At 28.2% G+C, this 461373-nt stretch carries 466 protein-coding genes, 6 tRNA genes and 1 pseudogene (2 of these 473 only partly in view); 173 read left to right on the top strand and 300 right to left on the bottom strand.

Annotated elements, in window-relative coordinates; translation table 11 throughout:
• The 5 genes from QML81_RS07075 to QML81_RS07055 all read right to left on the bottom strand — a co-directional run.
• On the bottom strand, positions 1 to 181 hold the 5' portion of the coding sequence (locus QML81_RS07075) for a metal-sulfur cluster assembly factor (protein WP_281950723.1). It extends 128 nt beyond the left edge of the window; the window shows 181 of its 309 coding nt (coding positions 1-181); it begins with the start codon at positions 179 to 181; its stop codon lies beyond the left edge, outside the window.
• Entirely contained in the window at positions 181 to 1425 is a 1245-nt protein-coding gene (locus tag QML81_RS07070; protein ID WP_281950722.1) for a hypothetical protein, read from the bottom strand. The genes QML81_RS07075 and QML81_RS07070 overlap by 1 nt, the downstream gene beginning before the upstream one ends.
• Positions 1426 to 1442: 17 nt before the next feature.
• A complete protein-coding gene (locus QML81_RS07065; protein WP_281950721.1) occupies positions 1443 to 1787 on the bottom strand; it encodes a hypothetical protein in 345 nt (114 codons plus the stop codon).
• A gap of 78 nt (positions 1788 to 1865) precedes the next feature.
• A complete protein-coding gene (locus QML81_RS07060) occupies positions 1866 to 2312 on the bottom strand; it encodes a hypothetical protein (RefSeq protein ID WP_281950720.1) in 447 nt (148 codons plus the stop codon).
• A 14-nt stretch (positions 2313 to 2326) separates the two neighbouring features.
• Positions 2327 to 2740: a hypothetical protein gene (locus QML81_RS07055; protein WP_281950719.1), complete on the bottom strand. Its 414-nt coding sequence runs from the start codon at positions 2738 to 2740 to the stop codon at positions 2327 to 2329.
• Between the two features lie 109 nt (positions 2741 to 2849).
• Between QML81_RS07055 and QML81_RS07050 the strand changes: the two genes are divergently transcribed.
• The 3 genes from QML81_RS07050 to QML81_RS07040 are packed head-to-tail and all read left to right on the top strand — an operon-like array spanning position 2850 to position 6576.
• Positions 2850 to 3641 carry an N-formylglutamate amidohydrolase gene (locus QML81_RS07050; RefSeq protein WP_281950718.1) on the top strand — a complete coding sequence of 264 codons (792 nt, stop codon included), beginning with the start codon at positions 2850 to 2852 and terminating at the stop codon, positions 3639 to 3641.
• Positions 3638 to 5536, top strand: coding sequence for a flavohemoglobin expression-modulating QEGLA motif protein (locus QML81_RS07045; RefSeq protein WP_281950717.1), 1899 nt, complete (start codon positions 3638 to 3640; stop codon positions 5534 to 5536). The genes QML81_RS07050 and QML81_RS07045 overlap by 4 nt, the downstream gene beginning before the upstream one ends.
• Positions 5533 to 6576 (top strand): glutathione synthetase, encoded by a 1044-nt coding sequence (locus QML81_RS07040; protein WP_281950716.1) that lies wholly within the window; start codon positions 5533 to 5535, stop codon positions 6574 to 6576. Before QML81_RS07045 ends, QML81_RS07040 begins: the two co-directional genes overlap by 4 nt.
• Here the strand turns inward: QML81_RS07040 and QML81_RS07035 are convergent.
• From QML81_RS07035 to QML81_RS07025, 3 genes are read right to left on the bottom strand one after another with little or no spacing between them, the layout of a single operon-like run.
• Positions 6562 to 7374: a Clp1/GlmU family protein gene (locus QML81_RS07035; protein ID WP_281950715.1), complete on the bottom strand. Its 813-nt coding sequence runs from the start codon at positions 7372 to 7374 to the stop codon at positions 6562 to 6564. The two genes, QML81_RS07040 and QML81_RS07035, sit on opposite strands and share 15 nt — an antisense overlap.
• On the bottom strand, positions 7374 to 7916 hold the full coding sequence (mepK, locus tag QML81_RS07030; protein ID WP_281950714.1) for a peptidoglycan L,D-endopeptidase MepK: 543 nt from the start codon (positions 7914 to 7916) through the stop codon (positions 7374 to 7376). The genes QML81_RS07035 and mepK overlap by 1 nt, the downstream gene beginning before the upstream one ends.
• Before the next feature lie 25 nt (positions 7917 to 7941).
• Positions 7942 to 9402 carry a L,D-transpeptidase family protein gene (locus QML81_RS07025; RefSeq protein WP_281950713.1) on the bottom strand — a complete coding sequence of 487 codons (1461 nt, stop codon included), beginning with the start codon at positions 9400 to 9402 and terminating at the stop codon, positions 7942 to 7944.
• A 65-nt stretch (positions 9403 to 9467) separates the two neighbouring features.
• Here QML81_RS07025 and QML81_RS07020 point away from each other — a divergent pair.
• Positions 9468 to 9542 (top strand) — tRNA-Glu (locus QML81_RS07020).
• A gap of 1 nt (position 9543) precedes the next feature.
• On the opposite strand, the gene QML81_RS07015 is transcribed toward QML81_RS07020, so the two are convergent.
• Genes QML81_RS07015 through QML81_RS07005 form a run of 3 tightly spaced genes read right to left on the bottom strand, consistent with a single transcriptional unit; the run spans position 9544 to position 12895 of the window.
• Positions 9544 to 10029 carry a hypothetical protein gene (locus QML81_RS07015; protein ID WP_281950712.1) on the bottom strand — a complete coding sequence of 162 codons (486 nt, stop codon included), beginning with the start codon at positions 10027 to 10029 and terminating at the stop codon, positions 9544 to 9546.
• Between the two features lies 1 nt (position 10030).
• Positions 10031 to 11773, bottom strand: coding sequence for an ABC transporter ATP-binding protein (locus QML81_RS07010; RefSeq protein WP_281950711.1), 1743 nt, complete (start codon positions 11771 to 11773; stop codon positions 10031 to 10033).
• A 12-nt stretch (positions 11774 to 11785) separates the two neighbouring features.
• Positions 11786 to 12895, bottom strand: coding sequence for a multiheme c-type cytochrome (locus tag QML81_RS07005; RefSeq protein ID WP_281950710.1), 1110 nt, complete (start codon positions 12893 to 12895; stop codon positions 11786 to 11788).
• A gap of 83 nt (positions 12896 to 12978) precedes the next feature.
• Here QML81_RS07005 and QML81_RS07000 point away from each other — a divergent pair, with 83 nt between their 5' ends.
• Positions 12979 to 13578 (top strand): hypothetical protein, encoded by a 600-nt coding sequence (locus tag QML81_RS07000; protein WP_281950709.1) that lies wholly within the window; start codon positions 12979 to 12981, stop codon positions 13576 to 13578.
• Here the strand turns inward: QML81_RS07000 and QML81_RS06995 are convergent.
• The 11 genes from QML81_RS06995 to QML81_RS06945 form a co-directional block, all read right to left on the bottom strand.
• Positions 13547 to 14458: a histone deacetylase family protein gene (locus QML81_RS06995; protein ID WP_281950708.1), complete on the bottom strand. Its 912-nt coding sequence runs from the start codon at positions 14456 to 14458 to the stop codon at positions 13547 to 13549. The two genes, QML81_RS07000 and QML81_RS06995, sit on opposite strands and share 32 nt — an antisense overlap.
• A gap of 1 nt (position 14459) precedes the next feature.
• Positions 14460 to 15110 (bottom strand): hypothetical protein, encoded by a 651-nt coding sequence (locus QML81_RS06990; protein WP_345741139.1) that lies wholly within the window; start codon positions 15108 to 15110, stop codon positions 14460 to 14462.
• Between the two features lie 49 nt (positions 15111 to 15159).
• A complete protein-coding gene (locus tag QML81_RS06985; RefSeq protein ID WP_281950707.1) occupies positions 15160 to 16431 on the bottom strand; it encodes a glucose-6-phosphate isomerase in 1272 nt (423 codons plus the stop codon).
• Positions 16428 to 17396, bottom strand: coding sequence for a ferrochelatase (gene hemH / locus QML81_RS06980; RefSeq protein WP_425596320.1), 969 nt, complete (start codon positions 17394 to 17396; stop codon positions 16428 to 16430). Before hemH ends, QML81_RS06985 begins: the two co-directional genes overlap by 4 nt.
• Before the next feature lie 152 nt (positions 17397 to 17548).
• Positions 17549 to 18661 carry an FAD-dependent oxidoreductase gene (locus QML81_RS06975; protein ID WP_281950705.1) on the bottom strand — a complete coding sequence of 371 codons (1113 nt, stop codon included), beginning with the start codon at positions 18659 to 18661 and terminating at the stop codon, positions 17549 to 17551.
• 19 nt (positions 18662 to 18680) lie between these two features.
• Positions 18681 to 20729 (bottom strand): glycine--tRNA ligase subunit beta, encoded by a 2049-nt coding sequence (glyS, locus tag QML81_RS06970; RefSeq protein ID WP_281950704.1) that lies wholly within the window; start codon positions 20727 to 20729, stop codon positions 18681 to 18683.
• A 374-nt stretch (positions 20730 to 21103) separates the two neighbouring features.
• Positions 21104 to 21574, bottom strand: a complete 471-nt coding sequence (locus tag QML81_RS06965) for a tRNA (cytidine(34)-2'-O)-methyltransferase (RefSeq protein WP_281950703.1) — start codon at positions 21572 to 21574, stop codon at positions 21104 to 21106.
• A 249-nt stretch (positions 21575 to 21823) separates the two neighbouring features.
• A complete protein-coding gene (purU, locus tag QML81_RS06960) occupies positions 21824 to 22660 on the bottom strand; it encodes a formyltetrahydrofolate deformylase (protein ID WP_281950702.1) in 837 nt (278 codons plus the stop codon).
• Entirely contained in the window at positions 22657 to 23844 is a 1188-nt protein-coding gene (locus QML81_RS06955; protein ID WP_281950701.1) for a tRNA nucleotidyltransferase/poly(A) polymerase-related protein, read from the bottom strand. Before QML81_RS06955 ends, purU begins: the two co-directional genes overlap by 4 nt.
• Positions 23828 to 24898, bottom strand: coding sequence for a 3-isopropylmalate dehydrogenase (gene leuB, locus QML81_RS06950; RefSeq protein ID WP_281950700.1), 1071 nt, complete (start codon positions 24896 to 24898; stop codon positions 23828 to 23830). The genes QML81_RS06955 and leuB overlap by 17 nt, the downstream gene beginning before the upstream one ends.
• A 26-nt stretch (positions 24899 to 24924) precedes the next feature.
• Entirely contained in the window at positions 24925 to 25431 is a 507-nt protein-coding gene (locus QML81_RS06945; RefSeq protein ID WP_281950699.1) for a 3-isopropylmalate dehydratase small subunit, read from the bottom strand.
• A gap of 180 nt (positions 25432 to 25611) precedes the next feature.
• Here QML81_RS06945 and rpoD point away from each other — a divergent pair, with 180 nt between their 5' ends.
• Positions 25612 to 27444, top strand: a complete 1833-nt coding sequence (gene rpoD / locus QML81_RS06940) for an RNA polymerase sigma factor RpoD (RefSeq protein WP_281950698.1) — start codon at positions 25612 to 25614, stop codon at positions 27442 to 27444.
• 205 nt (positions 27445 to 27649) lie between these two features.
• Positions 27650 to 28339 (top strand): hypothetical protein, encoded by a 690-nt coding sequence (locus tag QML81_RS06935; RefSeq protein WP_281950697.1) that lies wholly within the window; start codon positions 27650 to 27652, stop codon positions 28337 to 28339.
• Here QML81_RS06935 and QML81_RS06930 read toward each other — a convergent pair.
• The 3 genes from QML81_RS06930 to hemL all read right to left on the bottom strand — a co-directional run bounded on the left by QML81_RS06930 (position 28329) and on the right by hemL (position 30612).
• Positions 28329 to 28838: a hypothetical protein gene (locus QML81_RS06930; RefSeq protein WP_281950696.1), complete on the bottom strand. Its 510-nt coding sequence runs from the start codon at positions 28836 to 28838 to the stop codon at positions 28329 to 28331. The two genes, QML81_RS06935 and QML81_RS06930, sit on opposite strands and share 11 nt — an antisense overlap.
• Positions 28835 to 29167 (bottom strand): AtpZ/AtpI family protein, encoded by a 333-nt coding sequence (locus QML81_RS06925; RefSeq protein ID WP_281950695.1) that lies wholly within the window; start codon positions 29165 to 29167, stop codon positions 28835 to 28837. The genes QML81_RS06930 and QML81_RS06925 overlap by 4 nt, the downstream gene beginning before the upstream one ends.
• A 155-nt stretch (positions 29168 to 29322) precedes the next feature.
• Positions 29323 to 30612, bottom strand: coding sequence for a glutamate-1-semialdehyde 2,1-aminomutase (gene hemL / locus QML81_RS06920; RefSeq protein ID WP_281950694.1), 1290 nt, complete (start codon positions 30610 to 30612; stop codon positions 29323 to 29325).
• Between the two features lie 188 nt (positions 30613 to 30800).
• Here hemL and QML81_RS06915 point away from each other — a divergent pair, with 188 nt between their 5' ends.
• On the top strand, positions 30801 to 31664 hold the full coding sequence (locus tag QML81_RS06915; protein WP_281950693.1) for an energy transducer TonB: 864 nt from the start codon (positions 30801 to 30803) through the stop codon (positions 31662 to 31664).
• An 8-nt stretch (positions 31665 to 31672) separates the two neighbouring features.
• Here QML81_RS06915 and QML81_RS06910 read toward each other — a convergent pair whose 3' ends face one another.
• Genes QML81_RS06910 through QML81_RS06885 form a run of 6 tightly spaced genes read right to left on the bottom strand, consistent with a single transcriptional unit; the run spans position 31673 to position 38114 of the window.
• Complete coding sequence (locus QML81_RS06910; protein WP_281950692.1) at positions 31673 to 33616, bottom strand: EAL domain-containing protein; 1944 nt, start codon at positions 33614 to 33616, stop codon at positions 31673 to 31675.
• A complete protein-coding gene (locus QML81_RS06905) occupies positions 33609 to 34151 on the bottom strand; it encodes a hypothetical protein (RefSeq protein ID WP_281950691.1) in 543 nt (180 codons plus the stop codon). Before QML81_RS06905 ends, QML81_RS06910 begins: the two co-directional genes overlap by 8 nt.
• Positions 34151 to 36196, bottom strand: a complete 2046-nt coding sequence (locus QML81_RS06900) for a TonB-dependent receptor plug domain-containing protein (protein ID WP_281950690.1) — start codon at positions 36194 to 36196, stop codon at positions 34151 to 34153. Before QML81_RS06900 ends, QML81_RS06905 begins: the two co-directional genes overlap by 1 nt.
• On the bottom strand, positions 36193 to 36780 hold the full coding sequence (locus QML81_RS06895) for a GNAT family N-acyltransferase (RefSeq protein ID WP_281950689.1): 588 nt from the start codon (positions 36778 to 36780) through the stop codon (positions 36193 to 36195). Before QML81_RS06895 ends, QML81_RS06900 begins: the two co-directional genes overlap by 4 nt.
• A gap of 55 nt (positions 36781 to 36835) precedes the next feature.
• Positions 36836 to 37777, bottom strand: coding sequence for an HpcH/HpaI aldolase/citrate lyase family protein (locus QML81_RS06890; RefSeq protein WP_281950688.1), 942 nt, complete (start codon positions 37775 to 37777; stop codon positions 36836 to 36838).
• The gene (locus QML81_RS06885; protein WP_281950687.1) at positions 37767 to 38114 is read right to left on the bottom strand and encodes a c-type cytochrome; all 348 of its coding nucleotides are present in this window, start codon (positions 38112 to 38114) and stop codon (positions 37767 to 37769) included. The genes QML81_RS06890 and QML81_RS06885 overlap by 11 nt, the downstream gene beginning before the upstream one ends.
• Before the next feature lie 80 nt (positions 38115 to 38194).
• Between QML81_RS06885 and folD the strand changes: the two genes are divergently transcribed.
• The 10 genes from folD to QML81_RS06835 all read left to right on the top strand — a co-directional run bounded on the left by folD (position 38195) and on the right by QML81_RS06835 (position 47653).
• Entirely contained in the window at positions 38195 to 39037 is an 843-nt protein-coding gene (gene folD, locus QML81_RS06880) for a bifunctional methylenetetrahydrofolate dehydrogenase/methenyltetrahydrofolate cyclohydrolase FolD (protein ID WP_281950686.1), read from the top strand.
• Positions 39038 to 39051: 14 nt separating this feature from the next.
• Positions 39052 to 39828, top strand: coding sequence for a signal peptidase I (gene lepB, locus QML81_RS06875; protein WP_281950685.1), 777 nt, complete (start codon positions 39052 to 39054; stop codon positions 39826 to 39828).
• Positions 39829 to 39966: 138 nt separating this feature from the next.
• Positions 39967 to 40662: a site-2 protease family protein gene (locus tag QML81_RS06870; protein ID WP_281950684.1), complete on the top strand. Its 696-nt coding sequence runs from the start codon at positions 39967 to 39969 to the stop codon at positions 40660 to 40662.
• Entirely contained in the window at positions 40663 to 41100 is a 438-nt protein-coding gene (gene rpiB, locus QML81_RS06865) for a ribose 5-phosphate isomerase B (protein ID WP_281950683.1), read from the top strand.
• A 126-nt stretch (positions 41101 to 41226) separates the two neighbouring features.
• Entirely contained in the window at positions 41227 to 41778 is a 552-nt protein-coding gene (locus QML81_RS06860) for an adenine phosphoribosyltransferase (protein ID WP_281950682.1), read from the top strand.
• Complete coding sequence (trpB, locus tag QML81_RS06855) at positions 41778 to 42977, top strand: tryptophan synthase subunit beta (RefSeq protein ID WP_281950681.1); 1200 nt, start codon at positions 41778 to 41780, stop codon at positions 42975 to 42977. Before QML81_RS06860 ends, trpB begins: the two co-directional genes overlap by 1 nt.
• An 11-nt stretch (positions 42978 to 42988) precedes the next feature.
• Positions 42989 to 43663 carry a DedA family protein gene (locus tag QML81_RS06850; protein ID WP_281950680.1) on the top strand — a complete coding sequence of 225 codons (675 nt, stop codon included), beginning with the start codon at positions 42989 to 42991 and terminating at the stop codon, positions 43661 to 43663.
• Between the two features lie 12 nt (positions 43664 to 43675).
• A complete protein-coding gene (locus QML81_RS06845; RefSeq protein ID WP_281950679.1) occupies positions 43676 to 45145 on the top strand; it encodes a leucyl aminopeptidase in 1470 nt (489 codons plus the stop codon).
• Positions 45146 to 45424: 279 nt separating this feature from the next.
• Positions 45425 to 46522: a redox-regulated ATPase YchF gene (ychF, locus tag QML81_RS06840; protein ID WP_281950678.1), complete on the top strand. Its 1098-nt coding sequence runs from the start codon at positions 45425 to 45427 to the stop codon at positions 46520 to 46522.
• Positions 46523 to 46531: 9 nt separating this feature from the next.
• A complete protein-coding gene (locus QML81_RS06835; RefSeq protein WP_281950677.1) occupies positions 46532 to 47653 on the top strand; it encodes a cytochrome-c peroxidase in 1122 nt (373 codons plus the stop codon).
• On the opposite strand, the gene trmA is transcribed toward QML81_RS06835, so the two are convergent.
• On the bottom strand, positions 47640 to 48749 hold the full coding sequence (trmA, locus tag QML81_RS06830) for a tRNA (uridine(54)-C5)-methyltransferase TrmA (RefSeq protein WP_281950676.1): 1110 nt from the start codon (positions 48747 to 48749) through the stop codon (positions 47640 to 47642). The genes QML81_RS06835 and trmA overlap by 14 nt on opposite strands.
• Positions 48750 to 48821: 72 nt before the next feature.
• On the opposite strand from trmA, the gene glmU reads away from it, so the two are divergent.
• The 6 genes from glmU to truA all read left to right on the top strand — a co-directional run bounded on the left by glmU (position 48822) and on the right by truA (position 54795).
• Complete coding sequence (gene glmU / locus QML81_RS06825; RefSeq protein WP_281950675.1) at positions 48822 to 50117, top strand: bifunctional UDP-N-acetylglucosamine diphosphorylase/glucosamine-1-phosphate N-acetyltransferase GlmU; 1296 nt, start codon at positions 48822 to 48824, stop codon at positions 50115 to 50117.
• A 29-nt stretch (positions 50118 to 50146) separates the two neighbouring features.
• The gene (gene coaBC, locus QML81_RS06820) at positions 50147 to 51409 is read left to right on the top strand and encodes a bifunctional phosphopantothenoylcysteine decarboxylase/phosphopantothenate--cysteine ligase CoaBC (protein WP_281950674.1); all 1263 of its coding nucleotides are present in this window, start codon (positions 50147 to 50149) and stop codon (positions 51407 to 51409) included.
• Positions 51402 to 52082, top strand: a complete 681-nt coding sequence (locus QML81_RS06815) for a di-trans,poly-cis-decaprenylcistransferase (protein ID WP_281950673.1) — start codon at positions 51402 to 51404, stop codon at positions 52080 to 52082. Before coaBC ends, QML81_RS06815 begins: the two co-directional genes overlap by 8 nt.
• Positions 52083 to 52236: 154 nt before the next feature.
• On the top strand, positions 52237 to 53055 hold the full coding sequence (locus QML81_RS06810) for a prepilin peptidase (protein ID WP_281950672.1): 819 nt from the start codon (positions 52237 to 52239) through the stop codon (positions 53053 to 53055).
• Positions 53048 to 54070, top strand: a complete 1023-nt coding sequence (locus QML81_RS06805; RefSeq protein WP_281950671.1) for an LptF/LptG family permease — start codon at positions 53048 to 53050, stop codon at positions 54068 to 54070. Before QML81_RS06810 ends, QML81_RS06805 begins: the two co-directional genes overlap by 8 nt.
• A complete protein-coding gene (gene truA, locus QML81_RS06800) occupies positions 54070 to 54795 on the top strand; it encodes a tRNA pseudouridine(38-40) synthase TruA (RefSeq protein ID WP_281950670.1) in 726 nt (241 codons plus the stop codon). The genes QML81_RS06805 and truA overlap by 1 nt, the downstream gene beginning before the upstream one ends.
• A gap of 152 nt (positions 54796 to 54947) precedes the next feature.
• Here truA and amrB read toward each other — a convergent pair whose 3' ends face one another.
• Entirely contained in the window at positions 54948 to 55742 is a 795-nt protein-coding gene (gene amrB, locus QML81_RS06795; RefSeq protein ID WP_281950669.1) for an AmmeMemoRadiSam system protein B, read from the bottom strand.
• Positions 55743 to 55818: 76 nt separating this feature from the next.
• On the opposite strand from amrB, the gene QML81_RS06790 reads away from it, so the two are divergent.
• Genes QML81_RS06790 through QML81_RS06775 form a run of 4 tightly spaced genes read left to right on the top strand, consistent with a single transcriptional unit; the run spans position 55819 to position 59730 of the window.
• Positions 55819 to 57264 (top strand): ArnT family glycosyltransferase, encoded by a 1446-nt coding sequence (locus QML81_RS06790; RefSeq protein WP_281950668.1) that lies wholly within the window; start codon positions 55819 to 55821, stop codon positions 57262 to 57264.
• A 1-nt stretch (position 57265) separates the two neighbouring features.
• Complete coding sequence (locus QML81_RS06785; protein WP_281950667.1) at positions 57266 to 57937, top strand: phosphatase PAP2 family protein; 672 nt, start codon at positions 57266 to 57268, stop codon at positions 57935 to 57937.
• Positions 57934 to 58869, top strand: a complete 936-nt coding sequence (locus tag QML81_RS06780; RefSeq protein ID WP_281950666.1) for a glycosyltransferase family 2 protein — start codon at positions 57934 to 57936, stop codon at positions 58867 to 58869. The genes QML81_RS06785 and QML81_RS06780 overlap by 4 nt, the downstream gene beginning before the upstream one ends.
• Positions 58870 to 58872: 3 nt before the next feature.
• Positions 58873 to 59730 carry a lysylphosphatidylglycerol synthase transmembrane domain-containing protein gene (locus QML81_RS06775; RefSeq protein WP_281950665.1) on the top strand — a complete coding sequence of 286 codons (858 nt, stop codon included), beginning with the start codon at positions 58873 to 58875 and terminating at the stop codon, positions 59728 to 59730.
• Here QML81_RS06775 and QML81_RS06770 read toward each other — a convergent pair.
• The 3 genes from QML81_RS06770 to dsbD form a co-directional block, all read right to left on the bottom strand.
• The gene (locus QML81_RS06770; RefSeq protein ID WP_281950664.1) at positions 59714 to 60820 is read right to left on the bottom strand and encodes an amidohydrolase family protein; all 1107 of its coding nucleotides are present in this window, start codon (positions 60818 to 60820) and stop codon (positions 59714 to 59716) included. The two genes, QML81_RS06775 and QML81_RS06770, sit on opposite strands and share 17 nt — an antisense overlap.
• 268 nt (positions 60821 to 61088) lie before the next feature.
• Positions 61089 to 61478 (bottom strand): thioredoxin family protein, encoded by a 390-nt coding sequence (locus QML81_RS06765; RefSeq protein ID WP_281950663.1) that lies wholly within the window; start codon positions 61476 to 61478, stop codon positions 61089 to 61091.
• Positions 61478 to 63226 carry a protein-disulfide reductase DsbD gene (gene dsbD / locus QML81_RS06760; RefSeq protein WP_281950662.1) on the bottom strand — a complete coding sequence of 583 codons (1749 nt, stop codon included), beginning with the start codon at positions 63224 to 63226 and terminating at the stop codon, positions 61478 to 61480. The genes QML81_RS06765 and dsbD overlap by 1 nt, the downstream gene beginning before the upstream one ends.
• Before the next feature lie 142 nt (positions 63227 to 63368).
• On the opposite strand from dsbD, the gene QML81_RS06755 reads away from it, so the two are divergent.
• Genes QML81_RS06755 through QML81_RS06745 form a run of 3 tightly spaced genes read left to right on the top strand, consistent with a single transcriptional unit; the run spans position 63369 to position 66128 of the window.
• Positions 63369 to 65294, top strand: a complete 1926-nt coding sequence (locus tag QML81_RS06755) for a thioredoxin domain-containing protein (protein WP_281950661.1) — start codon at positions 63369 to 63371, stop codon at positions 65292 to 65294.
• Entirely contained in the window at positions 65291 to 65818 is a 528-nt protein-coding gene (gene msrA / locus QML81_RS06750; protein ID WP_281950660.1) for a peptide-methionine (S)-S-oxide reductase MsrA, read from the top strand. Before QML81_RS06755 ends, msrA begins: the two co-directional genes overlap by 4 nt.
• Positions 65811 to 66128, top strand: a complete 318-nt coding sequence (locus QML81_RS06745; protein WP_281950659.1) for a hypothetical protein — start codon at positions 65811 to 65813, stop codon at positions 66126 to 66128. Before msrA ends, QML81_RS06745 begins: the two co-directional genes overlap by 8 nt.
• Here QML81_RS06745 and QML81_RS06740 read toward each other — a convergent pair whose 3' ends face one another.
• The 5 genes from QML81_RS06740 to rpsO form a co-directional block, all read right to left on the bottom strand.
• Complete coding sequence (locus QML81_RS06740) at positions 66129 to 66626, bottom strand: DNA-deoxyinosine glycosylase (protein ID WP_281950658.1); 498 nt, start codon at positions 66624 to 66626, stop codon at positions 66129 to 66131.
• Between the two features lie 39 nt (positions 66627 to 66665).
• Positions 66666 to 68564 carry a molecular chaperone DnaK gene (gene dnaK, locus QML81_RS06735; protein WP_281950657.1) on the bottom strand — a complete coding sequence of 633 codons (1899 nt, stop codon included), beginning with the start codon at positions 68562 to 68564 and terminating at the stop codon, positions 66666 to 66668.
• Positions 68565 to 68639: 75 nt separating this feature from the next.
• Positions 68640 to 69185: a nucleotide exchange factor GrpE gene (gene grpE, locus QML81_RS06730; protein ID WP_281950656.1), complete on the bottom strand. Its 546-nt coding sequence runs from the start codon at positions 69183 to 69185 to the stop codon at positions 68640 to 68642.
• 3 nt (positions 69186 to 69188) lie between these two features.
• Positions 69189 to 69986 carry an HrcA family transcriptional regulator gene (locus QML81_RS06725; protein ID WP_281950655.1) on the bottom strand — a complete coding sequence of 266 codons (798 nt, stop codon included), beginning with the start codon at positions 69984 to 69986 and terminating at the stop codon, positions 69189 to 69191.
• Between the two features lie 263 nt (positions 69987 to 70249).
• Positions 70250 to 70519, bottom strand: coding sequence for a 30S ribosomal protein S15 (gene rpsO, locus QML81_RS06720; protein ID WP_281950654.1), 270 nt, complete (start codon positions 70517 to 70519; stop codon positions 70250 to 70252).
• Between the two features lie 175 nt (positions 70520 to 70694).
• On the opposite strand from rpsO, the gene QML81_RS06715 reads away from it, so the two are divergent.
• Genes QML81_RS06715 through QML81_RS06705 form a run of 3 tightly spaced genes read left to right on the top strand, consistent with a single transcriptional unit; the run spans position 70695 to position 72385 of the window.
• Entirely contained in the window at positions 70695 to 71096 is a 402-nt protein-coding gene (locus QML81_RS06715) for an RrF2 family transcriptional regulator (protein WP_281950653.1), read from the top strand.
• Between the two features lie 9 nt (positions 71097 to 71105).
• Positions 71106 to 72134, top strand: a complete 1029-nt coding sequence (locus QML81_RS06710; RefSeq protein WP_281950652.1) for a DHH family phosphoesterase — start codon at positions 71106 to 71108, stop codon at positions 72132 to 72134.
• Complete coding sequence (locus QML81_RS06705) at positions 72131 to 72385, top strand: hypothetical protein (RefSeq protein ID WP_281950651.1); 255 nt, start codon at positions 72131 to 72133, stop codon at positions 72383 to 72385. Before QML81_RS06710 ends, QML81_RS06705 begins: the two co-directional genes overlap by 4 nt.
• 4 nt (positions 72386 to 72389) lie before the next feature.
• Here QML81_RS06705 and QML81_RS06700 read toward each other — a convergent pair whose 3' ends face one another.
• From QML81_RS06700 to QML81_RS06650, 11 genes are all read right to left on the bottom strand, one after another.
• Positions 72390 to 74225, bottom strand: coding sequence for a diguanylate cyclase (locus QML81_RS06700; RefSeq protein WP_281950650.1), 1836 nt, complete (start codon positions 74223 to 74225; stop codon positions 72390 to 72392).
• Between the two features lie 61 nt (positions 74226 to 74286).
• Positions 74287 to 74994, bottom strand: coding sequence for a carboxy-S-adenosyl-L-methionine synthase CmoA (gene cmoA / locus QML81_RS06695; protein WP_281950649.1), 708 nt, complete (start codon positions 74992 to 74994; stop codon positions 74287 to 74289).
• Complete coding sequence (locus QML81_RS06690; RefSeq protein WP_281950648.1) at positions 74984 to 77053, bottom strand: thioredoxin domain-containing protein; 2070 nt, start codon at positions 77051 to 77053, stop codon at positions 74984 to 74986. Before QML81_RS06690 ends, cmoA begins: the two co-directional genes overlap by 11 nt.
• Positions 77054 to 77157: 104 nt before the next feature.
• Complete coding sequence (locus tag QML81_RS06685) at positions 77158 to 77982, bottom strand: bifunctional riboflavin kinase/FAD synthetase (protein ID WP_281950647.1); 825 nt, start codon at positions 77980 to 77982, stop codon at positions 77158 to 77160.
• A complete protein-coding gene (gene tlyA / locus QML81_RS06680) occupies positions 77975 to 78694 on the bottom strand; it encodes a 23S rRNA (cytidine-2'-O)-methyltransferase TlyA (RefSeq protein WP_281950646.1) in 720 nt (239 codons plus the stop codon). Before tlyA ends, QML81_RS06685 begins: the two co-directional genes overlap by 8 nt.
• Positions 78684 to 79931, bottom strand: a complete 1248-nt coding sequence (locus QML81_RS06675) for a cation:proton antiporter (protein WP_281950645.1) — start codon at positions 79929 to 79931, stop codon at positions 78684 to 78686. Before QML81_RS06675 ends, tlyA begins: the two co-directional genes overlap by 11 nt.
• Positions 79928 to 81997 (bottom strand): EAL domain-containing protein, encoded by a 2070-nt coding sequence (locus QML81_RS06670; protein WP_281950644.1) that lies wholly within the window; start codon positions 81995 to 81997, stop codon positions 79928 to 79930. The genes QML81_RS06675 and QML81_RS06670 overlap by 4 nt, the downstream gene beginning before the upstream one ends.
• Position 81998: 1 nt before the next feature.
• Positions 81999 to 83972, bottom strand: coding sequence for an NAD-dependent DNA ligase LigA (ligA, locus tag QML81_RS06665; RefSeq protein WP_281950643.1), 1974 nt, complete (start codon positions 83970 to 83972; stop codon positions 81999 to 82001).
• 61 nt (positions 83973 to 84033) lie between these two features.
• Positions 84034 to 86070, bottom strand: a complete 2037-nt coding sequence (locus QML81_RS06660) for an EAL domain-containing protein (RefSeq protein ID WP_281950642.1) — start codon at positions 86068 to 86070, stop codon at positions 84034 to 84036.
• Entirely contained in the window at positions 86063 to 86926 is an 864-nt protein-coding gene (locus tag QML81_RS06655; RefSeq protein WP_281950641.1) for a cytochrome-c peroxidase, read from the bottom strand. Before QML81_RS06655 ends, QML81_RS06660 begins: the two co-directional genes overlap by 8 nt.
• Before the next feature lie 86 nt (positions 86927 to 87012).
• Positions 87013 to 88002 carry an MBL fold metallo-hydrolase gene (locus tag QML81_RS06650; protein WP_281950640.1) on the bottom strand — a complete coding sequence of 330 codons (990 nt, stop codon included), beginning with the start codon at positions 88000 to 88002 and terminating at the stop codon, positions 87013 to 87015.
• Positions 88003 to 88055: 53 nt separating this feature from the next.
• Here QML81_RS06650 and QML81_RS06645 point away from each other — a divergent pair, with 53 nt between their 5' ends.
• Positions 88056 to 88637 carry a DUF2238 domain-containing protein gene (locus QML81_RS06645; protein ID WP_281950639.1) on the top strand — a complete coding sequence of 194 codons (582 nt, stop codon included), beginning with the start codon at positions 88056 to 88058 and terminating at the stop codon, positions 88635 to 88637.
• Here QML81_RS06645 and QML81_RS06640 read toward each other — a convergent pair.
• The 6 genes from QML81_RS06640 to QML81_RS06615 form a co-directional block, all read right to left on the bottom strand.
• Positions 88608 to 89765, bottom strand: a complete 1158-nt coding sequence (locus tag QML81_RS06640) for a class I SAM-dependent rRNA methyltransferase (protein WP_281950638.1) — start codon at positions 89763 to 89765, stop codon at positions 88608 to 88610. The genes QML81_RS06645 and QML81_RS06640 overlap by 30 nt on opposite strands.
• Before the next feature lie 10 nt (positions 89766 to 89775).
• Entirely contained in the window at positions 89776 to 90918 is a 1143-nt protein-coding gene (gene folP, locus QML81_RS06635) for a dihydropteroate synthase (RefSeq protein ID WP_281950637.1), read from the bottom strand.
• 4 nt (positions 90919 to 90922) lie between these two features.
• Positions 90923 to 91531, bottom strand: a complete 609-nt coding sequence (locus QML81_RS06630; RefSeq protein WP_281950636.1) for a DNA polymerase III subunit delta' — start codon at positions 91529 to 91531, stop codon at positions 90923 to 90925.
• Positions 91528 to 92073, bottom strand: coding sequence for a HobA family DNA replication regulator (locus QML81_RS06625; protein ID WP_281950635.1), 546 nt, complete (start codon positions 92071 to 92073; stop codon positions 91528 to 91530). The genes QML81_RS06630 and QML81_RS06625 overlap by 4 nt, the downstream gene beginning before the upstream one ends.
• Positions 92074 to 92501: 428 nt before the next feature.
• Positions 92502 to 93707: an aspartate kinase gene (locus QML81_RS06620; protein ID WP_281950634.1), complete on the bottom strand. Its 1206-nt coding sequence runs from the start codon at positions 93705 to 93707 to the stop codon at positions 92502 to 92504.
• Positions 93708 to 93774: 67 nt separating this feature from the next.
• Positions 93775 to 94245 (bottom strand): RNA pyrophosphohydrolase, encoded by a 471-nt coding sequence (locus QML81_RS06615; protein WP_281950633.1) that lies wholly within the window; start codon positions 94243 to 94245, stop codon positions 93775 to 93777.
• 100 nt (positions 94246 to 94345) lie between these two features.
• Between QML81_RS06615 and hemW the strand changes: the two genes are divergently transcribed.
• On the top strand, positions 94346 to 95377 hold the full coding sequence (gene hemW, locus QML81_RS06610) for a radical SAM family heme chaperone HemW (protein WP_281950632.1): 1032 nt from the start codon (positions 94346 to 94348) through the stop codon (positions 95375 to 95377).
• 2 nt (positions 95378 to 95379) lie between these two features.
• On the opposite strand, the gene QML81_RS06605 is transcribed toward hemW, so the two are convergent.
• Positions 95380 to 96129, bottom strand: coding sequence for an Lcl C-terminal domain-containing protein (locus QML81_RS06605; RefSeq protein ID WP_281950631.1), 750 nt, complete (start codon positions 96127 to 96129; stop codon positions 95380 to 95382).
• Positions 96130 to 96224: 95 nt separating this feature from the next.
• On the opposite strand from QML81_RS06605, the gene tatB reads away from it, so the two are divergent.
• The 6 genes from tatB to xth are packed head-to-tail and all read left to right on the top strand — an operon-like array spanning position 96225 to position 99867.
• Positions 96225 to 96602 (top strand): Sec-independent protein translocase protein TatB, encoded by a 378-nt coding sequence (gene tatB, locus QML81_RS06600; RefSeq protein WP_281950630.1) that lies wholly within the window; start codon positions 96225 to 96227, stop codon positions 96600 to 96602.
• Positions 96595 to 97359, top strand: coding sequence for a twin-arginine translocase subunit TatC (tatC, locus tag QML81_RS06595; protein WP_281950629.1), 765 nt, complete (start codon positions 96595 to 96597; stop codon positions 97357 to 97359). The genes tatB and tatC overlap by 8 nt, the downstream gene beginning before the upstream one ends.
• A complete protein-coding gene (gene queA / locus QML81_RS06590; protein ID WP_281950628.1) occupies positions 97337 to 98374 on the top strand; it encodes a tRNA preQ1(34) S-adenosylmethionine ribosyltransferase-isomerase QueA in 1038 nt (345 codons plus the stop codon). Before tatC ends, queA begins: the two co-directional genes overlap by 23 nt.
• Before the next feature lie 59 nt (positions 98375 to 98433).
• Entirely contained in the window at positions 98434 to 98913 is a 480-nt protein-coding gene (locus tag QML81_RS06585) for a SixA phosphatase family protein (RefSeq protein ID WP_281950627.1), read from the top strand.
• Entirely contained in the window at positions 98913 to 99107 is a 195-nt protein-coding gene (locus tag QML81_RS06580) for a hypothetical protein (RefSeq protein WP_281950626.1), read from the top strand. Before QML81_RS06585 ends, QML81_RS06580 begins: the two co-directional genes overlap by 1 nt.
• Complete coding sequence (gene xth / locus QML81_RS06575) at positions 99088 to 99867, top strand: exodeoxyribonuclease III (protein ID WP_281950625.1); 780 nt, start codon at positions 99088 to 99090, stop codon at positions 99865 to 99867. The genes QML81_RS06580 and xth overlap by 20 nt, the downstream gene beginning before the upstream one ends.
• On the opposite strand, the gene QML81_RS06570 is transcribed toward xth, so the two are convergent.
• Positions 99862 to 100275 (bottom strand): Fur family transcriptional regulator, encoded by a 414-nt coding sequence (locus QML81_RS06570; protein ID WP_281950624.1) that lies wholly within the window; start codon positions 100273 to 100275, stop codon positions 99862 to 99864. The genes xth and QML81_RS06570 overlap by 6 nt on opposite strands.
• A 198-nt stretch (positions 100276 to 100473) precedes the next feature.
• On the opposite strand from QML81_RS06570, the gene QML81_RS06565 reads away from it, so the two are divergent.
• Together QML81_RS06565 and QML81_RS06560 are read left to right on the top strand one after the other, a co-directional pair.
• Entirely contained in the window at positions 100474 to 101133 is a 660-nt protein-coding gene (locus QML81_RS06565) for a ferritin family protein (RefSeq protein ID WP_281950623.1), read from the top strand.
• A 3-nt stretch (positions 101134 to 101136) separates the two neighbouring features.
• Positions 101137 to 101646: a ferritin-like domain-containing protein gene (locus QML81_RS06560; RefSeq protein WP_281950622.1), complete on the top strand. Its 510-nt coding sequence runs from the start codon at positions 101137 to 101139 to the stop codon at positions 101644 to 101646.
• Positions 101647 to 101663: 17 nt separating this feature from the next.
• Here the strand turns inward: QML81_RS06560 and QML81_RS06555 are convergent, their stop codons facing one another.
• The gene (locus QML81_RS06555) at positions 101664 to 102761 is read right to left on the bottom strand and encodes a S1C family serine protease (RefSeq protein ID WP_281950621.1); all 1098 of its coding nucleotides are present in this window, start codon (positions 102759 to 102761) and stop codon (positions 101664 to 101666) included.
• A gap of 122 nt (positions 102762 to 102883) precedes the next feature.
• Between QML81_RS06555 and QML81_RS06550 the strand changes: the two genes are divergently transcribed.
• Positions 102884 to 103021, top strand: coding sequence for a hypothetical protein (locus tag QML81_RS06550; protein ID WP_281950620.1), 138 nt, complete (start codon positions 102884 to 102886; stop codon positions 103019 to 103021).
• Between the two features lie 34 nt (positions 103022 to 103055).
• Here the strand turns inward: QML81_RS06550 and QML81_RS06545 are convergent, their stop codons facing one another.
• The 8 genes from QML81_RS06545 to ilvC all read right to left on the bottom strand — a co-directional run bounded on the left by QML81_RS06545 (position 103056) and on the right by ilvC (position 111031).
• The gene (locus QML81_RS06545) at positions 103056 to 104168 is read right to left on the bottom strand and encodes a multiheme c-type cytochrome (RefSeq protein ID WP_281950619.1); all 1113 of its coding nucleotides are present in this window, start codon (positions 104166 to 104168) and stop codon (positions 103056 to 103058) included.
• Between the two features lie 87 nt (positions 104169 to 104255).
• A complete protein-coding gene (locus QML81_RS06540; RefSeq protein WP_281950618.1) occupies positions 104256 to 104642 on the bottom strand; it encodes a hypothetical protein in 387 nt (128 codons plus the stop codon).
• Entirely contained in the window at positions 104630 to 105598 is a 969-nt protein-coding gene (locus QML81_RS06535; protein ID WP_281950617.1) for an MBL fold metallo-hydrolase, read from the bottom strand. Before QML81_RS06535 ends, QML81_RS06540 begins: the two co-directional genes overlap by 13 nt.
• Positions 105585 to 106484, bottom strand: a complete 900-nt coding sequence (locus QML81_RS06530; protein WP_281950616.1) for a glucosaminidase domain-containing protein — start codon at positions 106482 to 106484, stop codon at positions 105585 to 105587. Before QML81_RS06530 ends, QML81_RS06535 begins: the two co-directional genes overlap by 14 nt.
• Positions 106485 to 106486: 2 nt before the next feature.
• On the bottom strand, positions 106487 to 107251 hold the full coding sequence (locus QML81_RS06525) for a DNA-processing protein DprA (protein ID WP_281950615.1): 765 nt from the start codon (positions 107249 to 107251) through the stop codon (positions 106487 to 106489).
• 283 nt (positions 107252 to 107534) lie between these two features.
• On the bottom strand, positions 107535 to 108872 hold the full coding sequence (locus QML81_RS06520) for an SLC13 family permease (RefSeq protein WP_281950614.1): 1338 nt from the start codon (positions 108870 to 108872) through the stop codon (positions 107535 to 107537).
• Positions 108873 to 109009: 137 nt separating this feature from the next.
• Positions 109010 to 109975, bottom strand: a complete 966-nt coding sequence (locus QML81_RS06515; RefSeq protein ID WP_281950613.1) for a divergent polysaccharide deacetylase family protein — start codon at positions 109973 to 109975, stop codon at positions 109010 to 109012.
• A gap of 33 nt (positions 109976 to 110008) precedes the next feature.
• On the bottom strand, positions 110009 to 111031 hold the full coding sequence (gene ilvC / locus QML81_RS06510) for a ketol-acid reductoisomerase (protein ID WP_281950612.1): 1023 nt from the start codon (positions 111029 to 111031) through the stop codon (positions 110009 to 110011).
• Between the two features lie 109 nt (positions 111032 to 111140).
• Between ilvC and QML81_RS06505 the strand changes: the two genes are divergently transcribed.
• From QML81_RS06505 to rpsR, 5 genes are all read left to right on the top strand, one after another.
• Positions 111141 to 113078, top strand: coding sequence for a ribonuclease R family protein (locus QML81_RS06505; protein WP_281950611.1), 1938 nt, complete (start codon positions 111141 to 111143; stop codon positions 113076 to 113078).
• A 130-nt stretch (positions 113079 to 113208) separates the two neighbouring features.
• Entirely contained in the window at positions 113209 to 114186 is a 978-nt protein-coding gene (gene holA / locus QML81_RS06500; protein WP_281950610.1) for a DNA polymerase III subunit delta, read from the top strand.
• A gap of 97 nt (positions 114187 to 114283) precedes the next feature.
• Complete coding sequence (rpsF, locus tag QML81_RS06495) at positions 114284 to 114649, top strand: 30S ribosomal protein S6 (RefSeq protein WP_281950609.1); 366 nt, start codon at positions 114284 to 114286, stop codon at positions 114647 to 114649.
• Positions 114650 to 114661: 12 nt separating this feature from the next.
• A complete protein-coding gene (ssb, locus tag QML81_RS06490; protein ID WP_281950608.1) occupies positions 114662 to 115117 on the top strand; it encodes a single-stranded DNA-binding protein in 456 nt (151 codons plus the stop codon).
• Between the two features lie 13 nt (positions 115118 to 115130).
• Entirely contained in the window at positions 115131 to 115403 is a 273-nt protein-coding gene (gene rpsR, locus QML81_RS06485) for a 30S ribosomal protein S18 (protein WP_281950607.1), read from the top strand.
• Positions 115404 to 115428: 25 nt separating this feature from the next.
• On the opposite strand, the gene QML81_RS06480 is transcribed toward rpsR, so the two are convergent.
• Genes QML81_RS06480 through QML81_RS06450 form a run of 7 tightly spaced genes read right to left on the bottom strand, consistent with a single transcriptional unit; the run spans position 115429 to position 121111 of the window.
• The gene (locus QML81_RS06480; protein ID WP_281950606.1) at positions 115429 to 117282 is read right to left on the bottom strand and encodes an HDOD domain-containing protein; all 1854 of its coding nucleotides are present in this window, start codon (positions 117280 to 117282) and stop codon (positions 115429 to 115431) included.
• Positions 117282 to 117968, bottom strand: coding sequence for a class I SAM-dependent DNA methyltransferase (locus QML81_RS06475; protein ID WP_281950605.1), 687 nt, complete (start codon positions 117966 to 117968; stop codon positions 117282 to 117284). Before QML81_RS06475 ends, QML81_RS06480 begins: the two co-directional genes overlap by 1 nt.
• Positions 117958 to 118578: an ATP phosphoribosyltransferase gene (gene hisG / locus QML81_RS06470; protein WP_281950604.1), complete on the bottom strand. Its 621-nt coding sequence runs from the start codon at positions 118576 to 118578 to the stop codon at positions 117958 to 117960. Before hisG ends, QML81_RS06475 begins: the two co-directional genes overlap by 11 nt.
• Complete coding sequence (locus QML81_RS06465; protein WP_281950603.1) at positions 118575 to 119189, bottom strand: type III pantothenate kinase; 615 nt, start codon at positions 119187 to 119189, stop codon at positions 118575 to 118577. The genes hisG and QML81_RS06465 overlap by 4 nt, the downstream gene beginning before the upstream one ends.
• The gene (locus tag QML81_RS06460) at positions 119176 to 119508 is read right to left on the bottom strand and encodes a hypothetical protein (protein ID WP_281950602.1); all 333 of its coding nucleotides are present in this window, start codon (positions 119506 to 119508) and stop codon (positions 119176 to 119178) included. The genes QML81_RS06465 and QML81_RS06460 overlap by 14 nt, the downstream gene beginning before the upstream one ends.
• Positions 119508 to 120509, bottom strand: coding sequence for a hypothetical protein (locus QML81_RS06455; RefSeq protein WP_281950601.1), 1002 nt, complete (start codon positions 120507 to 120509; stop codon positions 119508 to 119510). The genes QML81_RS06460 and QML81_RS06455 overlap by 1 nt, the downstream gene beginning before the upstream one ends.
• Positions 120509 to 121111, bottom strand: a complete 603-nt coding sequence (locus QML81_RS06450) for a hypothetical protein (protein WP_281950600.1) — start codon at positions 121109 to 121111, stop codon at positions 120509 to 120511. Before QML81_RS06450 ends, QML81_RS06455 begins: the two co-directional genes overlap by 1 nt.
• Positions 121112 to 121235: 124 nt before the next feature.
• On the opposite strand from QML81_RS06450, the gene gatC reads away from it, so the two are divergent.
• The 8 genes from gatC to QML81_RS06410 all read left to right on the top strand — a co-directional run bounded on the left by gatC (position 121236) and on the right by QML81_RS06410 (position 129302).
• Entirely contained in the window at positions 121236 to 121526 is a 291-nt protein-coding gene (gene gatC / locus QML81_RS06445; protein WP_281950599.1) for an Asp-tRNA(Asn)/Glu-tRNA(Gln) amidotransferase subunit GatC, read from the top strand.
• Positions 121527 to 121539: 13 nt separating this feature from the next.
• On the top strand, positions 121540 to 122607 hold the full coding sequence (locus QML81_RS06440; RefSeq protein WP_281950598.1) for a type IV pilus twitching motility protein PilT: 1068 nt from the start codon (positions 121540 to 121542) through the stop codon (positions 122605 to 122607).
• A 104-nt stretch (positions 122608 to 122711) separates the two neighbouring features.
• Positions 122712 to 123332 carry a CvpA family protein gene (locus QML81_RS06435; protein WP_281950597.1) on the top strand — a complete coding sequence of 207 codons (621 nt, stop codon included), beginning with the start codon at positions 122712 to 122714 and terminating at the stop codon, positions 123330 to 123332.
• Positions 123333 to 123349: 17 nt separating this feature from the next.
• Entirely contained in the window at positions 123350 to 124870 is a 1521-nt protein-coding gene (lysS, locus tag QML81_RS06430; RefSeq protein WP_281950596.1) for a lysine--tRNA ligase, read from the top strand.
• Positions 124867 to 126114, top strand: a complete 1248-nt coding sequence (locus QML81_RS06425) for a serine hydroxymethyltransferase (RefSeq protein WP_281950595.1) — start codon at positions 124867 to 124869, stop codon at positions 126112 to 126114. Before lysS ends, QML81_RS06425 begins: the two co-directional genes overlap by 4 nt.
• Positions 126115 to 126382: 268 nt before the next feature.
• The gene (locus tag QML81_RS06420) at positions 126383 to 127099 is read left to right on the top strand and encodes an SPOR domain-containing protein (RefSeq protein WP_281950594.1); all 717 of its coding nucleotides are present in this window, start codon (positions 126383 to 126385) and stop codon (positions 127097 to 127099) included.
• Positions 127099 to 128517: an anthranilate synthase component I family protein gene (locus tag QML81_RS06415; protein WP_281950593.1), complete on the top strand. Its 1419-nt coding sequence runs from the start codon at positions 127099 to 127101 to the stop codon at positions 128515 to 128517. The genes QML81_RS06420 and QML81_RS06415 overlap by 1 nt, the downstream gene beginning before the upstream one ends.
• Positions 128514 to 129302, top strand: a complete 789-nt coding sequence (locus QML81_RS06410; RefSeq protein WP_281950592.1) for a shikimate dehydrogenase — start codon at positions 128514 to 128516, stop codon at positions 129300 to 129302. Before QML81_RS06415 ends, QML81_RS06410 begins: the two co-directional genes overlap by 4 nt.
• A 29-nt stretch (positions 129303 to 129331) precedes the next feature.
• Here QML81_RS06410 and QML81_RS06405 read toward each other — a convergent pair whose 3' ends face one another.
• Complete coding sequence (locus QML81_RS06405; RefSeq protein WP_281950591.1) at positions 129332 to 130675, bottom strand: class II 3-deoxy-7-phosphoheptulonate synthase; 1344 nt, start codon at positions 130673 to 130675, stop codon at positions 129332 to 129334.
• Positions 130676 to 130787: 112 nt separating this feature from the next.
• Positions 130788 to 131357 carry a recombination mediator RecR gene (recR, locus tag QML81_RS06400; protein WP_281950590.1) on the bottom strand — a complete coding sequence of 190 codons (570 nt, stop codon included), beginning with the start codon at positions 131355 to 131357 and terminating at the stop codon, positions 130788 to 130790.
• A gap of 355 nt (positions 131358 to 131712) precedes the next feature.
• Here recR and dnaJ point away from each other — a divergent pair, with 355 nt between their 5' ends.
• Positions 131713 to 132834 carry a molecular chaperone DnaJ gene (gene dnaJ, locus QML81_RS06395; RefSeq protein WP_281950589.1) on the top strand — a complete coding sequence of 374 codons (1122 nt, stop codon included), beginning with the start codon at positions 131713 to 131715 and terminating at the stop codon, positions 132832 to 132834.
• Between the two features lie 12 nt (positions 132835 to 132846).
• On the opposite strand, the gene QML81_RS06390 is transcribed toward dnaJ, so the two are convergent.
• Both QML81_RS06390 and polA read right to left on the bottom strand, forming a co-directional pair.
• Positions 132847 to 135981: a cytochrome c biogenesis protein CcsA gene (locus QML81_RS06390; RefSeq protein WP_281950588.1), complete on the bottom strand. Its 3135-nt coding sequence runs from the start codon at positions 135979 to 135981 to the stop codon at positions 132847 to 132849.
• A gap of 103 nt (positions 135982 to 136084) precedes the next feature.
• Positions 136085 to 138748, bottom strand: coding sequence for a DNA polymerase I (gene polA / locus QML81_RS06385; RefSeq protein ID WP_281950587.1), 2664 nt, complete (start codon positions 138746 to 138748; stop codon positions 136085 to 136087).
• A gap of 66 nt (positions 138749 to 138814) precedes the next feature.
• On the opposite strand from polA, the gene QML81_RS06380 reads away from it, so the two are divergent.
• On the top strand, positions 138815 to 139153 hold the full coding sequence (locus QML81_RS06380; RefSeq protein WP_281950586.1) for a hypothetical protein: 339 nt from the start codon (positions 138815 to 138817) through the stop codon (positions 139151 to 139153).
• On the opposite strand, the gene QML81_RS06375 is transcribed toward QML81_RS06380, so the two are convergent.
• The 3 genes from QML81_RS06375 to QML81_RS06365 are packed head-to-tail and all read right to left on the bottom strand — an operon-like array spanning position 139150 to position 143574.
• Positions 139150 to 139956, bottom strand: coding sequence for an HDOD domain-containing protein (locus QML81_RS06375; protein ID WP_281950585.1), 807 nt, complete (start codon positions 139954 to 139956; stop codon positions 139150 to 139152). The genes QML81_RS06380 and QML81_RS06375 overlap by 4 nt on opposite strands.
• A gap of 53 nt (positions 139957 to 140009) precedes the next feature.
• A complete protein-coding gene (gene uvrA, locus QML81_RS06370) occupies positions 140010 to 142823 on the bottom strand; it encodes an excinuclease ABC subunit UvrA (protein WP_281950584.1) in 2814 nt (937 codons plus the stop codon).
• 13 nt (positions 142824 to 142836) lie between these two features.
• Positions 142837 to 143574 carry a sulfite exporter TauE/SafE family protein gene (locus QML81_RS06365; RefSeq protein ID WP_281950583.1) on the bottom strand — a complete coding sequence of 246 codons (738 nt, stop codon included), beginning with the start codon at positions 143572 to 143574 and terminating at the stop codon, positions 142837 to 142839.
• 112 nt (positions 143575 to 143686) lie between these two features.
• On the opposite strand from QML81_RS06365, the gene QML81_RS06360 reads away from it, so the two are divergent.
• A complete protein-coding gene (locus tag QML81_RS06360; RefSeq protein ID WP_281950582.1) occupies positions 143687 to 144490 on the top strand; it encodes a hypothetical protein in 804 nt (267 codons plus the stop codon).
• 7 nt (positions 144491 to 144497) lie between these two features.
• On the opposite strand, the gene dusB is transcribed toward QML81_RS06360, so the two are convergent.
• The 8 genes from dusB to gltB form a co-directional block, all read right to left on the bottom strand.
• Positions 144498 to 145430: a tRNA dihydrouridine synthase DusB gene (gene dusB, locus QML81_RS06355; RefSeq protein WP_281950581.1), complete on the bottom strand. Its 933-nt coding sequence runs from the start codon at positions 145428 to 145430 to the stop codon at positions 144498 to 144500.
• Between the two features lie 99 nt (positions 145431 to 145529).
• Complete coding sequence (locus tag QML81_RS06350; RefSeq protein WP_281950580.1) at positions 145530 to 146540, bottom strand: hypothetical protein; 1011 nt, start codon at positions 146538 to 146540, stop codon at positions 145530 to 145532.
• 341 nt (positions 146541 to 146881) lie between these two features.
• A complete protein-coding gene (locus tag QML81_RS06345) occupies positions 146882 to 147343 on the bottom strand; it encodes a 23S rRNA (pseudouridine(1915)-N(3))-methyltransferase RlmH (protein ID WP_281950579.1) in 462 nt (153 codons plus the stop codon).
• 8 nt (positions 147344 to 147351) lie between these two features.
• Entirely contained in the window at positions 147352 to 147945 is a 594-nt protein-coding gene (locus QML81_RS06340) for a thiamine phosphate synthase (protein ID WP_281950578.1), read from the bottom strand.
• Positions 147945 to 148796, bottom strand: coding sequence for an acetyl-CoA carboxylase, carboxyltransferase subunit beta (gene accD / locus QML81_RS06335; RefSeq protein WP_281950577.1), 852 nt, complete (start codon positions 148794 to 148796; stop codon positions 147945 to 147947). Before accD ends, QML81_RS06340 begins: the two co-directional genes overlap by 1 nt.
• A gap of 2 nt (positions 148797 to 148798) precedes the next feature.
• Positions 148799 to 149530: an inositol monophosphatase family protein gene (locus QML81_RS06330; RefSeq protein WP_281950576.1), complete on the bottom strand. Its 732-nt coding sequence runs from the start codon at positions 149528 to 149530 to the stop codon at positions 148799 to 148801.
• Positions 149523 to 150896, bottom strand: coding sequence for a glutamate synthase subunit beta (locus tag QML81_RS06325; protein WP_281950575.1), 1374 nt, complete (start codon positions 150894 to 150896; stop codon positions 149523 to 149525). The genes QML81_RS06330 and QML81_RS06325 overlap by 8 nt, the downstream gene beginning before the upstream one ends.
• A 1-nt stretch (position 150897) precedes the next feature.
• Positions 150898 to 155325 (bottom strand): glutamate synthase large subunit, encoded by a 4428-nt coding sequence (gltB, locus tag QML81_RS06320; RefSeq protein ID WP_281950574.1) that lies wholly within the window; start codon positions 155323 to 155325, stop codon positions 150898 to 150900.
• A gap of 235 nt (positions 155326 to 155560) precedes the next feature.
• Between gltB and recO the strand changes: the two genes are divergently transcribed.
• Positions 155561 to 156178, top strand: coding sequence for a recombination protein RecO (recO, locus tag QML81_RS06315; RefSeq protein ID WP_281950573.1), 618 nt, complete (start codon positions 155561 to 155563; stop codon positions 156176 to 156178).
• Here the strand turns inward: recO and QML81_RS06310 are convergent.
• The 31 genes from QML81_RS06310 to QML81_RS06160 all read right to left on the bottom strand — a co-directional run bounded on the left by QML81_RS06310 (position 156175) and on the right by QML81_RS06160 (position 179823).
• A complete protein-coding gene (locus tag QML81_RS06310) occupies positions 156175 to 156879 on the bottom strand; it encodes a hypothetical protein (protein WP_281950572.1) in 705 nt (234 codons plus the stop codon). The genes recO and QML81_RS06310 overlap by 4 nt on opposite strands.
• 74 nt (positions 156880 to 156953) lie before the next feature.
• Positions 156954 to 157406: a CBS domain-containing protein gene (locus QML81_RS06305; protein WP_281950571.1), complete on the bottom strand. Its 453-nt coding sequence runs from the start codon at positions 157404 to 157406 to the stop codon at positions 156954 to 156956.
• Complete coding sequence (locus tag QML81_RS06300) at positions 157403 to 157663, bottom strand: EscU/YscU/HrcU family type III secretion system export apparatus switch protein (RefSeq protein ID WP_281950570.1); 261 nt, start codon at positions 157661 to 157663, stop codon at positions 157403 to 157405. Before QML81_RS06300 ends, QML81_RS06305 begins: the two co-directional genes overlap by 4 nt.
• A 1-nt stretch (position 157664) precedes the next feature.
• Positions 157665 to 158741 carry a hypothetical protein gene (locus tag QML81_RS06295; protein WP_281950569.1) on the bottom strand — a complete coding sequence of 359 codons (1077 nt, stop codon included), beginning with the start codon at positions 158739 to 158741 and terminating at the stop codon, positions 157665 to 157667.
• 405 nt (positions 158742 to 159146) lie between these two features.
• Positions 159147 to 159914, bottom strand: a complete 768-nt coding sequence (locus QML81_RS06290; protein WP_281950568.1) for a tRNA 2-thiocytidine biosynthesis TtcA family protein — start codon at positions 159912 to 159914, stop codon at positions 159147 to 159149.
• A 9-nt stretch (positions 159915 to 159923) separates the two neighbouring features.
• Positions 159924 to 160613 carry a 5'-methylthioadenosine/adenosylhomocysteine nucleosidase gene (locus QML81_RS06285; protein WP_281950567.1) on the bottom strand — a complete coding sequence of 230 codons (690 nt, stop codon included), beginning with the start codon at positions 160611 to 160613 and terminating at the stop codon, positions 159924 to 159926.
• 118 nt (positions 160614 to 160731) lie between these two features.
• On the bottom strand, positions 160732 to 161661 hold the full coding sequence (gene fabD / locus QML81_RS06280) for an ACP S-malonyltransferase (protein WP_281950566.1): 930 nt from the start codon (positions 161659 to 161661) through the stop codon (positions 160732 to 160734).
• The gene (locus tag QML81_RS06275) at positions 161658 to 162416 is read right to left on the bottom strand and encodes a sigma 54-interacting transcriptional regulator (RefSeq protein ID WP_281950565.1); all 759 of its coding nucleotides are present in this window, start codon (positions 162414 to 162416) and stop codon (positions 161658 to 161660) included. Before QML81_RS06275 ends, fabD begins: the two co-directional genes overlap by 4 nt.
• Positions 162388 to 162894 (bottom strand): FKBP-type peptidyl-prolyl cis-trans isomerase, encoded by a 507-nt coding sequence (locus QML81_RS06270; protein WP_281950564.1) that lies wholly within the window; start codon positions 162892 to 162894, stop codon positions 162388 to 162390. The genes QML81_RS06275 and QML81_RS06270 overlap by 29 nt, the downstream gene beginning before the upstream one ends.
• Positions 162895 to 162971: 77 nt before the next feature.
• On the bottom strand, positions 162972 to 163892 hold the full coding sequence (locus QML81_RS06265; protein ID WP_281950563.1) for a tetratricopeptide repeat protein: 921 nt from the start codon (positions 163890 to 163892) through the stop codon (positions 162972 to 162974).
• Positions 163893 to 163910: 18 nt separating this feature from the next.
• Positions 163911 to 164468 (bottom strand): OmpA family protein, encoded by a 558-nt coding sequence (locus QML81_RS06260; protein ID WP_281950562.1) that lies wholly within the window; start codon positions 164466 to 164468, stop codon positions 163911 to 163913.
• Positions 164469 to 164531: 63 nt separating this feature from the next.
• Positions 164532 to 165791, bottom strand: coding sequence for a Tol-Pal system protein TolB (tolB, locus tag QML81_RS06255; protein ID WP_281950561.1), 1260 nt, complete (start codon positions 165789 to 165791; stop codon positions 164532 to 164534).
• Between the two features lie 180 nt (positions 165792 to 165971).
• Positions 165972 to 166718, bottom strand: coding sequence for a TonB C-terminal domain-containing protein (locus tag QML81_RS06250; RefSeq protein ID WP_281950560.1), 747 nt, complete (start codon positions 166716 to 166718; stop codon positions 165972 to 165974).
• Positions 166711 to 167100 carry an ExbD/TolR family protein gene (locus QML81_RS06245; RefSeq protein WP_281950559.1) on the bottom strand — a complete coding sequence of 130 codons (390 nt, stop codon included), beginning with the start codon at positions 167098 to 167100 and terminating at the stop codon, positions 166711 to 166713. The genes QML81_RS06250 and QML81_RS06245 overlap by 8 nt, the downstream gene beginning before the upstream one ends.
• 2 nt (positions 167101 to 167102) lie before the next feature.
• Positions 167103 to 167672, bottom strand: coding sequence for a MotA/TolQ/ExbB proton channel family protein (locus tag QML81_RS06240; RefSeq protein WP_281950558.1), 570 nt, complete (start codon positions 167670 to 167672; stop codon positions 167103 to 167105).
• Positions 167672 to 168061 (bottom strand): ATP synthase F1 subunit epsilon, encoded by a 390-nt coding sequence (gene atpC / locus QML81_RS06235; RefSeq protein ID WP_281950557.1) that lies wholly within the window; start codon positions 168059 to 168061, stop codon positions 167672 to 167674. The genes QML81_RS06240 and atpC overlap by 1 nt, the downstream gene beginning before the upstream one ends.
• Positions 168062 to 168094: 33 nt before the next feature.
• Positions 168095 to 169498, bottom strand: coding sequence for a F0F1 ATP synthase subunit beta (gene atpD / locus QML81_RS06230; RefSeq protein ID WP_345741167.1), 1404 nt, complete (start codon positions 169496 to 169498; stop codon positions 168095 to 168097).
• A gap of 28 nt (positions 169499 to 169526) precedes the next feature.
• Positions 169527 to 170411, bottom strand: coding sequence for an ATP synthase F1 subunit gamma (atpG, locus tag QML81_RS06225; RefSeq protein ID WP_281950555.1), 885 nt, complete (start codon positions 170409 to 170411; stop codon positions 169527 to 169529).
• A gap of 9 nt (positions 170412 to 170420) precedes the next feature.
• Positions 170421 to 171938 (bottom strand): F0F1 ATP synthase subunit alpha, encoded by a 1518-nt coding sequence (atpA, locus tag QML81_RS06220; RefSeq protein WP_281950554.1) that lies wholly within the window; start codon positions 171936 to 171938, stop codon positions 170421 to 170423.
• Between the two features lie 19 nt (positions 171939 to 171957).
• Entirely contained in the window at positions 171958 to 172488 is a 531-nt protein-coding gene (locus QML81_RS06215; protein WP_281950553.1) for a F0F1 ATP synthase subunit delta, read from the bottom strand.
• Entirely contained in the window at positions 172489 to 173004 is a 516-nt protein-coding gene (locus tag QML81_RS06210; protein WP_281950552.1) for a F0F1 ATP synthase subunit B, read from the bottom strand.
• Positions 173005 to 173013: 9 nt separating this feature from the next.
• Positions 173014 to 173439, bottom strand: a complete 426-nt coding sequence (locus tag QML81_RS06205) for a F0F1 ATP synthase subunit B family protein (RefSeq protein ID WP_281950551.1) — start codon at positions 173437 to 173439, stop codon at positions 173014 to 173016.
• 70 nt (positions 173440 to 173509) lie between these two features.
• A complete protein-coding gene (locus tag QML81_RS06200) occupies positions 173510 to 174364 on the bottom strand; it encodes a ParB/RepB/Spo0J family partition protein (protein WP_281950550.1) in 855 nt (284 codons plus the stop codon).
• Position 174365: 1 nt separating this feature from the next.
• Positions 174366 to 175151, bottom strand: a complete 786-nt coding sequence (locus QML81_RS06195) for a ParA family protein (protein ID WP_281950549.1) — start codon at positions 175149 to 175151, stop codon at positions 174366 to 174368.
• On the bottom strand, positions 175148 to 175783 hold the full coding sequence (locus QML81_RS06190; protein WP_281950548.1) for a biotin--[acetyl-CoA-carboxylase] ligase: 636 nt from the start codon (positions 175781 to 175783) through the stop codon (positions 175148 to 175150). Before QML81_RS06190 ends, QML81_RS06195 begins: the two co-directional genes overlap by 4 nt.
• Positions 175764 to 176678, bottom strand: coding sequence for a methionyl-tRNA formyltransferase (fmt, locus tag QML81_RS06185; protein WP_281950547.1), 915 nt, complete (start codon positions 176676 to 176678; stop codon positions 175764 to 175766). Before fmt ends, QML81_RS06190 begins: the two co-directional genes overlap by 20 nt.
• Before the next feature lie 107 nt (positions 176679 to 176785).
• Positions 176786 to 177547 carry a glutamate 5-kinase gene (gene proB / locus QML81_RS06180; RefSeq protein ID WP_281950546.1) on the bottom strand — a complete coding sequence of 254 codons (762 nt, stop codon included), beginning with the start codon at positions 177545 to 177547 and terminating at the stop codon, positions 176786 to 176788.
• A 14-nt stretch (positions 177548 to 177561) separates the two neighbouring features.
• Positions 177562 to 178647: a GTPase ObgE gene (obgE, locus tag QML81_RS06175; RefSeq protein ID WP_281950545.1), complete on the bottom strand. Its 1086-nt coding sequence runs from the start codon at positions 178645 to 178647 to the stop codon at positions 177562 to 177564.
• A 156-nt stretch (positions 178648 to 178803) separates the two neighbouring features.
• Entirely contained in the window at positions 178804 to 179058 is a 255-nt protein-coding gene (rpmA, locus tag QML81_RS06170) for a 50S ribosomal protein L27 (RefSeq protein WP_281950544.1), read from the bottom strand.
• Positions 179059 to 179068: 10 nt separating this feature from the next.
• The gene (gene rplU / locus QML81_RS06165) at positions 179069 to 179374 is read right to left on the bottom strand and encodes a 50S ribosomal protein L21 (RefSeq protein ID WP_281950543.1); all 306 of its coding nucleotides are present in this window, start codon (positions 179372 to 179374) and stop codon (positions 179069 to 179071) included.
• Between the two features lie 71 nt (positions 179375 to 179445).
• Positions 179446 to 179823 carry a RidA family protein gene (locus tag QML81_RS06160; RefSeq protein WP_281950542.1) on the bottom strand — a complete coding sequence of 126 codons (378 nt, stop codon included), beginning with the start codon at positions 179821 to 179823 and terminating at the stop codon, positions 179446 to 179448.
• Between the two features lie 62 nt (positions 179824 to 179885).
• Here QML81_RS06160 and QML81_RS06155 point away from each other — a divergent pair, with 62 nt between their 5' ends.
• Genes QML81_RS06155 through QML81_RS06145 form a run of 3 tightly spaced genes read left to right on the top strand, consistent with a single transcriptional unit; the run spans position 179886 to position 183418 of the window.
• The gene (locus QML81_RS06155) at positions 179886 to 181085 is read left to right on the top strand and encodes a M20 family metallopeptidase (RefSeq protein ID WP_281950541.1); all 1200 of its coding nucleotides are present in this window, start codon (positions 179886 to 179888) and stop codon (positions 181083 to 181085) included.
• Complete coding sequence (locus QML81_RS06150; RefSeq protein WP_281950540.1) at positions 181075 to 182541, top strand: GNAT family N-acetyltransferase; 1467 nt, start codon at positions 181075 to 181077, stop codon at positions 182539 to 182541. Before QML81_RS06155 ends, QML81_RS06150 begins: the two co-directional genes overlap by 11 nt.
• A 46-nt stretch (positions 182542 to 182587) precedes the next feature.
• The gene (locus QML81_RS06145; protein ID WP_281950539.1) at positions 182588 to 183418 is read left to right on the top strand and encodes a DUF2231 domain-containing protein; all 831 of its coding nucleotides are present in this window, start codon (positions 182588 to 182590) and stop codon (positions 183416 to 183418) included.
• Positions 183419 to 183442: 24 nt separating this feature from the next.
• Here the strand turns inward: QML81_RS06145 and dapE are convergent, their stop codons facing one another.
• Genes dapE through QML81_RS06130 form a run of 3 tightly spaced genes read right to left on the bottom strand, consistent with a single transcriptional unit; the run spans position 183443 to position 185431 of the window.
• Positions 183443 to 184537 carry a succinyl-diaminopimelate desuccinylase gene (gene dapE / locus QML81_RS06140; protein WP_281950538.1) on the bottom strand — a complete coding sequence of 365 codons (1095 nt, stop codon included), beginning with the start codon at positions 184535 to 184537 and terminating at the stop codon, positions 183443 to 183445.
• Entirely contained in the window at positions 184524 to 185084 is a 561-nt protein-coding gene (locus tag QML81_RS06135; protein WP_281950537.1) for a YqiA/YcfP family alpha/beta fold hydrolase, read from the bottom strand. Before QML81_RS06135 ends, dapE begins: the two co-directional genes overlap by 14 nt.
• Positions 185085 to 185086: 2 nt before the next feature.
• Positions 185087 to 185431, bottom strand: coding sequence for a hypothetical protein (locus tag QML81_RS06130; protein ID WP_281950536.1), 345 nt, complete (start codon positions 185429 to 185431; stop codon positions 185087 to 185089).
• Positions 185432 to 185516: 85 nt separating this feature from the next.
• Here QML81_RS06130 and QML81_RS06125 point away from each other — a divergent pair, with 85 nt between their 5' ends.
• Together QML81_RS06125 and QML81_RS06120 are read left to right on the top strand one after the other, a co-directional pair.
• Positions 185517 to 185708, top strand: coding sequence for a hypothetical protein (locus tag QML81_RS06125; RefSeq protein WP_281950535.1), 192 nt, complete (start codon positions 185517 to 185519; stop codon positions 185706 to 185708).
• Positions 185709 to 185822: 114 nt separating this feature from the next.
• Positions 185823 to 186914 carry a multiheme c-type cytochrome gene (locus QML81_RS06120; protein ID WP_281950534.1) on the top strand — a complete coding sequence of 364 codons (1092 nt, stop codon included), beginning with the start codon at positions 185823 to 185825 and terminating at the stop codon, positions 186912 to 186914.
• Here the strand turns inward: QML81_RS06120 and QML81_RS06115 are convergent.
• The 3 genes from QML81_RS06115 to QML81_RS06105 form a co-directional block, all read right to left on the bottom strand.
• Positions 186911 to 187516 (bottom strand): DUF2238 domain-containing protein, encoded by a 606-nt coding sequence (locus tag QML81_RS06115; RefSeq protein WP_281950533.1) that lies wholly within the window; start codon positions 187514 to 187516, stop codon positions 186911 to 186913. The genes QML81_RS06120 and QML81_RS06115 overlap by 4 nt on opposite strands.
• A 3-nt stretch (positions 187517 to 187519) precedes the next feature.
• Entirely contained in the window at positions 187520 to 187849 is a 330-nt protein-coding gene (locus QML81_RS06110; RefSeq protein ID WP_281950532.1) for a thioredoxin family protein, read from the bottom strand.
• Between the two features lie 121 nt (positions 187850 to 187970).
• Positions 187971 to 190133, bottom strand: a complete 2163-nt coding sequence (locus QML81_RS06105) for an IGHMBP2 family helicase (RefSeq protein ID WP_281950531.1) — start codon at positions 190131 to 190133, stop codon at positions 187971 to 187973.
• A gap of 46 nt (positions 190134 to 190179) precedes the next feature.
• Between QML81_RS06105 and QML81_RS06100 the strand changes: the two genes are divergently transcribed.
• Positions 190180 to 190929 carry an EI24 domain-containing protein gene (locus QML81_RS06100; RefSeq protein WP_281950530.1) on the top strand — a complete coding sequence of 250 codons (750 nt, stop codon included), beginning with the start codon at positions 190180 to 190182 and terminating at the stop codon, positions 190927 to 190929.
• A 2-nt stretch (positions 190930 to 190931) separates the two neighbouring features.
• Here the strand turns inward: QML81_RS06100 and QML81_RS06095 are convergent, their stop codons facing one another.
• From QML81_RS06095 to ileS, 16 genes are all read right to left on the bottom strand, one after another.
• Entirely contained in the window at positions 190932 to 191543 is a 612-nt protein-coding gene (locus tag QML81_RS06095) for a 3-keto-alpha-glucoside-1,2-lyase-like domain-containing protein (RefSeq protein ID WP_281950529.1), read from the bottom strand.
• A gap of 16 nt (positions 191544 to 191559) precedes the next feature.
• Positions 191560 to 193752 carry an endonuclease MutS2 gene (locus tag QML81_RS06090; RefSeq protein ID WP_281950528.1) on the bottom strand — a complete coding sequence of 731 codons (2193 nt, stop codon included), beginning with the start codon at positions 193750 to 193752 and terminating at the stop codon, positions 191560 to 191562.
• Entirely contained in the window at positions 193752 to 194102 is a 351-nt protein-coding gene (locus QML81_RS06085) for a hypothetical protein (RefSeq protein ID WP_281950527.1), read from the bottom strand. Before QML81_RS06085 ends, QML81_RS06090 begins: the two co-directional genes overlap by 1 nt.
• The gene (murC, locus tag QML81_RS06080; protein WP_281950526.1) at positions 194102 to 195412 is read right to left on the bottom strand and encodes a UDP-N-acetylmuramate--L-alanine ligase; all 1311 of its coding nucleotides are present in this window, start codon (positions 195410 to 195412) and stop codon (positions 194102 to 194104) included. Before murC ends, QML81_RS06085 begins: the two co-directional genes overlap by 1 nt.
• Positions 195409 to 195987 carry a hypothetical protein gene (locus tag QML81_RS06075; RefSeq protein WP_281950525.1) on the bottom strand — a complete coding sequence of 193 codons (579 nt, stop codon included), beginning with the start codon at positions 195985 to 195987 and terminating at the stop codon, positions 195409 to 195411. The genes murC and QML81_RS06075 overlap by 4 nt, the downstream gene beginning before the upstream one ends.
• Positions 195988 to 195989: 2 nt before the next feature.
• Positions 195990 to 197114, bottom strand: a complete 1125-nt coding sequence (locus QML81_RS06070; RefSeq protein ID WP_281950524.1) for a succinyldiaminopimelate transaminase — start codon at positions 197112 to 197114, stop codon at positions 195990 to 195992.
• Positions 197115 to 197152: 38 nt separating this feature from the next.
• On the bottom strand, positions 197153 to 199942 hold the full coding sequence (locus tag QML81_RS06065) for a ChaN family lipoprotein (protein WP_281950523.1): 2790 nt from the start codon (positions 199940 to 199942) through the stop codon (positions 197153 to 197155).
• A 12-nt stretch (positions 199943 to 199954) separates the two neighbouring features.
• Complete coding sequence (locus QML81_RS06060) at positions 199955 to 200620, bottom strand: HesA/MoeB/ThiF family protein (RefSeq protein ID WP_281950522.1); 666 nt, start codon at positions 200618 to 200620, stop codon at positions 199955 to 199957.
• Complete coding sequence (locus QML81_RS06055; protein ID WP_281950521.1) at positions 200617 to 201414, bottom strand: carbon-nitrogen hydrolase family protein; 798 nt, start codon at positions 201412 to 201414, stop codon at positions 200617 to 200619. The genes QML81_RS06060 and QML81_RS06055 overlap by 4 nt, the downstream gene beginning before the upstream one ends.
• An 11-nt stretch (positions 201415 to 201425) precedes the next feature.
• Complete coding sequence (xseB, locus tag QML81_RS06050) at positions 201426 to 201644, bottom strand: exodeoxyribonuclease VII small subunit (protein WP_281950520.1); 219 nt, start codon at positions 201642 to 201644, stop codon at positions 201426 to 201428.
• On the bottom strand, positions 201641 to 202750 hold the full coding sequence (gene metX, locus QML81_RS06045) for a homoserine O-acetyltransferase MetX (RefSeq protein WP_281950519.1): 1110 nt from the start codon (positions 202748 to 202750) through the stop codon (positions 201641 to 201643). Before metX ends, xseB begins: the two co-directional genes overlap by 4 nt.
• Before the next feature lie 193 nt (positions 202751 to 202943).
• Positions 202944 to 204209 carry an O-acetylhomoserine aminocarboxypropyltransferase/cysteine synthase family protein gene (locus tag QML81_RS06040; protein WP_281950518.1) on the bottom strand — a complete coding sequence of 422 codons (1266 nt, stop codon included), beginning with the start codon at positions 204207 to 204209 and terminating at the stop codon, positions 202944 to 202946.
• A 3-nt stretch (positions 204210 to 204212) separates the two neighbouring features.
• Positions 204213 to 205442 carry an aminotransferase class I/II-fold pyridoxal phosphate-dependent enzyme gene (locus tag QML81_RS06035; protein ID WP_281950517.1) on the bottom strand — a complete coding sequence of 410 codons (1230 nt, stop codon included), beginning with the start codon at positions 205440 to 205442 and terminating at the stop codon, positions 204213 to 204215.
• A gap of 120 nt (positions 205443 to 205562) precedes the next feature.
• Entirely contained in the window at positions 205563 to 207008 is a 1446-nt protein-coding gene (gene guaB, locus QML81_RS06030; RefSeq protein ID WP_281950516.1) for an IMP dehydrogenase, read from the bottom strand.
• Positions 207009 to 207049: 41 nt separating this feature from the next.
• Positions 207050 to 208384, bottom strand: a complete 1335-nt coding sequence (gene gatA / locus QML81_RS06025) for an Asp-tRNA(Asn)/Glu-tRNA(Gln) amidotransferase subunit GatA (protein ID WP_281950515.1) — start codon at positions 208382 to 208384, stop codon at positions 207050 to 207052.
• 99 nt (positions 208385 to 208483) lie between these two features.
• Positions 208484 to 211234: an isoleucine--tRNA ligase gene (ileS, locus tag QML81_RS06020; protein ID WP_281950514.1), complete on the bottom strand. Its 2751-nt coding sequence runs from the start codon at positions 211232 to 211234 to the stop codon at positions 208484 to 208486.
• A 233-nt stretch (positions 211235 to 211467) separates the two neighbouring features.
• Here ileS and QML81_RS06015 point away from each other — a divergent pair, with 233 nt between their 5' ends.
• The 5 genes from QML81_RS06015 to QML81_RS05995 all read left to right on the top strand — a co-directional run bounded on the left by QML81_RS06015 (position 211468) and on the right by QML81_RS05995 (position 213027).
• On the top strand, positions 211468 to 212556 hold the full coding sequence (locus tag QML81_RS06015) for a CinA family protein (protein WP_281950513.1): 1089 nt from the start codon (positions 211468 to 211470) through the stop codon (positions 212554 to 212556).
• Between the two features lie 98 nt (positions 212557 to 212654).
• Positions 212655 to 212730, top strand: a tRNA-Lys gene (locus QML81_RS06010).
• A gap of 52 nt (positions 212731 to 212782) precedes the next feature.
• Positions 212783 to 212858 (top strand) — tRNA-Glu (locus QML81_RS06005).
• A 6-nt stretch (positions 212859 to 212864) separates the two neighbouring features.
• Positions 212865 to 212940: transfer RNA gene (locus QML81_RS06000), tRNA-Val, on the top strand.
• Positions 212941 to 212950: 10 nt separating this feature from the next.
• Positions 212951 to 213027, top strand: a tRNA-Asp gene (locus tag QML81_RS05995).
• Positions 213028 to 213043: 16 nt separating this feature from the next.
• On the opposite strand, the gene QML81_RS05990 is transcribed toward QML81_RS05995, so the two are convergent.
• From QML81_RS05990 to QML81_RS05980, 3 genes are read right to left on the bottom strand one after another with little or no spacing between them, the layout of a single operon-like run.
• A complete protein-coding gene (locus QML81_RS05990; protein ID WP_281950512.1) occupies positions 213044 to 215548 on the bottom strand; it encodes a bifunctional diguanylate cyclase/phosphodiesterase in 2505 nt (834 codons plus the stop codon).
• Positions 215549 to 215552: 4 nt separating this feature from the next.
• Positions 215553 to 216122, bottom strand: a complete 570-nt coding sequence (locus QML81_RS05985; protein WP_281950511.1) for a YigZ family protein — start codon at positions 216120 to 216122, stop codon at positions 215553 to 215555.
• On the bottom strand, positions 216119 to 216529 hold the full coding sequence (locus QML81_RS05980; protein ID WP_281950510.1) for an NUDIX domain-containing protein: 411 nt from the start codon (positions 216527 to 216529) through the stop codon (positions 216119 to 216121). Before QML81_RS05980 ends, QML81_RS05985 begins: the two co-directional genes overlap by 4 nt.
• An 82-nt stretch (positions 216530 to 216611) precedes the next feature.
• Between QML81_RS05980 and QML81_RS05975 the strand changes: the two genes are divergently transcribed.
• Both QML81_RS05975 and QML81_RS05970 read left to right on the top strand, forming a co-directional pair.
• The gene (locus QML81_RS05975; RefSeq protein WP_281950509.1) at positions 216612 to 219008 is read left to right on the top strand and encodes a Lon protease family protein; all 2397 of its coding nucleotides are present in this window, start codon (positions 216612 to 216614) and stop codon (positions 219006 to 219008) included.
• Positions 219009 to 219048: 40 nt separating this feature from the next.
• Entirely contained in the window at positions 219049 to 220770 is a 1722-nt protein-coding gene (locus QML81_RS05970) for a sensor domain-containing diguanylate cyclase (protein WP_281950508.1), read from the top strand.
• Here QML81_RS05970 and polX read toward each other — a convergent pair.
• From polX to QML81_RS05955, 3 genes are all read right to left on the bottom strand, one after another.
• Positions 220760 to 222478: a DNA polymerase/3'-5' exonuclease PolX gene (gene polX / locus QML81_RS05965; protein ID WP_281950507.1), complete on the bottom strand. Its 1719-nt coding sequence runs from the start codon at positions 222476 to 222478 to the stop codon at positions 220760 to 220762. The two genes, QML81_RS05970 and polX, sit on opposite strands and share 11 nt — an antisense overlap.
• A gap of 71 nt (positions 222479 to 222549) precedes the next feature.
• On the bottom strand, positions 222550 to 223299 hold the full coding sequence (locus QML81_RS05960; RefSeq protein ID WP_281950506.1) for a CsgG/HfaB family protein: 750 nt from the start codon (positions 223297 to 223299) through the stop codon (positions 222550 to 222552).
• Positions 223300 to 223363: 64 nt separating this feature from the next.
• Entirely contained in the window at positions 223364 to 223546 is a 183-nt protein-coding gene (locus tag QML81_RS05955) for a hypothetical protein (protein WP_281950505.1), read from the bottom strand.
• Between the two features lie 59 nt (positions 223547 to 223605).
• On the opposite strand from QML81_RS05955, the gene QML81_RS05950 reads away from it, so the two are divergent.
• The 5 genes from QML81_RS05950 to QML81_RS05930 all read left to right on the top strand — a co-directional run bounded on the left by QML81_RS05950 (position 223606) and on the right by QML81_RS05930 (position 226584).
• Positions 223606 to 224274 carry a response regulator transcription factor gene (locus QML81_RS05950; protein ID WP_281950504.1) on the top strand — a complete coding sequence of 223 codons (669 nt, stop codon included), beginning with the start codon at positions 223606 to 223608 and terminating at the stop codon, positions 224272 to 224274.
• On the top strand, positions 224261 to 225415 hold the full coding sequence (locus tag QML81_RS05945; RefSeq protein WP_281950503.1) for a sensor histidine kinase: 1155 nt from the start codon (positions 224261 to 224263) through the stop codon (positions 225413 to 225415). The genes QML81_RS05950 and QML81_RS05945 overlap by 14 nt, the downstream gene beginning before the upstream one ends.
• Positions 225409 to 225738 carry a hypothetical protein gene (locus tag QML81_RS05940; RefSeq protein ID WP_281950502.1) on the top strand — a complete coding sequence of 110 codons (330 nt, stop codon included), beginning with the start codon at positions 225409 to 225411 and terminating at the stop codon, positions 225736 to 225738. Before QML81_RS05945 ends, QML81_RS05940 begins: the two co-directional genes overlap by 7 nt.
• A gap of 59 nt (positions 225739 to 225797) precedes the next feature.
• Entirely contained in the window at positions 225798 to 226121 is a 324-nt protein-coding gene (locus QML81_RS05935; RefSeq protein WP_281950501.1) for a cytochrome C, read from the top strand.
• A 160-nt stretch (positions 226122 to 226281) separates the two neighbouring features.
• Positions 226282 to 226584: a c-type cytochrome gene (locus tag QML81_RS05930; protein ID WP_281950500.1), complete on the top strand. Its 303-nt coding sequence runs from the start codon at positions 226282 to 226284 to the stop codon at positions 226582 to 226584.
• A 33-nt stretch (positions 226585 to 226617) separates the two neighbouring features.
• Here QML81_RS05930 and trxC read toward each other — a convergent pair whose 3' ends face one another.
• Positions 226618 to 227049, bottom strand: coding sequence for a thioredoxin TrxC (gene trxC / locus QML81_RS05925; protein ID WP_281950499.1), 432 nt, complete (start codon positions 227047 to 227049; stop codon positions 226618 to 226620).
• Positions 227050 to 227189: 140 nt separating this feature from the next.
• On the opposite strand from trxC, the gene QML81_RS05920 reads away from it, so the two are divergent.
• A complete protein-coding gene (locus tag QML81_RS05920) occupies positions 227190 to 227648 on the top strand; it encodes a c-type cytochrome (RefSeq protein WP_281950498.1) in 459 nt (152 codons plus the stop codon).
• On the opposite strand, the gene pgaD is transcribed toward QML81_RS05920, so the two are convergent.
• Genes pgaD through pgaA form a run of 4 tightly spaced genes read right to left on the bottom strand, consistent with a single transcriptional unit; the run spans position 227632 to position 233663 of the window.
• Positions 227632 to 228087, bottom strand: a complete 456-nt coding sequence (gene pgaD, locus QML81_RS05915) for a poly-beta-1,6-N-acetyl-D-glucosamine biosynthesis protein PgaD (RefSeq protein WP_281950497.1) — start codon at positions 228085 to 228087, stop codon at positions 227632 to 227634. The genes QML81_RS05920 and pgaD overlap by 17 nt on opposite strands.
• Before the next feature lies 1 nt (position 228088).
• On the bottom strand, positions 228089 to 229348 hold the full coding sequence (pgaC, locus tag QML81_RS05910; RefSeq protein WP_281950496.1) for a poly-beta-1,6-N-acetyl-D-glucosamine synthase: 1260 nt from the start codon (positions 229346 to 229348) through the stop codon (positions 228089 to 228091).
• Between the two features lies 1 nt (position 229349).
• Positions 229350 to 231275, bottom strand: coding sequence for a poly-beta-1,6-N-acetyl-D-glucosamine N-deacetylase PgaB (pgaB, locus tag QML81_RS05905; protein WP_281950495.1), 1926 nt, complete (start codon positions 231273 to 231275; stop codon positions 229350 to 229352).
• Positions 231276 to 233663, bottom strand: coding sequence for a poly-beta-1,6 N-acetyl-D-glucosamine export porin PgaA (pgaA, locus tag QML81_RS05900; RefSeq protein ID WP_281950494.1), 2388 nt, complete (start codon positions 233661 to 233663; stop codon positions 231276 to 231278).
• Positions 233664 to 233781: 118 nt separating this feature from the next.
• Here pgaA and QML81_RS05895 point away from each other — a divergent pair, with 118 nt between their 5' ends.
• Genes QML81_RS05895 through QML81_RS05870 form a run of 6 tightly spaced genes read left to right on the top strand, consistent with a single transcriptional unit; the run spans position 233782 to position 239000 of the window.
• A complete protein-coding gene (locus QML81_RS05895; RefSeq protein WP_281950493.1) occupies positions 233782 to 233949 on the top strand; it encodes a hypothetical protein in 168 nt (55 codons plus the stop codon).
• Positions 233942 to 235471, top strand: coding sequence for an endonuclease/exonuclease/phosphatase family protein (locus tag QML81_RS05890; RefSeq protein WP_281950492.1), 1530 nt, complete (start codon positions 233942 to 233944; stop codon positions 235469 to 235471). Before QML81_RS05895 ends, QML81_RS05890 begins: the two co-directional genes overlap by 8 nt.
• 38 nt (positions 235472 to 235509) lie before the next feature.
• Complete coding sequence (locus QML81_RS05885; protein WP_281950491.1) at positions 235510 to 236727, top strand: saccharopine dehydrogenase family protein; 1218 nt, start codon at positions 235510 to 235512, stop codon at positions 236725 to 236727.
• 15 nt (positions 236728 to 236742) lie between these two features.
• The gene (gene nspC / locus QML81_RS05880; protein ID WP_345741166.1) at positions 236743 to 237900 is read left to right on the top strand and encodes a carboxynorspermidine decarboxylase; all 1158 of its coding nucleotides are present in this window, start codon (positions 236743 to 236745) and stop codon (positions 237898 to 237900) included.
• 9 nt (positions 237901 to 237909) lie between these two features.
• Positions 237910 to 238695 (top strand): alpha/beta hydrolase, encoded by a 786-nt coding sequence (locus QML81_RS05875; protein ID WP_281950489.1) that lies wholly within the window; start codon positions 237910 to 237912, stop codon positions 238693 to 238695.
• Positions 238692 to 239000 carry a hypothetical protein gene (locus tag QML81_RS05870; protein ID WP_281950488.1) on the top strand — a complete coding sequence of 103 codons (309 nt, stop codon included), beginning with the start codon at positions 238692 to 238694 and terminating at the stop codon, positions 238998 to 239000. The genes QML81_RS05875 and QML81_RS05870 overlap by 4 nt, the downstream gene beginning before the upstream one ends.
• Here QML81_RS05870 and QML81_RS05865 read toward each other — a convergent pair.
• Both QML81_RS05865 and QML81_RS05860 read right to left on the bottom strand, forming a co-directional pair.
• Positions 238997 to 239806, bottom strand: coding sequence for a hypothetical protein (locus QML81_RS05865; protein WP_281950487.1), 810 nt, complete (start codon positions 239804 to 239806; stop codon positions 238997 to 238999). The two genes, QML81_RS05870 and QML81_RS05865, sit on opposite strands and share 4 nt — an antisense overlap.
• A 182-nt stretch (positions 239807 to 239988) precedes the next feature.
• A complete protein-coding gene (locus QML81_RS05860) occupies positions 239989 to 240438 on the bottom strand; it encodes an iron-sulfur cluster assembly scaffold protein (RefSeq protein WP_281950486.1) in 450 nt (149 codons plus the stop codon).
• A gap of 59 nt (positions 240439 to 240497) precedes the next feature.
• On the opposite strand from QML81_RS05860, the gene QML81_RS05855 reads away from it, so the two are divergent.
• A complete protein-coding gene (locus QML81_RS05855) occupies positions 240498 to 240857 on the top strand; it encodes a hypothetical protein (protein ID WP_281950485.1) in 360 nt (119 codons plus the stop codon).
• A gap of 51 nt (positions 240858 to 240908) precedes the next feature.
• Here QML81_RS05855 and QML81_RS05850 read toward each other — a convergent pair whose 3' ends face one another.
• From QML81_RS05850 to QML81_RS05840, 3 genes are read right to left on the bottom strand one after another with little or no spacing between them, the layout of a single operon-like run.
• Positions 240909 to 242234, bottom strand: a complete 1326-nt coding sequence (locus QML81_RS05850) for a sodium ion-translocating decarboxylase subunit beta (RefSeq protein ID WP_281950484.1) — start codon at positions 242232 to 242234, stop codon at positions 240909 to 240911.
• A gap of 4 nt (positions 242235 to 242238) precedes the next feature.
• Positions 242239 to 244035 carry a biotin/lipoyl-containing protein gene (locus QML81_RS05845; protein ID WP_281950483.1) on the bottom strand — a complete coding sequence of 599 codons (1797 nt, stop codon included), beginning with the start codon at positions 244033 to 244035 and terminating at the stop codon, positions 242239 to 242241.
• A 12-nt stretch (positions 244036 to 244047) separates the two neighbouring features.
• Positions 244048 to 244260 (bottom strand): OadG family protein, encoded by a 213-nt coding sequence (locus tag QML81_RS05840; RefSeq protein WP_281950482.1) that lies wholly within the window; start codon positions 244258 to 244260, stop codon positions 244048 to 244050.
• A 136-nt stretch (positions 244261 to 244396) separates the two neighbouring features.
• Between QML81_RS05840 and QML81_RS05835 the strand changes: the two genes are divergently transcribed.
• Both QML81_RS05835 and QML81_RS05830 read left to right on the top strand, forming a co-directional pair.
• Entirely contained in the window at positions 244397 to 244627 is a 231-nt protein-coding gene (locus QML81_RS05835) for a hypothetical protein (protein ID WP_281950481.1), read from the top strand.
• The gene (locus tag QML81_RS05830; RefSeq protein WP_281950480.1) at positions 244620 to 245213 is read left to right on the top strand and encodes a class I SAM-dependent DNA methyltransferase; all 594 of its coding nucleotides are present in this window, start codon (positions 244620 to 244622) and stop codon (positions 245211 to 245213) included. Before QML81_RS05835 ends, QML81_RS05830 begins: the two co-directional genes overlap by 8 nt.
• Here the strand turns inward: QML81_RS05830 and QML81_RS05825 are convergent.
• From QML81_RS05825 to serB, 3 genes are read right to left on the bottom strand one after another with little or no spacing between them, the layout of a single operon-like run.
• Positions 245210 to 245938 carry a DUF72 domain-containing protein gene (locus QML81_RS05825; RefSeq protein WP_281950479.1) on the bottom strand — a complete coding sequence of 243 codons (729 nt, stop codon included), beginning with the start codon at positions 245936 to 245938 and terminating at the stop codon, positions 245210 to 245212. The two genes, QML81_RS05830 and QML81_RS05825, sit on opposite strands and share 4 nt — an antisense overlap.
• The gene (locus QML81_RS05820; RefSeq protein WP_281950478.1) at positions 245928 to 246437 is read right to left on the bottom strand and encodes a YbhB/YbcL family Raf kinase inhibitor-like protein; all 510 of its coding nucleotides are present in this window, start codon (positions 246435 to 246437) and stop codon (positions 245928 to 245930) included. The genes QML81_RS05825 and QML81_RS05820 overlap by 11 nt, the downstream gene beginning before the upstream one ends.
• A 33-nt stretch (positions 246438 to 246470) precedes the next feature.
• Entirely contained in the window at positions 246471 to 247091 is a 621-nt protein-coding gene (gene serB / locus QML81_RS05815) for a phosphoserine phosphatase SerB (protein ID WP_281950477.1), read from the bottom strand.
• 165 nt (positions 247092 to 247256) lie between these two features.
• On the opposite strand from serB, the gene QML81_RS05810 reads away from it, so the two are divergent.
• Positions 247257 to 248174, top strand: coding sequence for a methylenetetrahydrofolate reductase (locus QML81_RS05810; protein WP_281950476.1), 918 nt, complete (start codon positions 247257 to 247259; stop codon positions 248172 to 248174).
• On the opposite strand, the gene QML81_RS05805 is transcribed toward QML81_RS05810, so the two are convergent.
• The 3 genes from QML81_RS05805 to greA are packed head-to-tail and all read right to left on the bottom strand — an operon-like array spanning position 248171 to position 250417.
• Entirely contained in the window at positions 248171 to 248890 is a 720-nt protein-coding gene (locus QML81_RS05805) for a UDP-2,3-diacylglucosamine diphosphatase (RefSeq protein WP_281950475.1), read from the bottom strand. The genes QML81_RS05810 and QML81_RS05805 overlap by 4 nt on opposite strands.
• Complete coding sequence (argC, locus tag QML81_RS05800; protein WP_425596324.1) at positions 248880 to 249890, bottom strand: N-acetyl-gamma-glutamyl-phosphate reductase; 1011 nt, start codon at positions 249888 to 249890, stop codon at positions 248880 to 248882. The genes QML81_RS05805 and argC overlap by 11 nt, the downstream gene beginning before the upstream one ends.
• Positions 249891 to 249943: 53 nt before the next feature.
• Positions 249944 to 250417: a transcription elongation factor GreA gene (greA, locus tag QML81_RS05795; protein ID WP_345741164.1), complete on the bottom strand. Its 474-nt coding sequence runs from the start codon at positions 250415 to 250417 to the stop codon at positions 249944 to 249946.
• Between the two features lie 162 nt (positions 250418 to 250579).
• On the opposite strand from greA, the gene lpxB reads away from it, so the two are divergent.
• The 12 genes from lpxB to QML81_RS05735 all read left to right on the top strand — a co-directional run bounded on the left by lpxB (position 250580) and on the right by QML81_RS05735 (position 263902).
• The gene (lpxB, locus tag QML81_RS05790; protein ID WP_281950472.1) at positions 250580 to 251614 is read left to right on the top strand and encodes a lipid-A-disaccharide synthase; all 1035 of its coding nucleotides are present in this window, start codon (positions 250580 to 250582) and stop codon (positions 251612 to 251614) included.
• Positions 251615 to 251617: 3 nt separating this feature from the next.
• Complete coding sequence (locus QML81_RS05785) at positions 251618 to 252712, top strand: DegT/DnrJ/EryC1/StrS family aminotransferase (protein ID WP_281950471.1); 1095 nt, start codon at positions 251618 to 251620, stop codon at positions 252710 to 252712.
• 8 nt (positions 252713 to 252720) lie between these two features.
• A complete protein-coding gene (locus QML81_RS05780; RefSeq protein ID WP_281950470.1) occupies positions 252721 to 253617 on the top strand; it encodes a Gfo/Idh/MocA family protein in 897 nt (298 codons plus the stop codon).
• A complete protein-coding gene (locus QML81_RS05775; protein ID WP_281950469.1) occupies positions 253614 to 254531 on the top strand; it encodes an AEC family transporter in 918 nt (305 codons plus the stop codon). Before QML81_RS05780 ends, QML81_RS05775 begins: the two co-directional genes overlap by 4 nt.
• 37 nt (positions 254532 to 254568) lie before the next feature.
• Positions 254569 to 255354 (top strand): 5'/3'-nucleotidase SurE, encoded by a 786-nt coding sequence (surE, locus tag QML81_RS05770; protein ID WP_281950468.1) that lies wholly within the window; start codon positions 254569 to 254571, stop codon positions 255352 to 255354.
• Complete coding sequence (locus QML81_RS05765) at positions 255351 to 255989, top strand: ThiF family adenylyltransferase (protein ID WP_281950467.1); 639 nt, start codon at positions 255351 to 255353, stop codon at positions 255987 to 255989. Before surE ends, QML81_RS05765 begins: the two co-directional genes overlap by 4 nt.
• A gap of 84 nt (positions 255990 to 256073) precedes the next feature.
• Positions 256074 to 257423: a hypothetical protein gene (locus QML81_RS05760; protein ID WP_281950466.1), complete on the top strand. Its 1350-nt coding sequence runs from the start codon at positions 256074 to 256076 to the stop codon at positions 257421 to 257423.
• Entirely contained in the window at positions 257420 to 259609 is a 2190-nt protein-coding gene (locus tag QML81_RS05755; RefSeq protein WP_281950465.1) for a tetratricopeptide repeat protein, read from the top strand. Before QML81_RS05760 ends, QML81_RS05755 begins: the two co-directional genes overlap by 4 nt.
• 1 nt (position 259610) lies before the next feature.
• The gene (locus QML81_RS05750) at positions 259611 to 260906 is read left to right on the top strand and encodes a glycosyltransferase family 2 protein (RefSeq protein WP_281950464.1); all 1296 of its coding nucleotides are present in this window, start codon (positions 259611 to 259613) and stop codon (positions 260904 to 260906) included.
• Positions 260906 to 261124 carry a hypothetical protein gene (locus QML81_RS05745; protein WP_281950463.1) on the top strand — a complete coding sequence of 73 codons (219 nt, stop codon included), beginning with the start codon at positions 260906 to 260908 and terminating at the stop codon, positions 261122 to 261124. The genes QML81_RS05750 and QML81_RS05745 overlap by 1 nt, the downstream gene beginning before the upstream one ends.
• On the top strand, positions 261108 to 262958 hold the full coding sequence (locus tag QML81_RS05740; RefSeq protein WP_281950462.1) for a polysaccharide deacetylase family protein: 1851 nt from the start codon (positions 261108 to 261110) through the stop codon (positions 262956 to 262958). The genes QML81_RS05745 and QML81_RS05740 overlap by 17 nt, the downstream gene beginning before the upstream one ends.
• Positions 262955 to 263902: a hypothetical protein gene (locus QML81_RS05735; protein ID WP_281950461.1), complete on the top strand. Its 948-nt coding sequence runs from the start codon at positions 262955 to 262957 to the stop codon at positions 263900 to 263902. Before QML81_RS05740 ends, QML81_RS05735 begins: the two co-directional genes overlap by 4 nt.
• On the opposite strand, the gene QML81_RS05730 is transcribed toward QML81_RS05735, so the two are convergent.
• The 12 genes from QML81_RS05730 to nadB all read right to left on the bottom strand — a co-directional run bounded on the left by QML81_RS05730 (position 263903) and on the right by nadB (position 278064).
• A tRNA-Leu gene (locus QML81_RS05730) sits at positions 263903 to 263989 on the bottom strand.
• Positions 263990 to 264057: 68 nt separating this feature from the next.
• Complete coding sequence (locus QML81_RS05725) at positions 264058 to 264363, bottom strand: F0F1 ATP synthase subunit C (protein WP_281950460.1); 306 nt, start codon at positions 264361 to 264363, stop codon at positions 264058 to 264060.
• Positions 264364 to 264610: 247 nt separating this feature from the next.
• Positions 264611 to 266806 carry a polyribonucleotide nucleotidyltransferase gene (locus QML81_RS05720; RefSeq protein WP_281950459.1) on the bottom strand — a complete coding sequence of 732 codons (2196 nt, stop codon included), beginning with the start codon at positions 266804 to 266806 and terminating at the stop codon, positions 264611 to 264613.
• Between the two features lie 10 nt (positions 266807 to 266816).
• The gene (locus QML81_RS05715; protein ID WP_281950458.1) at positions 266817 to 267092 is read right to left on the bottom strand and encodes a J domain-containing protein; all 276 of its coding nucleotides are present in this window, start codon (positions 267090 to 267092) and stop codon (positions 266817 to 266819) included.
• A gap of 4 nt (positions 267093 to 267096) precedes the next feature.
• Positions 267097 to 268563 (bottom strand): MlaD family protein, encoded by a 1467-nt coding sequence (locus QML81_RS05710; RefSeq protein ID WP_281950457.1) that lies wholly within the window; start codon positions 268561 to 268563, stop codon positions 267097 to 267099.
• A complete protein-coding gene (locus QML81_RS05705) occupies positions 268560 to 270635 on the bottom strand; it encodes an LPS-assembly protein LptD (protein ID WP_281950456.1) in 2076 nt (691 codons plus the stop codon). The genes QML81_RS05710 and QML81_RS05705 overlap by 4 nt, the downstream gene beginning before the upstream one ends.
• A complete protein-coding gene (locus QML81_RS05700) occupies positions 270628 to 271044 on the bottom strand; it encodes an RDD family protein (RefSeq protein WP_281950455.1) in 417 nt (138 codons plus the stop codon). The genes QML81_RS05705 and QML81_RS05700 overlap by 8 nt, the downstream gene beginning before the upstream one ends.
• A gap of 4 nt (positions 271045 to 271048) precedes the next feature.
• On the bottom strand, positions 271049 to 272320 hold the full coding sequence (gene purD, locus QML81_RS05695; RefSeq protein WP_281950454.1) for a phosphoribosylamine--glycine ligase: 1272 nt from the start codon (positions 272318 to 272320) through the stop codon (positions 271049 to 271051).
• Between the two features lie 566 nt (positions 272321 to 272886).
• Complete coding sequence (locus tag QML81_RS05690) at positions 272887 to 273540, bottom strand: uroporphyrinogen-III synthase (RefSeq protein WP_281950453.1); 654 nt, start codon at positions 273538 to 273540, stop codon at positions 272887 to 272889.
• A 13-nt stretch (positions 273541 to 273553) separates the two neighbouring features.
• Positions 273554 to 275104, bottom strand: coding sequence for a glutamine-hydrolyzing GMP synthase (guaA, locus tag QML81_RS05685; protein WP_281950452.1), 1551 nt, complete (start codon positions 275102 to 275104; stop codon positions 273554 to 273556).
• Positions 275105 to 275308: 204 nt separating this feature from the next.
• Positions 275309 to 276607 carry a sodium:proton antiporter NhaD gene (nhaD, locus tag QML81_RS05680; protein WP_281950451.1) on the bottom strand — a complete coding sequence of 433 codons (1299 nt, stop codon included), beginning with the start codon at positions 276605 to 276607 and terminating at the stop codon, positions 275309 to 275311.
• Between the two features lie 20 nt (positions 276608 to 276627).
• Entirely contained in the window at positions 276628 to 278064 is a 1437-nt protein-coding gene (gene nadB, locus QML81_RS05675; RefSeq protein ID WP_281950450.1) for an L-aspartate oxidase, read from the bottom strand.
• A 110-nt stretch (positions 278065 to 278174) separates the two neighbouring features.
• Between nadB and QML81_RS05670 the strand changes: the two genes are divergently transcribed.
• The 7 genes from QML81_RS05670 (at position 278175) to QML81_RS05640 (ending at position 286452) form a co-directional block, all read left to right on the top strand.
• On the top strand, positions 278175 to 278594 hold the full coding sequence (locus QML81_RS05670) for a hypothetical protein (protein ID WP_281950449.1): 420 nt from the start codon (positions 278175 to 278177) through the stop codon (positions 278592 to 278594).
• Entirely contained in the window at positions 278594 to 280408 is a 1815-nt protein-coding gene (uvrC, locus tag QML81_RS05665; RefSeq protein ID WP_345741163.1) for an excinuclease ABC subunit UvrC, read from the top strand. The genes QML81_RS05670 and uvrC overlap by 1 nt, the downstream gene beginning before the upstream one ends.
• 86 nt (positions 280409 to 280494) lie before the next feature.
• A complete protein-coding gene (locus QML81_RS05660) occupies positions 280495 to 280908 on the top strand; it encodes a PAS domain-containing protein (protein ID WP_281950447.1) in 414 nt (137 codons plus the stop codon).
• Positions 280905 to 282524, top strand: coding sequence for an Hpt domain-containing protein (locus QML81_RS05655; protein WP_281950446.1), 1620 nt, complete (start codon positions 280905 to 280907; stop codon positions 282522 to 282524). The genes QML81_RS05660 and QML81_RS05655 overlap by 4 nt, the downstream gene beginning before the upstream one ends.
• Before the next feature lie 9 nt (positions 282525 to 282533).
• Positions 282534 to 282926: a tetratricopeptide repeat protein gene (locus QML81_RS05650; protein ID WP_281950445.1), complete on the top strand. Its 393-nt coding sequence runs from the start codon at positions 282534 to 282536 to the stop codon at positions 282924 to 282926.
• Between the two features lie 11 nt (positions 282927 to 282937).
• Positions 282938 to 286081: a nitrate- and nitrite sensing domain-containing protein gene (locus QML81_RS05645; RefSeq protein WP_281950444.1), complete on the top strand. Its 3144-nt coding sequence runs from the start codon at positions 282938 to 282940 to the stop codon at positions 286079 to 286081.
• Positions 286078 to 286452, top strand: a complete 375-nt coding sequence (locus QML81_RS05640; RefSeq protein ID WP_281950443.1) for a response regulator — start codon at positions 286078 to 286080, stop codon at positions 286450 to 286452. Before QML81_RS05645 ends, QML81_RS05640 begins: the two co-directional genes overlap by 4 nt.
• Before the next feature lie 20 nt (positions 286453 to 286472).
• Here QML81_RS05640 and lon read toward each other — a convergent pair whose 3' ends face one another.
• Together lon and QML81_RS05630 are read right to left on the bottom strand one after the other, a co-directional pair.
• Positions 286473 to 288896 (bottom strand): endopeptidase La, encoded by a 2424-nt coding sequence (lon, locus tag QML81_RS05635; RefSeq protein ID WP_281950442.1) that lies wholly within the window; start codon positions 288894 to 288896, stop codon positions 286473 to 286475.
• Between the two features lie 184 nt (positions 288897 to 289080).
• The gene (locus QML81_RS05630; RefSeq protein WP_281950441.1) at positions 289081 to 289722 is read right to left on the bottom strand and encodes an outer membrane protein assembly factor BamD; all 642 of its coding nucleotides are present in this window, start codon (positions 289720 to 289722) and stop codon (positions 289081 to 289083) included.
• 239 nt (positions 289723 to 289961) lie between these two features.
• Between QML81_RS05630 and QML81_RS05625 the strand changes: the two genes are divergently transcribed.
• The 6 genes from QML81_RS05625 (at position 289962) to hpf (ending at position 298268) form a co-directional block, all read left to right on the top strand.
• Positions 289962 to 290711 (top strand): pyrroline-5-carboxylate reductase, encoded by a 750-nt coding sequence (locus QML81_RS05625; protein WP_281950440.1) that lies wholly within the window; start codon positions 289962 to 289964, stop codon positions 290709 to 290711.
• 572 nt (positions 290712 to 291283) lie between these two features.
• Entirely contained in the window at positions 291284 to 295294 is a 4011-nt protein-coding gene (locus QML81_RS05620) for a hypothetical protein (protein ID WP_281950439.1), read from the top strand.
• A complete protein-coding gene (locus tag QML81_RS05615) occupies positions 295291 to 295950 on the top strand; it encodes a hypothetical protein (RefSeq protein ID WP_281950438.1) in 660 nt (219 codons plus the stop codon). Before QML81_RS05620 ends, QML81_RS05615 begins: the two co-directional genes overlap by 4 nt.
• Positions 295950 to 296876, top strand: a complete 927-nt coding sequence (locus QML81_RS05610; RefSeq protein WP_281950437.1) for a type II secretion system protein — start codon at positions 295950 to 295952, stop codon at positions 296874 to 296876. Before QML81_RS05615 ends, QML81_RS05610 begins: the two co-directional genes overlap by 1 nt.
• Entirely contained in the window at positions 296876 to 297307 is a 432-nt protein-coding gene (locus QML81_RS05605) for a hypothetical protein (RefSeq protein ID WP_281950436.1), read from the top strand. The genes QML81_RS05610 and QML81_RS05605 overlap by 1 nt, the downstream gene beginning before the upstream one ends.
• A 418-nt stretch (positions 297308 to 297725) precedes the next feature.
• A complete protein-coding gene (hpf, locus tag QML81_RS05600) occupies positions 297726 to 298268 on the top strand; it encodes a ribosome hibernation-promoting factor, HPF/YfiA family (RefSeq protein WP_281950435.1) in 543 nt (180 codons plus the stop codon).
• A gap of 71 nt (positions 298269 to 298339) precedes the next feature.
• Here the strand turns inward: hpf and recG are convergent, their stop codons facing one another.
• The 11 genes from recG to QML81_RS05545 form a co-directional block, all read right to left on the bottom strand.
• The gene (gene recG / locus QML81_RS05595; protein ID WP_281950434.1) at positions 298340 to 300163 is read right to left on the bottom strand and encodes an ATP-dependent DNA helicase RecG; all 1824 of its coding nucleotides are present in this window, start codon (positions 300161 to 300163) and stop codon (positions 298340 to 298342) included.
• Positions 300163 to 301446, bottom strand: coding sequence for a M16 family metallopeptidase (locus QML81_RS05590; RefSeq protein WP_281950433.1), 1284 nt, complete (start codon positions 301444 to 301446; stop codon positions 300163 to 300165). Before QML81_RS05590 ends, recG begins: the two co-directional genes overlap by 1 nt.
• 193 nt (positions 301447 to 301639) lie before the next feature.
• Positions 301640 to 302686 carry a dehypoxanthine futalosine cyclase gene (locus QML81_RS05585; protein WP_281950432.1) on the bottom strand — a complete coding sequence of 349 codons (1047 nt, stop codon included), beginning with the start codon at positions 302684 to 302686 and terminating at the stop codon, positions 301640 to 301642.
• Complete coding sequence (locus QML81_RS05580; RefSeq protein ID WP_281950431.1) at positions 302683 to 303225, bottom strand: Uma2 family endonuclease; 543 nt, start codon at positions 303223 to 303225, stop codon at positions 302683 to 302685. The genes QML81_RS05585 and QML81_RS05580 overlap by 4 nt, the downstream gene beginning before the upstream one ends.
• A gap of 124 nt (positions 303226 to 303349) precedes the next feature.
• The gene (gene nusB, locus QML81_RS05575) at positions 303350 to 303748 is read right to left on the bottom strand and encodes a transcription antitermination factor NusB (protein WP_281950430.1); all 399 of its coding nucleotides are present in this window, start codon (positions 303746 to 303748) and stop codon (positions 303350 to 303352) included.
• Positions 303749 to 303899: 151 nt separating this feature from the next.
• Positions 303900 to 304367, bottom strand: coding sequence for a 6,7-dimethyl-8-ribityllumazine synthase (gene ribH, locus QML81_RS05570; protein WP_281950429.1), 468 nt, complete (start codon positions 304365 to 304367; stop codon positions 303900 to 303902).
• A 29-nt stretch (positions 304368 to 304396) separates the two neighbouring features.
• Positions 304397 to 304567, bottom strand: coding sequence for a hypothetical protein (locus QML81_RS05565; protein WP_281950428.1), 171 nt, complete (start codon positions 304565 to 304567; stop codon positions 304397 to 304399).
• Entirely contained in the window at positions 304557 to 305363 is an 807-nt protein-coding gene (gene kdsA / locus QML81_RS05560; RefSeq protein WP_281950427.1) for a 3-deoxy-8-phosphooctulonate synthase, read from the bottom strand. The genes QML81_RS05565 and kdsA overlap by 11 nt, the downstream gene beginning before the upstream one ends.
• Positions 305360 to 305902 (bottom strand): Uma2 family endonuclease, encoded by a 543-nt coding sequence (locus tag QML81_RS05555; protein ID WP_281950426.1) that lies wholly within the window; start codon positions 305900 to 305902, stop codon positions 305360 to 305362. Before QML81_RS05555 ends, kdsA begins: the two co-directional genes overlap by 4 nt.
• A gap of 2 nt (positions 305903 to 305904) precedes the next feature.
• Complete coding sequence (locus QML81_RS05550) at positions 305905 to 306786, bottom strand: DMT family transporter (RefSeq protein ID WP_281950425.1); 882 nt, start codon at positions 306784 to 306786, stop codon at positions 305905 to 305907.
• Positions 306787 to 307155: 369 nt separating this feature from the next.
• Positions 307156 to 307902 carry a DUF3108 domain-containing protein gene (locus QML81_RS05545; RefSeq protein WP_281950424.1) on the bottom strand — a complete coding sequence of 249 codons (747 nt, stop codon included), beginning with the start codon at positions 307900 to 307902 and terminating at the stop codon, positions 307156 to 307158.
• A 78-nt stretch (positions 307903 to 307980) separates the two neighbouring features.
• Here QML81_RS05545 and QML81_RS05540 point away from each other — a divergent pair, with 78 nt between their 5' ends.
• From QML81_RS05540 to QML81_RS05495, 10 genes are all read left to right on the top strand, one after another.
• The gene (locus QML81_RS05540; protein ID WP_281950423.1) at positions 307981 to 309969 is read left to right on the top strand and encodes a mechanosensitive ion channel domain-containing protein; all 1989 of its coding nucleotides are present in this window, start codon (positions 307981 to 307983) and stop codon (positions 309967 to 309969) included.
• Positions 309966 to 311351 (top strand): ribosome biogenesis GTPase Der, encoded by a 1386-nt coding sequence (der, locus tag QML81_RS05535; RefSeq protein WP_281950422.1) that lies wholly within the window; start codon positions 309966 to 309968, stop codon positions 311349 to 311351. Before QML81_RS05540 ends, der begins: the two co-directional genes overlap by 4 nt.
• Positions 311352 to 311744: 393 nt before the next feature.
• Positions 311745 to 312743 (top strand): tryptophan--tRNA ligase, encoded by a 999-nt coding sequence (gene trpS, locus QML81_RS05530; RefSeq protein WP_281950421.1) that lies wholly within the window; start codon positions 311745 to 311747, stop codon positions 312741 to 312743.
• A 9-nt stretch (positions 312744 to 312752) separates the two neighbouring features.
• On the top strand, positions 312753 to 313100 hold the full coding sequence (locus QML81_RS05525; RefSeq protein ID WP_281950420.1) for a DUF190 domain-containing protein: 348 nt from the start codon (positions 312753 to 312755) through the stop codon (positions 313098 to 313100).
• Between the two features lie 120 nt (positions 313101 to 313220).
• Positions 313221 to 313607, top strand: coding sequence for a fluoride efflux transporter CrcB (gene crcB / locus QML81_RS05520; RefSeq protein WP_281950419.1), 387 nt, complete (start codon positions 313221 to 313223; stop codon positions 313605 to 313607).
• A complete protein-coding gene (locus QML81_RS05515; protein ID WP_281950418.1) occupies positions 313607 to 313837 on the top strand; it encodes a hypothetical protein in 231 nt (76 codons plus the stop codon). Before crcB ends, QML81_RS05515 begins: the two co-directional genes overlap by 1 nt.
• Entirely contained in the window at positions 313837 to 314838 is a 1002-nt protein-coding gene (locus QML81_RS05510) for an amidoligase family protein (protein WP_281950417.1), read from the top strand. The genes QML81_RS05515 and QML81_RS05510 overlap by 1 nt, the downstream gene beginning before the upstream one ends.
• Entirely contained in the window at positions 314829 to 315500 is a 672-nt protein-coding gene (locus tag QML81_RS05505) for a gamma-glutamyl-gamma-aminobutyrate hydrolase family protein (protein WP_281950416.1), read from the top strand. The genes QML81_RS05510 and QML81_RS05505 overlap by 10 nt, the downstream gene beginning before the upstream one ends.
• A gap of 43 nt (positions 315501 to 315543) precedes the next feature.
• A complete protein-coding gene (gene serS, locus QML81_RS05500) occupies positions 315544 to 316788 on the top strand; it encodes a serine--tRNA ligase (protein ID WP_281950415.1) in 1245 nt (414 codons plus the stop codon).
• 91 nt (positions 316789 to 316879) lie between these two features.
• Positions 316880 to 317740 carry a PilZ domain-containing protein gene (locus tag QML81_RS05495; protein ID WP_281950414.1) on the top strand — a complete coding sequence of 287 codons (861 nt, stop codon included), beginning with the start codon at positions 316880 to 316882 and terminating at the stop codon, positions 317738 to 317740.
• Positions 317741 to 317749: 9 nt separating this feature from the next.
• Here QML81_RS05495 and QML81_RS05490 read toward each other — a convergent pair whose 3' ends face one another.
• From QML81_RS05490 to QML81_RS05450, 9 genes are all read right to left on the bottom strand, one after another.
• Positions 317750 to 319327 (bottom strand): 2-isopropylmalate synthase, encoded by a 1578-nt coding sequence (locus QML81_RS05490; RefSeq protein WP_281950413.1) that lies wholly within the window; start codon positions 319325 to 319327, stop codon positions 317750 to 317752.
• 29 nt (positions 319328 to 319356) lie between these two features.
• Positions 319357 to 320085: a CDP-diacylglycerol--serine O-phosphatidyltransferase gene (pssA, locus tag QML81_RS05485; RefSeq protein WP_425596319.1), complete on the bottom strand. Its 729-nt coding sequence runs from the start codon at positions 320083 to 320085 to the stop codon at positions 319357 to 319359.
• Complete coding sequence (locus QML81_RS05480; RefSeq protein ID WP_281950412.1) at positions 320078 to 320707, bottom strand: phosphatidylserine decarboxylase; 630 nt, start codon at positions 320705 to 320707, stop codon at positions 320078 to 320080. The genes pssA and QML81_RS05480 overlap by 8 nt, the downstream gene beginning before the upstream one ends.
• 2 nt (positions 320708 to 320709) lie before the next feature.
• The gene (gene ftsH, locus QML81_RS05475; RefSeq protein ID WP_281950411.1) at positions 320710 to 322734 is read right to left on the bottom strand and encodes an ATP-dependent zinc metalloprotease FtsH; all 2025 of its coding nucleotides are present in this window, start codon (positions 322732 to 322734) and stop codon (positions 320710 to 320712) included.
• A 136-nt stretch (positions 322735 to 322870) separates the two neighbouring features.
• Positions 322871 to 323698 (bottom strand): 50S ribosomal protein L11 methyltransferase, encoded by an 828-nt coding sequence (locus QML81_RS05470; protein ID WP_281950410.1) that lies wholly within the window; start codon positions 323696 to 323698, stop codon positions 322871 to 322873.
• 405 nt (positions 323699 to 324103) lie between these two features.
• Complete coding sequence (gene hisA / locus QML81_RS05465) at positions 324104 to 324814, bottom strand: 1-(5-phosphoribosyl)-5-[(5-phosphoribosylamino)methylideneamino]imidazole-4-carboxamide isomerase (RefSeq protein WP_281950409.1); 711 nt, start codon at positions 324812 to 324814, stop codon at positions 324104 to 324106.
• Positions 324815 to 325429: an imidazole glycerol phosphate synthase subunit HisH gene (gene hisH, locus QML81_RS05460; RefSeq protein ID WP_281950408.1), complete on the bottom strand. Its 615-nt coding sequence runs from the start codon at positions 325427 to 325429 to the stop codon at positions 324815 to 324817.
• A 105-nt stretch (positions 325430 to 325534) separates the two neighbouring features.
• Entirely contained in the window at positions 325535 to 326440 is a 906-nt protein-coding gene (locus QML81_RS05455) for a PDC sensor domain-containing protein (protein WP_281950407.1), read from the bottom strand.
• Entirely contained in the window at positions 326437 to 327219 is a 783-nt protein-coding gene (locus QML81_RS05450) for a 3'-5' exonuclease (protein ID WP_281950406.1), read from the bottom strand. The genes QML81_RS05455 and QML81_RS05450 overlap by 4 nt, the downstream gene beginning before the upstream one ends.
• 150 nt (positions 327220 to 327369) lie before the next feature.
• On the opposite strand from QML81_RS05450, the gene waaC reads away from it, so the two are divergent.
• From waaC to waaF, 17 genes are all read left to right on the top strand, one after another.
• Positions 327370 to 328362, top strand: a complete 993-nt coding sequence (waaC, locus tag QML81_RS05445; protein ID WP_281950405.1) for a lipopolysaccharide heptosyltransferase I — start codon at positions 327370 to 327372, stop codon at positions 328360 to 328362.
• A complete protein-coding gene (locus QML81_RS05440) occupies positions 328355 to 329257 on the top strand; it encodes a lipid A biosynthesis lauroyl acyltransferase (protein WP_281950404.1) in 903 nt (300 codons plus the stop codon). The genes waaC and QML81_RS05440 overlap by 8 nt, the downstream gene beginning before the upstream one ends.
• A 144-nt stretch (positions 329258 to 329401) precedes the next feature.
• Positions 329402 to 330760 carry a UDP-glucose dehydrogenase family protein gene (locus QML81_RS05435; RefSeq protein WP_281950403.1) on the top strand — a complete coding sequence of 453 codons (1359 nt, stop codon included), beginning with the start codon at positions 329402 to 329404 and terminating at the stop codon, positions 330758 to 330760.
• A gap of 31 nt (positions 330761 to 330791) precedes the next feature.
• On the top strand, positions 330792 to 331157 hold the full coding sequence (locus QML81_RS05430) for a four helix bundle protein (RefSeq protein WP_281950402.1): 366 nt from the start codon (positions 330792 to 330794) through the stop codon (positions 331155 to 331157).
• Complete coding sequence (locus QML81_RS05425) at positions 331147 to 332241, top strand: NAD-dependent epimerase (protein ID WP_281950401.1); 1095 nt, start codon at positions 331147 to 331149, stop codon at positions 332239 to 332241. Before QML81_RS05430 ends, QML81_RS05425 begins: the two co-directional genes overlap by 11 nt.
• Complete coding sequence (locus tag QML81_RS05420; RefSeq protein WP_281950400.1) at positions 332242 to 333075, top strand: hypothetical protein; 834 nt, start codon at positions 332242 to 332244, stop codon at positions 333073 to 333075.
• Positions 333068 to 333775 (top strand): glycosyltransferase family 2 protein, encoded by a 708-nt coding sequence (locus QML81_RS05415; RefSeq protein ID WP_281950399.1) that lies wholly within the window; start codon positions 333068 to 333070, stop codon positions 333773 to 333775. Before QML81_RS05420 ends, QML81_RS05415 begins: the two co-directional genes overlap by 8 nt.
• The gene (rfaQ, locus tag QML81_RS05410) at positions 333772 to 334857 is read left to right on the top strand and encodes a putative lipopolysaccharide heptosyltransferase III (protein ID WP_281950398.1); all 1086 of its coding nucleotides are present in this window, start codon (positions 333772 to 333774) and stop codon (positions 334855 to 334857) included. The genes QML81_RS05415 and rfaQ overlap by 4 nt, the downstream gene beginning before the upstream one ends.
• Complete coding sequence (locus tag QML81_RS05405) at positions 334854 to 335945, top strand: glycosyltransferase family 4 protein (RefSeq protein WP_281950397.1); 1092 nt, start codon at positions 334854 to 334856, stop codon at positions 335943 to 335945. Before rfaQ ends, QML81_RS05405 begins: the two co-directional genes overlap by 4 nt.
• Complete coding sequence (locus tag QML81_RS05400) at positions 335938 to 336759, top strand: polysaccharide deacetylase family protein (RefSeq protein ID WP_281950396.1); 822 nt, start codon at positions 335938 to 335940, stop codon at positions 336757 to 336759. Before QML81_RS05405 ends, QML81_RS05400 begins: the two co-directional genes overlap by 8 nt.
• Complete coding sequence (locus tag QML81_RS05395; protein WP_281950395.1) at positions 336744 to 337826, top strand: glycosyltransferase; 1083 nt, start codon at positions 336744 to 336746, stop codon at positions 337824 to 337826. Before QML81_RS05400 ends, QML81_RS05395 begins: the two co-directional genes overlap by 16 nt.
• Entirely contained in the window at positions 337823 to 338584 is a 762-nt protein-coding gene (locus QML81_RS05390) for a polysaccharide deacetylase family protein (protein ID WP_281950394.1), read from the top strand. Before QML81_RS05395 ends, QML81_RS05390 begins: the two co-directional genes overlap by 4 nt.
• Positions 338562 to 339071, top strand: coding sequence for a DEAD/DEAH box helicase family protein (locus QML81_RS05385; RefSeq protein WP_281950393.1), 510 nt, complete (start codon positions 338562 to 338564; stop codon positions 339069 to 339071). The genes QML81_RS05390 and QML81_RS05385 overlap by 23 nt, the downstream gene beginning before the upstream one ends.
• Complete coding sequence (locus QML81_RS05380; protein WP_281950392.1) at positions 339064 to 340194, top strand: hypothetical protein; 1131 nt, start codon at positions 339064 to 339066, stop codon at positions 340192 to 340194. The genes QML81_RS05385 and QML81_RS05380 overlap by 8 nt, the downstream gene beginning before the upstream one ends.
• Positions 340195 to 340202: 8 nt before the next feature.
• On the top strand, positions 340203 to 341375 hold the full coding sequence (locus tag QML81_RS05375) for an O-antigen ligase family protein (protein WP_281950391.1): 1173 nt from the start codon (positions 340203 to 340205) through the stop codon (positions 341373 to 341375).
• On the top strand, positions 341362 to 342384 hold the full coding sequence (locus QML81_RS05370) for a glycosyltransferase family 4 protein (protein ID WP_281950390.1): 1023 nt from the start codon (positions 341362 to 341364) through the stop codon (positions 342382 to 342384). The genes QML81_RS05375 and QML81_RS05370 overlap by 14 nt, the downstream gene beginning before the upstream one ends.
• Positions 342371 to 343378 (top strand): lipopolysaccharide heptosyltransferase II, encoded by a 1008-nt coding sequence (gene waaF, locus QML81_RS05365; RefSeq protein WP_281950389.1) that lies wholly within the window; start codon positions 342371 to 342373, stop codon positions 343376 to 343378. The genes QML81_RS05370 and waaF overlap by 14 nt, the downstream gene beginning before the upstream one ends.
• Here waaF and QML81_RS05360 read toward each other — a convergent pair.
• From QML81_RS05360 to gmhB, 7 genes are all read right to left on the bottom strand, one after another.
• Positions 343370 to 343825 (bottom strand): hypothetical protein, encoded by a 456-nt coding sequence (locus QML81_RS05360; protein WP_281950388.1) that lies wholly within the window; start codon positions 343823 to 343825, stop codon positions 343370 to 343372. The two genes, waaF and QML81_RS05360, sit on opposite strands and share 9 nt — an antisense overlap.
• A complete protein-coding gene (locus QML81_RS05355; RefSeq protein ID WP_281950387.1) occupies positions 343813 to 344112 on the bottom strand; it encodes a nucleotidyltransferase domain-containing protein in 300 nt (99 codons plus the stop codon). The genes QML81_RS05360 and QML81_RS05355 overlap by 13 nt, the downstream gene beginning before the upstream one ends.
• Positions 344112 to 344675 (bottom strand): D-sedoheptulose 7-phosphate isomerase, encoded by a 564-nt coding sequence (gmhA, locus tag QML81_RS05350; RefSeq protein ID WP_281950386.1) that lies wholly within the window; start codon positions 344673 to 344675, stop codon positions 344112 to 344114. Before gmhA ends, QML81_RS05355 begins: the two co-directional genes overlap by 1 nt.
• Positions 344676 to 344856: 181 nt before the next feature.
• A complete protein-coding gene (gene rfaE1, locus QML81_RS05345) occupies positions 344857 to 346314 on the bottom strand; it encodes a D-glycero-beta-D-manno-heptose-7-phosphate kinase (protein ID WP_281950385.1) in 1458 nt (485 codons plus the stop codon).
• Positions 346304 to 346663 carry a four helix bundle protein gene (locus tag QML81_RS05340; RefSeq protein ID WP_281950384.1) on the bottom strand — a complete coding sequence of 120 codons (360 nt, stop codon included), beginning with the start codon at positions 346661 to 346663 and terminating at the stop codon, positions 346304 to 346306. Before QML81_RS05340 ends, rfaE1 begins: the two co-directional genes overlap by 11 nt.
• 62 nt (positions 346664 to 346725) lie before the next feature.
• Positions 346726 to 347730, bottom strand: coding sequence for an ADP-glyceromanno-heptose 6-epimerase (gene rfaD, locus QML81_RS05335; protein ID WP_281950383.1), 1005 nt, complete (start codon positions 347728 to 347730; stop codon positions 346726 to 346728).
• A gap of 32 nt (positions 347731 to 347762) precedes the next feature.
• Positions 347763 to 348311, bottom strand: a complete 549-nt coding sequence (gene gmhB / locus QML81_RS05330; protein ID WP_345741137.1) for a D-glycero-beta-D-manno-heptose 1,7-bisphosphate 7-phosphatase — start codon at positions 348309 to 348311, stop codon at positions 347763 to 347765.
• A gap of 204 nt (positions 348312 to 348515) precedes the next feature.
• On the opposite strand from gmhB, the gene QML81_RS05325 reads away from it, so the two are divergent.
• Positions 348516 to 348818: a c-type cytochrome gene (locus tag QML81_RS05325; RefSeq protein WP_281950381.1), complete on the top strand. Its 303-nt coding sequence runs from the start codon at positions 348516 to 348518 to the stop codon at positions 348816 to 348818.
• A 166-nt stretch (positions 348819 to 348984) separates the two neighbouring features.
• Here the strand turns inward: QML81_RS05325 and ccoS are convergent, their stop codons facing one another.
• From ccoS to QML81_RS05310, 3 genes are all read right to left on the bottom strand, one after another.
• Positions 348985 to 349218: a cbb3-type cytochrome oxidase assembly protein CcoS gene (gene ccoS / locus QML81_RS05320; RefSeq protein WP_281950380.1), complete on the bottom strand. Its 234-nt coding sequence runs from the start codon at positions 349216 to 349218 to the stop codon at positions 348985 to 348987.
• 387 nt (positions 349219 to 349605) lie between these two features.
• On the bottom strand, positions 349606 to 352083 hold the full coding sequence (locus QML81_RS05315) for a heavy metal translocating P-type ATPase (protein ID WP_281950379.1): 2478 nt from the start codon (positions 352081 to 352083) through the stop codon (positions 349606 to 349608).
• Positions 352084 to 352596 carry an asparaginase domain-containing protein gene (locus QML81_RS05310; protein WP_281950378.1) on the bottom strand — a complete coding sequence of 171 codons (513 nt, stop codon included), beginning with the start codon at positions 352594 to 352596 and terminating at the stop codon, positions 352084 to 352086.
• A gap of 75 nt (positions 352597 to 352671) precedes the next feature.
• On the opposite strand from QML81_RS05310, the gene QML81_RS05305 reads away from it, so the two are divergent.
• Positions 352672 to 353061 carry a hypothetical protein gene (locus tag QML81_RS05305; RefSeq protein WP_281950377.1) on the top strand — a complete coding sequence of 130 codons (390 nt, stop codon included), beginning with the start codon at positions 352672 to 352674 and terminating at the stop codon, positions 353059 to 353061.
• Here the strand turns inward: QML81_RS05305 and QML81_RS05300 are convergent.
• The 24 genes and pseudogenes from QML81_RS05300 to QML81_RS05175 form a co-directional block, all read right to left on the bottom strand.
• On the bottom strand, positions 353058 to 355262 hold the full coding sequence (locus QML81_RS05300) for an STT3 domain-containing protein (protein WP_281950376.1): 2205 nt from the start codon (positions 355260 to 355262) through the stop codon (positions 353058 to 353060). The two genes, QML81_RS05305 and QML81_RS05300, sit on opposite strands and share 4 nt — an antisense overlap.
• Before the next feature lie 86 nt (positions 355263 to 355348).
• The gene (locus tag QML81_RS05295) at positions 355349 to 357214 is read right to left on the bottom strand and encodes a nucleoside-diphosphate sugar epimerase/dehydratase (protein WP_281950375.1); all 1866 of its coding nucleotides are present in this window, start codon (positions 357212 to 357214) and stop codon (positions 355349 to 355351) included.
• Positions 357211 to 357816, bottom strand: a complete 606-nt coding sequence (locus tag QML81_RS05290) for a sugar transferase (protein WP_281950374.1) — start codon at positions 357814 to 357816, stop codon at positions 357211 to 357213. The genes QML81_RS05295 and QML81_RS05290 overlap by 4 nt, the downstream gene beginning before the upstream one ends.
• A gap of 3 nt (positions 357817 to 357819) precedes the next feature.
• A complete protein-coding gene (locus QML81_RS05285) occupies positions 357820 to 358971 on the bottom strand; it encodes a DegT/DnrJ/EryC1/StrS family aminotransferase (protein WP_281950373.1) in 1152 nt (383 codons plus the stop codon).
• An 88-nt stretch (positions 358972 to 359059) separates the two neighbouring features.
• Positions 359060 to 360076 carry a glycosyltransferase family 2 protein gene (locus QML81_RS05280; RefSeq protein WP_281950372.1) on the bottom strand — a complete coding sequence of 339 codons (1017 nt, stop codon included), beginning with the start codon at positions 360074 to 360076 and terminating at the stop codon, positions 359060 to 359062.
• Entirely contained in the window at positions 360069 to 361319 is a 1251-nt protein-coding gene (locus tag QML81_RS05275) for a TolB-like translocation protein (RefSeq protein WP_281950371.1), read from the bottom strand. The genes QML81_RS05280 and QML81_RS05275 overlap by 8 nt, the downstream gene beginning before the upstream one ends.
• 66 nt (positions 361320 to 361385) lie before the next feature.
• Positions 361386 to 362687, bottom strand: coding sequence for a glycosyltransferase (locus tag QML81_RS05270; protein ID WP_281950370.1), 1302 nt, complete (start codon positions 362685 to 362687; stop codon positions 361386 to 361388).
• Positions 362684 to 363764: pseudogene (wecB, locus tag QML81_RS09205) on the bottom strand (non-hydrolyzing UDP-N-acetylglucosamine 2-epimerase). The gene QML81_RS05270 and the pseudogene wecB overlap by 4 nt, the downstream one beginning before the upstream one ends.
• Positions 363761 to 365104, bottom strand: a complete 1344-nt coding sequence (locus QML81_RS05250) for a polysaccharide deacetylase family protein (protein ID WP_281950366.1) — start codon at positions 365102 to 365104, stop codon at positions 363761 to 363763. The pseudogene wecB and the gene QML81_RS05250 overlap by 4 nt, the downstream one beginning before the upstream one ends.
• On the bottom strand, positions 365101 to 366177 hold the full coding sequence (locus QML81_RS05245) for a glycosyltransferase family protein (protein WP_281950365.1): 1077 nt from the start codon (positions 366175 to 366177) through the stop codon (positions 365101 to 365103). Before QML81_RS05245 ends, QML81_RS05250 begins: the two co-directional genes overlap by 4 nt.
• Entirely contained in the window at positions 366174 to 366662 is a 489-nt protein-coding gene (locus tag QML81_RS05240) for an acyltransferase (RefSeq protein WP_281950364.1), read from the bottom strand. Before QML81_RS05240 ends, QML81_RS05245 begins: the two co-directional genes overlap by 4 nt.
• 174 nt (positions 366663 to 366836) lie before the next feature.
• Complete coding sequence (locus QML81_RS05235) at positions 366837 to 368201, bottom strand: hypothetical protein (RefSeq protein ID WP_281950363.1); 1365 nt, start codon at positions 368199 to 368201, stop codon at positions 366837 to 366839.
• Positions 368198 to 369631, bottom strand: coding sequence for an MOP flippase family protein (locus QML81_RS05230; RefSeq protein ID WP_281950362.1), 1434 nt, complete (start codon positions 369629 to 369631; stop codon positions 368198 to 368200). Before QML81_RS05230 ends, QML81_RS05235 begins: the two co-directional genes overlap by 4 nt.
• A 406-nt stretch (positions 369632 to 370037) precedes the next feature.
• On the bottom strand, positions 370038 to 371177 hold the full coding sequence (gene rffA, locus QML81_RS05225; RefSeq protein WP_281950361.1) for a dTDP-4-amino-4,6-dideoxygalactose transaminase: 1140 nt from the start codon (positions 371175 to 371177) through the stop codon (positions 370038 to 370040).
• Positions 371178 to 371201: 24 nt separating this feature from the next.
• Entirely contained in the window at positions 371202 to 372092 is an 891-nt protein-coding gene (locus QML81_RS05220; protein WP_281950360.1) for a methionyl-tRNA formyltransferase, read from the bottom strand.
• Positions 372093 to 372104: 12 nt separating this feature from the next.
• Complete coding sequence (locus QML81_RS05215; RefSeq protein ID WP_281950359.1) at positions 372105 to 372329, bottom strand: hypothetical protein; 225 nt, start codon at positions 372327 to 372329, stop codon at positions 372105 to 372107.
• Positions 372330 to 372547: 218 nt separating this feature from the next.
• Positions 372548 to 372853, bottom strand: a complete 306-nt coding sequence (locus QML81_RS05210; protein ID WP_281950358.1) for a hypothetical protein — start codon at positions 372851 to 372853, stop codon at positions 372548 to 372550.
• Positions 372854 to 372953: 100 nt separating this feature from the next.
• Positions 372954 to 373112 carry a hypothetical protein gene (locus QML81_RS05205; protein WP_281950357.1) on the bottom strand — a complete coding sequence of 53 codons (159 nt, stop codon included), beginning with the start codon at positions 373110 to 373112 and terminating at the stop codon, positions 372954 to 372956.
• A complete protein-coding gene (rfbB, locus tag QML81_RS05200; protein ID WP_281950356.1) occupies positions 373102 to 374148 on the bottom strand; it encodes a dTDP-glucose 4,6-dehydratase in 1047 nt (348 codons plus the stop codon). The genes QML81_RS05205 and rfbB overlap by 11 nt, the downstream gene beginning before the upstream one ends.
• Positions 374145 to 375026 (bottom strand): glucose-1-phosphate thymidylyltransferase RfbA, encoded by an 882-nt coding sequence (gene rfbA, locus QML81_RS05195; protein WP_281950355.1) that lies wholly within the window; start codon positions 375024 to 375026, stop codon positions 374145 to 374147. The genes rfbB and rfbA overlap by 4 nt, the downstream gene beginning before the upstream one ends.
• A gap of 275 nt (positions 375027 to 375301) precedes the next feature.
• Positions 375302 to 375919 carry an acyltransferase gene (locus tag QML81_RS05190; protein WP_281950354.1) on the bottom strand — a complete coding sequence of 206 codons (618 nt, stop codon included), beginning with the start codon at positions 375917 to 375919 and terminating at the stop codon, positions 375302 to 375304.
• A complete protein-coding gene (locus QML81_RS05185; RefSeq protein WP_281950353.1) occupies positions 375912 to 376274 on the bottom strand; it encodes a four helix bundle protein in 363 nt (120 codons plus the stop codon). The genes QML81_RS05190 and QML81_RS05185 overlap by 8 nt, the downstream gene beginning before the upstream one ends.
• A 32-nt stretch (positions 376275 to 376306) precedes the next feature.
• Positions 376307 to 377266 (bottom strand): Gfo/Idh/MocA family protein, encoded by a 960-nt coding sequence (locus QML81_RS05180; RefSeq protein WP_281950352.1) that lies wholly within the window; start codon positions 377264 to 377266, stop codon positions 376307 to 376309.
• Positions 377266 to 378585 (bottom strand): nucleotide sugar dehydrogenase, encoded by a 1320-nt coding sequence (locus QML81_RS05175; protein ID WP_281950351.1) that lies wholly within the window; start codon positions 378583 to 378585, stop codon positions 377266 to 377268. Before QML81_RS05175 ends, QML81_RS05180 begins: the two co-directional genes overlap by 1 nt.
• 220 nt (positions 378586 to 378805) lie before the next feature.
• Between QML81_RS05175 and rho the strand changes: the two genes are divergently transcribed.
• The 5 genes from rho to QML81_RS05150 are packed head-to-tail and all read left to right on the top strand — an operon-like array spanning position 378806 to position 383234.
• Positions 378806 to 380155, top strand: a complete 1350-nt coding sequence (gene rho, locus QML81_RS05170) for a transcription termination factor Rho (protein ID WP_281950350.1) — start codon at positions 378806 to 378808, stop codon at positions 380153 to 380155.
• 34 nt (positions 380156 to 380189) lie between these two features.
• A complete protein-coding gene (locus tag QML81_RS05165) occupies positions 380190 to 380477 on the top strand; it encodes a nucleotidyltransferase family protein (RefSeq protein ID WP_281950349.1) in 288 nt (95 codons plus the stop codon).
• Positions 380470 to 380895, top strand: a complete 426-nt coding sequence (locus QML81_RS05160; RefSeq protein ID WP_281950348.1) for a HepT-like ribonuclease domain-containing protein — start codon at positions 380470 to 380472, stop codon at positions 380893 to 380895. Before QML81_RS05165 ends, QML81_RS05160 begins: the two co-directional genes overlap by 8 nt.
• Positions 380892 to 381644 carry a glutamate racemase gene (gene murI / locus QML81_RS05155; RefSeq protein WP_281950347.1) on the top strand — a complete coding sequence of 251 codons (753 nt, stop codon included), beginning with the start codon at positions 380892 to 380894 and terminating at the stop codon, positions 381642 to 381644. Before QML81_RS05160 ends, murI begins: the two co-directional genes overlap by 4 nt.
• 24 nt (positions 381645 to 381668) lie before the next feature.
• Positions 381669 to 383234: a DNA polymerase III subunit gamma/tau gene (locus QML81_RS05150; RefSeq protein ID WP_281950346.1), complete on the top strand. Its 1566-nt coding sequence runs from the start codon at positions 381669 to 381671 to the stop codon at positions 383232 to 383234.
• Here QML81_RS05150 and QML81_RS05145 read toward each other — a convergent pair.
• From QML81_RS05145 to yajC, 9 genes are all read right to left on the bottom strand, one after another.
• The gene (locus QML81_RS05145; protein ID WP_281950345.1) at positions 383231 to 383911 is read right to left on the bottom strand and encodes a 3-methyladenine DNA glycosylase; all 681 of its coding nucleotides are present in this window, start codon (positions 383909 to 383911) and stop codon (positions 383231 to 383233) included. The two genes, QML81_RS05150 and QML81_RS05145, sit on opposite strands and share 4 nt — an antisense overlap.
• Before the next feature lie 36 nt (positions 383912 to 383947).
• Positions 383948 to 384760 (bottom strand): TIGR00282 family metallophosphoesterase, encoded by an 813-nt coding sequence (locus QML81_RS05140; protein ID WP_281950344.1) that lies wholly within the window; start codon positions 384758 to 384760, stop codon positions 383948 to 383950.
• Between the two features lie 9 nt (positions 384761 to 384769).
• On the bottom strand, positions 384770 to 387751 hold the full coding sequence (gene mfd, locus QML81_RS05135; RefSeq protein ID WP_281950343.1) for a transcription-repair coupling factor: 2982 nt from the start codon (positions 387749 to 387751) through the stop codon (positions 384770 to 384772).
• Positions 387752 to 388852 (bottom strand): bifunctional folylpolyglutamate synthase/dihydrofolate synthase, encoded by a 1101-nt coding sequence (locus tag QML81_RS05130; RefSeq protein ID WP_281950342.1) that lies wholly within the window; start codon positions 388850 to 388852, stop codon positions 387752 to 387754. It abuts the gene before it with no gap.
• A 59-nt stretch (positions 388853 to 388911) separates the two neighbouring features.
• Positions 388912 to 389430 (bottom strand): LPS assembly lipoprotein LptE, encoded by a 519-nt coding sequence (lptE, locus tag QML81_RS05125; protein WP_281950341.1) that lies wholly within the window; start codon positions 389428 to 389430, stop codon positions 388912 to 388914.
• Between the two features lie 5 nt (positions 389431 to 389435).
• Positions 389436 to 391889 (bottom strand): leucine--tRNA ligase, encoded by a 2454-nt coding sequence (gene leuS, locus QML81_RS05120; RefSeq protein ID WP_281950340.1) that lies wholly within the window; start codon positions 391887 to 391889, stop codon positions 389436 to 389438.
• Between the two features lie 104 nt (positions 391890 to 391993).
• Positions 391994 to 392965, bottom strand: a complete 972-nt coding sequence (gene secF / locus QML81_RS05115; RefSeq protein ID WP_281950339.1) for a protein translocase subunit SecF — start codon at positions 392963 to 392965, stop codon at positions 391994 to 391996.
• Positions 392965 to 394542 (bottom strand): protein translocase subunit SecD, encoded by a 1578-nt coding sequence (gene secD, locus QML81_RS05110; protein ID WP_281950338.1) that lies wholly within the window; start codon positions 394540 to 394542, stop codon positions 392965 to 392967. The genes secF and secD overlap by 1 nt, the downstream gene beginning before the upstream one ends.
• Before the next feature lies 1 nt (position 394543).
• Positions 394544 to 394828 (bottom strand): preprotein translocase subunit YajC, encoded by a 285-nt coding sequence (gene yajC, locus QML81_RS05105; RefSeq protein ID WP_281950337.1) that lies wholly within the window; start codon positions 394826 to 394828, stop codon positions 394544 to 394546.
• Between yajC and QML81_RS05100 the strand changes: the two genes are divergently transcribed.
• From QML81_RS05100 to QML81_RS05085, 4 genes are all read left to right on the top strand, one after another.
• Positions 394773 to 396143 carry an apolipoprotein N-acyltransferase gene (locus tag QML81_RS05100; protein ID WP_281950336.1) on the top strand — a complete coding sequence of 457 codons (1371 nt, stop codon included), beginning with the start codon at positions 394773 to 394775 and terminating at the stop codon, positions 396141 to 396143. The genes yajC and QML81_RS05100 overlap by 56 nt on opposite strands.
• Before the next feature lie 340 nt (positions 396144 to 396483).
• Complete coding sequence (cysK, locus tag QML81_RS05095) at positions 396484 to 397398, top strand: cysteine synthase A (RefSeq protein ID WP_281950335.1); 915 nt, start codon at positions 396484 to 396486, stop codon at positions 397396 to 397398.
• Between the two features lie 43 nt (positions 397399 to 397441).
• Entirely contained in the window at positions 397442 to 398014 is a 573-nt protein-coding gene (locus tag QML81_RS05090) for an aminotransferase class IV family protein (RefSeq protein ID WP_281950334.1), read from the top strand.
• Between the two features lie 22 nt (positions 398015 to 398036).
• Positions 398037 to 398492 carry a hypothetical protein gene (locus QML81_RS05085; RefSeq protein ID WP_281950333.1) on the top strand — a complete coding sequence of 152 codons (456 nt, stop codon included), beginning with the start codon at positions 398037 to 398039 and terminating at the stop codon, positions 398490 to 398492.
• 303 nt (positions 398493 to 398795) lie between these two features.
• Here QML81_RS05085 and QML81_RS05080 read toward each other — a convergent pair whose 3' ends face one another.
• A complete protein-coding gene (locus tag QML81_RS05080; protein WP_281950332.1) occupies positions 398796 to 399695 on the bottom strand; it encodes a LysR family transcriptional regulator in 900 nt (299 codons plus the stop codon).
• 172 nt (positions 399696 to 399867) lie between these two features.
• Here QML81_RS05080 and QML81_RS05075 point away from each other — a divergent pair, with 172 nt between their 5' ends.
• The 4 genes from QML81_RS05075 (at position 399868) to smpB (ending at position 404377) form a co-directional block, all read left to right on the top strand.
• The gene (locus QML81_RS05075; RefSeq protein WP_281950331.1) at positions 399868 to 401913 is read left to right on the top strand and encodes an ATP-dependent helicase; all 2046 of its coding nucleotides are present in this window, start codon (positions 399868 to 399870) and stop codon (positions 401911 to 401913) included.
• A gap of 70 nt (positions 401914 to 401983) precedes the next feature.
• Positions 401984 to 402814, top strand: a complete 831-nt coding sequence (gene truB, locus QML81_RS05070; RefSeq protein ID WP_345741162.1) for a tRNA pseudouridine(55) synthase TruB — start codon at positions 401984 to 401986, stop codon at positions 402812 to 402814.
• 220 nt (positions 402815 to 403034) lie between these two features.
• The gene (locus tag QML81_RS05065) at positions 403035 to 403808 is read left to right on the top strand and encodes a 4-(cytidine 5'-diphospho)-2-C-methyl-D-erythritol kinase (protein ID WP_281950329.1); all 774 of its coding nucleotides are present in this window, start codon (positions 403035 to 403037) and stop codon (positions 403806 to 403808) included.
• Between the two features lie 119 nt (positions 403809 to 403927).
• A complete protein-coding gene (smpB, locus tag QML81_RS05060; protein WP_281950328.1) occupies positions 403928 to 404377 on the top strand; it encodes an SsrA-binding protein SmpB in 450 nt (149 codons plus the stop codon).
• On the opposite strand, the gene QML81_RS05055 is transcribed toward smpB, so the two are convergent.
• The 19 genes from QML81_RS05055 to QML81_RS04965 form a co-directional block, all read right to left on the bottom strand.
• A complete protein-coding gene (locus QML81_RS05055; protein ID WP_281950327.1) occupies positions 404374 to 405006 on the bottom strand; it encodes a hypothetical protein in 633 nt (210 codons plus the stop codon). The genes smpB and QML81_RS05055 overlap by 4 nt on opposite strands.
• 78 nt (positions 405007 to 405084) lie before the next feature.
• The gene (gene rplS / locus QML81_RS05050; RefSeq protein ID WP_281950326.1) at positions 405085 to 405441 is read right to left on the bottom strand and encodes a 50S ribosomal protein L19; all 357 of its coding nucleotides are present in this window, start codon (positions 405439 to 405441) and stop codon (positions 405085 to 405087) included.
• A complete protein-coding gene (trmD, locus tag QML81_RS05045; RefSeq protein WP_281950325.1) occupies positions 405422 to 406114 on the bottom strand; it encodes a tRNA (guanosine(37)-N1)-methyltransferase TrmD in 693 nt (230 codons plus the stop codon). The genes rplS and trmD overlap by 20 nt, the downstream gene beginning before the upstream one ends.
• Entirely contained in the window at positions 406111 to 406623 is a 513-nt protein-coding gene (rimM, locus tag QML81_RS05040) for a ribosome maturation factor RimM (protein WP_281952035.1), read from the bottom strand. The genes trmD and rimM overlap by 4 nt, the downstream gene beginning before the upstream one ends.
• A gap of 11 nt (positions 406624 to 406634) precedes the next feature.
• On the bottom strand, positions 406635 to 406880 hold the full coding sequence (locus QML81_RS05035) for a KH domain-containing protein (RefSeq protein WP_281950324.1): 246 nt from the start codon (positions 406878 to 406880) through the stop codon (positions 406635 to 406637).
• Between the two features lies 1 nt (position 406881).
• The gene (gene rpsP / locus QML81_RS05030; RefSeq protein WP_281950323.1) at positions 406882 to 407109 is read right to left on the bottom strand and encodes a 30S ribosomal protein S16; all 228 of its coding nucleotides are present in this window, start codon (positions 407107 to 407109) and stop codon (positions 406882 to 406884) included.
• A 103-nt stretch (positions 407110 to 407212) separates the two neighbouring features.
• Positions 407213 to 408562 (bottom strand): signal recognition particle protein, encoded by a 1350-nt coding sequence (gene ffh / locus QML81_RS05025; protein ID WP_281950322.1) that lies wholly within the window; start codon positions 408560 to 408562, stop codon positions 407213 to 407215.
• Between the two features lie 62 nt (positions 408563 to 408624).
• A complete protein-coding gene (locus tag QML81_RS05020; RefSeq protein WP_281950321.1) occupies positions 408625 to 409356 on the bottom strand; it encodes a pseudouridine synthase family protein in 732 nt (243 codons plus the stop codon).
• Positions 409357 to 409366: 10 nt separating this feature from the next.
• Entirely contained in the window at positions 409367 to 409651 is a 285-nt protein-coding gene (locus QML81_RS05015; protein ID WP_281950320.1) for a DUF167 domain-containing protein, read from the bottom strand.
• Positions 409641 to 410789: a lipid IV(A) 3-deoxy-D-manno-octulosonic acid transferase gene (waaA, locus tag QML81_RS05010; RefSeq protein ID WP_281950319.1), complete on the bottom strand. Its 1149-nt coding sequence runs from the start codon at positions 410787 to 410789 to the stop codon at positions 409641 to 409643. Before waaA ends, QML81_RS05015 begins: the two co-directional genes overlap by 11 nt.
• Before the next feature lie 127 nt (positions 410790 to 410916).
• A complete protein-coding gene (locus QML81_RS05005; protein ID WP_281950318.1) occupies positions 410917 to 411636 on the bottom strand; it encodes a zinc ribbon domain-containing protein in 720 nt (239 codons plus the stop codon).
• A 20-nt stretch (positions 411637 to 411656) separates the two neighbouring features.
• The gene (locus QML81_RS05000; RefSeq protein ID WP_281950317.1) at positions 411657 to 412379 is read right to left on the bottom strand and encodes a Nif3-like dinuclear metal center hexameric protein; all 723 of its coding nucleotides are present in this window, start codon (positions 412377 to 412379) and stop codon (positions 411657 to 411659) included.
• Between the two features lie 178 nt (positions 412380 to 412557).
• Complete coding sequence (glyQ, locus tag QML81_RS04995) at positions 412558 to 413406, bottom strand: glycine--tRNA ligase subunit alpha (RefSeq protein ID WP_281950316.1); 849 nt, start codon at positions 413404 to 413406, stop codon at positions 412558 to 412560.
• A complete protein-coding gene (locus QML81_RS04990) occupies positions 413403 to 413654 on the bottom strand; it encodes a glutaredoxin family protein (RefSeq protein ID WP_281950315.1) in 252 nt (83 codons plus the stop codon). Before QML81_RS04990 ends, glyQ begins: the two co-directional genes overlap by 4 nt.
• Positions 413655 to 413746: 92 nt before the next feature.
• Positions 413747 to 414616: a damage-control phosphatase ARMT1 family protein gene (locus QML81_RS04985; protein ID WP_281950314.1), complete on the bottom strand. Its 870-nt coding sequence runs from the start codon at positions 414614 to 414616 to the stop codon at positions 413747 to 413749.
• A 356-nt stretch (positions 414617 to 414972) separates the two neighbouring features.
• A complete protein-coding gene (gene purE / locus QML81_RS04980) occupies positions 414973 to 415467 on the bottom strand; it encodes a 5-(carboxyamino)imidazole ribonucleotide mutase (RefSeq protein WP_281950313.1) in 495 nt (164 codons plus the stop codon).
• 211 nt (positions 415468 to 415678) lie between these two features.
• Positions 415679 to 416950, bottom strand: a complete 1272-nt coding sequence (locus QML81_RS04975) for a peptidase U32 family protein (protein WP_281950312.1) — start codon at positions 416948 to 416950, stop codon at positions 415679 to 415681.
• On the bottom strand, positions 416950 to 417429 hold the full coding sequence (locus QML81_RS04970; protein ID WP_281950311.1) for an ankyrin repeat domain-containing protein: 480 nt from the start codon (positions 417427 to 417429) through the stop codon (positions 416950 to 416952). Before QML81_RS04970 ends, QML81_RS04975 begins: the two co-directional genes overlap by 1 nt.
• Complete coding sequence (locus QML81_RS04965) at positions 417429 to 417920, bottom strand: hypothetical protein (protein WP_281950310.1); 492 nt, start codon at positions 417918 to 417920, stop codon at positions 417429 to 417431. Before QML81_RS04965 ends, QML81_RS04970 begins: the two co-directional genes overlap by 1 nt.
• 58 nt (positions 417921 to 417978) lie before the next feature.
• Here QML81_RS04965 and QML81_RS04960 point away from each other — a divergent pair, with 58 nt between their 5' ends.
• Entirely contained in the window at positions 417979 to 418797 is an 819-nt protein-coding gene (locus QML81_RS04960) for a histidinol-phosphatase (RefSeq protein ID WP_281950309.1), read from the top strand.
• 22 nt (positions 418798 to 418819) lie between these two features.
• Here QML81_RS04960 and glnA read toward each other — a convergent pair whose 3' ends face one another.
• The 11 genes from glnA to QML81_RS04905 form a co-directional block, all read right to left on the bottom strand.
• Positions 418820 to 420265 (bottom strand): type I glutamate--ammonia ligase, encoded by a 1446-nt coding sequence (gene glnA / locus QML81_RS04955; RefSeq protein WP_281950308.1) that lies wholly within the window; start codon positions 420263 to 420265, stop codon positions 418820 to 418822.
• Positions 420266 to 420344: 79 nt separating this feature from the next.
• Positions 420345 to 420755 carry a hypothetical protein gene (locus QML81_RS04950; protein WP_281950307.1) on the bottom strand — a complete coding sequence of 137 codons (411 nt, stop codon included), beginning with the start codon at positions 420753 to 420755 and terminating at the stop codon, positions 420345 to 420347.
• A gap of 23 nt (positions 420756 to 420778) precedes the next feature.
• Positions 420779 to 422710 carry a penicillin-binding protein 1A gene (locus QML81_RS04945; protein ID WP_281950306.1) on the bottom strand — a complete coding sequence of 644 codons (1932 nt, stop codon included), beginning with the start codon at positions 422708 to 422710 and terminating at the stop codon, positions 420779 to 420781.
• On the bottom strand, positions 422707 to 423405 hold the full coding sequence (locus QML81_RS04940; RefSeq protein WP_281950305.1) for an ATP-binding cassette domain-containing protein: 699 nt from the start codon (positions 423403 to 423405) through the stop codon (positions 422707 to 422709). The genes QML81_RS04945 and QML81_RS04940 overlap by 4 nt, the downstream gene beginning before the upstream one ends.
• Positions 423398 to 424489, bottom strand: coding sequence for an aminotransferase class I/II-fold pyridoxal phosphate-dependent enzyme (locus tag QML81_RS04935; RefSeq protein ID WP_281950304.1), 1092 nt, complete (start codon positions 424487 to 424489; stop codon positions 423398 to 423400). The genes QML81_RS04940 and QML81_RS04935 overlap by 8 nt, the downstream gene beginning before the upstream one ends.
• 8 nt (positions 424490 to 424497) lie before the next feature.
• Positions 424498 to 425040 (bottom strand): hypothetical protein, encoded by a 543-nt coding sequence (locus QML81_RS04930; protein ID WP_281950303.1) that lies wholly within the window; start codon positions 425038 to 425040, stop codon positions 424498 to 424500.
• Positions 425015 to 425593: a septum formation inhibitor Maf gene (gene maf / locus QML81_RS04925; protein ID WP_281950302.1), complete on the bottom strand. Its 579-nt coding sequence runs from the start codon at positions 425591 to 425593 to the stop codon at positions 425015 to 425017. The genes QML81_RS04930 and maf overlap by 26 nt, the downstream gene beginning before the upstream one ends.
• On the bottom strand, positions 425586 to 426011 hold the full coding sequence (speD, locus tag QML81_RS04920) for an adenosylmethionine decarboxylase (RefSeq protein ID WP_281950301.1): 426 nt from the start codon (positions 426009 to 426011) through the stop codon (positions 425586 to 425588). Before speD ends, maf begins: the two co-directional genes overlap by 8 nt.
• Positions 426012 to 426020: 9 nt before the next feature.
• Complete coding sequence (locus tag QML81_RS04915) at positions 426021 to 426491, bottom strand: hypothetical protein (protein ID WP_281950300.1); 471 nt, start codon at positions 426489 to 426491, stop codon at positions 426021 to 426023.
• Positions 426491 to 429046, bottom strand: coding sequence for an alanine--tRNA ligase (gene alaS / locus QML81_RS04910; RefSeq protein ID WP_281950299.1), 2556 nt, complete (start codon positions 429044 to 429046; stop codon positions 426491 to 426493). Before alaS ends, QML81_RS04915 begins: the two co-directional genes overlap by 1 nt.
• A gap of 368 nt (positions 429047 to 429414) precedes the next feature.
• Positions 429415 to 431169 carry a peptidoglycan D,D-transpeptidase FtsI family protein gene (locus QML81_RS04905; RefSeq protein ID WP_281950298.1) on the bottom strand — a complete coding sequence of 585 codons (1755 nt, stop codon included), beginning with the start codon at positions 431167 to 431169 and terminating at the stop codon, positions 429415 to 429417.
• 116 nt (positions 431170 to 431285) lie between these two features.
• On the opposite strand from QML81_RS04905, the gene QML81_RS04900 reads away from it, so the two are divergent.
• Positions 431286 to 432443: an FtsW/RodA/SpoVE family cell cycle protein gene (locus tag QML81_RS04900; RefSeq protein ID WP_281950297.1), complete on the top strand. Its 1158-nt coding sequence runs from the start codon at positions 431286 to 431288 to the stop codon at positions 432441 to 432443.
• Between the two features lie 222 nt (positions 432444 to 432665).
• The gene (locus QML81_RS04895; RefSeq protein WP_281950296.1) at positions 432666 to 433679 is read left to right on the top strand and encodes a UDP-N-acetylglucosamine--N-acetylmuramyl-(pentapeptide) pyrophosphoryl-undecaprenol N-acetylglucosamine transferase; all 1014 of its coding nucleotides are present in this window, start codon (positions 432666 to 432668) and stop codon (positions 433677 to 433679) included.
• Here QML81_RS04895 and QML81_RS04890 read toward each other — a convergent pair.
• Both QML81_RS04890 and panC read right to left on the bottom strand, forming a co-directional pair.
• Positions 433669 to 434658: a GGDEF domain-containing protein gene (locus QML81_RS04890; RefSeq protein WP_281950295.1), complete on the bottom strand. Its 990-nt coding sequence runs from the start codon at positions 434656 to 434658 to the stop codon at positions 433669 to 433671. The two genes, QML81_RS04895 and QML81_RS04890, sit on opposite strands and share 11 nt — an antisense overlap.
• A gap of 8 nt (positions 434659 to 434666) precedes the next feature.
• Positions 434667 to 435488: a pantoate--beta-alanine ligase gene (panC, locus tag QML81_RS04885; protein ID WP_281950294.1), complete on the bottom strand. Its 822-nt coding sequence runs from the start codon at positions 435486 to 435488 to the stop codon at positions 434667 to 434669.
• Positions 435489 to 435589: 101 nt separating this feature from the next.
• Here panC and prfB point away from each other — a divergent pair, with 101 nt between their 5' ends.
• From prfB to QML81_RS04855, 6 genes are all read left to right on the top strand, one after another.
• Positions 435590 to 436702 carry a peptide chain release factor 2 gene (gene prfB / locus QML81_RS04880; protein ID WP_281950293.1) on the top strand — a complete coding sequence of 371 codons (1113 nt, stop codon included), beginning with the start codon at positions 435590 to 435592 and terminating at the stop codon, positions 436700 to 436702.
• Complete coding sequence (locus tag QML81_RS04875; RefSeq protein ID WP_281950292.1) at positions 436692 to 437081, top strand: PAS domain S-box protein; 390 nt, start codon at positions 436692 to 436694, stop codon at positions 437079 to 437081. The genes prfB and QML81_RS04875 overlap by 11 nt, the downstream gene beginning before the upstream one ends.
• Before the next feature lie 398 nt (positions 437082 to 437479).
• The gene (locus QML81_RS04870) at positions 437480 to 438412 is read left to right on the top strand and encodes a hypothetical protein (RefSeq protein WP_281950291.1); all 933 of its coding nucleotides are present in this window, start codon (positions 437480 to 437482) and stop codon (positions 438410 to 438412) included.
• Between the two features lie 87 nt (positions 438413 to 438499).
• Positions 438500 to 438934 carry a hemerythrin domain-containing protein gene (locus QML81_RS04865; protein WP_281950290.1) on the top strand — a complete coding sequence of 145 codons (435 nt, stop codon included), beginning with the start codon at positions 438500 to 438502 and terminating at the stop codon, positions 438932 to 438934.
• Between the two features lie 15 nt (positions 438935 to 438949).
• Positions 438950 to 439207, top strand: a complete 258-nt coding sequence (locus QML81_RS04860; protein ID WP_281950289.1) for a hypothetical protein — start codon at positions 438950 to 438952, stop codon at positions 439205 to 439207.
• Positions 439200 to 440471, top strand: coding sequence for a hypothetical protein (locus tag QML81_RS04855; protein ID WP_281950288.1), 1272 nt, complete (start codon positions 439200 to 439202; stop codon positions 440469 to 440471). The genes QML81_RS04860 and QML81_RS04855 overlap by 8 nt, the downstream gene beginning before the upstream one ends.
• 134 nt (positions 440472 to 440605) lie before the next feature.
• Here QML81_RS04855 and QML81_RS04850 read toward each other — a convergent pair whose 3' ends face one another.
• The 15 genes from QML81_RS04850 to QML81_RS04780 form a co-directional block, all read right to left on the bottom strand.
• Positions 440606 to 441160 (bottom strand): glycoside hydrolase family 108 protein, encoded by a 555-nt coding sequence (locus QML81_RS04850; protein ID WP_281950287.1) that lies wholly within the window; start codon positions 441158 to 441160, stop codon positions 440606 to 440608.
• A 3-nt stretch (positions 441161 to 441163) separates the two neighbouring features.
• Positions 441164 to 441475: a hemolysin XhlA family protein gene (locus QML81_RS04845; protein WP_281950286.1), complete on the bottom strand. Its 312-nt coding sequence runs from the start codon at positions 441473 to 441475 to the stop codon at positions 441164 to 441166.
• Entirely contained in the window at positions 441475 to 441900 is a 426-nt protein-coding gene (locus QML81_RS04840) for a hypothetical protein (protein WP_281950285.1), read from the bottom strand. The genes QML81_RS04845 and QML81_RS04840 overlap by 1 nt, the downstream gene beginning before the upstream one ends.
• Positions 441900 to 442253, bottom strand: a complete 354-nt coding sequence (locus tag QML81_RS04835) for a hypothetical protein (RefSeq protein ID WP_281950284.1) — start codon at positions 442251 to 442253, stop codon at positions 441900 to 441902. The genes QML81_RS04840 and QML81_RS04835 overlap by 1 nt, the downstream gene beginning before the upstream one ends.
• A gap of 1 nt (position 442254) precedes the next feature.
• Positions 442255 to 442728, bottom strand: coding sequence for a DUF4376 domain-containing protein (locus tag QML81_RS04830; RefSeq protein ID WP_281950283.1), 474 nt, complete (start codon positions 442726 to 442728; stop codon positions 442255 to 442257).
• Positions 442728 to 443198 (bottom strand): hypothetical protein, encoded by a 471-nt coding sequence (locus QML81_RS04825; RefSeq protein ID WP_281950282.1) that lies wholly within the window; start codon positions 443196 to 443198, stop codon positions 442728 to 442730. Before QML81_RS04825 ends, QML81_RS04830 begins: the two co-directional genes overlap by 1 nt.
• A gap of 1 nt (position 443199) precedes the next feature.
• Positions 443200 to 443694: a hypothetical protein gene (locus tag QML81_RS04820; RefSeq protein ID WP_281950281.1), complete on the bottom strand. Its 495-nt coding sequence runs from the start codon at positions 443692 to 443694 to the stop codon at positions 443200 to 443202.
• A gap of 11 nt (positions 443695 to 443705) precedes the next feature.
• On the bottom strand, positions 443706 to 444590 hold the full coding sequence (locus QML81_RS04815) for a hypothetical protein (protein ID WP_281950280.1): 885 nt from the start codon (positions 444588 to 444590) through the stop codon (positions 443706 to 443708).
• The gene (locus QML81_RS04810) at positions 444587 to 447724 is read right to left on the bottom strand and encodes a hypothetical protein (protein WP_281950279.1); all 3138 of its coding nucleotides are present in this window, start codon (positions 447722 to 447724) and stop codon (positions 444587 to 444589) included. Before QML81_RS04810 ends, QML81_RS04815 begins: the two co-directional genes overlap by 4 nt.
• A 15-nt stretch (positions 447725 to 447739) precedes the next feature.
• On the bottom strand, positions 447740 to 447943 hold the full coding sequence (locus tag QML81_RS04805) for a hypothetical protein (protein WP_281950278.1): 204 nt from the start codon (positions 447941 to 447943) through the stop codon (positions 447740 to 447742).
• A 95-nt stretch (positions 447944 to 448038) separates the two neighbouring features.
• The gene (locus tag QML81_RS04800) at positions 448039 to 448350 is read right to left on the bottom strand and encodes a hypothetical protein (protein WP_281950277.1); all 312 of its coding nucleotides are present in this window, start codon (positions 448348 to 448350) and stop codon (positions 448039 to 448041) included.
• 9 nt (positions 448351 to 448359) lie between these two features.
• Positions 448360 to 449262 (bottom strand): hypothetical protein, encoded by a 903-nt coding sequence (locus QML81_RS04795; protein WP_281950276.1) that lies wholly within the window; start codon positions 449260 to 449262, stop codon positions 448360 to 448362.
• Positions 449262 to 449465 (bottom strand): hypothetical protein, encoded by a 204-nt coding sequence (locus tag QML81_RS04790; protein ID WP_281950275.1) that lies wholly within the window; start codon positions 449463 to 449465, stop codon positions 449262 to 449264. Before QML81_RS04790 ends, QML81_RS04795 begins: the two co-directional genes overlap by 1 nt.
• 9 nt (positions 449466 to 449474) lie before the next feature.
• Positions 449475 to 450434: a major capsid protein gene (locus QML81_RS04785; RefSeq protein WP_281950274.1), complete on the bottom strand. Its 960-nt coding sequence runs from the start codon at positions 450432 to 450434 to the stop codon at positions 449475 to 449477.
• Between the two features lie 11 nt (positions 450435 to 450445).
• Positions 450446 to 451117, bottom strand: coding sequence for a phage scaffolding protein (locus QML81_RS04780; RefSeq protein ID WP_281950273.1), 672 nt, complete (start codon positions 451115 to 451117; stop codon positions 450446 to 450448).
• Between the two features lie 102 nt (positions 451118 to 451219).
• Here QML81_RS04780 and QML81_RS04775 point away from each other — a divergent pair, with 102 nt between their 5' ends.
• The 4 genes from QML81_RS04775 to QML81_RS04760 are packed head-to-tail and all read left to right on the top strand — an operon-like array spanning position 451220 to position 453662.
• Complete coding sequence (locus QML81_RS04775; RefSeq protein WP_281950272.1) at positions 451220 to 451513, top strand: hypothetical protein; 294 nt, start codon at positions 451220 to 451222, stop codon at positions 451511 to 451513.
• A 1-nt stretch (position 451514) separates the two neighbouring features.
• The gene (locus QML81_RS04770) at positions 451515 to 451886 is read left to right on the top strand and encodes a hypothetical protein (protein ID WP_281950271.1); all 372 of its coding nucleotides are present in this window, start codon (positions 451515 to 451517) and stop codon (positions 451884 to 451886) included.
• A complete protein-coding gene (locus QML81_RS04765; RefSeq protein WP_281950270.1) occupies positions 451883 to 452395 on the top strand; it encodes a hypothetical protein in 513 nt (170 codons plus the stop codon). The genes QML81_RS04770 and QML81_RS04765 overlap by 4 nt, the downstream gene beginning before the upstream one ends.
• Complete coding sequence (locus tag QML81_RS04760; protein WP_281950269.1) at positions 452385 to 453662, top strand: hypothetical protein; 1278 nt, start codon at positions 452385 to 452387, stop codon at positions 453660 to 453662. Before QML81_RS04765 ends, QML81_RS04760 begins: the two co-directional genes overlap by 11 nt.
• 133 nt (positions 453663 to 453795) lie before the next feature.
• Here QML81_RS04760 and QML81_RS04755 read toward each other — a convergent pair whose 3' ends face one another.
• The 9 genes from QML81_RS04755 to QML81_RS04715 form a co-directional block, all read right to left on the bottom strand.
• A complete protein-coding gene (locus QML81_RS04755) occupies positions 453796 to 455223 on the bottom strand; it encodes a hypothetical protein (protein WP_281950268.1) in 1428 nt (475 codons plus the stop codon).
• Positions 455220 to 455477 (bottom strand): hypothetical protein, encoded by a 258-nt coding sequence (locus tag QML81_RS04750; protein WP_281950267.1) that lies wholly within the window; start codon positions 455475 to 455477, stop codon positions 455220 to 455222. The genes QML81_RS04755 and QML81_RS04750 overlap by 4 nt, the downstream gene beginning before the upstream one ends.
• Positions 455474 to 456670 carry a PBSX family phage terminase large subunit gene (locus QML81_RS04745; RefSeq protein ID WP_281950266.1) on the bottom strand — a complete coding sequence of 399 codons (1197 nt, stop codon included), beginning with the start codon at positions 456668 to 456670 and terminating at the stop codon, positions 455474 to 455476. The genes QML81_RS04750 and QML81_RS04745 overlap by 4 nt, the downstream gene beginning before the upstream one ends.
• Positions 456657 to 457043 (bottom strand): terminase small subunit, encoded by a 387-nt coding sequence (locus QML81_RS04740; RefSeq protein WP_281950265.1) that lies wholly within the window; start codon positions 457041 to 457043, stop codon positions 456657 to 456659. The genes QML81_RS04745 and QML81_RS04740 overlap by 14 nt, the downstream gene beginning before the upstream one ends.
• Positions 457036 to 457428: a VRR-NUC domain-containing protein gene (locus QML81_RS04735; RefSeq protein WP_281950264.1), complete on the bottom strand. Its 393-nt coding sequence runs from the start codon at positions 457426 to 457428 to the stop codon at positions 457036 to 457038. The genes QML81_RS04740 and QML81_RS04735 overlap by 8 nt, the downstream gene beginning before the upstream one ends.
• Before the next feature lie 187 nt (positions 457429 to 457615).
• Positions 457616 to 458392 (bottom strand): hypothetical protein, encoded by a 777-nt coding sequence (locus QML81_RS04730; protein ID WP_281950263.1) that lies wholly within the window; start codon positions 458390 to 458392, stop codon positions 457616 to 457618.
• Positions 458393 to 458401: 9 nt separating this feature from the next.
• Positions 458402 to 459322, bottom strand: coding sequence for a DnaB-like helicase C-terminal domain-containing protein (locus tag QML81_RS04725; protein WP_281952026.1), 921 nt, complete (start codon positions 459320 to 459322; stop codon positions 458402 to 458404).
• Positions 459319 to 459672 carry a DnaB-like helicase N-terminal domain-containing protein gene (locus QML81_RS04720; RefSeq protein ID WP_281952025.1) on the bottom strand — a complete coding sequence of 118 codons (354 nt, stop codon included), beginning with the start codon at positions 459670 to 459672 and terminating at the stop codon, positions 459319 to 459321. Before QML81_RS04720 ends, QML81_RS04725 begins: the two co-directional genes overlap by 4 nt.
• The gene (locus QML81_RS04715; RefSeq protein ID WP_281952024.1) at positions 459669 to 460157 is read right to left on the bottom strand and encodes a phage regulatory CII family protein; all 489 of its coding nucleotides are present in this window, start codon (positions 460155 to 460157) and stop codon (positions 459669 to 459671) included. The genes QML81_RS04720 and QML81_RS04715 overlap by 4 nt, the downstream gene beginning before the upstream one ends.
• Positions 460158 to 460522: 365 nt before the next feature.
• On the opposite strand from QML81_RS04715, the gene QML81_RS04710 reads away from it, so the two are divergent.
• Both QML81_RS04710 and QML81_RS04705 read left to right on the top strand, forming a co-directional pair.
• Positions 460523 to 461233: a S24 family peptidase gene (locus QML81_RS04710; protein ID WP_281952023.1), complete on the top strand. Its 711-nt coding sequence runs from the start codon at positions 460523 to 460525 to the stop codon at positions 461231 to 461233.
• Between the two features lie 3 nt (positions 461234 to 461236).
• Positions 461237 to 461373: the 5' end (the start) of a hypothetical protein gene (locus QML81_RS04705; RefSeq protein WP_281952022.1), read on the top strand. Its footprint extends 619 nt past the window's final position; the window shows 137 of its 756 coding nt (coding positions 1-137); its start codon is at positions 461237 to 461239; the stop codon falls past the right edge of the window.

Genomic DNA, 461373 nt, shown 5'->3' with positions numbered 1-461373 from the left:
GTTGCATCATTTGATGAAGAGGACACCCTCTTGTTGAAAGTGTCATTTTTACATGGACATTATTCTCTTCATCTATATCCACATCATAAATAAGACCTAAATCAACTAAGTTAAACCCAACTTCAGGATCTATTACAGTTCTTATTGCATCATAAACTTGCTCTTTTGTAACCTTTGCCATTATTTTTCCTTTCCAAAATTTAACATCCATCTTGTACTTGTTGCTAAAAACAGAGCACTTATAAATAAAAAGCTTCCTCCTGCTTTAAATAATTCACTATTTTCAAAAAGTAGCCCAAATCCAACTAACAATGCACCTATTGCACTAAACCAAAATTCAAACTCTGCCTGTTTTTTTGGATACATTTCATGTAACATTGGAATTTTTTGTTTTCCAACTAAATGGCTATATCGATGAAACCATACAAGAAATGGGATTATTTTATATAGATGTCCATTTATTAAAAATGCAAAAAAGATAAATAAAAACCAAATAAATGTATGCAAAAGATTTTCTAAACTTGCACCGCTCAAAAGATAGAGAAATCCTATAATTAAAGATATAAAAAAAGAAAAATATCCAAATAGCATAGATTTATACCAGATATCTAACTCTTTTCTTACTCTTGTTTTATAGATAAGATATATTTGATAAAAATATGAGCTAACTGATGCAATTGATAATAAATATCCAACAATATTTAAAATAGAAATACCTAGAAAACTTCCTAAAAGTACAAAAATAACTGCATAAATCATAAATTTTAATGCATAATTTATAGGTTTTTCATCAAAACCGTGAGCTAATCCAAACATTGGAAGTAAAACTAAACTTATTCCATATATTGTAATTAAAACATATCCACCTATAACTGCATATACATGAGCTCTTAAAATATCATTTATATCAACCCCTATAAATCCACTTAATGTAAGAGCCAATAAAAAACCACTTAAAATTCCAAGAAGTAAGAAAATATTTGATACTTTTACAGATTTTACAGTTATACTTTTTAGTTCTGTCTTTTTAATCGTTAAAAAAACATCTATAGCAAAAATAATCATCGCAGCTAAAACCAATATACCGCCAAAACTTAAAATTATAGGATTTAGCCAAAAACCAATAATTAACCCTATAGTTCCTATAAGAAGCAGTGGAAATATTACATAATACCAATCTACACTAAAATGACCAGTTTCTAAAACTACTGGTACCAATTGAGCCATAGCACCAAAAATGATCATCATTACATAGCCAATCATAAAAAGATGTACCCAGCCTGCAATATTTAACTCTTGATATTGAAAAGTTGGAGTATAAAAAAGAATTGCTATCATAGATAATAGATAAAAAATTACTCCAGCTATAAAAAATGGCGAAATAAGAGAAAAAGGCGGAGCAAACTCTTTTGAGATATTAAACATAACCCCTCCCTAAAAAATTAACCGTGACAATGAGAATCATTTAAATTTGCTTTTTCGCTAGCACCTTCTTTATAACTAAAAACAAGTTTAACATTTCCATCAGGAAGATCTTCTTTTTCAATATTAAAATTTTCTTCAATCTTATTTAAAAGCCCCATTGGCATTTTATGATTTATCATTATTAGCTTTACATTTGGACTTTTAACAAGTTTTAGTCCAGCCATTGCATTTACCATAGGTTCTGGTGGTCCACATCTGCTTGTATCAAATGCATAATATGTAATCCCATCTTTTTCGAATTTATAAAAATCAACAGTTGCACCTTCAACTTCCACTTTTTGGGCATTTTCTGGTATTTGCATAATCTTCTCCTTAATTAAGATAAATTTTCTCTTATTTTAAGAAGAAAAAAATTTTTTTTCATTGACTAATATCAAAATTTATAGAAGTGATCTTAAATTTGCTGCATACCACAAAATAATAAGATTTAAAATAAATATAGACATTGAACTGCCTCTTGATAATAGCAGTTGAAGTTTTGTTCTCTCTTTTCCATGTGTTTTAAAAGCTAAATACATATGAATTATTGTAAAAATAGTAATTAATGTGACAAGTATAAGTTTAATAAGTACAATATGAGCTAGTTCCGAATCGATAGCTGATTTTAAAACCTCATCAAGGCCATGCCCAAAAAACATGTATAATCCTGTTATTATTAAAACAGTAAGCCAAACAGATTCAAAATATCCATAAAGAGGCCCTATATGAAGGTACACATTTTTTTGAGCCTCTTTATCTTTTAAAAATATCCCCAAAGCAAAAAGAAACAGAGATCCACCAATCCAAGCAGTTGCAGCTAATAGATGTAGATAGAGAGCTATTTCCAACCACTTTTCCTTTATTATGTGTTTGATTTTTCTTGATCTTCTAATTCATCAAGATAATCACCTAAAGGATCATTTGGATCTTTAATAGCTTTATCCATAGTAACATCTACATATTTAGCATCTTCATCTCTTGGATCATCACTTAGATTTTTATTCATATGCACATCGATATGAGAATGTTTTCTTATCTCTTCTAAAACCTCTTCTTGAATAGCAGATGTCTCATCATCTATTGCACATGTATTTAAAGCTTTATCTTCATCCATCAACTTTTGTTCTAATTCAACCTCTTTTTTAACCAATTTTTCTTCATTTAAAAGTTTATGTAAAGTTTTGATTAGTTTCAATTGTAGTTCGTCTGAAAGTTTTGCAAAATTTTCAGCAACATAATTTTTTAAATCATCTAAATTTTTAGGTAATTTCTCCATAGTTTTCTCCTTTTCTTTTTTTATAGTATACGTAATTTTTCATATTTTTTGCTTAAATTATAACTATTTTAGTTAAAATATAAAATGTATAGCATAAAAAGGAAAAAAAATGAAAAAAATGCTTTGGCAGATAGATTTTAAAAAATCTCCAATTCTTGCAACTGCTATACATAATGGTCATTATATTGATCCTTCAATTTTAGAATATATGAAAATTTCATCCAAGCAGAGATTAAGAGAAGAGGACCCATATACTGAAGAGTTTATAAAATTTTTTGAAAATAAGATAGTAGTTTATAGATCAAGATTTCAAATAGATTTAAACAGACCTATAGAAAAAGCTATATATAAAAAACCTGAAGATGCTTGGGGCCTTGAAATTTATAAACAACTCCCTCCCAAAGAGTTACTTGAAAAATCGTATATGATATATAATATGTTTTATAAAGAAGTCGATTTTTTAATTAACTCAATGCTCGATTTTTTTAAAAATATTGTTGTTTTGGATATTCATTCATACAACTATAGAAGAAAGTCTCCATATATTGAAGAGCCAAAATCTCAAAATCCAGATATTAATCTTGGCACTAAAACCATCAAAAGAAAAAAGAAGTGGCAAAAGCTTATTGATAGAGTAATTGAAGAATTTAAAAAAAGAAAAATAGATGATATAAATATTGATATTAGAGAAAATGTTAAATTTAAAGGGGGTTATTTTCCATATTGGATTCATAATAGATTTGATCATAGAGTATGTGTTTTATCGATAGAATTTAAAAAAATATTTATGGATGAATGGACAGGAAAAGCATATTTTGAGAAGATAAATAAGATCGCAGAAATTTTAAAAGAGATAAAAATTCCAATATTGGAAGAATTAGAAAAATTGGAGAAAAGATGAAAAAGAGAAAAGAGCTAATTATTACTGATTCAATGATTGAAGAGATTAAAAAAAGAGTTATTAAAAATGAGTTTATAAGAGAAAGACTTCCCGGTGGTGGAAGAATTCATATTGATAGATTTTTACCATTTTTATGCTTATATAGAATTCCTCTAAAAAGAGATGATGTGGGTACAAAAAGACTTGTATTTGGAGAAGCTGCATATATTATTGCAAAAGAGGAAGTTACAAAAAATGGTTTAAATCATTTAATAAGAGAGATAGCAAAAATCGCAAAAGATGATTATGGGGCTTTTTTACTTATAGAAATATGGTCAAAACCTCATCAAGAAAAAGAGCCTTTTTTAAAAGATAAAAAACCAGAATTTAAAATATATGCACCAAAACTTGGCGTACTAACATCAACAATTGAAGCTTTGAAAAATAGGCTTAATGAAATAGTAATAAATAGAGAAAATGCTCAAACACAAATAGAATATACTGATAATATTGCTCCATATGAGATGGAACCTCTTTATTCAAATAGAGTTTTCAATAAAAATAATATTTATATGATAGGAGTCGAAGTTAAACCAATATATCAAGATTATACTGGTAAAAAGTTATATCCTCTTGAACTTGCAAAACTTCATAAAGGGGTTGCAAATGCCTGCAAAATGGCTTTTTATACTTTTATGAAAGAACATACAAATCTTGAGCCGATCGATTATAGATCTCTTGGTAGAAGAGTAGTAACAAAAGTTGTAAAAACAATAGACACTGATCTTGCAAATATTGAAGATAGCTTTGATTTTTTACTTCAAGCAACTCCTGTAAACTTAGAAGAAGCATGGAATGAATTTAAAAATAGTGGCTTTTCAAAAAAACCCACATTTCATTATAGACCAAAGCCTTTTGATCCTTCAATAATAAAAAGAGATCTTTTTTCTCTTCCAATAGAATATATAGAAGATCCAACATTAACTGAAATTTTTAGTGAAAAACTTGATGAACTTGATAAAAAAATTTCTATGTTAAAAGATAGAGATACAAAAAACTTTTTTTATGGGAGTATGCAAGTTTATGGTGAGATAGAAAAAAATCTTTTAGATACTGCTTTAGAAATATTAAATTTAACTAAAAATTATAATGAATCTATAGATGAATATGTTGATGCATATGAATTTAGTGAATATGCAAAGAAAGAGATAGAAGATTATAAAAAAATATTTCCAAAATTTAATGCTGTTGTTGAGCTAAGAGAAGATATTGTCTCTTCTGCAATGGTAAGTAATCATAAATTTTTAATATATAAATATGCAAAATTTCCAAAAAATAGAATTAAAGCGCTGTTAAATCATGAAATTGGAACACATATTCTTACATATTTCAATGGTCTATATCAACCTTTTAAACAGTTACACACAGGATTAAAAGGATATGATGAGATGCAAGAAGGATTGGCTGTTTTAAGTGAATATTTATGTGGAGAACTTGGTATTAAAAGGATAAAAATTTTAGCTGCAAGAGTATTGGCTGCACAATCTTTAATAGATGATTATGATTTTGTAAAAACATTTAATCTTTTAAAATCATATAATTTTGCTGATAAAACTGCTTTTAGTATAACAACAAGAGTTTATAGAGGCGGTGGATTAACAAAAGATGCAATCTATCTAAGAGGTTTTATAGATATTTTAGAATACATAAAAGATGGTGGTGAAATTGAACCACTTTATATTGGGAAAATAGCAGCCAATCATATTCCAATGATAAAAGAGCTCATTTTAAGAAAAGTTCTTAAAAATCCTCCATTGATGCCAAAATACCTAAAAGATGAAAATTCTCTAAAAAGACTTGAAGAGATTAAAAATGGTTTGGATATTTTGAATATTATCAAAAAGGTGATGAAATGAAACTAGTTATGATTTTAAATGATATATATAATGAAATTTTGCCAAGTTCAACTATAAAAATGGCTTTTACTGCTACCTTGTTAGGACATGAAGTATGGATTAGTGATGTTGCAAATTTTTCATATTATCCTAATGAAACTTTACATGCTTTTGCTGTAAAAGCAAAAGGAAAAAATTTTAAAAATCCAGAAAAGTATTATGAGCATATTGTCTCTGAAAAATCACAAAAAGAGAGAATATTAATAGATGAATGCGATATATTAATGCTTAGAAATGATCCTGCAGCTGATTTTGATAAGCCATGGGCTCAACACTCCTCTTTAGTTTTTGGAAGATCAGCGGTAAGACATGGGGTAATTGTATTAAATGATCCTGATGGTTTGTCTAAAGCTATAAATAAAATGTATTTTCAACAATTTCCAAAAATTGTTAGACTTAAATCTTTAATATCAAAAAATCCAAAAGAGATAAGAGAGTTTTATTTAGAAAATAATAAAGAGATTATTTTAAAACCACTGCAAGGTTCAGCTGGAAGAAATGTATTTTATGCAGGACCAAATGATGAAAATAATTTAAACCAGATGATAAATGCAATCTCAAGAGATGGGTATGTAATTGCTGAAGAATTTTTCCCAAAAGCGTTAGAAGGAGATGTTAGACTATTTTTAATGAATGGAAAACCTTTAAAAGTTAATGGAAAATATGCTGCTTTTAAAAGGGTAAGAAGTCAAGGGGATATTAGAAGCAATATTCATGCAGGCGGACATGCATATAAAGCTGAAGTTACTGATAAAATGCTTGAAATTGCAGATATTGTAAGACCAAAATTGGTACAAGATGGAATGTTTTTGGTAGGACTTGATATTGTTGGAGATAAGCTTTTAGAGATTAATGTATTTAGTCCCGGCGGGCTTGATAATGCTCAAAAATTTGAAGGTGTCAATTTTGCAGAAGCTGTTATTGAAGCTTTAGAAAAAAAGGTTAGATATAAAAATTATTATAAAAAGAATTTTGATAATATTGAATTAAATACTCTTTAAAAATTTATAATGATAATTTTCATCTAAAATAATCTCACTAGTTTTTATCATTTTAGACTCTTTCCATCCATTTGTAACTTTTAGATTTAATATATCATTTTTTATTTCTTTTATTATTCCAAAAGCTTTTGAAAATCCGCGATTATCAAGAAAAGATATAAGTTGATTTTTCACAACTGGATATTTTCCAATTATTCCATAATTTTTTATATCTATATTATTAAATTCTGAATTTATAAATAGATTTTTTATTTTTTCAATTTTTATATTTTTCCTAAATGATTTGCTTTTTATTTTTGCCTCTTTGGAAACTTTTAATCTTTTAATAATAAATCTTTTTGATTTTTCATAAGGAGATAAAATATTTTCAAGTTCATTCTCTTTTTCTAAAGCAATAACAATATATGGATTTAATATTTCAAATAGAGAGTGAAGTAAACTCTTAGCTCCATATTTTTCTAAAACAAATCCTGATGTGTCAATAATAGAAGTTTCATACCCATTTTTTATAGATAAATCATAAAGCTTTTTTGCACCAACAATATAGTCTAAAAAATTTCCAAGTGGTGAAAATGAACCTACAAAAAAGTTAATTTTTTCATTTTCTATTAATAGAGTCTGAGTTGAAGGAATACCTATTTGATTTTGCCCTAAATCTAAATCTATTAATGAGAGATTTTTTCTATTTTTTAAATGATTAAATAAAATATTACAAAATGTTGTTTTTCCACTATCAGAAGCTCCAATAACTAATATTGGTCCATTTTTAAATAACTTATAATCAAATATAAATTCCATTACCAATATCTAACTGGGCCGGTATCAACATGAACAAAGTGAGATTTTGGATAATAACCCACTCCACCTTTTTTTAAGCTCATAGCAGCTTTTCTAAGCATATACAAATCAATACCAGGAAGATAGATATCTATAGCTTTTCCTTTCATATGAAAACTTTTTTTTGCAACTCCTGTAGAAATTTTTCTTAGATAAGCATTTGTTTTAGGAGATCTATAACCTGATATTATATGAAAACTCTTCTCTTTATTTAAAATATTTTTAATATCAAATAAAAGATCTATCAATTTTATATCTATCTGTTTAATTTCACCTGTTCTATAATCTCTTAATATTTTATTGATTGATTCTACCTCTTCTTTTATATATTTTCCTTCTATCCAATAAGCAGTTTCTAAAAATTCCCCTGTATGTATATTATAAAATGAGAGCTTTTTTTCATTTACACTTTTTGAAAAACCTTTTTGAGGAATGATAATTGCTGCAGTAAAGAGAGCACTTTTTTTCAAAAAATCTCTTCTTGAATGCAAAATTTTATGCATTTTTACCTCTTTAAATAAAATTATCCTATTTTACCAAAAAATCTCCATTTTGTTTTATAAAATCTTTCATTTTTTTATCTATATTGTAAATATCATCTCTAAAATTTATCAAGCCTTCATCATCAACAAAAGCAGTCATATATAAAATATATACTCTTATTTTTTTATCAAAAGGTATTATTTTAGTCTCTTTATTAACTAATTTTTCTAAAATATCTCTATAAGTAATTTTTTCACTATTTAAATTATATAGATTATAAAAAAGCTCAATAGGCTTTTTAACTCTAATACATCCAGAACTGAAAGCTCTTTTTTTATATTTAAATAGATTTTGTTCTGGCGTATCATGAATATATATATCTTCACTATTTGGAAATATAAATTTTATAAAACCTAAAAAGTTTTGTGGACCCGGTTTTTGCATAAAAACAAAAGGTATATTATCAGCATTATATAAAGACCAATCAACATTTTCATACTCAATAGTATCGTTTCCATCCCAATCTAATGAAGCAATAATATGCTTATTTTTCAAATATTCAAATTTTCTTTTTTGAAGTTTTGGAAGAATATCTTTTTGAACAATTGTTTTTGGAGCTTTCCAATAGGGATTTAAAACAGCATATTTTATATAATCTTTCATTATAGGTGTTTGCCTATCTTCTCTTCCAACAATCACTTTCATATGTAAAGTTTTATGCTTATTCTTAAAAAAATCTAATGAAAAATCTGGAATGTTTATCAATATAAAATCATTATCATTTTCTAAAATCCATCTTAATCTCTCTATATTCAAAACAATTTTTAAAATCTTATCTTTTAAAGATATATTCATATACTTTATTGTTTCTGGGCCAATTTTTCCATCAACTTTTAATCCATGTCTTTTTTGAAAAATTTTAACTGAATCTTCTAAACATTGGTCAAAAATATTATCAATATTTTCACATTTATAATCGCCACTTAATTTTAATCTTTTTTTTATTTTTATGATAACTTGATTGGAATCTCCCTTTTTTAATATATAAAAATTTTTCTCAATTTTATCCCAACTTCCTTTTTTCTCTATCAAAACATATTTTTTTAACGCATTTAAAAGATTATTATAAATAAGATTTTCTTGAATATCTAGATTTTCTTTTTGTGGCAAAATTTTTAAAAAATTCTCTTTTTTTATACATCCATGATTCAAATCATAAAAATATTGATTGAAAGCTCTATTAATTAAAATTTTTAAATCATTTAGTTTTTCACTATTTTTTTCAAAGCTATAATCAAAAAGTTTTTCTTTAATAAGATAGATGTTGTATCTTGATTTATCACAAAGTATAGATCTATCATGCTCTATTTTATTTAAAATTTTATATACACTTGGATTTATATTACCTTCTCTATCCAATTCAAAAAAATTTTTTGTTGTATTTATATCAATCGCATTTGAAAATAGATCTATTATTAAAAAAATTATCAAAATAATTATTCTCATATTCACTTATCTTTAAAATTTATTTAAGTTTAAATCTGTATAATTTCAATTCAAAATCTGCTGACGGCCCCATCGTCTAGTGGTTAGGACACCGCCCTTTCACGGCGGTGACAGGGGTTCGAGTCCCCTTGGGGTCACCATCTATTTTTTAGCTTCAACACATTTTTTATCAATCCATAAATCTTTTAGATTTCTTTGCCATTTTCCTTTTAAAAATATTCCAGTTATTTTCAATCTATTGTTATTATCTTTTAAAAATGATGTAAATTCCTTATTTTTTCCCCAGAAAAACAAAATATCTCTATCTATATTTTCTATTCCGCATTTTTTTATAAGTCTATATGTTTTGGGATTAATTTTATAAACAATAAGATATTTATTTGACAGATTCTTATTGCATTCATTTAGATTTTTTGATAATTCAATATTTTCTTTTTTAAGTTTTTTAATTTTCTCCTGTAATAGATCTATTTTTTTATCTACTCTTTCTTTATCTTTTCTATTTATTCTTTTTTTATCTTCTTTTTTAACTACAATATAATTATTACCTGATTTTATTACTTTTATGCTATTTTCTGCAGAAAAGAGTAGCAGCGAAACGGAAATAAGTACAAGCAGCTTTTTCATTTTAAGACCTTTGAATTTTAAATTTTTCAAACTCCCCACTTTTTATAATTTTACCATTATCAAGAATATAGATAAAATCTGCCTGTTTTATAGTACTTAATCTATGAGCAATTATTATAGTTGTTCTATTTTCTAAAAATTTGTTTAGTGATTCAAAAAGTCTTTTTTCTGTATCCATATCGATTGCTGAAGTTGATTCATCAAGTATTACTACTTTTGGATCTTGAAGTATCATTCTTGCTATCGCTATTCTTTGTCTTTGTCCACCAGACAATCTCACCCCACCTACTCCCACAACTGTTTGCAAACCATCTTCCATTTCCAAAATCTCATCATAAATTTGTGCCATTTTTAAAGCTTCATATATTTTTTTATCTTCAATATCTTTTCCAAGAGTTAGATTAAATTTAATAGTGTCATTAAAAAGAGTTGGCGTTTGCAATACTAAAGATACATTTTCTCTAACTACATCTAATCCTATCTCTTTTATAGAGATTGAGTTATAAAAAATATCACCTTTATCAATAGGATAAAACCCCACTAATATCCTACTCAGCGTAGTCTTTCCGCTTCCACTTGCACCAACAATTGCAGTTTTTTCCCCTCCTTTTATAATCATATTTATATCATTTAATATAATTTTTTCCTTGTTATAACCAAAATAAACATTTTTAAGTTCAATTGAAATTTTTGAATCTTTCTTGAATGGATTTTTTAAATGAGGATATTGGGGCTCTTTTTGTAATTTTAAAAGTTCATTTATTCTGTTTAACGCAACTGTGGCATTTTTATAAGCATACTGGATTCCTAAAATCTCTTGAATTGGTGTCATCATAAACCATAAATATCCAAATATTGCAAGCATTAGGCCAATGCTTAAATCTGAATATGCTACAGCTATAATTCCAGCAGCTCTAAAAACTTCAAATCCACTTACAAATACTAAAAAACTTAATCTACTTGCAGCATCGCTTTTCCAGCTAAAATTTATCGATTTTTCTTTTAAAAATTTTGCTTTATTTACAATTTTTCTAAAAAAATCATTCTCTTTGTTTGCTGCTCTTATTTGCTCAAAAAGATCTAAAGTTTCAATCAAAGCTTTTTGAAACATTTCAACTGCACTATTTTCCTCTTTTTTTAATTTTGAAACTATTCTTGCAAGTTTTGTAGCAAAAATAACAACAGCAGGATTTAAAAAAAGTATAAATATTGCAAGTTTCCAGTGAATAAAAAGTAAAACAATAGATATCCCAATCAATGAAAGCAAAGATATTAAAAATCTACTTATAGATATACTCAAAAATGAATCAATAGTATTGATATCTGTAACAAGCCTTGAAGCAACGCTTCCACTTCCAAGCAATTCATACTCTTTCATAGATACTTTTTTTAAATGATTTAGTACATCTTCTCTTATTTTATATGTAATATTTTTTGCAATTGTTTCAAAAATTTTATTTTGGGCAATATTTAAAAAAGAGTAAGTAAACCTCAAAAATAAAACTACCATTAAAACAATAGAGGTATAATAAAATTTAGAACCAGCACCCAAAAAAGTATCAATTGTATGAACAACAAAACCCGGTTTATTGAGAAGTATTTCATCCACTAATACAGGCATTAAAAGTGGAGTAGGAACACTCGCAGCAGTTGCAAGTATTGCCAAAAATTGAGCTATTAAAAAATTTTTTTTCTCTTTTTTTAAAATATTAAATATTTTTTTCCAGCTATATAAATTTTGCATGGAAAATTTTATCTAATTATTTTTAAAAACTATCTTTTTTAATAGCCTAAATTTGGAAAATTCTTCAAGATTCATTTTTTTAGCAGCTTTTGGATTGACAATAAAAAAGCCAAATTTAGCTACTATTTTTTTATTCTTGGGATCAATATCTATTTTTATAATTTTTTTTTCTTTTGGCTTTATTGTTGTATCTTTTAAAACTCTATCTGCAATCCAAGGAGGAGCGGCTTTTTTTCCTTTTCCTAATACTTTATGGAAATCTCTTTTATAAACTTTATAAAGCTTACCATTTTTATAAACTTCAACTATAAGTTCAAACATTCTTATAGGATGAAGAGGGATTGAGTGTGGAGCTAAATTTTCAACTTCTATGATAAAAAAATTTTTTTTAGGCTCAATTTTTAAATTTATATATTTTTTTAAAAGCTCTGGTCTATTTGTTAAGGCTGCAAAACCGTGATATGCATGTGTAGGTGTCTCTACCCTGTCACTCAAACTTCCTTCTACTTGAGGCATATGGCATGTTATACAGTTTTCTTTAAGAGTGTTTTTATTTTCAGTTTTACAAACTACAAATCCAAAACTATTTTGTTTATGCGAATGACAACCCATACAGGTATCGCCATTTTTGTGAATGATATTTGTATTTATAATTTTATGATATTCACTCCTGATTTCTGGATTTCTTGTTCCATAATAGACACCCTTTTTATTTAATATAATATTTTTGTTGGCTTTTTTATGTTTTTGTATAGATTTTATTCTATGACAATAAGCACATGCAATAGCCTCTTTATACTCAGTTTTATTTTCATCCATATTTTCTATTTTTTTATTCTTTACTAAAGGAGTATGGCATTTTGCACAGATATAATTCTTCTCATTTGTTGCTTTTGAATGAAGCTCAAAAACTTTTTTATGAATTTTATCTCTATATATAGATGAGTTAAAATGTGAAGATGATTTATACTCTTCATAAATATCAAGATGACATCTTATACACTGCTTACTTTTTGCAAATTCCCCTTTTATCTCCATAGATTTTTTAGTTGCAGATCCTGCAAATATATTTGCAAAAAGAGTTAATTTTAATATCATAAAAAAGATGGTTATTTTTTTCATTTTTATCTCCTTATTAATTAAATATTTATTATAATAGTTATAACTTTTATTGAAAAATGACTTAAATCAATTGAGGACAATATATGAAAAATATATTAAATGAACTAATAAAAACAGAGCTTTATTCTGAGGAGCTTGGAATTGATTTACGTAAAAAAGATGATAATGAATTATTTAAATGGTTTTTAGCAAGCATATTATATGGAGGTCATATAAATGAAACGATAGCGAAACATACATATAAAGCTTTTGAAAAATATAATCTTTTGACTCCCCAAAAAATATTAGATGCTGGATGGGAATTTTTAGTATATCCTATTATGAGAGAAGGTGGTTATGTAAGATATGATGGAAAAAAATCAGACCAAATTTTAAAAGACTGCCAGTTTTTACTTGATAAATATAATGGAAGTTTAAATAAAATACATGAATTAGCAAAAGATAGTAAAGATCTTGAAGCAAAAATTGATGAATTTTATGGAGTTGGACAAATTACAGTAAATATTTTTTTAAGAGAACTAAGACCATATTGGGAAAAAGCAGATCCTGAGCCTTTAGAAATAGTTTATAAAAAAGCAAAAGAACTTGGAATAGATATAGAAAAATTTGATAGAAAAACATTAGAATTTGTAAGAATTGAAGCAGGTTTAATTAGACTGTCCCATAAGAAAAAAGCTCATTAACAGTAATCTTAGCACTTTTAGATAAAGAATCTAAATTATAACCACCTTCAAGTAAAAATGCTATTGGCTTATCTTTTGAAAAATCTAAAATTTTTTGTATTAGCTTTTTTAATCCTTCAAAACTTATTTGTGCAGTAGAAATTAGCTCATCTTTCATTAGATCATATCCAGCACTAACCAAAACAATATCAAAATCAAACCATTTTGGAAGATCATCATAAAGTTTTAAAAGTGTCTCATCATCACAGTAATCACCATATGGTCTATTTATATTAAATCCTTTTCCTTTTCCCTCTCCTATTTCATCTTCACTTCCTGTAAAATATGGATAGTTATTTTTTTCATGTGTACTAAAATAGCATACTGTATTATCTTCATAAAAAATATCTTGTGTTCCGTTTCCATGATGCACATCAAAATCAATAATCATAACTTTCTTATATCCAACACTTTGTGCATATCTTGCCATAAGAGCAATATTATTAAAGATACAAAAACCCTGTCCTGTTTTTCTCTCAGCATGATGACCAGGTGGTCTGATATTTAAAAAAGCTCTTTTTATCTCCCCTTTCTTAAATGCATCAACTATTGGCATAGTTGACCCAGCCGCATAGCAAGCTACTTCATAACTTTTAGGACTCAAAATTGTATCTTCATTTAAAATCATTCTATAGCCATTTTCATAGGCATGCTCTACCCAATCTACATAATGTTTTTCATGAATTTTATAAAGGTCATCTTTTGTTGCCCTTTTTATAGAGTAATGTTTTAAATCAAAATCTTTTAAAGCATCATTTATAACAATAACTCTATTTTTATTCTCTATATGCTCGCCTGTATCATGTAGAGTAAAAATTGGATCATAAATATAGCCAACCATTTTATTTTCCTATAGAACATTTTGTTATAGGATATATCCATCCCTCTTTTTTTATTGTATCATTTTCAGGCTTAATGGTATTATTTTTTAAAATTTCAAAAACACTATAAGCTGCCAATAAAGCATCAAAAAAATGCTCATTTTTTAAAAAATCATATTTAAAATTATCTATTTTTAAAATATTTAAAATTTTTTCTTTCTTATTTTTATAATTTTTTCCAACCAAAATATTTCCTATCTGTTTTGGGAAAACCTCAAAAATTTTTATCTTTTTATCTCCAATTTTTATATAATCTCCATCATAATGAAACTCTCTTAAAAATTCTATACATCTTGCGGTTATTCTTCCTATTCTATCCCCAGCTGGAGGCATAGGTTTAATACCAAATTTTTTATAAATGAAATAGTCTGTATATCGATATATATAAGGGTTTGATATCTCACCTATTATCTCTCTTTTTGGTGGCTTGAAATTTTTATCACATAAAATAGATGGTATAGAAAATGGAGAATCAATAGCTAAATAGTCTGGAGATATATCGATTACTCTTTTTATAAGAAATTCTTTACAAGAATAGATACTTTTATGCTTTGGCTCCATAAATGGTTTTGTTTCAAGTTCAATTTTTTCATTTGAAATATCTAATATCACAAATGCTGTATTACCACTAAAGCATCCTCCTAAATCTATTCCTAAAACTCTATTTTGAAAGTTTGATTTTAAGTTTTTGCTTTCCAGATTCTACTCCTGGCTGATTGTATACATTAATGTTAAACATTGCACCAACGGCTGAAGTTAAAAGTTCAAAATAGTATATCAGATATCCCACACTACTCTCATTTAACTCATTTATCTCAATTAAATCAACTGGTACATCAGCTTCAATAACTGATTCTATTGTAGCATCACATTGGGTATTAATGATTGTCTGAAATCTTCTTCCATTTGCAAAATCTGTAGTTTCAAGATATGGTAATGAGATATGAGGAACAGTAACTGGAAGTTCAAAATTTTTAAGTTTTAAAAATGTAACTGTTTTATCTTTTGGCCCTTCAATGATAAGTTGTAAAAAGGAGTGCTGATCTATTGAGCCAATAAGTCCTATCGGTGTTAAACCTACTCTTTTTTTGGATTTTGTTTTTTTACCTAAACTCTCTCCCCAAAGCTGAATATACCATTTATTAAAAGCTTCAAACATAGAAGAGTATGAAAATAAAATATTTATATTTTTTTCATTTGCATTTTTATAATAGAAATAAGCTTTTTTAAACATTAATAGATTTGGCCCATGGTGCAAAAACTCTTCTCTCATAATATTTGCACCTTTTAAAAGCTCTTCAATATCATATCCCAATACTGCAAGAGGAAATAATCCAACTGGACTCAATACTGAAAATCTTCCTCCTACATTTTTTGGAATATGAAACACCTTCCATCCTCTCTCATTTGAGAGTTTATCTAAAGGAGAGTCTTTATCAGTAATAATTGCTATTTTTTGATTTATATCTAAACCTTTTAAAGGGTCTTTTAAAAGTGAGAAGATATATTTTGCAATAGAAATTGTCTCTATAGTGGTTCCAGATTTTGAAATAATCACTATAAAAGCTTTTGAGAGATCAATATTTTTTATACTATTTATTAAATAAAGAGGATCAAGATTTTCTAAAAAATGAATATTGATAATATTTCTATTGTGACTAAATTTTAAAAGTGTATCAATTGCTCTTGTACCTAATGATGACCCACCAATACCAATAACAACTAAATCTTTTATAAGATTATGTTCAAGATACTCATTTGTTGCAATAAAATCATAAATATCTTCAATAACATTTTCTTGATTTATAGGAAGATCATAATACCCAGTAACACCTGTATTCATCTCTTCAAGCATTTTATTATATGCTTTTTCTATTTTTAAAAGCCCATCTTTTTTAATATCCGTTTCAAAAAAAAGTGTTTTTTTAATCATCCCATTTCCTTCACAATCTCTCTTACAGCCTCACAAAATTTTTCACTATCATTTAAGCATTCACAAACTTTATACTCTTTAATACCTATCTTTTTTGCTAATTCAAAATATTCAATATGAAGTTCAAATAGTGTTTCACTATTATCAAGTATAAATGATATCGGATAAATTATAACTTTTTTATTCTTTAAATCTTTCAATACTTCATCTAAACTTGGCTCAAGCCATTTTACTGGACCCAACTTTGACTGATATGCTAAATATATTGCATTAAAATTTATACCTTTTTCTTTTAAAATCTCTTTTAAAATTTTTACATTATCTTCTATCTCAAATTGATAATTATCTCCACTTTCAATTATTTTTTTTGGAAGTGAATGGGCAGAAAAAATAAGGTCAAACTCTTTTGAATCTTTATTTTCTAAAGTTTCTAATATCTTTTCTATAACAGCTTCATTATATTTTCTATTTTCATAAAAATTGCTAATATCATGAATTCTTGCATGAAATCCATATCCTTTTGCACTGTTATAAAAATCTTCCAATGATGATTTTACTGTTGTTTTTGAATAGTGAGGATATAAAGGAAATAGATATACCTCTTTTATATTTTTTGACATTAACTCTTTTATAACATCTTTTGAAAAAGGGGGAGTATATCTCATAGCATATGTAATGTAAAAATCTGGAAGATAATTTTTTAGCTTTTCTATAAGTTTTTTTGTATAAAAATTTAATGGGCTCTTTCCGCCAAGTTTTTCATAATTTGATTTTGCCTCTTTTTTTCTTGAACTAGTAATCATATATGCTACAAATCTTCTTAAAAGACTGTTTTTTATAGGCATAATATTTGGATCATTGAACATATTTTTTAAAAAAAGCTCAACCTCTTCTAAATCATTTGGCCCACCCATATTTAATAATACTAATGCTTTCAAGATACTCCTTTTTTGTAAATTGGACATTGGACATTGAACATTAGACATTGGGAGAATTTGGAATTGGGAATAGGGAATTAGTGTTAGTGTTGAGAGCATTACTAACACTATCACTATCCACTATCACTAAACCTTTTATCCTTCAATCTTCTACCTTCAGCCTTTTTCGCTTCACAGCTTCACACCTCCCTCCCCTTCTTCATATATCTCAAAAAAACTCTATCTATATTTAACTCTTTTTCTATCTCTTTTTTATCAATTATAAAATCAACAAGTCTTTTTGAAATATAGGGTCCAAAAACAAATCCTCTACCACCAAATCCATTTATTATATAAAGATTTTTATGTTTTATAAAATCTTTTGGGTCTATTTTTTTACCTCTTTTTATTTTAGAAAATTTCTCTAAAGTTTTTTTTGAATCAATAACCTCTCCAATTACAGGTAAATGATCATATATACTTGGTCTAACTCCACAATACATTCCAGTTATCTCTACATTTTTTATTTCAACCATTTTTTTAGCTTCATCTAATAAATAAGAATTTGGCTTTACAGGGCAGATAACCTCTTCAACTCTATTATGGGTAGCACCTATTATAATTTTATTATTTATCTTTTTAGATATAGAGATCTTTTTATGAATAGAACAAGGTAGATTTAAATCAGCATTTACATCAAATCTAAAACCAGCCACTTTTCCATAACTAATATAATCTTCATTTAAATCTTCCCAAGCGCCAGTTGCAAGTACAACCGACTTTGATTTAAAATCGTTAACCAAAAAAACATCATCTTTTTTTTCTATTTTTTCTACTTTACAACTCTCTTTTACTTCTATGTCACTTAATAAAGTTTTGCATATTCTTACAGCATCTACAACACCACCATCTTTAAAAAAAAATCCTCCAAACTCTTTTGCATAATCTTTTAAAAAAGAAAGATCATTTGAACTCTTTTTTTCATAATTTACATCGATAAATTTTTCATATTCACTAAACTTTTCTGCATCCTCTTTATCTTTTGGAAGTCTTAAAATGCCTGTTTGATAAAAATATTGACTAAAATTTTTTTTATAAAAATCAACACTGAAAGAAAAAGCGTGATTTGTGACTTTTTGTAAAATACCTCCTCGTCCAAGTCTTGGAGATATGAAGGCTCCAGCAGCAAAACTTGCACCACTTGCAATGCTGTTTTGCTCAACTACTAAAACCTTTGCACCAGCTTTTTTTAAAAAATATGCACAATGAGCACCTGCACTTCCAGCACCAACTATAATAAAATCATAAATCATTAAAATTCCTAAAGGTGCCTTACACTGTAATCTCTTTTATCTCAGCAATATCTCTAAAAGCTTTATATATTGAAGCTATTAAATTTTTTCTATTTTCTCTTAATTTACTATCTTCAACATTAACTAAAACATGGTCAAAAAATCTATCTATATCAGGTTTTAAACCAAAAAGAGCATCAAGTTTGCTTTCATAATCTTCATACTCTTTATTTACCACTTCATTAAATCTGTCAAAAAGCTCTTTTTCATATTTGCTCTCAAATAGATTTTCATCAACAGTTAAATCTTTTGATAGGTCTATATCTTTAACAATATTTGCAACTCTTTTAAATGTTGTAAAAATATCTTTAAATTCATCACTTTGAACTATTTCATTAACTGCTTTTATTTTACGTGAGAGCTCTACCAAATCTCTCTCACCACTTTCTATAACTGATTTTATAACTGAAGGATTAACATCAAAATATTGATAGATTCTTTCAATAAAAAACTCTTCAAGTTTTTTTGTATCAAACTCTTTATACTCTTCTTTTATCTCTTCAAATATTTTTGATATATCAAATGAAATCTGCTCATTTAAAATTATTCTTATGATTGCATTTGCTGCTCTTCTTAAGCCAAATGGATCACGAGAACCTGTAGGAATTTTTCCAATACTAAATAGACTCATTAAGGTATCAAGTTTAACTGCAATTGATATTAAAGAGCTAAAAAGAGTAGTTGGCAGCTCGCTATCTTCACCATTTGGTAAATACTGCTCTTTTATAGATAGAGCAACAAGCTCATCCTCTCCTTGCATTAACGCATAATAGTAGCCCATAACCCCTTGAAGCTCAGTAAATTCATATACCATCTCAGTTAAAAGATCAGCTTTTGAAAGCATTACAGCTCTTTCACAAAGAGCTAAAAGCTCTCCTTTTTCAAGATTTGTTTGTGAAATAAGCTCATCTATATATTTTTCAAAAAGTTTTTGAGCTATTTTTAGCTCTCTTATCTCTTTATCAAATAGGCTTCCTAATTCATCCATAAATACAACATTTTTAAGCCCTTCAATATCAAGACCTTTTTCTAAATCCTTTTCCCAAAAGAAAAGAGCATCAGAGAGCCTTGCTTTTAAAACTCTCTCATTTCCTTTAATAACCAATGAAAAATCATCTGTATAAGCATTTGATACTACTACAAATCCATTATATAAATTTTCGTCTTTAAAAACAGGAAAATATCTTTGATGCTCTTTCATACTTGTAATAATAACTTCAGGAGGAAGCTTTAAAAACTCATTATCAAACTCTCCAATTAATGCTGTTGGGTACTCTGTAATTGCAACTATCTCATCTAAAAGCTCTTCATCTTTTTCAATAGTTATTGATTTTTCTTTTTCTATTCTTTCAAACTCATCTAAAATCTTCTCTCTTCTGCTATCTGGAAACAGAATTACACCACTATTTTTTAGCTTTTCAAAATAGTCTTTTGCATCTTTTATTACTATTTTATCAAGAGATATACTTCTATGGCCATATGTAAAATTAGAACTTTCAACTCCAAATATTTTATATTTTAAAAACTCATTGCCAAAATTGACAATAGACCATCTAATAGGCCTAATAAACTCCTCTTTTAAACTTCCCCATCTCATTGATCTACCAAAGTTTAGAGTTTTTAGCCATTTTATTATCATATCTTTTAAAATATCTTCACTTTTTTTACCTTCAATAACTCTTTTAAAATATAAAACCTCTCTATTTCCTTTTTTTATTCTGCCAAGTTTTTCAACATCAACTCCACACTTTTTTGCAAAACTCAAAGCTGCTTTTGTAGGTTTGCCATCTTTAAATGCAATGTCAACAGGAGCTCCAAAAAGCTCTTCTTCAAAATCATTCTGCTTTGTAGGAAACTCTGGATGCCATAAAACAAGACGTCTTGGCGTATAAAAAAAACTAAATTCACAAAGTAGTGAGTTTTCTTCTAAAATCTTTTCCCATTTTTTTTCAATATTTGGCAACTCTTTTAAAAAAGGTATTGCTGGTAACTCTTCTACACCAATTTCTATCAGTAACGGTTTAAACATATCTTACCTCATAATATTTTTTTTATTATTTTACTCTTTATAGGATAAAAATATAATAATATAATTTGTTATTAGTTATTGGTATATTGGTATATTAGTAATTAGAAATTTGGAATTAGTATTAAGTGTAAATATGAATATTAAATTATTATTATCCACTATTACTAAGATTACTCAACTTTCTCCCTCAACTCCAATAACCAATAACTAATATACCAATTACCACTATACCAATTACCATTTCTACTCTTCTCCCCTCTTATGATGCCCCTTTTGATGGTGATATCCAACAATAAGCCAAATCATAAAAAGTACAAAAAGTGTTACAACAATATAATCTATAATCTCTTTCATTATAAATGTACCTTTAAAAGCTAAACTTTGCAAAAGTTATCAAAATTTTGTTTTATTGCTTCATAAAGAACTATACCTACACTAACTGCCAAATTTAAACTTCTTCCATTTTCACACATAGGAATTGTTATAGCATTTTGCCAATTTATTTTCATAAAATCTATGGGTAAACCTTTTGTTTCACTACCAAAAATTAAAAAATCTCCCACATTAAAATTTGCTTTAAAATATGGCTTTTTTGATTTTGTTGTTGCAAAGAAAAATCTTTTAATATCTTTTTCATTTGCATTTATAAAATCTTCTAAACTCTCCCAAACAACTAAATCAAGCTTATCCCAATAATCAAGTCCTGCTCTTTTTACTGCTTTTTCATCAATATCAAATCCTAATGGTTTTATTAAATGAAGTCTTGAGTTTGTATTTACACAAACTCTTCCAATATTTCCTGTATTTGGAGGAATTTGAGGATTTACTAAGACTATATTAAACATTTTATTCCTTCATTAGACATTGGACATTGGTCATTGGTCATTGGTCATTAGGTATTATGAATTAGTGTTAGTGTGAATTTTGTTACTAACACTATTACTATCCACTATCACTAAACCCTTCTACTTTCTTTCTTCTACCTTCATCCTTTCCCGCTTCACAGCTTACCCCCTTACCACCTTATCCCCTTACATCCTATACCCCTATCCCGCTTTACAGCTTCACTGCTTCGCTGCTTCACCGCTCTCTAATTAAAAAATCACTGTTTTATTTGCATATACAAAAATTCTATCTTCAAGAGCAAGTTTTAAAGCTTTTGCCAATACCACTTTTTCAACATCTCTTCCAGCATTTCTCATATCTTGCCAAGTATAGGTGTGATCAACATGGATAACATCTTGGGCTATTATTGGACCTTCATCAAGATTATTATTTACAAAATGCGCAGTTGCCCCAATTATTTTTACACCTCTATCATATGCTTGTTTATACGGATTTGCTCCTACAAATGCAGGTAGAAAGGAGTGATGAATATTTATAATCTTATTTTCATACTTTTGAACAAATTCTGGAGTTAATATTCTCATATATTTTGCTAAAACAATATAATCTACTTTTTCAAACATCTCAAGAAGTGATAAAATCTTCTCTTCATGCTCACTTCTTTTTAACTCTTCATGTGGGACATGAAAATAATCGATTCCAAACTTTTCAACAAGTGGTCTTAAAATATCATAATTTGATATAACTGCTAATATATCAGCTTCCAACTCACCATCAAAATGTCTAATTAAAATATCTCCTAATACATGACTCTCTTTTGTAGCCATTAAAACAATTTTTTTTCTTTTTGGCTCAACTATGTTTATATTTGCATCTTCTGGAAGTTCACCTTTTAATAAAATATATAGATTTTCTTTATCAACTTTTCCTTTAACCTCACTTCTCATAAAAAATTTTCCATTTTCCCTATCCACAAATTCATCATTTTTTTCAATATTTAAACCATTTTCATAAAAAATTTTTGATATTTTAAAAACAAGTCCCTTTTCATCTTTACAATCAATCAAAACTCGATAATTTCTCATATTTTTCCCCTATAAAGTTTTCTTATTATCTTTAATCTTCTTCTTTTAAGCTCTTCTCCTAACTCTTTACCACTAAAACCCTCTTTTAAAAGGTCAACTGCCTTTATGCCACCATCAAAACTCTTTTTCCAAATATCAAATTTCATTGCTCTATTTTTTACATCAATTTTATAATTTCCCAGCCATCTATTTAATGGATATAACATAGATAAAGCAACTAAAAATCTATCAGTCCTATTTTTTGGTAAATATTTTTGTTTTTTAAAAATTTTATAATATTCATTTGGCGTTTTCAAAATATCTAAAAAATAATCATATCTTTTATGAAGATTTTTTGAAAAAATGTATAAAAAATAGAATTTATAAATATCTTTTTCAAAAAATTTTCTATTTTTATATAACTCTTTAGAAGTTTTTAAAAAAAATCTTTTATCAAGTTCAATATCAAAAAGTTTTTTTGCTATATCTAGTGATATCAGATAATAAAGCCCAAAATGTAAATATTTTGCCTTAAACATCTTTTCAAATTCCCAAAAAATTCTCTCGCTACTTAAATCATTTAAACTAATCTCTTTCATAATTCCACAAGATTTTTTCTCTATTTTGTATCCAAATCTTGCGCTAAACTGCATTGCCCTTAAAACTCTTAAACTATCTTCTTTAAATTTTTCTTCATTAATAATGGAAATTCTTTTTGAAAAAATATCCTCTATTCCACCCCAAAAATCTAAAATTTTTCCACTATAAACATTTAACATTAAAGCATTCATTTTAAAATCTCTTCTAATACTTGCCTCTTTTTCACTTTTAGCTAGTTTTACTTCAAATGCTTTATGTCCTACTCCTATTTTACTCTCTACTCTTGGCAATGAAATATCGATATTTTCTTTATATTTATAAACAAAAAAGCTTTTCCCAACACCTTTTGCACCAATCTTTTTCATCAATTTTTCAAAAATATTTGGCTCAATTGAATATACCTCTATATCCAAATCGACAATATCAATATCAATATTTTGATATTTTTTTCTTATCAAATCTCTTACTGCACCGCCAACAAGATAGACTCTATCCGTATATTTAGAAAAAAGTTTTTTTAGAAATTGAAGCTCTTTTTGAAGATTTTCAGGAAGAAGTTTTTCATAACCAGGAAATATATCCTGGTGTTTAATCTTGAGCTGCATATTGTGCAATTAATGAACCCATTTCATTTGTGGTTACTATCTCTTTTGCATCAAAACTACTAATATCTTTTGTTCTGTATCCCTCTTTTAATACCCTTTTTATTGCATTTTCAATTCTATCAGCAGCTTTTTCTTCTCCAAACTGATATCTTAGCATCATACTTGCACTTGCAATTGTTGCTATAGGATTTGCTATACCTTGACCAGCAATATCTGGAGCACTACCGTGAATTGGCTCATAAAGACCATATTTTTCACCTATACTCGCACTTGGAAGTAGACCTATAGAGCCACTCAACATACTAGCTTCATCACTTAATATATCTCCAAAAATATTTCCAGTTAAAATGACATCAAACTGTTTTGGATCCCTTATCAACTGCATTGCAGCATTATCAACATACATATGTTCTAATTTTACATCTGGATAATCTTTTGAAACCTCTTCAACTGTTTCTCTCCAAAGTTGACTAACTTCTAAAACATTTGCTTTATCAACTGAAGTTACTCTATTTTTTCTTTTTTTGGCTATTTCAAATGCTACTTTCGCAATTCTTTTTATTTCATCTTTTGTATAAATCATTGTATTATATGCTTTATCTTTTTCAAGTGCTCTTGGCTTTCCAAAATATATCCCACCAATAAGCTCTCTAACAACCATTAAATCAACGCCTTTTATTACATCAGGCTTTAATGTACTTGCATTTATTAACTCATCATAAACTGTTACTGGTCTTAAGTTTGCAAAAACACCAAGAGCCTCTCTTAATTTTAAAAGTCCAGTTTCTGGTCTTTTTTCTCTTGGAAGATTATCCCATTTTTCTCCACCAATTGCTCCAAAAAGAACTGCATCTGCATTTTTTGCGCCTTCTACTGTCTCTTCCGGAAGCGGATCTCCATAAACATCATATGCAGCACCACCCATTAAATATTCATGATATGATAATTCAAATCCTTCTTTTACGCTAACTGCATCAAGAACTTTTATAGCTTCATCTATAATTTCTGGACCAATTCCATCGCCTTTAATAACGGCAATTTTATATTTTCTCATTTTTCCTCCATGATTTTAAATAAATATTACATTTGGCTTTTTTTTAGCATCTCAGCTTTTGCATAATTTATAAGGCCACCACATGCTAACAACTCTTGCATAAATTCAGGAATTGGAGAAAATTTATATTCTATATCTTTATTTATATCTTTTATAATTCCATTATCCATATCGATAGATATTAAATCACCTTCATTTATCTTATCAGACTCTTTTAATTCAAATATAGGAAGTCCCATATTAAATGCGTTTCTATAAAATATTCTTGCAAAACTTTTTGCAACAACTGCTGCAACTCCTGCCGCTTTTAAAGCAATTGGTGCATGTTCACGGCTACTTCCACAACCAAAATTTTCACCAGCCACTATAATATCTCCAGGCTGAAGTTTTTTTACAAAGTCTGGATCTGCATCTTCCATAACATGTTCTGCAAGCTTATGAGGATCTGATGTGTTTAAATATCTTGCAGCAATAATTAAATCTGTATCAATATTATCTCCAAATTTCCAAACTTTTCCTGTTATAATATTCATCTCTAAACCTCTTTTTAAATTTTTCGAGATTTTACCAAAATTCGCTAAAAAAATAAAACATTTACCATTTTTTTAAGCTTTATTTAATATTAATTTTTTTATTTATTTTTTTTTAAGCTTTTTTATGTATAATCGGGCAAGATTTGGAAAATAGACTACTTCAATAAGGAGCATAACTTTATGGCTGCTACTAAAACTACTGCAAAAAATATCAACAAAAAACTTGAAGAGCTTTTTGAAGAGCATAAAAACTCAAATCTTACTTATGAAAAGATTGTGGAAATATTTGAAAAACAGCCTACATTAGCACAAGCTAAAAAGATTAAACAGTTATCAGAAAAATATAATGTAAAATTAATAACTTCAGCAGAAGCTGCAAAACTTCTAAATATTGAAGAAAAAACAAAAAAAGAGGAAGAACAAAGAGCATTAAGTGAAGAAGAACTTGCAGAAGAGTTTGATTTAATGAAAGAGAAAGAGCTTCTTGAATGGTCAAGAAGTGATAGTCCTGTAAGAATGTATCTAAGAGAAATGGGACAAATTCCTCTACTAACAAAAGAGGAAGAGATTGAACTTTCTAAAAAAATAGAGATGGGTGAAGATATTATTTTAGACGCAATATGTTCTATTCCATATTTAATAGATTTTATTTTAGATTATAAAGAGCCTCTATTAAATAGAGAAAGAAGGGTAAAAGAGCTATTTAAAAGTTTTGAAGAGGAAGAAGAAGAGAGTGAAGAGAGCGCTGAAGATAAAAAAAGTGCAAAAAGAACAAAAAGAGAAAAAAAGATAATTGAAGCTTTCAAAGCATTAGAAAAAGCAAAAAAAGATTGGATGAAAGTAAGAGATAAAGAGCCTTCACCTGATGCAAGTGAAGAGGAAAAACTTCATTATCAACTTGTATTAACTTTTAAAAAGAAGATTTTAAAAGAGAAATTAATGGATCTTGGTCCAACAAGTAAACTTATAAATGAACTTGTAAAATCAATTGAAACTGCATTAAAAAGTGATGAAGGTTTTGAAAAAGAGCTAAAAAGACTTGAATATAAACTTCCACTTTTCAATGAGCAACTAAGAGAAAATCATAGAAAAATACTTGAAGAGATTACACATTTAAGCAAAGAAGAGATAGCAGCAAGAGTTCCAGAAGCTACAATGGTTAGCACATATATGGATATTAAAAAGCTATTTTTAGCAAAAGAGGCAAGTAAAAAAGGATTCAATATGGATCCAGAACAGCTTGCAGAGATATTAGAACAGATTAAAAGAGGTAAAAAAATTAGTGAAGAAGCTAAAACAAGAATGGCAAAATCAAATCTTAGACTTGTGGTATCTATTGCAAAAAGATATACAAATAGAGGCCTTCCATTTTTAGATCTTATCCAAGAGGGAAATATAGGATTGATGAAGGCTGTTGATAAATTTGAATATAAAAAAGGGTATAAATTTTCAACTTATGCAACTTGGTGGATACGACAAGCAATCTCTAGAGCAATTGCAGATCAAGCAAGAACCATTAGAATCCCTATACATATGATTGAAACAATAAATAGAATAAATAAAATTATAAGAAAACATTTACAAGAGACCGGTAAAGAGCCAGATGTAGAAACAATTGCAAAAGAGGTTGGATTAAGCGTTGATAAAGTAAAAAATGTTATAAAAATAACAAAAGAACCAATAAGCCTTGAAGCACCTATAGGAAGTGAAGAGGATGGAAAATTTGGAGATTTCATAGAAGATAAATCAAGTGAAAATCCAATGGAAACTATATTAAAAGAGGATTTGAAAAAAAGAATTGAAGAGGTATTAGAGCAACTAAATGAAAGAGAAAAAGCAGTTATTAGAATGAGATTTGGTCTAATGCCAGATGAGAGCGATAGAACCCTTGAAGAGATTGGAAAAGAGTTAAATGTAACAAGAGAAAGAGTAAGACAGATTGAATCAAGCGCAATTAAAAAATTAAAACATCCAAAAGTTGGTAAAAAATTAAAAAATTATATTGAAGAGTAATTTAATTTGGTTAAATTTAGGTGAGTATGGTGAGTGAGGTAAGTAAGGTGAATAAGAAGTCATTAGTCATTAAGTCATTGGTAGAAATTAGTAATAGTGGATAGTGATAGTTGAGTAGTTTTAACTACTCAACCATTTTAACCATTTTAACCACTCAAACAAATTCCCAATATCCAATATCCAATGTCCAAACATAGGAATTTTTATGAACTTCTATGAAAAATTTATAGAATATGACTATAATCCTTTTATTCTTTTTAATAAAAATGGCAAAATTATCTCCGTTAATCAAGAAGCCCAATATCTTTTAGGATATGTAACATCTTCAGAACTTTATCAATTAGCACTTAATTATGCAAATACTAATTATGGATTTAAAACTACTTTTGTTGATCTTGAATTTGAAAGATTTAAATTTTTTGCAATATGTGTGGGATATGAAAATGATGAAGAGATAGGATTAAGATTATATAGATATCCTGAGATTAAAATAGTAAATTTTAAAGATAATAACACAGAATTAGTAAATATTTATGCTCTTATTGATTTATGTATTAGTGCAAATTCAACTAAATTAAGTGCCAATTTTATAAAAGATATTGACCCTACTTTACCAGAAATAAAAACAAATACAGAAAAATTTATAAAACTTTTAAATGCTATTTTTGAAAAATTTCAAGATTCAAAAACAATAAAATTAAAACTGTATATGAAAACTGGAGAATATATAAAAATTGAAAACAGAAAATTTTCAATTTTTGCAATTGAGATTTCAGGCGATTTTTTTCAAAAAGAGAATATTGACAAATTAAAAACTCTTGCTTCTTCAATAAATAGCTATATTGATACTACTTCAAAATCTATAACCATCAATATACCCATGATTACCTCTTAAATCCAACTAATGATGTAATTAAAGCAGAAATTGGAACAATAGAAAGCCCTATAAAATAAGCAATAGCATTAAACTCTTTATTATTTATAAGAAATAAAATTGAAAAAATTAAAAAAAGATAAGAAATTATTCTATAAATTGAAAGAAATCCACCACTCGTCATAAAAAAATTTTTTAAATTCTCTTTTGAGTTTTTTAATTTCTGTTTTTCCTCTTCAAAAACTTTTTTTGCATCTATTTCATTCTCTTTTTTTTCTTCACTGTATAAGTCAAATCTATCTTCAATTTTATCTATTACATCTCTATCATCAATATTGATATACTCTTTTGATTTTTTTATAACAACTTTTTTATATCCCAAAAAACTTGCGTATGTTACAAACAATGAAGCAATCATTGCAATTTGAGAATTTAAAAGATATAGATAATTTTTTGTAAATAAAAAATAAAATATTAAAATAGTATCCAAAAATATTAAAACTAAAAAAAATATTCTCATTTTTCAAACTCTTCTAATTCGTCATCTTCTTCTTTTTGATAATAGTTTTTATATCTTGGATTTTTTGAAAGTTCATCTAACTCTTTTTTTTGCTTTTGATATGCTTTATAAACATTTAATATTGCAGCTGCAACTCCCCAAAATACACCTAACCAAAGCAACCATGAGTATCCAAATAGATTTTTCATACAGATACCAAGACCAACACCTATCAATATCGCAACTACTATAGAGACACCCAAAGAAAGAGCTTCAGCTCCTTCTATAATTTTTCTGTATTTTGGTTTTTCTTCAACTTTTTTATCTATTTTTTCATTATTCGATTCCATTTTATGTTACCTTACTTTTTGTAAATTTGACATTGGATATTGGACATTGGGAATTAGTGTTAAGTATTAAGAGTTAAGTGTTAAGTATTTAAATTATTACTAAATTCTACTTTCTTAACTCTTAGCTCTTAATTCTTAACTCTAACTCACCTCACTCACCTATTAGCTATTACTTCAAAAACTTCTTTTGCCTTTTCAATAGTCTCTTCTATTAATTCATCTATAATTGGAGTTGAAATAAAGCCAGTCTCAAACTGACTACAAGCAAAATATACACCTCTTTTTAACATCTCTTGATGAAACTTTGCAAATTTTTTAGTATCGCTATTTAGAGCATCATCAAAATTTTTTACCTCTTTTTCATTGAAGAAAAATCCAAACATACTTCCTCTTACATCTATCTGTAAAGGGATATTATTTTCATCTGCAGCTTCTTTTAATCCATTTACCAATTTTTTTGCTCTTTTTTCAAGCTCTATGTAAATTTCTGGATTTTTCTTTAATTTTTTTATAGTTACTAAACCTGCTGCCATTGCAACTGGATTTCCACTTAAAGTTCCTGCTTGATAAATAGGCCCATCAGGTGACAGCATATCCATTATCTCTTTTTTCCCTCCAAATGCACCAACAGGCATTCCACCACCAATAACTTTTCCTAAAGTAACGATATCTGGCTTAATATCAACTAATCCTTGAGCACCTTTTAAACTTGCTCTAAATCCGCTCATAACCTCATCAAAAATCAAAAGAGCACCATTTTTATCACAAAGCTCTCTAAGCTCAGCTAAAAACTTCTCATCTGCAGGAACTAAACCCATATTTCCAGCAATTGGCTCAATTATTACACAAGCAACATTGTTGCTATCTTCAAAACATTTTTTAACACTTTCTATATCATTATATTTAGCAAGTAGTGTATGTTTTGTTAAATCTTTTGGAACCCCTGGTGAACTTGGATTTCCAAATGTTACCGCACCACTTCCTGCTTGTACAAGAAGAGAATCACTATGTCCATGATAACAACCTTCAAACTTGATTATATCATCACGATTTGTATATCCTCTAGCAAGCCTAATTGCACTCATCACAGCTTCAGTACCACTATTAACAAATCTTATCTTATCAATTGAGTCAAAAAGTTCAACAATCTCTTTAGCAAGTTCTGTTTCTAACTGAGTTGGTGCACCAAAACTAAGCCCTTTTTTTGCTGTTTCAAAAACAGCCTCTAATGTATCACCATCAGCATGTCCAAAAATTAATGGCCCCCAACTTTGAACATAATCAATATATCTATTTCCATCTATATCATATAGATATGCACCTTCTCCTTTTTCTATAAAAACAGGGGTTCCTCCAACACTCTTAAAAGCCCTAACGGGAGAATCTACTCCTCCTGGAATATATTCTTTTGCAATTTCATAAGCTTTTATGCTCTTTTCAAACATATCAATCCTTTTTTAGGAATTAGTTAAAATGGTTTAGTAGTTGAGTGGTTTCTATTTTATTACCACTTAACCACTCAACCTTTTTAACTATTTTAACACCAAAATACAAATATACAAGTTTTCCTATTCATAATTTCAATTTTATTATAATATTGATTAATACCTTTTAAAACTATATAATCATTTTCATGAAAAAAAGATATTATTACTCATTTTTCATTACCTTAATTATATATATTTTAATTTTTTCTATTTTTTTTATAAACTTTAAAAATGTGGAACTTCCAAAATTTCAGCGAGAAAAAATTACAAAATTAAATATTAAAAATTTTAAAATTTCTCCACTGCAAAAAAAACATACTATTAAAAAAATTGAAAATAAAAAAGAGCAGATAACTAAAAAAAAGATAAAACAAGTCAATAAAAAAACAAAAAAAATAGAAAAAATTTCTAAAAATAGTAAGATTTTAAAAAAAGACCAAAATATTACAAAAAAAATAGCAATATCCAAGAAAAAAGAGCATAAAAAGATTCCAAAAAAAAGAGTAAAAACTTTTAAAAAAGTTACAAAAAAAGAAATCAAAAAAATAAAAACTAAAAAAGTAGTAAAAAAAGAACCTAAAAAAAGTAAAAATTCTTTATATAGCTTTTTAAAAAAGCCCGATATTCCTTCTCTTAAAGATATTGGAAAATCGATTAAAAATGATGAAATAAGAGCTTTATATAAGGATGAATTTGATAGTTTCACTATAGGGCAAAAAGAGTTTATAAAAAACAATCTTTCATTAATTGGAAAAATAACACAAAAATATCTAACTTTAAGAGGTTATCCAGATTTTGCTGTAAAAACAAGGCAAGAAGGTGTTAATATTGTTGAATTTTATCTTCATCCAAATGGTGATATTACTGATCTTAAAATTATAAAAAGCTCTGGATATAAAGTTTTAGATGAAAACTCTATTGAAACCATAAAAACTGCTTATAAAGATTATCCAAGACCAAAAGAGACAACAAAAATTAGAATTTATGTTCATTATAAAATTATTTATTAGAGGTTCTCTTAACACTTATGAACTGTTTTATCACTTGGCTTGGCTAAATAAAATCCTTGTGCATAATCTATATCTAATTCTTTGACTTTTTGATAAATATCTTTATTATTAACAAATTCAGCAACTGTTTTAATTCCTCTTTTTTTTGCATAACCTACTATCGTTTCTACAACAATCAATGCATTACTGTTTTTATCTAAATCCTTTATTAATGAACCGTCAATTTTTATAAAATCTATATCCAATTTTGTTAAATATTCAAAATTTGAATAGCCACTTCCAAAATCATCAATAGCAATTTTTGCTCCAATTTTTTTCATACATTGTATAAAATCTGCAATATCTTCATAATTTTCTATTCCTTCTGATTCAACAATCTCAAATATAATCTTTTTTTCCACACTATATTTTTTTATAGTTTGCGAAATGAATTCAATAGTGTTTTCATCAAGAATATCTTCTATTGATAGATTAAATGAAAATATGCATTCTATATCTTTAAAATGTTTACAACTTTTTTCAAATACTATTCTTGTTAAATCATGATAGAATCTACTTTTTTTTGCAATATTTAAAAAATTATACGGAGTTATAATTTTTCCATTTTCATCAATTAGTCTCATTAAACACTCATAACCTTTTATGTTTTCGCTTGTTAAAGAATATATAGGCTGAAAATATGGAACAATTTTATCTTTATCTATAGCTTTTTTTATCTTTTTAACCCAATTCATACTATTTTTATATTGGGTTTCAACTTTAAAATTTTCATGATATAATCTAAAAGGCAATCTATCTTTTTTTGCCAATTTTAAAGCGATATCTGCTTTTTCTAAAGGGGATTGCATATTATTTGTAGCCCCTATCGTTACTCTTATATTTAATTCATTTTCTTGATGAAAAAATGTCATTTTTTCTATACTATTTAAAAGGAGTTCAATAAAATGTGTCAGATCATTATTAGAAAGTTTTTTATCAAACAATAGTGCAAATTCATCTCCAGATAATCTATAAATTTTAGGATATTTTGTTTTAATAAGATTTCTTAATCTATTAGCAAAACCTTTTAATATCTTATCTCCAGTTTCTTGTCCAAAATAGTCATTTATCTCTTTAAAATCATCGATATTCATAATAATCAAGCTTCCACTTTTAATAGATTTAATATCTTCTAAAAGTGAAAATCTATTTGGTAGTCCTGTTAATGAATCAATATAAAGCTGATCTCTTAACTCTTTTGTTTTTTCTAATACTTTTTTTTCAAGAATTTTATTTATGTTTTCTTGTTTTTTTGAATATTCAAAAATTTTTTCTTGCATATTTTTAAGAGCATCTACAATTGAACCAATTTCATCCTTTTTATTTTTTATATAATCAAATTTCAAAATTTTCTTAGGAGTATATTTTTTGAGATCTTTTGCAATTAATGTTAATGGTTTTATGGTTTTAGTTAAATATAAACCATAAAGAAGCAAAAGAATGCCAGTAACTAAAATATATAGTATCAAATATTTTTGATAGGTTTTTACAAGATTTTCATAATGTTTACTAGAATATATAATTTCTAAACTACCGATTATTTTTTTTGAATTTGGCTGAAAAAGCTTTTTTTGTATAAAAATCGAATTTTTGAAATTTGAAATAGAATTAAACTTATTAATCTTTTTAAAAAGTTTATTTTTTTTAAAAATTTTTACTGAGAGAATATTTTCATTTTTAATAAGATCTTTTAATAGTTTATCTATATTATTTTCAAGACCTAAATAGATATCAAGTTCAATAAATGGTTTTACAGTATTTGCAATTAATTGGGCTTTCTCTTTTTCTGTTTTTAAAAATGCATTTTTTGTTAACTTTTCAAAAATAAAAAAATTTGACAAGATAATAGTTACCGAAATAATCAAAAAATAAAATAGTAATTTATTTGATATGGACCTATTTATATTAAACATTATCTATTAGCCTTACTAAAGTATATAATTGCTCAATGAAATCAAAATTTTTATTAATAGCTTTTTTATTCATGAAAATAATTGGCTTTTCTTCTAAATCTATAGAAAAAAGAAATCCATATTTTAAATCATCCTTATCATAGACAAAACTATAGATATTACTGTTTTTTATTTTTTTATAAATTTTTTGATAGTTATCTTCAGATAATTTTAAGAGATATATTGCGCTATATTTTTCTTTTGAATTTAAAAAATCTTCTACTTTTTTTAGTTTTATAACAAGCATATAATTTTCAAAATCACTTCCGTAATAATTTGTTATAAATGTTTTTAATAAAAATGCAGTATTTATATCATTCTCATTAAATATAATTGCAATTTTAACCTTACTGTCTACTGTTTTATTAGCAAATTTTTTATCAAGTAGCATAATTTTTGGCAATAATGCTGCTTGAGTTTTTATCAAAAATTCATTATATTTATATGCAAATAGCGATAAGTTTAATAAAAAAAGTATTGCTACAACTTTTTTCATCAAAACTCTTTATTAAATGATATTAAAAAATGCCTTCCCTCTTGTCTATAATCATCATCATAAGTATATGGTTCAGAAGGATATCTTATATCTTCATCAAATATATTTTTCAGTGCAAAATTGATAGTATATTTATTTTTTAGATTTGTATAGTTTAAACTTAAATCAAAAGATAAATAATCATCAAGTTTTTCCCTATAATCATAATAATATCTATTCTTTTTACCTACATATTTCCCTATAAAATTAATATCAAACTCTGGTGTAATTTCTCTAATTAAAAATGCTTTTGCCATATGTTTTGCAACATTTGGCAAACTGTTTCCATCATTATCTTTTCCATAAACAAAAGAGTAGTTTAGATACAGCTTTGTTTTATCATTAATCATACCCATATATTCAGTTTCAAATCCATATATATCTGTATCTTGGGCATTTCTATATTGATTATCCTCATTTATTTTATTGATTTGATCTTTATTTATTAAATAAAATAGATTTGTTTGAAAATAGCTATCAATTGAAAATCTTTTAACATAAGAGATCTCAAATGCATTTACAATTTCTGGTTTTAAATCTTTATTTCCTACTCTTGATCTATTATTTTTTGTATAGAGTTCCTGCCAAGATGGTGATCTATGAGATCTACTATACATAAATTTAAATATATTTTGATCATCTTTTTTATAAAGCAGAGTTATTCTTGGATTTATCTGAAGATCAATATGGGTATTGTTTTCTAAATTTAATCCATAAATTAATGAAATTGAATCATTATATTTAAATTTATCTTCAATTGATAAAATATATCCATACCTTTTTGCATCTTCATCAAAAAATGGATAACTTTCACTATAATCAACAAGTTGAGTATTGTTTTCATCATCTCTATCTGTATTTTTAGTCATTTGAAAATATGTCTCTTCTTTAGAGATTATATATCCAAACTTTATCTTATGTTTTGGAATCTCTTTATATTCAAAAAAAGTTGATTGATAAAGAGTTCTTTGTCTTGTTTCATCCTCTGCAAAAAAGCCATTTTTATAAACTATAATTTCATTAGGATTATTTAATTTGTTATTCACAAAACCTTCATAAGCTGCTCTTGTTAACATATGAAAATCGTCCCATTTAATACCTGCTTTTATTGTTGTATATAAAGATTTAAATCTATCTTTATATGAAGCTTCTAAATATGATATTGGATGTTTAAAATAGTCTTCATCTCTAGGATACATATAATTTGAGCCATATGCCATCCCTTTTTTATAATAATCAAATCTCTCTTTTAAAGAAAATTTTTTATATTTCATACTCATACCAAGTGAATAGTTTCTTAGCCACAATGGAGCATCATCTTCTCTTGTTAATGCTTTATTAACTCCATATATGCCAGTATTTGCCGCATCATACCCATTTTTTATATATTTATCATCTCTTTGATAATAAAAATCTGTAAAAATTTCAAAATCATTATTTTTATAATATTTTTTAAATCCTCCCATTTTATATCTGTATGAGCCAAATTTTAAGAAAACTTCATCATTTTTTTTATCAAATTTAAATTTTTCAGCATAAGTTATTACATAAATTGATCCAGCATAGGCATTTACCCCATCAAGTTTTCCACCTGGACCTCTAATAACTTCAATTCTTTTAATAAGATTTATTGGAAAACTCATGAAAGAGCTATAAGAATCAAGCATAACATCATTTACTTCTATTCCATCTATAAAAAGTTTTGATTGGCCATATGCGTATGGATTGGAACCTCTAAAAACTGCAGTTTTGTTATCAAAATTATCAGTTGCAATATCAACACCCGGTATAAGTTCTAAAGCCTCTTTTAGATTTGAAATACCAAGTTTTTCTAAATCTTTTCCTTTAAACACAGAAACAATAAAGGGCTGATAAAAAACATTCTCTTTTGAGATAGTTGCAATTTGGCCAATATTTTCAATATCTTTACTTAGCTGCTTTAAAAGATTATTCTCTTTAGCAAACAGTAATAAAGTAAGAATTAAAAATACTAAAAATTTTTTCACTTTTTATCTCCATACATTTTTTTCAAATCAGCTCTATCTTTTTCTAAATCTTTAATAGATAATATTGTAGGATATCTTTTTCCACCATACTCTTGAAGAGGGCCTATAATTTTAAAATGCACATTTCTAATTTTCATAAGTCTTAAAAAATTACTTTGTAAAGTTGCATAAAAATATTCAATATCATTCTCTTTAGCTTTTTTATAAATAAAAAGTTTTAAAAAATTTTCTAAAATATATAAACTTTTTTTTATTTTCCTATGCTCTTTTTTGATAAACATTCTCGATAACTCAGCAATTTTCTTTTTAGGGATTTTCTCATACTCTTTAAAAATTTGCATATTATTTTCCAAAGGAAAACCATTTTCACTATAATAAATAATTCTTAAATATGCAATTAAATTATTTTTTTCATCTAATGCTACAAAATGATCAGCATTATTATCATACAAATCTTTCTCTTTTTTATCGGGAAATTTTTTTTTATTAAAATACTGAAGTTCCTCACATAAAACTTCGCATCTAAATTTATAAACTTCTTCCATTAATGGATCATCAATTTTTATCTCTTTGAAAATCAACATAATATTCCCATATAAGTTCAATATAAACTAAAGTATATAATAAAAATAATTAACATTAGCTATATTTTTTAAGAATATTGAGTGCATCTTTATATATCGGCTCATCTATAAAGCCATATTTTTCATCTTTAAATCCAGTTATGTCCTCTTTACTCATCTTTTCAAAAATATCTTTTATATATTTGGCTTTTTTTATTATCTCTATTGATGGAGAAAAGATTCTATTTGCTATTTCAACCTGTTTTGGTGAAATACACCCCTTTGCTTCAAATCCCATATCTTTTTCATAAATACACCATCTCTCAAACTCTTCAAGATTTTTATAATCTTGATAGACAAAAGAGATTGGAAAAACATCTATCGATTTTGTCTCAATAAGAAATTTACTCAATATAAAATCAATTGTAGGATTTGAAATTTTTAATATATCTTGATAGATATTCAGATCACTTAAAAGGTCTAAAATACCAAGATAAAACACTTTTATTCTATCATCAATTTTAAGTTTTTCAATATTTAAAAAAGCCTCTTTTGTCTCTATTGATAGATGAATATCTATATCTTTATCAATATATCTTAAAGCTTTTTTTACATCATTTTTTGATCTTATTTTTGGAACTCTTATAGCATCTGGCTTAAATCGATTTAAAAACTCTATCTCTTCAATACCTCCCTCATCTAAAGGATTTATTCTAACAACTAGCATACTATTTGAAGATTTTATATTGCTTAAAAAAACAGCTGCCATTTTTAAAGCAATAGGTTTTAACTCTTTGCTAACTCCATCTTCTAGATTAATTATTGCAATATCAGCATCTAAAGAGTCAAGTTTATTCATATGTTTAACCTGATGTGCTGAAACCATTAAAGCAGATTTAATATTAATTTTTCTATTTTTTATTCTCTTAACAGGCATTATAAAACTATCAAGAGAATTAGAATTTCTATTTTTTATAGCTTCTTCTAAAATATTAATACTTTTTTCATCAAAAACCATCTTTTTTCCTATTTGATTTAATATAAAAATATAAAGCTTTTATTTCGCTTCTTGTTAAAAAATAGCTTGGCATTGCACCTTTTATTTTCCTTCTATTCAAAACATCATAAAATTTTTTATAACTAACTTTTGTTATATCTGGCGCCTTTAATTTATATATCTTTTTTCTTTTTTTATATTTTGCAATAATTTTGCCTTTACCATATTTGCCATGACATTTATTGCATCCTATTCCTCTTGGATTTTCATAAAGCATTTTTGAATATTCATATTTAGTAATAAAAGAGTCTTCTGCAAAAATTTGTGAAAATATAAAAAGATATAAAATAAGTCTCAACTTTTACCTCTTGTGAAGTTTTTAAACCAAAACAAAATCTATTTTTGTTATCATACCTAAAAAATTTTAAAGAGGTAATTATGACTATTTTAGATGGAAAAGCTCTCTCTTTAAAAATAAAAAATGAGATAAAAGAGGAAGTTGCAAAACTTAAAAAAGAGAAAAATATTGTTCCTGGTTTAGCAGTTATTTTAGTTGGAAATGACCCTGCAAGCCATACTTATGTAAAAATGAAAGCAAAAGCTTGTAAAGAGGTTGGAATATATTCAATTACTCATGAAATGCCTGAGAGCATCTCTCAAGACGAGATAATAGAAACTATTTTAATGATGAATAAAAATCCAAATATTGATGGAATTTTAGTTCAACTACCTCTTCCAAATCATATAGATACCACAAAAATTTTAGAAGTTATTGATCCTAAAAAAGATGTTGATGGATTTCATCCATACAATTTTGGAAGATTAAATCAAGGACTTGATAGCTTTGTTCCTTGTACTCCTCTTGGAGTTATGGAGCTTTTAAAAGAGTACAAAATCGATGTAAAAGGAAAAGATGCTTGTGTAGTAGGTGCAAGCAATATTGTTGGAAAACCTATGGCAGCTCTTTTATTAAATGAGTTTGCAACAGTTGATATATGCCACATATTTACAAAAGATTTAAAAGCACACACAAAAAATGCTGATATTTTAGTAGTAGGGGTTGGAAAGCCAAATCTAATAACTGAAGATATGGTAAAAGATGGGGCTATTGTTATTGATATAGGAATTAATAAATTGGAAAATGGAAAAATTGTTGGAGATGTTGATTTTGAAAATGTTAGTAAAAAAGCGAGTTTTATAACTCCAGTTCCAGGTGGAGTTGGCCCTATGACAATAGCAATGCTTTTAAAAAATACATTAAAAGCGGCAAAAAATAGATAATTAAAGGAATAGATTTGAAAGATAGATTGATAAAATTTTATCATTGGTCAAACACTTGGACTGGAACAATTGTTATTGTATTGCTTGTTATCTTTTTTGTAGCTCAAGCTTTTGTTATTCCAAGTGGAAGTATGAAAAATACTCTATTAATTGGTGATCATCTTTTTGTTAAAAAATTTGCTTATGGAATACCTACCCCTCATATTCCTTGGCTTGAAATTCCAGTTCTTCCAGATTTTGACAAAGATGGACATATAATTGCTGGAGATAAGCCAAAAAGAGGGGACATTGTTATTTTTAGATATCCTGTAAATGAAAAGATCCATTATGTAAAAAGATGTGTAGCAGTTGGAGGCGATTATCTATTTATCCATAATAAAGATCTATATCTTCATCCACATGAAGGAAATGAATTTATTTTAAAAAATTATCCTAAAAAGAGTATTGTTGAAATAAATGGTCTTTTATGGGTTAAAAATCCTTATCAAAAAGATCATCCTGGAATTCATCATGATCCAAATGTTATCAATGATGGAAGATATCCTCAAGAGATTTTCAATTTTGGACCAATTGAAGTACCAAAAGATGAATTTTTCATGATGGGTGATAATAGAGACCATAGTAATGATAGTAGATTTTGGGGAAGCGTTCCTTATAGACTAATTGTTGGAAAACCATGGTTTATCTATTTTAGCTGGGATAAAAATTATGAAATAAGATGGGATAGAATGGGAAAAAGTGTAAAACAGATTGAAGAGGAAATGAAAAAGAGTTTAGACATTAGTCATTAGACATTGGTCATTGGTTATTGGTATATTGGAAATTAGTGTTAAGCATTAAGAGTTAAGTGTTAAGTTTTTACTTATCATTAATATTAAACTCTACTTACTTAGCTCTTAGCTCTAATAACTAAAATAAAAAGGTATTATTTGGATACATTAAAAATTATAAATATCATTGCAATGGTCCTTGCTTTGGCTGTATCAATTATTGGCCATGAAATAATGCATGGACTTATTGCATATAAATATGGCGATGATACTGCAAAAAGAGCAGGAAGACTAAGCATAAATCCTATAAAACACATAGATTTGGTAGGTACTATAATAGTTCCGGCTCTTCTTTTTTTAAGTAATGCTGGATTTTTATTTGGATGGGCTAAACCAGTACCTGTAAATATGAGGATAGTTTTAAAAAATGGTGGCGAAAATGGAGCAATTGCTGTAAGTTTAGCTGGTGTTACATATAATTTTATATTAGCTCTTTTTAGTGCAGTTTTAATATCTATTATAGGTAAGCCTGAGTCTTTAATTTCAACCTTTTTCTTTCTTTTTTTAGCACATTCAGTACTGATAAATGTTGTTCTTGGAGTATTTAATCTTTGGCCAATACCGCCACTAGATGGAGCCAATGCATTAATCTATTTTGCTCAAAAATTAAAAATAAAAAGTATAGTCGATTTTTATCATAAAATTTTTCCATATGGCATGATAATTTTAATTATAATAATAGCAACTCCGTTAAGTGCAATTTTATTTATTCCTGTTTATTATATTTTAATTTTATTATCTTTTGTTAGTGGAATAGATATGATATCATTAATAAATACAATAGAAAGGATTTAAATGAAAGTCTATATTGCAACAGATCATGCAGGTTTTGCAGTTAAAGAGTTTGTAAAAAAGCTTTTTTTAGAAAAAGGTTACGTGGTTGAAGATTTAGGTCCAGATAATGATAAAAGAGTTGATTATCCAGACTTTGCACAAAAAGTTGCACAAAAAGTAGCAGAAAATCCAGGTAGTCAAGGCGTTTTGATATGCGGTACTGGCATTGGTATGAGTATAGCAGCTAATAAAATAAAAGGAATAAGAGCGGCAGAAGTTCATGATTACTATACTGCGAAAATGGCAAGGGCACATAATGATGCAAATATCTTATGTTTTGGCGAAAGAGTTGTTGGTAAAGGAGAAATTGAATCTATAGTTAATGCCTGGTGCGAAACGGAATTTGAAGGTGGAAGACACGAAGAAAGAGTTAAAAAAATAATGGCTTTAGAAGAATAAAGGATAAATTATGGGAATAGAGAGTGCTGGATATATTATGTTTGCTATTTTAATTGTAGCAATGATAATTTTGAAACTTTTAATTTTATAAAATTTCCCAGTCCTTTAATTAAATAAGGAGATTTAATGAAAGAGTTAACAAAAGAGCAAAAGGATTTTCTATTATCTTCAATTAGAGATGTACCAGATTTTCCAAAGCCAGGAATTATTTTTAAAGATGTAACTACTCTTTTAAATAATAAAAAAGCTTTTACTCTTTTAATGGATCATTTGGAAGAGAGATATAAAAATTATGATCTAGACTTCATCGCTGGAATAGAGAGTAGAGGTTTTATTTTTGGAGCTGCTCTTGCAACAAGACTTGGTATAGGATTTGTACCAGTTAGAAAAAAGGGTAAACTTCCTTATACTACAGTTAGTGAAAAATATGCTTTAGAATACGGTTTTGACGAGATAGAGATTCATATTGATGCTTTTAGAGAGATAAAAGATGCAAAAGTACTTTTGATAGATGATTTAATTGCAACAGGTGGTACAGCAGAAGCAGCAGCTAAACTTATAAAAAAGATTCATGAAGATGTTGTGGAAGCTTGTTTTATTATAAATCTAAAATTTTTAAAAGGCGAAGAGAAATTAAAAAATCTAACAAAAGTATATAGCGTATTGGAGATTGGATAATGTATATACCAAAAAAAAGTGAATATGACCCAGATAGTTTTGGACATTTTGGAAAATTTGGTGGAAGATATGTTCCTGAAACATTAATGCCAATTCTGTTTGAACTAGAAAATGATTATAAAAATATAAGATTTGATGAAGAGTTTTGGAAAGAGGCAAGATACTATCTTGAAAATTATGTTGGAAGACCAAGCCCTCTATATTATGCAAAAAATATATCAGAAGAGCTTGGAGCAACGATATATTTAAAAAGAGAGGATTTAAACCATACAGGTGCTCATAAAATAAACAATACAATTTTACAAGGACTTGTTGCAAAAAGACTTGGTAAGAAAAAGGTTATTGCCGAAACAGGTGCTGGCCAACATGGAGTTGCAACAGCTACTATGGCAGCTCTTTTTGGACTAGAATGTGAAATATTTATGGGCGAAAAAGATGTAAAAAGACAAGAATTAAATGTTTTTAGAATGAAACTTCTTGGTGCAAAAGTTCATGCAGTTAAAAATGGATCAAGAACACTTAAAGATGCAATGAATGAAGCTATTAGATATTGGGTTACAAATGCAAGAGACACTTTTTATGTAATAGGAACAGTTGCAGGGCCTCACCCATATCCTATGATGGTTAGAGATTTTCAAGGAATTATAGGATATGAAGCAAAAGCTCAAATTTTAAAAGCAGAAAATAGACTTCCAGATTTTGTTATTGCTTGTATTGGCGGTGGAAGTAATGCTATGGGTATATTTAATGAGTTTTTAGATGAAAAGCAAACCCAGTGTATTGGAATAGAGGCTGGTGGTCTTGGACTTGATACAAATAAGCATGGTGCAAGTTTGGCAAAAGGAAGTCCTGGAGTTTTACATGGTCAGATGAGTTATGTTTTGCAAGATGATGATGGACAAATTTTAGAAGCTCACTCAATTAGTGCTGGTCTTGATTATCCAGGCATTGGACCTGAGCACTCCTATTTGAAAGATTTGGGTATTGTAAAATATGACACAATAACAGATGAAGAAGCAATGGATGCTTTTGTATGGCTTAGTCAAAAAGAGGGAATTATACCTGCATTTGAAAGCTCTCATGCAGTTGCTTATCTAAAAAAGATGCAAAATATAGAAAACTCTTTAATTATAGTAAATTTATCTGGTCGTGGTGATAAAGACATGATACAGGCAAAAGAGCTTTTACATTTTGATTAAGAAAGGATTTAATGAAAAAATTTTTTGATAAAAATAGAGAACATTTTATAAATGCTTCATTAATTCTTGTTTTTTTAGTTATTGGATTTATTGGATATGAGTTATATAATGCACCAGGAGAAAATTTAGAAGCAAAATTTATATATCTATTAAAAACATATGGATATGTAATTTTATTTATATGGTCAATTATGGAGGGAGAAACTGGCCTTGTAATGGCTGGAGTTATGAGCCATACAGGCGATATGAATCTTGTTTTATCTATAATTGTTGCAGCTCTTGGAGGATTTACTGGTGACCAGATATATTTTTATATAGGAAGATTTAATAAAAAATATATCCATAAACAATTAATTAGCCAGAGAAGAAAATTTGCTTTAGCTCATCTTTTATTAAAAAAATATGGATGGCCTGTTATTTTTATACAAAGATATATGTACGGGCTAAGAACAGTTTTACCTATGGCAATAGGTTTAACGAGATACAGTGCAAAAAAATTTGCTCTTATTAATCTTGTAAGTGCTTTTGTTTGGGCAAGTGTTACAATTATTCCATCTTATATTTTTGGAGAAGAGATTTTAAATATAGTAAATTGGGCAAAACATCACTGGTATATTGCACTTCCAATTGCAGTAATTATTGGTGGAGGATTATATTATTATTTTCATAAAGCAACGGAAAAATAAAGGGGGGATTTAATGAAATTTGAACTTATTGAAAAAAAATTAAGCGATATTGATGCTGATATTGAGATAGTTTTTGTTGTTGATAAAAATTTTGATCATAAGTGGGTAAAAGATAAAGATGAACTTGATATTTTAAATTTTAAAGGTGAATCTGAAGAGATAGCTTTTTTACCTCATCAAAAAAGAGTATATGTTGGTGTCAAAAATTTAGACCATGATGAGATAAGAATTGCAGCAGCAAAAGCAATAAAAACAATAAAAAATAAAAAATATAAAAGTGCAAAAGCTGGAGTTTATATTCAAAACTGCCCTGTAACAAATATAAAAGCTTTTGTTGAAGGTGCTATTTTTGGTGAGTATGAATTTGATAAATTTAAAAGCAAAAAAGAAAAAAGTAAACTTGAAATAATATATATTGCAAAAGAGGATTATAGTGATAAAAATTTCACTACAAAAAATGCAAAAAAAAGTATAAATGAGGCTATAATTGTTGCTGAAGCCACAAATTTTGTAAAAGATCTTGTCAATACACCTCCAAATGAAATAACACCAAAAGCTTTGGCAAAAATTGCAAAAGATATGGCAAAAGAAGAAGATATAGAGTGTAAAATATTGGATGAAAAAGATCTTGAAAAAGAGAATATGGGAGCTTTTTTAGCAGTAGCTAAAGCGAGTTCAAATCCTCCAAGGCTTATTCATTTATCATACAAACCAAAAAATCCAAAAGCAAAAATTGCAATAGTAGGTAAAGGTTTGACTTACGATAGTGGAGGTTTGAGTCTTAAACCTAGTGATTATATGGTTACAATGAAAAGCGATAAAAGTGGGGCTTGTGCAGTTTTAGGAATTATAAAAGCAGCAAAAAAATTAGATATTCCAGTAGAAATACATGCAATTGCTGGAGCTGCAGAAAATATGATAGGAGGCAATGCATATAAACCTGATGATATATTAAAAGCTAAAAATGGAAAAACGATAGAGGTTAGAAATACTGATGCTGAAGGAAGACTAGTTTTAGCTGATTGCTTATGTTATGCTCAAGAAAAAATTAAACCTGATTACATTTTAGATCTTGCTACATTAACTGGTGCTTGTGTTGTTGCTCTTGGTGAATATACAACAGGAGTTATGGGACATAATGATGAACTTAAAAAAAGCATGCTCGAAGCTGCAAAATCAAGTGGAGAATTAGCAGGCGAGCTTCCATTTAATAGATATCTACCAAAACTTCTTGAATCTAAAATTGCTGATATATGCAATATAAGCTCTAGCAGATATGGAGGAGCTATAACAGCAGCTCTGTTTCTTAGCGAATTTATTGAAGAAAAAAACAAAGACAAATGGCTACATCTTGATATTGCAGGTCCTGCATATGTAGAAAAGGAGTGGGGATATAACTCTTTTGGTGCAGGTGGGGCTGGAGTTAGAATGGTAGTAAAATGGCTACAAAAAGAGTTTGTTTTTAATAAGAAACATCCATAATTGAAAATTGAATAAGGTGAGTTAGACATTGGACATTGGGAATTAGGAATTAGAGCTAGTATTAAGAGCTAAGTGCTAAGTGCACTACTTAACTTATTCATTTAATTTTTAACTCTTAACTCTTAAATCTTAGCTCTTAACTCTATCACTATGATCTTATTCCACTTTCCCGCTTCACCGCTTCACTACTTACCACCTTACCCCCTTATCACCTCACTCACCTCAATCGACTAAATTATGCTATAATTCCACAAAATTAAAAAAACTTTAAGGAAAAATATGGGTTTAAGTGTAGGTATTGTAGGACTTCCAAATGTGGGTAAATCAACAACTTTTAATGCATTAACAAAAGCACAAAATGCGGAGGCGCAAAATTATCCTTTTTGTACAATTGAACCAAATAAAGCTGTTGTTCCAGTTCCTGATAACAGGCTTGATGAGTTAGCAAAAATAGTAAATCCTCAAAGAATTCAACACTCTACTATAGATTTTGTTGATATTGCTGGACTTGTAAAAGGTGCTAGCAAAGGAGAGGGACTTGGTAATCAGTTTTTAAGCAATATTAGAGAAACTGATATGATACTTCATATGGTAAGATGTTTCGAAGATGGAAATATAACACATGTTGAAGGAAGCGTTGATCCAATTAGAGATATAGAAATTATTGAGAGTGAACTGATTTTTGCTGATATACAGCAACTTGAGAGAAAAATTGAAAGACTGCAAAAACAGGCAAAAGCAGATAAAAAAATAGTGCCTTTATTAGATATAGCAAATGAGCTTAAAAAACATCTTGAAGAGTTAAAACCAGTTAGAACTTTTGAAAAAAAAGATGAAAATTTTGAGATTTTAAATAAAGAACTTAGATTTTTAAGTGCAAAACCTGTTATTTTTGGTGCAAATGTTGATGAAGAGGGTATGCTTGAAGATAATGAGTATGTAAAACAGGTTAAAAAATATGCAAATGAAGTTGGTGCAGATGTTATAAAGCTTTGTGCTAAACTTGAAGAAGAGCTTGTTGGATTAGACGAAGAGGAAGCAAAAGAGCTTTTAAATGAGATGGGAGTTGAAGAGAGTGGACTAGATAAAATTATAAGAACTGCTTTTAATAGACTTGGTCTTATAAGCTATTTTACTGCTGGAGTTAAAGAGGTTAGAAGCTGGACAATAGTAAAAGGTTGGACTGCCCCAAAAGCTGCAGGAGTAATTCATGGAGATTTTGAAAAAGGATTTATTAGAGCTGAGGTTATAAGTTATGATGATTTTATAAAATATGGCGGAGAGCAAGGGGCCAAAGAGGCTGGAAAAATGAGACTTGAAGGAAAAGATTATATTGTTCAAGATGGCGATGTTATGCATTTTAGATTTAACGTATAAGGAGCAATTATGAAAAAAAAGCTTTTTTTCTTTTTTATTTTACCTTTTTTAATGATATCTTTTCCTTTTTTAATTGCTTCTTTTACAAATCTTTATCCAGAAGAAGATTATAATATTTCGCCTAATGAACTTAGAAAAAAAGCTTTATCAAATAACCTTTTACCTAATCCAAAAAATTTTGATGAACTTTTAAAATTAGTAGATTCAAAAGAAAATCCTATAACTAAAGATAAAATAGCCCTAGGCGAAAAACTTTTTTTTGATCCTATATTATCAAAAGATTATTCTATTAATTGTGCAAAATGTCATATTTTAGAAGATGGGGGAGATGATAACTTACCTACTGCCATTGGTATTAAAAATCAAAAAAATCCTCATCATTTAAACTCTCCAACAGTTTTAAATGCTGCTTTGCAGAAATTTCAATTTTGGGATGCTAGAGCAAAAAGTGTAGAAGAGCAAGCTTTAGGACCTTTAACTGCCCCATTTGAAATGGGAATGAGTAAAAATGAAATAGTTAAAAGATTAAACAACTCTCCTTTTTATAAAAATGAATTTAAAAAAGTTTTCAAAAAAGACAAAATTGAGTTAGATATGGTTTTAAAAGCTATAGGCGCTTTTGAAAGAACTCTTATAACAAGAAGTAGATATGATGAATTTTTAGAAGGAAATTTAACTGCTTTAACAAAAGAAGAACAAAAAGGCTTAAATCTTTTTATTGAGTTAGGTTGTAAAGGATGTCATACTGGAAGAACTATTGGTGGACAAACAATACAAAAATTTCCAGTAAGAAACTACAAAAGTTTTATATATCCTGTATCTGAATTTAGAAATGGAAAAAGAGTATTTAAACAATTAATGATTGATTTAAATATTAGCAAATCACCATATCCTTTTGAAGATATAGGACATTTTTATGGAAAAAATAGCGGATTTAAATTTAAAGTACCTATGCTTAGAAACATTACAAAAACATCTCCATATTTTCATTATGGCTTAGTAAAAGATTTAAAAGATGCAATAAAAATTATGGGAAAACATCAGTTAGGAATTATGCTTACTGATAAGCAGATAGATTATATTTATAGTTTCTTAAAAAGTTTAGAAGGTAAAAGAGTTAAATTTTTTTAGATAAAATAACACCGCACTCTAAATGCGGGGTATATGGAAACTGATCAAAAAATGCAAATTTTTTAATCTTATAAGTTTTAATTAACTCTTTCAGATCTCTTTTTAAAGTTATAGGATTGCAGGAGATATATATTATATTTTCAAACTCTTTTACCAATTCTCTTGTTGTATCATCCAATCCTGCTCTTGGAGGATCAACGAAAACTGTTGAAAAATTATATTTTTTTAAATCAATCTCTTGCTCTTTTAATCTTCTAAACTCTCTTTTTTGATAAAAAGCTTCAACAAATTCTTCGCTTGAGAGTCTTGCAAATTTAATATTTTTTATACTATTTAATTTTATATTCTCTTTTGCAGCTTTTATAGAACTTTTACTTACTTCTGTAGCAAGAACTTTATCAAAATTTTCACTTAAAGGCAGAGTAAAATTCCCGTTACCACAATAAAGTTCTAATAAATCACCATAAAAATTTTTAGAATTTTTTTTAGCCCATGTGATCATTTTTTGATTTATATATGGATTTGGCTGAGTAAAACTTCCTTCAATCTGTTTATATAAATACTTTTTGTCTAAAATTTTTAATTTTTCTATAATAAAATCTTGACTTAAAACCCTTTTTACTCCTTTGCTTCTTCCTATAATAAAAATATCAAATAAATCTTCTAATTTTTTTGCACTTTTTTCCCAAATCTCATCTATTGGTTTATGATATATTAATGAAACTAAAGTTTGATTATTTAAAGAGCTTAGAAAATCAACACGAAATAGTTTATAGGACAAAACCTCATCTTTTTTTATCTTTTCAATAAGTTTTGGCATAAGATTAAAAATTGGTTTTAACATAATTGGACATTCATCTATTTTTATAAGTTTTTTATCAAATCCATACATGCTATAGCTTATATTTGAATGATTTGTTATTCTAAACTCACCTCTAGCCCTAAAGTGGCTATCTAAAGATTTAAAAATTTCAAAATCATCAAAAAAATCCTCAAAAAGAGCTCTATTTTCATCTACTTTTAAATTTAGCTGACCATCATATCCAAGATTATAAATTTTACAACTTCCACATTTACCAAAATATTTACATTCCATAATCTCTTCTTTAACGCTTTTTTGTTATTATAAAACTCAAATTACAAGAACAATTATATCTAAAGGTTGTTGATGAGTATTAGTATTGTTATTTTGGCTGCTGGAAAAGGTACAAGAATGAAATCGCCTCTTCCAAAAGTTTTACATAAAATTAGTGGCAAACCTATGATATATCATGTTATAAAAGAGGCTCAAAAAATATCAAATGATATAAATATTGTTTTAGGTCATGAAGCTAAAAGTATAGAAGATATAATTAAAAAATATTTTGAAAATTTAAACTTTTATTATCAAGATTTACAAAAATATCCTGGGACTGGCGGTGCATTAAAAAATGTAAAATTTAAACATGAAAAAGTTTTAATATTAAATGGAGACATGCCACTTATTACCTCACAAGAGCTTAAAAATTTTAAAAATATAGATGCAGATATAGTTATGAGTGTAATTGAGCTTGAAAATCCAAAAGGATATGGAAGAGTAGTTATAAAAAATGATCAAGTATTAAAAATTGTGGAAGAAAAAGATGCTAATGAAGATGAGTTGAAAATAAAAAGCGTAAATGCTGGAGTATATCTTATAAAAAAAGAGCTATTGGAAGAGTTTTTACCAAAACTTAAAAATGAAAATGCTCAAAAAGAGTACTATTTAACTGATATTATTGAGTATGCTGTAAATAAAGGATATTCAATAAAGCCACTATTTGTAGAAGAGGAGGATTTTAAAGGGGTAAATTCAAAATATGACCTTGCTTTAGCTGAAGAGATAATGCAAAAAAGAATAAAGAAAAAATTTATGCAAGATGGCATAATTATGAGACTTCCTGAGACTATATTTATTGAAGAGGGAGTGACTTTTGAAGGAGAGTGTGAAATTGAAAGTGGATGTGTTATTAAAGGCGATAGTTATATAAAAAACTCTCATATAAAAGCAAATTCAGTCATTGAAGATAGCCATATAGAGTATTCAACTATAGGTCCAATGGCTAGAATTAGACCTGGAAGCTTTTTAAAAGATACACATATTGGAAATTTTGTAGAGGTTAAAAAAAGCCGCCTTTTAGGAGTAAAAGCCGGACATTTAAGCTATCTTGGAGATAGTGAAATTGATATAGGAACAAATATCGGAGCTGGAACAATCACTTGTAATTATGATGGAAAAAGAAAATATAAAACAAAAATAGGTAAAAATGTATTTGTTGGAAGTGATACTCAGCTTGTTGCCCCTGTAACAATTGAGGATGATGTTATAATTGCAGCTGGAACTACAGTAACAAAAGATGTTAAAAAAGGCTCTCTTGCAATCAGCAGAGTCCCTTTGAAAATTGTTAAAGATTTTTATTATAAATTTTTTGGAAAAAGTCATTAGTCATTGGTCAATAGTCATTAGGAGAATTAATGAAAATTTTAAAAGATAAAAAGATTTTACTTGGAGTTACAGGAAGTATATCAATTTATAAATCAATAGAGCTTTTAAGACTTTTTGTAAAAGCTGGGGCTGAAGTTAAAGTTGTAATGAGCCCAACTGCTAAAAAATTTATATCTCCTCTTACTTTTGAAGCTGCTGGAAGTAAAAAAGTTTTAATAGAAGAAAATGAAGATTGGACAAATAAAAATAATCATATTGGAGTTTGTGAAGATTATGATATTTTTGTTATAGCCCCAGCAACAGCAAATACCATAAATAAATTATCAAATGGAATTGCTGATAACCTTTTACTTCAAAGTGCATTAGCTTTTAATAAACCAAAAATATTAGCTCCTGCTGCAAATACAAATATGTATAAAAACCCTTTTACTCAAGCAAGTTTGAAACTTTTAAAATTAAATGGGTACAAGATAATTGAGCCAGTGACAAAAGAGCTTGCATGCAAAACTGTAGGGGAAGGTGCATTAGCTAATGTTGAAACAATCTTCTTTGCCACCTCAAGAGAACTTTTAAAAGATGAATTTTGGTGTGATAGAAATGTTATAGTTACTGGTGGGGGAACAATTGAAAAGATAGATGATGTAAGATACATTTCAAATTTTTCAAGCGGAAAACAGGCTTTTGCTCTAGCTACAGCTTTATATTTAAAAGGGGCAAATGTTGAACTTATAACAACAAAAGAAACAAATAATCTGCCTCCTGTTGAAATTTTCAAAGTAGATAGTGCATCAAAAATGAAAGAGTATTTAGAAGATAGAATAAGAGTAGCAAAAAAAGGTGTTTTAAAAAAACCAGATCTATTAAATGAACTAAATAGGCCTGAACTAGTTCAAAAAACTCCATATCTATTTATGGCAGCTGCAGTTAGTGATTATAGACCAAAATATCCTCAATCTGGAAAGCTTAAAAAAGAAAATCTTGGAGATGAGTGGTGTTTAGAGCTTATAAAAAATATAGATATTTTAAAAAGTATTGATAAAGAGGGAATAAAAGTTATTGGTTTTAAAGCAGAATTGGATGAAAAAGAGGCACTTAAAAATGCAAAAAAAGCTTTAGAAGAGAAAAATTTAGATGCTATTTGTCTCAATATAGTTAAGGGAAAAACTGGATTTGGAAGTGAAAAAAATTCAATTGTTTTTATCACAAAAGAGAAAATCATTCAAAGTCCACTAAAAACAAAACTTGAAATCTCTTTTGATTTAACCGAAATTGCCAAGGATCTAGATGGCTAATATACCAAGACATATTGCAATAATAATGGATGGCAATGGAAGATGGGCACAAAAAAGAGGCCTTCCAAGAATAAAAGGCCATGAAAAAGGTGCCGAAATTGTAAGAGAGATAACTACATTTTGCGCAAACCATCCAGAAATAAAAATTTTAACTCTTTATGCATTTAGTACAGAAAATTGGAAAAGACCTAAAATGGAAGTTGACTTTTTAATGAAACTTCTTGATAACTGGTTAAAAAAAGAGCTTCCAACTTATATAAAAGAGGATATTAAATTTGAAATTATTGGAGATATTTCTAAATTTTCAAAAAATCTTCAAGATAGGATAAATTTTACAAAAGAAAAAACAAAAAATAATAAAAAACTAACTCAAGTATTAGCATTAAATTATGGTGGAAGAGATGAGATAATTAGAGCTTGCAAAAGAGCAAAAGAGAAAAATATTGAAATTGATGAAAACAATTTTGAAGATTTTTTTGATACAAAAATTGGTGATGTGGATATATTAATAAGAACTGGCGGAGAAAAAAGAATCTCAAATTTTTTGCTATGGCGTATTGCTTATGCAGAACTTTTCTTTACAGATACTTTTTGGCCAGATTTTACTTCAAATGAATTAAAAAATATTATAGAAGAGTTTAAAAAAAGAGAGAGAAGATTTGGGGGAATTTAATATTAGGAATTTGGAATTTTTGGTTGAGTAGTTAAGTAGCTGAGTGGTTTAGTGGTTTTATTTTATTACTACTCAGCCATTTTAACCTTTTTAACCACTCAACCAAATTCCCAATTACCAATCACATCTTTTTTGCAACAATAAAAGGTATATTATGACTTATTTTATAATCTTTATTTTTGGGCTTGTTTTTGGCTCTTTTTTGAATGTTTTAATTGTTAGAATACCAAAAGGAGAAAATATAGCTTATCCACCAAGCCACTGCCCAGTATGCAAAAAACAGTTAAAATGGTGGCACAATATTCCAGTAATCTCTTGGATTATTTTAAAAGGAGAGTGCTATTTTTGCAAAAGCAAAATCTCTTTGCAATATCCATTAATAGAATTAATTACTGCAATTATATTTGTGATAGTTTTTTTAAAAAATGGAATAAATATATATTCATTAATAATAGCATTAACATTTTCTTTGCTTCTTACTTTATCTATGATAGATTTTTTATATAAGGCAGTCCCTGATAGTTTAAATCTATTAGCACTATCTTTATCAATTTTTTCATCTGCTAATATTTTAGAAAATCTAAAAAATGCGCTCTTAATGGCTGGAGGATTTTCGCTTTTAAGATTTTATGTAAGCTATTATGTTTCATTAAAAGAAAATTTTGCTATAAAAAAAGAGATAAAAAAAGCTCCTTGGCTAAAAAGCTTTTATCCTACTCCAGTAATGATAGAAGCTATGGGTGAAGGAGATATTATTGTTGCTGCTACAATAGGAGCAATTCTTGGAATTAAATTATCAATAATCTCTTTTTTCTTATCAGCTATTTTTGCAATTCCAGCATCTTTATATCTTAGATTTTCAAAAAAAGAGTATGAACTTCCATATATACCATTTTTAGCAATATCTTTGATAATAGTTTATACTTATAAAGATTTTTTTAATAATTTACTTGAGTGGATAATAAATGGTTAGATTAAATAGATATATAAATCAAAATTTCTCTACAATGTTTTTCTCTATATTTTTTCCGCTTTTTTCTATTGCTTCTTTGATATTTTTTATTAAAGTTGTCTCTATTACATCAATAATAAAAGTAGATTTTTTAGAGCTTTTAGAACTTTATATGTATGTTTTGCCTCAAATATTTTTTTATACTATTCCTGTAGCTTTTTTTGTTTCTGCAGTTATGACTTTATCCAAACTATCTTATGATTATGAAATGATAGTTATATTTTCATTAGGGATTAAACCATTTAAAATTGCGCATATTTTAGGCAAAATGGCATTTTTAGCTTCAACTGCTCTTTTAATGCTATCACTTGTCATAATTCCTCAAGCTAAACAGATGTATAAAGGATTTATTGCTTATAAAAAAGCTGAAGCGATCTTCAATATAAAACCTAGTGAATATGGACAAAAATTTGGGGATTGGCTTTTATTTATAGAGAATCAAAAAGGTAAAAATAGATTTGAAAATATTGTTTTGTATAACCAAAAAGTGATGAATAAAGAAAATTTTATTGTTGCAAAAGAGGCAGTAATAAAATCTGATAAAGAGGGACTAAAATTTATTTTAAATAGTGGTACAGGTTATACATATGAAAATGGAAAACTTGATGAATTGCATTTTGAAAGAATGGTTTTAAATGATTTAAGTGTTTTAGAAGCAAAACAGTATAAAAATGTTATAGAATACTGGTTTGAGAGCACTTCAAATAAAACAAGAGCCTTTGATTTTACTATTTTTGTAATAGTTTCTTTATTTCCTATGTTATCAATATTTTTAATTTTAGCTCTTGGTATTAAAAATCCAAGATATCAAAAAAATTTTACATATCTTTGGATCATTCTATCAATATCCATTTTTTATGTTTTAGCTTTTATACTTTCAAAAAAGATACCATTTATCGCAATTTTCATATTATCAATTTTATGGCTCTTTTTTGGATATATTTTATATAAAAAATATGTTTTAAAGAGATATTGATGCGAATAAAAGCGGTTATTAGTTATGATGGAAGTAGATTTTTTGGATTTCAGTCTCAAAAACATACAAATAAAACTATACAAGGTTATATAAAAAGAGCGCTAAATAGAGTTGGAATTGATTCAAAGATAGTAGCAAGTGGTCGAACAGATACAGGTGTTCATGCAACAAATCAAGTTATTCATTTTGATATTCCAAAACATTGGTCAGATCTTGAAAAATTAAAAAATTACCTTAATAGATATCTATTTCCATCCATTAAAATTAAAAATCTATATATTGTAAATGATAATTTCCATGCAAGATATTGGGCAAAAAAAAGAGCATATAGATATCTTATTAAAATTAATGAGCCAAATCCATTTGAAGCAAATTATATAACTTTTTTAAATCATTTGAATCTAAATAAAATAGAAGAAGCAATATCTTTGTTTGAGGGAGAACACGATTTTAAATATTTTATGAAAACTGGAAGCGAAACAAAATCAAGTAAAAGAAAAATTTATAAATCAAAACTTTATCAATATAAAGATTTAATCATATTCTATTTTGAAGCGAATGGCTTTTTAAGAAGCCAAATTAGAATGATGGTTGATTTTTTGATAAAAATAGGAAAAAATGAGTTAACAAAATATCAGCTATTAGAGCAACTTCAATGCAAAGAAAGATACTCTACTACCTTAGCACCTCCTTATGGTTTGTATCTGTGTAAAGTTATTTATTGAACTTATTAGACATTAGACATTAGGATTTAGTACTAAGTACTAAGCACTAAGAATTAAGTGTAAAGTTTTTATACCTTCAAACCAATACTTTTACTAAACTTTACTCACTTAACTCTTAGTTCTTAAATCTTAGCTCTAAAACCATTAAATTATCACAAAAATATTGCACTCATATATCCAACAACTGCACTCTCATCGCCACTTGCATCAGCACTTGTTCTATAATCAATTATTTTAGATTTTAAGCCTAAATTTTTAGCAGCTAAAATAATCGCCTCAACTCCTATTTTTCCACATGCTTCACAACCGGAATGCAAATATGTTGTATCAAGATCATGTACAGCTTTTAAACAATATGTATCTAATTTTTCTGCCTCTTTCAAAGGATAATAGTGACTCAAATCTGTACTTATAACAATAGCATTATCTTTATCACTTAATATTGCTTCACAAATTTTAGAAAGATAAAAAGGGTCCATATCTCCATATACCATCTCTATCACTTTAGCATCAGGAATATAGTGTTTAATAAATGGCATTTGAACTTCTGTACTATGCTCTTGATGGGCTGCTTCTATAAACTTTATATCAAACAGAGATCTTAAATGTTCTAAATACTCTTTATCTATTTCTAAATCTCCGCATGGTGTTTCAAAATAATCATAAAAACTTCCGCTTATTCCATCGAGATAGACTCTATGACTAGGGCCTATTACAACAACTCTTTTTGGCTTGGAATTGCCTAAAATTCTATGAGCAACATTTGCAGTAAATCCACTATAAACATATCCAGCATGCGGAGATATTATAGCTTTTGGTTTTAACTCTAAAACTATTGAGTTTTTTAAAGCTTGATTTAATATCTGATTATATTGATTAATCATAGACTCAATTTCATTACACTGTGCTGGATAAAATGAACCAGCTACCGAAGCTTCTCTTTTCATAACTTCTCCTTTTTATTTAATACCAAGCCTATAAAAAGTATAATACAAAAAAATATTATATGCAACAAGGAAAAAATTGCAAAATAGCTATTTTAAAAATTATATAATTTTACTTTTAATAATTACTGCTTATAGATTTTTCGTACTATTAAATACAAATATAGATCTTTATATGGATGAAGCATATTATTGGTTTTGGTCTAAGAATCTTGATTTTGGCTACTATTCAAAGCCGCCTATGATTGCATGGACTATAGCACTATTTACTTCCATATTTGGTGATTGCGAAATTTGTATAAAACTTCCAGCTCTTTTACTCTATCCAATAACATCTATAATAATCTTTTTGATTGCAAAAGAGCTTTTTGATGAAAAAATAGCATTTTGGAGCGCTTTTGCTTTTATAACACTTCCTGCTGTTTCAATGTCATCTTTAATTATCTCAACAGATGTGGTTTTACTATTTTTTTGGTCGCTTACATTATATCTTTTTATAAAAGCTATTAAAACAAACAAAGACTTTTACTGGATATTAGCTGGTTTTAGTGCTGGATTTGGTCTTCTAAGCAAATATACTATGATAATTTTTGTAATAAGTGTATTTTTATATCTTTTCATATCAAAAGAGCATAAAAAACATCTAAAAAATATAAAACTATACTTAACTATGCTACTTGCTGCATTAGTATATATGCCAAATCTAATATGGAATTATCATCATAAATTTATAAGTTTTATGCATACAAAAGAGATAAGTGAAATAGATAGGGACCTTTTTCATTTAAATAAGATGTTAGAATTTTTGGGCGCTCAGTTTGGAGTTTTTGGCCCAATATTTTTTGCAGTTTTGATTTTTTTAATTTTTAAACCATTTATAAAAGAGGATAGATTTAAACTACTCTACTCATTTACTCTTCCTTTTTTAGCAATAATCACATTACAAAGCTTTTTAGCAAGAGCGTTTGCAAATTGGGCTGCACCAACATATGTTGCAGCAACAATTCTTGTAGTTTCATATCTGATTATAAAAAATAGAAAAAAATTGTTAGCTATTGGCATAGTTATTAATATTTTATTGGCACTAATTTTATATCATTATCAAGCCATAGCAAATATTTTAAATATTGAACTAACTTCTAAAACAGACCCATATAAAAGAGTTTTAGGATGGGAAGAGGTTGCTAAAAAAATTGAGCCTATTATTAAAAATTATCCAAATGTGAAACTTCTTTTTGATGATAGAAAATTGATGAGTGAGATGATTTTTTATCTAAAACCTCATCCATTTGATGCAGTTATGTACAATCCAAAACATCTATTAAGAAATCAGTTTGATTTGGTAACTGATTTACAAAAGCATATTGGAGAAGATTTTATTTTTATTACAAAAAGAGCCCAAATTAAAGATGTTACAAAAAGATTTGAAAGTTATAAAAAAATAGCTACTATAAAAGTCACTTTATACAAAGATTTTAGCAGAGTTTATCATATATATTATTTGAAAAGATTCAAGGGATATTGAGTTGAAAATAAAAAAGTTTGATATATTTATCATTTTTTTATTTATCATATCTGCTTTTATTTTTATAACTTTTCCTCAAATCGACTTGAAAGTTAGCAGCCTTTTTTTTAAAGAGGGAGTTGGATTTTATTTAAAAAATGAGCCTTTTGTAAAATTTATATATAAATCAACAATCATTATTATTAAAATTTTTGCTATATCTATATTAATTTTATTAATTTTAGACTATATTTTTAAAAAAGATATTTTTGGAATAAAAAAAAGGGCTTTAATATATTTGATTGTATCTTTAATTTTAGGTCCAGGCTTAATAGTCAATGAGATTTTTAAAAATCATTGGGGAAGAGCAAGGCCAATACAGATAAATGAGTTTGGTGGAGATAAAAAGTTTGCACCTGCATTTATAAAAACTAATCAGTGTAAAAAAAACTGCTCTTTTACTAGTGGACATGCAGCAGCAGCATTTTATTTTATATCTTTAGTTCCACTTTTTAGAAGAAAAAAAGAAAAAATAATCACTGCAATTTTAGCATTAAGCTGGGGTAGTCTTGTTGGATTGATAAGAATTATTCAAGGTGGACACTTTTTAAGTGATGTTATTTTTAGTGCTTTTTTTGTCTATTTTGCTGCACGTTTAAGTTACTATTTTATTTTAAAAAGAGGTGATTTATGAAAAAATTATCTGTTGTTATTCCTGTAATGAATGAAGAGGAAAATATTAAGCCATTATTTAAAGCTTTAAGAGAAGCGTTAAAAGGAATTGATTATGAGCTTATTTTCGTTGATGATGGCTCGACAGACAATACTGTTCAAAAAATAAAAGAAGAAGCAGACGAGAAAACAAAACTTATTGTATTTAATAGAAATTTTGGTCAAACAACTGCGATGGCAGCTGGAATTGATGAAGCAGAAGGTGAAATTATTGCAACAATTGATGGCGATTTACAAAATGACCCTAGAGATATTCCTATAATGATGGAAAAATTAGAAAAAGAGGGTTGGGATGTAGTTGCAGGAATAAGAGCAAAAAGACAAGATGGATTTTTATTAAGAAAAATTCCAAGCAAAATTGCAAATTGGATTATTAGAAAAAGTACCGGTGTGTATATAAGCGATTATGGATGTACACTGAAAGTTTTTAGAAAAGATGTTGCTAAAAATCTTGGTCTTTATGGAGAACTTCATAGATTTATTCCTGTACTTGCTGCCCTTTATGGAGCAAAAATGACTGAAATGCCAGTACGACATCATCCAAGAATACATGGAGTAAGTAAATATGGCATAGGAAGAACATTTAAAGTAATAAGTGATTTGATGCTTATGCTATTTTTTCAAAAATATGGAAATAAACCTATGCATCTATTTGGTACACTTGGATTTGGTATGTTTGGAATAGGAATATTAATAGATTTTTATCTATTTTTATTAAAACTGTTTGGATATGACATTGGACAAAGGCCACTTTTAATACTTGGTGTTATGCTAACTCTTGGAGGCATTCAGCTAATAACTACAGGTTTTTTAGCAGAAATCATGATGAGAACCTATTATGAATCTCAAAATAAAAAACCTTATGTGATAAAAGAAAAATTTATAGGACATTAAACATTGGATAATAGCCATTTAAAAAAAAGAGTAAAAACATTTTTTAAAATTGTTTTTTCTCTTCTTTTACTCTTTTTTGTATTATCTCAGATTGATACAAGCAGACTTTTTGAGATTTTAAAAAAAAGCAATGTTTATTATCTCTTTTTAGCTTTTATATTTTTTAATCTTTCAAAAATTATAAGTTCAATAAGACTAAACTACTATTTCAAAGAAATAGGGATAAATCTTAGTGAAATTAAAAATTTAACTCTATATTATCTTGGAATGTTTTATAATCTTTTTTTACCAGGAGGCATTGGGGGAGATGGATATAAAATATATATTTTAAGAAAGAGATTTAACACTCCTGCAATTTTGCTTATTCAAGCAACTCTGCTTGATAGAATTAGCGGCCTTATTGCACTTATTTTTTTAGCAGGAGTTCTTTTTTATTTTAGCTCTTTTGCTGAAATATTTGAACCGCTGAAATTTTTATCAATTATTATAGCTTTCATAATTTATCCTATTTTTCTATATTTACATAAAAAACTTTTCAAAAACTTTTTAACCTATTTAGATAAAACCACTTTTTTAGGATTTATTGTACAATCTTTGCAGCTTATATGTGCATTTTTTATTATAAAATCTTTACCAGATAGTGTAAATTATATAGACTTTCTTACACTTTTTCTCATATCAAGTGTTGTAGCAGTCTTGCCAATAACAATAGGAGGAGTAGGAGCAAGAGAGTTAACATTTTTATATGGATTAAAACTAATTAACACTGATCCATCTGTAGGTATAGCATTTTCTTTTATATTTTTTTTAATAACAATGATATCTTCTGCAATTGGTATCTTTTTTATCCATCGCTATTGATATTTATAATCTCTTTATTTTTCGTATCAAAAACTATAAAATTTTTTTCAAAATTTTCTATTTTTGCTATTTTTGAAGGATTAAGTGAGATATATTTTATTAAATCTTCAAAATTTATGATATTCTTTTCAACAAAAGTTTCATAAAGATTTACAAGATAATTTTCTATAGAATCTATACCATATGCAGCCTCATCAAAACTTACATCTTTTAAAACATTAGATTTTGGTGAATGCAAAGATGTTATAGTATCAATATATCCATTTTTTAAATATTCAATCAATTTTTTTCTATTTTTTTCATCTCTTAAAGGTGGATCTATTTTAAAATATGTATTATAACCACTACACTCTTCATCAGTTTTTGTTAAATGATAAATCGATACTTCACTATAGACTTTTATACCCTCTTCTTTTGCTTTTTGGATTATTTCTATACTTCTTGAGCTTGAAAGTGATTTAAATAATACTGGAACATTATAATATTTTGAAAATTCAATAATTTTAGCCACCTCGCTAATCTCTTCTATTTCACTTATACCACTTAGTCCTAGTTTTGAGCTAACTTTTCCTTCATGCATAACGCCACTATTTTTTATAGAGCTATTTTGTGCTCTACAATGCAAAGTTACACCATACATTTTTGCATATTCAAAAATTCTTGATATTAAAAAAGAGTCAATATCAGAATTAAAATATATAGAGTTTGCACCTTTTTTTAAAAGAATGGCAATCTCAGTTAAACTTTTTTCATCTTTTGTAGCATTTAAAAGAGGTAGAATATTTATTTTTATATCTTGAGATTTAATAAACTCTAAAATTATTTCATTATCTATAGATGGCTCGATTTGGGGATTCAAAGCTGCATATAACACACCACTTTTTTTAGCAGCATTTGCTAAATTTTTTAAATTTAAAGCATTTACTTTATCATCAAGAGGCTTTATATTTAAATCTACTAATGGAGGTATAACAAAAATATTACTCTCTTTTTTACTTGAAATTTTTTTTAAAATTTTGCCCTCTTCTATCTCAATATCATAACTTTTAAATTTTGAATCTTCAAAAAATTTCGCACCCTCTATAAGCATAAAAATCCTTTCTATTTGACATTGGTAATTAGGAATCGGGAATTTGGTTGAGTGGTTAAAATGGTTAAAATGGTTGAGGAGTTAAAACTACTCAACTACTCAACTATCACTAACCCCTTCTACCTTCAGCCTTCAACCTTCTCCCTTAATAACTAATCACAAATATACCAATTACCACTCTCTCACTTCCTCACTAATTCCCAGTTTCGCCCTTATCACCTTACCACCACACTCACCTTACTCACCATACTCAACTAAAATTAACCTATTATTTTACCATTCTTTTATACTCTTTTAACTTTTCTAAAAAAGCTTTTGCACTGCCGGCCCCAACCAATTGTCTGCCTATCTGTTTTGCATTTTTATCTAAAAAATAAAATGTTGGTGTTCCAAATGCTTTAAAACCATATTTTTTAGCATCTTTTATATCTATCTTTACTGGAATATAAAAATTTTCAATGAATTCTATCAATTTTTCATCCTCAAATGTCACTTCATCCATATATTCGCACGCTTCACAACCTTTTTGACTTACCATAACCATTATCAATTTATTCTCTTTTTTTGCTAACTTTTTTGCTTTGTCAAGCGAATCAACCCAATCAAAATCTGCTCCAAAAATAAATAATGGCAACAAAAGTAATATAAAAAATCTCATTAATTCTCCTTTATTACATTATCGATAACTTTTAAAAAATCTTCTGGTGGTTTATATCCAATTATCCTATAATCTTTTAACTCTTTACCATCTTTAAAAAACAAAATTGCTGGAGGGCCATAAATATTAAAATGTTTCATAAGTTTTTGGTTTTCTTTTGAATTTGAGCTAACATCAGCTTGAATCAGTAAAAAATCTTTAAATCTTTCTCTTACTCTTTTATCTTTAAATGTTATCTCTTCAAGCTCTTTACAACTTACACACCATTTTGCCCAAAAATCTACAAGAACAGGTTTTTTCGCTTCTTTTAAAATCTCATTTAACTCTTTTAATGAATGGATTTTTTTAAATTCAACTTTTTTTTCAACTACTTTTTCGACATTTTCTTTCTCTTTTATAACTTTTAATGGGTCAAATATATTTTTTGCTCCAGTAAATGCACCAAAAAATATAAAAATACCATAAATAAATAAAATTAGACCAATACTTTTTTTAAGATAATTAAACCAGTGAGCATTTTCTTCAATTTTTTCAAATGTTCTTAAATAAACAGCACTTCCTATAAAAAGTGATGCCCATAAAATCATGGTTATCATTGGAGGGAAAACTCTTTCAAGCATCCAAATAGCAACTCCAAGCATTATAACGCCAAAAACCTTTGAAACAGCACTCATCCAGGCTCCAGGTTTTGGCATAAATTTACCAGCTCCGGTTCCAATCAATAAGAGAGGAGCTCCCATACCAAGACTTAAAGCAAAAAGAGCTGCTCCTCCAAGCAAGGCATCACCTGTTTGACCAATATAAATTAAAGCACCAGCAAGTGGAGGAGCAACACAAGGTCCAACTATCAAAGCAGATAAAAATCCCATAATTGCTGTACCAATAATACCACCTTTATGTGATGCTTCATCACTCTTTTTAGACAGCTTTGTTTGAAGTGAAGCTGGAAGACCTATCTCATAAAATCCAAACATACTCAAAGCCAATGCAACAAAAATAAGAGCAAAAATTGAGATAATCCAAGGATTTTGAAAAGCTGCTTGAAGGTTTGATCCAAAAAGTCCAGCTAAAACTCCAGCAATTGTATATGTTACAGACATAGAAAGAACATATACCAATGATAGTAAAAAAGCTTTTTTAGCTGTAATATTTTTTGTCCCTACAATAATAGATGAAAGAATTGGAATCATTGGAAAAACACAAGGAGTCAACGCAAGTAAAAGGCCAAATCCAAAAAATGTTAAAAGTATTATAAAAATATTTTTATGCTTTAAAGTTGAAGCAATACTCTCTTCTTCACTTGTAAATTTTTTTGTAACTTTTTTCTCTTTTTTTATCTTTGGAACATTTACAATAAACTCTTTTTTTAAAGGAGGATAACAAAGCCCTGCTTTTGAACATCCTTGATAATGAAGTTCAAGTTTTATCTCTCCTATTGGCAAATCTTTAAAGGGAACAAAAAATGTAACATTTTTATAATATAGTTTTTCACCATTTTCTTCTTTTGCCGGAGGAAGTGATAAAGGAATATCTTTTTTTTGAGGAGAAATCAATTTTAACTTTATTTTATCCTTATATACATCAATTCCTTCTGCTAAATCAATTTTAAATTCTAATCCATCCTTTTTTATTTTCATACTTGGCTTAAAAGCTTCATTTGGCTCTAAAATTTTTTGATTCATTTCAAAAGAACCAAAAGCAAAAAGATAGGAGATAAAAATAGTAAAAATTATGAGATATTTTTTCATTAAATAAACTCCTTATATAATTTTTTTTTATATTACTATCTATTTCTTTATTTATTATATGGAAAAAATTACTATATCTCTTTATTAATTATATTTTAACTAAAATTACTTTAGGCTATGTATTAAAAACAAAAGGAAATCTATGCCAAATAGACTTATTAATGAAGATTCACCATATCTAAAACAGCATGCAAACAATCCTGTTGATTGGTATCCTTGGTGTGATAAAGCTTTTGAGAGAGCAAAAAAGGAAAAAAAGCTTATTTTTTTATCTATTGGATATAGTAGTTGTCACTGGTGCCATGTAATGGAAAAAGAGGTTTTTGAAAATGAAAAAATAGCAAAATTTTTAAATGAGCATTTTATCTCTATAAAAGTTGATAAAGAAGAAAGACCAGATATTGATAAATATTATCAAGAGGTATATCAACTTTTAAACCAAAGACCAGGAGGATGGCCACTTTCAATATTTATGACTCCTGATAAAAAGCCGTTTTTTGCAGGAACTTATATACCTCCTGAGCCTAAATATAACATGTTAGGATTTATGCAGTTAATACAAAAGATAGCTGAATTATGGAAGAAAAAACCAGAAGATATTTTAAATCAGGCAAAAGAGATTGATAAATATATGAAAAGTCCAAATGAACCTAAAAAAGCAGTTAAGTTTGATATGAATATCATAGAAAAATATATAAAAAATATAAAAGCAATATATGATCCTGTTCATGGAGGATTTAGCTCAAAACCAAAATTTCCTCAAACATCAATCATAAATACATTAATTAAGATATATCAATTAACTTATAATAGTGTTGCATGGGATATGGCATCAAATACACTAAAAAATATGGCAAAAGGTGGCATTAGAGATTTAATAGATGGAGGATTTTATAGATATAGCGTTGATGAGAAGTGGTTGGTCCCACATTTTGAAAAGATGGCATATGACAATGCACTAATTGCAAGAAGTTATCTTAATGCCTATTTTGCAAGTAAAGATGAATTTTATAAAAATATTGCTTTTGAGATACTCGATTTTATGTGCGATTTTATGAGCCAAAACTATCTTTTTTACTCTGCAAGTGATGCAGATAGTGAAGGAGAAGAGGGAAAATATTTTATATATAGCTATGATGAGATTTATGAAAAATTAAAAGAGGACGGATTTAACGACAAGGAGATAAAAGAGATTTTAAACAAATTATCAATAACAAAAAAAGGAAATTTTGAAGGTAAAAATATTGTAAGAGTTGAAGATTTATGCGATTTTAAAGAAAAATCAAGAGTTTTTAAAATATTAAAAGATATAAGAAAAGATAGAGTCTACCCATTTATTGATAAAAAGATTATCACTTCTTGGAATGCTATGATGATTGAAACTCTTTTTATTGCTTCAAGGATTGATAATAGATATTTTGAATTTGCTCAAGAAGGTATAAAAAATCTTTTAAATAGACTCTATATTAATGATAAGCTTTATCATGTAACATTGATAGACAAAGAGCCAAAAATTGAAGCTTTTTTAGAAGATTATGCATATTTAGCAATAGCATTGTTACAAGGATATAAAACAACTTTAAATGAAGAGTATTTGGCTTTAAGTGTGAAACTTATAAACTATGCATTGATAGATTTTTGGGAAGAGGGAAAATGGTATTTTAGTAAAGGAGAATTTAAAAATGAAGCTGATTATACTGATGCAACTTATCCAAGTAGTGCAGCAACTATAGTATCAGCGATGCTTACTCTTGGAAATATATTTGATGAAAAATATAAAAAATTTTCATTTTTGACATTGGAATATTATAGTGAAAAGATATACAAATATCTTCCATACTGCTCTTTATTTGTAGAGGATATAATAAGATTTTTAAAAGATGATTTTTTAATAAAATCCAATAAAGAAAATCTTATAAAATGCTCTAAAAAGATAGATTTTTTCTACCCTTTTATAAATTTAAAAGAAGATGTCAATAAAAAATATATGCTTTGTAACTCTTTGAGCTGTTTTTTTGAAAGTGAAGATTGTGAAAAAATACTTGAAAAATTTCAGGAGTTAAAATGATTGAAGAAGCGATAGTTGGCGGAGGATGCTTTTGGTGTTTAGAAGCTATATTTAAAAGAGTTAAAGGAGTAATTGAAGTAGAAAGCGGTTACTGCGGTGGCAAAAGAGAAAATCCGACATATGAGCAGGTTTGCAGCGGAGCAACTGGCCACGTAGAAGTAGTTAAAATCAGATTTGATAATGAGAAAATAAGCTATAAAGATATTTTAGAAATTTTCTTTTCTATACATGACCCAACTCAGCTAAATCGTCAAGGCGCAGATATTGGAACACAATATAGAAGCGTTATTTTTCCACTTAATGAAAAGCAAGAAGAGATTGCAAAAGAGATGATCAAAAAATTAAATCCAATATTCAATAATAAAATAGTAACAAGAATTGAGCCACTTAAAGCTTTTTATAAAGCAGAAGATTATCATCAAAACTACTATGATAATCATCCATATCAAGGCTATTGCCAGGTTGTAATTTCACCAAAAATAGAAAAATTTAAAAAAGATTTTAAAGAGTACTTAAATGGTTAAATTTGCAATTTTTTTGGCGTTAGTATTTTTAATAACATTTTATAAAATCTATAAAGATTTTGAAGGTGATAAAAAGAAATTTTTTTTAGATATTTTTATGTTAATTTTTTTAGTTTTTGCAACAATTTTTAGCAAATATGAGTGGATATACTTTCCACTCTTTTTAACTCATATAATTTTACTTCTTTTTAGCTGGATATATTATTATCTATATCTTTTTAAAAAGGTAGATAAAATATTTTATGTTTTTTTACCAATTATTACAATTTTAGCTTTTTTTATTTTAGGTTTTATTGCAAGTCACTATTAACTATCTTTTATTTAATATATCTTTAATAATTTCCCATTTTTTAAGTTTCTCTTCAAAACTCATCTTTCTATATGCTGGAGATGGTGAAGGAAGATAATATGTAGGAATATTTAGGTGAGAAAAGTGTTTTTCATATAGTTTTTGAGCTAATCTTCCAGTAAAAAATATTGCCTTTATATTTGGATACTCTTTTACTAAAGACTCTATATCATTTACTTTTATCTCTTTTAGATTACTATCAGAAGAGTTTACTCTTCTACACTCTTTTGCCATATCCCAAAGAGCAATATGATGATTTTTTAAAAAGGATATCTTCTCCTCTACTGTTTTTGGCTCATTCTCTTCAAAAATTGCAGATATTAGTTTCCAAAATTGATTAAATTTATGACCATAATAGAAAGAGTTTTTAAATGAGTCTTGGCTTGGAAAAGAGCCAAGTATTAAAATTTTAGAGTTTTTATCAATTATTGGTTTAAAAGGATGTGATAATTTTGGCATATTTTATTACTTTGTATTGCGGGTAAAAACCCGCAATTTTTATTCAACTTCAGCGTCAATTACGTCTTCTTCGCCGCCACCTTTTTTACTTTCGCCTGCTCCTGCTTGTGCTCCGCCTTGAGCTTGACTTTGCTCTTTTTTATACATAGCTTCTGCAAGTTTATGACTAACTTGAGTTAAAGCTTGTACTTTTGCTTCAATTTGCTCTTTTGTTACATTTTCATCTTTTAACGCTTCTTTAAGCTCATTTAGTGCTTTTTCTATTTGAGCTTTCTCATCTGCACTAATTGCATCACCAGCCTCTTTTAAGCTTTTTTCTGTTTGATAAGCTAGTGCATCAGCTTGATTTTTTGCTTCAATCAACTCTCTTCTTTTTCTATCTTCTTCTTTATGAGCTTCAGCCTCTTTTACCATTCTTTCAATCTCTTCTTCACTTAAACCACTTGTTCCAGTGATTTTGATTTGTTGCTCTTTACCTGTCGCTTTATCTTTAGCTGTAACAGTTAAGATACCATTTGCATCAATATCAAAAGTTACTTCAATTTGTGGTACTCCTCTTGGGGCTGGTGGAATACCTTCAAGTGTAAATGTACCAAGAGATTTATTATCTTTTGCAAGTTCTCTTTCACCTTGCAATACATGTATAGTAACTGCTGGCTGATTATCTTCAGCTGTACTAAATATTTGTGTTTTCTTAGTTGGTATAGTTGTACCTTTTTCAATAAGTTTTGTCATTACTCCGCCAAGTGTTTCAATTCCAAGGCTAAGTGGAACAACATCAAGAAGCAATACATCTTTTACTTCACCTTTAAGTACAGCTCCTTGAATTGCTGCACCAACAGCAACAACCTCATCTGGGTTTACAGATTTATTTAACTCTTTGCCAAAAAATTCTTTAACTTTTTGTTGAACAAGAGGAATTCTTGTTGATCCTCCAACCATAACAACTTCATTAACTTCATTTTTTGATAGTCCAGAATCTTTAAGAACCTCTTCACATTTTGTAATGGTTTTATTTACTAAATCCTCTATCATTCCTTCAAATTTAGCTCTTGTTAATTTTTTAACAAGGTGTTTTGGCCCAGTTTGATCTGCTGTAATAAATGGTAAATTTATTTCAGTTTCTGTTGCACTTGAAAGCTCTTTTTTTGCATTTTCTGCTGCCTCTTTCAATCTTTGAAGAGCCATAACATCTTGTTTTAAATCGATTCCAGTTTCAGCTTTGAACTCTTCAACTAACCAATCAATTATTCTATTATCAAAATCATCTCCACCTAAAAATGCATCACCACCAGTTGCTAAAACTTCAACAACATTATCACCAGTTTCAAGAATAGTAACATCAAATGTACCACCGCCAAGGTCATATACTACTATTTTTTCTGCCTCTTTTTTATCAAGTCCATATGCTAAAGCTGCACTTGTTGGCTCATTTATAATTCTTAAAACATTAAGTCCAGCAATGATTCCAGCCTCTTTAGTAGCTTTTCTTTGAGCATCATTAAAGTAAGCAGGAACAGTAATAACAGCTTCAGTTATCTCTTCACCTAGATAACTTTCTGCATCAGCTTTTAATTTCATCAAAATTTTAGAGCTAATCTCTTGTGGAGTATAAACTTTTCCTTCTACTTCAACTGCACATGCTCCATTTCTATCAACAATTTTATATGGAAGTCTTTTTTCTGCTTCTTTAGCCTTTTCTTCATTACACATTAAACCCATAATTCTTTTAACTGAATATATAGTTCTTGTTGGGTTTGTTACCATCTGTCTTTTAGCTGGATCACCAACTAAAACTTCTCCTTTATCTGTAAAAGCAACAACAGATGGAGTTGTATTTTTACCCTCTTTATTTGGAATAACTTTTGCTTCTTTTCCTTCATAAATTGCCATACATGAGTTTGTTGTACCTAAATCTATACCTAAAACTTTTCCCATTTTTTTTCTCCTTATTTATATTTTTTAAAATTTTAACTAAATTGACTAAACTTTTCTGCTACTTTAGTAGCAAAACTATTTAGCCACACTTACTTTAGCTGGCCTAAGTACTCTCTCTTTATATTTATAACCTTTTTGAATAACTTGAACTATTTCTCCAGCTTTCTTCCCAGCATCATCTACTTGTAAGAGGGCTTCATGAAGATGAGGGTTGAATTCGCTTCCCTCTTCTATTTCTATAACCTCAATTCCATGTTTATTAAAAGCTTTAATGAATTGCTCAATTGTAAGTTTTATACCCTCTTTTAGTTTTTCAACAGCCTCCTCAGCTTTTAAATTCTCTTGATTTACAGCAGCTAATGCCATATCAAGACTATCAAGTGCTGGCAAAAGGTCTTGAGCAAATTTCTCTAAAGCATATTCAATTGCTTGAATCTTTTCCTTCTCAAGCCTTTTTTTACTATTTTCAAAATCTGCATGAACTCTAACATATCTATCTTCACACTCTTTTAATTTTTCTTTTAACTCTTCTAATTTAGAGGGTTTCTCTTTATTTTCTACTTCAACTTCTTTAGCTTTTTCTACGTTTTCCTCTTGTATATTTTTTTTCTCTTCTGCCATTTTCTACTCCTTTGTTAAATTATTAAAAAATTTTTCATAATCTCTTGATAAATGACCTATACAAAGCATTTTTGCATCTTTTTTCTCTATTTGGGCGTTTGTATTATATGCAAGATAACCAGTTGGAACGACCTCTTCAAAATATATTCCAGGCTTTAAATCATCAAGTATTATTCCATCTAAAATAGCTTTTATATTTTTATTGCCCCATTCTCTATTTTTTGCCACAATATCCAAAAGTTCTTCTATCCCTTCAGATATTATGTCTTCGTTTGATACTGCATTTAACTTTTTAGATAGAGTAGTTAATCCAATTTGTCTACATATCTTTACAAGATCAGATACCTCATTTCCCAAAAACTCTTTAAAAAATCTATATATTGGCTCATTATACTCTATAATAAATTCACTATTTTCAAATTCCAATATAATAAATCTATCTTTAAAATTAATAACACTTTTTAATCTATTTGGCTCATAAAACTTATACTCACAAAAAATATTAAATTTTTTAGTTGACTCTTTAATATTAGAAGAATTTTCTATTTTTAAATCTTTTTTATCTTTTAAAACATTTTTCCAGTAATTTTTTAAAGTTTTAATTGCAGGAATTCGGCCGCTACTTATATGCAGCTGTTCTAATTCACCCTCTTCTACCATTTTTTTAAAATAGTTTCTTATAGTTGCTGAAGATATTTTTATATTTAATTTAGATTGTAAATGTTTTGAACTAACAGGCGTTGGATTTTTTATATACTCTTTTATAATAGTTTCTAAAATTAGAACTTTTTTATCAATCATTTTATTCTCTTTTAGCACTCATATATTTTATTTGCTGAATGTATTATATAAAATTGAGTGTATTATTGTCAAGTTTTATTATAGAAAAAATATAAGATGATAATTTGTAAATAGTAAATAGTAATTAGGAATTGTGAATTAGTAATTTGGAATTTTGCTTCTATTTTTCTTTTAAAAAAAAAGATTGTAGGTACGTTATAAGTAAGTTTAGTAGTGGAAAAATTTTAAGAAGCAAAAGATGGATTATCCATCTTTTTGCTATTTTAACCTCTAATATTTAGAGCAGTTATAACTTCTTGATACTTATCATAATCTTTTCTTTTTAAATATCTAAGAAGTCTTTTTCTTTGACCAACAAGTTTAAGTAATCCTAATCTTGATGAATGGTCTTTTTTATGCTCTTTTAAATGTTCTGTAAGATATTTAATTCTTTCAGTTAAAAGAGCAATTTGTACTGCAGGTGAGCCTGTATCATTCTCACTTGATGCAAATTTAGCGATGATTTCTTGTTTCTTCGCCGAATCCAAAGCCATTTTAGCCTCCTGATTGGTCTATGTGATTTTGAGTTGACATTATACCTGTATAAATTTTTTTTTGCAATACTAAATAAAGCCCTTAAATAAAAAACAAATATTTTATCTAATTATTATAACAATTTTTAAATAGGATAAATTTAGTATAATTTAAATCAAAAAACCAGGATAGAAAATGCTATTTACAAGAGCTACTGAATATGCACTTTTGTCATTAATATTAATTGCAAGACGAAATGAACCAGTTGGCGCAGATACACTATCAAAACAGTTAGACATTCCAAAAAGCTTTCTGGCAAAAATTTTACAAAATCTTGCAAAAAGAGGAATTTTAAAATCCTTCAAAGGTGCAACTGGTGGTTTTATTCTTTCTAGACCTCCAAATAAATTATCTATTAAAGAGATAGCACAAGCAGCTGAAGGGAAAAATATCAGTGTATTTGACTGTTCACCTGCACAAGAATGCTGTCCAAGTAATAAAGGCAGTTTTTGTACATTATGGCCATTTTTAAATAAGCTTCAAAATAAAATCGATAAATATTTAGAAGAATTAACCCTACAAGATCTTTTAGAATAAAGGAAAAAATTGAAACTATACCACTTATCGCATACAGACCTTGATGGATATGGATGCCAACTTATTACTAATCAAATTTTTGAAAAAATAGAATTTTTTAATGCAAATTATGGTGATGAGGTATTAGTTAGAATCAATCAAATCTTAAACAGTTTAAAAAAAGAGGAAAAAAATTTTATCTTGATAACTGATTTAAATTTAACATTAGAAGAATCAAAATATTTAGATGAAAAAGTAGCTGAATATAAAAATGATGGTTATAACATAGAGTTACAACTATTAGATCACCATGGATCTGGACTTGAAAGTGCCGAGAAATTTAACTGGTATTTTTTAGATATTACAAGGTCTGCTTCTAAAATAACTTATGATTTTTTTAATAAAAAAGGATTTGATCTCAAAAATATTTCTAAATTAATAGATGCAATAAATAGTTTAGATATTTGGCTTGAAAATGATGAGCTATTTGAGTATGGAAAAGTATTAATGAGGCTTATTGATGAAGCAAAAGAGATAAATAGATATATGTTTCCTAATATCAATATATCCTATAAACATTATGTTCTTTTAAATTCAATAGAATATTTAGATAAAAAAGATGGTCATATAATTTTAGATGACAATATTTATAAATTAAAAAAGAGTTTTTTCCAAAAAGATAAAAAAGATACTTTAGACAATCTTGTAACAGAATATATTGTCGAAATTCTTACACAAAGAAAAGATAATATGAGTATCTATTATAAAGGTCATAAAGGGATTTTAACATTTGGTATTCAAAATAGCTCTATAGTTGGAAATGGATTTTTAAGAAAAAATCCTGATTTTCACTTTTTTATGAATATAAATAGCAGAGGAACTTTTAGCCTAAGAGCAAATAACCAGATGGATGTTTCAAAAATGGCTTACGAAATAGCAGGTGGTGGAGGACATCCTAATGCTAGTGGTGGAAAAATAAAAAATTTTAAAGAACAATTTATATATAGTGAGCTAAAATCATTTATAGAAGAACTGTTAAAATCAAAGGAAGAACAATGAAAAAAATGTTTAAAAGCAAACTTGAAGAGGCAGAATTTGAAATTGAAGAGCTAGCAATGCAGCTTGCTGATATGTTAGGAGTTGCTTTACATTATGCAGGCGTTCCAGAAGAAAAGATGCCGCAAGCAATAGATGCTTATCTTGAGGCCATGGATGAGGTTTTTGAGGATGAAGAAGGAGAAATGGGATATGAAGAGATAATAAAAGTAATTGAACATATGAAAAAAACAAGACCAGATTTATTTAGATAATTTATCAATAATTATCTTTTTTCTCAAATAAATTCTCATCATACATAAAAATTCTATCTCTTCCACTCTCTTTAGCCTTATATAAAGCCATATCTGCAAATTTTATAGCTTGCCAAAACTGTTTTGTATCTTTTGGAAATTCTGATATCCCAATACTTACTGTTTTATTAAATTTTTCACCTCCAACTTCTATAGTTTTAGATTTAAAATCTTTACTAATCTTTTCAGCAACTTTTTTAGCGTTATCTTTATTACAATTATGCAGTAACACCAAAAACTCTTCACCGCCAAATCTAATTACAATATCAGATTCTCTAATATTATTTGCTATACTATTTACTAACTCCTTTATAACTTTGTCTCCAATATCATGTCCATATTTGTCATTAACCATTTTAAAATAGTCAATATCTAACATCATAACTGAATATGGAATTTTTGTTCTTAAAGCCTGTGGAATATTTTTTTTCACAAAAATATCTAAATATCTTCTATTATAAGCACCAGTCATTCTATCTTTTAAACTCATATCTTTTAACTCTTCCAATAAAATTTTAGTTTCTATTACATTTTTAGATACTTCTAGATAATTTTTAAAGTTATTTATTGCATTTTTTATTCTTTTATATTCATCTTTAGCTGAAGTTACAAATGATATAACAATAGAAAAATCATCTGTTATATTTAATGGAATACAAAGATAAAATTTATCACTATTCTTTGCAGCTTCACAAATATGCAAATATTTATCTGATGCAATAATATCTCCAGTTCTATATGCTCTGCATAAATTTATATCTTCATTTGCATTGCTACAAATCTCATCTTCAATATTTTTATAATAGATTTTTCTAATATTTGCCTGCTTATCTATTTCATAAAATATAAAGTTATGTAAATCAAACTTATTTTGTAATAATTCTATTACTCTATCATAAATCTGGAATCTATCTTTATCTTTTTCTATAATATTTTTAAATTTATAGACTGCAGCTAACTCGTTGACAAGCTCTTGTATGGAAAAAAGAGGGTCAACACCTTTTGTTTTTATATTGATAAAATAATTCACACTTCTCTTTATACAATTTAAGCTATTTTCAATTTTTTCAAGCAAAGCATTTACCCATTTACTTACCTCTAAGATCTCTCCATCTTTAAAAATCTCTAACCTTCCAGTATAATCTCCTTTATATGCTTTTTGTAAAATATTTTTTAAATTTTCAAAAAATTCCACATATTTTTTTGTATAAAAATTAACAACCAATAATCCTAATAAAGAAACAATAAATATTAAAAATATAACTTTTGTTATTGTGACAATAGAGTTTTTTCTTATATCTGTAATATCAAACTTCATACTAATTGCACCTAAAACTTCTCCCTCTTTAGCCTGATGACATTTTAAACAGTTAGGGATATCATATGCTGAAGCAATGTAAGGAATAACAACTTTTAAAAAAACAGAATCTTTTGTTTCAATGATATTATCTCTTTTTTTACCGCTATTTAAAACCTCTTTTTCTATTTCATCTATTTTTTGGAAACTTTCTATACCTTTTCCAAACTGTTTTTCAAGAGATTTTGATCTAAGTATTTTTAATTCTTTTACACTTTTTATTCTTTTTATTTTGGATAAAAATATATCTCTTTTATCCATTATCCCATTTTCCATATGAGAAGTTAAACCATCTTTTACCATATTAGCAACTATATTTGCTTTATCGGTTGCATTTTTTATGGAATATTCCCTAAAACTTATTATTAAAATAATAACAGTAGGCAGCACTATAGCAGTAACAAAGAGGGCAAGAAATATATTTAATCTTTTTTTTAGGTTCATAATAATTACTTTTTTATATTTTTTTTATTTTAAAAAAATAACTTTAATATAACTTTAACATCTATTTCCTAGCAAAAAATGTTGCAAAATTTGCCCATCTAAAGACTGTTTCAAAATATTTAAAGCCTGCATTTTTTATCATCTCTTCATTCTCTTTTACACTATATGGAACTAAAACATTTTCTAAAGCTTCTCTTTTTTGCATTATCTCAAATTCGCTATACCCTTGTTTTTTCTTAAAATCAAAATATATATCTATAAGCTGCTTATTTAAAATCTTATCTTCACTAATTACCTTTTCACTAAAAATCAAAATTCCACCATCATTTAAAGAATCATAAATCTTTTTTACAAGCTTATCTCTTTTCAATGGTCTAATAAATTGAAAAGTGTAATTTGAAATAAAACAGTCAGCTTTTTTATAATTAAAATCTAAAATATCATTCTTTATAAAATCTATCTTTGCACCATAAGCTTTTGCTTTTTTCTTTGCTCTTTCTATCATATGAGAAGAGTTATCAAGTCCTATCAAATTCAACTCTTTATCACTTTTTGAAAAAATTTCTATTAAAGTTGATCCAGTTGAACATCCAAGATCATAGACTATTGATCCCTCTTTAGAATTTTTTACTACCAAAGTAGAAACAAGATCTAAAACCTCTTTATAAAATGGAACAGATCTTGCTATCATATCATCAAATACAGATGCAACCTCTTCATCAAACTCAAACTGTTTTTTTATTGGTTTGCTAAATACTCTATCTTTCATTAATAACTCTTTTACCCCATTTTTGTTCGAAGTCCGACTTCGAAGTTTTTGGATTTAATATAGACTCAATTTTTTCTTTTATCTTATTAAACTCTTTATTGTTTGCAAAACAGGTATCAATTTTACAAGCCAAAAACTCTTTATAATCTCCTGACTTTACTAATATGTATGGATAATCAAGCATAGCAATATCTAATAGATATTTTTTCAAAACATTTTTACTATTTTTAATGACTATATCTCCTAATTTTTCTCTAAACACAGCCCTTGTTGCTTCTGGATAATATATTGGATTGTGAAAAATTAGAGCAGAGTTTTTATCTATTATATATTTTGCATCATTTAAAAGCTTTAAATCCTCTTTTAATGCAGACAGCTTTAAAAGATTATGTATCATAATAGCTAAAGGCGAAGTATAGTAACTATCATTTAAATCTGCAACACTTTTAAACTTTGAAACACTCAAATACCATTTTCCATTTTTAAAAAATAGCTCTTTTGCTTTTTTTTGTAACTCCTCTGCTAAAATCAAATATCTTTTTTCCAATGTTACTTCATATGCAGTTATTAAAGCTTTTATTAAATATGCATAATCTTCTAAAAGGGCTTTTTTAGTAGGAATATTCTTATCTTTTATTTGGTGATATAAATTTTTGTTAATATACATAGTTTTTATTAGATTATCCAAAGAGACAAGAGCACTTTTTTTAAATCTCTCATCTATGAAAAAACTTTTCAATTTTGCATCAATCATCATAGCATTCCAAGATGTGATAATCTTTTTATCAATAAAAGGGTACTCTTTTGTTTCTCTTATCTTTTTTAAAAGATTTTTAGCTTTTTTTATTTTATCTTTTGAAATTTTTATCTCTTCATTTATATAAGGATTAGAATACTCTCCATCAATATTTCCATCCTCTGTAATTCCAAAATATTTTAAAACCTTTATTGTCTCATCTTTTTTAAAACCATTTTTTAAAAAATAATCCAAACACTTTTCATAATTAAAAATAAAAAATCCCCCCTCTATTCCATTAGTATCAGCATCACTTGCACTAGAATATAATGAGTTTTTATTTTTAAATCTATTATCTATCTCATTAATTGTTTCAATTACAACTTTTTTAAAAAGAGGGTTTTTAGTAATTTTATACATTCTTGAATATACATCAATCAACTCAGCATTAGTATATAACATCTTTTCAAAATGAGGTATTTGCCATTTTCTATCTGTTGTATATCTAAAAAAACCTCCATTTATCTGATCGTAAAGTCCACTTTTTGCCATAGTGATTAATGTATCATTTGCCATATTAAAAGCATCGTTATCTTTTGTTATGAGATATATATCTATTAAAGCTCTTATTTTACTTGATTCTGGAAATTTTATTCTTTTTGAAAATCCTTTATATGTTTTGTCATATTGCTCTTTTGCTTGCATTACAAATTTTTTAGCTATTGTAAAATCAAGCTGAACTGGTACATACTCTTGATTTTCTATCTTTTTCATAAGAGTTAGGATTGCATCTGCTCTTTTTTCTATATAATCTCTCTCATTTTTATATGCCTTTGCTAAAATTGGCAAAACTGTTTTTAATCCCTTTACACCATATCCATCTTCAGGCGGTAGATATGTTGCAGAGAAAAATGGCTTTAAATCTTCTGTAAGTATTATTGTTAAAGGCCATCCGCCACTTCGATTATGCATAATCTGATATACTTTTTGATAAAACTTATCAATATCTGGTCTTTCCTCTTTATCAACCTTTATAGGAACAAAGTTTTCATTGATAATTTTTGCAATTTCTTCATTTTCAAAAGACTCTTTTTCCATAACATGGCACCAATGACACGTACTATACCCTATTGATAAAAAAATAGGCTTATGCTCTTTTTTTGCCTTTTGAAATGCTTTCTCTCCCCATGGCAGCCAATTTACAGGATTGTGAGCATGCTGAAGCAGATATGGTGATTCTTCATAAATAAGCTCATTTGTATATTTGTGCTCAGCAAAGAGAAATGCACCTAATACAAAAAAAAGTAAAAACAGTTTTTTCATAAAATACTCCATGTTATTAATTATTTGTTATTAGTATATTGGTTAGTGGTATATTTAGATATTATTTTTTACAAATAACTAATAACTAATTACCAATTACTAATTTAAATCGTATGCTCTTTTACTATCTCTTTCGCAATCTCAATATCTTTTAATATCTGTTCTTTTAAATCTTTTAAATTTTCAAACTTTTTATTATCTCTAATTTTTTCAAAAAAGAGTATAGTAACTTCGCCCTCTGCTTTTTGAATATCTTTTCCAATTACATGAGTCTCTATACTAAAGCTATTATCAACACTTTTTTTATGGCCTATAAATGTAACTGAAGGTTCATAAAAACCATTAACATCAGTTATAGTGGCATATACTCCATCTTTTGGCAATATAAATTTTTCAACCTTTAGATTTATTGTAGGTACTAACTCTTTTTTCCCTAGTCCAGCACCTTTAATAACTTCTCCTACTATTTTAAATGTATGACCAAGAAGTCTATTTGCTTTTTTAATATCTCCATCTTTTATAAATTCTTTTATAACTCTTGAATGGACTGATATCCCATCAACTTTTACTTCATCAACAACTTCCACTTCCCCATCAAAAACCTCTTTTAAATTTTTTATTGAATATTTTCTATCTTTGCCAAAAGCAAAATCATAACCTACTACAATTTTTTCTAAATTTACAAAATCTTTTTTTAATTTTTTAATAAATCCTTTATCATCTAAATCTTTTATATCATTTAAATCGTAAAAAAAACATGGTTTATCTGTATATTCACATCTATAATTTCCAGGAGTTATAACTGCACTATTTTTATCTATAACTAAAATTGCTCCATTTTTATCCAGTTTTTTAAAAAGAGCCTGATGTCCAAGATGCATGCCATCAAAAGCCCCAATAGCTAAAGATTTTATATCTTTTTTATCCATTTTTAACCTTTTTAAAATAGTAAAAAAACTCTTGATTTCCCTCTTTTCCTGCTATTTTTGATTCACTTTTTTTAATAAGTTTCCAACCAAATTTTTTTGTCTCTTCTTCAAACTTTTTTATAGCTTTTTCTATAGCCTTTTTATCTTTTACTACCCCTTTTTTATCTCTTTTTACATCTTTTCCTACTTCAAATTGTGGTTTAAAAAGAATTATTATATTATCTTTTGATAGGCGGTCAATATCTTTTATAATCTTAATAACACTTATAAAAGAGACATCACAAGTTACAATATCAAACTTTTTATCTACAAAATATTCTCTAATATCTTGATTTTCAATGTTTATAATTTTTTCACTATTTCTTAAACTTTCATGAAGTTGTGATTTTCCAACATCTAAAGCGTATATCTTTTTTGCACCTTTATTTAATAAAATCTGAGTAAATCCCCCTGTACTTGCACCAATATCTAAAATCTCTTTATCTTTTATATCTAAATCTATCTCTTTTAAAAAATTTTCTAACTTTTTTGCGGCTCTGCTTACATAAAAATTTTCATTTTCAACTTCTATCAAATCATTTTCATCAACTTCAAATGATGGTTTTTTAATACTCTTTTTATTTACTTTTACACATCCTTCTTCAATAAGCTCTTTTGCTTTATTTCTACTTTGAGCTAATTTTTTTTCAAAAAGATATCTATCAAGCCTCAACTTTTATCTCTCCAGCCTTTTTAAGGGCTAATTTTGATAAAATCGGTCCCATAAATTCATGAATTGCTGTTGCGCCTATAACTATATTTATAAGAATTTGTCCAAATTCTCTAAATTCTGGATTTTGATAAGATAGCAGTGCCAAACCTATAACAATTCCTCCTTGCGGAAAAAGAGAAAAAGCAAGATATTTTTTTATAACTGAAGGCGCTTTTGTAACACTACCTCCAATAAATGTTCCTATATATTTACCTAAAAATCTTGCTAATATATATGCTCCTACTAATGGCAGATATTGAGCTAAAATTAAAACATTTAAAAAAGCTGAACCAACAACAAAAAATAGTGTAAAAACTGCATCTTCTATATAGTTTTCAATTGGCATAACAAATTCATAGCTTCGTTTATAACTATTAACTAATGTTATCCCAACTGTCATTGTAGATAAAAGTTCATCAACACCTACCATATGAGCAATTGAGAATGTCAAAAAAAGTGTTCCAAAAGTTACAGTAACCTTCTCTTTTCTCTCTTTGGCAAATTCCCCAAGAAATTTTAAAACAAAGCCCATAACTATGCCTATCGCAATAGCACCAATAATATTTTTTGATATCTCTAAAAGAGCACTCTGCCACTCTATCTCGTTTCCTGTTACAACAGTTTGAGCAATAGAGGTACCTAGTACAAAGTTCATTATACCTGTTGCATCATCTAATGCAGCTACGCCCAAAACAGTTGTTGTTAATATACCTTTTGCTTTATATTCGTGAATAACTTCTAAAGTTGCAGCTGGGTCTGTTGGAGAAGCAAGAGCACCAAAAAGCAAAGCAATTGCTAAAACTACTCCAAAATTATAATCACTAAAATAGTAAAAATATGCAGTCATTGCAATAAAAACAGAAATGTATGCAATTTCAGCTTCTCCAATAGTTATAGCAAAAATAGTTTTTCCAAGATTTTTTATTTTTGACCACTCAAGAGAAGAGCCAATTAAAAAAGTAATTATAGAAAGACTCATATGAGTAATAATATCTGATTTATCAAGAAATTCTTTATCAATAAGTCCTAAAACATAAGGGCTCATTATTATTCCAGTAACTATATAGCCACTAACTCTTGGCATTTTTAAAAGATTTGCCAAATTTCCAAATAGATATCCAATCAAAAGAATAATAGCAACTTCAAATAAAATTCCACCCTCTTTTATATATAATGTAATATCTTCAATATTTATCATAACTTCAATCTTTTTGGTTTACTAAAATAAAATCCCTGAGCAAAATCACAACCTAACTCTTTTAAAATATCTTTCTCAATTTCCCTCTCAACTCCCTCTGCAACAGTTTTCAATTCAAAATGGTTAGCAATATCAATAATTGATTCTACAATTTTTCTATTATCAAAATTTTTATCTATATCTTTTATAAAACTTTTATCAATTTTTATGATATCTACAGGCAATTTTTTCAAATATTTCAATGAAGAATAACCAGTGCCAAAATCATCAATGGAAAATTGTATGCCTAACTTTTTTAAATCATTAATTTTTTCTATACTCTCATTGAAATTTTGAATTAATACATTTTCAGTTAATTCAAAATTTAAAAGAGAAGGATCGATACAATATTTATCAATTATCGATTTAATCTTCTTCTCAAAACCATTAATATTAAATAGTTTAACACTTAAATTAATAGAAAAATATTTCAAATCAGGCATTAATTCAAAAATTTTTCTATTTTCTATATCTTTACATACCCATTTTATAACATAATCACTAATATCAATAATTAGCGAATTTTCTTCTGCAACAGGAATAAATTCAGAAGGTTTAAATTCAATATTATCATCTTTCCATCTCAATAAAGCTTCTAATCCAACTGTTTTTTCATATTTTAAATCTATAATAGGTTGATAAAATACATCAAATTTTCCTTTTTTTAATGCATCTTTCATATGAAGTTGAATTTTAATTTTTTTACTATTTTTTTCATTTATATCTTTATTGAAAAATTTAATGCTATTTTTTCCCAAGCTTTTAGCATAATACATTGCATTATCAGCATGTTTAACAATTTTATTAACAGTTAAATTTTCATTTTCTTCTGGAAAAATTGTTATACCTAAGCTTGCAGTAATATAATATTTAAAATTATCAATATTTATAGGTTTTTTTATTTTTTCTAAAATCTTATTTGCTAAAAGATATGCATAATCTGCAGCATTTTCATTTTCCAAATCTTCTAAAAGAATAACAAACTCATCTCCACCTAAACGAGAAACAGTATCTATTTCTCTTACAGATTTTTTTAATCTTCTTGATATTTTTTTCAATACTTTATCCCCTATTTCATGTCCAAAAGAGTCATTTATATATTTAAAATTATCCAAATCTATAAATATAAGTGCATTTTTTTTATGAAATCTTTTACTATGCAAAAGAGCATGATTTATTCTATCATATAAAAGGGCTCTATTTGGAAGTTTTGTTAATTGGTCATGGAATGCTAAATAAGAAATTTCTTTTTCATTTAATTTTCTTTGTGTAATATCTTGATGTGTTCCACACATCAAAACTGGTTTTTGATCTTTCAAAGAGTATTCTACAACACCTCCAATTGATTCTATCCAAATCCATGAACCATTTTTATGTTTCATTCTAAATTCTGTTTTATATGGTTTTTTATATTTTATATGTTCTTCTACCTCTTTTAAAACTCTATTTATATCATCTGGATGTACTCTACTTGACCAATCTTCAATACTATTTTTTAAATCCTCTCTTTTTAATCCCAATATTTCAAGCCAGTTGTCATTTACTTGATGAAAATTTGTTCGCAAATCCCAAATCCAATATCCAAGTTTTGCACCATTTATAACATTTTCCAACTTTTTTCTTGTTATAATTTCATCATGAACATTTATCAAATATCCTTTAAAATATAACGGCTTTTTATCCTCATCTCTTATTATTTTTGTATATGCTTTCATATAACATTTTTCACCACTTTTTTTCATCACTTTGTACGTATGATTTAAATTCATATATTTTAAATCTTTATCTTTTATGGAGTTTTTTATTCTTTCAAGAAATATTTCATAATCTAAAGGAATAATTTTTTTTAAATCAAAATCATCTGACATAATCTCTTTTTGAGTATAACCTAATTGCTCATATACATTTGAAGAAATATAATCAATTTTTATATTATTTAAATTTTTAATATATATTTTAAATACTATAACTGGTCCATGAAAAAATATATCTTCATATTCAAAATTTCTACATATCACATTTTCCATTTTATTTTTCTGCCTCTTTTATCATCTCCCACATCTTATCTTCAGGAAACAACGCTACACCCAATTTTTTTGCTTTATCAAATTTGCTTCCTGGATTTTCTCCATAAAAAACAAAATCAGTATGGTGAGAAACTGTATTTGTTACATGAGCGCCCAATGATTCAAGAAGTGCTTTAATTTTTGGTCTTGGCTCTTTCATTGTACCAGTTAAAACAACAGTTTTACCAGTAAATGGTGTCTCTTTAATCTCTTCTTTTGTTGGCTCTTTTGGATGAATTAGCTCTATTAATTTTTCTATTTTTTCTTTATTTACCTCTACAAACTCTTCAATAGATTTAACCATCTCTGGACCAAAACCTTCAATCTCCATTAGTTCATGAGGTTTAGCTTTATACCAATTTAGTCCAAACTTTTCGCAAAGTTTTTTACTTGCAACTTCGCCAATATGCTCTATTCCTAGAGCATTTACAAATCTCCAACAATCAACTCCTTTTACTTTTTCTATAGCTTTTAAAAGATTTTCTGCCTTTTTTTCAGCGAATAACGGAAGCTTTAAAAGGTCCTCTTTTTTTAGATAAAAAATATCAACAATATCTTTAACAAGACCCTTTTTATAAAGAAGTTTCACAGTACTTTCACCAAGTCCTTCGATATCAAGACACTGCTTTGAAGCAAAATAGATAATAGAATTAACTACCCTTGCAGGACAGCTTAAATTTTGACATTTTATTAAAATCCCCTCATCAAGGACTGGCTGGCCACAAACAGGACAATATTTTGGTCTTTGTATCTTTTTCTCTTTGCCTGTTCTAAACTCTTTTAAAACTTTTGTAATTTCTGGAATCACATCTCCGCTTCTGATAATAATAACTTTATCCCCAATTCTAAGATCTTTTTTTTCAATTTCAGAATAGTTATGAAGTGTAGCTCTTTCAACAATTACGCCTTCTATCTCTACTGGCTCAACAACCGCAACAGGTGTTATTACTCCTGTTCTTCCAACTTGAGGAATAACATCTAAAACAGTAGTCATTTTTTCAATTGCAGGAAATTTATAAGCAACCATCCATCTTGGATATTTCACTGTATATCCAAGCTTTTCATGAAGCTCTCTTTGATTTACTTTTATAACCATTCCATCAAGCATTACAGGCAAACTATCTCTTATTTTCTTAAACTCTTCATAAATTTTTTCTATCTCTTGCTCATTTTTACAAACAGCTCTTTTAAAAGGCTTAATAAATCCAAGTGAATATACAAAATCCATAATATCTTTTTGATATTTTTTATTTAGTGTGTTATACCCAACTCCCCAAGGATAAAAAAATAGTTTTCTTTTTGCAGTTATTTTTGGATCAAGCTGTCTTAAACTACCAGCTGCAGCATTTCTTGGGTTTGCAAAAGGCGTTTCACCTTTTTGGACTCTCTCTTTATTTAATTTTTCAAAATCATCTTTTCTTATAACAACTTCACCTCTTATTTCTATAAGCTCTTTATAATCGATACCAAGAGGAATTGATGGAATTGTTTTTGCATTTTGTGTAACATCCTCGCCAATTTCGCCATCACCTCTTGTAGCTGCACTTTTTAAAAGGCCATTTTCATAAATTAAATTTAAACTTGCTCCATCAAATTTTGGCTCAATATAAAAATCTATATCTGAAGTACCAGCATTTTTATATACTCTATTTATCCAATCTTGCAAATCTTTTTCATTAAAAACATCTTCCATACTCCACATTTTTGTTATATGTTTTATTTTCTTAAACTCTTTTGCTGGTTCCGCACCAATTCTTTGTGTAGGAGATGTTGGGTCAATTTCTTTAGGATGAGCTTTTTCATACTCTTCTACTTCATGATAAAGCTTATCATATACCTCATCAGGTACCATAGGATTATCTAAAACATAGTATGCATAAGCCCATTTTTTAAGAGTTTCAACTGCTTCTTTGTACTCTTTATTGTTTTTTATCATTTTATAGCCTTTTAAAGTTAAAAATGTGTTAGATTATTATATCAGCAAAAGTTTTAAAAAATCACAAAATAAAAGAGGGTTTACCTATATAGTAGCCTTGTGCATAATCAATATCAATATCTTCTAAGATTTTTAAAATTTTCTCATTTTCTACGTATTCTGCAATAGATAGTTTACCACTATTTTTTATAATTTTATTTATTATTCTTACAAATTCAGCATCTTTTTTATTAAGATGAATATTTTTAATAAAAGAACCATCTATTTTAATATAATCAGCTGGTATATCATTTAAATATCTTAATGAACTATATCCTACTCCAAAATCATCAATAGCTATTTTAAATCCTTCATCTTTTAACTCCTCTAAAAAACTTATACCTTTAGAAAATTCATTTATTACTGCAGTTTCTGTTATTTCAAATGTTATAGATTGTGGATCAATTTTAAATTTTTCTTTACTCTTTTTAATAAAGTTGATTAATTTTTCATCTAAAAGATCCAATGCAGATAGATTTATTGAAAGATTTATTTCTTTTTTATGAGATAAACTAAAACTTTTATCTATTACAATCCTTGTAATTTTACCAATTAAATTAAACTGTTCTGCCATAGTGATAAAATCATTTGGAAAAATAGTTTTTCCATCTTTTTGCATTCTAAGTAAAACTTCAAATTTTTCAATTTTTTTAGTTTTTATATTCAGTATTGGCTGAAAATTAAGAATAAATTTATCATTTTTAATAGCCTCTTCTATCTCTTTTCTAATATTAGTTCCAGCTTTAGAAATCTTTTCATATTCTTTAATAAATGGATCTTTTCTATTATAAAAAACTATATTATCCCCTCCTCTTTTTTTTGCACTAAAAATTGCTGATTGAAGATAAAAAACAAGCTTATTAATATCGCAATTTTCATCAACTTTGTATGCTCCTGCACTAAATGTTATATAATATTTTGAATGGCTTTTCACATCAAATCTTAATCTTTCAAAAAATTGTAAAATATCATTTTTATCTAAACTATCACAAAGTGCAACAAACTCATCAGATGTTACTCTAAAAACTTTATTTCTGCAATGTTTATTTAAAATAGAAGCAAAATATTTTAAAATCTCATCACCAAATGCAGTTCCAAAATTTTCATTAATATAAGAAAAGTTATCAAGGTCAAATCTAACAATAAAGTATCTTTTATTTTCTGTTTTTCTCTTTTTCATCTCTTTTAGAAGCATATATCTATTTGGAAGATTTGTTAAAAAGTCAATTTCTGCCATCTTTTTTAATTCATCTTCAGCCTTTTGCTCTTTATAAATATAATAAAAAATCAAAACAGCAAAAACAAACATTGTAATATGTAAAAAACCTTCTATAAAAATATTTTCTTTCTTCGTCTTTTTCTCATAATCTTTTATGTTTGATTTAATAAAAACAATATTTTGTTTAATTAAATTATTGATTTTTTTAAACCTATTTAATTGAGGGTAGAGTTTTTCTATCATACTATAAACAAGTTCTGAATGAGCAATAAAATTCTTGATATGTGTATAGTTTGATTTGCTTTTTAAAATATTTATATATTTTTTAAAACTATTTTTTGATACTTCATCTCTTAAGTAAAGTCTATATGTTAAAATCTCAATGATTTCTTGTATTGCATCTAAAATTTTTTTATTTTTTATATCAGATAAAATAATCTCTTTTTGAAGATAAGGGAGATAAAGATATGAGCTTTTTAAAATTGCAGAAATTTGAACAATTTTTTCAATAATTATTTTTTCACTTTTAAAATTTGCTGTTATATTTTTTAAATATTTATCGATATAAATCTTTTCTTTTAAATTATTGTTTTTTATAATATCTATATTGTTTTCAAACTTTTTTAATTTCTCAACAAGACTATCATAATTTACAAATGAATTTCCTACAATATTTTTTATCTCATCAAGTATTAAATGGTTTTTTATTAAAAGATTATCAATTCTATTTTCAAAACTATAAATTTTTAAAGATTTTTCATATTGAAATACTTTACCCACATATATAGCAAAAAAGATAAAAAATATCAAAGCAACAAAAAACTTGATAATCTTAATCATTAAGTTTTCCTGTAAGTGTTTTTAAAAAATCAACTATTAATTTTGCTTGATTATCTGTTATCTCTCTTCCAAGTTGTATTTTAGCCATCCATTTTACAGCTTCTTTTAATGTTTTAAGTTTGCCATCATGAAAATATGGAGAAGTCAATTCAACATTTCTAAGCGAAGGACATTTAATAAATTTTTTATTCTTGCTTTTTAAAAAATAGCCATATTGATAATACATATGACCACCTACAGATTTACCATTGTGACATGCAATACAGCCAAATCTTTTAAAAAGTTCATAACCCTCAGCCTCATTTTTAGTAAGTTTTTCTTTTCCTATTAAATAAAGATCAAATTTTGAGTTTGGAGTTGTTAGTGATATAACATAATTATATAAAGCATCTATTATATTTTTTTTATCAATTTTAGAATAAATTGTTAAAAATTTTCTCTTTAAATATCTGTTACTCTTTATATATTTTATGATTTCATCAAAATCTGCATCCATAATATTTTTATCTCTCATAACCTCTTCAATCTTTTTTTTGATGGAGTATTTTCTATTTTCCCAACCATAAACATATTGATATGAAAGATTATAAATAGAAGGAACATTATATTTTGTGACTTTTCCAAAAACACCTATACCTTTAGCTTTCCCATTTGAACCACCAAACTCCTTTTTATGACAAGTTGCACATGAGACTAGTTTATCTTTTGATAGATTTGGATCAAAAAAAAGTATTTTTCCAAGTTCTTGCTTTTGAAGATTATATTTTGATTCTGTTATAGGTGTTATAGGAGTTTCACTATATTCAGCATATAAAGATGAAAAAAATAAGATAAAAAATAAAAAAATCTTATACATTTTATTTTTCTTTATTATAATTTTTAATATTTTTTTATATTATAACTATAAAAATATTTAATAAATTTTAAAAGAGTACTAAGTTTTTATATTATAACTTTCTCTCCAATTTGTGGTATCAAAAGTTTTGCATTTATACTTTCATTATTTTCAAGATTTTTAAACCATGAAAGAAGCTGCGAAGTTGACTCTTTTGTAAGATTAAAAGCACCATAATGCATAGGTATGATATATTTTGGAGAAAGTTCTTTGATAGCTGTAATTGTTTCACTATGAGTCATATGTGAGCCAGTTATAATATATGGAGGATTTATTGGAATTATCGCAATATCAATATTTTTAAAAATCTTTTTTATCTCTTTAAAATGGACATTATAGCCAGTGTCTCCTGCAAAAAATATGGTTTTATTTTTACATTTTATTAAAAAACTACCCCAAAGAATTCTATTATAATCAAAAAAGTTTCTTCTATGCCAATGGTGAGCTGGCAAAAAGAAAATCTCTATATCTTTTTCTTTGATATCATATTTTTGATACCAACCAGCTTCTTGATAATTTATATGCGAATTTGCTCTTTTTATAAGTCTGCCCATTTTAAGCGGCAAAAGAGCATTTTTGATCTGATTTTTTGCATATTTTATAGTTTTTAGATCTAAATGATCATGATGTCCATGAGATACAAGAAGATAATCAATTGTTCCTAGTTCTCTTATATGAAAAGGTGCAGGTGTTACTCTTTTTTTAATAGGCATAGATCTAAAACAGGGATCAGTTAAAAATTTTTTTCCATTACACTGAATTAAAAATGATGCATGACCTAACCATATTAAAAAATCTCTTTTTTCATTTAAAAAACTTCTATCTTTTATAATTGGCAGAGGAGTTTTTTCAATTTCAATCTCTTTTTTTATAAATTTTTTGATAAAAGATATAACATTTTTTGTTTTTGATGCGATTTTTTTTTCTCTTGAGTTAAATTCTCCTACAAATCTGCCTTTTTTATATGGAACACCTACAAAATCTTTTTTTATTGTCTTTAATTTTGGATTTTTTAAAAACTTAATATTTTGATGCAAATTTTTATCCTTTTTTATGTAAAATATCTAAAAATTTTATCTTTAGGTAAAAAATGAAAAAAATTTTAATACTTATTTTTATCATAATTTGGATATTTTTTGCAATATCTCCTTACGATAGAGTAATATGGTTTGCAGAAAATTTACTAATTTTTTTTATGTTTCCAACTGTTTTATATCTTGATATGAAATATAACTTTTCAAATATAGCATTTTTCCTTCTTTTTCTTTTTGCAATATTTCATATTATAGGAGCACATTTTACATATAATGATGTTCCCTATTTTACATTTGAGATTTTTGGTGAAAAAAGAAACTATTATGATAGGATAGTCCATTTTTTATTTGGGCTTTTGGTTTTTCCATCCTTTTTTGAGATATATTATCATCAAAAATATAGTAAAAATCTATCTTTATTGATTGCCTTTTTATATATAGCTTCAATTTCTGCAGCTTACGAGATAGCTGAATGGATAGTAGTTGATATTTCCCATTCAGGCCAAAAAGGATTTTGTCTCATAACTCAAGGCGATGTTTGGGATAGTCAAAAAGATATGGCATCAGCTATGATTGGAGCATTTCTTAGCCTTTTGATTTATAAATTTTTAGGCAATTTTAACCAAAAGACCTTTTAGATATAAAGAGAAAGGATTATTTAAAATGTATGGATGGTCTATATCTTGATATAGATGCTCTATAATTTTAACTCTTTTTTTATTATCTTTTGAAGCCTTTTTCAAAAGCTCTTTTAAATCTTTTAAATCAATATAATATGAACATGAAAATATCGCCATATATCCGCCATCTTCAACCAATTTCATACCATTTACAATTAAATCTTTAAATCCTCTTAATGCTCCAATTCTTTGATTTTTCTTTTTTGCAAAAGATGGAGGATCAATTATAACCATATCAAATTTTTCCTTTTTAGCTCTTAATTCTCTTAGATAGTCAAAAACATTCGCCTCTATAAAATCACCTTCTACACCATTTATTTTAAAATTTTCTTTTGCTAAATTTAAAGCATTCTCTGATATATCAACAAGCTTTACTTGAGCATTTTTTTGTTTTGCACCATATAATCCAAAACCACCACTGTTACAAAAAAGATCCAATACTCTATCTTTTTGTTTCATATATTTTGACAAAATATTTCTATTTCTTCTTTGGTCTAAATAAAATCCTGTTTTTTGTCCATTTTCTATATCTATTAAAAACTTAACACCATTTTCTTCAATTTCTACAAACTTAGGAATCTCTCCAATTTTTATCTCTTTAAAATCAACTTTTTCCTTTTTTAAAGAGTTAAAATCTGCACTTACAAAAACTCCTTTGGGATTTAAAACCTCTTCAATTGCTCTTAAAATATCATCTTTTAAACTTATAATACCTGCACTATTAAACATAACAGATAGATATTCATCAAATTTATCAACTATCAATCCAGGAATCTCATCAGCTTCTGAATGGATTATCCTAAATGCATTAGAATTTATATCTATTCTATCATCTAATGCTTTTTCTATTCTTTTTACAAAAAAACTTTTGTCAATTTTTTCATCATTAAAACTTAATACTCTTAAAGATATTATGCTATCTAAATTGATATATCCTACAGCTAAAAATCTTCCCTCTTCATCCTCTACTCTTACGATTTCGCCTTTTTTAACATCTTCATAACTTTTTATATCACTTTTATATACCCATGGGAAAAACTCTTTTAAAGAATTTGAAGCCTTTTTATTTATCACTACTTTTTTCATTTCAAAGTCCTTAATCAATCAACTCTTTAAAAACTTCAAAAGCCTGTTTATGCTCATAAACATCATGACATCTTATTATATTAGCACCATTTTCAAAAGCTTTCAAATGCAACGCCAAAGTTCCAGGCAATCTTTTTTCAACAGACGATGGGAAAATCTTATCTATCATCGATTTTCTACTAGCCCCTACCAATATTTCGCAACCAAATTTTTTAAACTCTTCTAAATTTTGCAAAAGCTCAATATTATGATCTAAATTTTTGCCAAATCCAATACCAGGATCTATAATAATATTATGTTTTTTTATACCAAAATCGATAGCTTTTTTAATCTGAAAATCAAAAAATCTGCTAACTTCAATAGTTACATCTTCATATTCTGGATCTATCTGCATAGTTTTTGGATTACCTTTCATATGCATTATAACAATTTTTGCATCCATTTTTGATACAACTCTTGCAACATCATCATCTCTTAATCCTGTAATATCATTTGCTATTTTAAATCCATGATTTAATGCAAATTCTATAACCTCTGGTCTAAAACTATCGATACTAAATTCTGCTTTTTCAAAAAGTCTATTTTTGTAAATCTCTTTTATAATCGGTTTTACCCTACTTAGTTCCTCTTCAGTATCTACAGGCTCGCTTCCAGGTCTACTTGAAACTCCGCCAATATCGATAATATCTGCTCCATCTTCTATCATTTTTTCTATCATCTTAATAGCAAGAGAGCCTTTAAATCTACTATTTGGATAAAAACTATCATCATTTGCATTTATAACACCCATGATTTTTAAATCAAATCTATTTTCATTTAAATAACTTTTTAACTCTTTTGCAAGATTTTTTAAACCATACGGTTGAGCTAACTCTTTACGGCTTAAAATCTCTATATGCTTTTTTGTTCCAATCAGCAATGCATCACACCTATCAAATTTACAAGTAATTACACCATTTGGCAAGGCTAAATCTGCTCCAATACTTAAAGCGTCCTGTTTTAAAATATTTGCAGCTCCTATATGCATATTTTTTATATAAAAAAGATATATTTTTGCCTTTTTTGACATTATCTTTATTCCAGGCTTATCAACATTTAACTTTTTCATTATTTTATTTACATCAATATTGCTATAGATTCTTTTAATCTCCATAAAATTACCTTCTTTTTGCATCCAATATAATTAAAAAAAGTGTTGTTAAAACATTTGAAATATTGCTATTTAGTTCAATTAGTTTTATAGAGTTTGAAAACTGATCAATTTCACTCTCTTTTAGTTTCAAATCTGCCTCAATAGCTTTCTTTAGAAGATTTTCAATGATATTTTTAGCTTCTGTTTTTTCAAGCTTTCTATTTTTTTGTAAAAAATCATAAACATATTTCAAATCAATATTTTTTATATCTATATCTATCTCTTTTGATATATTTTTTTTAATATTTGTAACAGGAAGCCTTGAACGAATAGTGGGAAGTAGAGCCGATTTTGATTTTGTAACAATTATAAAGTTTATATTTTTAGGAGGCTCTTCTAAAATTTTTAAAAGAGCATTTTGCGAATATATATTGAATCTATTTGCTATTAAAGCAATAAATTTTTCATTTTCACTTGCTAAATATGCCTCTTTTACAGCCTCTTTTGAATCTTCTACTTTAAACTCATCATTTTCTATAATATGCAGATATTGAGGATTAATTCTTTCTTTTAAATACTCTTTTATCTCTTCAAAATCATCACTAATTACAATTTGACTTTTTAACTCAATCATACTTTAAATTCAATTTCGCCAAAAATTGCTGCATCTAAACTTTTATCAAAAAGTCTAAATAACTGAAAAAGCTTTAAATCCAAAAGCTCATCATATGATTTTAGATAAAAATTGTTTTGCATCTGTTCATCCATTATCCACAAAAAGCTATCATCTTTTCTTTTTGCAATCATACTCCTTGGAGTATCACTTCTTCCAATATACCAGAAAAAATATTCATCTTTAAATGATAGATTTAACATATCATATAAAAGATCAATATCTTCATCTTTTTTTATATTGTCAATATAAGGAGTAATGTTTTTTAAAAGATATGTAGGAATGAGAGGCCTGTTTTTATCTGGCTTATTTAATGAATATATTATATATTCACCAAACCATTCTCTCTCTTTATCTGTAATAACAATAATGCTTTGACCTGTTATTATCTTTTCAAGAGCAGAAGCAGCAAGAGGCACCCAGTCATAGCGCCTCTCTTCCATCCAGCTCATCATAGCTTCATCATATCTGATAGCATTTAGAGTCCATCTATCAAATTCCATATTTTCCTCTATTCAGTTTTAATTCGTAATTCGAGATTAGTGATAAGTAAATTAGTCATTAGTCATTGGTAATTAAGACTTGGGAATTGACCGCTTCACTGCTTCACAGCTTCACCCCTTCACTGCTTACCACCTTATCCCCTTATCCCCTCATTCACTCAAATCTAATCGCAAACTTGTTTCGCTTTGCTCAACTTCGTTTGTTTTAAGGTAAACCAGCTGTTCGTATGCTCAGACACGAAATTCCTTGAATTTCGGCTTCGCATATACTTATAGCTTTCGCTTCGAGACGGGAGGAGCGTTAAGCAAACGACAACTGCTTGCCGTTTGTAGCTCCGCACGGCGATGCGTTTATGCGAACGAAGTGAGCATAGCATACGCCAGTAAGCAAAGCAGTTTGCTTGCTTAAAGCTTCGCTTTGCCCTCGCTCATCTATACAACTCATAAGCATCATGCAATGCTCTAACTGCAAGTTCGCTATATTTTTCATCTATTATCATTGAGATTTTGATTTCGCTTGTACTTATCATCTCAATATTAATATTCTCTTTTGCCAATGTTTCAAAAGCTTTACTTGCAACTCCGCTATGAGATTTCATTCCAACACCAACAATAGATACTTTTGCAATATTTGGATCATACTCAACTTTTTCATACTCATCTTTAAATTTTTCCATTATCTTTTTTACACGTTCTAACTCATTCTCAGGCACAGTAAAATCAAGATTTGTCTTTCCATCTTGACCTATTGTTTGAACAATCATATCTACATTAATATTTTCATTAGCTAATGCTTTAAAAATTTCAGCTGCAATTCCTGGTCTATCAATAACACCTCTTAAGCTAACTCTTGCTTGATTTTTATCTAATGCGATTCCACTCACCAATGGCTTTTCCATGATATCTTCTTCCTTTGTTATTATTGTTCCTGGATTATCATTAAAACTGCTTTTTGCCTCAATTACTACACCTAGTTTCTTTGCAAGTTCAACACTTCTATTTTGTAAAACTTTCGCTCCAAGACTTGCAAGCTCAAGCATCTCATCATAACTTATTTTATCAAGTTTTTTTGCTTTTGGCTCAATTCTTGGATCTGTTGTATATACTCCATCAACATCAGAATATATTTCACATTTATCTGCTTTTAAAGCTCCAGCAAGAGCAACAGCAGTCAAATCGCTACCACCTCTTCCAAGAGTTGTTACTCTTCCATCTTTGCTAATTCCTTGAAAACCTGCGACTACAACAATTTTTCCTTTTTCAAGCTCATTTTTAATAGGTTCTGGATCAATTTTTTCAATTCTCGCCATAGTATGAGAACTATCAGTTACTATTCCAGCTTGCCTACCTGTCATTGCAACAGTAGGATAACCCATCTCATTTAAAGCTATTGATAAAAGAGCAGCTGTTACTCTCTCGCCTGAACTTAAAAGAAGATCCATATCTTTTCTACTTGGAGTTGAACTAAAATGTTTTGCATATTCTATTAGTTTATTTGTCTCTCCACTCATAGCTGAAACAACCACAACAACATCATTTCCAGCATCTTTTGTTTTTGCAACTCTTTTTGCAACATTTTCTATTCTTTCAAGGGAACCAACACTTGTTCCACCATACTTTTGAACAATCAACATCAAAATCCTTTATTTTTGAAGTTTTAAGTCTAAAGTTTTTGAAAACTTCAAACTTAAAATTTCAAACTTAAATATATCCCTTTTTTTTAAAATAATCTATTACTTTTTTATAAATTGGTCTTTTAAAATAGGTTATATATTTAAAAAGGTCTTTATATGGAACAAATTTAAACTCTTTAAATTCAGGATGCTTTGTATCAAGATCTATTTTTGCTTTTGGTTTTAAACGAACTAAAAAATATTTCTGTTTTTGACCATCATATGGATACATCTTTTTTGCAATAACTTTTGGAAAATCATAACTTATCCATTCTGGATATTCAGCGATAATTTCTACCTCATCTGTTCCTATTTCTTCTTTTAACTCTCTCAAAAGAGCCTCTTTCGGACTCTCGCCTTCATCAATTCCACCTTGAGGAAACTGCCATGCATTTGCAACATCATTTCTTAGCGCTATCATAAACTCTACTTTTTCTGGATATTTTGAAGAGAGCACAATTGCTGCAACGTTTGGTCTATAGCGTTTATTTTGTTCCATATCACCTCTTTAATAACTCTTGCTCAATATAAAAAACTTTGATATATTATCTTACAACTAATTAAAAACTAATTAGAATTAGCCACTAAAAAGGAGAAAATTGCTCTTATATATTCATATCCCATTTTGTGATAGCAAATGCCACTATTGCAGTTTTAACTCATTTACAAAAAATCACCATTTAAAAAAAGATTATATGGATGCTCTTTTAAAACAGATAGATTTTGAATTTAAAAGATTTAATGTTAAAAAAAATAGTATTGAGTCTGTCTTTATAGGAGGAGGAACTCCATCAACTATAAATCCTTCACTATATGAAAAACTTTTTTTAAAAATAGCTCCTTTTTTGAAAAAAAATATTGAAATAACAATCGAAGCAAATCCAAATAGTGCAAAAAAAGAGTGGTTGGCTGGGATTAAAGATTTGGGAGTAAATCGTATAAGTTTTGGAGTGCAAAGCTTTAATGATGATAAATTAAAATTTTTAGGAAGAGCACACAATTCACAAGAAGCAATAAAAGCAGTAGAAGATGCTTTTGAAATTGGAATAGAAAATATTAGTATTGATATAATCTATGATACAAAGATAGATACCAAATCCCTTTTAAAAAAAGATTTAGATTTGGCACAAAAACTTCCAATTAACCATATTTCAGCTTATTCTTTGACAATTGAAGAAAATACTTTTTTTGAAAATAAAGATGTAAAAAAAGATGATGAAAATATTGGTTATTTCATAAAAGATAACATAAAATTCCCTCAGTATGAGGTTTCAAATTTTGGAAATTTTCAGTCATATCACAATAAAGGATATTGGCAATTAAAAGATTATATAGGTATTGGTTGTGGGGCAGTTGGATTCTTAAAAAATGAAAGATTTTATCCCAATAAAGATCTATATTCTTATATAAAAAATCCTATTTATCATACCAAAGAGAAACTAAACGAAAATGATTTAAGAATAGAAAAGATTTTTTTAGGCCTAAGAAGCATCATTGGAGTAGAAAAAGAGCTTCTTGATGAGAAAAAAATAAAAATTTTAATAGAAGAAAATAAAATATATGAAAAAAATAACAAAATTTATAACAAAAACTTTTTTTTAGCTGATGAAATTGCACTTTTTTTAATATAGTCTTATTCCATATCACTTACACAGCGAAAGTAGTAGCGCTCATTTTTTGGGCCAGTTGCTACGCTACCTACAGCAAACCCGACAAGATAAATTTCATTTTCGCCAAATTCATCATCACTTAAATAGTATTTATGATGCATATGGCCAAATATTTTTTTATTTACAGAAGGTTTTACATAATTATAATTCACAATAGAATAGAGCTCTTCAATAGTTGGCAGTCTCCATTCTCTATCAAGCAATTTTAAATCTTCACAATATTTTTGTGCATCTTTATAATTTAATTTTAATTTATCTCTATTTTTATCATATTTTTCCCATAAAATCATATTTTTCTTATCTATTACAAATCCATCATCTCTTTTTTGAAAATTTTGGTCTAATTGATGAATCTTTTTTTGATTGGTACAGATGACATAAGCTTTTGTTTCTTTCGGAGTTGGAGTGATATCCCCATCTTGAAGATAAAAAGCATAAGCTGGAATATCTTTATTTAAAACAAAAATTTCACTCTCATGTCTTATATTTTTCTCTACTCTTGCTTCACCTAATGTATTTCCACTCCAATAAAGTTTATTTTTGCCATATTTTTCATCCCCTTTTAATTCAAACAGTTCCCATATTTCCATTATTCTATAATTTTTTCCAAGTTTTTTACACATCTTTATAGCTTCAAAATAGTTATACTTTTTTGGCAATTCAATATTTTGCGCAAAAATAAGAATCGGAAATAAAATTATGAAAAATCGCATAAAAAATCCCTAATTAATTTTTGTTATATTATACTTTATGCTTTTGTAATCTCTTTTTATGTAAAATTTGCAAAAATCCTTATAAGGAAATATTTATGTTTGGTATGGGATTTACAGAAATTTTAATGATTGCTATTGTTGCTATTATATTTTTGGGGCCAGAAAAGCTTCCAAAATTTTTAGTAGATGTTGCAAAATTTTTCAAAAGTGTAAAAAGAGCAGTTAATGATGCCAAAAACTCTTTGGAAGAAGAGATTAAGATTAGCGAATTAAAAGAAGAGGCATTAGAATATAAAAAGAAATTAGGATCAGTTTCTAAAGAGGTAGAATCAATTACCCATTTAAGTGATTTAGAAGATGAGATACAAGAGGTTAAAGAGATAGAAAAAGAGATTAAAAAAGAGCCAAAAAGAGAAGTTGTAAAATTTAAGAAAAAAAATATTGATGAAGATAAGGATAAAGTAGATGTTTGAAGAGTTAAAACCGCATTTAGCCGAACTTAGAAAAAGACTTTTAATCTCAATAGCTACTGTTTTTGTTATGTTTATAATATGCTTTGGCTTTTGGGAGCATATTCTTGATTGGATGATTCTTCCTTTAAAAGAGGCTCTACCTGAGGGAAGCAATGTAATCTTTACAAAAGTTGGTGAAGCATTTTTTACTGCGCTAAAAGTTTCATTTTTTGCTTCAATAATTTTATCGCTGCCTGTTATTTTTTGGCAGCTTTGGCTATTTATAGCTCCAGGCCTATATGAGCATGAAAAAAAGATGGTTTTACCTTTTGTTATCTCAGCTACAGTTATGTTTGTATCTGGAGCACTTTTTGCCTACTATATTGTTTTTCCTTTTGGATTTAGCTATTTGATAAATTTTGGCTCTCAACTTTTCACTGCTCTGCCTAGTATTGGTGAGTATGTTGGATTTTTTACAAAACTTATGTTTGGATTTGGACTCTCTTTTGAACTTCCTGTTATAACATTTTTTCTTGCTATGCTTGGACTTGTAACTGATGAGACATTGAAAAGTTTTTTTAAATACGCAATCATAATAATCTTTGCAGTAGCTGCACTTTTAACTCCTCCAGATGTTTTAAGTCAGCTTCTTATGGCTGGACCTCTTGTTATTTTATATGGAGTATCTATCATAATTGCAAAAATAATAAATCCAGCTAAAAAAGAGGAGCAAGAGATAGAAGAATCTAAAGAAAATGAAGAAGATGAAGAGTCTTGATCCATTAAAGGTAGATAGTTATGATTACTATCTACCACCTGAACTTATTGCAAAAGAGCCAGTAAATCCTCCAGATTTAGCAAAGCTTTTAGTCTATGATAGAAAAAGCAAAAAAATCACTCATGCAATTTTTAAAGATCTGCCAAATTTTTTACCAAAAGATGTTCATCTAATTTTCAATAACACAAAAGTTATAAAAGCAAGAATATTTGGTAAAAAAAGCAGTGGCGGAAAAGTTGAACTTCTTTTAAATAAACCTTTAGATAAAAATAGATATCTGGTTTTTATAAAAGGAAAGGTAAAAGAGGGAACAATTTTAATATTTGATGAGAATTTAGAAGCAAAAGTTATAAAGCTTTGTGAAGATGGCAGTAGAATTGTTAAGTTTTTTAAAGATAAAAAACCGATAGATTTTGAAGAGCTTTTACATATTCTTGAAAAAATCGGTCATGTTCCTTTACCGCCTTATATTAATAGAGAAGATAAGAAAGAGGATGAAAAAAACTATCAGCCAATTTTTGCAAAAACTCCCGGCGCTGTAGCAGCTCCAACAGCATCTTTGCATTTTACAAAAGAGTTGCTTGAAAAAATCAAAAAAGAGCATGATATTAAATTTATAACACTGCATGTTGGAGCTGGAACATTTAAACCAGTTGAGAGTGAATATATAACTGAGCATAAAATGCATAGCGAATATTATGAAATTCCAAAAGATACGCAAAAACTTATTGATTCAGATGAAAAGATTTTAGCTGTTGGAACAACCGTAGCAAGAACAGTAGAATATTATGCAAGAACTCATAAACCTTTTGGAGAGTGTGATCTATTTTTAAATCCTTTAAATCCCCCAATCAGAGTAAATCATCTACTTACAAATTTTCATCTTCCAAAATCAACTCTAATAATGCTTGTTGCTTCTTTTATAGGAATTGAAAAAACTTTAGAACTTTATAAAATAGCTATTGATAAAAAATATAGATTTTATAGCTATGGCGATGCTATGCTTATTTTGTAATTTTAAATAAGTTGCATTATAATTGAGCAAAGAGTATTAAAGTTTCAAAAGGATATATTATGAAACTTCTTTTTATTAGACATGCAAAAGCATTAAAAAGAGATGAGTGGAGTGATGATGATCTATTGAGACCTCTAAGTGAAAAAGGCATAAAAGTTAGCAAAGAGTTTTTTAGTAAACTTCCTAAAATTTTTGATATAGATATTATAATATCCTCAAAAGCAAAAAGAGCCTATGAAACAGCTGAAATTTTAAGTCAATATTATCCAAACTCAATCTTTACTACATCAAAACTGTTAAATCCCGGAGCATCCTATATAGATATAAATATTTTGTTACAAGAATATATTGATTATGAAAATATTGCTCTTGTTGGGCATGAACCAGATATCTCACAAATTGTATCAAATATCCTTGGTTGCAAATATATAAATATTGATGTAAAAAAATCTTCTGTTATTGAACTATCTGGAGAAAATCTCGATGAAATGGTCTTAAAATCTTTTATATACCCAAAACTTTTAAAGGACTTAAAATAATGGAATTAAAAGAGGGTGATTTAAGTAAAATTTTAATATTTGTTTTTATTTTAATTGTGGGACTTATGGGAACATATTTAGAATTTAGGAAACCTTCAAAAAAAGAAGAGGATAAAAATTATAAAAAAGAGGATTTAAATAAAACAATATTAGAGAGCTTAAAAAAGGAAGAAAATGACAATAGCAACATTTAATGTCAACTCAATTAGAGCAAGAAAAGATCTTATTATAAGATGGTTAACTGAAAAAGTAGATATAGATGTTTTATGTTTTCAAGAGATTAAATGTGAAGAGAAAAATTTTCCTTTCAAAGATTTTAATGATATAGGATATGAATGTGAAGTTTATGGACAAAAAGCATATAATGGAGTTGCAATCTGTTCAAAACTTGGTTTTGAAAATATTCAAAAAGGCTTTAATAATGAAAAGTTTGACCAAGAAAAAAGATTTATAAGAGCAAAAATAAGTGGTATAGATATTATGAATGTGTATGCACCTCATGGAGATATTGAAGGACCAAAACATACATATAAACTTGAATTTTACAAATTTTTAAAAGATTATATAAAAAATAGTTTTGATCTTGAAAATGATCTTTTCTGTGTAGTTGGCGATATGAATATTGCAAGGGAAGATATTGATGTGTGGGAGCCAGAAATATTAAGAGGAACTATTGGTTTTATGGATGATGAAAGAGAAGCTTTTGAAGATTTTTTATCTATAGGTTTAATAGATCTTTATAGAAAATTTCATCCAGAAAGTCATGGATTTACATGGTGGGATTATATGAGTGGTGCTGTTTGGAGAGATGAGGGAATGAGAATAGATTATATTTTATCCTCAAAGCAGTTATCAGCAAAGTGTGAATCAATAGATGTTGATATGTGGACAAGAAGGAGAAGAAAACCTACTCCAAGTGACCATGCCCCTGTAGTGGCAAAATTTAATCTATAGCTCTTTCTTGCTACACTCCTCACATATACCTTTTATAACTATATCTATATCATTTATTACTATATTTTTATCAATATTGTTTTTTAAACATTCATCATCAATATATAAATCTTCAACTTTTGAACATTTTTCACATATAAAATGAGCATGGGAATCTTTTGTTATTTCATATCTATTTTTACTGTTTGGAAGTTTAACTTCACTTAATAGTCCCTTTTCAACCATTGCATTAATATTTTTATAAATTGTCGCTGTTGAAACTGAAGGAATGATTTTTTTGATTTTCTCTTCAAGTTCCTCGATACTTAAATGTCCATTTTTTTCTAACTCATTTAAAAATATAACCCTTTGCGGAGTAGCTTTAAGATCATATTTTTTAAGAAGCTCTTGATAATTTAACCCTTTCATTGATTTCCCCCTATAAAATAATATTTATTTATGCTTATACACTAATTTTATTTTTTTGTCAAATAATAATAATTCTCTTACATATTTTATTTTAATTGATAATTTTTTTCTTTATTTAATTTTTTTCTAAGGATATTAATGCAATAATTTCTCAAAGGAAAAAATTTTTCCTTTAATATTATTATGAAAGGTAAAAAAATGAGAGAGTATGAAACATACAGATGCAATAAATGTGGAAATGAAGTTGAAGTGCAAAAAGTTGGAGGTGGAACTCTTGTTTGTTGTGGGGAAGAGATGGAGTGTATTACAGAAAATCTTACAGCTGTAAATTTAATGAAAGCTTTTGCAGGTGAATCTATGGCAAGAAACAAATATGAGTTTTTTGCTCAAATCGCATTTGAAGAGGGTTATCACAGAATTGCAAGATTTTTTCAAGAAGCAGCGGATAATGAGAAATATCATGCAATGGCTGAATTTAAAGCCTATAACAAACTTGTTAATAATGTTGAACTTGATACTACAAGAAAAAATCTTGAATATGCAGCCGAGGGTGAAAAATATGAACATGAGATTATGTATCCTAACTTTGCTAAAATAGCAAAAGAGGAAGGGTTAAATGAGATTGCCAGAATGCTTAAAGCTATAGGAAAAGTAGAAGTTGAACATGAAAAAGAGTATAGAGAGTTAATAGAAGCTTTGGAAGCTGAAGGATTTTTTAATAGTGAAGAGGAAGAAGAGTGGGTATGCGAAGTGTGCGGTCATGTGCATAGAGGAAAAAAACCACCTAAAAACTGCCCACTTTGTAAAGCTGATAGTGAATATTTTAAGAAAAAATGTGAAGACGTAACGAAAGGATAAAAAATGGCAAGAAAAGGGATAAGTATATTAAAAGGTATTGAGGCAGATGAGGTTATAGCTTTATTAAATAAAGCGTATGCTGATGAGTGGCTTGCATATTATCAATATTTTATTGAAGCAAAAGTTGTAAAAGGAATTATGAAAGATGGCGTAGTAGCTGAGCTAAATCAACATGCGGCAGATGAACTAAGACATGCAACAATGGTAGCTGATCGTATTTTACAGCTTGGAGGCGAGCCACTGATTCATCCAAAAGATTGGTTTACATATGCAAATTGTGCCTATGAAGCGCCAACAAATCCAGATGTTTTAAAAGTTTTAGAACAAGCTATTAAGGGAGAACAGTGTGCTATAGATGTTTATAGCAAAATTGCTGAAATCACACAAGGAAAAGATATAGTTACATATGATATTGTAAGCCAAATTTTGGCTGATGAGGTGGAGCATGAAGAGGATCTTCAAGCACTATATGAAGATATTCAAGAATTTATAGATCAATTTAAACTAAAATAGAGAGATTTTATATCTCTCTATTTTAAAATAACGGATATTTTTAAAACTTTTTCCCCTCTTTTTACTGTTAAGATAATTGTATCTCCTATATTTTTTTCTTCTAAAATCTCATCTAAATCTTTTAAAGAGGCAACCTTTTTACCATCAGCTTCTATGATAATGTCTCCAAAAATGATTCTACCATCTGGATATATTTTTGCTGGGATTAAACCTGCTTCATAAGCACTACTTCCTGGTTTTATACCAAGTATTGCAACGCCTTCTATATTAAATCTCTTTTTTAAAAGTCTATTGATTCTATCATCACTCTCTATTCCAATATCTGCCCTTTTATATCTTCCATAGGCTATTAACTGAGATACAACTTTATTTACTAAATCTATCGGTATAGCAAAGCCTATGCCAGCATATGCTCCACTTGGACTATAAATTGCAGTATTTACTCCAATCACTCTTCCTGCACTATCAAGAAGAGGTCCTCCAGAATTGCCAGGATTGATGGCAGCATCTGTTTGAATTGCATGCTTTATTTTTGCACCATTTTCTTCATCAATAACTCTATCAAGAGCAGATATGATTCCACTTGTCATTGTCCAATCAAGACCAAAAGGATTTCCAATAGCATATACAAGTTGCCCTACTTTTAAATCTTTAGAAGTACCTATAATTATAGGTTTCATAACGCCTGGGACAGGATTTATTTTCAAAACAGCTAAATCATGAGATGGATCGGCTCCAATTAGAATAGCCTTGTAATCTTGTCCATTGCTAAGCCTAACTCTTGCCTCACTTGCCCCTTCAATTACATGAAAATTTGTTACAATATGACCAAATTTATCCCAAACAAAGCCGCTACCTGTTCCTTTTGGGATATTAAAAACACTTAAACTCCAAAGATCTACAACTTGCTCTAATGTAGAAATATAAACAACACTATCTTTGCTTTTTTCAAAAATCTCTATATTTGTTTTTTCAATTGGGCTTAATTCACCTCTTGGCGTAACTGGTTTAGGCTGAGCACTTATAGCTATCTCTAAAAAAGGAATTAGCCTCCAAGCAATCATAAGTAAAAGTATTGCCAAAGTGTATGTAAAAACTTTTTTGTAAAAACTCATTTACTTCCTTTAAAATTTTTTAAATTTTACTAAAATATAGATTAAAAATTTAAATAGGATAAAATAAGTCTTATTTAAGTAAAAATGAGTATAATTCTCATATTCAAAAAAAAGGAGTAAAAATGAAAAAGTTAACTTTAGCTTTATTGGCATTTGCAGCAATAAGTTACGCAAGCGAATATGTAAATCCATACTGGTTTGAAGATGGTGAAAAAGAGACAATTAAACCAGAATATATAAAAGCTGATTCAAATAGCTAATTAAAAGCAGCCCTAAACTGGGGCTGTAATGTTTTTATAATTCTATTATTTTTAATATCTTAAATTTTGAAAATCTATTCAGTCTTAGTTTTTTTGCTATTTTTGGATTGACTACATAAAATCCTAACTCTATTTTTATTTTCCTGTTTTTTGAATCTATTAAAAAATTTATATCTTTTGTCTTATTTGCTTTAATAGTATTATCTTTCAAAACTTCGTTAGCTTCCCATATTGCGGCTTTTTTACCATCTTTTCCAAACTGTTTAAAAAATCTTTCTTCTAAAATTTTTACTAATTTTTCTTTTTCATATATATAAACTTTTAAAGCCAATACTCTCAAAGGATGCAACAAAAGATTATGTGATGTTTTATTTTTAACTCTTATAATAAGAGGAGACCTATTTACTACTTTAACTTCTATATATTTTTTTAAATATTCTGGATTATTAAAAATTCCTGCAAAACCATGATATCTATGAGTTTTTGTATCTTTATGGTTTACAAAACTTCCTAAAATTTTTGGCATATGACAATCTATACAGTTTTTTTTGCTTTTATTATCATAATCAGTTTTACATACTTCTAAACCATGAGAATTTTGTTTATGTGAATGGCAACCCATACAAACCTTACCATTTTTATAAATCTCATTTTTTCCATCTATAATATGGAAAGGTGAGCCTTCTATTGTATTAAAAATGCCGCTTTTTATTTTATATTTTTTTACTCCTTTAATATTTTCATCATACGCATAAAAATATTTACCTTTTTCATTTATTATATTTTTATTCATTTTTGCATGTTTTTCAATATTTTTTATTCTATGGCAATAGGCACATGAAATTGCCTCTTTTTGACCTATACTTTTTATATCTGGAAGAGCTTTTTTATGTAAGGCAATATTTTTTAAAAGAGTCTTATCGGTAGGAGAATGGCATTTTGCACATTTATAAGAGTTTTTTTTATATAAAGGATGTTTTATAAAAACTTTTTTATGTATTTCATCTCTAAATATTGTTGATTTAAAATGCATAGAGTTTTTATACTCTTTATAAATTACAGGATGGCAACCTTTACATACTTTGCTAGGTGTAAAATCTTGAGAATATAAAAATAGAGCAATCAATAAAATCAAAAATTTTTTCATATTAAAGCCTATTTTTTTAAGGGATAATATCTAAAAAAATTAAACTAAAATTTGATTATAATCAAGATTGATAATAAATAGAAACATTTACTTAAATCTTTTTAAAAAATTAAGATAAAATTTTTCCTCTTTTTCATAAATTTTTAGTAAATTCAACTCCCCATTTACATCGATAATAGCAAAATAGTTATCCTTATCTTTAAATATTTTTAATATTTTGAAATCTCTTTTTTTCAATTCTTCTAAATCACCACTAAAAGAATCAAAGTTTTTATTTAAAAACTCTTTTATTATATCTTTTTTGGTTGAATTATATTTTTTATAATCACTATCATCTATCAATATATATATCTTTTTTCTTCCATTTTCGATTATCTCTTCACTTTTTAATTTTTTAGTAACAATAAGTTTTATGACCTCTGCTCTACTTAATCTATTCATTTTTGCATATTTTCCAAGAGCTATTTTTTCCATATTTCCTCCAAATAAAAAATTTCTCCTGGATTTAATACTTTAATTTTTTCATCTTTAGCTATTTTTTTCAAAACTTCAATTGGTTCACATAATGGCTCATCTGATAGTTTAAAAGTCCCATAATGCACAGGAATAAATAGTTTAGCATTTAAATCCTTAAAAGCCAAAAGCGCCTCTTTTGGATTTAAATGGCTAGGTCTCATAATAAAAGATGGCTTATACGCTCCAATTGGCAAAATAGCAATATCAATATTAAAATTTTCTCCAATATCTTTAAAATGGGTATTGTAACCACTATCTCCTGCAAAGTAAATTGTAATTTTTCCAGTATCTATTAAAAAACTTCCCCAAAGTGATCGATTTTTATCAAATAGCCCTCTTCTACGCCAGTGATAAGAAGGAAGAAAAACAATTTTAAAATTTTCAAAATTAACAGATTCAAACCATAAAAGATCTACTTTTTTTACTTTATCTGGCAATATATTTAAAAATTTTGGTAATACAAATAAAGGATTAAATTTTATAAAGAGATTTTTAAGTGATCTTTTATCACAATGATCATAATGTGAATGTGAAACTAAAACAATATCTATATTTTTAAAATCATCATATCGATATGGAGATTTTACATACCTTTTATAACCGATAAAATCTTCAAATACTGGATCAATTAAGATATCTTTTTTATTAACTTTAATATAAATAGTTGAATGTGTGAGCCAAACTATTTTATCTTTTTCATCATTTAACGATTTTAAATTTTTGTCTATTTCAAGACAACTTTTTTGTGAAGAAAAATCAAATAAATCAAAACTTTTGATTTTCCATTTTAATATATTTAAAAATGTTAAATGTTTGGAACTGTCCATATTTGAAAAAAATCTGCCATTTATATATATTAATTTATATTTATCACTATTTTTAAAATCTATTTTTTTGATACTATAAAGTAACATTTTCACAATATTTTAAAAATATATATGGCTTTGCTTGAAGTTTTTTATTTTCAAGATTTAAAAGACTGTTTGAAATAATCACTTTTTTTAAATCTTTTACATATTTCTCTCTTCTTTCAGAATACATCTTTAAATAATCTATCAATTTTAATCCATCTATTTTTTTATTGTCATTTTTTAACTGATATCTTTTCTCTCTAAAATCTTTATAAAAAAATAGCCTATTTAAATTAAGCATATACGCTTCAACCGAATCATCAATACTTTCAAATCTTTTTATACTATACTCTCCCAACTCATATCTTACTTTTTTTGGCAAAATCCCATTTTTTGAAAAAATCCACTGTCCAAAAAATGCATTTCCCTCTTTTATAAATCTTGAATCACCCCATCCACTTTCAATTACAGCCTGAGCTACAGCTATGGAAACAGGAATGGTATCAATTTTTTTATTAAGTTCATTCATTATTGCATAAGATATATTTTGTGGATTTTTACATCTATATTTTTCTGCAAGAAAAACTATATATTTTTTTTCTTCATCACTTATATTTGGAAATTTTTGATATATTGAAAGAAATTTTTCTCTCTCTTTTTTAATTTTTTCATTGGCTCTTAAAACTGCTGGTAAGATAGTTTTTATGAAAATAATCTTTTTTGTTTTTAACTCGATTCCATCTTTTCTTGACCAAATTTTTGAAAAATCTTTAATAAAAATATTAGGAATTTTTTCATTATCCAATCTATAATCAAGCTTATCATAAATTCTTGATAATGATTTTATATCACTAACACAAAAATTTTTTTCTATTATTACTGGCTTAAAAGACTCTTTTTTATACTCACATCCCCAAAAAAGAAAAATAATTATAAATAAAAATCTCAAGCCTAACCTTTATAGATAATTCTCATATTTACTATCTCTATCTCACCCAAGATTTCTGCTTCAAAAATTTTTTCTTTATATTTTTTAACTGCATCTTCATATAATGGAGAGGTCTTTAAATATTCAATAAAATCATCCTTTTTCTCTTCAATATTTTTAAAACTATTTGCAAACTCTTCAATATCATATATTGGCTTGGCAAGAGATTTTTTTAAAAGATAGTTAGTTCCACTGCTTGAATTTAATCTATGAGGCAAAACATATATATTTTTGTTCATTCTTAATGCATACTCAACACTTCTCATAGAACCACTATTCACTTCTGCCTCACATACAATTAAAATCTCTCCTAAAGCTACAACTATCTCATTTCTAATAACAAAACTCCATGGTGTTTGCTTAAATCCATAATCAAATTGACTAAGCACTAGACCATTTTTTTCAATATCTATTATAAGCTCTCTATTTACTGCAGGATATTTTATATCAAGCCCATTTGCCACAACAGCGATGGTATTTTCACTGCCTGCGCCTCTATGAGCTGCTGCATCTATTCCCATAGCAGCTCCGCTTACAACAACATAACCTCTTTTTGCAAACTCTCTTGCAATCTTAAAAGCAAACTCTTTTGAATAGTTTAATGCTTTTCTTGATCCAACAATTGATATTTTTGGCCTTTTTAATAACTCTTTATTTCCAATATAATAAAGCTTTTCAAATTTTAAATCTTTTAACTCTTTTATATCATTCTTATTGATAATATTCAAAGGTTGCCTTTGTTTTGACATTGGACATTAGACATTAGGAATTGGGAATTAGAGCTAAGTATTAAGAGCTAAGTACTAAGTGCACTACTAAACTTACTCATTTAATTTTTAATTCTTAACTCTTAAATCTTAGCTCTTAACTCTATTCCACTATCCCACTTCATGGCTTCCCCACTTCACTTTTTCACTGCTCATCTACTTTCCCGCTATGCCCCTATTCCACTCTCTTACTATCTCACTTTCTAACTCACCCTACTCAACTTACTCAACCACTCACCTTTTCTCAAAAATAGTTATTCCAAAAAACAATTGCTACAATAGATACTATAGCAACACCTATAAAATTTATCAAAAATCCAATTTTTGCCATCTCTTTTATTTTTATGACCCTACTTGACATTATAATTGCATTAGGAGGTGTTGCAATAGGCAACATAAAAGCATAACTTGCAGCAATTGTAGCTATAAAAAGAGTAATTTCAATATTAAATCCACTATTTTTAGCAAATTCATAAAAAATAGGAAGGGCTATTGATGTTAATGCAGTATTACTTGTAATCTCTGTAGAAAATGAAACAAAAAGTGCAATTAAAAATAAAATCACAATAAATGGAAAACTAGCAAAATATGAAAAATATCCAGCTAGTGCTGATGCAAGGCCAGTTTTAATAAATGCTGATGCTATACTAAAACCTGCACCAAAAAGAAAAATTATCTCATAGGGCATATCTTTGAAATCTTCCCATTTTAATATAGAAATATTTGGTAAAAAAAGTATCAGTCCAAAAGCTAAAAGAATAATCTTTTCATTTAACCCTAAACCATTATAAAATGGTTTAATAGGTGCATTTATTATAAGTAAAACAACTAAAGAGATTAAAATTATTGAGAGTTTTTTTTGATCGCTACTCATTGGAGGAAACTTCTCAATAAGTTTTGCTTCAAGCAATTCATCTTTTACACTTTTTGATAAAATATAAGGAACTATATAAAGCATAGAAGCAACAACAGGAAAAGTTAACATCATCCATTCTAAAAATGTTGGAGATGTTAATTTAATATCTTCTAAAAATCCAAGCAGTATTAAATTTGGTGGTGTACCAATTGGTGTAAAAATACCTCCTATACTTGCTCCATAAGCAGTAGCAATTAAAAATCTAACTTTTAACTTTTTATTTTGTGTTAAAAAAAGAGCAATCGGCATCATCATAAGGGTTACAGTTGTATTTGATAAAAATGAACTTAAAACTGCTGAAGTTATAGCCAATGAATATATTATTCCCTTAGGTGTATTTGGAAAAATTGATAACAATTTTTTTGCTAATCTTTCATGTAAAAATGTTTTTTGCATAGCCATAGCAAGTAAAAAACCACCTATAAATAGAAATATTATTGACTTTGAATAGTTAGGAGTAACAGTTTTTATATCAACTATTCCTAATGTTGGAAATAAAATTATTGGAAGTAAAGATACAACACCAAGGGGCAATCCCTCATTTGTCCAAAGTACCACTAAAAAAGCAACTGTACCAATAAGTCTTGCTTGAATTGGATCAAAAATATAAGAACTAAATGCAAAAAAAAGCAAAGATATACCAACAGCAATGGAAAGTTTTTGCATATTATGCCTTTTGTGAATTTAATTGGACATTAGTCATTGGAAATTAGTAAATTTTTCTCTTCACAGCTTCCCCGCTTCACTCCTTCACCGCTTTTCTACTATCCCGCTATGCCCCTCTTCCACTTAATAATTGTTTTCTAATTCACCTTATCAAGCTCATTAATATATACTAACTTAACATCTTTTAAAATATCTTTAGATTCTCTTAAAGCCTCTATAGTTTTTGGATGTGGATGTCCTATAGCTATAGCAAATCCTCTTTTTTTTGCAATAGCCACTGCTTTTTTTAGCTGATTTTTTATATATTTAACATTTTGTTCATTATCTAAAAATATATCTCTTGCTAAATATTTTATTCCATATTTTTTTTCAACTTCTGCAACTTTAGTATCAGGAGTTGTTCTACTATCTAAAAATCTAAACTGGTATCTATTTAATACATTAATTAATCTATCCATAGCTTCATAATTACTTGTAAATGCACTTCCAGTATGATTATTTATATATTTTGCATTTGGAAACCACTCTCTGATTTTTCTAATTCTATTTTCTATTTCTTCTTGCGAAGAGTTGATATTTAATGTAAAAGGCTCTGGTGTCTTAAAATTTTTAGCCTCTAAAGGAAGATGTATCATATAAATCTTAAAGTTTTTTGCATAAATTGGAGTATTTGGATGCCTTTTATTAGGCGGGAAAAAAGATAAGTTTATAGGAATATTTAAAGATTTTAATTCATCAACTTGATATTTAAAAGCAACATCATCAATTATTATTGCAAGTTTTGGTTTTTTATCGTATTTTTTCTTTTGAATAATAATCTTTTCTTTTGTCTCTTTAATTTTGTTGTGCATATAATCTTTAATCTCAGACATATACTCTTTTAAATGCTTTTGTAAAGCCTTTTTTTCCTCTTTTTTTATCTGTTTGATTTTATTTTGAGCAATTAAAGAGGCTTTTTGATATCCTTTCTCATATCCTTTTTTGAAAAAAACATATCCACTAATACCTGATGCTATTACAACTAAAGCAATAAGGAAGATAAATAGCAGTTTTTTTTGACTTTTTTTCGAAGATTTCTTAGTTCTTTTTTTTCTTTTTGTCAATTTATACTCTTTACAAAGAGCAAAAGCTCTTTGTTAGTTTGTTTCTTGGTCTACAATTTTATTTGCTGTTATCCAAGGCATCATAGCTCTTAGTTTTTCGCCAGTTTTTTCAATTAAAGACTCTTTCATTCTGTTTCTTTCAGCATGCATTCTTGCATATCCAGCATGTCTTTCAAGGATAAAATCTTTTGCAAATTTTCCATTTTGAATCTCAGCTAAAATCTCTTTCATAGCTTTTTTAGACTCTTCATTTATTACTCTTGGTCCACTTACATAATCTCCATATTCAGCAGTATTTGAGATAGAGTATCTCATATTCGCTATACCACCTTCATACATTAAATCAACAATCAATTTCAACTCATGCAAACACTCAAAATATGCCATTTCTGGTGCATATCCAGCTTCAGTTAATGTTTCAAAACCAGCTTGAACAAGTGCAGTAACACCACCACAAAGAACCGCTTGTTCACCAAAAAGATCGGTCTCAGTCTCATCTTTGAAAGTTGTCTCAATTATACCTGTTCTTCCACCACCAATAGCACTTGCATAACTAAGAGCTAAATCTTTTGCACTTCCAGTTGCATCTTGATATATAGCAATCAAATCAGGTATCCCGCCACCTCTTACAAATTCGCTTCTAACTGTATGGCCAGGTGCTTTTGGAGCAACCATAATAACATCAATTTCAGGTTTTGGAATGATTTGTCCAAAATGTATATTAAATCCATGTCCAAATGCCAAAGCATTTCCAGCCTCAAGATATGGCTCAATATCAGCCTTATAAACCTCAGCTTGAATCTCATCAGGAATCAAAACCATAACAACATCAGCCCATTTAGCTGCATCGCTTACATCTAATACATCAAACCCTTTAGCCTCAGCTTTTTTCCAGCTTCTACCACCTCTATAAAGGCCTATCTTTACATCAACACCGCTATCTCTTAAATTTTCTGCATGAGCATGACCTTGGCTTCCAAAACCAATAATCGCCACTTTTTTGCTTTTAATTATATTTAAATCGCAATCTTTATCATAATAGATATTCAATGCCATTTTAATTCCTTTTAAAAAATTTTTGCCAATTCTATCTAAAGTTTGGTAAAAATAGACTAAAACTATAATGTTTGATATAATTAAATAAAAATTAAGGAAAATGTAAAATATGAAAGAGTTAATGATAAAACTTTTAAAAGGAGTTTTAAAAAAAGATATAGCAAGAGATGATTGGCCTCTTGTTGATGAACTTATCAAACTAAAAATTGTAAAAGATGATGGAAAAGTTTTAAAAATCGGCTCCAAATATAGAGTAGGAAAAATAGATATATCAAAAAAAGGAACAGGTTTTTTAGAACAAATTGGTATAAAAGCAAAAGATTTATTAATTGAGCCTGAACATTTAAATGGAGCAAGCAAAGGCGATTTAGTTATTGCAAGAAGAATCTTCCAAGCAAAAAAGAGACCATCTGCAAAAGTTGTTTTTATTGTTCAAAAAGCATTTAGATTTAGTGTTGGTGTTTTTGATAAAGAAAAGATGATGTTCTTAAATATTAAAACCCTTCTTCCATTAGCAGTAAAAGCAACAAAAAAATCTCTTAAAAAATTGCCAGACCAAACAGTTGCAAAAATTGATAATGAAAACCAAATAATAACTGAAATACTTGGTGTTTTAGATGATCCAAAAGTGGATGAAAAAATCTCTTTAGCTCTATTTAATAAAAAAGAAGATTTTAGCCCTGAGGCTGAGCTTGAAGCAAAAGCACATCCAGATTATATTGATCCATCTTTATATCCAGAAAGGGTTGATTTAACACATCTGCCTTTTTGTACAATTGACCCTATTACTGCAAAAGATCATGATGATGCAGTCTATTTTGATAAAGAAAAAAATATTTTATATGTAGCTATTGCAGATGTAAGCGAATATGTTGCTATGTATGGTCCTATCGATCAAGAGGCAAAAGAGAGAGGATTTTCTATCTATTTTCCTCATAAATCTATTCCGATGCTTCCAAGAGCTTTAAGTGAAGGAATTTGTTCATTAAAACCTGATGTTTTAAGACTAGCTTTTGTTTGTAAAATAGAACTTGATGAAAATTTAGAGCCAAAAAAAGAGGAAATCTTTGATGCGATAATAAAATCTAGAAGAAAATATAGCTATGATAGAGTAGATGAATTTATTGAAGGAAAGTTTGAAAATATAGATGAGATAGATAAAGAGATTTTAGAATATTTATTGCCTTTATATGAGGTTACAAAAAAACTCAGAGAAAAAAGACTGCAAAAAGGATTTGAGTTTAAAAATCCAGAAATTAGAATAGAATTAGATAGCAATCAAAATTTAAAAGCTACACATTTAGAAGAAGAGACTCCAAGCCATGCATTAATAGAAGATTGTATGCTTTTAGCAAATAAAGCAACAGCTAAAAGATTTGAATATGGAATATTTAGAACACATGAAGAGCCAAGCTTAGAAAAAATTGAAGAGCTTTTAAACGAACTTGCAACAATAGGAATTTTTGCAAAAGAGTTTAAATCTATACACTCTCTCTTTTTATCTATACAAAAACAGGCTCGTGAAAAAGGTATAGAAAAACATGTAGATAAACTTCTTATAAGAACACAAAAACAGGCAGCCTATACTGCTGAAAATATTGGACATTTTGGCTTAGGTTTTGAAGCTTATACCCATTTTACTTCGCCTATTAGAAGATATTCAGATTTAACACTTCATAGATTATTAAAAGCTATTTTAAAAAACGATAAGAAAAAAGTTGATTTCATTTTAAGAAATATTGAACCATTGACAGTCAAAATTAGTGAATTAGAAAGAGAAGCTGCAAAAGTTGAATGGGATTTTATGGATAGAAAGTTTGCAAGATGGGCAAAAGAAAATATAGGAAAAGAGTTTTTTGCTCTTATTACTGATCCTGAATCTACACCAATAGCAGTTATTGAAGATGAGATTTTTGGAGCAAGAGTATTTTTACCAAAAGATAGAGATAGAGTTGAACTTTTTGATAAAGTTTATATTGAGATAGTAGATGTAAATATTGCAACCACTAAAATTATTGGTAAAATTGTAAGGTTTAGTGATGAGTAAATAGTCATTAGTCATTAGATATTAAGTTATTGGCATAAATTAATGATAATTATAAACTCAAAACTTACACCTAACACTAATCCCTAATGTCAAATGTTTAATGTCTAATGTCCAATGTTAAAGGAAAAAAATGTACAAAAAAGCCCTTGATGAGCTTTTAAATAAAGGCTTTAATTTAAAATCCACTCTTTTATATGGAGAAGAGCCATATTATATAAATGAATATTCTAAAAAAATAGCTGATATTATTGATCCTCAAAAAGATAATAGACTTATATACTATTTTGATGAATACAATTTTGAAGGGGCTAAAAATTATCTCTCACAATCCTCTCTTTTTGGAGATATCAACCTTTTGATTATAAAACATGATAAAGAGATTGCAAAAAAAGAGATGGATATCCTTATAGATTTATGCATAAAAAATCAAAATAGCTTTTTTATATATGAACTTTATTCAAGAGATGCAAAAAAAATATCAAAATCTTTTTCAAAAAATAAACAAGCAGATTTTGTTAGATTTTTTAAACCAACTCTTTATGAAGCAAAAGAGATAATTTCAAATTTTGCAAAACAAAAAGGTATTCAAATAGATGAGTTTTCTATAAATCATCTTCTTTTGTCTTTGGATTTAAATTTAGAACTTGCAAAAAAAGAGCTTGAAAAAATCTCTATACTTACAAAAAATGTTGGAAATAAAGAGATAGATGAGCTTGCTTATTCTCTTACTCCTTTAAATCTTGAAAAATTTTATATATATCTTTTAGAAAAAAAACCTATCAATGAAATTTTAAAAAATTTAGAATATGAAGATATAAATGAGTTAAAAATTTTGCTTGGATTTGAAAATTTCTTACAACAGCTTTTTATGTTTCACTCATTTATAAAGATAAACGGTTTTTTTGATTCAAAAGAGGTTCTTGGATATAAACTTCCTCCACAAATTGAAAAACAAAGAGTTGCTCTTGCAATGAAATTAAAAGAGAGAGATTTTTTAAACCTTTTTAAAGAGTTACAAAATAGCGAACTTTATCTTAAAACAAAAACAGATATTGATAGAAAAAGTTATTTATTTTCATCTTTAATAAAAATTCAAGCTTTAATATGATAACATCAGCCTCTATTTTAGAGAAGTCTAAGATAGCCTTTCCGGGTTCAACTCGGATAAATGGGTATATGCCCTAAAATAGCCAAAAGGAGAAAAGATGAGACATTACGAGACACTTTTTGTGTTAAAGCCTACTCTAACTGAAGAAGAGAGTCAGGCAAGATTTAACTTCATAAAAGAAGTTATTGAAAAAAATGGTGGCGAAATTGTTGCCTATGAGGATTTTGGAGTAAGAAAACTTGCTTATCCAATTCAAAAATATGAAAGAGGCCACTATTATGTGATCTATTTCAAAGCACCTTCAACTACAGTTTTAGAACTTGAGAGAATTTATAGAATCACAGAAGATGTTATTAGATTTTTAACTGTAAAATATGAAACAAAAAAAGATATAGCTGCTTGGGAAAAGATGGTTCAAAGAGCACAAAAACATTCTCAAAAAACACAAGAGGCAGCTAGTTAATAGGATAAAATTATGTATAACAGAGTTATAATGCTCGGAAATCTTACAAGAGATATAGAGCTAAGATATACACAAAACGGAATGGCGATTGCAAAATCTGCAATAGCTACAAATAGAAGATATAAAACTCAAACAGGGGAACAAAAAGAGGAAACCTGTTTTATTGATATTACCCTTTTTGGTAGAGCGGCTGAAATTGCTAATCAATACCTAAAAAAGGGAAGAAAAATATTGATTGAGGGAAGACTTGTTTTTGAACAATGGGTAGATCAGAGTGGACAGAAGAGAAGCAAACACTCTATTGCAGTTGATAATCTACAGATGATTGATAGAGGAGAGACTCCATCAAACTATCAGCCTCAAAACAGTTATCAACAAAATAGTAAACCAACCCAAGATTATCAAGCACCAAGCGTAAAAGAAGAGATTCCTGAAATCGATATCGAAGATGATGAAATACCATTTTAGTTAGGAGAAGATTATGGCAGAAAAAAGAAAATTTAAAAAAAGATATTGTAAATATTGCGAAGCAAAAGTAACTTTTATAGATTATAAAGATTTAGAACTTATTAAACCAAGTCTAAGTGAGAGATATAAAATTATGCCAAGAAGATTAACAGGAAACTGTAAAAAACATCAAGAGATGGTTGAAGAGGCAATTAAAAGAGCAAGACATGCTGCGTTAGTTCCATATATAGTAGATAGAAAAAGAGTTATTGCAAATCCATTTGATGAGATAAAACCTCTATTTTAATTTAAAAGGGAGAGTTTTTCCTCCCTTAAGTTTTACAAAAGTTCTCTATGCTTTTTATTATCACTGAATCCATAGTGATGATTTCACTCAAATAATCTTCAACTTTACATATTCCAGAATCTAACTCTTTATTAATTTCAGAACAAGTGGTTTTTAACATCATTTTATATATATAATCATTATCATAATATGATGGAATATCAATAACATAAATTTTTATTTTATCATGTAAGACTTTATTATTAAAGTCAATCATACTATATGCACTATATGTTACGAAAACTTTTCCTTCAAAATCTCTCCAAATTTTAAAAAAATCTTCATATAAATCTTTTGAAAGTTTATCAATATTTTTAAATATTAAAATATCAAATCCATTAAACATATCTATTTTAAGATCTTCATCTTTTAAATTTTCACATGGAATAAAACAAAAAGGCATTTCATTAAATTCAAACTCATAAGAATTTAATGTTTCGCTTAGTAAAAAAAGTGCATAAAATTGATCCTCATATCTCAAAGCCACTCTATTTACATCTTTTGATACAAGTTCCATTTTTTCCATATATGTTGTTAAATGCAACTCTTTACCAAACATCTTTTCCATATTAATATTTATCGTTGGATATGATACAGTATTGATTCTATTTTTTATACCAAAATGCTCCAATAAATCATTTGCTTCATATATTGTTTCATTCAAAAAGGATAGTGCCTTACTGTTATCAAATCCTAATCTTTTTAATCTATTTAAGAGTATCGCTCCACTTTTTTTATCTTTTGATAATACAAATTCTAAAGCCAAAAACGTTAAATATGCTATATAAGAAAATCTCATTTTTCTAGAACTTAAAGTTATACTGTTGTTATTTGATAATTCATAATATGGATGTCTATTTATATGAGCTAATATATATCCATCATATAGATATTTAAATAATCCTAATCTATTTAAAAAATAGTCTTTATTTATATCTAGAAAATCCATACCAAAATGTATTTTTTCATAAATTCTAGAATATATGCTATATAAATGTTTTGGTGATTTATATATATTTTTAAAATCATTTTCATTTTTTTCTATAAGAAACTCTATACCTAAGGTTTCGGTTGCTAAAAGTGATCTACCTTCGCTTCTTAAATCTCTGAAAGAAAAAAGAGGTGCAATCTTTTTAAAAAAAGATGTTTTTAATATATTATAAAATTCATAATTTTCAAAATTTGAAAAATTTATATTTTTAAGCGAAATCTTCTCATTTATATAATCATAAACAATATTTTTAACCTCCTCAAATCCTAACCTAGTAATTGCAGTTGTTACATTTTTAATTTCAGACTTAGATGCACTTTCAACTGAATTTGCCTTTTTTATAATCCTCCTTTCTAGTTCAGAAAGCGCTTCTATATGAGAATTAAATTTTTCAACATTTGTATTTGGATCATCAAGTTCGAGCATAAGGTTAATAACTGCTTTTATTTTCTCTATATTTTCATCATTTTCAATATCTTCTAATGATAAATTTTGAATCGTTTTAAAACTATATTTTTTTGGTTTTTTAAGATGAGTTTTAATAATCTCTTCTGTCTCAATTTCATCTTCAAATTTAAAACCAACTTCTTTAAGAGTCTCTCTTTTTAAAGAGGCTTTGACTTCTTGGCCTTCTAACTTTATATCTAAACTCTCTTTTTTAACCTCTTCTATCTCATCTTTTTTTACAGCTACACCATTTTTTGAAATATCTAATACTTTTCCAATCCCTTTTACATTAAGATTTTCAACATGATATCTATCTGCATCTCTTTTACTTAAAAAAATTATCTTTTTTTCTTTTTTGTTATCTTTTTTCTTACCATTTTTACCAAAACCAAAAAGGCCCATTAAATTTTTCCCTTTTTATATATTAAAATTGCTTTATCTGATATATCTGAATAAAGAGCAACAAAATCAATGTCAACAATTTTAAGATTTTTAACTTCTTTTAACTGGTCAATTTCATGGTAATACTGTTTTATAAATCCACTATATTTTTTATAGCAATTTTCAACTTTTTCAAAATAATCAATTTTAGTTAATAAAATATTCTTTTCGAACTCTGCATCCAATACAATATATCTATCTTCTTTATCTATTGCTATAACTCCTTGAGCAACCTCTTTGAAACCATAAAGCGTATTTATATCACAGATAAAATAACCACCATCGACTAAAACATTATCGACACATTTTAAAAATCTTTTTATCTCTTTTTTGTCTAAATAGTTTAAAACATCAAATATAGCTACTGCAGCATCATATTTCTTTTCCAATTTGCATAAATCTATTGCTTTAGCAGACACACCTTTTTCAAGTGCTCTTTTTACCATCTCTTTGCTTAAATCAATTCCTTCTATATCAATACCATTTTTTTTGGCTTTTAGTAAAAAAGAGCCACTGCCACATCCAATATCCAAAACTTTTTTAGCATTTAAATGTTTGAGTTTTTCCAAATAGATATCATGTAAAAACTCTTTTTCTTCATCAAACCCCAAATATGGCTCTATTATTGCATATAAATCAAGACTCACTTTTTATCTCTTTCTCTATTTTTTCATAAAGGGATAAAATCTCATCTTTTTTTGAAAAGAAACTATTTTTATTAGCTATTAAATGAGCACTTGATTCCATAATAGTTAAAGCAGGCTTTAATCCATTTTGTCTCATTGTCTCACCTGTTTCAACAATATCAACAATCATATCAGCTAACCCAATTAATGGGGCAAGCTCAATTGAGCCATAAAGTTTTATAATCTCTACTGGTATAGCATTTTTGCTAAAGTAGTCTCTTGCAATATTGACCATTTTTGTTGCAACTTTGATTGTTGGTTTTGAAAAATCTAAACTTTCTTCCTCTTTTATACCAATGCAAACACTACATTTTCCTATATTTAAATCAAGTAGCCTTATTAAATCAAGTTTTTGCTCTTCTAAAACATCTAAACCCACAACCCCAATATCTGCAGCTTGATGATATACATAAGTTGGAACATCTTGATTTCTAACAAGTAAAAATCTAAAATCTTTATCTTCTAATATAAGCTTTCTCTCACCAAATTTAAACTCTTTATTAAAAATTTTTTCAAAAATTGAAAGAGTCTCTTTTGCAATTCTGCCTTTAGGAAGAGCCACAGTTATCATTTTATTTCCTTTAAAGCTTTTTTCATTCCCTTAAAAACTAAATTTTCATCATAAATTGACCCATCAAAATATTTTGAAAGTTTCTCTCCATCTCCTCCCGTAAAAAAAATCTTCTTATTTTTTGCAACATCTTTTATTGAAAGTACAATAGGTTTAATAGCTCCATAACTAATAGCATCTGATGTTTTTAAAGGTAATTTATTTATATCAACATTAAAATCTATCGTATATTTTAATCTATCTGAAATACTCATATATGCATTTTCTATGGCTTTAAACCCAGGTATTATAAATCCACCTTTATGAAATTTTTTTTCCATAATATCAACAGTTATTGCACTTCCTGCATCTACAATAACGCCATCCTCTACTGCAAGGCATACAGCTTTTCTATCTATACCCATTCCCTTATAATTTGTATTTAAATTTATATATTTTTCTAAATTAATCCAATTTCTGTTTTTTAGATAAGGAGTAATTCTATTATTTACACTTATATAAAAAATTTTATGGTTTTTATATTTTTTTAAAAAAAAATCAATCTCTTCTCTCCAACTCTTTTTAAAATCATATAGATGGGCATAACTATTACCAATATCACAAAGAAGCATTATAAACCTTGAAATTTTCATTTTCAAGAAGTTTCAAAGCTTTAGAGCATATTGGTGCTGATGTTATTAAAAATCTATTTTTATAATTGTGAGAGTTTTGTAATATTGTTTTATTTAATATCTCAATAATTGATAATATATCTTTTTGTAAAAGTCTACTTTTTCTATCAATATAAAAAATTATAGTGTATCTATTTTTTATATCAACACCGGTACAAATTTTATATCTTTTTTTAATTCCTATCTCTTTTAAATCAAAAAAATCCAATTTTTTAAATAGTATATTTTTAGTTTTAAAAAATTCAACAATTTTTTTCATTATCTATTTAGCTGAAAATATTTATCGTCAAAAAATATTTTGTCTTTTGCGGTAAATAGATATTTGTCTATACTGCTTGGCAATTCAAAAATATTTGAAACAACCAAAGAGTGATCAGTTGCAATTAAATACCCCTCTTTTTCAACTATATAGATATACTCTCCATATATTGCTCCTGTAAAGTGAGCAAAAGGATATTTTCTTGTTTTTAAGATATTCAAATCAGCATCAGTCAAAATTACTCTTCCATCTTTTGCCAAAACATATATAGCATCTTTTACAAATAAAACATCACTTAATTCAATATCTAATGAATTTATATTTTGCGGATTTACTGAAACAATTTTATTTGGAGTGGCGGCTACAAGTCTATTTTCAATAACATCTAAAAATATGATATTGTTTAAAAACTTCTCAGTTCCTACAATAATCGTTCTGATAGCTTTATAAGCATTTTTATCTACAATGATTATCTTTCCATCTAAAGTCGGATAAAGTATTAAATCTCCAAGAAAATATGGCTCGGCTATTTTTGTATCTACTGAATATATTTTGTCTGATTTATATTTAAATAGTGTTTTGTTATTTCTAAAATCTATAAGCATAATTTCATTGTTATCAAAAACTAAAGCTAAAAGATTCTCTTTTATTTTTGCAGAACTTGCTCTTTTGAAATTAAAATGTTTTTTATAGACTATTTTTTTATTTTTTTTATCTACAACAACTAAATCACCGCAATTGTGAGCAGCAACTATATAATTATCCCCTTCTCCGATAAATTCAAAATTTTTTGGAATTTTAATATCTAATAAACCATCTTGAGTAATTACTTGACCATTTTCTAAAGTTGCACCATTTCTTGTAACATCTACAATTTTTGCTGGAAGCTCTCCATCAAACTCAACTTTTCCAGCAACCTCTTGAGGCTCAAAATATTTTTTTGTACTACATCCTGTAAATATAAATAAAATAAACAAAAATATTAAAATAGTTTTTTTCATTATTCAGCCTTTAATCCATAATGAAGTAAAAAATTTGCATATGGATAAACAAAAGAGTCTTTATTGATAGTTTTTAATTTTGTTTTTGCCTCTTTAATTCTGCTTTTTGTATAGAGTAAATATGCTTCATCTAAAAGTGCAAGATCTTTATATAAAGATTTTTGATCCATTGTATAGCTATTAAGAAGCTTTTCATCTTTTTTTAATGCACTAATTTGATATTTTGCAATATTTGATATTATTGGAATATTTTTTGAACTTATCTCTTCAAGTTTTTTTATATCATTTTTTTCTATAGCTTTTCTAAACTGATAAACATAAAAAAGCGTAGGATTTTTCTCTTTTAATATTTTTAATGATTCAGAATCTTTAGGGTTTGATAAAAGTTTCATGTATGCTTCATTTGAGACTTTTAAATCGTGATCTTTTTTTATATCATATCCTACATAAGATATGATCCCTACAATAAAAACAACCAAAACAGTTATTAACTGCTTTTTATATTTTTTATAAAATTTTTCAGCTCTTACAATCTGCTCTAAAAACTTCTCTTCACTACTTAGCTCTTCTTTTAAAAATTCAATATTCTCTTTTGTTCCCAATATCTACCCCTTTAAAAAAAATAAATCTTGTTTTGTATATTATCAAATCAAATATAAAAAGGATATTATTTTTATGGTAAAATGACAAAAATAATCATCACTTACAAAATTATTAGGAGCTAAAATGCAAATAGATAAGAAACTTCTCAAAAGATTAGAATCTCTTTCTCAAATAAAGATCGATGAAACCAAGGAGAGCGAAATTTTAGAAGAGTTAAACAAATTTTTAGATTTTGTTGAAATACTTAATGAATTAGATGTTGAAAATCTTGAGGCAACTTTTTCAACATTAGAGAGTGGTTCTCCATTTAGAAAAGATATTCCAAAAAGCCAAAGTGAAATTGGAGAAAAAATATTAAAAAATGCTCCAAAATCAGAAGATAATTTTTTCATAGTTCCAAAAATAATAGAATAATCAAGGAAATTTCATGGCAGATTTAGATATAAGAAAATTATTAAAAACTGTTGTAGCATACAAAGCATCAGATCTTCATCTTGTAAGTGGAAGTGAACCTCAAATAAGAATAGATGGAAAACTTGTTCCTCTAAATCTTCCAAAACTTGATGGAAAACAGATTGAAGAGATGTGTTATGGAATCATTACAGATAAGCAAAAAAAGATTTTTGAAGAAGAAGGTGAGCTTGATTTTGCATTAATGGTTCCAGATGTCGGAAGATTTAGGGCCAACTATTATAATACATTAGGAGAAATTGCAGCGGCATTTAGGATAATTCCATTAAAAATTCCAACTTTAGAAGATATAAATGCTCCAGAAATTTTTTATAATATTATTAAAAGAGAAAAAGGTCTCATTCTTGTAACTGGTCCAACAGGAAGTGGTAAATCTACCACATTAGCTGCGCTTTTAAATGAGATTAACCATAATGAAAGAAAACATATAATCACTATAGAAGACCCGGTAGAATTTGTTCATGAAAATGACAAATCACTATTTTCACATAGAGAAATAGGTACAGATACGAAAACTTTTGCTAGAGCATTAAAATATGCAATGAGGGAAGACCCAGATGTTATTCTAATTGGTGAGATGAGGGACAAAGAAACAATTGCAGCTGCACTTACTGCTGCTGAAACCGGACACTTAGTTCTTGGAACTTTACACACAAACTCAGCTTCTCAAACAGTCAATAGAATTATTGATGTATTTGGCGGAGATGAGCAGCCTCAGGTTAGAGCAATGCTATCAACAAGCTTAGTAGCTGTTATTTCTCAAGCTTTGATACCAAAAATTGGTGGAGGAAGAGTTGCAACTTTTGAAATTCTTATAAATACTCCTGCTATTGCCAACCTTATTAGAGAAAATAAAGCTCACCAAATATATTCTCAAATGCAGTTAAATCAACAACAAACAGGTATGCAAACACAAACTCAAATATTATTAAAACTTCTAAAAAATCATATGATAACAAAAGAGGATGCTCTTAGGTATTCTAATAGACCTGAAGAATTAAAAAATCTTATACAAGCTTTATAAATTTAAAAGGCCAAATTTTTATTTTTGGCCTAAATTTCTTTTACCCTTTAACCTTTTTATAAAAAATAGTATAATTGCGCTTTAAAAATATTTAGGATTTATAAATGGAAAACTTTGGATATTTTGATATTATAGTTGGAATTATAATCATTTTACTTGGTTTAAAAGGCTTGATTGATGGTTTTATAAAAGAGTTTTTTGGCCTTTTAGGAATCATCGGGGGTATATATTTTGGCTCACACTATTCAGATGTTGTTGGAAAATTTATTAGTGAAAACATCTTTTCTATAAAAAATCCTGCTGCTTTAAATTTTGTAGGTTTTCTTTTAACACTTGGTGCATTTTGGCTTGCAATGGTTTTTATTGGCAAACTATTTGCAAAATTAAGTAGCGCAAGCGGAATGGGAATTATTGATAGACTTGCAGGATTTGCTTTTGGGGCTGCAAAAATATTTCTTATATTCTCAGTAATTGCCTATGCTATTTCTAATATTGAAGCAACAAAAAAAGCTGTAGATAAATATACAAAAAACTCTTTTCTTTATCCTTACATGATTAAAACTGGCAGTTACATAATTAAGCTAAATCCAAAAGATATAACTCAAAAGGTTGAAGAAAAAAGTGAAAAATTAAAAGAGATTATAAAAGAAAAAGCACAAAGTGAAGCTGTAAAAGAGATAAAGAATAAAATTTCAAATTCACTTGAATCAAATAAATCAAAATAAATTAAAAAGGATGGAGATTGATTTTTGATAATCAGTATGAACAACTAAGAATTCAAAAAGCAAAAGAGCTAAGAGAATCTGGAGTAAATCCTTATGGTACAGGTTTCAAAAAAGAGATAACAAACAAAGAGTTTTTAGAAAAATTTGATTATGTTAAAGATTTAGAAGAGAAAAAAGATTATTCACAAAAAGTTACTCTTATTGGAAGAATAAAATTTCTAAGATTAATGGGAAAAGCAGCATTTGCAAAAATAGAAGATGATACTGGAATTGTTCAAATATATTTTAATCAAGATGCCCTTGGCAAAGAGTGGTTTAAAAAAGTTAAAAAGCTTATAGAAGTTGGTGATATTATTGAAGCCTTTGGATATCCTTTTGTAACAAAAACTGGAGAGTTAACTCTTCATGTTGAAAAATTAAATCTTGTTACAAAAGCAATAGTACCACTTCCTGAAAAATATCATGGATTACAAGATAAAGAGCTAAGATATAGACAAAGATATCTTGATATGATAATGAATCCAAAAACAAGAGAGATTTTTAGAACAAGAAGTAAAGTTGTAAGTTTAATTAGAGAATTTTTTGAAAAACATGGTTTTTTAGAAGTTGAAACACCTATGATGCATCCTATTCCAGGTGGTGCTAATGCAAGACCTTTTGTAACTCACCATCATGCATTAGGAGTTGATAGATATCTAAGAATTGCACCAGAACTTTATCTAAAAAGATTAGTTGTAGGCGGTTTTGAAGCTGTTTTTGAAATAAACAGAAATTTTAGAAACGAAGGTATGGATGCTACTCACAATCCAGAATTTACAATGATTGAGTTTTATTGGGCATATCATACTTATGAAGATTTGATGAAACTAACTGAAGATCTTTTTGATTATATTTTTGAAAAATTAAACCTTCCAAAAATTTTGCCATATGATGAGTATGAAGTAGATTTTTCAACACCATTTAAAAGAATAAAATATAAAGATGCAATTGTTGAAGTTGGTGGAATAGACCCTGAAATAGTAGAAAACAGAGATAAAATCATAAAATTTTTAAAAGAAAACGGCATTGAAGTAGATGAGAGACTATCTCTTGGAGCACTTCAGGCTGAACTTTTTGATAATTTTGTAGAAAACAGACTTATAAATCCAACTTTTGTTACACATTTTCCAATTGAGATAAGTCCACTTGCTAGAAGAAGTGATGAAGATCCAGAAATAGCTGAGAGATTTGAATTATTTATTGCTGGTCGCGAAATAGCCAATGGTTTTAATGAGCTTAATGACCCAATTGATCAATATGAAAGATTTAAAGCTCAAGTTGCTCAAAAAGATGTTGATGATGAAGCAATGCATATGGATGAAGATTTTGTTAGAGCACTTGGATATGGAATGCCTCCAACTGCTGGAGAAGGAATAGGGATAGATAGATTAATTATGTTATTAACAAATCAGCATACAATAAGAGATGTTATCTTATTTCCTGCAATGAGACCAAAAAAAAGTGAAACTGAAGAAAAAACAAAAAAGGAAAAAAAATGAGCATATTAAAAGATTTTGATCCTGAAGTTTATTCGATTATAGAAAATGAGTTAAAAAGACAAACAGACCATCTTGAAATGATAGCAAGTGAAAACTTCACAAGCCCAGCTGTGATGGAAGCTATGGGTAGTGTCTTTACAAATAAATATGCTGAAGGATATCCTGGCAAAAGATATTATGGTGGATGTGAAAATGCAGATGCTATAGAAAATTTAGCTATTGAAAGAGCTAAAAAACTTTTTGGCTGTAACTATGTAAATGTTCAGCCACATTCAGGAAGCCAAGCAAATCAAGCAGTTTATATGGCTTTATTAAAACCTTATGACAAAATTCTTGGTATGAGCCTTAGCCATGGTGGACATTTAACTCATGGTGCAAAAGTTAATGCAAGTGGGAAAATTTATCACAGTTTTTTTTATGGGGTAAATGAAGATGGATGGATAGATTATGATAGAGTTAGAGATATTGCAAAAATTGTTCAGCCAAAAATCGTAGTTTGTGGTGCAAGTGCTTATCCAAGAGAGATAAATTTTAAAAAATTTAGAGAGATTGCTGATGAAGTTGGAGCAATTTTATTTGCTGATATTGCTCATATAGCAGGCCTTGTTGCAGCAGGTGAGCATCCGAGTCCTTTTCCTTATTGTGATGTTGTAACATCAACAACACATAAAACATTAAGAGGTCCAAGAGGCGGAATCATAATGACAAATGATGAAGAAATTGCAAAAAAAATAAATAGTGCAATATTTCCAGGAATTCAAGGGGGACCTCTTGTTCATGTGATTGCTGCAAAAGCGGTTGGATTTGGAGAAAATTTAAAACCAGAATGGAAAGAGTATGCAAAACAGGTAAAGAAAAATGCTGCTGTTTTAGCTGAAGTTTTAATGGATAGAGGGTATAATATAGTTAGTGGTGGAACAGACAATCATCTAATTCTTGTTAGCTTTTTAGATAAAGATTTTAGTGGTAAAGATGCAGACGAGGCTCTTGGTAGAGCTGGCATTACAGTAAATAAAAATACAGTCCCTGGAGAGACAAGAAGCCCTTTTGTAACAAGTGGTATAAGAATAGGAAGCCCTGCCCTTACTAGCAGAGGAATGAAAGAGGAAGAATTTAGACTCATTGCTACAAGAATTGCAGATGTTTTAGATGATATAAATAACACTGCACTTCAAGAAAAAATTAAAAATGAGTTAACTGAACTTGCAAGAAAATTTATTATATATACACAGCCAACTTATTAAAATTTTAAGGAGAGTAAAACTTTACTCTCCTTTTTTGACATTAGACATTGGACATTAGTTATTGGTCATTAGTCATTGGTCATTGGTAATTTGGAATTAGTAATTGGCCTTTTCACTGCTTCTTCCCTTCATCCTTCTCCATTCAGCCTATCCCGCTATATCTATATTCCACTTATCTATTGATATTACTTCTCTCATTTGCTCATTTAACCCATAATTTAGTAAAATCTATTTATAATTTATGAAAATTGTTTTAAAGGATTTAATTATGGATATTTTTGATACCAATGAACCTAAAAATGAAAAAAAAGAAGAGTCACATAATGAATTAGAAGATATTATTCTAAATAAAAAAGATAAAAAATTTGATATAAAAAAGTTAATTTTATTAGCAGGTAGCGCTATTTTAATACTTCTTATTGTTATTTCTGCATATAAAATTATCTCACAAGAACCAAAAAACGAAAATGAAGACTTTTTTGCAACACAAACTGCTCCTGAAACAGAAAATAAACAAGAGGATAATTTTGAGCAGGTTCCAATAATAAAAGAGGAATCAAAAGAACCAGAAGAAGAGTATGAAAAAATAGTAAAAGAGATAACAAAAGAGGAAACTTCGCAAAAAACTCAAAAAGAAGAAAATATAGCTCCAAAAGTGGAAGAAAAAGAAGAAGTTAAAAAAATAGCAAAAGCCAAAATACCAGAATCAAAAAAAATAGAAAAAAAACAAGAAATTCAAGCTGTACCTAAAGGAAATTATTATGTACAAGTTGGTGCATTTTATAGACTTGCTCCAAGTAAAAAATTTCTAAAAAGAATAGAAACAAATGGTTTTAACTATATAATAAAAACAGTTATTAAAGATTCAAGTGAAATTAAAAAAGTATTGATAGGGCCTTTTACATCAAGAAGTGAAGCTAAAAAAGCACTTCTTAAAATTAAACAAAATATAAAAAAAGATGCTTTTATTACTAGGATTCAATAATGATTTATGCAATAAATTTTATGTTAGATGAATTTACTCCAATTGCAATTTATGAAAAAGTAAAAAAATATTTTCCAAATGAATTATCTTTCTTATTTGAAAGTGTTGTATATACAAGTGAAGGAAATTATAGTTATATTGCTATAGGTGAGAGAGAAAGAATATGGCATAAAAATGAAAAAAGTTATTATAAAAATGAAAAAGGCGAAATAAAAGAGGTTGAAGAAAATCCCTTAATATTTTTGAAAAAGTATTATAAAAATATAAACAAAGAATACTACAAAAAAAAATGTAAAGAGCTTAATGTTGGATTTGTAGATGGTTTTATTGGATATATTGGTTATGATATGGTTGCTGAATTTGAGCCTGTTTTAAAAAAATATATGAAAAATTTAAAAGATGAAACAAATATTCCAGATTTTGATATGATTAGGCCAAAAATTATTTTGGCATATTCCCATAAAAATGCAAAATTAACAATAATCTCCTCTATTGAAAGCATTAAAGAAAACATATTTGAGAAATTAAAAAATGATCTATTAGACAGTTATGAACATCAGCCTTTAAAGCCTGCAAAAATACTAGGCGAAGCAAAGTTTGCTTTTGATAAGAAAAAATTTTTTGAAATGGTTGAAAAATCAAAAAAAATGATAAGAAGTGGCGATGTTTTTCAAATAGTTATGTCAAATAGATTAACACAAAAAGCTATTGTAGATAGATTTAGTTTTTATAGAGCTCTAAGGAGTCTAAATCCATCTCCATATCTTTATCTTTTGGAATTCAAAGATTTTGCAATTGCTGGAAGTTCCCCTGAGGTAATGGTTAGATTAACTGATGGAAGAATACTTTTAAGACCAATTGCAGGAACAAGAAAAAGAGGAAATGATATTAAAAGAGATAAAGAGCTTGAACTTGAAATGTTAAATGATCCAAAAGAGAGAGCTGAACATATAATGCTTGTTGACCTTGGAAGGAATGATGTTGGAAGAGTAGCAAAAAAAGGAACCGTTCAAGTAACTTCTTTAATGAGAGTAGAAAAATATTCACATGTGATGCATATGGTAAGCGATGTTGAAGCTGAACTGGATCCAAAATATGATATGTTTGATCTTTTTATGGCAACCTTTACTGCTGGTACAATGACAGGAGCCCCAAAAATAAGAGCTATGGAGTTGATTGCAGAATTTGAAGGTTTAAAAAGAGGGTATTATAGTGGAAGCATTGGATATTTTGGTTTTGATGGAAATATGGATAGTGCAATTACAATAAGAACTGCTCTTATAAAAAATGATGAAATAATTTTTCAAGCCGGAGCTGGAATAGTAGCGGATAGTAAACCTGAACTTGAATATTTGGAAGTTAAAAATAAACTTGGCGCTTTAATGAATACATTAAACATTTTAAGTGAGATAAAATGAAATTTTTTATTATTTTTGGAAATCCTGTTGCTCACTCTAAATCACCTCAAATGCATAATTTCACATTCAAAAGTTTGAATTTTGATGGATGTTATACAAGATATCTTTTAAAAGATGAAAATCTTTTAAAAGATAAATTTTTTGAACTAAATATTGATGGTGCAAATATTACAGTACCTTTTAAAGAAAAAGCCTTTGAAATATGTGATGAAACAGTTGGCATTGCAAACTCAATAAAAGCTGTAAATACTATAATAAAAAAAGATAACAAACTTATTGGATACAATACTGATGCTCCTGGATTTTATGAGTCCATAAAGAGCTATAAATTTAAAAATGCTCTAATTTTGGGTGCTGGTGGTACTGCAAAAGCAATTAGTGAAATATTTGATGAAAAAAATATAGATTTTACTATTTTAAATAGAAGCAAAAAAAGATTAGACTATTTTATAAATAAAGGCTATAAATCTTTTAGCTGGGATGATTTTAAAATAGATGGCTTTGATTTAATAATCAATACAACAAGTGCAGGTTTAAATGATGAAAATTTGCCTGCTCCTAAAGAGATATTAGAGTCTATTTTCAAAAATGCGAAATATGCAGTCGATGTTATATATGGCAAAGAAACGCCATTTTTAAAAATGGCAAAAGAGTTTAATTTGACAATAAAAGATGGTAAAGATATGCTTTTATATCAGGGAGTTTTAGCTTTTGAGATTTTTACAGATTTTGAGTATGAAAAAAGTGAGATTGAAAAATATATGAAAGAGGGTTTAGAGCTTTAAAAGCCAGCAAAAATAATGCTGGCTTTATTTTATATATCTTTCATAATATCAGAAACCATAAAAGCAAGCTCTAGTGCTTGGTCTGCATTTAGTCTTGGGTCACATTGAGTATGGTATCTGCTAAGAAGCCCCTCTTCTGTAATTGTGCTACTAATACTTCCTGTACATTCTGTTACATCACTTCCTGTCATTTCAAGATGGATTCCGCCTGCATAAGTACCTTCAGATTTATGTATTTGAAAGAACTGTTTAACTTCACTTAATATTTTTTCAAAATCTCTTGTTTTTATTCCGCCTTCTGTTTTATATGTATTTCCATGCATAGGATCACAGCTCCATACCACATTTTTACCAGCTTCTTTAACAGCTCTTAAAAGAGGTGGAAACATATCTGAAATCTTATCTGCACCCATTCTTACAATAAGAGTTAATCTTCCATCTTCATTTTTTGGATTTAATTTATCTATCAATTTTAACAACTCATCTTTTTTCATTGATGGTCCAACTTTTACACCTATTGGGTTTTTTATTCCTCTAAAAAACTCAACATGTGCTCCATCAATGTCTCTTGTACGATCTCCTATCCACAAAAAGTGAGCGCTACAATCATACCATTCATCTGTAAAACTATCTTTTCTTGTTAAAGCCTCTTCATAATTTAATAAAAGAGCCTCATGAGATGTATAAAGAGTTGTCTGTTTTAATTGTGGAGTATGAGCTATGTCAATGCCACATGCTTCCATAAACTTTAAAGATTCTGTGATTTTATCTGCAAGATCTTCAAATTTTTCTCCAAGAGCTTTGTTTTTTACATATTCTAAATTCCATTTATGAACTTTATCTAATGATGCAAAACCGCCTCTAGCAAAAGCTCTAATAAGATTCAAAGTAGCAGCAGATTTATAATATGCTTCAAGCATCTTTTCTGGTTTTGGCTCTCTTGCCTCAGGTGTAAAATCGATATCATTTATAATATCGCCTCTATAACTTGGCAGTTTGACTCCATTTATCTCTTCATAATCACTGCTTCTTGGTTTTGCATATTGACCTGCAATTCTTCCTATTTTTACTATTGGCTTACCTGATGAATACATCAAAACCATATTCATCTGTAAAAGCACTTTAAAAAGATTTCTAATAGTAGGAGCATTAAAATTTGCAAAACTCTCTGCACAGTCTCCACCTTGAAGTAAAAACGCTTTTCCTTTTGAAACAAGTGAGAGTTTATCTTTTAACTCTCTTGCCTCTCCTGCAAAAATTAAAGGTGGATAATTTCTTAACTCCTCTTCTATCTTTTTTAATTTATCTAAATCTTTATATGTAGGTTGCTGCTTTATTGGAAAATCTCTCCAGCTTTTTGGATTCCAACTCATTTATATATCCTTAATAAAAAATTGCGAAATTATACCTAAAAATAGGCAAAAATTTAATATAAATGATTATACCATATAAATTAAATTTTTACTATTTAATAATTTTTTTCTTTTAAACTTTGACTCTATCTTTCATCGCCTTTGTTAAAGATAGAATATCAACATTTTCAAGGCTAACCCCTGTTGGCACACCTTGGGCTATTTTTGTAAACTCTATATTAAAATCTTTTAATTTATCCTCAATAAAAATTATTATTGCATCATTTGCAACTGATGGTGTTAAGGCAAAAATAATCTCTTTTATTTTCTCTTTTTCTACTAGATTTTTTAAATCTTCAATTCTTTCATCAAGATTATCTAAAACAAAATATTTGCCATTATATTCATTACTCTCCTCAATAACCAATACATCTTTAGCATTTTCAACTATACATAAAGTTGAACTATCTCTTAATTCATCACTACAGATATAACACAACTCATCTTCGCTAAGACCGCCACATCTGCTACATTTTTTTATATTTCTAATCGCATCTTCAATTGCATGAGCAATTTTTAAAGCATTCATAGAGTTTTCCATAACCATATAAAAAGCAAGTCTTATTGCACTCTTTTTTCCAATTGTAGGAAGAGATTCTAAAGATTGGACAAGTTCGTCAAATTTTTTAAAGCCCTTTTTCAACTCTATCCTTTAATTTTTTATGAAATTATACAATAATTAAGGGAATAAGAGGTGATAAGCAGCGAAGGAGCGAAGCTATGAAGCGGGGAGGCGGGAAAGGGACATAGCGGGATAGTGGAATAGGAGCATAGATGAGTAAGGTGAGAGTTAAGAATTAAGATTTAAGAGCTAAGTAAAAAAGATTTAGTGATAATTTAAAAACTTAATATTTAAGTCTTATTACTTAACTCTTAATACTTAATACTAATTCCTAATTCCCAATGACCAATGACTAATGTCCACCAATCATTGATTTATTACAATTTTTTTGATAAAATCAGCCAGCAAAAGCTTAAAATTCACTTAAGAGGTGGGGATGGTTGATTTAGATTATTATGAAATTTTAGAAGTTGATAGAGACGCTACATTTGAAGAGATTAAAAAATCTTATAGAAAACTTGCACTTAAATATCATCCAGATAGAAATCCAGACAATAAAGAGGCAGAAGAGAAATTCAAGCTTATAAACGAAGCTTATCAAGTATTAAGTGATAAAGAGAAAAGAGCTTTATACGATAGATATGGAAAAAGAGGTCTTGAAAATCAAGGCTTTGAAGGTTTTAGCCATAGCTCATATGAAGATATTATGGATTTCTTTGAATCAGTATTTGGAGGAAGTTTTGGAGGATTTGGATTTGGAAGTAGAAGAAAAGATGAAAAATATCCTCTTGATTTATCACTTGAGATGGAAATTTCATTTAATGAAGCATTTTTTGGAACAAAAAAAGATATAGAGTATGAATATAAAGTCCCTTGTAATGCATGTAAAGGAACTGGAGCAAAAAATGCAGAATTTATAACCTGTCCAGAATGTGCAGGCAGAGGACAGATATATTATAGACAAGGATTTATGACATTTTCACAAACTTGTCCAAAATGTAATGGAAGTGGAAAAATAGCAAAAGAGAAATGTCCTGAATGTAGAGGTTTAGGATATGAAAAGAAAAAAGAAAAAATCACGATAAATATACCTGAAGGTATAGACAACGAAGATAGAATAAGAGTTTCTGGAAAAGGAAATATTGGAGTAAATGGAGAAAGAGGAGATCTTTATATCACTTTTTATGTAAAAGAGGATGAGCATTTTGTAAGATATAATGATGATATCTATTTAGAAGTTCCTGTATTTTTTACTCAGGCAATTTTAGGAGAATCGATAAAAATACCAACTCCACGAGGTGAAAAAGAGCTAAAACTTCCAGCTGGTGCAAAAGATAAGCAGCAGTTTGTTTTTAGAGGCGAAGGTGCAAAAAATGTTAGAACAGGAAGAGTTGGAAATTTAATAGCTCAAATAAAGATAGAGTTTCCTAAAAAATTAAACAGTGAGCAAAAAGAGCTCTTAGAAAAACTTCAAGAGAGCTTTGGGATAGAAAGCAAACCACATGAAAAAAAATTTGAAAATGTTTTTAATAAAATCAAAGGCTGGTTTAAGGGATAACCCTTAAGCCCTTTAATTCATTCTCAAATCTATATTTAATTTTCTCCTTTTATAATAAGCAAGAGCTATCATAGAAAACACTAAAGATATCGCATAATAAACCCATGTTGGAATTGGTACAGGATCTCCTTGAGCATATGAATGAAGACCTGATAGATAAAAATTTACACCAAAATATGTCATTATTACTGAAGAAAATGCTAAAAGCGACATCACATTATATAAAAATAGACCATTTAGTTTTGGTATAAGTCTTAAATGCTCAACACATGCATATATCAAAATAGTAACAAGAGCCCATGTCTCTTTTGGATCCCATCCCCAATATCTTCCCCAACTCTCATTTGCCCAAACTCCACCGAGAAAATTCCCTATTGTTACCAAAACAAGGCCAATTATTAAGCTCATCTCATTTGTATATGTTAACTCTTTAATAGTTAAAACTAAAGACTCTTTGTTTTTTTGATTCATAAATATATACAAAATCAAAACAATAAATGCTAAAAGTGCACTAAGAGCCAAGAATCCATAACTTGCAGTTATTACAGAAACATGAATCATAAGCCAGTATGATTTTAAAACTGGAACAAGATTTGTTATTTGAGGGTCTAACCAATTTAGATGAGCGACAAATAATATTAGTCCTCCAAGCAGTGCAGTTGTAGCAAGGGCAACTGGAGAGTTTTTAGAAAAGAAAAAGCCAGCTAATACTATAGCCCAGGAAATATATACCATAGATTCATATCCATCACTCCAAGGAGCATGTCCAGCAACATACCATCTTAGAGCCAAACCAAATGTATGAGCAAAAAATCCTAAAATAATAAAAAATAGCCCTATTTTTATAACAGGACCTATTTTTATTTTAGGATTGATTAAATTTGCAAGAACTAAAATAAGTAAAATTGAGCCAATAATCATATAATATGGAACTAACCTATTAAAAATATCCAATCTATTGTATAAAAGTTCAGCTTTTATTTTTTTCTCTTTTGGGATTATTGAAGCACCATAATATTTTTGATAATTTTTAATTACATCTAAAGCTTCATCAGCTTTTTTCCAATCACCATTTTCTAAAGCTTTATCAATATTTGAAAAATAGCTTGCGATTATTAATCTTACAAGTTCAGCCTCTTTTGGTGGAAATGATTTTATTGCTTCAACTGGAGAGTACCATTTTTGATTTTTATCATTTGGTTTTGGAAAAATTCTCAATAAATCTCCAACATATACCATATAACAAACATTTACTCTCTCATCCACTTTTATTACATCTTTATCAAATTGATTTCTTTGAGCCGGCTTTTTAAGTACTGCTTCTTGAACATATTTTGCAAGTTTATACTCTCCATTTTTATCAAAGAAATCTTGAAATGCTGCATATTTTTCATCTTTTTTTAATCCAATTATCTTTTTTAATTGGGGATGATGAAGATAAATCATCTTTATAACTTGCCAATAATTTGGCTTTACCGTCATTCCAAGAAAAATCTGGTTTGGATTAAGCCCTAAAAATTTCTCTTTTCTAGTAACTTTTGCTAAAACCTCTCTTGATAGAGTGTCAATAGGCTCAACCCTTCCGCTTCTATCTTGTACTAATAATTCTCCAAATTTTTCACAATGCTTTTTATCAAAAGATTTTACAACTTTTAATGCCTCTTCATAATTTATTTGAGATGCTTTTATTGAATAAGGAAAAAAGATAAAAAGAAATAGTATTGATAGAACTAAAGACTCCCTCTTTTTTTGAACTTTTTTAGTAAGTCTAATTAATTTCATAAACCTACTTTGAGGCATAAATAGATGAAAAATAAGACCAAAAAATAGCATAGCATAACCAATGTAAGTGATAATTGTTCCTGGATCATGATTTACTGATAAAATTGTACCTCTTTCATCCATATCATATGAACTTTGAAAAAATCTATATCCTCTATAATCAAGCACATGATTCATATAAATTCTAAATGGCATTTTTATATCTTTTTCCTTATCTATTAATATCACTTCACTAGCATAAGAAGAAGGTGAATTTGATCCTGGATATTTTTCTATCTGAAAATCAACAAGTTTTAAAGCAAAAGGAAGTTTTATAATTTTAGACCCATATGTTAAAAAAAGTTTTGTATCTCCTAAAGTTATTGTAGCCGGATTTCCTAATTGCCCTTTTTTACCAAAAACAGTAACACTTTTTTTAATATTTTTATTTTTTATTTCCAAAACAAGTGCATCTTGAAGCCCTCTTTCTTTTGGCTTAGGACCTGCTGAGATCAGTTTTGTTTTAACGCCTTCCTTAAAATCTTTTAAAACAATTTTTAAATTTTTTAGACCATAAAGTTTTCCTTTTTCAAAAACAATCTCTTCATTTTCTTTAAAATTTTTAGCCAAATTTTCACTCATACGAAAAGTTGAAATTGCAAAAGGTGATTTAATATAAAGTTTATCTCCTTTTTGCTCTATTTTAATAACTTTTTTATTCACATTCGGCTCTTTTTCAAAAGCTATTATAAAATCTCCCAGATCAACAAAATCACCCTTTTTAATAGTAACACTTTGAGGAGAATTACCAAATGCTATCATTAATTCAATATATGTATCACCATTTTTATCTTTTACAAGAGCTGTTTTTGCATTTGGAATATATTTTTTTAAATCTATCTCAATTTCATCATTATCAAATTTTAAGACCTTTTTAAAACTATTTTTTCCTAATGCAGACAAAAGCAATGGAAACTCAAAATGGTATTTTTTACCATCTTTAACAATATCAGCTTGCAGATATGCTCTATCAGATACTATTTTATCCTGGATTGCTCCTTCTCTAATATGCATAATTCCTTCATATCCAAAATATCTTGTAACTGCTGCGCCTATTAAAATTAAAATAAAAGCAAAATGAAAAAGTCCAGTAAGCCATTTCTCTTTTCTATAGAGTCTAAATCTAAAAATATTATAAACAAGATTTATCCCTAATATCACAAGTAAAATCTCAAACCATCTTGCATTATAAACTAGCGCTTTGGCACTCTGAGTCCCATAATCATTTTCTATGAATGTAGCTACACCTATTGCAATAGCAAATATAAACATAAAAAAAACTGCAGACTTTATAGAGAGAAAAAAGTTTTTCAAAAATTTAGCCATCTATTTCCCCGATATTAGAAGATTTGGAGATTTTATATCTTTTTTGCAAAAAAAGAAAGATATTATAAAGTTAAGTAAAGGGATTAAGAAAAAACTTAATTCTCTACTTTAAATCCCCCCATCTTTTTGCTATAGAAACACTGCATTTTAGTGGAACATTGAGTTTATATATATTTTCCATAATATTTTTAAAAATTTTTGATAAATTTTCTGCTTCCTTTTCATCCACTTCAAAAATTAGTTCATCATGTATTTGCAGAATCATTTTTGCAGGATAGTGTTTTTCAAAAATTTCATTTTTTATTTTATTCATAGCAAGCTTTATCAAATCTGCAGCACTTCCTTGAAACACTGTATTTGTTGCTTCTCTTAAATATGCTGCAAGTTGAACTGGACTTGCATGAGCAAAATCAAAATATCTCCTTCTGCCAAGCAAAGTCTCAACATATCCATTGTTTTTAGCAAAAATTTCAATTGATTGAAGATAATGCTTTACAGTTGGAAATGATGCAAAATAGTTATCTATGATATTTTTTGCCTCTTTTGTGCTAATACCAAGAGTTTGCGCAAGTTTTCTGCTTCCCATTCCATAAATCAAACCAAAATTTATGCTTTTTGCTACATTTCTCATCTCTTTAGCTTTTTCTCCAAAGAGTTTTTTTGCAGTTTCAAGATGTATATCTTTATCTTCATAAAAAGCATTCACGAGTGATGGATCTTTACTAAAATGAGCAAGCAATCTTAACTCTATTTGAGAATAGTCTATTCCAATTAATAAATTTCCCTCATCTGCTATAAAGCCGTATCTTATCTCTCTTCCAACATCAGTCTTAACTGGAATATTTTGTAAATTTGGGTTTTTACTTGCAAGCCTTCCTGTAGCAGTTCCAGTTTGTATAAAAGAAGTATATATTCTATTTTTTTTATCTTTTTTACCAAGTTTTAAAAGAGGCTCAATATAGGTTGATTTTAATTTAAAAAGTTCTCTATATTCTAAAAGCTCTTTGATTATTAGATGCTTATCTTTTAACTCATTTAAAACTGCTTCATTTGTACTAAAACCGGTTTTTGTCTTTTTTATAACTGGAAGTTTAAGTTTTTCAAATAAAACATTTCCAAGCTGTTTTGTTGAATTTATATTAAATTCTACCCCTGCTAGTTCATAAATTTTATTTGTAAGCTCTTCCAATCTTTTTTGCGTTTTTTTCAAAAGATTTTCAAAAAAATCTATATCAACTTTAATTCCATTTTTCTCCATCCAAATAAGAGTATTGATAAATGGAAATTCAACATCTTTAGCTTCATTTATCAGATGAGCTGCGTTTTGCTCTTTTAACTCTTTTATCAGTTCAAAATATAAAAGATATGTAACAAGTGCATCTTCGCTTGCATATTTACAAGCTTCATCAATATTTACCAATGAAAAATCCTCACCCTTTTTAACAGTCTCTTTGAAAGTTATCATAGAGTGTGAAAAATATCTTTTTGACAAAGATTCAAGCCCCAAAGAGCTCTCAGGATTTACAAGCCATGCAAGTATCATTGTATCAGCATAAGGAGTTATCTCTTCTATCTTATATTTATACAGCAAAGATAGGTCAAATTTTAGATTGTGACCAAAAAATTTAGATTTTAAAATCTTTTTTATAGCTTTTAAAGCAGTTTCTAGAGGAATCTGCTCAGATACTCCTAAATAATTATGGCCTACTGGAACATAATAGGCTCTATTTTTTTCAAAGCAGAAACTAAATCCAACTAAATCTGCCTCTTTTGTATCAAGAGAGTTTGTTTCAGTATCAAATGCAACAAGTGTATCTTTACTAATTTTTTCTAAAACCTCGAAAAGTTTTTCCTCTTTATCTAAAAGAATATATTCAAACTCTAACTGTTTACTCTCTTTTTCAATAATTGGAGCTTTTTTTAATCTATTTAAAACAGATGTAATATCATAATCAATTAACTCATCAGCAATTTTCAGTATCGGATTCATAGCTGGCAGTTTAAAATCTTCAAAATTACAATCATTAAATAGATCACTTTTAAGTTCAACCAATTTTTTACTCAAAAAGGCTGATTCTCTCCCCTCTTCTAAAAGTCTTCTTATTCTATCTGGTTTAATATTTTCAATATTTTTATAAATATTTTCTAAAGAGCCATACTCATTTATAAGTTTTGCGGCAGTTTTTGGACCTATACCTTTTACACCTGGAATATTATCAGCACTATCCCCAGTTAAAGCTAGAAAATCTTTTATATATTTTGGCTCAACACCAAACTTCCTTTTAGCCTTTTCTTCATCAATCTCCTCTTTTTTAATGGGATCATATATGACAACTTTTCCATCATCAATTAGCTGATAAAGATCTTTATCATGACTTACAATTCTAACCTTTATATTTTTCTCTTTAGCACATTTTACTATTGAAGCAATAATATCATCAGCTTCATACCCTTCTTTCATCAGCTGTTTAAAACCCATCTTTTTTATCCATTCTATAGCAACTGGAAGCTGCATTAAAAGCTCTTGCGGAGCCTCTGGCCTTTGAGCTTTATAATTTTTATCGATTTTATTTCTAAAGGATGGTCCTTCGCTATCTAAAGCAAATAGTAGATAATCGCTTTTATGCTCACTTGATAGGTTATATATAAAATTTATAAATCCTGTTAAAAGTCCTGTAGGAAAACCTTTTTTACTTTTTAATGGAGGAAGGGCATAATAGTTTCTGAAAAAAAATCCAAAAGTATCAATAATTGTTAATGTTTTCATCAATATCCTTTTAAGGCAAAACAGATTTTGAGTATAATTTTATAAAATTTTTCCAAAAGGTAAAGTATGAAAAAATTTTTAATACCTTTTTTTCTACTTATATTTTTAAATGCACAAGATTTCTCAAAAATAAGAGAAAAAAATATAATTGAAATTAATAAAATTATAGATATTTATAAAAATAGACTAAAATGCATAGAAAATGAAAACATTGTTAATGAGTGTATAGAAAAATTTCCAAATAATCCAAAAAGCGATAATCTTGCAAAAGTATTCTCAAGCTCTTTTCCAAAAAGTTTTTATATAAATACATTAATTAGAGATATAAAAATTTTAGAGAAAGAGAAAATTTGCTGGGGAAAAGCTATTAACAAAAGTGAAGCAATTAAATGTTTAAAAAATTAAGTATTTTTTAAACTCTCTATTGCATCAATTAAAAAGTCAGTATCCATATTTTCAGATTTTGCGATATTAATAGCTTTATTTATACTTGATTCTTTAAAAGGCTTATTAACTGGAATTGCTGTTTTTACAATATTTAAAGCTCTTGAATATTCATAAACCTCTTCATTTGCGTCTTTAAAATTATCTGAATATCTTATAGATTCAACAAAAAATTTATCAAATCCCCAATAATCAAACATTTCTGCTGTTACTTCTGCGGTAGTTGTTCCAACAAAGCTATTTTCAACAGATGCAATATCATCTGTAGTTTCTATTTCAGACCTAAATGGATATACTAAATCATCTTTTATTATTTCATCTGCAATAACTATTTTTCCCATTTCTTGAAGAAGTGATGCAAGACTTAAAATTTTTAATTTTCTACTATCTACTTTTCTATACCATCTATACATTAAATGACTTTGAAGATGAGAGATATTGGCAAACTCTTCTGCAGATACTCCATAAGGCTCCATATCTATATTTAAAAGTTTTTTTATTGAGTTTTGTAAAACCACACCCTTCACTTCTGAGAGTCCAAGAAGTGAAATCGCATGAGATAGATCTGTTATCTCTTTTCTTAAACCATAATATGGAGAATTGACTCTTTTTAAAATATTTGCCACTATCATAGGATCTTTTTCTAAAATATCTGCAATTTTTTCTAAGCTTACATTTGGATCATTATAAGCTCTCTCAAACTCATCGATAGTTTTTGGTAAAGGTGGCAAAGATCTTATCTTTTTTATAATTGATTCTTTCATTTTTACCTCAACTGTTTTTTTTAGATTTTGCCCAAAAATTACTTATCTTACATTTAAAGTTTTAACTCTTTTGCTAAAAACTCTCCAGTATAACTTCCAGTTTTTTTATAATTTTTTGCAACTTCTAGTGGTGAGCCAGTTGCAATAACTTTTCCTCCTCTACTTCCACCTTCTGGACCCATATCTATAATAAAATCAGCATTTTTTATAATATCCATATTATGCTCAATTACTATTACGCTATTTCCAAGTTCAACTAAATAGTGTAAAACTTTTAAAAGTCTATCAACATCTGCAAAATGAAGACCTGTAGTTGGCTCATCCAAAATATATAGTGTATTTCCCGTATCTTTTTTGCTTAACTCTTTTGATAATTTTATTCTTTGAGCTTCACCGCCACTTAAAGTCACAGCATTTTGTCCAAGAGTTATATATCCAAGTCCCACATCTTGTAAAGTTTTTAGTTTTTGATATATTTTTGGAATATTTTTAAAAAACTCAATTGCCTCATCAACACTCATCTCTAATACATCAGCAATATTTTTGCCTTTATACTCAATTTCAAGAGTTTGTGCATTATATCTTTTTCCTTTGCAGGCATCACATTTAACCATAATATCTGGTAGAAAATGCATCTCAATCTTTATCTCGCCTTCACCTTTACACTTTTCACATCTTCCCCCTTTTACATTAAAACTAAATCTTCCCGGTGTATATCCTCTAATTTGAGCCTCTTTAGTTTTTGCAAAAAGATTTCTTATCTCATCCATAACACCTGTATAAGTAGCAGGATTGCTTCTTGGAGTTCTTCCAATTGGACTTTGATCAAGATATATTACTTTATCAAGTTTTTCAAGTCCATCTATTTCAACTCCAGCTACTTTTTTAACCTTTTTTGCATGATTTAAAATCTCTTTTGCTACAGGAAGAAGAGTCTGTAAAATTAAAGAACTTTTCCCACTTCCACTAACTCCAGTTATAGCAACAAAATTTCTAAGAGGAATTTTGACATTAAGATTTTTTATATTATTTATATTTACATTTTTAATCTCAAGCCACTCTTTTTGTTCTCTATTAAATTTATACTCTATTCTTTTTTTGCCAGTAAGATATTGTGAGGTTAAAGTATCACTATCTTTTAACTCTTTTAACGTACCGCTAAAAACAACTTCTCCACCATATTTTCCAGCACCAGGACCAATATCAACTATAAAATCTGCTGACTCTATTGTCTCTTTATCATGTTCAACAACTATTACACTATTTCCTTTTCTTTGAAGATTTTTTAGTGTTCTGATGAGCTTTGATGTATCTCTTTCATGAAGCCCGATACTTGGCTCATCCAAAACATACATTACTCCAGTTAAACCACTTCCAATCTGGCTTGCTATTCTTATTCTTTGAGCTTCTCCTCCGCTTATAGTTCTTGCATCTCTACCAAGAGTCAAATATCCAAGTCCAACATCATTTAAAAAGTAAAGTCTCTCTTTAATCTCTTTTAATATAGGAGCTGCTATAACCTTTTGCTGAGGTGTTAGATAATCAAAATTTTTTTCATTTTCAAAAAATTTATAACAATCCTCTATTGGAAGGTCTAAAATCTCTCCAATTGTTTTATCTGCAACTTTTACAGCTAAAGATTCAGGCTTTAATCTATACCCTTTACATTTATCACAAACTTTCTCGCTCATATACTCATTTAACTCTTTTTCATCTTTAAACATATCATAAGCAATCTTTACAACACCAGGCCATATCCTTTTTAATCTATGTGTTTTCCAAACAAAATCAACTTCATCTGCTGCTCCATATAAAATTGCTTTTTTCTCATTTTCGGCCAATTCTTCAAAAGGTTTTTTTATATCTATCCCATAACTTAAACAAAATGCCTTTAAAAAAGTAAAATAGTAACTTCTGTTATATCCAAAAAGTATCTTTATTGCGCCTTTTTCTATCGATAAAGACTCATTTATAATCTTTTTTAAATCAAGGGTATATCTAATTCCAAGCCCATCACAAGCAGGACATGCGCCTTTTGGCGAATTAAATGAAAAGCTAAGAGGCTCTAATGGCTCAAAACTAACCTTGCAATGAAAACAGGCCAAATGTTCACTATAATGAATAAGCTCTTTTTCAAGATTTAAATCTTTATAGTTAATTATCTGTATCTCTACCTCTCCAAAAGATTCATTCAGTGCTTTTTCAACATCACTAGCTATTCTGGCGCTATTTTCTTTTTTTACAACAACTCTATCTACAACAGCTTTAATGGTATGCTTTTTTGTTTTTGATAGTTCAATATCTTCATCAAGCCTTACCATTACACCATCTATCATAGCCCTAACATAGCCTTTATGTCTTAATTTCTCTATTAAATCATTAAAACTACCCTTTTTTTCTCTTATTAATGGAGATAAAATTACGATTTTTGCACCTTCAGGTAGTTTTAAAACCTCATTTATAATATCACTTGCACTCATTTTTGATATTGGTCTTCCACATATATGACAGTGTTGAATTCCTACTCTTGCATATAAAAGTCTTAAATAATCATATATTTCTGTTATTGTTCCGACTGTACTTCTTGGATTTTTGCTTGTTGTTTTTTGCTCAATCGCAATTGCTGGAGTTAGTCCTTCAATTTTATCAACATCTGGCTTTTCAAGTCTTTCTAAAAACTGCCTTGCATAGCTTGAAAGAGATTCTATATATCTTCTTTGTCCTTCAGCATAAAGTGTTTCAAATGCCAAAGTACTTTTTCCACTACCAGATAATCCTGTAAAAACAATAAGTTTGTTTTTGGGCAATCTTAAATGAATATCTTTTAAATTGTTCTCTCTTGCACCAAAAATCTCTATATATTCCATTCTCCCCTCTTTTTTAACTTAGAAAAATCTTTTTAATAACAAGTATCAAAATAATACTATACATCACTACTAAAAGATTCCTAAATTTTTTTCTATCTGTTTTATGGGCCAATTTTATACCAAAATATACACCTATTAATGAAGATGTACCAACAATTAATCCATAAAGATAATTTATATGTCCAAAAAAAGATAAACTTATAAACCCTGAAATTGAAGAAAATATCACAAAAAATAGTCCCATAGAGGCAGCTTTTTTTATATCAAAATGAAAAAGTCCTACAAGTATAGGTGTAACAAGAATAGATCCTCCAACACCTATTGATATTGCAAAAAGTCCTATAAATATACCAACAAAAAATATTACAATTTTAGGAATATCTTTTTCGCTGTTTTCTTCAATATTTTTCTTAAAAAATCTATAAAAAGCAAAAAGTATAAATCCTAAAAACATATACTCTAATATTTTTGAATTTACAATTGAGACAAAATATCCACTTCCTAAAGCTCCAATAAATCCACCAACTCCTAATGAAAAACCCTCATGAATTTTAAAAATATTTTTTTTGAAATTTAAGTATGAGCCAAAAAGAGAAGAAAAAACCATCTGTGTTACAGATATTCCTACTGCCTCTTTTATATCTATACCAAGTAGCATTAGTAATGGAACTAAAATAGTACCGCCGCCTATTCCAAAAAATCCTGATAGAAAGCCAACTAATATACCTACTATAGATAATTCAAAAATCAATTTTAAAACCTTTTTTTTGAGTGGGATTATACAAAAAAAGATAGTATTAATAAAATTTTTTTTATAATAAGCTTTATAAGCATTTCATATTATCTAAAAGCAGGAGCTAATTTTGAGATTTTTTATTATTTTTTTATTTGCACTTTTTTTAAATGCTTCTAATATTTTAAATATAAATGTAAAAAAAATCAATGAAAATATTGAAATATTTTTAAATTTTGATACTCCTTATGAAGGAAAACTTGTCCAAAAAGTCGAAAAAGAGAAAATAAAAATCCTTTTAAAAAATGCAAAAACACTAGTTCCTTGGTCAAAAAAAATAGACTCTAATTTCATATATCAAATAGAACTTCTACCAAAAAACCAAGATAGCGAACTTATAATCTATACAATAGAAAAAGCAGCAGTTTTAGCCGCAAAATCATCAGATGGATATAGTCTAAAACTTTTAATAAAAAAATATATACCAAAAAATAATAAAAAAGTTACAGTTAAAAAAGAAAAAACAGCTCAAAATAGTGAATATAATATTTTTCTATTTATAATAGGAGCTATTATAATAATTTTGCTATTTTTATTGATTCTTTTTATTAGTTCAACGAAAAAAGAGAAAATAAAAAAGAAAACAATCAATGTTAAAAATCAAAAAGAAAATGAAATAGAGATAAAATTTGAAAAAAATTTAGATGAACATAATAAAATTGCTCTAATATCATTTAAAGGTACAAATTATCTAGTTATCATAGGTTCTACAAATCTTTTACTTGGAAAATATAAACAAAATATATCAAATGAAGAGGAATTTGAGAAAATTATTGAGGAAAACCAACCTCAATTAAAAGATATTTTTGAAAAAAATGAAGAAAATGAAATTTTAAATGAATTAGAATCTTATAAAGAAAAAGTTAGCAAATAATATTTAACTATTTTCCAAAAAATTCTTCAATTTTTTTACGCATAGTTACTGGGTCTTTTATTTTGTTGATTTCATCTCTAAAAATTGAAGCACCACTATATCCTTTTGAATATGTATGTAAATGTTTTCTAAACATAACAGCACCATATTCACCATAAAAATTGATCATTTGATAAAAATGCTCCAAAATTATTTTTAATTTTATATCTTTATCAACAAACTCTTTACCCTCTTTTAATTGATAAAATATCCATGGCTTTCCAATAGCGCCTCTTCCTATCATTACACCATCAGCTTTAGTAAACTCTAAAACCTCTTTTGCTTTATTAAAATCAACTATATCTCCATTGGCAATTATAGGTATTTTAACACTCTCTTTTGCCTCTTTTATAGCTTCATAATTGACAGAAGCCTTAAATCCGCCACTTCTTGTTCTTCCATGTATTGTTACAAAATCTGCGCCAGAACTTTCTAAAATCTTTACAATTTCAACAACATTGTTTTTAGTAAAACCCAGTCTTATTTTTACAGATGTATAATTTTTGTCTGAATATTTTTTTATAGTTTCAACTATTTTTGATAGCTTTTTTAAATCATTCAATAAAGCACTTCCAGCACCCTGTTTTACAACTTTTGGTACTGGACATCCACAATTTAGATCAATTCCATCAATTCCTTCAATATCATTTAATCTTTTTACAGCCTCTTTTATAATATTTTCATCACTTCCCGCTATTTGAACAAAATATGGGTCTTCTAAAGGTGACTTTTCTATCATTTTATATGTTTTCTTACTATCATAAACAAGAGCATTTGAACTGATCATTTCGCTTATTGTCAGATCAGCACCAAATCTTTTAACCACACTTCTAAAAGGCAGGTCAGTATATCCAGCAAGAGGCGCTAAAACATATAGAGGCTTATTAAAATCAATTTTCATTTTATACCTTCAAATTTTTTGCGTAATTTTAAACTATTTTTAAGGTAAAATCAAATTGAAGCAAATTTATTTGAAAGAAAAGCCAAAAGGCTTAAAGGGTTAAGCAAAAAGATCAAGAGGATAATTTCTTCCGCACTCTTTCAGTTCTAAAAATGCTTTGAAGTTTAAAAATTCATTTTCTTCGCTATTTTCGAGTTCATCTTTAGCCTTTTCAATCATCTCAAGATCTAAAAGAGTATATATATATCCAGCTTCTGCTTTCTCATCACTATTTTTTAAAAGTTCAAAAAATTTTAATCTCTCATCTGGCATAAATATATCTTTGATATTTTTTGCAAGATTTATATACTCTTTAGGAGTAAATTTCAGTTTTGATTCTTGAATTATATAAATAAGATCAGTAGTATTAAGATTTAATTTTCTTTCCTCATCTTTTGCCATTTCAAGAAGTTTATAGAGATTTTCAAAATCAAAAATTTTTGAATAATCTTTTATCTTTGTTATCTCTCCATAATCTAAAAATCTATTTAATGCTTTTTTACATAACTCCTCTGGAAACTCATTGCATTTATTTAATATAACCCCACTATATGTCATCTCTTCATTAATTCTGTTTTCTAAATTTTTCAAATAAAGAGGATTATCCTTTGAAAATTTTATATCTTTTATATCTATATACTCTCCTCTTTCAATATCTTTTACATATTGTACAGCTTTTCTTAAAATATCATCTTTAATATCAAAATTATACTCTTTCAGCAATATGTTTGATCTATCAGTAATAGATCCTATATTTCTAAATTCTTGAGTTTTGTAACTTTGTAGTTTTGGCTCTCTAAGTATTGCATTAAATAAAGATTTAACTATATTTTCATAATCTTTTTTATATTTTTTTCCTTTTATATAGCCTTTAAATGAGTAGTAAGCCATATGAAATATAGATGCAAAATATAATAACACCATTGGCAATACAATCCATACTGCAACAGGTAAAGAAACAGGAATACCAAAAATATCTAATGTATATTTAGCATCAATTTGAGTATAAACTAAAATCCCGATTAAAGCTATTAAAATAATTGAAAAAAATGTATATCTTTTTAAATGCATTCTAAACTCCGTTTTTTTAGTACTTTATCATAAAATTTCTTAAAAAAAAGTTGAGATTAGATATTTGACATTAGTCATTGGTCATTAGTCATTGGTAATTTGAAATTTGGAATTGGTCGCTTCACCCTTTCTTCCCTTCATTCTTCTCCCTTCAGCCTTCAACCTCAAATCTAACCTCAAACTTGTTTCGCTTTGCTCAACTTCGTTTCCTTTAAGGTAAACCAGCCTCTCGTATGTTCGTCACGAAAAACCTTGTTTTTCAGACTCACATATACTCAAGGCTTTCGCTTCGGGACGCAAGCAAAGCAGTTTGCTTGCTCAAAGCTTCGCTTTGCCCTCGCTCATTTATGATATGGATGTGAATGAATAATTGTAAAAGCTCGATAAATCTGTTCTAACAGTACAATTTTAGCAATTTTATGGCTCATAGTTAAACGGCTTAAGCTTAAACATAAATCGCTTCTTTTTATAAAATCTTCCTCAAAACCGTAAGCCCCACCAATAAAAAAATTAACACTATCTAAATTTTTTAAAATATTTGCAAATTCATAACTGTCAATTTCTTTTCCTCTTGGATCTAAAACAATATTAAATCCCTTTTTTAAAAAAGGTTCAAAACTTTGAGTATAACTTTTTTTAGCACTTTTTTCATCTTTGCATTGTGCTTGGTTTATTTTTTTATTGAAAATATTTTCAATATTAATTTGAGCATATTTTTTTGACATCTTGATAAAATCATCTATTATATTTTGATAAGATTTTTCATCTTTTTTTGAGATTGCATAAATATTAATTTTTACCAATGAAATTCCTAACTATAAGTTAAATATTTTTTTAGTAAATCGGATCCAATAGCTTTATATGAAACATTTTTAATGTTATCAAACAGTCTTATACCACCTATTGCAACTACAGGATGTTTAGAAATCACACCTAAACAATGCAATTTTTCACCTAAAATATTTTCTACCTCTTTTGTTGAACTACTTCTATAAGCACCTAAGCCAATATAATCAAGATTAAATAGATTTGCCTCTTTTATTTCTGATTCATTATGTGTTGAAAGACCTAAAATTTTTTTACCAATAATCTTTCTAATTCCTTCAATTGCTTCATATTTTGATCTAAATCCAAAACTATCTATTATGTTTATTAGATCTTCTTGACCAATATGTAATCCATCTGCAAATTGAACAAGTTCTAAAAAATCGTTAATAATTACTGGAATATCACTTTGATTTTTTAATATTTTTAAGTTTTCTTTTTTTTCTTCTAAAGATGAAATTTTATCTCTATATTGGATTATTGAAGCATTAAAATATTTAGCAATTTTTACATACTCTTTTATATCAATTTTATACTTTTTCAATAAAGACATATCACATAAAGCATAAATTTTTGCCATTATAATCCAATTTTATGAGGTAAAAACTGTTTTAATAATAAAGAGATTGTTTTTTTCATATCATTTCTATTAACTATCATATCTATCAAACCATGTTCTAGTAAAAATTCACTTTTTTGAAACCCTTCTGGAAGATCTGCACCAATTGTTTGCTTGATAACTCTTTGTCCAGCAAAACCAATAAGTGCACCAGGTTCGGCCATTATAATATCGCCAAGCATTGCAAAAGATGCACTTACTCCACCCATTGTTGGATCAGTTAAAACAGATATAAAAGGGAGTTTCTCTTCATCAAGTCTTGCTAAAGCAGCACTTGTTTTACTCATTTGCATTAAAGAAAATGTACTCTCTTGCATACGTGCACCACCACTAGCACTAACTATTATTAAAGGATTTCTTTTCTCTATTGCTCTATTAACAGCTCTAACTATCTTTTCACCTTCAACTGAACCTAAACTTCCACCCATAAAATTAAAATCAAAAACAACTATTTCACTTTCAATACCATCTATTTTACATGTTCCACTGATAGCTGAACTATATCTTTTTGTTTTTTTATAATTTTCATCGATTCTTTTTTTGTAACTCTTTTTATCAACAAATTTTAAAGGATCAACAGGTTGCAATGAAGCATCATGTTCAATAAAACTATCTTCATCACATAATATTTTAATTCTATCTTCAGCGCTTATTCTAAAATGATACCCGCACTTTGGACAAACATAGTTTCTATTCACAACCTCTTTATAGTACATAAGCGCATTACAGCTTGGACATTTAATCCAATGACTTGGTTTTTCCTCTTTTGAAGGCTGACTTCTTCTAATTTTTTCAAAAAAACTAAATTTCACATTCAATCCTTTAAAACATCTTTTCTTATTTTATCAAATAGCTCCTTGCTTTTACTCACTAAAATATATTTATCATTATAATATAAATTAAGGTCTACACACTGATGTAGGCCAGCTGCAATATCATACTCTCTAATTTTTCCAGCAAATAAAACAAATCTTACATTATGGGCATAAGATAAAGATAGAGCAACAGCACCTGGACTTCTAAATTTTATATAGTTATCTTTTAAAGCCTTTACAATTTTTGGATTGGCATATGCTTTTTCAAAAAGTCCAATTCTGCCTTTATACTCTTTGATTTCTATATCTTTTAAGTTAAAGTCTTCAAAATATAAATTGCCTTTTTTATAAAAATCATCACTTTTTACAAAAAAATCACCATTTGCAAAATTTGCAATAAAAGAAAATATTGTTAAATTATCTTTTTTAATAGCTATAGAAGAGCCATAGTAAGGAAATCCAGAAATAAGATTATCACTTCCATCAATAGGATCTAAAATAATTTTTTCTTCACCTTCACCTATAATACCACTCTCTTCAGAGATAATCTGTCCAAAACTTTTTAAATATTTTATATATATCTCTTCGCTTACTAGATCAATTTTTGTACTTTTGTCTCCACCTGCTCCAACCTTTATAACATCAAAATAGCTCTCATCCAAGCCGTTTTGGATGAGAGTAAAGATTTTTTTACTTGCTACTAAAACATTTTTTAAATATTTTTCAACCATTTTTACTCAAAAGTTTTTTTATAATGGAGTTAGCTGCTTCTCTTCCATCATAAGCCGCAGTTACAACAAGATCAGCTCCTCTATAACAATCACCTCCAGCATAAACGCCAGGTTTTGTTGTTTCATAATTTTCATCAACTTTTATAGCTCCCCATTCATCAGTTTCTATTCCATTTTTTGATAAAAATTCTAAAGGTGTATTTGAAAATCCAAGAGCAAATATAACGACATCTGCATCTATTCTAAATTCACTCCCTTTAATCTCTTCAAGTTTTCTTCCACTTTGCAATGTTTTAATTAATTGTACACCTATTACTTCACCTTTATCATTTACCAAAACCTCTTTTGGAGCAACATTAAACATAAACTCTGTTCCCTCTTCTATTGCATTTTTATACTCTTTACGGCTTCCTGGCATACTTTTTACATCTCTTCTATAGGCACAAATTACCTTTTTTGCTCCCTCTCTTATAGATGTTCTAACACAATCCATCGCTGTATCACCACCACCTATTACAACAACCTTTTTATCTTTTACATTTATGGATGTATCATAATCATCGCCAAAAAGTTTTCTTTGAATATTTACCAAAAATTTCATTGCAGGCATTGCACCTTTTGCATTTTCTCCTGGAATTTTAGGCATTCTTGATTTTTTTGCACCAATTCCTATAAAGATAGCATCATAATTTTCAAGTAGATAATCAAATGTTATATCTTTTCCAACCTCTTTATTTAGATAAAGTTTCATACCAGCTTCAATCATCCAATCTACTCTTCTTTGTATAACTTTTTTATCAAGTTTAAATCCTGGAATTCCATATGTCAAAAGTCCGCCAGCACGATCCTCTTTTTCGTAAACATGCGGTTCAATACCAGCCCTAAGCAAAAATGTTGCACATGATAATCCAGCAGGACCAGAACCTATAATAGCAACCTTTTTATTTGTAGTTATTCCAGGAAATTCTGGACGCAGTCCTTTTTTAAAGCCCTCTTCACTTATAAATGTCTCAACTGGGCCTATAGTTACTGCTCCATACCCCTCATTTAAAGTACAGTGTCCTTCACAAAGTCTATCATGTGGGCAGATTCTTCCCATTACTTCTGGAAAAGGAGAAGAATCATTTGATAGTTTAAAAGCAAGTTCAAGTTCTCCTTCTGCAACTGCTTTTAGCCAATGCGGTATGAAATTATGCAAAGGACATCTATTATGACAATATGGATCACCACACTGTACACATCTTTCACTTTGAAGGCTTGCTTCATTTGGATTAAACACTTCATAAATCTCACTAAAATCTTTTATTCTCTCATTTATAGCTCTTTTTTTTGGCTCATTTCTTTCTGTAAAAATAAAACTTTGCATATTATTCCCCTTCCTCAAGGTTTAGAGGTACTTTTGTAAGCTCTTTTGGTCGTACCATCCAGAAATTTCTAAGTTCCATTCTAAAATTTTCTAAAATATTTTTTGCTTTTTCACTTTTTGTCTCATTATAATAGATTTTAAGAAGCCTTTTTAGATAATGCCTTGCCTCATCATACTCATCAGTATCAATTCTTCTTGCTTCAATCAGCTCTTGATTTATCTTTTCAGCAAATTCATGCTCTTTATCATAAACAAAAGCAAGCCCTCCAGTCATACCTGCACCAAAGTTAATACCTGTTTTACCAAGAACAACAACTATTCCACCAGTCATATATTCACAAGCATGATCGCCTGTTCCTTCTACTACTGCCAAAGCTCCAGAGTTTCTAACAGCAAATCTCTCTCCTACACTCCCAGCAACAAAAAGTTTCCCACCTGTTGCTCCATAAAGACATGTATTTCCTGCAAGTGAAAATTTTTCACCATGTTTTTTACCAGTTATTACAATTTTACCACCATGCATTCCTTTTCCAACATAATCGTTTGCTGCACCTTTTAGATAAATATTTACTCCGTTTATTAAAAATGCTCCAAGACTTTGACCTGCAACACCTTCTAATTCAATATTAATTGTCCCATCTTTTAATCCGCTGTCTCCATAATATTTTGCAATCTCACCACTAATTCTTGCGCCAAAACTTCTATTTATATTTTCTATTTTTTTTCTAATTGTTATAGTAGAATCAGGATTTTCAATCGCTTGATATATCTCTTTTAATACCTCTTTTTCAAACTCATTTTTATCAAATGGTTCATTGGATTTTACTTGACAAGTATCAGGTCCTTCTAATCTTTGAAGAACTGAACTAAAGTCAAATTTTTTCGCAAAATTTGTTTCAACAACCTTTAATAGATCGCTTCTTCCAATAATCTCTTCTAAACTTCTATATCCCAGATTAGCTAGTATCTCTCTGACATCCTCAGCCAATAATGTAAAATAGTTTATAAGTCTATCAACAGTACCTACATAATGATCTCTTAAAAACTTATGTTGTGTTGCTATACCAACAGTACATCTATTTAAATGGCAAACTCTAAGTATTTTACAGCCAAGAATTGTTAAAACACCTGTACCAAAAGCATAACTTTCAGCTCCAAGAAGTGCAGCTTTTACAATATCAAGTCCAGTTTTTAAACCTCCATCAGTTTGTAGATGAACAAAACTTCTTAAATGGTTTGCTTTTAGTGCGTTATGAGCTTCAGCAAGACCAAGTTCCCAAGGATTTCCAGCAAATTTAATTGAGCTAAGTGGTGCTGCACCAGTTCCACCTTCACCACCTGATATTATTATCTTATCAGCATAAGCTTTTGCAACACCTGTTGCAATTGTTCCAACACCTGCAGTTGAAACAAGTTTTACTGCAATTTTAGCATCAGGGTTAATCTGTTTTAGATCGAAAATAAGTTGAGCTAAATCTTCAATAGAGTAGATATCATGGTGTGGCGGAGGAGAAATTAGTGTAACTCCTGGAATTGTATGTCTTAATTTTGCAATAAGTTCAGTAACTTTATGTCCAGGAAGCTGTCCACCTTCTCCTGGTTTTGCGCCTTGAGCAATTTTTATCTGTATCTCTTCGGCACTTCTTAAATAAGCTGGAGTTACACCAAATCTACCGCTAGCAACCTGTTTGATTTTAGAGTTTTTAATCGTTCCAAATCTTGCTGCATCCTCTCCACCTTCACCTGAGTTACTTTGAGCTCCAATCTTATTCATAGCTTCAGCTATGCACTCATGAGCTTCTGGAGAAATTGAACCAAGACTCATAGCAGCACTTGCAAATCTTTTAAATATATTTTCAACAGGTTCCACTTCATCTATATCTATTGGTTTTCTATCACTTTTAAATTCAAAAAAGTCTCTTATCATTCTAAAACCACGACCATCAACCATATTTTTTAATTTTTTAAAGTCCTCTTTATCTCCTGTAATACTTGCAGTATGAATCTGATTTACAGTATTTGGCGCAAAATCGTGATATTCAGTTTTATCTATATATTTATAAAATCCTCCAAGTTCAAGTGGAAAAACTCTTTTTGTTAAATCAATTTCATAAGCTTTTTTATGATAATTTTCTAATCTCTCTTCTAAATCCTCATAAGTTAATCCACTTAAATGACAATGTGAACCTTTAAAACACTCTTCTACTATATCTTTATCAAGTCCAATAATATCAAATAGAGCACTATTTCTATAAGAAGCTATAGTTGATATACCCATTTTTGACATTATTTTTAAAAGGCCACCATTTATAGCTTTATGTACATTTTTAAACTCATTTCTAATCTCATATGCACTTAAATCTTTTTTCTTTTTAAGATATTCATAAACAGTTGCAAACAGAAGATAAGGATAAACAGCTGAAGCTCCATAACCTATTAAAACAGCAGCAGAGTGAGAATCATAAACCTCGCCAGTGATTGCTATCATAGAGACAAGATGCCTAATTTTTTCTTTTAAAAGTGTTTGATTAACTTTTCCTATTACTAATGCCATTGGCATAGTTTTCTTAAATTGGCTCAATTCTCTATCATCAAATATAACTATTCTAATTTTTTCTTCTTTTACAGCTTTTACCACTACATCAGCTAATTTTTGAAGAGAAATTTTTAAATCTTTATCAAATGCAGTTGAAAATGTTTTTGCTTTATAATTTTCTTTAAATCTTGGATGTTTTTCATCACCATATGAAATTAATACATCAAGTTTATCTTTTGTTAGAATTGGAGATACAGATTTTAGTCTGCAAGCATGATTTGGATCTTCATCTAAAATATTGTGTATTTCACCAAATCCTGTATTTAAACTCATTACAATTTTCTCTCTAATAGGATCAATTGGCGGATTTGTAACTTGAGCAAATTTTTGTTTGAAAAAGTCTGTAAAACTTCTTTGATGCTTGCTAAAAGCAGCAAGTGGAGTATCATCACCCATTGAGCCAACAGCCTCTTTGCCATCTTTAATCATAGGCTCTATTACCTGTTCAATAACTTCATGAGTAATATTGTAAAATCTCTGTTTATGAACAATATCTTCAATTTTATAATCTTCTAAATTTCCAAATGGGTTCTCAACATGCTCTTGAAGATAAACCATATTTTCATTTAGCCATTTTGCATATGGTTTTGAATTTTTTAAATATTCATTAATATCTTCATTTTTTAATATTTTCCCATATTTTAAATCAAGGGCAATCATCTCACCACTTTGAAGTCTTCCTCTCTCTAAAATATCTTCTTCTGGGATTTGTAATATTCCATATTCACTTGCAATAATTAATCTATTATCTTTAGTAATTATGTATTTTGCTGGTCTTAATCCATTTCTATCAAGAACACATCCAATATATCTACCATCAGTCATACTTACTGCAGCTGGACCATCCCAAGCCTCAAAGCATGTACTTGAATACTCATAAAAAGCTCTTAAATTTGCATCCATATGTGGTGCATTTTGCCAAGGAGCAGGAATTATAGAACGTGCTGCTTTAAAAAAATCGATTCCATTAATAAGTAAAAACTCAAAAAAGTTATCTAAACTTTTACTATCACTTGCACCCTCTTCAAGTATTGGCAAGATTCTTTTAAGCTCTTCATCGCTAAACACTTCACTTTTTAAAGCTTCACATTTAGCCATTACATTAAATCTATTTGCTGTTATGGAATTTATCTCACCATTATGAGCAATTGCTCTAAATGGTTGAGCAAGTCTCCACTCAGGAAGTGTATTTGTCGAAAATCTTTGGTGAAATAGTGCAAAACTTGCTTCAAAATCTGGATCTTCTAAATCTGGATAAAACTTTTTGATATATGTTGGCATAACAAGGCCTTTATATGCTATGACCTTATTTGAAAATGTAGGAATATAGAAATCTTTATCATCTTTTAATTTAAGTTCTATCTCTCTTCTTGTTAAATAAAGCAGAGCTTCAAATCTTTTTACTGCCATTAAAGAGTTAGGTTCTACATATATTTGAACAATTTTTGGTAATGTTTTTAAAGCAAGTTCTCCTAAAGCAGTAGTATCTACAGGTACCTCTCTAATTAACAAAACTTTCAAATCATTTTTTTCACAAATTTCTTCAAAAACTTCAAGATTTTTTTCATCTTTATAAAAAACCATAGCAACTGCATAATCTTTTGGAAGAGCAACTCCGGCTTCACCAGCTTTTTTTTCTAAAAACTTTTTTGGAAGAGAAAACAAAAGCCCACTTCCATCACCACTTTTACCATCTGCAGCAATTGCGCCTCTATGCATCATTCTCTCTAAAGATTTTACTGCATCCAAAACATTTTTATGGCTTGGTCTATTATAAATATCTGCAAGCAAACCAAAACCACAATTGTCTTTATAACTTGTTAATATATCCATCTATAAACCCCTTTGGCTTTTGAGTGTTTAAACTAACTTTAAACCTTATTTTTGTATATAGAAAATTACTAAATTGTACTTAATAGTTAGTTAATAACTACTTAAAAATGGTTGAATAGTTAAATTGGTTAAGTTGATGAGTAGTTTAGTAGTTAAATAGTTATAATGGGCGAATAGCTATATAGTTTTTTGTATAATTTAATCACTCAACCAGTTTAACGAAAATAGGTAATATATGCAAGGTTTTATATTAAAAATTACAAAAGCAAAAAATGAAGATTTAATTGTAAATATTTTAACACAAAAACATCTTTATACTCTTTATAGATTTTATGGTGCAAGACATAGTATTATAAACCTTGGATATAAGATAGATTTTGAAATTGAATATTCTCAAAAAGCATATCTTCCAAGATTAAGACATATAACTCACCTTGGATTCAATTGGCTTTTAAACAATCAAAAAGTTCTCCTTTGGCAACAATTTATTCAAAGATTTTATGAGCATTTAAAAGATCTATATGAAGTTGATAATATCTATTTTGATATCTTAGATAAAAGCTCTAAAATTTGGGAAAAACAAAATCCCAAAAGAGTTGCAATTGAGAGCTATGTTAAACTTTTAGAATTTGAAGGAAGACTCCATAAAGATTTTAGATGTTTTATCTGTAATGAAAAAATTGAAAAAGATCTCTCATTAGCAAGAGGTTTTTTACCTGCTCATTCTCATTGTATACATTCAAATATATATCCAAAAAAAGAGATTGAATATCTATTTAATAATAAAAAAACTCTTTTTTTGGATGATAAAATTATAGATAATCTATGGAATATTTTAATGGAGGGATTTTAATTATTTTCTAAATCACTCACATCTAAATCTGTACCAGCTAACCTAATACCACCATATTGAACTTTTTGTAAAACTTTTGTCTCACCTAAAGGATCCTCTTTAACAATATAAAGTTGTGCAAAAATATGTATTGGATGAAAAACAAAATCTAAAAGTTCAAATTTTTCGCCTTCATATCTTATATAATCAGTTGATACTGTATCACATAAAAGATCATAAATTCCTTCTCTGAATATATCATATTGATCAAGACCTTCTAAACACTCAATATAGCCAATTTCAAGCTTTTGAGGATCAATATTTTCTACTTCAATATCACTGTCAAAATCCCATAAAGCTTCACCCTCAAAATTTTTTATAAAAAATAGATCTCCTACATTTGCATTTTCTATATCTTTTATAAGCTCTTGAGGTTTTATATTTTTTAGAGTAATTTCATCTAAAACTATTTCTTTTGTTGTAGAGTTTGTTAATTTAAATTTACAATTTTCTGGTTCAACTCCATGAATCTCCTGATGATAATCATACGCGTCTGCTTCACCTGTCTCAATAAATTCATTTAATATCTCCATAAGTTCTATAACATCTTCTTTAACTTCAATATCATAAGCACTAAAATCTATTCCTTCTATTTCCATTCTTGAAAGATTATAAATTTTAAAAATTTTTGCTGTACCATTTATTGATAAATTCAATCCCATTATTTCTCCTACTTAAAAATATTTACTTTAGAGGTGCCCTTTATTTATTATAGCCAAGTTTTGTTTAATACCTTTTAACTTCCAAGCTTTTTTTCTTCTTTATCAATCTCTTTATAAAAAATCTTTACTAAATCATTTAGTTCTTGTGAAATTAGTTCTAATATATCATCACTTGATAAAATTCCTATTAAATATCCATATATATCAACAACTGGTACTCTTTTGACACCTTTATCTTTCATTCTCTCTAAAGTTTCATAAATATCATCTTTTTCTTTTGCAATTAAAAGATCCTTACTCATAACATCTTTAATTAAAATATCATCTGGATTTGCTTGTAAAGCTACTATTTCTACAACAATATCTCTATCAGTTAAAATGCCTACAGGTATTCTTCCATCTTCACTCTCTTCAACTATCACTATATCTCCAACATGAAACTTTCTCATCAATCTTGCAGCATCAGTTATACTATCATTTTCATAAGCGATAACTGTTTCTCTTATACAAAGTTCTCCAGCTGTCATTTTTTCTCCTTTTTATTGTTATATATAAATATTAAAATATTTGCAACTGCTTTATAAAGTTTTGGAGGAATCTCTTCATAAATATCAAGTTTTGATAATACCTCTAAAAGATCAGGATCTTCTTTTATAGGTATATTATACTCTTTTGCTTTTTTTAAAATATTTTCTGCAATATTTCCTTTTCCTTTTGCAACAACTTTTGGAGCATTGTCATTTTTTTTATTATATTTTAACGCAACTGCCTCTTTTTTTTGCATTTTAAACCTTTGTATCAATTATAGAAGAAAGCTTTTGCAAATTTTTTATATCAATACCTTTACCAAAAGAGACAAAAATATTTTCAAAACCATCTTTTTTTAACTCCTGTTTTAAAACTTCAATGCTGTTTTTTAAATTTTTTTCAAAATCTTTGCTTTCAATTTCAAATACAATTTTTAAATCATCACCAAACAAAAAAATTGTTGAATCAACTTTTCCATAATCTACAAAATCCAATATAATCTTGCACAGATATTGATTTTTCTTTTCGCCTTTTTTCATAATAAACTCTGAATCATTCAACTCATCCCAAATAAGAGGAAGATAGGTATAAATTCCATCAATTAAATTTGATAAAAGTTGGTAATTTTGAATACTCGATATTAAATGTGAAACCTCTTTTTTAATATCTTTATCCTCTGTATTATCTAATATTGATAAAAGAGAGGCTTTTATATCCTTTATAATATCTTTTTTTTCTATTTTTTTAGAAATTTTATTTTCAAAAAAAATTCCACTATCTTCTATAGCTTTTTTAATTTGTAAAAAATCTATTTTTGATAAATTTATAAATTGAGATTTTAAGCTATTTATTAAACTGTTATCAATATTTTTATTTTCTAAATTTTTTAGAATATTTTGCATATTTTTTGTTAAATTTTCATACTCATTAAAAAAATCTTTTTCAATTAGCTGTTTTAAAATCAACTCTTTATTATGTTCATTTTTAGAAAGCTTTATATAAACATCTTGATTTAATTTAATATCTATATTTTCCAATTTATCTAAAATATTTTTATTTCTACTTTCTGTTGAGAGAATTTGCAGTTTTAGTTTCTTATCTGAATCTTGGGTATCCATCACTCTTAAAAGTAAATTAGTATCTTTTTTTAAAGGAATTTCAGTTTTAATATGAACATGTTGCCCTTTAAGTCTAGCTACAACAGCACCATTAGGTAAAATATCAATTACTTCAGCTTTAATAGTTTCTCCAACTTTAAAGCTAATAGATTTACCAAGAGGTTTATTAAGATATAAAAACTCAAAAGGTTCAGTATATGGCTTAAAATGTATCATAATTTATTATAACAAATTAGAAATTAGACATTAGTCATTGGTCATTAGACATTGGGAATTGGGAATCAGGAATTGGCCGCTTTACTTCCTTATTCTTCAGCCTTCTACCTTCAACCTATCCGGCTTCACAGCTTCACAGCTTATCATCTTACCCCATTATCACATTATCTCCTATCCCGCTATTCCACTTTCTAACTTTCTCACTCTCTAACTCACCAAATTTAACCGAAAATCTTCATTCTCTTCGCTCATTTGATTTTCTTCAAGGTAAACCAGCTGTTCGTATGCTCAGACACGAAATTCCTTGAATTTCGGCTTCGCATATACTCTCAGCTTTCGCTTCAGGCACAGACAACAAACAATTATTGTCTTAAAGCTTCGCTTTGCCCTCGCTCACTTACCACCTTACTCACCTAAATTAAACCTTGTTTTATCTAAAAAAGTATCATCATGAATATGTCTAAAAGATGCTTTGATATATTTTATTACATCTGGGAATCTTTTTTCCAAATCAGCAACAAAGCTTTTCATATTTTCTCTAACATAGGGCTCTTTTATATCAAATCTCATTGCAGGGCACATCTCATCACCAATTGCAAAAAAGTTGTTTCTTTCAACAAATCCTTTAAGTTGTCTCTCTCTAACTTCTATCAAAGGCCTAATAACATATAATCCTTTTTCGGTTTTATATATAGGAGGCATGCTTCTCATAGCCCCATTGTAAAACATATTCATAAAAAAACTCTCAACTGCATCATCAAAATGGTGTCCTAAAGCAAGTTTGTTAAAACCATTTTCCAAAGCATAAGTATATAGTGCTCCTCTTCTCATTCTTGAAAAAAAGCTGCAATATGAAGAGTTTTTTCTTATTTTATCCTTTGCAATTTCAAATATCTCAGTCTCATATATTTCATGCTCAATTTCATACTCTTGACAATGTTTCTTTAAATAATCATAATTTTCACCCATTCCATAGCTAATGGTTACTGCTTTGAATTCAAAACTATATGGAGCAACTCTTTGGATATGTTTTAAAGCATGGATTAAAGTTAGAGAATCTTTACCTCCACTTAAACCAACTAAAACTTTATCTTTATCTTTTATAAGTTCAAACTCAAAATTTGTTTTTGCAATCTGTTTTATAAGCTTTTTTGTAAACTCAGCCCTTTTCAAATCTAAATCCTATACCATTTCATCTAGCATAGAAATTATAAAATCGGCACTTATTTTTGAAGACTTTTCCAAAAATTTATCAAAATCAAATCCAGCATCCATATCTGCAGCATCACTTATAGCTCTTAAAATAAAAAAAGGAATATCAAAAGCATCACATACTACAGCAACCGCAGCTCCTTCCATCTCTAAAGCATCTGCACTAAATGTATTTTTAATCCACTCTTTTTTCTTAGGATCAGCTATAAATTGATCACCCGTTGCGATAATTCCCTCTTTTAAATCAATACCTTTGGTTTTGGCAATATTTTTTGCCAAAAATAGAAGTTCTTTATCACTTTCTATATAAACTTTACCTTCTGGAACATACCCATATGGATGTCCAAAAGCTGTAATATCAAGATCGTGCTGACAAAGTTTTGTTGCTGCAATTAAATCTCCAATTTTAAGATTTTCATTAATTGCGCCAGCTACACCACTAAAAAGAAGCTTTTGTGCTTTAAAATGCTGTATCATAACTGAAGCTGTTAAAGATGCAAAAACTTTACCAATTTTACTATAGGCTAAAACTACATCGATCCCTTTATATTTTGCTTCATAATATCTATTATCTGCTAGTTCATAAGATTTAATATCGTTCATATATGATAAAAGTGGTTCAATCTCTTCTGGCATTGCACCCATTATAGCAATCTTCATTAAAACTCCTAATTTGGTTTATTGGTTATTGGTATATTAGTAATTGGAAATAGATAGCTTCAAAGATTTTTACCAATAACTAATAACCAATATACCAATTACTTCTTTCAAACTCAACTTACTCAACTGCTTTTAAAGCTTCCTCTAACGTTTTCATATTATTTACATTTATTGTTGGGACTTTTGTTATTCGCCTATTTAGCCCTTTTAATACTGAGCCCTCTCCAAATTCTATAAAAAGTTCTGTTTCATTTTCAATATTTTTAATAGATTGTTTATAAAGTACTGGCTCAACAAGCTGTCTATCAAGAAGTTCTATTGCATCTTTTTTTGAATTATAAGGTTTTGCGCTAACATTAGAAATAACTGGAGAGATAAAACTATCTTTTATAAATTTTTCTAAATACTCTCTTAAAGGCTTTCTTGCATCTTCCAGTAATGGACAGTGACTTGCAACACTCATATTTAATAAAAGTGCTCTTTTTGCCCCTTTTTCTTTAAATATATTTTCAATACTTTTTAAATCATCTTTTATTCCAGCCACTACTATTTGACCATCACTATTATAATTTGCAGGCCAAACTTTTTTACCATCTTTTCTTGCATCTTCACATATTTTTTCAACATCTTCATCACTTAAGCCCATTACAACCATCATACCACCATTTACACCTTTAGCAGCATCAGTCATAAATTTTCCTCTATTATGAACAAGTTCAACTCCATCAATTACATCTAAAGCATTTACACTAACAAGAGCACTAAATTCACCTAAAGAGTGTCCTAAAGAGTATAATGGTTTAATATCTAAATTTTGAGAAAACAGTTTATGAGCAATTGAACTAACAAGTAAAATAGCAGGTTGTGTAAACTCAGTTTTATTAATATCTTCATTTTCTTCAAATAAAAGCTTTTTAAAATCAATTTTTAATCTATCACTTGAGTTTTCAATTAACTCTTTTGCGATTTGAGAATTTTCATAAAAATCTCTGCCCATTCCTATCTTTTGACTACCTTGTCCTGGAAAAAGAAAAACAACTTTTTTCATAACCAATCCTTATTTTCATTAATTTTTTTTCTAAGAGTATTTCTATTTAAACCAAGCATTTCAGCCATTTTTAGCTGACTTTTAAATCTTTTAAATCCAGCTTTAATTAGAGGTACTTCATATAGATATAAAAACTGTTTATAGTCTTTTTGAGTACCAATTTTATTGATTAGATATTTTTCTAAACACATCATTATCTGCTTATCAGAAATATTCTCTAAAAAAAAATGTAAATAAATATCTTTTTTTATAGAATCTCCATTTTCATCAAGATTAAAATCAATCTTTTCAAGATTAATATCTAAATCTCTTGAAAATATCTCATTTGCCTCTTTTAAAAACTTCTTAGCTATAGGCAATATATCTTCTGGTCTATCTTGTAATGGTGGAATATATATCTTTATAGGAAATATTTTATCTATAATTTCACTTTTTGTTATCTGATTTGATGTAGCAATAATTCTATGTTTTTTATCGATTTCTTCAAAAATATGAAGATTTTTACATTTTTCGATATTTAAAATTATAATATCTTTGCTACTTTGAGATAGTTGTTTTAAATTAGAGAGATTTTCTTTTATAACTGGAGCATCATTTGAGATATATTTAGCTAATAGCTCTTTACCTACTCCTGTTGGTCCTTCGATTAAAACATTAATATTTAGAGTTTTTAATATATTTGCAGATTTTAAGGCCTCTTTCGAGGCCTTTGAGTTTGCTATAAAATTAGCAGCCACATCCTGTTCCACATCCACAAGACTCATTAGGGTCAATTACTTGACCTGTCATAGCCTCTTCTGCAGTTGCGTCTCTAACTCCTAAAATTTTTACAGTGAATAGAAGATCTTTACCAGCCAATGGATGATTAAAATCTATAACTACTTCTTTATCATTAAATGATTTTACAGTAACCTGTACTGTTTCTCCATTTTCTCCTTGACCATAAAGAGTCATTCCTTCTTGTAGATCAATACCTGCGAACTGTTCTATTGGAAGTGTTTGAACTGCATTTTCATCTTTTTGTCCATATGCTTCTTCTGATCTAACTAGTACATCAGCTTCTTCATTTTCACTCATCTCTTTTATTTTATTCTCAAGACCAGGAATAATTTGACCTTTTCCTGTAATAAATTGTAGAGGTCTTTGTCCCTTGTTAGAATCAATTACTTCATTTGTAGCTGCATCTCTTACTTCATATTCCATTGATACAACTTTGTTGTCTGCTATTGCCATTGTAAACCTTTCATCTTTATTTGCGCTTAAGATTGTATCAAAATTTTCTTTCGTTTATATTAATTTATTTAAATAAATTATAATTTTTTAATATTTTTCTTTGCTATTTTTGCAGCTTTACTTTTTGGATATTTCTTTATTAAATTCTCATAAAAAATCTTGGCCTCTCTTTTTTGGCCAATTCTTTCTAAAGATATGGCAGTATGAAGTAGTAAAGTAGGCATATAGGAAGCTTTAGAATAAAGATTTGCACTATTTTTATAATGTTCTATTGCACAACTGTAATCTTTTTGATAATAACAAATCTCACCTATATAAAAATTTGAAGTGGCAGGTTTATAATGCTTTTTTATAGAAGCTAAAAAATACTCTTTTGCTTTATCATAATCTTTCTTTTTATAAAATTTTTGTGCTTCTTTAAATAGTGTTGCACCACTTTTTGAGGCTATTTTTTGTTTTTGTCTCTCTTTTTTGATTTCTAAAAATTTTCTATCAATATAAGAATAAACTTTCTCAATCTCATTTTTAAATTCATTTTTATTAACATATGTACTATTTATAGAATCAATTAATGTTGTCAATTCATTAAGAACTTTTTTAATCTGTTCAAAGTTTTCTTGTTGTAATGAAATAGTCTTATTTAAATCCTCTTTCAATAATGAGATTTTTTTATCAACCTCTTCCTTATCTTTATTTTTTTCTTCCAAAATGGTATTTATTTTGATTTTAATTTCATTAAGATTATTATCTATTCCTTCTACTACGCTTCTTAATCCTTCAACTTTTTCTTCTAATTGATCAATTTTAGAACTATTTATAGCACTCTGCTTTTTTACAGATTCGATATTTTTTTTATTTTGAAGAATATATTTTTCTGTAGTAGTAAGTCCATAAGGATTTGGGCTCTCTAAATTTCCAGCTTCAAAAGCAGATGGTTCTTTTGCAAAAAGGGGGAGGCAAAAAAATAGTAATACCATAAATTTTTTATAATTTTTCATTTTGCCTCCTCTAAAGAATTATGGAAGTAAAGTAAACTCTACTCTTCTATTTTTTCTCCAACATGGAATATTGTGTTCAGTACATACAGGATTGCTTTCTCCATAACTTATAAGTGTCATTCTTGAACTTTCAACGCCTCTTGCAGCTAAAGCATCTCTAACTGATTTTGCTCTTTTTAAGCCAAGGGCATAATTATACTCATCTGTACCCCACTCGTCACAATTTCCCTCAACTCTAATTTTAAACTCTTTTGCATCCTCTTCATTGAAAAGTTCTGCATCAAAATCTACATTTTCAACTTGATCAGGTCTTATATTATATTTGTCAAAATCAAAATATATCTTTTTAGCTTTTGCTTCAATTGCTTTCATTTTTTGAATTTTTAATTCTTCTTCGCTTAAATTTGCACTCTCAGGAGTAACCTCAGAAATTCCTTCCCCTTCACTTACTGTCGTAGCTTGTTCTGTAGCTTGAGCAGCTTGGCCTTGAGGTGCCTCTATCTCAACACTCTTTTTCGCACAACCGCTAAAAATCAAAGCAGCAACAAAAAGTCCAATATACAAACTTTTTTTCATAATTTCTCCTTTTAAATTCAACTTTTTATAATTTTACCAATATTTTTCTTAAAGCCAACTCTATTACCAATCTATCGATTGAATTTTTCCTACTTTTAAAGGATATAGATAACTTTTATTATAATTTAGCCTTATTATTCCAAGAGCGCTTTGGTTTTTTAAATGTTTTATAAAGAGTATAGATTCACCATCAATTGAAAATCTTGGAAATTGATTAACACCTGTTGCTGTTAATCTTCTTATATAATCACTTTTTGTAGATATAAGATAAAGGTTAAATATATTTTTACCAAATTCATTATTTGATTCTCTGCTTGAATATACTATATAATTGCCATAAGCCGAACAAGAACTATTATTTTTTCCATGATATACAAGTCTTTCAACACCAATTCCATCAATTGATTTTGCAAATATATTTGGATATCCTAATCTATCAGAAACAAATACTACTCTTTTATCATTTTCAATAAAATTACCATTAACATCAATACCTTTATATTTTGTTACTCTTTTTAATGTTTTTGTTAAAAGGTTATAAACATAAATATCTGGCTGAAAATTTGGCGCCATTGTAATTAAAAGTTTTTTACCGTCTTTACTAACATCAGAACAGACAATCATTCCTTCGCTTGATAAAACTTTTGCCCTTTTGCCAGTATAAAGATTTACTCTATATAAAGTTGGCTTTTTTTCATATGCAGTATAGTAAAAAGTCTTTTGATCTTTATCCCCCCATTTAGGAAAAACATTTAAACCACCTTGGATTATGGTTTTTTGATATGTTAATGTATAATCACTTACTACAATATCTGCATTTCTAGGTTTTGTATATTTTGAAAAAATAACAAATCTTCTCATCCAATCAACAGATGGTGCACCAATGAAATCATTTATATCACATACAATTTTATGAGCTAAAAAAGGATATCTTTTACTGCCTCTTATTTTATATATTTTTTGATATGCAATTTCATCTGTTTTCATATTGAAAAGTTTTACTTTTGCAATTAGATTTGCATAATCATCATAATTCAATTCATATCTTACAACTAAATTATTGTTTTTATATTTTGAAAAATCAAATGAAGAGTCAAAATTGGAATAATTATATTTCTCATCAACATTAAAATGAGAGGTTACTTTTAAATCTGCTACTAGCAATTTAAAAAATTTTTTATTCAATCTATCACTAAAAGCTGGCGATGAGTCTTCTACACTAATTAAAGGCTTTTTCCCCACCTCTTTTACAACTTCTAATGTTAAATCTTTTGCAAAAATATATGATACAAGCAGTATGCATATTAAAAAAATTTTTTTCATATTTCCTCCAGTTTATAATAGTCATTGGACATTAGTCATTAGTCATTGGGAATTGGTCGTTTTCCTTATCCCTTACCCCCTTATCCCCTTACCTCCTTGACATCTATCCTTCTATTCCACTATCCCGCTATACCCCTATTCCACTATAACTATCACTAAACTAATAACTAATGACCAATTTTATTCTTTTGCTTCAAAATATACAGTAATCTCTTTATAACCTTCTTTTGGTATTGGAAACTTTTTAGTTTTTAAATACTCTAGATATTCTATCAACTCTTTGTTAAAAATTTCACTAGGTGAAAAAAGTAAAACTTTATAATCAAAATTCCCACTACTATCTATCATGATTTTTACTTTAGCTCTATTACCTGCACTCTCTTGTGATGGTAACCAATATTTATATAATATCTCATAAACTTTTGACATATATGGATCATTTTCACCTTCAACAGACTCTATACTAGCTTTTGCCAAAACTCTACTTACATCTTTAATATTCATCTTTTTTAATATCTCTTTGGCTGATTCTTTCTTTCTTAAACTCTCTCCTTTAAATCTACTTGGCGGAGTTCTCTTTTTAATTGGTTTAGCTTTTTTCTTGATAGTCTTTTTCTTTGATGTTTTTATAGTTGAAAAAAGTTTGGAAATATCTATCTCTTCTTTTGGTGAAAGTGAGCCTACTCTTTTTTTAGTTTTTTTTGCCTCAATTTTCTCTTTAGGTCCTGTTTTTTTAATTTTCTTTGTTTCGATTTTTTTTATTTTTTGCGGCTCAATTAAAGAAACTTCAACACTTTTTTGTTTTATATTAAATTTTTTCAAAATCTCTTGATTTTCAACAAAATAAAAAAGCATTAAAATAAAAATAGAAATATATAAAAATATAGAGAAAAACCCTGAGATATAAAAAAGCTTTTTATTATCCATCTGTAACCAATGAGACCTTTGCAAATCCTGCTTCTTTTACTGTTTTTAAAATATACATAACATCCCCGTATGAGAGCCTTTTATCAGCTCTTATGTAAACTGGAGAGTTTTTATCATATTTTTGTGCCAATAAAATAAAATTATCAGCAAAATTTGAATAATTGTATCTATCTTTTTTTATATAAATAATTTTATTCTTATCAACTCTAATTTCAATAGTTTCACTTTTTTGTAAAACTTTAGTTTTAGAACCTTTTGGAAGTTCAATAAGCTCTTCATATATTAAAGCAGGAGTTGTTACCATCAAAATAGCAAGAAGAACAAGCATAACATCGACTAAAGGAGTTATGTTTAATTCCGGTTTTTCTTCCCAATCAAACATATTTACCTTCTTGATAAGAGCAAATCACTTTGCATCTGTAATAGAGAAATTACTTCAAATCCTTTTCTTTTTAGAAATAGATGATAAGAATATGCAAAAACTGCAACAAAAATGCCAGCAGCAGTTGCTACTAAGGCTTCACCAATTGCGGGGGCTATAACGCCAATAGAGGCTTTTGAAGCACCTAACATACTAAAAGCTTCTAAAATTGAGATAACCGTTCCAAAAAGACCTATAAAAGGAGAAGTAGATGCAGCAATAGATAAAAATGTCAACCCTTTAGTTGCCTCTTTTGTTGCAGCAAATTTACAAAAATCTAATATATCTTTATCTAATTTGTCAGCTTTTTTTATGCAGTTATTTAATACTGAATTGTGAGCAACCCTAATTGAGCCAAGATATAAAGATTCTAATGATGCTTCTTCTTTTTTTATCCAAGATTTTATTGAAAAAAATCTATAGAAAAAAATCCAATTAACTAAAATAAAATATATAGATAGCAGTATTAAAACTGCTATCGTAACAGGACTGCTTCTATCAATGTAGTCTAAAAGAATATCTATTGCTCTCATTATATTAACTTAGCGGCTTTTTCAATCCTTGCTTCAACAGTAGCTAAAGCGGCTTTATTTTCACTAGCTTTTTCAACTAACTCTTTTGCTTCTTTTATAGCTTTAGCAATATCACTTTCAGTCTCACCTGCTAATGGTACTGCACTATCTACTAGTACAGTAGCTTTATTTTCATCAACTTTAACATGACCCCAGTTTATAACAATAGACTCTTTCGAGCCATCTTTTTTTTCAATTTCAATTACTCCTGGCTTTAAAAGAGATAATAAAGAAGCATGTTTTGGTAATACACCAAACTCCCCCTCTTCTCCAGGAAAAGTTACACTTTTAACATCATCATCAAAAATCAATCCTTGAGGAGTAACAATTTCTAATCTTAAGGTCTCCATCAATATCCCTTTCTATACAAAGCAAAAGCTTTGTTATGCTTTTGCTTTCATTTTTTCAGCTTTTTCTAAAGCCTCATCCATATTTCCAACCATATAGAAAGCTGCTTCTGGAATATCATCATATTTACCTTCAAGTAATCCTTTAAATCCTTCTATTGTCTCTTGAAGAGTAACATATTTTCCAGGTGCACCAGTAAATACTTCAGCAACAAAGAATGGCTGAGATAGAAATCTTTCTATTTTTCTTGCTCTTTCAACTATTAATTTATCCTCTTCACTAAGTTCATCCATACCAAGAATAGCAATAATATCTTGTAAATCTTTATATTTTTGAAGCACTGCTTGAACACCTCTTGCTACTTTATAATGCTCTTCTCCAATAATATTTGGATCAAGCATTCTTGATGTACTATCAAGAGGGTCAACTGCTGGATATATACCTTTTTCTGCAATACGTCTATTAAGAACAGTTGTTGCATCTAAGTGTGCAAAAACAGACGCAGGAGCTGGGTCAGTCAAGTCATCTGCTGGTACATAAACAGCTTGTACCGATGTAATTGATCCTTTTTTGGTCGATGTAATTCTCTCTTGAAGTTTTCCCATCTCACTTGCAAGAGTTGGTTGATAACCAACAGCTGATGGAATACGTCCAAGAAGAGCACTCATCTCTGCACCAGCTTGTGCAAATCTAAATATGTTATCTATAAACATTAAAACATCAAGTCCAAGTTCATCTCTAAAATATTCTGCCATAGTTAAACCAGTTAATGCAATTCTGTTTCTAGCACCAGGAGGTTCGTTCATCTGTCCATAGCATAGGGCAACTTTATCCAAAACGTTTGACTCTTTCATCTCATTGTAAAGGTCATTACCTTCTCTTGTTCTTTCACCAACACCAGCAAATACAGAATATCCAGAGTGTTTAAAAGCAACATTATGGATAAGTTCCATAATAATAACTGTTTTTCCAACACCAGCACCACCAAATAGCCCAACTTTACCACCTTTAGCATAAGGCGCAAGTAAATCAACAACTTTAATACCTGTTTCAAAAATTTCTTGTTTTGTACTTTGATCTTCAAATGCTGGTGCACTTCTATGGATTGACCAATAATTTTTTGCTTTTAAAGGTTCTCCCTCATCTATAGTTTCACCAACTACATTGAATATTCTACCAAGTACTTCTTCACCAACTGGAACTTTAATAGGTCCACCAGTTGCTTCAACTTCTAAACCTCTAACAAGCCCCTCAGTCATATCCATAGCGATTGTTCTTACTCTGTTATCACCAAGGTGAGCAGCAACTTCAAGAACAAGTTTTTTCTTTTCACCTTCGACTTCATAATCAACATGTATAGCTTCATTTATAGCCGGTAGATAAGATTCAAAATCAACATCTACAACCGGTCCCATTACCTGAACGATTTTTCCTTTCATTTCAGACATTCATTTCTCCTTAGATTTCTTATTTCATTGCTTCCATACCGCTGATAATTTCTATCAGCTCAGTAGTAATAGATTCTTGTCTTGCTTTATTGTATGAGATAGTTAATTGCTCAACCATCTCTTTTGCATTGTTTGTAGCTGCATCCATAGCTTGCATTCTTGCACTATGTTCAGCAGCTAGTGAATCGATCAACGAATAATACATATTATATTCAATATATTTTTTGATTAATGATTCAAGAACCTTTTCACTATCTTCAGGTTCAAGTTCCATCATTGATGTACTCTCTTTCATCTCAATTTTATTAATATCAATAGGCAAAACATTATTTATTTTTAATTCTTGAGCTATCATAGATTTATAACCATTATGAACTAAAATTATTTTATCTGTTTTGCCATCTAGAAAATCTTCTACTGATATATTAATAAATTCTGCTGCTTTTTTATAATCTGGAGAAGCACTTAGCCCTATAACTTCATCCATAAGTTCAATATCTTGGAATTTAAAATATTCTATACCTTTCTTTCCTATAGCTCTTAATCTAATTTTAGATTTTTTTTCACTATACTCTTTTATCAAAGAGTTAACAGTTTTAATTGTTTGATGGTTAAATCCACCACATAAACCTTTATCAGCAGTTATAAAAACTATATCAACTACTGCAGGCAGTTCAATATCTTCAAAATATCTGCTTTTTATACCACCAACTTTATATTTATGGATAGAATAGCTAATTTCTGCCAAAGTTTCATTAATTGCATCCGCAAAAGCTTTAGAACGTTTTGCTAACTCTTCAGTCCTTCTTAACTTGGCAGTTGATACAAGTTTCATAGCCCTAGTTGTTTTTTGCGTGTTTTTAACACTGCTTATTTTTCTTTTTATATCTTTTAAATTTGCCATTTACTATCCTTATTCGGCGCTAAATGTTGCCTTAAACTCTTCAATTGCTTTATTCATTAACTCTTTTAATTCATCATCAAGTGCTTTTTTTGTTCTAATTTGCTCAAAAACTTGAGGATATTTTGCTTCTACAAATGGATAAAGCTCAGCTTCAAATTTTGTTACTTTATCTGCAGGAATATCATCTAAAAATCCATTTGCACCTGCATATATTATAAGTACTTGCTTTTCAACTGGCAGTGGTGAATAAGGTGGCTGTTTTAAAACTTCAACCATTCTTTGTCCACGCTCTAACTGCTTTCTACTTGCTTCATCTAAATCACTAGCAAATTGAGCGAAAGCTTGAAGTTCTCTATATTGTGCAAGATCTAGTCTTAATGTTCCAGATACTTGTTTCATAGCTTTAATTTGAGCAGCACCACCAACTCTAGAAACAGATATACCAACATTAATTGCAGGTCTAATACCAGCATTAAATAGATCTGATTCTAAGAAAATCTGTCCATCAGTAATAGAAATAACATTAGTTGGAATATATGCTGAAACATCACCTGCTTGAGTCTCAATAATTGGAAGAGCAGTTAAACTTCCAGCACCCAACTCATCATTTAGTTTAGCAGCTCTTTCAAGCAATCTTGAATGGATATAAAAAACATCACCAGGATATGCTTCCCTTCCAGGAGGTCTTCTTAAAATCAAACTCATCTCTCTATATGCAACTGCATGTTTGCTTAGATCATCATAAACTATCAATGCATGTCTTCCATTGTCTCTGAAAAATTCTCCAATTGTAACACCAGTATATGGAGCTAAAAATTGCATAGTTGCAGAATCACTTGCACCAGCATTAACAACAATTGTATAATCCATTGCTCCATGCTCTTCTAGTTTTCTAACAACTTGAGCAACTGTTGACTGTTTTTGTCCAATTGCAACATATATACATATAACATCTTGGCCTTTTTGATTGATGATAGTGTCAATTGCAACAGTTGTTTTTCCTGTTTGTCTATCACCAATAATCAACTCTCTTTGTCCTCTACCAATTGGAACTAATGCATCAATAGCTTTAATACCGGTTTGTAATGGCTCATGAACAGATTTTCTTGCCATAATTCCTGGAGCTTTTTCTTCAACAAATCTAAATTCAGTTGCTTCAATTGGACCTTTTCCATCAATAGGCTCACCAAGAGGATTTATAACTCTACCTATAAGAGAGTCACCAACTGGTGTTCTTAGAAGTTTTCCAAGTCTTTTAACGCTCATTCCCTCTCTAATACCTTCACCTTTACCGAGTACAACTATACCTACTGCTGACTCTTCAAGGTTAGCCGCCATACCTTTTTCACCATTTTCAAATTCAAGCATTTCGCCTGCCATTACATTATTAAGACCATATACTTTTGCTATACCATCAGCATAAGAGATTACTTTTCCTGTCTCATCAACATCAATTTTTATCTCGAAATCTTCGATTCTCTCTTTTATTATAGAGCTAATCTCATCTGCTTGCAATTTATGTGCCACAGTTTCTCCTTTCTTTTGTTTATATTGCTTTTAGAATATGTTCAATTATTTGATTTTTAATCTTTGATCTTGAAAAACTTATCTCTATTCCTAAACTATCAACTTCAACTTTAATTCCATCATATTTTTGAGGTGATTTTTTTAAAACAATTTTTGCACCTACTTTCTTACTTAAACTATCTTCTATCTCTTTTAGTTCTTTATCATTTAATTCTGTTTCAGAATAAACTTTACCTTCATATTCATTTTTTAAAACATAAAGTTGATTTTGAAGTTCTCTTGAAATATCTGGAATTAAAGATATCCTCTTTTTTTCAGCCAAAAGTTTTAAAAAGTTTTTAATTTTTTTATCTTCTTCTTTTATTGCATTAAGTAAAAGTTCGCACTTTTTTTCCTCCTTAATTTCAGGAGAGGCAAGAATATCTTTTATCTCTTTTTCTTTAAAAAGAGAACTAAGAGCTTTTAGAATACTATTATATTTTTCAAGTTCGTCAATTGAAGAACTATCAACTAAAGCTTTTACATATCTTTTAGCAATTAACTCTTCCATTTATGCAACCTTTTTTGTTATTAGATTTACAAACTCTTTTTCATTTATAGAGATATTTTTATCTTCAAAAGCCTCATCCAATATATTTTTGACAAGATTTCTTACCATTTTTCTCTCTTCAAGTTCGCAATTTTCTTTATGCATTTTTTCTAAAACTTTTAACTCTTCTTCTAAATTATCTTTTATTTTATCACTTAAAATTTTCCCCTCTTTTTTTGCAATCTCAACTATTTCTATAGCTTGTTTTTTAGCCTTTTCAAGTTCAGCTTCTGCTTTTTCCATCTCTTCTTTTGTCTCTTTCAGTTTAGCCTGAACAGATTCAAGTTGTGCAGCAATTGAAGCACTTCTTCCTTTAAAGAAATTTTTTATAGGTTCTGCCAAAAGATAATACAATATTCCAGCAAAAATCAAAAAGTTAACAGTTCTAGGCAAAATGTCCGTTGAGCCACTTCCTTCGTTTGCAAAGGCAACTGAACTCAAAGCCAAAATTAATAAAAATGCAAGTTTAGCTTTCACTATATCTCCTTATTGTAATTTGCTAAATTTTGCTTTAATAGCTTCTTTAAAAAGCGGTGTTTGAGAAAGAAGAGTATTTTTAATATTCTCTTCATCTTCTTTTAGCTTTATTTTAAAAGATTCATACTCTTTTGCAAGTTCCTCTTTTTTCTCTTCTATTACTCTATTTGCATACTCTTTAGCTTCATTAATAATCTCATTTTTAATTGAAGCTGCTTCGGCTTTTGCTTTTGCAATTATTTCATCAGCCTCTTGAAGAAGTTTAGTAGAACCACTACTATTTTTATTTGCATCTTCCATATCTTTTCTGATGCTCTCTTCTCTTTCCTGCATAAAATTAAGAAGTGGTCTATAAAGCCATCCATTAAGAACTGCAACTAAAATAAAAAATATTACTGCAGTCATAATAATTAGCCCAAAACTGATATCTAACATCAGGTCTCCTTTTTTTTCCTTTTCAAATTGATTGTGATTTTATCATATGAAATTATATTTTTTTATTAAATTAATAGTTTTTACTTAAAAAACTTTCTAAAAAGTAACTAATTTCATCACTATTTTTAAACTCTATAATCAATTTGTTATTTTTTATTTTAAAATTTAATGGTGTATTTTCTAAAGATTTTTTTACATCAGATAAATCTAAAATATCTTTTTTATTTTCTTTTTTATTTCTATTTTCTTGATTTTTCTCTTTTTTTACAAGTTTTTCAACATCTCTTACACTTAATTTTTGTCCAATAATTGAATCAACTAATATCTTTTGTTTATCTTTATCTAATCCTACTAAAACTTTAGCATGACCTGAACTTATTTTTCCACTTTTTATCGCCTCTTTTGTATAATCGCTTAAATGAAGAAGTCTTAAAGTATTAGTTATATGTGCTCTACTTTTATGAACAATATTTGATAACTCTTCATGAGTAATATTATAATCCTCTATTAACTCTTTATATGAAAGTGCTAAATCTATAGGATTTAAATCCTCTCTTTGAATATTTTCTATAAGAGCAATCTCTCTAAATTTTTTTGGCTCTATATCAATAACTATTGCTTTTATTTTTTCAAGGCCAGCCAATTTAGATGCTCTTAATCTTCTTTCTCCTGCAATTAAAATAAAACCGTCAATATCTTCAGTAACAACAATAGGTTGAAGAAGACCATTTTTCTTAATTGAACTTGCAAGTTCTTTTAAATTTTTCTCATCAAATGTTTTTCTTGGCTGATGTGGATTTACTCTAATTGCATCAATATCAATATCCAAGATTCTATTTTCATCAAGATTTATCTCATTTTCATAAGCTTGGGTTACTTCCCCAAGTATTGCGCCTAAACCTCTTCCTAATGTTTTTTTTGCCATTTTACTTTTCCAATATAACTTTTGCTAAACTTTGATATGCCATACTTCCTGATGATTTATTATCATATAAAATTACAGGCTTTCCAAAACTTGGAGATTCGGCCAATTTTACATTTCTAGGAATAACAATAAATGTTGAATTTTTTTCATCTTTAAATAGTTTATTTTTAAAATGGTGAGAAAGATCTGCAAAAACCTGTTTTGATAGATTATTCTGTTTACTATACATTGTTGGTAAAAATCCTTTTATAGTAAGTTTTGGATTTATAGTTTTTCTAATAAGTCTTATAGTATTTAAAAGCTGAGCAAGACCCTCTAAGGCAAAAAATTCACACTGTATTGGAATTATAACCGAATTTGCTGCACTTAATGCATTTATTGTCATTGGGCCAAGCGCTGGAGGAGAATCAATAATAACAAAATCAAACTCATCTTTTATACTATCTAGTTTCTCTTTTAATACCAATTCTCTTTGTTTTGCACGAGAGCTATAAAACTCCTTTTCAACTCCTACTAAACCTATATTTGATGGAGCAAGATAAAGATTTTCAACAGAAGTTTTCAATATGATCTCTGATAATTTTTTTGATCCAATCATTACATGATAAATATTAAACTCATAATCATTTCTACTATACCCAAGGCTTGTAGTAGCATTAGCCTGAGGATCAGCATCAATTAATAAAACTTTTTTATTTTCAAGCGCCAATGATGCTGCAAGATTTACTGCAGTTGTGGTTTTGCCTACACCACCTTTTTGATTCGCTATAGTTATTATCTCACTCATCTTAGTGAATAAATCCTTTTAGAGTTGATTTCTATCGAGCCATCTTCACAAAGTTTGGCATTTTCTAATGAAATTTTTTCATTTTTAGAATGAACAAAATATTTTTTGCTCTTATGAAATTCTAACTTATATTTACTAAAAATTTCCTTCCATGAAATTTTTTTTTCAATCTTTTCAAAATATTTTTCCAATATTTCATTTTTATCAATCTCAATATCAAGTTTTCCGAAATTTTCGGGGTTTTCTTTGATATTTAGCCCTATTCCACAAATTATTATATTTCCGATTAAATTTGAAATTGTCCCACCAATTTTTAAATTTTCAATATAAAAATCATTTGGCCATTTTAACCAAATTGATGAGCCCTCTTCTTCTAAAATTGATTTTAATATATAAGAAAAATAAATAGATGAAGATTGTATTTTTAAATCATTTGGAAGATCATTTAAATAAATAGCAAAAGAGAAAAAAAGATTTCCAGATCTGCCTATCCATCGATTTCCTCTGCTACCAATACCATTTTTTTGATTTTTTGCTACAACTGCTACTGATGGTAACAACTCTTTTGATTTTATTTTTTCAATTAAATATAGCTGTGTTGAGTTAACTTCATCAAGATAAATAATCTCCAATACCTATTCTCCTACCTCTTAAATAGCTAAATATATCCATACTCTTTTTTGAAGGTGGCTGAACTTTTATAATCTCTATTTTTCCTTTTTCACAACCCACTATAACACCATTATCACTTAATTCTAAAATTTTTCCCTTCTCATATGACCCCTCTTCATCAGCTATATCTATTTCAAGAAGTTTCAATCCACTTTTTAAAAATATTCCTGGCCAAAAATAAAAGGCTCTATATTTGTTATAAACTGTTTTTGCATCTACAAAATCAACTAATCCATCATCTTTTTTTATCTTTTTACAATAACTTGCATCAACACTATTTTGTTTAACAGGAGATATTTTGTGATAATTTTTCAAAACTTTTGGTGTTAAAATTTTTGCAGAGAGTGAAAGTTTTTCAAAAAGTGTAGGTGCTACATCATTTTTTTCAATATTTACAATTGAATAAGCTAAAATATCACCAGTATCTAAGCCCTCATCCATAAGCATAGCAGTAACACCAGTAATATCATCACCATTTAAAAGAGCTTGCTGAATAGGACTTGCACCTCTATATTTTGGTAAAATTGAGGCATGAAGATTGATACATGGTGCAATATCTAATATCTCTTTTGGTAAAATCTGTCCATATGCCGCAACAACTATGAAATCTGGATTAAGCTCTTTTATATCTTTTTGAATATTTTTATTTTTTAAATTTATAGGCTGAAAAATAGGAATATCAATATTCTCTTCAATTAAAAATCTTTTTACATCTGGCGGAGTTAAAATCTTTTTTCTTCCTACAGGTTTATCTGGCTGAGTAAAAACTGCAACTACTTCAATATTTTCATCTTCAATTAATCCCTCTAAAATGGCAGTTGCATAATCTGGAGTGCCCATAAATATAACTCTCATTTAAAAACCTTTTTGGTAATTGGTATATTGGTTATTAGTTATTGGCAAAAGAATAAAAATTATTTATTATATACTAATATACTAATAACTAATATACCAATAACTAATTATTGCTTCCTAAAAAGTGTTCCACCTAAATGTTTGCCATCAATTAAAAAACTTTTAATATCTTTTAAGTCAAATCCACTTGCCAAAAACATTGGCAAGCCTCTTTTCATTAAAAAGTTTGCAGCTTTTAATTTTGTGACTATTCCACCTGTTGCAAAAGTATAATTTGGATTACACTCCTCTTCTAATAACTCTTGCGGAATCTTATTAACCTCTTTTAACAGTTTTGCATCACTATACTTTTTAGGATCTTTATCATAAAGACCATCAATATCACTTAAAATTGCTAACATATCAGCATCAAAATAGTATGCAACATGAGCTGAAAGTTGATCATTATCACCAAATACAAGCTCTTCTGTAGCGGTTACATCATTTTCATTTATTATTGGTATAACTCTATTTTCCAAAAGAGCTTCAATCGCATTTTTAGCATGAGCAGTTCTTTTTCTACTATCAAAATCGTCTGCACTTAAAAGCAGTTGTGCACAAATTTTATTAAATTTTTCAAATTTTTTTTGATAACTCATCATCAAAAGAGGTTGTCCAATTGCAGCTAAAGCCTGTTTATTTGCTATCTCTTTTTTATCAAGTTTTATTTTTGTATATCCTGCAGCAACTGCTCCAGAAGTTACTAAAATTACTTCATAAATATTTGATAATTTACTTATAAATTCTACAAGATTTAACATTCTTTTTTTTGCAAGCCTATTATTTTCTGTTAAAACTGCACTACCTACTTTGATAACTACTCGTTTCATCATTTTTCCTAAATTTATCTATTCATTTTAACCAAATCATATAAAGCATAAGATAGAGGTTTAATATTTATATTTGACACAGCTGAAATTGGAAAAACAAAATATGGTTTTTCTATATCAATATCATCTTTTTTTTGTAAAAAATATCTGTAATTTTTATCTAATCCATATCTATTTTCACTATTTTGTTTTAATTTTAAACTTTCTAAAAATTTTGAAATTTTTTCATTCGCTTCTTCTAAACTTAAAGCATCTATCTTTGTTAAAGCTATTGCATAACTTCTTTTACTTAATACTTCACTAAATTTATTAAGCTCTTTTTTTAGTGTTTTATACTGAGTTATTGGGTCTCTATAACTTGAAATATCAATCATATATAAAAGTGTCTTTGTTCTTTCAATATGTTTTAAAAATTGTAATCCTAACCCTTTTCCTTCACTTGCCCCACCAATAATTCCAGGAATATCAGCCATTACAAAACTTTCAAATTCACTAACTTCTACAACACCGAGTTTTGGTGTTAAAGTAGTAAATTCATAATTTGCAATTTCTGGTTTAGCATTTGATAATACAGAAATTAATGTAGATTTTCCAACATTTGGAAATCCTACAAGGCCAACATCTGCAATAAGTTTTAATTCAAGTCTAATTTGCACTGTTTTTCCAGGAAGTCCAGGTTGGGCATAAGTGGGTCTTTGGTTAGTTGGACTTTTAAAGTGCCAATTACCTTTTCCTCCTTTTCCACCTTCTAAAAAAAGAACCTTTTCTCCATCATTAATTAAATCTAAAAGAAGTTCGCCGGTAACAGCGTCTCTAACTTCTGTTCCTGGTGGAACTATTAAAACAAGTGGGTCACCATTTTTTCCATGTTTTTTTCTACCTTCACCTGGACGGCCATTTTTTGCTTTTAAAACTTTTTTTCCTTTAAAATGAGAAAGAGTATGGGTGTTTTTATCTACAACAAAATATACATCTCCGCCTTTTCCACCATCTCCACCATCAGGTCCGCCCTTTGGCATAAATTTTTCTCTTCTAAAACTAACAGCTCCAGCTCCACCTTTACCAGAACTTACAGTTAGTTCCACACTATCTATGAACATCAATATTCCTTATTGCTTAATAAATATTAGACATTAGACACTAGACATTAGTTATAGAAGTATTTTGAAGATATAAGTAGATAAAGTCATTAGCTTTAGCCTAACTAATGACTAATGACTAATGACTAATGACTAAATAGGGCAAAAGCCCAAAAATTATGCAGGATAAACTGAAACTTTTTGTCTTTTTTTATCTTTTCTTTCAAATTTTACATAACCATCAACTAGCGCAAAAATAGTATGATCTTTTCCAAGTCCTACATTGTTTCCTGGATGAATTTTTGTTCCTCTTTGTCTTATGATTATGTTACCTGCTCTAACAAATTCTCCACCAAACTTTTTAACACCTAAACGTCTACCCGCACTATCACGGTTATTCTGAGTACTACCTTGACCTTTCTTGTGAGCCATCTATTTCTCCTTAAGCTATTTTAGTAATTTTTACTCTTGTAAAATCTCTTCTAAAACCTCTTTTTAATTTAGAGTCTTTTCTTCTTCTCTTTTTGAAGATAATAACTTTTTTACCTCTACCTTCATTAATAACTTCACCTTCAACTACTGCACCCTCAACAAATGGAGTACCAACTTTAAGCTCTCCATCATTTATAGCTAGAACCTCTTTAAACTCAACTTTTGCTTTAGGCTCTAAATTCATTTTGTCAAAACAGATTATATCGCCTTCTTTTACTTTATACTGTTTCCCACCATTTTTTATAATTGCATACATCTCTTACCCTCTTCATTTATTATATTGGCATTTTGATGGCGAATATTATCAAATTTTAGTTTAAGTTTAGTTTAAACAATTGCAATAGCTTCTATTTCAATTAAAGCATTTTTTGGCAAAGTTTTTACTGCAACTGTACTACGTGCAGGCTTATGAGTTTTAAAAAACTCTTCATAAATACTATTTACCTTTGAAAAATCGTTCATATCTGCCAAAAATATTGTTGTTTTTATAACTTTTTCTAAACCGCTTCCAGCAGCTTCTAATACATTTTTAAGATTATTTAAGACCTGTTTAGTCTGCTCTTCTATTCCTTTATGCAATATATCATCGCTACCTTCTGGTGTTAAAGCAATTTGACCTGAGGTATATATAAAATTTTCTACTTTTACAGCTTGTGAATAAGGTCCAATAGCTTGAGGTGCATTTTTAGTACTTATAAAATCCATATACCTTCCTTTTATTAATCATTAAAATTTATAGTTATATCATATGATATAGGAGGTTAAAAATGGATAAAGAAAGTATAAAAAAAAGAGTTTTTAAAGTAATTGATTCATTAAAAGATAAAGTTATAAAAGTTAGAAGAGATATACATAAACATCCAGAATTATCTGGACATGAAGAACATACAAAATATCTTGTTAAAGGAATACTTGAAGTAGAAGGGTTTGAAATAAAAGAGTTTAAAGATCATAATGGAATAATAGCTGATTTAATTGTTGATAAGAAAAAACCTTTTATAGCAATAAGAGCTGATATGGATGCTCTTCCAATACAAGAAAAAACAAATAAGCCCTACTCTTCTGAAGTAAAAGGTGTTATGCATGCTTGTGGACATGATGCCCATACTGCTATTGCTGTAGGATGTGCTATTGCTCTAAATTTTGTCAAAAATGAGCTTCCTTGGAATGTAAGATTTATATTTCAGCCATCTGAAGAGGTAAATGAAGGTGGTAGCGAAGAGATGATAAGAGATGGGGCTTTGAAAAATGTAAAAGCAATATTTGGACTTCATGTATATCCATATTTAATGACTGGTCAAATAGGTTATAAATATGGTGTTATGATGGCAAGTGCAGATACATTTGAAATAGAGATTTTTGGTAAAAGCTCTCATGGCGCAAGACCACACGAGGGAGTTGATGCAATATTGGTAGCTGCAATGTGTGTAAATTCACTAAATCATATCATTTCAAGAAGAATCGACCCACTTCATCCAGCAGTCATTAGTCTTGGTACAATTGAAGGTGGAACAGCTCCAAATATAATCTGTGATCATGTAAAATTAAGTGGAACTGTAAGAACGGTTAATGAACATGTTAGAAATAAAATACCTCTAATGATGGAAGATAGTGTAAAAGGTATAACTCACTCAATGGGTGCATCATATAAATTTGATTATCAATATGGACAACCTGAACTTATCAATGATGATAAAATGGTTGATATTATTGTTAAAGAAGCAAAAAAAATAGTAGGAGAAGAAAATGTTATAGATTTAAAAGATCCTGTAATGGGTGGAGAAGATTTTAGTAGATATCTTCAAATAGTGCCAGGGGCTTTTTTTAGACTTGGTATTTGCAATCCTAAAAAAGGTACATGTATTAGTCAACACAATCCAAAATTTGATGTTGATGAAGATGCTTTGCCTATAGGAATGAAAATATTAAGTGCAGCAGCAATAGAGGCAATGAAAAATGAAAAATAGATTTTTTATAAAACTATATAACGACATCGAATATTGGGAATTAATAAAAGCTTTTTATGAAAAACTATGCTCTATAATCTCTTTTCCTAAGAAAGAGGCCAAAGAGCTTGAAAATGCCATAAAAGAGCTATTTGAAAATGCAGTAATACATGCATATAGCAAAAATGAAGAGGGAGAGATAGAGATTGAGTTTGAACTGTTTGATAATGGAATAAAAGTAGATGTAAAGGATAAAGGACTGCCTTTTGATCCAAAAATATTAAAAATGGTTCCAATTGACTTAAAAGAGAAAAACAGAGGATTAAATAGAGTATTTTTACTTGTTGATAGTTTTAAATATTTTAATCTTGGACTTCATGGAAAAAAATTTTCTATTCTTAAATATGTCCCTATTTCATTAAAATTGAAAGAAAATATCTCTTATTATAGTGATATTGGAGATGACCTTGATAAATCAGCAAAAGAGTTAATAAAAGATAAACTTCAAGTTAGGCTCTTTGAAGAGGGAGATGAAATCTGGATAAGCAAACTTATCTATAAAAATTATGGCTATACCTATTTTAAAGATATTTTCTATTTTCCTGAAAAGATACTGCAAAAAGAAAAAAGTGGAGATATATCATCAATTGTTGCTCAAATAGATAAAAAGATTGTTGGACATTTTGCTCTTGTTAAAGTTCCAAACTCAAATATTGCTGAAATTGGGATAGCAGTAGTTGACCCTGCCTATAAAGGTATGGGTATAATGAATGAAATGTTTAAACTTTTAATAAATAGAGCAAAAGAGCTAAATTTAAGTGCTATTTTTGGCGAAGCTGTAACATTTCATCCATATAGTCAAAAAGCAAATGCAAAATATGGCTTTTGTCCTACAGCTTTAATGCTTGGAGAGATTCATCAAATGGTTAAATTAAAAGGACACAAATATCCATTTAGAAACAGAAGAGGTGCATCTTTAGTTGATTATAAGATATTAAAAAAATTTAAAAAATATATAAAAGTTCCATCATTTTATAAAGATTGGGTTATAAAAACTTATAAAAATTGCAGTGTTGATTTTGAAATAAATAAAAATATTGGGGAAAAAGAGCATAAAGTTTTTATTGAACACAATCCAAAATTCAATATAGCTACAATTGTAATTGATAATATTGATGATGATTTTGAAAAACAGTTTAAATCAATTTTTGAAAAAACATTATCAAAACATCCGGATATGATTTATGCAGATATCAACTTAGAAGAGATAAGCGATATAGACAAAACTGTAAAAGTTTTAAAAGAGTTTGACTTTTTTTATAGTGGAGTTATTTTTTTAAGAAGAAAAGATATTGATTATTTAAGATTACAATATGAAGCAAGTGAAATAATAGAAGAGCAAAACATTGTTTGCTATAGTGATTTTTGTAAAGAGTTACATAATTTTATATTATCAGATAAAAATAAGTATATATAAATTTTTTTTATGTTAAAATCTTTAAAACCAATTTAAAGGATTGAAAATGGACTTTATCTATTTTCTTGACAAAATAAAGCTTCCTTTTGAGCTTCCACTTTTAATGCATCCAATTACTGTTCATTTTGCTATAGCTATTCCAATAGTCATTCTGATTTTAGAACTTTTTAATCTTATAGTTAAAAGACCATCTATTACAAGATTTACCACTTCTTTTTTGTTTATTATAATTCTTATTTATATTGTCGCATTTTTCGCTGGAAAATCAGATGGAGGTCATGCCTTTTCACTCTTAAGTACAGAAGGACAGGAAGAGCTAAAAACTCATAAATTGCTTGGAATGTATCTTGTATATTTAAGTGTTATTGTATTTATTGTAAAAGTTATATCAATTTTTGTCAAAAAAGAGTGGATGATAGGTATCTATTTTCTAATTTTACTTGCATTTATTGGATTGACACTAAAACAAGGTAAAGATGGTGGAGAGCTTGTTTATAAATATGGTGCAAATGTAAAAATAGTTTCGCAAATGGATGATAAGATAATGGAGCTTGAAGATGAGCTTGATGAGTGCAAAAGTAAACTCGAAGAAGCTCAAAAAACATCAGTAAAAGAAGAAATTAAAACTGAAGCAGAAAAAGAGATTAAGAGTGAAGCTATAAAACCTCAAGAGACAAAACATGAAGAAAGTAAATCAGAAGAAGAATCTAAAAATCAAAATTTAGAAGAATCACAAACTCATAATGAAAATAGTTTAGAAAAAAAAGATGAAACTCAAGAGACTGAGCCAAAAACAGAACCTCAAACAACTAAGCATAGTGAAACTCATGAAAATCAAGAGGCTCCAGTAGAAGAGCAACACGGCAGTAAGCACTAATATTTGGCGGATATTTCCGCCAAATTAAAAATTTTTTAGTACCTCTTTAAATACTTTATAAAGTTTTATAACCTCATCTTTATTTGTTCTTTCATTTGGTGCATGAATGGTATCATTTATAACACCAAATTCAACTGTTTTTACACCAAACTCACCAAAAAATCTTGCATCACTTGTTCCACCAGCAGTAGAGTATTTTGGTTTAACATTGCATATTTTTTGAATTGATTTATCTAAAATTTTTACTATTTTACTATTTGGATCGGTTAAAAAAGGTTTTGCACTCTGAGTTAATCTTAAAGTATAATTCATCTCATTAAAATATTTATGAACAAAATCTTCAATATCTTTTAATGTTGTTTTTGTTGAATTTCTGACATTAAACATCATCTTTAGCTTCCCAGGAGTAACATTTGTTACTTCCATACCAGCTCTAATATCTGTTATAACAAATTTACTAGGAGCAAAATATTCATCTCCATCATCCAAATTTGCACCAGCCATATATGGAAGAACTTTAGCAACTTTGTGTATAGGATTTATTGCTTTTTCAGGGTATGCTGCATGTCCTTGTTTACCAATTTTCTCGATTACTCCATTTATTGAACCACGCCTTCCTATTTTTATCGCATCTCCAAAAATCTTTTCACAAGTAGGCTCAGCAACTATGGCAAAATCTGGAATCAGATCAATCTTTTTTAACTCTTTTAATGCGTACCTTGTTCCATATTTGGCATCACCCTCTTCATCACTCGTTAAAAGCAAAGACAAAGTTCCTTTAAAATCTTTTACCTCTTTTACCGCTTGCACAAATGCAGCAACCCCACTTTTCATATCTTGAGCACCTCTTGCATAGATATATCCATTTTTTTCAATTGGCTCAAAAGGATCACTCTCCCAACCATCACCAGGAGGAACTACATCTACATGTCCTCCAAAACATAGATGCTCACCTTGTCCAAATTTTTTATATAAAAATAGATTTTTTGTATCATATTTATTAAACCATATAGCTTCAAATCCATCTAAATAATCTTTTATAAAATCTAAACTACCTCCATCATGAGGAGTAATAGAGTGAAAAGATAAAAGTTTTTTAAAAAGTTCAATGACTTCCATTTTCTCTCCTAAAATTATCAATCAAACATAAATAATCTTCTAAATTTTCAAATCTATGATTTCCTCCATACTCTACAATAACTTTTGATTTATGAACAAATTGATTTAGAGTCTCTTGATAATTTAAAACTTCATCAAGACTTTGGAGCAATATAAGATATCTTTCATATTCATATCTCTTAACTTTTAAAGCAATGAGTTCTTTTATAAATTCTTCTTTCCAAATAAATTCATATCCATCGCAAAATCTTTTAATTTTTCCAATATGAGGCAAAAGTGTATGATGCGGCTTTAGAGATGGATTGATAAGCACTGCCTTTTTGTTAAATTTTTGAGCTAAATAGATAGCATAATATCCACCTAAAGAAGAGCCAATTAAAAGATCTATTTTATTATTTTTTATAATATTTGATAAAAATTTTATAGCTTCTTTCGGAGAAAAAGGCAGATTAGGTGCTATAACATTATCTTCACCAAAATAACTTTTTAATGTATCACTTTTATTACCGGTCCCACAACTGGCAAAACCATGAATATATAAAATCATTTTTATTTTGGATTTTCATAAAAAATATAATGATCATATGCACCTATTTCAAAATATACTTTTCTTTTTTTCTCCTCTTTTTGCAATATCCCATCTAAATTCATATCAATATATCCATAACCATATCTATATGGTCTTGGTCTATTATCACTTGTTCCATATGCAGTTGAAAGTTTGTCTATTTTCATAAATCTTTTTATTATTTTCCCACCACTAACAATCTCTAAAACTCCATTTGTTCCTGTCCAGTTAACAATTGCACGTCCAAGTTTATTTTGTGTCTCTTGTGTACAACCGGTTATAAAAATAGTAACTAAAACTATTCCTAATAACATAGTTTTTCGCATTTCAACCTCTTTTTAAGATTTTTGGTATTATATCATATCAGATTTAAATGCTTAGTTATTAATCATTATTCATAAAAGGGATTCAATGAGTGGATGGACATGCTCTCATCAAATTGGTGAATATTGTGATCTCTTGAAAAAAAAGTGTGATCCTGGCGATAAAGGTTGCGTGCTATATGGAAAAGCAATATTTAGCAATCCTCAAACTCCTTCAAATGAAGCTGTAAAAAGAAGGGAAGAGATAAGAAAAAAAAGAAAAGAGTTGGGGTATGAATGATTTAGACATTAGTCATTAATCATTAGTAATTAGTATTAAATGTAAGTTTTCAATTTATTACTATCTACTATATTAATTAGAGGTGTTCTTCAAAAATCCAAAAGAGGGGGGAATATGAAAAAGTCGATTTTATTAGTATTTGCTGTAGTACTGAGCTATGCAGCGCATTTTGCACCAAACAAAGATTGTAAACAGTGCCATCCATTAATATATGAAGAGTATCAAACGAGCCAACATGCAAATGCGACCATTTTTAAAGACCCAATACATAAAGCTGTTTGGGATAAAAATCCAGCTAAGAAAAAAGAATCATACAATTGTGCAAAATGTCATACTCCAGCAGCAGATAATTTAAAAGAGTTAATAAAACCAAATAATGGTGTTTTGCCAGATCCAAACAATAAAACACAATCAGATGCAGTTGCGTGTGCATATTGCCATAGAATAAAAGCTATAAAAGAGGATTTAAAAACAAATCACAATATTATCTCAAAAGAGCCAAAAAAATATTTTGGAACCCTTAAAGAACATATAAAATCTCCATATCATAAAATCGAAACAACAAACCCAAACTTTTTAAAGGGAAATGTATGTATGGGATGCCACTCTCATAAAAGAAACAAATTTGGTCTAAATGTTTGTTCAACAAATGAAAATAGAGAAATCGAAAATGCAAATTGTGTTAGTTGTCACATGCCAAAAGTAAAGGGAAGTGTTTCTACTTTGCGTCAAACAAAAACACATACCTTTCATGGATTTCCAGGGGCTCATGTTCATCAAAATCTTTTAAAAAAATATGTAGATATTGAGTTTTTAGCACATTTAAAAGGTTTTGAGATTGCGATTAATTCTAAAATCCCTCACGATTTTTTACTTCATCCAGCACGTGTAGCCTTTGCAAAAATAATGGTTATTAGAGATAAGAAAAAAATTTTTGAAAAAAAAGAGATTCTTGTAAGAGTAATTGGAGCAAATGGCAAACCAACCCCTCCATGGCTTGCAAAAGAGGTTGTAAAAGATAGTATGCTTAAAGCAAATGAAAAAAGAGTATTCAAATACAATTTTGAGCTAAAAAAAGGTGATAAAGTAGTTGTAGTTTTAGGTTACAAACTTGTTAAACCACCATTATCAAAAAAACTTGGACTACAAAAAATAGAAATAGCAAATAAACCTTTTATTTTTAAAAAAGAGATTTTTTCCTACTAAATTTTCGAAGCTTTGCTTCGAAAATTCTTTAAAAAATAAAAAATAGTTGCTAAAATTGCACCTAGACCATCGCAGCACATATCTTTTTGCGCATCCCAAATATCACCTTGAGCACTTACATAATCAAGTCCAGCTTCTGGATTCATAAAAATTGTTGCAATCCACTCAAATATCTCATAAACTGATGCAACTGTGAAAATTGAAAATATTGGAAACAAAAATAGAATTACTTTTGAATTTACAAGTTTTTTTCTATCTAAAAGTTCTGCAATAGCATAAGCATAAAATCCAACTGCAAAATGTGCAAATCTATCATAATTGTTTCTCTCCCATCCAAATAGATGATTGATAAAATCAAAAGGGACATTTTTAAAGGTATAATGCCCTCCAATTGTATGCATATATATCCAAATGCTCATTAAAAAATAAGCCATATTTGAAAATCTAAACTTTTTATATGTTAAAACTAATGGTATAACAACAATCAAAACAGTAATATTTTCTGTTATCCAAACAGTTTTATCTACAGGATTTATTGCACAAATAACAAATAAAATTATATATATTCCTAAAAGGATATATGGGAAATATTTTTTCAGCATAACTTATCCAAAATAAAGCTTATAGATTTTTTGAATTTTTTCTTTTAAAAGCGATAAACTCACATTTCTACCTTCCCTTAAAAACTCCTTTTTATCAAAAAATATTAAAATTGTAGGAGCACTAAATATATTAAATTTTCCTCCAAGCTCTGGAGTCTCTGAGATATCAGACTCAATCAATTTAATTTTTGGAAACTCTTTTGAAAAAAGCTCTTCTATTTTTGGTTTTAATACTTCACAAACATTACAATTTGGCGAAGTTATATAAAGTAAGAGAGCATCATTTTGTGTTATCTCATTTTCTATATCATTTAAATTTTTAAGTTTTTTCATTTGCTTCCTTTCTCAAATTAGGAATTAGTAATTGGGAATTGGCCACTTTACACTTTACCTTCTTATCCCCTTACCACCTATTCAACCATCCTGCTATCCCGCTATGCCCCTATTCCACTAATTACAAATTGACTATTTTTCCCTCTTTTTCAATATACTCTATAAACTTTTTATATGTTTCATCTTTATTTAATGTATTTTCATCTCCTATACAGATAAGTTTTCTTTTTGCCCTTGTAATAGCAACATTTAATCTTCTAAGATCCTTTAAAAATCCTATGTTTCCTTCCTCATTGCTTCTTACAAAACTAATTATAATAACCTCTTTTTCTCTTCCTTGAAATCCATCTACACTTTTTACTTCCACTAAAATCTCTTCATTATGTAAAGATGATTTTATCCTTTTAACTTGAGATAAATAAGGTGATATTACTCCAATATCATCCTCTTTCATTCCCATATTTAAAAGCTCTTTAACTAAATTTATCGCAATTTCGGCCTCTTTTACATTTTCATAACTTGTACTTCTATCTGGAAGGCTCTCTCTTGCTTCAATTCCTTTTGTATTTACAAATACAATAGGTGTATTATCTAAAATATCTTCATAATTTTTAGGCTTTTTTAAATCAAAATCATTTAATGTATGCTCTTTCACACTCTCATCTGCTATTAACTCTCCATCATAAAACATTTGATTTGAAAAATTCATAATCTTTTCATTCATTCTATATTGGACTTTCAACATTTTTGAATTTTTAGGGAAATTCTCTATTAACTCTTCAAACAGAGATTTTTTAAGCTTTTGCGCTTCATCACTAACAACAGTTGGTGGAAGCTGTTTATGATCACCTGCAATTATAAATCGTTTTGCATGCATAATAGGAATAAAGGTTGATGGAACAATTTGCTGACTTCCCTCATCTATAATAGCTACATCAAAATCAAAATCTTTTAAAATCTCACTCATTATCATAGAGTTTGTTGATAAAACAACATCACTTGTTTTTATAATATTTTTATATGCTTCTTCCTCTTCCATTCTAAGCCTATTTATAAGATCTTCAATTTTTCTATTATATTTTATCCATTTAGCCATAGATTGCAGTGTTTTTACACTAACACCTCTTTGGCTTTTTCCTCTTGCAGCTAATGTTAAAATCCTCTCAAAGCTCATTCCTCTACTTCTTGAAGCTGTTGGTTTGCTAAACTCTTCTCTTTTTTTAACCAACAAACCAACCTCTTCCCACCCCTTTTTAATAGCCTCAGCTTCAAAACTTTTTTCATATTTAGCATGAATACTAAATTCATGAAGTTTTTCAATAATTCTTGCTGGATGTCCTATTCTAACAAGTGATATATCCTTATCTGATAAACGAAGTAACATATTATCTACTGCTATATTTGAATCTGCAACTGCTAAGACTTTGTTTCCTCTTTTTACTTCTTGTAAAATTATCTCTATTAGTGTACTTGTTTTTCCAGTTCCCGGAGGTCCATGTATTAAAAAAACATCTTTGCTTCCTAAAGCAAACTTTGCTGCTTCTTTTTGTGAATCATTTAATCTTTCATTAAAAACTTCGAAGTCCGACTTCGAACAAGGCTCTGGCTCTTTTAATCCAAGTGCAATATTTCTTATGTATCTTTTTTTCCCAGTAGCATTTCTTAAAATTTCAAGATTCTCTTCCATTCTTTTAAAAGTTATATCATTTATATATAGATCTACTCTAATCCCATATGAATAGACCCATTTAGGCGGCATATTTTCAAATGCTACTGTAATAAAATGTTTTTTAACTTCGCTAACCGTTCCTGTTATATCACTTTTTAAAGGCTCACCTCTACTTATTAAAACAATATCTCCAGATGCAATTTCAGTATCAATAATTTTGTTTCTTCCAAATTTTACAAAATAGAGATTAAACTGTTTTGGCTGTTTTTGTCCCTTTAGATCTAATATGGCTCTTCCAAATATCTCTCTTTCAATCCCGCTAAAGCCTTTTATCTCACTGATTTGAGCAGATATTTCAGCAACTCTTTCAAGTTCAATTAAATATTTATACTCCTCTACAAATTTATGTATATATTTTATCTCTTCCTCTTCTTCTATAGATGGGATAAAAGATTTAGTAGGCTTTATTTTCACTCTCTTTTTTAAAACAATTAAAGTGGAACTGTTTGCTTGATAAATATTTTTAATATCACTCTTTTTTAGTTTTAATTTTCTTAACTCTTTATTTATCTCTTTTTCTTCTAAAACTTTTGGTAAAATTATTGGAATACTCAAAGAACTCCTTTTTGTTTTTTGATATTTTATAACAAAGGGAAACTTTATGCAAAAAAATATTTTTATAGCTGCATTTGAAGATTTTTTAACATCTAAATTTCTAACTTTAACACTTGCACCATTTTTTATTACATTAATCATTTTTTCTTTTTTAATATTTGGAGCGGGAAGTGAATTTTTTGATATATTAAATCAGATTGGACAAAATCCAGAGTCTTTGAATGACCCTCAAATAAAAGAGTTTGTTAAAGAGTATCCTATAATTTCTACAATTGCTGGAAGTTTTATATTCCAAGCATTTGCTGGAATTCTTTTTGGAATACTTGGAACTGGGCTTGCAATATTGGCTTCAACATCAGTTGCCGTTATAATAGTTGGATTTTTTACTCCAATAATTGTTAATGAAATACATAAAAGGCATTATTCTCATATTCCAAAAGAAGGAAGCGTTGATATAATCTCATATATAATTTTGACTATAAAAACAATTTTAAAATTTATTGCCATTTTTATAGTATCAATAATTTTATATTTTATTCCTCTTATTAACCTAATTGCAATCAATATCCCCTTTTATTATCTATTTGCTTCACTTTTAACTTTAGATGTTGGCGGAGAGATTTTTAATAAAGAAGAGCTAGAAAAAATTTTACAAGAGAAGAGAAAAGAGATTTTTGGCTCAACTTTTATTCTTTATCTAATATCACTTATTCCATTTGCTGGTATGCTATTGCAGGTATATTTTGTTTCAGTTTTAGCCCACCAATTTTTTAGAATGAAAGGGCAATTTAAGTAAAATTATTTTTTATCAAAATTAATTATTTGAATATCATCAAAAATAGTTTTTGCATCAGCTTCTGTAACTAAACCTACTCCTCCTGGTATAAGAAGTGTTTCATCAGATATTGAAATAAGTTTTTTATTATTTAAAAAGATCTCTATTTTATTATTTAAATACCTAACTTTTATGTTGTTCCAATAATTTTTTATATCAATCTTTTTAGTAAAAATATTTTTCGATTTACTATTTTTTATAACAAAAATATTTAAAAAATCTCTCTTCAATAGAGCCATATAAAAATTTTTCTTATCTCTAAATCTCCAAATTATTCCACCATTTTTAAAATTTTGGTCCGTTTTTATTTTAACTTCTACCTCTCCATTTTTAAAATAGAGATCTTTTGTAAAAAATATATTAAATTGATTTTTATATGACCCTCTTGGATATTTCATTTTTAAATATTTTCCATCAATAACTTCCCATATTCCAAAACTTTTTTGATTATATCCACTCATTATCCATCCAAAAGGAATATTACCAACTTTTGTGGATTCAAAATTCTCTTTCATATTTTTTTCATTTCCAAATATATATGTAAGCAAGATTATAAATATAAAAATTTTTCTCATGAATTATCCTTATTTATTAAAGTTCAACGACTGTTGCCCCAAATCCACCCATATTAGGAGGAGCATCATGAAATGATTTAACTTTTGGATGCTTTTTTAAAAACTCTCTAACAGCACTTGCTAGTTTCCCGCTTCCAACACCATGATATATTAAAACCTCATCAAATCCTGCTATTAAAGAGTCTGATATAAATTTATCAACCTTTTCTAATGCCTCATCAACTCTTAATCCATGTAGATCAAGTTTTACAGAGAGTTTTGAAGGTTTTGAAACTTTTATTTTTGGAGCCTCTTTTTTCTTTTTTATTGGAGTTACCTTTTTTAGTTCATTTAAAGGAACTCTCATTTTTATACCTTCAAAATCAACATATGCTTCTTTATCTTTCAGTGATATTACAACTCCTCTATTTTTTCTATATTTTACACTATCTCCAACATTAATCTTTTCTGTAACTTTTTTCTCTTTTATTTTTGCCTCTTTTGCTATTTTATGAGCTTTTGTTAAAAGTCTATGAGCTTCTTTAACTTCTTTTGCTTTAATTGCTGCTTTTGCCTCGTTTATAGCCTCTTGAAAAATTTTTGAGAGTTTCTCTTTTTCCATTTTTAATTCACCAAACAAAGAGTGCCTCTCCTCTTCTAATGCTTTTCTTAAAAACTCTACCCTTTCAAGCTCTTTATTTAATTTTTCATTTTTTGCTCTTAATTCTCTTTCTAACTCGCTTCCTCTTTCGATTAATTCACTAAGTTTTGCTTGGTCTTCTCCATACTCTTTTATTGCCTTTTTTACTATATATAAAGGTATTCCATATCTTTTTGCTGTCTCAAATGCATAACTTTTTCCAATAATTCCTTGTAAAAACTCATATGTAGGAGCGCCTTTTTCTTCATCATATATTGCAGCTACAAGCTCTACCTCATCATAATTTGCCATTAAAGCAGCAAGTCTTTTATGGTGAGTAGTTATTGCAACTTTTATACCTCTTTTTAAAAGATCTTCCAAAATTACTTTAAAAAGAGAAGCTGCCTCATCACTATCTGTTCCAAGCTCAATCTCATCTACACCAACTAAAACATCTCTTTTTTGAAAAAGATGACTAAATGAAAGCATTCTTCCAGCAAATGTGGAAATATCATTTTTTACATTCTGTGGATCTTCAATTATAGGTATTATCTCTTTAAATCTTCCAATATGAGATTTTTGTGCGTCAAGTTTCATTGGAATTAAATATTTTGATAGAAAAGCAGCACTCAATATCGATTTTAAAAGCATCGTTTTACCACCAGCATTTACACCAGTAATGATTAAAATTTTTTTACTAAAATCAACGTTTATTGGCTTTGGATTGTGAATTGCTGGATGAATAAAATCTTTTAGAACAATTTTATCATCACTTTTTGGCAATATAAAAAAAAGATTTTTGCTTTTAGAAAAATTTACTCTTGCTTGATAATGATCAAATCTATCAAATTGCTTATTTATATATTTTATAAATTTTATCCATTTTAAAAAAATATTACTTATCTTTTTTGCCCACTCTAACTTAACCTCTTCTATTTGACTTAAAATTGCTGCCTCTTTCTCTTTTACTTTTCTTAAAGCCTCAGGAACAACATAAAAAAATCCACTGCTACTTCTTCCAACAATAGTTCCTTTTAATACATGATTAAATCCACCTCTAACAAGCAGAGCCTCTTCTTCATTTATATAGTGTATCTGTCTATCTACAAGATATCCTTGAAGTTTATTTGAATTTAATAGACCTTGAAGCTTATGTTTAATCGACTCTTTTGTCTCTTTTAAAGAACTCTCTAGTGATAAAAGTCTATCATCTATTGAAGATAATAGATTTCCTTTTTCATCAAAATATTTTACAATCTCTAAAATATCTTGAGGAAAATCAATCTCATCAAGCCACTTTTTTAAATTTCCTTCAAAATTTAATCTTTTTAGATATAAAAAATATCTAAATATCTTTACAAACTCATATATATCTTCAAGTCTTAAAATTCCTTGCTTTTGTATATGAATAATCTCACTATCTAGATTTTTTACTCTATTTGGAGCTTTAAACTCATACTTTTTAAGCTCATTTATAAATTTAAAATGTAGATTAATATCTCCCTCTATAAAAAGAGGCTTAGTCCTTGCTAAAAATGAGTAAAATTCATTGATAAAATTATCAAGATCAAGTAATTTAATAAGATCCATTATTCTCCTATTTTACAGCTGTCTATTGGTACTACCAATCCTTCAAACTCTGTTTTTTCTTTTCCAACAAAAACCAAAGTCCCGCTTACAAAATTAAACTTTTCTTTTGTAACATTTATATCTTTACAAATGAGAGTTTTCCCATGACTGAAATTAAAAAGAAGATATTCATGATATTTTCTTTTTTTATCTTGATACATACTATAAGTAAAAATTAAAAGCCAACCGATTATAAGAGATAATATTATTAAAAATTTCACTCTTTTTGTAAGTTCAGTAAAAAAATATACAACTACACCAATTATCCCAAAAATTAAAAGTAAAAATATTAAAAGATATAAAAATGCCACTATTTCATACCTCTTAACTGATATGTAATATCGCCTGCACCAAAGCCTACAATCAACCCCTTTTCTATGCTTTTTAAATCTTTTTCATTTTTAAAAAGTATTATTTTGTTCTCTTTCATTTTTAAAAAGTCAGCAAATATTGGGCTATATCTTTTAAAATGCTTTTCAAAATCTATATCTATTTTATCTTCTCCTGCACTCCATACAGGCAAAATTACCAAATTTATATTTTCCCCAAAACACTCTATAAACCTATCAAGATTATCTATTGTTCTTGAGTATTTATGAGGCTGCCAAATAATGGTTATCTCATCTATCCCTTTTAACTTTGCATACTCTTTTAATGATTTCATAGTTGCTTCAATCTCAGTTGGATGGTGCCCGTAATCATCAATAACTATTAAATTTTTCTCTTTTTTAACAATATCAAATCTCTTTTTTATTCCTCTATAATTTTTAATATTCTCTTTTATCTCATCAAGGCCTATCTCATTCATAGCAGCCAAAATTGCTAAAGATGCATCAAGTGCTATATGAGGCCCAAAACCCCAAACTTCAAACTCTCCGAAATCTCTTAGCTCAAATCTAATATGGGGCTCATCATCTTTTAAAAAATACTCTTTTATTTTTATATCTTTTTTTGGATTTAATTTAATTGATTCTAAATCCACATTTTTTAAAAAAGGATCATCTTCGTTTAAAATTCTTATTTTTGCTAATTTCAAGAAATCTTTATATGTTTGATAAAAAAGATCTAAATCATGGTTATAAAACTCCATATGTTCAGGCTCAGCATTTGTTACAATAGCACAATATGGATTTGAGTTTAGAAAGCTTGCATCACTCTCATCAGCTTCAAATACTAAAATATCACTTTTTGGATTAAATCTTACATTTGATTTAAAATCTTTGCTTTCAGCTCCAATAATTGCATTTGCATCTTTTAAAATTGAAGCTAAAATTGCACTTGTTGTACTTTTTCCATGAGCTCCTGCAACTGCATAAACCTTTTTCCCTCTTAAGATTAAAGGAAGAGCCTCTCTTCTTGAGATTGTTTTTATCCCTTTTCTTTTTGCTTCAATGAGTTCTGGATTATCTTTTTTTATAGCAGCAGAATAGATGACTAAATCTATATCTTTTATATTTTCCTTTTTTTGTGGAGTATAAACTTTTATACCAAGATTTTCTAATGATTTTGTAATAGGAGTATTGTTTACATCTGAGCCTGATATCTCATATCCTTCAAAATGTAAAAATCTTGCAAGTCCACTTAAGCCAATCCCGCCAATTCCTATAAAATGGATTTTCATTTTCCACCTTGAGATAACTTTTCTATTTTTTTAAGCTCTTTATTTATAAGTGAAGATTCCTCTTTTAAAAATCTCTCACCCTCATTAGTTAATTTATTAAAAAAGAAACTACTCTCATCAAGTTTAGCTTTATCTATAAATCTATCAATAAACTCATCTAAACTTATCTTTTTAGCCGTTGCTCCAAGAGCTAAAAACATACCTTTTTGTATATCTTCATCTTGTATCAAATATGATAAAAGCAAAAACAGCTCTTTTGAGCCTATAAAATCTTTTCTATCCCATCTCTCTATTGCATGTTCAAAAATAGCCCTTGCGGTATATAAATCTTTATCTTTTGAAAGATCAAAAATCTCTCCTTTGCTAAGCATCTGAGCTAATGTATCAAAAGCAATATCGACTATTTTTTGATATAAGATATCAATATCTTTATCCTCTTTATCCAAAGCCAAATAAGTATCTAAAACATCATAAAGTTTTACAATATCTTCATTTTTGATTGCTTCATTTTTGTCTTTTTCTAAATTTTCTAAAAACTCTTTATCCATCTTAAGTCTTGTCAAATTTGCTTCCATTTTCATCCTTTTAAAGCCTCTTTTATCCTCTCCAAAGCCTCTTTAGTCTCTTTTTCATCATATACAAGTGCAATTCTAACATATCCTTTACCTATACCAACTCTTCCAAGAAAACTTCCTGGCAAAACTTTTACATTATAATTTTTATAAAGCTTTTTAGTAAACTCTATATCATCTTCTACTTCAAGCCATATATAAAATGTTGCAAGAGGAGGAGTTATATTTAAAATCTCTTTTGCAATTTTAAAATTTTTCGCATACTTTTTTCTAAATTCTACAACATGAGACTCATCACTCCAAGCTTTTGCCGCAGCCATTTGAAGTGGAAGAGGAGATGCACATCCTACATAGGTTCTATATCTCATATAATCTTTTAAAATCTCTTCATCACCAGCTATAAAACCACTTCTAAGACCAGGGGCGGAGCTTCTTTTTGATATAGAATTAACTACTAAAATATTTTTAAAATCACTATTTCCAACCTCAACACTTGCTTCAAGCAAAGATGCAGGAGGAGTTAAATCATAAATCTCACTATAACACTCATCATTTAATAAAACAAAATCATACTTTAAAGCTGCCTCAACCCATTTCTTAAGCTCATCTTTGCTCATAACCGAAGCTGTTGGATTGTTTGGAGAATTAATTATGACTAAATCGCAATCTTTTAAAATCTCTTCATCTAAAACTGGTTTAAAATTATTCTCTTTTGTTAAATTAAGATATTTAATATCTGCTTTTGAAGCAATTGCAGATCCCTCATATATCTGATAAAAAGGGTTTGTAAAAGCAATAACAGGATTTTTTTTAGAGCTTAACAGAAATTGAGGAAAATTAAATAAAACCTCTCTTGTTCCAAATGTTGGAATTATTTGAGAATTTTTTAAATCCAATCTATATCTATTTTTCAAAAACTCCAAAATTGACTCTTTTAAAATCTCTTCTCCACTACTTTTTGGATATTTTTTTAATAGATTTGCATTTTTACAAAGCTCTTTTTGAATAAACTTTGGTGTTTCAAACTGAGGCTCTCCAATTGTTAAAGTTATAGGATAAAAATTCTCATTTGGCTCAATATCTTTTAATAACTCATTTAATTTTTCAAAAGGGTATTTTTCAAACTGCATCTCTTTCCTTTTTAACTTCGAAGTCCGACTTCGAAGTTTTAATATTTTTTGAAACAGACTCTTTTTTTGATTATTTTTTTATCTCTTATTATCTCTAAATTAGCACAATCTTTTACAAAAACAAGCTCAAGTTTTAACTCTTTTAAATTTTTTACATTTTCATTATCTATTTTTATAATTTTATCACCTTTTTTAAGGCCAGCCCTAAAAGCAGCAGAATCTTTTATAACCTTTTCCACAATTAAATTTTTACTATCTTTTAGATAAACTCCTAGCTTTTTTGATGGAAGGTCTATATGAGTTGGATAAAGAACAAAATCAGCAATATCTGGCTTTGTTTTGTCATCTTGCAAAATAATTTTATAATCTTTTATCCCTCTTCTTTTTAATCTATCAGGAATCCCATACCCATATCTTAAATGCCCATTTCCAGCTAACACAACCATTTTATAATTTCTATTTTTTTTTAAAAATTGATAAATTCCTTCAGCCATACTCTCATCCCAAAGAATCTGAGCATAATAAAAATTTTCAAAATCTTTAAATTTTTTCTTCATATGGCCTTCAAAAATCTCTTTTATATATTTTTTATATTTTAAATTTTTAAAATCTAATGATTTTGGCAAAAACTTTTTCTCTTTTTTACTTAAAGAATCTATTCCTTTTCTTGCAACCTTTTGGCTTATCTCTTTTGGTATATTTAATGCAATTAATCTAATTTTATGTTTTTTAGCATACAAAATTATTGGTCTATATAGATTATAATCATACCCCCATCTTTTTGAATATTCGCTTCTTTTAAGCATCTCTTTTTCGCCAATTTTTCCCTCAATAAACATATCAAGATATTTTTGGTATGGCTTTTGAAACATCTCAAGACCAATTGCTAAATTTTTATCTTTTTTATATAGAGCTTTTATAATTTTTAACTGATTTAAATGGTTTGAATAGATTGGATGATTTTCTCCAACAAAAACAACTTTTGCATTTTTTATCTCATCAACCATTTTTTCAAAATCATCACTTTTTACTTTTACAATATCTGTTTTTATATCTAAGTTATAAACTGCACCATCATCTGCTATTTTTTTATATTTTTTTATACCTTTTTTATCAAAAATGGCAATTGAGTATTTTCCTAAATGTCTTAAAAGTCTAAAACTTTTTTTCAAATCTTCACTATTATTTTCTATTACAAGGAGTGTTTTTGAATCATTTAAAGGATTTTTAAAAGCTTCAATTTTCAAATTTCCTTCCATTTTAAAAGGAATAGAAAATCTTTTTAAAAACTTGGTTTTTCCTAAAATTAAAATATCAAAATTTTTTATATCTTTAAATTTAATATCATCTGACTTTTTTACATTTTTAAAATTTTTCAAAATATTTTTATATCTATTTTGCTCATCACATATAACCAACAGTTTTTGACTCCCTAAAACTTTTGAAATGATTGGTGGAGTCTCGCTTGGTTTTAATTTTCTAAATATCTCATACTCATCATCAACTACTATTTTTCTTGGCTCAAAGTTGACTTTTAAGCTCTGCTTTGTTTTGTTTGAATCAATATAAAATTTTTTACACTTTTTATCACTACAAATTTTAACAGGAACTTTTATATCATACTCATTTGAGATAAAATCAAAATCAACAATATATCTATCTTTATCATATATCACATCTATATTTTTAATATCAAAATCAAATGCTCCTTTTCTATAAACCCACTCTAAAAAGAAATCTTTTAAATCTTTTTTTGAAACTTTTTCAAAGAGCTTTTGCAAATCGCTAAAGTTTGCCTCTTTAAATTTATAATTTTTTAATAACTCTTTTATACCTTTTTGAAAATTTTCATTACCAATTAAATTTTTCAACATATAAAAAAAGAAAAATCCTTTTCCATATCCGATTGCATTTTTATCCTCATACTCTTTAAATCCAAATTCAATTAAAGGTATTTCATTATCTTCATTTACATATGAGATATATTTTAACAATTGCTCTTTTCTAAATTCTTTTTTATCTTTTGCTAAAAAATGATCACTATAAAATGTTGTTAAACCTTCACACCAATTTCCAAAATTTGGACTAAAAACATAGTTTCCAAACCATTGATGAACAATTTCGTGAGCTAGAGACTCATTTAAAATATAATCTTTATCTATTATTTGCTCTCCAATAACACTCATTGTTGCCATTGAATAAGCAACAGGATAAGGAATCTCTACAATATTGAAAATTTTATATGGCAAAAACCCAAAAATATTTTTATAAAGATTAAAATATTCAAAACTTTTATCAAAATAACTTTTACTTAGATTTGAATCTTTTTTATAAAAAAAGGTAGAAATTTCTAAATTTTTTTCTTTTTTACTTTTAACAATAAAATCTTTTGATGCTATTAGATATAGATTTTTCAAAGGTTTATCAAAATAAAAAATATTTTTTTCTTTTTTTGTATATTGAAGAATCGCAATATAATATTTTGAATCTATTTTTATTTTATAAGTGCATCTTTTTTCAACTCTTGGATACCAAGGCTCAAAAAGAGTTATTCTATTTTTAAAAGGTTTAAATTTATAAAAAAATCCAATCTCAATAGGTTTTTTTGTAATTTTTTTATATTTTGGATAGTCACTTAACTCTAATGTGCCATTTTTTATATAAAAAATCTCAGCTTTTGTTGGATCTAAAACTATAGAGGAGTTAAAATCAAGAAGGGCTTTACCGCTAACTTTTTTATCTTGCAGCTTTATATCAATATCATATGAACAGATATTTGCAAAAAGAAAAATAGGAATTAATAATAATAAAAATTTTATTTTATACATTTTCTTACCTGTTTATAAAGGCATATGAAATTTATTTATGATTAAATCTCCATCTTCTTCAAAATATAGATAATATAAATAGTCTTTTTTAATAGGCAAACCTGTTAAATATCTAATTGCCAAATTTGCCTCAAATGAGGCTGCCATCATAACAATAGGAGCTGCTATTCCAGCTGGTTTTCTATCTGTTATCTTAAAAGCTTTAAAACTGCTTTTGTCAAAAAAACAGACTTGTGCATTAAACTCTTCAACACTTCCATAAATCCATGGAATTTTTATCTCTTTTGAAAATTCATCAATCTTTTCTCTTGATTTTAGATTATCAGTACAATCTATTATAAGATCATAATTTAAAGCTCTTTTTTTAAACTCATCAAAACTCTCATTAAATGCCAAAGCTTTTACATAAGGGCATCTATTTTCTATAAGTTTTGCTAAAACTTCAGCTTTATATTTTCCCTCATCATCCATTTTAAAAGCGATTTGTCTATGTATATTATGAAGACTTACCTTATCAAAATCTACTAAATATATTTCGCCTATACCACTTGCTCCAAGAGCTATAGCAACAGAACTTCCAAGACCACCACATCCTATAATCGCAATTTTTTTATCTATCAAAGAGTTTTGAATCTCCTCTCCCCAAAGCTCAATCTGTCTTTTAAAATAGTCTTTCATTTTTTTGCCTTTTTATTAAAAATCCTTTTAAATCCCCAGGCTTTTTTATTCTCTTTTATAAAGTTTTTATCAATATCGCAAATCAAAAGCTCCTCTTTGTTTGAAAGCATATTTTCAATTTTTCCTTCTGGGCTTGCAAGCAGACTTTCACCATAAAATATCCATTTTATCTCTTTATCTATATATTCTCCAATTCTATTGGCTCTTAATATATAAAAATTTCCTAAAAATGCTCTTGTTTTTATAATCTCTTGCCACCTTATATTTGAATCAAATGTTGATACAGTTGGCAAAAGTACTACATCTACATTTTTTTTAGAAAATTCATCAAAAAAATAGTTAAAATGAAGCTCATACCCTCCAATTACCCCAAATTTTATATTATCAATTTTAAAAGTTAAAGGAGGATTTAAACTCTCTTGATCATTTGAAAAAAATTTTTCCTCATTCCAATGTTTAAAATTTATAAGCATCTGTTGAGTGTAATATTGGATCTTATTAGAAGAAGAAACTACAATTTTTTTAAAAATATTGTTTTTTTGTATCTGAATAATTGGAGCAACTATTGTAATATCATATTTTGAGCTTAACTCTTTTAATGTATTTATTTGATGATTTGTTTGCTCTTTTAACATATTTAAAGGAGTATTTTCTATCTCCTTGAAAAATCTATTTAAAACATATTCTCCTAATAAAAGTAATTTTACATCTTTTTGTCTGCAAATTCTCAAATAATAATCAAGTTTATTTGGACTCATCCCAAGATAAGCACACTGTAAAACTGCAATTTTCATAATCTTCTCACTTACTTTTCCATATCAGATATATCGCTATTTTGTGTATTTTTTTCAATCTCTTCAATCTCCACTTTTGCTTTTTCAAGCATCTCTTGAGCCTCTTTCAAAGCTTTTAGACCCTCTTTATAAAGTTTAACACTATCGCTTAATGTTATTTCTGGATTCATTAACTTTTCTAAAACCTTTTTTGCATCTTCAATCTTTTTTTCAAAATCACTACTTTTCATCTATTTCCTTCTAAAATATCATTGATATAGTTGCTAAATTTATCAACCTCAACTAAAAAAGCATCATGACCATAATCGCTTTTAACTTCATAATACTCTGCAAGTTCGCCTTTTCCTATACTATCCATAGCATCTTTAATCTCTTTCATCTCATCAGGCAAAAATAGTATATCCTTTTCAAAACCTATTAGATAAAGTTTAGATTTTACAATCTCCAAGGCCTCATTTAACGAATCATATCCTCTGCTTAAATCAAAAATATTTATAGCTTTTGTTATATATAGATAACTTAAAGGATCAAACCATTTAGAAAAATTGTATCCATTATATTCAAGATACCTTTCAACCTCAAATCTTCCAAAAAGCTCATACAACCCTTCATTTGCAACATAAGCTCTACCAAATTTCCTATCCATAGAGTAGTGACTCAAAAAACTTATATGTCCGGCCATCCTTCCAATAGCAAGACCACTTAAACCATTTTCTTGTAAATCTTTTGGATCATATTTACCATTTTTAAAATTAGGATCTTTAAGTATTGCTTCTTGAGCAATCTTATTAAAAGCAATTACCCAAGGTCTTGTTGCATGAGTGGCTGCTAAAGATACTATTTTTTCTGCAAAACCAGGATAATCTATAGCAAAACGAAGTGCTTGCATACCACCCATACTGCCACCAATAACAGCTTTGATTTTATCAAAGCCAAGTTTTGAAAGAAGGATTCTTTGAGCTTTTACCATATCTTTTATTGTTACAACAGGAAATTTAAATCGATAAGGTCTATCATCTGGATACATTTTGCTCATAGGACCAGTTGATCCAAAACAGCTACCTATAACATTTGTACAAATAACAAAATATTTTGTAGTATCAACAGCTTTTCCATCCCCTATTAAATTATCCCACCATCCAGGCTTTCTATCTCCCTCATATCTACCAGCTGCATGATGAGACCCACTTAATGCATGACAAATTAAAACTACATTGCTTTTATCTTCATTAAGTTCACCATAAGTCTCATAAACAATCTCATAAGGCTCTAAAATTCTACCACTTTCAAGATATAATGGATTTGTAAATTTTGCTTTTTTTGTAGTTATTTCCAATGATAACCTCTATAAATATTATAAATTTGGACTAATTATACCTTAGAGGTAGTAATAAAGAGATAAAATGGCATATTGGTTATTGGTGTATTGGTAATTGGTATATATAGACACCATATATTTAATTTTTACCAATAACTAATAACCAATATACCAATAACTATTTTTTTACTTTCTAATTCAAGCTGCTTTTTTAACATTTACCCAAAGCAGATTTTAAATCCTCTATCAAATCTTCTACAGCTTCAAGTCCAATACTAAGCCTTATCAATCCTTCACTAACACCAGCTGCAATTAACTCTTCATGGCTTAATTGTTGATGAGTTGTTGAAGCTGGGTGGGTTATAATTGATTTGCTATCTCCTATATTTACAACTCTACTAAAAATTTTTACACTATCTGCAATTTTTTTAGCCTCTTCAAAACTTTCTACTTCAAAGCTCAAAAGCCCACTTGCACCACCTTTTAGATATTTTTTTGCATTTTCATAATTTTTATCACCTTCTAATAGTGGATAATTAACTTTTTTTACTTTTGGATGATTTTTTAGCCATTTAGCAATAGTCAAAGCACTTTGACTATGCTGTTTTATTCTAAGGCTTAAATGCTCCAATCCTTGAATAAATAGCCAACTATTAAAAGGACTTGGAGCACTTCCCATATCTCTTAGAAGAGACAATCTTGCTCTCAAAACAAATGGCGGAAAAGGTGTATCAATATAAATTAGACCATGATAGCTTGCATCTGGTTCATTAAACATTTTATATCTTGGATTTTCTTTTATCTTCTCTTTTGCAAATTCAGCCTCAACAATAATTCCACCAAGAGCAAGACCTTGACCAGTAGTATATTTACTTGTACTATGAACAACTATATCAACACCATACTCTATAGGATTGCATAAAATTGGAGTTGCAACAGTATTATCAACAACTGTTAATATATTATGTTTATTTGCAATTTTTACTATTTTTTCAAAATCCGGCACATCTATGCTTGGATTTGTAATGCTTTCAAAAAATATCAATTTTGTATTTTTATCAATAAGTTCTTCAATTTTTTCAGGACTGTGAACATCAAACATTCTTGCTTCAATACCAAGCCTTTTTAATGTATGAGTAAAAAGCGTTACAGTCCCACCATATAACTGATTTGCTGCAATAATATTATCACCGCTTTCACAAACATTTAAAACAGAATAATTAATTGCTGCCATTCCACTTGATGTGGCAAGCGCAGCCACACCACCCTCTAAAGCTGCAAATCTTTTTTCAAAAACATCTGTTGTTGGGTTTCCTATTCTAGTATAAATATTTCCTATCTCTTTCAAGGCAAATAGATTAGCGGCATGTTCAACACTATCAAAAGCGTATGCAGTTGTCATATAGATTGGTACTGCCATTGTTTTTTGTTCATCTTTTGTATAACCTGCATGAAGTGCAATCGTCTCTTTTTTCATTGTTTATCCTTTTGCTGCTTTTAAAAAATCTTCAATTAAAATTTGTGGATCTTCAAGTCCAACAGATATTCTAACAAGTCCCTCAGTTATTTTCAAAAACTTTTTATCATTTTTTGAAAAATCTCTATAAATGGTACTATTCATATGAAGAGCTAATGTTCTACTATCTCCAAGATTTGCTGTAAGAAAAAGTAGTTTTGAGTTTTTTAAAAAATTAAAAGCTTTATCTTTTGTTTCAAAATCTATAGAAAATACTCCTCCTACACCATTTGGAAAATATTTTTCATATCTTTGATGATAATTACTATTTTTTAATTGAGGATGTGAAATTTTAAAACCATTTTCATAAAGAGTTTCTACTAAATATTTAGTACTCTCATTTACTCTTTGAATTCTAAGAGGCAATGTTTGCAATCCTAAAATTGTTAAATAGCTATTAAATGCACTTTCACTCATACCAAAATCTCTCATTGCTCTTTTTTTCAAAGCATACAATAAAGCATTTTTTCCTTTTTTCTCATAAATATTTTTTAAAAAATCAAATCTTTCAAAAAGTTTATCATTGCTATCAATTTCTCTATAAACAACAGCACCGCCAAGGGCCTGAGAATGCCCACTTATTATTTTTGTAGTTGAATAGATTATTAAATCTGCTCCAAAATCAAAAGGATTAAATAAAAGTGGTGTTAATGTGTTATCTACAATAAATAAAATTTTATTTTTTTTGCAAATTTTTTCAATTTTTAAAAAATCTGCAATATCTAAATTTGGATTTGAAACACTTTCAGTAAATATAATTTTTGTATTTTCTGTAATAAATTTTTCTATATCTTCATCTGCATCTATAAATTTTACATCTATTCCAAATCTTTTAATTGTTTCACTAAAAAAAGAGTATGTTCCTCCAAAAAGCCCGCCAATACTTATAATTTCATCTCCACTTTTTAAAAAACTCATAATAGCTAGTGATATTGCACCCATACCACTTGAAGTGACAACACTTCCTGCACCTTTATCTATATAACTTATCAAATTTTCAAGTTTTGAGTTTGTTGGATTTGCTATTCTAGAATATAAAGGCCTGTTTATCTCTCCCGAAAATATCTTTTCTGCACTTTCTGGATTACCATATGAAAAAGCAGCAGAGTTTATTATAGGTGGAGATAATGGACCATCTTTATCGGCACTTTGTTGTACTATAAAAGTTTGAAACTCTTCAAATAGTTTTTTCATAATTTTTCTTTTATTAATTTTTTTTATAAATCAATGGAGGTTAAATATAACAAATTATTATTTATAGGAGTATTAAATTTTAAGAAGAGATAATTATTTAAAGTATAAACCCAAAAGGGTTTATACATGATAGTTTGGAGCCTCTTTTGTAATAGTTACATCATGAACATGAGACTCTTTTAATCCTGCACTTGTTATTTCAACAAATTCAGCTCTTTCTTGAAATGCTTTTATATCTTTTGCGCCTACATATCCCATTGAGCTTCTAAGACCACCTATCAATTGATGAACAACATTTGAAATTTTTCCACGATATGGAACCATACCTTCAATTCCTTCAGGAACTAATTTATCAGCAGCTGTTCCCTCTTGAAAATATCTATCTGTACTTCCTTTTGTCATAGCACCAATGCTTCCCATTCCACGATATGTTTTATACTGTCTTCCTTGATACATTATAACTTCACCAGGACTCTCTTCTGTTCCAGCAAGCAGACTTCCTATCATAACTGAGCTTGCTCCAACAGCTAAAGCTTTTGCTACATCACCTGAATATTTTATACCACCATCTGCAATTATTGGAACATCATACTCAGCTGCCACCTGTGCACACTCATCAATTGCACTAATTTGAGGAACTCCAACTCCAGCAACAATTCTTGTAGTACATATACTGCCAGGTCCTATTCCAACTTTTACACCATCTGCTCCAGCTTCAATTAAATCAGCAGTGGCTTCAGCTGTAGCAACATTTCCAGCAATAACATCAACAACAAGCTCATCTTTTATCGCTTTTAAAGTATCAATAATGCCTTGAGAATGTCCATGAGCACTATCTAAAACCAAAACATCAACACCTGCTTCAACTAAAGCTTTAGCTCTATCTAATTGGTTAACTCCAATTGCAGCACCAACTCTAAGCCTTCCATAATCATCTTTATTTGCATTAGGATACTCTATCTTCTTTTTAATATCTTTTATTGTAATAAGTCCTTTTAGATATCCTTCATCATCAACTATTGGAAGCTTTTCGATTTTATGTTTATGCATAATCTCTGTTGCCTCTTCTAAAGTTGTTCCAGGTTTTGCCGTAATTAGAGGCATTTTTGTCATTACTTCGCCAACTTTTTTAGAGTAATCCTTTTCAAATCTTAAATCTCTATTTGTTAAAATTCCAAGCAGTTTTTTATGTTCATCTACCACAGGAACACCACTGATTTTATATTCGCTCATTAGTCTCTCAGCATCTTGTAATGTAGCATCTGGATGTACGTAAATTGGATCAATTATAATTCCGCTTTCACTCTTTTTAACTCTTTTTATCTCTAAAACTTGAGACTCAATATCCATATTTTTATGAATTATTCCAATACCTCCAAGTCTTGCCATAGCAATAGCAGCTCTATGTTCTGTAACTGTATCCATAGCAGCTGAAACTAAAGGAATATTTAATGTTACATTTCTTGTAAGTCTTGTTGAAATATCTACCTCTTTTGGAAGAACATTTGAATGCTTAGGAACCAAAAGCACATCTTCAAATGTTAAAGCTCTTTTTCTTATTCTCATTTTTTCTCCTCTTTTATTCTACTTATCACTCTCTAACTCTTTTACTTCAATGCTCTTTCCAGACTCAAAGCTCCGTCAAAAACTGTCTGCTCATCAAAATGCTTTCCTATTAACTGAAGCCCTACTGGCAACCCTTCACTCTCATCAACTGGTAAACTAATTGCTGGAAGCCCTGCAAGATTTACACCAATTGTATAAACATCACTTAAATACATCTCAAGAGGTGTCTTTTTACTTCCAAATTTAAAGGCAATATCTGGAGCCACAGGACTCAAAATCAAATCAACATCTTCAAAAACTTTTTTGTATTCATCTTTTATTAAATGTCTAACTTTTTGGGCTTTAATATAGTAAGCATCATAATATCCGCTACTTAAAACAAATGTTCCAAGTAAAATTCTTCTTTTAACCTCTTCGCCAAAACCCTCACTTCTAGTTTTAGAATACATCTCTTTTAAATTTTTAGCCTCTGCTCTATATCCATATCTAACACCATCATATCTGCTTAAATTTGTACTTGCTTCAGCCATTGCAGTAATATAATAAGCGGCAATATCATATTTTGCATCCATTAAATTAACTTCAACTATCTCATGACCCTCTTTTTTTAATGCTTCAATTGCCTTTTCATAAGCTTTTTGAATAGAGTTACTTGCATCTTTTATGTAATTTGGAACAACACCTATTTTAAGTTTTCTGTCTGGATTTAAGTTTGTTGATACTTTTTTATATTCTATATTTGCACTTGTACTATCTTTTTCATCATATCCAGAAATAATATCATATAAAATTGCCGCATCTTCAACATTTTGTGTTATTGGACCAATTTGGTCTAAACTACTTCCATATGCAGCAAGACCATATCTGCTTACTCTTCCATATGTCGGCTTCATACCAACACATCCACAAAATGCTGCTGGCTGTCTGATACTTCCTCCCGTATCGCTACCAAGAGCAGCAATTGCAATACCAGCTGCAACAACTGCTGCACTTCCACCACTGCTTCCACCAGGAACTCTAGTAAAATCTTTTGGATTAATAGTCTTACCATAACAGCTACTCTCAGTAGAACTTCCCATAGCAAATTCATCCATATTTGTTCTACCAAATGGACTAAGACCTGCATTTAGAATTTTATTAATTACTGTAGCATTATATGGAGCAATATAACCTTTTAAAATTTTGCTCGCACATGTTATCTCCCAGCCGTCTACTTGAATATTATCTTTTATAGCTATAGGAATTCCCTTACCATAATCTTTAACATCAATATAAGCATTTAACTCTTTTTTTTCATCTATTTTTTTTAAAAGATCTTTTTTAAAATCCTCTATCTCTTCATTTTTTAATTTTAAAGCCTCTTTTAGGGTAATCAATTTTTCCTCCTCAAATTATTAACAAAAAAAATACCAATTACTGTTATAATAACAAAAAAAGCTATCGCATAAAAAATTGCTTCAATTGGTACAGGTTTACTAAGATCCATTTAAAACCTTTTGGCATCTCTCACAAAGTGCACCTTCTTCTTTAGCTTTATATTTCCAACATCTTGGACATTTATAAAGTTTTGCTCTTTTTATAATAAATTTATCTTTTTCAACTTCAAACTCACCAAGCTCTTGGGTATCTATCTTTTCAAATACCCCACTTACAATAAACCAATCCTCTCTCTCAGTCTCATCTATATCTAAAACAATATTTGAATCTGTTTCTAAAACAAGCTCTAGTGAGCTTTTTATTACTTTTTCTTTTTTTAAGTTATCAACAATCTCATTAAATTTTCTTCTTGCTTCTAACATATACTCTTCATTAAAATCACTCTCAATACTTTCAAGTTTTTTATGCTCAAAATCAAAAATATCTTCATTTTCACCTTTTAAAATTTCTGGAGCATGTTCAACTATCTCATCTGCTGTATATGTTAAAACTGGTGCAATTAATGTAAGAAGCGATCTTGCTATTAATGCCATAGCACTTTGGCTAGCACGTCTATGAGGATCATTTAAAGCATCACAATAGAGTCTATCTTTACAAACATCAAGATATATTCCACTAAATTCATTTACAATAAAATGGTTTAAAATATTAAAGCCTTTTGAAAATTCATAATTTTTAAAATTCTCTTCTACCTCATCTAAAATTTTTTTTGCTTTTTGTAAAATCCATCTATCTAAAATTTTAAATTGAGTATTAATCTCTTCTAAATCATTTATATTTGCAAGCATAAATCTAAAAGTATTTCTAAGTTTTCTATACTGTTCAGCAATCTGTTTTAAAATATTTTCGCTTATTTTTAAATCACTCTTATATTCACTCATTGCAACCCAAAGTCTAAGTATCTCAACACCAAACTTTTTAGCAACATCTTGAGGAGCAACAACATTTCCTTTGGATTTGCTCATCTTCTCACCCTTTTCATCAACTGTAAATCCATGAGTGAGAATTGATTTAAATGGAGCTTTATGTTCTATTGCTGAGCTAACAAGAAGGGAACTTTGAAACCAACCTCTATGCTGATCGCTTCCTTCAAGATAAAGATCAGCTGGATAATTTCCAGCATCATATCTTTTGCTTTTTAAAACTGCATACCAAGTTGATCCACTATCAAACCAAACATCTAAGATATCATTTACTTTTTTTAAATCATCTGGGTTTAAACCACTTCCTGGATATAAAAGATCTTTTATATCCATACTATACCAGGCATCTGCACCAAACTTTTCAAAAATCATAGCAATATAGTTTAAAACTTTTTCATCTAAGATAACTTCACCAGTTTTTTTATTTCTAAAAAATGCTATTGGAACTCCCCAATCTCTTTGTCTTGAAATACACCAATCTGGTCTGTTTTCTACCATACTTTTTAATCTATTTCTTCCCCACTCTGGATAAAAATTTGTCTTTTCAATCTCACTTAAAGCAATCTCTCTTAAACTCTTCTCTTCACCATCTGGATTTTTATCAACTGCTATAAACCACTGCTTAGTTGCTCTAAAAATAACTGGCTTATGTGTTCTCCAGCAGTGAGGATAAGAGTGCTTAATATCCTCTTTTAATAAAAGGGCATCTCCTAAAAGCTCTATTATTTTATCATTTGCATCAAATACATTAACCCCAACAAACTCTTTAGGATTTGGAAGAAGTTTTTCTCTTACAACAGTCTCATCAAATCTTCCCTCATCATCTACAGGCATAATAATTGGAAGATTATATTTTAATCCTATCTTATAGTCATCCTCACCATGCCCAGGAGCTGTATGCACAGCACCAGATCCTGTATCCATAGTTACATGCTCGCCTAGAATAATTTTTGAATCTCTGTTATTTAAAGGATTAATTGCATGGGTATTTTCTAAAATTTTTGGATCGATCTCTTTTTTAATTTCACCTTTTACAACACCCTTGTCTTTTAATGTTTCATAAAGCTTTTTCGCAACAATTTTTTTATCAGATGTTAAAACATATTTCTCTTCTGGATTTATGGCAACAGCAACATTTGCAGGCAGAGTCCATGGAGTAGTTGTCCATATGACTATATAAGCCTCATTCTCACCTATTTTTTCTAAAGCATCATCTTTTAACTTAAATGCTACATAAATTGATGGAGATACTTTATCCTCATACTCTACTTCTGCTTCAGCTAAAGCTGTTTTAGCTGCCCAACTCCAATAAACTGGCTTATTTCTCTCTACCAAAAGCCCTTTTTTTGCAATATTACATAAAGTTCTATAAATATTTGCCTCAAATACAAAATCCATAGTCAAATATGGCTTATCCCAATCTGCAACTACACCTAAAGATTTAAACTCATCTTTTTGAATATCAACAAATTTTTTTGCATGCTCACGACACAATTCTCTTATTTTTGTTTTTGGAAGAGTCTCTTTCTTTTTGGTTCCAAGTTTTTTTTCAATTTGTTGCTCAATAGGAAGACCATGGCAATCCCATCCAGGAGTAAATCTTATAGCATATCCACTAAAATAGTTAAATTTTACAATCATATCTTTTAAAATTTTATTGAGCGCATGACCTATATGAATATGACCATTTGCATATGGAGGGCCATCATGAAGAGTAAATAAAGCTCTTCCTTCTCTATTTTTTATCATTTTTTTATAAACATCTTTTTCAAACCAGTTTTTATATCTTTTTGGCTCATTTTGTGGTAGATTTCCTCTCATAGGAAAAGTAGTTTTTGGCAAAAGAAGAGTATCTTTATAATCCATATATTTCCTTTTAAAAAAGTTGAGTGGTTAAAAAAGTTGAGTGGTTGAGTGGTTAAAAAAATTGAATTGTTGAGTGGTTAAAATTATTAAGTTTTTTACCCACTTACCCACTCATCAACTCAACTACCCAACCTTTTTAACTATAAAAAGCAACTTTATTTTACAAAAAATGTAATTAAGAAGTGCTGAGATTTGGATATAATTAAAAATGCTAAAAGATTTAAAGGATAGCTATGAAAAACATATTGATAATAGTAGGAAAAGATATAAAAATAAATGAACCTTTTATAGAGTATTTAAAAAGAGAGGCTTGTAAAAAAGTTGGAAAAATTGATGCTCATATAAATATAAGCGAAAATGATAAAAATCTTTTTTTAGAAATAAGCGAAAATTTTAAAAAATATGATAATTTATTAATTGCAACATCTCAAACCTCTTTTGCAACTGTTAGTAAAATAGTTGCAACTCTGTTTGATGATATATTAATTGCAAAGGATGATATTTTAGTTCCTTCAAAATCTTCTAAATATGAAAAAAATAGCTTTTTAATTAGTGAAAATGAAAAAAATGTAAATGTTATAAAAATAAAAGAGATTGATAAGTTACCTTCAATTTTTTTAGAAACCAAATTTGAATATGCAGTGTTAAACATTTTTAATATAGACATAAATGAAGCAAAAGATAAACTTTCAAATCTAGCAAATACTTATGATATAAATCTTACTTTTACATATCTTACAAAAGAGTGGATAAAAGTTGTTGCAATAAATTCAAAATTTGGTGATCTTGCTATGTTTGTTCAAAATGCAAAACTTTTACTCCCGGAAAATATTGTAGTAGCAGAAAATATTTTTGAATACCTAATAGAGAGATTAAGTGCTATTCATAAAACAGTAACTTTTGCAGAAAGTTGCACTGGAGGTCTTCTTGCTTCAATGCTTACAAAAGTACCTGGAAGCTCATCAATTTTCAAAGGCTCACTTGTTACATATGCAAATGAAATAAAAAGCTCTTGGCTAGGTGTTAAGCCAGAAATTTTAAATGAATTTGGTGCTGTAAGCAAAGAGACAGTTACTGGAATGTTAAAAGGTGCATTAAAGGTTAGCGAAAGTGATTTTGCTATGGCAATAAGCGGAATAGCTGGACCTGGTGGAGCTACTCCTACTAAACCTGTTGGGACAGTTGTAATTGGAGCAAAAAGTAATGAAAAAGAGATTATTAAAACAATGCATTTTGAAGGAGATAGAAACTATATCCAATATCAAGCTGCAATGTATGCAGTAAAACTTCTTTTTGATATTGCAAAAAATGAGCTTTTTTAAAATTTTTGATTTTTTTTAAAAAAAGTATTGACAAATGAAATTTTTTTGCTTATAATTTCACTCACATTTGCAAACGAAAGCGCCTAAAAAGCGCCTTTGACCCGTTAGCTCAGCTGGTAGAGCATCTCCCTTTTAAGGAGAGGGCCGTTGGTTCGAATCCAACACGGGTCACCACTCAAGCCTTTAGCTAAGATTAATATTTTAGCTAAAGGCTTTTTTAGACTATGACCCCTTCATCTAGTGGCCAAGGATGCCACCCTTTCACGGTGGTCACAGGGGTTCAAATCCCCTAGGGGTCGCCACATTGAGGTCGCTTAGCTCAGTTGGTAGAGCGCTTGCCTTACAAGCAAGTGGTCAGTGGTTCGAGTCCACTAGCGACCACCATAAATCTCCTGGAGCCGTAGTTCAGCTGGTTAGAATGCCGGCCTGTCACGCCGGAGGTCGCGGGTTCGAGTCCCGTCGGCTCCGCCACTTTTAACAATCTTTTTTATAAAATCTTTTCAAACTCATTAAATCTCATTGGCCTTTTATATAGATAACCTTGACCAGAATAACTTTTACTTTTTATTAAAAACTCTTCTTGTTCTTTTGTTTCAATCCCTTCTGCAACAACATTTAAATTTAATGCATCTGCCAAAGCAAGTATTGTTTCTACGATAACTATATCGTTTTTCTCATAAGGAATCTCAGAAATAAAACTTTTATCAATTTTTAGCGAGGTTATAGGTAAAGTTTTTAAATAATTTAAAGAAGAGTATCCTGTCCCAAAATCATCAATAGAGATATCTATTCCTAAATCTTTTAGCTTTTTTAATGTTTTTACACATTTATCAATATTTTTTACTAATGATGTTTCTGTAACTTCTATACTTATATATTTAGGAGAGATCTGATATTTTTTTGAAAACTCCTCTATTTTTTTAACAAATCGATCATTTAAAATATTTTTGACAGAAAAATTGATATTTATTTTTGGAAGATTTTTCTTTTTCATTTTTAAAATATTTAAATCATTGAAAACTTTTTCAAGCACTTTTTCAGTTATATTATCTATATACCCCTCTTGTTCTGCAAACTCTATAAATTGTTCTGGGTAAATGATGCCTTTTTTAGGATGTTTCCATCTAATAAGAGCTTCTGCACCAATAATTTTTTTATTTAAAATATTATAAATTGGCTGATAATATACAACAAATTGATTATTTTTTATTGCTTCTCTTAAATCATTTTCAAGCTTTATTATATCAACTCTATTTTTTGTCATATATTCATTATAAAATTTAAACCTATTTCCACCTTTAAGTTTTGCCTGATACATAGCTATATCTGCATTTTTAATAAGATCTTGAACATCAATCCCGTCATTAGGATAAAGAGACACTCCAACACTTGTACCTAAAGTAAAAGTTTTATTTTTAATATTTATTGGTTTCTTACAAAAATCAATAATACTATTTATAGTTTTTATAACTTTTTCAAAATGGTGATTATCTATTTTTATAAGCATAATAAATTCATCACCACCAAATCTTGCAATAAAAGCTTCATTTTTGAATGCAATCTCTTTTAACTCTTTTCCTACTTTTTTTAGAATTTCATCACCATAAAAATGGCCTAATGTATCATTAATATTTTTAAATTTATCAAGATCTATATAAAGAACTGCTAATTTTTTCCCTTTTTCTTTGCAAAATTTAATATCTTTTATTATCTTTTCATTTAGATATCTTCTATTTGGAAGATTGGTTAATTGATCATAATATGCAAGTTCTTCTAATTCTTTGCTTCTTGTCTCTATCATTCTAAATAGCCCCTGGGTTATTAAATTAAATATATTAAAATCTGGAATCTCTATATGAAAATTTTTCTCTTTGCAATCATTTTTCTCTCCTTCGCTTAATGCAATTATGCTGGTGCTAAAATTTAGATTTATACATTGAGAGTCTGTAGCAAAAAATTCACCAAGAGTTAAAAAACCAGAAACTGGAGCATATCTGTTAATAGCTTGCATCTCATGATTTATAACCTCTTGTGGTAGATAAAGTTTTCTTCCTAAACAGTAATAATTAAATATTACTTCTGGTTTACCTATTTTTTCACAAAAATTTTTAGAAAAATTCTTTTGATTAATGATTGAATATGGATTGGCATATGCTAGATATATTTTATCCCCAACTTTTATCTCACCAGCTAAAACAAACTTTTCATCTTTTACATCAATAATTCCTCTTGGTATAAAATCTTCACCTCTTTTAATAATAAAACTAAATGCAGAGCCAACACCTGGAATATGATCTGCAACCTCTTTTCCCAAATAGTGCTCAAAAATTTTTTTTGGCGATTTTCCATCAATTGCAATAAGATTTTTGCCATCTGCTGAAGTAACAGTAAACTCTTTTCCAAAATGCTCCCAGCCAAGAAGATAATCATTATAAAATTTAAGATTTTCACCAAAAAATTCTGCAGCGACTACTCCATTATATAAAATTTGCGTATCATAAATAACAAAGGTATTTTTAAAACTTTTTGTTGATGCAATACCGCCTGCGATATGAATATTATCTCTTACAGCTTTTATCCCATCTAAATATAGGTCACCATTTATTGACTTAGATTCTGAAAATGTTATGAGAATTTCTGTTTTTGAAGATAATTTTTTTGCAATACTCTTACCTATTTCATAAGAGTTTAGATTTTTATCATTTTCTAAAAAAATATTTACTTCACTTTTTTCAAAACCTATTATAGAAAACAAAATACCATTATCTTCAATCTTATTATTAATAAATTCACTACAAGAAGTCCCTATAATTTTCGCTTTTGGTATAAATGATTTTAATTTATTTAAATAAAGCTGTAAAAAATCTTTATCTTCAACTGCAGAAAATACTTGCACAAGTACTGATTTATAATTTTTAAACTCTTCTATTTCATAAAAATCTAATATAGATATATTATCATTTCTTTTAACTACTAAATTTTTAACTTTCATTCATCTACTTTTGAATAAAATTTTTGATATTTTTTTCAAACAGATGTTCTTTTTTATTCTCTATTTGAACTATAACTTCAATATTATCGGATAAAAACTCTTTTTTTACAAATTTTGCATCAAATTTTTTTAAAAAATACTCAAATTTTGAAAAATCTTTGTAATTTATAGAAAATGATATATTTTTATACTCTTTATATATACCAAACTCTGCTTTTGATAAAGCAAGAGTTGCCGATTTTGTATAAGCTTTAACCAATCCATTTACTCCAAGTTTTATCCCACCAAAATATCGTACTGTTATGATTGCACTATTTATAATATTTTGCTTTTTTAGTATATGCAATGTTGGTTTTCCTGCACTACCCTTTGGCTCACCATCATCACTTTGATTTTCAATAATTTGATTTTTATCTAAATATCTATAAGCCCAAACAATATGGTTTGCTTTTGGATGCTCTTTTTGAAGTTCGTTTAAAAATTTCTCAAATTTTTCAAAATTAATAATATAAGAGATAAATTTTGATTTTTTCTCTTCATATTTTACAGATGCTTCTTTTAATAATATTCTCATAATTTTTCCAGAAAATCTTTTAATATTTTTGCATGATCAAAAACCATTAAATCATATTCAATCTCTTCTAATTTATAAATATAGGCCTCTTTTGCATCATCTCCACCTTTTGGTATGCCTTTTGCATTGCAAATAAATACACATGAAGCTGTATGAAACCTCGGATCTCTTTTTGGATCACTATATACTCCTAACAGTCTTTCTATTGTAACATCTAAAGAGGTTTCTTCTTTCATCTCTCTTATCAATGCCTCTTCTACTCTTTCGCCAACTTCTACAAAGCCTCCTGGAAGAGCCAAGCCTATAGGAGGATTTTTCCTTTTTATAAGAACAATTCCTTTAAATTTATCTTCCTCAAAAATCTTAATAATTCCATCAACTGTTAAAAAAGGGGTTTTTATATTCATAAATTTCTCCAAAATGATTAAATTACAAATAATTTTAGTTTAAATGTAATAAAATCTATATAAAGTATAAAAAGGAGAAAATATGCCTATCAATCCTTTAGAATTAAAAGATATTGATAATAGATGCAAACCTGAAATTTTTGATTTTAAAACAACTGAAGAAATAGAGAAAAAATTTGAAATTTTTGGACAAGATAGAGCTATAAAATCAATCGATTTTGCTACTGAAATAGATAATAATAAATATAACATTTTTGTAATGGGGCCAGGAGGCCTAGGAAAACATGAAATTGTTAAAACGCTCCTAAATGAAAAAGCAAAAACAAAAAATCCTCCAAATGATATATGTTACGTCAATAACTTTTCCCAAATAAATAAGCCTATATCTATTTTACTTCCTCCAGGGCGAGGAATAGAGTTTAAAAAAGATATGAAAAATCTTATTGAGACTTTAAAAAGTGCTATTCCTGCTGCATTTGAAAGTGAAGAGTATAATGCAAGAAAAAAGATGATAGAAGAAGAATATAAAAACAGAAGTGAATTTCTATATAAAAATCTTGAAAATGAAGCAAGAAGTATGGGTATAGCTGTTGTAAAAACTCCTGTTGGAATAATGTTTGTACCTTTAAAAAGTGATGGCCAACTTATGAAACCTGAAGAGTTTCAAGCATTAGATCCTCAAATAAAAGAGGAGTTTGAAAAAAAGTTAGATATTTTAAATGATAGATTAAATGATATAACAAGAGAGCTTGCTCTTTTTAGAAAAGAGTCAGTTAATAAATTAAAAAAACTTAATGAAGAGACAACCCATTTAATTGCTGGGCATTTAATAGAAGAGCTTAAAAATAAATATAAAGATAATAAAAAGATTGAAAAATATCTTGATGATGTAGAAAAAGATGTTGTAGAGCATCTTCAAGATTTTCTTTTTAAAGAAGAGAGCGGCGTTTCTATGCCTTTTGTTTTTTATACTCTTGTTAGACCATCATTTAAAAGATATGAAGTAAACGTTCTTATTTCACATGAAAATACACAAAATGCTCCTGTAATTTATGAAGATAATCCAACTTATGAAAATCTTATAGGAAGAATAGAGCATATTGCTCAAATGGGAACATTAATAACCGATTTTACTCTCATTAGACCTGGAGCTTTACATAAAGCAAATGGAGGATATTTAATAATTGACGCAAGAAAAGTATTGATTGAGCCTTTTGCTTGGGAATCATTAAAAAGAGCACTTCTATCAAAAAAGATAAAAATTGTACCAAAAGAGAGAATGATTGGTCTTATAAGTACTCTTACATTAGAGCCAGAACCAATTGATCTTGATACAAAAATTATATTAATTGGAAATAGAATAATATATTATCTTCTTTATAATCTGGATAACGATTTTAAAGAGCTTTTTAAAGTAGTAGCAGATTTTAACGAGATATATGAAAAAGATAAAAACACTTTAAATATTTATGCAAATTATATAGCATCTTTTGCAAAACATGAAAATCTTATGCCTTTATCAAACAAAGCTATTGCAAAAATTATCGATGTTAGTTCAAGATTTGCACAAGATTCTAAAAAACTCTCTTTAAAAATCAAAAAACTTCAAGAGATAATACAAGAGGCAAACTATTGGGCAAAAAAAAGAGAAGCAAAAATAATAGATGATATAGATATTAAAAAAGCTGTAGATGAAAAAGAGTATAGAAGCTCAAGAATAAAAGAGTTAATAAATGAAGAGTTTGGAAGAGATATATTAAAAATTGATATAAGTGGTGAAAAAATAGGACAGATTAATGGTCTTAGTGTAATAGATCTTGGTGATATAAGTTTTGCAAAACCTACAAAAATAACAGCTACTGTAAGAATGGGCAAAGGTGAACTTATAGATATTGAAAAAGAGGCTGAACTTGGTGGAAAAATATATACAAAAAGCACAATGATTATTGCTGGATTTTTAAAGGGAAGGTATCTTCCAGATATACCTCTTACTCTTTCAGCATCATTGGTTTTTGAGCAAAGTTACTCATTTGTAGAGGGAGATAGTGCGTCTTTAGCCGAAACTTGTGCTCTTCTTTCTGCTATATCTCAAATCCCATTAAAACAAAATATTGCAATTACAGGCTCAATTAGTCAAAAAGGAGAAGTCCAAGCAATTGGTGGAGTTAATGAAAAAATTGAAGGGTTTTATGAGATATGCAAAATAAAAGGATTTACCAAAGACCAAGGAGTTATTATTCCAAAATCAAATATTGAACATTTAATATTAAAAGATGAAATATATGAAAAAATTGAAAAAAAAGAGTTTTTCATATATTCAGTAGAAAATATAGATGAAGCTATAGAGATTTTAACAGGTTTAAATGCAGGAGTAAGGGAAAAGGATGGAAAGTTCACAAAAGATAGCTTTAACGCAATAGTTGAAGAAAAACTAGAAAATTTTGCAAAAAAAGCAAAAGAGTTTTTTAAAGAGAAATAGAAATAAATTTAAATTAATAATTTTTATTATATAATAAATAATGCAAGTTTTTAATATTAATTATAAAAATATAAAAGACCTTAAAAATGTTCAAAAAACATTTAATAAAAATTTTGAAAAGATATTGATTCAAGTATTTTGTGGAAAAAGAGATAAAGCATATATAAAAAATCTTCAAAAAAACCTCAATACTCTTTTTCCAAACTCTCATGTTATTGGAACAACTACTGCTGGTGAAATATTTAATGGAAAAGTATATGATTCTCATACAGTTATCTCTTTTACACAATTTGAAAATGTTTCACTAAATTCACTCCTAATAGAAGAGGAAAATAGTGAAAAACTAGGAAAAGAAATTGGAAATAGATTAGTATCTGATGATACAAAAGTTATTTTAACTTTTTTAGATGGTACAAACCATGATGGAGAGAGATATATTAAAAAACTTAAAAATAAAAACAAAGATTTTCTCATAGCTGGCGGAATGGCAGGCGATAATGGAGAATTTAAAGAAACTTATGTATTTGATAATGAATATATTACTTCAAAAGGAGCAGTTGCCTGTGCTTTAAATTCTGATAAATTAAAAGCAGAAAACCATTATAGTTTTAATTGGCAACCAATTGGAAAAAGTTTTAAAATAACAAAAGCTAATAAAAATGTATTATATGAAATAGATAATCAACCTGCTTTAGATCTATATTTTCACTATTTTGGAAAAGAGATCTTAAATTTTCCATTAGCAACTATGGAAATTCCTATAATGATAAAAAAACATGATAATTATATTGCAATAGCTTGCATAGGTATTGATGAAAATGCAAAATCTTTGATTTTTGCTGGAGATATTAAAGAAAATGATATCTTTAAATTTGGATTTGGTGATACAAATCTCATCTTTTCATCATCAAAAGATATTTATGAAAAAGTTTCACAGTTTAATAGTGAAGCAATTTTTATATATTCCTGTGTAGCGCGAAAAGCCTTAATGGGAAAACTTATTGAAGAAGAGACAAAATATTTAAATAGTATAGCTCCTACATCTGGATTTTTTACATATGGTGAGTTTTTTCATTTTAAAGATGTTAAAGAAAACGAGCTTCTCAATCAAACATTAACACTTCTTTCATTATCTGAAAAAAAGAGCATATCACCAAAAAAATCAAAATTAAAAAAATTTGACGGGAAAAGATATGATCAAATTACAATATTTAAAATTTTAGCAAATTTTATTGATGCAATGACTGATGAATTAAAAAGTACAAATGAAAAATTAAAACTTTTATCAGAAACTGATCAATTAACAAAAATATATAATAGAAGAAAAATTATAGAAATTCTTGAAGAGGAGTGTGAAAAAAGTAAAAGATTTTCATCACCTTTATCTTTAATAATGATTGATATAGATTTTTTTAAAAATATAAATGATACTTATGGCCATCTTGTTGGAGATAAAATATTAATAGAGTTTTCATCTGTTTTAAAAAAGAGTATAAGAAAAATAGATCATCTTGGAAGATGGGGTGGCGAAGAGTTTTTAATTATCGCAGTTGGAGATAAAAAAGAGGATGCAAAAATTTTTGCAAATAAAATCAAAAAAATTATTGAAAATCACTCTTTTCCAAAAATAAAAAAATTAACAGCAAGTTTTGGAATAACAGAATATAATAAAGATATGAGTTTAGAAAATTTCATAAAAAAAGCAGACACCGCTCTTTATAAAGCAAAAAAAAGTGGTAGAAATTGTGTTATTAGCGTTTAAGAAGTTTTTTTAACTCTTTAAGTGAATGTGTATTTAAAATATCTTCTTTTTCGCACCATCCACGTCTAGCTTGATATACTCCATACTGCATATAATCAAGTGAAAAGATATTGTGAGCATCTGTTGAAATTGCCATTTTTATTCCCATCTCTTTTGCTAGCTTTGCATTTATATCATTTAAATCAAGTCTTTCTGGCTGTGCATTAATCTCTAAATAACAACCATTCTCTTTTGCATGATTTAAAATTTTTTCAATATCTATATCATACCCTTCTCTACTTCCTATAAGTCTACCTGTGGGATGAGCTAAAATATTAAAATATGGATTATCCATTGCTTTTAATACTCTTGTAGTCTGTTTTTCTCTTGAAAGTTTAAATTTTGAATGAACTGCACCAACTACAACATCTAACTCTTTTAATACATCATTGCTTAAATCTAAACTTCCATCTTCTAAAATATCAACTTCTATTCCTTTTAAAATAGTAAAATTTTTAAGTTTCTCATTTATTTTATCTATCTCTTCAATCTGTTCTAATAACCTTTTTTCATCTAAACCTTTAGCAACTGTTACTCTTTTTGAATGATCTGTTATTGCAATATATTTATAACCTTTTTTCATCGCAGCTTCAGCCATCTCTTCAATAGAATTTTTACCATCTGTATATCTTGTATGCATATGAAGATCACCTACAATATCATCCAATTTCACAAGTTTTGGAAGTTTTCCAGCCTCAGCTGCTTCTATTTCGCCTCTATTTTCTCTAAGTTCTGGTTCAATATAAGGCAAACCCACACTTTTAAAAACATCCTCTTCTTTTTCACCACCTACTCTTTTTTCACCTTTAAAAACTCCATATTCATTAATCTTCAATCCAAGCTTTACACCTCTTGTTCTAATAGCAATATTATGAGCTTTCGAACCTGTAAAATAGTGCAGTGCCGCACCATAACTCTCATTTGGTACGCTTCTTAAATCAACTTGTAAATCAGATTTTAATATTACTGTACTTCTTGTTGGACCTTTTGATACAATCTCTTTAATACCGCTATATTTAACAAAATGCTCAGTAACCTTATCCCAATCTTTTGCAGTTACTAAAATATCAAGATCACCAACAGTTTCCTTTCTTCTTCTATAACTTCCAGCAACATCTATGTGAATGATTCCATCAATCTGTTTTATATAATTTACTAAATCTTGGGCATAATTTTTTGCTACATCTATTCTAAATCTGTGTCCAGCTTTTTTTGCAAGTCTAATACCTTTTAAAATTTTTTCTACTAATGTTGGACCAAAACCTGGAAGCTTTAATATCTCTCCACTCTCAGCTGCCCTTCTTAAATCTTCCATTGATTCTACATGTAAAGTTTCATAAAGTACTTTTATTCTTTTAGGTCCAAGACCCTCAATAGATAACATATCAACTAAATGGGAAGGTATCTCTTTTTCAAGTTTTTGAAGTTTACTAAATTTTCCAGTAGTAACAATCTCTTTAATATATTCACTCAAATCGTGACCAATTCCAGGTAGCTTTGTTAAATCATAACCCTCATTTACAAGATCTACTAAAGATTTTCCAATATTTTCAACAGTTCTTGCAGCATTTCTATATGCTCTAACTTTAAATGGATTTTCACCTTTAATCTCAAGTAGATCAGCGACTTTATTAAAAATTGCGGCAATATCAGCATTTGTTATAGCCATTTTTTATCCTTTGAGGGTATGAAAGTATAAATAAAGAAATATTAAAGAAGATAGGGGCAAAGCCCCTTAGATTATTTTACTCTATAATAGCTTTCAGGAATTAATCTTGAAATCTCTTTAACAGCATTATCAATCATAACCATTACAGCTTTTTCCATTGGTGTATTTTTATATATACTAAGTCCACCAGCTAATGGAACATGACCTATAAGTCCACCACCAATTCCGCCTATACTAAAGCTTGAAGCTTTTCCTTCTACCCTTGTTGAGTTAATTATTCTTCCTGTTCTAACATCAATAAGTCTAATATTGGCAGCTATATAAGCCTCTTTTGATTTTGCTTTAACACCAAAAAAACCACCAACTAAACCACCAATTCCTCCACCAATACCTTCAGCATTTGGCTCAAATGCAGTAATTGCACCAACTACTAAAATATCAGCACCTTCAAGATTTCCACCTTTAGGAACTTGAGACTGTTTGAAATCTTTTCCTCTTACCATTTCAAGCTCTTTTTGAACTTCACTAAAGCCCTCTCCTCTTTCTAAAACAATAAATCTATTTGATCTAAAAAGAGCATCAACAAGCATATCTTTTATACCTGAGCCAATCTGACCGCCACATTTTGCAGCTTTACACTTAAATGTTGCTACTGCTATTCTTGCTTTTGGCCCATTATAAGCTGCAATTTCGTTAACATTTTGATTTGAAGTTTGAACTGTTGTAGTAGTACCAGCAGTTGCACATCCCCCTAACATAAATAGCCCAAAAATGCCTATAAATGCAGATAAAATTATTCCCCTGAAATTTCTATTGATCATAAAACCCTCCATTTAATATGTTTTTTTAATTTTAGTACTATCTATATTAAAAATAGATAAATAGTTATCCATTTGATTTTAAATATGCACCCAAAGCCATTATTAAAAATCCTGCTCCAAAAAGCATATATGATGAGCTTTTTTCTACTTCAATACACCCAACACTTAATTGATTAAATGCAATAACCATCATAGCAAAACCTAAAAGATATACAAATTCACCTCTTTTACACTTTTTACATTTCATTAAAAATCCTATACTTTTTTGATATTATATTAGCAAAAATTTTATTTGTTAGGTAATATATGCAAAAAGCAAATATTCTACTTTTAGAGGATGATGTAAATTTAAGCGATACTATAAAAGAGTATCTAGAAGATGAAGGCTATATTGTTGAAGTTGCTTACAATTCAGATGAGGCATACGAAAAAATTTATGAAAAAAATTTTGATATTTTACTTCTTGATGTGATGGTACCTGGCGAAAATGGTTTTGAAATTTTGAAAAAAATTAGGCAAAAAAGTAAAACTCCTGCAATTTTTATAACTTCATTAAACTCTGTTGATGATTTAGAAAAGGGATATAATAGTGGATGTGATGATTATATAAGAAAACCATTTGTTTTAAAAGAGTTAAAATTAAGAATTGAGACTCTATTAAAAAGAGAATTTGATACAAAAAATAGAAAAATCAAAATTGATGAAAATTTTGAATATGACCTTGAAAATGATGAGCTTTTAAAAGATAACAAAACAATCCCATTAAATAATAAAGAGAAAAAGCTTCTAAAACTTTTTTTAAAAAATAAAAATCAAATCCTTACTCATGAAAGCATATATGAAAATTTATGGGATTATGATGAGACTCCAAGTGATAGTTCCTTAAGAACATATATAAAAAATCTTAGAAAAATTCTTGGAAAAGAAAAAATAGTTAGTATAAAAAAGCATGGATACAAATTTGTTACCAAGTGAAAAAAAAACATTGATAAACTTTTTATCTTTATATATATTTTTAACGCTTATAATTTTATCTCTTGTCTCATTTATGTATTATGATTTTCAAAAAAATCTTATGTTTTCTCAAATAAGACCAAAACTTACAGAATATGCAAAAGATGTTATTCATAGACTAAAAGAGATGCATCAAAGCTTGGGAGAAGACCTTCATTATCCAAGATATTCTAGATTTAAATCTGCCATTTATGATGCAGACTATATAAAAATATTTTCACTTTTAGAAAATGAAAATGTAAATTTAAATAAAGTAATATATAAAACTGGCAGAAAGATTCATTTTATAAAAGAGCCAGATGCATATTATTTAGGAACAAAATATGTAATAATTGAAGTAGATGATAATGAACTGTGGCTAAAGAAAGTTTATAAAAACATTTTCATTTTTGGTCTTTTTTTCATTGTTTTTATGGGATTCATTGGCTATTTTCTTACAAAACTTTTTTTAAAACCGATGCATAACTCCTTGATTTTGCTTGATAATTTTATAAAAGATACTACTCATGAATTAAATACCCCAATAAGCGCAATTTTAGCCAATATTGAAACTATTGATAAACAAAATTTAGATAAAAAACTCAAAAAAAAGATAAATCGTATTGAGATAGCTGCTAGAACCATTTCAAATATATATCAAGATTTAACATATCTTATAATGCATAAAAAAATAAAATCAAAGATTGAAAAAATCAATCTAAAAGATCTTATTTTACAAAGAGTATCATATTTTAAGATTTTAGCTCAATCAAAAAAAATTGATTTTATTTTGGATTTGCAAGATAGCTTTTTAGAGGCTGATAAGAAAAAGATATCAAAAATGATAGACAATATCATATCAAATGCAATAAAATATAATAGAGTTGGTGGAAAGATAAAGATAGCTCTTAGAAAAAATTATATATCCATTTTAGATACTGGCATCGGAATCCCTAAAGAAAAAATAAAAGATATATTCAAAAGATATCAAAGATTCAATAGTAGCGAGGGTGGCTTTGGAATAGGCTTAAATATTGTATATATGATAGCAAATGAGTTTCATTTAAAAATTGAAATAGACTCTGAGATAAACAAAGGAACAGAGGTAATAATAAAATGGTAAAAAAAATTTTTTTATTAATATTTATATTTTCTTTTGCATTTTCTAATATATATGAAAAAAATTGTGTTAATTGTCATAAAATTTATGGACCTTCTTTAAAAAAACTCTTTTTTGATTATCTTTTACATTACAGCAGTGAAAAAAGAGTAAAAAAAGCGATTTTTGATTTTTTAAGAAATCCTTCAAAAGATAAATCTTTAATGGATAAAGAGTATTTGAAAAAATTTGGAATAAAACAAAAAAGCAAACTCTCAGATAAAGAATTAAAAAAAGCTATAGATATATACTGGAATAAATATAAAGTAATAGGAAGAATTAAATAATTCACAATTTTTCCACAATTTAATTTTATAATTTCTTATCAAAATATAAGGAGGACGATATGAAAAAGGTTATCGCAGTAATATTTACAACAATGTTAGGACTTAGCTTTGTTAGCACAGCAGCATTTGCAGATGTTGCAAAAGGACAAAAGCTTTATCAAAAAAAGCTAAAGAAAGCTTGTGGATTTACTGGAGCAAAATTTGCTGCTAAACATACGCAAGATGAGTGGGAAGAGATATATGAATCTGGTAAATTTAAAGAAGAGGTTCATAAAATTTGTCCTAAGGTAAAACCAGAATCTATTAAAGATAAATGGGTTAAACATCTATTTGATTTTTGTTACGAATATGCAAGTGATAGTGGAAATGTTCCAAGCTGTTAATGTTTAGTTAATAGATTAAGTTAGAAAGTAGAATAGGAACATAGTGAAATAGGTGATAAACAGTGAAGCGGTAAAGGATTTACCAATAGTATTAAAATTAGAACTTAATACTTGCCATTCACGAATAACGAATTACGAATCACGAATAAAGGAGGAAATTATGAAAAAATTAGCATTATTAGGATTGGCAGCTGCAACAGCAGTTAGTTTAATGGCGGCAGATGGTGCAGCTTTATATAAAAAATGTGCAGGATGTCATGGCGTAAAAGGTGAGAAAAAAGCTCTTGGGAAATCAGCTCCAATTGGAGGATGGGATAAAGCAAAAGTTGTCGAAGCATTAAAAGGATATAAAGCTGGCTCAAGAAATGTATATGGAATGGGTGGTCTTATGAAAGGCCAAGTAGCTTCATATAGCGATGAAGATATTGATGCAGTAGCTGAATATATTTCAAAACTCAAATAAAAAATAAAATAGGTTCGAAGTTTCTCTTCGAACCTAAATATACTGCCCTACCCATTGAGTAATTTGAGCTGAATTTAATGCTCCAGAGACTCTATCAATTTCAACTCCATCTTTAAAAATAATCATTGTTGGAATTCCTCTAATTCCATAAGTTGCTGCAAGTTGTGGAAATTGCTCAGTGTTTACTTTTGCGAATCTAGCTTTTAATGGAAAATTTTTTGCTGCTTCTTCAAAAGCTGGAGCCATCATTTGACAAGGCCCACACCAAGGCGCCCAGAAATCAACAACTACAGGTATATCATTTCTTTTTATATGAATATCAAATGAGTTAGGATCAAGTTCAATAGGATGTGTATCTAATAGATTAAACCCACATTTGCCACATTTTGCTTTATTATAATGATCTTTTTTAGGCAATTTATTAACACTTAAACAATTAGGACAAACTATATAAATATAAGCCATACAATCTCCTTATTCTATTTTTAATTATTTTATCAAAAAGATTTAGAAAGATTTGATACAAAAGTTGCATAAAAAAGAAAATAAATATAAAATTCATTTATTATTTTTATAACTATATTTAATCAATAGGAGAAGAAAATATGAAAAAACTTTTGTTGTTAATCATTCCTTTTATATTTTTATTAGTGGCTATTATCTTTAAACAGGAAAAAAATAAACATATAGAAATTAAATCAAAAAATCAAAAAATAGAAAAAAAGATTTCAAAAATAGACTATAATTCACCAAAATTTTTTGAAAATTATGTGATAGATGTTATGATTAATGGCTCAGATATTTTCAAATATCCATCAGGACCTATGGATGGCGGATATGTATCAAAAAATGAAGCAGAAAAGATAGCTTCATATATGGCAACTCTTCAAGGACTAAAACCATCTCATCCAGAATGGGTACAAGAAGGAGCTGCACTTTTTAATGGAAACTGTACAGGATGCCATGGAGTAGGAGGTAAAGGGAAAAAGGGATATTTTCCTGATCTTACAAGAAAGCCTCTTTTAGGAATTGAAATGTTAAAAAAATCTAAAGGCTATCACTAATTTCAAAATTATTATTTTTTTCAATAATTTTAAATTTTATATATTTTAATTCTTTCCATTTTTTTAATTTTTCAATATCTACTTTAAAAAACTCTGCAATCTCTTTATCTGTTACTTTTGGTACAAATTTTCTTCTGCGTAATTTCCCATACATAATCTTATTATAAACTGCCCATGTTATAAAAATTACTGCAAATACAAAAATAGTAAAACTATTTTTTACTAAAAATCTGCTTATTTCATCATATAGCTCAATATTAAAAACTTCTGGATTAAAAATATGCATTCCAAATAAAATCCATAATATTAAAGCAAAAAGAGGTCTAAAAATATAAATTAAAGCCCCCCAGAAAATAAATGTTATTATTTTATCTCTTAATGATACCGTTTTATCAATAGCTTCTGGCTTTTCTATAATAATTTTTTTTAAATCTAACATTTTATACTCCTATACCTCTATCTGGACTTTCCCAAACTGCTCTTTTGCCTTTTTTCTTAAATATTGCTTTTATAAAGCCTACTGATGTTGTAAATACATTTATTATCCAAAATACAAATGGATACCATATAATCCAATAATAATATCTTGCAATCCCTTTTTCATATTTTGAATCAATTATGAGACTCAAAGCAAATTGTAATAAAAATGTTATTCCTAAAAATGTTCCATAAACCGAAGGTATTAGTGTTGGGACTTGGATATTTTTAGGTAAAGTTATAAAATATCCTAAAAACCATAAAATTATTGTAATAACTGCTGAATATGCCCAAATCAGACTTAAAATATACTCCAGATATATCCCCCACATTCTTCTATTTTTATAATTAAAAATATATTTAAAATATTTTTTTATAACCTCAGCTCCACCTTGAGCCCATCTTAATCTTTGTTTCCAAAGTCCCTTAATTGTCTCAGGAACCAACATCCAGCACAGTGCGTTTGGCTCAAATCTAATATCCCAATGATTAAGTTCTAATCTCCAGCTTATATCTATATCTTCAGTTACCATATCTGTATGCCAATACCCAACTTGATGGATTGCTGTTTTTCTAAATGCAGCTATAACACCTGAAACAGTAAAAATTCTTCCATATATTCTTTGAGCTCTTTTAATCATTCCTACTATTGCTGAAAACTCGCCTATCTGAATCTTTCCAAGAAGAGTTGATCTATTTCTAATTCTTGGATTTCCTGTTACAGCACCTACTCTAGGGCCTGTTAGAAAATGATGTATCATCCAGTGAATTGCATCAGGGTCTAAAATTGTATCTCCATCTATACAAACAAGATATTCTCCTTTTGAAACCATTGCAGCACAATTTAAACCCATTGCTTTACCCTGATTTGTTTCAAATTCTATAACTCTTAATTCACTATATTTTTCTTCTAAATCTTTTAATATTTCTCCGGTTTTATCTTTACTTCCATCATTTACTGCAATAATCTCAAAATTGGGATAATTTGTCTCTAATAGATATTCGATAGTCTCTTTTATATGTTTTTCTTCATTGTAACAGGGAACTAAAATACTAACTAAAGGATACTCTTTTAATTCTGGAGTATTACTATTTTTTCTTTCCCAATGAAATAGGTAGTAAATTGATCCTACCATCCAAATATATGCCATAAATAATGGATAATAATAAGAGTAATTTATTAGTTGTTCAATGGTATTTGCTATCAAATTTTCATATAGCATTTTATCTCCTAATAAATGGATATCTGTTTAAAGATATTACTGAATGAATAATTTTTTTATCTGGATGATTTTTTATGAAATCGTCAGGATAGTAACCAAAATTTAAAACTCCATTTTTTTGTAGTAATTTCATTTGATTAGCTAAAATTTTTGAATCAATTTTTTTATTTCTTCTCCAATCTACGCTTTGCAGTTCAAAAACACTTTTTTTAAGTCCTATCGGATATTTTTTAACTTTTTCTATCAATAGTTCAAACCATTTTTTTGGATTTTTTGCTTTTTCCATATAAGGCATAGCCATTATGGCAGTGTAATCATAAGCATAAAGAAATTTTTCAAAATTTTGAGCAAACCACTCTTCACTCTTTGGATTTAAAACAACTTGAGCATATATATTTCTTGCAGTTTTAATATTTGGTCTATATTCTCTTACAACATTTTCTATCTCTTTTGTAAAATCTATCAAAAAATCTGTTTTAAATGATGTCCATTTTTTTAATAAAAACTTATCTTCTTTAATCTTTTCTATAGATTTTGGAAATCCATTTGATTTATAAACATTTAAGGCTTCTTCATTTGCATCTTCAAAATCACTAAAATATGCATCATCATGAAAAAGAATTCCTTGAATTGGTGTAAATTTTGCTAAATCCTCATAAATCTCTTTAATTATTTTTCTTGATTTTTCATTAAATGGAGACAATCTTTTATATGCATTTTTATCAATATAACTGCTTCTTTTTTTCTCATCATAGGCTTTTACAAATAATTTTTTATTTTCTTTTATATCAAAAGCCAAAACAGGCATCCATGCATATATTCTTTCAACTCCACATCTTGTATATAATTGCCAAGAAACTCTATTGAAAAGATCAGCCCTCATAGGTAAATGTCTATTTGGAAAATATAGTGCATCAGCTACCCCATCACCATCAGGATCAGCAAATGCTTGAAGATAGACTGTAGAAATTTTATACTCTTTAATTCTATCAAGCAAAATTCCTAAATTTTTCTCTTGCTGTATAGGATCATCATCATAAATATAATCTAAATCAATATGTACTACTCTTTGAATTCTTTTTTTATCTGGATTTTTCACTTGCCAAATAAAATCATTTAATGAATCATTACCATATAAAAGAATTCTTTTTACTGCAGGTAGATCATCTAAGTTATTTGATCCATCATCTAATGTAAAAGTGATTTTCATTCCAAATCTTTTAGCTATTTTTATAGTAAATTTATTATATTCACCATATGGCCAAACGATAACTCTTGGTCTTTTTCCAATTTTTTGATAAATAAGATCACTACTTTTTTTCAAATCTTTTTCTATTCTTTTAAAATAGCTTTCATCATCTTCATATTTTTTTGTTTTTGGATTATAAATTCTTGTGGTAGCAGCTGGTTCCATATTTCCTTGAGGATTTGCTAAAACTCCATGATGTAGATCATAGCTATGTGAAGCAATCTCTACTAATCCAGAATCACTCATCTCTTTTATCTCTTCCCAACTTAAAAGTAAATCTCTTTTCTTCATCTTATCGCCATATAAAAACTTTTCATTACTTTTTGATTCCATCCATTTACCCACCACTGCTAAAACGGCTGGATATTTAAAAGCTTTTAATATAGGATATACTCTTGAATAAAATTTTCTGTATGCATCATCAAAAGTTAATAAAACAGCTTTTGGGGGAAGTTTTTTTTCTCCATTTTTTGCAGCAATTAAATCATCTATGCTAATAGGCGTATATCCATGATTGCTAAGCCAGTTAAGTTGCTGTATAAATTTATCTGTTGTAATACTCATAATATCTGAGTCTTTTGGATTGTCCTCGATATTGTGATAACAAAGAACAATAAATTTATCGTTAGCATTTAGTGAAAAAATCAAAAAAATAAAAAGCAATATTTTTTTAAACATTTAAAACCTCCAGTCCAAGGTTAAATAAAAAGATGTATCATACTCTTTATCATTGTCAAAATAGGATTTTGATCGTGACAATCCATATATTAGATCAAATCTATCATCAGCCTCCCATCTATGCTCATACCTTATAGACCAAACTGTAGAAGAACCAAAATCTTTTTGCCAATAATTTCCTATACTAAATCCTAACACATGTGAAAATGCTTTTGAATATCTTCTATAAAGATGCCAAATATTTTCAATATCTACTCCAATATATCTATCTTTTTTTGGACTAAAATAAATTACATCCTGCTTTGAATATTTTGCTGTTGAAAATGAAAATGTAGTATTTAATTTGTAAAATGGTCCTGTTATTAATCTTTCATAATGGCTAATATTGAAACTATTTTTATTATTAGAATCATTAAAATCCATTCTTTCAAATTCTATATTTGTTTCTCTTGATTCATTAGCTCTATATGTTAGAATAAAATCTTTTCTGTTTGCATAAACACCATTTTTTAATGCTCTAAGTGGAGTCTCTTTACTATAAGATTCATAAGAAGCAAAAATAATCCATATATCATTAAAATAGTGTTTTATATCTACAAACCATCCATTTTTATCTATATTTTTATTTTTTATAAAACCAATATTTCCTATATTATCTCTCTTTTTATACTCTAATGCCAATCCAACTCTTTTAAATTTTTCTGTTCCTTCCTCAACATCGGATTTAGAATAAAACCCTATTAGATAAACTCTATAATAGTAATCTATAGGTTTTGAATAGAGTTTAGATTCTATATAAAAATGGTCATTTCCAATATTTCCACCACTGCTTGAACCTATTACACTATCAATAATTAATTGATTTTTATTTTTATATATATTAAAAAGTTTTTTTGCCCTTTGAACTTGTAGGTCTTCTGGATATACTCTATACAGATTATTTATAATTTTTTCACTTCTTTTAAATCTATTTGCATCTAATAAAGATAAACCTTTTATTAGATTTGCATTTTTATGTTTTTTTTCATAAGCAAGAGCAATATCACACTCATCAATTGCCATCCTTGGCCAACCTCTATCTTTATAAACACTTGCTTTATCAGATCTTATATCAACATTTGCAGGTGCAATTGAATTCATTCTTTCAAATCTTTTCTGCGCTTCATTCATATAATCTGCAAAATATCTTGCTAATGCTGCAGAAGTAGTACTTTCTAATTTATAATCATTTTCATATTTTCCTTTTATCCATATAGGCTCATTTTTATCGACACTATCTATCCACTTAATAGCTTTTTTTAATTTAAACATCTCTACATAGCAATAAAATTTTCCTATTTTACTTTCAAAATGTTTTGGATTTTTTTCTAAAGCCTTTTCATAAAATTTTATTGCAATTTCTGGTTTTCTCTTATATAAATAAGCATCTCCTACTGCATTTAAAGAGTAATATGGAAGACTAATTTTCTCTTTTTTTAATATTTTATATTCTTTTATTACCTCATCCATAAAATATCTATCTCTTAATGCCACCAATTTATCAAATCTTGCTTGTAAAATATTTGGATTTTCTTCTTTTAAAGTTTTTGCTTTAGAAGATGAAATTAATTTATTTAGTTTTTTTAAAGCTTCATCAGTCTCTTTAAATCTATTTTTTATATTTGGATGTATCAATTCCCCCCATCTAATTTTAAATGCAATTTGGTCTTTTTTAATTCTAGTAATTATATTTTTATCAAAAATTTTTGGATTTTTATTTATATAATTTTCAGCAAGATATGGAAGACCTAAAATATCAAGAATTCTTACAATTGCAATTAGAGTATCTTTATCATTAGGGTTTAATTCGTAGGATTTTTGATAATTAATAAAAGCATCAAAAAAATTTCTTTTAGATTCTAAAATATAACCTTTTAAAAAATAGTAGTAATAATCTTTTATTTTTATTTCTGAGAGAGTTTTTAGCGCTTTATCACTCTCTTTTGCATCTGCATAAGTTAGAATTAAACCATATCTGCAATTTTTATTATTTGGATTTTTATTCAGGCAAAGAGTATATAGTTTTTTAGCTTTTTTATAATCTTTTAAATTTCTATATGACTTTGCAATAATTTCAAGAGTATAATCGGGCATATTATAAAAATTCTTATCTTTTGATAAACGAATAACCTCTTCATATTTGCCTGCCCATCCTAATATAGTTATATAATCAAAATATAATTTTTTATTATTTGGATATTTTTTATATAATTTTTTTAATTCTTTTAAAGCTATTTCAATTTTTCCTTCTTTTGCATGTTTTATTGCATATGAATAATCTAATATTTTAGAATATGATAAATTTAAGAAAATAAAAAAAATAGAAAAAGAAAAAAATAATTTTTTCATATTATTCCTTTTAACATCTAAATTATAAAAAGATTGTTAACACATTTTACATATCTATTCTTTATTTATCCTATATTATCGTCTATTTTTTGCTAAAATTTATAAAAAAGGATAAATTATGGCAGATTTTAATATTGAAGAAGTTTATAAAGCATTTAAAATAACTGATGAAAAATTACCTTTTAGGTCTTGGCTAAGGAAAAAAAAGAAAAAAATAGTTAAAAAAAATAAAAAGAAAGAAAATAAAAAAAGACCAAAAGATGGACATATAGATATATATGCATAAGATATTTATTCTATTTTTAATAACAGTTTTTTGCTATTCAAAACCTTTTAAAATAGCTTCATATAATGTTCAAAATCTATTTGATCTTCAAAAAAGTGGACTTGAATATGAAGATTATATTCCATACACGCATAACTGGAATGAAAAAACATATAAAATAAAACTTAAAAATATTGCAAAAGTTATAAAAGATTTAAATCCAGATATTATTGCTTTACAAGAGATTGAATCATTAAAAGTTTTAAAAGATTTAAACTCTTATTTGCATTATCCCTATTTTGCCATTGCACATAGTAGATTCTCTCCAGTAAAAAATGCCATTTTTTCTAAATATAAAATTATTAAAAAAGAAGAGATTGAGATAAAAGATATAAAAAGAGCAAGAAATATTTTAAAAGTAACCATAGATATAGAAAATAATACATTAATAATATTTATTAATCATTGGAAATCAAAACATGCGCCAGAAAGCATAAGAGTTATTTATGCAAAAGCCCTTTTAAAAGAGATAAAAAAACTAAACTGTAAAAGTGATTATATAGTTTTGGGTGATTTTAACTCAAACTATAATGAGTTTCAAACACTTCTTTATGAGCCACTACTAAATGATACATTAGGAATCACTGGAATAAATCATATCTTGCCTACTATTTATAAAAATAGATTTGTAAATGAAGATTTTGTAAAAAAACATTGTGGCTATTTATATAATCTTTGGCTTGAGATTCCTTCACTATATAGATTTAGCTATATTTTTAAAGGCAAAAAAAATACCCTTGATAACATTTTACTTCCAAAATCGATGTTTGATAAATATGGAGTAAACTATATAGATAACTCCTTTAATGTATTTAGGCCAAAATATCTATATAAAAATAGACATATTTATAGATGGAAAATAAAAAGAGATAGACATTTAGGTAAAGGATACTCAGATCATCTGCCAATATATGCAATCTTTGATACAAAGCCATTTTATGATAAAAAAGAGTTTACATTAAAAAAAATCAAAATAAAAAATCTATATGAACAAAAACCAAAAGAGTTTGATGCAATTATTGAAAATGCTGCTGTTTTATTGAGATATAAAAATATTGCAATAATAAAAAGAGGAAATGATAGAGCTATAATGATTTATAATGCTCCTGATAATTTAAATGAAAAAAATGTATATGATATTGAAATATTAAAAACAAAAAGATATAAAGGCAATTTAGAGATTGTAAAAACTGGCGATTTTGTTTTAAAAAAAACTCTAAAAAAAGTAGACCAATTTTTCATAAAATATAAAGATCAAGTTTTATCAAAAAAAATATATCAAAATGAGATTATTACTGATTTAAAAGGAACTTATAAAAATGGATACCTATTTTATAAAAGAGGTAAAATTAAGTTATATTTTAAAGACAGATCTTTAATACCAAAAAATAACTCCAAAATTCTTATAAAAAGGGGGCATATATCATACTATTATAAACCGCAAATAGTTATATATTATAAAAAAGATTTTTTAATTCTTTAGTTGATATAATCTAAAAAACCTTTATAAAAGGAATAAAAATGAATAGAGTATTAATTATCGGAGCAGGTGGTGTTGGAAGAGTTGTAGCTCATAAATGCGCATTAAATAGTGATGTTTTTAATGAAATTACTCTTGCAAGCAGAACCCTAAGTAAATGTGAAGAGATAAAACAAGAGATAAAAAACAAATGGAATGTGGATATAAATGTTGCAAAAGTTGATGCAGATAATGTAAATGAACTAATTGATTTAATAAATTTAGTAAAACCTAATCTTGTTATAAATGTTGCCCTGCCTTACCAAGATTTATCAATTATGGAAGCTTGTATGGAGACAAAAGTTGATTATCTAGATACTGCAAATTATGAGCATCCAGATACAGCAAAATTTGAATACAAAGAGCAGTGGGCTTTGCATGAGACATTTAAAGAAAGAGGTATTATGGCTCTTCTTGGAAGCGGATTTGATCCGGGTGTTACAAATGTATTCGTTGCATATGCACAAAAACACTATTTTGATGAGATTCATTATATAGATATTCTTGATTGTAATGCGGGTGATCATGGATACCCTTTTGCTACAAACTTTAATCCAGAAATCAATATAAGAGAGGTTAATTCAAAAGGAAAATATTGGGAAAATGGAAAATGGATAGAGACTGAGCCAATGGAATATAAAATGATATGGAACTATCCAGAAATTGGCCCAAAAGATAGTTATCTTTTATATCATGAAGAGGAAGAGTCTTTAGTAAAACATATAAAAGGATTAAAAAGAATTAGATTTTGGATGACATTTAGTGAGAGTTATTTAACTCATTTAAAAGTTTTAGATAATGTTGGAATGACAAGGATTGATCCAATTGAAGTTGATGGATGCAAAGTTGTTCCTTTGCATGTTTTAAAAGCTTTACTTCCAGATCCTGCAAGTTTGGGCCCTAGAACAAAAGGAAAAACAAATATTGGTGTTGTATGTGAAGGTATAAAAGATGGAAAAAGAAGAAAAATATATATCTATAATATTTGTGACCATCAAGAGGCTTTTAAAGAGGTTTATAGCCAATGTGTAAGCTATACAACTGGAGTTCCTGCAATGATTGGAGCAAAGATGATGCTTACAAATGAGTGGAGAAAAAGCGGTGTTTATAATATGGAGCAGTTTGATCCAGATCCATTTATGGAAGAGTTAATGAAACAGGGTCTTCCTTGGACGGTTTTAGAGATGGATCCAGATGAGACAAGAGAAGTAAAAGTTTAAAGGTATATTTTGAAGATTCATAGAAAAAGTAAAATAGAGTCTGTTTTAGATAAGATACCCACTCCATGTTATGTATGTGAAGAGGAGCTTTTAGAAGAGAATTTAAAACTTTTACATTATGTAAAAGAAAAAAGTGGAGCGAAAATTCTTTTAGCCCTCAAAGGTTTTGCTATGTGGAGCACCTTTGATTTAGTTGCAAAATATCTTGATGGTGCTACAGCAAGCGGCCTTTGGGAGGCAAAACTGTCAAATGAAGAGCTTAAAAAAGAAACTCATACATATTCTCCTGCCTTTAAAGATGATGAAATTGAAGAGATAGCAAAAATATCTAACCATATAATCTTTAACTCTTTTAATCAATTAAAAAAGTATAAAGATATTGTTAAAAAAATAAATCCTAATATCTCTATTGGAATAAGAGTAAATCCAGAATATTCAGCAGCCCCAGTTGATCTATATAATCCTTGTGGAGCTTTTAGTAGACTTGGAGTTATTAAAAAAGAGTTTGATGAAAGTGAAATTAACTCTTTAGATGGACTTCATTTTCACGCCCTTTGTGAAGAGAGTGCTGAGGCTTTAGAAAATGTTTTAAAAGCTTTTGAGGAAAAATTTAAAAAAATTATAAAAAGGTGCAAATGGGTAAATTTTGGTGGAGGACACCATATAACAAGAGAAGATTATGAAGTTGAAAAACTTATTAATATAATTAAAGATTTCAAAAAAAGATATAATAATATTGAGGTCTATTTAGAACCAGGTGAAGCAGTAGGATGGCAAACAGGACCTTTAATAGCAACTGTAGTTGATATTATTCATAATGGAATGGATATAGCAATTTTAGATACATCAGCAGAAGCTCACATGCCTGATGTCCTCGCAATGCCATATCGGCCAGATGTAAGAGGAGCAGCTAAACCATTAGAAAAAAAATATACATATAGACTTGGTGGAAATAGTTGTTTAGCAGGAGATATTATAGGAGATTATAGTTTTGATAAGCCATTAAAGATTGGACAAAAAATAATATTTGAGGATATGATTCATTATACTTTTGTAAAAAATACAACATTTAATGGAATAAAACTTCCATCATTGGCAATTTTGAAAAAAGATGGCTCTTTAAAAATTGTAAAAGAATTCAAATATGAAGATTTTAAAAATAGATTGTCATAAGGAATGTATTTGAAATATTTAGCAATAGCTGTAGTAGTTTTATATTTTATAGCTGCAATAAGAGTTTATCTAAAACAAGAAAATGAGATATTTCATCCTGAAAAAGCACCAAAAAATATAGTTTTAGAAGTAAAAAATTTAAAAAAAATAGAGTTTAAAACATCTGACAATATTATTTTAGAAGGAGCTTTTGTTGAAAATAGCAAACACAATCCTTTAATAATATATTTTGGTGGAAATTCTAATAATGCATTAGCATTTTTAAATGTAGTAAAAGATATAAATGATTTTAATTTTTTAGTTTTTAACTATAGAGGATATGCAAATTCTAGAGGGGAACCTTCACAGGATAAAATATTTTCTGACTCCATTGAAATATATGATAATTTTGCTAAAGGAAAAGATGTATATCTCATTGGAAGAAGTCTTGGAAGCTCAGTTGCAACATATCTTGCCAGTAAAAGAGATGTAAAAGGATTAGTGCTAATTACCCCTTTTGATTCTATTTTAAATCTAGCCAAAGATAAATACCCTTATCTTCCAATGAAATTTTTACTTAAACACCCATTTGAAACATATAAATATATGGAGTATGTAAGAACACCAGTAGCTATAATCAATGTTGAAAATGATGAGGTGATACCATTTAAACACTATTTAAATCTTGAAAGATATATTAAAAATCTTGCTTTTAAAGCGATTTTAAAAGATACTACTCATATGGCTGTTTTTACTCATCCAGATTTTGTCAAAACATTGAAAAATGCTTTAGATGTTTTAAGGAGACTCAATTGAAAAGTTTAATAATTATATCTATTATATCTTTATCAATTTTTGCATCTGAAATATATTCTGATTTAAGAATCGAAATATATGAAAAATCTTCTAAATTAATAAAAAAACTTGATAATTTTAAAAATATTGATTCTTTAAAAACTTTTTTAAAAGGTGGATATGCAGATATTAATAGGGTAAAAAAAGATATCAATAAAATTATTTTAATAAATAAAAACAAAAAAATACTTTCTGATAAGGAAATAATAGATTTAAAAAATATTATAAAAAAGCTGCAAATATATAGATCTATACCTGCAGCTTAATCTATAATTTTTAAAGCCTCTTCCATTAATTTTATATGATAATCTTCTTGATTATTTATAAATTCAAAAAAACTTGATAAATCTTTGTCTTTAACTGCAGCAGCTAATGCCCTGCACTGTTCTTTAGCACCCTTTTCTTCCTCAATACCATCCAATAAAAACTTTTTCAAATCTTCAAATTTATACACCTCTTCCATTACCTCTCTTGGAAGAGACAAAAGTCCAAGTTTTGCTTGCAGAAAAGCAAAACTTTTTAAATGAAATTTTGACTCATAAATTAAATCTTCATATATAGAGTAAAGAGATACATTATCTGTATGAATTGATGAGTAAAAATAGACTAAAATTAATTCATACTCTTTATATATCTCCTCAAATAAAAACAAAATCAAAGCATCAAGAGATTTTTTATCTAAATTTTTATATTTCATATTTTTATTAAATGCAGTTATTTCAAAATCTTCAAATTTTTTAAATTCTCTTAATTTTTCTATCATATATCTCTCATCATTTTTTATTCTATAAAATAAAGCGCTATCTTTGTAAGAAATCTCTATAGCTAAAAGCGAATCAATAAGTTTATCTATTAACTCATAAAAATTGTTTGCTTTAATATCTATTTTATCTCTATCAAAATTAAAATCACCTCTGTTTTTAACTATATCTTTTGCAATCCATTTCATATGTCTAAATTCAATATCTGCAAAATCTAGTAAAACATCACTTATTTCACCTTTTGGAAGCGCAAATGCAGAAAATAAAACCTTCAACCATAATTCATGCTTTTTTTTAAAAATTTCTCTCATTTTGATATCCTTTTAATAATTAGTCATTAGTCATTGGACATTGGATATTGGTAATTAGGAATTGGGAATTGGCTTTCCTTCTATTTTCAACCTTCTTCCTGAACACCTTTTCCACTATCCCGCTATGCCCTATTCCTCTTCTCAGCTTCACTGCTTGCCACCTTATCACCTTGTCTCCTAACTTATTCGCTTTCTTCAGGAACTGGACAAGCAAGTGTGACATACTCAATATGCTCTTTTTTAATACCCTTTTTTCTATCTTCATAATCTTTTATTGCTGCCAAAAATGCTCTTGCAACAACTTCTCCACAAGCTGCATCTGCAGGGGGATTATCTTTTATTTTATCTAAAACTTTGTTTGTAAAATCTATTCCATCTTGAATTGTACCTCTTTTATACTCTATACTAAAAAGGCTTCCACTAACTAATGTTGTTCCACATCCATTGGTTTGCCATTTAATATCTAAAATTTTTTTTGTTTTTGGATCAATTTTTAGCTGCATTATTACCATTTCGCCACTATCTTTGTTTTTTCCTATACCTTTTGCATCATCTTCTTCCATTTTCCCATAATTTTTAGGTTCTATCATATGCTCTAAATATGCTGGATTTATATCTGGAATTTGCTCCATAAATCTCCTTTTGATAAAATAATATATGATTATACCAAAGTAGTTTTATAAGGAAAAATGTGATTGATAAAAAAAAAGAGAAATATGAAAGATTAAAATATATAAGAGAACTTGAAAAGTTTACAAATAGAATCTATAACTTTTTAAATCAAGAAAATATTACAAAAAAAGATTTTAAAGAGTATGTTGATAAAATTTTTAAAAATCTTGAAAATATAAAAAAAGTAATCTTAAAAAGCGAATATTTAACTTCCCTTGAAAAATTTGTAGAAAAAAGCGCAAATCTTCCAAACTCATCAAAAAACATAAATGAAATAAAAGAAGAAATAACTTATGAAGCAAATAGACTCAGAAAACTAAAAAGAGTTAAAAGCTATCAAAAAGAAAAACATAAAAAAAGAGCAATTGACAATGAGTAAAATATTCAGTGATAGGATAAACCCCCTACCACTGATATCTTAAATTAACTACTAAAAGATAGAAAGAAGAACACCAGCCGCAACTGCTGATCCAATAACACCTGCAACATTTGGTCCCATCGCATGCATCAATAATACATTTGTAGGGTCAGCTTCCATTCCTACTCTATTTGCAACTCTTGCTGCCATAGGAACCGCACTAACACCAGCTGCTCCAATTAGAGGATTAATAGGCTCTTTTGAGAATTTATTCATTATTTTACCCATTATAACTCCTGCTGCAGTTCCAATTGAAAATGCAACAAGACCTAAAAGTAATATTCCCAAAGATTCTAAAACTAAAAAATATTCTGCAGCAAGTTTTGAACCAACAGATAATCCTAAAAATATAGTAACAATATTTATAAGCTCATTTTGAAGTGTTTTTGAAAGTCTCTCAACTACTCCAGATTCTCTGACAAAGTTTCCAAACGTTAAAGCTCCAATAAGAGGTGAAGATTCAGGTAAAATTAAAATTGCAAGAACCAAAACAGTTAATGGAAATAAAATCTTCTCAATTTTTCTTACCTGCCTTCTTGTAGTCATTTTAATTTTTCTCTCTTCTTCTGTAGTTAAAGCTTTCATTATTGGAGGCTGAATAACTGGAACCAACGCCATATAGCTATATGCAGCAACAGCCATAGCACCTAATAGATCTGGAGCTAATTTACTAGCTATAAAAATAGTTGTTGGTCCATCGGCTCCACCAATGATAGAAATGGCAGCCGCATCTTGCAAACTAAAATCAAATATTCCAATTTGGCTTAATACTACAGCACCAACGAGAGTTCCAAAAATACCAAATTGAGCTGCTGCTCCAAGAAGTGCAGTTTTTGGATTTGCTAAAAGTGGGCCAAAATCAGTCATAGCACCCACACCCATAAATATTAATATCGGAAAGAGCTCATTTGCAATACCAGCTTTAAAAAGCTCTCCTATAAAACCACCATCACCAATAATATTTGCAAGAGGAATATTTGCCAAAAGCCCACCAAAACCAATAGGTATCAAAAGAAGCGGCTCAAACCCTTTTGCAATAGCTAAATAAAAAAGCAAAAAGGAGATACCTATCATTATGATTCGCCCAAAACTTTGTTGAAATTTTGTTATCTCATCACCTTTGGCATTTTTTACACCCTCTTTTGGGTTGAAAAAAGCATAGATTCCTGTCTGTTTATAAAAATTTACAAACAGTTCACCCATACCTTTACTTTGAACTTCCTCTTTTTTCTCAACTTTTACACTCTCTTTAGATATATGCTCAACTGTTGCTAAAGCAGTTAATGGCAATATAAATATTGAGAGTGCAAGAAAAAATGTTAAAACTCTTTTTTTCATTGGCTTACTCCATTGTGGCTAAAACTTGTCCCTCTTGGACACTATCATTAACTTTTACAGCTATATGAGCGATAACTCCATCTTTTGGAGCAGGAATATCAATCTCCATTTTCATAGATTCAAGAATCATTATTTTATCACCAGCTTTTACCTTATCACCAGGATTTACCAAAATTTTCCAAACAGTACCTGGCACTGCTGATTTAATTTCAGTCATTCCACCAGCTGCTTCGCCTTTGCTCTCTTGTTCTTCAACTATCTCAGCCTCTTTTTTTGCTTCTGCTTGAGGTTTAACTTCAACTTCACCCTCAGCAACTTCTACAACAAATTTTTCTCCATCAACAATTACAGTATAGATTCCACTTGTTTTACCCATGCTTTTTTTCTCCTCATCTTCTTTTTTTCTTATCATCAATGGACTCTCACCCTTTAAAAATGCTATACCTTTATCACCACATGCAGCAGCAATAAAGATATTTTCTTCAGAAGTTTCTATATTTTCATCTTCAAGTTTTTTCTTCCAATATGCAATAGATTTTGTCTCATCTCTATCAGCAATATCAAGAGGATTCTCTTTTGTTGGAGGAAGATTAAGCTGTTCACTTGCAAGTTCAACAATTGCAGGATCTGGCTCAACTGGAGTTTTCCCAAAATAACCAAGAACCATTCTTCCATATCCAGGAGCAATCTTTTTCCAAGGACCAAACATAACATTATTAAAAGCCTGTTGCCAATAAAATTGGCTAACTGGTGTAACACTTGTTCCAAATCCACCTTTTTCAACAACTTCTCTCATAGCTTTTATCACATCTGGATATTTATGTAAAATCTTATTATCTCTCATCATTTGAGTATTTGCTGTAAGAGCTCCTCCTGGCATAGGAGAAAAAGGAATCATAGGACTAACTTGTGTTGCTTCAGGTGGAATAAAATACTCTTTTAAACAATCTTTTAAAACCTCTTCATACTCAAGTACTTTTTCCATATCAAGCCCGCCTAAATCATAAGGCTTTCCTTTTGTTGCATGAAGCATTGTTATGATATCTGGCTGACTTGTTCCACCACTAACTGGAGCAGCAGCTAAATCAATTCCATCAATACCAGCTTCAAGAGCTGCTAAATAACAAGCAACACTTACACCTGCAGTTTCATGAGTATGAAGTCTTATATGAACATCTTTACCTAAAATTTTTCTTGCCATTTTTATCGTATCATAAACTTTTTGAGGAGAACTTGTCCCACTTGCATCTTTAAAAGCTAATGAATCAAACTCTATTCCTCTATCTAAAATCTCTCTTAATATTTTCTCATAAAATTCTGGCGTATGAGCTCCTGTGCATCCTGGAGGAAGATCCATAATAGTAATAACAGCTTCATGTTTCATACCATATTTTTTAATACATTTTGCAGAATATTCAAGATTATCAACATCATTTAATGCATCAAAATTTCTAACAGTAGTTGTACCATGTTTTGCAAACATTTTTGCAAAAAGATCAATCATCTCCCTGCTTCCGGTATCTAGCATAACCGTATTGATACCTCTTGCTAAAACTTGAAGATTAGCATCAGGACCAACTTTTTCCCTAAAAGTATCCATCATTTCAAAAGCATTTTCTCTTAGATAGAAAAAAAGGCTCTGAAACCTTGCGCCACCACCAAATTCAAAATGGTTTATTCCAACCTCTTTTGCAGCATCAAGGGCTGGCAAAAAGTCCTTCATCAAAACTCTTCCGCCAAATACAGATTGAAAACCATCACGGAAAGTTGTATCCATAATATCTATATATTTTTTCTTCATTTTCACCTCTTTTTATGAGTTTTTCATATGGTGAATTGCAGCAATAGTTGCAGCAACTTTTTTTAGTTTATCTTTTCTAGAAGGGGCTTGAGGAGGTTCCTCTTTTTGAGGAAAATATTTTTCAACAAGCTTATGCTGCATATCAAGCACAAGCACCATAACATATAAAAATATAAAAACGATACCCATACCAAGAATCATATATTTAATTGATTCTAAAATCATATCCTACTCCAAAAAACAAAATCTAAGTCATATTTTATGCCATTTTTGCTTATAATATCTTTTTATTTTATATATTATTGACAAAAATATCTTTTTTTATACAATTTCACACAATAAAATTTTATAGGAGTTTTTTATGGATAAAGATAAGGCTATGAATGAATTTAAAAAATATGAAAAAATGAGAATGGATATGTATGAATTTTTGGAAAAATATATCCCAAAAGATAAAAATGGTGAGCTTGATTTTAAAAATGCAAAAAAAATTGATGCTAAAGAGATATTTGATAGATGGTTTAAACTTGACTATCAAGCTAGAAAAATAAGAGGCATAGCAATAAATTGTTTAGGGCTCAAAGGTGAGTAGATTTGACAATGTTGCAAAAGAGTGGGATAAAAATAAAAGAAGAGTTGATTTAGCAAAAACTGTTGCAGATAATATTAAAAAAATTGTTCCTATTAAAAAAGATTTTAAAATACTAGATTTTGGATGTGGGACTGGACTATTATCATACAATTTTGAAAATGATGTGAAAGAGATTGTAGGAATTGACCTATCTTCTAAAATGGTTGAAGAGTTTAATAAAAAAAGTAAAAGCAAAAAAATTAAAGCATATTGCAAAGATATTGAAAATTTAGATGAAAAATTTGATCTTATAATTAGTTCTATGACTTTTCATCATATTAAAGATATTGAAAAAATTGGAAAAATTTTAAAAGATAGATTAAATAAAGATGGATATTTATGTATAGCTGATCTTGAAAGTGAAGATGGAACTTTTCATGATAAAGGAAATGAAGGAGTTTACCATTTTGGATTTGATATAGAAAATTTAAGTAAAATCTTTTCAAAAATTGGTTTTAAATTAATAAATAAAAATAGAGTATATACTATTAAAAAACATAAAGATTTTTATATATTTTTACTATGTGTTCAAAAAATAGAAAATTAATCTATTATAAATGACAAAAGTTTTTTTGCATTTAAAACAGCATACCCTTCAAAATCATTATTAAAATAGCAAAATACCTTTTTGTTTCTTTTAGTAAAATCTTTAATCTTTAATGCCCATTCTTTTAAATATTTATCACTATAAGATCCGGTATATCTACCACTTGGTCCATGAAATCTTATATAAATATTATCTGAAGTTTCTACTATTGGACTTTTTTTTCTTTCAAAATCGTGGATACAAAAAGAAACATTATAATGTCTTAACAATTCATAAGTATCCTCAAAATACCAGCTATCATTTCTAAACTCAACTGCATAATGATAACCTGTAGGTAATATATGTAAAAAAGATGCTAAAAGATCTAAATCTTTTTTTAAAGATGGAGGAAGTTGAAAAAGAATAATTCCTATTTTTCTCTTTAAAGGTTTTAAAAGATGCAAATATAAATAAATATCATCTTTTACATCTTTTAATCTTTTATAATGTGTTATTCCTCTATATGCCTTTAATGAAAATATAAAATCTTCTGGAGTTTTTTCATTCCAGTGCTCAACTGTTTTTTCTTTTGGAAGATGATAAAAGGTTGAATTTAACTCCACTGTATCAAAATTTTTTACATAATAATCAAAATATTTTGTTTTTGGTAAATCTTGGGGATAAAAAACCCCCTTCCAATGAGCATAATAAAATCCCGATGTTCCTATATATACTCTACCTTTCATATATTCCCATCAATACAGCTTCATCAACAACATGACCACTTATTAAGTTTAAAAGATTGGATTTACTTATTCCAGGTTCAGCATTTAATGCCTTATCTAATGCATATACTTTAATAAAATATCTATGTGCTCCATTTGGTGGGCAAGGACCGCCATATCCAATTTTACCAAAATCATTAACACCCTGTTTTATATTATATTCAAGAACAGGAGCATTTGGTATACCTTCTGGCAAAGAGTTAATTTCAGCTGGAATATCATAAATTACCCAGTGAACAAAAACTCCAACTGGAGCATCTGGATCATCCATTATTATTGCAAGAGTCTTTGCCTCTTTTGGTATATCTTCAAATATTAAAGGAATTGATATATCCTCACCATCACATGTATATTTTGCAGGAATAAAACCTTCATTTTCAAATGCTGGACTTTTTATCTCCATTGTAAATCCTTTTATTGTTATTAATAAAAGAGTTAAAGCAATTATTACTCTTTTCATTTGTAACCTTTAAGTATTATGATGCAATTTATTTTAAATGTAATTTAATACCTCTTTTAAATCTTTCTTTTCTATTATAACATTTGCCTCTTTTTTTAGTATATCTTTTGCACAAAATGCTATTTTTGTTTTTGCAAAAGCAAACATACTTCTATCATTTGCTCCATCACCAACAGCTATTGTATCATCTTTTTTTATACCCAAGAGTTCTTGAAGCCTCCGTAACATATCACCTTTGGAAAAATCAAACATCATATCTCCACCAACAAGTCCAGTAAGTTTTCCATTTTTAGAGTGAAGGATATTTGAAAAATCTGCATCTAATCCCAATACTTTTTTTGCATGAGTTGTTGCATTTCTAAAACCTCCACTAAAAACAACAACTTTATATCCCATTTTTTTAAGCTCATCAATTGTCTCTTTTGCTCCTGGCATAAAAGGGAGATTTTTACAAATTTTATCAACTTTTTCTACCTCAAGGCCTTCAAGAAGCTTTACTCTTGTTATTAAACTCTCAAAAAAATCAAGCTCCCCCCTCATTGCCATCTCAGTAATTTCAGCAACCTTTTCTTTTAAACCAAGCTCTCCTGCTAAAAAATCTATCGTCTCTCCATCCATTAAAGTAGAATCAAAATCAAATACACAAAGTTTCATTTAACTCCTTTTTATAATTAGTAGTTAGGAATTGGGAATTTGGAATTAGCTTCTTCACAGCTTATCTGCTATTCCACTTCACTACTTTCTAACTTTCTCATTCACCTTACTTAACTCAACATTTTATATGCTATAATACCCCAAAATTGATAACATGAGGATAAAATGTTTGAAAATTTAATCAATAAATTAAGAGAAGATAGATTTATAACACTTGAGACAACTCCTGGACATGAGCCTACAATTGAACCAATAATAAAAAAGTTAGAAAATTTAAAAAACATTGAAAAACTATGTGGATTTACTACAACGGACAACCCATTGGCTAGACTAAAATATAACTCTATTTTAGCCTCAATAAAGCTTCAAAACCGTTTTAAAAAACCTGTAATTGCTACTATTTCCATGAGAGATAGAAATAAAATAGCTCTGCAATCTGATCTTCTTGGAGCTAATGACTTTGATATTAGAGCAATTTTAGCATTAACAGGTGATCCAGCTAAAATAAGTGATCAACCAAATACAAAAGGAGTTTTTGAAGGAGACAGTACTCTTTTACTTGATATCATAAAATGTTTCAACGCCGGAATTGATTATGCAGGAAAACCTTTTAAAATAAGACCTAAAAAAATTTATCCTTTTGCTGTAAGTAACGCCTATGCTAAAAAAGATACAACTTTAGCAAAGAAATTTGCTAAAAAGATTGAACATGGTGCAGTAGGCATTATAACTCAACCGGTTTTCGATGTAGAAAATGCAAAAAATCTTTTAAATATTTTTGAACAAACTAGAAAAAACTTTTCAAATGAAAAAGCAAAAAGTGAATTAATCTTTGGATTTTTCCCTATTACTAAACTAAGAACTGCACAATTTTTAGCTTCGCATGTGCCAGGCATAAATGTACCATCAAATCTTGTTGATATTTTATATAAAGCTAACAAAATATCAGAAGAAGAAGAGTTTAAAGTTGGAATAGAATTTAGTAAAAATCTTTTTAAAGAGCTTTTAAAAATTCATCCAAAAATACATATAATGACTGCAAACAAATTTGAACTTGCAGATGAGATTTTAAATAATATTTAGATAATCTTCCTTAAATAAAATCTCTCTTCTGCGTATTCAAAAATCTCTCCATTACATTCAAGTGATGGGAGATTTATATATAAAACCTCATCTACTACTTCCATAACATTTTGATGAAAATGCCCTTCTAGAACAATTTTTACATCATACTCTTTATATTTTTTTATCTTATTTTTTATAGTTTGAGAGAAATTTTCTATCTCTTTACAAAGATTTTTTGAAGCATTATACTCTTGAATCTTTTTATAAAGATAATTTTTTGTAATTTTATTTAAAAATTCCAAAACCTTAATAACATTTTCCTCTTTTATAGTTTTTATATATACTTCATATTCATTATTTAGCCATAAATCTCCATGTGAAAGAGCAATTTTTTCATCTTTAGCCATAAAAATTTGTGGTTGAGATTCTCTTGGGAAAACTTCCATATAAGGAAAAATATCTTTCAAATTAAAATCATGATTTCCTTCAAAATAGTAACATTCATACTTTTTTGAAATCTTTTCTAACCTATCTATTACATCAATATTTTCAACAATACTCTCTTTAATTCCTCCAACTAAAAGATCAAATATATCTCCCATAAAAAATATTTGAGATGGTATAATTTCATGAGACTCTATTTTTTCAAGAAAATCTAAAAACTTCTCTCTTAATCCTTTTTGATAATGAACATCACTTACAAAAATTGCTTCTTCTCTTATTTTACGGTACATATGCTATCCTTGGTATTGCTATATTTTCTTCTAATCCAAACATTATATTTGCATTGACAACAGCTTGGGAGCTTGCTCCTCTTAAAAGATTGTCAATTGCACTTGATATAAAAAGATTTTTTTGATTTTTATATACAAATATATCACAAAAATTTGTTCCGCTAACATTTTTAATATCAACTGGCTCTTTTTTTATACGCACAAATTGCTCATCTGCATAAAAATCATTTAATACCTCATATGGATCTATATCATCTTTTAATCTTAAAAAAGAGCTAACAAGCATTCCTCTTGTTATAGGCAAAAGATGAGGAACAAAATTTATATCAAACTCTTTATTTGATAATTTTGATAATTTCTCTTTTATCTCAATTGAGTGTCTATGCTTTATTGGATTGTATGCATGTATATTTTCATTAATTGATACAAAATGTGTTTTATTTGAACATTTTTTGCCAGCCCCACTCACACCACTTTTTGCATCTATAAATATTGGGAAATTTTCATCTATAAAAGGTAAAAATGGAATTATTGATAAAAGCGTGGCTGTTGGATAGCATCCTGGATTTGCAACAAGAAAGCAATTTTCTATATCTTTTCTATAGATTTCGGGAAGACCATAAACTGCATATTTTAAATGCTCTTTATCCTCATGTTCACAATAATATTTTTCATAATTTTTTAAATCCAATCTATAATCTGCTGATAAATCAACAACTTTTATCCCTAAATCTAAAATATCTTTCGCAAAACCCATTGCACTTTTGTGTGGAAGGGCTAAAAAAACTAAATCAAGCTCTTCTATATCTTTAATATTGGCCTTTTTAACTTCCATATCCAATACATTTTTCAAAGATGGAAAAAGTTCATCTATCTTTTCTCCACCTTCACTACTTGCTAAATATGATAATTCAAAATTTGGATGATTTAAAAGTATCTTTATAAGTTCAAGTCCCGTATATCCACTTGCCCCTATAACTCCACATTTAATTTTCAAAATATATCCTTTTTATTTAGTTAAGTCAGGTGAGTAAGTTGAGTATGGTAAGTATATTACTCACCAAATTTTATTGGTTTATAATAGACCTCTAAAATTTCAAAATCGATTTCACCTTTAGGAAGTTTTACTGTTATCTCATCACCCTCTTCTTTTCCAAGAAGCTGCCTTGCTAAAGGTGTATGATATGATATTAATCCATGCTCAGGATTACTTTCAGTTGCTCCAACAATTGTATATTCAATCTCTTCATCCTCTTCTATATCAAGAAGTTTAACAGTTGATCCAAAACTTACCTTTTCATGAGAGAGTTTTGAAGGGTCAATTACTTGGGCTCTTGATAAAAGGTCACTAAGTTCAGCCAATCTTGCATCAATAAATGCAAGTCTCTCTTTTGCTGCATGATATTCAGCATTTTCTCTTAAATCTCCATGCTCTTTTGCTTTTTCAATCTCAACAACAACTTTTGGTCTTTCCTCTTTTAAAGTTTCTAGCTCCTCTTGCAATTTTTTATATCCAAACTCCGTCATAGGCTCTTTTTGCACATCTACTCCTTTTTTAATTTAGGTGAGTGAGGTTAGTATGGAGAGTAAGGTAAGTAAGATAATTCCTCACTTCCATACTAACCTCACTCAACTTACTCAACTATTTCACAATTTTTAGTATAATTATATCAACTTTTAGGAGAAGTAATGAAAGTTTTGATCAGCGCTTTTGAGAGATCTGCGAATATTCACTTAGCAGAAATTTTAAAACATATAAAAATTGAGCCTATTGGAATTTTTGATAAAACTTTAGGAAATCCTCTCATTGATCTTCAATCTTTATCAATTATGGGTTTTTTAGATGTTCTAAAAAAAATCCCTCTTTTTTTGGAACTGCAAAATGAGATGTTGTCTTTAGCAAAATATGCAGATAAAGTTTTACTAATAGATTCATCTGGATTTAATCTTCCGTTAGCAAAAAAGATAAAAAAAAGATACCCAAATAAGGAGATTATCTATTATATTCTCCCTCAAGCATGGGCTTGGAGAAAAAATAGAATAAAAATATTAGAAAAAAATATAGATAAACTCTGCTCAATTTTGCCTTTTGAGAAAAATTATTACTCAAAAAATGCTCCAATTGAGTATGTAGGACATCCTTTATTAGATGAGATAAAATATTTTAAAGAAAAGCCAACAAAATCTGATATTATCGCATTTTTACCAGGTAGCAGAAAAAGTGAGATAAAAAAACTAATGCCAATTTTTAAAAGAGTAAGAGAAAATATTGACAAAAAAGCTATCCTTGTAATTCCAAAACATTTTAATAAAGATGAGATTGAAAATATATATGGTGATATAAAAGATTTTAAGATTTCACATAATGCTCATAAAACTCTGTTTGAGGCAGAATTTGCATTTATATGCAGTGGTACTGCAACATTAGAGAGTACCCTTATTGGAACCCCTTTAGCTTTAACCTATATTGCAAAACCGATAGACTATTTTATAGCAAAAAATCTTGTAAATCTTGAATATGTTGGCCTTGCAAACATATTTGCAAAAGAGATAAACATTGAAAAAATTCATCCAGAATTTATACAAAATAGTGTAACATCACATAATCTAATTGAGTGTTATAAAAACTTTAATAAAGAAGAGTTTTTCGAAAACTCTTTAAAAATAAGAGAATATCTAAAACATGGAAGCGCAAAAAGAGTTGCGCAAATTATCAAAGGGTAAAAAATGAAAATGGATTTTATAGATTTAAAAACACAATATCAAGATTATAAAAATGAAATAGATAAAGAGATAAGTGAAGTTTTAAACAGTGCTGCATTTATTGGTGGGCCAAAAATAAGTGAACTTGAAAAAAATCTCTCTGAATTTACAAAGGCAAAATATACTCTAACTTGTAGCAGTGGAACAGATGCTTTGCTTTTAGCTTTAATGGCTATAGATATAAAAGAGGGTGATGAGGTTATAACAACTCCTTTTACATTTATTGCAACTGCAGAAGTTATTGCTTTTTTAAAAGCAAAGCCGGTTTTTGTAGATATAGATGAAAAAACATATAATATTGACCCATCTAAAATAGAAGAAAAAATCACAGATAAAACAAAAGCAATTATTCCTGTTAGCTTATATGGTCAGCCTGCAGATATGGATGAGATAAACAATATAGCAAAAAAATATAATTTAACAGTTATAGAAGATGGAGCACAAAGTTTTGGTGCTGAATATAAAGGAAAAAAGAGTTGTAATTTAAGCCATATTGGATGTACAAGCTTTTTCCCTTCTAAACCTCTTGGATGTTATGGAGATGGTGGAGCAGTTTTTACCAATGATGAAAAAATTGCAAAAAAAATAGCAATGCTTAAAAACCATGGACAATCAAAGAGATATGAACATGATATTATAGGTTTAAATGCAAGACTTGATGCAATTCAAGCTGCAATTTTGCTTGTGAAATTAAAATATTTTCCTTATGAAATTGAAAAAAGAATAGAAATTGGACAAAGATATACAAAATTTTTATCTGATTATGTAACTACTCCTTATGTTAAAGAGGATAGAACATCAGTTTATGCACAATATTCAATAAGGGTAGATAGAAGAAAAGAGATTATCAATAAATTAAATACCGCTGGTATTCCAACTGCTATTCATTATCCTAAACCTTTACATCTACAAAAAGCTTTTGAATATTTAGGATATAAAAAAGGTGATTTTCCAGTTTCAGAAAAAATATCTCAAGAGATTTTATCTTTACCTATGAGTCCTTTTTTAAAAATAGATGACCAAGACTATGTTATAAATACTCTAATTAAAGCATTGTAGGAATTGATATGGTAAATATTGCAATAATTGGCTTAGGCTCAATGGGGAAAAACCATTATAGAATATTAAAAAATATGTCAAATGTAAATATAACTGCTTTATGTGATATAGAAAAAAATAGCTGTTATAATGAGCCTTTTTATATTGATATTGATGAAATGCTTAAAAATGAAAATATAGATGCAGTTATTATCGCAGTACCTACTTTTTTACACAAAAATATCGCTTTAAAAGTTGCACAATATAATAAAGATATGTTTATTGAAAAGCCTGCAGCTTCAACAATTGAAGATGCTAAAGAGATACTTGAAATTGTAGAGAAAAAAAATCTTAAAAGCTGTATAGGTCATGTTGAAAGATTTAATCCTGCAATATTAAATATTAAAAATGAGTTAAAAAAAAGAACAATCTATACTATAGAAATAACAAGAGTTGGACCATTCCCACCAAGAATAAGTGATGTTGGTGTTCTAACTGATTTGGCTGTTCATGATATTGATCTTATTAGATATATAACAGGAAAAAATATTTTAGAAAAATCGATATTTAAATCTCAAAAAATCCATAACCATTATGAAGATAATGCAGTTTTAAGTTTTTTGCTTGAAGATGAAATAATTGCAAGCATAACTACTAACTGGCTAACTCCTTTTAAAAGAAGAAAAGTAGAAGTGGCTTGTGAAAAAATCTATTATGAAGCTGACCTAATTGCACAAACATTGCAGGGATTTTATGATTATCAAACAGACAACTCTTATAGAGTTAGAGATTTTCATATAAAAAAAGATGAGCCTTTGTTAAAAGAGTTAGAAGCATTCATAAAGTATTTAAAAAGTGGAGATAGAGGAAACTTAGCATCTATTGAAGATAGTATTGAAACATTAAAGGTTGCACTGCCTAAATGATGCAAACTGCCTTATCTTTGATATCAGTATATATTTTTATTGTCATTGGTTTTTTTTCAAAACTATTTTTTAAAGAAAAACTCAATGAAAAAACTCTTGTAATTTTATCAGTCTATATTCTTCAGCCTTTTTTGACATTTTGGGGACTTTTAAAAAAAGATATAGATTTTGATCTGATTTTTACTCCAATTTTCTTTATATTTATTTCAATTTCATTGATCTTTTTAAATATTTTTTTATCATCTTTTTTATTTGAAGATAAAAAGAAAAAATCAATTTCAACTATTGCAGGAATCATAGGAAATACTGGAAATCTTGGTATTCCTCTTGGTATTGCTATTTTTGGAGAAAACTCAATTGCTTATACAACTATGATAAATCTTGCTAATGTTTTTATTGTGTATACATTTGGAGTATATTTTTATTCAAGAGGAGAGTTTGATATAAAAAGCTCTCTTTTAAATATAATAAAACTTCCAATATTATGGTTTGCAATTCTTGCAATAATTTTTAATATTTATCATATTCCAATAAATAGCTCTTTGGAAAAATCTCTTGAGATGGGAGCCTATGCAAGTATTGTGATTCAGCTAATGATATTTGGAATATATCTGAATTCTGTAAAAATAAAAGAGCTTGATTTAAAACTTTTAAGTTTTATAAATATAACAAAATTTATAACAGTTCCTATAATTTCATTTTTAATAATAAAATTTCTTCCAATTGAGAATTTTTCAAAAGCTGTTCTTTTTATGGAAACAATAATGCCTCTTGCTGTAACTAATGTAAATCTTTCTGCTTTGTATAACTGTAGACCAAAAGATGTTACAGCTGCTGTTTTTAGTACATCAATTCTATTTTTAATACTAATTTTTTTATATCTTCCATTTATTCAAAAACTTATGCAAAACTGAAATTGGTTATAATTTCAAAAAAATTTAAGGATTGAGATTGAAAAAAAGAATTTTAATAACAAATGATGATGGATTTGAATCTTTAGGATTAAAGGCTTTGATTGATGCTGTTAAAGATTTAGCTGAAGTAACAGTAGTTGTTCCAGTAAATGAAAAGAGTGCATGCGGACATAGTTTAACATTAACAAGGCCTTTAAGATTTGTAGAAATTGACGATAATTTTTATAAACTTGAAGATGGAACGCCAACTGATTGTGTGTATCTTGCTTTAAATGCATTATACAGTGAAAACAGTAAACCAGATTTGATTATCAGCGGTATAAACAGAGGCGCAAATATGGGAGAAGATATTACATATTCTGGAACTGTAGCAGGAGCAATGGAAGGTGCGATTTATGGAATTCCTTCTTTTGCAATAAGTCAGGTATGTAATAATAACTGCGAAGAGACTGAAATTGAGATAGGATATGATCTTGCTAAAGAGGTTGCTAGAAAGATAGCAATAAAATTTTTAAATGAAAAAAATCCATTAAGTGATAGAAGACTTTTAAACATTAATGTACCCCCATTAAAACCAAAAGATTTAAAAGGATACAGAATTACAAAAGCTGGATATAGACTTTATGCAAATGATGCCCATCTTCATAGAAATCCAAGAGGGATAGAGTATTGGTGGCTTGGACTTCATCCATTAGAGTGGAAAAGAAGTGAAGATAGATCTTGTGATTTTGAAGCAATAAAAGATGGATATGTCTCTATTACGCCTATTAAAGCTGATTTAACAGCTTATGAAGAGATAGAAAAGTTAAGGAAGTGGATTTGAGATTTGAAAGATGTAGAACTCTGTTTGGCAAAGATTTTGAAAGATTGCAAAATGCAAAAATTTTAATTCTTGGAGTTGGTGGAGTTGGAAGTTTTTGTTTAGATTGTTTATATAGAAGCGGTGTTTTAAATATTACTATTGTGGATTATGATGTATATGAAATTACAAATCAAAATAGGCAGATAGGAAGTGAGCATATAGGAGAAAAAAAGGTTGAAGTTTTAAAAAAGCTTTATCCAAATATAAAAGCAATAGAGGTAAAAATCGATCAAAATTGGGTAGAAAATTTTGATTTTGAGCCTTTTGATATTGTTATAGATGCTATTGATGATATCAATGCAAAAGTTGCTATTGCAAAAAAGTGTTCAAATAAACTAATCTCATCTATGGGAAGTGCAAAAAAGTGTGATCCAACTCTTATAAAAAGTGCATCTATTTGGAAAACATATGGAGATGCTTTTGCAAAAAAGTTTAGATATGAGCTTAAAAAAGCTGGATTTAAAGGAGATTTTTTAGCTGTGTTTTCGCCTGAAGAGGCCAAATGTAAAGATTTAGGAAGCTTTGTTGGAGTCACTGGTTCTTTTGGACTTGTGTTATGTAGTGAAGCTATAAAATTTATTTCAATAAAACAATAAATTATCATTCTTATTTAAGCTTTTTTTATATAATATTTTATCTATTTAATATAAATTTAATTTATATGCAAACCAGGACAATTTATGGAACTTTATAAAATATTGAATGATTCTTCATATATAGCTATATCTGGAAATTCTGGTACAGGCAAACTCACTTTTGCTTCCTGGTTAATTAAAAATGCTTTTGATGAAAAAGCTATTATTTTTTCATCTCAATATGAAAATATTTTAATAAAGAAGATAAATATTTTACATAAAAATTTTGATAATTTTAAAGATTTATATAATCATCTTGATATTTTCACAATTAAGCCAGATTGGAAAGATATAAAAGAAAAATACTCTTTTTTGCTATTTATAGAAGAGATTGAAAAAATAATAAAAGAAAGTAGTGCAAAAAATATTATTTTTCATAGATTTTCACAATTTTTTGAGAATATGGATCTTAATGATATTGAATTTTTTATAAAAAATCTAACAGATATAATTCAAAAATATCAAAAAAGAGTATTTGTTTTATTAAATAAAGAAAATCCACTATATGAAATGATTGAGGAAAACTTATACCAATTCATTGATATAAATTTTGATGTTAAAAATTTTGATAATTTTTCAAAAAATATTTCTATTAAATACTCTCTATTTCCATTGAAAGAAAATGAGTTTTATTTTAAAATAGATAAAAATAGATTTAAGTTAATTACAAAAAAGAATGAAAAAATAGTTACCAAAAAAAATATACTAGTTTTTACAAAAGATGAGTATCTTTCAAAGCTTCATAGTTACATATTTGATAATAATAATTTTATAAATCTTACTATAGAAAATGATCCTTTAAAAATTTTAGAAGAATTTTTAAAAAATCCAGATATTACAATTTATCATAGTGAAGATATAGATGTTCAATCATGTAAATTTTTAAAGGAAAGTCCTCTTAATACTCAAATTTTATTACTTTTAGAGAAAAAGTTTATAAGAACAGAAGATAAAATAAATGCTATAAATAATGGATGTAGTGATATTACAACCTATTATAATCTAAGTGATTATATCTTTTTATTAGAAAAAAGTCTTGAAAATAGTTTTTACAGTAATAAAAAGATAGAAATAAATGTGAACTATTTTAAAGAAAAAAAGGATTTTTTAGAGGTTATTAACCTATTAATAAAAAAAAGGCTATTTTTTACTATATTTCAATTTAAATACAATCAAAATCTTCATATAGATGATTTAATAAATAGACTAAGAAAGTATGATAGAGTCTTTTTTGATAAAAAAGAGAAAAAATTGTATCTTTTAATGTTAAATTTTCAAAAAAATAATTATGAAATTTTAGAAAATAAATTTAGCGATTTTAAAGATTATCTTTTATTGGGAAAATCTTTTGATTCTCTTGATATCTTTTATCAAAAGGCATATATCTTCTCATGAAAATGATTTTCATTTTAATTTTGCTTCTTTTATCTCTCTTTGCAAATGAAAATTTAAAACAAAATCTATTTAATAAATCTGAGAAAGAGATTATTATAAATTTTAAGAAAGATTATGATTTCTCTCCTATAGAAAAATATGCACAATACCTATATATATTTAAATCAAAAAAGAAAACAATTAATTTTTTAAAAAAATTTATTTCAAAATATCCTTTCTATAAATATGCATATAAAGTACTTGCAATGTATCAAGTCTACATTCATAATATAAAAGATGCTAGAAAATCTTTAAAAAAAATTGGTTTAAAAGATGAAGAGATAGATTTTGAAATTGCTAAATATCTTGCATGGAATGGTGACTTTGAATTAAGCAAAAAAATATTTTTAAAAATAATCAAAAATAGTAAAAATAAAAAACTTAAAATAAAATCTTTTAAATATATGGGATTTATATATTATTGGAATGGAGATTATAAAAAAGCAAAAAAATATTTCAATGAATATCTGAAATTTTACAAAAGTGATGAAGTAAATGAAGCTTTAATGGTAATCGAAAAAAAATATCAATATTTAATTAAAAAATATGAAAAATTATATAAATCAAATCCAGATAATATTCAATACATTTATAAACTCGCACTTTATAATCAAAAAGCAGGAAATATAAAAAAAGCAATTAAATTTTATGAAGTTTATTATGGGAAAAATCCTTTAGATATATCTGTTTTAAGAGAGTTAGGAATTTTATATTTAAGATTGAAAAATGAAGATGTTGGATTTAATTATTTAAAAAAATATGCACAAATAACACAAACTTTTTTGGCATATAAGGAGCTATATAATCATTATATATGGTTTAATAAAATTCATGAAGCTCAAAATCTTTTTTTATATATGTCACAAAAATTTAAAAATAATAAAGAATTTATTATTTTTAGAGAAAAACATTATTATAAAATGTACAAAATTTTTAATGAAAGAAAAGAGTATAAAAAAGCTATTAAATATTTAGAAAAAATAAAATTTGTTAATTGCCAATATTTTTATGAATATATTAATTTACTTCAAATATTAAATATATACGAATCACTTGAAAAAAATATTAAAGAGTTTAAAATCCAATGTAAAAATGAAAAAAAATTAATACAAAAGATAAAATCTTTAGAAGAGAATCTAACAAAAGTAAAAGTAGCTGAAGGAATCAAAAAAGATATCAAACCAAAATATAGTGTATTGGATCTTTATAAATTAAAAAAAATTAAAATAAAAAATACATCTCAATTGCTTTCAAAAGATAATATAGAAGATAAAATTGATATAGAAGAAAATATACTAAAAAACGATAAAACTTTAGAGTTTGATTTTTATCATTATAGTGATAAAGATCATATTAACTTTTATAATAAAAAAATAGTTTTTTCTAAGATATTTAACGACAAAGTTAATCTACATATATCACCACAAATTTGGAAACTTATTGATGATGAAAGTCTAAAGGGAAAAACTTTACAGACATCTTTAAAATATTCAAACTATAATTTTGGAATTAATTTTGACAAATTTAATTCAAAAACTGATTTTAGCCCATATTTTCAATATGAAACTACATATAAAAAAGTCTCAATAAGAACTACTATCAAAAAAAGAAATTATGGATTTTTAAAATATAGAAAATATCTTTTTGATGAAAGAATTGATGCAATCTCTTTAGATTTTGATTTTTATAAAGATATAGATCTAAAAAAGAAAAAATATATATGGGCATCTATTGAATTTGATAAAGTTGATGATGGGAATAAAGCTTTGACTGCTCAATTTGTTTATCAATATCTATTTAAAAAATATTACTCTTTTGAAAATGGTTTTATTGTTTCTGGCTGGTATCATCTTAATTCAAAAACAAGTGATTATTACTATTCTCCTAAATTTTATGATAGTACATTTTTAGGTATAGAGACAAAAAAAATAAAAAACAACTATTCTTTCTTATTTAAGCCTGAAATTGGATATAGTTTTAAAGAAAGTAGCTTTTTATATCAAATTTCATCTTGGTTAGAGTATCGATTTGATCAACATTCAAGTATAAAATTATCTTTTATACAAGGAAATTCTTTATCAAAAAGCTCTAATAATCAAAATTACTGGTATAGAGAAGTAAACTTCAAGCTATTATATAGATGGTAAAATGAAAGAGATTTTATTTATTTTTTTTATAATATTTTTAATAACTTTTAGTTTATATCATTCGGCAAATCTTATTGATTACTATATTAATTTTGAATCAACTTTTATTAGATTTGGTGTAATTTTAATCATTGCTTTTACTTTCATTATTATTCTTAGATATCTATCTTTGATAATTTTTTCTATTCTTAAAACTGTTTTTAAAAGTGCAGAAGAAAAACCAATCAGTTATAAAAATTTTAAAGTATCTGCAATTATTCCTGCATACAATGAAGGAGTTATTATAAAAGCACCAATCCGCTCTTTATTACAACAAACATATAAAAATTTAGAAATCATTGTTGTCGATGATGGTTCAACTGATGACACATATAAACAGGCAAAATTTTTTGAAAATTTATCTAATAATGTAAAAGTTTATAAAAAAAGAAACGAAGGTAAAGCAAAAGCATTAAATTTTGGTATTGAAAGATCAACAGGTGAGTTAATTTTATGTATAGATGCTGATTCCAGACTTGATAAATATGCGGTAGAAAAAATGGTTGAATATTTTAATGATGAGGAAATATCTGCAGTTGCCGGTTCTGTTTTTGTTGCAAATCAAAATAATATATTAACAAAACTCCAAGCATTAGAATATGTAGAAGGCTTAAATATGGCTAGAAATGGCCAAGCTTTTTTAAAGTTGGTAAATATCATACCTGGCCCAATAGGAATGTTTAGAAAAAAAAGTGTTAAAGAAGTTGGAGGATATGATAGCGATACATTTGCAGAAGATTGTGATTTAACTCTAAAACTTTTAGATAATGGATATAAAATAGAGTTTGAATCGGATGCTGTTGCATACACAGAAGCCCCTGAACATCTTTTAGATCTTTTAAAACAGAGATATAGATGGACAAGAGGTATTTTACAATCTATCAAAAAACATAAAAAACGCCTTTTCTCCTTTAAAAAGCCTTCAATGTTTTTTGTTTTGTGGTATATGCTATTTGAAGCTGTACTTTGGCCATTTATGGATACCTGGGCAAATATGTTTTTAATATTTATTTCATTAAAGTATGGAGCAGATATTTTATTGATTTATTGGTGGCTTTTTTTTACAATATTGGATGTAGCAGGTGCTTTTTACTGTATAATGGTCACAAAAGACAATCTAAAATTAGCTCTTTATGCTATATTTTACAGACTATATTTTATATCAATTATAAATATTTCAAAAGTTTTTGCAACTCTTGAAGAGTGGTTCAATATAGAAATGAATTGGGGAAAACTTGAAAGAAAAGGAAAATTGTAATGAATTTTATAGCTTTATTATCTTTTGTAATTTTAATTATTACTATTTTGACTCTAATTTTTGGAATTATTGCCTATTTCCTTTATAAAGCTAGAGAAAAAAAATCAAAATTAAAAAATAGAATCATTCCTTATGAAGAAGCTTTAAAAATAGAAAATAGCAATTATCTTTTCTTTAAGAAAATAGAATTTGAGGAAAAAAATGATTTTGAAAAATAATGTGCCTCAAAAAAATATTTTTTTATTTCCTTATATATTGAAAATATTTTTAATTGCTATTTTTTTACTCTTTTTATCTTCATATTTAACTATAAAAATTTTTCAAAATTTTACTGATATAAATGTATTTGCTCCTATTTCAAAAAAAGAGAAAAAGATTTATATTTTAAAATCAAATTCAACCATTAAAAGATTTAATGATATAGGAGTTGGAGAAAAAAATTATTTATGGAATATTGAGACAATAAAAAATGTTCTTAATAAAAATGGATATAAACCGGTTGTTATTAAAGAAAATGAGATAAAAAAAATGCCAGAAAAATCTACCTTACTTTTAATTGATGCAATATCCTTACCTAAAAAAATACAAAAAAATATATTGAAATTTTTAGAAAATGGAGGAAGTTTAATTTTTAATTTTAATTGTGCTTATAGTGATGAAAAAGGCAATTTTTTAGGAGATAATTTTGTAAAGAAAATAACTAATTTTAAAAATAACAAAAAATATTCTCATTTAAATACAAAAAACAGTGATATATTTATAGTACCAAAAATATTATCCCCTTTTCACAATAGTTCAAAAAATGGTAAAAGAGCTGATTTAGTACTTTATGATAATATTCCCTATTTTAAATCTTCTTCTATTCCAGATATTACACTAACCAACTGGTCTTTAACTTCTCCACCACTTGATCAATTTAATAAAAGACTTTCTATAAATGAATCTGGTGTATTATGGCATGGAAATTATAAAAAAGGTATGTGGATATATTTCTCTTTTCCATTTTATTCATTTTTCTCTTCAAAAGAAAATAGCAACTATTATGATAATTTATTATTAGATATTATAAACTTTGCTTATAATGGATATAGCATTGCAAAATTCCCTTACATTGATAAAAAAGATTTAGTATTTATTTCTGAAGATACAGAATATAAATTTGAAAATTTGAAAAATTTTTCCAATTTATCAAAAAAATATAAACTTTATACTACAGCTTTTTGTGTAGCAAATTTAGCAGAAAAGAATAGGGATATTTTTATTCAATCAAGTAAAAATATATATTTAGAGATTGCATCACATAGCTATTCACATACAAATTTATTAAATGAAAGTGAAAAAAAATTAGAAAAAGAGATAAAATATTCAAAAGAAATATTGGAAAAATTATCAAAAAGAAAAGTAATAGGTTTTAGACCACCAAGAGAAGAGGTAGATAAAAATGTTATAAAATGGTTAACAAATAGTGGATATAGATATGTATTGGAAAAAAACAAAGACCAACTATTTCCATTTTTTTACAATGATACACTACTGACTATACCTCGTGTCGGCACAGATGATTATGCATATATGGCTGAAACAGATATGACAAAAAAAGAGATTTTTGAAAATATTATTGAAGAGATGAAATTCATAACATCATTAAATGGAATATATACTTTAAGTGTCCATACACATCTTTTTACATATAAAGATAATATTATTACTTTGGCTAAATTTTTTAATTATCTTAAAATAAATAAAAAAAATGTAGCAAATGGAGAACAGATTTATAATATTATAAAACAGTTTTATAATATAAATTTAGATATTAAAAAGGCAGAAAAAAATTTTATTGTAACTGTGTCAAATTTAAATACGAAAGATGTTGAAAATTTCAAATTCAGACTCTATTGGAATAAATTTTCAAAAATTAAAAAACCATACTCTCAATTTTCAGGTATTAAAATTTACATAAAAAACTTTAATAAAGAAAGATATAGTGATATTACAATTAAAAAACTACCTCCAAAAACGACTATAAATATAACTATACCTTTTGAATCATGAAAAAAATAGTATTGATTCTCTTTTTTATATCATCTATTTTTGCCCAAGATTTTTATCTTAGTATTGGAGGATATGAAAATATCATATTTAAAAACAAAAAATTTTTAATATCTAATTTTTTAAATAAAAATCTATCAAATTTTAATTCATATTCTTTATGGATTACAAAAGATTGGAATGAAAATTGGTATTCGATTGAAAAAATTAATAGTTCAATAAAACAAGGATTAACACCGATCTTTATATTTTATTGGTTTGAAGATGAAATATGTAATGATTTTGTTAAAAAAAATAGAAAAAAATATTTTTTACATCTTAAAAAATTTTCAAATTTTTTAAAAAAAATAAAAGGGAAAAAAATTGTTATATTAAACCCAGAATTTAATCAAAATGATATCTATAAAAGTAAAAAATTTAATACTATTTTAATAAAAAGTATAAAAATTTTAAAAGAAGATAATAAAAATACTCTTATTGGATTTTGCTTGGGAGATTTTGGAGATTATGATTTAATAGAAGATGAACTAAATTGGAAAATGTATGAAAAATCATATATAAAAGCTATAAAATATATTGATTTTATCGCTTTTCAAGAAATGAGAGCATTAACAAGAAATAAAAAATATCAAATTTTAAATACTCCATATCGAGCTTTCGCATTTGCTAAATTTCTTTATAAAAGATATAAAAAGCCAACTTTTTTAGCATATTTAGCAATATCTTCATATAAAGATAATAATTTACAAAACAAAGTATTAGAAACTTTCAACGAACTTCTTCCATGTATAAAAAAAGAGGCAAACTTAATAGGAATAAACTATTTTCATTTGATAGATCAACCATCACAAAAAGGATACTTTAAAAAAGCTGAAAAATTCTTTGGAGTTATTGATAAGTATGGAAATCCCAAAAAAAGCTTTAAAACAATTCAAAATCTAAAATAGTGGTGCGGCAGAGAGGACTTGAACCTCCACGGGATAACTCCCACAAGGCCCTCAACCTTGCGCGTCTACCAGTTCCGCCACTGCCGCTTAAGAAATATTTAAGGAATTTTATCAAAAGAGAAGAAGTTTGTCAAAGGCTTAAAGCCTTTGACAAATTATCCTAAGAATGGGTTAGCATAAAGAGCTATTAGAGCAATAACAAGTGTATAGATAACTTGTGCTTCGATCATTGCAAGAGCAATGAACATTGTAGTCATTAGTTTACCACCAAGACCCGGGTTTCTTGCAGTTCCTGCAATAGTTGCAGCTGCAGTATGTCCCATACCAAGACCACCACCAGCAGCAGCAATACCAAGACCAACACCAGCAGCTATAACACTGTATGCTTGAATCATGCTTTCACCTTCGCCAGCAAAAGCAAAACCAACAAATGCAATCATAAGTAAAAAAAGCTTTTTCATAAAAACCTCCTAAAAATTTTGGGAAAATCCCTAATGCAAAGTCCGTTCGGCTTGCGTATCCCTACTTATCACTTTGCAAATGTGATTTTATAAAAAAAATTGTTAAAAATAGATAAATTAGCTATTTTGGTTATTAGTATATTGGTAATTGGTATATTAGATATTTGATTTTTTTACCAATAACTAATAACCAATATACCAATTACTATTTTTTAACTCACTATACTTATTTATCTAACCTAAATTATTATTTAAAAACTTGCCTCAAAGCAAGCTCTATTTTATGTCCTTTTTGATTTAAAACTTCAACTTCTACTTCATCACCAATATTTACCACATCTTCAACTTTTTCAACTCTACCAGATGAAAGTTTTGATATATGAAGAAGTCCATCAATGCCACCAGGAAGCTCAACAAAGGCACCAAAATTTGCTATTCTTTTTACTTTTCCTTTTAAAATTTCGCCCTCTTTAAACTGCGGAATTTTCTCTTCCTCTTTTTGCGCTATCGTTTTAATATGTTCACATGCAGCTATAACTTTTGGCTTGTTTTTTCCAGTAACTTTTACTTTTCCTTTTTCTCTTTCTATATCTATATTAACTTCAAATTTTTCAATAATCTCTTTTATTGTTTTCCCAGCTTGACCTATTATTTGTGCAATTTTACTTGGATGAACTGTTATGGTTTTTGATGTTGGAAGATTTTCTTCGTTTATCTCAATTTTTTTTGCAGCATCTTCCATAATATTTAAAATATGCTCTCTTGCTTCTTTAGCTTGAATAAGGGCTTCTTTTAATATATTTGCCTCAATTCCACCAAGCTTAATATCCATTTGTAATGCAGTTATTCCATCTTTAGTTCCTGCAACTTTAAAATCCATATCTCCATCATGATCTTCGAGTCCCATAATATCGGTTAAAATTGCATATTTATCATTTTCTATAACTAGCCCCATAGCAACACCAGCAACAAGATCTTTTATCTCTATATTTGCTGCTTTTAAAGCTAAAGCTCCCCCACATACAGTAGCCATTGATGATGAACCATTTGATTCTAAAATTTCTGATACAAGTCTTATTGTTTTATCTTCAGGAACATCTACAACTGGTTCTAAAGCTCTTTTTGCAAGATTTCCATGTCCAAGTTCTCTTCTTCCAGGAGCCCCAATAGGCCTAGCTTCTCCAACACTAAAAGGTGGAAAATTGTAATGAACCATAAAATGCTCATATTCTGGTCCTTTACTTGTTAAAAGTTCATACATTTGAGCAGCACTTTTTTCTCCAATTGTACAAACTACAAGTGCTTGAGTTTGTCCCCTTGTAAAAAGGCATGATCCATGTGCAGAAGGTAAAATATTTGTTTCAATATCTATTTTCCTAACATCTTTTAATCCCCTTCCATCTGCTCTTTTTCTCTCATTTAAAATCATATCTCTAACAATTTTTCTTTTATATTTATCTACCACTTTAAAAATTGTATCTTCTTCCCAACCTTGCTCTTTTGCAATTTCATCTTCAGCAATCTTTTTTACTATCTCTTCAAGATGTTGAGCTCTTTCGCTTTTAGCCATTGCATTTATAGCTTTATAAATATCATCTTTATAAATCTCATCAACATATGTCCAGATATTTTCATCAATCTTTTCTGGTTTGATCTCTACTTCTAACTCTTCTTTAGCAACTTCAATAAAATATTTTTCATATTCACTACATGCACTATTTATTGCTTCTTTGCCTTGTAAAATGATATTTGAAAGCTCTTCTTCATCAAATGCATTTGGATTTTTTATCATTACCACCTCTTCAGCCAAAGTAGGATCTAGCATTGGGTCAACCATTGAAGGTGGTAAAATTTCAGGTTCATATGTTCCAATAGATCTCATTTCAATCATTAAAAGATCATCTTTTGTACCTGCTAAATATAGATCTAAAGTACTATTTTCAAGTTGTGAAAGCTTTGGATTTATTACTATTTCTCCATCAATTTTTGCCACTCTTATCCCACAAACAGCTGTCCTGATTGGAATATCACTTACATATAAAGCTGCACTTGCTGCATTTAAAGCTAAAACTTGTAAATCAGCCTCTTCATCAGCACTTAAAACCATTACTGTAATTACTACTGGATATAAAAAGCCTTTTGGAAAAAGTGGTCTAATTGCCCTATCAACAATCCTTGCAGTTAATGTCTCAAAATCTCCTGGTTTTTGTTCTCTTTTAACAAATCCTCCTGGAATCTTACCAGCCGCATAAGATTTTTCTATATATTGAACGGTTAATGGTAAAAAATCCTCTTCAACAGGATTTTTATCCATTACTACAGTAGCAAGCATTACAGTTTTACCACTTTTTAATAAAACTGCTCCATTAGCTTGTTTTGCTACCTTTCCAAATTCATATATCTCTTTATTGTTATTCATATCAAATTCAAATGTACAATGCATTTACCTTCCTTTAAAATCTAAATTTATTTGCATGATTTTTTGTAGGAAACTGTTTTAATATTTCCTCTTCACTAAAACTGAATTTATAATTTTCTATATACTCTTTTAATAATTTATATGCCCTATTTATCCTTTCCATCTCTTCTTTATTTCCCCCAACATCTGGATGATACTTTTTTGCAAGTAGATAATATCTATGTTTTATATCTTTTAATGAAACAAGCGGAGGAAGTCCTAAAACATTAAGTGCATTTTGAATTTTTTTAACTATTTTTTCTTCTTCCATCTAATCACTTTATAAAAGTGCCAGCACCACTTGCAGCACCAAGAATTGATTTTAAATCTTGATCTACAAAATCAAATCCCAATCCAAAAAAGAAATTTCTTGCATCATCATTTAAAAAGTTATCTATACCTATAAATGTATCTAAATGTTTTAAAAATCTATATCTTGCTAAAAGTTTCAAATGCGCTTTATCTCCTCTAACATCATTTACAGCATTGAAATCAAATGCTTCAAAAGAGAGTTTTGCTTTATCATTAAACATAAAATAGTCTACTCCAACACCTCCTGTACTTTCAATTACACCTATTCTAAATAAAATATCATTATACCTTCTTCCATATTGGGCAGAAAAGAGAAGTTTAGAATCTTCATGATCATCTGGTTTGATTACATTTCCATTTTCATCCATTTTTGAATAATCATCAGTTGAAATTATATCTAACATATAATATTTTTCAGGAGAAGGAATATAATAAAACGATGCATAATTTTTAGCAAATTTATCACTACTCATATATTCACTTCTAAAAGCAACCTCTATTTGTGATTTTGCCACCGCATTTAGATAGTTATCAACTTTTTTAAATGTCTCACCGCCAGATGTAAAAAATGTATCTGCAGACTTTATCGCTCTATTTAGAGGTTTTTTATTTTCACTTACAATTTCTTGTAAATCATTTTCCAACGAGGAAAATTTATCCATAATTTGAGGAAGTTTACTTTTTAATTCTTTACTAGTAACAGATAAATCAGCAACTAAAGAATCGATTTTATTCATAATATTTGGAAGTTTTTCATTTATAGTATCAGCAGTATAAGAAAATTTTGAAGACATATTTCCAAATTTATCTCCAGCTTTAGCTAGTTCTTTTGCCATAATTTTTAAATTTATTATTGACTGTTTTAAATTTTCTTTATTATCTTTTATCATATCTTGAATAGATTCAGTAATTTTTCTTAAATTTGAAATAGATTTTTTTAAATCATTTCCATTTTCTCCCTTTAGATCTTCTCTTAGCTCTTTAATAAACTCTTTAAACTCTTTTGCAGCTTCATCTATTGATCCTGTAGTCTCTTCAAATGTATATGTTTTTTTCTGTTTTTGTAAAGCCTCATTTTCTGAAATATACTCTTTTGAACTTCCAGGAATTATATTTAAATATTTAGAACCAAGCATGCTTTCTTGATTTATTTGTATTATTGAATCTTTTGGTATTTTAACACCTTCATAAATAAAAAGCTTCGTTTTTACCTTATTTCCATCAAGATTTATATCTTTTACATAACCTACTTCAACCCCTTTAATTTTTACTTTTACATTTTTTTCTAAACCTGATACATCATCAAGATATGCATCTATTATATAACCTTTTTTACCAAAATGAGAAAATCTGTTTACTTGAGTACTTAACAAAAATAAAAAGACAAGTCCAATTGCAACAAATATACCTACTTTTGCCTCAGTTTTCATAATTCACCTTTAGTAGTTTTACTCTCTATTCTTTGCTCAAAAGAGTGTTCAACACCACCCAGTGGTACAAGTTCAATCTTAAAATATACAATTTTATTTTTAATTGATGAACTACCAGCAGAAGTTAATATTGGTCTAATCTCTTCTTTATAACTCAAAGTATAGTTCCAACATTTTTTATTAAATATATATCCTAATTGCCACTCTCTAACATATTCATCTTTAAAATCATAATCAATTTTACCAAATAGTTTATATTTTTCAGATAAATATTTGGAAATATCAAAAGTTATATAATTTGAATCTTCTTCTTTTTTACTATTTTTATAAAAATGAGAAATTGCAATATTATATACATCATCTTTATAGTTTAAACTTGTTGTAACTGAACTAATATCACTATACTCATGGGAAAAGAAAATATCATTTGTAAAATAGAGATTTTTATTAAATTTTACACCTATTTCATTTTCAAGATCTCCATATTTATAATCTTTATCATAAAAAATTGGCTGTATTATTCTATGATATAAAAATTCACTTCCCTCTAAATCATAAAAATACTCTTTTAAACTAAGTTCTAACCTTTTAGATTCTGTATTTATTGTTATAAAATCCTCTTTATCACCTTTAGTCTTCTCATAACTTGGAACATATAAAGTTGCATTTAAATGAAGCGTATGTAAAAAATTTTCATAATTTTTAATAAGATCTGAATAGAGTGAAAATTTATGATAATTCCTTATAATATAGGCGTTTTCTATCCAATGAGTGGTATTTGAATAATCAACATATGTAAAATATATATTTTCTGAAGCAGAAATTCCAATATAGTCGTTTAAAAAAGAAAAATATATTCCAACAGGAATATTTGCCTCATGCTGTATAGCTCTAGTTCCCTCTTTTCTTGTAAAATTTGAAACTTTATAATCAAGAGAATATAAAAGATTATCAAAAAATAGAGAATTTACATATTTATGATATTGAAGTTTTGGTAAAATTTGTAGTGTATCCTCGTTATCAGTCTTTGTGGTATCTATAAAATATCTTGAGTAGAAACCTATATAATGGTCATATTTATTATAATAATAATTTAATCTAGATGTAACTATAGAATCAAAATCCTCATGTGAACCCTCTTTTTGAAGGTTCAAATAGTCTATATCATTTAAATATTTAAAATCAAGATAAATACCATCTTTTTTATCTTCTTCATTGATTTTTGTAAAAAGAGCCTCTCTTTGATAAAATATTTCATAACCTTTATGCTTATCATTTTTAAGATTCTCTTTTTCTGCATAACTCTCTTTTTCTTTAAATATTCCAGTTTTAAAATACCCCTCAGAATAAGGAGTATCTACAAACCTATATGTTAAATAAAGACCTTTTCCCCTTTTAGCTCTTAATTGTGGGTCAAATTCTAAATCCCATTGTGGATCTACTGCAATATATATAGGTTGAATATATACAAAACCCTCTTTATTTGAGATACCAAAACTAGGTATTAAAAGCCCACTTTTTCTCTCTTTTGATGTAGAAAAGCCAATATATGGAGAGTATAAAATTGGAATATCTTTTGCATATAATCTTACATTATAAAGATTAATCCACTTCTTTTTTTCATCATAGTTACCAGATGAAAATGCAAGCTTCCAATCTGGATTAGATGGATCACAACTTGAAACTAAAGAGTTTTCAAGTTTAAAAATATAGTTTTCTCCACAAGATTTTTTTGCACTTATCCAAACTCCATTTGTATGTTCGATAAAGAAAAAAGGAGAGGATAAAATCTTTTTATTTGCCATATCAAACATAGCATATTCACTAAGTACGGTATAGAGTGAATCTTTTATAAAATTTACATCTCCAAAAAGTTCTATAATTTGGGATTTTTTATCATATATTGCTTTATTAGTCTCAATATAGTAGCCATCATATATTAATACAACATCTCCAGTAGCTATAATCTTTCCATCTTGGGCTACAACATTTTTAGCATATATATCAAGTGGCAACTCTTTAGCATATATAAATCCAAAAATTAAAAGATATAAAAAGATTATTCTATACATTTACCACCAAAGTTTTTGCAGTTTTATCATGTAGAGTCTGTCTTTTTTTATCAAAAAAAGCAAGTAAAAAGCCAAAATAAAAAATTATTTCGCTTATTACTCTAAAAATTGCTCTATTAAACGCTTGCAAAAAATTTACATTTTCATAATCTAAACTTAAAACCTCAATTTTTAGTGCCATTTTTCCTAATGTTGCTCTAAATTTGTAAACAAAATATGTATGGTAAAAAATCTTTATCATCACTAAAAGTAGCATAAACTGATTTATAACTATGGACAATTCTACAAAAGAGCCACTTTTTGGAATATATTCCCAAATAATTATAAGATATATTAATGAAACTAATATATCATCAATTAAAAAAGCTATAGCTCTTTTATTAAGAGATGCTAAACTTCTGTTTTCCATAAGTTTAGCTCTTTAATGCCTGATATGCAATATCGCTTCTATATTTTTTTCCAGCAAAATGAACTTGACCCGTTAGCAAATAGGCATATTCTCTCGCCTCTTTTATACTATCTCCAATTCCCACACATACAAGAACCCTACCGCCAGTCGCATATAGTTTTCCCTCTATTAAACTCACTCCTGCATAAGAGATATGTGCATGCTCAGCCAAATCTTTATGAACAATCTCATCAACAATAATTTCAGCAGGTTTGCTCTTACCATATGGATAATTTTCACTTGCTAAAACTACACCAACTGCATATTTTTTATAAAATTCAATATTTAAACTGTCTAAATCCTTTGTAGCTGCTTTATAAAATAGTTCACTTGCAGGAGTTTTCAAAAGTGGCATCAATACTTCACATTCAGGGTCACCAAATCTTACATTAAACTCTAAAACATAAGGTTCATTATTTACAATCATAAGCCCAGCAAATAAAACTCCTTCAAAAGGAACACCTTCATCATTCATTCCTTTAATCGTTGGAGCAATAATTTTTTCTTCAATTTTTTTTGAAAGCTCATCATTAATTAAAGGTGTTGGCGCATATGCTCCCATTCCGCCAGTATTTGGTCCTTTATCTCCATCAAGCAGCCTTTTATGGTCTTGCGCAGCTGGAAGTATTACATATTTTTTCCCATCACTAATTGCAAAAACCGATAGTTCATAGCCATTTAAAAACTCTTCAATAACAATTTTCTTACCAGCCTCTCCAAAAGCTTTTCCACTAAGCATTTCATCAGCAGCTTTTCTTGCTTCTTCTTTGCTTTGTGCAATTATTACACCTTTGCCTGCACAAAGACCATCAGCTTTTACCACTATAGGTTCAGGTAAGGTATTTATAAATTCATTCGCTTCTTCTATAGATGAAGTTTCTAAAAATTTTGCTGTTGGAATATTATATTTTTTTAAAAAATTTTTCATATATATTTTAGAGCCTTCAAGTAGTGCTGCTTTTTGAGTTGGACCAAATATAGTTAATCCTTTATCTCTAAAAATATCTACTATTCCTTCAACTAGTGGAGCTTCAGGTCCAACTATTGTTAAATCGATATTGTTTTCTTTTGCAAAATCTGCTAAATCTTCCCAATTTGAAACTTCAATATTTTTACCAAGATTAAATGTTGCACCATTGCCTGGAGCAAAATATAATTCTTTTACATTATCATCTTTTTTTAAAGCAAGACCTATTGAATATTCTCTACCGCCACTTCCAACAACTAAAACATTCATTGAAATCCTTTAGAGCTAAGTATTAAGAGTTAAGTATTAAGAGTATTTATTGATATTTACAAAAGAAACAAAATTAATTTATGAAAATTTCATTCTTAACATTTAACTCTTAATACTAAAATAAAAAAACCCGAGCGGGCGTTCACGCTATGCAATGGTCCCTAAGACCAAAATAAGAGGGAGCGAGTTTTGGATTAGGCGGCGGCTTCTCGCCAAGTCTCCCTGGCTCAAACGAAGTCACCGACACACACCAAAATCTACAGGCCTCCCTCAAACGTGGATTGTCGGACCCCCATATCGCGGGTAGCGCACCGCTCAGGTTTATATTTATTATACAATTTTTTAACTTAAATAAATATAGATAGTAAGAAATTAGTCATTAGTCATTGGTATATTGGTATATTAGAAATTAGGAATTAGTGCTAAGCACTAAGTGTTAAGTGTTAAGTTTTTAACTAGCACTAACACTGAAAACTAAATTCTCAATTCTTAATTATTTATTCACTTAATTCATTCTTAAATCTTAAATTTTAACTTTAATATACTAATAACCAATTACCAATATACTAATTATTAATGTCTAATGATTCTTTTATAAAATTAATAGTGCCTTGAAGAGTTTGAACTGGCGAAATGATAAATTCTATATCTTTTGGTATATAAGAAGCGGTTTTTTTACCAATTGCTATGGCTTTATAACTTTTATCCCATTGAAAATTTTTCAAAAAACACTCAATTGTGGAAGGAGAAGAAAAAATGATAAAAGAGCCTTTTTCAACTCTTTTATTTTCTATTTTTTTACATACAGTTTCATATACAATAATTTCTTCTAATAAAAACTCTCTTTTTCTTAAAATTTCACTTAAATTTGACAAAACTTTTTTTGCTCTTAAATATAAAAATTTTTTGCTTTTATCAAAATTTTGAGAGATTTCTTTAGCTAATTCATCTCCATAAAATTTTTTTGCAACATATGCAACTTTACCGCCAAGCTCTTCAATTTTTTTAGCAGTTGCCTTTCCTATAGCAATTGAATCAATTTTTTTCCACTCACTTGATATTCTATCAACTGCAATTACGCCATTTTTAGAAGTAAAAACCAAATAATCATATTTTTTAAAATCTATATTAATATTAAAAAAATTTTGCTCAATAACAGGGAGCTTTATTGCTCCCTTAATATCACTATCTGACAAAACATATATTTTTCTATTTTTCAATATTTTGTCCTGTTTACTCCCACTCTATTGTGCCAGGTGGTTTTGAAGTTATATCATAAACTACTCTATTTATTCCATCTACTTCATTTATGATTCTATTGCTTATATTTTCTAATAAATCGTGAGGAAGATGTGCAAATGTTGCAGTCATACCATCGCTACTCTCTACACATCTTATAGCAACTGTATTTTCATAAGTTCTTTTATCACCCATAACTCCAACACTTTTGACATTTAATAAAACTGCAAAAGCTTGCCAAAGTTTTTCATAATAACCAGCCGCTTTTATCTCTTCTAATAGTATCGTATCAGCCTTTCTTAAAACCTCTAAACTCTCTTTATTTACCTCACCAAGTATTCTAATAGCAAGGCCTGGTCCTGGAAAAGGATGTCTAATAACCATCTCTTTTGGAAGTCCAAGTTCAAGTCCAAGTTTTCTTACCTCATCTTTGAAAAGTTCTCTCAGTGGCTCAATTAACTCAAACTTCATCCACTCAGGAAGCCCTCCAACATTATGATGAGATTTGATTGTCTCGCTTGGGCCTTTTACAGAAACAGACTCAATAACATCTGGGTATAAAGTCCCTTGAGCAAGATACTTAACATCTGTATGTTTTTTAGCCTCTTCTTCAAATACCTCTATAAAAGTGTGACCTATTATTTTTCTTTTTTGCTCGGGGTCTGTTACACCTTTTAAAGCATTTAAAAATTTTTCACTGGCATCCACTACAATCAAAGGAACTTTTAACATATTTTTAAAAACATGTTCAACTTTTTCTCTCTCACCTGCTCTTAGTAATCCATTATCAACAAACACAGGTATAAGTTGGTTTCCAATCGCTTCATATAAAAGTGCAGTAACAACAGAACTATCAACTCCACCACTTAATGCACATAAAACCTTATCTTTACCAACAATTTTTCTTATTTTTTCAATCTGTTCTTTTGCAAAATGACCCATATCCCATTTTTCTTCAATTTTACAGATCTCTCTTGCAAAATTCTTTAATATTTTGCTACCTTCCTCAGAATGAGAAACTTCAGGATGAAACTGCAATGCATAGATATTTTTTTCTTCATTAGCAATTGCTGCATATGAAGAGTTATTGGTATGAGCTATCCTTTTAAATCCATAGGGTAGTCTTTCAACTTTATCTGCATGACTCATCCATACAATCTGGCCATCTTTTGTATCTTTAAAAAGAGGAGAAAAACCTCCATGAATCTCATCAAATATAAGTCTTGCCTTTCCATACTCATGATGATCTGCTCTAACTACATCTCCGTTAAAATCAACTGTAATTAACTGCATTCCATAACAGATTCCAAGTATAGGAAGACCAAGCTCATAAATCTTTTTATCAACTCTTGGAGCATCCTTTTCATAAACACTTGATGGTCCACCACTAAAAATAATACCTTTTGGGTTTTTCTTCTTTATCTCTTCAATATCTGTAAAATATGGATAAATCTCACAATATACCTTTTCTTCTCTTAATCTTCTTGCGATTAATTGTGTATATTGTGAGCCAAAATCAAGAATTACTATCGGCACATTTTGCATATTTTAAAACTCCTTATTTTAGTCGTTAGACATTGGTTATTAGTAATTAGTAATTAGTCATTAGTCATTAGGAAATAGCGTTAAGAATTAAGTTTTTATTATAAACTATCACTATCACAAAATTCTTAGCTCTTAATTCTTAACTATTAACTCTAATATCCAATTACTAATGACTTAATGACTAATGACTTCTTTCTAATCTACTCAATAAAGTCCCATTATCTCAAATTGAATATACCATAAAATCATTGATAATATATATCCAGCAAGAACTGTCCATGCATGTTTCATATGAGAACCAAATGTATATATTCCTCTAAGTCTTCCCATAACACCAACACCTGCTGCACTACCAAAACTAATCAAACTTCCACCGATTCCAGCAGTTAAAGTTACTAAAAGCCATTGATCTATTCCCATATTTGGATCAGCTTTTAATATTGCGCTCATTACAGGAACATTATCTACAATCGCAGATATAAATCCAACTCCTATATTTCCTGCTGTTGGTCCAATAATATCATAAAGTTTAACTATATATTCAAGATATCCTAAAAAGTGTAATGCACCAACTGCACTTAATATTCCAAAGAAAAACATTAAAGTATCATTTTCAACATGCTTCATATTTACAAAGATATCAAAATGGTCTTGATTTTTCTTTTTTAAATAGTATGAATAAATTTTTAATAGAGCCAAACCAAACATCATTCCCCACATTGCAGGAAAATGGAAAAACTGATGTCCCATAACTGCTGTAAAAATAGTAAAAACACCTAAACCTATTACTACTTTAGCACCTGGTTTTAACTCAGCCTTTGGAAGAGATGCATCAAAATGTGGCTCACCCTCTGGAACAACACGAGATAGTAACCAAGCTGTTAAAAGCCATCCACCAAAACTTGGAACAAATAGATATAGAAAATCAACAAACTCGCCTTTTCCAGCTGTCCAAGCCATTAAAGTAGTAATATCACCAAATGGGCTCCATGCACCACCTGCATTTGCAGCTACTACAATATTTATAGCACCTGGAACTAAAAACTCATTTTTTGTTTTATCTATCGTAAATAAAACAGTAGATAAAATTAATGCAGTTGTTAAGTTATCAGCAACTGGTGAAATCCAAAAAGATAAAGTCCCAGTTAACCAAAAAAGTTTTTTATAGCTATAACCTCTTGAAGTTAATTTATACTTTAATACATCAAATACTTTTCTTTCTATTAAAGTTTCTATATAGGTCATTGCAACAAAAAGGAAAAAGAAAATCTCTGCAATTTCTAAAATGAGTTTTTCCATCTCCTCATGTAATGGTTCAGGTTCTAATCCATTTATAGAAAAATATATACCTAAAAGCATAAACATTAAAGTTCCAATTAATAAAGCTGGTTTTGCTTTATTCATATGAAATTTCTCTTCAGCAGCAATAAAATAGTAGCCTATCACAAATATAGCTAAAGAGAGATATCCAACCCAAGTATGTGTTAAATCTAACCCATGCATTTTTATCCTTTCAATAAATATTATTCTTCAATATAGTGTGCCCCAACCGATTTTTTTCTATTAATAGCACTTTTTACTATCTCTTTTGCACTCAATACTCTTAATTTTAAAAATCTACCTATATCTTTTTTTTCAATATCTTCTATAATATCGGCAGCTTCTTTTAAATCTTTAGTTTTTCTAATGATACCAACCTTATCCCACATTGTTTTTCTTAGAAGATTTTTCATTTTTTTATCGATATTTTTTACAAGAGGAGCCCTATTTATTAAAAACTCTTTATTTTTATACTCTTTTTCATTTATTAGAGTATCTTCAACTGCTCTTTTTGAAAAAACAAGGCCCTCAAGCAAAGAGTTACTAGCAAGTCTATTTGCTCCGTGAACACCACTGCAAGCAACTTCTCCAATAGCATATAAATTTTCAAAATTTTTCACTTTTGCATAATAATCAGTCTTTATACCACCCATCATAAAATGAAAGGCTGGTGAAATTGGAACTTTCTGTTTTGGTACATCAAATCCAAGCTCTTGGAAATTTTTATAAATTGTTGGAAATCTATGTTTAAAAAAACTCTCTTCAAAATTTTCAAAAGATAGATATACTTGATGTCCCTCCTGTTTATATCTGTATATAGCTCTACTTACTATATCTCTTGGGGCAAGCTCTCCTCTATCATCAAAATCAAACAAAAATCTTTTACCATTTTCATCTACAACTGTTGCACCTTCCCCTCTTAAAGCTTCAGTTAATAAAAGCTTTCTTGCTTTTTTACTTTTTATAAAAACTGTTGGATGAAACTGAGTAAACTCCATATCTTTTAACTCTATACCTTTTTCAAGAGCTATTCCTTGAATATCTGCACTTATCGTTTTTGCATTTGTATGATACTCATAAAGTGAACCAATGCCACCACTTGTTAAAAAAACATAATTGGCATAAATATTTTGTAAAATACCTTTAAATCTTATTGTAACTCCATATACTATTCCATCTTCACATAAGATATCTGTTACAACTGCTCCTTCTAAAACTTTATGTTTTATATTTTGCATTAAAAAAAGATGAAGTTTTCTACCTGTTGCATCACCACCAGCATGAAGAATTCTAGCAGTAGAATGTGCAGCTTCCCTTGTAAATAGAAGATTTCCATTTTCATCTTTATCAAACTCAAAGCCTCTTTCAATTAAATCATTTATTACATTAATGCTATTTCTGCTTAATATCTCTACAGCTTTTTTATCACAAAGCCCAGCTCCAGCTTTTAATGTATCTTCTATATGCACAGGGATATCATATTCATCTTTTGCAGTAGAAATCCCACCTTGAGCATAAAAAGTATTGCATTCCCATAAAGGATCTTTTGAAAGAATTAAAACTTTTTTATTTTCGGGGATGTTCAAAGCAGCATATAATCCAGCAACACCAGCACCCACAATTATATAATCATATTTCATTATTTGCTTCTCTCTTTTTTGGGATAGTATGGTGGAGCTTTATGTCCACATCCCCAAACAAAAAATAACAAAGCTGCTATAATTACAGCATGAAAAATGTTAAATCTATTTTGAATCATATCTTTCCTAATACAAAAAAATTAAATGAACATAGATGTTTTAATAAAATTTTATCACTATTTCCAAAAAATTTAAAAAATCACATACTTTTTTGTTATATAAAAAACCAAATTATCTTTTTTGTAACAGACCATCCTGCAATTAAAATGGAGATAAATTATAATAAAAAACTTATAAATGAACTATTAAATATTGCAAAAAAAAATTTTTCTGAATGCAAAGAGTTAGATATAAGAGAGTTTAAAGTCTTTGTTAGTAACAAAATAGTTCAAAATAAAAAAGAAACAAAACCTATTCTTTATTATAGTGAAAAATCCAATGGAGATTTTATAATTAGTACAAATTTTAAAGAGTTAAAAGATATTTTTGAAAAAATAAAATCAAAAATAAAAGAGAATAAAAAAAAATGATGAAACTGCTTGAAAAGTTAAAAAATCTTCCAGATGCTCCAGGGGTTTACCAATATTTTGATAAAAATGGATCACTTTTATATGTTGGGAAAGCAAAAAGTTTAAAAAATAGAGTAAAAAGTTATTTTAGATTTTCACCAAAATTTATGCCTGCGGCAAATTTAAGTCCAAGAATATATAAAATGGTTCATGAAATATATGATTTAGAATACATTTTGGTAGAAAATGAAAATGACGCCCTTATTTTAGAAAACTCTCTAATAAAGCAGCTCAAGCCAAAATATAATATCTTATTAAGAGATGATAAAACCTATCCATACATATATATAGATTTATCACAAGATTTTCCAAGATTTGAAATAACAAGAAAGGTTGTAAAAGGGAAAAAGATAAAATATTATGGACCATTTTCAGTAGCTGCAAAAGATATACTTGACTCTATTTATGAAATATTTCCGCTTGTTCAAAAAAAGAGCTGTATAAATGGTAAAAAAGCATGTCTCTTTTATCAAATGAAAAGATGTCTTGCACCTTGTGAAGGGAAAATATCAAAAGATGAATATAAAAAAGTAGTAGAAGATGCAATAAAACATATTTTAGACAAAAATCTTCTTATAAAAAAACTTGAATCAAAAATGCTTGATTTATCGAAAAATCTAAGATTTGAAGAAGCAGCAATCATTAGAGATAGAATAGAAAAAATTAAAAAAAGCAATATACAAAGTAACATAGATTTTGCAAAACTTGAAGATTTGGATGTTTTATATATCCATGAGAAAAAAAATGAAGCCGTTATTATTAGAATCTTTATGAGAGAGGGAAAGGTGATCTCAAGTAGCTCTAAAATTATAAAATATGATATTGATAAAGGATTTGATATTGATGAAGCTTACAAAAGAGCTATTTTAGATTTTTATAGAAATGACTCAATCTTTATATCAAAAAAGATTATAGTAGGGAAAGATTTTGAGCAAAAAGGAGAGATTGAAGAGCTTTTAAGAAAAAAGTTTAAAAAAAATATTTCAATTATCAATCCAAAAAAAGGAGAAAAGGTAAAGCTTATAAAACTTGCTCAAATAAATGCCAAAGAGATTTTAAGCAAAAATCAAAAAAATAAAAATGATGAAATTTTATATAAAATTAAAGAGCTTTTTGATTTAAAAACAACTCCTTTTAGAATAGAGATTTTTGATAATTCACATATAAAAGGAAAACAGCCAGTTGGAGCTATGGTAGTTTATGAAAATGAAAAATTAAAAAAAGATGATTATAGACATTACAATCTAACATCAAAAGATGAATATTCACAAATGAAAGAGCTTTTATCAAAAAGAGCAGATAGTTTTGAAAAAAATCCTCCTCCTGATTTATGGGTAATAGATGGAGGGGAGACTCTTAGAAAACTTGCAAAAGATATTTTGAAAAGTGTAGGTGTTGATATAGATGTCATAGCAATAGCAAAAGAAAAGGCTGATTTTAAAGCTGTAAGAAGTAAAGGAAGAGCCAGAGATATCATCTATAGTGAAAAAGAAGTCTTTGATCTTTTACCAAATGACAAAAGATTGCAATTTATCCAATATCTTCGTGATGAGGCTCACAGATTTGCTATAAAATTCCACAAACATCAAAAGATTAAACATGATAAAGAGATCTCTTTATTAAATGCAACTGGTATAGGTGAGGCAAAAATTAAAAAACTTCTTAATTATTTTGGCTCTTTTGAAAATATAAAAAGTGCTACTATTGAAGAAATTGCTACTGTTTTAAATAAAAAAGATGCTAAAAATATAAAAAGTTTTTTATCTAAGAATTAGTTATAAAAAATTATGTTATAGTTTAGTATACAGGTTTCAAATTTTTGCTTTTGTTGTAAGAAATTCTTTAAATAGTGGAGTATTTTGTGAAAAAACCTACACCAATTGATGAAGAATATACTTTTGAAGATGGAGTAATTGTTAGTGAAACAGACCTAAAAGGCGTCATAACATATGCAAATAGAACATTTTGTAAAATAGCTGGATATGATAAAGAAGAACTTTTAGGAAAGCCTCATAATATTATTAGACATCCTGATATGCCTAAAGCTGCTTTTAAAGATATGTGGGAAACTATAAAAAAAGATAAAGAGTGGATAGGACTTGTAAAAAATCTTAGAAAAGATGGTAGATATTATTGGGTAAAAACATATATAAAACCAGTCTTTAAAGATGGAGTAAAAGTAGGATATATAGCAGCAAGAAAACCTGTGAGCAAAGAAGATAAAGAAGAAGCTGAACTAAAATATAAAATGATGAGAGAAAAGGAACAAAATTGATACTATACAACTCTAAAAAAGAGATGGTAGCTATAAGTATAGATACAATAGATTTTTTAGGCTTTTCATCAATTGAAGAAATGAATGAAAAAATAGAAGATATTGCAGATCTTTTTATTAATAAGCCAGGATATATTTACAATTTTAAAAACTTTTCATGGATAGATTATGTAGTTTTAAATCATTTAAAAAAACCTAAAGTTATCATAAAAACATTAACTAATGAAGTAGAAACTGAACTGATTGTAAAAGAGCTGTTAAAAATTGATAACCAAGGAAAAATGTATTGTATTGATTTTAAAACCTTATCTGAGCAAAAAGAGAGTTTTGAAAAAAATGAAGAGATACCTTTTAAAGGTTTTGAAGAAGAAGGTTTCAAAGAGAGCTTTGAAACTGAAATCCCTGAAATAGAAATAAAAGAAGAGGCTCCAAAACCTGTAGAAGAGATAACTGCTGAAACAATCAAAACTGAAGAGCCTTTATCGGTTAATTTTGACGAATTAAGCATTGAGGAACCTGCTACTAAAGAGACAACAATATTAGATAAAGCATTAAAAGAAGAAAAAGAGATAGTAAAACCACTTTATGATACAAAAGAAGTAGCAAAAGAGTTAGGTTTAGATGAATCTCTTATCAAAGAACTTCTAGTAGAATTTATTGCTCAAGCTTATGAATTACAGCCACAAATAGAAGAGGCTCTTGAAAATGAAGATTATGAGTTAGCACATAATCTTATTCATAAAATAAAAGGAGCCGCTGCAAATTTAAGAGTTAATGTAGCAAATGATATTTTATCTAATACTTCCGGTATAAATGATAAAAATATTTTAAAAGAGTATATGGATCAATTTTATGATTTTATTGAAAAATTAAATGCTGAATTAATGCTCTTTGTTGAAAAACCAAAAATTGAGAAAAAAGAGATTCAAAAAGAGCAACCTCAAATAATTGAACCTCAAAAACCAATATATAAAATATACAATCCAAATATTGCATCACAAGAGCTTGGATTGTCTGAAGATATTGTTATTGAATTTTTAAAAGAGTATATAACACAGAGTTTAGAATTTAAGAAAAATTTTGAAGATTATATTGAAAAAAATGACTTAGAAAATATAAAAAATCTAGCCCACAAACTTAAAGGTTCAGCAACAAATCTTAGAATAGAAAAAGCTGATGAGATTTTAACAAAAATATTAAAATCAAATGATATTCAATATTTAAAAACATTAATAGACAATTTTTACAAACTTTTAGATGAAATTGCAAAAGAGTTTAATTTTGATATAAAACCTATAACTAAAACTGAAGAATCTTTGAAAAAAAATGAAATAGAAAAAGTAATCCAAGAAGCATCAAAAGATTTGGGTATTGAAGAAGATATATATAAAGAGTTTTTAAATGAATTTATTAAAGATCTAGAAAAAATCTATATGACAGAAAACCTTGAAACTATAAAAAAAATTGCTAAAAATTTAAAAAGTATGTCAGAAAATTTAAGATTAAATAAAATTAGTGAAATTTTAAATAAAATTACAGCATCATCCGATAATTTAGAAATAGAAAAGCAAATAAATGAACTTAAAAATATTATAAATAAATTAAAAGATATTTAAAGGGAAAAAGTGAAAAAAATTATTTTGTTTATTGGAATTTTCTCCTTTGTTTTTGGATCAAATTTTAGTTATGCCGTAAAAGCATATAAACAAAAAGATTTCAAAACAGCAAAAGAGTATTTTGATAAAGCGTTAATTGAAGATAAAGCAAACAATGCAAACTATTTTTTGGGGATAATGTATCTCTATGGAAAAGGTGTAAAAAAAGACTTGGGTAAAGCAGAAACATATTTAAAAAGCGCGGAAGCAAAAGGAAATGTAAGAGCAAAATGCTATCTTGGAGAAATTTATATAATTAAATATAACAATCCAATAAAAGCAAAAAAGCTTTTACAAAATGGTATAGAAAATGGCGCATATGAGTGCAATCAAATTGCAAAAAAATATAACATAAATCTTTAAAAGGAAATATTATGGGTTTAAAAGGAAGATTGAGACTGATTAGTTTATTTCCAATAATTTTACTGTTTTTCTTATCAGGTTATTTTCTTTACACATCATATGATGGATATAAAAAAGCTGAAGAGCTTAAAAATAGAATAGCTTTAAATGATAGATTAAATGAAGTTATAACGCAAATTGCGAAAGAGAGAGGTATGACCTCTATCTATATAGGAAGTAAAGGAAAACTTATAAAAGAGTCTTTGCAAAAGCAGAGAAAAGTTGTTAATAATGCTGTAAATAGATTATACTCATTTTTAAAACAAAACCCACAATATAGTAAAATTTCAAAATTTTATATGACTAATCTAAGAGAACTGCCAAATATTAGAAAAAAAGTTGATAATTTAAATATTAAATTTAAAGATGTTTTTTTTACATATTATACTGATACTATTAATAAATCTTTAATTGATGAAATGTCAAAAATTGAACTTTATACTATTGATCCAGATATTACTTCTCTATCTTCTACAATTATTCAATTTATTAGATCAAAAGAGTATTCTGGAGTCGAAAGAGGATTTATTTCATATATTCTTGCAAGATATACGCCTATGAGTGATGAAGAGCTTAAAATTTGGAACCAGCTTATTGGTAAGGCTGATAGTTTTATTAACTATGCGTTATCAGTACCAGATACTAAAAGAAAAATTGACAAAATTATAAAAGATGAAGACTCAAAAGAGATATTTGACGAAGTTTCTCAAACAAGGGTTGATATTCAAAGAGCCATAAATGATGGAATGTATCCTGTTGATCCTACATTATGGTTTAATCTTCAAACTGAAAAGATAGATATTATTTTAGAAGCAGAAAAAATACTGAAAAACGATCTTAATCTCAAAGTTGAAAAAATAGCAAATATAAAATTTTATACATTAATTGCTTCAGCAATTGTATGGATATTATCAATCCTACTTGCAATAGTTGGATATCTATTGGCAAGAGATTTGACTCAAAACATCAAAAAACTTGAAGCTATTTTGAAAAAAGTTGCTGAATCAGAAACAATTAAACAAGAAAAAGGAGATATTGAATCAAAAATCAATCTTGATACAACTGAAGGTATTAGTGCAGCATATGAGATTTTAGAAACTGCACTGAAAAAAGCCGAAGTTGCTAAAGAGTCTGCAGAAGAGGCAAGTAAAGCTAAAAGTATGTTTTTAGCTAATATGTCACATGAGATAAGAACACCACTAAATGGTATCGTTGGTTTTACAGAACTTCTTAAAAACACAGAATTAAATGAAGAGCAAAAAGAGTTTGTATCTATTATTGAGAAAAGTTCTGAAAACTTACTAGAAATTATTAACTCTATCTTGGATCTTTCAAAAATAGAAAGTAATAAAATTGAAATTGAGAACATTGTTTTTGACCCTATTACTGAATTTGAAAATGCTATAGAAGTTTATGCTCCAAAAGCTGCAGAAAAAGATATAAATTTAGCACTTTTTGTAGATCCAAATATGGAAAAACCTTTAAAAGGTGATCCTACAAAAATAAAAGAGGTTCTTATTAATCTTGTTAGTAACGCCATAAAATTTACAGAAACAGGTGGTAATGTAACTGTTGAGATTAAAAAACTTGGCAATATTGATGGAAAAGCAAAAGTATATTTTGAAGTTAAAGATACAGGTATAGGTATCCCAGCAGAAAAGAAAGCTCAAATATTTGAGGCTTTTAGTCAAGCAGATATTAGTGTAACTAGAAAATATGGTGGAACTGGACTTGGACTTACAATTTCAAGTGAATTTGTAAAACTTATGGGAGGACAGTTAGGACTTGAAAGTGAAGTTGGCAAAGGCTCAAAATTTTTCTTTACACTCGAACTTGAAGAGGTACCAACTTTAACTGAATCTCTAAAAAATAAATTTGAAGGCTTAAAAGTTGGTTTTTATGTAAAAGATGATCAACCAAAAGATCAAAATGAATTTATAAAAGAGTATTTAAACTTTTTAGGAATTAAATTTAATCAATTCAATGATTTAACAGAAATGGTTGATAATCATAAAAAATATGATTTTTGCATACTTGATTATGATTATATTGAAGATAGCAATCTAAAAAATTTCTTTGTTAGAAGTATTCCAGTGGCTCTTGTTTCAAAAATTTCTTATAAAAAAAGAGTAGAAACATTTACAGATAAATTGATGAAAATATTGTATGAGCCTGTTAATTATACAAAATCTAAGCAACTAGTACAGTTTTATATCGGCGAATATAAAAAATTAAAAGAAAAAACTTCCAAACCAATTGACATTTCAAAAGCAAAATTTAAAGCTAAAGCTCTTGTTGTAGAAGATAATGTAATAAATCAAAAGCTTATTAAAAAGACACTAGAAGATTTAGGATTAAATGTTGATATCGCAAATAATGGATTAGAGGGATTTGAAAAGAGAAAAAATGGCAATTATGATATTATTTTTATGGATATTCAAATGCCGATAATGGATGGTATTGAGGCAACACATGAGATTTTAGATTATGAACAAGATTATCATCAACCTCATGTTCCAATTGTAGCTTTAACTGCTCATGCATTAAAAGGCGATAGAGAAAAATATTTAAATGAAGGGCTTGATGAATATATTACCAAACCAATTGTTAGAGATGAACTTGTAGCAATTCTTAAAAAATTTCTTGCTGATAAAATTGTTGATAGTGAGAGCGAAACAGAAATTGAAACTAAAATAGAAACTAATCAAACAACATCATCAGAAATGAAAGAAAAGGAAGAAAAAGCGTTTACTAGCGATATTTTGATTGGTAAAAAAACTTTGCTTGAATCAAAACTTTTCAAACAGCTTGCAGACTCTTTAGGATATTCATCAGAAATAGCAAATAGTTTTGATGATGTTATCAATAAGCTTGAAAACAATAAATATAAACTTGTTTTTATTGATAAGGAGAGTGATGGATTTGATTTAGAAAAAATAAAAAATATAAAAGAAAAAATAGATAATGAAACAAAATTTATTCTTTTTATTGATCCAAATGTAGAAGCAACTGATGAAGAAAAAAACATATTTGACGAAATACATAAAAATATTATCAATAAAGAGATTTTAAAACTTATCATAGAAAAATATATAACTAAAGGTGTAACCGTATGAAAAAAATAAAAGTTCTTGCTGTTGATGATGATTTTATAAACTTAAAACTTCTAAAAACAATGCTATTGAAAAATGGAATGGTAGATGAAGTAATAGAGGCAAAAAATGGAGTAGAGGCAATAGAAATTTTAAAAAATAGAAAAGATATTGATCTGATTTTATTAGATATAATTATGCCAGTTATGAATGGTATAGAAATGCTAAAAATAATAAAAAGTGACGAATCATTGAAAGATATTCCAGTCATTGTTTTAAGTACTGATGAGACAAAAAGAACCGAAGCTTTAGATAATGGAGCTAATGATTTTATAAATAAACCTATTAGAGAGAATATATTAACTGAAAAGATAAAAACTTACGCCTTTTTATAAAAGGAAATAAGCCAAAGAGCTTATTTCCAAATAATTGCTTCTTTTAAAACTTCATCTATCTTTTTAACAGGAACAATTTTCAAAGAACCTATAACTTCTTTTGGCATATCATCTAAATCTCTTTCATAGTTTTTCTGTGGAATTAAAACTTTTTTTACTCCAGCTTTATATGCTGCAATGAGTTTTTCTTTCAATCCACCTATTGGCAAAACTTTTCCGCTTAATGTAAGCTCTCCTGTCATAGCAACTTCACTTCTAACCTTTTTTTCTGAAAGTATTGAAGCAATTGCTGTTGCCATCGTTATACCAGCACTTGGTCCATCTTTTGGAGTAGCACCTTCAGGAATATGAAGATGTATATCGTATCTTCTATATACTTCACTAGGATCAACAGCTATTTTTTCTTCTATCTCTTTTACTGTTTTTGGAATCACATTTTGATCAATTTTTATAACTTTTTTATCTATTAATACTTTTACTACACTATATGCAATTCTTGCAGACTCTTTCATTACATCCCCAAGACTGCCTGTAAGTTGCAGTGATCCTTTTCCTTTTATCTTTATAGCTTCAATTTTTAAAACATCTCCACCAACTGCTGTCCAAGCAAGCCCATTTACAATACCTACTTGAGGCTCTTCTTCTGCAAGTTCTATCTCAAAAATTGGTTTTTCTAAATATCTTTTCAAATTTTTTGCAGTAACTGAGATTTTTTTAATTTCAGGATTTTCCAAAAGCTCTTTGGCTGCTTTTCTTACAATATCAGCAATTCTTCTTCTAAGATTTCTAACTCCGGCTTCTCTTGTATATTTTTCTATTATCTCCTCAAGAGCCTTAGGAGTAATATTTAACTCGCTTCTTTTAAGTCCATGTTTTTTTAGTTCTTGAGGAATAAGATATCTTTTTGCTATTTCAAATTTCTCATTTGGCGTATAACTGCTTAAAAATATAAACTCCATTCTATCTCTTAAAGGAGCTGGAATATAGCTTATATCATTTGCAGTAGCTATAAATATAACATTACTCAAATCAATACTAAAATTTAGATAATAATCTCTAAAATGTGTATTTTGTTCAGGGTCCAATATCTCTAAAAGAACAGATGTTGGATCCCCTTTAAAGCTTCTTCCAACTTTATCTATCTCATCTAATACCATAACAGGATCCATCTCTTTTGCTTCAATTAAGCCCTGTACAATTCTACCTGGCATTGCCCCTATATATGTTCTTCTATGACCTCTTAATTCGCTAACATCTTCAAGCCCACCTAAAGCAATCCTAACAAGAGGTCTCTTTAGAGCTGTTGCTATTGAGTTTGCAAGTGAAGTTTTTCCTATTCCTGGAGGTCCTGCAAAACATAAAATCGCTCCACTTCCTTTTTCTTTTTTTATCCCTCTTAACTCCATTAGCTCTTTAACAGCAAAATATTCAACAATTCTCTCTTTTGGTTTTTTTAATCCGTAATGGTCTTTATCGAGCTCTCTTTTTACATCAAAAATATTTAGCTTTTTCTTTGAATATTTTCCAAAAGGAATCTCCAATACCCAATCTAGATAAGTTTGTATAACTGTTGCTTCAGCGCTATCTGGATGCATACGCGAAAATCTATCGATCTGCTTTTTAACCTCTTTGAAAGCCTCCTCGCTCATAAAAGGCTTTAATTTTTCAAGTTTTTTGCGATACTCTTCAATCTCCTCTTCTCTTTGTGTATCAACTCCTAACTCTTTTTGTATCTGCTTTAACTGCTCTTTTAAAAAATACTCTTTATTTATTTTTTCAAGTCTGCTATGAACTTTACTTTTTATCTCTCTTTGTAGCTTACTCTGCTCAATCTCTTCAGTTACAAAGTCTATTAGAAGCATTATTCTTTTTTCTATATCAGGTTCTGTAAAAAGTTCATATGCATCGCTTTTTTTAAGCTTTATAGAACTGCTAACTAAATCAGCAATTCTATTTGGTTCATGATTTTCTTCAATTGTTTTTACAAGGTCTTGTGGAAATTGAGTGCTTATTGTTGCAAGTGTTCTTATTTTCTCTCTTAATACCTCTAAAAGAGCTTCAACTTTTATCTCATTAAATGGCTTGGATTCGATTATATCCACAACTGCTCTTAGTGGATGCTCACCTGCATTTTCTAAAATTTTACCTCTTGCTAAGCCTTGAAACAGTATTTTTATCCTTCCATCTGGCAAAGTTACCTTTCTCATAATAGAGCCAATTACTCCGGCTGGATAGATTGATTCAAAATCTCTATCCCCCTCTTTACCCTCTTTTGAAGGACATACCAATATTAATGAATTTTCTTCTAAAGCTTTTTGAGCCGCTAAAATATTTTCTTCATCACTTAAAAATATTGGAGATATCATAAATGGATATAAAAATAGTTCATCTTCTACTATTATCGGCAATGTCGTTGGAAACTCTTTATAATCGCTAAGTTTCATATAATTTTTCCTTTAAAATTTAATTTGACATTAGTCATTGGGAATTAGTTCTAAGCGCTAAGAGTTAAGTGTTAAGTTTTTAAATAATCACTAAATTCTAATACTCAAATCTTAACTCTTAGCTCTTAAATCTTAAATCTTGCTCACTTTCGCTCTTTCTTCTTTTCTACTTCTCAGTTATTATTTACCATTCAATTAAAACATCATACCAGTTTTCTGGTTTTATAATCTCTGTCTCATTAAGCCAAGATTTTTTTAATTTTTCTTCATATATTTTTGCAGCTTTTGGTTTATCCCTTCTTTGATATAAAAGCATAATATTTTTATTTAAAATATATTCAGTCATATAAAGTTTTGTCAAAATTGTATCCACTAAAGGGATAAATTCTGAATTTGGATACATTTTTTTATAATTTAGTGCATTTTGTATAGTATCATTTAAGAGTTTTTGATCTCTATTTATATTTTTAAATCCCAAAAATGATGACTTTATTTTAAGATATTCAGCAAATTCTCTTTTCTTTGCGGTTGAATATCTTTTTATATACTCATCAAGATAAAAAGATGCCATTAAATACTCTTCATTATCCATATGAGCTTGAGCCAAAATTAGCATAGCTTCTGGAATCAGAGGTGAGCTTATATGTTCGCTCTCTAAAGATGTAAAATACTCATCTGCTCTATCTAAATTGCTACTACTTACAGATTTTATAATCTTTTCATACCAATATATAGCAGGTTTATTATATTCTGTCTCTTTTTTTGATGAACATCCACTTATCATAACAATAAATATTATCATTAAAAATATACCTAATTTTCTCATAATCCCTCGCTTTTTGTTTTGGAAAAATTATATCAAATATTTTGTATAATAGCAGTAAAATTGTTATAAATAAAGTTATTTAGTAAAAGGTATAGTGGAAAAGATGGCAAATAGTTAGAAAGTGAGAAAGTGAGAAAGTGAGAAAGTGAAACGCATCACAATTCACGAATCACGAGTCACGAATCACGAGTTACGAGTCACGAATCACGAATTATGAATTACGAAATAAAGGAAGCTATATGAAAAAAGAAATTTCTATTATCGGTACTGGAAAAATGGCATTTGCTTTGATAGATGGATTGAAAAATAGCTTTGATATTGAAGTTGTTGGAAGAGATGAAGAAAAACTTGAAAATCTTAAAATTGCTGGATTTAAGACAACAAATTTAAAAGATTTCAACTCTCTAAATAAAATAGTAATATTAGCCGTTAAACCTTATGCTATTGAAGATATAAGCAAATATTTCAAAAATGAAGTAGATATTTTGATTTCTGTATTAGCCGGAGTTACTATAGAGAGATTAAAAAAATATATAAAAGCAAAAAGTTATCTAAGAGCTATGCCAAATCTTTCAGCAATCTATCAAAAATCCATGACTACACTCACAGGAGATGAAAAAGTAAAAATAGAAAGCATTAAAATATTTGAAAATATTGGCGAAGTTTTATGGGCGACAAGTGAAAAAGAGCTCGACATTGCTACTGCAATAGCAGGAAGCGGCCCAGCTTTTTTGGCTTTAGTTGCTGAAAGCTTAATGGATGGCGGGGTAAAATGTGGCCTTTCAAGACAAAATTCAAAAAAATTAGTCGAAGGCCTCTTTGATGGATTTAGCCCTCTTTTAAAAAATCGCCATCCAGCACTTTTAAAAGATGAAGTTATGAGCCCAGCTGGTACTACTGCTGAAGGTATAGCTGCACTGGAAGAAAAGGGGATAAGAGATGCTTTTATAAAAGCGGTTCAAAAAGCTTTTGAGAAAACACAAAAATAGAAACGCGATAAGTGATAAGTTATGAGTTAATTGAACATTAGGAATTAGTCATTGGTTATTGGTAATTGGTTATTAGTAATAGGGAATTAGTTTTTAGCCATCACTATCCACTATCACTATTTTATACTATTGACCAATGAATCTCAAACTTCTAACTTTCTCACTTAAAACTAACCGAAAATCTTCGCTTGCTTCGCTCACTTGATTTTCTTCAAGGTAAACCAGCTGTTCGTATGTCGTCACGAAAAACCTTGTTTTTAGGACTCACATATACTCAAGGCTTTCGCTCGGGCACAGACAGCAAGCAGTTGTTGTCTTAAAGCTTCGCTTTGCCCTCGCTCACTTACCACCTTATCACCTTACCTCCTGTTCTGCTATCCAGCTATGCCTCTATTTCACCACTCTAACAATAATAAAACTTTTTTAAGCTTTTTTAAAACTATTTAGTTCTATACTTAAACTATATAGAAATTTTTCCGATAATAAAATGGTGGGTGGTTGGGTTGCAAATCTTCGCTTGTTTTAGGTTTGCTTCTCATCACTCTATTTTTCAAAACTCCAAAGGTTTAAAAATGAAATTTATAAAATTTATATTAACTATAATTCTTTTCTTAATAACTTTATTATATGCAGAATCACCAGATTACCCAAATTCTTGTCCTTCTTCTATTAGTATAGATATTAATACTACTATAGATGGAAGAATAGATCCTGATGATGATATTGATGTTTTAAAAATTAATATTCCAACTAATGGAACATTGAAAGTTTATACTACTTGGCCAACTAATGATAGAGTTGATACTTATGGAGAACTAAAAGATAGTTCATGCAATACTATTGCAACTGATGATGATAGTGGAGAATATTATAATTTTTATATAGAAAAAAATGTTCAAGCTGGAATTTATTATATTAAAATATCAAGCTTTAATTGGTCAAGGTGGGGTGAATATTATGGAATTGGAGATTATGAGTTACATGTTGAATTTACAGATAATTTAGATAAAAGTGAAAATAACCCTAGAGATTTTGATATAGCATATCAAACAAATATTAATGGAATATTAAAAGTAATAGGAAATCATAATATTTGCTATAAAACAAACCGAAATGCCCAATGTCAAGACCCAGGAAGCAGTGCAACGAATAACTCAGTATATCAATATTATGCTAATGTAGATAGCGATGCATCATCATATTTAAACTCCTCTATGGCTACATTAACCTTAAATCCTGATGATGAGGTTATTTGGGCTGGACTCTTTTGGCAAGCAAGAATATCTACAAGTAATCCAAATAGCGATGCTAAGGTCTCTAATGCTAACATAGTAAAATTTAAAACACCAACATCAAATGGATATGTTGATATAAATTGTAGTAAAGAAAAATTTAACTGGTATTATGACTCTAGTGATGATGTATGGGACTATGCTTGCATGGCTCCAGTAACAGAACTAATAACTTCTTCAGGCGATTATTATGTAGCAGATTTACAATCATCTGAAGGATATAATAGAGGTGCTGGTTGGTCTTTGGTTGTAGTTGTCAAAAACTCTAATTATTCTTTCAAAAATATCACAATATATGATGGTTTAATTGGTGTTTATAACTATCATACTGATGTTTATCAAGAAAGTGTTTCTTCTACATTATCAGGTTTTTATACCCCTCAAAGTGGTGATGTAGAAGCAAATTTTATATTTTTTGCCAACGAATCAGATAATGGACTGGAAGATGAAATCACTATTACTGATATAAATAGTAATCCGATTAAGCTTCAAAATAGTATTAATCCACAAAACAATGTAATTAACGGTACAATTAGTAGAGATGGAGTATATGTTACTGATAGAAATCCAAATTTTAATAATACATTAGGAACAGACATTGATGAATTTGATGTAAGCTCTATATTTGGTAACGGACAAACTGAAACTACAATAACTGTTACTTCTAAAGATGATAGGGTATTTTTATCTATGTATGGTATTTCAATTCAATTATATCAGCCAAAAATATGTTATGAAGAGACTCTTTATGATCAAAATAATAATGAACTAAATGCATCTTCCAATGTACAAGTTGGTGATATGATAAGAGCCCATTTGTTGATAAGAAATGATGATAACGAAACAGCTGAAAATGTAAAAGTTATAAAAATTTTTGATGAAAATACAACAAAATATGTGCAAAATAGCACAAAAGTAAAAGATGTAGATTGGAATGATTATGAAAGTTTTGATGATAATCAAACAATCAATGGTGTAAATGTAACTTTTGATGATAATAATCTCTCAATTGGACCTTTAGGGGAAGGAACAACATCAACACTTTTTAAACCCTATTCTTCAAATCCTGATCATATAGCATATTTAGATTATAATTTTACTATTCAAACAGATCAACCTATTTCTTTAGATTATAAGGCCTTTTATGTATTTAATATCGCAGGACAAACCTTTACATTTGATGGTCCATTGCCTAAATGTGTTGATTTTAATAATACTATTCTACCGTATAGACCAGCTTTAGGTACATTTAATGTAGTAAATGAAAATTTTAGTGGAAATATTGATCCCGAAGATAGCAATGATTCAAAAAATTCTTTATATACCCAAATAGCAAATAAGCCTTTTAATGTAAAAGTTTTACATTTAGATGATGATAAAATTACACTATCTCCTACAAGTGGGGTTGTCTTTTTTGATATTGTAGATGCAAGTTCAATCAATCAAGATAATAATTCATGTGTTAATGCAAATTTATTGTATAGATTACCTGGAAAAGATTATGCTATATTTTTTGGAGATAGTAATCCAAATACTCAAACTTCTATTCAAACTTTATCGAATGTAACTATACCAATAGCTCATAAAAATGCAACATTTAGAATTAAATATATGGATTGGAGTAAAGTTGTTCATGATAGTGGTGTAGTTTGTGCAGATGTTAGTAATATGAGTTCAAATCTTCCAGGCGTACCAGCTTGTTTAGACAGTGGAAATCAATTAGATTTAGTATTTCCTGGCAATCCATGTAGAACAGACTTTGGTGGACCTTGTTTACCAAATAATCATGGCGTAGGTGATACTCCTTATGATCATCAATATGGATGTGCTGAATGTTTAATGGATTATCATCCATTTTATGTATGTGCAAGAGACAATTTTGCAATTCGCCCAGACAGGTTCTCTATGGATATGAATGCTTCGCCATTAATAGGTGGGCGATTTTATAATCTTGAAGTTAATGCTACAAAATACAATTTAGATGAAAATACAACAGGATATAATCAAACTATTGATAATAGCATTGATAAAAATGGAACAATAACTCTTATCAAACCTCCTGGATGTACCTTACCAGATTCAACAGAAATGTTTTCGACAAGCATTGCATTTAATGATGGAAAGTCAAATGATCCTACTTATTTTAGATATAACAATGTTGGAGATATAAATATAACTATATCTGATAATGAATGGACACAAGTAGACCAACAAACAAAAAGTGATGGCTCAATAGACTGTATTGCCAATAGTGATAGTAATATTTCAGTAAATGGAAAAATTGGATGTCTTATAAAAGGAAGCAAAACTTTTAAATTTGTTCCTAAAGAGTTTGACAATAATCTTACATTGAAAAATTTTAACAATGGTAATTTTACATATATCTCTAATGACGGAAATATGAGTGCGGATCTTGATTTTGCTATTACAGCTATATTAGATAATAACGCAACTGCAACAAATTATACTGCGGGATGTTTTGCTAAAGATATAAACTATACTGTTCGCTTGATAAATGATAAAAATTTAACTTGGTCAACAGCTATACAAAGAATAAAATTTTTTGATGATGATACAACTTCAAATATTTTAACTATTAATAACGGATATGCAACATTTAAAACAACAGAGGGAAATTTTTCATCAGGAACAGCAAATATTACAGTTAAATTCAATTTTGATAGAAATCTCAGCATACCTGATAATCCTTTTATAATAAATAAAAATGATTTTAATATCACAGTAAGAGAAACCACAGGTCCAACCTTTGGCTCAGATTTTGATAGGACAAACGACCAAAACGCAACTTTTTATTTTGCAAGAGTTCATGCGCCAGATTATAAAACTCAAGGAAATTTTTTAAGTGCAAATATTTATTTTGAAGTATATGATGAAAATTTATCTGACCCTGCTCATATTTTAGGAACAAATCCAAAAGAGAGCGTTGATGATATCTACTGGTATATTAATCCAGTACATGTAAACTCTGCTGGTCAAATATATAATATTTCAGCTGAACACGGAAAAATAAATACTGTTCAAAACAGCGCAGTATCTAATGGAATAGAAATTTGGGATCATACTTACACAGGTTCAACTTACCCTTATAAAGATAGAATGGATATAAACGCATCATCTTGGCTAATTTATAATAAATTTGATTCTAATGCAAAAACTAACCATTACTATATAGAATTTACAAAAACGGGTGACTGGGCAGGAATCGGTGATACAGGAAAAGTTGTAGATGTAAATATAAGCCAGGAAAATGAAAAAAGGATTGAATGGTGAGAAAAGCTGCCACAATGATAGAGCTTATTATCACCATTATAGTTTTAGGTCTTGCCATGACTACAATTCCTGTAATCCTTTCTAGTGTATCAAAGAGTGATGAGTTTAGTTTAAATCAAGAAGCTCTTTTGGCTGGGGCTACAACAATTGGCAATATTCTTACATATAATTGGGATGAAAAAAGTACAGATTTAAATATAACATTATCTCCAATATTAGATGTTACAAATGGTGATGATGAACTAGATAGAGAAACCAATACAACTTGGAGAAAAGGAAGCTTTAAAGGAACTAATAGAAGAAAATTTTATAATACTATACTATATGCCTCAACTGTTTTAGGAAATGATACAAATGATAGTGATGATATTGATGATTTTATAGGAACAAAATCATTGACGATAGTTTCAAATTCAAATTATGACTATGTTAAAGATATAGATTTAGTAACAAATGTATATTATGTGAACGATAAAACAGCATATAATCAAAAAAATTTAAATTTTACTTTTGATATTAATAGTGCTGGGGCTTCAACAAATATAAAATTAATTGAAGTAAAAGTTATAGATAAACTAAACAATAATATAATCGCAGTTTTTAGATCATATGCTTTAAACATAGGCGAATATAAACTATTAAGCAGGGATTTTTAGTGAAAAAGGCATTTACATTAATAGAATTAATCTTTGTCATAGTAATTCTTTCTATCATAGGAGTAATAAGTGCTCAAATAATAACAAAAATTTATGAACAATATATTATGACAAGAGCTATAAATGAGCTTGAAACAAAAACTGAATTGACTCTAACACAGATAGCAAAAAGATTATCATATAGAATTAAACCATCTGTTATTGCAAGAGATTTAGAAAATAAACAAGATATCAAGCCATTAAATGATGCAAATAGCAGTTATGAAATCCTTGAATGGATAGGCTATGATAACGATAGCTTTAGAGGTTCTTGGAGTAGTATAGATTCTAATAGTAGTATATATTATCCTGGATGGAGCGGTTTTATAGATCTTGATAGTAATGAAACAAATAAAACTCAGATAAAAACACTAGGAAGTAAACTATCAATAGCAAGAGATATAATATATGAAAAAACTAATCATTTAATTGATTTAAATAGTTCTAATAATGGATGTGCAATAATTTTTAGAACACTCCCTATCGATTTTGATGTTATAAATAGCTATGGATGGAATAAAGGTTATGATGGTAACACTTCACAGGCAAAAGATATATATACTGCACATGCAATTTCTGATGATGTTTTAGCATTTGATGGAACTAATAAAGATACAAATAAAACTGTTTTTGAACAATACTATTTAACATATTCTGCATATGCAATTGTTCCAGATAAAAATAATCATTCTCTTACTTTTTATTATGATTACAGGCCATGGCTTGGGGAAACCTATATTAATGGTAAAGAGAGCCTTCTTCTAGATAATGTATCTACATTCAAATTTAAACAAGTGGATCAAGTTATAAGAATGAAACTTTGTGTTTATAAAATAATTACAAATGATTTTAATATATCTTTTTGCAAAGAGAAAGTGATATACTGATGAGAAAAAGTTTTAGTTTAATAACGGCAATAATAATTTTAGTTATTATTTCAACTTTAATGGTAGTTATGCTATCACTATCTACTCAAACTGCAAAGCAAACAGGGGATATATATCTAAAAGAACAGGTAGAATTATTGGCAAAAAGTGCTACTGAATATGCAATACTTGCTATACAAGGACATGACAATAAAAATAGTTGTATAAACAGTATAAATATAAAATACCCTGTTTCAACTAATCCTCAATATGATATAAATGTTAGTATCTATTATATTGGAAACAATCTTCCTTGCGATTCTGATCATATATTAGCTAATAATATTGCAACATCTGATTCTAATGGGACCGTTATTATTGACACAATTGTTACAAATCTTCAATCTGATGAACCTATAAGATATCATAGAAGAACAATACAAAAACCTTGATACGTGATAGCGATGAGTAATCAGTGGTGGGTTAATTTGACACAGGGCATAAGACATTTGACATTGGAAATTAGTGTTAAGAGTTAAGTGCTAAGTTTTTAAATTATCACTAAATCTTACTCTCTTAGCTCTTAAATCTTAATTCTTAATTCTAACTCACCTTACTCACCTAACTCACCTAAAATTAACCGAAAATCCTCGCTTGCTTCGCTCACTCGATTTTCTTCAAGGTAAACCAGATGTTCGTATGCTCGTCACTAAATTTCTTAAATTTAGGACTCGCATATACTCACAACTATCGCTCAGGTACGCAAAACAAGCAGTTGTTTTGCTAAAGCTTCGCTTTGCCTTCGCTCTCTTAAGGCTTCTTAAGTCTTATTTTGTTAAAATTTGAAAAAATTAAAATAAGGATGGATAAATGGATTATGTTCACATTTATGGAAAATCATTTGATTTAACTGATACCATAAAAGATTATATAAACAAGGCAATAGAAAGCCTTAAAAAATATAACCTTGATATAACTGGAGTTAATGTAACTGTTTCTGCAGACGAGAGAAAAGGTTGGAAAGGTTATACAGTAGAATTTGATATTCATTTAGCAAAAAAAGGAAATGTCATTATAAAACAAAGAGATAAAGATGTATATGCTGCTATAGATTTAGCTCTTAATAGAGCAAGTAAAGTTCTTAGAAGATATGCTGATAAAGTTAAAAGTCATAAAAATATCTCTTTAGAAGAGATTATGGCAGCTCCTATGCTAGAAGAAGAGATTCAAGAAGCTTTAAAATATAGTGAAGAGGTAGTTCCTCACAATCTTGATATAGACAAACCAGTAGAAATTGAAGAAGCGATAGAATATCTTAAAAATAGTGATAAATATTTTATAGTTTTTGAAGATAGAGATGGAAAAATTAGAGTTCTTTATAAAAGAACTGATGGAAGATTTGGACTTTATTAATAGAGTAATGAGTGATCAGTAAACAGTGAGCAGGAATAAATAAACTGATCACTCATCACTATTTATTACTACTAATTACTGTTTATCAACAATCTTTTTGCACTTTCAATTATCTCTTTATCTTCACTCAAATCAATCCATTTAAAAGTTTTTCCACTTTGCTCAGTCCCACTTAATATATCTCCACTTTGCCTATATTTTAAATCAAGCTCAGCAATATCAAATCCACTTGATATTTTGCTAAATTCATTTAATCTTTTATTTTCTTTATCCTCAGTGTATAAATAGCAATACCCTTTTATTCCAGTCCTACTTACTCTTCCTCTTAATTGATGAAGTGTAGCAAGCCCTAAATTCTCAGCTCCAACAATAACAACTGTAGATAATCTTGGCAAAGATATCCCAACTTCTATAACAGTAGTTGCAAGTAATATATCTCCCTTATCTCTAAATTCGAGTAAAATTTCCTCTTTATCTTTATCTTTTCCATGGGTTATATATACATTTTTGAAATATTTTCTCCAAAAAGATGCTGCCTCTTCTAATGATTTATATTTATAATTTTCACTTGATTCTATCAATGGATAGACTATCAATATTTGATGATTTTTGTTTATCTCATTTTTTATATGCACTATCAAATCTTTAAAATCCTCTTTTGATATAACCTTTGTAGTTATATCTTTTTTAAAAGGAGTCTCTTTTATAAAACTAAAATCAACTAAACTTGAATCTATCAATGCTTTTGTTCTTGGTATAGGAGTTGCCGAAAATTGAAAATAGTGAGGTGATCCATTTTTAGATGAAATCAATCTATTTAGCAAATCTCTTTGATTTGTACCAAATCTATGCTGCTCATCTACCATGATTACACAAGCTTTTGGAAGATTTTTATATAAAAGAGCATGGGTACCTATAATAAAATCAAAATTTTCTAAATTTTTCTCTTTTGAGGAAGAGGTAACAAGAGCTATTTTTAAATTTGGCAGATATTTTTTAGCCTCTTCATAAAGCTGATTTGCTAAAATTGTTGTTGGAGCCATCAAAATAGCTCTATTTGGATAGGCTAAATATGCAGTAGCAAACATAACCATACTTTTTCCACTTCCAACATCACCTATTACTACTCTTCTAGCAGCAACTTTTTTTGATAAATCATTTTTAATATCTTTTATAGCTTTTAACTGATCATGGGTAAGCTTAAAGGGTATATTTTTTAAAAAACCATCTATCTCTTTATTGCACTGCATTATAGAAGGTACTGTTTTTTTCTTTTTTGCAAGTTTATTCATATAATTATAAATCTCAATAAATTTTAGAGAATTATTTATCTCTTTTGGAAAACTCTTGTATCTAAAATAATATTGAAGTAAATTTTCATTGGGATTATGAAGTAAAAATATATTTTTTACATATTTTTGAGGAATTTTGTAATCTAAAAAATTTTCCTCTTTTATATATTTTTTTATCAGATTCTTAAAAATATCTGCTCTCAAATTTGTTTTATAAACAGGAAAAATCTCTCCTATATACTTTTCGTTTACTTTTTTTGGCTGAATAATTTGTAGTTTGTGAAAATTTTTTTGAATTTTCCCAAAAATATATATTTTTTTGCCTATTGAAAACTCTTTTAAATGATAAGAGTTATACCTAAAAAATAGTAGTTCAATATTTCTATTTAAATTTATACAAAATGAATCAATTTTTAAATATTTTGGCGTTTTTTGAAGATTTTTAATATCAATAAAAAAAAGAGACTCTTCATTTTCTATAATATTTGATTTTAGTCGATAATCATAATATTTTATTGGAGCTATGATAGATAGCTCCAAAATATTTGAAATTTTTAATTTTTTAAATTTTTCTAAATCTTTTTCTTCAATTAAACTATTCATTACTTAGTAACAATTGAAAATGATAAGTTTGTAATTTCAGGATGAGATTTTATAAATCTGTTTAAATCTTTTAGATTTAATTTTTCTATCTTCTCAAGCTCTTTTTTACTATATCCTAAAGGTTTACCCCTATAATATTCATTAAATGCGCGTGAGAGTCTTTGAGAAAGTGTCTCATTTCTAAGTGGCTCGCTTCCTAATAGAAATTTTTTAGCTGAGTCAAGCTCTTTTTGTGTTGCCCCATTTTTTACAAAATCTTTAATAACCTCTTTTACAACTTTTATAGCCTCATCTTGAGATTCTAGTTTTGTTTGCAAATAGCCGCTAAAATAGCTATGCGATTTATTAACTATCATTCTTGAATAAGCTGAATATGCAAGCCCTCTTTTTACCCTAATCTCTTCCATAAGCCTGCTGCCAAATCCTCCTGCTCCTAAAATATATGAAGCTACCCTTGCTATATAATTTTCTTCATCATCAATATTCATATAAAAAGGAGCACCAAAATATATATATGATTGTTTTGTATCTTTTTTTATAATAACATTTTCTTTTTTATCACTTGCATTATAAAATCCAAGCTTTTCCATTTCACCTACTGGAATATCTTTCAAAATATCTTTTATTAATTTTTTTGCATCATCTATTTCAATATCGCCACCCATAACAATGATAGCTCTTTTTAATGCAATATGTCTATTTATAAAATCTTTTATATCTTCAAGTTTTATCTTTTTTATACTCTCTATTGTTCCATCACTCGGATTTTCTAAAGGAGTGTTTTTAAAAAGTATCTTTTTTAGATTTACACTTGCAATATAATCATAATCGCTCTCCTTTTTTAATAGCATTCCAAGAGTGTTTGTTTTCACTTTTTCATATGCTTCTTCAGTGATATTTGGTCCATCAAAAAGCTCTTTTAGAAGTTTTGCGCCCTTTTTAAATTCGCTCTTTAATGCACTCATCTCAAAAACCATTGTTTCAATACCTGTGCTTACTCCAAAATGAATTGCTCTCTCTTCAAGTTTCTTTGCAAAACCCACATTTCCAAGCTTTTTTGTTCCTTGGTTTAATATTCTTGCACTAAATCTTGCAAGTCCTGGAAGATTTTTATCTTCAATGCTTCCACTTTTTTGAAAAACGATTTGCAAAGATATAATAGGAAGATTTGTCTCATTTTCAAAAATAAATGGAATTTTTGTATTGTTTATCTCTACAAAATCAAGCTTTGCCCCCATAATAACCCCTTGAATAAATATTAAAATCAGTATCAATTTTTTCATTTTTTACCTCTTAATTTCATGAATCGTATTTCGTAATTCGTAATTCGTGAATTGTGATAAGTAAATTGGTCATTTGACATTTGACATTAGTAATTAAGAATTGGGAATTAGTTTCCCTTCACCCTTCTACCTTTAATCCTTATCCCCTCATTTTCTAACTTTCTCACTCACCTCACTAACCATACTAACCTATTTAACTATAAATTTCCAATATCTCATATGCAGTATTTCTTTTTGCAGGAATCTCACCTACATCTTTTATAAGTCTTATCATCTCCTCTTGATTCATTCTATTTTGTGCACCAGCAGCTTTTACAACATTTTCTTCCATCATTGTTGAGCCTAAATCATTTGCACCAAACAAAAGTGCAAGTTGACCTATATAGCTTCCTTGAGTTACCCAAGAGGATTGAATATTTTTAAAATTATCTAAAAAGAGTCTGCTAACAGCCAATAATCTTAAATACCTATTTGAAGAGGTTTTATATTTTACAATACCCTCTTTTTGAAGTTTTGTATTGTATGGCTGAAAAGACCACATTATAAAAGCTCTAAAACCGCCAGTTTCATCTTGCAAATCTCTAATTTTTTCCCAATGCTCAACAATCTCCTCATCACTCTCAACAGTTCCGTACATCATTGTTGCAGTAGTTTTCATCCCAATCTTATGTGCAGTTCTATGTATATCAAGCCAAACTTGAGAACTAAGCTTTTTTGGACTTATTATATCTCTTACTCTATCACTAAGTATCTCAGCCCCGGCTCCAGGAATTGAACTTAAGCCCTTCTCTTTAAGTCTAATTAGGGTCTCTTCATATGAAATTCTGCTGACTTTTGAGATATAATCAATCTCAACAGCACTAAATCCATGGATAGTAATTTGTGGATATTTTTTATGAATATGTTCAACCAAATCTTCATAATAATCAATCTTTAATTTTGGATGAACACCACCTTGAAAAAGTATTTGAGTACCTCCAATTTCTAAAAGCTCATCTATTTTTTTATCAATCTCTTCATAACTTAATATATATGCATCATCCTCTTTTGCATGTCTATAAAATGCACAAAAATTACAATCAACCCAACAAACATTTGTATAATTAATATTTCTATCTACTATAAAAGTTGTAATCTTTTTTGGATGAAGCTCTCTTTTTTTTGCAAGCGCCATTTGGCCTAGCTCTTTTAAGTCTGCATTTTGTATTAAATCAAGAGCATCTTTTTTTGATAATCTCATTCTACTCCTTCAAAAAAATAGGCTACATCTACCTCTTTTCCTATACAATCAATTGGCATTTTCATAGATTGTGTAAAATTTCCTGCAAATTGATATTTATTATCTTTTAATATAAATCTCTCAACTACTTTATATTCAGGCTCTACAATAAAATACTCTTTAATACCCGCGCACTCATATAAAGATAGCTTATCTGTTTTATCTTTTGAAGCAGTTGAGGGACTCAATACTTCAAAAATGGCACAAGGAAGATTTATATCTTCACAAAAAAGCATAATATCTGGTTGCACTACATTTGTTGATTCTATATTTGCATCAAAACTGCATTTAAGTTTCAAATCATAAGGAGCCACTCGGGGTTTACACTCACTTTCATTACGCAAAGTTATAGCAATATTTAATACAACATCTTGATGCTTTGCACTAGCTCCTGCCATCATATATATTTTTCCAAAAATAAGCTCTACTCTTTTTTCTGTAGATTTACTTATCTTTAAATAATCTTCATATGTATAATTTTCAAGCTTTATAGCTTCCATTTTTTACCTTTTTCAGTAAATCGTGATTCGTAATTCGTGAATCGTGATTAGACATTTGGCATTGGGAATTGGGAATTGGCAGCTTTCCTTACCACCTTACCACCTATTCCACTATCCCGCTTCCCTACCTCTCCTTAGCTATTGCATCTAAAACACCATTTATAAATTTTGGTGATTGATCAGTACCAAGCTTTTTGGCTAGCTCTATTGCTTCATTTATAGCTATTGCTTTATCTAAATCAGTAAACAGTAGCTCATATACTCCAAGTCTAAGGATCGCTTTTTCTATATGCCCTACTCTTTCAATATCCCAAGATTCAAGATGCTTTTTTATCTCTTCATCTATTTTTTCAAGATTTTCAACTGTACCTTTAAAAAGATTTAGCGCAAATTCTCTCTGTTTGTTTCTTATCTTTTTCTCTTCTAAAATACTCTCTGCAAATTTTTTTATTTCAGGATTTCCAAGATCATATGCATACAATAATCCCACAACTGCTTCTCTTGCTTGATGTCTAGTTGCCATTTTTTCCTTTCGTTTTCGTAATTCGTAATTCGTAAATCGTGAATCGTAATTAGTAACAGGGGACAAGAATTCTAAATTCCCAAATAGTCCCACTCAACCAGTCAACCACTCATCCAAAAATCCTAATTCCAAATCCCTAATTTACCAATATCTAATCAAAATTTTTATATAGATCAATAAGTTCAATCAAACCAGTCATAGCTTCAAAACCTTTATTTCCAGCTTTACTTCCGGCTCTCTCAATAGCTTGTTCTATTGTATCAGTTGTCAAAACACCAAATGTAACCGGCTTTTGATATTTTAGAGTAGTATTTGCTATACCTTTTGTAGCTTCAGCAGCAACATAATCAAAATGTGGAGTTGAACCTCTTATAATAGCACCTAAACAGCATACGCCACTATAATCACCCTCTTTTAGTATCTTATCTAAAGCAAAAGGAAGTTCAAAAGCTCCAGGAACAAGTATTAAATCAAGATTATCCTCATTTCCTCCATGTCTTAAAAAAGCGTCTTTAGCTCCCTCAACAAGTCTATCAGTTATAATATGATTAAATCTGCTAGCAATTATCGCAACTCTCTCTTCGCCACTTAATCTTAATTTTCCTTCTATTATATTCATATATTCTCCTATTTTTTATTATTTTTAAATTATTTTATCTTTCCCATACCTTTTGAAGCGATTTTACCATAAATCCTTCTTAATATTCTTGTTATTATAGGTCTTAAATCACCTTTTTTCAATGCTTTTTGAATTGCTTGAATATCTCCTAAGTATTTAGCTACTTTATAAAAATAGCCTCTTATTTTACTAATACTCAAGACATTCTCCAATTTTTTCTATATCTTTAACTACTTTTTTTAAAGACTCTATTTTTAGCATATTTGGTCCATCACTCAATGCAATATCTGGATTGAAATGTGTCTCAAAAAAATATCCATCGACACCAACTGCCGCTGCAGCTCTACTTAGTGGAGCTACAAACTCTCTTTTTCCGCTACTTTTTCCTCCTGCTCCTCCTGGCATCTGCACTGAATGAGTTGCATCAAAAATTACAGGAGCAAATTTTCTCATAATAACTAAACTTCTCATATCAACAACTAAATTTCCATATCCAAAAGTTGTACCTCTCTCAGTTAACCAAACTCCATTTTTTCTGCTTATCTCATATGTTGCTTCATTTATATTTTTATCTCTTGTTTTTAAAACTTTTAAAACACTATATTTCATATCTTCAGGGTTCATAAATTGGCCCTTTTTAATATTAATTACTCTATCTGTTTTTGCAGCTTCAACTAATAGGTCAGTTTGCCTACATAAAAAGGCTGGTATTTGTATAACATCTGCAACTTCACTAACTGGCTTTATTTGATATGTTTCATGAACATCTGTTAATATCTTATATCCAAATCTCTCTTTTATATCGGATAGCATTTCAAGACCTTTTTCAAGACCTGGTCCTCTATAACTATCTAAACTTGTTCTATTAGCCTTATCAAAACTTGCTTTAAAATAAAAATCAATTTTTGGATTTTCATGATATTCTCTTAACTCTTTTGCAATTTTCTCTAACTGCTCACTACTTTCTATTACACATGGACCTGCAATTAAAATCATTTAAAAACCTTTTTAAAATCTATTTTTGTTTTACAATTATCCCAAAAAAACTCAAAAACACCTTCACTTTTAAATTTTTTAATCATCTTATATTTATCATTTTCAATCTCAAAAATTTCCAACTCTTCTGTTGTTGGGTTGATTACAACATAATATTTAACTTTTTGTTTTTCATATAAACTAAATTTTGTAGTCAAATCTTTTAAAGCTGTAGATAGTGACAAAACTTCAACAATCAATTTTGGAGTTTGAGTCAAAAACTTAGTTTCATCATCTATATTTTCACAAGTAACTAAAACATCCGGCTGAACAACATTTTCATCATTTATTACCCAATCAATTGGGGAAATATATACTTTACATCCTTCACAATCTAAATTTTCATCTAACTCTTTTGCTATTTTTAATACAATCTCTTGATGTTTTGGATATGGCGCAGGACTCATAGAATAAGCAATACCATCAATTAATTCCCATCTACCTTCCCATTTTTTATAATCTTCATATGTATATTTTTCCAACAGGTCCAAAGCTGCCATTATTATCTCCTAGCTACTAAAATTCCACTAATTATTATTAAGATTATACCCAAAATCTTTATAAATTCTGGGAAAGAGTCCCCTAAAAAAATTACACCTAAAATAATAGAAAAAATTATATTCGAATAACTGATGGTTCCAACAATTCCAGCTTTACTTGCACCATATGCTTTTGTCATATATATTTGAGCTAAAGTTGCAAAAAGACCCATAAAAAAAATATATATCCACATATATCCATTTGGCATTACAAATTGGCTAAACATAAAATCAAGCTCTTTTATATTTATATATTCTGAAATTGCCATTAAAATAATAGGTCCTATAGTGCCTACACCCATAAAAGATAGTACTATTGCTCTTGTATCATAATATTTTTTCAACTCCTTTACACTTGTATACGCTAAAGCTGCGCCAATACCACTTAAAATTCCTAAAAGATCATATTTATCAAAAGGAGTGTAAAAAGGATCAGTTATAAATATTATCCCAATAAAACCAATAAATAGTGCAATCCACCCTCTTTTGCCCAGAGCCTCTTTTAAAAACAAAAATGCAAATAGAGCAGTAAAAATAGGAGAAGTTTTTGAGTATGTCATCGCTTCACCTAAAGGAATATGAGCAATATCATAAAAAAAAAATAAAAGCGCCAAAAATCCCATTAAACCTCTAAATAAAAGAAGTAGTGGTTTTCCTCCTTTATGCTTCATTGGTTTTATAAACAAAGAGAAACCTACAAAAATAACACCAAAAATATTTCTAAAAAATACAACCTCCAAAGATGGCAATTTTTGGCTAAGTAACTTAGCAAATACTCCCATACCAGCAAATAAAAGCGATGCAAAAAGCATATACCATATGCCTATTTCAACTCTTTTTAACACACTCCCCCTTTTTTGATAATAGTCGTTAGTCATTGGACATTAGATATTAGATATTAGACATTAAATATTTGGCATTGGTAATTAAAACCTCTGAAAAATTACAAATTGAACGAAGACTTTGAAATTTTAGCTTAAAAATTTTATGTTGGCCTTTAGGCCAAAAAAGTGCACTCACCCGTAAGGGCGCTTGCGTTTGCACTTTTTAATAAAATTTTTAAGCGTTAGTTAACTAAAAATTTCAACTCGCCTGAGTGAAATTTGGTAATTTTCAGAACATTCAATTAGGAATTAGTTTTTGGCTATCACTATTTTATACTAATGACTAATGACTTAATGACCAATGACTTTCAAACTTTCTAACTCCACTACTTATTCTCTAACTTCCAGTCTTTTCAACTTTCCTACAATATCACCAAATAAAATAACATCTTTAAGCATTGCTTTTTTAGTAAAACCATTATCATTCATTACTATATATAATTTTCCCTCTTTTGATGCAAAAATTTTTTGATATATAGTTACAACCAAATACTTTCCATCCTCATTTAATAGTTCTTTTAACTCTTTAAGTGTATGTCCAGAAGGTATTTCAATATCAATTTTCCCATCTTTTCTATTTCCTCCAACTGCATAAAATGTATATCTTTTTTTTCCGCTTTTTTTAAAATCGATATATTTATTAATATTAAAATATAAAGATAACAGATCATCTTTTGCATAATATTTTAATGTTTCATCTTTCCTTTTATCTAATTTTCCATTTTTATATCTCTCAACATGCACATAAATCTTTCTATTTTTATGATCAAATTTGTAAATTTTTATATCCTTTTTTTTACTTGATTGTCTAACTTTTTTATAGACTAAAGGAACAAGTCTGCCATTTTCAATAATTCCTTCACTAATATAAGACTCTTTTCTATTATTACTTAATATTTTTGCTAAGCCTTCAGCTTTTGCACTTATTTCAATTTTGTATCTATTTTCTTTTTTTACTAAAATTGCTTCTGATTTGCCTACTTTACCAAATAGTCCATAAGACACATCATATTTTGCTTTTATAATCTCAGAATGCAAAGAGACTATAAATATTAAAATAAAAAGAAAATACTTCATTAAAATACCTTTCTTTAATCGTTTTTTAGATAAAATTTAAGCAATTATATCAACTATTTGTGAAGAAAAGGTGAAAAATTGAAAAAAATATTATTAGTTTTTACTCTATTTTGCTCTATTTTATTTTCTGCTCAAATTAATGAATCCTTTATTAAAGATAAAAATGCAACTACTATCTTTAAAAACATATTGAAAGATTTACAATCTAAAAATGACCCTCAATCAAATCTTCAAAAAACAATAATTTATAAAATATTAAATATTTCAAAAGAAAAAATAAAACCTTTAGACCTAGAAAAAATTGCTATCAAAAATCAAAAAGATTTTATTGATACTTTTATAAAAGTTGCAAAAAAATATGCTGATGCTCAAAAACACAAAATATCTTTAGATGTTTTGCAAGAGCAACTCGATGATATTGAAAAAGAGTTATCAAACCTTGATGAAAATGCAACAAATGTTTTAACTTTGCAACTTGAATATGCATATTATTATAAAAAAATAGAAAAATATAAAAAAGATATAGATTATATAGAAAAAAACTTTTATACATGGCTTAGCAATCTGTACCCACATTTAAAAAAAATAAAATTTAATATAAAAAATTTAGATAAACAAATAAAAGATATAGATAAAAAAATAATTTTATTAGATAAAAAAATAAAAAAATTAAATGCTCAAAAAGAGCGATGGGAAATACTTGAAAAAGAAAAATATGTTAAAAACATAGAAAAAGAGATTAAAAGAGTAAAAAATTTAAAAGATTCATATCTTATCACAAAAATTGAACTAAAATTAAATAAGTTTTTTTATCTATTAAAAAATAGAGATGAAAAAGTTTTTGAACTATTAAAAGAGATAGATACATTAGCAAATAATTTATCAAAAGAGAATATATTTTTAAAAGATGGAATCAAAAAAGGCATAGATTTTTTTATAGAAAAAGAGTTTGGAAAGACAAAAACTATTTTTTATAAATTTAAAGAAAATACTTTCTCTTTTTTAAAAACAAATACATTTTTTAATATTCCTTTATATAAATTTGCTGCTGCTCTTGGAATATTTTTACTTTTTCTATTTTTTAGAAAGCTATTTGCATTAATCATTTTAAAAATGCTTAAAAAAATGGCTTCAAAAACTAAAACTCATGTTGATGATGCTGTTTTAGCAATAGTTGAAGACCCTTTAAAATTTTCTTTTATAATTGTTGGTTTTTATTTGGCAGTTGTAGTAATGGATCTTGAAAATGAAATAGTAGATAAAATTGTAAGATCTATGATAATTTTGACTATTTTTTGGCTCTTTTATGATGCGATAGCCGTACTAGAAGGCTCTATTTATAATTTTGCTAAAAAATTTGGAAAAGAGTTATACAGAGAAATTGGAAACTTTTTTATAAAAACTTTAAAAATCTTTATTTTTGCAGTAGGTCTAGTTGCAATACTTCAAGAATGGAATATAAATGTTAGTGCATTTATCGCTTCACTTGGTCTTGGTGGTTTGGCATTTGCATTAGCTGCAAAAGATACAGCATCAAATCTTTTTGGAGGATTAACTATATTAGCTGATAAATCATTAAAAATTGATGATTGGATAAAAGTTGGAGATGTTGAAGGAACAGTTGAAGATATAGGGCTTAGAACAATAAAGGTAAGAACTTTTGAAAAATCGCTTGTAACAGTTCCAAATCAAATTGTTGCAAATAACCCTATTGAAAACTTTTCAAGAAGAGATATTAGACGTATAAAAATGAGAATAGGCGTTACCTATTCTACTACTAAATCACAGATGGATGATATACTTAAAAATATTAGAAATTTGCTAAAATCTCATCCTCAAATTGACAAAAATAGTACAATTATTGTAAATTTTGACAATTTTGAAGATAGCAGTTTGAGTATATTTATATACTGTTTTACAAATACTGCAAACTGGCAAAAATATTTAGAAATTAAAGAAGATATTAATCTAAAAATAATGGATATTGTAGAAAAAGCTGGAGCTGAATTTGCATTTCCAAGTCAATCAATTTATGTAGAAAAATTACCTAAAATAGAGGAAAAATGAAAAAAATTGTAATTTTAGGAAAACCAAATGTTGGAAAAAGCTCTCTATTTAATAGACTCTTAAAACAAAGAGTTGCTATAACAAGCGAAGTGGCCGGTACCACAAGGGATATTAAAAAAAAGCCTATAAAAATTGGAGAAAAAGAGGCTATTTTAATTGATACTGGTGGACTTGAAGACAGAGATGAACTTTTCAATAAAGTAAAAGAAAAAGCTTTGGAAGCTGCAAAAGAAGCAGATATTGTTCTTTATATGGTTGATGGACAAAAACTCCCTGATGATGAAGACAAAAAAATTTTTTTAGATCTTTTAAAACTTAATAAAGATGTTGCTTTAGTTGTTAATAAAATAGATAATGACAAATTAGAAGAGAATGTTTGGGAGTTTTACTCTTTCGGTACTCAAAATATTTTTCCTATTTCAGTTTCTCATAATAGAAAAGTTAAAAAACTGATTGATTGGATAGAATCAAGACTTCCAAAAAAAGAATTTTTAGTTATAGAAGAGGATGAGGAACTTGATATTGACTCTTTTTTAGAAGAAATTGAAGAGAAAAAAGAAGAGGAATCAAATGAGATAAATGTTGCAATAATTGGGAGAGTAAATGTTGGGAAAAGCTCACTTTTAAATGCTCTTTTGAAAGAAGAGCGCTCTATTGTTAGTGACGTTGCAGGGACTACTATTGATGTAGTTGATGAAACATATCTATATAAAGATAAAGTTATTACATTTGTTGATACTGCAGGTATTAGACGAAGAGGAAAAATTAAAGGATTAGAAAAATTTGCGCTCAACAGAACAGAAAAAATGCTTCAAAGAAGCGATATAGCTTTGGTCGTACTTGATGCAAGCGAAGGATTTAGCGAACAAGATGAAAAAATTGCAGGACTTGTAGATAGATACAATCTTGGATGCATAATCGTTTTAAATAAATGGGATGAAGCTAAAATGAGCTATGAAGAGGCTATAAAAAAAGTTAGAGATAGATTTAGATTTTTAAATTTTGCCCCAGTGATAACAGTTAGTGCAAAAACAAAAAAAAGAGTTGACAAAATATATGATTTAATACTAAAAGTTTATAAAAACTATTCAAGTTGGATACCAACTTCTAAATTAAATAAAATTATAAAAGAGGCAACTCAAAGACATGCAATTCCATCATATTATGGCAAACCAGTAAATATACTATTTGCAACACAATATGAAACAAAACCACCAAAAATTGCTCTAATTATGAATAGACCTGAAGGACTTCATTTTAGTTACAAAAGATATCTTATAAATAAACTAAGAGAAAATTTTGACCTTGAGGGAACACCTGTTATATTAACTCCTCGCAAAAGAGGGGAAAGGGATGAGGAGTCGTCAGTCAATAGTCATTAGTCATTGGTTATTGGAGTTAAGATTTAAGTGAGCAAGGGCAAAGCGAAGCTTTGAGCAAGCAAACTGCTTTGCTTGCGTCCCGAAGCGAAAGCTGTGAGTATATGCGAAGCCGAAATTCAAGGAATTTCGTGTCTGAGCATACGAACAGCTGGTTTACATTAATGAAAATAAAGTGAGCGAAGCAAGCGAAGATTTTCGGTTAAATATTATGTAAGTTGAGTGAGAAAGTAAGAAAGTGAAATAGGGACATAACGGGATAGTGGATAGTGATAATTTAATACTAATACTAACACTAATTCCCAATGTCAAATGTTTAATCACGATTCACGAATTACGATTCACGGTTTACGATTTACGAATCACGAATTACGAACTACAAAACAAAGGAGAAAAATGCGAATTGTTAGCGGTATGAGACCCACGGGTAAACTTCATCTTGGCCACTATCTTGGAGTATTAAAAAATTGGATAGATCTTCAAAAAGAGAATGAATGCTTTTTCTTTGTTGCTGATTGGCATGCACTATCTACAAGTTATGAAGATAAGCTAAATCTCAAAAATTTGAGTAAAGAGTTAGTAAAAGATTGGATTGCAGCAGGCATTGATCCAGATAAAAGTACAATTTTTATACAAAGCAATATAAAAGAGCATTCTGAGCTATATGTAATTTTAAATATGATAACACCTCTTGGTTGGCTTGAAAGAAATCCAACATATAAAGATCAACTTCAACAGCTTCAAGAAAAAGGCGGAAAAGATATAAGAACTGGAGGATTTTTAACATATCCAGTTTTACAAACAGCAGATATTATTCTTTATGATGCAAACAAAGTTCCAATTGGAGAAGATCAAAGACCTCATCTTGAAATAGCTAGGGAGATAGTTAGAAGATTTCATCATCTTTTTGATTGTGAAATTTTTACTGAACCTCAAGAGCTTTTAAGTCCTACTCCAAGACTTTTAGGACTTGATGGCAGAAAAATGAGCAAAAGCTATAATAATGCGATTTATTTAACAGATACAAAAGATGAAATATGGCAAAAACTTAGAGTTGCAAAGACTGATCCTCAAAGAGTAAGAAAAACCGATCCAGGTGATCCTCAAAAATGTTTGGTTTTTGACTATCATAAAGCTTTTAGTGACGAAGAGACAATAAAAAAAGTAGAAGAAGGATGCAAAAATGCAACAATTGGCTGTATTGAGTGTAAAAAATGGTGTCTTGAATCAATAGAAAAAGTATTAGAGCCAATGAGGGAAAAAAGAGCCACTTTAAATGATGAATATATAGATAATATTATAAATGAGGGAAATCAAAAGGCCAAAGATATTGCATCTAAAAAAATGCAAAAAGTAAATGAAGCAGTTTTTGAGATAAAATGTAGTATTGATTAAAGGAAAAAAATGAAACGCTATTTAGGTCCAAGAAAAATATTAAGAATATATATAGATAATGATGATAAATATGAAAATAAACCCTTATGGGAAGCCATATTAAAAAAAGCTAAAGAGAATGGAATATCTGGTGCTACTGTTTTTAAAGGTGTTGCAGGAATGGGAGCACACTCAGAAATTAGTTCATTTTCTATTTGGAGTATGAGTCAAAAATTACCAATTATTATAGAAATAATAGATAAAGAAGATAAAATTATGAGTTTTTTAAGAAATGTTGAGCTTATGATTGAAGAGGGATTGGTTACTTTAATGGATGTTGATGTAATAAGCTATAAACATCCAAAATTTGAACAATAAATTAGTAATTAGTAATTGGTTATTAATTATTGATAAAAATACTTTATATATTCTCAATTCTAAATTGCCTATACACCAATATACTAATACACTAATAACTATTATCTTTTGGAGCAAAATATGAATATTAGCTTAATTTTTGCTATAGGAATTGGCGGATTTTTTGGAGCAGTTAGTAGATTTTTAATATCAACATTTATTCAAAAATTTACAGGCTCTTTTTTTCCTTTGGGAACCCTTGGTGTTAACATGCTGGGGAGTTTTATTATTGGATTTTTGGCTCTTTATTTTGAAAATGTTATCTCTCCAAATCAAAAAGCTCTATTAATAACAGGTTTTTTAGGTGCACTAACAACTTTTTCAACATTTAGTTATGAAACAGTTTCTATGCTTCAAAATTCATTATATTATAGAGCTATTACAAATATTACTTTAAATGTTTTTTTATCCATTCTATCAACAATAGCAGGTATAATTTTGTTTAAAAAGATATATGGAGGAATTTAATGTATAAAATAGAGCTTGAAAAAATGTGTGGATGTGCAAAAAAAGATGAAAAACTAAAAAGTGAATGGTTAGATAAAAGTTTTGATAATTTAAAAGAGGCAGAATTTGAAGCTTTAAGACTTGCAAATCATGCAAATGCTAACTGGTGTAAAAAACATAGATTTTATGCTATACAAGAAGATAATATTATAAAAGTTATTGTGGAGATGGCCTGCCCTAAAGAGATATAATGCAAGATTTTATCCTTCCACCAATAAAAATCAATACAAATAATGAGTTAAGAAAGGTAGGATTTGAGATAGAATATAGCGGCATTACTTTAAAAGAGTGTGCTGCAATTATTATAGAGTTATTTGGCGGGAAAATAATAAAAGATAAAGTCTATTTTATAAAGATAAAAGATACAATATTTGGAGATTTTATACTTTATATTGATAGTAAATTTTTAAGAGAATTTGAAGAAAAATATAAAAATCTCTTTTTAGATAAAAAAGAGATTGAAAATATTGAAGATATTTTATTATCTATTTCAGAAACTATAGTGCCTTATGAGATAGTAACTCCACCTATAAAATTAGACTCTTTGCAAAAAATAGAAACTTTAAGAGAAAAACTTAAAAAAAGAGGTGCTCTTGGCACAAAATCTTCTATTTTTTTCGCTTTTGGATTGCATATAAATATAGAAACTTATTCATTTGAACCATCTGAAATTTTAGATATTTTAAGATCTTTTTTGATTTTATATGATTGGATAAAAGAAAAAAGCAATATAGATTTAACAAGAAAACTTACTTGGTTTATTGATCCATTTGAAATAGATTATATTTTAAAAGTTATAGATTTAGATTATAGACCAGATATTGATAATCTTATTGCAGATTATATCTTATATAATCCAACAAGAAATAGAGCTCTTGATCTTTTGCCACTTTTTGCATTTATTAATGAGAATGTAAAAAAGAAACTTCCAAATGAAAAAATATCCCCAAGACCTGCTTTTCATTATAGGCTCCCAAATTCTAGAATTGATGAAGATGATTGGTCAATTGCAAAAGAGTTTAATTACTGGAGCCTAATAGAACATTTAGCCTATCAAAAAACGAAATTAAAAAAGCTATGTACAGAGTATAAAGAGTTTTTAAAATCTCCTTTATGGTTTATAACATCTTCTTGGGTAGATAAAATTGATAGTTTTATAAAAAAAGAGTTTAAGGAATTTTATTGTCTATAAAAATCTTAGTTACAGGTTCAGATAGAGGAAGTAAAATTGCTTGGAGCTTTATAAAATTCATTTTAAAAACATATAAAACAAAGCCTATATTTATATCTCCAAAAAATTTTAATAAAAATATTGAGTTTAATGGACTTATAATTAGTGGCGGGATTGATATAAATCCATCACTTTATGGAGAAACGAGTTATAAATTTTCTAATTTTGATATTAAAAGAGATGAAATGGAGCTCTTTTTTTTAGAAAAAGCCCTAATGAAAAATTTACCGGTATTTGGAATATGTAGAGGAATGCAGTTGATAAATGTTTTTTTTGAAGGGACTTTACATTTTGATATTAAAGATTTAGACCTAAACCATCCCCATCCAAAAACTCCTCTTCCATTAAAAGATGTTTTTATAAAAAAGGACTCTCATCTTTATAAAATCATAATGAGCGAACGCATAAAAGTAAATGCTTTACATCATCAAGCGGTAGATAAAATAGGCCTTGGACTTAAAAAAAGTGCATATGATAAAAATCATATCATTCAGGCAATTGAGCATGAAACTTTAAATATATTAGGAGTTCAGTGGCATCCAGAATTTATGCCTTATTTAAAATCTTCACAAAAAATTTTTAATAATTTTATTAAAAAAGCAAAAAATTTAGAACTTTCATAGTAACTTTTCATTATAATTTTTAAAAAAAATATTGGGAGATTATATGCTTGATCTGAAACTTTTAGAAAAAAATTTTGATGAAATTGCCAAAAAACTTCAAACAAAAGGTGTTGAGGAGCGATTACTACTTGAGTTAAAAGAGCTTTTTTCAAAATATAAAGAGGAAAAAAGAGTCTTAGAAGAGTTTCAAGCAAAACAAAATCAATTCTCAAAACTTTTTGGTATATATAAAAAAGAGGGAAAAGATATAAATGAGCTAAAAATTCAGGTTGATGAAAACAAAGCAAAAATTATAGCTCATCAAGAGATTGTAAAAGATATAGAAGAAGAATTGAAAAAGCTTGCTTTACAAATACCAAATATTCCAGATCCAGATGTTCCAATAGGAAAAGATGAAGAGGATAATGTTGAATTAAAAAAAGTTTTAGAGCCTAAAAAGTTTGATTTTACTCCAAAAGAGCATTGGGAGCTAGGAGAAAAACTTGATTGGATAGATTTTAAAAGAGGAGTAAAGCTTGCTAAAAGTAGATTTGCTGTTTTAAAAAATGAGGCTGCAGCTCTTGAGAGAGCACTAATTAATTATATGCTTGATTTTAATAAAAATAGAGGATTTAAAGAGGTTTATGTTCCATTTTTGGTAAATTCTAAGACACTTCTTGGAACTGGACAACTTCCGAAATTTGAAGATGATCTTTTTAAGATTGAAGATGAAGATCTGTATCTCATCCCAACAGCTGAAGTTCCATTAACAAATCTATATAGAGATGAGATTATTGCAGATTTAAATGAACCAATTAAATTAACAGCATATACTCCATGTTTTAGAAAAGAGGCAGGAAGTGGAGGAAGAGATGTAAGAGGTATGATAAGACAGCATCAATTTGATAAAGTTGAACTTGTAGCTATAACAAAACCTGAAGATAGTGATAAAATGTTTGAAGAGATGGTTAATTGTGCAAGTGATCTTTTAACATCTCTAAATCTTCCTCATAGATGGGTTATGCTTTGTACTGGGGATCTTGGATTTAGTGCAGCTAAAACTATTGATCTTGAAGTGTGGCTACCAGGCCAAAACAGATATAGAGAGATAAGTTCAATCTCAAATACAAGAGATTTTCAAGCTAGACGTGCAATGATAAGATATAAAGATGGCAAGAAAAATCGCCTTGTTCATACTTTAAATGGCTCAAGTCTTGCTGTGGGAAGAACTCTGATTGCCATCATGGAAAATTATCAACAAAAAGATGGATCTATTATAATCCCAGAAATATTGAAAAAATATCTATAAATTTTTAAAATATTTATACTTAATTTGGAACTCTTTTGCAACATGTATATGATACAATTTAATTAATTTAATTTTTTTAGAGGATTTTTTCTTGAAAAATATAAATATTAAACAACTTGCAAAAGAGTTTAAATTAAACGAAAAAGAACAAAATCTTTTAAAAAATATATTAATAATCAAAGATTTTCATAATAATATTAAAGATATTAAAGTTTTTGAAAATTATATAAATAAATGGCTTGAAAAAATCCCAACTATAAAAGAAGAAGATGAAAGATTATTAAAAAGTATAAGAGAGAAATTTCATTTTTTCGAATCCAAATTTCCATTATATAACACAAAATATATAAAAATCAATCAAAAAGCATATATTTTAAATAGTAATAAAATAGAAATAGCACTATATAAAAATAGTGAAAAAAAACTTTTTTGGAAAATATCTCCTAAATTTATAAACCATTTTAAACCAAATGATATTATAAAATTAGGTTTTTTAAGAAAAGAGGATGGTAAATTCTATCTATTTAAAACAAAAATTTTAAATATTCAAAATATATCTGGCATGACTCTGCTTACTACTATGCATTCTGAAAAATTTGAAATTAGACAAAAAAGAAAAAATGATAGATATCCTATAGAAATACCATTAGAAATTAAATATAAAAATATATATAAAAAGACAAGTACATTTATAGGAAATTTTTCTAATATAAGTAAAAATGGAGCACAAATATTTCTAAAAAATTTTGACTCTGAAATTGATAAAGCTGAACCACTTTCATTAAAGTTTTCAATGGACCAAAAAATATTCTTTGTAGAAGCTAATATAAAATATATAATTAAAGAAAATCAAAAAATTGTTATAGGTATTGAATTTAAAAATATAAAAAAAGATTTTGAATCTTCTATTTCAAAATTCATAAATCAACTTTCTCAAAAAAATGACATATAAGCAAAAAGCTTATATGTCATCCCCCTCTTCACATCTTTTTTTCTTTAAAATATCTTTCATTGAGATAAAGCTATTTAATGCTCCAATATATGCTTTAGCACTTGCTATCATTGTATCTATACTTAAACCATGTCCAATAACTGCAGGTTTGCTTTTATCAAAAACAACTTTAACTACAACTTTTGCTAATGCATCTTTTCCTTTGCTAACTGCACTTACTTGATAATCATTAAGTGTGCCTTTATATCCGCTTATCCTATCAATAGTTTTAAATATGGCATCTATTGTTCCATCACCAACACCAGCATCTGTAATCTCTTTATCTTCATATTCAATTGTTACTGCTGCACTTGGTACACCTTCACTACAATCACTAATTTGAAGTTTTTTTAACTTATATACTTCAGGAATACTTGTCAATTCACTCGTAATTATCATCCTTAAATCATCATCAGTTATCTCTTTTTTCTTATCAGCTAAAATTTTAAATCGCTCAAATGCTTTATTTAACTCCTCGTCACTCAAATCAAATCCCAAAGATTTTATTCTCTCTTTAAACGCATGTCTTCCCGAATGTTTTCCTAAAACAATTCTATTTGTCTCAAATCCGATATCTTCTGCTCGCATAATCTCATATGTCTCTTTATGTTTTAAAACTCCATCTTGATGTATTCCACTCTCATGAGCAAACGCATTTCTTCCAACAATAGCTTTATTTGGCTGAGGCTCAATCCCTGTTATTGCTGATACAAGGCGACTTGTTGGATATATCTCTTTAGTATTTATATTTGTATCAATTCCTTTGAAAATATCTTTTCTTGTTTTAATTGCCATAACTACTTCTTCTAAAGCAGCATTTCCAGCCCTTTCTCCAAGACCGTTTATTGTACACTCTATCTGTCTTGCACCATTTAAAACACTATACAAAGAGTTAGCACTTGCAAGACCTAAATCATTATGACAATGAACAGAGATGATAGCCCTATCTTTTATAAAATCTTTTAACTCTTTTATCATCTCTGCCATTTCATGTGGAAGCCTATATCCAACAGTATCTGGGATATTAATAGTTTTAGCACCTACTTTGATTACTTCATCAATTATCTCTTTTAAAAAGCTCATTTCACTTCTACCAGCATCTTCACAGCTAAATTCAACATCATCAACAAAAGTTTTTGCATATTTCACAGCTTCAACTGCTCTTTTTATAACTGTATCAGGTTCCATTCTAAGTTTATATTTCATATGAATTGGACTTGTTGCAATAAAGGTGTGTATTCTTTTTAGTTTTGCATTTTTTATAGCTTCACCTGCAGCTTTTATATCTTTTTCTACAGCTCTTGCCAATGAACAAATAGTACTTTTAGTTACAATCTCACTTATTCTACTTATTGCTTCAAAATCCCCAGGGCTTGCAGCAGCAAAACCAGCTTCAATAATATCCACACCCAATTTTTCAAGCTGTTTTGCTATTTGTATTTTTTCTTCTGTATTCATTGAAGCACCAGGACTTTGCTCACCATCTCTCAAAGTTGTATCAAATATTTTTACAATTTCACTCATTTTTAATTCCTTAGCATAATTCAATTTTTATTAATTGATAATTTTTTTCCATATTATACTATATTTTTTCGTTTTTTTCTAAGTAATACATAAAATAGAGCTCTAAAAATTCCATATAAAATATAAATAGTTATAAAAACAGTGATTCCTTCAATAGGATATAAATACAATAAAGAAAATGTAATAATTAAAATTATCAATATCTTAATAACATACATCTTTTTTAATTCAATTTTTTTAAAACTTGGATATCTTATATTACTAACCATTAAAAATGCACAAATTAGTGCTCCGATTAATAAAAGTAACGAAAAATCTTTTAACATCGGATATTTTTGATACATCAATATCCATACCGCAATAAATACAGCAGCAGTTGGAATTGGAACACCAATAAAAACAGATGGTTCACTAGATGGTGCCATAACATTAAATCTTGCAAGTCTTATAGCTCCAAATACAACAAAGATAGCTGAAACTAAAGAGCCAAATCTACCAAATTCATTACCACAACAAAAATATAAAAGCATAGCAGGAGCCGCACCAAAAGCTACAATATCAGCTAAAGAATCAAACTCCATTCCAAATTTGCTTGTAGTGTGAGTAAGCCTTGCAATTCTTCCATCTAATCCATCAAATATTAAAGATAATAAAATTAGCCAGGCTGCTTTTTCAAACTCTCCTTTAGAAGCAGCGATAATACTAATAACACCAATAAAAGCACTTGCAGCAGTAAAAAGATTTGGCAAAATATAAATAAGCTGAAAATTCATCTTATTCAACTTCTTCCTTTAAGAGTGCAATAGCATTTATCCCACTTACTACTTGATCACCAGGAGTTACTTTAATTTCTACATTTTTTGGCAGAGTTATTTCAAAAAGTGCGTTTGATGCAAAACCTATATTTTCTGTGGCTACACTATCTAAACCTTTTTGTTTAAATATCTCAAATCCGAAAAATCCTAAATAATCAGTTATTGAACTTATCTTTACATCTATTTTTTCATTTTCTAAAAATATTTCAAAAATCTCATTAAGATGTTTGCTCTTTGGAGATTTTAAACACAAATATGCTCCATGTCTTTTTTTTATATCTTTGATTTTACCTGAAATTGGCATCTTTATAAAAGAGTTATCTAATAATGAAGAGTATATTTTTATAGTTTTTTCATTATTATTTTCATCTATTTCTAATACTTTTCCATCAACTGGAGAATAGATTGCATCTTTTTTTATAAATTGGTTTTTCATTTGAGGAACAAAATATATATATGTCAAAAACAAAAAAACTACAAAAGATAGTAAACCAAAAAAATATGAAGGAATTACAAATATAAAAAAAAGTAAAAAAAGAGCAGAAATAAAAACTGCTCTTATTCCCTTTTCATAAAGATATTTTGTCAAAACTACTCCTTAGTAGGCTCTTCATTGTTTAACTCTTTAGATTCTTTTTCTTTTTTCTCATGTTCCGCTTTTGCTCTATTTTTAGCCTCTTCTAAATCTTCATCTTCCTGAACAAGTTTTGATTTTATTCCATGTTTTTCTTCAAACTCTTTTATAATCTCTCTAACTCTTTTACCCTCTAATACCTCTTTTTCAAAAAGCTCTTTTACCATCTCTTCTATTGCTTCACTATACTCTTTTAATCTATTTTTTACATGTTCATATCTTTGGTTTAGGAAATTTTTTATAAACTCATCAACTTCTTCAGCCATTTTTTCACTATACTCTTTTGCTTGAGCAAATCCGCCACCTAAAAATAGGCTTTTTTGTTTTTCTAAAACCATAAGTCCAGCTACTTCGCTCATACCATACATCATTACCATAGATTTTACAATATCTGTTGCTCGCTCTAGATCATTTGCAGCACCTGTACTTATTTCACCAATAAAAATCTCTTCTGCTGCCCTTCCTCCAAGCAATACATCAACTTCAGCAACAAGTTCATGCTTTTGCATTAGATATTTATTCTCTTCTGGTGCATTTAATGTATATCCAAGTGCCGCTAAACCTCTTGGAATAATTGAAACTTTTGTTACTTTTCTAGCTCCTGGTGTAGTCTCAGCAATCAATGCATGGCCACTTTCATGATAAGCAACAATTTTTTTCTCTTTTGGAGAGATTCTTCTACTTTTTTTCTCAAGTCCAGCTATAGCTCTTTCTACTGCTTCTAAAAAGTCCTCTTGTTCAACTTCTGTTTTATTTTTTCTACCTGCTAAAAGCGCAGCTTCATTTACAATATTTGCAAGGTCTGCACCTGCAAGACCAGCCGTTAATTTTGCAATCTCTTTTAAATCAACATCTTTTGCCATTTTTATATGTCTTACATGAACTTTTAATATTGCAAGTCTACCTTCGAAATCTGGCTTATCAACAACAACTGTTCTATCAAATCTGCCAGGTCTTAAAAGAGCTGGATCTAATACTTCTGGTCTATTTGTAGCAGCTAAAACAATAATAGGATATTTTGCACTATCAAATCCATCCATCTCAGCTAAAAGCTGATTTAAAGTCTGCTCTCTTTCATCATTTCCACCTACTGGCCCGGTTGCTGCTCTACTTTTACCAATAGCATCAATCTCATCAATAAAAATAATAGCAGGCGCCTCTTTTTTTGCCTGTTCAAAAAGATCTCTAACCCTTGCAGCACCAACACCAACAAACATCTCAATAAAACTTGACCCACTTACTGCAAAAAACGGAACATTAGCTTCACCTGCAACTGCTTTAGCAAGAAGAGTTTTACCTGTTCCAGGAGGTCCTACAAGAAGTACACCTTTTGGAATTTTTGCACCAAGTCTTACATATCTATCTGGATGTTTTAGAAAGTCTACTATCTCTTTAACCTCTTCTTTCGCCTCTTCAACACCAGCAACATCACTAAATTTTACATTTGGCTTTTCACTATTTATTAGTTTTTTAGCACTACCCATTCCAAGTATTCCACCACCAACACTCTTTTGCATTCGGCTGGCTAAAAACATCCATATTGCAAAAAATATAAATATTGGGATAACCCATCCAAATAGTACTTCACTAAGCCAGTTACTTTCACTATATCCACCATAATCAACACCATTAGCTTCTAAAAGTGGTATAAGTGTTGTATCTTCTGGTACTCTATTTGCAAAATAGATAATTTTATATCCATTTTCTTGGGCAATAGCTTTAATTGTTCTCTGGCCTATTGCTACATATTTTACTTGGCCTTTTTTTATGAGATTTTTCAATTCAGAATAACTTATCTCTTTAGTTTTTTGAATAGGAGCACCTGCCATATGAGTTACAGCACCCTCTCCCATTCCTCCGCCAGTAGGCCCAAGCAAAGATTTAAAAAGTAAAATTATGATAATTGAAAAAATCGCAAATGTTATTAAAGGATTTTTATTAAAAAAATTATCATTTTTCTTTTCTGGTCTCTTTTTTGCCATCTATTTCCTTTCTTTGAAATCGTGAATCGTAATTCGTAATTCGTAATTCGTGAATCGTAAATCGGAACTGGGAATTAAGAATGAGCCTCTTCCCCGCTTCACAGCTTCACCGTTTACCCTCTTCTCCTTCAACCTTCTACCTTTTTTTAAACAATAATGTTATCCATTCATCCTTTTCAATTTTTTTAATAAGATCTAAATCTTTATATTTTTCTAACACATTTTGCAGATATTTGTCAACTATACCAGAAAGTATCAAAAAACCTCCATCTTTTAAGGCATTTTTTAAATCTTTTGCTAAAAAAACTAAAACATCTGCTACAATGTTGGCTATAACTATATCATACTTTTTTTGAAGATTGACTGCACTTCCAACCCAAGCTTTGTTAAATTCAGTTTTATTTAATTTAAAATTTTTTTCTGCTTCTTTGATAGCTAATTCATCTGTATCGCAAATATCAACAACTGCACCTTTTTTAGCTGCTGCTATTGCTAAAATCCCGCTTCCAGTTCCAACATCTAACACCTCATCACCTTTTTTTACAATCTCATCAATTAATTTAAGGCAATTAAGTGTACTTGGATGATGACCTGAACCAAAAGCAAGAGCTGGATCAATTACTATATCAATTTTTCCTTTTTTTGGTTCATACCAACTTGGATGAATATAAAAATTTCCTACTTCAACAGGAGTTATACTTTTTTTATACTCTTCAATCCAATCTATATTTTTTTTCTTCTCAATTTTGATATCAATATCAATATTTTCACTAAAAATATTAGATAAATTTTTTACATACTCTTTTGTTTTTAGGATAATTTCATCCAAAGGCTCTTCACTTCTTAAAATTAAAGAATTTCCATTTTCTTCAATTCCATTATAAAAATGATCCATCAAAAAACTTTCAATTTCATCTTTATGAGAAGACGGAGTAATAACCACTTCATAATAAAACTCTTTCAAATTTCCCCTTTTTTCAGTAAATAGTAATCAGTAGCAAGTGATCAGTGACGAGTAATCATTGATCAGTAAATTGAACATTGGTAATTAGGAATTGGACATTTCACTCCTTACTACCTTATCACCTTACCACCTATCCCGCTACTCCACTAATTCAACTTTCTAACTCTCTCACTCACCTCGCTCAACTAATCTAACCGAAAATCTTCACTTACTTCGCTCGCTAGATTTTCTTCAATGTAAACCAGCTGTTCGTATGCTCAGACACGAAATTCCTTGAATTTCGGCTTCGCATATACTCTCAGCTTTCATTTCGGGCACAGACAACAAGCAGTTGTTGTCTTAAAGCTTCGCTTTGCCCTCGCTCACTTACCACCTTACCTCCTATTCCACTATGCCCCTATTCCCCTATTCCACTAATGCAAACGCTTCTTTCAAATCCAATGTTCCTTCATAAAAGGCCTTGCCTACTATCACACCAGCAACAATTTTTGTATCAAGCAAAGCTTTTATATCATTTATATCTCTTACACCACCACTTGCAATTGTATCGATACCACTTGCTTTTGCAATTGATACTGTAAAATCGATATTCACTCCACTTAGTGTTCCATCTCTTGATACATCTGTGCAAATTATAGCTTCTACTCCACTTTTTGCATACTCTTTGGCAAGCTCTGTTGCTTTCATTGTTGAAGTTTTAGCCCAACCTTCCACTGCTACATATCCATCAATAGCATCTATACCTACAACTATTCTATATTTTTTTGCCATATCTTTAACAAATTCGGGGTTTTTAGCTGCAATAGAGCCTAAAATCACTCTATCTATACCTAAATCTAAATATCTTTTTATTGTCTCTTCATCTCTAATGCCGCCCCCAAGCTGCATATGCAATTTAGATTTTTCTCTAATCTTTTTAATTGCTTCTAAATTTTTTGGCTCCCCTGCAAATGCACCATTTAAATCTACAAGATGTAGCCATTTTGCACCAAGACTTTCAAATTTTTTTGCTAATTCCCAAGGCTCATTACTATATATTTTGGCACTATCCATAAGCCCTTTTGTAAGCCTAACTGCTTTTCCATCTTTAATATCTATTGCTGGATATATTATCATTTACAACTCCACAAAATTTTTCAATATTTTAAGTCCATTATTATGTGATTTTTCTGGATGAGGCTGTAATCCAAAAATATTATCTCTTTGCACTGCACTTACAAACTCATATCCATATATTGTAGTTCCAATTACATATTCATCAATTGTTACTGCATGATAGCTATGTACAAAATATAGATAAAAAGCTTTTGGTAAATCTTTAAAAAGTGGAGTCTCTTTTTTTACAAATAATTCATTCCATCCCATATGAGGAACTTTTAGTCTATGGTCAAATTTAGTTTTATCAAAAGGAACAACCTCTCCTGGGATAAGTCCAAGCCCATAATGCTCACCAAATTCATAACTTTTATCAAATAATAGTTGCATACCAAGACATATTCCAAGAATAGGTTTTCCACTCTTAGCAAAATCTAAAATAGCTTCATCTAACCCAAACTCTTTTAGATGTTTTACTGCATCGCCAAAAGCACCTACACCTGGTAAAATTAATTTGTCAAAATTTTTTAATTTATCTGCTTTTTGAATAATTTCTGCTTTAGCCCCAATTTTTATAAGAGCATTTTTAACACTTGCAAGATTGCCCATATTATAATCAACTATCGCTACTTTCATTTTTCCTCTTTAAATTCGTGATTCGTAAATAGTAAACCGTGAATCGTAATTCGTGATAAATAAATCGTAATTGGGAATTGGCTGCTTCACTCCTTTTCCCCTAAATTACTCTTCTTCATATCCCTTCACCGCTTTTAAATAAAAAGATAATCCAAATAGAAGCAGTGTTACCGCTCCAACAAGATATACTGCATATATGATTTTTTCAGGGCCGATTATAGCAAACTTGAAAACTAACATCAATGCTTCGATTGATAATGCAATTACAATAGAACCTAAAAACCTTATCATGGTTTTATGAATATCGCTAGTCTCTCTTCTTTTATGATGACCTAAAACTTCCTCTTCAAACAGAGTTTTAACAAGATCAAAAATTGCCAAAGACAGAGTTATTAAAATTGTTGATTCAAATATCTCTTTTATATCGAGATTTTGGAAATGAAAACCATAAACTAAAACACTCATGACTCCTTTAAAAAAAAGTAACACTGCAACTATAAGAAGTGCAAATGTAAAAAGAAAATATGAAATTTTAGAAAAATTACCAAAAATTGAGTCAATTGAGGTTGGATGAAATATTTTCAAAGCATCACTTAATGATAAATCTACACATATAATATAAATAAGTTGTTTTTTGTCATTATAAATTGGATATGAAGCAGTAACTGTTAATTCATGAGTTAAAAGAGATGGATAAGGATCAGTCAAAATACATCTCTTCTCTTTAACAGCTCTATAATAGTATGCTCTCATACTTCTATTAATACCCTTTCCTCGTCTATATTCTGGATTATTAGAAATTGCATCGATTATCTGCATACCAGATTTATCAAGTATATAAAAAGCTTCAGCATGAGGAATCTCTTTTTTTAATATTTTTAAAGCATTAATTATATTATCAAGAGATGGTTCTGGCATATAATTTGGTATATATCTTTGCAAAAGATAACAAAGATAAGCCCTTGCTTTTGTTCTTATTTCAGAATATTGTTCTATCTCTCTTACAATCATTTTATTTCCTCATGTATATATTTTTTAAATATTTCACTGTAGTTTTTGTTTTGTGGAAGCTTATCAATAACATTTTTTAAAATAGATTTATAATCTTCAATGATTATATTTCCTTTTAAAAGCTCATATTTTAAATATAAAAAATATGTATTTAATACATCGCTTTCACAATACTCTTTTATCTTTTCAATTTCATTTTTATAATATAACTCCATTACCATATCACCACTAACATCAAATTTTCCAGGTATGCCTGCCATTAAACATACAGTATCAAGATTTATATTTCTAACTGCTCCAAAATTGCCTAAAACCTCTAATAGATCTATATGAAACTGTTCACTATATCTTGATCTATAATTTTCCCATTTTGTTTTATTTAACATAGCATTATCCTGTTCAAAATATGCGGGACATGAAAGATTATATTTCAAAGCTCTTAAAAAAAGCATAGGAATATCAAAACCTCTTCCGTTAAAACTTATAAGTTTTGGATTATGTTTATCTATGAATTTTAAAAAAATTTCAATCATCTCTTTTTCATTGTTGCCTTCAATTGAGCTAACTTTTATAAATCTTCCAAAATCATCTGCAATTACTGCTGAAATTGCAACAACTTTATGGTAAGGAATTGGAAGAAAAGTTGTTCCTTTTTCCCTTTCATACTCTTCAATTGCCTTTAAACTAACATTTAAATCATTCAAATCTTCATTAAATTTATATGTTTTTCTTATAAGTTCACTATCTGGTATTGTTTCACAATCAAAAACACAAACCATTATTACCCTTTAAAAATTAGTAATCAGTGATGAGTGATAAGTAAAGAAAATTTTAACCCTATTATTTATCATTCATTACAAAACTATTTACCTAATTATACAAAATTGGATAAAATATTAAATATTTTTTATAAAGGTAACAATATTTAAATGAATATTGCAATAGTTAGACTTAGTGCTTTAGGTGATATAGTTCATTCTATGATTGTTTTACAATTTATTAAGAAACATTTACCAGATGCAAAAATAACATGGATAACACAAAAAAATTTTGAAGATATTTTAAAGAACAATCCAGATGTTGATAAAATCGTATCTGTTGATTTGAAACAAATTAAAAAAAACTTTTCTATAAAAGAAGTAAAAAAACTAATAAACAAATTACAAAATCTAGGCGATTTTGATTATGTTTTAGATATTCAAGGATTAATAAAATCAGCAATAATTTCTAAATTTCTTGGCAAAAATAGATATGGCCTTGAGGTTGGATGTGCAAAAGAGTCTTTAGCAACTATATTCTATAAGAAAAAAATTATAATTCCTTGTGAAAAAAATGTCATTTATAGAAATTTAGATTTTGTATCTAAAGTTTTTAATTTTACATATAATGATGAAGAGATTTTAAATAAGAAAAGTTATCTTTTTTATGATAAAAATAGAGAATATTCAAAAATAGATAATCTTTTAAAAGAAAAAAATATTTTAATTGTGCCAGGTTCTAGCAAAACAAACAAAAACTACCCAGCACAAAATTTTATAGATCTTATAAATAATCTCAAAGAAAATGTATTGCTTTTATGGGGTAATGAAGAGGAAAAAGATAAAGCTATATATATTTCAAAATATACAAAAGCAACTGTTTTGCCAAGACTAACTTTAAATGATTTAAAATATCTCATTTCAAAAATGGATTTAGTTATTGGTGGAGACACAGGGCCAGTGCATATGGCATGGGCAATGAATAAACCATCAATAGTACTTTTTGGATATACACCAGTTAGTTTAATGTATCAAACAAAAATAAATAAAGCTATAAAATCACCCTCTATTGCAAATCTTTGTAGATTTGATAAAAGTGATGATTCTATAAAAGATATTAAAATTGAAAAAATATTAAAAATAAAAAAGGAATTAATTGGATAGACTCTATTTAATTTTATTTAAAATTTTTAGATTTACTGTTTTAAATACTCCAAAACCTATACTTTTTTCTATCTTAAATTTTTTAGCAAAAACTATATATCTTTTTGATATTTCGCATAGAAAAATTGCAAAAATAAATCTTGATTTTGCATTTAATGATGAATTATCTAACGAAGAAAAAGAAAAAATAGTAAAAAAATGTTATAAAAATCTTATATATAATTTAGCAGATTTTGCAAAAAATCAGGGAATTTCAAAAGAGGATTTAAGGAAAAAACTAGAGTTTAAAAATGAAGATATTTTAAAAGATGCAATAAAAAATAGAGAAAAAATTATTCTAATTACAGCCCATTATGGAAACTGGGAATTGATTCCTTTAGCAATCGGAGCTTTTTTTGCACCTATGAGTGTTGTTGGGAGAGCTCTTGAATCAAAATCGATAGATAAAATTGTAAAAAAAAATAGAGAGCAATTTAATATAAAACTTTTAGATAAGAAAGGTGCTGCAAAGGGAATGATTAATGCTTTGAAAAATGGAAGAATTGTTGGACTTTTAGTTGATCAAAACACAAGAACAAAAGAGGGAATTTTAATAGATTTTTTTGGTAAAAAAGCTCGTCATACACCAAGTGCATCTTTGCTTGCAAGAAGATTTAATGCTAAAATTATACCCGTTTTTATTACAACTAATGATTATGAAAAATATACAATAACCTTTTATGAGCCAATAATTTGCCAAAAGAGTCAAAATAGTGATGAAGATATTAAAAATTGCACTCAAGCTCAAGCAGATATTACTGAAAAGGTAATTAGAAAAAAACCTGATGAGTGGTTTTGGTTTCATAAAAGATGGAAAAATCAATATGAATATATTTATAGCGGGATAGTTAAATAGTAGAGTAAGGTGAATATGATGAGTGAGGGGATAAGGTGGGAAGGTGGCAAGCTGTGAAGCAGTGAAGCTGTTAAGAGGCCTATTCCCAATCACGAATCACAATTCACGAATTACGAATTACGAATTACGAAACAAAGGTAAAAAATGAAATTAAGCATAATTGGCACTGGATATGTAGGACTTGTCACAGGAGCATGTTTTGCTCAGATGGGAAATAGCGTAATATGCGTTGATATAGATGAAAAAAAGATTAATAATCTAAAAAAAGGAATTATTCCTATATATGAACCAGGCCTTGAAGAGATAGTAAAAAACAATTTTAAAATAGGAACACTTGAATTTACAACAGATATAAAATATGCTTTAAAAAATAGCGATATTGTATTTATCGCTGTTGGGACACCTCAAGGAGAAGATGGTAGTGCAGATTTACAGTATGTTTTGGCTGTTGCAAAGGATATTGGAAAATATATGACTCATCCATTAATTGTTGTTGATAAATCAACTGTACCTGTAGGAACAGCTGATAAAGTAAGAGAGACTATCAAAAAAGAGCTCGAAATCAGGGTTGAAAATAAAGAGTTAACTGAGGGTGAATTTAAAGAGTTGATGGAATTTGATGTTGTTAGCAATCCTGAATTTTTAAAAGAGGGAGATGCTGTAAATGACTTTTTAAAACCTGATCGTGTTGTTATTGGAGCAGATAATGAAAAATCGATGGAAATTTTAAAAGAGTTATATGCTCCTTTTACAAGAAGTCATGAAAGATTTATAGGTATGGACGTAAGAAGTGCAGAACTTACTAAATATGCGGCAAATGCAATGCTTGCAACAAAAATATCTTTTATGAATGAGATGGCTAAAATTGCTGAAGCAGTTGGTGCTGATATAAATAAGGTAAGAGTTGGTATAGGAAGTGATAGCAGAATTGGATATAGCTTTATATATCCTGGAGTTGGATATGGTGGAAGCTGTTTTCCAAAAGATGTAAAAGCTCTTGAAAAAATTGCTATTGATGCAGGGGTAGAGCCAAAAATAATTAAAGCTGTAGAAGAAGTAAATAAAGAGCAAAGAATTTACTTTTTAAATAAAATCTTAAATCGTTTTAAAGATATAAAAAATAAAACCTTTGCTATTTGGGGGCTTAGTTTTAAACCTGAAACAGATGATATGAGAGAAGCTCCATCAATCACTATAATCAAAGAGCTAATAAAAAGAGGAGCAAAAATAAAAGCATATGATCCAAAAGCAATGAATGAGGCAAAAAATTTCTGGCTAAAAGATGTAAAAAATATTGAGTATTTTGATAACAAATATGATACTTTAAATAATAGCAATGCTATGATTTTGGTAACTGAGTGGAAAGAGTTTAGAAGTCCTGATTTTTTTGAAATGAAAAAAAGACTTAAAAATCCAATAATATTTGATGGAAGAAATCAATATAAAAAAGAAAAACTTAATGAGCTTGGATTTGAATATTATCAGATTGGAGTAAGCTCGTAAAACGTAAAGCGTAATTCGTAAAAGGTTAAGAATGGCAAAAGAACATAAAGATTTAGATGTATGGAATTTATCTATGGAATTAGTGGAAGATATTTATAAAATAACATTAAACTTTCCAAAAGAAGAGCTTTTTGGTTTAACTTCTCAAATAAAAAGATCTGCAATTTCTATACCAAGCAATATTGCAGAAGGAGCAGCAAGACAAAGCAATAAAGAATTTATACAATTTTTATATATTGCTTTAGGTTCTTTATCTGAACTTGAAACTCAATTAATATTAGCTCAAAGGTTAAATTTTTTAGTAAATGAAAACAAAATTCTTAATAAAGCTTTAAGAATTAAAAAAATGATTAATGGTCTGATAAAATATCTTAAGGATAAAAATAATGAAAAATAATCAATCACGAATTATGAATTACGAATCACGGAAAAAAATTCTTGTAACTGGAACAGCTGGATTTATTGGCTTTCATTTGGCAAAAAAATTGCTTGAAAGAGGAGATGAAGTAGTAGGAATAGATAATATCAATGATTATTATGATATTAGAATTAAATATGGAAGATTAAAAGAGCTTGGATTTATTGAAAGTGATTTTGAATTTGGCAAAAAATATGTAAGCAAAAAGTATCCAAATCATGTCTTTTATAGAGTTGATTTAGAAGATAAAAAAGCTATTGATAAAATTTTTAGTGATGAAAAACCAAATAGAGTCTGCCACTTAGCAGCTCAAGCAGGAGTTAGATATTCTCTAACAAATCCTGATGCCTATATTCATAGCAATATTGTTGGATTTTTAAATATACTTGAAGCTTGCAGGCATAATGAAATTGAGCATTTAGCCTATGCAAGTAGTTCAAGTGTATATGGACTTAATGAAACAATGCCATTTAGCGTTCATCATAATGTTGATCATCCAATAAGTCTATATGCAGCAAGTAAAAAATCTAATGAGCTTATGGCTCATACATACTCTCATTTATATAATATTCCAACTACAGGACTTAGATTTTTTACTGTTTATGGACCTTGGGGAAGGCCAGATATGGCTCTATTTTTATTTACAAAAGCGATACTTGAAGATAGAGCTATTGATGTTTTTAATTATGGAAAAATGAAAAGAGATTTTACATATATTGATGATATAATTGAGGGAGTTGTTAGAGTAATAGATAATCCTGCAAAGCCAAATGAAAATTGGAGTGGAAAAAATCCAGATCCTGCAACAAGTAAAGCACCATATAGGGTCTATAATATTGGAAATGGAAGTCCAGTTGAACTTATGGATTTTATTAAAGCCATTGAAAAAGTTATTGGGAAAGAGGCTAAAAAGAACTATCTTCCACTTCAGCCTGGTGATGTTCCTGCCACTTGGGCAGATACAAGCGCACTTGAAAAAGATCTTGGATATAAACCTGGAACCTCAATAGAGTGGGGAGTTGAGCAATTTATCAAATGGTATAGAGATTTTTATAGGGTTTAAATGATAAAAAAAATCTTTTATTCAATCGATGCTTTTAAAACAAAACAGGTATTAGATAACTCTTATAAAAAATATTCTCAATCTTTTCAATACAACACTTGGACAGGAGAATTTAATAAAGAGTTTAATTTAGAAGATATAAAAAAAATAATTTTAAATTTTGAAGAAAAAAAAGATTTTACTCTCGTACACAAAAGCGACTATCGATATACATTCTATAATAAAGAACTAAAAATATATTTAAAACTTTATAAAATCTATGAATCTAAATATAGCAAAACAACAATTTATAAAAGAAATATTTTAAGAAGAACATTAGCAAAAAAAGCTTTTTCACTATACTTTATTTTAAAGGATTTAAATATTCCATCTATTGTACCTATATTTTATGCTTTTAAAAATGATAAATATATTCCATCAAAATCTATTTATATATCACAAGAGGAAAAAGATAGTTTTACTTTAGATTTTATATTTCAAAAATTGTCGCAAAAAGGAGATAAAGGAAGCTATGCAGAAGATTTTTTCAATGATTCTAAAATCTATGATTTAGATATTGATAAATTAATATACAATTATGGTAATATGCTACGAAAAATTTTGGATAATGGAATTCATATATTTTATAAAGAACTTTTTGCAAATACACTATGTAATGATAAAGAAGAACTTAAACTGTGTGATTTAGATATTGTAAATGCAATATCTAAATACAATGATTACGAAAAAATTAAAGAGTTTGAAAAGCATAAAAACTATTTAAAACATATTTCGAATAGTTTAAAACTTCCTATCAATCTTGAAACATTTGAAAATGGGTATTTTAATGAATAAATTATCAATTGCTATTATTACATATAATAGCGAAAAATATTTGAATGAAGTTATAAAAAGTGCCTCTTTTGCAGATGAAATATTAATTCTTGATAGTGGGTCAACTGATAAAACAGTAGAAATTGCAAAAAAGTTGGGAGCAAATGTAGAATTTCAAAAATGGCTTGGCTTTGGTAAACAAAAGCAAAAAGCTATTGATTTAGCAAAAAATCGATGGATATTTGTTTTAGATAGCGATGAAATTATCACTGAAAAACTACAAAACGAAATAAAAGAGGTTTTAAAAAATCCAAAATATGATGCATACGAAGTTCCAAGATTAAACTATTTTTTTGGAAAACCAATCAAATATGGAGGACTTTATCCAGATAAAACAGTAAGGCTTTTTGATAGAAATAAAGCTAGATTTAGTGAAGATGAAGTTCATGAAAAAGTTATAGTTGATGGAAAAATAGGTGAATTAAAAAGCTATATGAAACATTATGCATATGAAAATATTGAAGAGTTTATTAATAAACAAAATAGATATTCATCTTTAGGTGCTAAAAAAAACAGAATTAAAGCAATTTTTAATCCATTTTGGACTTTTTTAAAAATGTATATATTAAATCTTGGTTTTTTAGATGGATGGGAGGGATTTGTTATTGCAAAACTTTATAGCGAATATACCTTTTGGAAATATATAAAAGGAAAAGATTGAAAATTTTAATTATTAAATTTAGAAATATAGGTGATGTATTACTAACCACACCATTATTAAAAAATTTAAAGCTTCATTTTCCAAAAGCATCTATAGATTTTGCTTTAAATGAAGGTACAGAGGATATGATATCTTTAAATCCAAATATCAATATAATCCATATATATAAAAGAGAGAAATTAAAAAATCTAAATTTTTTAAAAAGAGTCTATGAGGAGATAAAATTTGCAAATAATATAAGAAAAGAAAAATATGATATTGTAATAAACACTACAAGAGGCGATAGGGGACTTTTATTAGCAATATTTAGCGGAGCAAAAAAAATCATTGGATATCCATCAAGAAAAAATAAGATATTAAATAGATTTATAAACTATAAACTTCCTAATCTTGGTTTTAGACATATGGTTGAAACTCATTTTGATATATTAAAAGCCTTTGATAAAGAGCCTTTAGAAAAAAGAGTTGAAATTTTTTGGAGTAAAAAAGACGAAGACAAGATAAAACAGATATTAAATGATTTTAATATAAATGAAAAAAAATTTGTACATATTCATCCGGTTTCTCGTTGGCTATTTAAATGTATTGATGATCAAATTATGGCTAAAATTATTGATTATTGTGAAAATGAGTTAGGATACAAAGTTGTATTGACAGCTGCACCAATACAAAAAGAGTTAAAAAAAATTGAAAATATTTTAAACTATTGCAAAAGCAATCCAATCAATTTATCTGGAAAATTATCTTTAAAACAGACTGCAGCTTTAAACAAAAAAGCAAAGATTTTTATAGGTGTTGATACTGCTATAATGCATATAAGTGCAGCTAATGATATTCCTGTTTTATCTTTTTTTGGTCCAAGTGCTGCATTTCATTGGGGCCCATGGGACAATAATCTTATGGAAAGCAAATATATAAAAACAAAAGGTAATCAATCTATGGGAAAACATAGAGTTTTACAAAAAGATTGGGATTGTGTACCATGCGGAAAAGATGGATGTAATGGAAGTAAAATTAGTGATTGTCTAATTCAAATGAATTTAGAAGAGATAAAACAAAATATTAAAGAGATGATAAAGTGAATATTTTACATACTGAAACATTAAAAGGCTGGGGCGGACAGCAAAATAAAACTTTAAAAGAGTTAATTATTTCAAAAAAACTTGGTCATAATGTTTTTTTGATATGTAATCCCAATGCAAAAATTAAAGAAAAAGCTTTTAAATATGGGATAAAAGTCATTGAAATAGAGATGAATAAAAAAAATTTTCATAAAACTATTCCTTTTTTTTTAAAATTTATAAAAGAAAATAGTATTGATGTAATTTTCTCACATGGTTCAACTGATAGCTGGATAGTAGCAATTGCAGGAAATTTAAGTTCCAAAAAACCTTACCTAATAAGAGAAAGGCATAATCTATTCCCAATAAAAGGATTTTTATCAAAAATTTTACATAAATCTCTTTTTAATAAAATCATATATATTAGTCCTAGTGTAAAAAATTATCTTCTACAAATTGGAGTTCATAAAAAAAATCTTTTTTATTTACCTGATGCTGTTGATATAAAGCATTTTAATGAAACTTTACCTATTTTAAAAAAAGAGTTTAATATTCCTTCAAACTCTATAGTTTTAGGAGTTTTCACATCTCTTACAAAACAAAAAGGCGTTTATGATTTTTTTGAAGTTGCAAAAGAGGTTTTAAAAAGATATGATAATCTTTATGTAGTTTTTGGCGGTAACTATTCAAAAGATGCAAAAGATAAAATAGATAGCTTTTTTTATGAAAATGCTTATGAATTGGATAGAATTATTTGGACCGGCTTTAGAGAAGATGGAGCAAAAATAGTAAAAGATTTTGATATTTTTTTATTTCCTTCTCATAGTGAAGGCTTGGGTACAGTTATCCTTGAAGCAATGGCTGCATCTTTACCAATAATTGTTTATGATATAGAACCTATGAATATACTTATTAAAAGTGGATATAATGGTTTTACTGTTCCTTTTTTAGATACTAAAAAACTAACTAATGCAACAATAAAATTAATAGAAAATGAAAATTTAAGAAAAGAAATGAGTGAAAACTCATTTGATTTTGTATCTAAAAATTATAGTGAAGAGGTATTGGAAAATAGATTGAAAAAATTATATGGAGAGATTATTGAGTAACATTGTAAATATTTTAACTTTTCACCATATAAATCCTAATAGAGATATTTTAACAATCCCACCTGAACTTTTAGAAAAATTAATAATAAATTTGAAAAAAAATTACAACTTTATATCATATAAAGATTTTATAGATTTTATTTTTAAAAATAAAAATCTACCTAAAAAATCTATTTTGTTAACTTTTGATGATGGATATTTGGATAATTTTATTTATGCTTATCCAATACTAAAAAAATATAATATTCCGGCAGTTATTTTTATAATAACTGGTTTTATAAAAGATGAGAGGATTAATAGAAATAAACTTCCCTATTTTAAAATCCACAAAGAGTTAGATAGATTACCTGATAAAAATCTTTTTTTAAATATTAATGAGATAGAAACTATGAAAGAGAGTGGCTTAATTGATTTTGATAGTCATACAGTTAATCATTTTGTTTGCAAAAATAAAGAGTATGAAGATATTTATAATGAGATGATTAATTCATATAAATTCATTAAAAATATAGAAACAAAAGAATATTATGGGTTTTGTTGGCCAAGAGGTGCTTTTGATGATATTGCTTTAAAAGCTATTAAAAACTCTCCATACACTTTTGCTTTTTCTACAATAGATGGAGCTTTTCATAAAGGAGATGATCTGTATACAATAAAAAGAATTGATTGCTCTTCTTGGAATGGAAATGAAAAAGATTATATAGATAGAGTAAATAGAAAACTCTCTATCTATTCTAATCCTTTAATATCAAAAATATACTCAAATTTTAGAGAATTTAGGATAAAGATAAAAAGAAAATGGAAAAGAAAATAAAAGTCTTACATACAGAATGGTCCGATGGTTGGGGCGGACAAGAGATCAGAATTATTAATGAGATGGAAATTTTAAGAGAACTTGGAGTTGAGCTTTTTTTGGCTACAAGAGAGCATGCAAAAATAAAAGATGAAGCTATTAAAAGAGGATTTAAAGTATTTACTTTGCCATTTAAAGGAAGTTTTGATTTTAAAACATTTTTTTCACTTTTAAAAATAATAAAAGAGAATAATATCGATATTGTAAATACCCATAGTGGGAAAGATACTTGGGTTGGTGGTCTTGCTGCAAAATTTGCAAAAGCTAAATTTATAAGAACAAGACATTTGTCAAATCCAATAAATCCAAGCAGATTAAATTTTATAAATGAATTAGCAGATTTTATTATAACAACAGGTGAAAAAGTAAAAGAGGATATGATAAAAAATAATAGAATAGACCCAAATAAAATAGAGTCTATTCCAACTGGTGTAGATGAAAATATATTTGCTCCTTCAAAATGTGATAGGAAAAAAGAAAGAGAAAAATTTGGTATTAAAGATAATGAGATAGCAATAGGAGCATTAGGAGTCATAAGAAGTGTAAAAAGGCATGAAGATTTTGTTGAAGCAGCTAAAATATTAAATGAAAAATATAATAATCTGAAATTTTTTATTGCAGGTGATGGACCAGGCAGAAAAAGAATACAAAATCTTATAAATAGTTATCATTTAAAAAATTTCACACTTTTAGGTCATATAAGAAATCCAGAAAAATATCTTTGCGCTATTGATATCTTAGTAAATAGCTCTAAAAGCGAAGGTGTTCCTCAAGCTGTAATTCAAGCTTTAATGATGAATAAAGTAGTAGTTGCAACTGATGTTGGAAGTACAAAAGACCTTTTTTATAAAAATAATTTTTTATTAGCAAAGCCCCTAAATCCAAAAGATTTAGTCCAAAATATTGAGCAATATATATTGAATGAAAAAGAAAGAAATAAAGAAAGAAGAGAGTTTATAATAAATAATTTTTCAAAAAAATCGATGGGTAAAAAAGTTCTAAATATTTATAAAAAGGTTTTATCTTGAGTATTCCAGTTTTAATGTATCATCATATTTTGCCAAAAGAGGGATTTATAGCCAGTTCAATTCAACAGTTTGATAATCAGATGAAATATTTAGCTGAAAATGGATATTATACTTTAAGTAGTGATGAATTTTTCCTATACAAAAAAGATAAATTAAAAGTTCCTAAAAAAAGTGTACTTATAACTTTTGATGATGGATGGAGAGATAATTTTATTTATGCATATCCAATATTGAAAAAATATAATCTAAAAGCTACTTTGTTTATTGTTACAAATTGGATAGAACATGCTAGTAAGAAAAATGAAAAATTTGAACCAATGCAGCATAAAGATTGTAAAAAAATAGCCCCATTACAACCTTCTAAAGTAATTCTAAGTTGGGATGAGATAGAAAAAATGAGTGATGTTTTTGATTTTCATAGTCATACACATACACATCGAGATTTTTATTTTGAAAAATGCTCTTGGGATGAAGAGTTTGAAAAATCAAAAGAAATAATAAAAAAAAGATTAGGATTTGAAAGTACACATCTTTGCTGGCCAAGAGGAAAATATGATAAAAATTTGATACAATTAGGGAAAAAATTTGGATATGAAATATTTTATACTACAAAAAGAGGTATAAACATAAACGATAACAGTCTAGATGAAATCAAAAGAATTGCAATAAAAAAAGATGAAAAATGGTTAAAAAAACAACTAACAATTTTTTCTAACAATTTTTTAGGTTCTTTGTATGCCAAAATTAAACCTGAATAAAGGAAAATATAATTTTTTGAAAGAGTTAGAAACAGCTGTACAAAAATTATTGCAAAACAAGCAAAGAGTTCTTATAGCAATATCTGGTAAAAGCGGAGTAGGAAAATCTACATTGGGAAAATTCATTAGAAAGAATGGTTTTGGAAAATATAAACCTAAAGAGATAGCAGTTATTGATGATTCTGTAATGACAAAAGAGTATTTTGGTGGATTAATAAAAAGAAAAATAAAAATAAAATACACAAATAAAGACAATCTTTATCCTTTTATAAAATTAATACCAAGAAAAAAAATTATATTCTACATTAGTGCTAATCCTTTTTTTAGAATTGAAAAATGTGATATCTTAATCAAATTAACTTTAAATGAAAAAGAAAGAATAAAAAGATTAAAACTTAGAAATGGTATTATAAAAAATAAAAATTTAGAATTTTTAAATACAGAAAACTATAAGTTTGATTATTATATAGAGGCTTCAGTTGATTAATATAGGCTTATTTTATGAGGATATACCTAATAGAAATCCTAGTGAAAAAATTTTTACAGATATTTTTTTTGAAAATTTTAATACTAAAATTTTTAATGCTTCCAAAATTAAAAATAAAAAATATTTAGAAAATTACTTGCAATTAAATGATATATATATTTTACATTTTTACTCTTTTCTTTATCATGATAAATTTGCTCCTAAAAAAATAGATATAAAATATTTTCCTGAAAATTTCAAAAAAATAATTTTAGCTCATAAAAAAATTTTACCATTGTTATTAGAAACAAAAAAACCAATTATTATAATGTTTGTAAGATCCGATTGGTATAGTCATGGTCAAAATTTTTGGGAAAATATTCCAGAAAATGCATATCTTTTTGGAGGATTTAAAAAAGGATATTTAAATACCAATGCATCAGATGAATTTATTTTTAAAAAATTTGGTTCTAATATTGAACTTGGAAACGAATTTATTGAAGATTATAAAATTTTACCTTTTCACCATGTTGTAGATAAAAATGAACTAAAATTTTGTAATAAGTTTAATCAAAAAAAATATGATATTGCAATTTTAGGAGTTTTATATAAAAGAAGAAAATATTTATATGAAATATTAAAAAACAAAAAAAATATTAAATTATATGACCAATGGCTATTATTAAAACTTAGAAAAATATTCAATAGTTTTGACAAAAAAAAATATAAATTTAATCATAAAATTCTTTCTTATTTATTCAAAAAGGCAATTTGTAATTCTAAAATAAGCTATACTGATGGTAGTGAACTTGATATGTTTGTAAGAAAATTTATAGAAATTCCAGCTTTAAAATCACTTCTTTATTGTGACCCTTTTAAAAATATGAAAGATTATGGATTTATTGAAAATATTCATTATATAAAAGTAGACCAAAAAAATATTGAAGAACAAATTTATTACCTTTTAAAAGATAGTGATAAAATACAAAAAATTACTTATAATGGATATAATCTTATATTAAAAAATTTTTCAAAAAATGCTTATAAAAAAAATATTGAAAAAGTTTTTGGACTTATTAGTCAAGATAAATTTAAAGAAGCTTTTTGGAATAACGGGAAATTACACATTTTAGAAAAAAAATAAGGTTTTATATGAAAAAAAATTTAGAAAATATTTTTCTTATTATTTTATTTTTAATGACTCTTTCTTTACCACTGTCAGAAGCAATTAAACAAATAACATTTTACCTGTTAATATTTATAGGAATTTTTATATTTTATCAAAATAAATTAACCATTATAAAAGATAAAATCTTTTGGTCAATAATAATATTTTTACTTTTTTCTATTTTAAGCTCTATTTTTAGTGAATATGAAACAGAAATAAAATCAATAATAAAAAGTAATTTAGATTTAATAAGGATTTTTATTTTATTTCTAATTATAAGAACACTGCCTTTTTTTACATATAATAGTATAAAAAAATATTTTATTTTTCCCCTATATATTTCATTTATAATTGCTTTTATTTGGGGGTTTTACGAAAAATATTTTAATAATTATAAAGTTTTTAAATTACACTCAATTGGTCATGTAAATCACTCAGCAATTTATTTAGTATTAATATTTACAATATCATTATCATTATTTTTCTACGAAAAAGAAAAATTTACTAAATATTTTTCTTTAATTATTTCAATATTATCTGTAATTGGAATTTTATCTACAGGAAGTAGAGCAGCAATTTTTTCTTTGCCTATAATTTATTTTTTGGTTTTAATTTTAGAAAATAAAATAAATCTTTATACAATATTATTACCATCTTTTTTAGTTTTAATTATAGGACTAGTATTTTATTTTATATTACATGATATATGGTTCTTAAAAAAAATTAGTTACGGCTTTTATCCAAGTGGTAGAGAGATAATTGATAAAATTGCAATAAAAAAATGGCTTGAAGGACCGTATTTTTTAGGAATAGGCCCTGGAAATTTTAAATTTATTGATGGTAATATTTACTTTCCGGATTTAAATTCTAAACATTTGCATCATTCACACGCACATAATACTTACTTAAATTTTTTAGTTGAAAGAGGTATTGTTTCATTATTTGCATATCTATTTTTTCTGCTATCTCTTATTTATAAATTTATAAAAAATAATAAATTAATTTTTTCTAAAATTGGAATCATTTTTATCATTATTAACCTTATTATTTCATTTGTAAATACTACATTCCATCATGAAAATGCATTATTAATGTGTCTTATTTGGTCTTTTGCATTAAATCAAGTTGATAATAAATCCAAATATGAAAAAAATTAGTTTTATCCGTCAAAAATATACTCCCTTTGGAGGAGCTGAAAGATATCTTGAGAGATTGATAAATTATTTAAAAGATAAAAATATTGAGTGTGAAATAGTTCATGCAAATCTTCCAAAATGGCTTCCATCTTGGATTAAGGCAATTTTGTTTAATTATAAAGTATGCAAAAATAAAAAAAATAGATTTTATTTTTCACTTGATAGGATAAGCTGCCCTGATATTTATAGAGCTGGAGATGGGGTTCATAAAGCATTCTTAAAAACAAAAGGATTTAGTTTAAATCCTTTGCATTTAACATATCTTTATCTTGAAAAAAAGACTTTTAATAATGCAAAAAAGATAATAGCAAATTCAATTTTAATTAAAGAAGAGATTATTAAATATTATAAAATTGATCCAAAAAAGATTGAAGTTATTTATAATGGAATAGAAATAAAAGATTTTGATAAAGAAAAGGCAAAAAAAGAGCTTCAAAAAGAGTTTAAAATAGATGATGAAAAAATCATTCTTTTTATTGGAAGTGGATTTAAAAGAAAAGGTGCAAAAGAGTTTTTAGAAATTATCTCACAAATTGATATAGATTTTAAAGCATTTATTGTTGGAAAAGAAAAAAATATATCTTTTTATAAAAATTATGCAAAAGAGCTTAAAATTGATAAAAATGTTTTTTTTACAGGCCCAAGAAAAGATGTAGATATATTTTATGCTGCAAGTGATATCTTTATTTTTCCAACACATTATGAGCCATTTTCAAATGTTGTATTAGAAGCTATGAGTTTTGAAAATATAGTTTTTACAACAAAACAAAATGGAGCAAGCGAAATTTTAAAAAAAGAGTATATTATGCAAAATCCAAAAGATTTTAGTATAGTTTCAAAAATAAAAACTCTACTTAATGATGAAGAAAATTTAAATAAGATACAAAAAGAGATGAAAAATATTGCTAAAAATTATACAATTGAAAAAAACGCCCAAAAAACATTAGAGGTTATAAATGAATTTATCTAACCCTTCAACCTTCAACCTTCAACCTTCAACCCTGCTTATCGAGCTTCCAACTTGGCTTGGTGATACAATTATGGCAACTCCTGCAATAGAAAATATCATAAAAACAGTAAATCCAAAAAAGATAACAATTGTTGGAAGTTATGTTTCAACTAATGCTTTAAAAAATCATCCAAAAATAGATAAAATTTTTATAGATAATACAAAAAAGAGTAAAAATCGCCTTTTTGCAACATATAAACTCGCTAAAAAAATAGGAAAACACGATATTGCTATAAGTTTTAGAAGCCATTTTTTTTCAAAACTTTTACTTTTCTTTACAGGCTCAAAAAAGCGTTATATCTTCACTCCTTCACTCCTTCACTCCTTTACTGCTAATTTACATCAAGTAGAAAAATATAACTATTTTATAAACTCAATTTTTAAAACAAATTTACCACCAAGCGATTTAAAACTCTATTTACCATCTATAAAAAATAGTCTTTTGCCTTCTGCCTTAAACCTTCAACCTTTACTTGGAATCAATCCAGGAGCAACTTATGGAAGCGCTAAAAGATGGTATAGCAAATACTTTGCGCAAGTTGCAAAACATTTTAGTAATAATTTTAAAATTGTTATCTTTGGCGGACCAAATGAAGTTAGCATTGCAAAAGAGATTGAAAATTTTCTCCTTCAAGAAGGAGTTGAGCCTATCAATTTAGCCGGTAAAACTTCCATAGAAGAGTTAATTTTTTATATATCAAAACTCTCTTTATTCATAACAAATGATTCTGGACCAATGCATATAGCAGCAGCTTTTAAAATACCAACAGTTGCTATTTTTGGACCAACTGATTATTCATCAACAAGCCAATGGAAAAATCCAAAAGGAAAAGTTGTATCTTTAAATTTAGAGTGCGCTCCCTGCATGAAAAGAGTATGCCCTTTAAAACATCATAAATGTATGAAAGATTTAACTCCAAATATGGTCATAAAAACTGCAAAAGAGTTAATATAAGTTTTCCTTTTTTAAATAATCTTTTATATCATTAAATATCTCTTTTAATTTTTCATATCCCCACATAGCCTTTTTTAAATTTTCTAATCTCTCTTCATAATCCAAAGGATATTCATGAGATATATCATTTCTAATCTCTCTTAATTTATCCCAAATTGAAGCATCTTTTATTATATGTAATTTTTCCATTTTATTTAAAACATCTTTCATTGCAATAGCATAATTATCAATCTCTTTTAGAGCAAATAATATTTCTCTAAATAGTTTTGCTCCCATACTATCTTGAATTTTTGCATATCTAAATAAAAAACTATTAATGAGTCTCTCTTTTTTAATATCATCATAAATTTTTTCATTTAGATTTAAATTTTTTATATCTTGATAATCAATATCACATTTTTTAAAAAGTTCATCTAACATATCTATTTTTTCTTTTAACTGCTCCAAATTAAAATCCCTTCTTTTTTTGCTATTTTATCAATTAGCTTTTTTTCTTTTTTAGGATAATATAAAACTATATCAATCTTTTGTTCACCAATTTTATTTTTTAAACAAACTAAAAAATCTATTTTCATTAAAAAGTCTGGCTTTTTTGGAAGTTCTATGTAAAGATCTATATCTCCACCTTTTTTATTATCATCCACTCTACTTCCAAATAGATAAATTTTTCCCTCTTTAATAATCTCTTTTGCACACTCTTTAATTGAATCAATTTCAAATTTTGAAAGCCTCATCAAAAATTCTCATCTATAACATTGCATAAAATATGTCCTATCATAATATGCATCTCTTGGATTCTAGCAGTTGTAGCTGAAGGAACAATAATATTTGCATCACAAAGATTTGCCATCTTTCCGCCATCTTTGCCAGATAATCCTATCGTTTTACAACCTCTGTTTTTAGCTACTTCTAAACCTCTTAAAACATTTTCACTATTTCCGCTTGTACTTATCCCTATAGCAACATCTCCTTCATTTGCCAATGCTTCAACCTGCCTTGCGAACACTTGTTCATACCCATAATCATTTCCTATCGCAGTTAAAGCTGAAGTGTCAGTTGTTAGAGCAATTGCTGGCAAAGCTCTTCTTTCTTTTTGAAACCTTCCAACTAACTCAGCTGCTATATGTTGAGCATCTGCTGCACTTCCACCATTTCCAAAAAGTAAAATTTTTTTTTGATTTTTCAAAGCTTCCACACAAATAATTGAAGCAGTATATATATGAAACTTTAACTCTTCTACAACTTTCTCAAATGTTTTTAAATGCTCTTGTAAATCTTTTTCAATAACTTCTAACATTTTTATCCTTTTTATTGGTTAATTTGACATTTGACATTGGACATTGGAATTAGTGTTAGTGTTGAGTTCATTACTTATACTATCACTATCCACTATCACTAAATCCTTCTCCACTATTCCGCTATGCCCCTATTCAACTCTCTAATTTTCTAACTCACCTCACTTACCTTACTTAACTCACTCACCTGTTCCTAACTTTCTCTATAATCTTACTCGTACTTTTTCCCTCAACAAACTCTATCAATCTAACCTCTTTTGCTATATCGCTACCAACTACCTCTTTTCCTTCATAATCTGTACCTTTTACCAAAACATCTGGCTCAATTATCTTTATAAGCTCATATGGAGTATCTTCATTGAAAATAACTACATAATCAACAGGCTCTAAAGCTGCTAAAAGATATGCTCTGTCATACTCTGGATTAACTGGTCTATCTTTTCCTTTTAATCTTCTAACACTCTCATCTGAATTTAATCCAACTATTAAAACATCTCCAAGCTGCTTTGCTTTTTGAAGATATTTTACATGACCAATATGCAAAATATCAAAACATCCATTTGTAAAAACAATTTTTTTATTTTTATTTTTTAGATACTCTACAACTCTTTTTATCTCTTCAAAGCTTTTAATATGTTCATCGGAACTACTTTTATGCAAAGAGCTCTCATACTCTTCAATTTCCTCTATTGTTGCAGTAGCAGCTCCAACTTTTCCAACAACAACTCCAGCAGCCAAATTTGCAAAATAGGCAGCTTCTTTTAAATTTTTACCACAAGCTTTAGCAAATCCTAAAGCTGCAAGAACAGTATCTCCAGCTCCTGTAACATCATAAACCTCTCTTGCTGCTGTTGGGATTTTTTCCATTTTATCTTCAAAAATTGCCATTCCCTCTTCAGAAAGAGTTATTATCACATTTTTTAAATTAAATCTGTTTTTTAGATAAAAACCGGCCTCTTTTAAACTTTTATCATCGATAATATCTATACCTGAAGCTAAAGATGCCTCTTTTTTATTTGGAGTTATAAGATCAGCTCCAGTGTATTTTGAGTAATCTCTTCCTTTTGGATCTACAAAAACAGGGATTTTTTCTTTTGCAAGATTAATAATCTCTTGAGTTAAATCGTACGTTAATACACCTTTTGCATAATCAGATAACAAAATTAGATCAAAATCATCTATCTTTTTTCTTAAAATCTCTAAAATCTTTTTTTCACTCGATTTTGAAATATCATTTTTTGACTCTTTATCAACTCTAACTATTTGCTGATGTGAAGCTATGATTCTACTTTTTTTACTTGTAACTCTTCCTTTTTCTTTTATGAGAGCAATCTTTTTTATACCTCTTTCTTGCAATCTTTTTTCTAACCATTCTCCATTTTTATCATCACCAACAACACTTATAACTCCAACTTCAGCCTCAAATGCTTTTAAATTATTCAAAACATTTCCAGCCCCTCCAAGTAATGACTCTTCCTTTTTTATATCTACAACCTGAACAGGAGCTTCAGGTGAAATTCTCTCACACTCTCCCCATAGGTAATGGTCTATCATCAAATCACCTACTACCAGTATTTTAGGGGCATAGCGGGATAGTGGAATAGTTGAATAAGAGAGTTGAAAAGAATTTTTATTTATCATTAAAATCCTTTTTTGTTTTTATCATAGCTACAATCATTTTTTCTAATTCATCAATTTTATTATTTGCAAATTTTATAGAATCTATAAAATTAAGTTCTTTTGCAATAAATAACTGAGTTTTAACTTCATATAAAGAACCTAGTGCTATATGTAAAAAATTTATAAACTCTTTTTTTGATATTCTTCCAGTCCCTTCAGCAATATTGCTAGGAATAGAAATTGCTGCTCTTCTTATTTGAGATGTTAAACCAAATAATTCATTTTTTGGAAAACTTTCAGTTATTTTGTAAATATATTTAACTAATTCTACAGCCTTTTGCCAAATAATCAATTTTTCATATCTTGCCAATTTTTAACCTTTTACTAAATATCTCTAAATATCTATTCCACTATGCCCCTATCCAGCTATTTTTACAAAATTTCTTCCTCAAAAATCTTCCTAATATAAGGAATATCTGCCTTTATCCCCTCTTCCAAAGTAAATCTTGGCTCATATCCTAAAAACTCTTTTGTAGGTTCAATATCAGCCTCTGTAAAAAATTGATACTGCTTTACATAAGGATTAGGGATATATTCATATTTTGGATGAATATCTAGCTTGTCACATAAAATATCAACTATATCTTTAAAACTTCTTGCATTTCCAGTTGCAGCATTATACACACCGCTTTTTTTTGGATTGCAAGCTTTGATGTTTGCTTGAATAATATCTTCTACAAATACAAAATCTCTTTTTATTTTATCACTTCCTTCAAAAAGCCTTGGATTTTCTCCTTTTAATATTTGTAGTCCAAACTGAAGCACCATTGAAGCAGTTTTTTCTTTAAAATATTCTCTTGGCCCATATACATTAAAATATCTAAGTCCAACTATAGGAATATCAACTTTTTTCATATAATCATATGCAAGATTATCCATCATAAGTTTGCTAAATCCATAAATATTTGCCGGAGCCTCTTTACCAACTGTATGGGGTGCTGGCAGCTTTCCATATACTGCACCACTACTTGCATATATCATACCAGCTTTCATTGCAACGGCAATATCTAATAGATCTTTAAATGCATTTAAATTTGTATCAATCATAATTTTTTGATCTTGCACTGTTGTATCACTAATAGCTGCTTGATGAAAAATATAATCAAATCTAAAATCTTCTAATCTTCTTAAATCATCTTTATTATTAATATCTCCACTTATAACTTCACCCTTAAATCCTATTAGATTTTTAAAATGACCAAAGCTTTTTAGATTTCCATTAGAAAATCTCTCTTCAGTTCTAAACTTATCAAATATAACAACTTTACAATTAGGATAATTTTCTTGAAAATAAAAAGCAAGATTGCTTCCAATAAAACCAGCTCCACCTGTTATTAAAACAGTTTTATTATTAAAATCAATATCGCTATATTTCATCTCTTTTTCCTTTACTTAACACTGATTACTAATCACTCTTTTATTATTGAAATTGTATCAAACAAACTCTTTGCTATATATTTAGCCTTACCTTCTTTTCTTACCACCTTACCACCTTCTCCTCTTTTCTTATTCTCTTCTTCTATAAAAATAGTATTTTCAATTCCAGCCCTTTTAGCTGCTTTTATATCACTTATCTTATCACCTATCATCCAAGATTTTTTCAAATCGATATCAAAATCTTTTGCAGCTTTTAAAATCATTCCAGGCTCAGGTTTTCTACACTTACAATTCTCTTCTGGTGAGTGCGGACAAAAATATACCTCTTTTATCTCAATTCCATCTGCTTTTAATCTATTTTTCATCCAAGATGTAAGTTTATAAAAATCTTTTTTTGTATAATATCCTCTACCAATACCAGATTGATTTGTTACAATAATTAGCAAATATCCTAAACTTTGAAAATATTTCAAAGCTTTTATTGTCCCAGTAGTAAATTCAAAATCTTCTATTTTATGAACATATCCTTTATCAACATTTATTACACCATCTCTATCTAAAAAAATAGCCCTATTCACCATCTACCTTTATTTTATAATAAGTGAGCGATTAAAAGTTATTAGTAACCAGAAAATAATAAGTAAATATATCACCGATAACTCATCACTAATTACTGATTACTATTAATATTATACTTTTTTTATCTTTATTAAAGATTTTATAACTTATAATATGTGCGAATTTTATTTTTGTACAATCTGTACAAACTACAAAAAGGAGTAAGTATGAAAAAATTAGCAATTCTTAGTATAATCGCAGCTGGAGCAATCAGCCTTATGGCAGCAGACGGAGCAGCATTATATAAAAAATGTGCTGGATGTCATGGTGCTAAAGGTGAGAAAAAAGCTCTTGGAAAATCTCAGCCAATAGGTGGATGGGATGCAGCAAAAGTTGAAGAAGCTCTAAAAGGTTATAAAGCAGGTTCAAGAAACGTTTATGGAATGGGTGGCCTTATGAAAGGTCAAGTTGCTTCTTATAGCGATGATGATATTAAAGCAGTAGCTGAATATATTTCTACATTAAAATAATTTTTCGGGCTTTATGCCCGAAAATAGTTGAAAGTTAAAAGTTTTAAGTTTAAAAAGATAAATGCAAGATATTCTAAAAAATCCCGCACTTCCTCAAATAGCAGTTTGGTTTATTCTACCTATACTTTTAGCTCTTCTTTGGTATCTTTTGGATAGACAAAAATAGTTAATTCGGCATTACTCTTTTATCTTTTCTTCTCTTTTCAAGCGCTTTTTTCTTTTTTTCTTCCATCATAACTGCATCTTTAAGCTCTTCTTCACCATCAAATCTTGCACCATCTAAAAATTTTGAAGTATCATCAAATTGACCGCTTTTAAGCCCCCATAAAAGAGCAATCAATCCTAAAGCCCCAAGTAAAGTAGAAACACCTAGCATCATCGCTACTATTCCAGCACTCATAAAACTCCTTTTGATATTAGACATTAGTCATTAGTTATTGGTCATTAGATATTTGGACATTGGACATTAGCGGCTTCATTCCTTTATTCCCCTCTCCTTTACCACCTTACCACTCAAATCTAACCGCAAACTTGTTTCGCTTTGCTCAACTACGTTTGCTTCAAGGTAAACCAGCCTTTCGTATGTTCGTCACGAAAAACCTTGTTTTTCGGACTCACATATACTCAAGGCTTTCGCTCGGGCACAGACAACAAGCAGTTGTTGTCTTAAAACTTCGCTTTGCTCTCTCTCACTTCAACCTTCAACCTTCATCATAACTATACTGCTATGCCCTATTCCACTTTTCAACTTCACCCCCCCCCTTTACAGCTTCTCCGCTTCACAGCTTCACTGCTTCGCATCTTTCTCACTCATTTTAATCCTAAATGAATTACCAACAACCAAAAGTGAGCTAAGAGACATACTCAAAGCTGCAACCAACGGATTTACAAATCCTAAAATTGCAGCAGGAACTGCTATGGTATTATATATCAAAGACAGTGCAAGATTTTCTTTTATAGCTTTATAAACTCTTTTGCTTATCTTATAAGCTTCATATATGCTATATGGTTTTTCATCAAGCAATACTACATCACTAACACTTATAGCAATATCAGCCCCACTTCCCATTGCAATAGCAATATCACTGCAAGCAAGAGCTATAGAATCGTTTATACCATCTCCAGCCATTACCACAATATGACCATTTTTATGAAGTTTTTCTATAAATGAACTTTTATCTTGAGGCAAAAGCTTCGCATAATACTCATCAATCCCAACTAAATCTGCCACTTTTTTTGCTGCTTTTTCATTATCTCCTGTTAACATTATAACTTTTATACCAAGCTCTTTTATTTTTGTTATTGCTTGGGCAGTTTTTTCCTTTATCTTATCACTTAGCTCATATATTGCAACAAGTTCACTATCAATTGCAACTAAAAAAAGGCTATTTTCACTCTCTATTTCTACTTTTATACCATTTTCTCCTAAATACTCTTTGTTTCCACCGATAACTTTTTTGCCATCTACAATAGCTTCTAAACCTTTAGCTTTTATCTCTTTAAAGTTCGTAATTCGTAATTCGTGATTCGTGAAACTTGAAACTTCAAATTTATCTTTTATATTCTCCCTCTTCTCCCTTCTACCTTCATCCTTCAACCTTTCTTTCAAAAACTTCTCCACTCCTTTACTTATTGGATGATTTGAGTTTTTTACAAGTGAAAATACTATATTTTCATCAAAATCTTTTAATTTCTCATAGCTAACAACTTCAGGTTTTCCCTCAGTAATAGTTCCTGTTTTATCTAAAACCAACACATCACTTTTTGCCATTGTCTCTAACTGAGCAGCCTCTTTAAAGAGTATCCCTTTTTTAGCTGAAATCCCAAGTCCAACAAGAGTTGCCATTGGTGTAGCAAGTCCTAAAGCACAAGGACAAGCTATAACTATAACTGATATCGCAACTATTAAAGCCCTCTCAAACTCTCCTATATAAAAATACCATCCAGCAAATGTTAAAATAGCTAAACTCAATATTGTTAAACTAAAATAACCGCTTATTTGATTTGCCAACTTTTCAATTTTTGGCTTTTTGGTAATTGAATCTTCTAAAAGAGTAGCTATATTTGATAAAAGTGATGTTGAAAAATCTTTTTTTGCCTCATATCTTATAACTGAATCTAAACAGATTGAACCACTTAAAACTTCATCTCCCTCTTTTTTAAAAACAGGTTCACTCTCTCCTGTTAAGGAGCTCTCATCAAAAGAGGCACTTCCATTTATAATTACACCATCAATTACAATCTTTTCTCCAGGCTTTACCTCAATTATATCTCCAGGCTCAACATTTTCAATCAAAACAAGAGATTTTTCATTATTTTTAATTACTGTTACTTCTGTAGGAATAGTTCCAAGTACACTATCAAGAGTATCAACTGCCTGTTTTTTGCTTAAAACTTCAAGATATTTACCAACTAAAACAAAAGTAACTATCATTGTAACTGAGTCAAAATATACCTCTCCAACTCTTGTAATCATTGCATAAATAGAGTAAATATAGGCTAAACTTGCTCCGCTTGCTACAAGCAGATCCATATTAACAAATCTATTTTTAAGTCCATAATATGCACCTTTAAAATAGACCCATCCACTATAAAAAAGAGTCGGAGTTGCTAAAACAAACTCAGCAACATTTAAAATATCTTTTATATCTTGTCTCATTCCTGTAAAAAAGCCAACATATTGAGCAATTGCAATCCACATAATATTCATAGTAGCAAATACAGCTACCAAAATCCTAGCATAATAGTCTCTTCTTGCTTTAGTGGCTCTTTCTTCTTGAAGTTTTGGATCATATGGATATGCGTTATAACCAATCGATCTTATAGTCTCAATGATTTTTGAAAGCTTTATCTCCTCTGGATCCCAAACTATTTTTGCTTTATTGTTTGTATAGTTTATACTTGCTTCAATAATTCCTGGAGTTTGATGTAAAACCTTCTCATTTAACCAAACACAAGCAGCACAATGTATTCCTTCCATAATCAAATTTATTTCATAAAGTCCATCTTCTCTTTTTTTTACATATTTATTTATAAATCCTTCTAAATCAAACTTTTCTAAATCTTCTTTTTTTTGCTGAGCAGGTTGAAGCTTTGTATCTCCAAGTTTTTCATAAAAGCTATCAAGTCCTTCACTTTTTAATAGATGATATACCCCTTGACACCCTTTACAGCAAAAATATTTCTTTTCACCTTCTATCTCATCTTCTATCATTACACTCTCATCAAATTCCAAATGGCAATGATCACATTTAATTTTCCCCATCTATTTCCTTTGTTCGAAGTCCGACTTCGAAGTAAATTTTCCTATTTTTCTGTTTTTATATATTTTGTTATATGGCAAAACTAAAGAGTGCATAGCTATAAAAACTCCCTCTTCAAAATCAAGAAGAATTTTTGATAGAGCTAAGGTAAAATTGGCTGTTGCTTCAACCTGATTTATACTAAAAGGCTTCATTGCTCCAGTAAAAACTATACATTTATCTTTTATATTTTTTGCAACAAACTCTGCACTTTTATCCATTGTATCGGTTCCATGAATAACAATAATCTTTTTACTATCACTATTTTTTATATTTTCTAAAAGTATTTCTCTATCTTTTTCATCCATATCAAGACTATCTTTAAAGATTATCCCTTTTAATTCATACTTGAAGTTGTTACAAAAAGCTTCCAAAATCTTCTCAACTGCAAGATTATCTTTTGGAACGATTAATTTTCCAATAACTGGATCATATCTTTTATTGAAAGTTCCACCTGTATTTATGATAGTTATCATTGAAAACCTTTTCTCTTTATAGGCATAATTTTAGTCAAATTAGATTAAAATAACAAAAAAATTTTAGGTGAGATTATGGATGAAAGATTTATTTATCTAATTATTTTAATAATATTTGAAATTTACGAAGCCTCTTGGCAAAAAGCTGATACTTTTTTTAAAATAGTTGAAAATATTTTTGATAAATTTAAAAAGGGACAAATATATTTTTATCTTTCTCATCCTTCATTATGGTTTATTTTATTTATTGCAATCAAATATAATATTTTTAATTTTTGGATGGTTTTTATGATTTTACTTAAAATTAGCGATATAGCTTTTAAGCTATGGATTATAGAATCTCTAATAAAAGGAAAAAAAATAGAAGAGATTATCGGTTTGCCAGCTGATATAAAAATATCTCCTTATATGATCTATATAAATACTTTTGTATATACATTTTTATTTTATAAGGCAATTTTTTAAATTTTTACCCTAAATATCTTACTCCATGGCGAAATTATAACAGGCTCAAAAAGATCTTTATCATAATTATTAAAAACAAACATTTGAATATATAATGAGTTTAACATTTCATCATCTAAAATTAAAAAGCTTCTGTAACTTTGTAGATAAATCACAGATAATGGAGCTTTTTCTCTTAGATTCTGTTTTTGTTTGATAATTTTTCCGCCTTTTGTATAAGCTACCGTATAAAAAGCTTTAAGTGGAACTATCTTTTTACCAAAAAGAAGAACTCCTTTTCTTTTATCTAAAAATATTCCTCTTCCAAGATATATTTTATCCTTGCTATCTTTGAAAAACTCTGTATAGTATATAAAAGGATTTGATTTTTTATTTCCAGTTATTAGATCAATATTACTAAACTCTTTAACAGTTGGGAATATTTCCATCATTCTAAGAGGTAGATATATATAAACTTCTCTAGTTTTTTCTGGAAGTTTTATATCATTGTATCTAAGATTTTCTAAAAATTCATTTGGATTTATCTGATTTTTCTTTCTGTTTTGAAACAGTACATCAGCAACTGAAAAATGGTATGATGCCACATATTTTTCTTTATTTCCAAAGATAAATTCATCAGGTATCTTTGAAATATCCAATTTTTCTTCTTCATATTTTTTATACCATTTTATCTGCTCTGCATATTTCTCAACTGCAATTCTTGAAAGCCTTGCAGCTTCAAGCTGAGATGATGTAGATAAAATCTCAGAAATTATAAAATTGTCATGTTTATGTTTTGAACCATCAATCAAAGTTATTTTTTCTGCATAAAACCATATAGGATATCCATAATCCCACCATGTTAAAACAAAATCTTTTGGCGAACTTTTTCTTTTTAAAAGATCTAATGCTTCAACTTCGCTTTTGTTAAAAACTGTTGGAACTTTATATTCAATTACATGTAAAATATTTGGTATTAAGGCTGCTATTGTAAAAACAAAAACTGCAACATATCTTACATATCTATTTTTTATCCATATAGTAAATATCCAAAAAAGATATACAAGAGAAAAAGCTAAAAATGGAACAGCATATATTGTAAATCTAAGACCACCTTTTAAAGCAAATATTCCAAGACCTACAAAAACTAAACTTATTGCAAAATTTCTTTTTTTCCAGATAAGCAAAACATATCCAAGTAAAGATAGTAAAAAAAGTGAAATATGCCCACTTATCCTATTTGATAAAGTCTCAAAAGATATGCCTGAGGCTTCTCTAATAGTTTGCATAACTTTATAAAAATGAAGCCCCTCCTCTATTGTTCCTTCTTTAAAAAAATATGCTGAAAATCTTCCCCAAATACTAAAAATGGCTTTGCTCCATATAAAAAATATAGCTATTGCAATAAAAGCAATATATTTTTCATAATTTTTAGAGATTTTTTGGGTTTTTAAAAGTATATAAAATATTATTACCAATAGTATTTTTATTAAAATATATAACGGAAACAAAGATGTATATAGCAAAATTAAACTAGGATAGAAAAACTCATCTTTTCTATGAAAAATAAAAGCATAAATAGTATATAAAATTATAAGCCCATAAAGAACATTTTCTCCAGGAATATATAAAAAAGGATATATACAAGAAATTAAAGATGCCCAAAAAATAGCATTTAAAGACTTTTTTTCAATAGACAAAACTAAAAAATAAAATATAAAAGTTATAACCATAACACTAAACATATCAGTGTCATAATAACCAAACATTGTTCTATTATAATAGCTCCAGATTATTGAAGCTAGTATAGCTGCAAAAAAACCTACCATGGTTAGTTTATAAATTCTTCCAAGAAGTATAATTGGAACAATTATCAAAGAAGCAAAAAAACCAGGCATATAAAGCAATATTGTCTCAAAAGAAAAAGGCAATATTTTTACAAGTATCGACGTTACAAAAACAAGTCCTCTATCCCAAAATTCTGGCACTAAAGGATTAAATTGATGCATTTTATAAAGAGCTTTTTGTACACCGCTTGCAAAAAAGTATCCATCATTTGTATTTATCATAATCTGACCATTCCAAAAAAATTCTGGAAAGCCTGAAGCCCAATATATCCAATAATATCTAACTGCTAAAGAAAAAATATAAGCTATCAAAATAAGAGCGATAATACTTTTCGTTGAAAATTTTTCATCATCAAAATTAAATATTTTTTCCACAAATTTTCCTTATTTGAAAAAATCTTTATTATTCTAACTGGAATTTCTAAAAATTTGTAATAGTCTAAAATGATATATTAGATAATTTAATCTTCTTGATAAAAAGGTACGATTTTACCTAAAAATTTCTTTATTTCTTCTGGATTTTCAACTGAAATATTCTTTAATTTATCTAAATAATCATTTAACTCTTCTAATGAAAATATTTGTGGATTTCTTGCAATATATACTTTTTCATGGTAAGTTTTATCTGTTCCCTCTTCTGCAGTTAATAACTCTTCAAATAATTTTTCGCCAGCCCTTAAGCCAGTAAATATAATATCTATATCTTTATATGGTTCTAAGTTTTGTAATTTAATTAGTTCTTCTGCTAATGCAACAATTTTTACTTCTTCACCCATATCAAGAACAAAAACTTCTCCCCCACTTCCCATTGCCGCAGCCTGAAAAACAAGTAAAACTGCCTCTGGAATTGTCATAAAGTATCTTTTCATTTCTGGATGGGTCACTGTAACAGGGCCACCTTTTTTTATTTGTTCAAGAAAAATAGGAATAACACTTCCTCGACTTCCTAACACATTTCCAAATCTTACAGATATAAATTTTGTTTTATTTAGTTGATTAAAACTATTACATATTATCTCAGCAAATCTTTTTGTTGCTCCCATTATACTAGTAGGATTTACCGCTTTATCAGTAGATATATTTATAAATTTTTTAACATTATATTTGATAGACATATAAGTCAAATTATATGTTCCAAATACATTTGTCTTTACAGCTTCTTCTGGAAAATATTCCATTAAAGGAACATGTTTATAAGCTGCAGCATGAAAGATAATATCTGGAATATATTTTTGAAAAATTTTATCCAATTTTTCTATATCTTTAACATCTCCAACAATAGGAATAAACTCTATTTCTGAATTTTTTAACTTTTCTGAAAGTTCTAAAGTTAGATTATGAAGCTCGGTCTCATCTATCTCAAAAGCTATTATGCTATTTGGCTTAAAGTCAATTAGTTGCCTTACTATTTCGCTTCCTATTGAACCACCAGCTCCTGTTACTAATATTTTTTTATTTTTTAAAAGATTGAAAATTTGATCTCTATCTATTTTAATTTCTTCTCTAAAAAGTAAGTCTTCTATAGATATATCTTTTAAACTTTTTACAGTTATTTCTATATTTTCAGGAAGGTTTTTAAGACTAGGAACAATCTTTATCTCTTGTGTTCCTAAATCTTTTATAAGATTATGTATTTTTTTGATATCTTTATGATTGAGGCTTGGAATTGCTAATATTACAGTTTCTATTTTGTTTTCTTTAATAATATAAGGAATATCTTTTATTTTTCCTAAAACTGGTATTCCATGAATTATAGTCCCTATTTTATTTGGATCATCATCAACAAAAGCAACGGGATTATATTGAGTATCTTTTATTAATCCTCTTGCTATTCTTTCACCTGTTGCACCTATTCCTATTATTAATGTATTTTTACCACTTTTTTTTACACTGAAAATTTCTAAATAAATTCTTTTTGAAATTCTTAAAATTCCTATTAAGATCAAAGAAATAGCAAAATCTATAATTATTATCGATTTTGGAATGGAAAAATGATTTAAATTTAATTGAAGAAACCAATTTATTATAAAAAATATAAAAGAGACTAAAAAAAGATCAAATGAAATCTTAAATAACTCTCTTAAGCTAACAAATCTCCAGTTTATATTATAGATATTTGATAAATATAAAACTCCAATCTTAACAAAAACAAAAATTGGAGTCCAAAAAATAATTGATGATTTATAATTATCTGGTATATTAAAATCAAATCTCAAAAGAAAAGCAAGTATAAAACTAATTGTAAATAAAAAAATATCACTTAATAAAAAAAATAAAAACCTTTTTGTTTTTGTAGGTTTTAATAAAGTTTCAATTTTACTTATCATCTAATTATTTCCGCAATTGTTCTAAGAATAAGTTTTAAATCTGTTAAAAAACTTATATCATGTATATATTTTTGATAATATTTTATTTTTTCTGGTAATATATTTTCAAGATATACTTTTTCCGTATTTTTAGCATCTTTTAAGACTTTTTCTTCATCTATATACTCTAAAGCTGCATAATCTGTAATTCCTGGTTTAACTTTTAAAATATCTTCATATTCTTTTTTATAAGCTTTTACATATTTTGGCACTTCTGGTCTTGGACCAACTAAGCTCATATCACCTTTTAAAACATTGATTAGTTGGGGGAGTTCATCTAGTTTGTATTTTCTCAAAAATTTTCCAATTTTTGTTATCCTAGGATCATTTCCTTTAGTAACTTGTGCACCAATTTTTTCCGCATTTTCAACCATAGTTCTAAATTTATATATCTTAAAAAATTTACCATTTTGTCCTACTCTAATTTGTTTAAAAAAAATGCTACCGCCGTCTTCATTTTTTATAAGCATTGCTATTATAATGAAAACAGGCAATAAAAGTATCAGACCTATTAATGATAAAATAAAATCTATTAGCCTTTTTATATATTGTTTATATAACACTCATTACCTTTTATATTTTTTTACTATATCTATTACATTTTCAATGACATAATTAATCTCTTCTAAATTCATTCCAGGAAAAATAGGCAAAGAAATCACTCTTTCAAAAATCCATTCACTATTTAGAAAATCTTCTACTTTATAATTAAAATGGTTTTTATAGTAAGAAAACCTATAAAGAGGAATAAAATGAACACTTGTTCCGACTCCTCTGTTTTTAAGCTCTTCTATAAATTGATTTCTATCTATTTTTAATGCTTCAATATTTAGCTTTAAAGGATAAAGATGCCAGGAAGATATTCTATCTTCTTTAACTTTATAAAGTATTAACTCTTCACAGCCTGTAAATGCTTTATTATAAAGATTTGCTATTTTTTCTCTTTCTTTCCACATCCATTCAAGTTTATTAAGCTGAGCAAGCCCAAGGGCTGAGTTTATATCTGTAGTATTATATTTATAACCATTTTCAATAACATCATACTCCCAGCTTCCCTCTTTAGAATATCTTTTCCACGCATCTTTACTTATTCCATGAAGTCTTAAAATTCTAATCTTTTCTGCCCATTCATCCTTTTCAGTTGTTACCATTCCCCCTTCACCAGTAGCAAGTGTTTTTGTTGCATAAAAACTAAAAGCTGTTAAATCTCCAATAGTTCCTATTTTTTTGTCTTTATACCATGCAGGTAGAGCATGAGCAGCATCTTCTATAAAATAAAGATTATATTTTTTTGCAATTTCTAAGATTTCATCCATATCAGCAGGTTGTCCTGAAAAATGAACAGGGATAATTACTTTTGTTTTCGGCGTAATTTTTTCTTCTATTTTTGAAGCATCTATAAGATGTGTATCTTTTTCTATATCTATTAAAACAGGTTTTGCTTTGAAGTAATTAACAACTTCAGCTGTAGCAACAAAAGTAGTAGCAGGAACTATAACCTCATCTCCTTCTTTTAATCCTATAGCCCTAAGTGCCAAATGTAGTCCTGCGGTACATGAATTAACTGCTATAGCATTTTTAGATCCAATATAATCTTTAAATTTACTCTCAAAATCTATAGTTTTTTTCCCCATTGTAATCCAGCCTTTTTTAAGGCTGTCTATAACTTCATTAATTTCTTCATCTGTTATATATGGTCTATGAAATGGTATCTGCATATCTGTTCCTAATCTTGAAACTATAATTTCCTTAAAACTCTATCAAATTTTTTGCTAACTTAAAAAAGAATGATTTGTCATATTACAACTAATAAATAGGAACTTTAAAATAATTATCAAAATATTTTCTCATTCTCATTATAAGTTTATCAATTAAAGCCTTTAATGATCCCAAACCATAAGAAATATGAAATATAGGAAATAGAAAGAAAAGTAAAAACTTTCTATAACTTTTACCATCATTTAATGAAAAGATTAATACCAAAATAAAATATAATATTAACGGCAATAGATATAATAAATCAAACCATTCAATATCAATAAATTTTAAAAATATAGGAATAGAAATTAAATATGAAACAAACAAAAGCGGAATTTTATGTCTTATATATGATTTAGAAGAAGCTATTATCCAATATCCATCGCTAAACGCTTTTTTTACTAAATCTTTTACATTATTCCTTACAAAATATTTTGCTTTCATATTTGGATTTGTAACAAATTTATAACCTTCATTAGAAATTCTTTTGTGAAGTTCAATATCTTGATTTCTTTTGAGATTTTCATTGAATAACCCTACTTTATCAAAAATATCCCGTTTATAAAGACCAAAAACTGATGTATCAGTAAATTCTAATTTTTTTACTCCTGTTCTAAAAGCTGAATTTCCAACTCCAAATTTAGAGGAAAATAAATCAGCAATAACTTCGCCCCAAAAACCTTCTCCTACATTTTTTAATACTCCACCTACACAAGCTACTTTTTCATCTAACTGTTTAAGTGATGAAACTCCTTCTTTAATATAATTTTTACATAGTTTACTGTGTGCATCTGGTCGAATCACATATTTTCCTATAGCAAGCTTTATTCCAATGTTCCAACCACTTGCTAAAATTTTTTTTGGGTTTTCTACTATTTTCCATCTAAATTTTTTGTTTTTCAAATAATTCTCAGCTAATTCTCTTGTTCTATCTTCACTCATACCATCAACAATTAATAATTCCCAAATATTATTATCTTCAAATTGCTTTTCTATTGATCTTATGCATTCAACTATATATTTTTCCTCATTTCGTACAACTATTATTACACTTACCTTAATCATTTTTTAAACCCATCATATATAAATACCTTTTTCCTTCATGTACACTGTCAAAAAATATTTTTTTTCCATCGAAACTAAATCTTGGATGTAAATCGCATCTTGTTTCACTATAATAATCAAAGCTTTGAAAAAATTCTCCTAATTCTTCTAGTTTATTTGTTTTCAAATTATATATAAATAGATGTAAGATTCTAGATTTATCTGGATATGTGTCAAATACTATATTATTTTTATAAATATTTGGATGACCATCTCCAAATTTATCAATAATATTCTTGCCAATTACTTTTTTTTCTAAAGTATTTATATTTATCATATAATATTTATCTCCATCAAACTCTCTTAAATATCCAAAAATATTTTCATTATCATACCAAAAACAATGACTTACCATTCCACTATTAACAACTATTTTTAAATTACTACCATCTACATTTGCTATTAACAAAGTATCTAATTTTTGATTATTTTCTAAAAACCATCTATGCATAAACATTATTTTTTTACCATTTGGGGAAATCATTATATGGTTAAATTTATGTTTTTTTGCTACATTGCTTTTAGGATTAATTTCTATAGCATCTTGCAAAGAAATAATCAATTTTACTTTGTTGTTTATTAAATCTATAAAATATAAGCCATCATTTTCGTTATCTTTCCAATTAATATCTAAATTTTTATTTTTATATGCATAATCTCCTCTACCTATTCCAAGTCTTTCGAAATTTAAACTAAAAGCAAATTTGTCTTTAAAAACATCATAAATAGGAAAATCAATTATTTTAAAACTTTCTGCTTTTATATCATATATTTTAGACTTATAATCATTATCTTCAAATATATTATAAATAAATCTATAATCATCTACCCACATAAGCCTTGAGCCTTGTTGCCAATTATATGCATAACTTTTATCAATAAGTTTAAATTTACCATTTTTAATATCATACAAAATTATATCTATCGGAATAGAAGGATTTGGCAATTGCTTAGTAGAAGTATTAGAGGAATGAAATATAATAAATTCATTAGTTTTATTAATAGGTGATTTATCATAATAACCAAAAAAAGATTCTTTAGATAGATAAGTAATTTTTTTTAATTCATATTTACTTTTATAATTATAATCTTTTTTATTTATTAAATAATTTATCTTTTGATAGTTTTTTTTGACAAATAATTTAAATTTAGGAAATTTTGACAAAAAATAAGCTATAGATCTTTCCAGTTTATTATATCGCATTAATCTTCCTCTATCTTTTATAATAAAATACTTGCAATTCTAAAAGATGCTCGAAAAAAATCAAATTTAACTTTCCATTATTTCAATTAATCGTAACACTTGTTTATCTCTTGAATATTTCTCAATTTTACTAACTATAGGATTATAAAAATCAATCTTTTTATTTAAGAGGATTTTCTTTAATTCTTGTTTTAGTAAATCTTTATTTGTAAATAATTTTCCTGTTTTAGTTTTTTCAATCAATTTCCCAGCTTCATTTTCATTATTTATACCAATACCTAAAATAGGACGTCCACTAACTAAATATTCAAATAATTTTCCCGTTAATACTCCTTTTGCAGAGGGATCGTTCCATTCCAAAAGCAAAAGCATATCAGATTCTTTTTGAACTTTTAAAGATTCTTCTCTTGAAACAAAACCTTTAATATTAATGATATCGTATTTGTTATAATTTTTAGATTTTATAATATCATCTAACTGCTTTTTATTATTTCCATAAAAATTTATTTCTATTTGAGATTTTTCAATAAATCCTTCTTCTATCAATTCATTACAAGCTTCAAATAAAATAGAAGGATCTTGTTTCCCAGGATAAATTGTTCCCAAGTATGAAATAACTAATTTGTTACTTATTTTAGGTTTTACTTTTAGGGTATTTTTCCAATTATGGAATTCCTCAGGGTCAAAACCATTTTCTATGGTATAGATTTTTTTAGTAGGATAGTGTTTTTTCATCTCTTCTGTAAGTGGATTGGAGACAGTTATAATTTTATCAACATTTGAAAGAATTTTTTTTTCTTTATACTTTTCATAAATTCCAAAAATACCTTTTGCATAAAAAACATGATTATATGCCCATAAATCCCTAAAATCAGCAATCCATTGTAAATGAGGATATAATTTTTTTAATTTATGTGAAATAACTGATACAGCTGGGGGAGAATATGAACTAATAATAAAATCAATTTCTTCTTTTTCTATAATTTTTTTCGCTTCTTTAATAGCTGGGTTTATCCATAGATCATGTATATCAAATAAGCTTCCTATATAATTTCTAAATTTTCTAATAATTAATTTTAATTTTGTGATGTTATTTGAATTATCTTTATTATTACTTTTTACAATTCTTTCTTTATTATCTAGTTTTTTCTTTAATAAATTAGGTAAAAAATCTACTTCTATTTTTTTCACATTTTCAGGAAGTTTCTCATCTAATCCCAATGGCCCCATAAAAGAATATTTCTTTGTAGTCAATACAAAAACTTCATAACCATTTTTTGCTAAATATTTACTCCATTGTCCTACTCTTAATGTTGGTATTCTATTCTGAGGATAAAAAAAAGTTGTTATAAATAAAATTTTTTTCATTTTAAAATTTCCTTAACTATTTTCTCACTTGCTCTTCCATCTCCATATAAATTTAATGAATAGTTATTAGTTATTAGTGATTGGTTGTTTGTAAATTTTTTATAACTCTCAATAATCTTTTCTTTATCTGCACCAACTAATGTATTAAATCCATTTTCTACAAGCTCTATCCATTCTGTTTCATCTCTTAATGTTATACATGGTTTTTTAAAAATAAGCCTCTTTTTGTAACCCTCCACTATCTGTAATAACACGCCTACAATTATCCAAAAGCCATAATATTTCAAAATAACCTACTGGATCAATAATAGTGATAGTAGATTGAGATAGATTTTTTAATTTTTGTTTTGTTCTTGGATGAAGTGGTAAAACAATTTGAATTTCTTTTCCAATCTCTTCTAGCGCTTCAAAAATATTTTCTAATCTCTCTATATTATCTGTATTTTCAGCTCTATGAATAGTACATAATATAAAATCTTTTTCTATTCTTAAATTTTCAGGTTTTTTTGCAAATTTTTTATAATAAAGAACTGCATCATACATTACATCACCAACATTAACTATTTTTTGACAATAATTATTTGATAATTTAAATGGAAATCCTTCTTTTTTAAATTTTGAACTGCTGTTTCAGTTGGACAAAATAGTATATTGCTTATTCTATCTGTAAGAATTCTATTTATCTCTTCTGGCATTTTCATATTAAAACTTCTAAGCCCTGCTTCTACATGAGCTAATTTTATATGAAGTTTCCTTGCAACTAAAACTCCAGCCAATGTAGAATTAGTATCTCCATATACTAATATCCAATCAGGCTTTTCTTTTAATGCAATTTCTTCAATCTTTTCTATCATTTGACATGTCATCGCACCATGAGATTTTCCTCCAACTCCTAAAAAATAATTAGGCTTTGATATTTTCATTTCTTCAAAAAAAAATATCAGACATATTAATATCATAATGCTTGTCTGTATGAACAATAATTTCTTTAATATCCGGATATTTTTTAATTTCTCTACTTACTACCGCTGCTTTTATAAATTGCAGCCTTGCTCCTAGTATTGTAAAATTTTTCATTTTTTCAAAACTTTCTCATAAATGTATTGAAATTTTAACCAATTTAAAGTATTAAAACTGCTATTATGCCATAAAAACACAAATTCTCCATTATATTTTCTTACTTTATTTATTAATTCAAAAATTTTTTGTTCCATTTTTTGTGGAGTTATATTTTGTTGATAAGTAGTAAAACTACCTTCCATTATTATTAATGGTTTTTCTTTCAATTTTAATTTTTTTCTACTTAAAATATTAAATACAGAAGAAGGATAGCAAACTCCACATCTAAATCCCTCTTTATCAGCATATGATAAAGTTGAATCCCACTCCATATTATTATCTTCCCATATTTGCCAGGTTGTAGGAACTTCAAATCTTAGAAAATGTTGTCTTCCAAATTTTAATTCTTGGTTTATTATTTTTTCGATTTTTTCTTTATCTTTTCTAAATAATCCTTCATTATTATAAGAATTATAAGATGGATGATATCCTAAAAAATGACCTCTATTTTGAATTTTATCTGCAATTTTCTTTAAAAATTTATTATTATCAATATCATATTTTGAAGCAGTGCTTGAGTGTAAAAAAAAATATGATTTTGTATTATTTTTTTCACTAATATCCATTAAATAATCAAATGTATCAAAAGGATCTTTTATTAAATCTAAATGGAACTTTAACTTATTAATTATATTGCTATAAGCTAGTTTAATATTTTTTCTTTTTACAATATCTCCAATAATTTCTCTTAATCCACTTTTTAAACTTGCATATTTATAGACAAAATCAACATCATGAGTTAAAACTAATTCAAACTCTCTTTTTTTTCTCTCTTGATTTATACCTAGAAATTTCAACATATTCCATAGCATCTCAACATACTCATTTACAACAGGTCTATCTAAAAAATTATATTTATAAGCTAAACTAGCATATGAAGGAAAACGATTATGTTTGTCTCTAACTTTATTTACATACTCTTCCCACCTAGTTAACATAAAAAAAGAAGAAGCAAAAATGTCTATTCCACAAATAATCTCATTTTTATTCATTAAAATTCTATTTTTGCCATAAATAATAGGTAAATTATCTTCTACTAAAAAAATATTATTCTCTTTTTTAGAATAAGTTATTTTTTCAGAAATGTTTTTTAATTTCAAATAATCTAAATCTTTTTTAAATTTATTAAAAAAACTATCTTCAAATATTAATTTTTTCCCATTTTCTAGAAGAATTTCATAATTTTTTATATTTTCAATTTCAATTTTATAATGTAGTCCTAAAAATTCATTAAAAATCACATCTATAATATATTTTCTTTCTGGAATGTTATTAGTCGGTAATTTGATTATAATCATCTAAATAAACCTTTTACTATCTTTATTAATTTATACTTATAAATTTTTTGCGAATATCTTTTATTATATAGATCAACTGCATTTAAGGATAAACTTTTATAAAAACTTTTATTTTCTATCAATTTTTGTATATCTTCCTTTTTATCAAAAAAAACACCACATCCTTTTTCAATTTTTTCTTTTGTAGGTATTCTATAATTACCTATAATAGGAATACCCATTGCCATATAATCTATATCTTTATTAGCTTCTTGCGTAGCATAACTAAAATGAACAGGTTTTATTAAACTAACACCTATTATTCTATATTTATCAAAAATATCTTTCAATTTTTTTTCTAATTCATCTGGAGAAAGTCTAGGAAAATAAACAATTAAATTTTCTTTTTTTAAGTCTTCTATTTTTTCATTTAATTCCTTTTCTTTAATATTTCCAAAAATATATCCTTTTATTTTATATTTTTTTATAAAATCCAATATTTCCTCAGCCCCTTTATCTTTTGAAAATAAACCTAAATATAAAAAAATTACTTCTTTTTGTTCATAGTTAATTATAAATTTATTTTCAAAAGGAGAAGAATAATAGATAATATTACTTTTTAAAGGTAAAATATATTCATTTAAAGCTTTTGAATTAACAATAATTTCATCACAAAAATTTTTAACTAACAATTTTTCTAAAAAAGAAAATATTGATTTTAAAAACTTTAGATTTTTAATTATTTGATGTTTTTTTGAAAGATTATAAAAATGGAGTTCTACATTATTATCTAAAGTTTCATAAATAACTTTTTTATTAAAAATTTTGGCTAAGATACTAATAGGCAAATATTGTAAATCTGTGATATAAATGACTTTAACTTCTTTTTTATATTTTAGAATATAACTAATACTTTTAAAAAAAGCAACTATATTGAAAAAACCTAAACTAAAATAGTTAATTTTATTCAATTCTGTTTTTGAATTTAAATTATGAAAAAAAATTTTATAACCATTTTTTTCTAAAATTTCTTTCGTAATTTTTATACGTGGATGAAAAGGGTTCAATGAATTAGGCGTAAGAAGTAAAATCATTTTAAATTTTCTATTTTACATATTTTTTTTACAGGATTTCCAGCATAAAAATATCCGGATTCTAAATTTCTATTTACAAAACTATTTGCACCAATAATTACATTTTTTCCTATTTTTACTCCACCGCTTATAATACAATGAGATGCTATCCAGACATTATTTTCAATAACAATATCTTCATAAATATGTTCTTTAATAGGCCATATATTAATTTTCAATTTTCCTGTATGTAAAACACTATAGGAACTAATTACAACATTATCCCCTATAATTATTTTACCATTTGCACTTAAAATAGTTCCTTCATTTAAACTGCAATTATTTCCAATTTTTATATTACATCTATTACCAAAAATTTTAACATTACCATAAATTTGTAAATTTTTACCATACTGTATTCCAAAAAGTTTTAATTTATAAAAATTATTTTTAATTTTATAAATTATTCTTTTATTTAAAAAATTTATAGTTTTGCATAAATTCACAAAACTCCTTTATTTAACAGATTTAATACTCCTTCACTATTAACCTATTTCATAATTCAAATTTAATATTAAAAAAACTATGTTTTCAATCACAATAAATATAAAGTAAATTATTAATACTAACAATCTTAAAAATTTATTATTTATTAATTAAAAATTATTCTAATTTATTAATTAACTTAATAATTTTAAATAAAACTCTTTACTTTTTTTTTGTTGCTCTTTTTTGAATTTATCAAAATCCTTTATAAATTCTTCTATTTTTTTATCATCTTTAATAAATTTGTTTATTTGATTAAAATATTCTTCTTTTGTTTTTACAAAATATTTAGAAGGTATCCAATTCCCATCCGCATCGTTACCTTTAAAAATAGTAGTAGGTATACCAGCACAAGCAGCCATTAAATTTGTAACTCCACTGCCTGTAATTCTTGGTAGAATATACAAAGTTTTAAAATATTTATTTAATTCTCTGAATAAAACATATAAACTATCTACAAACTCTATACAAATTATTCTTTCTTCATTAAAAATAATTTTATTTTTTAATTTCTTCATAATTTTATTTTTATTATCACCTATTAAAACCAAATAAAATTCGCTGTATTTTGCCATAATATTATTTAATATTTCTATAAATTCATCATCTATACTATCTGTATATTGTTGCTTTGATGATAAAAAAATCCCTTTTACTTTTTTATTTAGCAATTTATTTATTTTTTCTTGCAATAAGGGAGAAAGTTTACTATTTTTTTCCCATTCAAAAGGTGAAAAAATTACATTTTTTGGAGGAATCGCATTATTATATTTGTTCAATAACTGATTGTTATATGTTAATACATAGTCATACTTTTGACATTCCACAGTTTCTTTTGCACCTGCTGTTAAATATACCTTCTTTGCATTTATTTTTTGCAAAAGTATTTCTGCTAAATCTGATTTACATATTCCTCCACTATAGATAAATATATCTCTATTTGAAAAATTTAAGCCATCAAAAAAATCTATAACATTCTTAATATAATCTTTTAATTTTATATTACCCTTTTGTTTATTTAAAATATGAATTCTTATTTTATCTTTTTGTATATTATACATATTAAATAAATCATTTTTTATTTTATTCTCAATTAATTTATGATCTACTTCTAATATATCATTCCATTTTATCCCTTTATTAGTTAAATATGATACATGAGAATGATGCATTAGGATGAATTCAACTTCTATATTATTTTTTAAATATACAGTAGCAATATCTGCATTAATTTTCAAAAAATTACTTATACTTTTTTCCCATAAAGGAAATATATTAGTTATAAAATAAATTTTAGGTTTTCGCTTTTGATTTTCATTACACTTAATAGTTGTTTTACTAATATAATTTTTATAATAAACTTGTAATATTTTTCTCATAAATGGAATTTTGTTTTTTTCAATATTTTTTAATGTTTTTAGTTTAATTTGACTTACAATATTATTAAATATTCCTGTTTCTATTATCATATTAATTGTTTGCTTAATGTTTTTTTTCATTTAAGTTCCATTAAATATAATAAATTCTTTCTATTAAAAATCAAAACTAAAACTATATATGATATTAAAAAAAATAATGCTTTTAATAAAAGTTCCAAATATATATTTACTAATTTAATATCTAAGTGTATAAATATAATAATTAAAAAAATTCCTATAGTAAAATTAATAAAAATATGTTTATAATATTCAAAAAAACTCACGTTTATAATTTTGATTATCACAAAATAAAAATAAATAAAAATATTTAAAAAAGTAATCAATGAATATGCTATAGGAATATATTCTATTTTATAAAAATTTACTACAGTAATAAATACTACAATAAAAACTATAAATAAGTTATATATATTCCAAAATAATCCAATATTCACTTTTCCAGTAGCTGTCATTAAACTACCAACTGTAGTTCCTATACCTACAAAAATTACATAAAAATAAAAGCCTTTGACAATATCAGCTGCTTTGATCCAATACTCACCTAAAATCACCATAAATATATCATTTGATAGTAAAAAAAATAAACTATATATTGGAACTAGAATAAAAGAAATTAAAGATATAATTTTAATATAAATGTGTTTTAATTTTTTTGGATTTTGTTGTAATTTTCCAAAAAGAGGATATATTACTTTTTGAATAACAGACATTATGATAGATAATATTTGAAAAACTAATTTTTTTGCAATATCATAAACTCCAAGCTCTTCTTGTGAAAAAAATTTACCTATAATTAATACATCGATTGAGCTTGTAATAGCACCTAATATTTTACTTCCTGAAAAATAAAGCCCAAATTTTATAGCTTCTTTTATTTCATTAAAATTAAAATAAAATTTAATTTTATGGTATTTACGTCCTTTGTTAACTATAATAAATGAATAAATTATATTCGAAAAAAGTAAAGCATATATTAAAGACAATACTCCCATATTATTTAAAGCTAAAAATAGTGCAATTATAAAATTTAAGCTTACTCTAATTATATTAGCTATTTCTAAAATTTTAAATTCCATATCCTTTTGAAATAATACTATATGTTGCATAGAAATTGCATTAATAACAAAACTAATTGATATTAGTCTTATATAAAAGCTTAAATCATTCATATGGTTATAAAACTTTGCAATTAAAGGGGCACTGAAAAATATAATAATATAAACAAAAACAGCTAAAAATATATTCATCCAATACATAGAATATAATTGAGTTATTGTAATATCATTTTGTTTATATATTATTATTCTACTAATTCCAAGATCTATAAATAAATTAGCAAACCCTATAATGACCATTAAAATTGCCATTGTTCCATATACTTGAGGACCTAAAATTCTAGCTAAAATAATAAGTTGTAAAAAGGAAATACCTGCACTAAATATACTTGACAATGATGTCCATTTTAAACCTATTATTGTTTTCCTCTTCAAAGACAAATTTATTTTTCCTTTACATAGGATATTTTAACTAAAATTGAGTTATCTGGAATATTTAGTAAATACTGTTTAAACTTTTATTTTTAAATTATTATTTATCTTAACCTTACTCATTATAGCTGCATATATCTTAATAAAAAAGTTATTTCAAATTTTTTCCTACATTTTTAATTTGTGATGATTCTAAAATCTTTTCCTAATTTATAATAAAAAAATTAAAAAAATTTCAATTAATTTTATCTATTAAGTATGTTTTTTGTTTTATTTATAAATATAATTATTTATTATAATATAATATTATAGTAATAATTTCTGTTTATAATCCAATAATTCCCCTTTAAAAACAAATTTTATAAGAATTTATTTCCTTAATTTTCTTTATATATATTCTTTTAATTCCTTAAAAATTTTTATCATAAAATTCCTTTACCGAATCGGCAATATAATATATATCTTTTAGACTTAACTTATAATATATAGGAAACCTAAGTAATCTTTCGCTTTCTTTTGTCGTGTATACATCTTTTCTATGAAATCTACCAAATTTTTTTCCAGCAGGTGAAGAATGTAATGGAATATAGTGAAATGCCGCTGAAATTCCTTTTTCTTTTAAATAATTTATTAATTTTGTTCTTGTTTCTAAATCTTTTACTTTTATATAAAACATATGAGCATTATGAATACACTCTTGTGGAATAACTGGCAATTCTAAAAGGCCATCATCTTTTAAAATTTTTAATACTTCATAATACTTTTCCCAACTTTCAAGCCTATTATTATTTATCTTATCAGCTTTTTCTAACTGTCCCCAAAGGTAAGCAGCACTAATATCATTCATAAGATAACTACTGCCAATATCAACCCATGTATATTTATCTACCATTCCTCTAAAAAATTGGCTTCTATTTGTACCTTTTTCTCTTATTATTTCCGCTCTTTCAACAAATCTTTCATCATTAATTATTAATAATCCACCTTCTCCTCCGCTTGTATAATTTTTTGTTTCATGAAAGCTATAAGCACCTAAATGACCTATAGTCCCAAGAGATTTGCCTTTATAGCTACTCATCATTCCTTGTGCTGCATCTTCTATTACAAAAAGATTATATTTTTTTGCAATTTCCATTATGATATCCATCTCACATCCAACTCCTGCATAATGCACAGGAACTATAGCTTTAGTTTTTTCTGTAATAGCCACTTCTATTTTTGTTTCATCTATATTCATCGTATCAGGTCTTATATCTACAAATACAATTTTTGCACCTCTTAATACAAAAGCACTGGCAGTAGATACAAAAGTATATGAAGGCATAATAACCTCATCTCCAGGTTTTATATCAATAAGTATTGCTGCCATCTCAAGTGCTGCTGTACATGATGGAGTAAGCAAAGCTTTTTTACAATTTAATTTCTCTTCAAACCATTTTTGACATTTTTTAGAAAAATTCCCATCACCAGTCAATTTACCACTATTTATAGATTCTAAAACATATTTATCTTCATTACCTATATAACATGGTTTATTAAATGGTATCATTTATACCCTTTTATTTTTTTATGTTTATTTAAATTTAGTTCTAAAAGATATTTTTATATTATTATTTTTTTTATCTCTTATATCAATTAATTTTAAAAGACCTCTCTTACATATTACTATAGGAAATTCTTTTTCAAAAAAAATAACTTTACCTATGTGTCTTTCCCTATTTTCAATTATAACATCTGATATTACTTCTGCATCAACAATTTTTACAATTTTACCATTTAAAGTCGTCTTTGCATTATCATAAGGATATCCAACGGCATCAATAAATCTTTTAATTCTATCAGCATCCCAATTCCAATCTATAAAATAATCTTCACTATCTAACCAAACACTATAAGTTGCTTTATTTTCATCTTGTTTTATTACTTTAAATTGTTTTTTTGTTATAATATTTTTAAAAATTTCACTTACCAAATTAAAATAAATTGGTTCAATTTTATTTATAGCTTCACTTATCTTTATAGGATAATCTATCTTTATTCTGCGTTGTAAAATAATATCACCTTTATCATATTCATTACTAGCAAATAAAGCAGTAACACCTATATATTTTTCTTTATTTATAAGAGAATTTACTAAGGGAGCAAATCCTCTATATTTTGGTAAAAGTGAGTCATGAAAAACAACTAATCTTGTTGTATTTTTAATAATCCATCTCCATCCTATTGCAAATTTAAAACCTTTAAATCTATTTTCAACATGTAAAATATCATCTGATTTATTAAAAAAATTAATCCCATTTTTCAAACACAATTCTTTTATTTCCAAAAAATAATCTTTTTTAATGTTTTTATCTTCACAACTTACTACATATTCTATATATTTACTACCAAATTTATTTATAAAATTTTTTAATACATAAAATCCTTTCGAATTCATAATATAAAATGAAATTTTATTTTCCATTTTTTTCCTTTTTTAATTAAATAAATTTCTCAATTGATTAAGATAATTTTCCTTGAAAAAATATGCTTTTATTTTTTCTATATTTTCCTTTTTTGTCTTCTCATCTAATAAAGATAATTCAATATTTTTTACATCAAATACTTTAATACCTAATTCTTTAAAAAATTGCCAGGGTGTAATATTACTTCTCATATAAACTTTTTTACCTAAACCGAGCAATGTAATAGTATTTTCCATTGCTTGTTGTCTATTATGATTAAATATTGCAATATCAATTTTACTTAAAAATTTAAATATTCATTAAAATGCATAAATTTAGTAAGTGGTATAAATTTTTCTCCAAAAAAATTTTTATCCTTCTTTATAATTTCTTTTGCATAATCTTTATTACTATATGACAAAGGTACATATATTCTAATATTCTCGTTTTTATATTCAATTAGTTTTTGAAAAATCTATAAATGATTATTAATAGGATCCGCTGAATTTCCAATTTGTACATTTATTATATTTCTTTTCTCTTTTCGTTTAACCTCATAATGAGTATATAAATTATTTGGATACATAAAACATTCATGATATTTACCATTTGCACCATACCATTTTTTCACTAAATCATAGTCTCCTTTAACATAAGTAACTAAATGCCCTATTTTTTTAATAACTTGTTTTTTTACCCAACTTTGCTTGTCTGGAAAATAAAAATCACCTCCATACATTATCCAATAACATTTTCTTAAAAGCCATGGTTGAAAAAACAATAACCTCACTAAATTTTTAGAACTAAGACTATGGATAATTATTTTATCTGAAGTATACATAATATTTTAATAAGTGAAAAAGACTTTTATATTTATTTATCTAAATAAGAGGATACTCATTAGTTAAACCATAATCATATCTTTCTTTATGTAAAAATACAAACAAATGTCTATCTATTTCACAATTTTCTTTAATAAATTTTATAAATGGTGGAATAAATTTATCTAATGCCATCAAATGTAAAATTTTATTTTTCAATATATTTCCTCAAATACCATTTAACAGTTTTCACAATTCCTGATTCAAAATTTTCCTCAGCCTTCCAACCTATTTCATTTTCAATTTTGCTGGCATCTATTGCATATCTTCTGTCATGTCCTGGTCTGTCTTTTACAAACGTAATTAATTCTTTATAACTTTTCATATTTTTTGTAATTTTATCATTTTCATTAGTCGGATATAATTCATCTAATACTTCACATATTTTATTTGCTATATAAATATTGGTTCTCTCATTTCTTCCGCCAATATTATATGTCTCTCCTGCTTTTCCTTTATGAAATGCAATATCTATACCTTTGCAATGATCTAATACATATAACCAATCTCTTATATTTTTTCCATCTCCATATATTGGAATAGGATTCCCTTGTAGTGCATTTCTGATAATTATAGGTATTAATTTTTCATCGTGCTGTTTTGGACCATAATTATTTGAACAGTTTGTAATTACTGTATTCATTCCATATGTATGATGATAGCTTCTAACTATCATATCAGAACTTGCTTTACTTGCACTATATGGGGAATTTGGAGCATATGGAGTTTTTTCTGTAAAAAGTATATTTGGATCCTCTGGAAGTGTTCCATATACTTCATCAGTACTAATATGATGAAACCTACAGTTTTCATACTTTTTTTTATATTGAAATGGTCCTTCCATCCAATATTTGTATGCTACATCTATTAATATATAAGTACCATTTACATTTGTCTCTACAAATACTCCAGGATTTTTAATAGAATTATCCACATGCGATTCCGCCGCAAAATTAATAACACCTTTTATATCATATTCATAAAAAATATATTCTATCAATTCTCTGTTGCAAATATCACCTTTTATAAATTTATATCTTGGATTATTTTCTACTTCTTTTAAATTTTCTAAATTTCCAGCATAAGTTAGTTTATCAACGTTAACAATAATATATTCTGGATATTTGTTTAAAAAATATGGAATAAAATTACTTCCTATAAATCCAGCTCCCCCGGTTACTAAAATAGATTTCACTCTCTTTCTCCAACAATTTCCATTAAATATTTTCCATATTCAGTTTTTTCAAATTCTTTAGCTAATTTTTTAAGCTGCTTTTTATCTATCCATCCATTATTATAAGCTATTTCTTCAATAGATGCTATTTTAAGCCCAGTTCTTTTTTCAATTGTTCTTATAAAATTTGCCGCATCAAGCAAACTGTCATGTGTTCCCGTATCAAACCAAGCGTAACCTCTTCCAAAAAGTTCTACTTTCAATCTATTTTCATTCAAATACATTTCATTAATTGAAGTTATTTCCAATTCCCCTCTATTACTTGGTTTTACACTTTTAGCTTTTTCTATTACATCATTTGGATAAAAATATAGACCTACAACTGCATAATTACTTTTTGGTTTTTTTGGTTTTTCTTCTATACTTATAACTTTACCCATTTCATTAAACTCTACAACTCCATATCTTTCAGGATCATTTACATAATATCCAAATATAGTGGCTTTATATTCATTTTTGACGTTATTAATTGCATTCTTTAGTATATTTATTAATCCATGTCCATAAAATACATTATCCCCTAATACCAAACAAACATTTTTATCTTTTATAAAATTTTCACCTATTATAAAAGCTTCTGCCAAGCCTTTAGGCTCTTTTTGAATTGCATATTTTATTTTTAAGCCTAATTCATTACCGTCTTTAAAAATTCTTTTATAATTTTCTATATATTCAATATTTGAAATAATTAATATTTCTTTTATACCACTTAACATTAATACTGATAATGGATAATATATCATTGGTTTATCATAAAGAGGAAGTAATTGTTTCGATATTCCTTTGGTTATAGGATATAACCTAGTACCACCTCCACCAGCTAAAATAATCCCTTTCATGAAAATAGTCCTTTTTTATTTAAATCTTTGAATTAATTTTATCTCCTAAAATTAAAGTTTGTATATAAATTAGAAAATATTCACTTAATTTTTCAATAACCAATATCCTATCTTATTACCTATTTTGAATATATCTTAAAATATATTGATACATAATAAATTAAACATAAAAAAATGAATTTTTGTTAGAATTATAATATTTTTTAATCTTTACTAAATTTTATGATAATATTTATACTCATCATCTAATTTAATTTTACAAAATCCATTTTTATTTATAAAATTTTTATTTCATCATCTATTAAAATATATTTAGTGTCATCATAACTATCAACTGCAATTCCATTTTTATCAAATATCATTTTATTTCCGGCTTTATCAACCCAACCAATCTGTCTTGCCGGCACTCCTACCATTAGCGCGTAAGGCTTGACATCTTTATTCACTACCGCCCCGGCTCCAATCAGTGCATACTCTCCAATAGTGATTCCACATACAATTGTTGCATTTGCTCCAATTGAACAGCCTTTTTTTAATAAAGTCTTTTTAAATTCACTCTTTCTATTTATAAATGCCCTTGGATTTATTACATTTGTAAAAACCATTGATGGTCCTAAAAATATATCATCTTCTATTTCAACTCCATCATATATAGATATATTATTTTGCACCTTTACATTATTTCCTATTTTTACATTTGGCCCTACTACACAATTTTGTCCAAAAGAGCAATTTTTACCAATTATAGTATTAGATAAAATATGGCAAAAATGCCATATTTTTGTATTTTCGCCTATTTGAACATTATCATCAACATATGAGCTTTCGTGAACGAAATAGTTTTTGGTTTTTGGTTTTTGGTTTTTGGTTTTTGGTTTCTGATTATTAGTCATTTTTCAAATCTTTTTTTAAGGAAGTTATTAAAGCATTTATCATCTTTTTAATTTTTTCTGTTTTATTAAACAATTCATTTAAACTATTTAAATATCCTACATTCTCATTAATTTTTAATTGTGTTTCTAATTCACATATACTTCCTAATGAAATATATAAAAATTGGATAAACTCTTTTTTTGAATTTCGTGAACTTCCCTTTGCTATATTACTTGGAATAGAAACTGCGCTTCTTCTAATTTGATCTGATAAAGCAAACATTTCTTCTTTTGGAAATTTCTTAACTAATTTATAAATTTCTGTTACTAATTCCATACTTTTTTGCCATACATTTAATTTTTCATATCCTGTCATTTATTCCCTTCTCATTTGCTAAAAACTAGAAACTAAAAACTATCAACTAACTTACAAAACGGATGATACTCGCCTTTTAACCCAACTGGTGCTAAATTTCTAATAGTGGAAACTATTTCTATAGATTTTTTAGCTTCAGCTAAACCAAATCCATTTCCTTTTAGTATTTCTTCATAACTTCTTGTATGTAAATCAGTAAATCCTCCGCTAAATTCTATCTCTTCTCCATCAACTGTAATACTTCTATAAGTTCTTTGGCCTTTTGCTTTAATCTCATCTGGAATATAATCATAAATAACACTTAAAAACCATCTAACATTAGCATGTTTTAATTTTAAAAATCCAGCATTTGCATATTCAGTTTTAATATGAACTATATTTTCTTCAACATCTCCAAAAATATGCGTTAACATATCATAAAAATGAATCCCTATATTTGTAGCAATTCCTCCAGATTTTTTCTCATCACCTTTCCAACTTATAAAATACCATTTACCTCTACTTGTAAGATACGTTAGGTCTATATCATAAACTTTATCAGGATTTTCTTTTATCTCTTTTTCAACTTTTTCTTTTAAAGCTATAATAGATGGATGAAGTCTAAGTTGTAAAATTGTATTTACTTTTTTACCTGTTTCTTTCTCTATCTCTTTTAATGCATCTACATTCCAAGGATTTAAAACTAATGGTTTTTCACAGATTACATCACATCCACTTCTAAGTCCCCATCTCATATGAGAATCGTGTAAATAATTAGGAGTTGTAATTGAAACATAATCTATTTTTTCTCCATTTCTTCTTAATTTATCTACATGTCTATCAAATCTCTCAAACTCTGTAAAAAAATCTGCTTCCGGAAAATAACTATCAATTATTCCTACACTATCACATTTATCAATTGCTACAACTAGCTCATTATCTGTCTCTTTTATAGCTTTCATATGTCTTGGAGCAATATAACCTGCTGCTCCAATTAATGCAAATTTTTTCATTAAAGTCTCCCATCCACTAAACTTTTATCAAAAAAACCTTTGATATCATATATTATTGGTTGTTGGTTTTTAGTTTTTAGTTTTTGGTTTTGAAGTTGTTGTTCTATCTCTTTAAACTCATTATGAGATACTGCTAATATTATAGAGTCATAATTAGTCAAGGTTGAAGGTTGAAGGTTGAAGGTTGAAGGTAATAGTTCAAGGTTATATTCCCTTTTTACTTCATCTTTATCAGCCCATGGATCATAAACATCTACATTACATCCAAACTCTTGAAGTTCTCTTATAACATCAATCACTCTTGAGTTTCTAATATCTGGGCAGTTTTCTTTAAAAGTTATACCTAAAATCAAAACTCTACTTCCTTTTATTGTATGTCCTTTTTGTATCATTAATTTTACAACTTTATTTGCCACAAATATTCCCATATTATCGTTTGTTCTTCTACCAGCTAAAATTATCTCTGGATGATATCCTATCTCTTTTGCTTTATATGCTAAATAGTATGGATCAACTCCTATACAATGACCTCCTACGAGTCCTGGCTTGAATCTTAAAAAGTTCCATTTTGTCCCTGCTGCTTCTAAGACATCTAAAGTATCAATATTTAATTTATCAAAAATAAGAGCCAATTCATTTACAAATGCTATATTTATATCTCTTTGGGAATTTTCTATAACTTTTGCTGCTTCTGCTATTTTGATACTTGGAGCCAAATGAGTTCCTGCTTCTATAATACTTGCATAAAGTTCATCTACTTTTTTTGCAATTTCTGGAGTACTTCCACTGGTTACTTTTTTTATTTTAGTAACAGTATGTTCTTTATCTCCTGGATTTATTCTCTCTGGAGAATATCCACAAAAGAAATCTTTATTAAACTTAAGACCACTCTCACGTTCAAGCTCTGGTACACATACTTCTTCTGTACATCCTGGATAAACTGTTGATTCATATATAACAATATCTCCTTTTTTAATAACTCTTCCAACAGTTCTACTTGCCATGATAAGTGGAGTTAAATCTGGATTTTTATGCTTATCTATCGGAGTTGGTACTGTAACTATATAAAAATTGCTATCTCTTATATCTTCAATAGAAGTTGTAAGTTTTAAATTATTATTTTTAATAACTTCTTTAAGTTCTTTCTCGCTAACTTCTAAAGTAGAATCAAAGCCTTTATTTAACTCTTCAACTCTTTTAGCATTTATATCAAAACCCACAACTTTATATTTTTTTGCAAAAGCTACTGCAAGTGGCAGTCCAACATAACCTAAGCCTATAATACATATCTTTTTGGTGAAGTCATTTGAATTACTCATAATATAATTACCTTTATTTTAAAGACAAAAATTTTATTCGATATTTTATCAAAAATAATATTCAATCAAATAAATAAAATAGTTTAATTTAAATAATATTTCTTGACAACTATAAAAGGTTAGTATAAAATAACAGCAAATATTTACTTTCGCTCTTTATTTATCTTTATACCAACTATCGTAAAAACTTCCTATCATAAAAAATCACAAGAGGAATTCAATGAACGAAAATACAAATCAAAATACAGCCGTTACAAATCAAAACGGACAATCTAATGCAAAACAAAAAACAAGAACACATATACCTGTTGAAGGGTATACTATAGAAGAACTTCGAACAAAAACATTAGATGAGCTTATAGCTATAGCAAATCAGCTTGGTATAGAAAACCCTCAAGAGTTTAAAAGACAAGATTTAATGTTTGAGATATTAAAATCTCAAGTAAGTAAAGGCGGATATATACTTTTTACTGGGATTTTAGAGATAACTCCTGAAGGGTATGGCTTTTTAAGAGGAATAAACGAAAACTTTTCAAATACAGCAAATGATGCTTATGTTAGCGCAACACAAATTAGAAGATTTGCTTTAAGAACAGGCGATGTTGTAACTGGGCAAGTTAGACCTCCAAAAGATCAAGAGAGATATTATGCACTTTTAAAAATAGAGGCTATAAACTATCTTCCACCTGAAGAGAGCAAGAGAAGACCACTTTTTGACAACTTAACACCTCTTTATCCAACTGAGAAGATAAAACTTGAATATGATCCTATGAAATTAACTGGGCGTGTGCTCGATCTTTTTACTCCAATTGGAAAAGGTCAAAGAGCTCTGATAGTAGCTCCTCCAAGAAGTGGTAAGACTGAGCTTATGAAAGAGTTGGCTCACGGAATTGCAAAAAACCATCCAGAAGTAGAGCTGATAGTTTTACTTGTTGATGAGAGGCCTGAAGAAGTTACAGATATGGAAAGAAGTGTAAAAGGAGAAGTATATAGCTCTACTTTTGATATGCCAGCAAAAAACCATGTAAGAGTGGCTGAACTTGTTATAGAAAAGGCAAAAAGACGAGTTGAAATGGGAAAAGATGTTGTAATTTTACTTGATTCTATAACAAGACTTGCAAGAGCATACAATACTGTTACTCCTTCAAGTGGTAAAGTATTAAGTGGTGGTGTTGATGCAAATGCACTTCATAAACCAAAAAGATTTTTTGGTGCAGCAAGAAATATAGAAGAGGGTGGAAGTTTAACCATCATATCAACTGCACTTATTGATACTGGTTCAAGAATGGATGAAGTTATTTTTGAAGAGTTTAAAGGAACTGGTAACTGCGAAATAGTTCTAGATAGAAAAATAGCTGATCGTAGAATATATCCAGCAATTGATATATTAAAATCTGGAACAAGAAAAGAAGAGTTACTTCTTGATCCAAATACTCTTCCTAAAGTTTGGGCTCTTAGAAATGCAATGCAACAGATGGATGAAGTTGAAGCATTAAAATTTTTATACTCAAAAATGCTAAAAACAAAAAATAACGAAGAGTTTTTAAGTATAATGAATGAAGGAGCATAAAAGTTCCGAGTTTCAAATTTGAAGAGAAAAAAATATGGACAAAATTCTCTTAGAAAAGTTAAAAGAAGCAAAAAATATACTCAAAGAGGAATTTGGTATTGAAAAAATAGCTATTTTTGGAAGTTTTGCAAGAAACGAAGAAAAAGAAAATAGCGATATAGACATTGTGATCTTAAAAATGAAAAGAAAAAATGGTTTTTTAATTGCTAAAGCAAAAAGATTTTTAAATGAGTATTTAAATACAAATGTCGATATTGGATTATATGATTCAATGCATCCCTATATTAAAAAAGAGATAAAAAAAGATATGATATATGTCTAAAAGAGTGGCAGAGTTTTTTTTATTTGATATTTTTATTGCTATTTTGAAGATAGAAAACAGTTCAAAAAAATTCTCAACAGCCCAAGAAATTTTATATGATTATCAAGCTTGGGATACAATTATTAGAGAGTTTGAAATAATAGGTGAAGCTACAAAAAAACTGATAAATTATAAAATTTTAAATGAAGAAAAAAGAGTTATTGTAGATTTTAGAAATCTTTTAATTCATAACTATTTTGGTATAGATCCTGAAGAAGTTTGGGACATAATTAAAAATGATTTACCACAATATAAAAAAGAGATAGTCAATTTAATAAAATCAATTGACAAAAATCTTAAAAATGAATTGATTGAAAGCTTTATAGAATATTATAAATATCTAGATTTTGTAATAAACGAATTAGAAAAGTTAAAATGAAAGCAGCGGTTTTTGATAGCGGAATTGGTGGGTTAACGGTTGTTAAGAGCCTAATTGAACATAAACTTTTTGAAGAGATTATCTATTTTGGAGATACTGCAAGAGTCCCTTATGGAATAAAAGATAAAAATACCATCATTAGATACTCTTTGGAAGCTTTAGAATTTTTTAAAAATTTTGATGTGGATATTTTGATAACCGCATGCAACTCAGTCAGTGCTCATGCTATACCAGAGCTAAGACAAAATGCTCCTTTCCCTGTAGTTGGAGTTATAGAGCCTGGAGTTTTAGCTCTTGAAAAAAAGATAAAAGATAAAGAGAAAAATATTCTTATAATTGGAACAAATGCTACAATTTCTAGCCAAAAATATCAAAAGATACTAAAAGAAAAAGGCTTTAAAAACTTTATCTCAAAACCTACACCTCTTTTTGTTCCTATTGTGGAAGAGGGGCTTTTTGAAGGCGAAGTTTTAGAAGCTGCAATGAAGCACTATTTTCAAGATATAAAAAAAATTGATGCAATAATTTTAGGATGTACCCATTTTCCACTTATATCAAAAAATATAAAAAAATATTTCAATAATGAAGCTATATTAATTCATTCTGGTGAGGCTATAGTTGAACATTTAGAAGATGGTTTTGGACTTAAAAAAAGATTTCCTAATACAAACCTAAAACTTTTTGCTTCAGAAAATCCTGAAAAATTAAAACAGATTGCAAATCTTTGGTTAAAACCTACTATAGTATAATAAAAAAAATCTCAAAGGATTGCAGTGTCAAAAACTTTAGCTCTCAAATATCGTCCAAAAAGATTTGAAGATTTAATTGGTCAAGACTCTATTGCTCAGACTTTATCTCTTGCTTTGGATAAAAATCATCTATCTCATGCTTATCTTTTTAGCGGTCTTAGAGGAAGCGGGAAAACAAGTACAGCAAGAATTTTCTCAAAAGCTCTAATATGTGATAAAGGCCCAACAAGTAAGCCTTGCGAGACTTGTGAAAATTGCAAAGCTGCAAATGAAAATAGACATATAGATATTATTGAGATGGATGCTGCAAGCAGTAGAAAGATTGATGATATAAGAGACTTAATAGAACAGACCAAATATAAGCCAGCTCAAGCAAGATTTAAAATATTCATCATCGATGAAGTACATATGCTAACAAAAGAGGCTTTTAACGCACTTTTAAAAACATTAGAAGAGCCACCTGAATATGTAAAATTTATCCTTGCAACAACTGATCCATTAAAACTTCCAGCAACTATTCTTAGCAGAACGCAACATTTTAGATTTAAAAAAATAGCACACAAAGCAATAGTTTCTCATCTTGCTCATATTTTAAATCTTGAAAATGTTGACTATGAAGAGGAGGCTTTGCATATTTTAGCAAGAAGCGGCTCAGGAAGCTTAAGAGATACATTGACCCTATTAGATCAAGCAATAATATATTCAAAAAATTTTGTCAATACCCAAACTGTAACAGAGATGCTTGGTCTTGTTGATCCAAAAGTTATTGAAGATATTTTCAAAGCTGTTCTTGAGCAAAAAAAGGAAAAAATTAAAGATATAGTAGAAAATCTAAGAGATTATGAAGCCTCTATGGTAATTGATGAGATGATTATTTTTCTAAAAGAGAGACTTTTTGAAGAGGATATTAGATTTTCTACAATGATTTTAGATAGATTTTTTAGAATTTTAAATGATGCTAAAAATCTTCTGTTTATAAATGCAGATGAAGATTTTGTTTTAACAATCACTCTTTTTAAAATGATTGAAGCTTTAAAAATAAAAGAGATAGATGAAATAATAGATGAAGTAGAATCTCAAAAAGAAGAGATAAAAGAATTACCATCTATAAAACCAGAGATAAAAGAGATAAAATCAGAAAAAAAAGAGTCTATTGATTATAAGCAAAATTTTCAAAAACTTATCCAAAAGATTTATGATAGAGATTATGAGCTTGGAAAATGTTTTGAAGAAAATGTAAAATTTGTCTCTTTTGAAAACAATATTTTAACTTGGGAGAGTGCTCCAAAAGATGAGTGCAAAAAGACTCTTAAAAACGCATATGGGATTATTAGACACTTCGTTCAAGATATATTTGGAATTGATACAAAAATCAAAAAAGTTGATCCTATTAAAGAGGCTGAACTTCATGCAAACGAAGATTGCTCTTCAATGATAGAAAAAGTTGAAGGTGGAGATAGCTGTATAAGTAACACTTTAGGGCTTTCTGGAAAAGAGATGGAAACGAAAGATATTTTGCATGAGCCAATGGTGAAAAAAGCAAAAGAGCTATTTAATGCAAAAAGAGTTATTGTAAAGCCAAAAGTTTAGATAAAAAGAAGTTTTTTTACTTTTTCCTCTCTGTTTTTACCTTTATAATGCTCCTTGCAAAAATCTACAATTTTCCCATGAAATCTTGCATAGATTTGATTTAATTCAATCTCTTTATTATAAAACTCATAAATTTTATCCAGATTTTCAAAAATACCAGCAGTTAAAAAATCTTGCAACTCATCATAATCTTCAAACTCATATCCAGCAATTTTTAAAATCCTTGCAGTATAGCTATCAACTACCATAAAATCTTTATAACAAGCATAATTTAATATACTATCTGCCGTCTCTTTTCCTATACCTTTTTGATTTAAAAGCCAATATCTGCTAACTTTTTTTTGAAAATTTTCAAAACTTTCAAAATCATTTAGGATATTTTGTGAAATCTTTTTTATTCTAAAAGCTTTTGTATTATAAAATCCAGCAGGCTTTATAAGCTCACTTAATATTTTTTGATCAATTTGAGCCACTTTTTCAACTTCAATATCTCCAAAATATTTTTTTAGATTGCTTAAAGCAAGCTCTACTTTTTCCCATTTTGTATTTTGAGTAAGAATCGCACCTATTACAACTTCAAAACTCCCACTATTTGGCCACCAAAATGGATCTCTTTCATCTTTAATATAACCTAAACTTTTAAGCCTTTTTAACAACTCAAAACTATTTAATAACATCTCCCCCTCCAACTTCGAAGTCCGACCTCGAACAAACTATTTTTCAATAAAAGCTTTTTGAGAGATAAAATACTCCTCTTCATCATATGCTTTTATCTTATATGCATCATTGCATTTTCCTTCATTTATATCAAAAACAACCATTTGAAGTATTTTTTTACATTTATCAGGAATATCATATCTTCCAGGAAGTCCTGTTAAAAACTTTTTTATGGGAACATCCTCTTTCATTCCAATTACATTATCTCTACATCCAGTTAGGCCCACATCAGTTACATAACCAACCCCATCAAAAATTTGCAAATCATCTGTTCCTATATGTGTATGTGTCCCTGCAATTGCGCTAACTTCTCCTTTTAACATCATTAAAAGAGCTCTTTTTTCACTTGTAGCTTCTGCATGCATATCTATAAAAATATTTTTGATTCTATTATTTTTTAAATCTTCTACAACATTTTTTATCTTTATAAAAGGATTATCAACCATTGGCATTGTAAAATGCCCCATTAGATTGATAATAGCAAGTTTTTCACCATCAATTTCTACAATTTCTAATCCTTTTCCAGGCACCCCTTTGGGATAGTTTATAGGTCTTAAAAGAGGCATAGACTCTAAAAGTGCAAAGATTTCTTTTTTATCCCAAGTATGATTTCCACCTGTCATAATATCTATGCCTAATCTAAAAAGCTCTTTTGCATTTTTTTCTGTTATACCAAATCCATGGCTTGCATTTTCATAATTTGCAATGATAAAGTCAAGTTTTTCTTTCTCTTTTATCTCTTTTAAATGCTTTATTACCATCTTTCTACCAGGTTTTCCAACAATATCGCCAATAAAACCTATTTTCATAACTTCCCTTTATAATTTTGAGTCACTTCGAAGTTTTGATAAGACTGTGTTTATAATATCATCATCATCTTTGCTTCTTGCTTTGAAAAAATCTTTTTTGCCATTACTATATTCAAATGTTATATTTTCATTGTAATTTGATATTGATTTTATATCCTTTTTTAAAGCCAATATTTTAATAATAACGATATCTATAAACTGTTTTGAAATCGTATCAAGTTTTCCAAATCTATCAACTATCTCCTCTTCTATATCATATACTTCATCAACACTCTCGCACTGACCAAGTCTTCTATATAAATCAAGTCTTAATCTATCTTCATTTATCAAATCTTTTGTAAGGTAAGCATTTACTGCAAGTTTAATTTCAACTTTTGGTTTTTCTTCAATTTTTCCTATTGTTAAAGCATTTATCGCATCTTCTAACATTTTCAAATATAAAGAGTATCCAATATTTTTTATATGGCCGCTTTGCTGTGCTCCTATAATATTTCCTCCACCTCTTATCTCTAAATCATGCATTGCTAAAACTTGGCCACTTCCTAAAAATGAGTTTGTCTCTAAAGCAATCAATCTTTTTTTAGCTCCAGGGGTTATCTTCTCTTTGCTTTCAACCAAAAAATAGCAATACCCCTCTCTTTTTCCTCTTCCAACTCTTCCTCTTAATTGGTGCAAATCTGCCATACCAAATCTATCTGCACCATCAACAATGATTGTATTTACATTTGTCATATGAAGCCCAGATTCTACTATGGAAGTTGACAAAAGCATATCATACTCACCCATATAAAATTTTAAAAGCTCCTTTTCTGTAACAGTTGCACTCACTTTTGAGTGGAGTGTTAAAATCTTTAGATTTGGCAATATTTTTAAAATCTCATCTTTTTTATTTTCCATATTTGCAATTGAGTTAAAAACATAAAAAATCTGCCCTCTTCTTCTTAACTCTCTTAAAATTATCTCTTTTATTAGCTTTTCATTATACTCTTTAACATATGTTCTAACCTCTTTTTTCTCTACAGGTGGGGTTTGTAAAACACTTAAATCTTTTAATCTACTCAAAGCTATATTCAAACTTCTTGGAATTGGAGTAGCACTCATACTTAATAGATGAACATTTTTTGTTAACTCTTTTAATTTTTCTTTCTGTTTTACCCCAAACTTATGCTCTTCATCTATAATAACAAGGGCTAAATTTTTAAAATTAGCACCAAATATTGCATGTGTTCCTACAATTACATCTATATCACCCTCTTTTAGTCTATTTAAAACCTCTTTTTTCTCTTTAGAGCTTACAAATCTATCAAGTCTTGCTACTTTAATATTAAATTTTTCAAACCTATTTTTTAATGTATTATAATGCTGATTTGATAGAAGTGTAGTTGGAGCAATGAAGGCTGCTTGATAGCCACTTTTTACAACTGCAAAAATTGCATTCATTGCAACTTCAGTTTTACCAAATCCAACATCACCGCTTAATAGCCTATCCATTACTTTACCACTTGAGATATCATTAAATATATCTTCAATAGCTTTTATTTGATCTGGTGTATAATCAAATCCTGCATCTTTTTGAAAAAGTTTAATTTCTGGATTTGTAATATCACAAATAGCGCTTTTTAAAAGCTCTCTTTGTGCGGCTGTTTTTACTATCTGATTTGCAATTTCAAAAAGTTTTTCTTTTACTCTTTTTTTAAGTCTACTAAAAGAGCTACTTCCAAGCTTATCAACTACAGGTAAACTACCACTATCTGCAATATATCTATCAATTAAATCTATATTTTCAACAGGAACTAGAAGCTTATCATCTCCTTGGTACTTTAAAACAACAAAATCTTTTGTTGCCCCAAGAACTGTTATCGGCTCAATCCCACTAAAAATCCCAATACCATGATTTTCGTGAACAACATAATCACCTACTTTTAATTCATCTAAAATAATTTTAGATTTTTTAATCTTTTTAAATTTTGCTTTTTTGTTTAGTGAGACAATAAGCTCACTGTCACTTTCAATATTTAAAATGATATCTTTATAAATAAATTCTAAATTGTTAAAATCTTTTATCTCACTTCTTCTAACAGCAGTCTCATTTTTTGCTAATATTACTCTTTTTTTATTCTCTCTTGTTTTTAATAGGGCATTTATATCAATAACTTCAATATCTTTATACTCTCTGTTTTCAGGCAAAATATCAATATCAAAACTTTCTCTTGGAACAAACTCAAAATCTTCACTATATAAAGCCTCAATATCATCTTTTATATCATTTACAAAATAGGCTTTTTTATTTTCAAGTAGATTAATTTTTTCTTCTAATACCCAAAAACCTAAAGAGAAAATATCTTTCTCAAAAGCATCACTATTAAATTCTAAAACTTTTTTTGAAAGCTCTTCATAATCTTTTTTTTCAAGAGCAAAAAGGGCTGGGGTTATAATAATCTCTTCAAGTTCATCTTTTTGGCTTTTTTGGGTTACCTCATCAAAATATCTAATACTTTCTACCTCTTCATCAAAAAGACTAATTCTTATAGGTTTGCTATCCTTTGGATAGATATCAATGATATCTCCTCTAAAGCTCACTTCTCCCTTTGTCTCAACAATATCAACAAACTCATATCCCCAGTATAAGAGTTTCTCTTTTAATCTATTTAAATCAATACTCTCCCCAAACTCTATTTTAAATTTATCAAAATATTTTTTGCTTGGCATATAGTTTGATAATGTCTGATAAGGAGAAATCAAAAGAGTTTTTTGTTCGAAGTCCGACTTCGAAGTAAAATATTTTTGTAATGATGAAAGAAGGTTTTCAAGCTCATCTTTAAAACTTCTTAAATCATCACCAAATCTTGCTCTAAAATCTGGTAAAACTATATGATTTATATCTAAATATGTAGCAACATCGCTAACTTTTTTTGCCTCTTCCTCATCTTTTACAACTAAAATATTAGGTATGCTTTTTTTTAAAAATTCAAAAACTTTTGCTTGCAGCACTTACTCCTTTTTGTTCGAAGTCCGACTTCGAAGTTTTAGAAATGTTTCGATTACTTTAAATGAGCCAAAAATTAAGTAGTTTTCATCTTTTTTAATATTTTTAAAATCTTGATATTTAATATTTAACTTTTTCAAAGCATCTATTAAAATCTCTTTTTTTACAATCCTATCATCTTTGATATCAATGATTTCGACTTTTTTTATTTTTGGTTTTAATATTTTTAAAATCTCTTCATAATCTTTGTCTTCATAACTATTATAGACTAAAACCACTTTCTCTTTTAACTCTTTTTCTATTGCTTTTGCCGCTGCCTTGTTATGTCCAACATCAATAGTTATATTTTTAGCTATTTTTTGCATCCGCCCAAAAATCTTAATATCTTTTACTTTTTGCAAATCAAGCTCAATAGAGAGCTTTTTAGCCCCAGTAGCAGCTAAAGAAAAGTTATCTACAAAAAATGAAGGCAAACCTTTTTCTTTTACAAAGCGCTTTATAGCAAAAATCTCGTCACTCGTCAATATCTCTTCTATCTCATACAATTTTGCATTTTTATTCTCTGCTATTTTTTTAGCAACCTCTTTTACTTCATCATATTTTTGATATCCCAAAATTGCCTCTTTTTGGATACTTCTTATTTTTGTTGAGGCAATATCTTTTATATTTTCTCCCAAAAATGACTGATGGTCAAAATCAATTAATGTTATTAAGCTAAGCTCTTTATCAAAAACATTTGTTGCATCAAACTCTCCACCAAGTCCCGCTTCTAAAATAGCATACTCAACATTTTCAAAAGCAACCATTGCTAAAAGAGTTGTATATTCAAAATAGCTAAGACTCTTTTGAAACTTTTTTGGCAAAATTTTAAGAAGCTTTTGATGAGCCTTTTCTAAACTTTCATCATCAATATCTTTTCCATTTATCCATACTCTTTCATTAAATTTTAAAATATGAGGAGATGTATAATGACCTACAGATTTGCCAGATTTAAAAAGTATATAAGCAAGAAATCTTCCAGTACTTCCTTTGCCATTTGTTCCAATAATATGTATAATTTTTGGTAGTTTAAGATTATCTTTTATAGCCTTATATGCCTTTGGCATTCTTGTAAAATCGATATTTTTATAATAAAGAGGCTTGGAATTTAAAAACTCTTTAAAATTCAGCTTCTATTCCTTAATCCTATGATAGATATTTGGGAGATAAATTTATCAAGCGCTTTTTTTGAGCTCTCTCTTATAGCTTCAAATCTTTTTGTATCAGAGATTACGCTGTTTGGCTCAATAGGAAAATCATAATTTCCACTTACATCAATGGACCTGCTCTCTTTTTTATTTTTGTAAACAATATTTAAAGTGGTAACTGCTCTATAATAGATAACATAGCCATTTTTATCATACTGCAAAGGTGTAAAGCTAACACTTTTTAAACTTATATAGATTTCGCTATCAGCATATCTTTTTGGGGCTAATGAACCTTTAAATCTACTAATAACTGCTTCATTTATTGCATCTTTTATTAAAACAGCATTTTCTGGGTCTCTTAAATATACCTTTACATCAGTATAAATTTTTTGTCCTAAAACCTTTTTCGCATAAATAGATGTTGGTTTATATCCACATCCACTTAACATTAAAATAGTTAATATTAAAAAAAAGAAAGGGAGAAATTTTTTAAACATCTCTTTCACCCTTTCACAACTAAATTAACAAGTCTATTTGGCACAACTATCTCTTTTATAATCTCTTTATTTTCTATCCATTTTTTAGCTGCCTCTTTTGCAACTTTTAAAATCTCTTCTTTGCTTGCATCTTTAGCAACTTCAATTTCACATCTTCTTTTTCCATTTATAGTAACGGCTAAAGTAATGCTCTCTTCTTCAAAAACCTCTTCTAAAATATCAATTTTTTTAAAATTTTTTCTATCAAAAAGTCTATCTGCAATCTCCCAGCATACATGAGGAATAATTGGCTCTAATATATTTGTGAGTATCCAATATCCTTCACACCAAACATCTTCATTTTTTTGATCATTTAAAGCATTCATTGCTTCCATTGAAGCTGCAATTAATGTATTGAAACTAAAGCTTCTTTCATATACCTCATAAGATTTTTTTAGAGCTTCATACACCTTTTTTCTTGCTAATTTCTCCTCTTTTTTTAAAGATTTATGATCAATTTTAGCAATATTTGAAGCTTTCTTTACATTTTGGCTTTTATCATAAAATCTTTTTATAAATCTATAAGCACCTTCAACCGCACTATCATTCCATTCAAGCTCTTTTGAAGGAGGAGCAGCAAAAAGGATAAAAAGTCTTGCAGTATCAGCTCCAAACTTTTCTATAATCTCATCAGGATCCACTACATTTCCTTTTGATTTACTCATTTTCGCACCATCTTTTAAAACCATACCCTGAGTTAAAAGTCTCTCAAAAGGCTCATCAATTTTTATATATCCCAAATCTCTCAAAACTTTTGTAAAAAATCTTGAATATAATAGGTGCAATATTGCATGCTCAATACCGCCAATATATTGATCAACACTCATCCAATAATCAACATCTTCTTTTCTAAAAGGATAATCTTCCCAATATTTTCTTGGTGTAGTATATCTTAAAAAATACCAGCTTGATTCTACAAATGTATCAAGAGTATCAGTCTCTCTTATAGCATCACTGCCACATTTTGGACATTTTGTATATTTCCATGTTGGATGAAGCTCTAAAGGATTTCCTTCACCTGTAATCTTTACATCTTCTGGTAAAGTTATAGGTAGATTTTCTTTTTTTTCAGGAACTATTCCACATTTTGGACATTTTACTAAAGGAATCGGGGTTCCCCAATATCTTTGGCGGCTAACAAGCCAATCTTTTAGTTTAAAATTTATAGTTTTTCTTCCAAGTCCATTTTTCTCAAAATACTCTATTATTTTCTTTTTTGCAGTTTCAGAGTCAAGTGAGCTAAACTCTCCACTATCAAATAAAATGCCACTTTCAGTATAAGCTTTTGTTTTGTCAATTTCACCATTTTTTGGTTTTATTACATATTTTATAGGCAGATTATATTTTTTTGCAAACTCAAAATCTCTCTCATCATGTGCAGGCACTGCCATAACTGCACCGCTTCCATATTCAGTTAAAACAAAATTTGCCACCCAAACAGGTACCTTTTCTTTTGTTAATGGATGAATTACATATAGATTTAAAAAAATACCTTCTTTTTCAGCTTGAGCTCTCTCTCTTGGAGGAGTATTTTGCATCTTTTTAATTTTTTGAATATCCTCTTTTGGTAAAAGATTGTTCTCTATTAAATATTTTACTATTTCATGCTCTGGTGCTAAAGCAGTATAAGATACGCCATAAATTGTATCAGGTCTTGTAGTAAAAACTTTAAATTTTTCAAAATGATTATTTAATATATTTTTACTTTGTTCATCAAAATAAAAATCAAATTCTAACCCTTCACTTCTGCCAATCCAGTTTCTTTGCATTGCAATTACTTGACTTGGCCATTTACCTTCAAGCTTTTTTAGATCATCCAAAAGCTCCCCAGCATAATCTGTAATTTTTAAAAAATATTGATCCATCTCTTTTTGAACAACTTCTGTATCACATCTCCAGCATTTTCCCTCAATAACCTGCTCATTTGCAAGTACCGTTTTATCATGTGGGCACCAGTTAACCATCGCAGCCTTTTTATATAAAAGTCCCTTTTCCCACATATCAATGATAAAATTTTGCTCCCATTTTGTATAAAGCTCATCACATGTAGCAAATTCTCTATTTTTAGAAAAACTAAGACCTAATGAATCAAGCTCGCCTCTCATATAATCAATATTTTCATATGTCCATTTTTTTGGATGAACTCCCATCTTAATTGCAGCATTTTCAGCAGGCATACCAAAAGCATCCCATCCTATTGGATGCAAAACATTTTTATCCATTTTTCTATAATATCTTGCTATCGCATCACCAATTGCATAATTTCTTACATGTCCCATATGGATTCTTCCACTTGGATATGGAAACATACTTAAAATATATCTTTTATCTTTATTATAATCTTCTTCAGGTTCACTATATCTATTTTCTATCCAAAATTTTTGCCACTTTTTCTCAATCTCTTTTGGATTGTATTGCATTTTCTCCCTTTAATATTTTTTTAGTCGTTAGTCAGTAGTCGATAGTCGGTAGTTAAAAGTTTTTAATTAAATTCTAAAGACTGAAGACTATAGACTATCAACTATTAAACAACTCCACCCTCATACATTGCTCTCATTCTCTCTTTCTCTTGTTCTCTTTTTTTCTTTTGAGCAAGTTTTTCTCTATATTTTTTAAGATTAAATCCAAGCCATCCAAGAAGCGGAGATGCTACAAAAATAGAGCTGTATGTACCAACAATGATGCCAACAAGAAGTGTAAAACTAAACCCTCTTATAATTTCACCACCAAATAGGTAAAGAGTTAAAACAACAAAAAATGTTGTAAGTGAAGTAAGTGTTGTTCTTGATAGAGTTTTTGTGATTGATTCATTTATTACTTCATTTAAATTATCTGTTTTTGCTTCAACAATACCTTCCCTAATCCTGTCAAATACAATTATTGTATCATTTAAAGAGTATCCAAGAATTGTTAAAATTGCTGCTAATATATCTAAATTAACAGGCACATTAAATAGACTTATAGCTCCCATTGCAATGCTTACATCATGAACAAGAGCCAATACCGAAGCCAAAGCAAAGCGCCACTCAAATCTAAAAGATACATATATTAAAATACCAATAATGGCAATAACTGTAGCCATTATCCCTTTTTCTCTTAGTTCTCCTCCAACCTTTGGTCCAACAATATCTACTCTTCTTATTTCAAAATTTCCAGTACCTTTTAAAACCTTTCTTGCCTCATCTCCAATATCTGAAGTCAGTTTTTTTGTAGATGTTTTTACTCTTATGATTATCTCTTGATCACTTCCAAAATATGTAACTGCAGCATCTTTAAAAACTTCACTTTTTTTAAGGGCTTCTCTTATTGGCTTGATTGCAACTTTTTTATCATACTTTACCTGTATTATAGTTCCACCAGTAAAATCTATACCAAAATTAAGCCCTTTTGTAAAAAGCAAAACATAACTAATAGCAATTAAAAGCAGTGAAAATGAGATAAATATTTTACTTTTACCCATAAAATTATAAGTTTTATCTGTTTTAAAAAACTCCATTATTTACCCTTTACTTTTATACCAAACCAAGTTGATAGGTTTTTGCTTTTTTCAATTTTATCAATTATTGCTTCATATATTCCATGGGTTCCTAAAATAGCAGTCAGCATTGAAGCGAGTATACCAATGCTTATAGTTATAGCAAAACCTTTTATCGGTCCAGTTCCATATGCGTATAAAACAACAGCTGCTATTAAAGTAGTAATATTTGCATCTAAAATTGCACTCATCGCATTTTTATAACCTTGTTCAATTGCCTTTTTAATACTTACCCCTTCTCTTAAAAGCTCTCTAATTCTTTCATTTATAATAACATTGGCATCAACTGCCATACCAACAGTCAAAACAATACCTGCCATACCAGGCAGAGTCAGTGTTGCACCAAACAGTGCCATAATTCCTACAATCAAAAATAGGTTTGCAATAAGTGCAATATCTGCAATAACTCCAGCAATTCCATAATATACAATCATAAAAAGTACAACCAAAACAAAACCGCTTATCAATGCAATTAAACTTGCTTTTATACTATCGGCTCCAAGACTTGGACCAACACTTCTTTTTTCTTCCATATAAACAGGGGCTAAAAGTGCACCGCTTCTTAGTGCAATAGCCACATCGTGAGCCTCTTCAACACTAAATCCTCCGCTAATCTGTCCGCTTCCTCCACCAATTCTTTCTCTAATTACTGGAGCTGAATAAACTTTATTATCCAAAACGATTGCTAAATGCTTTCCAATATTTTTTGCTGTAAAATCTCCAAAAATTTTCGCACCCTCGCTATTTAAAGTAAAATTTATCACTGGCTGATTGTTTCTATCAAATGCAACTTTTGCATCAACTATCATACTTCCATCAAGTATAGGTATCTCTTTTAGAAGATATTTAACCTTTGGATTTTTTGCATCAGGTAAAATTACATCTCCATACTCTGCTGCCTCTTCGGGAGTCATTTGATATACCCTTGCTGCTCTATCTTCATCAACTGCCATAAGTTGAAGATGGGCTGCTTTAGCAATTAATGCCCTAATTCTTTGTTCTTGCTCTGGAGTTTTAATACCTGGAAGTTCTACTAAAATCTTATCTTTTCCCTGTTTTGCAACATTTGGCTCAGCCAAACCAAACTGATCAAGTCTGTTTCTAATAGTATCAACAGCTTGATTTATAGCATACTCTTTAACAGATTCTATCTCTTTTGGAGTTAAAGAGATAGAATATCTTAATCCCTCTTTTTTTATAGAAAGCCCTGGGATATTTTTTAACATTTCATCCATTTTTGGCTGATCATCTTTATCTAAAAGTGTAAATGTTATAAGATTTTGATCAACTTTTAAATCTTCAATCAAAATATCATTGTCTTCTGCAAAATATTTTATGCTTGAGGCAATTGACTTTATTTTTGATTTTATTGCTGCATCAGTGTCAACTCCCAAAAGCATATGAAGACCACCTTGTAAATCAAGTCCCAATGTTATCTTTGGCCCCTCTTTTAAATTCAAAAAAGATGGAATAGACAAAGCTATCCCACCAATCAAGGCAATCAAAAAGATAACTAAACGATAATTTAGTACTCTCATTTTAACTCTCTAATTTTTTAGCTATAAAATTTTTATCAATCTTAACTATTACTTCATCATTAAGCTTAGCTTTGATAAAATCCTCTTCAGGTTTTACAACCTCAACAATTAAACCACCATTAGTAACGACTTTATCACCTTTTTGCAAAGAGTTTATCATCTCTTTGTGCTTTTTGGCCTGTTGCTGTTGTGGTCTAATGATTAAAAAATAAAAAATAGCAAAGATTATAATGAGTGGTAAAAGAGAACCCAAAATACTTCCTGCTCCAGCAGCTTGTCCTTCCATATCAATCCTTTCAAAAAATTTTAGAAAGTATTTTAACATCACTTTGCTAATAAAAGCCTTTTTAATTGCAACTGCTTTTAGTTTTTTTATTTATAGTGAATATTTGGAAATAAAAAATATATATTTAAACTCAATTTTGGCTGTTATATCTTTATTTTTTATTTTAAAAGCAGATAAAAAACTCAATTTTTGGATAGGTTTTTTTATAGGGATTTTGTGGTTTTATTGGATAGGACTTAGTTTTAGATATTACAATCTTTCTTGGATGATACCAATAGTTATTTTATTTGTTGGTTTGGTTTATGGAATAATTTTTTGGTTAATTGAAGTGATTAGTAATTGGATAATATTGGGAATTAGTAAAAATCTTCACAGCTTCACTCCTTCGCAGCTTCACAGCTTAATTAAAAGTTTATTTTTATTAACTTTAAGCTATATCCATCCATTTGGTTTTAACTGGTTTATACCAGAATTAACACTTGTTAATACTATGTTTTCTTTTGATAAATTATCGTTTTTATTAATTTTATTAGCTATTAATATGGGGATATTAGGAATTAGGAAATGGAAATTGGATATTAGGAATTTGGGGAAATTTTTTACTGTTTTTGTTTTGCTTTTTTTGGCTGTTGATTTTAAAGATTGCAAGCCAAAAATGCCCAATCTAAAAATTTATCTAAGCCAGACAAAAATTCCTCAAGATGTTAAATGGGATCCAAAATATAGAGAAAAAATAGTATATTCAAATTTAAAAATCATAGATAAAGCAATAGAAAAAGGATATGATTTAGTAGTGTTACCTGAGAGCGCTTTTCCTATGTATCTTAATTTAGATGATGATTTATTAAATATTTTAAAAGAAAAGAGTAAAAAAATAGCCATAATTACAGGTGGACTTCATTATAAAAACTCTCTTCCTTATAACTCTTCATACATTTTTATAAATGAAAGATTAATAATTGCAGATAAAGTTGTGCTTGTTCCTTTTGGAGAAGAGACTCCTCTTCCAAAATTTTTAGCAAAACATGTAAATGAGATATTTTTCAATGGTGCTGAAGATTATCAAAAAGCTAAAAAACCTACAGATTTTAAAATAAAAAATATAAAATTTAGAAATGCAATATGTTATGAAGCAACACATCCACTTCTTTATAAAAATGCACCAAAATATATGATTGCTATTAGTAATAACGCTTGGTTTACTCCATCAATTGAGCCAATATTACAAAATCTTATAATCAAATACTATGCAAGAATGCATAATATGGTAGTTTTCCACTCATGTAATATTGCAAAAAGCGATGTTATTTGGTAAGATTTTAAAATATGGTTTAGACATTAGTCATTAGTCATTAGATATTAGAATTTATTATGGAGACCTCTGAAAAATTATGAATTGAACGAAAACTTTGAAATTTTAGTTTGAAAATTTTATGTTGCCCTTTAGGCCAAAAAAGTGCATTTACCCTTTTAGGGCGCTTGCGTTTGCACTTTTTAATAAAATTTTCAAGCGTTAGTTTACTAAAAATTTCAACTTGTTTGAGTAAAATTTGATAATTTTTCAGAGCATTCTGTTTGTATAAACTAAAAATTATCACAAAATCTTACCAATGTCTAATTATTAATATTTTAATATTAATGTTACAAGGAATATAATGAATATTAAAAACAACGTTACTGAACTTATAGGAAATACACCCCTTGTTTTAATAAACTCACTATCAAGTAAATATAAAGCTAAAATTATTGGAAAATGTGAATTTATGAATCCTACAAGCTCTGTTAAAGATAGAATTGGCTTTAATATGATAAAAAAAGCTATTGAAGAAGGTAAAATTGATGAAACATCAACTATAATTGAGCCTACAAGCGGAAATACTGGAATAGCACTTGCATCAGTTTGTGCTTCCTTTGGTTTAAAGTTAATTTTAACTATGCCTGAATCTATGAGCATTGAGAGAAGAAAGCTTTTAAAGGCTTTTGGTGCAAAACTTGAATTAACTCCTGCAAATCTTGGGATGAAAGGAGCAATAGAAAAAGCATATGAGCTTTTAAAAGAGATACCAAACTCCTTTATGCCAAATCAATTTGAAAATCCAGCAAATCCAGAAATTCACAGATTAACTACTGCAAAAGAGATTTTAAAAGATACTGATGGTGAAATTGACTGCTTTGTTGCTGGAGTTGGAACAGGTGGGACAATAAGCGGAGTTGGAGAGGTTTTAAAAGAGTATAATAAAGATATTAAAATCTATGCAGTTGAGCCAAAAAAAAGTCCTGTTTTAAGCGGAGGAAAGCCAGGTCCTCATAAGATTCAAGGAATTGGAGCTGGATTTATTCCAAAAACATTAAATATTAATATCATAGGCGAAGTAATACAAATTGATGATGAAGAAGCTTTTGAGATGGCAAGATTTGTAGCAAAAGAAGAAGGCCTACTTGTTGGAATATCAAGTGGAGCAAATTTAGCAGCAGCTTGTAAAATAGCCCAAAAAAATCCTGGTAAAAATATAATAACTATACTATGTGATACTGGGGAGAGATATTTAAGTACAGAGTTGTTTAGTTAGAGAGTGACAGAGTGAGAAAGTTAGAGAGTAAGAAAGTGAGAAAGTGAAATTTTTTGAGACAATAAAAATTGAAAATGGAAAAATTTTTCATATTGACTATCACAATAAAAGATTAAATAAAACAATCTATGAAAATTTTCATATAAAAAGCAATTTTAACTTGCAAGATTATATCAATCCTCATGAAAGTGGATTTTTTAGATGTAAAGTCATATATGATAAAGATATTTTAGATATTAGATATTTTCCATATCAACAAAGAGAGATAAAAAGCTTTAAGTTGATTGAATCAAATATTGATTATGATTATAAATATCTTGATAGAAAAAAAATTGATGAACTTTTTGAAAAAAGAGATAAAGCAGATGAGATTATTATAGTAAAAAATGGACTAATTACAGATACCTCAATTGCAAATATTGCACTTTTTGACGGAAAAAAATGGCTTACACCTAAAAAGCCACTACTTTATGGTACTACAAGAGAGAGACTTTTAAAAGAAAAAAAGATTTTTGAAAAAGATATCAAAATTGAAGAGATAAAAAAATATAAAAAAATAGCTTTAATGAATGCAATGATTGGTTTTTATATTGTTGAAGAGGGTATAATTTTATAATTGATTTAAAAAGGATAAAGCAATGCTATATGATATATTGCAAGATGAAGAGTTTGCAGCTATTTTAAAAAATCATGCAACATCACTTATAAAATATCTATTAGAAAAAGATCAACCTTTTGCTGTCTTAACTGATACAAAAAGAGTAAAATTTGATCCAGATCTTCCTCAAGATATAAAATCTAATTTTTCTGAGTTTACTCTGTTTATGATAATGAATTATACGTTTGAGAGTGCACGAATTGAAAATGGCAATTTAATATTTGAAGCAGGATTTGGACCTAATAATTTTGGAAGTATAGTAAAAGTCCCTATTGAATCTATACTTCAAATTATTGTAGATGAGACTCCAATTTTTGTAAATCTAACTGCTACAGTTATAAAACAAAAATCTGAGAATGCAAAAAATTCAATGGAAGCACTTTTATCAAATCCAGAAAATCAAAAACTTCTTAAAAAGAGGAAGAAAAAGGTATAAGAGATTAGTCATTGGACATTAGTAATTAGTAATTGGGAATTAGGAATTAGCTTCTTTACAGCTTCTCCACTATCTAGCTATGCCTTATTCCACTAATTTAACCGCAAATCTAATTCGCTTTACTCATTACGATTTGCTTCAAGGTCAATTAGCTTACAGTATGCTCACATACAAAACTTCTTAGTTTTGAGCTCGCATATACAGTAAGCTTTCACAAAGATACGAAAGCCAAGCAGTTGGCTTTCTAAAAGCCTTCGGCTTTATTAACTGCAAATCTTCGCTTGTTTTACTCGCTTGATTTGCTCATTTTTTAAGTTTTAAAAGAAAATCAACAACTTTTTCTATGAATGGATCATGCTTTCTCTCTTTTGTATAAACAATATAAAATTTTCTTTTAATTTTTATACCTTTTATTCTTGCCTCATAAAGTTTTCCATTTTCAACTTCATTTGCAATTGCATATTTTGAAATAATTGACACAGTAGGATTCTCTTTATTTACTGGACTTCTAAGAATTGTTTGAACAACTGCAGTTGAGCTACTAACTTCACTAATAACATTGAAACTTTTACACTCAACTCCCATTGATTCAAAAACTTCAGAAACCAATTTTCTTGTATGGCTGCCCTCTTCTCTACATATCCAGTTAAATCTATATAAATCTTCTTTTCTTACATATTTAGGAAGAGGAGTATTACTAAATAAAACAAGTTCATCATCCATCCATTCTCTATAAATTAAGCCCTCTTTCATTATAGGAGATTCAATTAGTCCTATATCACACTTTTTATCCAGTACTTCATCAACTATCTTCTCACTGACTTCAACCTTTATAAATACATCATTATTAATAGCCTCTTTTAGATTATTTAAAACTTCAGGCAAAACATAATTACCAATAGTAAATGAAGCACCAATAATGAAAGTTATCTCTTTATTAATTATTTTAAATAGTTCTTTTTCTGCATTTAAAATACATCTTTCAAGTTTTAAAGCAATCTTATAAACCTCTTCACCCTCTTTTGTAAGTCTTATGCCATTTTTCTTTCTTTCAACTATTTTCGTATCAAGATAGTCCTCTAAATATTTTATCTGTTGTGTTACTGCAGGTTGTGAAATCCCAAGTTTAGCAGAAGCCTTAGAAAAACTTTTTTCCCTAACAACTGTCAAAAAGGTTTCAAGTTTTGTAAAATCTTTGAGCATGCCTTTCTCCATATATTAGTAAAATTTATTTAATTCACAGAATTATAACAAAACATAATATATTATTCAATAATTTTTTTTTATATTTTATATTTTCTATTTTTATATTTTTACATAACTTTGTTTTTATCTCCTTTTGATATAATAAAAAGAGTTAATATAGGAAGATTTAATGGATAAAATATTTAAAGATTTAAATGATGCACAAAGAGAAGCTGTTGAAACAATTGATGGGCCTATACTAATTTTGGCAGGTGCTGGTAGTGGAAAAACAAAAACGATAACATCAAGACTTGCATATCTGCTAAAAATAGGAATAGACCCGGCAAATACTTTAACTCTAACCTTTACTAATAAAGCAGCTAGGGAAATGAGAGATAGAGCTCTTTCTCTTATTGAAGACTCTATATATCCTCCATTATTATGTACTTTTCATAAATTTGGGCTTCTTTTTTTAAAATTTTATATAAATGAGCTTGGTAGAAATAACTCATTTGTTATTATAGATACAGATGATAAAAAAAGAATTATAAAATCTTTTGAGCCAGATATTCCAATTGGAACAATTGCAAGTGAAATCTCAAGATATAAAAACTCTTTAATAGAACCAGAAACTGCAATAGAAAGTGCCCAGCTTCCAAATTTTAAAAAAATAGCATCAATTTATCAAAAATATCAAAACTATCTAAAAGAGAATAATCTTGTTGATTTTGATGATCTGCTTATTTTAACCTACAAAATTTTAGATCAAAATGAAGATCTTTGCAAAGAGATAAGCAATAGATATCAATATATAATGATTGATGAGTACCAAGACACAAACGAGCTTCAATATAAACTTGTACAAAAACTATGCTCAACACATAATAATATATGTGTTGTAGGAGATGATGACCAAAGTATCTATGGATGGAGAGGAGCAAATGTTAAAAATATTTTAGAGTTTCCACAGCAATTTAATGAAACAAAAATAATTAAACTTGAAAAAAATTACCGCTCTACAAAAGAGATATTAAAAGCAGCAAACGCTTTAATAGAACATAATAGAAATAGATTAGGCAAAAAGCTTATTGCAACTTTAGAAGATGGAAAGCCAATAGAAATTTATGAATCAAAAGATGAAAATGAAGAGTCAAAAAAGATTGCTCAAAAAATCAGAGAACTTTTAGATAGTGGAGTTGACCCAAAAGATATTGCAGTACTTTTTAGAATCAATGCTCTTAGCCGCTCTTTAGAAGAGGGATTAAATAGAGCAAGAATTCCTTATAAGCTTGTAGGTGCTGTCAGATTTTATGAAAGGGCAGAAATCAAAGATATTATTAGCTATTTAAGAATAGTAGCAAATCCATATGATGATTTTTCTTTAAAAAGAATTATAAACAAACCAAAAAGAGGTATAGGAAAAGTAACATTGGATAAAATCCAAAAAAAAGCATATGAAAATAAAAAACCTATGCTTACCTATCTTTTGGAGTGTAGTGAAGATGAATTAATCTCATTAGTTGGAAAGAAAAACCAAAAAACAATCAAAGAGTTTATTAATGGTCTTGAAATATTAAAAGATATCTCTAAAGATTCGCTCTATAAATTTATTGATGAAATTGAAAATATCTTTGGATTAAGAAAATATTATGAAAATCTGCCAGATGGTATGGAGAGAGTATTAAATATTGATGAATTTTATGGACTTTTTAGAGATTTTGTTAAACAAAATCCTCAAAACTCTTTAGATGATTTTTTAAATGAACTATCTTTGCAAAGCGATCAAGACCAAATTGATGGTGAACATATCTCAATTATGAGTGTACATGCTAGTAAAGGACTTGAGTTTAAATATCTTTTTGTTATAGGAATGGAAGAGGGGTTTTTTCCATTAACAGGAGATGGAAGCGATATTGAAGAGGAAAGAAGGTTAGGTTATGTTGCTATAACAAGAGCAAAAAAAGAGTTGGTATTGAGTTATGTACATAGCAGATTTTATAGAGGAAGAAGAACAGAATTAAATAAAAGTAGATTTTTAAAAGAGGCAGGTCTGTGCAAAGGAAGTTTAACACTCGAAAAATCAACATCTTTTAAAAAGGGAGATTTGGTAAAACATAAAATTTTTGGAATAGGAAGAGTAACAGGCGTTAGTAAAGTTGGAAGAGAATTTAAACTATCAATTAATTTTAGCGGACAAAAAAGAGATATTTTAGCTTCATTTGTAGAGAAAATATAAAATATTAGAGGGTAGAAGGGTGAAGGTTGAAGGTATAAGAATAAAAAACGATGAAAAAAATAATAAAATTATTCCTTCGCCCTTACTTTTTGTAGCTTATAAGCCTCCCTTTATAAGTTCTAATAGATTTTTAAATCAGATCAAAAAAAGATATAAAGTAAAAAAAGCAGGTTTTTCTGGAACACTTGATCCTTTTGCAAAAGGAGTTTTAATAATAGCATTTGGCTCTTATACTAAACTTTTTAGATTTTTAAAAAAAACTCCAAAAATTTATAGAGCTACTTTATGGTTAGGTGCAAAAAGTAAAACATTAGATATTGAAAATATTATATCAGTCGATAATATCTTGCCTGTAAATTTAGAAAAAATTTTCAATGTTTTAGATTCATTAAAAGGAGAAATCACATATACTCCTCCACTATTTAGCGCAAAAAAAATAGAAGGAAAAAGGGCCTATCAATTAGCAAGAGAAAATCAAGAAATCAAACTAAATAAAGTAAAATCAACAATTTATCATATAAAACTTTTAAATTATTCTCATCCTTTTTTGACTTTTGAAGCAGAAGTTAGTGAAGGAACATATATAAGGAGTATAGGTGAGATAATAGCTCAAAAACTTGGAACTTTTGGAGCCCTTAGTAGCTTAGAGAGAATCAAAGAGGGAAAATTTATTTATGAAAATGAAAAACCTCTAAATCCTATAGAATATCTAAATACAAAAGAAAATTTTACAAAGATTGATAAAAATTTAATAAAATCAGGGAAAAAACTAAAAATTGACGATTTAAAGATTAAAGAAGATGGCATTTATCATCTAGTATTTGATGATTTTTTTACCATAATAGAGATAAAAAATAGAAAAGTTAAATATATTTTGAATGATATCCCTTTATTTAGGTAAGTTAGGAACTTAAAGTGGATTAGTGGAATAGGGGCATATAGGAATAATGGAATAGTTGAGTAAGGTGGGAGTTAAGAATTAAGATTTAAGAACTAAGTAAATAGAATTTAGTGATAATTGAAAAACTTAACATTTAAATCTTAGCACTTAACTCTTAATACTTAACACTAATTCCTAATTACTAATGTCTAATGTCTAATCCCTAACACAAAGGCAAAAAATGAGAGCAAAAGCTTATGCTAAATTAAATATTTTTTTAAAAATTGTAGGAATAAGAGGAGACTATCATGAGATTGTCTCAAGATTTGTAAAATTGGAAAATCTATATGATGAGATAGAGTTTATTCCTGGAAATTTTGACAAATTCACAATTGAGGGAACTCCAGATATTAAAAGAGAAGAAAACATTATCTATAAAGCTTTTTGCACTTTAAATGCCTATACAAATAATCCTAAAATTATAAATTTTTTCTTCAATCATAAAGTAGTCATTAACAAAAATATCCCAACGGGGGCTGGACTTGGTGGTGGCAGCAGTAATGCAGCAGTTTTTTTGAAACTTTGTAATGATATTATAGGATTAAATCTATCTATTAAACAGTTAGCCGAGATTGGAGTAAAAATAGGTGCAGATGTTCCTTTTTTTATATATGATGAGACAAGTGCTAATGTTAGTGGAATTGGAGAGATTATAGAAAAATTTGAAGAAGAGATTCCAGAATTTGAAATAAAATTTATTGATGAGCATTGTGATACTGCACAAGTATATAAAAATTATAGAAAAAAATATATGAAAGTTTTTGAGATTGACCTTGCAAAGCAACTAAAAAATTTGCCAACTTCTGAAATTTTAAATAAAATTACACCACTTAAAGCTAATGACCTATATGAAAGTGCAATAGATTTATGTCCAAAATTAGCCCCTTATAAAAATGATTGGTTTTTAAGTGGAAGCGGAAGCACTCTTTTTAGGATGAAAGCAGGGAAGGAGTGAAGCCGTGAAGCTGAGAAGGAGTGAAGGGTTTAGTGATAGTGTTAGTAAAGAACTCACACCCACACTAACTCTAATTCTAACTTTCAAATTACAAGTGTCCAATATTTTAAAGGATAAAAATGAAAATAGTTGCTACCAATAAAAAAGCTTATCACGATTTTGAAATTATAGAAAAATTTGAAGCTGGTATTGTGCTTGAAGGTAGCGAAGTAAAAGCAATAAGAGCTGGAAAGGTAAATCTAAAAGATAGTTTTATAAAAATTGTAAAAGGTGAGCCTTTTATTTTTGGTATGCATATTTCTCATTTAAAAACAGCAAATCCACATTTCAAACCTGATGAAAAAAGACCAAGAAAACTTCTGCTTCATAAAAAAGAGATAAATAAATTGATTGGAAAAACAAGTGAAAAAGGATATACAATAGTTCCTTTAAAGCTATATTTTAATAACAAAAATCTTGTTAAACTTGAAATCGCTTTAGCAAAAGGTAAAACACTGCATGATAAAAGAGAGAGTTTAAAAAGAAAAATTTTAGATAGAGAAGCAAAAGCAGCTTTAAAAGACTACTAATCATAAACTATAAAAAGCTTTAAAATTACTTCATGGTTTTTATCATTTTTAAATCTAATATTTTTATATTCACCTCTAAACCAATCATTTGGGGTTAAAATAATGCTATTTTTTGATAATATTAAATTATTTTCAATAACATATTTACCGAAATCTTTTTTGTAAACATCTGGAACAAAATTTATATAAATATTTGCATCTTTGTAACCTATCCAAAAACACTCACTTTTAAAATTTAAGCATACTTTTTTAGCTTCATTTCTAGCTATAGAAAATGAAAAAGGCACTATCTCATAATATCTTTTTCCAATTTTTATTTTTCCATTTAAAATCTCAATTTTTACAATTTGAGAGTCATCGAATTGATTTTGGGTTTTAACATATAAACATTGAACCTTTTTAAGCTCAAGTTCTAACTCTTTTTTTCTATTTTCCTCTTCAATCAATCGTCTTTTTTCTATAATTTTTTTTAGCTCCATATTTTTTTGGACATAAATTTTGCATATCTCTTCTTGTCTGTTTTTTGAAAAAGTTTTAAATACCTCTTCATCAACCCCACAATATTTTGTGCTGCAAGCAGTAATAATAATTGTATAAAATAGGAAAAGAAAAAAATGTAGAAATTTCATAAAATTCCTATATTTTTAGTTTTATTGGAGAATAATATAAAAAAATTGTAGAAAAAATGTGGAAAAGAATTAAAGAACCTATTTTCTAAGTTCTTTAATTCTAGCAGCTTTACCTCTTCTCTCTCTTAAATAGTATAGTTTTGCTCTTCTTACACGTCCGCGTCTAACTACTTTGATTCCTTTTATAGAATCGCTATATAATGGGAATATTCTTTCTACTCCAACATTATTTGCACCAATTTTTCTAACAGTAAAAGTCTTTCCGGTACCTTCACCTTTTACTGCGATGCAAACACCTTCGAAATCCTGGATTCTTGTTTTATTACCCTCTTTAATTTCAACAGATACTCTAACTGTATCTCCCGCTCTAAATTCTGGAACCTCTTTTGATTCTATTTGAGATTTCTCAAAATGTTCAATAAATCTGTTTTTCATCTCTCATCCTTATTAGGTCTGGTCTATAATATTTTGTTCTATATATGGACATCTTATATTTTAAGGCGCTAATTTTAGCGTGATTTCCCTTTAGAAACTCTGAAGGAACAAAGCTACCTTTAAAATTATTAGGTTTAGTAAATGATGGAGCCTCTAAAAGGTTATCTTCAAAACTCTCTTCTTTCAAAGAATCAATATTCCCAAGAACTCCTGGAATATTTCTTGATATGGCATCCATCATAGAAAGAGCCGCCAATTCGCCACCAGTTAATATGAAATCTCCTATTGAAAAAACTTCATCAGCCTCAAACTCTATTGCTCTTTCATCAAATCCTTCATATCTACCAGTTACAAAAATTATATGTTTTTTTAACGCAAGTCTTTTTGCATCTTTTTGATTAAATCTTTTTGCTGATGGAGTAACAAATATAACCCAAGAATCTTTATTTTTTATATCTTTTATTGTATCAACAATTGGCTGAGGGCTAAGCAACATACCAGCCCCACCCCCAACTTTAGTATCATCAACTTTTTTATGTTTATTGATAGTATAATCTCTTGGATTTTTAAAATCAATCTGTAATATTTTTTTATCTATTGCTCTTTTTAAGATTGAGTCTTCAAAATAACAACTTATTAAATTCTTAAAAAGTGTGACAAATGTAAACTTCATGAAGATTCCAAAATATCTAAACCCTCTTTTACTTCAATCTTTTTTTCATCAATATTAACATCTTTAATAAATTTATCAATATATGGAATCAAAAAAGATTTAGCTTTTCCTTTTTCTACTAAAGATTCATCAGTTTTAATTAAAAGGTAGTCTGCTGATGGCAATCTTTGAATATCTACTACTTTTCCAAGCAATGTTGCATCTTCTAAAACTTCACAACCTATAATATCAAACCAAAAATATTCACCCTCATTAAGCTTACAACTCTCTCTTGTCTCTTCTATGGAAGAGTAAATAATTTTATTTGTAAGCTTTCTTGCTTCTTCTGGCGAATTAATACCTACAAATTTTATAATTCCACGTTTTGGATTATAATACTCAACTATTAACTCTTTATTATCAATCGTAAATTTTGCACCTTTTTTAAACTGTTCAGGGAAGTCGCTTAAAAGATGCAATCTCATTTCACCTTTTAAACCAACTGCTCGACCCAGCTTTGCAACTTCCACTTTTTGCAAAACTAATCTCCCTTAATAACGACGTTTACTTTATAGCTAATTCCATCCTTTGCTTTACAGCCAGAAATCAAAGTTTTGATTGCTCCAATCATTTTACCTTCTTTTCCTATAAGCTTTCCAGCATCAGCTTTATTTGCATATATAGTAATTTCACTATACTCTTTATTGATATCTTTTCTTTCAACTTCAATATCTTCTGGCTTTGTAGCGATTAGTTTTGCAAATTTTAAAACAAAATTTTCTATCATACTATTTTCCAGTGATTTTTTTAACCCTGTCACTCATTTTTGCACCAACTCCAAGCCAATAATTAAGTCTCTCTTCATCAAATTTTATTGTTTCTGGCTCAGTTAAAGGGTTGTAATAACCGATTGATTCTATCCAACCACCATCTCTTCTTTTTCTACTATCTGTAACAACTATTCTATAAAATGGTCTTTTTTTTCTTCCCATTCTTGTAAGTCTAATAACTGTCATATGTTTTTCTCCTTTTTAGATTTAAGTATTAAGAATTAAGAGCTAAGAAATAAAATATTATTATCTATGCTTAATTCTTAGCTCTTAACTCTTAGCTCTAATTTTATCTTGGTATTCCTCCCATTTTCATTTGACTCATCATATTTTGTATATCTTGCATACCTTTTTTGCCCGAAAACTTTTTAGCAAATTTTGCTGCATTATTAAACTGTTTTAAAATCTTATTTACCTCTTGTTGGCTTAGCCCAGCTCCTGCTGCAATTCTTCTTTTTCTACTATTATTTTTAAGTATCAAATCTGGATCACGTCTCTCTTTTGGGGTCATTGAGCTAATCATAGCTTTTATTTTTTTAATCTCTTTAGAGTTTTCAAGATCCAAATCTTTCATAGCTTTTGCCATATTTCCCATACCAGGAATCATAGAAATCAAAGATTTTAAATTCCCCATCTTTTTTATTGACTCAAGTTGATCAAGAAAATCTTCAAAATTAAATTTACCCTTTTTTATCTTTTTGGTTAACTCTTTTGCCTTTTTTTCATCAATAACAGCGGCAGTTTTTTCTGCAAGTGATTCTATATCACCAGCGCCCATTAATCTACTTGTAATTCTCTCAGGTATAAAAACTTCCAAATCTGGCATCTTTTCGCCAGTTCCTATAAATCTTAAAGGAACACCAAGTTGATGAGCTATACCAATAGCAACTCCACCTTTGCTATCTCCATCAAATTTTGTAAGAATAACACCAGTTATTCCTATCTCTTCATTAAATTTAGCAGCACTTCTTACAGCATCTTGACCTGTTAAAGAATCAGCTACATAAAATATATCATCTGGATTTGCAGCATCTTTAACTCTTTTTAACTCTTCCATCAAAGCTTCATCGATTGCCAAACGACCAGCTGTATCTATTAAAACTACATCAAAAAGATTTTTATTTGCATATTCAATAGCATCTTTTACAACTTTTACAGGATCTTTTGTGTCTTCACTAAATACCTCAACACCAATTTGTTCTCCAAGCTGTTTTAACTGTTCGACTGCAGCAAGTCTTTGCAAATCAGCTGCTACCATTAACACTTTTTTCTTTTTAAACTCTTTTAAATAGTTTGCAAGTTTTGCAGTAGTAGTTGTTTTACCGCTACCTTGCAAACCCATCATCAATACAACTGTTGGTGGCTTTGGAGCAAAAACAAATCCCTGTTTTCCAGGAACTTTTAATATATCATTTAAATTTTTCTCTAATGCTTTTAAGAAATTTTCTTTTCCAATCCCGGCTTTTTTTGTATCTAACTCAACTTTTTGCAAAAGCTCTTTAACAACTTTATGATGAACATCTGCTTTTAATAATGATTTTTTAAGCTCCGTTAGCGCCTTTTTTAAAGCCTTTTCATCATCTTGAAATCTTATTTTTTTAATAGCATTGCTAAATGAGTTAGATATAGCTTCAAACACTTATTACCTACCTTTTAATATATAGTTTTTGAGTGTGAATTTTACTTAAATAAAGTTTAATTTTAGATAAATTTAATAAACTCATTTGGCTCATTCGCTTCAAAAGAGTAATCAAGTAGCTTGATTTTTTTAGCATGTAGCATTATTCTATTCCACTCTTTTCCTCCATAAAGTGCATCTCCGACAATTGGATGATCTACTCTTGATAAATGAACTCTTATTTGATGAGTTCTTCCTGTTTTTATTACTGCTTTGATTTTAGTATATTTTGAAATAATTTCAAGAGGTGTTATTTTAGTTAATGCCTCTTTTCCTTTTGAATATGAAATCTTACTTTTTGCACGATTATTTTTTTTAATAGTTAAGATTGGAAGATCAATTGTTAACTCTTCAGCTAAAATTCCTTCTACCCATGCAATATACTCTTTATAAACTTCACCTTTTTTAAACTCATCAATTGCTTTTTCTCTAAACTCTTCATTCTTTACCAAAAGCAAAACTCCACTTGTCTCTTTATCAAGTCTATGCAATAATTTATATCCGCTATCCTTTTCTATCTCTTCACTGGTTAAAAATGCTGGTTTATCAATCGCTAAAATATTTTCATCTTCAAATATAACTTTTAGCTTTGGAATTTGTGAAACTCTAAATTTTGTTTTTGTATCAATCTCTGCTCTTGCAATTTTTACTTTTCTATTTCCAATATAAACTAATCCTCTATCAATTAGCTCTTTTGCTTTTTTATTTGAAATATCAAGTTGCTTTGCTAAAACTTTATATGCTTTATCTCTCAATTTTATCCTTTTATTTTAATGAAACAATTAACTCTTCTACCTTTTCATTTAAAGGCAGTTTAACTGCTTTTCTTTTACTTGTTTTTCCACTTATAAACTCTATTTCACTTTTTGCTATCTTAAAAGTTTTACTCAAAAACTTTATAAGCTCTTTATTGGCTGCCCCTTCAACTGCTGGGGCTTTTATATTTATTTTTAAACTATCTCCATAAATACCAGCAATTTTATTTTGACTTGAGTTTGGCTGAGCTTTTATATAAAAAATAACATAATTATCTTTTTTTTCAAACCACATCTTTTATCGCCTTAACAATTTTATTTATATCTACTTTAGCTTTAATTTTTGTTGGTATAAATTTTTTCTCTTTTAAAATATCTTTTAATTCATTAGCTTCTATTAGCATAATACCATCGACATAAGAATAGGTCTCTTTTTGATTAAATATATATTTTCCACTAATAATTGGTTTATTGAAAAAAGCTGGCTCTAAAGGATTGTGACCACCAACAGATACAAAACTTCCACCTAGTATAACAAGATCAGCAATTTTATAAATATTTATAAGCTCTCCCAATTTATCAACAAGTATTATATCTGCATCAAAATCATCTCTTTGTGAAAATCTATGATATGATAAATTTTCTCTTTTTGCTATATTAGAAAGTAATTCATCAACCTCATCAAACCTCTCTGGATGTCTTGGCACAACTACTAAAATAGAATCTTTCATACCACTTTCAATCCAAGCAGTTACAATGATTTCTTCTTCTGGGTCGTGTGTACTTGCAGCTACAATTATAAATTTTTTTGGTTTTTTATAATGCTTTGAAATTTTAGGAGTATTAGCCAATTTTATATTTCCTGCAATTTCAACATTTTTTGCACCAAGCTCTATCAATCTTTTTTTATCCTCTTCACTTTGAGCAAAAATAAAATCAATATTCTCAAATATTTTTTTATAAAACCATCTAAATTTGAGATAACTCTTATAGCTTTTATCACTAATTCTTGCATTTATTAAAAATGTATATGAACCTCTTTTTTTTGATAGATAAAAAAGAAGATACCAAAGTTCAGCTTCAGTAACAACCAAAACTTTCCCAGGCTTCAGCCAAAACCATAAAAATATCTCAAATGGCAAAAATCTAACATCAGCATTTTTATATCTTTTAGCTGCATTAAAACCGGTATCTGTAATTACAGAAATATTTACTTTTTCAAAATTTTTTAAAATAGGCTCTAATGAGATTGTTTCTCCAAAGCTACATGAATGAAAATGGACAAGTTTTTCATTAAATGGAGGATTTTTAATAAGAAAAAATCTTGCTGGAATTGACCTTTTATACTTTTTTTTAAAAGAGAGAAGAATTAAAAAAGGGATTGAAAAAATATATAAAATAGTTAAAAGTATTGTATAAAATATGGGAAACATTCAATTGCCTTGACATTAGTCAATGGTCATTAGTCATTAAGTCATTAGTAGTAATTAATAATAAATTCAAAACTTTTATTTAACACCAATTACTAATGACTAATGTCTAATGTCTAATGACTAAATACTAAACTGTCTCTTCCTCTTCTTCAAGATACAAAATTCTTCCACAATGAGGACATGTAACTATCTCTTCACCTTTTATAACTTTTGAAAAGGTTTTATCGTTAATTTTCATATAGCAGCCCATACAAGCATGTTTTTTAACAGGAACTACAGCACTATTTTTAGCCCATCTTCTTATTTTTTCATAAAATGCTAAAATTTTTTGAGGAATTTTTGAGATAAGTTCTTGCTTTTTCTCAAAAACTTTTTTTCTCTCCTCTTCAATCTCTTTTAACTCATTTTCAACTGCCTCTTTTGTTTTTTCAAGTCTTGCCTCAACCTCTTTTAATCTCTCTTCTAAAGATGCTTTCTCTTCAAGCTTTGTCTCACAACTATTTTCAAGTCTTGCTACCTCTTCATTGGCAAAATTTATCTGCTCTTTAGCAATCTCTTCTTCTAATTGTATAGCTTTAGCCTCTTTTTCTGTTTTAACATTTGCACTTTTTTTAGATAGTTCATCCAACTTATCTGATAACTCTTTTAGATGAAGTTCATTTTTTCTTTTCTTTAATTCACACTCTTGAATCTCTTCATTTAAAGCATTGATTGACTCTTCTATAATATTTTTCTCTTTTTCAACATTTTCAAGTCTACTTTTTACCTCAATTATTTTTGGCTCAAATGAGTCAATCTCTTTATCAACTTTTGATAGTTCAACAAGCTGCTTAATATATTGTTTCATTTTTATCCTTTATGGGCTTTTTACATATAATCAAAAGGGTTTTTTGTTGATGAAATTATAGCTTCAATTTTGTTTTTTTTCAATTGAGATGCTAAAACCTCCCCAAAATAACGCTCACTTGCAAAATGCTCTATATCTATTAAAGAAAGACCTATAGATTTTGCTTCCATTGCATCGTGATATTTTATATCACCTGTTAAAAATAGATCTGCATCTACCTCTTTTATCAAACTCCCACCTGCTCCAGTTGTTAAAGCTACTTTTTTTATTCTATCTTTTGCTTTTACATATTTGACTGTTTTAAGATTAAATGATTTTTTTATAAATTTTACAAAATCATCAAAATAAAAATCCACATTAAAATAGCATATAAAATCTTCACATATACTACTTTGAAATCCTAAAATATCTTTCGCAACAAAACTATTTAAATGTGTTTTATCAAAGTTTGTATGCATAGAAATTAAACTACTCTCTTTTTTAATTAACTCTTTTATAAGATTTGCTGGATAATTTGAAAAATCTAAATTTTTCAATGGTTTAAAAATTAAAGGGTGATGTGTAACAATAAGCGTTTTTGGTTCCATTGAAGCCAAAAATTCAAAATCTATATCTAATGATAGTACAATTTTTTTTATCTCATCATTAAAATTTCCAACCTGTAAACCACTATTATCCCAACTTTCTTGAAGCTCAAATGGACTTATCTCATCTAAAATATCATAAATTTCTCTAACTTTCATAAATATTCCTTGTTGGACATTGGACATTCGTCATTGGTCATTAGTAGTTAGCCTTTCCTTCTACCTTCAGCCTTCATCCTTCCACTTTATTTTCTTCTCCACTATCCCGCTGCGCCCCTATTCCACAACTCACTTAGCTCTTAAATCTTAATTCATAACTCTAACTCACCACACTCAATTAATCTCCACTAATTCCCTTATAAACAGTTGCACACCCTTTTGCAAGTTCTCTAACCTTAAGTATAAAATTTTGTCTCTCAGTTACACTAATTGCTTTTCTTGCATCTAAAGTATTGAATATATGTGAGGCTAAAAGGCACTGATCATAAGCTGGTAAAGGAAGTTTTTCTTCTAAACATCTTTTACACTCATTTGTTGCATCTTCAAAATGTTTAAAAAGCATATTTGTATCGGCAACTTCAAAATTGTATCTGCTAAATTCATATTCACTCTGTTTATGAACATCACCATACTTTACACCTTCACTCCAAAGAATATCAAAAACATTCTCTACTTCTTGGAGATACATAGCAAGTCTTTCTGTACCGTAGGTTATCTCAACTGCTACCGGATCACACTCATATCCTCCAACTTGCTGAAAATAGGTAAATTGAGTAACTTCCATACCATCAAGCCAAACTTCCCATCCAAGTCCCCAAGCCCCAAGTGTAGGACTCTCCCAGTTATCTTCTACAAATCTTATATCATGATTTTTTATATCAAGTCCAAGGCTTTCTAAACTTTTTAAATAAAGCTCTTGAATATTATCTGGACTTGGCTTTATTAAAACTTGAAACTGATAATAGCTTCCAAGTCTATTTGGATTTTCACCATATCTTCCATCTGTAGGCCTACGAGATGGAGCAACATATGCTGTTGCCCATGGTTTTGAATCGAGTGATCTTAAAAATGTTGCCGGATGAAAAGTACCAGCACCACTTGGAATATCATATGGCTGAAGTATTGTACAACCTTGTGTAGACCAAAAATTTTGTAGTTTAAGTAAAAGTTCACTAAAAGTTATCATGAAATTCCTAACTCCTTATTTATTTTTGCTTGATCAAATCCGCATATCCATCTGCTTCCAATCAATACAACTGGAACTCCTCTACAGCCATGTCTTTGACAATCTTGTGCAGCTTTTTGATCGCGTGATATATCAATCTCTTTAAATCTTATCCCTTTTGCTTTAAAATAGTTTTTAGCTTTTACACACCAGTGACATCCTGGTCCTGTAAATAAAACAACCCTTTTTTGAGGTTTTTTCTCAGCCACTTTACCTCCTTTTTAGTATTAAGAATTAAGCGTTAAGAATTAAGCATTAAGTTAAAACTTTTATAATTATTATTTCTCTTAACTCTTAGCACTTAACTCTTAACTCTACTATTCATACAAATTAAATCTCCAATATTTTTTCCAATTTTATTAGCTACTACTGAACATTTTACTTTAAATAGAAAAAATATCCTATCATCTTTTAACTCTTCCATACACTCATAATTTCCCATGCCTTTTGCTAATATAAGATCAGCTTCATCAAAAATTTTTTTTGTATAATCATTAGCTTTGTTATATATAAAACCTGGAGTATCTACTCCACTATCAACTATTTGCGCAATTTTATCTATATCTATTGCCTTAGCATCTTTTGCTGTTACATCATTTATAATAGGTTTTCCTCTTGTAATATAAAATATATCTATTTTTGGATTAAAATCAAAAAATATTTCCATCATAAATTTATCAAAAACATGCTCACCCACATTATCACCTATGACAACAACTTTTTTTGATTCTTTTAGTTTCTTTTTAAAACTCTCTTTATCATCAATTGCAAATTTTGCTTTAAATATTGTATCAATCTCTTTTTCGATATCAAACATTACTTGTGTTGCAAAATCTATAATATTTCCTAATACTGCAGCTCTCAAAGCCCCATCTATATCATCTTTTAAACTATTTACTTTCTCTACTACAATATCTAATAATTTTAAAGCTTTATTGGTAGACTCTATCTTTTTTTCTTCATAAACATCATCTTTTTTTACTATTTTTGAAATTTGAGGATATAAAATAGCAGCAGCCTCGGGTGGTGTCATATTTAGAGAAAATTTTGAAATAGTAATAGCAGCTTCATCTAAAACTTTTTTAGCACTTTCGTCATCTAAATTAAGAGCTTTTGTAACTCTTAAAGTCTGATTAAAAAGACATACCAGACAATCTGGCTTCATATTCATAATTTTCCTTTTTTAAATTAGTCATTGGACATTAGTAATTTGTAATTAGTCATTAGGCATTGGTAATTGGAAATTAGACATTAAGACCTCTGAAAAATTACAAATTGAACGAAAACTTTGAAATTTTAGTATGAAAATTTTATGTTGGCCTTTAGGCCAAAAAAGTGCATTTACCCTTTTAGGGCGCTTGCGTTTGCACTTTTTAATAAAATTTTCAAGCGTTAGTTTACTAAAAATTTCAACTTGTTTGAGTAAAATTTGATAATTTTTCAGAGCATTCAATTGGGAATAGGCCGCTTTACAATTTCACTGCTTACCACTTTGCCCTCTTATTTATCTTACTCAACTAAAATTAGCTATAACAATACTTCTATTTCACTTGAATCTGCTTCAACTTTTTTAGCTTTAGCTATTCTATCTTCTTCCAATTTTGTTTTTAACTCATCATCATCTATTGCTAAAATTTGCATAGCAAGATATGCTGCATTAACTGCTCCAGCTTTACCAACTGCTACAGTTGCTACTGGCATTCCAGCTGGCATTTGTACTGTACTTAAAAGAGCATCCATTCCATCCATAAATCCGCCTTTCATTGGCACTCCGATAACTGGCTTAGTAGTTAATGAAGCAACAACACCAGCTAAATGAGCAGCCATCCCAGCAGCACAAATAAAAACTTTTGCTCCTTTATTTTCAGCCTCTACTACGTAGCCTTTTGTTCTATGAGGACTTCTATGAGCACTTGATATTATCATCTCATATTGAACTCCAAACTTCTCTAAAACATTAGCACACTCTTTCATAACATCATAATCGCTTTTACTTCCCATTATAATTGATACAAATCTCATAAAACTCCTTTAAAATTGGACATTACTCATTAGTCATTAGTCATTGGTCATTAGGAGGAATTTGGTTGAGTAGTTAAAACCTCTCAACTATCACTATCCAATATCACTAATTTTTACTAATGAATAATCACTTAATGACCAATGACTTCTCACTTGCTAATAGATTTAAAATTATACAAAACTTCCAATAAAATTAATATTTTTGCATTTTTTATGCTACAACCTCTATTTGCCTTCTAAAAAAACTAAAAGCTGGAAGTTTACATGGAAGTTTTATAGGATTTAGATTTCCACTGTGAACGCAATTTAGCTCTTTATTGTCTTTAGTTTCAATTTTATAAAACTTTATAAACCACCTATCTTCATTTCTATAAATTTTTCCTATTTCGTTTTCACACTCTTTTAAATTATCTGTTGGAGATACAATCTCAACTTCATCTCCTGCGCACATCTTATCTTTTGTCATAAAAAAAAGCCCATCTTCAGTAACCTCAGCAGTAACTTGATGTGATCCTTGGCTAATAGAGCTATCAAGTTTTTGAGTATCACCTTTTTCATAAGGCCTCTGAATCAGATATGCGTCAGTAAAACCTCTGTGTTTTGTTGTATTAAGCTCTTTTTGGTAAAGTTCTGGATGGAATTCTCCCTTATAATAATCATCTATCGCTTGTCGATAAACTTTTGTAGTTATTGCTGCATAGTATGGACTTTTTGTTCTTCCTTCAATTTTTAAGCTATCAACACAATTACAATCTAAAATCTCTTTTATATGTGAGGCAAGATTTAAATCCTTTGCATTCATTATATATGTACCTTCATTTTCAACCTCTTCTAACTTAAAAAGAGTTCCATTTTCAGGATTTTCAGCATACAATGTATAAGGAAATCTACAATCATTTGCACAGCTTCCTCTATTTGGCACTCTACCACTTTGAAGGGTTGAAATCAAACATCTGCCACTATATGCAAAACACATACTTCCATGCACAAAAACTTCAAGCTCTAAATCTGGCAGTTTCTCTTTTATAATTTTTACATCTTTTAAACTTATCTCTCTAGCAACAATTATCCTTTTTACTCCCAATTCATAATAAACCTCAGCATCAAGATAATTCATAACATTTGCTTGAGTTGATAAATGCAAGTCAATATGTGGAGCTATCTCTTTACAAAGTTTTATCACACCAGGAGTACTTACAATAAATGCATCTGGATTAAGCGCTGCCATCTTCTCAATATGATTTTTGAAAAGCTTTATTTGTGAATTAAAAGGAAAACCATTTATAGTACAATAGACTTTTTTGCCTTTTTCATGGGCATATTCAATTCCTTCTTTAAAACTTTCATAGGTAAACTCTTTACCACTTCTAATTCTCAAACTAAAATGGCTAACACCTCCATATACAGCATCAGCCCCATAAGAGATAGCAATTTTTAATTTTTCTAAATTTCCAGCAGGACTAAGTAACTCAACTTTTTTCATCATTTCCTTTCATACTCTTCTATTATTTTTATAAATCTTTTATATCCAGTCATTTTTGCATAATCTTTTGCTGAATATTCAAAATTGTCTTTAACTTCTGTATCAACTCCAAGTGATAAAAGATATCTTGTAATATCTTCATCTCCATAACTCACTGCGGCCATCAATGGTGTAAAACCTGATTTTCTTTTTGTTGTATTGGGATCAATTCCACTTTCAACTAAAAATTTAACAATATCAAGTCTTCCTTTTTTTATAGCATCATCAATTAAGCCAACACCTTCGCTGTCAACTTCAAATATATCAGCCCCAAATTCAGTTATAAGTTTAAACATTGCAAGGCTAGCTTTTGATTTGATAACATATCTTAAAAGAGAATCACCATTTTCATTTTTAATTTTATTTATCTCTTCTATATCTTCTAATAGCTCTTTAACTCCAATAATATTGTCTCTTTTTATCTCATTAAAAATATTCATCAATTAACCCTCTGCTTTTGTATTAGCATCTCCATTTCACCCATAGGGATTGGAATCCTTACTCTATACTCTTTTTGGTTTTGAATAACTTCAATATTTTCTTTAGAATCTTTTTTTATAACTATTTTATCTTCAGGAAGTTCAAATGACTTTTTTCCTCTATATGTTTTAAAAACAATTCTTCTTCCGTTATACCAAAAAGGGATATCATACTCTCTATAAAATGTTGTTGGTCCCTCCCTTTTTTCCATCTTCATATGCAAAATATATATTTTTTTATCTTTATTATAGGTCTCTATAGAATAGTCATAAAGTTTATATTCTCCTTTTGGTGAAGATATATAAGCTATTGCTTCTACAATAATTATAGGCTCATTTGCTTTTTTTGCTTCAGTAGAAAAAAATTCTTCAAGATTTTCATTACTATTTTGTGCATAAGCAAAACTTCCCAAAAAAACTGCTAAAATTAAAACAGCTATTTTTTTAAACATATTATTCTCCTTAAATAATTTATATTAATATTATATCAAATCTTTAAAAAGGGATTAAATGAAAGTAGATCTTCACAATCATACTAAACTATGCAATCATGCTGAAGGTGAAATTGAAGAATATATTGAAGCTGCAATAGAGAAAAAAATTGATATTTTTGGCTTTAGTGACCATGCACCTATGAATTTTGATAAAAAATATAGAATGAGTCTAAATGAGGTTGATATTTATGAAAATATGATAAAAGAGGCAAAAGAAAAATATAAAGATAAAATAGAGATTCTCTTAGCATATGAGGTCGATTTTTTACCTGGACTTATGGAGGAAAGAATCTTAAATGCAGATGTTGACTATCTAATAGGCTCAGTTCATTTTTTACCAAAATCAAGAGGTCATAAAGAGATTCTTATTCACCAAGATTTATGGGGATTTGATAATCCTGAATTTATAGGAGAATATAAAAACCAAGATATAGATAAAATTTGGGAAGACTATTTTAGCGCAATTGAAGCTATGGCAAAAAGTAATCTTTTTGATATTGTTGGACATTTAGACCTTATAAAAGTATTCAATTTCAAACCAAAAAAGGATATTAAAAAGATTGCATTAAATTCTCTAAAGGCTATAAAAAAAGCAAATATGGTTATAGAGATTTCAAGTGCAGGCCTTCGAAAACCAGTGAATGAACCATATCCAAGCAAAGAACTAATTGAACTAGCATACGAAATGGATATTGAGATAACATTTGCAAGTGATGCTCATAAACCTGAACAGGTGGGCTATAAATTGGATGAGATTAGGAATCTTGCAAAAGAGATAGGTTATTCAAAATGTGTAATATTTAGAAATAGAGAAAAAGCATTCATTGATTTTTAATTTTGGGGCAAAGCCCCAAAAATTAGCAAGAGTATGTAGTAATAAACTCGTATGGGTGCGGTCTACCTTCCCAAGGCCAGATAGATGTTTCAAATTTGTAATGTTGATATGTTTGGATAAAATCTTCTGTCATAACATCACCAACTTTGAAAAGCTCTTTATTTGCTAACATATTTTCAATAGCTTCTCTTAAAGTATGAGGCATTTGCTGAATGCCTTTTTCTCTAATTTCATCTAGGGTCAATTCAAATAGGTCCATCTCCATTGGCTCACCTGGATCGATTTTGTTTTTAATACCATCAATTCCAGCTAATAAAAGTGCAGTAAATGCTAAATATGGATTAGATGAACTATCAGGAAATCTAAACTCTGCTCTTACACTTTTTTCTCCTGCACCCCAAGGAATCCTACAGCTTGCACTTCTGTTTTGTGCTGAATATGTAAGGATTGATGGAGCCTCAAATCCAGGAATTAGTCTTTTGTATGAGTTTGTTGAAGCATTTGTAAAAGCTGCAACAGCTTTAGCATATTTTAGTACTCCACCAATAAAATATTTTCCAAAATCACTTATATTTGCATATCCATTTGGATCATAAAATAGGTTTTTACCATCTTTCCATATAGAGATATGTGTATGCATACCGTTACCATTATCACCATATAGTGGTTTTGGCATAAAAGTAGCAGTCTTTCCATTTATATGAGCAACATTTTTTACTACATATTTTAATTTTTGTACATTATCGGCTGCTTCAATTAAAGTTCCAAATTTTACACCGATTTCTCCCTGTCCTTGAGCAACTTCATGGTGAATAACATATGTTTCAAGTCCAATTTCTTCTAATACTTTGCTCATTTCTGCTCTTAAATCCATCATACTATCAACTGGAGGAACAGGGAAATATCCACCTTTAGTACCTGGTCTATGGCCTATGTTGTAAACATCATATTCAGGATTATCTACACCTCTATTCCACTCACCTTCACTTGTATCTACTTCATAATATTGACAATTTATCTCATCTCTTATCTTAATGTTATCAAAAACAAAAAACTCATTTTCTGGACCAAAATAAGCAACATCACCAATACCACTCTCTTGTAGATATTTCAAAGCTTTTTTTGCGATACTTCTTGGACACTTTTCATATGGCTGATTTTTATAGATATCATATACATCACAAATTACTACCAATGTTGGATCAGCAGTAAATGGGTCAACAAACTCTGTTCCTGCTTCTGGGACTAAAACCATATCTGATTTATTAATAGGCTGCCACGCAGGAAGTGAGCTTCCATCAAAAGGAAGACCATTTTTAAAAGTATCTTCACTAATAGCCTTTACATTATATGTAACATGGTGCCAAGTCCCTTTAATATCTGTGAATCTAAAATCTACAAACTCAATCTCTTCCTCTTTGATAGTATCAAAGAGTTTTTGAACCTTTGCTTCATCAACTTGAAACATATATACTCCTTTTGATTTTTTAAATTCAACATATTATATCTTAATAAAATTTAATTAAATTTTATTTATTGCCTAAAATTTAATCATTCTGTTTGAATCGCTTCTTTATATAATTTTTAAACCAGCTAGTACAGCAGCCTCCGCTAGGATTTCTTATAGAACAGTTACATCCATGAAGTTTTACTTTTAATTTTTTTTCATCAAAAGAGTTTTCATCTATGTTTGATTTTGTATAGTTAAAACAAAAACAGATAATTCCATCTTCACTTGAGCTATTTTTATATCCAACTTCTCTTATTACATCTTTTTGTGTTAAATTCTCACCAATTGCAAAATAGATATTTTCACAATCTTCATTCCAACAAAAATAGTAATTTTTATCTTTTTTTATTTTAGAAATATCTTTTAAATGAGCCATTAATACTTCATGACTTACTTTTTTGCCTTTATCTTTGCATTTAGGGCATATACCTTCGCTAACAAAAAACATAATTTTCCTTTAAATATTGGATTTTAAAATATAAGATTATCTTCAATAATTGGTTTATTCTCTATAACCGGTGGTTTTGATATATCTGTAAAATATTCAATTTTTCCTTTATATTTAGTCTTAATAATTCCTTTTGGAATATCAAACTCTCTTTTCATTTCTGGATGTTTTTTTAAAAGTTCTTTAAAAAACATTCCAACTACAGGAGCAGCTGCAACTCCTCCTGCTTCTCCTTTTCTCATTGGAGTATTATTATCTTTTCCAAACCAAACAATAGCTTCATATTCTGGGGTAAAACCACAAAACCAAGCATCTATATTATTATTTGTTGTTCCAGTTTTTCCTGCTATTTCAATCCCTTTTACTCTTGCTCTTCTTCCTGTTCCTCTTTTTACAACATCTTTTAATATATCTATCATTAAATATGCCTGCTTCTCTTCAAAAAGCTCTTTTGATTCAATATCTTTTTCATATATTATATTTTCATCTCGATCTAAAATCTTATCTATCAGTTTTGGTTCAACTTTTTTCCCATAATTTGAAAAAATAGAGTAAAATCCAGCAAATTTATATGGAGAAATTGCAAGACTGCCTAAAGATAATGAAAGGTCCATTGGAAGATTTTCAAAACCAAATCTTTTTAACTCTTTATACATATTTACCAAACCAATCTCATTGACAAGATTTATAGTAGCAAGGTTTCTTGAATGAACTAATGCTTCTCTTAGAGTGATCAAACCTTTAAAATCTTTCTCATAATTTTTAGGCTGCCATTTTTTTGTCTCATTTTCATCTTCAAACTCATATGTCCTTGCTACATCTGGAATTAAAGATGCCGGAGAGTATCCCAGATTTAAAGCAACTTGATAAATAAATGGTTTAAAGGCACTTCCCGGCTGTCTTTTTGCTTGAGTAGCCCTATTAAATGGGCTCTCTTGATAATTTACTCCACCAACCAAAGAGAGTATCTCTCCTGTGCTATTTTTCATAACAACAATAGCACCATTTAATGTATCTATCTGTTCTTCATTTTTTGATCGTTTTAGTATATTTTCATATCCATATCTTAAACTATTTCTCGCAATTTTTTGAAAATCAAGATCGATTGTTGTATAGATTTTATATCCACCGCTTTTTATATCTTTTATTTTATTTTTTAACTTTCTTAAAACCTCATCTACAACATATGGTGCTCTATTTTGAGTTAATGTATCATCATAAACTATTGGTATCTCTTTTATTGCTTTTGAAAACTCTTCATCTGTTATCCAACCCAACTTATGAAGTCTTGTTATTACTCTATTTGCTCTTTCTATTGAATAATCTAAATGTTTAGTTGGATCATAAAAGCTTGGTGCTCTTGGAAGGCCTACTAACATTGCAGCCTCTTTCAAAGTTAGATCTTTTAAACTTTTGTGAAAATATCCCAAAGCTGCAGTTTTTATCCCATAATATCCATGCCCAAAATAGATCTGATTTAAGTATCTTTCTAAAATCTCCTCTTTGCTTAAGATAGATTCTATTTTAAGAGCAAGCAAAATCTCTTTTATTTTTCTTTCAATCTTTTTTTCTCTTGTCAAAACGCTGTTTTTAATAAGTTGCTGTGTAAGAGTACTTGCTCCTTCTACAAATCTTCCAGCTTTAATATCTTTTATAATTGCTCTAAAAATTGCATCTAAATTTATCCCTTTATGCTCAAAAAACATTGTATCTTCAATAGCAAGCAGTGACTCAATAACTTTAGGCGGAATCTCTTCATATTTAGCATACACTCTATTTTCTTTATCAAAAATATTTGCAATTAATTTTCCATTTCTATCAAAAATCTTTGTTGTTAATGGGGGATTATAATTAATAATACTATCTGCTTGGTCTCTTATTTGATCATAATAATAAAAAAGTATTCCAAACAAAGAAAAAATAACTATTAAAATAAAAGAAAACAGGTATCTCACTTTCTCCACTCTCTTTGTGCAAAATTTGATTCGATTAATGTTTTTGTATATTCACTTTGTGGATTATACAATACTTCTTCCATTTTTCCATTTTCAACTATTTTTCCCTTTTTAATTACAGATATCTCTTTGCATAATTTTCTTGCACTTTCAATATCATGTGTAACAAATAAAATCAAAAAATCAAATTTTTTCTTCATATCTTTTATAAGCTCAATAACCATCTCTTTAGTATCTGGATCTAATGCTGTAGTTGGCTCATCTAAAAGCAAAAGTTTGGGATTTAAAGCAAGAGCCATAGCTATTATTACTCTTTGAAGCTGCCCACCACTAAGTTCCGGAGGAAATCTATAAAGATGCTCATCTTTTAAACCAACTAAATTCATAAGTTCAAGTGCTTTTTTTTGAGATACTAAAAATTGATCTTTTATTTTTGTAAGAGGACTTAAAGATGTAAAAGGGTTTTGTGGAACAAGAGAGAGTGTTTTGCCCCTTTTTAACTCAAAAGAGGATACTATTTTCATATCTGATTTTAGATTTGGGGGTAAAAGTCCTAAAAGCGCCTTTAGAGTTAAACTTTTTCCACTACCACTCTCTCCAACCAAAGCTAAAGAGTCTTTTATCTCAAAACTTATATCAACAAGCTTTTTATCTCTTTGCACATCCACAATTTTTAATCTTTCACATCTAAACATAATTTGCCCTCAAAATTTTTAAAAGCTTTTTTAAATCTTTTTTACTCTCACCAAGCCTTGGAATTATTCTAAGTATTGGCTTTTTTACTGTAGGTTGTCTAATAGCCCCTACTAAAAAGCCACTATTTAATAACTCTTTTTGTATCTCTAAAACCTCTTGATTGCTGCTGAATTCAAGATTTAATATTAAAGATTCTATTTTTTTATTTAAAATTTTTTCTATTATATTTTTCCTTTTTTCAATTTTTTTTACAAGTTTTTTACTATTTTTTTCTATATATTTTAATGCTTCGTGGGCTAATAAAACATCAAATAGAGATAAAGCGGTAGTATATATAATACTTTTGGCTCTATTTTCTAAAAAAGAGATTATCTCACTTGAAGAGAGTATATATGCCCCATAACTTCCATAAGCTTTTCCCATAGTTCCCATTTTTATATAGTTTTTATGTGGCTTTATATTGTAAAAATCTAATATTCCTAGAAGATTTTCTCCTATAACTCCACTACTGTGGGCCTCATCTATAATTAAAATTGCATTATATCTATTAGCAATATCAAATATCTCTTTTTTTGCAATATCTCCACTCATTGAGTATATGCCTTCAATTGCAATAATGACTCTATTAAATTTTTTATTTTTTAATCTTTTTTCTAAATCTTCTGGGTCGTTATGTTTAAAAAACTCTAATTTCGCTTGAGTTAATTTTGATGCCAATATTCCACTTGCATGATACTCTTCATCAATCAGCAATAGATCATTTTTTCTAGGAAGAGCTTCAATCAAAGCAATATTAGCTAAAAATCCACTTCCTAAAACAATTCCAGCTTCAAAACCATTTAATCTACATAAATCATCTTCAAAATTTTTATGAATAGATGTATATCCATTTACTATAAGGGAGGCCTTTGCAGCATTAATTGGATACTCTTTTAGTTTTTTATAGGCATTTATTAAAAGTTTTTTATTGTGAGCAAACCCTAGATAATCATTTGAGGCAAAATCTTTTAAATGAAAATCATAAATCTTTCTCTCTCTAAATCTATTTGCTCTTTTTATTGCATTAATCTCTTTTTCATACATTTATACACCTATTTTATATAAGACAAAATTTTATCAACAATTTTTTTATATCCCAAATCTATATCTTTTTTATATATTTTGATCTCCTCTTTTAATAAAGGATAGTAATCTTTTAAATAAAATCCTACTATCTGCAAAAGATTTTTTTGATTTGAATCTATTTTTGCTCTTTCAAAATCTAAAGCCCAAATCTTTTGAAAATCTTTTGATATTATCATATGATGATATCTACCAAGCTGGGAGTGATATACTCTTTTTTTATCCAGATAATATGAAAGTTTCAAAGATAGTAATATGGAGGCTTTTTTATTGAGTTTGAGAGACTCTTTGAAATTGTATCCTTTTATATAATCCATTAAAAAGAAATCTTTTGATTTTTCATAAACTTTTGGAGAATAGTGACCATCTAAAAATTTTAAAATTTGATACTCTTTTGCAATAAAATCTACATCTAATCTTTTATTTTTTTTCATTATATAAACTTGGTTTTCAACTTCTACAAGAAATATCTCTCCTCTATATCCTTCAAATATTTTTCTTAATATCTTCATTAAGCTCAATTAAAGGTAAAAGTTTCTCTATTGTTAAACCCCTTGCACAACTCTCAAAGCCTTTTACACTTTTTATATATTTTTTACAAAATCCTTCAACCATACATGCCCCAGCTTTACCCTTCCATTCACCACTTTCTATATAATTTTGCAAATCTTTTTCATCAAATTTTGAAAAATGATAATATGTTGCACTTAAATCTAAATATTCTAAATTTTTCGACTTAAATGCTGTGCAGGTTAAAATTGAGACAATATTTTCGCTTTGAAGTTTTAAAATTTCAAGTGCCTCTTTTTCATCTTTTGCTTTTCTTAATATCTTTTCATTTACACTTACAACTGTATCTGCAACAACTATTGGAATATCTAATCCATACTTATCTATTGCAGCTTGTAGCTTTCCTTTTGTTGCATGATAAACAAAACTTCTTGGATGTTTATATTTTTCAATCAATATATCTTCATCAAAATGGATATCACTTTGAATAAACTCTATTTTTGACTCTTTTAATATTTTTGCTCTTGTTTCACTTGAACTTGCAAGCCTAACCATTTTTAGTTATACCTCTATCACAGCTGCTCTCTATACAGCTTCCACCAGGTTTATGTCTAAGGTCTGGAATATTTAATACTCCTCTTAAAACAGTCTCTACTGTTGCATTTTGTGTTTTAAACACTTTTTTTAAATATTCATGAGCTTTCATAGGATCTACATGATCACCACAAGTAAAAACATCAACAGCAGCAAAACCATACTCTGGCCATGTATGTATTGTAAGATGAGACTCACTAATAATTACTACTCCACTTACACCATATGGTTCAAATCTATGAAAAGAACTGCCTATTACTGTTGCTCCTGCAATTTCAGCAGCTTTTATTAAAGCTTCTTCAACTTTTTTTACATCATTTATTGCATTCTCATCGCATCTATAATATTCAGCTAAAAGATGTTTTCCAAGTGATTTCATTTTTTTCCTTTAAAATCCTCTAAGTACTAATCCAAAAAATAGTGCCATAACTCCCAGAAAAATATTGATAGGTAACATATATTTTGCTACAGGAGATAGTATCTCTTTTGCTCTTTTAATATCTGCACCTAAAAAAGCGCTTTGAGCTTTAAATCTAAGATATACCATTAAAGCATAATTAAGTGTCATAACAAGCCAAATAGCCTCTTTCACATGAACTATCATACTAAGTTTTGTATGGCCACTAAATCCAAAAGAAAATGAAAGCATTAAGCCAGTTGCCAAAATTATTATTATAAATGGAAAAACTAAAGCAAAAAGCCTTCCTGTTATTTCAAGAGTTCTAGCAATTTTCATGCTAGCATCATCTATATTTTGAAGAGCTGGATGAACAGCAAATCTTATTGCTATCATCCCTCCTATCCAAATAATTGCACCTAATACATGAAAAAAAATAATATATAAAAGATAATTTTCCATTATTTTAAGATCCTTTTAACATAATCTATAGCCTCTTTTTTTGCCTCATCTATTTTAGATGGATCTTTTCCGCCAGCTTGTGCAAAATCTGGCCTTCCTCCACCTCCTCCTCCAACTATTGGAGCAACTGCTTTTACCCACTCTCCAGCTTTTATATCAATTCCCTTTACTCCAGATGCAATTAAAACTTTATCACCTTTTTTTTGAAACAGCATCACAGCCACATTTTCATTTGCATTTTTAATATCATCAATAATTTTTTTAATATCACCACTTTCTATCTCATCAATTATAATTTTCTTTCCTGATATCTCATAACTTTTTAACTCTTTTTGGCTAACTTTGCTTGCAGCTTTAACTTCCTCTTTTAATTTTTTAACTTCCTCTTTTAATTTTTTAATTCCTTGAAAAATATCTTGAGCTTTTAACTCTTCTTTTGCTTTTTGCAAACTCTCTCTCCAAGATTTTGCTAGTTTCAAAGCACTCATACCACATACTGCTTCTATTCTTCTTACACCACTACTAACACCACTCTCTTTTGTAATAAAAAAACTTCCTATTTCAGAGCTGTTTTTAACATGTGTTCCACCACACAATTCAATACTTGCATCTCCAAACTCTACAACTCTAACCCTTTCTCCATATTTTTCACCAAAAAGAGCCATAGCTCCTTTTTCTTTTGCCTTTTGAAGACTCATCTCTTCAACTTTAGCTTCAATTCCTTGTGCAATTATCTCATTTACATAATTTTCTATTCTTTTAATCTCTTCGGAAGTCAATGCTTTTGGATGAGAAAAGTCAAACCTTAAACGATTTGCTTCTACTAAACTTCCTTGTTGTGTTACATGCTCTCCTAAAATTTTTCTAAGAGCCGCATGTAGAAGATGTGTTGCAGAGTGATGTTTTGCTATCTCTCTTCTTGATTTATCTACTATTGCTTTTATTGATTCATCAACTCTTATACTCTTTACTGCATGAACAAGACTCATATTTAAATTAAAAAACTTTTTAGTATCTAATACATCTGCTAATTTTCCATCTTCATATAAATATATCTCTCCTTTATCTCCAACTTGACCACCACTTTCTGCATAAAATGGGGTCTCTTCAAGTAAAACCCACCCTTTTTCGCCAGCTTTTAATGTATCAGTTTTTTTGAAATTTTCATCCAATATTGCCATAATAATTGTATTTGATTTTAATTTCTCATACCCAACAAACTCATTTTTTAATCCTAAAATCTCTTTAAAATCACCACTTAAAGCTGTATCTCCACTACCTTTCCATGCAGCCTTTGCTCTCTCTCTTTGCTCTTTCATTAACCTTTCAAATTCATCTTTATCAAGTTTTAACCCTTTTTCTCTTAGCATATCTTCTGTTAAATCAAGAGGAAATCCATATGTATCATATAGTTTAAAAGCAACCTTGCCGCTAAAGATTTTTGAACTCTTTTTGAGTTCTTCTTCAAAAATCTTCATTCCAGCTTCAATAGTTTGATAAAATCTCTCCTCTTCAGCTCTTATCTGCTCTTTAACTACATTAATTTTCTCATTTAAATATTCATAGTGAGAGCCCATTAATTTTACAACCTCATCAGCAAGCTTATACATAAAAGGCTCTTTCAATCCAAGCAGATATCCATGCCTTACGCCACGTCTTAAGATTCTTCTTAGAACATACCCTCTTCCCTCATTACTAAACATAACTCCTTGTGAAAGAAGAAAAGTAACAGCTCTTATATGATCTGCTATTACTCTAAAACTAGCTCCCTCTTCATAGATATATTTTTTATTTGCAAGTTCACTAATAGCTTCAATAATAGGCATAAAAAGCGAGCTATCATAGTTACTAAAAACTCCCTCTTTAATTGCAGTAATTCTCTCTAATCCCATTCCTGTATCAATACTTGGTTTTGGCAAAGGAAGAAGCTCTCCTGCCTCATTTCTCTCATACTGCATAAATACAAGATTCCAAATCTCTAAAAATCTATCCCCATCTCCTCCTAAATAATCCTCACTTCCTTTAAAATGCTCTTCTCCCTGATCATAAAAAATCTCACTACAAGGACCACAAGGACCTGTATCTCCCATTTGCCAAAAATTATCTTTATCACCAAATTTTTTTATTCTATCTTTACTTATATGTTTTTGCCAGATTTCATACGCTTCATCATCGCTCTCATGTACAGTAACCCATAATCTTTCAATAGGTAATTCCAATACTTTTGTAACAAAATCCCATGCATATTTAATCGCTTCTTCTTTAAAATAGTCTCCAAAACTAAAATTACCAAGCATTTCAAAAAAAGTGTGATGTCTTGCTGTATAACCCACATTTTCAAGGTCATTATGCTTTCCACCTGCTCTAATACATGTTTGACAACTTGTAGCTTTTTTTACTTCTGCAGGAATTTCTCCAGTAAATATTTTTTTAAATGGAACCATTCCAGCATTTGTAAAAAGCAGTGTTGGATCTTCTGGAACAAGCGGAGCACTTGGATAAACTTTGTGATTTAATGATTTAAAATAGTTTAAAAATTCGCTTCTAATATCCATAAATTCCTCTTAATATTTTTTTGCTAATTTTAACATAAATGAGATTAGACATTGGTCATTGGACATTAGTCATTAGTCATTAGGAATTGGGAATTAGCCACTTCCTTTATCCCCTTCTACCTTCTCCCTTCAACCTTCACCCTCAAATTTAACCGAAAATCTTCATTCACTTTGCTCATTTGATTTTCTTCAAGGTAAACCAACCTCTCGTATGTTCGTCACGAAAAACCTTGTTTTTCGGACTCACATATACTCAAGGCTTTCGCTCGGGCACAGACAACAAGCAGTTGTTGTCTTAAAGCTTCGCTTTGCCCTCGCTCACTTACCCCCTTATCTCCTATTCCACTATCCCGTTATACCTCTTTATACTATTCCTCAGTTACTGGTACCAAATATCCTTGATCTATTAAAATATTTACTATCTCTTTAAAAACTGGGACGGCAGTTTGGGCGGCAAAATAATGAACTTTTGGTTTTATAACAGTAACTCCAATTGTATATCTATTCTTTTTATCATTTGCAAAACCAAAAAAGGAACTATTATAGCTTCTAACATATTTTTTATGTTCAACTATATGGGCAGTACCAGTCTTTCCACCTACAGTTATACCATCAATTTGTGCAGCAGTACCTGTTCCTTTTTCAACAACTTTTATAAGAATTTTTTGCATTCTTGCAGCAGTTGCAACAGAGATAACTCTTTTTGGTTTATAAAAAGGCAATGCAAACTGCTTTCCATTTTCCAAAGATAGATAGTTTGCTATTCTTGGGGTTACCTCTTTACCATTATTATTAAAAACATTATATGCTTTTAATAGTTGCATAAAGGTAGCTCTCATTCCATATCCATATCCAACTGTGGCTTTATATATCTCACTTCTAAATTTAACTAAAGGAGGAATATATCCTGTATGCTCATATGGCAGATCAATACCTGTTTTTTTTGAAAAACCAAAATCTTTTAATCCTTGATAAAATTGAATATGAGATAATTTTTGAGCAAGTTGAGCAATACCAATATTACTTGAATAAACTATAACATTTTCAGCACTCATCCACTCTTCTTTATGCTCATCTGTTATGATTTTTTTACCAAGTTTAAATCTTCCATTATATGTTCTAACAATATCATATGGAGATACTAAATGATTTTCTAAAAGAAGAGAAAATGTTATAGGCTTCATAACCGATCCGGGCTCAAAACTATACTCTATAACTGAAGCATTTAATGATTCATAATCTTTTTTTCTTATATTTTTTGGATCAAATCTATTTGAACTAGCAAGAGCTAAAATTTTACCGCTTCTACTTTCCATAACAGCAGCAATGATCTCTTTTGCTTTTAGTTTTTGTTTAAATTCATCAAGAATATTTTCTATATTTTTTTGAAGCAAAATAGGAATATTTAGATTTATATTGTATCCATCAATTCTTGCTTTTATAATTGCATCTTTATTTAAAATAATATTATTTCCTATATCTCTATAACCTTTAATCAATCCATCTTGAATAGGCCTTAATTTTTCTTCATAAAATTTTTCAATACCTTTTACACCTTTTATATTTGTATATCCATTATCCTCAAATTTTTTAACATATCCTATAACTGGAGTTAAAAGATCTTTATATGGATATATTCTACTTTCTCCACTTTCTGTAATTGAAAGGCCCTGCTTTATAACTCTGCCATTTACTTCATACTCTTTAAAGACATCCATTAGATAAAGTTTTTTTGCAAGTTCTCTAAGAAGATTTGCCTGCTTTGGATTCATTTTATAAGATAAAACAACATTGCCTCTTTTCTTTTTTAAAGCTCTTTTTACTCTTTTCTCACTTATTCCACTATAAATTGAAAAAAGTTTTATAAAAAGTTCTTTTTTATTTGGGTCTATACATCTGGTATTTACAGAAATTTTATAAAGCTTTTTACTTGAAGCTGCATGAAAACCATCTTTAGTTATTATAGAGCCTCTTATCGCTCTATTTTTCTCACTTATAATAAGAGATGGAAGTTTTCTATCATCTATAACTATCTTAAAAATAGCAAGCAAAAAAATCAAAAAGCCGATTATTAAAAGAAAAAAAAGTAAGGCAATTTTATATAGCTTATTTTGAGTATTCATATTTCTTAATCATTTTTTTTGTTAATAGTGGATAAAATAATACTCTTAAAGCTATAAAAATTCACTTAAGGGTAGTTTTATACTATTTTATAGTACTCCTAATTAGAAAGTAGATAATGGTTGATAGAACTATTTTTATTCTTGCATCAATCCTAATAACTATAAGTATCATATGCTCTTATAGTTTTTCAACTTATACGGTTTTATTGTATGGATATGATGAGTTTCATTTTTTAATAAGACAGTTAATATCTGGGATTGGTGCTATTTTATTAATGTGGGGGATATCAAGTCTAGATCCTCAAAAATGGACAAAGATACTTGGAATTTCAATATTTATAATATTTTTTATCTTAATGATATCAATGTATTTTATGCCATCTACCTTAGTTACAAGTGCTGGTGGAGCAAAAAGATGGATAAGACTTCCTGGCTTTTCTTTAGCTCCTGTTGAGTTTTTCAAAGTAGGCTTTGTTTTTTTTCTTGCATGGAGTTTTTCAAGAAAATTTGCAAAGGTAGAAAAGAAAAATCTTTTAGAAGAGATTAAACTTATTTTTCCATATATAATTGTATTTTTATTTGTAGTTGTTTTAATTGCTGTTTTTCAAAATGATCTTGGACAGGTTATGGTACTTGGTTTGACTCTTAGTTTTATGCTCTTTTTTGCAGGTAGAAGCTTTAAACTATTTTTAACTCTTATTGGCTCAGCACTTATAATATTTATTCTTTTTATATTTACTTCACCACATAGAATAAATAGAATTCTTTCTTGGTGGGCCAATGCCCAAAATTATATATTAAATTTTCTGCCTCAAACTATAGCTGAAAAATTAAGAGTTGAAGATGCTCCTGAACCTTATCAAATAACCCATTCATTAAATGCAATACATCATGGAGGAATTTTTGGTACAGGTTTGGCTGAGGGAAAATTAAAACTTGGATTTTTAAGCGAAGTTCATACTGACTTTGTTTTAGCTGGAATTGCTGAAGAGTTTGGATATATTGGAATATTTACTATAACGATTATAATCGCACTTATAATTCATAGGATTTTTAAAATAGCAAATAGAAGCAAAGATCATCTTGATTATCTTTTTTGCATTGGAGTTGCTTTACTTCTTGGTTTTTCATTTTTGATAAATGCATATGGAATTAGTGGATTGACTCCTATTAAAGGTATTGCTGTTCCTTTTTTAAGCTATGGAGGAAGTGCAATGCTAGCAAATGGAGTCGCATTAGGAATGGTTTTAATGATAAGTAAAAAGATAAAATAATTGGATTATTAGACATTTGACATTAGAGATTGGTAATTGGTATATTGGTTATTAGTTATTGGTAAAAAGCTATGAAGGTGTGAAGCGGAAAAGTTGTGAAGCAGCGAAGGAATGAAGGGTTTAGTAATAGTGAATAGTGTTAGTAAAATAACTTACACTAACACTAATTCCCAATTCCTAATTCCTAATATCTCATGTCCAATATCCAAATAAAGGAAGGTTTTGAATATTGTAATTACTGGTGGTGGGACTGGTGGACATTTATCAATAGTAAAAGCATTAAAAGAGGAATTTAATAAAAAAAATATCAAACCAATCTATATTGGCTCAACTCATGGTCAGGATATAGATTGGTTTGAAAATGATGATGGATTTAGTCAAAAATATTTTTTAGAAAGTTCTGGAGTAGTAAATAAAAAAGGGATAAAAAAGATAAAATCTCTTTTTAATATTTTAAATCTATCAATGAAATGCAAAAAAATCTTTCAAGAAAAGGATATAAAAGCGATTATTAGTGTTGGTGGATATTCTGCTGCTCCTGCAAGTTTTGCAGCAACTTTTTCCAATAGAGCTCTTTTTATTCATGAGCAAAATGCAGTTTATGGTAGATTAAATAAAATTTTATCTCCTTTTTCAAAAAGAGTATTTTGCTCATTTTTACCTCCTTATGACCCATATCCAGTTTCAGATATATTTTTTGATACCAAAAGAGTTAGAGAAAATATAAAAACAGTAATCTTTCTAGGAGGAAGCCAAGGAGCAAAAGAGATAAATGATATTGCATTAAAAATAGCACCTAAATTGCATGAAAGAGGGATAAATATTATTCATCAAACTGGAAAAAAAGATTTTGTAAGAGTTAAAAAAGAGTATGAAAAACTAAAAATTGATGCAGATATTTTTGATTTTGATAAAAATATTTTTCAAAAAATGCAAAAAGCAGATTTTGCAGTAGCAAGAGCAGGTGCTAGTACATTGTGGGAACTTGCATCAAATCTTTTGCCAACAATATTTATTCCTTACCCATATGCAGCAAATAACCATCAATTTTTTAATGCAAAATTCCTTGAAAAACAAAATTGTGCATTTTTATATGATAGAGATAAAGATTACAGCCAGATACTTGATGTTATAGAAAAACAAGATATATCAAAAATAAGTAAAAATCTTGAAAAAATAGTTAAAAAAGATGGAGCAAAAAAGATTGTAGAAGAGATATTAGATTCTATAAAATAAAAACTCGGTTTTTACCACTTTTTTTAGCTTGATACATTGCTTCATCTGCTCTTTTTAAAAGTTCATTTATATCTTCACCCTTTTGATAACTTGTTATTCCAAAACTTGCGGTATAAGAAACAATTGTATCTTCCAGTTTAATATTATGATTTTCTATCACTTTTCTTATTCTTTGGGCAATATTTTTTGCATCTTCAATATTTACATTTGGTAAAATTATTGCAAACTCTTCGCCTCCAAGTCTAAAAGCTTTTGTATCTTTTCTTATAAAACTATTTAAAATTTCACCTATCTCTTTTAAAACCTCATCTCCAACTGTATGACCATAAGTATCATTTATTTTTTTAAAATCATCAATATCTAAATATATTATAGAAAAAGGGATAATATCTTTTATTTTTTCAACTTCTTCATTAAAAGCTCTTCTATTGAAAAGACCTGTTAATGGATCAATATATGATAATTTTTTATATTCATGAAACTTATCTTCTAAGCTATTTAAAATATATCTATTTTCATATAGTTTCTTTTTCAGCTTTTTATTCTCTTCTTCTAAAATTTTTATCTGATTTTTCAAATCATCAATCATCTTTATATCTTTTTTTTCTAATGCTTTTTTACTATCTTCCATAAATTGACTATGCTTATTGATATTGGTATCAATTAAAGTTATTATATTTTCAGACTCATTAACAATATTTTTTAACTCTTTTGAAACCTCTTTTGCATCATAATCATTAAATATTGCAGGCTTTTCCTTTATATACTCTTCATAAAGCAAAAAAAGATTTTGATCTGTTAAAAGATGCATATCATCAACTGAATTACATATAACAAAAAACCAATCCTCATAATTTTTTGGAGTTAAAGCAATATTGTTTTTAGCCATAAAAGTTAAAGTTTTTTTAGCTATTTCTGAAACTTTTATATTCTCTTCTTTTTGAGGAACTTTAATATTTAAAACTTTCTTACAATCCATAATTTTTCCTAAATCCATATATTATCAATAAGTCTTGTAGTTCCAACTTTTGCCGCAACTAAAATAATTGTATAATCTATTTCTATTTTATCTAATTTATCAAAATTTCTATTAACTATTTCAACATATTCTACATCTAATGGTTTTAAAATATTCAGCATTTCACTTTTAATATCTTGTACGTTCATAACTCCTTGCATGATTAATTTTGCAGCTCTTTTTAATGATTTTGAAATCAAAAGAGCCTTTTGCCTCTCTTCATCATTTAGATAAACATTTCTACTACTCATAGCTAGACCATCTTTTTCTCTAATAATATCACATTCAACAATATTTACATCCATATAAAAATTATTAACCATTTTTTTTATCAAATATAGCTGTTGGGCATCTTTTTTCCCAAAATATGCATTTGTTGGATTAACAATATTTAAAAGCTTATTTACAATCTGCAAAACACCATCAAAATGGCCTGGTCTATTAAATCCTTCCAAAATATAACCTTTTATATTTGGTGCTTTTATTAAAACTTCATCTTTATCATATATATCATCAATATTTGGAGTAAAAAGAAAATCAACCTTAGCAAGCTCGCATAATTTAATATCAGCTTCAAGTTTCCTTGGATATTTATTAAAATCTTCGCCAGGCAAAAATTGAGTAGGATTTACAAATATTGACACAACTACAACATCATTTTCATCCCTTGCTTTTTTAATTAATGATAAATGTCCTTCATGTAAAGCCCCCATTGTAGGAACAAAGCCAATAGAGCCTTTTACATTTTTAAGCTCTTTTTTTAATTCAATAGGATGTTGAACAATTCTCAAAAAAGCTCCTTATATATTTTATTAATTAACAATTTAACTTTCTTAACCATTTACTTAATATAGTATAATTTCACTAAAATTTTAACTAAAAAGGAACTATTTTGGATAGTTACGAATATAGCGAACTTCTAAAAAAACTTGAAAAAAAGATTGAAAACATTAAAAGTATAATAAAACCTGATAATTTAGAAAAAAGGTTAAAAGAGATTGAAGAACTGGAAAATTCTCCTTCTTTTTGGAATGATGCAAAAAAAGCTGGCGAAATTCAAAAAGAGAAAAATAAAATTACTAGAATTTTAGAAAAATATAAAGAGGCAAAAAGCTCAGTAGAAGACTCTAAAGAGCTTTTTGAAATGGCAAGTGAAGAAGAGGATAGTGAAACTTTAAATATGCTTTTTGAAGAGGCTGAAGAGCTTGAAAATAGAGTAAATAAAATTGAAATTGAAACAATGTTAAGCGGCGAAAATGATGATAAAAATGCCATTATTTCTATACATCCTGGAGCTGGTGGGACTGAGAGTCAAGATTGGGCAAGTATTTTATATAGAATGTATCTAAGATGGGCAGAACGTCACGGATATAAAGTTGAACTATTAGATTATCAAGAGGGAGAAGAAGCTGGGATAAAAGATGTTAGTTTTATTATAAAAGGTGAAAATGCTTATGGATATTTAAAAGTAGAAAATGGAATTCATAGACTTGTTAGAATTAGCCCTTTTGATTCAAATGCAAGAAGGCATACCTCTTTTGCCTCAGTTATGGTTAGTCCAGAGGTTGATGATGATATTGATATTGTTATAGAGGATAAAGATATAAGAGTTGATACATACAGAGCAAGTGGGGCTGGGGGCCAGCATGTAAACAAAACAGATTCAGCCATAAGAATTACGCATATCCCAACAGGAATAGTAGTTCAGTGTCAAAATGATAGAAGCCAGCATAAAAATAGAGCAACTGCAATGAAAATGTTAAAAAGTAGGCTATATGAACTTGAACTAGAAAAGAAAAAAGCTGAACAAGAGGGAATACAAAAGAGTGAAATTGGCTGGGGACATCAAATAAGAAGTTATGTTTTAGCTCCATATCAACAAGTAAAAGATAATAGAAGCCAAAAAGCTTATTCAAATGTAGAAGCAATACTTGATGGAGATATAGATAAAATTATTGAGGATGTTTTAATTGCTGAAGCGGAAAAGGAAAAAAGTGAAAAATAGCATAAAATATATTAAAGTAGTTCTTGATGAAAATGGAAATATTGTTGATTTCTTTTCAAATTTAGATAATACAAAATACAAAAAAGAGGAAGTTATCGGAAAAAATTGGTTTGATATATTTATAGACCCAATTAATAAAGAAAAAATTTTTAAAGTTTTTAAAGAGATAATATCAGGTAATGAAAAAGATTATGAAACATATAATAATGATATTAAATGTAAAGATGGTACACACAAATTTATAGATTTTTATAATAAATTAATCATAAAAGATGGAAAAAAATATACATTTTCAGTTGGAATGGAACATAAAGATTATGATAAGGATCTTCTATATCATTTAGCCCATACATTTTTTTACTCTTCCCTATTTTGCTAATCAATAAAATTGAACATATACAACATATTAATTTATCAAAATTTGATAAATTTCATCTATTTTCTCTTTTTTTATTTAAAAATAGCTATTTTAAGATTATTTTTATTAACACATATGTAATATGAACATTATAAGAAAAACTTTTAAATGATTTTTCTTATAATATAATTTTTAATTATAATTAATATAAGGAGAAAAAATGGCACCATCTGAATTATTAGGAATGGTATATGGAGCTTTAATGGCAGTTTCTGCAGTGACTTGGATAGGTTTTAATATCAAAAAATAAAATGGCAACATTTGTTGCCTTTTAATCTTCGTAATCAAAAATAATCTACTAAATTCAATATTTACTACAAAAATGATAAAATAATCAAAAAACTTTTTAAAGGTGATATTTGGCTAAAATTTTTTATTTATTTTTAACAATCTCTTTTTTATTTGCTGATATATCTTTTGAAAAACTTAAATGCCAAGTTATTAAACCTGGTGGGTCTACTATTGTAGATAAAAATCATCTCTGCTTAGTAATTGATAAATCAAAAAATTTTATATATTGGGTAAAAATTAAAGCATTACCATTTATTACAGGAGATCCTTACATAAATACTCATTTTAGCAATAATCCTAGGTCTATTAACTACGTAGGTTGTGATACATATGAAAATTTTGAAAAATCAGATACATGTAAAATGTGCAAAGAAAGCTTTTGGGATACAGAAATCAAAGTTGGACAAGAATTATGGTATCTTGTTGTTGGAAATGATCATAGCGATTTTTGCTACATAAATGGTGGAGCACCATTACAAGTTGAAACATATATAGTTAAAAAACATGATGATGCAGGTTCCAAAAGAGATTCTAGTTTTAAAAATCCAGTCATTATAAATGTAAATAGAATTTATCATGGAATGAGTGCAGGTGATGAAGATTGGTATTTAATAAATTTACCAACTGATAAAGTTATAAAATTTTTTATAAAATATACAAAAGGTCCTTCTGGAAATAGAAAACTAAAATATAGAATTATACCTGAAGACCCAGTAGCAAATCTTCCAATATATTGTACAGATGATCATAAAACTATTAAAGCCCAATATGGCGGGGGTTCTAAAGCATGGTATTCTATATTTTTTCCAGATGTAGGTGAAAGTGCTTATTGCTACTTAAAATTTAAAAAAGAAAAAAATCATTCAAATACTAAACTTATCTATTTTATTGTTGAACCACCTCTTCAATATCCACCCCCAGATGAAGAGGGTAAACCAAAAGACTCATATAAACTGCCAGAATATGAATTCTCTTTTGAAATTATAAATGACCAAAAATAGATAGATTATAAAAAAACATTTTGACTTTTATCATTATCTATTTTTTAAAATAAGATAAAATTACATAAAAAATATTGAGGAGATTGTATGGCAATTAAAGATTTTATGACCAATGACCATAGAGAGTGCGACAACCTTTATGCTCCTTTAGAGGAAGCTTTAAATGAAGGTGATTTTGATAAAGCACTTGAACTTTTTATACCTTTTAAAAATGCAATGCTTAAACATTTTGCTATGGAAGAAGAGGTTTTGTTTCCTAAAATGGAAGAGTTTGTAGGATCTGGTGAAGGACCAATTTATGTAATGAAAATGGAGCATGCACAAATTAAAAGCATAATAGATCAGCTTGGTGAAGCTATTGAAAATAAAAACCAAGATAAAGCTTTAGGTTTAGGTGAGACTTTTATGATTATGACTCAACAGCATAATATGAAAGAGGAGCAGATTTTATACAATATGGCAGAGCAGTTACCATTTGATAAAGAAAATATTTTAGAAGAGATGAAAAAAGTTAAAATTTAGCAAATAGGAGAAAAAATGGAAGAGATTTTGGTTGATACCAAAGATTTAGAGGCTCCAGCTCCTATGCAACTTGTTCTTTCAGCTCTTCAAAATGTTATAGAAGGCCAGAGTTATATTCATCAAATCCATAGAATGAGTCCAGATATTTTATTGAATAAACTATCAAATATGGGATATGAGTATATTATAAAAAAAGATAAAGATGAATATCACATATATATCTTTTTCCCAAAAGATAAACAGAAAGTTTTGGAGAAGATAGATAATGTTTAAAGGATTATCTCTTGATCAAGCTCCGCCTCTTGAGGCACCTCTTCGTTTTTTCCTAACAGCTCCAATATTTGCAATTATAGCTGGGGTTTTTATATTTTTTACTCAAAATTTTTCTATTTTTTACTCTTTGCAAACTGTTGCTATTATTCATCTTTTTACTATTGGTTTTATGAGTATGGTCATGATTGGAGCACTTCAGCAGATGCTTCCTGTTTTAGTTGGTGTTAGATTTCCAAAACCTATACTTTTTTCAAAAATTATACATATTAGCCTTTTAATTGCTATAATACTTTTTTTTACTGGATTTTATTTCGAAAAAAATCAGTTTCTGCTTTTTTCTATACCTTTTTTTATAATATCTTTGGGTATTTTTTCGATAATAACTCTATATAAACTATTTACTGCTTCATTTAGCAACCATACAGTTAATGCAATGAGAGCATCATTAATATTTTTAATTATAACACTACTTTTAGGCTTTCATATTCTTTTTTCTATAGGAACTTCGCATATAAAAGAGAGTTTTTATTCATTCTTAAATGCTCATGCAATTGCTGCTTTTTTTGGTTGGGTTGGACTTTTGATAATAGGTGTTTCATATCAAGTTATTCCAATGTTTTATGTTACAAAAGAGTTCAACGCGAATTTAAAAAGAATTTTAAATTTTTCAATACTCTTTTTTATAATTTTTTCAATATTTTCGCTTTTTATAAAATATAAATATGCAATTATATTTCTTCTTATAGCCTTTGCTTTATTTGGTTTTATCTCTTTTTATCATTTAATAAATAGAAAAAGAAAAATTTCAGATATAACTATAAAATATTGGTACCTATCCTCAATATCTTTGATTATTGGAACAATTTTGTTACTGCTAGATATTTTTTATTATTCATTTAATTTAACATGGATAAGTGGAGTATTTTTAGGTTTTGGTTTTGCTATAAGTCTCATAAATGGAATGCTTTATAAAATTATTCCTTTCCTTGCATGGTTTCATTTAAGCTCAAAAGGATTTTTTGATATTCCTACTATGAAAGAGATGATTGATGATAGATATGAAAAAATTCAATTTTTATTTCATTTTATAGCTTTTATCTGTTTGATTTTAATCCCATTTATAAATATTGAAAAGATTTTATCGATATTTATTATAATTTCTAATCTCTTTCTTTTTTTAAATCTTTTAAAAGCAGCAAAAATATATTTTGAATATAAAAATAGACCAAGTCCAATAGAGAAATTTAATATTAAAAGCAGTTAAAAACTGGCGCGCCCGAGAGGATTCGAACCTCTGGCCTACAGAACCGCAACTTGAAATAAAGCCCTAAAATACTGAAACTTAAACGAAGGTGTCAGCAGACATTTTTGATTTTTTACTGACAGTAATTGAAAAAATCACACTGCTTTTGCTCTATTTACCCACCCTTTTTCATACTTTGCAAATTTTGGATTTTTATTGATAAGCTCTTTATAGTATTTTATTTCTTCAAAATCATATCCAGCATCAAACAAATCTTTATCATACTCATTCAAAGCTTTCAAAGTTTTTGGTCCCACTATTCCATCAGCTTTAACTCCAACTAACTCTTGAGCCTTTTTGATAGCATTTTCAATTCCAACATTTACTCCAAATACAAAAATCTCCTCAGCTTTTTTTTGGCTTTTTACATCGTAAAGCTTCGCTCTGTTCCAGTACTTCATCCTATATATATTTTTTACTTCTTGCATAGCAGTTATATTGTTGCACAAAAGCCTTGAGAGTTTTTTCGGATCTTTTTCTATCTCTTGATATTTTTCAAGCTCTTTCCATATTTTGCTATTTGGATGCGCATTTTGGTATATCCCCATGAATGTCCAGCCCTGCTCTCCTTCATTCCAGTGCAATGCATCTGAGCAATCTTTGAACTCTAGATGTTTCAATACTTCAAAAGCATGATTAAAATCAGCCATTGATTACCCCGCTATAGTTTTTATAACATAAAACATTATCCCAATGAAACCTGTTAAAAGTGATCCTATTATAGTCCTTACTACCCATCTAACATTATCTTCTAATTTATCAGTTCTTTTATGTACTCTTTTAAAACTCTCGCTTACTTCCCTGTCCATGCTTTCAATTTTTTGTCTCATTAGTTGTGTATCAGTATGAAGCTTTAACATTTCTTTTAATGTCTGTGATATTTCTTCCAATGCTCTTTTCATTTCATTTTGTGTGCTTGCCATAATTGCAAGCTCTTTTTCTATTTTTAAAATTCTCTCTTCCATTAATCGCCTTTTTCAATAAACTTACTTACTTTTTCAACACCTCTGCTGCCAAAATATGCTACAGTAACAGTAACTACTATAGTTTCAAGCATAGGTATATAAGCAGGATTTATATGAAAATTTCCAAGATTTCCGTCAAGCAGCATCACAATAGTAAATAGAAAATATGTCCATATGACGATTGACGGCCTAACCAATCTTGTTATGGCATGTTCGTTATCGCTTTTCCATCTCTCAGTTATTTGCTTATCATATTCTAGAGCCTGCCTTCCAAGCTCAAGATTCATTTCACTTTTTACCTTGTCAAGCAATACTTGAGCTTTTAATCTCTCCTCGTCTGAAGTAAAAAGCTTATCTAAAGCATTTCCTACACTATCAATAACTTTATCAACTGCTCCGCTGAATATTTCGCTCACCCAATTCATCACACTTTCCTTATGACATTCTCTAAATCTTCGCTATCTTTTGTTATCTCCCAAATATAGCTTCTTTTACAATGTTCTTTTCCAAAGATAAAGTTTATAAATCTCATAAACATACAGGCATATTTATTTTTCTTGTATGCGCACAAATAGTATGTAAACGAGCTAATAGTCCAGTTTTCCTGTTCATACAGAATAGAACCACCTGCCTGATCAAACCCTATTGAAGCTGTAAATATGTAATCCTTTATGCTGTGTCCTAGTATTGCTTTTCTAATAATATTCAAAACAAAAGCTACAGGTGTTAGAACTACAACAAGAATATATGCAATAAGAAATAATACAAATTCTTTCATATCACCACCTTATAGCCTCAACTTCTTCTTTGGTAGTACAAGCATCTACTTGCTGTTTCAATTGTACTTTCTTAGCGAACAATTGCTGTCCTCTTGTTAATATAGCTTGTGCCAAGCCTTTCAAATCATCTAAAGTTACATGTACAGGGTTATTATCAATGTCAAGCCAGTCAGTTTCAAATCCCGCAGGAGCAGATACAATAACTTTTGAGAGAATATCTTGAGACTTTTCATCGGATTGAAAAATATAATCTGAACCACCAACGTTGTATGCAATAGGTTCTTGAATAGCTTGATTGTAGGCCGATTCTATTTCTTGTTTTTTTCTCTTTTTAAAATCAATAAGCAAAGCATTTAAAAGCTCTTGAGGTTCTTGTCCTTTTGAATATTCTATAAAGCCGTCAGGAATCTTATATCCACTTCCAAAGCTTGCTCGTCCATTTTGGTTTATTTTATAAAAATGTTTTAATTTCATTATTTTCCTCCGAATATTGCTATAAAAAATCTGTTTTGATCTTGAAAACTTCCATCGCTCTTATAAGTAATTATTCCTACACCATCAGTTGTACCTGTACCATAAGTTGTTGAATTTTTGTTATCAACAACATTCCAAGATCCATTACCCGTTCCATTGTTTTGTCCACCACATATCACACAATAATTTGAATTGTTCATGGGAGTCTGAAATGCTAAATCATATTTGCCAGTACCAACCTTAGTAACTGAACTGATATTATACGAATCAATTATAGTTGCGTTGACTCCGTCAATTATAGCCCATGCTGTACATTGATTTTTAATAAAACTACCATCAGTTTTTACTATCTCGTCTATCCCAAGTTTTACAGGCTCTCCACCTCTGACTAAATCAGCATCTAAATCGCTTCCAGCACCGTCATTATCTTTAACCATATCTATAATGTATCTTTTATCACCACTAGCCATCTTATATCTCCTCTATCCCTAAGTTTCCATTTTCTACAAACAATCTATATCTCAACGGATTTCCATCTGCATCAGTTGAAGTTCTATCTTTCAAAACAATTCCCTCAGTTGTTGTTGCAAATTCAATATCTCCATCAACACTCCCTCCGTTTTGAAAATTTGATATTGTTGCCCAGCCGTTGCCTGTATAGACTCGCATCGCATTGTTAGTTGTATTGAAATACAAATCCCCAGTTAGCAAAGCGCTTCCATCGTTTCTTGTAGTAGGATCTGTATCTTTCGCTCCAAGATACATACGAATATATGCTTCATCTTTATTGCCAAGCCAATTGTTTACATCATCCTCAAGCAAATTTGCCTGGTCTGCAAAAGTGTTGAGCTCATCTGCAAGATTGTCTAAACTTGCAAGAAAATTATCCGCTCTTTGACGAAAATTTGCTTTGTCACTACTGCTTGGCGGTGTTGGTATGTCTGTTATCTTTTGCGTTATCGCCATCTATTCTCCTTCTAAATTAGTCCCTGTATATCAAGCGTGATCAATGTCTCTTTTGGTCCTTTTATCACTGTCTCAAACTTTTTGATAAACCCAAAAACATTGAGTGTCTCATACTCTTCGCCTATAAAAACAACAGGCAATCCGCGAATCTCCACAAGCTTTCGATATACAGAATCTATCCCGCTTGTCCATGCGAAAATATCTGCTTGAAGAGTTTTGACGTAGTTACCCTGCTGCAGATATGTTGCGCCTGTATTTGTGTCTGTAACAACTTTTGAGAAATCAAGAGCTGAAGCTCCAATATCATAAAGTGTTGCACCTATATTGTCCATCTGCCCAATAGCAAATATTCCTATTTGTGCATCATCTGAGCCATTATCAAGAACAAGATGAATCGATATATCCCTTGTAAGCGTTTTTCTCTCATAAAAATAGTTGCGCTTATAGTTGTCTATCCAGCTTCCAAAAAAATAGTCCTCCCAGTCAAGCGGATCTGGTATCAGACTCACGGATTCACTTTCAATCACCTCACCTGTTGCGTTATCTTTGATTTCAATTGTGAGATTAGTTCCTACGATATTTCCTACATATATTCCGCCTACATCGTATGCGCTCACTTCTATTTCAATAGTCCCGTTATTCGTAGTTGCTGTATTGAGATACTGGTCAAACATTCTCCATCTGTTCGTGGTCCCAAGCCATTGCCAATCGGCTGGATTGTCTAGCGGATATTTGTTTGTGTTTGAATCGGTCAAGGACTGATATTCTCCATGATTTTCAGTTACATATACAATATCGCCAGTATTATATGTTGTAGCGCTATCCCAAACTGGATATGCGCTATCTAGCACATTTGAGCTGTTTAGTGTGAAATCACCAGGTTTTAATATCTTCATGGCTCTAATCCTTGCTCAATCGCGGTCTGTTTTTTGAGCTCTTTCAAAATCGCATAGAAAAGTAGCTTCATCTCACTGTTTCCGTTTCTAATCTCATCTGCAAGTTTTTCGATATTTAATGATGTCGCATCATGCGCTTTGCCCATCATCATATCTATTCTGCCACTCAGTATTGCATATGTACCAGTTCTGCCTATCAAAGCCTCTTTGTATTTTTTCTCAGCTTCTGAGACCTTCATCAAAGCTTCGCCCAAAGCCTTCCATTGCTGAATCACTTGAGGCGTGAAGTTCTCTTTGACTGCTTTTTCGTATGCTTCCAGATAGTTATCGATAGTTACATTCGCGGCCTCTTTGCCAATTGTCCTTTGTATGAGTTTTAAATCTTCTTGTGCGAATTTTGCTTGTAGTTTTAAAGCTTCAAGCGTATTGCCTTTAAACTCTTGAAACCATGTAGCAAAAGATCGCTTTGATTTGATGTAGTCATTCACCACATCTGCAAAAGCTTCATATATCTTTTTATGGATAGATTTCGCATAGTCTGCCCAAACCCTATAGACTTCATTTAGCTTTTTACCATCTTCAGTCAATACTGTTTTGGTTGCAGTAACAGCGGTTGAATAAAAACTACCAAAGAGACCTTTAATAAAATTGTTGTTTAATTTAGGTGCAAGATTATCTATTTTTTTTCCAAAAGCTATTAAAAAATTAGGAATTTTTTTATAATAAGTATATGTAATAGTTTTTGTTAAATCCTCCAGCCCCATAACTTCTTTTAAAAAGCTTTTCACAACATTTTTAGATAAAAACTGCTCAATTGAGCTAAATCTACCGCCTCTAACTTTTAGTTCTTTATCAAAATCGCCCATCATCCAGAGAAGAGAATCAAATGTACCTATCACTCTTTTGATTGCATCGATTTCTCTCCTACCAAATCCTTTATAGCGCCATTCATCCCAACTTTTGCCATGACTAAACCAGCCCCCGCTTTTATGATAATGTGTTACTGCCCAATATCTACCGCTAGCGTAATCTTTAGTAGATTGCCCAATATCTACCCCGCTTTTTCGCCATTTTACTCTTGTTTTTCCTCCAAAAATACCGCCAATCACTGAGCCGAGTAAGCCACCAACAACTGAGCCTATGCCTGGAGCTATAAGAGTTCCTATAGCTGCACCGATTCCTCCGCCTATGCCCGCTTTTGTTTCCTTTCCAAAAAGCTTATCAAGCGCAGTCCCGCCAAGATAGCCAAGCAGCCCTGCACCCAAAGTCGCCCCTGCCATTCCTGCAGTACCATATATAGCAGGATTACCCCCAGCAAGAAGAGTTGAAAGTCCATATGCGCCTTGTGAAAGAGTACCGCCTACAAGTGGTATGCCCTGCATATATGTACCAATTTGAGCAACTCCCATGGCTGGAGCATATATCAAAGACTGCAATCCTCCAGTAAAAGCATTGTAAGCGGTTCTGCCATAAGATAGAAGGTTAATTGCACCGCTAAGATTTCCACCTGAAGCAAGATTTGCAATTTGCGAAAATGTATCCATAGATACATATTGCCCATTTGGCAAGATTGCATGATTGCCTTGCACATTTGCTCTACCAAGCCACTCAAGCATAGCCGAACCTGAAGCAAAAGATAAACCACCTGCAATTGTTCTCATATTCACAATCCCACCAGTAACCCCACTGCTAAAAAGATTGCTCAAAGATTTTGCAAAAGGGGTGATGATGTTGCTTAGCATATCATTCAATAGATTCTTCATAAAATCTTTAAATGAGTGAAACCTACCAGTCATAAAATCAAAAAAGTTTTGTTGCATTGAATTTGCCATGCTTACAGAAGCTTGAGACCATGCACTCGCTACTGATTTTGCAGAAGACTTGGCGGTATCTCCTATAGATTTAAATGTCATAACAATTTCGTGGTTGTTTTCATTCCACATATTTTTTGCTTTTTTTACTGATTCATTTTCTAAAACTGATTTGTTAAGTTTTTTCCATTTTTCTATCAACTCATCATATACAGTAATTTTTAATTTTGCTGTTTTTAAGTTATTTTTTTCCTCTTTAGTGTTTATCTCTATTTTTTCTTTCTCAATTGCTTTTAATTCATTGATTCTCTCTTGGGCTTTTAGTATTTTTTGTTGGATCTGATTCATCTCCGCATAAAAAGTTGGAGCTAAAAATGACTGATTTTTAGCCCTCTCTGCTAAAGATTTCAATTCTTGTTGCCATGCTTTTATCTTTTTTCTTATGTCATCGATTTCATTAATGTTTTTCAATTCTCTAAATTTAAGCATAAAATTATGTATCGATTCTGTAGCGTTATTAAAAGATTTAATAATATCTTTTATATCATCTTTCAAATTCTCAAAGATAGGTTTTGTAATTTCACCTGCAAGATTACTCCAGCTGTCCTCCATGTTTGACATCATGCCTTCCCAGCTGTTGCTAACTTCATTCCCTGCTTCTGCAAAATCTTTTAGTTTATCTCTTAAAAATTCATATAATCTGCCCTGCTCTTTAGCTTGTTTAATTTGTTCATTAGTTATACCTAAATTTGTAGCTACAACAGAGTTTAAATCTATTGTCCCACTAACAACAGATTTAAGCTCTTGCGCAAGCTGATTCATCGGTACTCCCATTGCCCCAGCTGCTTGAGTCATAAGTTTTGTGTATTCAACAGTCTGTTTTATATTCATGCCTGCTTTTAACGAAGGAGCAAGTGCAGCTTGAAATGCCTGTGTTAACTGCTCTAATGTGGCTGAAGTCTCAAGATTCGCTTTTTTAAGCATACTCATAATTTTTGAAGATTCTCTCATGGCAAGCTTAAATTTATTTGCCCCTTCTGCAGCTTTAGAATTTACAGAGATTAAAGAGGCAATTCCTATTTTCATTGTTTCAATAGATTTGTTATATTCAATGCCTTTTCTAACTAAATCACCTATTGTTTTATTAAGTACATACAAAGAAGATCCAGCAAGGGCAAAATTTTTCAAACTCTTATATAGCGATAAAAAAGCTTTGTCTGCAGATAATACAGAAGTATGCAAATTATCGAGTTCTTTTTTTACTACTGATACTTGTCCAGTCTTTGCATCCGCCTCAATAATTATGCGAAGTTTTTTTTCCATATCGTTTCAGCCTTTTTATTTTTGCTTTAGATTGCTTGCCCATATTTGCCCCATTTGAACCAAAAGAGGTGTATATTCGCTTGGCTCAAAACCATTCCACTTCAAATAATCTTTTATAGCCTCATATTTTTTCCCAACTACTCCCATCATTGTGTATTCATTAGGGAGCAGTTCAAATATTTCGGCTATTTTTCTATCTGCTTCAGATATTAGAAACACTATCTTGTTTTTTTCATTTTTTATCAGAGCTTTTTTCTCATCAATTGATAAGAATCGCTCTCCTATTCTTTTTGCAAGCTGCTCAGCCCAAAGTATTAGTCTTTGGGCTCGTTTTGCTTCCCCACTTCGTTTATCACCTCATTGACAAAATCTATAAGCTTGCCGCTTCTTTCAAGTATCTTTCTCACTTTTTCTTTAGTTTTTTTACCAAAGATTCCATCAAACTCTATACATTCCTCATAATATTTATCCATTGCTTTTAAAAGTTTTTTGGTATCTTCCTCGTCTTGCGCTTCCATGAACATTATGCTAATTTCAAGAGAAGGCGGATAAGCCTTATATTCAAATTTATCATCTCCTATTTCAATTTCGCCTGCAATAACTTTTTCATCTATATTTATTTTCACTCACACTCCTTATTTATATGTGATACTAAAATCATTGCTTGCTAAAAACTCTCTTGTTACCTCAAGTTCATCACTTCCGCCCTCGTTTATATTTGTATAACTGAGAGTAGGCGCACTAAAAATGAACTGATTACCAAGACCGTCAGTCAAAGTTACCTCAAGGCTTTTAATATTTCCATTCAAAAATTCGCTCCAGTAACCTAAATCAGCTCCAACTTTCTCTGTAATAGATACTTTTGCCGTAAAATCTGATCTATAGAATGTTTTGTCTCCAATAGCATAAATCTCATTGATTTTGTTGCCCATATCAAAATCTACATTTGTTACAGGTATTGTATTTCCGCTTAGTGTTACTGCCTGAGCAGCAGTTACAACAAATATATTATTACTATCAAGACTCACAGATGGATTTGCCTCTTCTACTGGAGTATCACTATATCCTTGAATATCAAATTGAGCCTTTGCAGGTGCTCCTACTTCAAAATTAAACTTTAGATTTGCACTCACACCTGTAAAATGGCGCTTAATGCCATCAAGGTACCACACCACCTCACCTGTTGCTAACTCATCAGAATTCGGAATGTATTTGTAGGCATCATCTGTTCCATCGTTATCTGTATCAGCTGCACTTCCAGTTAATCCTGCCATTTTAAATAGCTCATCAAGTTTTGGAATATTTGTTCCGCCACCATTGCTTTTTAAAAATGCACCAATAGTTCCACTTACTGCCAAGTAATCACCATCTATCCAAGTTTTAGTTGTCCCCATTTGCCCGTCAAACTGCTTATACTCACCCGTTTTTGTAGTAAAGCTCGGGCTAAATGGATCATTAATGTCAATAACGTTTGCAGTTGTAGGCGTTGTGCCGACAGCTGCTAATATAACACTGTTTTTTACAAGTCTTTTTGCCATTACTTAGCTCCTCTTCTGCTCTTCTTAGAGCTAATAAAATCAATGTTTTCTACTCCATCAAATATCTTTTTATGTTTTTCAAAAATAACAACTTTATCGAATCCTCGAATATCATCTTTTTTGAAAAACTTAATATTTGCTCTTACAACCATTTCATCAGCGGACGCTTGATATTGCCCGCTGAAATCAATGACTTTTTTCATGGATTATTCCTATGAAGTTTTAGCTACAACACCTGCGGCAGCTTTAATATCGCTGACGAGCGTCCAGCTTGCAGTGCTACCAAGAACAGAGTCGCTTGGATTTATACCTTGAGCCTTGTTGTAACTAAATCCTTTTACTTTGATTGTATATGCACCTTCTGCCTTAAATCTATATCCAGCATTTTCTTGCGTAATATCAAGGTCACTTAATATTTTCACAATTTCACTTTCATCAATTGTGATAGCACCCGGAGTTAGTCCAAGCGTATAATATCCGTTCTCATCTGTTCCATCGCCGTTGATGTCCTCACTCCATTGAAGTGCTGCATTGTCAACCATCCATAATTTTCTCCCCAATGTTCCAATTTGAGCACTATATACAGCGCCGTAACTTATCTGATCTGCTGTAGCATTTAGTGCATTTTGAAGCAGTTGATATGCAACCATAGAAGGAGCTACAAATACTTTCACATCTTCATTCATGTCTCCAAGCTTAAAAACTGCATTAGCAAGAGTTTGAACATCGGCTGCAGTAGTACCATCTCCCGCAACAAGCTCTGTTCTTGACGTAAGTGCTGCAACTAACGCTATAAGCCCTTTTTCTATTGTCCATCGTGAGATTTTTTCACCGATCTTGTTTCCGATTTTAGAGTTCATGTTTTTAACAGTCGTACCATAGCGCTCAAGCTCAGTATTGGTAACAAACAAATCGCCTCTAAAATAGAGTTTTACTGCCACATCTTCGCTTGTAGAGAGTCTTTCTGGTGTTACCGCTGTATCCACTGTTGGATCCCTGCGTACGATGTTTCCAAAATCATCGAAGAATGTTTCCTCGATGTAATCACCTTTATGGATATTTCTACCAACGCTGATTGCACCGCCAGTAGCTGTCTTTGCATTGAGCAAGTTATCCCTGATACTATCAATCGCAGTAGTTTGAATAACTGTATCTTTAATTTGAATTGCCATTTTTCATCTCCTTAATCTGGTAATTGTAAGAATGCTTCCTGCCCGTGTTTTTGGACGAATTCTTCGATATCGTCATCGCTCATTTCGCTCTTTTTCTTGCTCCAGTTTCCGCTTTGAGTATTCTCGATACCGCTTCCTGGATTACCTTTTGCTTTAAAAAGGTTAGGTCGCTCTTCGACTATCGCTTTCAATCCTTCTTCTAAAGGCAAAAGCTCATCACCTTTTTTGAACTTGATCTCGCCATCAATGACATCGATATGTCTTGATTTAAGAAAATCTGCAACAATCTCGCTATCAATAGGCTCATATTCAAATTTTGATAAAGCTCGTGATAGCTCGTTTTCAATTCTTAGATTTCTTGCTGAAGCCTCAAGCTCGCTTAGTCTTTTTGTTAATTCCTCTTTTTCGCTTCTTTCTGCCTCAAGCTCTTTTACGAGTTCATTTTTTCCCTCTTCTTTTGCCTTTTGGATTCTTTCATCCAAAGATGACAATTCAGCCTCAAGCTTCTCTTTGGATTTGGCCACCTCTTCATAATTTTGCTGAAGTTCTTTATATTTGATTCTCCAGCTTGCGGCCTCATCTCTCACGTCTTTTAACGCTTTTCCTATCTCATCATCCAAGGCTTTCGCCACCTCTTCGTCAATCTTCCCTGCCTCAAGCATCTCTTGTAGTTTTTGAAACATTATGACCTCCAGTCTTTTTTTAAAGTTTAAAACTATTTTGTGAATTATTGGGGGTACTACAGTTCATAAATTGATGATAAATTCAAATAAAAAGGATTTTTTATGGTTTATGAGTATAAAGATAGTTTTTTGATAAAAAAAGTAGATGATACAGAACTGCAAGATCTTGAAGATAAAGCTATTAATGAAGCTAATAAACTAAATATCATAGATGAGCTTTATAAAGAGGAGTTTGTAAAAGCAAAAGTTTATATTGAAATAGCAATTCGCCATATAGAAGCAGATGGAATGAAAGAAAAATATGATGTTTACAAAAACCAACTTAATGAAATCTATAAAAAAGCAAAAACAAACTCCCCATCTAATATTTCTAGCATAAACATAACGAGGGGTTGATATGTTTGAATTGCTACTTGATATTAAAAATACTTTACAGGCCATAGGAGCCCAAAGTATAGAGCTTGGCATAGAAGAAGGCATAAGTGCAAATGATACACCATTTATCAGAATTGTTCCATCGCTTAATGAATCAGGTGAATATAATAGAGAAAATCTTGAATTTGAAATTTATATAGGTACAGATATCAAAGATACATTCCAAGAAACATATCAAGAACATATGGATTTTATTAAAGATATAAAAAATGCACTTCATTTAAAACAAATCGGGAGCGGTATCTGCTATTTCCAAAGAGCAGTGTTTGATAAAGACGTAGTAAAAAATTTTAAAGCATCGATGCTGGAATTCACACTGAAGGATATCAGTTGAAAGTAGAGATTCAAGGATTTAGTGAATTACAAAACCTTTTTAAAAAACTTGACAAAGATAGCAGGTGTAATTTACTGGCAAAACTTGCAAACAAAACATACTATTTAGCAAAAAAAAATATGGCCAAACATCACAAAACCGGGAAAATGGAACATAATCTTTATAAAAAAAAGAAGGAATGCGAGGGCGTTGAGATTGGTATTGACGACAATGGGATGTTAATTGATTGGAAAGGCAAAAATATAAATTATGCTATCTTCGTTCATTTTGGAACACAACCACATTTTATTCACCCAAGATTTAAAAAGGCTCTTAGATGGAGCAAAGATGGCAATGTATATCCTTCAAATTACCGAGCAAAAAATAAAGTGCAAGAAAAAACCATATTCTCATTTGCAAAAGCAGTAAAACATCCAGGCTACAAAGGCGATCCATTCCTTTACAAAGCATTGGATGATGCAAGCAAAAAAGTAAATAAAATATTTGGGAGATTTATAGATGGACTATAAAACAATCTGGCAATTTGCCTATGAAGCATATAAAGGAGATGGAGGATTCAGCAATGGTGGATATATTGACAAATATCCAAGAGAAAGCGATGAAAAATACAGCAATAGACAACAGATCGCTTTTTATACTAACCTTTTTGCCCCAAATGTATCAAGATATATAGGCTATATTTTTAAAAATAGACCTATCAGGACTACATCTAATAAATTTATACAAATGATATTCGATGATTGTGACAAAAAAGGGAACAATGTAAACATTTTTATGTCAAATTTTGCGAAAGAATCTAAAGTCAGAGGAATTGGGATAGTTCTTGTAGATATGCCAAAAGATGTTGGACAGACAATAGGCGATCAGCTCAAAAAAAGAGCTTTGCCATTTTTTACTTCTATTGCTCCCGAAGATATTACAGAATATAAAATAGATGCATATGGCAACTTCGAGTACATAAAATTCAAAGATACAATAGATAAATCAGAACCAGGTAATCCAAATATAATAAATGTTGAAAGATACTTTGATAAAACATCATGGATAGTTTATCAAGGTGGAGAAATTATTGAATCTGGTGAACACAATTTAGGTGTAACACCAGCTATGATCTTCAGTGAGACTGGCAAATTTCCTGATATTGGAGAATTCACGCAAGTCGCCTCTATAGCTAAAAGACTTTACAATTTAAGAAGCGAGCTTGATGAAATTATGAGAGGGCAAACTTTCAGTGTCCTTACTATCCAAGCAGATACCCCAAGTGATTTTGAAATAAAACTTTCTACAGACAATGCTATAATTTACGGGAAAGAGATGACTCGCCCAAGTTTTATTGCACCAGAGGTAGGACCTGCAAATATCTATCAAGAAGAGATTGAAAAGCTTGAAGCTTTGATAGACAAAATTACTTACAATTTCACTACAAATCAAGCTCAAGAGAGCGGTATAGCACTTGATATTAAATTCCAAGGGCTAAATAGTTCTTTGTCTAATTTTGCAATGAGGTTGGAAGATTTTGAGGCAAGATTATTTGATATTGTATGTAAATATCTTAATATCACAAATGATGTAACTATTCAATACTCTAAAAACTTTAGCATTGTAGACATTACAAAAGAATTCAGCACGCTTGAAGCATTTAAAGAGCTTGGTTATTCAGCGCCTACATATGAAAGATTAAAACTCCTTCAAATTATTAATAACGATTTAAATTCAATAGACATTGAAGATATGGATAAAATAAAGATAGAATTAGAATATCTAGATAAAAAGTAAAATTTATATATAATATAATTTTAATATAATTATATTATAATTTTAATAGAGCCATAGGTTGACGCGGTGATTCTCCCGGCCGTGCCGCCTCGCACAGAGGAACGGGCAAGAGAGGAGGTGGGAGACCTCTCGCCTATGGCATAAAATCTTTAATTATTTTTATTTTGTTTTTTCTACCTTTTCTCCTTAATCGTTCAATATCTTTTTCTTTTGTTTTTCTGAATGAAGTCAAAAATATAGCTTTACCGGTTTTTGTTGCTTTAAGTGCATAATGATACATATCATCAGAATAAAATGCAATAGCTAATGTTTTTTCACCATCTTTTGCAATAAAATGCGTTCTTCCTATAATCTCATCAAGCTTCAAATAATCTTCTTCAGTCAAATCTTTATGATGATCTAAATTTTTCCTTAAAGATTCTTCGCTTAGAACTACTTTTGTTTCTACGCTTGTAAGTATTTTTGCTAATTCACTACTTATATTACCTATTAAGTAACCGTATTCATTTTTTAAATATTTGGTTTTAAACTTTTTCATTCCAAAATTATACCCAATGACCTCGCTATACTTTCTTATTGGATACTTCGGTCTAAGCCTGTTAAAAATTCTTTCAATATCCTCTCCTTTTTTAAACTCTTCAAGTTTTTGATAGCTGCCCAAAATCTCTTTTTGTTCATATTTAGTAAATTTTGCAATTGTTTCTTTTTGCGCTTGCTTAAAATTTTTTGGTCTAACCTTTTTAAAACGCTCTTTCTGTTTTGATGTTAGGTAATAGGGTATATATTTGCACCTGCAAAATGGATGTAGTGGAAGTGTTCTCATCTCGCTTTTTGGCACTATTCCTTTTCCATACCCAATGTTAAGATTTGCATAAAAATCACAAATATCCTTTTTTGGGTGATATGAACTCATCTCGTATTTTACAAACTCTACTTCATCGTCTTCAAAATACTCAACTGCATTCTGCCAGTTTTTAGCTCTAAAAATCTCAGTTTGTGCTATTCTGTTGGCATAAAATCTTGCTTTTTCTTCAACTGCTGTTTTAAACACTTTATCTAATGCTTTTTTGTTTTGTTTCTCTAATTCTTCTAAAAGCTGAGTATAGCTTGCTCTTAATGGCGAAGTTTTAAGTTTATTAATCTTTTTCAAAAGTTTTCTTTGAGCATTTGGATTATTGAGCTCTTTTTGTAGATATTTTGGCAGCCTCTTTTGTACTTCAATAATCTCCTTATCCCTAAACCCATATCCTTCGTAAAGCTTCCTAGCAAGTTCTCCTATCGTCTTTTTTGATCTGATGTGCTCTTTAATTATATAGCTTGCTCTTTTTACAGCCTCTTTTGCGTTTGCATAGAGTACATCTGATAATTTAGCTCCTATAAGAATTTCTGGCGGGACACTTTTTAAAGTAGATTTGATTTCAGATTCGATGTATTCTCGAACCTTTTCGTTAAACCGTCCAAACTCCTCAAGTAAAATATTTTCTATTTCATTAATAGTATAGCCCTCTTGCAGGAGATCCTTTATCCGTTTATAAAGTTTTTTAGCCTCTTTATCTATCATAATCCATTCTCTTTTATAATTTTATATATCCACCTTCTACTTTTTCTATACTCTTGCGATAGCTTTGTCACGGCTGAAGGTTTACTCATTCCAACTTTACGCATTTTTTTGTAGCTATCAATGATTAACTCGGACACAATTTTACCTTTCGGGAAAGCAATTGCATATCCTGCACAAAATTTAATTACTTTTTTATAATTTTCCTCATCAAGTACAAGTTGCAGAGTTTCAAATGGAAGCGTTTCATATCTCATATCAATCCTATTTTTATTGATTTAGCACTATTTCGCTTACGAATTAGAGGCGATAACGCATATCTAATAGCATCTATACAATGATTATTTTTATCCTCAAGTTGAGGCAAAATATCTCCTGCACTGTTTGTTTTATAGCTATAGAGCCTAAATTCTTCTGCAGTATGTTTACAGTTTGGATTAATAATAATTTTTTCAAAACTTTTCATAAACTCTATCCCATCTTCTATACTCCCTGGCCATTTTGGAGCAGGCTTTATTACAAATCCTCTTGAGTTAAGAAAATTTATAGTTTCAGGTCTCGAGCTATCGGCTCTAATAATATGGTTTCTGCAGCCTTCTACTTTTTCAAAAAGGTTTGGAGTATCATCAAGAGTACAACCAACCTTATAAGCTTCCTGATCTATATAGAGATATTTATCCGATATCCATACTCTTAATAGAGTAGTAGGATCAACTGCAAAACCCCAGTCTGCTCCATAATAAACTTCATCTGAGTTTGTTGTATCAAGTATCCCTAATTTAAATCTATCTTTAAATACTTGTGCCTCGCTATAGGTTATACATTCGCCCTCCCATATGTGCATATACCGCTCATAATCTACTCTTTTGTCATACTCCATCTCCTCTTTTAGAACATCTGGGAAGTATGGATTGTCTTTATAGGTCACCTTTTTGACAAAGGCATTCGATGGAGGGTTGACTACAAAGCGCTGATAGGTTGGATCATCTACAAATTGTGGGTTAAAACTTATCCAAATTTCACTGCCAGGCTTTCTGATAGTTGGGATAAGTATCTGCCAACTCTCTTCGCTTACTGTTTGAGCTTCCTCTACCCAACATATATCCACACCTTCCATTGATTTGATAGATTGTATATTGTGCCTGAGACCTTTAAAAATGAACTCGCTACCAGTTAACTTATTTCTAATCTCTCTTTGTGTCACTTCAAAGTTTGGCAGCTGGTACTTATCTATCAAATCACTTAAAAGTCTATGGACACTATCAGAAATAGAGTTTTGAAACTCTCTTGCACATAAAATTCTAAGTGGTTTAATACTCGCTAAAATTAATAAGGTCAAAGCAAAATTATAACTTTTAGCGCTTCCTCTACCTCCATAATAGACTTTATAACGATATGGCTTTAAAAGCTCTTCAAATGGCTTTAATGGCTTATATTTAATCTTTACCAATAACTATCTCCACATCAACTGGAATTATCCCTTTATGTTCAATCTTTTGAGTATAGTCACCTCTTAATTTGCTTAATTGATCTGCGGCTTTTAGTCTATCTTTCATTTCTACTTCATCATGCCTAATCACTTCAGTATAAAACCGCATAAGCTCCTGTGCGCTCATAATAGCTTCATCTTCTGCTTTTTGTCTAAGCTCTTCAACCCTCGCCGTAATCTCCACCTTCTTTAGCAGTTCATAGGCTTTGTTATTTACACTTTCTGGTTTCATCTTTTTTGTGTTATATGCTTTTCTATACGCCTCGCTAGCGTTTCCAGTTTTGACATACTCTAAGCAAAATTTTTCTTGCTTTTGTGTTAGCTTTTTACCCATCTGTATACTCCCTAATAGCTTTTATCGCTTCATCCCCCGAGTAGCACACAACAGCCTTATATCCTTGTTTATTCAATTCTTTAATCCATCTCTTTTGCTCGTCCCTTAAAAATCCGCCTTTAACCTTCATCTCGATAAAAAGTCCGTGATACTGTCCATTTGGAACAGGAATACACAAATCTGGTACACCTGGACTCATTCCTTCTCGCTTGAGCTTGTTAATATACTTTGAACGCATAGCATGGTTTTTAATTGGTATCCATGCTCCATTTGGAATAGCAAAGATTGGAATTTTGTTCCATCTACAAAACTCAACAACTTTTGATTGCTCATCATGTTCACTTGATTTGTAACTCTTCTTGATCCTACCAAGTATCTTATTCATCTTACCCCTTCAACTGTTTTAAGTTCTTTGGAATCATTCCAAGTCAACAACATCTTACATATACAGCACTTTTTTAAAGTACTATCGTATTCGTCATTCTCGTATCTCATTCCACACTTGGTGCATGTTGCAAAATATCTTTTAAAACTAAATGAATGTTTTTTATTTATTTGCTTCTTTTTAGCCATTATGCAGCATATCCTATAATTTTAATTCTTCCATTAGCCATTAATCTTTCAAAAGTTGAATTATCTAATTCAATATATTCATTTGTTAAAGTTTCAAACCTATTTAGTTCTTTATTGTATTTGCCAGTAACATAATCTGTTTTTCTTTTTATTTCATATACTGGAGTCAGATATCTTCTATAGATCATATTTTCTAAAAAGTTTCTAAGCCATGCAGGTTTTTCTCTATTATCATGTAAATGTCTTATAGATGAAGCTTTTAAAAGATTAATATCCTTAATATCTTCCATAGCTTTTATAAAAGCTTCATATGTTTCTTTATCTCTTATAACTTTTCCACCATTAGTTTGATAAATAAATATTAAATCTTCAAATTTTCTATTAAGTTCAAGCTGTTCTTTATTAGTAGTAGTATATATATTAAATACTTCGCTCGATTGTTGCTCGGCTGTGTTTTTTACTTCCCCAAGTTTTCGGGCTTTTTCCCTGCTCAATTTGCTCGATTTTTGCTCGGACAATTTTTTGACATTATTATAGTGTTGCTCATTTTTCAATTGCCAATGAGCTAAAAATTTATCAATTTCATCTTTAAATTCTTTTATCCATTCATGAGCAGTACTGGGAGATACATTCCACGATTTTGCATAAAATCTTTCTGCATTGTATTCTCCCATCTCCAAATCGTGCCAGTAATCCATAAAAGCCATAGATTTTTTTCTTTTACCAGCTGCTCTTAATTCATTTATATAATCAACTGGATAGGTCTTATAATTCATTCTCATAGTTTATACCCATTCATCTTTATATACTTCCTCGACTATTACACTATTAAATTTCAGTTGATCTTTATCGATGTAGAGCTCTTCACTGAATTCATTCCCGTTTTGCCTGTTTTTGTCACAAATTAAAATTCGTTTATTTTTATTGTCTTTATCTTTTTTTAGATAAAAGATAATATCTGCATCGTATTCAATATCTCCACTGTTTTTAAGCGCTAAATTTTTATTTTTTATATCTTCCTTGCTCATTTGAGCGATTAAAAAAATCAATACTTCATTTTCTATCGCAAGTCTGCTAATCGTGTTAGATATTTCAGAGTATTTTTCAGAAATACTTCTATAGCTTTTATCTGTCTGGATCTTCATTAGAGAATCAATAACAAAAAATCTAGTTCCATTTTTAGACTCAACTCTTATAATGTTCTCAATCTGTGAAAGAGTAAATTTTTTATCAGCTATTTTTAGATTATTTAATATTTTCCCAGATGGGTTTTTCTTTAAAAATCTTTCAGTTATTTTCCATCTTGGCATCTCAAGGCTAAATATTAAAGTTTTAAAACCTGCTGATATGTTATAAAGAATCTGATTTGTAATAAGAGTTTTGCCAGCTCCTTTTTCCCCTGCAAAAACAACCATTTGAGCCATTTCAAAACCGCCTTCAAGATTTTTATCGATTGCTTCAATTGCTGTTGAATATTTTGGTTTTTTTGGCATATTCTTATATTCATCGATTGCCTCTGCAAGAGAAACTATATGGAGATTATTGTCAGTTGTGTTTTTGTAGTATTTTGCAAGTTCAAGCTTTAGATTTGCTTCTTTTTCTAAAAGATTTCCCAATGATTCAAAATCATCATATTTTTTTGCTTTTTCTATATCCGCTCTTATCTGTTTTAAATCTAAAGCAATTTTTTCAATATCAAAACTCATACAATTGCCTTTAAAATATTTTTTGAAAACTTGGACTTTAAATGTTCGTAATATTTTTTAAAACTTTCAAAAGTTAAATTATTTGCAGCTAATACTTCAAGATAATCATTTTTAAAATAATTATCCATATTTTCGATATTAAACTTATCCTCCAATATTGTTGAAGAAGGCGGAAGATTAAACTCTTTACATTTATTTATCATTATTGCAATTTTTCTATGATTTGGATGAGAAAAATATTTCTCCTCAATTTTAAAATCAATAATCTTTTTCTGATCATCATAAAGAGTGAAATCAAGATTCAATATGGTTGAGAGTATTGCTCTTTCAATTGAGATTTGAGTGTTCACTTCAAACTCTCCTGTAGTTCTGCTGCAAGCTTTCTTAATAAATGGGCTGTTTCATTGATTTTGCTTTTTTCTTCTTCATCAAGCACTCCATCAGCAATGGATTCTTTTATTGTTTTGGCCAAAATGCCTTGCACCTCTTCGAGCCCAAATGCTTTAAGCGTAACTGCAATAACTGGATCGTCTGATTTTTGAGATTCGGTTTCTGGCTTGCAAAGCGTGTAGCCAAATTCTTTTGCCATAGCTTCTATAATGCGAGTATCACCTGTGAGTTCAGTAATAGCCATAATCCTATCAACAGATAAAGGTTTATCTGTTCTGTTTGGCTCAAGCTGAGCATATAGATAGCCTTTGGTAGTTCCAAGTTTTTCAGCTACCCACTCGATTTTTTTATATTCTCTATCCATAAAGTCTTTTATTACTGCTTGAGCTGCTTTATAAATTTTTAGGTTCGGCAGCTCTTCGTATCCAAAAATATCGTCAATCATGATGTGACCTTTGGTTGATTTTTCGCCTCATTTCTTCTTGAGGTTGAATCATTAGAGTTGTTATCATTTAAATAAGATTTGATGTCGAGCCAAGCAGAAAAGGGGATTACCCCCTTTTGGTGCAAATCAAACCTAACTTCAGGATTAGGTTTTCTGTCACCTCTTAAAATCATATTTAAAAGAGGCGTGCTTGGCTCATATCCTAATATACTTTTATAAGATTTGATAAGTTCGGTTTTAATTATTTGTCTAATTGTTTTCATAATAAAATAATACGATATGTATTATTAAATACAGCTTAATAATAATCCATTTTGTATTTTTATATCTGATACAATTAGTATTTATTATAAAAAGGGAATAACATGAATTGGTTTGCCAAAAATCTTAGATATTATATGGATAAAAAGAAAATAACTGGCGAGCAATTGGCAAAAAAATTAGGTGTGGCAACTCCTACTGTGATTCATTGGGCAAATGGTAGAAGATTTCCAAGAGATGAGGAAATGATAAGAAAAATAGCTGAAGTATTAGGTGTAACAGAACAAGATTTATTTAATCCATCAAAAAAATTACAAATCCTAAAAGAGGCATTAAAGAACCCAACAAAAGAAACTCTTGATCTTCTCAAATCCCAATACCCAGCTATAGCTGAAACAATAGAAGTTCCAATTCTTAATCATGAGGTATCTGCAGGACATGGTATTGAACCTTTTGAAACAGAAGTTGTGGATAAGTTAATAATCGACAAAGATAAGCTTTTGCCGCAATATCCGCCTGAAAGACTTGAAGGCCTTCAAGTCAGAGGCAATTCCATGGAGCCTTATGTAAGAGATGGAGATTTTGTGATTATATATAGATATAAATTTGACGAGCCTATTGAAAAGATTGATAATATCTATGTAATTAACTATGACAATCAATTAATGGTTAAGCAGATCCAATTTGTAGGTGGCTCAAAAATTAGAATAGTATCTATTAACCCAACCTATCCGCCTATTGAATTAGATATGGAAAATAACCAGGTATTTTTTGCAATAGTTGGAAGAGTTGTTTTGAGGATATTGAAGGGATAGATGGTGCGATATATATTTTTTGTTTTATTATTAGTGTTTCTCACAGGATGTGTACAGCAACCCAATGTGCCAACTGATAGAACAATTGTTTATAAATATAAAAAAAATAGCAATATTGAAAAAATTATAGTAAAAAATCA

Source organism: Nitrosophilus kaiyonis (genome assembly GCF_027943725.1).
Taxonomy (GTDB): domain Bacteria; phylum Campylobacterota; class Campylobacteria; order Campylobacterales; family Nitratiruptoraceae; genus Nitrosophilus_A; species Nitrosophilus_A kaiyonis.
The sequence above is the reverse complement of the archived record's forward strand: the minus strand, read 5'-3'. Positions and strand labels throughout refer to the sequence as shown.

Coding starts and splice junctions, on each gene's coding strand:
- QML81_RS05645 (WP_281950444.1), top strand. CDS start 282,938: ATGGGTTTAAAAGGAAGATTGAGACTGATTAGTTTATTTCCAATAATT.
- rpsP (WP_281950323.1), bottom strand. CDS start 407,109: ATGACAGTTATTAGACTTACAAGAATGGGAAGAAAAAAAAGACCATTT.
- dsbD (WP_281950662.1), bottom strand. CDS start 63,226: ATGAAAAAATATCTCATAATTTTTACTATTTTTATCTCCTATCTTTTT.
- QML81_RS05385 (WP_281950393.1), top strand. CDS start 338,562: ATGCCAAAATTAAACCTGAATAAAGGAAAATATAATTTTTTGAAAGAG.
- QML81_RS06160 (WP_281950542.1), bottom strand. CDS start 179,823: ATGGATTTTATAAGTACTAAAAATGCACCTCAAGCTATTGGACCTTAT.
- QML81_RS06410 (WP_281950592.1), top strand. CDS start 128,514: ATGAAATTTTTTATTATTTTTGGAAATCCTGTTGCTCACTCTAAATCA.
- QML81_RS05080 (WP_281950332.1), bottom strand. CDS start 399,695: ATGCTCAAAGATTTTACAAAACTTGAAACCTTTTTGACAGTTGTTAGG.
- QML81_RS04750 (WP_281950267.1), bottom strand. CDS start 455,477: ATGAGATATGAAACGCTTCCATTTGAAACTCTGCAACTTGTACTTGAT.
- QML81_RS06465 (WP_281950603.1), bottom strand. CDS start 119,189: ATGCTTCTTTGTGATATTGGTAATAGTTATGCCCATCTATATGATTTT.
- QML81_RS07000 (WP_281950709.1), top strand. CDS start 12,979: ATGAAAAATATATTAAATGAACTAATAAAAACAGAGCTTTATTCTGAG.
- QML81_RS07005 (WP_281950710.1), bottom strand. CDS start 12,895: ATGAAAAAAATAACCATCTTTTTTATGATATTAAAATTAACTCTTTTT.
- QML81_RS06645 (WP_281950639.1), top strand. CDS start 88,056: ATGAAAAAAATTTTAATACTTATTTTTATCATAATTTGGATATTTTTT.
- QML81_RS05715 (WP_281950458.1), bottom strand. CDS start 267,092: ATGGAAGAAGAAAAAATAGTTAAAAAAATTCAAAATGCACTTAATGTT.
- mepK (WP_281950714.1), bottom strand. CDS start 7,916: ATGCATAAAATTTTGCATTCAAGAAGAGATTTTTTGAAAAAAAGTGCT.
- QML81_RS04975 (WP_281950312.1), bottom strand. CDS start 416,950: ATGAAAAAAGTTGAGTTACTTAGTCCTGCTGGAAATTTAGAAAAATTA.
- QML81_RS04730 (WP_281950263.1), bottom strand. CDS start 458,392: ATGAATTATAAGACCTATCCAGTTGATTATATAAATGAATTAAGAGCA.
- gatC (WP_281950599.1), top strand. CDS start 121,236: ATGCAAATAGATAAGAAACTTCTCAAAAGATTAGAATCTCTTTCTCAA.
- QML81_RS05755 (WP_281950465.1), top strand. CDS start 257,420: ATGAAAATGATTTTCATTTTAATTTTGCTTCTTTTATCTCTCTTTGCA.
- QML81_RS04735 (WP_281950264.1), bottom strand. CDS start 457,428: ATGAATAAGATACTTGGTAGGATCAAGAAGAGTTACAAATCAAGTGAA.
- QML81_RS05420 (WP_281950400.1), top strand. CDS start 332,242: ATGATAAAAAAAATCTTTTATTCAATCGATGCTTTTAAAACAAAACAG.
- QML81_RS07065 (WP_281950721.1), bottom strand. CDS start 1,787: ATGCAAATACCAGAAAATGCCCAAAAAGTGGAAGTTGAAGGTGCAACT.
- glnA (WP_281950308.1), bottom strand. CDS start 420,265: ATGTTTCAAGTTGATGAAGCAAAGGTTCAAAAACTCTTTGATACTATC.
- QML81_RS05710 (WP_281950457.1), bottom strand. CDS start 268,563: ATGAAAACTGAGGCAAAAGTAGGTATATTTGTTGCAATTGGACTTGTC.
- QML81_RS04830 (WP_281950283.1), bottom strand. CDS start 442,728: ATGAAATTAAAACATTTTTATAAAATAAACCAAAATGGACGAGCAAGC.
- QML81_RS06815 (WP_281950673.1), top strand. CDS start 51,402: ATGGCTAATATACCAAGACATATTGCAATAATAATGGATGGCAATGGA.
- QML81_RS06570 (WP_281950624.1), bottom strand. CDS start 100,275: ATGAAAGGGTTAAATTATCAAGAGCTTCTTAAAAAATATGATCTTAAA.
- QML81_RS04915 (WP_281950300.1), bottom strand. CDS start 426,491: ATGGAAAATTATCTTTTATATATTATTTTTTTTCATGTATTAGGTGCA.
- QML81_RS05555 (WP_281950426.1), bottom strand. CDS start 305,902: ATGGCAGCTTTGGACCTGTTGGAAAAATATACATATGAAGATTATAAA.
- QML81_RS06115 (WP_281950533.1), bottom strand. CDS start 187,516: ATGCTGAAAAAATATTTCCCATATATCCTTTTAGGAATATATATAATT.
- QML81_RS05740 (WP_281950462.1), top strand. CDS start 261,108: ATGATTTTGAAAAATAATGTGCCTCAAAAAAATATTTTTTTATTTCCT.
- QML81_RS06540 (WP_281950618.1), bottom strand. CDS start 104,642: ATGGAAAAAATAGCTCTTGGAAAATATGCAAAAATGAATAGATTAAGT.
- QML81_RS04715 (WP_281952024.1), bottom strand. CDS start 460,157: ATGATTGACGATATTTTTGGATACGAAGAGCTGCCGAACCTAAAAATT.
- QML81_RS07025 (WP_281950713.1), bottom strand. CDS start 9,402: ATGAGAATAATTATTTTGATAATTTTTTTAATAATAGATCTATTTTCA.
- rfaD (WP_281950383.1), bottom strand. CDS start 347,730: ATGAAATATAGCGATATTGATTTTAATAATAAAACTGTTTTAATAACA.
- QML81_RS05075 (WP_281950331.1), top strand. CDS start 399,868: ATGGATAAAATATTTAAAGATTTAAATGATGCACAAAGAGAAGCTGTT.
- QML81_RS06945 (WP_281950699.1), bottom strand. CDS start 25,431: ATGAATATTATAACAGGAAAAGTTTGGAAATTTGGAGATAATATTGAT.
- QML81_RS04825 (WP_281950282.1), bottom strand. CDS start 443,198: ATGGCTAGTGGTGATAAAAGATACATTATAGATATGGTTAAAGATAAT.
- rho (WP_281950350.1), top strand. CDS start 378,806: ATGAACGAAAATACAAATCAAAATACAGCCGTTACAAATCAAAACGGA.
- QML81_RS05250 (WP_281950366.1), bottom strand. CDS start 365,104: ATGATTATAATCAAATTACCGACTAATAACATTCCAGAAAGAAAATAT.
- waaC (WP_281950405.1), top strand. CDS start 327,370: ATGAATATTGCAATAGTTAGACTTAGTGCTTTAGGTGATATAGTTCAT.
- QML81_RS05640 (WP_281950443.1), top strand. CDS start 286,078: ATGAAAAAAATAAAAGTTCTTGCTGTTGATGATGATTTTATAAACTTA.
- QML81_RS06055 (WP_281950521.1), bottom strand. CDS start 201,414: ATGAAAATTGCAGTTTTACAGTGTGCTTATCTTGGGATGAGTCCAAAT.
- QML81_RS04835 (WP_281950284.1), bottom strand. CDS start 442,253: ATGAAAGAATTTGTATTATTTCTTATTGCATATATTCTTGTTGTAGTT.
- QML81_RS06625 (WP_281950635.1), bottom strand. CDS start 92,073: ATGGAATTTGATAGATGGACTCTAAATGCTATCAGATATGATGAAGCT.
- QML81_RS06925 (WP_281950695.1), bottom strand. CDS start 29,167: ATGGAATCGAATAATGAAAAAATAGATAAAAAAGTTGAAGAAAAACCA.
- serS (WP_281950415.1), top strand. CDS start 315,544: ATGCTTGATCTGAAACTTTTAGAAAAAAATTTTGATGAAATTGCCAAA.
- QML81_RS06130 (WP_281950536.1), bottom strand. CDS start 185,431: ATGCGAAAAACTATGTTATTAGGAATAGTTTTAGTTACTATTTTTATA.
- QML81_RS05510 (WP_281950417.1), top strand. CDS start 313,837: ATGCAAGATTTTATCCTTCCACCAATAAAAATCAATACAAATAATGAG.
- QML81_RS05725 (WP_281950460.1), bottom strand. CDS start 264,363: ATGAAAAAGCTTTTTTTACTTATGATTGCATTTGTTGGTTTTGCTTTT.
- QML81_RS06560 (WP_281950622.1), top strand. CDS start 101,137: ATGGCAAGAAAAGGGATAAGTATATTAAAAGGTATTGAGGCAGATGAG.
- QML81_RS06305 (WP_281950571.1), bottom strand. CDS start 157,406: ATGACAGCTGGAGAACTTTGTATAAGAGAAACAGTTATCGCTTATGAA.
- QML81_RS04790 (WP_281950275.1), bottom strand. CDS start 449,465: ATGAAAAAAGTCATTGATTTCAGCGGGCAATATCAAGCGTCCGCTGAT.
- obgE (WP_281950545.1), bottom strand. CDS start 178,647: ATGTTCATAGATAGTGTGGAACTAACTGTAAGTTCTGGTAAAGGTGGA.
- QML81_RS06615 (WP_281950633.1), bottom strand. CDS start 94,245: ATGGAACAAAATAAACGCTATAGACCAAACGTTGCAGCAATTGTGCTC.
- hisA (WP_281950409.1), bottom strand. CDS start 324,814: ATGATAATATATCCAGCAATAGATATTAAAGATGGAAAAGCAGTTAGG.
- QML81_RS05220 (WP_281950360.1), bottom strand. CDS start 372,092: ATGGAAAATAAAATTTCATTTTATATTATGAATTCGAAAGGATTTTAT.
- QML81_RS05825 (WP_281950479.1), bottom strand. CDS start 245,938: ATGAAAGGTAGAGTATATATAGGAACATCGGGATTTTATTATGCTCAT.
- QML81_RS06090 (WP_281950528.1), bottom strand. CDS start 193,752: ATGGATCTTATTAAATTACTTGATCTTGATAATTTTATCAATGAATTT.
- QML81_RS04970 (WP_281950311.1), bottom strand. CDS start 417,429: ATGAATATTTTTAATGAGATAAAAAGAGACAATATTATTGGAGTTAAA.
- QML81_RS06670 (WP_281950644.1), bottom strand. CDS start 81,997: ATGGAAAATGTGATATGTAGAAATTTTGAATATGAAGATATATTTTTT.
- QML81_RS06250 (WP_281950560.1), bottom strand. CDS start 166,718: ATGGATAATAAAAAGCTTTTTTATATCTCAGGGTTTTTCTCTATATTT.
- QML81_RS06700 (WP_281950650.1), bottom strand. CDS start 74,225: ATGAACCTAAAAAAAAGATTAAATATATTTCTTGCCCTCTTTGTTACT.
- QML81_RS05315 (WP_281950379.1), bottom strand. CDS start 352,083: ATGGGGAAAATTAAATGTGATCATTGCCATTTGGAATTTGATGAGAGT.
- QML81_RS06745 (WP_281950659.1), top strand. CDS start 65,811: ATGGTTAAATTTGCAATTTTTTTGGCGTTAGTATTTTTAATAACATTT.
- QML81_RS06440 (WP_281950598.1), top strand. CDS start 121,540: ATGGCAGATTTAGATATAAGAAAATTATTAAAAACTGTTGTAGCATAC.
- pgaB (WP_281950495.1), bottom strand. CDS start 231,275: ATGTTTAAAAAAATATTGCTTTTTATTTTTTTGATTTTTTCACTAAAT.
- fmt (WP_281950547.1), bottom strand. CDS start 176,678: ATGAGAGTTATATTTATGGGCACTCCAGATTATGCAACTGCCATTTTA.
- QML81_RS06605 (WP_281950631.1), bottom strand. CDS start 96,129: ATGCGATTTTTCATAATTTTATTTCCGATTCTTATTTTTGCGCAAAAT.
- QML81_RS05235 (WP_281950363.1), bottom strand. CDS start 368,201: ATGAAAAAAAACATTAAGCAAACAATTAATATGATAATAGAAACAGGA.
- QML81_RS05190 (WP_281950354.1), bottom strand. CDS start 375,919: ATGACTAATAATCAGAAACCAAAAACCAAAAACCAAAAACCAAAAACC.
- QML81_RS06270 (WP_281950564.1), bottom strand. CDS start 162,894: ATGGCAATAGCAGACAACAAAGTTGTATCAATGGAATATGAAGTAAGA.
- QML81_RS06755 (WP_281950661.1), top strand. CDS start 63,369: ATGCCAAATAGACTTATTAATGAAGATTCACCATATCTAAAACAGCAT.
- QML81_RS04900 (WP_281950297.1), top strand. CDS start 431,286: ATGGTTGATAGAACTATTTTTATTCTTGCATCAATCCTAATAACTATA.
- QML81_RS06770 (WP_281950664.1), bottom strand. CDS start 60,820: ATGCTTATAGAGGGTGCGAAATTTTTTGAAGATTCAAAATTTAAAAGT.
- QML81_RS06685 (WP_281950647.1), bottom strand. CDS start 77,982: ATGGATAAAAAAGATATAAAATCTTTAGCTATTGGGGCTTTTGATGGC.
- glmU (WP_281950675.1), top strand. CDS start 48,822: ATGAGTATTAGTATTGTTATTTTGGCTGCTGGAAAAGGTACAAGAATG.
- QML81_RS04755 (WP_281950268.1), bottom strand. CDS start 455,223: ATGATAGATAAAGAGGCTAAAAAACTTTATAAACGGATAAAGGATCTC.
- QML81_RS05245 (WP_281950365.1), bottom strand. CDS start 366,177: ATGATTTTACTTCTTACGCCTAATTCATTGAACCCTTTTCATCCACGT.
- pgaA (WP_281950494.1), bottom strand. CDS start 233,663: ATGAAAAAATTATTTTTTTCTTTTTCTATTTTTTTTATTTTCTTAAAT.
- QML81_RS05435 (WP_281950403.1), top strand. CDS start 329,402: ATGAAATTAAGCATAATTGGCACTGGATATGTAGGACTTGTCACAGGA.
- crcB (WP_281950419.1), top strand. CDS start 313,221: ATGAATATTAGCTTAATTTTTGCTATAGGAATTGGCGGATTTTTTGGA.
- QML81_RS07015 (WP_281950712.1), bottom strand. CDS start 10,029: ATGAAAAAGCTGCTTGTACTTATTTCCGTTTCGCTGCTACTCTTTTCT.
- QML81_RS06380 (WP_281950586.1), top strand. CDS start 138,815: ATGAAAAAATTTTTAATACCTTTTTTTCTACTTATATTTTTAAATGCA.
- dapE (WP_281950538.1), bottom strand. CDS start 184,537: ATGGAAGTCATTGAACTTTTTAAAAAACTTTTATCTTTTCACTCTATT.
- QML81_RS06125 (WP_281950535.1), top strand. CDS start 185,517: ATGAGTGGATGGACATGCTCTCATCAAATTGGTGAATATTGTGATCTC.
- QML81_RS05840 (WP_281950482.1), bottom strand. CDS start 244,260: ATGATTTTAGAATCAATTAAATATATGATTCTTGGTATGGGTATCGTT.
- QML81_RS05920 (WP_281950498.1), top strand. CDS start 227,190: ATGAAAAAACTTTTGTTGTTAATCATTCCTTTTATATTTTTATTAGTG.
- QML81_RS06585 (WP_281950627.1), top strand. CDS start 98,434: ATGAAACTTCTTTTTATTAGACATGCAAAAGCATTAAAAAGAGATGAG.
- QML81_RS06545 (WP_281950619.1), bottom strand. CDS start 104,168: ATGAAAAAATTTTTGATTTTATTGATTGCTCTATTTTTATATTCTCAA.
- QML81_RS06850 (WP_281950680.1), top strand. CDS start 42,989: ATGAAAAAATTTTTTGATAAAAATAGAGAACATTTTATAAATGCTTCA.
- QML81_RS05165 (WP_281950349.1), top strand. CDS start 380,190: ATGGACAAAATTCTCTTAGAAAAGTTAAAAGAAGCAAAAAATATACTC.
- rplU (WP_281950543.1), bottom strand. CDS start 179,374: ATGTATGCAATTATAAAAAATGGTGGGAAACAGTATAAAGTAAAAGAA.
- QML81_RS04780 (WP_281950273.1), bottom strand. CDS start 451,117: ATGTTTCAAAAACTACAAGAGATGCTTGAGGCAGGGAAGATTGACGAA.
- QML81_RS06375 (WP_281950585.1), bottom strand. CDS start 139,956: ATGAAAGAATCAATTATAAAAAAGATAAGATCTTTGCCACCTTTACCA.
- speD (WP_281950301.1), bottom strand. CDS start 426,011: ATGAAATCACTTGGAAAACATCTTTTAGCTGAATATTATAGATGCGAT.
- QML81_RS05985 (WP_281950511.1), bottom strand. CDS start 216,122: ATGAGAATATTATTAAAAGAAGCATCTGTAAAATATGAAGAGAAAAAA.
- folP (WP_281950637.1), bottom strand. CDS start 90,918: ATGGAGATTAAAAGAATCTATAGCAATATTGATGTAAATAAAATAATG.
- QML81_RS05750 (WP_281950464.1), top strand. CDS start 259,611: ATGAAAGAGATTTTATTTATTTTTTTTATAATATTTTTAATAACTTTT.
- QML81_RS06425 (WP_281950595.1), top strand. CDS start 124,867: ATGAGCATATTAAAAGATTTTGATCCTGAAGTTTATTCGATTATAGAA.
- QML81_RS06505 (WP_281950611.1), top strand. CDS start 111,141: ATGAAAGAGTTAATGATAAAACTTTTAAAAGGAGTTTTAAAAAAAGAT.
- QML81_RS06910 (WP_281950692.1), bottom strand. CDS start 33,616: ATGTTTAATATAAATAGGTCCATATCAAATAAATTACTATTTTATTTT.
- QML81_RS06895 (WP_281950689.1), bottom strand. CDS start 36,780: ATGTTGATTTTCAAAGAGATAAAAATTGATGATCCATTAATGGAAGAA.
- QML81_RS05285 (WP_281950373.1), bottom strand. CDS start 358,971: ATGCAGATACCATTTCATAGACCATATATAACAGATGAAGAAATTAAT.
- QML81_RS05175 (WP_281950351.1), bottom strand. CDS start 378,585: ATGAGTAATTCAAATGACTTCACCAAAAAGATATGTATTATAGGCTTA.
- QML81_RS07050 (WP_281950718.1), top strand. CDS start 2,850: ATGAAAAAAATGCTTTGGCAGATAGATTTTAAAAAATCTCCAATTCTT.
- QML81_RS04795 (WP_281950276.1), bottom strand. CDS start 449,262: ATGGCAAAAAGACTTGTAAAAAACAGTGTTATATTAGCAGCTGTCGGC.
- QML81_RS05270 (WP_281950370.1), bottom strand. CDS start 362,687: ATGAAAAAAATTTTATTTATAACAACTTTTTTTTATCCTCAGAATAGA.
- QML81_RS05415 (WP_281950399.1), top strand. CDS start 333,068: ATGAATAAATTATCAATTGCTATTATTACATATAATAGCGAAAAATAT.
- QML81_RS05955 (WP_281950505.1), bottom strand. CDS start 223,546: ATGAAATGTAAAAAGTGTAAAAGAGGTGAATTTGTATATCTTTTAGGT.
- QML81_RS06325 (WP_281950575.1), bottom strand. CDS start 150,896: ATGCAAAGTTTTATTTTTACAGAAAGAAATGAGCCAAAAAAAAGAGCT.
- lpxB (WP_281950472.1), top strand. CDS start 250,580: ATGAAAGTTTTGATCAGCGCTTTTGAGAGATCTGCGAATATTCACTTA.
- rpsR (WP_281950607.1), top strand. CDS start 115,131: ATGGCAGAAAAAAGAAAATTTAAAAAAAGATATTGTAAATATTGCGAA.
- QML81_RS06285 (WP_281950567.1), bottom strand. CDS start 160,613: ATGAAGATTGCTATAATGGGTGCAATGCCAGAAGAGATTGAACCACTT.
- QML81_RS05805 (WP_281950475.1), bottom strand. CDS start 248,890: ATGTACCGTAAAATAAGAGAAGAAGCAATTTTTGTAAGTGATGTTCAT.
- QML81_RS05055 (WP_281950327.1), bottom strand. CDS start 405,006: ATGAAATTTCTACATTTTTTTCTTTTCCTATTTTATACAATTATTATT.
- QML81_RS05620 (WP_281950439.1), top strand. CDS start 291,284: ATGAAATTTATAAAATTTATATTAACTATAATTCTTTTCTTAATAACT.
- amrB (WP_281950669.1), bottom strand. CDS start 55,742: ATGAAAAGAGAAGCTTCGGTAGCTGGTTCATTTTATCCAGCACAGTGT.
- grpE (WP_281950656.1), bottom strand. CDS start 69,185: ATGGCAGAAGAGAAAAAAAATATACAAGAGGAAAACGTAGAAAAAGCT.
- QML81_RS06675 (WP_281950645.1), bottom strand. CDS start 79,931: ATGATAAATATTGAAGATATTACATTATATATAAAAGAGGGTGGAATT.
- QML81_RS06295 (WP_281950569.1), bottom strand. CDS start 158,741: ATGATACATTTTAAGCCATATACTGAACCTTTTGAGTTTTTATATCTT.
- QML81_RS06060 (WP_281950522.1), bottom strand. CDS start 200,620: ATGAAAGACTATTTTAAAAGACAGATTGAGCTTTGGGGAGAGGAGATT.
- QML81_RS05850 (WP_281950484.1), bottom strand. CDS start 242,234: ATGAAAAAAAGAGTTTTAACATTTTTTCTTGCACTCTCAATATTTATA.
- QML81_RS04770 (WP_281950271.1), top strand. CDS start 451,515: ATGTTTGAATTGCTACTTGATATTAAAAATACTTTACAGGCCATAGGA.
- QML81_RS07040 (WP_281950716.1), top strand. CDS start 5,533: ATGAAACTAGTTATGATTTTAAATGATATATATAATGAAATTTTGCCA.
- QML81_RS07010 (WP_281950711.1), bottom strand. CDS start 11,773: ATGCAAAATTTATATAGCTGGAAAAAAATATTTAATATTTTAAAAAAA.
- QML81_RS06810 (WP_281950672.1), top strand. CDS start 52,237: ATGACTTATTTTATAATCTTTATTTTTGGGCTTGTTTTTGGCTCTTTT.
- QML81_RS06715 (WP_281950653.1), top strand. CDS start 70,695: ATGCTATTTACAAGAGCTACTGAATATGCACTTTTGTCATTAATATTA.
- QML81_RS05065 (WP_281950329.1), top strand. CDS start 403,035: ATGAGAGCAAAAGCTTATGCTAAATTAAATATTTTTTTAAAAATTGTA.
- rpoD (WP_281950698.1), top strand. CDS start 25,612: ATGGCTGCTACTAAAACTACTGCAAAAAATATCAACAAAAAACTTGAA.
- QML81_RS06260 (WP_281950562.1), bottom strand. CDS start 164,468: ATGAAAAAAAGTTTGTATATTGGACTTTTTGTTGCTGCTTTGATTTTT.
- QML81_RS05430 (WP_281950402.1), top strand. CDS start 330,792: ATGGCAAAAGAACATAAAGATTTAGATGTATGGAATTTATCTATGGAA.
- QML81_RS06265 (WP_281950563.1), bottom strand. CDS start 163,892: ATGAAAAATTATAAAAAATTTATGGTATTACTATTTTTTTGCCTCCCC.
- QML81_RS05325 (WP_281950381.1), top strand. CDS start 348,516: ATGAAAAAATTAGCAATTCTTAGTATAATCGCAGCTGGAGCAATCAGC.
- QML81_RS06330 (WP_281950576.1), bottom strand. CDS start 149,530: ATGGTTGAAAAATATTTAAAAAATGTTTTAGTAGCAAGTAAAAAAATC.
- ssb (WP_281950608.1), top strand. CDS start 114,662: ATGTATAACAGAGTTATAATGCTCGGAAATCTTACAAGAGATATAGAG.
- smpB (WP_281950328.1), top strand. CDS start 403,928: ATGAAAATAGTTGCTACCAATAAAAAAGCTTATCACGATTTTGAAATT.
- QML81_RS06340 (WP_281950578.1), bottom strand. CDS start 147,945: ATGGCAAAAATTTATGCTTTATGTGATATGTCTTTATTGAAAAAGTAT.
- QML81_RS06350 (WP_281950580.1), bottom strand. CDS start 146,540: ATGCATTTAAAAAGATATACATTTTTTTCAATTATTTTAATAGCTTTA.
- hemL (WP_281950694.1), bottom strand. CDS start 30,612: ATGTTTGAAAAGAGCATAAAAGCTTATGAAATTGCAAAAGAATATATT.
- QML81_RS07055 (WP_281950719.1), bottom strand. CDS start 2,740: ATGGAGAAATTACCTAAAAATTTAGATGATTTAAAAAATTATGTTGCT.
- pgaD (WP_281950497.1), bottom strand. CDS start 228,087: ATGTTAGATTTAAAAAAAATTATTATAGAAAAGCCAGAAGCTATTGAT.
- QML81_RS06935 (WP_281950697.1), top strand. CDS start 27,650: ATGAACTTCTATGAAAAATTTATAGAATATGACTATAATCCTTTTATT.
- guaA (WP_281950452.1), bottom strand. CDS start 275,104: ATGCAAAATGTGCCGATAGTAATTCTTGATTTTGGCTCACAATATACA.
- QML81_RS06640 (WP_281950638.1), bottom strand. CDS start 89,765: ATGAAAAAAGTAGTGATAAATAAAAAGGCTTCAAATTCTTTAAAAGAG.
- QML81_RS06845 (WP_281950679.1), top strand. CDS start 43,676: ATGAAATTTGAACTTATTGAAAAAAAATTAAGCGATATTGATGCTGAT.
- gmhB (WP_345741137.1), bottom strand. CDS start 348,311: ATGGTGAATAGGGCTATTTTTTTAGATAGAGATGGTGTAATAAATGTT.
- QML81_RS07070 (WP_281950722.1), bottom strand. CDS start 1,425: ATGTTTAATATCTCAAAAGAGTTTGCTCCGCCTTTTTCTCTTATTTCG.
- xseB (WP_281950520.1), bottom strand. CDS start 201,644: ATGAAAAGTAGTGATTTTGAAAAAAAGATTGAAGATGCAAAAAAGGTT.
- glyS (WP_281950704.1), bottom strand. CDS start 20,729: ATGTTTAAACCGTTACTGATAGAAATTGGTGTAGAAGAGTTACCAGCA.
- QML81_RS06955 (WP_281950701.1), bottom strand. CDS start 23,844: ATGCAGCTCAAGATTAAACACCAGGATATATTTCCTGGTTATGAAAAA.
- QML81_RS06415 (WP_281950593.1), top strand. CDS start 127,099: ATGATTTATGCAATAAATTTTATGTTAGATGAATTTACTCCAATTGCA.
- QML81_RS06155 (WP_281950541.1), top strand. CDS start 179,886: ATGGATAAAGAAAGTATAAAAAAAAGAGTTTTTAAAGTAATTGATTCA.
- nhaD (WP_281950451.1), bottom strand. CDS start 276,607: ATGCATGGGTTAGATTTAACACATACTTGGGTTGGATATCTCTCTTTA.
- fabD (WP_281950566.1), bottom strand. CDS start 161,661: ATGAAAAAAGTTGTTTTTCTTTTTCCAGGACAAGGTAGTCAAAAGATA.
- QML81_RS06975 (WP_281950705.1), bottom strand. CDS start 18,661: ATGATTTATGATTTTATTATAGTTGGTGCTGGAAGTGCAGGTGCTCAT.
- leuB (WP_281950700.1), bottom strand. CDS start 24,898: ATGAGAAAATATAAAATTGCCGTTATTAAAGGCGATGGAATTGGTCCA.
- trxC (WP_281950499.1), bottom strand. CDS start 227,049: ATGGCTTATATTTATATAGTTTGTCCTAATTGTTTAAGTGTTAATAAA.
- QML81_RS06460 (WP_281950602.1), bottom strand. CDS start 119,508: ATGAAAAAAATTGTTGAATTTTTTAAAACTAAAAATATACTATTTAAA.
- QML81_RS06195 (WP_281950549.1), bottom strand. CDS start 175,151: ATGAGTGAGATAATAACTATAGCGAATCAAAAAGGTGGTGTAGGCAAA.
- recO (WP_281950573.1), top strand. CDS start 155,561: ATGCAAGGTTTTATATTAAAAATTACAAAAGCAAAAAATGAAGATTTA.
- QML81_RS05310 (WP_281950378.1), bottom strand. CDS start 352,596: ATGATAACTATCATAAATACAGGTGGAACTTTCAATAAAAGATATGAT.
- QML81_RS06725 (WP_281950655.1), bottom strand. CDS start 69,986: ATGATTGATAAAAAAGTTCTAATTTTAGAAACTATTATAAAAGAGTAT.
- QML81_RS05760 (WP_281950466.1), top strand. CDS start 256,074: ATGGAACTTTATAAAATATTGAATGATTCTTCATATATAGCTATATCT.
- QML81_RS06205 (WP_281950551.1), bottom strand. CDS start 173,439: ATGTTAGATATCAGTTTTGGGCTAATTATTATGACTGCAGTAATATTT.
- QML81_RS04845 (WP_281950286.1), bottom strand. CDS start 441,475: ATGGAAGAGAGAATTTTAAAAATAGAAAAAGAGCTTGCAATTATGGCA.
- QML81_RS05005 (WP_281950318.1), bottom strand. CDS start 411,636: ATGAAACAATATATTAAGCAGCTTGTTGAACTATCAAAAGTTGATAAA.
- QML81_RS05940 (WP_281950502.1), top strand. CDS start 225,409: ATGGTAAAAAAAATTTTTTTATTAATATTTATATTTTCTTTTGCATTT.
- QML81_RS04940 (WP_281950305.1), bottom strand. CDS start 423,405: ATGTTTAGATGTGAAAGATTAAAAATTGTGGATGTGCAAAGAGATAAA.
- QML81_RS05425 (WP_281950401.1), top strand. CDS start 331,147: ATGAAAAATAATCAATCACGAATTATGAATTACGAATCACGGAAAAAA.
- QML81_RS05775 (WP_281950469.1), top strand. CDS start 253,614: ATGATGCAAACTGCCTTATCTTTGATATCAGTATATATTTTTATTGTC.
- QML81_RS05630 (WP_281950441.1), bottom strand. CDS start 289,722: ATGAGAAAATTAGGTATATTTTTAATGATAATATTTATTGTTATGATA.
- QML81_RS04775 (WP_281950272.1), top strand. CDS start 451,220: ATGGTTTATGAGTATAAAGATAGTTTTTTGATAAAAAAAGTAGATGAT.
- hemH (WP_425596320.1), bottom strand. CDS start 17,396: ATGTCCAATTTACAAAAAAGGAGTATCTTGAAAGCATTAGTATTATTA.
- gmhA (WP_281950386.1), bottom strand. CDS start 344,675: ATGTTAGAAGTTATTGAAAAAGATTTACAAGAGCATTTAAAAACATTT.
- QML81_RS06995 (WP_281950708.1), bottom strand. CDS start 14,458: ATGGTTGGCTATATTTATGATCCAATTTTTACTCTACATGATACAGGC.
- QML81_RS04815 (WP_281950280.1), bottom strand. CDS start 444,590: ATGAAGATATTAAAACCTGGTGATTTCACACTAAACAGCTCAAATGTG.
- QML81_RS04890 (WP_281950295.1), bottom strand. CDS start 434,658: ATGGATTGTAAGAAAGTTTTAAATATTAAAGTTCCTCAAAAAGAAGAG.
- rpmA (WP_281950544.1), bottom strand. CDS start 179,058: ATGGCTCACAAGAAAGGTCAAGGTAGTACTCAGAATAACCGTGATAGT.
- QML81_RS05275 (WP_281950371.1), bottom strand. CDS start 361,319: ATGCGATATAATAAACTGGAAAGATCTATAGCTTATTTTTTGTCAAAA.
- trpS (WP_281950421.1), top strand. CDS start 311,745: ATGCGAATTGTTAGCGGTATGAGACCCACGGGTAAACTTCATCTTGGC.
- trmD (WP_281950325.1), bottom strand. CDS start 406,114: ATGAAGTTTACATTTGTCACACTTTTTAAGAATTTAATAAGTTGTTAT.
- ftsH (WP_281950411.1), bottom strand. CDS start 322,734: ATGGCAAAAAAGAGACCAGAAAAGAAAAATGATAATTTTTTTAATAAA.
- coaBC (WP_281950674.1), top strand. CDS start 50,147: ATGAAAATTTTAAAAGATAAAAAGATTTTACTTGGAGTTACAGGAAGT.
- secD (WP_281950338.1), bottom strand. CDS start 394,542: ATGAGAGTACTAAATTATCGTTTAGTTATCTTTTTGATTGCCTTGATT.
- QML81_RS06580 (WP_281950626.1), top strand. CDS start 98,913: ATGGAATTAAAAGAGGGTGATTTAAGTAAAATTTTAATATTTGTTTTT.
- QML81_RS06120 (WP_281950534.1), top strand. CDS start 185,823: ATGAAAAAGTCGATTTTATTAGTATTTGCTGTAGTACTGAGCTATGCA.
- QML81_RS05950 (WP_281950504.1), top strand. CDS start 223,606: ATGCAAAAAGCAAATATTCTACTTTTAGAGGATGATGTAAATTTAAGC.
- QML81_RS05455 (WP_281950407.1), bottom strand. CDS start 326,440: ATGATTGTAAGAGAGATAGAACAATATTCTGAAATAAGAACAAAAGCA.
- QML81_RS06740 (WP_281950658.1), bottom strand. CDS start 66,626: ATGCCAAAATTATCACATCCTTTTAAACCAATAATTGATAAAAACTCT.
- uvrC (WP_345741163.1), top strand. CDS start 278,594: ATGAAACTGCTTGAAAAGTTAAAAAATCTTCCAGATGCTCCAGGGGTT.
- folD (WP_281950686.1), top strand. CDS start 38,195: ATGACTATTTTAGATGGAAAAGCTCTCTCTTTAAAAATAAAAAATGAG.
- polA (WP_281950587.1), bottom strand. CDS start 138,748: ATGAAAACATTAACAATTATTGATACTTTTGGATTTTTTTTCAGAAAC.
- QML81_RS06965 (WP_281950703.1), bottom strand. CDS start 21,574: ATGTTTAATATAGTCTTAGTAAATCCTCAAATTCCTCCAAATACAGGA.
- cysK (WP_281950335.1), top strand. CDS start 396,484: ATGAATATTAAAAACAACGTTACTGAACTTATAGGAAATACACCCCTT.
- QML81_RS06065 (WP_281950523.1), bottom strand. CDS start 199,942: ATGTATAAAATAAAATTTTTATTATTATTAATTCCTATTTTTCTTTTT.
- QML81_RS06420 (WP_281950594.1), top strand. CDS start 126,383: ATGGATATTTTTGATACCAATGAACCTAAAAATGAAAAAAAAGAAGAG.
- QML81_RS06930 (WP_281950696.1), bottom strand. CDS start 28,838: ATGAGAATATTTTTTTTAGTTTTAATATTTTTGGATACTATTTTAATA.
- lptE (WP_281950341.1), bottom strand. CDS start 389,430: ATGTTTAAAAAATTTCTCCCTTTCTTTTTTTTAATATTAACTATTTTA.
- QML81_RS04820 (WP_281950281.1), bottom strand. CDS start 443,694: ATGGCGATAACGCAAAAGATAACAGACATACCAACACCGCCAAGCAGT.
- QML81_RS06200 (WP_281950550.1), bottom strand. CDS start 174,364: ATGGCAAAAAAAACATTAGGAAGAGGTTTAGGCGCAATACTTGGGGAA.
- QML81_RS05970 (WP_281950508.1), top strand. CDS start 219,049: ATGCAAGTTTTTAATATTAATTATAAAAATATAAAAGACCTTAAAAAT.
- kdsA (WP_281950427.1), bottom strand. CDS start 305,363: ATGATTTTAATTGCAGGTCCATGTGTAATAGAAAGTAGTGAGCAGTTA.
- rpiB (WP_281950683.1), top strand. CDS start 40,663: ATGAAAGTCTATATTGCAACAGATCATGCAGGTTTTGCAGTTAAAGAG.
- ileS (WP_281950514.1), bottom strand. CDS start 211,234: ATGGATTATAAAGATACTCTTCTTTTGCCAAAAACTACTTTTCCTATG.
- QML81_RS05375 (WP_281950391.1), top strand. CDS start 340,203: ATGAAAAAAAATTTAGAAAATATTTTTCTTATTATTTTATTTTTAATG.
- QML81_RS06015 (WP_281950513.1), top strand. CDS start 211,468: ATGAAAAACATATTGATAATAGTAGGAAAAGATATAAAAATAAATGAA.
- QML81_RS04760 (WP_281950269.1), top strand. CDS start 452,385: ATGGACTATAAAACAATCTGGCAATTTGCCTATGAAGCATATAAAGGA.
- QML81_RS05100 (WP_281950336.1), top strand. CDS start 394,773: ATGAGTGGTAAAAGAGAACCCAAAATACTTCCTGCTCCAGCAGCTTGT.
- QML81_RS05780 (WP_281950470.1), top strand. CDS start 252,721: ATGGTAAATATTGCAATAATTGGCTTAGGCTCAATGGGGAAAAACCAT.
- QML81_RS06985 (WP_281950707.1), bottom strand. CDS start 16,431: ATGATTAAAAAAACACTTTTTTTTGAAACGGATATTAAAAAAGATGGG.
- queA (WP_281950628.1), top strand. CDS start 97,337: ATGAAGAAGATGAAGAGTCTTGATCCATTAAAGGTAGATAGTTATGAT.
- QML81_RS05605 (WP_281950436.1), top strand. CDS start 296,876: ATGAGAAAAAGTTTTAGTTTAATAACGGCAATAATAATTTTAGTTATT.
- QML81_RS06905 (WP_281950691.1), bottom strand. CDS start 34,151: ATGAAAAAAGTTGTAGCAATACTTTTTTTATTAAACTTATCGCTATTT.
- rpsF (WP_281950609.1), top strand. CDS start 114,284: ATGAGACATTACGAGACACTTTTTGTGTTAAAGCCTACTCTAACTGAA.
- guaB (WP_281950516.1), bottom strand. CDS start 207,008: ATGAGAATAAGAAAAAGAGCTTTAACATTTGAAGATGTGCTTTTGGTT.
- QML81_RS05700 (WP_281950455.1), bottom strand. CDS start 271,044: ATGGAAAACAGAAGTTTAGCATCTCTTAATAAAAGAGCTATAGCTTTT.
- QML81_RS05820 (WP_281950478.1), bottom strand. CDS start 246,437: ATGAAAAGAGTAATAATTGCTTTAACTCTTTTATTAATAACAATAAAA.
- lon (WP_281950442.1), bottom strand. CDS start 288,896: ATGAAACTTAGCGATTATAAAGAGTTTCCAACGACATTGCCGATAATA.
- purU (WP_281950702.1), bottom strand. CDS start 22,660: ATGAGAAATTATCGAGTTTTGATTGATTGTAAAGATGAAAAGGGACTT.
- QML81_RS06765 (WP_281950663.1), bottom strand. CDS start 61,478: ATGAGATTTTTTATATTACTTTTGTTGCCATTATTTATTTTTGGAGCA.
- QML81_RS05450 (WP_281950406.1), bottom strand. CDS start 327,219: ATGGTTTGTGTTTTTGATTGTGAAACAATACCAGATAGTGAACTTATA.
- uvrA (WP_281950584.1), bottom strand. CDS start 142,823: ATGGAATATATAGAGATTTTTGGTGCAAGAGAGAACAATTTAAAAGAT.
- QML81_RS04725 (WP_281952026.1), bottom strand. CDS start 459,322: ATGAGTTTTGATATTGAAAAAATTGCTTTAGATTTAAAACAGATAAGA.
- QML81_RS05295 (WP_281950375.1), bottom strand. CDS start 357,214: ATGATAAGTAAAATTGAAACTTTATTAAAACCTACAAAAACAAAAAGG.
- QML81_RS06620 (WP_281950634.1), bottom strand. CDS start 93,707: ATGTTGATTGTTCAAAAGTATGGTGGAACAAGTGTTGGTTCCCTTGAA.
- atpD (WP_345741167.1), bottom strand. CDS start 169,498: ATGAAAGGAAAAATCGTTCAGGTAATGGGACCGGTTGTAGATGTTGAT.
- dnaK (WP_281950657.1), bottom strand. CDS start 68,564: ATGGGAAAAGTTTTAGGTATAGATTTAGGTACAACAAACTCATGTATG.
- QML81_RS05890 (WP_281950492.1), top strand. CDS start 233,942: ATGCATAAGATATTTATTCTATTTTTAATAACAGTTTTTTGCTATTCA.
- QML81_RS06660 (WP_281950642.1), bottom strand. CDS start 86,070: ATGATTAAGATTATCAAGTTTTTTGTTGCTTTGATATTTTTTATCTTT.
- QML81_RS06805 (WP_281950671.1), top strand. CDS start 53,048: ATGGTTAGATTAAATAGATATATAAATCAAAATTTCTCTACAATGTTT.
- QML81_RS06035 (WP_281950517.1), bottom strand. CDS start 205,442: ATGAAAAAACTATTTGAAGAGTTTCAAACTTTTATAGTACAACAAAGT.
- purE (WP_281950313.1), bottom strand. CDS start 415,467: ATGAGATTTGTATCAATTATAATGGGAAGTAAAAGCGATTATGATGTT.
- atpG (WP_281950555.1), bottom strand. CDS start 170,411: ATGGCAAATTTAAAAGATATAAAAAGAAAAATAAGCAGTGTTAAAAAC.
- ribH (WP_281950429.1), bottom strand. CDS start 304,367: ATGAATATAATAGAAGGAAAATTAAGATTAAGTGGCGAAGAGAGAGTT.
- ccoS (WP_281950380.1), bottom strand. CDS start 349,218: ATGAGTGCTGGAATAGTAGCGATGATGCTAGGTGTTTCTACTTTACTT.
- QML81_RS05015 (WP_281950320.1), bottom strand. CDS start 409,651: ATGTGGTTTGAAAAAAAAGATAATTATGTTATTTTTTATATAAAAGCT.
- QML81_RS07035 (WP_281950715.1), bottom strand. CDS start 7,374: ATGGAATTTATATTTGATTATAAGTTATTTAAAAATGGACCAATATTA.
- QML81_RS04785 (WP_281950274.1), bottom strand. CDS start 450,434: ATGGCAATTCAAATTAAAGATACAGTTATTCAAACTACTGCGATTGAT.
- polX (WP_281950507.1), bottom strand. CDS start 222,478: ATGGCTATAACAAATGCTGATATTGCCGCAATTTTTAATAAAGTCGCT.
- QML81_RS05975 (WP_281950509.1), top strand. CDS start 216,612: ATGCCTATCAATCCTTTAGAATTAAAAGATATTGATAATAGATGCAAA.
- QML81_RS04865 (WP_281950290.1), top strand. CDS start 438,500: ATGGCAATTAAAGATTTTATGACCAATGACCATAGAGAGTGCGACAAC.
- QML81_RS06070 (WP_281950524.1), bottom strand. CDS start 197,114: ATGCAGTTTGAAAAATACCCTTTTGAAAAATTAAATGAGTTATTAAAA.
- msrA (WP_281950660.1), top strand. CDS start 65,291: ATGATTGAAGAAGCGATAGTTGGCGGAGGATGCTTTTGGTGTTTAGAA.
- ligA (WP_281950643.1), bottom strand. CDS start 83,972: ATGATAAAAAACAATAAAGAGTACAAAGAAGCAGTTGAAACTCTTAAA.
- QML81_RS06690 (WP_281950648.1), bottom strand. CDS start 77,053: ATGAAAAAACTGTTTTTACTTTTTTTTGTATTAGGTGCATTTCTCTTT.
- QML81_RS06040 (WP_281950518.1), bottom strand. CDS start 204,209: ATGAAAAAAGAGACGATTGCACTTCATGCAGGTTATACAAAAGATGAA.
- tolB (WP_281950561.1), bottom strand. CDS start 165,791: ATGAAAAAAATTTTTTTAATATGCATACTGCTTGTATCATATATTTTT.
- QML81_RS04850 (WP_281950287.1), bottom strand. CDS start 441,160: ATGGCTGATTTTAATCATGCTTTTGAAGTATTGAAACATCTAGAGTTC.
- QML81_RS04905 (WP_281950298.1), bottom strand. CDS start 431,169: ATGAATACTCAAAATAAGCTATATAAAATTGCCTTACTTTTTTTTCTT.
- yajC (WP_281950337.1), bottom strand. CDS start 394,828: ATGGAAGGACAAGCTGCTGGAGCAGGAAGTATTTTGGGTTCTCTTTTA.
- secF (WP_281950339.1), bottom strand. CDS start 392,965: ATGGAGTTTTTTAAAACAGATAAAACTTATAATTTTATGGGTAAAAGT.
- QML81_RS05180 (WP_281950352.1), bottom strand. CDS start 377,266: ATGAAAAAATTTGCATTAATTGGAGCAGCAGGTTATATTGCTCCAAGA.
- QML81_RS05280 (WP_281950372.1), bottom strand. CDS start 360,076: ATGATTAAGGTAAGTGTAATAATAGTTGTACGAAATGAGGAAAAATAT.
- QML81_RS06520 (WP_281950614.1), bottom strand. CDS start 108,872: ATGCAAAAACTTTCCATTGCTGTTGGTATATCTTTGCTTTTTTTTGCA.
- truA (WP_281950670.1), top strand. CDS start 54,070: ATGCGAATAAAAGCGGTTATTAGTTATGATGGAAGTAGATTTTTTGGA.
- QML81_RS05000 (WP_281950317.1), bottom strand. CDS start 412,379: ATGAAAGTTAGAGAAATTTATGATATTTTAGATGAGATAAGTCCATTT.
- QML81_RS06835 (WP_281950677.1), top strand. CDS start 46,532: ATGAAAAAAAAGCTTTTTTTCTTTTTTATTTTACCTTTTTTAATGATA.
- QML81_RS05785 (WP_281950471.1), top strand. CDS start 251,618: ATGAAAATGGATTTTATAGATTTAAAAACACAATATCAAGATTATAAA.
- hpf (WP_281950435.1), top strand. CDS start 297,726: ATGGATTATGTTCACATTTATGGAAAATCATTTGATTTAACTGATACC.
- QML81_RS04935 (WP_281950304.1), bottom strand. CDS start 424,489: ATGTATGAAAAAGAGATTAATGCAATAAAAAGAGCAAATAGATTTAGA.
- QML81_RS06565 (WP_281950623.1), top strand. CDS start 100,474: ATGAGAGAGTATGAAACATACAGATGCAATAAATGTGGAAATGAAGTT.
- proB (WP_281950546.1), bottom strand. CDS start 177,547: ATGAAACGAGTAGTTATCAAAGTAGGTAGTGCAGTTTTAACAGAAAAT.
- QML81_RS05160 (WP_281950348.1), top strand. CDS start 380,470: ATGTCTAAAAGAGTGGCAGAGTTTTTTTTATTTGATATTTTTATTGCT.
- ilvC (WP_281950612.1), bottom strand. CDS start 111,031: ATGGCATTGAATATCTATTATGATAAAGATTGCGATTTAAATATAATT.
- QML81_RS06890 (WP_281950688.1), bottom strand. CDS start 37,777: ATGGTTTTTGATGAAAAAAGTATTAATATTTTAGAAGAAGCTATAAAA.
- dnaJ (WP_281950589.1), top strand. CDS start 131,713: ATGGTTGATTTAGATTATTATGAAATTTTAGAAGTTGATAGAGACGCT.
- QML81_RS06145 (WP_281950539.1), top strand. CDS start 182,588: ATGGACTTTATCTATTTTCTTGACAAAATAAAGCTTCCTTTTGAGCTT.
- rplS (WP_281950326.1), bottom strand. CDS start 405,441: ATGAAAAACAGATTTATTGAACATTTTGAGAAATCTCAAATAGAATCA.
- recG (WP_281950434.1), bottom strand. CDS start 300,163: ATGAATAGTTTAATTGAAGAAAAAGATTTAGAAAAATTTAAAAAATTA.
- trmA (WP_281950676.1), bottom strand. CDS start 48,749: ATGGAATGTAAATATTTTGGTAAATGTGGAAGTTGTAAAATTTATAAT.
- QML81_RS04985 (WP_281950314.1), bottom strand. CDS start 414,616: ATGAATATGAAGCCAGATTGTCTGGTATGTCTTTTTAATCAGACTTTA.
- QML81_RS04930 (WP_281950303.1), bottom strand. CDS start 425,040: ATGAAGATATTAAGAAAAATATTTGAAGGATATAGAGGAGAGATATTT.
- QML81_RS05585 (WP_281950432.1), bottom strand. CDS start 302,686: ATGAGATTATCAAAAAAAGATGCTCTTGATTTAATACAAAATGCAGAC.
- dusB (WP_281950581.1), bottom strand. CDS start 145,430: ATGAAAATTGATTTTAATAAGCCTCTATATGTTTTAGCGCCTCTTGCT.
- QML81_RS04740 (WP_281950265.1), bottom strand. CDS start 457,043: ATGGGTAAAAAGCTAACACAAAAGCAAGAAAAATTTTGCTTAGAGTAT.
- QML81_RS04950 (WP_281950307.1), bottom strand. CDS start 420,755: ATGTTTTTTGTTAGCGAAGGTATATGCCCTAAATGCAAAGATAAAGGC.
- rfbA (WP_281950355.1), bottom strand. CDS start 375,026: ATGAAAGGGATTATTTTAGCTGGTGGAGGTGGTACTAGGTTATATCCT.
- QML81_RS06075 (WP_281950525.1), bottom strand. CDS start 195,987: ATGGAAGCAAATTTGACAAGACTTAAGATGGATAAAGAGTTTTTAGAA.
- QML81_RS04810 (WP_281950279.1), bottom strand. CDS start 447,724: ATGGAAAAAAAACTTCGCATAATTATTGAGGCGGATGCAAAGACTGGA.
- QML81_RS06110 (WP_281950532.1), bottom strand. CDS start 187,849: ATGAAAAAACTTAAAAATTTAAATGATATAGAAAATGAGATAACACAA.
- QML81_RS06100 (WP_281950530.1), top strand. CDS start 190,180: ATGCAAAAAAATATTTTTATAGCTGCATTTGAAGATTTTTTAACATCT.
- murC (WP_281950526.1), bottom strand. CDS start 195,412: ATGAAAATCCATTTTATAGGAATTGGCGGGATTGGCTTAAGTGGACTT.
- QML81_RS06860 (WP_281950682.1), top strand. CDS start 41,227: ATGAAAGAGTTAACAAAAGAGCAAAAGGATTTTCTATTATCTTCAATT.
- rfaE1 (WP_281950385.1), bottom strand. CDS start 346,314: ATGATAAATAAAAATTCTTTTCAACTCTCTTATTCAACTATTCCACTA.
- QML81_RS04855 (WP_281950288.1), top strand. CDS start 439,200: ATGTTTAAAGGATTATCTCTTGATCAAGCTCCGCCTCTTGAGGCACCT.
- QML81_RS06535 (WP_281950617.1), bottom strand. CDS start 105,598: ATGTTACTTTATAGTATCAAAAAAATAGATTTTAAAAATAGTGATAAA.
- QML81_RS04965 (WP_281950310.1), bottom strand. CDS start 417,920: ATGTTTAAAAAAATAGCTGTTTTAATTTTAGCAGTTTTTTTGGGAAGT.
- tatC (WP_281950629.1), top strand. CDS start 96,595: ATGTTTGAAGAGTTAAAACCGCATTTAGCCGAACTTAGAAAAAGACTT.
- QML81_RS05810 (WP_281950476.1), top strand. CDS start 247,257: ATGTTTGAAAATTTAATCAATAAATTAAGAGAAGATAGATTTATAACA.
- QML81_RS06455 (WP_281950601.1), bottom strand. CDS start 120,509: ATGAAAAAAACTATTTTAATATTTTTGTTTATTTTATTTATATTTACA.
- QML81_RS05525 (WP_281950420.1), top strand. CDS start 312,753: ATGAAACGCTATTTAGGTCCAAGAAAAATATTAAGAATATATATAGAT.
- QML81_RS06245 (WP_281950559.1), bottom strand. CDS start 167,100: ATGTTTGATTGGGAAGAAAAACCGGAATTAAACATAACTCCTTTAGTC.
- QML81_RS06405 (WP_281950591.1), bottom strand. CDS start 130,675: ATGAGTTGGAATCCAAAAAGCTGGAGAGATTTTCCAATAAAGCAGCAA.
- QML81_RS05860 (WP_281950486.1), bottom strand. CDS start 240,438: ATGGAGCAAATTCCAGATATAAATCCAGCATATTTAGAGCATATGATA.
- alaS (WP_281950299.1), bottom strand. CDS start 429,046: ATGGATATTAGAAGCGAATTTTTAAACTATTTTAAATCATTAAATCAC.
- QML81_RS05130 (WP_281950342.1), bottom strand. CDS start 388,852: ATGCCAAAGGCATATAAGGCTATAAAAGATAATCTTAAACTACCAAAA.
- leuS (WP_281950340.1), bottom strand. CDS start 391,889: ATGCAATACAATCCAAAAGAGATTGAGAAAAAGTGGCAAAAATTTTGG.
- ychF (WP_281950678.1), top strand. CDS start 45,425: ATGGGTTTAAGTGTAGGTATTGTAGGACTTCCAAATGTGGGTAAATCA.
- QML81_RS06555 (WP_281950621.1), bottom strand. CDS start 102,761: ATGAGTTTTTACAAAAAAGTTTTTACATACACTTTGGCAATACTTTTA.
- QML81_RS05885 (WP_281950491.1), top strand. CDS start 235,510: ATGAATAGAGTATTAATTATCGGAGCAGGTGGTGTTGGAAGAGTTGTA.
- QML81_RS05720 (WP_281950459.1), bottom strand. CDS start 266,806: ATGCATTGTACATTTGAATTTGATATGAATAACAATAAAGAGATATAT.
- QML81_RS05895 (WP_281950493.1), top strand. CDS start 233,782: ATGGCAGATTTTAATATTGAAGAAGTTTATAAAGCATTTAAAATAACT.
- gltB (WP_281950574.1), bottom strand. CDS start 155,325: ATGGATATATTAACAAGTTATAAAGACAATTGTGGTTTTGGTTTGCTT.
- QML81_RS06780 (WP_281950666.1), top strand. CDS start 57,934: ATGAAAAAATTATCTGTTGTTATTCCTGTAATGAATGAAGAGGAAAAT.
- QML81_RS05215 (WP_281950359.1), bottom strand. CDS start 372,329: ATGGAAAATACTATTACATTGCTCGGTTTAGGTAAAAAAGTTTATATG.
- maf (WP_281950302.1), bottom strand. CDS start 425,593: ATGGTTAGGCTTGCAAGTTCAAGTGAAACAAGAGCAAAAATATTAAAA.
- QML81_RS05845 (WP_281950483.1), bottom strand. CDS start 244,035: ATGAAGAAAAAATATATAGATATTATGGATACAACTTTCCGTGATGGT.
- QML81_RS05745 (WP_281950463.1), top strand. CDS start 260,906: ATGAATTTTATAGCTTTATTATCTTTTGTAATTTTAATTATTACTATT.
- QML81_RS06150 (WP_281950540.1), top strand. CDS start 181,075: ATGAAAAATAGATTTTTTATAAAACTATATAACGACATCGAATATTGG.
- QML81_RS05355 (WP_281950387.1), bottom strand. CDS start 344,112: ATGAGGCTTTCAAAATTTGAAATTGATTCAATTAAAGAGTGTGCAAAA.
- QML81_RS05960 (WP_281950506.1), bottom strand. CDS start 223,299: ATGATCAATAGAAATTTCAGGGGAATAATTTTATCTGCATTTATAGGC.
- QML81_RS05395 (WP_281950395.1), top strand. CDS start 336,744: ATGGAAAAGAAAATAAAAGTCTTACATACAGAATGGTCCGATGGTTGG.
- hisG (WP_281950604.1), bottom strand. CDS start 118,578: ATGATAACTGTGGCTCTTCCTAAAGGCAGAATTGCAAAAGAGACTCTT.
- QML81_RS05930 (WP_281950500.1), top strand. CDS start 226,282: ATGAAAAAATTAGCATTATTAGGATTGGCAGCTGCAACAGCAGTTAGT.
- purD (WP_281950454.1), bottom strand. CDS start 272,320: ATGAATGTTTTAGTTGTTGGAAGTGGCGGTAGAGAATATTCAATAGGT.
- QML81_RS06480 (WP_281950606.1), bottom strand. CDS start 117,282: ATGGGCCTTTTTGGTTTTGGTAAAAATGGTAAGAAAAAAGATAACAAA.
- cmoA (WP_281950649.1), bottom strand. CDS start 74,994: ATGAAAGATAGAGTATTTAGCAAACCAATAAAAAAACAGTTTGAGTTT.
- QML81_RS06655 (WP_281950641.1), bottom strand. CDS start 86,926: ATGTATAAGATTTTTTTATTTTTTATCTTATTTTTTTCATCTTTATAT.
- QML81_RS06135 (WP_281950537.1), bottom strand. CDS start 185,084: ATGATTTTATATATTCATGGTTTTGCCAGTTGTGGGACCGGTAATAAA.
- QML81_RS05735 (WP_281950461.1), top strand. CDS start 262,955: ATGAAAAAAATAGTATTGATTCTCTTTTTTATATCATCTATTTTTGCC.
- QML81_RS06550 (WP_281950620.1), top strand. CDS start 102,884: ATGAAAAAGTTAACTTTAGCTTTATTGGCATTTGCAGCAATAAGTTAC.
- atpC (WP_281950557.1), bottom strand. CDS start 168,061: ATGGAGACCTTAAGATTAGAAATTGTTACTCCTCAAGGATTGATTTTT.
- QML81_RS05980 (WP_281950510.1), bottom strand. CDS start 216,529: ATGAATATAAAAACCCCTTTTTTAACAGTTGATGGAATTATTAAGATT.
- QML81_RS06705 (WP_281950651.1), top strand. CDS start 72,131: ATGAAAAAAATGTTTAAAAGCAAACTTGAAGAGGCAGAATTTGAAATT.
- trpB (WP_281950681.1), top strand. CDS start 41,778: ATGTATATACCAAAAAAAAGTGAATATGACCCAGATAGTTTTGGACAT.
- QML81_RS05085 (WP_281950333.1), top strand. CDS start 398,037: ATGCTATATGATATATTGCAAGATGAAGAGTTTGCAGCTATTTTAAAA.
- hisH (WP_281950408.1), bottom strand. CDS start 325,429: ATGAAAGTAGCGATAGTTGATTATAATATGGGCAATCTTGCAAGTGTT.
- der (WP_281950422.1), top strand. CDS start 309,966: ATGAAAAAAATTGTAATTTTAGGAAAACCAAATGTTGGAAAAAGCTCT.
- pgaC (WP_281950496.1), bottom strand. CDS start 229,348: ATGCTATATGAAAATTTGATAGCAAATACCATTGAACAACTAATAAAT.
- QML81_RS06435 (WP_281950597.1), top strand. CDS start 122,712: ATGGAAAACTTTGGATATTTTGATATTATAGTTGGAATTATAATCATT.
- QML81_RS05580 (WP_281950431.1), bottom strand. CDS start 303,225: ATGGAAGCTATAAAGCTTGAAAATTATACATATGAAGATTATTTAAAG.
- QML81_RS04860 (WP_281950289.1), top strand. CDS start 438,950: ATGGAAGAGATTTTGGTTGATACCAAAGATTTAGAGGCTCCAGCTCCT.
- QML81_RS06390 (WP_281950588.1), bottom strand. CDS start 135,981: ATGGCTAAATTTTTGAAAAACTTTTTTCTCTCTATAAAGTCTGCAGTT.
- QML81_RS05590 (WP_281950433.1), bottom strand. CDS start 301,446: ATGAAAAAATTGATACTGATTTTAATATTTATTCAAGGGGTTATTATG.
- QML81_RS04960 (WP_281950309.1), top strand. CDS start 417,979: ATGAAAGTAGATCTTCACAATCATACTAAACTATGCAATCATGCTGAA.
- QML81_RS05145 (WP_281950345.1), bottom strand. CDS start 383,911: ATGTTATTAAATAGTTTTGAGTTGTTAAAAAGGCTTAAAAGTTTAGGT.
- QML81_RS06915 (WP_281950693.1), top strand. CDS start 30,801: ATGAAAAAAAGATATTATTACTCATTTTTCATTACCTTAATTATATAT.
- QML81_RS05035 (WP_281950324.1), bottom strand. CDS start 406,880: ATGATAGAAAATTTTGTTTTAAAATTTGCAAAACTAATCGCTACAAAG.
- QML81_RS06300 (WP_281950570.1), bottom strand. CDS start 157,663: ATGCAAAAAAAAGAGGCAGTTGCGTTAAAATATAATAAAAAAAATGAC.
- QML81_RS06310 (WP_281950572.1), bottom strand. CDS start 156,879: ATGGGATTGAATTTATCAATAAATGGTACAGCAAAAATTTTTAAAATT.
- QML81_RS05140 (WP_281950344.1), bottom strand. CDS start 384,760: ATGAAAATAGGTTTTATTGGCGATATTGTTGGAAAACCTGGTAGAAAG.
- glyQ (WP_281950316.1), bottom strand. CDS start 413,406: ATGATAACTTTTAGTGAACTTTTACTTAAACTACAAAATTTTTGGTCT.
- QML81_RS05705 (WP_281950456.1), bottom strand. CDS start 270,635: ATGTATAGAATAATCTTTTTATATCTTTTAATTTTTGGATTTATATAT.
- QML81_RS06215 (WP_281950553.1), bottom strand. CDS start 172,488: ATGGAAGAGTTAATTGCTAAAAGATATGTAAAAGCTTTAGTTGATAGT.
- rpsO (WP_281950654.1), bottom strand. CDS start 70,519: ATGGCTTTGGATTCGGCGAAGAAACAAGAAATCATCGCTAAATTTGCA.
- tatB (WP_281950630.1), top strand. CDS start 96,225: ATGTTTGGTATGGGATTTACAGAAATTTTAATGATTGCTATTGTTGCT.
- serB (WP_281950477.1), bottom strand. CDS start 247,091: ATGAAACTTTGTGTATTTGATTTTGATTCTACTTTAATGGATGGAGAG.
- rffA (WP_281950361.1), bottom strand. CDS start 371,177: ATGATACCATTTAATAAACCATGTTATATAGGTAATGAAGATAAATAT.
- QML81_RS05515 (WP_281950418.1), top strand. CDS start 313,607: ATGTATAAAATAGAGCTTGAAAAAATGTGTGGATGTGCAAAAAAAGAT.
- murI (WP_281950347.1), top strand. CDS start 380,892: ATGAAAGCAGCGGTTTTTGATAGCGGAATTGGTGGGTTAACGGTTGTT.
- QML81_RS05305 (WP_281950377.1), top strand. CDS start 352,672: ATGGATGAAAGATTTATTTATCTAATTATTTTAATAATATTTGAAATT.
- QML81_RS05990 (WP_281950512.1), bottom strand. CDS start 215,548: ATGAAAGTTAAAAATTTAGTAGTTAAAAGAAATGATAATATATCTATA.
- QML81_RS05935 (WP_281950501.1), top strand. CDS start 225,798: ATGAAAAAGGTTATCGCAGTAATATTTACAACAATGTTAGGACTTAGC.
- QML81_RS06630 (WP_281950636.1), bottom strand. CDS start 91,531: ATGATTGAGTTAAAAAGTCAAATTGTAATTAGTGATGATTTTGAAGAG.
- nusB (WP_281950430.1), bottom strand. CDS start 303,748: ATGGCAACTAGACATCAAGCAAGAGAAGCAGTTGTGGGATTATTGTAT.
- waaA (WP_281950319.1), bottom strand. CDS start 410,789: ATGTTTCCCATATTTTATACAATACTTTTAACTATTTTATATATTTTT.
- holA (WP_281950610.1), top strand. CDS start 113,209: ATGTACAAAAAAGCCCTTGATGAGCTTTTAAATAAAGGCTTTAATTTA.
- QML81_RS07045 (WP_281950717.1), top strand. CDS start 3,638: ATGAAAAAGAGAAAAGAGCTAATTATTACTGATTCAATGATTGAAGAG.
- QML81_RS05865 (WP_281950487.1), bottom strand. CDS start 239,806: ATGAGAGAAATTTTTAAAAAAAAGCATGAATTATGGTTGAAGGTTTTA.
- QML81_RS05835 (WP_281950481.1), top strand. CDS start 244,397: ATGGATAAAGATAAGGCTATGAATGAATTTAAAAAATATGAAAAAATG.
- xth (WP_281950625.1), top strand. CDS start 99,088: ATGACAATAGCAACATTTAATGTCAACTCAATTAGAGCAAGAAAAGAT.
- QML81_RS05625 (WP_281950440.1), top strand. CDS start 289,962: ATGAAAAAAGAAATTTCTATTATCGGTACTGGAAAAATGGCATTTGCT.
- QML81_RS06240 (WP_281950558.1), bottom strand. CDS start 167,672: ATGAGAGCAATAGATATTCTTTTAGACTACATTGATAGAAGCAGTCCT.
- QML81_RS06095 (WP_281950529.1), bottom strand. CDS start 191,543: ATGAGAAAAATTTTTATATTTATAATCTTGCTTACATATATATTTGGA.
- nadB (WP_281950450.1), bottom strand. CDS start 278,064: ATGAAATATGATTATATAATTGTGGGTGCTGGTGTTGCTGGATTATAT.
- QML81_RS05370 (WP_281950390.1), top strand. CDS start 341,362: ATGAAAAAAATTAGTTTTATCCGTCAAAAATATACTCCCTTTGGAGGA.
- QML81_RS05545 (WP_281950424.1), bottom strand. CDS start 307,902: ATGAAGTATTTTCTTTTTATTTTAATATTTATAGTCTCTTTGCATTCT.
- greA (WP_345741164.1), bottom strand. CDS start 250,417: ATGACGGAGTTTGGATATAAAAAATTGCAAGAGGAGCTAGAAACTTTA.
- QML81_RS04840 (WP_281950285.1), bottom strand. CDS start 441,900: ATGAATTGGGTGAGCGAAATATTCAGCGGAGCAGTTGATAAAGTTATT.
- QML81_RS05185 (WP_281950353.1), bottom strand. CDS start 376,274: ATGACAGGATATGAAAAATTAAATGTATGGCAAAAAAGTATGGAATTA.
- QML81_RS04710 (WP_281952023.1), top strand. CDS start 460,523: ATGAATTGGTTTGCCAAAAATCTTAGATATTATATGGATAAAAAGAAA.
- waaF (WP_281950389.1), top strand. CDS start 342,371: ATGAATTTATCTAACCCTTCAACCTTCAACCTTCAACCTTCAACCCTG.